At 54.6% G+C, this 461373-nt stretch carries 428 protein-coding genes, 2 pseudogenes, 1 riboswitch and 1 other annotated feature (1 of these 432 only partly in view); of the genes and pseudogenes, 197 read left to right on the top strand and 233 right to left on the bottom strand.

The window, feature by feature from the left end:
• The 7 genes from M2406_RS02150 to ansB all read right to left on the bottom strand — a co-directional run.
• On the bottom strand, positions 1-2136 hold the 5' portion of the coding sequence (locus tag M2406_RS02150) for a ComEC family protein (RefSeq protein ID WP_259188349.1). The gene continues 129 nt to the left of window position 1, outside the view; 2136 of the gene's 2265 nt are visible here — the first part of the coding sequence; the start codon lies at positions 2134-2136; the stop codon falls past the left edge of the window.
• A 280-nt stretch (positions 2137-2416) separates the two neighbouring features.
• Positions 2417-2701 carry an integration host factor subunit beta gene (gene ihfB / locus M2406_RS02145; protein ID WP_004942652.1) on the bottom strand — a complete coding sequence of 95 codons (285 nt, stop codon included), beginning with the start codon at positions 2699-2701 and terminating at the stop codon, positions 2417-2419.
• 62 nt (positions 2702-2763) lie between these two features.
• On the bottom strand, positions 2764-4443 hold the full coding sequence (rpsA, locus tag M2406_RS02140) for a 30S ribosomal protein S1 (RefSeq protein WP_012006139.1): 1680 nt from the start codon (positions 4441-4443) through the stop codon (positions 2764-2766).
• Between the two features lie 181 nt (positions 4444-4624).
• Positions 4625-5314, bottom strand: a complete 690-nt coding sequence (gene cmk, locus M2406_RS02135) for a (d)CMP kinase (RefSeq protein ID WP_012006138.1) — start codon at positions 5312-5314, stop codon at positions 4625-4627.
• Positions 5315-5590: 276 nt separating this feature from the next.
• Positions 5591-6877 (bottom strand): 3-phosphoshikimate 1-carboxyvinyltransferase, encoded by a 1287-nt coding sequence (gene aroA, locus M2406_RS02130; protein WP_012006137.1) that lies wholly within the window; start codon positions 6875-6877, stop codon positions 5591-5593.
• 115 nt (positions 6878-6992) lie between these two features.
• Complete coding sequence (serC, locus tag M2406_RS02125; RefSeq protein ID WP_259188342.1) at positions 6993-8078, bottom strand: 3-phosphoserine/phosphohydroxythreonine transaminase; 1086 nt, start codon at positions 8076-8078, stop codon at positions 6993-6995.
• A 282-nt stretch (positions 8079-8360) separates the two neighbouring features.
• Positions 8361-9407: an L-asparaginase 2 gene (ansB, locus tag M2406_RS02120; protein WP_012006135.1), complete on the bottom strand. Its 1047-nt coding sequence runs from the start codon at positions 9405-9407 to the stop codon at positions 8361-8363.
• A 148-nt stretch (positions 9408-9555) separates the two neighbouring features.
• On the opposite strand from ansB, the gene ycaO reads away from it, so the two are divergent.
• The 4 genes from ycaO (at position 9556) to pflA (ending at position 16020) form a co-directional block, all read left to right on the top strand.
• Complete coding sequence (ycaO, locus tag M2406_RS02115; RefSeq protein WP_012006134.1) at positions 9556-11319, top strand: 30S ribosomal protein S12 methylthiotransferase accessory factor YcaO; 1764 nt, start codon at positions 9556-9558, stop codon at positions 11317-11319.
• Between the two features lie 462 nt (positions 11320-11781).
• Positions 11782-12642 (top strand): formate transporter FocA, encoded by an 861-nt coding sequence (focA, locus tag M2406_RS02110; protein WP_012006133.1) that lies wholly within the window; start codon positions 11782-11784, stop codon positions 12640-12642.
• A gap of 54 nt (positions 12643-12696) precedes the next feature.
• Complete coding sequence (pflB, locus tag M2406_RS02105; RefSeq protein WP_017892272.1) at positions 12697-14979, top strand: formate C-acetyltransferase; 2283 nt, start codon at positions 12697-12699, stop codon at positions 14977-14979.
• A 300-nt stretch (positions 14980-15279) separates the two neighbouring features.
• Positions 15280-16020 (top strand): pyruvate formate lyase 1-activating protein, encoded by a 741-nt coding sequence (gene pflA / locus M2406_RS02100; protein WP_012006131.1) that lies wholly within the window; start codon positions 15280-15282, stop codon positions 16018-16020.
• A gap of 51 nt (positions 16021-16071) precedes the next feature.
• On the opposite strand, the gene M2406_RS02095 is transcribed toward pflA, so the two are convergent.
• The 19 genes from M2406_RS02095 to lrp form a co-directional block, all read right to left on the bottom strand.
• Positions 16072-17217, bottom strand: a complete 1146-nt coding sequence (locus M2406_RS02095; RefSeq protein WP_012006130.1) for an MFS transporter — start codon at positions 17215-17217, stop codon at positions 16072-16074.
• Positions 17218-17432: 215 nt separating this feature from the next.
• Positions 17433-18359: a pseudouridine-5'-phosphate glycosidase gene (locus tag M2406_RS02090; protein WP_259188337.1), complete on the bottom strand. Its 927-nt coding sequence runs from the start codon at positions 18357-18359 to the stop codon at positions 17433-17435.
• Positions 18356-22192: an amino acid adenylation domain-containing protein gene (locus M2406_RS02085; protein WP_259188336.1), complete on the bottom strand. Its 3837-nt coding sequence runs from the start codon at positions 22190-22192 to the stop codon at positions 18356-18358. The genes M2406_RS02090 and M2406_RS02085 overlap by 4 nt, the downstream gene beginning before the upstream one ends.
• 382 nt (positions 22193-22574) lie before the next feature.
• A complete protein-coding gene (locus tag M2406_RS02080; protein ID WP_218215990.1) occupies positions 22575-23270 on the bottom strand; it encodes an HAD family hydrolase in 696 nt (231 codons plus the stop codon).
• A 20-nt stretch (positions 23271-23290) separates the two neighbouring features.
• A complete protein-coding gene (locus tag M2406_RS02075) occupies positions 23291-23515 on the bottom strand; it encodes a tautomerase family protein (protein ID WP_017892267.1) in 225 nt (74 codons plus the stop codon).
• Positions 23516-23539: 24 nt separating this feature from the next.
• Complete coding sequence (gene upp / locus M2406_RS02070; RefSeq protein WP_115182838.1) at positions 23540-24190, bottom strand: uracil phosphoribosyltransferase; 651 nt, start codon at positions 24188-24190, stop codon at positions 23540-23542.
• Between the two features lie 127 nt (positions 24191-24317).
• Positions 24318-24734 carry an NUDIX domain-containing protein gene (locus M2406_RS02065; RefSeq protein ID WP_259188333.1) on the bottom strand — a complete coding sequence of 139 codons (417 nt, stop codon included), beginning with the start codon at positions 24732-24734 and terminating at the stop codon, positions 24318-24320.
• 12 nt (positions 24735-24746) lie between these two features.
• Positions 24747-25928: a questin oxidase family protein gene (locus M2406_RS02060; protein WP_259188331.1), complete on the bottom strand. Its 1182-nt coding sequence runs from the start codon at positions 25926-25928 to the stop codon at positions 24747-24749.
• Positions 25918-26361 (bottom strand): DMT family transporter, encoded by a 444-nt coding sequence (locus M2406_RS02055; protein ID WP_012006122.1) that lies wholly within the window; start codon positions 26359-26361, stop codon positions 25918-25920. Before M2406_RS02055 ends, M2406_RS02060 begins: the two co-directional genes overlap by 11 nt.
• Before the next feature lie 11 nt (positions 26362-26372).
• Positions 26373-26831, bottom strand: coding sequence for a DMT family transporter (locus M2406_RS02050; protein ID WP_012006121.1), 459 nt, complete (start codon positions 26829-26831; stop codon positions 26373-26375).
• Positions 26832-27128: 297 nt separating this feature from the next.
• Positions 27129-27746 carry a Tat proofreading chaperone DmsD gene (gene dmsD / locus M2406_RS02045; RefSeq protein ID WP_259188329.1) on the bottom strand — a complete coding sequence of 206 codons (618 nt, stop codon included), beginning with the start codon at positions 27744-27746 and terminating at the stop codon, positions 27129-27131.
• A gap of 49 nt (positions 27747-27795) precedes the next feature.
• Positions 27796-28656, bottom strand: a complete 861-nt coding sequence (locus M2406_RS02040; protein ID WP_259188326.1) for a dimethyl sulfoxide reductase anchor subunit family protein — start codon at positions 28654-28656, stop codon at positions 27796-27798.
• A gap of 1 nt (position 28657) precedes the next feature.
• The gene (locus M2406_RS02035) at positions 28658-29275 is read right to left on the bottom strand and encodes a DMSO/selenate family reductase complex B subunit (protein ID WP_259188325.1); all 618 of its coding nucleotides are present in this window, start codon (positions 29273-29275) and stop codon (positions 28658-28660) included.
• Between the two features lie 10 nt (positions 29276-29285).
• A complete protein-coding gene (gene ynfE, locus M2406_RS02030; RefSeq protein WP_259188322.1) occupies positions 29286-31739 on the bottom strand; it encodes a selenate/tellurate reductase subunit YnfE in 2454 nt (817 codons plus the stop codon).
• 270 nt (positions 31740-32009) lie between these two features.
• Positions 32010-33302, bottom strand: coding sequence for a serine--tRNA ligase (gene serS / locus M2406_RS02025; RefSeq protein WP_017892260.1), 1293 nt, complete (start codon positions 33300-33302; stop codon positions 32010-32012).
• Between the two features lie 110 nt (positions 33303-33412).
• Positions 33413-34756, bottom strand: a complete 1344-nt coding sequence (locus M2406_RS02020; RefSeq protein WP_012006115.1) for a replication-associated recombination protein A — start codon at positions 34754-34756, stop codon at positions 33413-33415.
• Between the two features lie 7 nt (positions 34757-34763).
• On the bottom strand, positions 34764-35375 hold the full coding sequence (gene lolA, locus M2406_RS02015) for an outer membrane lipoprotein chaperone LolA (protein WP_037421903.1): 612 nt from the start codon (positions 35373-35375) through the stop codon (positions 34764-34766).
• A gap of 198 nt (positions 35376-35573) precedes the next feature.
• Positions 35574-39143 carry a DNA translocase FtsK 4TM domain-containing protein gene (locus M2406_RS02010; protein ID WP_259188312.1) on the bottom strand — a complete coding sequence of 1190 codons (3570 nt, stop codon included), beginning with the start codon at positions 39141-39143 and terminating at the stop codon, positions 35574-35576.
• Positions 39144-39263: 120 nt separating this feature from the next.
• Positions 39264-39758 carry a leucine-responsive transcriptional regulator Lrp gene (gene lrp / locus M2406_RS02005; RefSeq protein ID WP_004928318.1) on the bottom strand — a complete coding sequence of 165 codons (495 nt, stop codon included), beginning with the start codon at positions 39756-39758 and terminating at the stop codon, positions 39264-39266.
• 666 nt (positions 39759-40424) lie between these two features.
• On the opposite strand from lrp, the gene trxB reads away from it, so the two are divergent.
• The 7 genes from trxB (at position 40425) to infA (ending at position 47831) form a co-directional block, all read left to right on the top strand.
• Positions 40425-41396, top strand: a complete 972-nt coding sequence (gene trxB / locus M2406_RS02000; protein ID WP_012006112.1) for a thioredoxin-disulfide reductase — start codon at positions 40425-40427, stop codon at positions 41394-41396.
• Positions 41397-41472: 76 nt separating this feature from the next.
• Positions 41473-42354: a LysR family transcriptional regulator gene (locus M2406_RS01995; RefSeq protein WP_218215981.1), complete on the top strand. Its 882-nt coding sequence runs from the start codon at positions 41473-41475 to the stop codon at positions 42352-42354.
• A gap of 96 nt (positions 42355-42450) precedes the next feature.
• Positions 42451-43068 (top strand): glutathione transferase GstA, encoded by a 618-nt coding sequence (gstA, locus tag M2406_RS01990; RefSeq protein WP_012006110.1) that lies wholly within the window; start codon positions 42451-42453, stop codon positions 43066-43068.
• A 176-nt stretch (positions 43069-43244) separates the two neighbouring features.
• The gene (locus M2406_RS01985) at positions 43245-45011 is read left to right on the top strand and encodes a heme ABC transporter permease/ATP-binding protein CydD (RefSeq protein WP_259188306.1); all 1767 of its coding nucleotides are present in this window, start codon (positions 43245-43247) and stop codon (positions 45009-45011) included.
• Between the two features lie 2 nt (positions 45012-45013).
• Positions 45014-46750, top strand: coding sequence for a heme ABC transporter ATP-binding protein/permease CydC (locus tag M2406_RS01980; protein ID WP_259188304.1), 1737 nt, complete (start codon positions 45014-45016; stop codon positions 46748-46750).
• Between the two features lie 30 nt (positions 46751-46780).
• Complete coding sequence (aat, locus tag M2406_RS01975) at positions 46781-47506, top strand: leucyl/phenylalanyl-tRNA--protein transferase (RefSeq protein ID WP_012006107.1); 726 nt, start codon at positions 46781-46783, stop codon at positions 47504-47506.
• 106 nt (positions 47507-47612) lie between these two features.
• Entirely contained in the window at positions 47613-47831 is a 219-nt protein-coding gene (infA, locus tag M2406_RS01970) for a translation initiation factor IF-1 (RefSeq protein ID WP_002211347.1), read from the top strand.
• Positions 47832-48043: 212 nt separating this feature from the next.
• On the opposite strand, the gene clpA is transcribed toward infA, so the two are convergent.
• Positions 48044-50323: an ATP-dependent Clp protease ATP-binding subunit ClpA gene (clpA, locus tag M2406_RS01965; protein WP_012006106.1), complete on the bottom strand. Its 2280-nt coding sequence runs from the start codon at positions 50321-50323 to the stop codon at positions 48044-48046.
• A 27-nt stretch (positions 50324-50350) separates the two neighbouring features.
• Positions 50351-50671, bottom strand: coding sequence for an ATP-dependent Clp protease adapter ClpS (clpS, locus tag M2406_RS01960; protein ID WP_004928347.1), 321 nt, complete (start codon positions 50669-50671; stop codon positions 50351-50353).
• Between the two features lie 358 nt (positions 50672-51029).
• Here clpS and cspD point away from each other — a divergent pair, with 358 nt between their 5' ends.
• Entirely contained in the window at positions 51030-51251 is a 222-nt protein-coding gene (gene cspD, locus M2406_RS01955; RefSeq protein WP_012006105.1) for a cold shock-like protein CspD, read from the top strand.
• A 201-nt stretch (positions 51252-51452) separates the two neighbouring features.
• Here the strand turns inward: cspD and macB are convergent, their stop codons facing one another.
• Together macB and macA are read right to left on the bottom strand one after the other, a co-directional pair.
• Entirely contained in the window at positions 51453-53399 is a 1947-nt protein-coding gene (gene macB / locus M2406_RS01950; protein ID WP_112363528.1) for a macrolide ABC transporter ATP-binding protein/permease MacB, read from the bottom strand.
• Positions 53399-54514, bottom strand: coding sequence for a macrolide transporter subunit MacA (gene macA, locus M2406_RS01945; protein WP_026142292.1), 1116 nt, complete (start codon positions 54512-54514; stop codon positions 53399-53401). Before macA ends, macB begins: the two co-directional genes overlap by 1 nt.
• Positions 54515-54705: 191 nt before the next feature.
• On the opposite strand from macA, the gene M2406_RS01940 reads away from it, so the two are divergent.
• The gene (locus M2406_RS01940; RefSeq protein WP_259188294.1) at positions 54706-55674 is read left to right on the top strand and encodes a VirK/YbjX family protein; all 969 of its coding nucleotides are present in this window, start codon (positions 54706-54708) and stop codon (positions 55672-55674) included.
• Here M2406_RS01940 and M2406_RS01935 read toward each other — a convergent pair.
• A complete protein-coding gene (locus M2406_RS01935) occupies positions 55671-57335 on the bottom strand; it encodes an ATP-dependent endonuclease (RefSeq protein WP_012006101.1) in 1665 nt (554 codons plus the stop codon). The two genes, M2406_RS01940 and M2406_RS01935, sit on opposite strands and share 4 nt — an antisense overlap.
• 192 nt (positions 57336-57527) lie before the next feature.
• Between M2406_RS01935 and M2406_RS01930 the strand changes: the two genes are divergently transcribed.
• From M2406_RS01930 to ltaE, 5 genes are all read left to right on the top strand, one after another.
• Entirely contained in the window at positions 57528-58424 is an 897-nt protein-coding gene (locus tag M2406_RS01930; protein WP_012006100.1) for a lysine exporter LysO family protein, read from the top strand.
• 171 nt (positions 58425-58595) lie between these two features.
• Positions 58596-60245, top strand: coding sequence for a hydroxylamine reductase (gene hcp / locus M2406_RS01925; protein ID WP_017892245.1), 1650 nt, complete (start codon positions 58596-58598; stop codon positions 60243-60245).
• Between the two features lie 54 nt (positions 60246-60299).
• The gene (gene hcr, locus M2406_RS01920; protein ID WP_112363524.1) at positions 60300-61304 is read left to right on the top strand and encodes an NADH oxidoreductase; all 1005 of its coding nucleotides are present in this window, start codon (positions 60300-60302) and stop codon (positions 61302-61304) included.
• Positions 61305-61509: 205 nt separating this feature from the next.
• Positions 61510-63231, top strand: a complete 1722-nt coding sequence (gene poxB, locus M2406_RS01915; RefSeq protein ID WP_012006097.1) for a ubiquinone-dependent pyruvate dehydrogenase — start codon at positions 61510-61512, stop codon at positions 63229-63231.
• A 96-nt stretch (positions 63232-63327) separates the two neighbouring features.
• Positions 63328-64344, top strand: coding sequence for a low-specificity L-threonine aldolase (gene ltaE, locus M2406_RS01910; RefSeq protein ID WP_115182852.1), 1017 nt, complete (start codon positions 63328-63330; stop codon positions 64342-64344).
• A 35-nt stretch (positions 64345-64379) separates the two neighbouring features.
• Here ltaE and M2406_RS01905 read toward each other — a convergent pair whose 3' ends face one another.
• The gene (locus M2406_RS01905; RefSeq protein WP_259188285.1) at positions 64380-64727 is read right to left on the bottom strand and encodes a DUF1294 domain-containing protein; all 348 of its coding nucleotides are present in this window, start codon (positions 64725-64727) and stop codon (positions 64380-64382) included.
• Between the two features lie 153 nt (positions 64728-64880).
• Between M2406_RS01905 and M2406_RS01900 the strand changes: the two genes are divergently transcribed.
• Positions 64881-66320, top strand: coding sequence for an SDR family oxidoreductase (locus M2406_RS01900; protein WP_259188283.1), 1440 nt, complete (start codon positions 64881-64883; stop codon positions 66318-66320).
• 157 nt (positions 66321-66477) lie between these two features.
• On the top strand, positions 66478-67488 hold the full coding sequence (locus tag M2406_RS01895) for an NAD(P)-dependent oxidoreductase (protein WP_259188282.1): 1011 nt from the start codon (positions 66478-66480) through the stop codon (positions 67486-67488).
• Here the strand turns inward: M2406_RS01895 and M2406_RS01890 are convergent, their stop codons facing one another.
• Positions 67489-68325, bottom strand: coding sequence for an N-acetylmuramoyl-L-alanine amidase (locus M2406_RS01890; RefSeq protein WP_259188281.1), 837 nt, complete (start codon positions 68323-68325; stop codon positions 67489-67491). It abuts the gene before it with no gap.
• 146 nt (positions 68326-68471) lie between these two features.
• A complete protein-coding gene (locus M2406_RS01885; protein ID WP_012006091.1) occupies positions 68472-68795 on the bottom strand; it encodes a heavy metal-binding domain-containing protein in 324 nt (107 codons plus the stop codon).
• Between the two features lie 160 nt (positions 68796-68955).
• Here M2406_RS01885 and M2406_RS01880 point away from each other — a divergent pair, with 160 nt between their 5' ends.
• The 7 genes from M2406_RS01880 (at position 68956) to M2406_RS01850 (ending at position 73956) form a co-directional block, all read left to right on the top strand.
• Complete coding sequence (locus M2406_RS01880) at positions 68956-69504, top strand: lipoprotein (RefSeq protein ID WP_012006090.1); 549 nt, start codon at positions 68956-68958, stop codon at positions 69502-69504.
• 261 nt (positions 69505-69765) lie between these two features.
• Positions 69766-70494, top strand: a complete 729-nt coding sequence (artP, locus tag M2406_RS01875; protein WP_012006089.1) for an arginine ABC transporter ATP-binding protein ArtP — start codon at positions 69766-69768, stop codon at positions 70492-70494.
• 33 nt (positions 70495-70527) lie between these two features.
• Positions 70528-71259 (top strand): arginine ABC transporter substrate-binding protein, encoded by a 732-nt coding sequence (artJ, locus tag M2406_RS01870; RefSeq protein ID WP_012006088.1) that lies wholly within the window; start codon positions 70528-70530, stop codon positions 71257-71259.
• A gap of 8 nt (positions 71260-71267) precedes the next feature.
• On the top strand, positions 71268-71984 hold the full coding sequence (gene artQ / locus M2406_RS01865; protein WP_017892234.1) for an arginine ABC transporter permease ArtQ: 717 nt from the start codon (positions 71268-71270) through the stop codon (positions 71982-71984).
• A complete protein-coding gene (gene artM, locus M2406_RS01860; protein ID WP_012006086.1) occupies positions 71984-72652 on the top strand; it encodes an arginine ABC transporter permease ArtM in 669 nt (222 codons plus the stop codon). The genes artQ and artM overlap by 1 nt, the downstream gene beginning before the upstream one ends.
• 208 nt (positions 72653-72860) lie before the next feature.
• Complete coding sequence (artJ, locus tag M2406_RS01855; protein WP_012006085.1) at positions 72861-73595, top strand: arginine ABC transporter substrate-binding protein; 735 nt, start codon at positions 72861-72863, stop codon at positions 73593-73595.
• Between the two features lie 109 nt (positions 73596-73704).
• Positions 73705-73956: a prevent-host-death protein gene (locus tag M2406_RS01850; protein WP_012006084.1), complete on the top strand. Its 252-nt coding sequence runs from the start codon at positions 73705-73707 to the stop codon at positions 73954-73956.
• A 3-nt stretch (positions 73957-73959) separates the two neighbouring features.
• On the opposite strand, the gene rlmC is transcribed toward M2406_RS01850, so the two are convergent.
• The 9 genes from rlmC to M2406_RS01805 all read right to left on the bottom strand — a co-directional run bounded on the left by rlmC (position 73960) and on the right by M2406_RS01805 (position 82358).
• Positions 73960-75087, bottom strand: coding sequence for a 23S rRNA (uracil(747)-C(5))-methyltransferase RlmC (gene rlmC, locus M2406_RS01845; protein ID WP_259188273.1), 1128 nt, complete (start codon positions 75085-75087; stop codon positions 73960-73962).
• A gap of 68 nt (positions 75088-75155) precedes the next feature.
• Positions 75156-75635, bottom strand: coding sequence for a YbjO family protein (locus tag M2406_RS01840; RefSeq protein WP_041418514.1), 480 nt, complete (start codon positions 75633-75635; stop codon positions 75156-75158).
• 196 nt (positions 75636-75831) lie between these two features.
• On the bottom strand, positions 75832-76677 hold the full coding sequence (gene potI, locus M2406_RS01835) for a putrescine ABC transporter permease PotI (RefSeq protein ID WP_012006081.1): 846 nt from the start codon (positions 76675-76677) through the stop codon (positions 75832-75834).
• Positions 76674-77639, bottom strand: a complete 966-nt coding sequence (gene potH / locus M2406_RS01830; RefSeq protein WP_017892230.1) for a putrescine ABC transporter permease PotH — start codon at positions 77637-77639, stop codon at positions 76674-76676. The genes potI and potH overlap by 4 nt, the downstream gene beginning before the upstream one ends.
• 25 nt (positions 77640-77664) lie before the next feature.
• On the bottom strand, positions 77665-78798 hold the full coding sequence (gene potG, locus M2406_RS01825) for a putrescine ABC transporter ATP-binding subunit PotG (protein ID WP_012006079.1): 1134 nt from the start codon (positions 78796-78798) through the stop codon (positions 77665-77667).
• 135 nt (positions 78799-78933) lie between these two features.
• Positions 78934-80043, bottom strand: a complete 1110-nt coding sequence (potF, locus tag M2406_RS01820; protein ID WP_012006078.1) for a spermidine/putrescine ABC transporter substrate-binding protein PotF — start codon at positions 80041-80043, stop codon at positions 78934-78936.
• A gap of 408 nt (positions 80044-80451) precedes the next feature.
• Complete coding sequence (locus tag M2406_RS01815; RefSeq protein WP_017892229.1) at positions 80452-80931, bottom strand: YbjN domain-containing protein; 480 nt, start codon at positions 80929-80931, stop codon at positions 80452-80454.
• Positions 80932-81092: 161 nt separating this feature from the next.
• Complete coding sequence (gene rimK / locus M2406_RS01810) at positions 81093-81995, bottom strand: 30S ribosomal protein S6--L-glutamate ligase (RefSeq protein WP_012006076.1); 903 nt, start codon at positions 81993-81995, stop codon at positions 81093-81095.
• A gap of 57 nt (positions 81996-82052) precedes the next feature.
• Positions 82053-82358 carry a YbjC family protein gene (locus M2406_RS01805; RefSeq protein ID WP_017892227.1) on the bottom strand — a complete coding sequence of 102 codons (306 nt, stop codon included), beginning with the start codon at positions 82356-82358 and terminating at the stop codon, positions 82053-82055.
• Between the two features lie 241 nt (positions 82359-82599).
• Here M2406_RS01805 and M2406_RS01800 point away from each other — a divergent pair, with 241 nt between their 5' ends.
• Complete coding sequence (locus tag M2406_RS01800; RefSeq protein WP_012006074.1) at positions 82600-82863, top strand: GrxA family glutaredoxin; 264 nt, start codon at positions 82600-82602, stop codon at positions 82861-82863.
• Positions 82864-82914: 51 nt separating this feature from the next.
• Here the strand turns inward: M2406_RS01800 and M2406_RS01795 are convergent, their stop codons facing one another.
• Complete coding sequence (locus M2406_RS01795; protein ID WP_012006073.1) at positions 82915-83295, bottom strand: inner membrane protein YbjM; 381 nt, start codon at positions 83293-83295, stop codon at positions 82915-82917.
• Between the two features lie 315 nt (positions 83296-83610).
• Between M2406_RS01795 and M2406_RS01790 the strand changes: the two genes are divergently transcribed.
• The gene (locus M2406_RS01790) at positions 83611-85299 is read left to right on the top strand and encodes an aspartate:alanine antiporter (RefSeq protein ID WP_012006072.1); all 1689 of its coding nucleotides are present in this window, start codon (positions 83611-83613) and stop codon (positions 85297-85299) included.
• Positions 85300-85502: 203 nt separating this feature from the next.
• On the opposite strand, the gene M2406_RS01785 is transcribed toward M2406_RS01790, so the two are convergent.
• The 3 genes from M2406_RS01785 to M2406_RS01775 all read right to left on the bottom strand — a co-directional run bounded on the left by M2406_RS01785 (position 85503) and on the right by M2406_RS01775 (position 88207).
• Positions 85503-86471: a threonine/serine dehydratase gene (locus M2406_RS01785; protein ID WP_259188267.1), complete on the bottom strand. Its 969-nt coding sequence runs from the start codon at positions 86469-86471 to the stop codon at positions 85503-85505.
• A gap of 242 nt (positions 86472-86713) precedes the next feature.
• Complete coding sequence (gene eco / locus M2406_RS01780; protein WP_012006070.1) at positions 86714-87226, bottom strand: serine protease inhibitor ecotin; 513 nt, start codon at positions 87224-87226, stop codon at positions 86714-86716.
• A 141-nt stretch (positions 87227-87367) separates the two neighbouring features.
• Complete coding sequence (locus tag M2406_RS01775; RefSeq protein WP_012006069.1) at positions 87368-88207, bottom strand: 5'-methylthioadenosine/S-adenosylhomocysteine nucleosidase; 840 nt, start codon at positions 88205-88207, stop codon at positions 87368-87370.
• A 136-nt stretch (positions 88208-88343) separates the two neighbouring features.
• Between M2406_RS01775 and M2406_RS01770 the strand changes: the two genes are divergently transcribed.
• Both M2406_RS01770 and ybjG read left to right on the top strand, forming a co-directional pair.
• Positions 88344-89096 (top strand): phosphatase PAP2 family protein, encoded by a 753-nt coding sequence (locus M2406_RS01770; protein ID WP_012006068.1) that lies wholly within the window; start codon positions 88344-88346, stop codon positions 89094-89096.
• Positions 89097-89101: 5 nt separating this feature from the next.
• The gene (ybjG, locus tag M2406_RS01765) at positions 89102-89707 is read left to right on the top strand and encodes an undecaprenyl-diphosphate phosphatase (RefSeq protein ID WP_012006067.1); all 606 of its coding nucleotides are present in this window, start codon (positions 89102-89104) and stop codon (positions 89705-89707) included.
• Positions 89708-89743: 36 nt separating this feature from the next.
• Here ybjG and M2406_RS01760 read toward each other — a convergent pair whose 3' ends face one another.
• Positions 89744-90586: a hypothetical protein gene (locus M2406_RS01760; RefSeq protein WP_115182865.1), complete on the bottom strand. Its 843-nt coding sequence runs from the start codon at positions 90584-90586 to the stop codon at positions 89744-89746.
• A gap of 215 nt (positions 90587-90801) precedes the next feature.
• On the opposite strand from M2406_RS01760, the gene deoC reads away from it, so the two are divergent.
• From deoC to M2406_RS01740, 4 genes are all read left to right on the top strand, one after another.
• Complete coding sequence (gene deoC, locus M2406_RS01755; protein WP_012006065.1) at positions 90802-91482, top strand: deoxyribose-phosphate aldolase; 681 nt, start codon at positions 90802-90804, stop codon at positions 91480-91482.
• 145 nt (positions 91483-91627) lie between these two features.
• Positions 91628-92392 (top strand): DNA-binding transcriptional repressor DeoR, encoded by a 765-nt coding sequence (gene deoR, locus M2406_RS01750; RefSeq protein ID WP_259188258.1) that lies wholly within the window; start codon positions 91628-91630, stop codon positions 92390-92392.
• 968 nt (positions 92393-93360) lie between these two features.
• Positions 93361-94656 carry an HAAAP family serine/threonine permease gene (locus M2406_RS01745; RefSeq protein ID WP_012006063.1) on the top strand — a complete coding sequence of 432 codons (1296 nt, stop codon included), beginning with the start codon at positions 93361-93363 and terminating at the stop codon, positions 94654-94656.
• 91 nt (positions 94657-94747) lie between these two features.
• Entirely contained in the window at positions 94748-96115 is a 1368-nt protein-coding gene (locus M2406_RS01740) for an L-serine ammonia-lyase (RefSeq protein WP_259188255.1), read from the top strand.
• A 63-nt stretch (positions 96116-96178) separates the two neighbouring features.
• Here the strand turns inward: M2406_RS01740 and M2406_RS01735 are convergent, their stop codons facing one another.
• A complete protein-coding gene (locus tag M2406_RS01735) occupies positions 96179-97384 on the bottom strand; it encodes a serine hydrolase (protein ID WP_012006061.1) in 1206 nt (401 codons plus the stop codon).
• 465 nt (positions 97385-97849) lie between these two features.
• On the opposite strand from M2406_RS01735, the gene M2406_RS01730 reads away from it, so the two are divergent.
• Together M2406_RS01730 and M2406_RS01725 are read left to right on the top strand one after the other, a co-directional pair.
• A complete protein-coding gene (locus tag M2406_RS01730) occupies positions 97850-99217 on the top strand; it encodes a cystathionine beta-synthase (protein ID WP_259188253.1) in 1368 nt (455 codons plus the stop codon).
• A 13-nt stretch (positions 99218-99230) separates the two neighbouring features.
• On the top strand, positions 99231-100376 hold the full coding sequence (locus M2406_RS01725) for a PLP-dependent aspartate aminotransferase family protein (RefSeq protein WP_017892219.1): 1146 nt from the start codon (positions 99231-99233) through the stop codon (positions 100374-100376).
• 84 nt (positions 100377-100460) lie between these two features.
• On the opposite strand, the gene M2406_RS01720 is transcribed toward M2406_RS01725, so the two are convergent.
• Together M2406_RS01720 and M2406_RS01715 are read right to left on the bottom strand one after the other, a co-directional pair.
• Positions 100461-101480, bottom strand: coding sequence for an isopenicillin N synthase family oxygenase (locus M2406_RS01720; RefSeq protein WP_259188251.1), 1020 nt, complete (start codon positions 101478-101480; stop codon positions 100461-100463).
• Complete coding sequence (locus M2406_RS01715; protein WP_071821351.1) at positions 101425-101661, bottom strand: hypothetical protein; 237 nt, start codon at positions 101659-101661, stop codon at positions 101425-101427. Before M2406_RS01715 ends, M2406_RS01720 begins: the two co-directional genes overlap by 56 nt.
• A 112-nt stretch (positions 101662-101773) precedes the next feature.
• Here M2406_RS01715 and M2406_RS01710 point away from each other — a divergent pair, with 112 nt between their 5' ends.
• From M2406_RS01710 to M2406_RS01695, 4 genes are all read left to right on the top strand, one after another.
• Positions 101774-102430 (top strand): HAD family phosphatase, encoded by a 657-nt coding sequence (locus tag M2406_RS01710; protein ID WP_012006057.1) that lies wholly within the window; start codon positions 101774-101776, stop codon positions 102428-102430.
• Between the two features lie 105 nt (positions 102431-102535).
• Positions 102536-103156 (top strand): glutathione S-transferase family protein, encoded by a 621-nt coding sequence (locus tag M2406_RS01705; RefSeq protein WP_017892217.1) that lies wholly within the window; start codon positions 102536-102538, stop codon positions 103154-103156.
• Positions 103157-103338: 182 nt separating this feature from the next.
• The gene (locus M2406_RS01700; protein WP_259188249.1) at positions 103339-103758 is read left to right on the top strand and encodes an N-acetyltransferase; all 420 of its coding nucleotides are present in this window, start codon (positions 103339-103341) and stop codon (positions 103756-103758) included.
• Positions 103759-103769: 11 nt separating this feature from the next.
• Positions 103770-104750: a magnesium and cobalt transport protein CorA gene (locus tag M2406_RS01695; RefSeq protein WP_012006054.1), complete on the top strand. Its 981-nt coding sequence runs from the start codon at positions 103770-103772 to the stop codon at positions 104748-104750.
• Positions 104751-104790: 40 nt separating this feature from the next.
• Here the strand turns inward: M2406_RS01695 and M2406_RS01690 are convergent, their stop codons facing one another.
• Positions 104791-106152, bottom strand: coding sequence for a sodium:solute symporter (locus M2406_RS01690; protein WP_259188246.1), 1362 nt, complete (start codon positions 106150-106152; stop codon positions 104791-104793).
• Between the two features lie 71 nt (positions 106153-106223).
• The gene (gene speB / locus M2406_RS01685) at positions 106224-107156 is read right to left on the bottom strand and encodes an agmatinase (RefSeq protein ID WP_012006052.1); all 933 of its coding nucleotides are present in this window, start codon (positions 107154-107156) and stop codon (positions 106224-106226) included.
• Between the two features lie 248 nt (positions 107157-107404).
• On the opposite strand from speB, the gene M2406_RS01680 reads away from it, so the two are divergent.
• Complete coding sequence (locus M2406_RS01680) at positions 107405-108322, top strand: LysR family transcriptional regulator (RefSeq protein ID WP_112362345.1); 918 nt, start codon at positions 107405-107407, stop codon at positions 108320-108322.
• Positions 108323-108378: 56 nt separating this feature from the next.
• Here M2406_RS01680 and M2406_RS01675 read toward each other — a convergent pair whose 3' ends face one another.
• On the bottom strand, positions 108379-109203 hold the full coding sequence (locus tag M2406_RS01675) for an SDR family oxidoreductase (protein ID WP_012006050.1): 825 nt from the start codon (positions 109201-109203) through the stop codon (positions 108379-108381).
• A gap of 229 nt (positions 109204-109432) precedes the next feature.
• Between M2406_RS01675 and hisL the strand changes: the two genes are divergently transcribed.
• From hisL to hisIE, 9 genes are all read left to right on the top strand, one after another.
• Positions 109433-109480, top strand: a complete 48-nt coding sequence (gene hisL, locus M2406_RS01670; RefSeq protein ID WP_101495319.1) for a his operon leader peptide — start codon at positions 109433-109435, stop codon at positions 109478-109480.
• Positions 109456-109582, top strand: a sequence feature (His leader region). (Overlaps the previous gene by 25 nt.)
• 70 nt (positions 109583-109652) lie before the next feature.
• The gene (hisG, locus tag M2406_RS01665) at positions 109653-110552 is read left to right on the top strand and encodes an ATP phosphoribosyltransferase (protein ID WP_041414374.1); all 900 of its coding nucleotides are present in this window, start codon (positions 109653-109655) and stop codon (positions 110550-110552) included.
• Between the two features lie 4 nt (positions 110553-110556).
• Entirely contained in the window at positions 110557-111864 is a 1308-nt protein-coding gene (gene hisD, locus M2406_RS01660; RefSeq protein WP_012006048.1) for a histidinol dehydrogenase, read from the top strand.
• Entirely contained in the window at positions 111861-112949 is a 1089-nt protein-coding gene (hisC, locus tag M2406_RS01655) for a histidinol-phosphate transaminase (protein ID WP_012006047.1), read from the top strand. Before hisD ends, hisC begins: the two co-directional genes overlap by 4 nt.
• The gene (gene hisB / locus M2406_RS01650) at positions 112946-114013 is read left to right on the top strand and encodes a bifunctional histidinol-phosphatase/imidazoleglycerol-phosphate dehydratase HisB (RefSeq protein ID WP_012006046.1); all 1068 of its coding nucleotides are present in this window, start codon (positions 112946-112948) and stop codon (positions 114011-114013) included. Before hisC ends, hisB begins: the two co-directional genes overlap by 4 nt.
• A complete protein-coding gene (hisH, locus tag M2406_RS01645) occupies positions 114013-114603 on the top strand; it encodes an imidazole glycerol phosphate synthase subunit HisH (RefSeq protein ID WP_012006045.1) in 591 nt (196 codons plus the stop codon). The genes hisB and hisH overlap by 1 nt, the downstream gene beginning before the upstream one ends.
• A gap of 5 nt (positions 114604-114608) precedes the next feature.
• Positions 114609-115346 carry a 1-(5-phosphoribosyl)-5-[(5-phosphoribosylamino)methylideneamino]imidazole-4-carboxamide isomerase gene (gene hisA, locus M2406_RS01640; protein WP_012006044.1) on the top strand — a complete coding sequence of 246 codons (738 nt, stop codon included), beginning with the start codon at positions 114609-114611 and terminating at the stop codon, positions 115344-115346.
• On the top strand, positions 115328-116104 hold the full coding sequence (hisF, locus tag M2406_RS01635; protein ID WP_259188235.1) for an imidazole glycerol phosphate synthase subunit HisF: 777 nt from the start codon (positions 115328-115330) through the stop codon (positions 116102-116104). Before hisA ends, hisF begins: the two co-directional genes overlap by 19 nt.
• A complete protein-coding gene (hisIE, locus tag M2406_RS01630; RefSeq protein WP_259188234.1) occupies positions 116098-116712 on the top strand; it encodes a bifunctional phosphoribosyl-AMP cyclohydrolase/phosphoribosyl-ATP diphosphatase HisIE in 615 nt (204 codons plus the stop codon). Before hisF ends, hisIE begins: the two co-directional genes overlap by 7 nt.
• Positions 116713-116785: 73 nt before the next feature.
• Here hisIE and gndA read toward each other — a convergent pair whose 3' ends face one another.
• Positions 116786-118192 carry an NADP-dependent phosphogluconate dehydrogenase gene (gndA, locus tag M2406_RS01625; protein ID WP_259188232.1) on the bottom strand — a complete coding sequence of 469 codons (1407 nt, stop codon included), beginning with the start codon at positions 118190-118192 and terminating at the stop codon, positions 116786-116788.
• A 277-nt stretch (positions 118193-118469) separates the two neighbouring features.
• Between gndA and M2406_RS01620 the strand changes: the two genes are divergently transcribed.
• From M2406_RS01620 to M2406_RS01600, 5 genes are all read left to right on the top strand, one after another.
• Positions 118470-119771: a hypothetical protein gene (locus tag M2406_RS01620; protein WP_232020775.1), complete on the top strand. Its 1302-nt coding sequence runs from the start codon at positions 118470-118472 to the stop codon at positions 119769-119771.
• Positions 119752-120990: an oligosaccharide flippase family protein gene (locus M2406_RS01615; protein ID WP_012006039.1), complete on the top strand. Its 1239-nt coding sequence runs from the start codon at positions 119752-119754 to the stop codon at positions 120988-120990. Before M2406_RS01620 ends, M2406_RS01615 begins: the two co-directional genes overlap by 20 nt.
• Before the next feature lie 78 nt (positions 120991-121068).
• A complete protein-coding gene (locus tag M2406_RS01610; protein ID WP_259188229.1) occupies positions 121069-121962 on the top strand; it encodes a glycosyltransferase family 2 protein in 894 nt (297 codons plus the stop codon).
• Positions 121890-123059, top strand: coding sequence for a glycosyltransferase (locus tag M2406_RS01605; protein WP_259188228.1), 1170 nt, complete (start codon positions 121890-121892; stop codon positions 123057-123059). The genes M2406_RS01610 and M2406_RS01605 overlap by 73 nt, the downstream gene beginning before the upstream one ends.
• A gap of 14 nt (positions 123060-123073) precedes the next feature.
• Positions 123074-124222, top strand: a complete 1149-nt coding sequence (locus M2406_RS01600; protein ID WP_012006036.1) for a glycosyltransferase family 4 protein — start codon at positions 123074-123076, stop codon at positions 124220-124222.
• A gap of 92 nt (positions 124223-124314) precedes the next feature.
• Here the strand turns inward: M2406_RS01600 and wecA are convergent, their stop codons facing one another.
• The 22 genes from wecA to galU all read right to left on the bottom strand — a co-directional run bounded on the left by wecA (position 124315) and on the right by galU (position 155618).
• A complete protein-coding gene (gene wecA, locus M2406_RS01595; protein WP_259188226.1) occupies positions 124315-125352 on the bottom strand; it encodes a UDP-N-acetylglucosamine--undecaprenyl-phosphate N-acetylglucosaminephosphotransferase in 1038 nt (345 codons plus the stop codon).
• 499 nt (positions 125353-125851) lie between these two features.
• Entirely contained in the window at positions 125852-126865 is a 1014-nt protein-coding gene (gene galE / locus M2406_RS01590; protein WP_259188224.1) for a UDP-glucose 4-epimerase GalE, read from the bottom strand.
• A 216-nt stretch (positions 126866-127081) separates the two neighbouring features.
• Positions 127082-128449, bottom strand: a complete 1368-nt coding sequence (gene cpsG, locus M2406_RS01585) for a phosphomannomutase CpsG (protein ID WP_012006033.1) — start codon at positions 128447-128449, stop codon at positions 127082-127084.
• A gap of 15 nt (positions 128450-128464) precedes the next feature.
• Positions 128465-129889, bottom strand: coding sequence for a mannose-1-phosphate guanylyltransferase/mannose-6-phosphate isomerase (locus M2406_RS01580; RefSeq protein ID WP_012006032.1), 1425 nt, complete (start codon positions 129887-129889; stop codon positions 128465-128467).
• Positions 129890-130195: 306 nt separating this feature from the next.
• Positions 130196-131575 (bottom strand): TolC family outer membrane protein, encoded by a 1380-nt coding sequence (locus M2406_RS01575; protein WP_012006031.1) that lies wholly within the window; start codon positions 131573-131575, stop codon positions 130196-130198.
• A 2-nt stretch (positions 131576-131577) separates the two neighbouring features.
• Entirely contained in the window at positions 131578-132909 is a 1332-nt protein-coding gene (locus M2406_RS01570; protein WP_259188221.1) for an HlyD family type I secretion periplasmic adaptor subunit, read from the bottom strand.
• A 54-nt stretch (positions 132910-132963) separates the two neighbouring features.
• Positions 132964-134730, bottom strand: coding sequence for a type I secretion system permease/ATPase (locus tag M2406_RS01565; RefSeq protein ID WP_012006029.1), 1767 nt, complete (start codon positions 134728-134730; stop codon positions 132964-132966).
• Positions 134731-135115: 385 nt separating this feature from the next.
• A complete protein-coding gene (locus tag M2406_RS01560; protein ID WP_259188220.1) occupies positions 135116-137704 on the bottom strand; it encodes a DUF4214 domain-containing protein in 2589 nt (862 codons plus the stop codon).
• Positions 137705-138172: 468 nt separating this feature from the next.
• Complete coding sequence (gene wcaJ, locus M2406_RS01555; RefSeq protein WP_012006027.1) at positions 138173-139567, bottom strand: undecaprenyl-phosphate glucose phosphotransferase; 1395 nt, start codon at positions 139565-139567, stop codon at positions 138173-138175.
• A gap of 203 nt (positions 139568-139770) precedes the next feature.
• Positions 139771-140733 carry a cellulase family glycosylhydrolase gene (locus tag M2406_RS01550; RefSeq protein WP_049767940.1) on the bottom strand — a complete coding sequence of 321 codons (963 nt, stop codon included), beginning with the start codon at positions 140731-140733 and terminating at the stop codon, positions 139771-139773.
• 88 nt (positions 140734-140821) lie between these two features.
• Positions 140822-141883, bottom strand: coding sequence for a glycosyltransferase (locus M2406_RS01545; protein ID WP_259188215.1), 1062 nt, complete (start codon positions 141881-141883; stop codon positions 140822-140824).
• Between the two features lie 39 nt (positions 141884-141922).
• Positions 141923-143362 carry a lipopolysaccharide biosynthesis protein gene (locus M2406_RS01540; RefSeq protein WP_259188213.1) on the bottom strand — a complete coding sequence of 480 codons (1440 nt, stop codon included), beginning with the start codon at positions 143360-143362 and terminating at the stop codon, positions 141923-141925.
• A gap of 83 nt (positions 143363-143445) precedes the next feature.
• Positions 143446-144594, bottom strand: a complete 1149-nt coding sequence (locus M2406_RS01535; protein ID WP_259188211.1) for a glycosyltransferase — start codon at positions 144592-144594, stop codon at positions 143446-143448.
• Between the two features lie 32 nt (positions 144595-144626).
• Positions 144627-145700: a polysaccharide pyruvyl transferase family protein gene (locus tag M2406_RS01530; protein ID WP_259188209.1), complete on the bottom strand. Its 1074-nt coding sequence runs from the start codon at positions 145698-145700 to the stop codon at positions 144627-144629.
• 60 nt (positions 145701-145760) lie between these two features.
• Entirely contained in the window at positions 145761-146909 is a 1149-nt protein-coding gene (locus tag M2406_RS01525) for a glycosyltransferase family 4 protein (RefSeq protein WP_259188207.1), read from the bottom strand.
• Between the two features lie 56 nt (positions 146910-146965).
• Positions 146966-148063: a glycosyltransferase family 4 protein gene (locus M2406_RS01520; protein WP_259188205.1), complete on the bottom strand. Its 1098-nt coding sequence runs from the start codon at positions 148061-148063 to the stop codon at positions 146966-146968.
• A 210-nt stretch (positions 148064-148273) separates the two neighbouring features.
• Positions 148274-149581, bottom strand: coding sequence for a hypothetical protein (locus tag M2406_RS01515; protein ID WP_259188204.1), 1308 nt, complete (start codon positions 149579-149581; stop codon positions 148274-148276).
• Positions 149582-149712: 131 nt separating this feature from the next.
• Entirely contained in the window at positions 149713-151887 is a 2175-nt protein-coding gene (locus M2406_RS01510) for a polysaccharide biosynthesis tyrosine autokinase (protein ID WP_012006018.1), read from the bottom strand.
• Between the two features lie 19 nt (positions 151888-151906).
• Entirely contained in the window at positions 151907-152341 is a 435-nt protein-coding gene (locus M2406_RS01505) for a protein-tyrosine-phosphatase (RefSeq protein ID WP_012006017.1), read from the bottom strand.
• 9 nt (positions 152342-152350) lie between these two features.
• Positions 152351-153487, bottom strand: a complete 1137-nt coding sequence (locus M2406_RS01500) for a polysaccharide export protein (RefSeq protein WP_012006016.1) — start codon at positions 153485-153487, stop codon at positions 152351-152353.
• Positions 153488-153779: 292 nt separating this feature from the next.
• A complete protein-coding gene (locus tag M2406_RS01495; protein ID WP_012006015.1) occupies positions 153780-154673 on the bottom strand; it encodes a UTP--glucose-1-phosphate uridylyltransferase in 894 nt (297 codons plus the stop codon).
• A 45-nt stretch (positions 154674-154718) separates the two neighbouring features.
• Entirely contained in the window at positions 154719-155618 is a 900-nt protein-coding gene (gene galU / locus M2406_RS01490; protein WP_041418896.1) for a UTP--glucose-1-phosphate uridylyltransferase GalU, read from the bottom strand.
• Positions 155619-156278: 660 nt separating this feature from the next.
• Here galU and M2406_RS01485 point away from each other — a divergent pair.
• A complete protein-coding gene (locus M2406_RS01485) occupies positions 156279-157865 on the top strand; it encodes a TerC family protein (protein WP_115182883.1) in 1587 nt (528 codons plus the stop codon).
• Between the two features lie 28 nt (positions 157866-157893).
• Here M2406_RS01485 and dcuC read toward each other — a convergent pair whose 3' ends face one another.
• The 4 genes from dcuC to udk form a co-directional block, all read right to left on the bottom strand.
• Entirely contained in the window at positions 157894-159252 is a 1359-nt protein-coding gene (dcuC, locus tag M2406_RS01480) for an anaerobic C4-dicarboxylate transporter DcuC (RefSeq protein WP_012006012.1), read from the bottom strand.
• A gap of 196 nt (positions 159253-159448) precedes the next feature.
• Entirely contained in the window at positions 159449-161284 is a 1836-nt protein-coding gene (asmA, locus tag M2406_RS01475; RefSeq protein ID WP_135344471.1) for an outer membrane assembly protein AsmA, read from the bottom strand.
• A gap of 44 nt (positions 161285-161328) precedes the next feature.
• A complete protein-coding gene (gene dcd, locus M2406_RS01470; protein ID WP_012006010.1) occupies positions 161329-161910 on the bottom strand; it encodes a dCTP deaminase in 582 nt (193 codons plus the stop codon).
• A gap of 126 nt (positions 161911-162036) precedes the next feature.
• Positions 162037-162678 (bottom strand): uridine kinase, encoded by a 642-nt coding sequence (gene udk / locus M2406_RS01465; RefSeq protein ID WP_012006009.1) that lies wholly within the window; start codon positions 162676-162678, stop codon positions 162037-162039.
• A gap of 246 nt (positions 162679-162924) precedes the next feature.
• On the opposite strand from udk, the gene M2406_RS01460 reads away from it, so the two are divergent.
• Positions 162925-163554 (top strand): phosphatase PAP2 family protein, encoded by a 630-nt coding sequence (locus M2406_RS01460; protein WP_115182885.1) that lies wholly within the window; start codon positions 162925-162927, stop codon positions 163552-163554.
• 51 nt (positions 163555-163605) lie between these two features.
• Here the strand turns inward: M2406_RS01460 and apbC are convergent, their stop codons facing one another.
• Positions 163606-164718: an iron-sulfur cluster carrier protein ApbC gene (gene apbC / locus M2406_RS01455; protein ID WP_012006007.1), complete on the bottom strand. Its 1113-nt coding sequence runs from the start codon at positions 164716-164718 to the stop codon at positions 163606-163608.
• A 159-nt stretch (positions 164719-164877) separates the two neighbouring features.
• On the opposite strand from apbC, the gene metG reads away from it, so the two are divergent.
• The gene (metG, locus tag M2406_RS01450) at positions 164878-166905 is read left to right on the top strand and encodes a methionine--tRNA ligase (RefSeq protein WP_126501462.1); all 2028 of its coding nucleotides are present in this window, start codon (positions 164878-164880) and stop codon (positions 166903-166905) included.
• Between the two features lie 158 nt (positions 166906-167063).
• Here metG and M2406_RS01445 read toward each other — a convergent pair.
• Positions 167064-167396 (bottom strand): annotated as a pseudogene (locus tag M2406_RS01445) (endonuclease domain-containing protein); the annotation flags it as partial.
• A gap of 244 nt (positions 167397-167640) precedes the next feature.
• Between M2406_RS01445 and M2406_RS01440 the strand changes: the two are divergent.
• The 6 genes from M2406_RS01440 to sanA all read left to right on the top strand — a co-directional run bounded on the left by M2406_RS01440 (position 167641) and on the right by sanA (position 173954).
• Positions 167641-168864, top strand: coding sequence for an MFS transporter (locus M2406_RS01440; RefSeq protein ID WP_012006004.1), 1224 nt, complete (start codon positions 167641-167643; stop codon positions 168862-168864).
• Positions 168865-169000: 136 nt separating this feature from the next.
• Positions 169001-169408: a CidA/LrgA family protein gene (locus M2406_RS01435; protein WP_012006003.1), complete on the top strand. Its 408-nt coding sequence runs from the start codon at positions 169001-169003 to the stop codon at positions 169406-169408.
• Complete coding sequence (locus M2406_RS01430; protein WP_012006002.1) at positions 169405-170100, top strand: CidB/LrgB family autolysis modulator; 696 nt, start codon at positions 169405-169407, stop codon at positions 170098-170100. The genes M2406_RS01435 and M2406_RS01430 overlap by 4 nt, the downstream gene beginning before the upstream one ends.
• Positions 170101-170237: 137 nt before the next feature.
• Positions 170238-171122 carry a cytidine deaminase gene (gene cdd, locus M2406_RS01425; protein WP_017892167.1) on the top strand — a complete coding sequence of 295 codons (885 nt, stop codon included), beginning with the start codon at positions 170238-170240 and terminating at the stop codon, positions 171120-171122.
• Between the two features lie 221 nt (positions 171123-171343).
• Positions 171344-173041 (top strand): NAD-dependent malic enzyme, encoded by a 1698-nt coding sequence (locus tag M2406_RS01420; RefSeq protein WP_012006000.1) that lies wholly within the window; start codon positions 171344-171346, stop codon positions 173039-173041.
• A 169-nt stretch (positions 173042-173210) separates the two neighbouring features.
• Entirely contained in the window at positions 173211-173954 is a 744-nt protein-coding gene (gene sanA, locus M2406_RS01415) for an outer membrane permeability protein SanA (protein ID WP_017892166.1), read from the top strand.
• A gap of 245 nt (positions 173955-174199) precedes the next feature.
• On the opposite strand, the gene mglC is transcribed toward sanA, so the two are convergent.
• The 7 genes from mglC to M2406_RS01380 form a co-directional block, all read right to left on the bottom strand.
• Positions 174200-175210, bottom strand: coding sequence for a galactose/methyl galactoside ABC transporter permease MglC (gene mglC / locus M2406_RS01410; protein WP_012005998.1), 1011 nt, complete (start codon positions 175208-175210; stop codon positions 174200-174202).
• Between the two features lie 11 nt (positions 175211-175221).
• A complete protein-coding gene (gene mglA, locus M2406_RS01405; protein WP_012005997.1) occupies positions 175222-176730 on the bottom strand; it encodes a galactose/methyl galactoside ABC transporter ATP-binding protein MglA in 1509 nt (502 codons plus the stop codon).
• A gap of 165 nt (positions 176731-176895) precedes the next feature.
• Positions 176896-177888: a galactose/glucose ABC transporter substrate-binding protein MglB gene (gene mglB / locus M2406_RS01400; protein ID WP_012005996.1), complete on the bottom strand. Its 993-nt coding sequence runs from the start codon at positions 177886-177888 to the stop codon at positions 176896-176898.
• 256 nt (positions 177889-178144) lie between these two features.
• Positions 178145-179182, bottom strand: a complete 1038-nt coding sequence (gene galS / locus M2406_RS01395; protein WP_012005995.1) for an HTH-type transcriptional regulator GalS — start codon at positions 179180-179182, stop codon at positions 178145-178147.
• A gap of 129 nt (positions 179183-179311) precedes the next feature.
• Positions 179312-180493 carry a DUF418 domain-containing protein YeiB gene (gene yeiB, locus M2406_RS01390; protein ID WP_115182891.1) on the bottom strand — a complete coding sequence of 394 codons (1182 nt, stop codon included), beginning with the start codon at positions 180491-180493 and terminating at the stop codon, positions 179312-179314.
• A gap of 70 nt (positions 180494-180563) precedes the next feature.
• Positions 180564-181229 carry a GTP cyclohydrolase I FolE gene (folE, locus tag M2406_RS01385; RefSeq protein WP_012005993.1) on the bottom strand — a complete coding sequence of 222 codons (666 nt, stop codon included), beginning with the start codon at positions 181227-181229 and terminating at the stop codon, positions 180564-180566.
• Between the two features lie 247 nt (positions 181230-181476).
• Entirely contained in the window at positions 181477-182634 is a 1158-nt protein-coding gene (locus tag M2406_RS01380) for an MFS transporter (protein WP_259188195.1), read from the bottom strand.
• Positions 182635-182740: 106 nt separating this feature from the next.
• Here M2406_RS01380 and M2406_RS01375 point away from each other — a divergent pair, with 106 nt between their 5' ends.
• The 3 genes from M2406_RS01375 to fghA are packed head-to-tail and all read left to right on the top strand — an operon-like array spanning position 182741 to position 185669.
• Positions 182741-183658, top strand: a complete 918-nt coding sequence (locus M2406_RS01375) for a putrescine utilization regulator PtrR (RefSeq protein WP_259188194.1) — start codon at positions 182741-182743, stop codon at positions 183656-183658.
• A gap of 26 nt (positions 183659-183684) precedes the next feature.
• Positions 183685-184812, top strand: coding sequence for an S-(hydroxymethyl)glutathione dehydrogenase/class III alcohol dehydrogenase (locus M2406_RS01370; RefSeq protein ID WP_012005990.1), 1128 nt, complete (start codon positions 183685-183687; stop codon positions 184810-184812).
• 14 nt (positions 184813-184826) lie between these two features.
• Positions 184827-185669 carry an S-formylglutathione hydrolase gene (fghA, locus tag M2406_RS01365; protein WP_259188193.1) on the top strand — a complete coding sequence of 281 codons (843 nt, stop codon included), beginning with the start codon at positions 184827-184829 and terminating at the stop codon, positions 185667-185669.
• A gap of 284 nt (positions 185670-185953) precedes the next feature.
• Here the strand turns inward: fghA and M2406_RS01360 are convergent, their stop codons facing one another.
• The 7 genes from M2406_RS01360 to M2406_RS01330 all read right to left on the bottom strand — a co-directional run bounded on the left by M2406_RS01360 (position 185954) and on the right by M2406_RS01330 (position 193694).
• Positions 185954-186292: a hypothetical protein gene (locus M2406_RS01360; protein ID WP_259188191.1), complete on the bottom strand. Its 339-nt coding sequence runs from the start codon at positions 186290-186292 to the stop codon at positions 185954-185956.
• A 229-nt stretch (positions 186293-186521) separates the two neighbouring features.
• Positions 186522-187430, bottom strand: coding sequence for a glutathione ABC transporter permease GsiD (gsiD, locus tag M2406_RS01355; protein WP_259188189.1), 909 nt, complete (start codon positions 187428-187430; stop codon positions 186522-186524).
• Between the two features lie 9 nt (positions 187431-187439).
• On the bottom strand, positions 187440-188360 hold the full coding sequence (gene gsiC / locus M2406_RS01350) for a glutathione ABC transporter permease GsiC (RefSeq protein WP_259188188.1): 921 nt from the start codon (positions 188358-188360) through the stop codon (positions 187440-187442).
• 50 nt (positions 188361-188410) lie between these two features.
• Positions 188411-189949 carry a glutathione ABC transporter substrate-binding protein GsiB gene (gene gsiB / locus M2406_RS01345; protein WP_012005984.1) on the bottom strand — a complete coding sequence of 513 codons (1539 nt, stop codon included), beginning with the start codon at positions 189947-189949 and terminating at the stop codon, positions 188411-188413.
• A gap of 23 nt (positions 189950-189972) precedes the next feature.
• On the bottom strand, positions 189973-191850 hold the full coding sequence (locus M2406_RS01340) for a dipeptide ABC transporter ATP-binding protein (RefSeq protein ID WP_259188186.1): 1878 nt from the start codon (positions 191848-191850) through the stop codon (positions 189973-189975).
• Positions 191851-191868: 18 nt separating this feature from the next.
• Positions 191869-192813: an isoaspartyl peptidase/L-asparaginase family protein gene (locus M2406_RS01335; protein ID WP_112362689.1), complete on the bottom strand. Its 945-nt coding sequence runs from the start codon at positions 192811-192813 to the stop codon at positions 191869-191871.
• 344 nt (positions 192814-193157) lie between these two features.
• Positions 193158-193694, bottom strand: a complete 537-nt coding sequence (locus M2406_RS01330; protein ID WP_259188184.1) for a DUF924 family protein — start codon at positions 193692-193694, stop codon at positions 193158-193160.
• Positions 193695-193788: 94 nt separating this feature from the next.
• Between M2406_RS01330 and moeA the strand changes: the two genes are divergently transcribed.
• Together moeA and moeB are read left to right on the top strand one after the other, a co-directional pair.
• Complete coding sequence (moeA, locus tag M2406_RS01325) at positions 193789-195027, top strand: molybdopterin molybdotransferase MoeA (RefSeq protein WP_259188181.1); 1239 nt, start codon at positions 193789-193791, stop codon at positions 195025-195027.
• A 2-nt stretch (positions 195028-195029) separates the two neighbouring features.
• Positions 195030-195785 (top strand): molybdopterin-synthase adenylyltransferase MoeB, encoded by a 756-nt coding sequence (gene moeB, locus M2406_RS01320; RefSeq protein ID WP_012005979.1) that lies wholly within the window; start codon positions 195030-195032, stop codon positions 195783-195785.
• A 56-nt stretch (positions 195786-195841) separates the two neighbouring features.
• On the opposite strand, the gene M2406_RS01315 is transcribed toward moeB, so the two are convergent.
• The 3 genes from M2406_RS01315 to cynR all read right to left on the bottom strand — a co-directional run bounded on the left by M2406_RS01315 (position 195842) and on the right by cynR (position 198969).
• The gene (locus M2406_RS01315) at positions 195842-197434 is read right to left on the bottom strand and encodes an ABC-F family ATPase (RefSeq protein ID WP_026142274.1); all 1593 of its coding nucleotides are present in this window, start codon (positions 197432-197434) and stop codon (positions 195842-195844) included.
• Between the two features lie 191 nt (positions 197435-197625).
• A complete protein-coding gene (gene mchS3 / locus M2406_RS01310) occupies positions 197626-198042 on the bottom strand; it encodes an MchS3 family protein (RefSeq protein ID WP_259188171.1) in 417 nt (138 codons plus the stop codon).
• A 24-nt stretch (positions 198043-198066) separates the two neighbouring features.
• Positions 198067-198969: a transcriptional regulator CynR gene (gene cynR, locus M2406_RS01305; protein WP_259188169.1), complete on the bottom strand. Its 903-nt coding sequence runs from the start codon at positions 198967-198969 to the stop codon at positions 198067-198069.
• A 114-nt stretch (positions 198970-199083) separates the two neighbouring features.
• On the opposite strand from cynR, the gene M2406_RS01300 reads away from it, so the two are divergent.
• The 3 genes from M2406_RS01300 (at position 199084) to M2406_RS01290 (ending at position 200723) form a co-directional block, all read left to right on the top strand.
• Positions 199084-199737: a carbonic anhydrase gene (locus M2406_RS01300; RefSeq protein WP_012005967.1), complete on the top strand. Its 654-nt coding sequence runs from the start codon at positions 199084-199086 to the stop codon at positions 199735-199737.
• A 21-nt stretch (positions 199738-199758) separates the two neighbouring features.
• Positions 199759-200229 carry a cyanase gene (gene cynS, locus M2406_RS01295; protein ID WP_259188166.1) on the top strand — a complete coding sequence of 157 codons (471 nt, stop codon included), beginning with the start codon at positions 199759-199761 and terminating at the stop codon, positions 200227-200229.
• 236 nt (positions 200230-200465) lie between these two features.
• Entirely contained in the window at positions 200466-200723 is a 258-nt protein-coding gene (locus tag M2406_RS01290) for a YjhX family toxin (RefSeq protein ID WP_259188164.1), read from the top strand.
• A 193-nt stretch (positions 200724-200916) separates the two neighbouring features.
• Here the strand turns inward: M2406_RS01290 and M2406_RS01285 are convergent, their stop codons facing one another.
• The gene (locus M2406_RS01285) at positions 200917-201408 is read right to left on the bottom strand and encodes an ATP-binding protein (RefSeq protein WP_017892149.1); all 492 of its coding nucleotides are present in this window, start codon (positions 201406-201408) and stop codon (positions 200917-200919) included.
• Between the two features lie 173 nt (positions 201409-201581).
• Positions 201582-201929, bottom strand: coding sequence for an antibiotic biosynthesis monooxygenase (locus M2406_RS01280; protein ID WP_017892148.1), 348 nt, complete (start codon positions 201927-201929; stop codon positions 201582-201584).
• 199 nt (positions 201930-202128) lie between these two features.
• Between M2406_RS01280 and M2406_RS01275 the strand changes: the two genes are divergently transcribed.
• The 3 genes from M2406_RS01275 to M2406_RS01265 all read left to right on the top strand — a co-directional run bounded on the left by M2406_RS01275 (position 202129) and on the right by M2406_RS01265 (position 205152).
• Positions 202129-202836: a glutathione S-transferase N-terminal domain-containing protein gene (locus M2406_RS01275; protein WP_012005962.1), complete on the top strand. Its 708-nt coding sequence runs from the start codon at positions 202129-202131 to the stop codon at positions 202834-202836.
• A 137-nt stretch (positions 202837-202973) separates the two neighbouring features.
• Positions 202974-204401 carry an alkaline phosphatase gene (phoA, locus tag M2406_RS01270; RefSeq protein WP_259188162.1) on the top strand — a complete coding sequence of 476 codons (1428 nt, stop codon included), beginning with the start codon at positions 202974-202976 and terminating at the stop codon, positions 204399-204401.
• Positions 204402-204579: 178 nt separating this feature from the next.
• Positions 204580-205152 (top strand): GNAT family N-acetyltransferase, encoded by a 573-nt coding sequence (locus M2406_RS01265; protein WP_259188160.1) that lies wholly within the window; start codon positions 204580-204582, stop codon positions 205150-205152.
• On the opposite strand, the gene M2406_RS01260 is transcribed toward M2406_RS01265, so the two are convergent.
• Positions 205149-205775, bottom strand: a complete 627-nt coding sequence (locus M2406_RS01260) for a TetR/AcrR family transcriptional regulator (protein ID WP_017892143.1) — start codon at positions 205773-205775, stop codon at positions 205149-205151. The genes M2406_RS01265 and M2406_RS01260 overlap by 4 nt on opposite strands.
• 93 nt (positions 205776-205868) lie before the next feature.
• Between M2406_RS01260 and M2406_RS01255 the strand changes: the two genes are divergently transcribed.
• From M2406_RS01255 to M2406_RS01245, 3 genes are all read left to right on the top strand, one after another.
• On the top strand, positions 205869-206708 hold the full coding sequence (locus M2406_RS01255) for an NAD(P)H-binding protein (RefSeq protein ID WP_259188159.1): 840 nt from the start codon (positions 205869-205871) through the stop codon (positions 206706-206708).
• Positions 206709-207141: 433 nt separating this feature from the next.
• The gene (gene mqo, locus M2406_RS01250; protein WP_012005957.1) at positions 207142-208719 is read left to right on the top strand and encodes a malate dehydrogenase (quinone); all 1578 of its coding nucleotides are present in this window, start codon (positions 207142-207144) and stop codon (positions 208717-208719) included.
• A gap of 201 nt (positions 208720-208920) precedes the next feature.
• Positions 208921-209379: a helix-turn-helix domain-containing protein gene (locus M2406_RS01245; protein WP_012005956.1), complete on the top strand. Its 459-nt coding sequence runs from the start codon at positions 208921-208923 to the stop codon at positions 209377-209379.
• 65 nt (positions 209380-209444) lie between these two features.
• On the opposite strand, the gene M2406_RS01240 is transcribed toward M2406_RS01245, so the two are convergent.
• The 4 genes from M2406_RS01240 to M2406_RS01225 all read right to left on the bottom strand — a co-directional run bounded on the left by M2406_RS01240 (position 209445) and on the right by M2406_RS01225 (position 214426).
• Positions 209445-210488, bottom strand: a complete 1044-nt coding sequence (locus M2406_RS01240) for a fimbrial protein (RefSeq protein ID WP_017892140.1) — start codon at positions 210486-210488, stop codon at positions 209445-209447.
• Positions 210489-210499: 11 nt separating this feature from the next.
• Positions 210500-213115, bottom strand: coding sequence for a fimbria/pilus outer membrane usher protein (locus M2406_RS01235; RefSeq protein ID WP_259188155.1), 2616 nt, complete (start codon positions 213113-213115; stop codon positions 210500-210502).
• A 28-nt stretch (positions 213116-213143) separates the two neighbouring features.
• Entirely contained in the window at positions 213144-213827 is a 684-nt protein-coding gene (locus M2406_RS01230) for a molecular chaperone (RefSeq protein ID WP_012005953.1), read from the bottom strand.
• A 71-nt stretch (positions 213828-213898) separates the two neighbouring features.
• Positions 213899-214426 carry a fimbrial protein gene (locus M2406_RS01225; RefSeq protein ID WP_012005952.1) on the bottom strand — a complete coding sequence of 176 codons (528 nt, stop codon included), beginning with the start codon at positions 214424-214426 and terminating at the stop codon, positions 213899-213901.
• Between the two features lie 515 nt (positions 214427-214941).
• Between M2406_RS01225 and M2406_RS01220 the strand changes: the two genes are divergently transcribed.
• From M2406_RS01220 to M2406_RS01210, 3 genes are all read left to right on the top strand, one after another.
• Positions 214942-215658 carry an EAL domain-containing protein gene (locus M2406_RS01220; protein ID WP_012005951.1) on the top strand — a complete coding sequence of 239 codons (717 nt, stop codon included), beginning with the start codon at positions 214942-214944 and terminating at the stop codon, positions 215656-215658.
• Between the two features lie 22 nt (positions 215659-215680).
• The gene (locus M2406_RS01215) at positions 215681-216271 is read left to right on the top strand and encodes a LuxR family transcriptional regulator (RefSeq protein ID WP_012005950.1); all 591 of its coding nucleotides are present in this window, start codon (positions 215681-215683) and stop codon (positions 216269-216271) included.
• A 179-nt stretch (positions 216272-216450) separates the two neighbouring features.
• Entirely contained in the window at positions 216451-218073 is a 1623-nt protein-coding gene (locus M2406_RS01210) for an FMN-binding glutamate synthase family protein (RefSeq protein WP_115182920.1), read from the top strand.
• Positions 218074-218167: 94 nt separating this feature from the next.
• Here the strand turns inward: M2406_RS01210 and betA are convergent, their stop codons facing one another.
• The 3 genes from betA to betI all read right to left on the bottom strand — a co-directional run bounded on the left by betA (position 218168) and on the right by betI (position 221995).
• The gene (gene betA / locus M2406_RS01205; protein WP_012005948.1) at positions 218168-219835 is read right to left on the bottom strand and encodes a choline dehydrogenase; all 1668 of its coding nucleotides are present in this window, start codon (positions 219833-219835) and stop codon (positions 218168-218170) included.
• Positions 219836-219905: 70 nt separating this feature from the next.
• Entirely contained in the window at positions 219906-221378 is a 1473-nt protein-coding gene (betB, locus tag M2406_RS01200; protein ID WP_259188146.1) for a betaine-aldehyde dehydrogenase, read from the bottom strand.
• A gap of 20 nt (positions 221379-221398) precedes the next feature.
• Positions 221399-221995 carry a transcriptional regulator BetI gene (betI, locus tag M2406_RS01195; RefSeq protein WP_012005946.1) on the bottom strand — a complete coding sequence of 199 codons (597 nt, stop codon included), beginning with the start codon at positions 221993-221995 and terminating at the stop codon, positions 221399-221401.
• A 412-nt stretch (positions 221996-222407) separates the two neighbouring features.
• Here betI and M2406_RS01190 point away from each other — a divergent pair, with 412 nt between their 5' ends.
• Entirely contained in the window at positions 222408-224447 is a 2040-nt protein-coding gene (locus M2406_RS01190; RefSeq protein WP_012005945.1) for a choline transporter, read from the top strand.
• A 76-nt stretch (positions 224448-224523) separates the two neighbouring features.
• On the opposite strand, the gene M2406_RS01185 is transcribed toward M2406_RS01190, so the two are convergent.
• From M2406_RS01185 to M2406_RS01175, 3 genes are read right to left on the bottom strand one after another with little or no spacing between them, the layout of a single operon-like run.
• Complete coding sequence (locus M2406_RS01185) at positions 224524-224829, bottom strand: pentapeptide MXKDX repeat protein (RefSeq protein ID WP_259188143.1); 306 nt, start codon at positions 224827-224829, stop codon at positions 224524-224526.
• A gap of 58 nt (positions 224830-224887) precedes the next feature.
• The gene (locus M2406_RS01180; RefSeq protein WP_259188140.1) at positions 224888-225676 is read right to left on the bottom strand and encodes a molybdopterin-dependent oxidoreductase; all 789 of its coding nucleotides are present in this window, start codon (positions 225674-225676) and stop codon (positions 224888-224890) included.
• A gap of 10 nt (positions 225677-225686) precedes the next feature.
• Positions 225687-226298: a cytochrome b/b6 domain-containing protein gene (locus M2406_RS01175; RefSeq protein ID WP_012005942.1), complete on the bottom strand. Its 612-nt coding sequence runs from the start codon at positions 226296-226298 to the stop codon at positions 225687-225689.
• A 147-nt stretch (positions 226299-226445) separates the two neighbouring features.
• Here M2406_RS01175 and M2406_RS01170 point away from each other — a divergent pair, with 147 nt between their 5' ends.
• The gene (locus M2406_RS01170) at positions 226446-227159 is read left to right on the top strand and encodes a response regulator transcription factor (protein WP_012005941.1); all 714 of its coding nucleotides are present in this window, start codon (positions 226446-226448) and stop codon (positions 227157-227159) included.
• 3 nt (positions 227160-227162) lie between these two features.
• Positions 227163-228629, top strand: a complete 1467-nt coding sequence (locus M2406_RS01165; protein ID WP_259188137.1) for a HAMP domain-containing sensor histidine kinase — start codon at positions 227163-227165, stop codon at positions 228627-228629.
• Here the strand turns inward: M2406_RS01165 and M2406_RS01160 are convergent.
• From M2406_RS01160 to M2406_RS01120, 9 genes are all read right to left on the bottom strand, one after another.
• Entirely contained in the window at positions 228626-229288 is a 663-nt protein-coding gene (locus M2406_RS01160) for a fimbria/pilus periplasmic chaperone (RefSeq protein WP_012005939.1), read from the bottom strand. The genes M2406_RS01165 and M2406_RS01160 overlap by 4 nt on opposite strands.
• Positions 229289-229297: 9 nt before the next feature.
• Positions 229298-230932 (bottom strand): hypothetical protein, encoded by a 1635-nt coding sequence (locus tag M2406_RS01155; RefSeq protein ID WP_259188135.1) that lies wholly within the window; start codon positions 230930-230932, stop codon positions 229298-229300.
• On the bottom strand, positions 230922-233402 hold the full coding sequence (locus tag M2406_RS01150) for a CS1-pili formation C-terminal domain-containing protein (RefSeq protein WP_259189923.1): 2481 nt from the start codon (positions 233400-233402) through the stop codon (positions 230922-230924). The genes M2406_RS01155 and M2406_RS01150 overlap by 11 nt, the downstream gene beginning before the upstream one ends.
• Positions 233403-233498: 96 nt before the next feature.
• A complete protein-coding gene (locus tag M2406_RS01145) occupies positions 233499-234167 on the bottom strand; it encodes a hypothetical protein (protein ID WP_112363845.1) in 669 nt (222 codons plus the stop codon).
• 80 nt (positions 234168-234247) lie between these two features.
• On the bottom strand, positions 234248-234835 hold the full coding sequence (locus M2406_RS01140) for a common pilus major fimbrillin subunit EcpA (RefSeq protein ID WP_012005935.1): 588 nt from the start codon (positions 234833-234835) through the stop codon (positions 234248-234250).
• 435 nt (positions 234836-235270) lie between these two features.
• Positions 235271-235900, bottom strand: a complete 630-nt coding sequence (locus M2406_RS01135) for a LuxR C-terminal-related transcriptional regulator (RefSeq protein ID WP_259188132.1) — start codon at positions 235898-235900, stop codon at positions 235271-235273.
• A 158-nt stretch (positions 235901-236058) separates the two neighbouring features.
• Complete coding sequence (locus M2406_RS01130) at positions 236059-236898, bottom strand: winged helix-turn-helix domain-containing protein (RefSeq protein WP_259188131.1); 840 nt, start codon at positions 236896-236898, stop codon at positions 236059-236061.
• Positions 236899-237441: 543 nt separating this feature from the next.
• Entirely contained in the window at positions 237442-238866 is a 1425-nt protein-coding gene (locus tag M2406_RS01125) for a heavy metal sensor histidine kinase (RefSeq protein WP_259188130.1), read from the bottom strand.
• Positions 238863-239534, bottom strand: coding sequence for a heavy metal response regulator transcription factor (locus M2406_RS01120; protein ID WP_012005931.1), 672 nt, complete (start codon positions 239532-239534; stop codon positions 238863-238865). Before M2406_RS01120 ends, M2406_RS01125 begins: the two co-directional genes overlap by 4 nt.
• Positions 239535-239674: 140 nt before the next feature.
• On the opposite strand from M2406_RS01120, the gene M2406_RS01115 reads away from it, so the two are divergent.
• The 4 genes from M2406_RS01115 (at position 239675) to M2406_RS01100 (ending at position 242284) form a co-directional block, all read left to right on the top strand.
• Positions 239675-240301, top strand: coding sequence for a hypothetical protein (locus tag M2406_RS01115; protein WP_012005930.1), 627 nt, complete (start codon positions 239675-239677; stop codon positions 240299-240301).
• A gap of 14 nt (positions 240302-240315) precedes the next feature.
• Positions 240316-240921, top strand: coding sequence for a cytochrome b/b6 domain-containing protein (locus M2406_RS01110; protein WP_259189922.1), 606 nt, complete (start codon positions 240316-240318; stop codon positions 240919-240921).
• Complete coding sequence (locus M2406_RS01105) at positions 240914-241681, top strand: molybdopterin-dependent oxidoreductase (RefSeq protein ID WP_259188129.1); 768 nt, start codon at positions 240914-240916, stop codon at positions 241679-241681. The genes M2406_RS01110 and M2406_RS01105 overlap by 8 nt, the downstream gene beginning before the upstream one ends.
• A 243-nt stretch (positions 241682-241924) precedes the next feature.
• On the top strand, positions 241925-242284 hold the full coding sequence (locus tag M2406_RS01100) for a hypothetical protein (protein ID WP_259188128.1): 360 nt from the start codon (positions 241925-241927) through the stop codon (positions 242282-242284).
• A 215-nt stretch (positions 242285-242499) separates the two neighbouring features.
• Here the strand turns inward: M2406_RS01100 and ygbI are convergent, their stop codons facing one another.
• On the bottom strand, positions 242500-243264 hold the full coding sequence (ygbI, locus tag M2406_RS01095; RefSeq protein WP_012005926.1) for a DNA-binding transcriptional repressor YgbI: 765 nt from the start codon (positions 243262-243264) through the stop codon (positions 242500-242502).
• Positions 243265-243545: 281 nt separating this feature from the next.
• Between ygbI and ltnD the strand changes: the two genes are divergently transcribed.
• The 6 genes from ltnD (at position 243546) to M2406_RS01065 (ending at position 249190) form a co-directional block, all read left to right on the top strand.
• On the top strand, positions 243546-244460 hold the full coding sequence (ltnD, locus tag M2406_RS01090; protein WP_012005925.1) for an L-threonate dehydrogenase: 915 nt from the start codon (positions 243546-243548) through the stop codon (positions 244458-244460).
• On the top strand, positions 244460-245722 hold the full coding sequence (gene otnK, locus M2406_RS01085; RefSeq protein ID WP_256137866.1) for a 3-oxo-tetronate kinase: 1263 nt from the start codon (positions 244460-244462) through the stop codon (positions 245720-245722). Before ltnD ends, otnK begins: the two co-directional genes overlap by 1 nt.
• Positions 245719-246351 (top strand): 3-oxo-tetronate 4-phosphate decarboxylase, encoded by a 633-nt coding sequence (otnC, locus tag M2406_RS01080; protein WP_259188127.1) that lies wholly within the window; start codon positions 245719-245721, stop codon positions 246349-246351. The genes otnK and otnC overlap by 4 nt, the downstream gene beginning before the upstream one ends.
• A 3-nt stretch (positions 246352-246354) precedes the next feature.
• On the top strand, positions 246355-247131 hold the full coding sequence (locus tag M2406_RS01075) for an HPr family phosphocarrier protein (RefSeq protein ID WP_259188126.1): 777 nt from the start codon (positions 246355-246357) through the stop codon (positions 247129-247131).
• 106 nt (positions 247132-247237) lie between these two features.
• Entirely contained in the window at positions 247238-248608 is a 1371-nt protein-coding gene (locus M2406_RS01070) for a GntP family transporter (RefSeq protein ID WP_012005921.1), read from the top strand.
• Between the two features lie 51 nt (positions 248609-248659).
• Positions 248660-249190, top strand: coding sequence for a GNAT family N-acetyltransferase (locus tag M2406_RS01065; protein WP_012005920.1), 531 nt, complete (start codon positions 248660-248662; stop codon positions 249188-249190).
• 9 nt (positions 249191-249199) lie between these two features.
• On the opposite strand, the gene M2406_RS01060 is transcribed toward M2406_RS01065, so the two are convergent.
• Positions 249200-250075 carry a LysR family transcriptional regulator gene (locus M2406_RS01060; protein WP_012005919.1) on the bottom strand — a complete coding sequence of 292 codons (876 nt, stop codon included), beginning with the start codon at positions 250073-250075 and terminating at the stop codon, positions 249200-249202.
• Positions 250076-250168: 93 nt separating this feature from the next.
• Between M2406_RS01060 and M2406_RS01055 the strand changes: the two genes are divergently transcribed.
• Complete coding sequence (locus tag M2406_RS01055) at positions 250169-251152, top strand: nitrilase family protein (RefSeq protein WP_012005918.1); 984 nt, start codon at positions 250169-250171, stop codon at positions 251150-251152.
• 104 nt (positions 251153-251256) lie between these two features.
• On the opposite strand, the gene ompX is transcribed toward M2406_RS01055, so the two are convergent.
• Complete coding sequence (gene ompX / locus M2406_RS01050) at positions 251257-251775, bottom strand: outer membrane protein OmpX (RefSeq protein WP_012005917.1); 519 nt, start codon at positions 251773-251775, stop codon at positions 251257-251259.
• Between the two features lie 398 nt (positions 251776-252173).
• On the opposite strand from ompX, the gene rhtA reads away from it, so the two are divergent.
• The 8 genes from rhtA to ybiO all read left to right on the top strand — a co-directional run bounded on the left by rhtA (position 252174) and on the right by ybiO (position 259915).
• Positions 252174-253061: a threonine/homoserine exporter RhtA gene (gene rhtA, locus M2406_RS01045; RefSeq protein WP_012005916.1), complete on the top strand. Its 888-nt coding sequence runs from the start codon at positions 252174-252176 to the stop codon at positions 253059-253061.
• A 145-nt stretch (positions 253062-253206) separates the two neighbouring features.
• Positions 253207-253674 carry an N-acetylneuraminate anomerase gene (gene nanQ, locus M2406_RS01040; RefSeq protein ID WP_017892118.1) on the top strand — a complete coding sequence of 156 codons (468 nt, stop codon included), beginning with the start codon at positions 253207-253209 and terminating at the stop codon, positions 253672-253674.
• A 360-nt stretch (positions 253675-254034) separates the two neighbouring features.
• Positions 254035-254538: a DNA starvation/stationary phase protection protein Dps gene (dps, locus tag M2406_RS01035; RefSeq protein ID WP_012005914.1), complete on the top strand. Its 504-nt coding sequence runs from the start codon at positions 254035-254037 to the stop codon at positions 254536-254538.
• Between the two features lie 167 nt (positions 254539-254705).
• Entirely contained in the window at positions 254706-254972 is a 267-nt protein-coding gene (locus tag M2406_RS01030; RefSeq protein ID WP_259188121.1) for a DksA/TraR family C4-type zinc finger protein, read from the top strand.
• 347 nt (positions 254973-255319) lie between these two features.
• Positions 255320-256063 carry a glutamine ABC transporter substrate-binding protein GlnH gene (gene glnH / locus M2406_RS01025; RefSeq protein ID WP_012005912.1) on the top strand — a complete coding sequence of 248 codons (744 nt, stop codon included), beginning with the start codon at positions 255320-255322 and terminating at the stop codon, positions 256061-256063.
• 105 nt (positions 256064-256168) lie between these two features.
• Positions 256169-256828 carry a glutamine ABC transporter permease GlnP gene (gene glnP / locus M2406_RS01020; RefSeq protein WP_012005911.1) on the top strand — a complete coding sequence of 220 codons (660 nt, stop codon included), beginning with the start codon at positions 256169-256171 and terminating at the stop codon, positions 256826-256828.
• Positions 256825-257547, top strand: a complete 723-nt coding sequence (gene glnQ / locus M2406_RS01015; protein WP_012005910.1) for a glutamine ABC transporter ATP-binding protein GlnQ — start codon at positions 256825-256827, stop codon at positions 257545-257547. Before glnP ends, glnQ begins: the two co-directional genes overlap by 4 nt.
• A 154-nt stretch (positions 257548-257701) precedes the next feature.
• Positions 257702-259915, top strand: a complete 2214-nt coding sequence (gene ybiO, locus M2406_RS01010) for a mechanosensitive channel protein (protein WP_259188115.1) — start codon at positions 257702-257704, stop codon at positions 259913-259915.
• A 6-nt stretch (positions 259916-259921) separates the two neighbouring features.
• On the opposite strand, the gene M2406_RS01005 is transcribed toward ybiO, so the two are convergent.
• From M2406_RS01005 to rlmF, 6 genes are all read right to left on the bottom strand, one after another.
• Positions 259922-260929: a S9 family peptidase gene (locus M2406_RS01005; RefSeq protein WP_259188113.1), complete on the bottom strand. Its 1008-nt coding sequence runs from the start codon at positions 260927-260929 to the stop codon at positions 259922-259924.
• Complete coding sequence (locus M2406_RS01000) at positions 260926-261555, bottom strand: N-acetyltransferase (protein WP_259188111.1); 630 nt, start codon at positions 261553-261555, stop codon at positions 260926-260928. The genes M2406_RS01005 and M2406_RS01000 overlap by 4 nt, the downstream gene beginning before the upstream one ends.
• Positions 261556-261565: 10 nt before the next feature.
• Positions 261566-262129, bottom strand: coding sequence for a TetR/AcrR family transcriptional regulator (locus M2406_RS00995; protein WP_135344497.1), 564 nt, complete (start codon positions 262127-262129; stop codon positions 261566-261568).
• A 188-nt stretch (positions 262130-262317) separates the two neighbouring features.
• Positions 262318-263622, bottom strand: a complete 1305-nt coding sequence (locus tag M2406_RS00990) for a PAS domain-containing methyl-accepting chemotaxis protein (protein ID WP_259188109.1) — start codon at positions 263620-263622, stop codon at positions 262318-262320.
• A gap of 322 nt (positions 263623-263944) precedes the next feature.
• The gene (locus tag M2406_RS00985) at positions 263945-266953 is read right to left on the bottom strand and encodes a DUF4214 domain-containing protein (RefSeq protein WP_259188108.1); all 3009 of its coding nucleotides are present in this window, start codon (positions 266951-266953) and stop codon (positions 263945-263947) included.
• A 220-nt stretch (positions 266954-267173) separates the two neighbouring features.
• Complete coding sequence (rlmF, locus tag M2406_RS00980) at positions 267174-268139, bottom strand: 23S rRNA (adenine(1618)-N(6))-methyltransferase RlmF (RefSeq protein ID WP_259188106.1); 966 nt, start codon at positions 268137-268139, stop codon at positions 267174-267176.
• A 120-nt stretch (positions 268140-268259) separates the two neighbouring features.
• Between rlmF and M2406_RS00975 the strand changes: the two genes are divergently transcribed.
• Positions 268260-268898, top strand: a complete 639-nt coding sequence (locus tag M2406_RS00975) for a flavin reductase family protein (RefSeq protein ID WP_012005902.1) — start codon at positions 268260-268262, stop codon at positions 268896-268898.
• A 63-nt stretch (positions 268899-268961) separates the two neighbouring features.
• On the opposite strand, the gene M2406_RS00970 is transcribed toward M2406_RS00975, so the two are convergent.
• The 4 genes from M2406_RS00970 to M2406_RS00955 all read right to left on the bottom strand — a co-directional run bounded on the left by M2406_RS00970 (position 268962) and on the right by M2406_RS00955 (position 273984).
• Positions 268962-270818: a M3 family metallopeptidase gene (locus tag M2406_RS00970; RefSeq protein WP_259188105.1), complete on the bottom strand. Its 1857-nt coding sequence runs from the start codon at positions 270816-270818 to the stop codon at positions 268962-268964.
• Positions 270819-270867: 49 nt separating this feature from the next.
• A complete protein-coding gene (gene ybiB, locus M2406_RS00965) occupies positions 270868-271827 on the bottom strand; it encodes a DNA-binding protein YbiB (protein ID WP_259188104.1) in 960 nt (319 codons plus the stop codon).
• A 39-nt stretch (positions 271828-271866) separates the two neighbouring features.
• Positions 271867-272499, bottom strand: coding sequence for an FMN-binding negative transcriptional regulator (locus M2406_RS00960; RefSeq protein ID WP_012005899.1), 633 nt, complete (start codon positions 272497-272499; stop codon positions 271867-271869).
• Between the two features lie 63 nt (positions 272500-272562).
• Positions 272563-273984 carry an MFS transporter gene (locus M2406_RS00955; protein ID WP_259188103.1) on the bottom strand — a complete coding sequence of 474 codons (1422 nt, stop codon included), beginning with the start codon at positions 273982-273984 and terminating at the stop codon, positions 272563-272565.
• Between the two features lie 100 nt (positions 273985-274084).
• Here M2406_RS00955 and M2406_RS00950 point away from each other — a divergent pair, with 100 nt between their 5' ends.
• On the top strand, positions 274085-274921 hold the full coding sequence (locus M2406_RS00950) for a helix-turn-helix transcriptional regulator (protein WP_259188101.1): 837 nt from the start codon (positions 274085-274087) through the stop codon (positions 274919-274921).
• A 47-nt stretch (positions 274922-274968) separates the two neighbouring features.
• Here the strand turns inward: M2406_RS00950 and M2406_RS00945 are convergent, their stop codons facing one another.
• Entirely contained in the window at positions 274969-275883 is a 915-nt protein-coding gene (locus M2406_RS00945) for a DMT family transporter (RefSeq protein ID WP_259188099.1), read from the bottom strand.
• A gap of 136 nt (positions 275884-276019) precedes the next feature.
• On the opposite strand from M2406_RS00945, the gene M2406_RS00940 reads away from it, so the two are divergent.
• Positions 276020-276454 carry an Lrp/AsnC family transcriptional regulator gene (locus tag M2406_RS00940; protein WP_012005895.1) on the top strand — a complete coding sequence of 145 codons (435 nt, stop codon included), beginning with the start codon at positions 276020-276022 and terminating at the stop codon, positions 276452-276454.
• Here M2406_RS00940 and dinG read toward each other — a convergent pair whose 3' ends face one another.
• From dinG to M2406_RS00925, 3 genes are read right to left on the bottom strand one after another with little or no spacing between them, the layout of a single operon-like run.
• Positions 276455-278653: an ATP-dependent DNA helicase DinG gene (dinG, locus tag M2406_RS00935; protein WP_259188098.1), complete on the bottom strand. Its 2199-nt coding sequence runs from the start codon at positions 278651-278653 to the stop codon at positions 276455-276457.
• Positions 278654-278667: 14 nt separating this feature from the next.
• Positions 278668-279102 carry a tautomerase family protein gene (locus M2406_RS00930; RefSeq protein ID WP_259188095.1) on the bottom strand — a complete coding sequence of 145 codons (435 nt, stop codon included), beginning with the start codon at positions 279100-279102 and terminating at the stop codon, positions 278668-278670.
• A 4-nt stretch (positions 279103-279106) separates the two neighbouring features.
• The gene (locus M2406_RS00925; RefSeq protein ID WP_112363919.1) at positions 279107-279424 is read right to left on the bottom strand and encodes a carboxymuconolactone decarboxylase family protein; all 318 of its coding nucleotides are present in this window, start codon (positions 279422-279424) and stop codon (positions 279107-279109) included.
• A gap of 395 nt (positions 279425-279819) precedes the next feature.
• Between M2406_RS00925 and ompC the strand changes: the two genes are divergently transcribed.
• From ompC to M2406_RS00910, 3 genes are all read left to right on the top strand, one after another.
• A complete protein-coding gene (gene ompC, locus M2406_RS00920; RefSeq protein WP_115182950.1) occupies positions 279820-280917 on the top strand; it encodes a porin OmpC in 1098 nt (365 codons plus the stop codon).
• Positions 280918-281108: 191 nt separating this feature from the next.
• The gene (locus M2406_RS00915) at positions 281109-281960 is read left to right on the top strand and encodes a GNAT family N-acetyltransferase (RefSeq protein ID WP_259188092.1); all 852 of its coding nucleotides are present in this window, start codon (positions 281109-281111) and stop codon (positions 281958-281960) included.
• Positions 281961-281981: 21 nt separating this feature from the next.
• On the top strand, positions 281982-282812 hold the full coding sequence (locus M2406_RS00910) for a 5'-nucleotidase, lipoprotein e(P4) family (RefSeq protein ID WP_310473569.1): 831 nt from the start codon (positions 281982-281984) through the stop codon (positions 282810-282812).
• 77 nt (positions 282813-282889) lie between these two features.
• Here M2406_RS00910 and M2406_RS00905 read toward each other — a convergent pair whose 3' ends face one another.
• The 3 genes from M2406_RS00905 to M2406_RS00895 all read right to left on the bottom strand — a co-directional run bounded on the left by M2406_RS00905 (position 282890) and on the right by M2406_RS00895 (position 285546).
• Complete coding sequence (locus tag M2406_RS00905) at positions 282890-283408, bottom strand: GNAT family N-acetyltransferase (RefSeq protein ID WP_259188090.1); 519 nt, start codon at positions 283406-283408, stop codon at positions 282890-282892.
• Positions 283409-283410: 2 nt separating this feature from the next.
• Positions 283411-283980 (bottom strand): helix-turn-helix domain-containing protein, encoded by a 570-nt coding sequence (locus M2406_RS00900; protein WP_112363923.1) that lies wholly within the window; start codon positions 283978-283980, stop codon positions 283411-283413.
• Positions 283981-284091: 111 nt separating this feature from the next.
• Positions 284092-285546: an MFS transporter gene (locus tag M2406_RS00895; RefSeq protein WP_135344501.1), complete on the bottom strand. Its 1455-nt coding sequence runs from the start codon at positions 285544-285546 to the stop codon at positions 284092-284094.
• 104 nt (positions 285547-285650) lie between these two features.
• On the opposite strand from M2406_RS00895, the gene M2406_RS00890 reads away from it, so the two are divergent.
• From M2406_RS00890 to M2406_RS00880, 3 genes are all read left to right on the top strand, one after another.
• Positions 285651-286304 carry a metalloregulator ArsR/SmtB family transcription factor gene (locus tag M2406_RS00890; protein ID WP_012005885.1) on the top strand — a complete coding sequence of 218 codons (654 nt, stop codon included), beginning with the start codon at positions 285651-285653 and terminating at the stop codon, positions 286302-286304.
• Between the two features lie 168 nt (positions 286305-286472).
• Positions 286473-287396: a drug/metabolite exporter YedA gene (gene yedA / locus M2406_RS00885; protein ID WP_115182954.1), complete on the top strand. Its 924-nt coding sequence runs from the start codon at positions 286473-286475 to the stop codon at positions 287394-287396.
• 102 nt (positions 287397-287498) lie between these two features.
• Positions 287499-287675, top strand: coding sequence for a hypothetical protein (locus M2406_RS00880; RefSeq protein ID WP_012005883.1), 177 nt, complete (start codon positions 287499-287501; stop codon positions 287673-287675).
• A 51-nt stretch (positions 287676-287726) separates the two neighbouring features.
• On the opposite strand, the gene M2406_RS00875 is transcribed toward M2406_RS00880, so the two are convergent.
• Genes M2406_RS00875 through M2406_RS00850 form a run of 6 tightly spaced genes read right to left on the bottom strand, consistent with a single transcriptional unit; the run spans position 287727 to position 293460 of the window.
• Positions 287727-288506, bottom strand: a complete 780-nt coding sequence (locus M2406_RS00875; protein ID WP_259189920.1) for a phosphate/phosphite/phosphonate ABC transporter substrate-binding protein — start codon at positions 288504-288506, stop codon at positions 287727-287729.
• A 9-nt stretch (positions 288507-288515) separates the two neighbouring features.
• On the bottom strand, positions 288516-289295 hold the full coding sequence (locus tag M2406_RS00870; protein ID WP_112363927.1) for an ABC transporter permease: 780 nt from the start codon (positions 289293-289295) through the stop codon (positions 288516-288518).
• Positions 289292-290227: an ABC transporter ATP-binding protein gene (locus tag M2406_RS00865; RefSeq protein WP_259188083.1), complete on the bottom strand. Its 936-nt coding sequence runs from the start codon at positions 290225-290227 to the stop codon at positions 289292-289294. Before M2406_RS00865 ends, M2406_RS00870 begins: the two co-directional genes overlap by 4 nt.
• Positions 290224-291384 (bottom strand): ABC transporter permease, encoded by a 1161-nt coding sequence (locus M2406_RS00860; protein WP_012005879.1) that lies wholly within the window; start codon positions 291382-291384, stop codon positions 290224-290226. The genes M2406_RS00865 and M2406_RS00860 overlap by 4 nt, the downstream gene beginning before the upstream one ends.
• Positions 291385-291430: 46 nt before the next feature.
• The gene (locus M2406_RS00855) at positions 291431-292363 is read right to left on the bottom strand and encodes an ABC transporter substrate-binding protein (RefSeq protein ID WP_218215789.1); all 933 of its coding nucleotides are present in this window, start codon (positions 292361-292363) and stop codon (positions 291431-291433) included.
• 29 nt (positions 292364-292392) lie between these two features.
• Entirely contained in the window at positions 292393-293460 is a 1068-nt protein-coding gene (locus M2406_RS00850) for a fatty acid desaturase (protein WP_259188078.1), read from the bottom strand.
• Between the two features lie 474 nt (positions 293461-293934).
• Here M2406_RS00850 and M2406_RS00845 point away from each other — a divergent pair, with 474 nt between their 5' ends.
• The gene (locus tag M2406_RS00845; RefSeq protein WP_259188076.1) at positions 293935-295416 is read left to right on the top strand and encodes an MFS transporter; all 1482 of its coding nucleotides are present in this window, start codon (positions 293935-293937) and stop codon (positions 295414-295416) included.
• A gap of 155 nt (positions 295417-295571) precedes the next feature.
• Here M2406_RS00845 and M2406_RS00840 read toward each other — a convergent pair whose 3' ends face one another.
• Together M2406_RS00840 and M2406_RS00835 are read right to left on the bottom strand one after the other, a co-directional pair.
• Positions 295572-296702, bottom strand: a complete 1131-nt coding sequence (locus tag M2406_RS00840; protein ID WP_012005875.1) for a Gfo/Idh/MocA family protein — start codon at positions 296700-296702, stop codon at positions 295572-295574.
• Positions 296703-296943: 241 nt separating this feature from the next.
• Positions 296944-297135: a DUF1127 domain-containing protein gene (locus tag M2406_RS00835; RefSeq protein WP_405050613.1), complete on the bottom strand. Its 192-nt coding sequence runs from the start codon at positions 297133-297135 to the stop codon at positions 296944-296946.
• A gap of 174 nt (positions 297136-297309) precedes the next feature.
• Between M2406_RS00835 and M2406_RS00830 the strand changes: the two genes are divergently transcribed.
• From M2406_RS00830 to M2406_RS00815, 4 genes and pseudogenes are all read left to right on the top strand, one after another.
• On the top strand, positions 297310-298758 hold the full coding sequence (locus tag M2406_RS00830) for a PLP-dependent aminotransferase family protein (protein WP_259188075.1): 1449 nt from the start codon (positions 297310-297312) through the stop codon (positions 298756-298758).
• Between the two features lie 170 nt (positions 298759-298928).
• Positions 298929-299951 carry an AraC family transcriptional regulator gene (locus tag M2406_RS00825; RefSeq protein ID WP_259188073.1) on the top strand — a complete coding sequence of 341 codons (1023 nt, stop codon included), beginning with the start codon at positions 298929-298931 and terminating at the stop codon, positions 299949-299951.
• A pseudogene (locus M2406_RS26470) lies at positions 299948-300022 on the top strand (epimerase); the annotation flags it as partial. The gene M2406_RS00825 and the pseudogene M2406_RS26470, both read left to right, overlap by 4 nt.
• Before the next feature lie 107 nt (positions 300023-300129).
• The gene (locus M2406_RS00815) at positions 300130-300630 is read left to right on the top strand and encodes a DUF523 domain-containing protein (protein WP_259188071.1); all 501 of its coding nucleotides are present in this window, start codon (positions 300130-300132) and stop codon (positions 300628-300630) included.
• On the opposite strand, the gene M2406_RS00810 is transcribed toward M2406_RS00815, so the two are convergent.
• Positions 300627-301052 carry an NUDIX hydrolase gene (locus M2406_RS00810; RefSeq protein WP_259188070.1) on the bottom strand — a complete coding sequence of 142 codons (426 nt, stop codon included), beginning with the start codon at positions 301050-301052 and terminating at the stop codon, positions 300627-300629. The genes M2406_RS00815 and M2406_RS00810 overlap by 4 nt on opposite strands.
• A 114-nt stretch (positions 301053-301166) precedes the next feature.
• On the opposite strand from M2406_RS00810, the gene M2406_RS00805 reads away from it, so the two are divergent.
• Genes M2406_RS00805 through sseA form a run of 4 tightly spaced genes read left to right on the top strand, consistent with a single transcriptional unit; the run spans position 301167 to position 308433 of the window.
• Entirely contained in the window at positions 301167-302375 is a 1209-nt protein-coding gene (locus M2406_RS00805; RefSeq protein WP_259188068.1) for an SrfA family protein, read from the top strand.
• The gene (locus M2406_RS00800; RefSeq protein WP_259188066.1) at positions 302375-305320 is read left to right on the top strand and encodes a virulence factor SrfB; all 2946 of its coding nucleotides are present in this window, start codon (positions 302375-302377) and stop codon (positions 305318-305320) included. Before M2406_RS00805 ends, M2406_RS00800 begins: the two co-directional genes overlap by 1 nt.
• Entirely contained in the window at positions 305317-307545 is a 2229-nt protein-coding gene (locus tag M2406_RS00795) for a virulence factor SrfC family protein (protein ID WP_259188064.1), read from the top strand. The genes M2406_RS00800 and M2406_RS00795 overlap by 4 nt, the downstream gene beginning before the upstream one ends.
• Before the next feature lie 42 nt (positions 307546-307587).
• Positions 307588-308433, top strand: a complete 846-nt coding sequence (gene sseA / locus M2406_RS00790; RefSeq protein WP_259188062.1) for a 3-mercaptopyruvate sulfurtransferase — start codon at positions 307588-307590, stop codon at positions 308431-308433.
• Here the strand turns inward: sseA and M2406_RS00785 are convergent.
• Positions 308430-309299 (bottom strand): LysR substrate-binding domain-containing protein, encoded by an 870-nt coding sequence (locus tag M2406_RS00785; RefSeq protein WP_259188061.1) that lies wholly within the window; start codon positions 309297-309299, stop codon positions 308430-308432. The two genes, sseA and M2406_RS00785, sit on opposite strands and share 4 nt — an antisense overlap.
• Before the next feature lie 105 nt (positions 309300-309404).
• Between M2406_RS00785 and M2406_RS00780 the strand changes: the two genes are divergently transcribed.
• The 3 genes from M2406_RS00780 to M2406_RS00770 all read left to right on the top strand — a co-directional run bounded on the left by M2406_RS00780 (position 309405) and on the right by M2406_RS00770 (position 312001).
• Positions 309405-309974, top strand: coding sequence for a DUF4865 family protein (locus M2406_RS00780; RefSeq protein ID WP_259188060.1), 570 nt, complete (start codon positions 309405-309407; stop codon positions 309972-309974).
• 72 nt (positions 309975-310046) lie between these two features.
• Positions 310047-311264, top strand: coding sequence for an FAD-dependent oxidoreductase (locus M2406_RS00775; RefSeq protein ID WP_259188058.1), 1218 nt, complete (start codon positions 310047-310049; stop codon positions 311262-311264).
• Between the two features lie 224 nt (positions 311265-311488).
• Positions 311489-312001, top strand: a complete 513-nt coding sequence (locus M2406_RS00770) for a GNAT family N-acetyltransferase (RefSeq protein WP_259188056.1) — start codon at positions 311489-311491, stop codon at positions 311999-312001.
• Here the strand turns inward: M2406_RS00770 and M2406_RS00765 are convergent.
• The 10 genes from M2406_RS00765 to atzF form a co-directional block, all read right to left on the bottom strand.
• On the bottom strand, positions 311947-312102 hold the full coding sequence (locus M2406_RS00765; protein ID WP_259189918.1) for a hypothetical protein: 156 nt from the start codon (positions 312100-312102) through the stop codon (positions 311947-311949). The genes M2406_RS00770 and M2406_RS00765 overlap by 55 nt on opposite strands.
• Positions 312103-312156: 54 nt before the next feature.
• On the bottom strand, positions 312157-312669 hold the full coding sequence (locus M2406_RS00760) for a DUF2165 domain-containing protein (protein ID WP_259188054.1): 513 nt from the start codon (positions 312667-312669) through the stop codon (positions 312157-312159).
• A gap of 143 nt (positions 312670-312812) precedes the next feature.
• Positions 312813-313511, bottom strand: coding sequence for an urea ABC transporter ATP-binding subunit UrtE (gene urtE / locus M2406_RS00755; protein ID WP_259188048.1), 699 nt, complete (start codon positions 313509-313511; stop codon positions 312813-312815).
• A gap of 8 nt (positions 313512-313519) precedes the next feature.
• Positions 313520-314326: an urea ABC transporter ATP-binding protein UrtD gene (gene urtD / locus M2406_RS00750; RefSeq protein ID WP_012005857.1), complete on the bottom strand. Its 807-nt coding sequence runs from the start codon at positions 314324-314326 to the stop codon at positions 313520-313522.
• Positions 314323-315399 carry an urea ABC transporter permease subunit UrtC gene (gene urtC, locus M2406_RS00745; RefSeq protein WP_012005856.1) on the bottom strand — a complete coding sequence of 359 codons (1077 nt, stop codon included), beginning with the start codon at positions 315397-315399 and terminating at the stop codon, positions 314323-314325. The genes urtD and urtC overlap by 4 nt, the downstream gene beginning before the upstream one ends.
• Complete coding sequence (urtB, locus tag M2406_RS00740) at positions 315399-316919, bottom strand: urea ABC transporter permease subunit UrtB (RefSeq protein WP_259189917.1); 1521 nt, start codon at positions 316917-316919, stop codon at positions 315399-315401. The genes urtC and urtB overlap by 1 nt, the downstream gene beginning before the upstream one ends.
• Before the next feature lie 303 nt (positions 316920-317222).
• Positions 317223-318491, bottom strand: a complete 1269-nt coding sequence (gene urtA, locus M2406_RS00735; protein WP_017892062.1) for an urea ABC transporter substrate-binding protein — start codon at positions 318489-318491, stop codon at positions 317223-317225.
• A gap of 44 nt (positions 318492-318535) precedes the next feature.
• Positions 318536-319246, bottom strand: a complete 711-nt coding sequence (locus tag M2406_RS00730) for a GntR family transcriptional regulator (protein ID WP_112362654.1) — start codon at positions 319244-319246, stop codon at positions 318536-318538.
• Between the two features lie 51 nt (positions 319247-319297).
• On the bottom strand, positions 319298-322921 hold the full coding sequence (gene uca, locus M2406_RS00725) for an urea carboxylase (protein ID WP_259188037.1): 3624 nt from the start codon (positions 322919-322921) through the stop codon (positions 319298-319300).
• A 2-nt stretch (positions 322922-322923) separates the two neighbouring features.
• Positions 322924-324753, bottom strand: a complete 1830-nt coding sequence (atzF, locus tag M2406_RS00720) for an allophanate hydrolase (protein WP_259188036.1) — start codon at positions 324751-324753, stop codon at positions 322924-322926.
• A 617-nt stretch (positions 324754-325370) separates the two neighbouring features.
• Here atzF and M2406_RS00715 point away from each other — a divergent pair.
• Together M2406_RS00715 and M2406_RS00710 are read left to right on the top strand one after the other, a co-directional pair.
• A complete protein-coding gene (locus tag M2406_RS00715) occupies positions 325371-325982 on the top strand; it encodes a carbonic anhydrase (RefSeq protein ID WP_259188034.1) in 612 nt (203 codons plus the stop codon).
• Positions 325979-327475 carry a SulP family inorganic anion transporter gene (locus tag M2406_RS00710; RefSeq protein WP_115182979.1) on the top strand — a complete coding sequence of 499 codons (1497 nt, stop codon included), beginning with the start codon at positions 325979-325981 and terminating at the stop codon, positions 327473-327475. Before M2406_RS00715 ends, M2406_RS00710 begins: the two co-directional genes overlap by 4 nt.
• Here the strand turns inward: M2406_RS00710 and M2406_RS00705 are convergent.
• A complete protein-coding gene (locus M2406_RS00705; RefSeq protein WP_259188031.1) occupies positions 327472-327615 on the bottom strand; it encodes a hypothetical protein in 144 nt (47 codons plus the stop codon). The two genes, M2406_RS00710 and M2406_RS00705, sit on opposite strands and share 4 nt — an antisense overlap.
• Before the next feature lie 362 nt (positions 327616-327977).
• Between M2406_RS00705 and M2406_RS00700 the strand changes: the two genes are divergently transcribed.
• Entirely contained in the window at positions 327978-329618 is a 1641-nt protein-coding gene (locus M2406_RS00700) for a methyl-accepting chemotaxis protein (RefSeq protein ID WP_259188030.1), read from the top strand.
• A gap of 306 nt (positions 329619-329924) precedes the next feature.
• On the opposite strand, the gene M2406_RS00695 is transcribed toward M2406_RS00700, so the two are convergent.
• The 6 genes from M2406_RS00695 to M2406_RS00670 form a co-directional block, all read right to left on the bottom strand.
• A complete protein-coding gene (locus M2406_RS00695; protein WP_041418497.1) occupies positions 329925-330389 on the bottom strand; it encodes a DUF1456 family protein in 465 nt (154 codons plus the stop codon).
• Between the two features lie 103 nt (positions 330390-330492).
• Positions 330493-331392 carry a phosphonate ABC transporter, permease protein PhnE gene (phnE, locus tag M2406_RS00690; protein WP_012005846.1) on the bottom strand — a complete coding sequence of 300 codons (900 nt, stop codon included), beginning with the start codon at positions 331390-331392 and terminating at the stop codon, positions 330493-330495.
• Entirely contained in the window at positions 331389-332252 is an 864-nt protein-coding gene (gene phnE / locus M2406_RS00685) for a phosphonate ABC transporter, permease protein PhnE (protein ID WP_259188025.1), read from the bottom strand. The genes phnE (M2406_RS00690) and phnE (M2406_RS00685) overlap by 4 nt, the downstream gene beginning before the upstream one ends.
• 76 nt (positions 332253-332328) lie before the next feature.
• Positions 332329-333261, bottom strand: coding sequence for a phosphonate ABC transporter substrate-binding protein (gene phnD / locus M2406_RS00680; protein ID WP_012005844.1), 933 nt, complete (start codon positions 333259-333261; stop codon positions 332329-332331).
• 39 nt (positions 333262-333300) lie between these two features.
• Positions 333301-334134 (bottom strand): phosphonate ABC transporter ATP-binding protein, encoded by an 834-nt coding sequence (gene phnC / locus M2406_RS00675; protein WP_012005843.1) that lies wholly within the window; start codon positions 334132-334134, stop codon positions 333301-333303.
• A 119-nt stretch (positions 334135-334253) separates the two neighbouring features.
• Positions 334254-335267, bottom strand: coding sequence for a zinc-binding alcohol dehydrogenase family protein (locus tag M2406_RS00670; RefSeq protein WP_259188022.1), 1014 nt, complete (start codon positions 335265-335267; stop codon positions 334254-334256).
• A gap of 146 nt (positions 335268-335413) precedes the next feature.
• Here M2406_RS00670 and M2406_RS00665 point away from each other — a divergent pair, with 146 nt between their 5' ends.
• Both M2406_RS00665 and M2406_RS00660 read left to right on the top strand, forming a co-directional pair.
• The gene (locus M2406_RS00665; RefSeq protein WP_012005841.1) at positions 335414-336319 is read left to right on the top strand and encodes a GntR family transcriptional regulator; all 906 of its coding nucleotides are present in this window, start codon (positions 335414-335416) and stop codon (positions 336317-336319) included.
• Positions 336320-336544: 225 nt separating this feature from the next.
• Entirely contained in the window at positions 336545-337903 is a 1359-nt protein-coding gene (locus tag M2406_RS00660; protein ID WP_259188021.1) for an MFS transporter, read from the top strand.
• A 25-nt stretch (positions 337904-337928) separates the two neighbouring features.
• On the opposite strand, the gene trpS is transcribed toward M2406_RS00660, so the two are convergent.
• Together trpS and M2406_RS00650 are read right to left on the bottom strand one after the other, a co-directional pair.
• On the bottom strand, positions 337929-338936 hold the full coding sequence (trpS, locus tag M2406_RS00655; protein ID WP_259188019.1) for a tryptophan--tRNA ligase: 1008 nt from the start codon (positions 338934-338936) through the stop codon (positions 337929-337931).
• Between the two features lie 184 nt (positions 338937-339120).
• Positions 339121-340029 (bottom strand): LysR family transcriptional regulator, encoded by a 909-nt coding sequence (locus M2406_RS00650; RefSeq protein ID WP_218215734.1) that lies wholly within the window; start codon positions 340027-340029, stop codon positions 339121-339123.
• A 127-nt stretch (positions 340030-340156) separates the two neighbouring features.
• On the opposite strand from M2406_RS00650, the gene M2406_RS00645 reads away from it, so the two are divergent.
• Entirely contained in the window at positions 340157-340903 is a 747-nt protein-coding gene (locus tag M2406_RS00645; RefSeq protein ID WP_012005837.1) for an SDR family NAD(P)-dependent oxidoreductase, read from the top strand.
• Between the two features lie 96 nt (positions 340904-340999).
• Here the strand turns inward: M2406_RS00645 and M2406_RS00640 are convergent, their stop codons facing one another.
• The 4 genes from M2406_RS00640 to M2406_RS00625 form a co-directional block, all read right to left on the bottom strand.
• Positions 341000-341527 (bottom strand): cysteine hydrolase family protein, encoded by a 528-nt coding sequence (locus M2406_RS00640; RefSeq protein ID WP_218215732.1) that lies wholly within the window; start codon positions 341525-341527, stop codon positions 341000-341002.
• 27 nt (positions 341528-341554) lie between these two features.
• A complete protein-coding gene (locus tag M2406_RS00635; RefSeq protein ID WP_112364508.1) occupies positions 341555-342658 on the bottom strand; it encodes a suppressor of fused domain protein in 1104 nt (367 codons plus the stop codon).
• Between the two features lie 164 nt (positions 342659-342822).
• Positions 342823-343695 (bottom strand): oxygenase MpaB family protein, encoded by an 873-nt coding sequence (locus tag M2406_RS00630; protein ID WP_112364509.1) that lies wholly within the window; start codon positions 343693-343695, stop codon positions 342823-342825.
• Between the two features lie 58 nt (positions 343696-343753).
• Positions 343754-344734 (bottom strand): quinone oxidoreductase, encoded by a 981-nt coding sequence (locus M2406_RS00625; RefSeq protein WP_218215727.1) that lies wholly within the window; start codon positions 344732-344734, stop codon positions 343754-343756.
• A gap of 120 nt (positions 344735-344854) precedes the next feature.
• Here M2406_RS00625 and M2406_RS00620 point away from each other — a divergent pair, with 120 nt between their 5' ends.
• From M2406_RS00620 to M2406_RS00600, 5 genes are all read left to right on the top strand, one after another.
• A complete protein-coding gene (locus M2406_RS00620) occupies positions 344855-345745 on the top strand; it encodes a LysR family transcriptional regulator (protein WP_012005832.1) in 891 nt (296 codons plus the stop codon).
• A gap of 27 nt (positions 345746-345772) precedes the next feature.
• Complete coding sequence (locus M2406_RS00615) at positions 345773-346216, top strand: acetyltransferase (RefSeq protein ID WP_012005831.1); 444 nt, start codon at positions 345773-345775, stop codon at positions 346214-346216.
• A gap of 249 nt (positions 346217-346465) precedes the next feature.
• Positions 346466-347491, top strand: coding sequence for a methionine ABC transporter ATP-binding protein (locus M2406_RS00610; protein ID WP_259188008.1), 1026 nt, complete (start codon positions 346466-346468; stop codon positions 347489-347491).
• Positions 347484-348152, top strand: coding sequence for a methionine ABC transporter permease (locus tag M2406_RS00605; protein ID WP_012005829.1), 669 nt, complete (start codon positions 347484-347486; stop codon positions 348150-348152). The genes M2406_RS00610 and M2406_RS00605 overlap by 8 nt, the downstream gene beginning before the upstream one ends.
• 17 nt (positions 348153-348169) lie before the next feature.
• The gene (locus tag M2406_RS00600) at positions 348170-348991 is read left to right on the top strand and encodes a MetQ/NlpA family ABC transporter substrate-binding protein (RefSeq protein WP_405050612.1); all 822 of its coding nucleotides are present in this window, start codon (positions 348170-348172) and stop codon (positions 348989-348991) included.
• Between the two features lie 52 nt (positions 348992-349043).
• Here M2406_RS00600 and M2406_RS00595 read toward each other — a convergent pair whose 3' ends face one another.
• Positions 349044-349688 carry a TetR/AcrR family transcriptional regulator gene (locus M2406_RS00595; RefSeq protein ID WP_012005827.1) on the bottom strand — a complete coding sequence of 215 codons (645 nt, stop codon included), beginning with the start codon at positions 349686-349688 and terminating at the stop codon, positions 349044-349046.
• A gap of 175 nt (positions 349689-349863) precedes the next feature.
• Here M2406_RS00595 and M2406_RS00590 point away from each other — a divergent pair, with 175 nt between their 5' ends.
• Together M2406_RS00590 and M2406_RS00585 are read left to right on the top strand one after the other, a co-directional pair.
• Positions 349864-350121: a YdgH/BhsA/McbA-like domain containing protein gene (locus M2406_RS00590; RefSeq protein ID WP_012005826.1), complete on the top strand. Its 258-nt coding sequence runs from the start codon at positions 349864-349866 to the stop codon at positions 350119-350121.
• Positions 350122-350325: 204 nt separating this feature from the next.
• On the top strand, positions 350326-350583 hold the full coding sequence (locus tag M2406_RS00585) for a YdgH/BhsA/McbA-like domain containing protein (protein WP_012005825.1): 258 nt from the start codon (positions 350326-350328) through the stop codon (positions 350581-350583).
• Positions 350584-350673: 90 nt separating this feature from the next.
• Here the strand turns inward: M2406_RS00585 and M2406_RS00580 are convergent, their stop codons facing one another.
• A complete protein-coding gene (locus tag M2406_RS00580; protein ID WP_259188000.1) occupies positions 350674-351543 on the bottom strand; it encodes a bifunctional helix-turn-helix transcriptional regulator/GNAT family N-acetyltransferase in 870 nt (289 codons plus the stop codon).
• Between the two features lie 519 nt (positions 351544-352062).
• On the opposite strand from M2406_RS00580, the gene M2406_RS00575 reads away from it, so the two are divergent.
• From M2406_RS00575 to M2406_RS00550, 6 genes are all read left to right on the top strand, one after another.
• A complete protein-coding gene (locus M2406_RS00575) occupies positions 352063-352734 on the top strand; it encodes a CsgG/HfaB family protein (protein WP_012005823.1) in 672 nt (223 codons plus the stop codon).
• Positions 352735-352752: 18 nt separating this feature from the next.
• The gene (locus M2406_RS00570; RefSeq protein WP_012005822.1) at positions 352753-353109 is read left to right on the top strand and encodes a DUF4810 domain-containing protein; all 357 of its coding nucleotides are present in this window, start codon (positions 352753-352755) and stop codon (positions 353107-353109) included.
• Complete coding sequence (locus tag M2406_RS00565; protein WP_012005821.1) at positions 353106-353765, top strand: DUF799 domain-containing protein; 660 nt, start codon at positions 353106-353108, stop codon at positions 353763-353765. Before M2406_RS00570 ends, M2406_RS00565 begins: the two co-directional genes overlap by 4 nt.
• A gap of 127 nt (positions 353766-353892) precedes the next feature.
• Entirely contained in the window at positions 353893-355383 is a 1491-nt protein-coding gene (gene amyA, locus M2406_RS00560; protein ID WP_259187991.1) for an alpha-amylase, read from the top strand.
• 123 nt (positions 355384-355506) lie between these two features.
• Positions 355507-356355 carry a PA4780 family RIO1-like protein kinase gene (locus M2406_RS00555; RefSeq protein WP_259187989.1) on the top strand — a complete coding sequence of 283 codons (849 nt, stop codon included), beginning with the start codon at positions 355507-355509 and terminating at the stop codon, positions 356353-356355.
• Positions 356356-356498: 143 nt separating this feature from the next.
• The gene (locus tag M2406_RS00550) at positions 356499-357317 is read left to right on the top strand and encodes an AraC family transcriptional regulator (protein WP_259187987.1); all 819 of its coding nucleotides are present in this window, start codon (positions 356499-356501) and stop codon (positions 357315-357317) included.
• Here the strand turns inward: M2406_RS00550 and M2406_RS00545 are convergent.
• Positions 357314-357907, bottom strand: a complete 594-nt coding sequence (locus tag M2406_RS00545) for a LysE family translocator (RefSeq protein ID WP_259187985.1) — start codon at positions 357905-357907, stop codon at positions 357314-357316. The genes M2406_RS00550 and M2406_RS00545 overlap by 4 nt on opposite strands.
• A gap of 87 nt (positions 357908-357994) precedes the next feature.
• Positions 357995-358288 carry a (4S)-4-hydroxy-5-phosphonooxypentane-2,3-dione isomerase gene (gene lsrG, locus M2406_RS00540; protein ID WP_012005816.1) on the bottom strand — a complete coding sequence of 98 codons (294 nt, stop codon included), beginning with the start codon at positions 358286-358288 and terminating at the stop codon, positions 357995-357997.
• Positions 358289-358481: 193 nt separating this feature from the next.
• On the opposite strand from lsrG, the gene lsrK reads away from it, so the two are divergent.
• The 7 genes from lsrK (at position 358482) to M2406_RS00505 (ending at position 364540) form a co-directional block, all read left to right on the top strand.
• Positions 358482-360047: an autoinducer-2 kinase gene (gene lsrK, locus M2406_RS00535; RefSeq protein ID WP_259187984.1), complete on the top strand. Its 1566-nt coding sequence runs from the start codon at positions 358482-358484 to the stop codon at positions 360045-360047.
• A gap of 235 nt (positions 360048-360282) precedes the next feature.
• On the top strand, positions 360283-361467 hold the full coding sequence (locus tag M2406_RS00530; protein ID WP_112364516.1) for an MFS transporter: 1185 nt from the start codon (positions 360283-360285) through the stop codon (positions 361465-361467).
• A gap of 60 nt (positions 361468-361527) precedes the next feature.
• Complete coding sequence (locus tag M2406_RS00525) at positions 361528-362421, top strand: LysR family transcriptional regulator (RefSeq protein ID WP_012005813.1); 894 nt, start codon at positions 361528-361530, stop codon at positions 362419-362421.
• A 52-nt stretch (positions 362422-362473) separates the two neighbouring features.
• Positions 362474-362935, top strand: coding sequence for a GNAT family N-acetyltransferase (locus M2406_RS00520; RefSeq protein WP_012005812.1), 462 nt, complete (start codon positions 362474-362476; stop codon positions 362933-362935).
• 58 nt (positions 362936-362993) lie between these two features.
• Positions 362994-363335 (top strand): HNH nuclease YajD, encoded by a 342-nt coding sequence (yajD, locus tag M2406_RS00515; RefSeq protein WP_004942039.1) that lies wholly within the window; start codon positions 362994-362996, stop codon positions 363333-363335.
• 276 nt (positions 363336-363611) lie between these two features.
• Entirely contained in the window at positions 363612-364247 is a 636-nt protein-coding gene (locus M2406_RS00510; protein ID WP_012005811.1) for an AAA family ATPase, read from the top strand.
• Positions 364244-364540, top strand: a complete 297-nt coding sequence (locus tag M2406_RS00505) for a hypothetical protein (protein WP_012005810.1) — start codon at positions 364244-364246, stop codon at positions 364538-364540. The genes M2406_RS00510 and M2406_RS00505 overlap by 4 nt, the downstream gene beginning before the upstream one ends.
• A 31-nt stretch (positions 364541-364571) precedes the next feature.
• On the opposite strand, the gene M2406_RS00500 is transcribed toward M2406_RS00505, so the two are convergent.
• The 6 genes from M2406_RS00500 to M2406_RS00475 form a co-directional block, all read right to left on the bottom strand.
• Entirely contained in the window at positions 364572-365303 is a 732-nt protein-coding gene (locus M2406_RS00500; protein WP_259187971.1) for a substrate-binding domain-containing protein, read from the bottom strand.
• Positions 365296-366075, bottom strand: coding sequence for an ABC transporter ATP-binding protein (locus M2406_RS00495; RefSeq protein WP_259187970.1), 780 nt, complete (start codon positions 366073-366075; stop codon positions 365296-365298). The genes M2406_RS00500 and M2406_RS00495 overlap by 8 nt, the downstream gene beginning before the upstream one ends.
• Positions 366068-367066 carry an iron ABC transporter permease gene (locus M2406_RS00490; protein WP_259187969.1) on the bottom strand — a complete coding sequence of 333 codons (999 nt, stop codon included), beginning with the start codon at positions 367064-367066 and terminating at the stop codon, positions 366068-366070. The genes M2406_RS00495 and M2406_RS00490 overlap by 8 nt, the downstream gene beginning before the upstream one ends.
• Complete coding sequence (locus tag M2406_RS00485; RefSeq protein ID WP_259187968.1) at positions 367063-368112, bottom strand: ABC transporter substrate-binding protein; 1050 nt, start codon at positions 368110-368112, stop codon at positions 367063-367065. The genes M2406_RS00490 and M2406_RS00485 overlap by 4 nt, the downstream gene beginning before the upstream one ends.
• Before the next feature lie 168 nt (positions 368113-368280).
• On the bottom strand, positions 368281-370578 hold the full coding sequence (gene bglX, locus M2406_RS00480) for a beta-glucosidase BglX (protein WP_259187967.1): 2298 nt from the start codon (positions 370576-370578) through the stop codon (positions 368281-368283).
• A 116-nt stretch (positions 370579-370694) separates the two neighbouring features.
• Positions 370695-371624 (bottom strand): LysR substrate-binding domain-containing protein, encoded by a 930-nt coding sequence (locus tag M2406_RS00475; RefSeq protein ID WP_259187966.1) that lies wholly within the window; start codon positions 371622-371624, stop codon positions 370695-370697.
• A 220-nt stretch (positions 371625-371844) separates the two neighbouring features.
• On the opposite strand from M2406_RS00475, the gene M2406_RS00470 reads away from it, so the two are divergent.
• Together M2406_RS00470 and M2406_RS00465 are read left to right on the top strand one after the other, a co-directional pair.
• The gene (locus M2406_RS00470; protein WP_259187965.1) at positions 371845-372999 is read left to right on the top strand and encodes a pyridoxal phosphate-dependent aminotransferase; all 1155 of its coding nucleotides are present in this window, start codon (positions 371845-371847) and stop codon (positions 372997-372999) included.
• 42 nt (positions 373000-373041) lie between these two features.
• Complete coding sequence (locus M2406_RS00465; RefSeq protein ID WP_012005802.1) at positions 373042-373821, top strand: ABC transporter substrate-binding protein; 780 nt, start codon at positions 373042-373044, stop codon at positions 373819-373821.
• A gap of 168 nt (positions 373822-373989) precedes the next feature.
• Here M2406_RS00465 and ddlA read toward each other — a convergent pair whose 3' ends face one another.
• Positions 373990-375093 carry a D-alanine--D-alanine ligase gene (gene ddlA, locus M2406_RS00460; protein WP_218215703.1) on the bottom strand — a complete coding sequence of 368 codons (1104 nt, stop codon included), beginning with the start codon at positions 375091-375093 and terminating at the stop codon, positions 373990-373992.
• A 169-nt stretch (positions 375094-375262) separates the two neighbouring features.
• On the opposite strand from ddlA, the gene M2406_RS00455 reads away from it, so the two are divergent.
• The 3 genes from M2406_RS00455 (at position 375263) to dld (ending at position 378141) form a co-directional block, all read left to right on the top strand.
• Entirely contained in the window at positions 375263-375466 is a 204-nt protein-coding gene (locus tag M2406_RS00455; RefSeq protein ID WP_006324220.1) for a ParD-like family protein, read from the top strand.
• Positions 375463-376257 carry a type I methionyl aminopeptidase gene (gene map, locus M2406_RS00450; protein ID WP_259187878.1) on the top strand — a complete coding sequence of 265 codons (795 nt, stop codon included), beginning with the start codon at positions 375463-375465 and terminating at the stop codon, positions 376255-376257. The genes M2406_RS00455 and map overlap by 4 nt, the downstream gene beginning before the upstream one ends.
• 183 nt (positions 376258-376440) lie before the next feature.
• Positions 376441-378141, top strand: a complete 1701-nt coding sequence (gene dld / locus M2406_RS00445; protein WP_259187877.1) for a D-lactate dehydrogenase — start codon at positions 376441-376443, stop codon at positions 378139-378141.
• A gap of 69 nt (positions 378142-378210) precedes the next feature.
• On the opposite strand, the gene M2406_RS00440 is transcribed toward dld, so the two are convergent.
• Positions 378211-378801 carry a Yip1 family protein gene (locus M2406_RS00440; protein WP_012005797.1) on the bottom strand — a complete coding sequence of 197 codons (591 nt, stop codon included), beginning with the start codon at positions 378799-378801 and terminating at the stop codon, positions 378211-378213.
• Positions 378802-379005: 204 nt separating this feature from the next.
• Here M2406_RS00440 and M2406_RS00435 point away from each other — a divergent pair, with 204 nt between their 5' ends.
• The 7 genes from M2406_RS00435 to M2406_RS00405 all read left to right on the top strand — a co-directional run bounded on the left by M2406_RS00435 (position 379006) and on the right by M2406_RS00405 (position 384431).
• Positions 379006-379476 (top strand): acyltransferase, encoded by a 471-nt coding sequence (locus M2406_RS00435; RefSeq protein WP_115183004.1) that lies wholly within the window; start codon positions 379006-379008, stop codon positions 379474-379476.
• Positions 379473-380015 (top strand): GNAT family N-acetyltransferase, encoded by a 543-nt coding sequence (locus tag M2406_RS00430; RefSeq protein ID WP_259187875.1) that lies wholly within the window; start codon positions 379473-379475, stop codon positions 380013-380015. Before M2406_RS00435 ends, M2406_RS00430 begins: the two co-directional genes overlap by 4 nt.
• 104 nt (positions 380016-380119) lie before the next feature.
• The gene (locus M2406_RS00425; RefSeq protein WP_129939821.1) at positions 380120-380956 is read left to right on the top strand and encodes a DUF1460 domain-containing protein; all 837 of its coding nucleotides are present in this window, start codon (positions 380120-380122) and stop codon (positions 380954-380956) included.
• A gap of 134 nt (positions 380957-381090) precedes the next feature.
• Complete coding sequence (locus M2406_RS00420) at positions 381091-381903, top strand: MetQ/NlpA family lipoprotein (RefSeq protein WP_012005793.1); 813 nt, start codon at positions 381091-381093, stop codon at positions 381901-381903.
• Positions 381904-382058: 155 nt separating this feature from the next.
• Positions 382059-382511, top strand: a complete 453-nt coding sequence (locus M2406_RS00415; RefSeq protein WP_218215697.1) for a type II toxin-antitoxin system PemK/MazF family toxin — start codon at positions 382059-382061, stop codon at positions 382509-382511.
• 220 nt (positions 382512-382731) lie between these two features.
• The gene (locus M2406_RS00410) at positions 382732-383760 is read left to right on the top strand and encodes a MerR family transcriptional regulator (protein ID WP_259187872.1); all 1029 of its coding nucleotides are present in this window, start codon (positions 382732-382734) and stop codon (positions 383758-383760) included.
• Between the two features lie 125 nt (positions 383761-383885).
• Positions 383886-384431 carry a GNAT family N-acetyltransferase gene (locus tag M2406_RS00405; RefSeq protein ID WP_259187871.1) on the top strand — a complete coding sequence of 182 codons (546 nt, stop codon included), beginning with the start codon at positions 383886-383888 and terminating at the stop codon, positions 384429-384431.
• Between the two features lie 32 nt (positions 384432-384463).
• Here M2406_RS00405 and M2406_RS00400 read toward each other — a convergent pair whose 3' ends face one another.
• Complete coding sequence (locus tag M2406_RS00400; RefSeq protein WP_259187869.1) at positions 384464-385384, bottom strand: DUF808 domain-containing protein; 921 nt, start codon at positions 385382-385384, stop codon at positions 384464-384466.
• A gap of 257 nt (positions 385385-385641) precedes the next feature.
• Between M2406_RS00400 and M2406_RS00395 the strand changes: the two genes are divergently transcribed.
• Together M2406_RS00395 and M2406_RS00390 are read left to right on the top strand one after the other, a co-directional pair.
• Positions 385642-385866 carry a hypothetical protein gene (locus tag M2406_RS00395; protein WP_017892022.1) on the top strand — a complete coding sequence of 75 codons (225 nt, stop codon included), beginning with the start codon at positions 385642-385644 and terminating at the stop codon, positions 385864-385866.
• A 68-nt stretch (positions 385867-385934) separates the two neighbouring features.
• A complete protein-coding gene (locus M2406_RS00390) occupies positions 385935-386465 on the top strand; it encodes a sugar kinase (protein WP_223272863.1) in 531 nt (176 codons plus the stop codon).
• 75 nt (positions 386466-386540) lie between these two features.
• Here the strand turns inward: M2406_RS00390 and M2406_RS00385 are convergent, their stop codons facing one another.
• From M2406_RS00385 to M2406_RS00375, 3 genes are all read right to left on the bottom strand, one after another.
• Complete coding sequence (locus tag M2406_RS00385; RefSeq protein ID WP_012005787.1) at positions 386541-386951, bottom strand: VOC family protein; 411 nt, start codon at positions 386949-386951, stop codon at positions 386541-386543.
• 162 nt (positions 386952-387113) lie between these two features.
• Positions 387114-388043 (bottom strand): D-alanyl-D-alanine endopeptidase, encoded by a 930-nt coding sequence (pbpG, locus tag M2406_RS00380; protein WP_012005786.1) that lies wholly within the window; start codon positions 388041-388043, stop codon positions 387114-387116.
• A 161-nt stretch (positions 388044-388204) separates the two neighbouring features.
• On the bottom strand, positions 388205-389308 hold the full coding sequence (locus M2406_RS00375; RefSeq protein ID WP_259187864.1) for an adenosylhomocysteinase: 1104 nt from the start codon (positions 389306-389308) through the stop codon (positions 388205-388207).
• 95 nt (positions 389309-389403) lie between these two features.
• On the opposite strand from M2406_RS00375, the gene M2406_RS00370 reads away from it, so the two are divergent.
• On the top strand, positions 389404-389967 hold the full coding sequence (locus tag M2406_RS00370) for a DedA family protein (protein WP_012005784.1): 564 nt from the start codon (positions 389404-389406) through the stop codon (positions 389965-389967).
• 2 nt (positions 389968-389969) lie between these two features.
• Here the strand turns inward: M2406_RS00370 and M2406_RS00365 are convergent, their stop codons facing one another.
• A complete protein-coding gene (locus M2406_RS00365; RefSeq protein ID WP_259187862.1) occupies positions 389970-390596 on the bottom strand; it encodes a LysE family translocator in 627 nt (208 codons plus the stop codon).
• A gap of 75 nt (positions 390597-390671) precedes the next feature.
• Positions 390672-391565 carry a LysR family transcriptional regulator gene (locus M2406_RS00360; protein WP_259187861.1) on the bottom strand — a complete coding sequence of 298 codons (894 nt, stop codon included), beginning with the start codon at positions 391563-391565 and terminating at the stop codon, positions 390672-390674.
• Between the two features lie 126 nt (positions 391566-391691).
• On the opposite strand from M2406_RS00360, the gene M2406_RS00355 reads away from it, so the two are divergent.
• Positions 391692-392129 (top strand): PACE efflux transporter, encoded by a 438-nt coding sequence (locus M2406_RS00355; protein WP_012005782.1) that lies wholly within the window; start codon positions 391692-391694, stop codon positions 392127-392129.
• Positions 392130-392617: 488 nt separating this feature from the next.
• Entirely contained in the window at positions 392618-394081 is a 1464-nt protein-coding gene (ansP, locus tag M2406_RS00350; protein WP_115183013.1) for an L-asparagine permease, read from the top strand.
• 215 nt (positions 394082-394296) lie between these two features.
• Here the strand turns inward: ansP and M2406_RS00345 are convergent, their stop codons facing one another.
• On the bottom strand, positions 394297-395076 hold the full coding sequence (locus tag M2406_RS00345; RefSeq protein WP_259187860.1) for a 2OG-Fe(II) oxygenase: 780 nt from the start codon (positions 395074-395076) through the stop codon (positions 394297-394299).
• Between the two features lie 111 nt (positions 395077-395187).
• Between M2406_RS00345 and M2406_RS00340 the strand changes: the two genes are divergently transcribed.
• Positions 395188-396090: a LysR substrate-binding domain-containing protein gene (locus M2406_RS00340; RefSeq protein WP_259187858.1), complete on the top strand. Its 903-nt coding sequence runs from the start codon at positions 395188-395190 to the stop codon at positions 396088-396090.
• 15 nt (positions 396091-396105) lie between these two features.
• Here the strand turns inward: M2406_RS00340 and M2406_RS00335 are convergent, their stop codons facing one another.
• Entirely contained in the window at positions 396106-396960 is an 855-nt protein-coding gene (locus M2406_RS00335) for an ATP-grasp fold amidoligase family protein (protein WP_012005778.1), read from the bottom strand.
• 154 nt (positions 396961-397114) lie between these two features.
• On the opposite strand from M2406_RS00335, the gene M2406_RS00330 reads away from it, so the two are divergent.
• On the top strand, positions 397115-398413 hold the full coding sequence (locus tag M2406_RS00330) for an oligosaccharide flippase family protein (protein ID WP_115183014.1): 1299 nt from the start codon (positions 397115-397117) through the stop codon (positions 398411-398413).
• Here M2406_RS00330 and M2406_RS00325 read toward each other — a convergent pair.
• A complete protein-coding gene (locus M2406_RS00325) occupies positions 398410-398991 on the bottom strand; it encodes a hypothetical protein (protein ID WP_115183015.1) in 582 nt (193 codons plus the stop codon). The two genes, M2406_RS00330 and M2406_RS00325, sit on opposite strands and share 4 nt — an antisense overlap.
• Positions 398992-399123: 132 nt before the next feature.
• On the opposite strand from M2406_RS00325, the gene M2406_RS00320 reads away from it, so the two are divergent.
• Complete coding sequence (locus tag M2406_RS00320; RefSeq protein WP_012005775.1) at positions 399124-400023, top strand: LysR substrate-binding domain-containing protein; 900 nt, start codon at positions 399124-399126, stop codon at positions 400021-400023.
• 24 nt (positions 400024-400047) lie between these two features.
• Here the strand turns inward: M2406_RS00320 and M2406_RS00315 are convergent, their stop codons facing one another.
• A complete protein-coding gene (locus M2406_RS00315; protein ID WP_259187856.1) occupies positions 400048-400902 on the bottom strand; it encodes a DMT family transporter in 855 nt (284 codons plus the stop codon).
• 81 nt (positions 400903-400983) lie between these two features.
• Here M2406_RS00315 and M2406_RS00310 point away from each other — a divergent pair, with 81 nt between their 5' ends.
• Positions 400984-401922, top strand: coding sequence for a LysR substrate-binding domain-containing protein (locus tag M2406_RS00310; RefSeq protein WP_259187855.1), 939 nt, complete (start codon positions 400984-400986; stop codon positions 401920-401922).
• A 75-nt stretch (positions 401923-401997) separates the two neighbouring features.
• Positions 401998-402759: an arylamine N-acetyltransferase gene (locus M2406_RS00305; protein WP_259187854.1), complete on the top strand. Its 762-nt coding sequence runs from the start codon at positions 401998-402000 to the stop codon at positions 402757-402759.
• Between the two features lie 79 nt (positions 402760-402838).
• Here M2406_RS00305 and M2406_RS00300 read toward each other — a convergent pair whose 3' ends face one another.
• From M2406_RS00300 to M2406_RS00240, 13 genes are all read right to left on the bottom strand, one after another.
• On the bottom strand, positions 402839-403009 hold the full coding sequence (locus tag M2406_RS00300) for a hypothetical protein (RefSeq protein ID WP_017892007.1): 171 nt from the start codon (positions 403007-403009) through the stop codon (positions 402839-402841).
• Positions 403010-403074: 65 nt separating this feature from the next.
• Positions 403075-403632 (bottom strand): LuxR C-terminal-related transcriptional regulator, encoded by a 558-nt coding sequence (locus M2406_RS00295; protein WP_115183018.1) that lies wholly within the window; start codon positions 403630-403632, stop codon positions 403075-403077.
• A 54-nt stretch (positions 403633-403686) separates the two neighbouring features.
• Positions 403687-405393 carry a PglL family O-oligosaccharyltransferase gene (locus M2406_RS00290; RefSeq protein WP_259187850.1) on the bottom strand — a complete coding sequence of 569 codons (1707 nt, stop codon included), beginning with the start codon at positions 405391-405393 and terminating at the stop codon, positions 403687-403689.
• A gap of 224 nt (positions 405394-405617) precedes the next feature.
• On the bottom strand, positions 405618-406412 hold the full coding sequence (locus M2406_RS00285) for an abortive infection protein (RefSeq protein WP_259187849.1): 795 nt from the start codon (positions 406410-406412) through the stop codon (positions 405618-405620).
• A gap of 38 nt (positions 406413-406450) precedes the next feature.
• Positions 406451-407428: a reverse transcriptase domain-containing protein gene (locus M2406_RS00280; RefSeq protein ID WP_135344521.1), complete on the bottom strand. Its 978-nt coding sequence runs from the start codon at positions 407426-407428 to the stop codon at positions 406451-406453.
• A complete protein-coding gene (locus M2406_RS00275) occupies positions 407421-407948 on the bottom strand; it encodes a fimbrial protein (RefSeq protein ID WP_112364303.1) in 528 nt (175 codons plus the stop codon). Before M2406_RS00275 ends, M2406_RS00280 begins: the two co-directional genes overlap by 8 nt.
• A gap of 14 nt (positions 407949-407962) precedes the next feature.
• A complete protein-coding gene (locus tag M2406_RS00270) occupies positions 407963-408439 on the bottom strand; it encodes a fimbrial protein (RefSeq protein WP_112350120.1) in 477 nt (158 codons plus the stop codon).
• A 14-nt stretch (positions 408440-408453) separates the two neighbouring features.
• The gene (locus M2406_RS00265; RefSeq protein ID WP_167470772.1) at positions 408454-408954 is read right to left on the bottom strand and encodes a fimbrial protein; all 501 of its coding nucleotides are present in this window, start codon (positions 408952-408954) and stop codon (positions 408454-408456) included.
• A gap of 10 nt (positions 408955-408964) precedes the next feature.
• Positions 408965-409621 carry a fimbrial protein gene (locus M2406_RS00260; protein WP_135344522.1) on the bottom strand — a complete coding sequence of 219 codons (657 nt, stop codon included), beginning with the start codon at positions 409619-409621 and terminating at the stop codon, positions 408965-408967.
• Between the two features lie 28 nt (positions 409622-409649).
• Positions 409650-410399, bottom strand: a complete 750-nt coding sequence (locus M2406_RS00255) for a fimbria/pilus periplasmic chaperone (protein WP_135344523.1) — start codon at positions 410397-410399, stop codon at positions 409650-409652.
• Positions 410400-410405: 6 nt separating this feature from the next.
• A complete protein-coding gene (locus tag M2406_RS00250; RefSeq protein ID WP_259187845.1) occupies positions 410406-412952 on the bottom strand; it encodes an outer membrane usher protein in 2547 nt (848 codons plus the stop codon).
• A gap of 54 nt (positions 412953-413006) precedes the next feature.
• Positions 413007-413552: a fimbrial protein gene (locus M2406_RS00245; protein WP_135344525.1), complete on the bottom strand. Its 546-nt coding sequence runs from the start codon at positions 413550-413552 to the stop codon at positions 413007-413009.
• Between the two features lie 82 nt (positions 413553-413634).
• Positions 413635-414159: a fimbrial protein gene (locus M2406_RS00240; RefSeq protein ID WP_115183028.1), complete on the bottom strand. Its 525-nt coding sequence runs from the start codon at positions 414157-414159 to the stop codon at positions 413635-413637.
• Positions 414160-414561: 402 nt separating this feature from the next.
• Here M2406_RS00240 and M2406_RS00235 point away from each other — a divergent pair, with 402 nt between their 5' ends.
• Both M2406_RS00235 and M2406_RS00230 read left to right on the top strand, forming a co-directional pair.
• Positions 414562-415401, top strand: coding sequence for a winged helix-turn-helix domain-containing protein (locus tag M2406_RS00235; protein ID WP_259187840.1), 840 nt, complete (start codon positions 414562-414564; stop codon positions 415399-415401).
• The gene (locus M2406_RS00230) at positions 415398-415862 is read left to right on the top strand and encodes a FidL-like protein (RefSeq protein ID WP_259187839.1); all 465 of its coding nucleotides are present in this window, start codon (positions 415398-415400) and stop codon (positions 415860-415862) included. The genes M2406_RS00235 and M2406_RS00230 overlap by 4 nt, the downstream gene beginning before the upstream one ends.
• Before the next feature lie 65 nt (positions 415863-415927).
• Here the strand turns inward: M2406_RS00230 and dusC are convergent, their stop codons facing one another.
• The 4 genes from dusC to M2406_RS00210 all read right to left on the bottom strand — a co-directional run bounded on the left by dusC (position 415928) and on the right by M2406_RS00210 (position 419164).
• Positions 415928-416857: a tRNA dihydrouridine(16) synthase DusC gene (gene dusC, locus M2406_RS00225; protein ID WP_259187838.1), complete on the bottom strand. Its 930-nt coding sequence runs from the start codon at positions 416855-416857 to the stop codon at positions 415928-415930.
• Positions 416858-416938: 81 nt separating this feature from the next.
• Positions 416939-417898 (bottom strand): D-2-hydroxyacid dehydrogenase family protein, encoded by a 960-nt coding sequence (locus M2406_RS00220; protein WP_135344528.1) that lies wholly within the window; start codon positions 417896-417898, stop codon positions 416939-416941.
• Between the two features lie 24 nt (positions 417899-417922).
• Positions 417923-418372, bottom strand: a complete 450-nt coding sequence (locus tag M2406_RS00215) for a universal stress protein (protein ID WP_012005769.1) — start codon at positions 418370-418372, stop codon at positions 417923-417925.
• Positions 418373-418384: 12 nt separating this feature from the next.
• Entirely contained in the window at positions 418385-419164 is a 780-nt protein-coding gene (locus M2406_RS00210) for an IclR family transcriptional regulator (RefSeq protein ID WP_259187834.1), read from the bottom strand.
• A gap of 160 nt (positions 419165-419324) precedes the next feature.
• Between M2406_RS00210 and M2406_RS00205 the strand changes: the two genes are divergently transcribed.
• Together M2406_RS00205 and M2406_RS00200 are read left to right on the top strand one after the other, a co-directional pair.
• The gene (locus tag M2406_RS00205) at positions 419325-420932 is read left to right on the top strand and encodes an MFS transporter (protein WP_259187832.1); all 1608 of its coding nucleotides are present in this window, start codon (positions 419325-419327) and stop codon (positions 420930-420932) included.
• Positions 420933-420934: 2 nt separating this feature from the next.
• Positions 420935-421963 (top strand): HlyD family secretion protein, encoded by a 1029-nt coding sequence (locus tag M2406_RS00200; protein ID WP_012005766.1) that lies wholly within the window; start codon positions 420935-420937, stop codon positions 421961-421963.
• A gap of 210 nt (positions 421964-422173) precedes the next feature.
• Here the strand turns inward: M2406_RS00200 and rhlE are convergent, their stop codons facing one another.
• On the bottom strand, positions 422174-423544 hold the full coding sequence (gene rhlE / locus M2406_RS00195) for an ATP-dependent RNA helicase RhlE (protein ID WP_012005765.1): 1371 nt from the start codon (positions 423542-423544) through the stop codon (positions 422174-422176).
• 305 nt (positions 423545-423849) lie between these two features.
• Here rhlE and cecR point away from each other — a divergent pair, with 305 nt between their 5' ends.
• The 5 genes from cecR to M2406_RS00170 all read left to right on the top strand — a co-directional run bounded on the left by cecR (position 423850) and on the right by M2406_RS00170 (position 429696).
• The gene (gene cecR / locus M2406_RS00190) at positions 423850-424548 is read left to right on the top strand and encodes a transcriptional regulator CecR (RefSeq protein ID WP_012005764.1); all 699 of its coding nucleotides are present in this window, start codon (positions 423850-423852) and stop codon (positions 424546-424548) included.
• Positions 424549-424682: 134 nt separating this feature from the next.
• Positions 424683-425669, top strand: a complete 987-nt coding sequence (gene hlyD / locus M2406_RS00185) for a secretion protein HlyD (protein ID WP_259187830.1) — start codon at positions 424683-424685, stop codon at positions 425667-425669.
• Between the two features lie 10 nt (positions 425670-425679).
• Positions 425680-427410 (top strand): ATP-binding cassette domain-containing protein, encoded by a 1731-nt coding sequence (locus M2406_RS00180; protein ID WP_259187829.1) that lies wholly within the window; start codon positions 425680-425682, stop codon positions 427408-427410.
• Positions 427407-428579, top strand: a complete 1173-nt coding sequence (locus M2406_RS00175; protein WP_256347870.1) for an ABC transporter permease — start codon at positions 427407-427409, stop codon at positions 428577-428579. Before M2406_RS00180 ends, M2406_RS00175 begins: the two co-directional genes overlap by 4 nt.
• 10 nt (positions 428580-428589) lie before the next feature.
• Positions 428590-429696 (top strand): ABC transporter permease, encoded by a 1107-nt coding sequence (locus M2406_RS00170; RefSeq protein ID WP_259187828.1) that lies wholly within the window; start codon positions 428590-428592, stop codon positions 429694-429696.
• A 44-nt stretch (positions 429697-429740) separates the two neighbouring features.
• Here the strand turns inward: M2406_RS00170 and M2406_RS00165 are convergent, their stop codons facing one another.
• The 6 genes from M2406_RS00165 to moaA form a co-directional block, all read right to left on the bottom strand.
• Positions 429741-430451, bottom strand: a complete 711-nt coding sequence (locus M2406_RS00165) for a Bax inhibitor-1/YccA family protein (RefSeq protein WP_012005759.1) — start codon at positions 430449-430451, stop codon at positions 429741-429743.
• 331 nt (positions 430452-430782) lie between these two features.
• Complete coding sequence (gene moaE / locus M2406_RS00160; protein ID WP_172491172.1) at positions 430783-431250, bottom strand: molybdopterin synthase catalytic subunit MoaE; 468 nt, start codon at positions 431248-431250, stop codon at positions 430783-430785.
• Positions 431251-431252: 2 nt separating this feature from the next.
• Entirely contained in the window at positions 431253-431498 is a 246-nt protein-coding gene (gene moaD / locus M2406_RS00155; RefSeq protein ID WP_012005757.1) for a molybdopterin synthase sulfur carrier subunit, read from the bottom strand.
• The gene (gene moaC, locus M2406_RS00150) at positions 431495-431974 is read right to left on the bottom strand and encodes a cyclic pyranopterin monophosphate synthase MoaC (RefSeq protein ID WP_012005756.1); all 480 of its coding nucleotides are present in this window, start codon (positions 431972-431974) and stop codon (positions 431495-431497) included. The genes moaD and moaC overlap by 4 nt, the downstream gene beginning before the upstream one ends.
• A 5-nt stretch (positions 431975-431979) precedes the next feature.
• Positions 431980-432492, bottom strand: coding sequence for a molybdenum cofactor biosynthesis protein B (gene moaB, locus M2406_RS00145; protein ID WP_017891980.1), 513 nt, complete (start codon positions 432490-432492; stop codon positions 431980-431982).
• Positions 432493-432519: 27 nt separating this feature from the next.
• Positions 432520-433506 (bottom strand): GTP 3',8-cyclase MoaA, encoded by a 987-nt coding sequence (gene moaA, locus M2406_RS00140; RefSeq protein ID WP_189636449.1) that lies wholly within the window; start codon positions 433504-433506, stop codon positions 432520-432522.
• A riboswitch (molybdenum cofactor riboswitch) is annotated at positions 433493-433635 on the bottom strand. It overlaps the preceding gene by 14 nt.
• 260 nt (positions 433636-433895) lie before the next feature.
• On the opposite strand from moaA, the gene yvcK reads away from it, so the two are divergent.
• On the top strand, positions 433896-434813 hold the full coding sequence (yvcK, locus tag M2406_RS00135) for a uridine diphosphate-N-acetylglucosamine-binding protein YvcK (protein WP_012005753.1): 918 nt from the start codon (positions 433896-433898) through the stop codon (positions 434811-434813).
• A gap of 5 nt (positions 434814-434818) precedes the next feature.
• On the opposite strand, the gene M2406_RS00130 is transcribed toward yvcK, so the two are convergent.
• Positions 434819-435076 (bottom strand): VF530 family DNA-binding protein, encoded by a 258-nt coding sequence (locus M2406_RS00130; protein ID WP_012005752.1) that lies wholly within the window; start codon positions 435074-435076, stop codon positions 434819-434821.
• A 107-nt stretch (positions 435077-435183) separates the two neighbouring features.
• Positions 435184-437196, bottom strand: a complete 2013-nt coding sequence (gene uvrB / locus M2406_RS00125) for an excinuclease ABC subunit UvrB (RefSeq protein ID WP_017891976.1) — start codon at positions 437194-437196, stop codon at positions 435184-435186.
• 1138 nt (positions 437197-438334) lie between these two features.
• Between uvrB and M2406_RS00120 the strand changes: the two genes are divergently transcribed.
• Together M2406_RS00120 and M2406_RS00115 are read left to right on the top strand one after the other, a co-directional pair.
• The gene (locus M2406_RS00120; protein WP_012005750.1) at positions 438335-439045 is read left to right on the top strand and encodes an ATP-binding cassette domain-containing protein; all 711 of its coding nucleotides are present in this window, start codon (positions 438335-438337) and stop codon (positions 439043-439045) included.
• A 190-nt stretch (positions 439046-439235) separates the two neighbouring features.
• Positions 439236-440906, top strand: coding sequence for a hypothetical protein (locus M2406_RS00115; protein ID WP_259187818.1), 1671 nt, complete (start codon positions 439236-439238; stop codon positions 440904-440906).
• A gap of 57 nt (positions 440907-440963) precedes the next feature.
• Here the strand turns inward: M2406_RS00115 and bioD are convergent, their stop codons facing one another.
• The 4 genes from bioD to bioB are packed head-to-tail and all read right to left on the bottom strand — an operon-like array spanning position 440964 to position 444576.
• Positions 440964-441644, bottom strand: a complete 681-nt coding sequence (gene bioD / locus M2406_RS00110; RefSeq protein ID WP_115183037.1) for a dethiobiotin synthase — start codon at positions 441642-441644, stop codon at positions 440964-440966.
• Positions 441637-442404, bottom strand: a complete 768-nt coding sequence (gene bioC, locus M2406_RS00105) for a malonyl-ACP O-methyltransferase BioC (RefSeq protein ID WP_129939669.1) — start codon at positions 442402-442404, stop codon at positions 441637-441639. Before bioC ends, bioD begins: the two co-directional genes overlap by 8 nt.
• Positions 442388-443539 carry an 8-amino-7-oxononanoate synthase gene (bioF, locus tag M2406_RS00100; RefSeq protein ID WP_259187815.1) on the bottom strand — a complete coding sequence of 384 codons (1152 nt, stop codon included), beginning with the start codon at positions 443537-443539 and terminating at the stop codon, positions 442388-442390. The genes bioC and bioF overlap by 17 nt, the downstream gene beginning before the upstream one ends.
• A complete protein-coding gene (gene bioB / locus M2406_RS00095) occupies positions 443539-444576 on the bottom strand; it encodes a biotin synthase BioB (protein ID WP_012005745.1) in 1038 nt (345 codons plus the stop codon). Before bioB ends, bioF begins: the two co-directional genes overlap by 1 nt.
• Before the next feature lie 89 nt (positions 444577-444665).
• Between bioB and bioA the strand changes: the two genes are divergently transcribed.
• On the top strand, positions 444666-445940 hold the full coding sequence (bioA, locus tag M2406_RS00090; protein ID WP_259187806.1) for an adenosylmethionine--8-amino-7-oxononanoate transaminase: 1275 nt from the start codon (positions 444666-444668) through the stop codon (positions 445938-445940).
• A 4-nt stretch (positions 445941-445944) separates the two neighbouring features.
• On the opposite strand, the gene M2406_RS26465 is transcribed toward bioA, so the two are convergent.
• Positions 445945-446346, bottom strand: coding sequence for a YkvA family protein (locus M2406_RS26465; RefSeq protein ID WP_012005743.1), 402 nt, complete (start codon positions 446344-446346; stop codon positions 445945-445947).
• Positions 446347-446512: 166 nt separating this feature from the next.
• On the opposite strand from M2406_RS26465, the gene M2406_RS00080 reads away from it, so the two are divergent.
• Positions 446513-446995, top strand: coding sequence for a kinase inhibitor (locus M2406_RS00080; protein ID WP_012005742.1), 483 nt, complete (start codon positions 446513-446515; stop codon positions 446993-446995).
• Between the two features lie 41 nt (positions 446996-447036).
• Here the strand turns inward: M2406_RS00080 and pgl are convergent, their stop codons facing one another.
• The gene (pgl, locus tag M2406_RS00075) at positions 447037-448032 is read right to left on the bottom strand and encodes a 6-phosphogluconolactonase (RefSeq protein ID WP_259187805.1); all 996 of its coding nucleotides are present in this window, start codon (positions 448030-448032) and stop codon (positions 447037-447039) included.
• A 167-nt stretch (positions 448033-448199) separates the two neighbouring features.
• On the opposite strand from pgl, the gene M2406_RS00070 reads away from it, so the two are divergent.
• Complete coding sequence (locus M2406_RS00070; protein WP_259187803.1) at positions 448200-449024, top strand: pyridoxal phosphatase; 825 nt, start codon at positions 448200-448202, stop codon at positions 449022-449024.
• Between the two features lie 32 nt (positions 449025-449056).
• Here the strand turns inward: M2406_RS00070 and modC are convergent, their stop codons facing one another.
• The 4 genes from modC to M2406_RS00050 all read right to left on the bottom strand — a co-directional run bounded on the left by modC (position 449057) and on the right by M2406_RS00050 (position 452013).
• Entirely contained in the window at positions 449057-450124 is a 1068-nt protein-coding gene (gene modC / locus M2406_RS00065; RefSeq protein WP_259187802.1) for a molybdenum ABC transporter ATP-binding protein ModC, read from the bottom strand.
• Entirely contained in the window at positions 450125-450814 is a 690-nt protein-coding gene (modB, locus tag M2406_RS00060; RefSeq protein ID WP_012005738.1) for a molybdate ABC transporter permease subunit, read from the bottom strand.
• Positions 450811-451584, bottom strand: coding sequence for a molybdate ABC transporter substrate-binding protein (modA, locus tag M2406_RS00055; RefSeq protein WP_012005737.1), 774 nt, complete (start codon positions 451582-451584; stop codon positions 450811-450813). The genes modB and modA overlap by 4 nt, the downstream gene beginning before the upstream one ends.
• A 285-nt stretch (positions 451585-451869) precedes the next feature.
• A complete protein-coding gene (locus M2406_RS00050) occupies positions 451870-452013 on the bottom strand; it encodes an AcrZ family multidrug efflux pump-associated protein (protein WP_012005736.1) in 144 nt (47 codons plus the stop codon).
• Between the two features lie 189 nt (positions 452014-452202).
• On the opposite strand from M2406_RS00050, the gene modE reads away from it, so the two are divergent.
• The 9 genes from modE to gpmA all read left to right on the top strand — a co-directional run bounded on the left by modE (position 452203) and on the right by gpmA (position 461244).
• On the top strand, positions 452203-452994 hold the full coding sequence (gene modE / locus M2406_RS00045) for a molybdenum-dependent transcriptional regulator (protein ID WP_012005730.1): 792 nt from the start codon (positions 452203-452205) through the stop codon (positions 452992-452994).
• A 90-nt stretch (positions 452995-453084) separates the two neighbouring features.
• Complete coding sequence (modF, locus tag M2406_RS00040; protein WP_135344542.1) at positions 453085-454557, top strand: molybdate ABC transporter ATP-binding protein ModF; 1473 nt, start codon at positions 453085-453087, stop codon at positions 454555-454557.
• 118 nt (positions 454558-454675) lie between these two features.
• The gene (locus M2406_RS00035) at positions 454676-455248 is read left to right on the top strand and encodes a cysteine hydrolase family protein (protein WP_112364337.1); all 573 of its coding nucleotides are present in this window, start codon (positions 454676-454678) and stop codon (positions 455246-455248) included.
• A gap of 153 nt (positions 455249-455401) precedes the next feature.
• Positions 455402-456220 carry a CPBP family intramembrane glutamic endopeptidase gene (locus tag M2406_RS00030; protein ID WP_259187793.1) on the top strand — a complete coding sequence of 273 codons (819 nt, stop codon included), beginning with the start codon at positions 455402-455404 and terminating at the stop codon, positions 456218-456220.
• Between the two features lie 285 nt (positions 456221-456505).
• Complete coding sequence (galT, locus tag M2406_RS00025; RefSeq protein ID WP_115183046.1) at positions 456506-457558, top strand: galactose-1-phosphate uridylyltransferase; 1053 nt, start codon at positions 456506-456508, stop codon at positions 457556-457558.
• Positions 457555-458706, top strand: coding sequence for a galactokinase (gene galK, locus M2406_RS00020; RefSeq protein WP_259187792.1), 1152 nt, complete (start codon positions 457555-457557; stop codon positions 458704-458706). The genes galT and galK overlap by 4 nt, the downstream gene beginning before the upstream one ends.
• A complete protein-coding gene (gene galM, locus M2406_RS00015) occupies positions 458700-459743 on the top strand; it encodes a galactose-1-epimerase (protein WP_259187791.1) in 1044 nt (347 codons plus the stop codon). Before galK ends, galM begins: the two co-directional genes overlap by 7 nt.
• A gap of 196 nt (positions 459744-459939) precedes the next feature.
• Positions 459940-460278, top strand: a complete 339-nt coding sequence (locus M2406_RS00010) for a PsiF family protein (protein WP_012005723.1) — start codon at positions 459940-459942, stop codon at positions 460276-460278.
• A gap of 213 nt (positions 460279-460491) precedes the next feature.
• Positions 460492-461244, top strand: a complete 753-nt coding sequence (gene gpmA / locus M2406_RS00005; protein ID WP_012005722.1) for a 2,3-diphosphoglycerate-dependent phosphoglycerate mutase — start codon at positions 460492-460494, stop codon at positions 461242-461244.
• Positions 461245-461373 lie beyond the last annotated feature (129 nt).

The raw sequence follows: 461373 nt of genomic DNA, 5'->3' as shown, positions 1-461373 counted from the left end.
GTGCCAAAGGATGTCATTTACCAGATATCTGGCGACCACTTTAACCGCAGGTAATCGCCATTTATTGTAACGTGATGCCGAAGCTATTGCCGCTTTCGGCGCTACCGCACGCAAAAAAGGCGGGGTAGACGAGGTTTTACTGCCATGATGCGGCACCTGTAACACAGTAGCGCTCAATGAAGGGCGTTGATATCTAACCAACTGTGCCTCCGTCCTTTTTTCTGCATCCCCCGTCAGCAACAAACTATATTTACCATCATCGATACGGATGACGCATGAATCATCATTCCCCGCCAATTTTACCGCCTTTGGCGGCCACAGCACTTGAAACTGAAGCGATTGCCATTGCCAACGCTCTCCCGCCACGCAGGGTAAGTGGCCGGCATTTAGACGTGGACTCCTTACCCTGGTTTGTGGGAATGCGCGCTGTATCTCTTCAATACCACCGATATGATCCAGATGATCGTGACTGAGAATAATTTCTTCCACAGGTAATCCTCGCCAGTTAAGAAATGGCAAAATATTCCGACCGGCAGCACTACCGGTGCCCCAGCGGGGGCCGGTGTCATACAAGATTGCCCGGCCGTTCTTTTCGATCACCATAGCCAGGCCATGCCCAACGTCAAGCATGTCTACACGCCAACGGTATTGGGCTTCTCTTTCACGCCACAGAACGCAACACAGTGCCAAAGTGACCAGCGCCGTGGCATAACGCAGCCACCAGTGGAAACGCCAAAAAATCACCAGTAACCACCCGAAAAGACTGACAGCCAACGACGCGGCACCGAGATCGACCCAACCGATTTGCAGATAGTGTAATGGGGCAAAAACCCCTGCCAATGTAAAATCCGCCAACCGCCATAGTCCCGCACTTAACACAGGGAAAATACCAGCCACCACCGCCAGCAGGATTAACGGCACTGTTATCAATGAAACCAGGGGCACCGCCCAAAGATTGGCCGGTATGGAGCCAAGTGTCAGGCCATGAAACAGTCCGGCCTGCATGGGCACCAATAGCAGCGTAATGCCAAGCTGGATATGCAGCCAGCGCAATGGCGCCCAGTGCCATCCCGAACGAAAACGGGGATTAAACGGCACCCATTCAAACCAGAAAATCAGGCAGAATACTGCAGTGGCCGAGAGCCAGAAGCTGTCGGATAGTACCGCCAGGGGATCGCAAACCAGAATTAAGCCAACGCACCACAACCAGATTTGCCAGGAGGAGCAATGGATGCCGCGTATACGTAACAGCATCCACAATGTCAGCGCCAACCCCGTTCTTAGCGCCGGTGGATGAGCGCCAGCCAACCAAACGTACCCTAAGGCACCGAGCCAACTGACGATCAGCGGAAAGCGGTGGTCAATCAGCCTTGCCGGTAAAAAAAATTGCATCGCCCGCAGCACACCCCAAATCAAAATGGCTACCATCGCCACATGCAGCCCAGAAATAGCCATCAGGTGAGCAATACCGGTTTTCAACATCAAGGTTCTTAACGCCGGTTCCAGCGCGGCTCTCTCACCAAATGCCAACGCGAGCAGCACCGTTTTATAGCGAAGAGTGCCAATATTATTCTCGGCATGCGCGATCATCCTCTGCCGCCAACCACAGTTTTGTTCCCGGATTACAGCGCTCTTCACCTGCGCCGTTAGCGGTTGACGCTGCGACATGGCCCAACGCTGGCGGTCAAAACCCCCTTCATTAAGATTGCCGTGTATCGGCCTCAAGCGCAGTTGCAACTGCCAACGTTGCCCGGCACACAAGGCGCGATCTTTGGGCTTCCAGAGAGTCGAGAAAGCGATGGAAGGTACCAGCCATCGACCATTGAGCCGTTCGATACGCATAACCGTCTGCTTTCGCGTCGCACCAGCCAGTGCAATACTGCTAACCTGAACCACGGCGCTCACCACCGGGCCCTGGCTCAGACGATTGATTTGATTCACCAGGGTCCCGGCAGAGAATACCGCCCAAAGAAAACCCAAAGCCCCCCACGCCATAAATCGGCCTGCGCAGCCCCTCCCCCACAGGCAGAGACAAACGGGTAAGATCACCCACAGAGCGATGCGCACATCGGGTAAGTACGGCATGATGAGCAACGGGGAAATGCCGCAGATAACCGCACTTGCCGCCAAATCCAACGAGGTTTTGATAGGTGTTCTCCCGCTATAAGGCAGCAATCCAGGCTGCCAACTTCACGGGATTGTTTACGCATTGGCCAATACTCACCATCTGCAATCTGACAGTACGCGATCCTCTTCGCACAATAATAGCGGTCGTTACCGCGGCCAGCCGCATGCTGCGGCGTAGCTCGCAAGAAGCGCCGAGGCAGCCGCCAGTAAATAACAGGCAAAAAAAACGGCGCCCTAAGGCACCGTTTTATATTTCTTTACAAGCAACAACTCTATGGGTAGTCAGTGACTAGCCATAGATATTGGCACGGTCACGCAGCTCTTTGCCTGGCTTGAAGTGAGGAACGTACTTGCCGTCCAACTCAACTTTATCACCAGTTTTCGGGTTGCGGCCCACACGCGGAGCACGGTAGTGAAGAGAAAAACTGCCGAATCCGCGGATCTCGATGCGTTCCCCATCGGCTAACGTAGCAGCCATATGTTCTAGCATCTCTTTCACTGCATCCTCAACGGCTTTCGCCGGTACATGAGATTGCTGGCCAGCAAGTCTTTCAATAAGTTCAGACTTGGTCATAGTTCCTCCAAGCTTTGCAGCTAAACTACCGTATCGGGGCGGTCAAAAACCGCCCCCCGTCATTACTCGCCTTTAGCCGCTTTGAAAGCTTCAGCCATTGCGTTAGAGAAGTTGCTTTCTTCTTGCTTGCTGCTGCTGTTAACAGTAGCGATTGCATCTTTCTCGTCAGCTTCGTCCTTAGCACGTACGGACAGGCTTACTACGCGGTTCTTACGGTCAACGCCGGTGAATTTAGCTTCAACGTCGTCACCCACATTCAGAACCAGAGTTGCATCTTCAATGCGGTCGCGAGAGGCTTCAGAAGCACGCAGGTAACCTTCTACGCCGCCTGCTAATTCAACTGTAGCACCTTTGGCGTCAACTGCAGTGACTTTACCAGTAACAATAGTACCTTTCTTGTTCATAGACAGGTAGTTATTGAACGGGTCTTCAGCCAGTTGCTTCACGCCCAGGGAGATACGCTCGCGCTCTGCGTCAACCTGCAGAACAACCGCTGCGATTTCGTCGCCTTTCTTGTATTCACGAACTGCTTCTTCGCCTGCAACGTTCCAGGAGATGTCAGACAGGTGAACCAGGCCGTCGATGCCGCCGTCCAGGCCGATGAAGATACCGAAGTCAGTGATAGACTTGATTTTACCTTCAACGCGGTCGCCCTTGTTGTGGGTTTCTGCAAACTGCTGCCATGGGTTGTTTTTGCACTGCTTCAGACCCAGGGAGATACGACGACGTTCTTCATCGATGTCCAGAACCATAACTTCCACTACATCGCCCACGTTAACAACTTTGGACGGATGGATGTTTTTGTTGGTCCAATCCATTTCAGAAACGTGTACCAGACCTTCAACGCCTTCTTCGATTTCCACGAAGCAGCCGTAATCAGTCAGGTTGGTTACACGACCAGTCAGCTTGGTGCCTTCTGGGTAACGTTTCGCGATAGCAACCCATGGATCTTCGCCCAGTTGCTTCAGGCCCAGGGAAACACGAGTACGCTCGCGGTCGAACTTCAGCACTTTAACAGTGATTTCGTCGCCAACGTTGACGATTTCGCTCGGATGCTTAACGCGTTTCCAAGCCATGTCAGTGATGTGCAGCAGGCCGTCTACGCCGCCCAGATCAACGAATGCACCGTAGTCAGTGAGGTTCTTAACGATACCTTTAACTTCCATGCCTTCCTGCAGGTTTTCCAGCAGTTGATCACGTTCTGCGCTGTTCTCTGATTCGATAACCGCACGGCGAGAAACTACAACGTTGTTGCGTTTCTGGTCCAGCTTGATGACTTTGAACTCAAGCTCTTTGCCTTCCAGGTGCAGAGTGTCACGTACTGGACGCACGTCAACCAGGGAGCCTGGCAGGAACGCACGAATACCATTCAGCTCTACAGTGAAGCCACCCTTAACTTTGCCGTTGATAACACCGACGACAGTTTCAGCTTCTTCGTAAGCTTTTTCCAGCGTGATCCAAGCTTCGTGACGCTTAGCTTTCTCACGGGACAGCAGAGTTTCACCGAAGCCATCTTCAACAGCGTCCAGCGCAACATCAACTTCGTCGCCTACCTGGATTTCCAGCTCGCCCTGTGCGTTTTTGAATTGCTCAGCCGGGATGGCAGACTCAGATTTCAGACCGGCGTCAACCAGTACTACGTCTTTGTCGATAGCAACTACAACGCCACGAACGATGGAACCCGGACGGGTTTCGATTGTTTTCAGGGATTCTTCAAAGAGTTGAGCGAAAGATTCAGTCATGTTTAATCTTCAGGGTTCTATAGTTTAACGTCCATTTAGCATCCCGCCGAATGGGGTTGTTTCACATACCCCGCCATTGGCTCCATGCCGACAGGGTTTAGGTTACAGGGGTAAAATTTTACCCGATATAGTTCGATACTACCATGACAAATATGACAAAAAGCCAATAACGCCGCCGCGCTTACTGCTGCGGCAACGCTAAAACTTCATGTGCATAAGTCAACGCACGCTGGATGACTTCGTCAATCGACATGCTGGTTGAATCCAGCACGAGGGCGTCAGAAGCAGGCACCAGTGGCGCGATAGGCCGATTACGGTCACGGTCATCCCGTTCCTTTATCTCGGCTAAAAGACGTTCAAAGTTAACATTAAAGCCCTTTTCCTGCAACTGTAGCATGCGGCGGTGCGCACGCTCCTCAGAACTGGCGTCCAGGAAAATCTTGACCGGTGCATCGGGGAACACCACCGTGCCCATGTCGCGGCCATCGGCAATCAGGCCAGGGGCCTCACGGAATGCCCGCTGGCGGCGCAACAGGGCTTCACGCACACGCGGGAAAGCCGCAGCCTGTGAAGCGGTATTGCCGACGGTTTCAGTGCGGATTTCATTGCTGACATCCTCACCTTCCAAAATAACCTGCAGTTTGCCATCCTGGGCAATAAAGCGAACATCGAGATGTGCGGCCAGTGGAACCAGCGCCTCCTCAGACGTGATATCAACCTGATGATGCAGCGCTGCCAACGCCAGTACGCGATAAATCGCGCCTGAGTCAAGCAAACGCCAACCAAGGGATTCGGCGAGCGCCTTGCACAAGGTGCCTTTGCCTGCGCCACTTGGTCCATCAACGGTTATCACTGGGGCTGTAGCCGTCATTTCTCTCTCCTTCAGGTAGAAAACCTCACAGGGACATAACCTGCCGCCAGCACAATGCGAAAGCATAATTAAAACCGTCCCTGCCGCCCGCCCAATCGGGGCAGTCACGGTGGCGCATTATACGCTGCCAAACGACGAACTGTTACCCTGGAACTGTCTGGTTGTTGAAAATAAGCGTATGACCGCGCAAAAGTATAGCGGACGGATCCAGGCTCCGGGCGTTAAAAACAATAAAGGCCCAATCAAGGGCCTTAAAAGAAAGTATCCGACTGCGGATCACGCCAATTGGCTGATGCGCGCCAACTGTTCGAAATAGTCCGGGAAGGTTTTCGCGGTACATTTAGGATCGAGAATGGTCACCGGTGTATCAGACAACGCCACCAGCGAGAAGCACATCGCCATACGGTGATCGTTGTAGGTGCCTATATCGGCAAACTTCAGCTTGGCCGGTGGGACTACGTGAATATAGTCCTCGCCTTCATCTACCTCAGCGCCCACTTTACGCAACTCTGTCGCCATCGCAGCCAGCCGATCGGTCTCTTTCACCCGCCAGTTATAAATGTTGCGAATGGTCGTTGGGCCTTCGGCAAACAGGGCCGCGGTCGCAATGGTCATCGCCGCATCAGGAATATGGTTCATATCCATGTCGATGCCGCGCAATTCACCGCGGCTGCATTCGATATAATCATCACCCCAGGTAATGCGCGCGCCCATTTTCTCCAGAACATCGGCGAACTTGGTATCGCCCTGAACACTTTTCTTGCCGATGCCGGTTACGCGCACGGTGCCACCTTTAATCGCGGCTGCCGCCAGGAAGTAAGAGGCGGAAGAAGCATCGCCCTCGACCAGGTAGTCGCCCGGAGAACGGTAGGTCTGGCGACCATTAATGTGGAACACGCGGTAGTTGTCGTGGCTAACCTCGACGCCGAAAGTACGCATCAGGTGCAACGTGATATCAATGTACGGCTTGGAAACCAGTTCGCCCTTGATATGGATATGGGTGTCCTGTTCTGCCAAAGGGGCCGTCATCAGCAATGCGGTCAGAAACTGGCTGGAAACGCTGCCATCGACGGTGACATCGCCGCCGCGGAAACCGCCGCGCAGACGCAATGGCGGATAATCAGTCTGTTCCAGGTAATCAATCTGTGCGCCGCCCTGACGCAGAGCATCGACCAGATGACCGATCGGACGCTCTTTCATGCGCGGTTCGCCGGTCAGCACCACATCGTTGCTGCCCAGGCACAGAGCGGCTGCCAATGGGCGCATCGCGGTACCGGCATTGCCGAGGAACAGTTCAAGCGGCTTGCTGGCCACCAGCGGGCCGCCAACACCGTCCACTTTACAGGTGGTGCGATCGTCTGACAGCTGATAGCTCACGCCCAGCGCCTGCAGCGCATTTAACATATGGCGCACATCGTCGCTGTCCAGCAGGTTAGTCAGCGTTGTCGTTCCCTCCGCCAGCGCAGCCAGCAACAGAGCACGGTTGGATACGCTCTTGGAGCCGGGTAAGTTGACGGTGCCATTGACCAGGGCAACCGGTTGTAACGTCAGGGAATCCACCATGTGAACAAAAATCTCCAAAATCTGATAAACGAAACGGCCCCGGGAAAATGCCGGAGCCGCTTTAATTCAAAAAGGACAACAGCGAAGGTTGCCCGCTCAAGGCAGGCTACCCGGCTTAACCGTGACGACGTTCGAAGTCGACCATAAAGTCGGTTAATGTCTTCACGCCAGCCAACGGCATGGCATTGTAAATAGAAGCGCGCATACCGCCAACCACTCGATGGCCTTTCAACGCCTGCAAGCCAATGGCTTCAGCTTCGCTGAGAAACGCCTTGTCCAGCGCGGGATCCGCCAACTGGAAAGGTACGTTCATCCAGGAACGGTTGGCAAGCGCCACCCGGCTGCGGTAAAAATCAGACTTATCGATAGTCGCATACAGCAGTTCGGCCTTGGCCTGATTGCGTTTGTGCATCTCTACCAGACCACCCTGCTCTTTCAGCCATTTGAACACCAGCCCGGACAGATACCAGGCAAAGGTCGGCGGCGTGTTGAACATCGAGTCGTTTTCGGCCAGCACGGTGTAATCGAGGATCGACGGCACTTCGCGGCGCGCCTTACCCAGCAGATCTTCACGCACAATCACCAGCGTCAGGCCGGCCGGGCCAATGTTTTTCTGGGCGCCAGCATAAATCACGCCAAAACGACTGACGTCCAGCGGACCAGATAAAATGGTAGAAGAGTAATCGCCGATCACGACTTTATCGCCAAAATCCGGTAATTCATCGATAGCCACGCCGTCGATGGTTTCATTAGGGCAATAGTGCACGTAGGCCGCGTCGTCGCTCAACTGCCACTCTTTCATCGGTTTGATGCCGAGCAGGCCGTCGACGGAAGTTTTCACGTCGATGGCGTTTGGCGTGCAGTATTTTTGCGCTTCGGTGATAGCGCTGTGCGCCCAATAACCGCCGTCGATATAGTCCGCGGTAGTTTTGTCACCCAGCAGGTTCAGCGGCAGCGCGGCAAACTGTGCGCGGGCACCGCCGTGGCAGAACAGGACTTTATAATTGGAGGGGATTTTCAGCAGATCGCGCAGGTCCTGTTCGGATTGCTGAGCAACTTCGATAAACTCTTTACTGCGATGGCTGATTTCCATCACCGAGGTGCCAAGACCGTGCCAGTTGCACAGCTCCTGTTCCGCACGACGCAAAACTTCAACCGGCAACATGGCCGGACCAGAGCTAAAATTATAAACCTGAGTCATTTCCCCTCACCACATTCACTATTCGCCAATGAAACTGGCCTACCGAAATACGCCCGAACTAACCCATCGGTTTTATCACTCGCGCCCCCTGCCTGCAATGGTTATTCGCCCGCCGCCGGGAAACGCGTTATCCCTGCAATAACAGGCTCTGCCAAATCACCGGTAATTTTTGCAATAAAACGCTGTGACAGCGGCCAATTCAGTGGGTTAACGCGGTTTTTTATGCTGTATTCAGCCGACATGGCTGGGGGCCGCGCAGGCCCCCGAATGAAGAAAAGGGACTCAGTATTGATTAAACATCTGCTGAATTTGTTTGGCGTCTTTGGTCTGCGTCAGCGCCAATTGCAGCAGGATCCGCGCTTTCTGCGGGTTTAACGTGCCTGCGGCAACAAAGCCAAATTTGGCGTCATCCACTTCGGCATCCTCGGTAGTCGCCCCGGTGGGCACTCTGGAAGAACGCACCACGGCGACGCCGTTATGGGCGGCCGTAGCCAGTGTGTCAAACACCGTTTTGTACAGGTTACCGTTTCCGACACCGGCACTGACGATGCCCTGATAACCTTCGGCAATCAATGCCTTGGCAGGCGCATCGGAGGCGTTGGCATAATTATAGATAATGCCGACTTTGGGCAACTCAGTCAGACCGGAGACGTCAAACGGCGTATCCGTGGTGTGCTTGCGCTGCGGTGAACGCTGATAGTCAACCTTGCCATTATGGATATAGCCAAGCGGGCCAAAGTTGGGCGACTGGAAAGTCTGTACCGATGTGGTGTTGGTTTTTGTCACATCGCGCCCGTCTAGCACGCTGTCGTTCATCGCCACCAGCACCCCGCGTTTGGCCGATTGCGAATCTGCCGCCGTCACTACGGCGTTATACAGATTAAACGGACCGTCGGCGCTCATCGCCGTGGCCGGGCGCATGGCCCCGACAATCACCACCGGTTTGTCACATTTAACCGTCAGATCAAGAAAGTAGGCGGTTTCCTCCAGCGTGTCGGTGCCATGGGTGATAACAAAACCGTCGGTTTTAGCGCAGTCGGCGTTGATTTTCTTCGCCAGCTTCAGCCAAACCTCATCATTCATATCCTGCGAACCGATGTTTACCACCTGCTCACCCTGGATATTGGCGACGTTTTTCAGCTCCGGTACGGCATTCACCAGAGCATCAACGCCCAGTTTGCCCGCCGTATAGTTGGATTTTGTCGCCGACTCGCCGCCACCGGCAATGGTGCCGCCGGTCGCCAACAGGGTAATGGTGGGCAATGCCAACGCAGAACCGCTTGCCCCCGCCAGCAGTAACGCTACAACGCTGAGTTTCACTGATTTCATTAGGTTTCTCCATGATAGATAACCCGCTGAATTATGGCCCTTATCCTCAAAAAAACTGTGACTTTGCCACCGATTTAGGAATACGTGGAGCTTGGGCGTAAAACCCCGTATCATTGCGCGTTTTTAGTACGCTCAAAAAGTGAAGACAATGACGCAAACTTTTATCCCTGGCAAAGATGCCGCGCTGGAAGACTCTATCGCCCGTTTCCAACAGAAATTAAGCGATCTGGGTTTTAATATCGAAGAGGCCTCCTGGCTGAACCCGGTGCCGCACGTATGGTCGGTTCACATCCGCGATCGCGATTGCCCGCTGTGCTTCACCAACGGTAAAGGCGCCAGCAAGAAAGCTGCGCTGGCTTCCGCTTTGGGCGAATACTTCGAACGCCTTTCTACCAACTATTTCTTTGCCGACTTCTATCTGGGCAAGCAGATTGCCGAAGGCGATTTCGTGCATTACCCGAACGAGAAATGGTTCCCGATCCCGGCCGATGATTCGCTGCCGGCCGGTATTCTCGATGAACGTCTGCATGCATTCTACAATCCGGATCAGGATGTTAACGCCAGCGATCTGATCGATCTGCAGTCCGGTAATGGCGATCGTGGCATTTGCGCCCTGCCGTTTTCCCGTCAGTCAGACCAGCAGACGGTTTATATCCCGATGAACATCATCGGTAACCTTTATGTGTCCAATGGCATGTCTGCCGGCAACACCGCCAACGAAGCTCGCGTGCAGGGCTTGTCTGAGGTGTTCGAGCGCTATGTGAAAAACCGCATCATCGCCGAATCCATCAGCCTGCCGGAGATCCCGGCGGAAGTATTGAACCGCTATCCGGGCGTGGTGGAAGCCATCGCCAAGCTGGAAGAAGAAGGTTTCCCTATCCTGTCCTACGACGCCTCACTGGGCGGCAATTATCCGGTGATCTGCGTTGTTCTGTTCAACCCGGCTAACGGCACCTGTTTCGCCTCGTTTGGTGCCCACCCTGATTTTGGCGTGGCGCTTGAGCGTACCGTCACTGAACTGCTGCAGGGCCGCAGTCTGAAGGATCTGGACGTGTTCACCGCGCCAACCTTCGACGACGAAGAAGTGGCGGAGCACACCAACCTGGAAACCCACTTTATCGATTCCAGCGGTTTGATCTCCTGGGATATGTTCAAGCAGGATGCGGATTACCCGTTTGTCGACTGGAGCTTCAGCGGCAGCACGCAGGAAGAGTTCGCCACGTTGATGAGCATCTTCGATAAAGAAGGCGCGGAAGTGTACATCGCCGACTACGAGCATCTGGACGTGTACGCCTGCCGTATCATAGTGCCGGGCATGTCAGACATCTATCCTGCGGAAGACCTGCTGCTGGCTAACAACAGCATGGGCGCACATCTGCGAGATGTTCTGCTGGCGCTGCCGGGCAGTGAGTGGGAGCCACAAGAATATCTGGCGCTGATTGAACGCTTTGACGACGAAGGCCTGGACGATTTCACCCGCGTGCGTGAGCTGTTGGGGATTGCCACCGGTAAAGACAACGCCTGGAATACCCTGCGCGTGGGCGAGCTGAAATCAATGCTGGCGCTGGCCGGCGGCGATATGGATCAGGCGCTGATCTGGGCCGAATGGACGCAGGACTTCAACGCATCGGTGTTGAGCCCGGCACGCAGCAACTACTACCGTTGCCTGCAAACCCTGCTGTTGCTGACGCAAGAGCCAGAACGCGATCCGGCGCAGTACTACGCGGCCTTCGTGAAAATGTACGGTCAGGAAGCGGTGGATGCTGCCTCTGCGGCCATCAGCGGCGAAGAGCGCTTTAACGGCCTGTTCGCGGTCGATAGCAGTCTGAAAGCCTTGCCGGCTCATCAGGCTCTGTTAGCGGCCTACGAAAAACTGCAGAACGCCAAGCGCCGTTATTGGGCACAGGCATAATCTCAGTACCTTTTGCGCCGGTGGATCTCTGCCGGCGCTAAACCTCAAAGTCTCTGCTCAAAAATACCACCCTCTTATTTTGGCGGTTAAATAAGCGAGTTTTCTGTTTATTTTTTTCGACTCATTACGCACTTATCGGCAAACAAGACAAATAAAACGGCAATTGTTACTGGCTGGTGAAATAATAATTAACCGATAATTAAACCCTACCACCTGAAAAGTGACAAAATGCGTTAAAATTTAACCTTATCGAGGCTACCACAACCGTCTTTTCAAAATTATTTGCAAACATTAAAAAATAGTTTTATCATTAAATTCAATAATTTAACTCAATAAACCTTGCGATTTATCTGGTTTTTGGCTGCTTTAGTTTCTCGCCTTATGATCCAAATCAATTTTTACCCTATACTGCTTTGTTAGTATCTTATTGCGTTGTTTTAACCCTTAAAAGCGAGAGTTAGTGTGAAAGCTGACAACCCCTTCGATCTGATATTACCTGCAGCAACGGCGAAAATCGCTGAAGATGCAGGTGTGTATAAAGCCACCAAGCATCCGCTGAAAACGTTTTATTTGGCGATCACTGCCGGCGTCTTTATTTCAATCGCATTCGTGTTTTATATCACTGCGACTACCGGCACTGCCGGTGTGCCTTTCGGCCTGGCAAAACTGGTCGGCGGCATCTGTTTCTCTCTGGGGTTAATGCTGGTGGTGGTTTCGGGCGCCGACCTGTTCACCTCCACCGTGCTGATTGTCATTGCCAAGGCCAGCGGCCGCATCAGCTGGTGCCAACTGGGCGCCAACTGGCTGAATGTCTATATTGGCAACCTGATTGGCGCACTGTTCTTTGTGGCACTCATCTGGTTCTCTGGCGAGCACATGGTCGCCAACGGTCAGTGGGGCCTGAACGTCCTGCAAACCGCGGATCACAAGCTGCATCACACCTTTGTTGAGGCCGTCTGCCTCGGCATCCTGGCTAACCTGATGGTCTGCCTGGCGGTGTGGATGAGCTACTCCGGCCGCAGCCTGATGGACAAAATGTTCGCCATGATCCTGCCAGTCGGCATGTTTGTCGCCAGCGGTTTTGAACACAGCATCGCCAACATGTTTATGATCCCTATGGGTATCGTGGTTAAAAACTTCGCCACGCCAGAATTCTGGCAAGCCGTAGGGGCAACACCTGAGCAGTTTGCTCATCTGACCGTAAGCAACTTTATCATCGACAACCTGATCCCGGTCACCATTGGCAACATCATTGGTGGCGGCCTGCTGGTTGGGTTGACTTACTGGGTAATTTATCTGCGTGGTGGTGAACAACAGCACTAAGCTGTTAGTTACCGCGCGCCGAGTTAGAACTCCACAAATAAAGGTAGGTGTATAATGACCGAACTTAACGAGAAGTTAGCCAAAGCTTGGGAAGGTTTCAGTAAGGGTGACTGGCAGAATGAAGTCAACGTTCGTGACTTCATCCAGAAAAACTACACTCCTTACGAGGGTGACGAATCCTTCCTGGCCGGCGCAACTCAGGCCACTTCCACCCTGTGGGACAAGGTTATGGAAGGGATCAAACTGGAAAACCGCACCCATGCGCCAGTTGATTTCGACACCAACGTTGCAGCTACCATCACTTCGCACGACGCAGGCTACATTGCCAAAGAGCTGGAAACCATCGTTGGTTTGCAGACTGATGCACCACTGAAACGCGCGCTGATCCCATTCGGCGGCATCAAAATGGTAGAAGGTTCTTGTAAGGTCTATGGCCGCGAACTGGATCCACAGCTGAAAAAAGTGTTCACCGAATACCGCAAAACCCACAACCAGGGCGTATTCGATGTTTACACCAAAGACATTCTGAACTGCCGTAAATCCGGCGTGCTGACCGGTCTGCCAGATGCATACGGCCGTGGCCGCATCATCGGTGACTACCGTCGCGTAGCCCTGTACGGCATCGATTTCCTGATGGCCGACAAGCTGAACCAGTTCAAGTCACTGCAGACCAAGCTGGAAAACGGCGAAGATCTGGAAATGACCATCCAGCTGCGTGAAGAAATTGCTGAACAGCATCGCGCTCTGGGTCAAATCAAAGAAATGGCGGCCAAATATGGCTGCGATATCTCTGGCCCGGCTACCACCGCGCAAGAAGCCGTACAGTGGACCTACTTCGGCTACCTGGCTGCAGTGAAATCCCAGAACGGCGCAGCCATGTCCTTCGGCCGCGTGTCCACCTTCCTTGACGTGTTTATCCAACGCGACATCGAAGCGGGCAAACTGAACGAAGAACAGGCGCAGGAACTGATTGACCACTTGGTGATGAAACTGCGTATGGTTCGCTTCCTGCGTACCCCTGAGTATGATGAACTGTTCTCCGGTGATCCAATCTGGGCGACTGAGTCCCTGGCAGGTATGGGCGTTGACGGCCGTACCCTGGTCACCAAAAACAGCTTCCGTTTCCTGAACACCCTGTACACCATGGGGCCGTCTCCGGAACCGAACATGACCATCCTGTGGTCTGAAAAACTGCCGTTGAACTTCAAAAAATACGCTGCGAAAGTGTCTATCGACACCTCCTCCGTACAGTATGAAAACGACGACCTGATGCGTCCTGATTTCAACAACGATGACTATGCCATCGCCTGTTGTGTCAGCCCGATGATTGTCGGCAAACAAATGCAGTTCTTCGGTGCCCGTGCCAACCTGGCGAAAACCATGTTGTACGCCATCAACGGCGGCGTTGATGAAAAAATGAAAATCCAGGTTGGCCCGAAAGAAGCGCCAATGATGGATACCGTGCTGGACTATGACAAAGTCATGGAACGCATGGACCACTTTATGGATTGGCTGGCCAAGCAGTACGTGACCGCGCTGAACATCATTCACTACATGCACGACAAGTACAGCTATGAAGCTGCACTGATGGCGCTGCATGACCGTGACGTTTATCGCACCATGGCTTGCGGCATCGCCGGTCTGTCGGTGGCGGCTGACTCCCTGTCTGCTATCAAGTACGCTAAAGTGTCCACCATCCGTGACGAAGACGGCCTGGCCGTAGACTTCAAAATCGAAGGTGAATACCCGCAGTTCGGTAACAACGATGCTCGCGTAGATGACATCGCCTGTGACCTGGTAGAACGTTTCATGAAGAAAATTCAGAAACTGCGCACCTACCGTAATGCAGTAGCGACTCAGTCTGTACTGACCATCACCTCTAACGTGGTTTACGGCAAGAAAACTGGTAACACCCCAGATGGCCGCCGTGCAGGCGCTCCATTCGGTCCAGGTGCCAACCCAATGCACGGCCGTGACCAGAAAGGTGCCGTAGCTTCCCTGACCTCCGTAGCCAAACTGCCGTTTGCCTATGCGAAAGACGGGATCTCCTACACCTTCTCCATCGTGCCAAACGCGCTGGGTAAAGATGACGACGTGCGTAAAGCCAACCTGGCAGGTCTGATGGACGGTTACTTCCACCACGAAGCCTCTATCGAAGGTGGCCAGCACCTGAACGTTAACGTGATGAACCGTGAAATGCTGCTGGACGCGATGGAAAACCCTGAGAAATACCCTCAGCTGACCATCCGCGTATCCGGTTATGCCGTTCGCTTCAACTCGCTGACCAAAGAACAACAGCAAGACGTAATTACCCGTACTTTCACTCAGTCGATGTAATTGCCCCATCCGGGCGGGGTTTCCCGCCCGGTGGTTAAGCTGAAACCCGGGGCCGGATCTTTCCGGCCTTTTTAATAAATGCACTCCCCTGACTCAGCGCGAGTCTGTTTTGCCAGATGGCTATACTCAATAGAATGGCTATCCGGCAAAACAGTTAACCGGCGTAATAACCGGCCAACAGGAATCGTTCCACCCCAGTCGCCGGGCCCTGCCCGCTTGCTGCATCGCTGATCCCTGTCTGGCGGTTACAAGCCTACTTTTAGACTGCGTTTGACAGTCAATATTGGAGAAAACCCCGCAATGTCAGTGAAAGGTCGCATCCACTCCTTCGAATCCTGTGGCACCGTAGACGGCCCAGGGATCCGCTTTATCGTTTTCTTCCAGGGCTGCCTGATGCGCTGCCTGTATTGCCACAACCGTGATACCTGGGATACCCACGGCGGGAAAGAAGTCACCGTGGAAGAGCTGATGAAAGACGCCGTCTCTTATCGCCACTTTATGAACGCTTCCGGCGGCGGCGTTACCGCTTCCGGCGGCGAGGCCATTCTACAGGCCGAATTCGTCCGCGACTGGTTCCGCGCCTGCCACGAAGAAGGTATCAACACCTGTCTGGACACCAACGGTTTTGTCCGCCGTTACGATCCGGTGATCGACGAACTGCTGGACGCCACCGATCTGGTCATGCTGGATCTCAAACAGATGAACGACGACATTCACCAAAATCTGGTCGGCGTTTCCAACCACCGCACGCTGGAGTTCGCTCGCTATCTGGCGAAACGCAATCAACGCACCTGGATCCGTTACGTCGTGGTGCCGGGTTGGTCAGATGATGACAAGTCGACGCACCTGTTGGGCGAATTCACCAAGGATATGACCAACATCGAGAAAATCGAACTGCTGCCTTACCACGAACTGGGCAAGCATAAGTGGGTGGCGATGGGGGAAGAGTACAAGCTGGACGGCGTCCATCCACCGAAAGCGGACACCATGGAACGCGTCAAAGGCATTCTGGAAAGCTACGGCCACAAAGTGATGTACTGAGGCCTTGGCAATAACAAAAAACCCGGCGCGCTATGGCCGGGTTTTTTATGCTCAGGCGGCAGCCAGCGGGGTGTGTTGCGGGTCCGGCTTTTTCAGCAGCATCATCAGATAGACCAGGGCGACTGCGGCGATCATCACAAACAGCGATTGGTCGGAATAATTTTGCATCAGCAGCGCCGTCATCGACGGGCCGAGCAGGCTGCCGATGGTGTAACTCATCAACAGTGCCTGATTCATCGCCACCAGCTCATGAGGCATCGCTTTCTCACAGGCCCAGGACATCGCGACCGGGTACAGAGTAAACCCGGCACAGCCGAGAATGAATAGCGCCGGTGCCATGGCAGAGTGACTGAGCATCGCCACGCTGGCGAGGATCACCACGAATACCTGAATACGCAGCACCAGCAGGCGCCCATAGCGATCAGCCAGGCGCCCTACCGGCCACTGGCCAACAATGCCTGAACTGACCAGTAATGCCATCCAGTAACCGACGTTGGCGTCGCTCATCCCCTGATGGGATAAATACAGCGGCATCAGGCCATACAACGAGCCGAGAACAATACCGGAGATAATACAGCCATTGATGCCCAACCGCGCACTGCGGCGCTTCAACATCGGCCAAACCGCGGCGTGTTGAGGTTCATCGTGCTGGCTGTTAACCCGGGCAAACAACATCGGCAACATGGCGCTGATCACAATGGCCGTCACCCAGGGCACCACGTTCAACAGCTCGGTAGACACCATACTCAGCAGCAGTTGGCCGACCACCGTTCCCAGGTAGTAAACCATCATATAGGCCGCCAGCAGTTGGCCACGGTTGGTCAGGTTTCCGCTGCGCAATAAGGCGCTCTCAACAATCACCCAAATCCAGGCGCAGCCGATACCGGCAAAGAAACGCCAGCCCATCCAACTCCAGAAATCGAGCGACAACGCCATACCGGCGGTCGCCACGGCGAACACCACGCAGGCAAGGTGATAACTGCGGGTAAACCCAATGCGCTGGATCAGTTTGCCCGCCATCAGCGTGCCAAACAGATTGCCGGTAAAGTAAGAGGAACTTACCATTCCCACCTGCCCGGTTGACAACTGAGCATGGGTTAACCAAAGAGGAACTAACGTATTCAATACGGCAATAGAAACCGTGAGCAACAACAGGCCACAGAGCAGCAGGAGCACTGGCCGGGAATATGCGGACATAGTGAGATTGAAACCGAACGCGCAATGAGAGTGCGCGCATCATGCCACTGGCGATAAAAAAGTCAATCAGCTCTTATCAGTGGATCGCACGATTTGTTTTTTGTCACCCTAGTGCAGGGCAACATCATCAGGAAAGTGCTCCCCCAATGACCGCTAAGACATGCGCCAATCGGGTCCCGGCGTGCCCCCTTCCCTGAGGGCAACGCCGGCTTTTCTTAGCGCGACCGGTGATAAACCATAGCCAACTGACCCGCAATTTCGGCGGTGTTCACCAATACTGCCGCATTGGCCATGGCCGAACGCCCATGGGTCGCCTGCTCAACCGCTTTCATAATGAATTTGGTTACCTGGCTGCCAGTTACGCCTTCGGCGGCCGCATTCTCGATAGCGGCCTGGATCGCTGCCTGAACGTCACGGCTGTCAATCGCATCCTCCGGTTTGGTCGGTGCTGCCACCACCATCGCCGCACTGCCCGGCAATGCGCGGTTAATATCAATCGCCTGAGCAATCTCCTCCAGACTGTCCAGCCGTTGCGGACTGCGATAGCCGCTACTGCGACAATAGAAGGCCGGGAAATCGTCCGTCTGATAGGTCACCACGGGAACGCACTGGGTTTCCAGAAACTCCAGCGTACGCCCGATATCGAGGATATTTTTGGCACCTGCGCACACCACCGTCACGTTAGTGCGGGTAAATTGAATCAAATCGGAAGAGATATCCATGCTGTCTTCTCCCCCGCGATGCACACCACCAATGCCCGCAGAGGCAAAGAAACCAATACCGGCCAGTTCGGCCAACATCAGCGACGAAGCCACCGTGGTGGCTCCCATGCTTTTTTGCGCCAGCACAAAAGGCAAATTGTTGCTGGATACTTTCGCAATGCCAGGCGTGGTGGCGAAACGTTCGATCTGTTCGCGATGCATGCCCACCAAAATTTCGCCATCGCAGATACCAATGGTCGCAGGAACCGCGCCGCTGCGGCGGACTGCCGCCTCCACCGCCAGCGCAGTCTCCACATTGGCAGGATAGTTCAGCCCGTGGGTAATGACGTTTGACTCCAGCGCAACCACCGCGTGGCGACTTTCCAGGGCGGCCTTCACTTCAGGATGAATAACCAAAGGCAGTAAATTAGCTTGCATCATGACTCACTTATCACATTAACGGAAACAGAGGGAAACAGGGCCGCTTGCAGTTGCGCGACACCTTCAGGCAGCAGCAGTTGGTAATGGTCCACCGCCAGCGAGATCACCCGCGGTGGATTGGCCTGCAGGGCCGGTGAATTTTCAAGTTGGGAATAATGGTCACCGGCCGCTTTAATAACGGTCACCGGCGCCCGAACCTGGCGTTGCTGCAGTTCCTCGAAGTTATAGCCGAAGGCATAGGTTTGCTTGACGATCTCAATGATCCGCGCCACCAGTTCCACCTGAAGCTGTGGGAAACAACGGCAAATAAAACGCACAAAATCCCCCTCTTCACGGCACTCTGCCAGACAGCGTTCAAGCAATGGCCCTTCCACCTGGCGGGCAAAAACGGAAAATAAAATCGCCACAAACACCGGATTGGTGAAGCTGACCTGCTGGTTACCCTCCTGCTCTCGGTCAAATTGCGTTTTCGGCGAACCGGGAGCAATCAGGTACAGCTCCTCCACCACCTGCCCCTCGGTCTCCAACTGGTAGGCAGCCTCGAAAGCCACGCGTGCGCCGAAGGAGTATCCCCACAGCGTATAGGGCCCCTGGGGTTGCAAGCGTCGGATTTGCGCGATATCTGCCGCCGCCATCTGCTGAATGGACTCCAGTGGCAGCTCCCCTTCGTTAATGCCCAGCGCCTGCACGCCATAAAAGGCACGCGCCTGACTCAGACTCTCTCCCAGCGCTTTCAGACTTAGCGGATAGCCTCCCAGACCTGGCCAGCAAAAAATCGCCGGTGCCTGCTGTCGATTAAAGGGCACCAAGCGCGACAACTGTGGCGCGAGATAGGCATTGCGTTCTATCCAGTCGGCCAAAGCAACGATGTTCGGCGTTTGGAACAGGATCTGCATCGGCAATTTAATATCGAGCGCTTTGTTGACCTGGTTGATAAACATGACTGCGGTGAGTGAGTTACCCCCGCTCTCAAAGAAATCATCGTCCGCAGAGACCCTTTCCCACTTCATGACCCGGCACCAGATTTCGGCCAAACGCTGTTGTAATTCGCCCTCTGGCACCACGATTGGCTTTTCGGTATTCAGTTGGCAAGCATACATACGATTAAGCGTTTGTTGGTCGACCTTACCGTTGGCCATCAGCGGTAGCTTGTCCATGACCAGCACGCGGTTCGGGATCATGTATTGTGGCAACTGCGCGGCTAAATCGGCTTTCAGCATTTCAGTTGGCCCTTGCATATGCACCCGATCCTCATCCATGCCGTCATGACTCAGCTGCGACTGGCTGAGCGGGCCGCCGATACAGAAATAACAGCTCTGCATCGGCAATCCGTGGCGGGTCAACAGCGTCCGCATCGCCTTTGCAGCAGGCAAGTCGTGCCCGCTTTTCGAACTATAGCCGGCCGACATCATCCCCAGCCCCAGCGGATTGGCTTGCAGACGATGCAGCGCACGCCCCAGCATAATGTAATGCCCCTTAGCATCGGCATGGTTGTTCACCAGCATGATGCCAAAACCCGCACGCTGGTAGACTTGCTGGTTGATAGCGATAACGTGGTGGCGTGCCAGGATCTCCTCATCCATAAAATGCAGCGAGCCCTGGCGATAGTGGTACAGCCCAGGAGACATATCGGCGACGCCCTGCGCATGAACCTGGACAAAAAATTCCGGGTGGTCGACAACGGCCTCCATATTGGCTGGCTGAATGCGAAAATCGCCGAAATAATAGTCAGTTGCGGCTCCGTCATACCACTGTGGCAACGCCCCCGGCTGGGCGCCGGAGGCTGCCTGCAGGCCATATTCTGGCAGCAGTTCATCGAACAGCCCCAACATATGACCGGCCTCCATCTCCAGAACCTCCTGAATATTGTTCTGATAAACCTGATCGATAGCCGCGCGTTTGCCGATAAAGTGGATTTCAAGGCTGCCCGTTGCCTGTTCAGGCAGTTCGCATACGCAATACAGACGGTGGTTTACAGGGTGGTAATAGTAGATCCCCGCCGGCCAGCCAAACATTCGGTGGAGCTCGAGATACATCTGAACCGAATACAGCGCCCCCGGCGATGCGTAGGCGTATTTGGGCAACAATCGTTTTTCACTGGCGAACTGGCCAAAGTTACGCAGCAGTGCGCCAAAATCCTCCACCGACAGCGCTTGCAGGTCGCTCGCCAACATGGCACGCGGGCTGCGCCCCAGAATTGACAATAATTGCGCCTCGGTAACCCGCGTCGTCCCTTCAAAGAAACGGTAACTTTTGCGGCTGAAAGCCCGATAGTTTTGCTGCGCCGTAGCCTGTGCGCCGGCAAGCGCGATTGCGGGCAATGCCCGGCACTCGTCCTCGCTGCGGCACCCCGCATTGGACAGCTGCGCCTTGACCTGTTGCCTGCTGGCCTTCGACTGATGATGCTCGCCGTGGACCCCCTGATCCATCAACGCCGCATGCTGTGAGTCCAACTCGACGCAGGCGATCAGGTTTTGATAATGCGTTCGCTCGTCTTCATTGACCATTACCGCCGCCCTTTTCACCCAGAGGTGACGCTCAATCGCCAGGCGAATTTCATCAAGCTCGATACGGTAACCGCGCAGTTTAATCTGGTTATCTGCCCGGCCGGCAAAGTGATAGCAGCCGAGGCTATCCCGATAAACCACATCGCCAGTGCGATACATGCGCGCATGTTCCGCAGCAGGGGTAAATGGATTCGTAAGAAACCGTTCAGCCGTTAACTCAGGACGCAGCAAATAGCCATTGGCCACCTGCACTCCGGAGATGTACAGCTCGCCTTTTTCACCCTCGGCCACCGGCTGACGGTGCGCATCAAGCACATAAAACGCGGTATCCTCCACCGGCCGACCTATCGAAACGGCGTCCGGCGACTGTTCCAGACCCTCTTTCTCAACCTCATGCACCGACGCATTGATGGTACATTCCGTTGGGCCATACAGGTTGATCAGGCGAGCTTGCGGCAGGCACTGAAAGAATTGCTTTGCCAGGTTGCGCGTCAATATTTCGCCACCGCAAAAGACCTGCGTTAACGCCTGGCAATCCTGCAACAGTGGCTGCTCGACCAGCGCTTGCAGCAGCGTCGGTACGCATTGCAGGCTGGTGATTTGATGACGCAGCAAGGTCGCCACCATCATATCCGGATCGCGGTAGCAATCCTTCGGTGCTATCACCAGCGAACATCCCATCGCCGGCGCCAGGATCTCCCACTGCGCCGCATCAAAGCTCATGGGCGTTTTCTGCAAAATCTTACTCTGTGCGCCAAAAGCAAAACGATGGGACAGGTAATGCATATGACGAGAAATATTAGGGTAACTGACCATTACGCCTTTCGGTTTGCCCGAACTGCCTGAGGTGTAAATCACATAAGCCAGCCGCGCAGCATCGGAAGAATCAGCAATGTCAAAAACCGCTTTGGGCAAATCAGAAAGATAAGGGATATCATTGTCGGTAATAATCGTGACATCTGGCCCGATCAGCGTTTGCAATTTTTCTTTGAGATGATATTGGCAAAGAATAACTTTTACCTCTGAGTCGGTAATCATATAACGCAACCGCTCATCGGGATATTCTGGCGCCAACGGCAAATAAGCATAACCGCTGGCCAAAATACCCCAGGCACCGCTTACCAGAGTAGTGGATGGCTCGCAGAATAAACCGATACAGACTCTGTCAGTGTTAATCCACTGCCGCAAACAGGAGGAAATACTAAAAACATGATGGCAGAAGTCGCGATAACTCAGTACGCTGTCCGCGTCTTGTACCGCAATGGCTTCGGGTTGCTGGCTGTAGTGTTGAGCCAACTGTTCAAATAGTCCCGCCGAAATATCCATTTTTACTCTATGAACGCCTCACATTTGCCAGGATCCCGGTAGGGTTGTAATGACGACGTGCTTTAGCAACACTCCCCATGCAGGGAAAATGCCGGCCTTATACAATTAGGGGATATCTGTCGTTGTCATTACTGTCGTTATCCATGCAGCTTTTCGGCATTCACCCTCTTTCAGAGTTAATAGTTGCCAGTTGGCAGATAACAACTGACGTCATTTTTTCGCAGGCATGAGCCTGAGCGACTTTTGCCCATATCCTTTGGATCTATTTATTTGTCATGGCGCTAATGGCGTAAGCATGGCGATATTTATCGCCCGTAAACTTTCACCATTAAGAAATAGCGCTGTCTGCGGCCCTGAATAACCCGTAATGCTTTTGCTTTTGCTAGCCTGCTGCTGCGCGACTAACGTCTCTGTGACGGCACCAGTCAACCACGGCGGCAAAAGAGCTTACAATAATGCTGGGCTCGGCCGCGGCCAGTACCTGACGATTTTGAATACCATAATCCACCGCGATCACCTGACAGCCAACCTGATGAGCCATCAATATGTCGTGCGTAGTATCCCCCACCATCACCGCATCGATCGCCCTGACCTGATAGTGATCCAGGATTTTGTTGCCAGACTCCGGCGCCGGTTTTTTCTCCGTTACCTGGTCAGCGCAAACCACCACATCAAACAACGGGGCAATGCCCGCCGCCGCCAATAGCGAATTTGCACTGCGTGCGAACTTATTGGTGGTCACCGCCAGATGAAAACCCTCTCCTTTCAACTGTTGCAGGCCCGCAGCGACGCCAGGAAATAACAGCGATGCCGCCATGGGTAAAATCAGCGTCTGAAACTGCCGTTGATACTCCGCCACGCAGTCGGTTACTGTCCGGCTATCGGCCTCCTGAGACAGCAATTGGGCAAAGGCACGCTCCAACGGCAGGCCTATCGTTTCACGAATCAGCTCATCCTCGGCCGGCTGCGGTAATTGCAGTTGTTGAAAGGTGGCACGAAAGGCAGAGACTATCGCTCTCGCCGTATCAAACAGGGTGCCGTCAAGGTCAAACATAATGACTCTGAGTTCAGATTTCATAGATGTCACCTTCTTGAGGGTCAGTAATTAGGGACTTTAATTAAACAGTCTTTTTTATTTTCTATTTCCGGGCGATAAACCTGCGCCTGCCAGTCATCGGCAGATACCGGCTCTATTGCAATGGAGACGACGCCGGCATCGCACTGTAATGCTTGCGTAATAGCCCGCGTTATCTCCTCTGCCAGTGCATTCTTGGCAGTTTGGGAAAGTACCTGCGGAAAGTGCTGAATTTTCACGTGCGGCATGTCTTTTTCCTTTGTAGAGTTTAATTACCCGTGCCGGGTACCAAAATATCGGTCACCAAAGTCGCCGATCCCCGGTTTCATAAAGGCCTGATCCGAGAGTCCCTGTTCAATGGATGACGTCACCAGTTGGATGTCAGGGAAACGGGCAAACAAACGTTCGACCCCCACCGGCGATGCCAATACATTAACAACATAGATATTTTCCAGCGGCACGCCTTGCTCCAACAGCGTTTCGATTGCCATGATCAGCGAACCGCCCGTGGCCAGCATAGGTTCAAATAGCAACACGGCGCGTTCGGCAATATCGTCGGGGAAATGAGAGTAGAAGTATTTGGGTAGCTTGCTTTGCGGATTGCGTTGAATAAGTATTTTGCCTATCGGCTGGCCGCTAAACATTCTGCGATACTCGCCTTCAAAACTTTCCCCGGCACGGATAACCGAAACACCGCAAATACCACGGGCAAGTTTTAGCCCCGCATAGGTTTCGCCAATGGGGGTAATCACCTCATTTTTTTCATATGGCAGTAAGGAGGCGACCTGCACCAGCAGTTGACGCAGCAGTTGATCGCTATAATATTCAAAACAGGCATGCTCCGCCTGTTTATTACGGATTTGGGTGTGCAAATAAGTAAGATAATGACTTGGGGCTAGCAGATGAATATTAGAAAGTTTCATAACCTTGTTCTTTTAACAGAGTAATAGATGCATAAGCACCGCCCTTCACCGGGTTAGGTGAAAGGAGGGCTTATATCGATTAAAAATAAAAGTCAGTCTGTAACTTATCAATATCAACAGGGAATAATCAGTCGATAAGATGCCTTTCCTTTAGCTCGCTCAATACTTTTACCGCCGCTTCGGAACAGAGATGACAGTCCGCATGGGTCAACCAGGAAACTTCTTCTATTTCGGCACTGGCTTTGACTTCACCAATAAAGTCGGCAGTAAAACAATGTATTTTCACCATTACGTCAGCGGGTTTACCATCGGCCTGCCCATGGAATTCGCCCAATGAAATAATACTGTCATTAATTAAATCAACGGAAAGTTCTTCTTTAATTTCTCGGGTAAGAGCCTCGCGATCGCTCTCTCCGATTTCCCGTTTGCCGCCAGGAATATAAAACGTCGTCTTGTTATACGAACGAACCATCAGGACTTTTTTATCCTGAATATATACCCAGCCTAATTTATCAATAAATTTTGTAGCAGGACGGTTATTCACTCTGTTGACCTCTCACTCCAGGTTAGGTGCATGCTCAAACGACGGCGGCAATTGGGGAGTTGTGGTGAACTGGTGTGCGGTGGCGCGGTACAAGGTGCATTTGGTGCGCAACCATAGCAGCTTCATCACATAAACCAGTTTTGGGTTATGCTCCTCTTCCTCCTCCACGGCTCGCGCGGTGAGCTGCCGCCACTCGCGTTCCCATAGCGGATCGCGGATATCGTCATATTCATCGGCATAAAGATGCTGGAGAGATTGTAACTTATCGGGGTGAGCCAAACTATCGGTAGCAAACAACATGCACTGCATCCCGACCCAGTAGCTGCAAAGCACGTCGCGCGCCTCTTGCTCGGGTAAATGCCTGGCGATTTGTTCCATGGCCAACAAAGACGTCAACAGGTGCAGCAGCAGAAAATTCCCCGGCGTGGTCAGGTAGATTAATGTGACCGTCTGATAGAATTGCGCCCACACCTGCTCGAGGCTCTGTTGCGTCAGCCACTCCGGCTGGCGATAAATCTCTTCATGGCCCTGTTCCAATACGCAGGCAATGCGATATTGCAGACCGGAACGCTGTAATTCAGGATGGATACGCGCCTTGATTTCCTCAGCCGGCGTTTCAATAACCGCGCTCTGCCAGGCCAGCATCTCTTCCCGCCGTTGCTGCCAGCAGTTCGCCAAACGTAGCACAGAGTCAAAGACCCTTGGCTCCCCAAGACGTGGGTCGTATCGGGAGCGTCGATGATGGCAGGGTACGTACGAATAGGCCATATAGGCCAAGCCTTCGACGATCATCACCTCATGCTCGGCCAGCAACGCCCAACCCAGATGAATGGTGCCGTGCGTCAACGAGCCCACCCAACCGTCAATCAGTTCCGGCAGGTAGCTGGCAAGCACCTGCTCACGTCCCTGCTCACGTATCTGCTGCCGGAAAAAGTCGCAATAGGCGCTAAAGCTGCTTCGTTTGCCCCGCAGGCTACGCCAGTTCGCACTATCAATCTGGTACCTGGCTTTTCTTGGTGGCTCCAACCCCATGCCGTAAGGCGTCATGGCGGCATAGCGCCGGTAATACCAGGCGATACGCTCCTCAGGCACGCCCAACCCAGACAAGGCGATAACGGCATGTTTAACATGATTGGTGAGATGCCCGTTAAACTCTATGTCGTATCGCTGATCATCTAACAGTTCATTTATCATGATGATATTTCTCGAGTGTCGATAGGATGATCCCAATGGTGATCAATGCCACTCCCAATAGCTGAATGAGATGACTGCGTCCACCTTGATTAATCACATCAAACAGCACGGCCGAGAACATCTGACCGCCAATAATTAATACCGAAGTATTTAGCGCCCCCATTTTGGGGAACACGTAGCTGCTGGTTGCAACGAACAGTGCGCCACACCCACCACCAACCCAGGCATAGGCCGGAACTTGAGCCCAATGGAACTGCCCTAGCTGTTGCCAGTAAAACGCCGCCACCAACAGGGTCAGAAATAAGAACCCCACCGAGTGATTCCATAAGGAGGTGCGAAATGCGCCAATAGAGGCACTCAGTTGGCCATTAATAACCCTGGCAGAGCTAATAATCATCCCGTTTAACAGGGCAATAAAAATAAGCGTATCCACGTCATCGCTCCCTAAAGGCTATAGATAATAAGAAAACAGCCGGAAATAATCAGAGCAGAGATATAAAGGCTACTGCGAGTCATTTTTCGTTTTTGTGAGCCGAATAAACCGAAGTGATCTGAGACAAACCCGAATAATAATTGCCCAACCAGGCCAAGAGAAATTGTGCTGGAGAGAGGAATGCCACCGTTAATTGCCATCGTAGCCAAAATAACGGTAAAGGCTCCGGGAATGCCGCCAAGATAGAGCCACCAGGATCGTTTCTGTGGTTTATTATTCGATTCCTGAGGATTTTTTTTAACAAATAATAGAATAAGCAGCAATGAACTCAACATGCCAATACCGTGAGCCACCCAAGAGGCGACGACAGAAGAGGTTTGTTCAGACAGAGCGCTGTTGGCTTGAAACATTAAGGTAAGAAAAAAACCGCTAAGTATAGCGATAAAAATATTTTTAAAATTGCCTATCATAATGTGTAACCTGCGCATTAAAAAACCACTAAGGTGATTTTACAATCCTTGTACAGCAAAGCCTAAGAACGATGCCAAGAAGCTTTTACTCATATAATCCGCAAAAAAAACTACACCCATCGATAAAGCATGTCAATGGAATGTTAAGATTGATTTAATAATTCATTAAACTTAAACATTCGGGGAATTGATGATGGAACAGAGGGGGTGAGGCACTGGCGATAACCAGCCCTTTTATGGCTCGATGTGGAGGGTAAACCAGGAACGGCCGCCAGCTTTGGCGACCGTTCCTTTGTATCAGAAATGCAGTTCTAAAGATTCAACTTCAGCAGAGCATTCGGTAGCCCAGGCGCTCAGAGTGATCTGCGCCAATTGCGCCAGCCCCTGATAGAAAGGATGTTGCGCATTCGCCTGCAGCAATTCCAGATAGCGCGGTGCCCAAGGCAGCAAATGTTTGGTCAGCAATTGCTCCACCAACCCACCCTGACGCTCTTCGGCCAACCATGCCACCATCATCAACAAAGTACCGATGTGATCTTCCGGCTCATTGCGATCGTGTTGCGCGTCGATACCATTGGAACGCAACCACCTGCGCAGACGCAAAGTGGAATTGCCAAACAGCACGTTCTCTTTGTCCAGATACACCGAACCCCATAACGGAGCCGGTAAGGTGTCAGGCCCGACAAACAGACGTTGGTAAGCCTCTGCCAACGACTCCTCTTGTTTATCTTCAATGCCGGTGGCAATCAGTGCTGCCGCCGTCTGCAACTGCTCGGCGTCGCCATACGGCCACTCTTTGACCCACTCAGATTCAGACAAGGTTGCCAACAGCTGTTGACCGTCTTCACTTTCTGGCGGTGCATACAACAACACACCCAGCACCCGGCCCGTTAAAGCGATATTTTCAAGCGTCATAAATCAAGGATCCTATTAAGGGCACAGCGAACTGTGCCTGACTACAATATTAACCGGCTACCGCCATGCCAACGGTCATATGCAGGCCGTAGAACACACCACGGCCTACCAACTCACCGGCGATAACCAAAATCAAACCTAAAACCATCCCCATCACGCTCGCGTTACCCCGGCGCAACAGTGGGCAAATCCAACAGCCTAAACCTGATACCACCAACACCAGCCGCCCAACCATTAACTGGCCATATTGCGGGATCAGCGTGGAGGCCTGCTGTACCGAGCTATTGATACTGGCCAACTCATAGCCTTGCATCATCACCGCGCACAGGCTTGCCAACAGTGCCACCACGCTAAGAATAGCCAGTGAATAGCGGGCTGATACCGCTAATCCAGCCGCACGCAGCAATAAAACGCCCAGCAACGGCCCGCAGATCAGCGTCGTCAGGAAAAAGTTCAGCGTAGTGTAACCGTTATGCCAGGTTGGCACAGTATCGATTTGATACACCCGCGTCATGGCGTAAACAAAGACCACGCCCAGAACCATGGTCACCCACAGCCACACTTTACCCAACGCCGGTGGCATTCTGCCCAGTATCGCCAGCAGCCAATAAAAACCACCGACGGCAAAGAACAACGCGCCACTGGCAATTTCGTTGCTCAACGCCGAAGCGCCAATGCGGTTTAACGAGTTGAACGCGCGTAACGGTGACCCCAGGTGCAGCGTAGAAGCGACAAAAGCGATGCCCATCAGCAACCACAAACAGAACATTGAGCGATGAACTGCCCGGCCCTGCTGTTCGTTCAGATTGCCACCGATCACCGCCCCCGCCATGACCAAGGTCGCTCCCACCACTGATTGCCCCAATACGGTAAACAGCATCAGCGGCCATTCATGCCATCCCATGCCCATATTAAACCTCCTTCGGATTGGCCAAATAGCCCGTGGTATCGCCACATGGCCGGCTATTGGCATTGGGTTTCAGCACTATGCTCGGCCGGGTAAAATGCGCCGCCGGCAGCGGAGCCATCTGTGCCAGGGTGCCATGCTGCTGCCGTAATTGTTCGATTGGGCCAAAGTCCAGTGCCCGTAGCGGACAGGACTCCACGCAAATAGGCTTGTTGCCCTCCGCCACCCGTTCATGGCAACCATCACATTTGGTCATGTGTCCTTTGGCTGCATTGTATTGTGGTGCGCCGTACGGGCAGGCCATATGGCAATAGCGGCATCCAATGCACACCTCTTCATTCACCACCACAAAACCGTCCTCCTGCTTATGCATCGCGCCAGTCGGGCACACTTTGGTGCAGGCAGGATCTTCACAATGGTTGCAGGCGATCGACAAGTAATAGGCAAACACGTTTTGTTGCCAGCCTTCGCCATCCTGTTGCCAATCACCCCCGGCATATTCGTAGACGCGGCGGAAGCTGACGTCCGGCGTCAGGTTTTTATAGTCTTTGCAGGCCAGTTCGCAGGTTTTGCAGCCGGTGCAACGACTTGAATCGATAAAGAATCCATATTGCTGAGTCATTGGCTACCCCTTATACCTTTTCGATTTGGATCAGATTGGTATGCTGCGGATTCCCCTTGGCCAACGGCGAAGGCCGGTGGGTGGTCAGGGTATTCATGCAGGCACCGTGGTCGACCCGATCGCCACTCATATTGGCCTGATGCCAGGCTCCCTGCCCCATAGCGACCACACCCGGCATGATGCGCGGCGTCACCTTGGCTTCGACACGGACCTCACCACGCCCATTGAATACCCGCACCTGGTCGCCGGCGATGATGCCCCGAGAGTGAGCATCCAATGGATTGATCCACACCTCCTGGCGGCAAGCCGCCTGCAGAACATCGATATTGCCGTACGAGGAATGGGTGCGGGCCTTGTAGTGGAAACCAAACATTTGCAGCGGGTAGGTGTTACGCAGCGGATCGTCCCAACCTTCAAAGGTCGAGGCATAAACCGGTAACGGACTGATGGTTTCGTCTTTCTCCAACTGCCAGTCGTTGGCGATCTCGGCCAACCTGCTGGAATAGATCTCTATCTTGCCGGACGGCGTTTTTAACGGGTTCGCTTCGGGATCCTGACGGAAATTTTTATAAGCCACGAAATGGCCATTGGGATCTTTACGCTTGTAGATCCCCATGCTACGCAACGCTTCATAGCCCGGCAGCAGCGGATCCCGCGCCTGCATTTTGGCGTATAAATGCTGCAGCCACTGCGCCTGGGTACGCCCTTCGGTGAATTTCTGATGTACTTCTGGCCCTAAACGGCGCGCCACTTCACTCAGCACTTCATAAATGCCCTTACGTTCAAATTTGGCGGCGGTGGCAGGTTGAATAAAGATCAGATACCCCATGTTGCCGGCATAGTCGTTGGGAATGATATCTTCCTGTTCAACCGTCATCAGGTCCGGCAGCAGAATATCGGCATATTTCGCCGACGAGGTCATAAAGTTCTCAATCACCACGATCATTTCGCACTGAGAATCGTCCTGCAAAATATCGTGCGTTTTATTGATGTCAGAGTGCTGATTGGTGATGGTGTTACCGGCATAGTTCCAGATGAACTTGATCGGCACGTTCAGTTTTTCCTGGCCACGCACCCCATCACGCCTGGCGGTCATCTCCGGGCCTCGTACAATGGCATCGGTCCAGCTAAAGCAGGAGATCTGCGCTTTGACCGGGTTGGTCAATACCGGCATACGCTCAATGGTAATGGTATAGGTTGATTCACGCGCGCCGCTGTTGCCGCCATTAATGCCGACATTGCCGGTCAGGATCGGCAGCATGGCGATGGCCCGCGAGGTCAGTTCACCATTGGCCTGCCGCTGAGGCCCCCAGCCCTGGCAGATATAGGCCGGTTTGGCGCTGCCGATTTCGCGCGCCAGTTTGATAATGCGCGCTGCCGGAATACCGGTAATTTTCGCCGCCCACTGCGGCGTTTTCTCGACGCCATCGTCACCCAACCCAAGAATGTAAGCTTTGTAGTGGCCATTTGTCGGGGCGTCGGCGGGTAAGGTTTTTTCGTCGTAGCCAACGCAATACCGATCCAGAAACGGCTGATCGACCAGGTTTTCGCTGATCAACACGTGCGCCAATCCAGCCACTAATGCCGCATCCGTACCTGGGCGAATCGGGATCCATTCATCCTCACGCCCGGCGGCGGTATCGGTATAACGTGGGTCGATAACAATCATCCGCGCATTGGAACGTTCACGCGCCTGCTCCAGATAATAAGTGATGCCGCCCCCGCTCATTCGCGTCTCGGCCGGGTTGTTACCAAACATCACCACCAGTTTGCTGTTTTCAATATCCGAAGTACTGTTGCCCAGATTGCTGCCATAGGTATAAGGCATGGCGCAGGCGATTTGCGCAGTGCTGTAAGTACCGTATTGGCTAAGGTAACCGCCATAGCAATTCATCAGACGGGCGACCAACGAGGCATTTGGCGATGAGCGGGTGATATTGCCGCCGACAATACCCGAGGTGTAATTGATATATACCGCTTCGTTGCCGTACTGTTCGACGATACGCTTCAGATTGTTGGCGATGGCGTCATAAGCTTCGTCCCAACTGATACGTTTGAACTTGCCTTCACCACGCTTACCGACGCGTTTCATGGGATAATTCAAGCGGTCAGGATGGTTCATGCGGCGACGAATAGAGCGGCCGCGTAAACAGGCTCGAACCTGATGGTCGCCGTATTCATCCAGACCGGTGTTATCGGTTTCGACCCAATACACTTCGTCGTCGCGCACGTGTAAACGCAAGGCACAGCGACTGCCACAGTTAACCGAACAGGCACCCCAGACCACTTTGTCCTGCGAGGCTTGCAGCACACTTTCGTTAATTGAAACCGCTAATGCGCGGCGACTAAATGGCAATGCTATGCCACCGACGGCCAGCGCCAGCCCGACGATACCGCTGGATTTTACCAACGTGCGACGACTGAATCCCCCAGACTCCTGACGGTTTGTTTTGTTTTCCGACATAACTCACTCCACGTTTTACCCTGGTATTGATAAACGTCATGCCCTTCACTCAAGGCGGCGAACAGAGGAGACAGATTCGGTGTCTGTTGATGAGCCTGAACAAAGACCCTCCTCTCTGAGAGGATATTACTCAGAAGTGGGTAGTGAACTTTGTCTGCTATCAATAAAGCGGGGGAAGTATCTGAAAGAAAAAAGGCTTTCGAACAAAGGGGTAATAATTTTCTTATAAAAAAAGCGCCCGCAGGCGCTTTTCGTAACATAACTAACTCGTTAACCGATATATTCCAGGCCACCCATATATGGGCGTAATACTTCCGGAACCTGAATACGGCCATCAGCCTGCTGGTAGTTTTCCAGCACTGCTACCAGCGTACGACCTACTGCCAGACCAGAACCGTTCAGCGTATGCACCAGGCGCGGCTTCTTCTCGGTTTTGCTGCGGCAACGGGCCTGCATGCGGCGTGCCTGGTAATCCCACATGTTGGAGCAGGATGAGATCTCACGGTAAGTGTCCTGCGCCGGCAGCCACACTTCCAGATCGTAGGTCTTGCAAGAGCCTGCGCCCATGTCACCGGTACACAGCAACATTTTACGGTATGGCAGGTTCAGCAACTGCAGCACTTTCTCTGCATGACCGGTCAGCTCTTCCAGCGTAGCCATCGAGTCTTCCGGACGGACGATCTGCACCATCTCAACTTTGTCGAACTGGTGCATGCGGATCAAACCACGGGTGTCACGGCCATAAGAACCGGCTTCGGCACGGAAACAAGGCGTATGCGCAGTCATCTTCAGTGGCAGAGATTCCTCTTCCAGGATCTCGTCGCGCACCAGGTTGGTCAATGGCACTTCTGCGGTTGGGATCAGTGCGTAGTTGCTGCTGTCGGATTCTTCTTCCAGCGGTTTGGTGTGGAACAAGTCTTCACCAAATTTCGGCAACTGGCCGGTACCGAACAGTGTGGCATGGTTAACCAGGTAAGGAACGTAAGTTTCCTGGTAGCCGTGTTGTTCGGTATGCAGATCCAGCATGAACTGGGACAACGCGCGGTGCATACGGGCAATTTGCCCTTTCATCACCACAAAGCGTGAACCGGTCAGTTTTACCGCAGCGGCAAAGTCCAGACCACCGGCCATTTCGCCCAGATCGACGTGATCGCGTACCGCGAAATCATACTGGCGCGGCTCGCCCCAGCGGCTGACTTCCAGGTTATCGCTGTCGTCTTTACCGTCTGGTACTTCATCGTCAGGCAGGTTCGGGATCGCCAACGCATAGTCACGGATTTCAGCCTGCAGCTGATCCAGCGCGGCCTTGGCCGTGTCCAGCTTGTCACCCAGTTCGTTTACTTCGCGACGCAGCGGCTCAATGTCTTCCCCGCGCGCTTTAGCCGCGCCGATGGATTTCGATCGGGAGTTACGTTCTGCCTGCAGCGTTTCGGTTTCTACCTGCAGAACTTTACGACGCTCTTCTTGAGAACGCAGCAGATCCAGATCGAGTTTAAAGCCTCGGCGAGCCAGTTTGACGGCGACTGCGTCTAGCTCATTACGCAGCAGATTGGGATCGAGCATGCTAATCCTGTGCTTATTGTTATTGAAAGAAAATTTGATGTTTTATTCGGCTGAATTTATAGCCGTATAAAGGAAGAGTGATACCCGCTAACCTTACCGCAACGGCAACGCTAGCGGTAGCGTTTTGTCTGGCTATTTTGATCCTGCTCAGCCAGCCATGCCAGCTTTTCACCAATTTTACCTTCCAGCCCGCGCGTGGTTGGATGATAGTAACGCGTCCTGGCCATTTCGGGTGGGAAGTAATCCTCACCGGCGGCATAGGCATTGGGCTCATCGTGAGCGTAACGATATTCTGCACCCAGCCCCATTTCCTTCATCAGCTTGGTTGGCGCATTGCGCAGATGCTCGGGTACATCATAATCAGCCATCTCTTTGGCATCACGTATTGCCGCTTTGAAGGCTGTGTAAACCGCGTTGCTTTTTGGCGCGCAGGCCAAATAGACGATAGCCTGAGCAATCGCCCTTTCGCCTTCCGCCGGGCCGACGCGGGTAAAGCAGTCCCAGGCCGCGATGGCTACCTGCATGCCACGCGGGTCGGCATTACCCACATCTTCAGAAGCAATCGCCAGCAACCGGCGCGCCACATACAGTGGATCGCCCCCGGCGGTAATAATACGTGCATACCAGTACAACGCAGCATCCGGCGCTGAACCACGCACCGATTTATGCAGCGCCGAGATCAGATCGTAAAAGCGGTCGCCTTTATTATCGAAACGCGCACTGCGTTCGCCAGAGACCTCTTTCAGTAATTCCGGCGTCAACACGCGAATGCCTTTGGCGTTGATCTCCGCCATGTCCGCCATCATCTCCAGGCTGTTCAGCGCCCGACGAGCGTCGCCGCCAACCAGCTCCGACAACATGCGGCGCGTCTCTTCCGGCAGTTCGATATTCTGGCCGCCAAAGCCCCGGCTGCTGTCCTGCATCGCCTGATCCAGCACCTGGCTGATATCTTCGGCAGTCAGTGCCTTCAGCAAATAAACACGGGCCCGTGACAACAGCGCCGAGTTAAGCTCAAAAGACGGGTTTTCGGTGGTGGCGCCGATAAAGGTGATGGTGCCGTCTTCAATGTGCGGCAGGAAGGCATCCTGCTGGCTTTTGTTGAAGCGATGGACCTCATCGACAAACAGGATAGTGCGGCGACCGGCGTCACGGTTTTGGCGTGCACGCTCGATCGCCTCGCGGATCTCTTTGATCCCGGACGTGACGGCAGAAATACGCTCGACGTCCGCCTGACCATAACGACCGATCAATTCTGCCAGCGTCGTTTTCCCGGTGCCCGGTGGCCCCCACAGAATCATCGAGTGCAGTTGCCCCGCCTCGATTGCACGCGGCAAAGGCTTGCCGGCGGCCAGCAGATGTTGCTGGCCGATATACTGTGCCAGCGTGGTCGGCCGCATCCGCGCGGCCAACGGCTGGAATTCATTCTGGGAAAAATCGAGCGACATATTACTCACGCGGACCTCACTGGCGCTGGTCGTCCAGCGTCACCCCCTTCGGCGGGGTAAATTTAAATTTGCTGGCATCGGCAGCAACATTCTGCTGGCTTTTCAGCGTGTAAGAGCTGCGCTGGCCGTCCTGCTCAACCGCGGCAAAACTACGGATAGTGCCGCTGTTATCCACGCTGATGGCGAACTGTTTCAGGTTGCCGCTGCTGGATTTTGGCGTCAGCTCGAAATCATTACCCTTCTGTTTAACGTTGTACTGTTTCCAGTCATTGGCGTTATTGCGGGTGATCAGCATAAACGGCGTATTGCCGGTGGCATTTTTCAGCCAGGTGGCGGTCACCTGCTCAACAAAGGGGTTGTAGAACCACAGGGTCTGACCGTCTGATACCAGCACGCTCTCATCCGGCGAGGTCATGTGCCAGTTAAACAGGTTGGGACGCTTCACCCAAAGTTCACCTTCACCCTGCTGTACCGCAGCGCCATCGCTGCTGGTCACGGTCTGGGAGAAGCTGGCGTGGAAACTGTTCACTTTCGCCAGGCGACTTTGCAAATCCTGCGCGGCGTCGGCCAGCACGGAGGTGGAAGCGAATCCCGAAAGCAGACAACAGGCAACTAACAGTTTTTTCATTATTCCAGATACCTTATGAAATGCGTTAACCGCAAGGCGATGCCGTGCGGGTCAAATGAACCCCAACATCTTCACTCTACCCGAAGCCATTCGCCGGCAGATAGGCCAATGTTCCGAGAAGCCGATGGGTTTACGCTTCTTTGCACAAGGGCCGCTAAGCGGCCCTTTTATGATTATATAACAACGATTAAAACTTCATCAGTCATGCCGTGGCGGTGCCAGCACCTCGCGGTTGCCGTTGTGCCCCTGCTCGCTGACGATGCCCTGCGCTTCCATCTGTTCGATGATACGCGCGGCGCGGTTATAACCGATGCGGAACTGGCGCTGTACGCCGGAGATAGAGGCACGGCGTTTATCCACCACAAACTCCACCGCCTGATCAAACAGCGGATCCAGCTCTTCGTCACCGTCCAGACCGCCGCCAGTTCCACCCTCACCGTCGTCACCGGCGCTGAGGATACCCTCTTTATATTGAGGTCGCTCACGCGCTTTCCAATCCTTAACCACCGCATGCACTTCCTGATCGCGCACAAATGCACCATGCACACGGACCGGAATCGAGGAGTTAGGGGCCAGATACAGCATGTCACCCATCCCCAACAGGGATTCAGCGCCGCCCTGATCGAGGATAGTACGGGAGTCAATCTTGCTGGACACGGTAAAGGCGATACGGGTCGGGATGTTGGCCTTGATCAGGCCAGTGATCACATCCACCGACGGACGCTGGGTTGCCAGCACCAGGTGGATCCCCGCCGCACGCGCTTTCTGCGCCAGACGAGCGATCAATTCCTCAACCTTTTTACCGACCGTCATGATGAGATCGGCAAACTCGTCGACCATCACCACGATATAAGGCTCTTTCTCCAGTACCGGCGGCGTCATGTCCATGCTGTCGGTTGGTTTCCAGAACGGATCCGGGATCGGGCGCCCCATGGCTTCCGCCTGATCGACGCGCTCGTTATAACCTGCCAGATTACGCACGCCCAGTGCAGACATCAGCTTGTAGCGACGCTCCATCTCGGCAACACACCAACGCAGTGCGTTAGCGGCGTCTTTCATGTCGGTTACCACATCCGTCAACAGGTGCGGAATGCCTTCATATACCGACAGTTCCAGCATTTTCGGGTCGATCATGATAAAGCGCACTTCTTTCGGCGTGGCCTTATACAAGATGCTCAGGATCATGGCATTGACCCCAACCGATTTACCGGAACCGGTGGTCCCCGCTACCAGCAAGTGTGGCATTTTCGCCAAATCGGCCACCACCGGCTCGCCGGAAATGTCTTTACCCAGGACGATCGCCAATGGTGACGGATTATCGCGGAACGCCGGGCAGTCCAGCACTTCGCGCAGATACACCGTCTGACGTTTGACGTTAGGCAGTTCCAACCCGACGTAAGGCTTGCCGGGGATCACTTCAACCACACGTACCGCCGAGGTTGACAGTGAACGCGCCAAGTCGCGCGACAGGTTGGAAATACGCGCAGCCTTGACGCCCGGAGCCAAATCCAGCTCGAAGCGGGTGATGACCGGGCCTGGCAAAATATCTACCACGTCGGCTTTCACCCGGTAATCGGCCAGGCTGGCTTCCACCAAACGCGCCTTTTGTTCCAACGCGAAGGAATCCACCGGCTCCACCTCTTTCGGGGCTTCGGTCAGCAGATCCAGCGTCGGCAACGGCGTGGTCGGTTTTTGCAACGGCATTTCGTTACGCATCAGGAACGGGTGGATCAGGCTGTCCATCGCCGGCTGCTGCACAGCGGCAGGCTCCGGTTGCGCCACAGGTTGCTGATAGGCAGGCGGCTGTTGCTGCACAACCGGTTGCTGCTGCGGTTGTTGATAAGCAGGCTGCGCAGGTTGATAAGGTTGTTGTACCGGCGGGGTCTGAGGCTGCGACGGATAAGCCGACGCGGCTGGCTCAAACTGACCGAACGGCACATCATCTTCACGCTCGCTTTGCAGCTCAATACGTTCTTCCATCTGCGGCGACAGGGTGAACAGTGGCTCAACCGGGCCATCATCAACCAAATCATCCATCGGTGAGAAGCCGAACGCATTGCGGGTATCTACCGGCGTAGTTGGCGCCACCGATGGCGCGGCGGCTGGCTGGCCATAGCGCTGGCTTTGCTGGTCGGCAAATGCCTGACGCAGCGCGGCTTCCTGCAGAGCAGCTTCATCATCCAGATTATCCGCCTCAGGCTCCCCGCCGTAACGCTGGCTTTGCTGCTCGGCAAACGCCTGGCGCAAGGCTGCTTCCTGCAGGGCTTCATCATCTTGATCTTGCGAAAGATTATCAGCCTGCTGCAGTGGCTCGTCGTCCTCACGGGTGCGTTGTTCCTGTTCGGCCATACGCTGCGAAGGCAGCTTGATGCCGTAGGAAGCCAGCTCACGCCGGGTCGGAATACGTACCGGGTTCGGGCGCGGCAATTCAGGGCCGAGGCCTTGTTTCACCTGCGAGTTCGCGTCACTGGTGGCGGTAAAGGCCGGCATAAAGGTATTGGCGGCAACGGCACCGGCAATTGCCGTCGCTGCGGCGGGTGCCTGAGGTTTCGCGCTGCCAAACGGTGAAACGGCAGACTCGGCGGCACTGAAACCGGCCGGAGCACTGACATCAACATGATCACGTTGTGCGGCAGAGAAATCAAATGGGGAGCGGTCGTGCGACGGCGATACGGCCGGAGCATCCCAATTCCCCATACGCGGCTCATCGTCATCCCGGTAAGGGTCGACCGGGCGCGTCGTCTTCGGCGTTGGCGTCTCTTCAGGGATTTCAAACGAGTACAGCGGCGGCGCGGTGTTTTCCGCTACCGCGCTCATCGGATGCTGGTTCACCGAGGCCGGAGCCACCGGTGCCGCAGTAACCGACGGTGCCTGAGCGACAACAGGTGCGCTGGCTGGCGCTGGCGCAACCGGTACGATATCCGCATCTTCGTCATCATGAGCCCGCAGGCCGCTGAGCAATGGATCTTCGGCATCTTCCGCCGCCATTTTCGCGGTTTCCGTGACCGAAGGCGCAGAGAACAATACGTCATCTTCCGCTGCATTGGCCGCCGTCGCCGTGGTAGCCGCAGCAAGCGCGGCTTCCTTGTCTGCAGATTCGGGTTGCTCTTCGACGTAGCGGTCGTCATCGTCGTGATAACGGTCTTCACGGCGTGAACGGTTGGTCATAAAGGTCGCCGTCCCCAGCACCACGCCGCCGATACGCTCGGCGATCACCAGCCAGGACCAGCCGGTAAACAGTGTCAGCCCCGCAGCCCAAACGCACAGCAGCCCCAGGGTGGCACCAATGCCGTTGAACCAAGGTAACATGGCGTTGCTCAGCAAACTGCCGATCACACCGCCGGAGGCGAAGTAATAGAGATCGTCGACATTCAATGCCGCCAGGCCACACGAAGTGAGCACCAGCGCCAACGTGCCGATCAGGCGCAGTGAAAGCGCAAAATAATCGATGTATTCGCCGCCGCTGCGCTGACGATAAGCCGCCCAGCACAACACCAGCATGATCGGCGGTATCGCATAGGCGAGTACCCCGAAGGTGAAGAACAATGTGTCGGCCATCCAGGCCCCGACGCCACCGCCCAGGTTATGAATTGGCTCATGCCACGCGGTCTGCGACCAGCTTGGGTCAGATGGATTGAAACTGACCAAGGCAGCCATGAGGTAAATGGCAAAAATGGCTACCACAATCAACACAGCTTCGAGCAAACGGCGGCCGCTGCTGAGTTTTCTCAAGGTAACTTCTTTATCTTCTGTATATTCCTGGCTCAAGAAAGGCTCTCCAGGTTCCTGTTAGCTGACATAGCAACAGCGCCGAGAAGCTTCCCCGGCGCCGAAACTGTATGAATAAACAGGAGTGTAACCAATTTAATCAGGTTTTGCACCTGCACCCTACCGTGTTTTGATAACCAGACGGTTACTCTGTTTCACTTCTTCCATTACCACGTACGTACGGGTGTCGTTAACCCCCGGCAGACGCAGCAAGGTTTCACCGAGCAACTTACGGTAAGCCGACATATCCGGCACGCGGGTTTTCAACAGATAGTCGAAATCACCGGACACCAGATGACACTCCTGAATTTCTTCAAGTTTCTGTACTGCCGAGTTGAATTGCTCAAACACATCCGGCGCACCGCGGTTCAACGTGATTTCTACGAAGACCAGCAGGGACGCATCCAAATAATGCGGGTTGAGCAAAGCGGTATAACCATGAATAAAACCCTGGCGCTCGAGGCGGCGCACACGTTCTAAACATGGGGTTGGGGATAACCCCACGCGCTTGGAAAGCTCAACGTTCGAAATACGCCCATCCTTCTGCAGTTCGTTCAGGATGTTGCGGTCGATACGGTCGAGATCTTTACCCGGGCGTTTCTTATTGTCTGCCATTATTATTGTCTCTCTTATTTTCTTCCCTGCACTTGCCACACCCCAACCAACGTCAATGTGTAAGGGTTCGTTCCAAGCGAAGACCCAATGCCTGTCATATGCTTCACTACCATCATCACCCCTTGTGCAGCCTGTCTGTCAACTCTGCACCGGGTTTTTAAATGACGTTATCGCAAGAAGAATTACCCCCGCTTGCACGGTGTCCCCTCACCTGCCACACGAAGCTTCAGCAACGGCGCAAAATTCCGCACCAACGCTGTAAATACGTACGATTTACTGTAGGGACAGGGATAATTTCTTCTTCCTATGATGTTTTCGCAAATGCGCAGCGGATTGTCAAAGTAAAAGAAGCAAAATCAGAAGAACGTACCGTCATGAAAAGTTAGCACCCCGTTTTTAGTTATGAATCGCTGGCTTGAAAAGCCCGCCGTCAAGGCACCCCAAGCCGCTAATGGGCTGTTTCCAGTCAATGGCGCAGGGAGCGGCGCTGAGTGGCTTCCATAAGTTAAATTGCTGCATTTTACGCTCGCTTTAGCAGCAATTTAATAATTAATAGGGAAAGGCTATCAAACAAATCGTTAACAACATCCCCTGACGCTTTTTTTAATGCTGCGTTTTCCCTACAATCGGATCCATTGTCCGCCATTGTGGGAAAAGAGGGTATTCATGGGCACGGCTAAACACAGCAAATTATTGATCCTGGGCTCCGGCCCGGCGGGTTATACCGCCGCAGTTTACGCAGCGCGCGCCAACCTGAGCCCGGTATTGATTACCGGTATGGAGCAAGGGGGTCAGTTGACCACCACCACCGAAGTGGAAAACTGGCCGGGTGATGCCGAAGGCCTGACCGGCCCGGCGCTGATGGAGCGTATGCGCGAGCATGCTGAAAAATTCCAGACAGAGATTGTGTTTGACCACATCAACAGCGTTGACCTGCAGAACCGTCCGTTCCGCCTGTTTGGTGACAGCGGCGAATACACCTGTGATGCACTGATTATCGCCACTGGCGCATCGGCCCGTTACCTTGGCCTGCCTACCGAAGAAGCTTTCAAAGGCAAGGGCGTGTCTGCCTGTGCCACCTGTGACGGTTTCTTCTACCGTAATCAGAAAGTCGCGGTGGTCGGTGGTGGCAACACTGCCGTGGAAGAAGCGCTTTATTTGTCCAACATCGCGGCCGAAGTTCACCTGATTCACCGCCGTGACAGCTTCCGTTCAGAAAAGATCCTGATCAACCGGCTGATGGAGAAAGTGAAAAACGGCAACATCGTGCTGCACACCGACCATACTCTGGACGAAGTGCTGGGCGATCAAATGGGCGTTACCGGCGTACGTATCCGTAGCACCAAAGCGGAAGACCAAACGCAGGAACTTGAACTGGCCGGCGTGTTTATCGCCATCGGCCACAGCCCGAACACCAGCATTTTCGGTGGTCAGCTGGAACTGGAAAACGGCTACATCAAGGTGCAGTCCGGTATTCACGGTAATGCCACCCAGACCACCATTCCAGGCGTGTTCGCCGCCGGCGACGTGATGGATCACATCTACCGCCAGGCGATCACCTCTGCCGGGACCGGTTGTATGGCAGCGCTGGACGCTGAGCGTTATCTGGACGGCATTGCCGGCGCAGAAGTGCTGTAACCACACACTGTCATTTTAAAAAGCGGCTATCACAGCCGCTTTTTTTTTCCTGTAAGTTAAGTCGGACGGTGATTCGATGCACAATCTTCTCCATTGGCGTTTATTGGTTGCGGTAGCCGACAGCGGTAAAATCACCCAGGCGGCAAGCCAATGCGGCATGACCCAATCCGCCGCCAGTCAGGCCATCGCTCAGTTGGAAGATGCGCTGAATACCTTGCTGTTGGTTCGCCTGCCGCACAGCGTTGCGCTTACCCAGAGTGGTGAACAAATTGTCGTTCACGCCCGCGCCATGCTGGCCGAGCTGGAGGCAATCCAACACTACGCGCAGCGGGCACAAAGCGCGCACGCCGGAAAGATTCGCCTGGCCAGTTTCCCCTCCGCATTCTCCCTGTTACTGCCGCCGTTATTACGTAAATTCCGCCGTCGCTATCCTGCGATTGAACTGGTTCAATTGGAAGGTACCGACCAGGAAGTAGAAAACTGGTTGGCACTGGAAACCGCCGACGTCGGTGTGGTGTTGAACCCAAATAGAGAACGGCAAAGCTACCCATTGGGGCAAGACCTGTGGCTGGCCGTGACCGCCAGTCATCATCCACTGGCCAGGGGGCGGCAACCGGTGGAGTTCAGCACACTGGCCAAACAGCCGTTTGTGCTGGCTACCGGCGGCTGCAATCTCAATGCGCAACTGTTGGCACAGCAGGCCGGGTTGGTATTAACCGATGTACGTATCACCGTCAGTGACTGGAACACCGCCCTGACGCTGGTTCGGGAAGACGCCGGTGTATCGTTGATTCCAGCCTCGGTGATACCGACCGATCTCTCAGGTATTTGCGCGTTGCCTTTGGCTACGCCGCTTTATCGTCATTTTGGCCTGGTCTGTTCGTTTGGCAGCGCGGCTTCAGCGCCGGTACAGACCCTGCTGCAATATCTACAGCAGCACCTGCCCGTCAGTAGCTGAGCTGATAACAGGTTTCTGATATTTTAATTATTCAGTGGGCAGCGCCGACGGCATTCTGACGTTCAAGCAATTTCGCTTCTTAGCGCAGGAACTGCCATGAAACTCTACTTTGCACCCGACACCTGTTCGCTCTCCCCACACATTGTTTTACGCGAGCTGGGATTGCCGTTCGAACTGATCAGAGTCAATAACCGCACCAAACGCAGCGCCGACGGCCGGGACTTTTTTCAGGTGAATCCCAAAGGCTACGTCGCCGCCCTGATGCTGGATGACGGGCGGGTGATTACCGAAGGTGCTGCCATCGTGCAATATTTGGCAGATCTGCGCCCCGACGCCGCACTGGCCCCACCTGGCGAGTCTTTCGAACGGGTGCGTTTACAGGAATGGCTGAACTTCATTACCAGCGAGATCCACTCGGGTTCCAGTCCGTTGTTCAACTCGGCACTGCCGGAAGCAACCAAAACGCTGTTTCGCGACAAACTGCGTCGCCGCCTCGATTACCTTGCCCAGGCGCTGAACGAACAACCTTTCCTGCTGGGTGAATGTTTTAGCGTAGCGGATGCCTATTTATTTACCGTGCTGCGTTGGATGTCCCAGTTTTCCATCGAACTAAAAGACTGGCCATCGTTAACCCGTTATATGGCGTTGATCGCCCGCCGCGAATCCGTACAAACCGCCCTGGCCGCGGAAGCTGCAAGTCAGGAGGTGGAATAACCCGGGAGCCGCCGTCTGTTATACCGCTATTTGACCGCTTTATTATTTTCAGTCTGCCGGGTGAAGAGGTAACATTGGCCTTCACTTGTTCGCTTCAGGTTGGGGCAAACACTTTTTTTAACAGTACGTTAACCTTACCTGTCACCACAGGCACCGGCGACGCAGACTAAAAACTGATGAAAAAAACCAGACAGCAACAGTTAACCCGTTGGCTCAAAACTCAGAGCACCCTGGCGCAGCGATGGTTGCGCCTTTCCATGTTATTGGGGCTGATAAGCGGCATTTTGATTGTCGCACAGGCATGGCTGTTGGCCGCCCTGCTCCACGCCCTGATTATCGAACACGCCCCGCGTGAACAACTACTCCCCTGGTTTATCTGGCTGGCTGCCACCTTCGCACTGCGAGCGGTGCTGAGTTGGCTGCGTGAGCGCGTCGGTTTTATCTGCGGGCAGGTGATCCGCCAGCGTATGCGCCAACAGGTGTTGGATAAACTGCAACAGCTCGGCCCGGCCTGGATCCAGGGCAAGCCGGCCGGCAGTTGGGCCAGCATCATCGTCGAACAAATCGAAGATATGCAGGATTACTACTCCCGCTATCTGCCGCAGATGTACCTGGCGGTGTTTATCCCGGTGCTGATCCTGATTACCGTCTTCCCGATAAACTGGGCTGCCGGTCTGATCCTGTTGACCACCGCCCCGCTGATCCCGATGTTTATGGCGCTGGTCGGTATGGGGGCCGCCGATGCCAACCGTCGTAACTTTGTAGCGTTGGCACGGCTGAGCGGTAATTTCCTCGACCGCCTGCGCGGGCTGGATACGCTGCGCCTGTTCAACCGGGCTGAGGCAGAAACTGCGCAGATCGCCAAATCGTCCGAGGACTTCCGCAGCCGCACCATGGAAGTGCTGCGGTTGGCGTTTCTATCATCGGCCGTATTGGAGTTCTTTGCCTCTATCTCCATCGCCGTGGTGGCGGTCTATTTTGGTTTCTCTTTCCTTGGCGAACTTAATTTTGGCAGCTACGGCACCGGCGTTACGCTGTTCGCCGGTTTTCTGGTGCTGATCCTGGCGCCGGAGTTCTTCCAGCCACTGCGTGACCTGGGGGCCTTCTACCACGCCAAGGCGCAGGCGGTGGGCGCAGCGGAAGCGCTGGAAACCTTCCTCAGCGCCGAAGGCGAGCAAATGGGCAGCGGCACGCAACGGCTTGATACCGATGCGCCACTGGAACTACAGGCTCAGGATTTGGAGATCCTGTCGCCGAATGGCGTGCTGCTGGCCGGCCCACTGAGTTTCACCCTGCCGGCGAACCAGCGTATTGCCCTGGTCGGGTTAAGCGGTGCAGGTAAAAGCTCGCTGCTGAATCTGCTGCTCGGCTTTCTACCCTATCGCGGTTCATTAACCGTCAACGGAACCGAACTGCGCGAATTGGCGGCCGAAGGCTGGCGTCAGCAGCTTGGCTGGGTAGGTCAGAACCCGCACCTGCCGGCTCAGACGCTGCGGGCCAATATTCTGCTGGGGAACCCGCAGGCCAGCGAAGATCAGTTGCAACAGGCGGTGGAGCAAGCCTACGTCGGTGAGATCCTGCCGCATCTGCCGCAGGGATTAGAGACTGAGGTGGGCGATAACGCCGCACGACTGTCCGTCGGCCAGGCTCAGCGCGTGGCCGTAGCCCGGGCGCTGATCAGTCCGCGTCGTTTGCTGCTGCTGGATGAACCGGCCGCCAGTCTTGACGCCCACAGTGAACGGCGGGTGATGCAGGCGCTGAATGTCGCCTCACACCAGCAAACCACCCTGCTGGTCACCCACCAGTTGGAAGATACCGAAGATTACGACCAGATTTGGGTGATGGAAGGCGGGCAGATCGTTCAGCAAGGCGATTACGCCACGCTGAGTGCTCAACCGGGCCTGTTTGCCAATCTGATCGCACACCGCAGCGGGGATCTCTAATTATGCGCGTTTTGCTGCCGTTTCTGGCGCTATACCGTCGTCACAGCCTGCTGATTTGTTTAGGCATCGTGCTGGCCATCGTCACGCTGCTGGCCAGCATCGGCCTGCTGGCGCTGTCCGGCTGGTTCCTTGCCGCCTCTGCCCTCGCCGGGCTGGCGGGTCTGTTTACCTTCAACTACATGCTGCCTGCTGCCGGTGTCCGGGGCGCCGCCATTTTCCGCACCGCCGGGCGCTACGCCGAACGCGTGGTCAGCCACGATGCCACTTTCCGCGTGCTGTCCCATCTGCGGGTATTTACCTTTAAAAAGATCCTGCCGCTGTCGCCGGGCGGCATTGCTCGCTTCCGCCAGGCGGATCTGCTTAACCGTCTGGTGGCGGATGTCGATACTCTGGATCATTTGTACCTGCGGGTGATCTCGCCGCTGGTCAGCGCCGCCGCGGTGATTGTGGTGGTGACCTATGGCCTGAGCTGGCTGGACACCACGCTGGCCCTGACGCTGGGCGGCATTCTGCTGTTGTTACTGCTGTTGGTGCCACCGGTGTTTTATCGTGCAGGTAAGCCGATTGGCGGTCAGTTGACCGCACTGCGCGGTCAGTACCGTACCGATTTGACCGCCTGGCTGCAGGGCCAGGCCGAGCTGGTGGTGTTCGGTGCCGTTGAAAGCTTCCGTACCCGTCTGGATGCCACCGAGCAGCGCTGGCAGCGCCGTCAATGGCAACAGGCTTCTTTGGGTGGCATGGCACAGGCGCTGATGATTTTGGCCAGTGGCCTGACGGTCACTTTGATGCTGTGGCTCACCGCGGCCGGAATCGGCGGCGACAGCCAACCCGGTGCGCTGATTGCGCTGTTCGTGTTTGCCGCGCTGGCCTCGTTTGAAGCGCTGATGCCGGTGGCCGGTGCTTTCCAGCATCTGGGTCAGGTGATCGCTTCCGCCACGCGGGTGAAGCAGGTCATCGACCGACAGCCGGAAGTGACCTTCCCGGCCCATGGCCCGGCGACCGAGAACCTTGCCACACTGAGCCTGCAGCAACTCACTTTCACTTACCCCGACCAGCCGCTGCCGGTATTGCAGGATGTCTCGCTGGAGATTGCCGCCGGTGAACACATTGCGCTGCTCGGGCGTACCGGCTGTGGCAAATCGACCCTGCTGCAGTTGCTAACCCGCGCCTGGAACGCCGACAGCGGCCAGGTGCTGCTCAATGGCCAGCCACTGAGTGCTTACGATGAAACCACGCTGCGCCAGATGACCACCGTGGTCAGTCAGCGGGTGCATATTTTCAGCGATACACTGCGCGAAAACCTGCGCATCGCCGCGCCTGCAGCGACCGATGAACAATTGCGCGAAGTATTGCAGCAGGTCGGCCTGGACAAGCTGCTGGACAACGAAGGGCTGAACGCCTGGCTGGGAGATGGCGGTCGCCAGCTTTCCGGCGGTGAGCAGCGCCGTCTGGGCATTGCCCGTGCGCTGTTGCATCAGGCGCCGTTGTTGTTGCTCGATGAACCGACCGAAGGCCTGGACGCCGAAACCGAACAGCAGATCCTGGCGCTGCTGCGCCGGCACTGCCGGGGTAAAACGCTGATCCTGGTGACCCACCGTCTGTATGGGCTGGAGTACATGGACCGTATCTGCGTGATGGACGGCGGCCAGATTGTCGAGCAAGGCGATCATCTCACCCTGATGCGTCAACAGGGGCGTTATGCCCGGTTCCGCCAACGCATCAGTGGCATACCGCTGTAAAATGGCCTGTAGAGGACGCTGAGACCTTTTATGCGCATAGTTAAGCTGTCACCGCATTCACTGGCGTTCCCCTCTCCTGAGGGCGCGCTGCGCGATCCTAACGGTCTGCTGGCGATTGGCGGTGATTTGACCGCGCCGCGCTTGCTGGCCGCCTATGAACGCGGCATTTTCCCCTGGTTTTCACCGGGGGAAGCCATTTTGTGGTGGTCGCCGGACCCACGCGCGGTGCTGTTCCCGGCCGAGCGCCATATCAGCCGCAGTCTGAAACGCTTTCTGCGCAGTAACCCCTTTCGCGTGACGCTAAATCACGACTTTGCGGCGGTGATCGCCGCCTGCGCCGATCGACCGGAAGAAGGCACCTGGATTGGCCCGGAAGTACAGCGCGCCTATTTGCATCTGCACCGCCTTGGCTTCGCCCATTCAATCGAGGTGTGGCAGGGCGACGAACTGGTCGGCGGCATGTACGGCGTGGCTCAGGGGGCGCTATTTTGTGGCGAATCCATGTTTAGCCGTACCACCAACGCTTCCAAGTGCGCCCTGATGACTTTTTGCCGCCATTTTGCCGCTTATGGCGGAGAATTGATTGACTGTCAGGTGCTTAACGCTCACACTGCCACGCTGGGAGCGAAAGAGATCCCCCGAAGACAATTTTTGCAGCAGCTCAGCCAACTTCAGCGCAAGCCATTAGCGCCAGAATGCTGGGCACCGCAAGTGTTACCCCCACAGCAGGTTGAACCACCCTCCCCAACAAACTAATTTTGCGGAAACGGTGCAATGTTCACCGACACTTCTTTACATAATGTGGGTTTTTCGGCATTATCTTGCCGGTTAAAAACTAAGGTAGTTAGACCTAGAGGATTCGATGGCCAAAGAAGACAATATTGAAATGCAGGGCACCGTTCTTGATACGCTGCCGAACACCATGTTCCGCGTTGAGTTAGAAAACGGGCACGTGGTAACCGCACATATCTCCGGTAAAATGCGCAAGAACTACATCCGCATCCTGACGGGCGACAAAGTCACTGTAGAGCTGACCCCGTACGACCTGAGCAAAGGCCGCATTGTCTTCCGTAGCCGTTAATCGGCTCACTCGTCGCCAGCCGATGGCGGCACCGAGGATGTAATGCCTCCGGAGCCCTTTCCGTTTACCCCCGTAGCAACGTTCAACATCGAGTTGCAGGTGCGCAGGTAAACTGAGAGGGCTCAATCATTTCTGTTGTGGTGATGATTTTCACCCATAAAAAAAGCGATGCCGAAGCATCGCTTTTTCTTTATCTGAATCTGACCCCAGACTTAGTGCACCGCACCCTCGTCCGCCTTGCGCATTGACGCGCTGATAAATTGATAAGTCAGTTTCTGGTTTTCCTTGTCCAACTCGACCTTCACCGAGCCGCCGTCCACCAGCGAGCCGAACAGCAGTTCGTTAGCCAGCGGTTTCTTCAGGTTTTCCTGCATCACACGCGCCATTGGACGAGCGCCCATCGCACGGTCGTAGCCTTTCACTGACAGCCAGTCACGCGCTTCGTCACTCACTTCCAGCGACACGCCCTTCGCATCCAGCTGCGCCTGCAGTTCGACGATAAACTTATCGACAACCTGCTGGATCACCTCGGTCGACAGATGGTTGAACCAAAGAATATTGTCCAGACGGTTACGGAATTCCGGCGTGAACACTTTTTTGATCTCTTCCATCGCGTCGGTGCTGTTGTCCTGCTGGACCAGGCCGATCGATTTACGTTCTGTCTCGCGCACCCCAGCGTTGGTGGTCATCACCAGGATCACGTTGCGGAAGTCCGCCTTACGGCCGTTGTTGTCGGTCAGGGTCCCGTTGTCCATCACCTGCAGCAGCAGGTTGAACACGTCCGGATGCGCCTTCTCGATTTCATCGAGCAGTACGACCGAGTGCGGATGCTTGAGCACCGCGTCGGTCAGCAGACCACCCTGGTCGTAGCCGACATAGCCCGGAGGCGCGCCAATCAGACGGCTAACGGTATGACGTTCCATATACTCGGACATGTCAAAGCGCAGCAGTTTGATATCCATCGCCTTCGCCAGCTGTACCGTAACCTCGGTTTTCCCGACCCCGGTTGGCCCGGCAAACAGGAAGGAACCGACAGGCTTGCGATCGTGGCCCAGACCCGCACGGCTCATCTTGATTGCCTCGGTCAGCGCTTCAATCGCCTGATCCTGGCCAAATACCAGCATTTTCAGGCGGTCGCCCAGGCTTCTCAACACATCGCGATCGCTCGCCGACACGGTTTTTTCCGGGATACGTGCGATACGCGCCACCACCGACTCAATGTCAGAAACGTTAACGGTTTTCTTGCGCTTGCTGACCGGCATCAACCGGCTGCGAGCCCCCGCCTCGTCGATCACGTCGATAGCCTTGTCCGGCAGATGACGGTCGTTGATGTATTTCACCGACAGCTCAACCGCGGCACGCACCGCTTTCGCGGTATAACGCACATCGTGGTGCGCTTCGTACTTGGTTTTCAGGCCGTTGATGATCTGAATGGTCTCTTCCGGCGTCGGCTCGATAATGTCGATTTTCTGGAAGCGACGGGCCAAGGCGCGATCTTTTTCAAAGATGTTGCTGAATTCCTGATAGGTGGTCGAACCTATGACCCGGATCTTGCCGCTGGAAAGCAGCGGTTTGATCAGGTTGGCGGCATCTACCTGCCCACCGGAAGCCGCTCCGGCACCGATGATGGTGTGGATCTCATCGATAAACAGGATGCTGTTCTTGTCCTGCTCCAACTGTTTCAGCAGGGCCTTGAAGCGTTTCTCGAAATCGCCGCGGTATTTGGTACCGGCCAGCAACGATCCTATATCCAGCGAATACAGCGTACAGTCCGCCATCACTTCCGGGACGTCGCCCTGCACGATGCGCCAGGCCAGCCCTTCGGCAATCGCGGTTTTACCCACGCCGGACTCACCCACCAACAGCGGGTTATTCTTGCGGCGACGGCACAACACCTGAATGGCACGCTCCAGCTCAGGACCACGGCCAATCAGGGGATCGATACCGCCCACCCGGGCCAGTTGGTTGAGGTTGGTGGTGAAGTTTTCCATACGGTCTTCCCCTCCGGACTGCTCTTCATTCACCGGGTTTTCCGCATTCGGCGCTTGGCCCGGCTCGTCTTTACGTGTGCCATGTGAAATGAAGTTCACTACGTCAAGACGACTGACGTCGTGTTTGCGCAGCAGGTAAGCCGCCTGCGACTCCTGCTCGCTGAAAATTGCCACCAGCACGTTGGCGCCGCTGACTTCGCTGCGGCCGGAAGATTGGACATGGAATACCGCACGCTGCAGTACGCGCTGGAAGCTGAGCGTCGGCTGAGTGTCGCGCTCTTCTTCGCTGGCGGGCAGCGTCGGCGTGGTTTGTTCGATAAAGGCTTCGAGTTCCTGGCGTAATGCGGCCAGGTCCACCGTACATGCCTCAAGCGCTTCCCGCGCGGCAGGGTTGCTGAGTAACGCCAGCAACAGGTGCTCCACGGTCATAAACTCGTGTCTGTGCTCACGCGCTCTGGCGAAAGCCATGTTGAGACTGAGTTCCAGTTCTTGATTGAGCATAAGCACCTCCCCAATAGATTGCCTTATTCAGGCTTTTTCCAGCGTACAAAGCAACGGATGCTCGTTCTCCCTGGCATAACGGTTCACATGCACGACTTTGGTTTCCGCCACCTCGGCGGTAAATACACCGCAGATCGCCTTGCCTTGATAGTGGACCGTGAGCATCAGTTGCGTTGCGCGTTCAATATCATAAGAAAAGAACTTTTGCAGAACGTCAATCACAAATTCCATCGGTGTGTAATCGTCGTTGTTAAGTATAACTTTATACATAGACGGCGGTTTTACCGCATCGATTTGTTTTTCTTCGGCCAAGTGTTCAAAATTTAGCCAATCGTTGTTATTGCCCATCGCTGCTCATCTTCTCTGCTCTGTCCTTTTATATGGGGACAGGTTCCGGTTATTCAAAGTGGGGTATCCATACTATTTTATCATCTTCGCCAGCATCCCGCCGCACTGGAACGTGCGCAAATATCTCTGACGAATTGTTACCAAACAATGTCAATAGCGTTACCTGCTTCAAACTTTGATGAACTGCTCGCTGCCACAAAAGCCGATCCCTTGACGTGATAATCATTTGCTCTAGAGTGTAAATTCATGGGCTGGTGGTGTTTTAACCACTTTCAGGCTCATCTGCCGCCTGCCACTGGCGGGTGCGAATTCAGTTATTCATCTCACCTAAAAATAGCGTTGCGAGGGATGTAAAAGCATGGAGACGGGTACTGTTAAATGGTTCAACAACGCCAAAGGGTTTGGGTTTATTTGTCCTGAAGGCGGTGGCGAAGACATATTCGCCCACTATTCTACGATTAAGATGGATGGGTACCGGACGCTAAAAGCTGGCCAACAGGTCAGTTTTGACGTGCACCAGGGGCCAAAAGGGAATCATGCGAGTCTTATTGTGCCAGTGGAAAGCGAGGCGTTGGCCTAAACGCTTCCACCCAGTCAGTCTGAAACACCGAAAAAAAATGCCAGCCGCCGTATGACTGGCATTTTTTATTATGCCCGTCGTATTTCAAGCTGCAGCGTTGTTACCTGCACTCGCTCACCTCAGTTACTTACTCAAGTAAGCGCCTGAGAATGAGCGAGCTGGGCGCCTAGCTGCAGCTTGAAATTCATAGGGCAGGCCAGGCTATTCGCGAGCCAGAGCGTCAATCGGGTTAAGCCGCGCTGCGCTGCGTGCCGGCAGATAGCCAAACACCACGCCAATGGCGGTAGAACAGACAAACGCACTCAACAACGCTGCCGGAGGGAAACTGATCTGCCAGCCCGGTAGCACCAGTTGCACCAGCAGGCCGATGGCAAACGACAGCGTAATGCCCAGGGCACCACCCACCAGGCACACCAGTACCGCTTCAATCAGAAACTGCTGCAGCACGTCCCCGGAGCGAGCACCGACCGCCATACGAATGCCGATCTCGCGAGTACGCTCCGTCACCGACACCAACATGATGTTCATCACGCCGATGCCGCCAACCACCAGTGAAATCACCGCCACCAACGTCAGAAAAAGCTGCAGCGTGCGCGTGGTTTTTTCTGCGGTCTGCACCAGGCTGTCCATGTTATAGGTGAAGATGTCTTTCTTGCCATGGCGCAGCGTCAGCAAACGCGTCAACTTCTGCTCCGCTTCCTGGCTATTGTAGCCCTCGCGAATACGTACCGTGATCGAATCGAAATAGGCGTTACCCATCAGCCGGTTGGCCATGGTGCTGTAGGGCACCCAGACGTTCAGCGTCTTGCTGCTGCCGAACATTGACTGCTTCTCCTTCGCCACGCCAACCACCGTCGCCGGCATATTGCCCACCAGGATCACCTGACCTACCACGTCCTTTATATTGGGGAATAACCGGCGCTGAGTATTGGCGTCGATGACCACCGTTTGCGACTGCGATTGCACCTGCAGTTGATCGATACCGACGCCCTGGGTAAAGGTCATGCCGTAGACGCGGAAAAACTGTTCGCTGACCCCGGTAACATTGGCCGCCACATCGACGTTACCCAAGCGCAACCGCATGCTGCTGGCAATCGTGGGCGACAGCGCATTGACATAAGGCTGCTCGCGCAGTGCCTCAAGATCGTCGTATTTCAGTGCCTGGCGGAAGGTCGGATCGTCGTCGCCGAAGTCCTTGCCGGGGTAAATGTCGACCGTATTGGTGCCGATGGACTTGATATCCGCCAGCACCATCTGTTTGGCGGCGTCGCCGATCACCAGGATCGACACCACCGAGGCAATGCCGATAATAATGCCCAACATGGTCAGCGCGGTGCGCATTTTACTTGCCGCCATCGCTCGCCAGGCCATCACCAATGCCTCACGAAAACGGCCGGTCGTTTGCTGCCAGGACGGCGCCGGTGCCACCATCTCCAGCGGTTTGGCGTTCGGGTTGCTCTGCCGTTCCGGGCGTGAATCGGCGATGATCTCTCCGTCGCGAATTTCAATGATCCGCTCAGCCTGCTGAGCCACCGCCGGATCGTGAGTGACGATAATCACCGTATGCCCCTGCTCACGCAGTTGCTTGAGGATGGTCATCACCTCCTCGCCAGAATGACTATCGAGGGCACCGGTCGGCTCATCCGCCAGGATCACCTGCCCCCCGTTCATCAGCGCACGGGCAATACTGACCCGCTGCTGCTGGCCGCCGGAAAGCTGGCTTGGCCGGTAGCCAACGCGTTCACCCAGCCCCAAACGCTGTAACAACGCAATCGCACGCTCGCGCCGTGCTGCCTTACCCAGTCCGGCATACACCGCCGGGACCTCAACGTTATGCGCCGCGCTCAGATGAGGCAGTAAATGATAACGCTGGAAGATGAAGCCGAAATGCTCACGCCGCAACCGGGCCAGCGCATCCCCATCAAGCGTCGCCACGTCCTGTCCGGCCACCCGATAAACGCCGGCGCTGGGCTTATCCAGGCAGCCAAGAATATTCATCAGCGTCGACTTGCCGGAGCCGGAGGCTCCCATAATCGCCACCATTTCACCGGCATTGATGCTCAGGCTCACGTCCTTCAACACCGCTACGGTCTGGTCGCCCGACTGATAGCTGCGGCTGATGCCGCTCAGTTCCAACAGCGCGGCCATCAGAGAGCCTCCGCGCCGCCACGGCTGACAATCACTTCATCGCCAATATTCAGTCCGCTGAGAATTTGCACGTCGATATTATTACGCAGGCCAATGGCCACCTCGCGCTTTTCCTCCTTGCCCTGTTTCAATATCGAAACATGGTAGCGATTATCGGCGATTTGATCGCCCAACGCTGCCAGAGGAATGACCTGCACCTGGTTGACGCCCGCCAGTTGAATATGCACCTGCGCCGTCATCTGCAGTCGCAATAATCCCTCGGGATTGGGCACTTCAAAACGCGCATAGTAAAAGATGGCGTTATTGACCTTTTCCGGCGTTGGCTGAATATCTTTCAGCACGCCGTCAAAGCGTCGGTTAGGATCGCCCAACACGGTAAACCAGGCTTTTTGGCCCGGCTTGAGGCTGATGACGTCCGCTTCCGACACCTGAGCCTTCACCAGCATGGTGCTGAGATCCGCCAGCGTCAAAATGTTCGGTGCCTGCTGCGCGGCTATCACCGTCTGGCCCTGCAGCGTGGTGATTTGCACCACGTCACCGTCCATCGGTGCTTCTATACGGGTAAACGCCAGATTGATCTTGGCGGTATCCAGGCTGGCCTGATTCCTGGCGATCTGCGCCTGAATGGTACCCACCTGCGCCTTCTTCACCGCCAACTGTGTCGCCGCCTGATCCAGATCCTGGCGTGACACCGCCTGCAGTTTGGCCAACGCCTGATTACGCTGCAGCGTTACCGCCGCCAGCTGTTGCTCAGCCTGCGCCTGTTGCAACTGGGCGTGCAGCTCACGCAACGTCGCCTCACCCTCACGGATGCTGTTTTGCGCCTGTTGCGGATCGATTACCCCAAGCAACTGGCCTTTTTTAACCCGATCGCCGATCTCGACATACAGGCTTTCCAACTGCCCACTCACCTGCGCACCCACGTCAACCTTGCGTACCGCGTCAAGCTGGCCGGTTGCCAGTACGTTTTGCTGTAGATCGCCCTTGACCACCTTCACCGTTTTAAATGGAGTCGGGGCCGGGTGGCTGAAGTGCCAGGCCGCCATCGCCACGATCGCCACCAGTACGATTAGCGCCATGACCCAGCGTCGCTTATGTCCTTTAAACCACGTCAAAATAGGTTCCTGCCTGTTGCAATTCATGCTGCCAACAGCGACAGCGGAGCTAAATTATCACGCACGATGATGAATAACTAAACCTTGGTTCAACACAATGTGGAGACACCCTTGGTTACATTCTGCATTGAACTCCCGTTTAGTGAAGGCTTGGTGAAATAGCGCCATTCAACACAGCCAAGGATTTCATCATGTCTCAGCTCAGCTATCCACTCGTATCTGCACGCCCGCTTAACGGCTGGCAATTGATGACGGCGCTGGCCAATGGCGACAAGGCACCCAGCAAAGCCTGGAAGAAAACATCATTTCGCCTGAAGTTTATCGGCCGTTCATTATTTCGCTGGCCGACCACCAGCGCTCTGCTCAATACGCTGGCATCCAACCCTTTGCTGGATGAAATACTGAACGCGCAGCCCAATCTACCGTGCAAGCTGCATCGCCCGTATCTGGCGGCGAACATGAGCAAAATCGAGAGCCTGTTCGCCCTGCGCGATCATTACGATCTCAGCAAGCAACGTATGCCGATGAAAATGCTGCTCGGTCATCTGAACAAACCCTTTTTGCTGACCAGCGCCTGCGGTAAGAGTGGTGCCGCCGTTTCACTGGAGCTGGCAGCCATCGATCATCTGAATAAGGAAGGGGAAGCCACCCTGCTGCTGCGTAATGGCAACGGGATTATGCTGGCGGAAATCACCTTTGCATTGATGCACTATCAGCAACAGCCCACGCTGTTTATCGGGGGGTTACAGGGAGCCAATCACCAGGTGCCGCACGCCGAAATACAGCAGGCCACCAAAGAGTGTCACGGGTTGTTCCCAAAACGGCTGGTGCTGGAAGGGATTTGCACTCTGGCGCGCCATCTGGGCATTCAGCAAATTGTGGCGGTCGGCAATGCCACACATATCTACCAAAACTGGCGCTATCACAGTAAAAAGAAAGACCAACTGCATGCCGATTACGATCAATTCTGGACATCAATGGGCGGCAAGATGCTGGAAAGCGGCTATTTCCTGCTGCCGGAGCAGATCGCCCGTAAACCGATCGAAGAGGTGGCCAGCAAAAAACGTGCAGAATATCGCCGCCGCTATCAACTGCTGGACGAGCTGGAACAGGGGATGGCCGAGCATTTCAGCAACCAACCCCGTTTTGCCGGGGCCTAGTCGGCCCTGCCGCGCGCCAGCCAGATCACGCGTGAGAACATTTTTTTCAGCAATGGCGGCACCGAATCCGTGCCCCACTCGCCCGCTTGCATCGCCACCTCAATGGCCAGGTCGGGCTTCGACGAGTGATGCACTGCCTTGAGGATCACCTTGCGTACCGGCATTTGAGCATTGCTCGGCACGGAGGCGACCCGGTAATAGACCGGGCTGAAACCTTCACGGAACATAAAGTGTTCCATATCCGGCGCCGGTAACGCGGTCAGCCGGTCACGCTCGTTATCCTCATGGTTATCCAGCATGCCGCGGACGGTGCCGGCGTATTTGCGCCCTGCCTCATCGCCATCCACCAACGCATGCCACTCAATGCCCATACGCCGGGCGAACCTCAGCAGCGGCTTCAGGCCGCACTGGGCGAATTCGATCACCCGTACCCCTTCCGCCTCAAAATGATAACCGCACTGGCGAGCCAGCTCGTTGAGCAGCCAGACTTCGGTTTCGCCTTCTACCAGCAGCCAACAACGGGCGAACAGCGATGACGGCCGGTTAAACCGAATATGAAAAGAAATGCGCCGCCCATCCTCCGGCCCCAGCCCGCGCGGCCCAAGACGATAAGTGGCCACCCGTCCCGACTCACGCACCAACCGACAAACGTGCTCAACCGGCACCAGGGAGACCAGTTCGCTGGAGTTAGTGGTGGTGATGCGCTGCAGCGGCAGTTGGTTAAGCAACCCCCAGGCTACCGAAAGCATGATCGGATGCAGGCGCGTTTCCGGATCCTCCACCAGCAGCAGCGGCCGGGCGTGCGGATCCAGTTTGACGCTGCCCTTGGCCTGTAACAGCGTAGAAAACATGCCCAGTAAAATAAGACGCATGCTGCGACTATTGGGTTCGGCCACCATACGGTTGATGCTGTCCAGTGAGCGCCATGCCTGTTGATCCTGATCTTGATCCAGCCGTTTCCGGCGCGGCCGCGTCACCTGTGACCCCTGCTCGGCAAAGTAGTGTTCCAACAGTTGCTGCATAGCCGCCAGCCCCTGTCGCAGTTCGGCGTTGGTCAACTTTTGCGGGTTGCGCACCAGCTCACGCATCAGTTGATCCAACTGCTGGGCCAGCGCCTTGTTATCGGCCGGATGTTCATCATTTAACGTGCTGGGCCGCAGGCGGCGGATAAAACGAGCATCGCGCAGGCGCAGTACCGGGTGGATACGGATAATGGCGTGTGCCAGTTGCTCAATATGGTGCAACTGCATCGGATTACCGTCGGCATCCAGGAAACCGCGCCAGGTGCACACCGTGCCGTCATCGGCCAGTTCACCTTCGCAGCGATAATAAATGCGGTTCAGGTTATCCCCGCCCTTGACCCACAGCGGCGACAGGTGGCGGTAACGCGGTAGATGAGCATGGCCGATATCTTTCTCGCAGAAGGTAAATACCACCTGCAGGTGCCGATCTTTGGCCTCTTCCTCACCCGGCGGGAAATGGAAATCGTGCGCTTCAAAACGGTACAGCTTGGGTTCCGGTGCCAACAGCAGGGTCAGCGCGTCAAGCAGGCTGGATTTACCCCAGGCATTTTCGCCGAGCAGCAGCGTGTTGTCGTCCAGCATCAGTGACAGCCGGTTAATGCCGCGGAAACCTACAATCTCGATTCGCTCTAAGAACATCTGTCGCCTCCCGTGCGCGCGGTCACCGTCCTTAATGGGGTGGCCTCCTCAGAGCATGGTCAAAAAACCCCTTGCAGGTCAAGCGGACGACGTCAAATCTGCCGCTTTACTCCGGACGTGGTTTTGGTTAGCGTGTGGAGCCTCGCCGCTCATCCAGGCGCCGCCCTCAGAACAAAGGACGCAAGCTTCACCATGTATTCAGGACTGCTGATTATTCTGTTACCGCTGATTGCCGGTTACCTCATTGCGCTACGTAGCCGGACTTTACTGCAAACCATCAACCGCCTGCTGAGCTGGATGGTCTACGTGATCCTGTTTTTCATGGGTATCAGCCTGGCGTTTCTGGAGGACCTGAGCAGCAACCTGGTGTTGATATTCCAGTATGCTTCGGTGTTTTTCCTGTGCATTCTCGCCGCCAGTTTGCTGATGCTGGCACTGCTGGAACGCAAAATGCCGTGGCACAACAGCCATAAACAGGAAAAACTGCCCTCACGCCTGCATATGGCGCTCGAATCGCTCAAGCTTTGCGGCGTGGTGCTCGGCGGTTTCCTGCTCGGCCTGACGCAGTGGCAATGGCTGCAGTTTGCCAACAAAGGCAGCGAATACGCCCTGATCTTCCTGCTGCTGCTGGTGGGCATCCAACTGCGCAACAGCGGCATGACGCTACGCCAAATAGTGCTTAACCGACGTGGCATGATAGTCGCCGTGGTGGTGGTGATAAGTTCACTGGCCGGCGGTGCGCTGGCGGCACAACTGCTGGGGCTGCCGATTAAGGCCGGGCTGGCCATGGCGTCCGGTTTTGGCTGGTATTCGCTTTCCGGCATTTTAATCACCGACGCCTATGGCCCGGTGTTAGGCAGCGCGGCCTTCTTTAACGATCTGGCGCGTGAACTGGTAGCCATAGTGCTGATCCCTACTCTGGTACGTCGTAGCCGCTCGTCAGCGCTGGGTCTGTGCGGCGCCACCTCCATGGACTTTACCCTGCCGGTGCTGCAACGCAGCGGGGGGATGGAGATAGTGCCACCGGCCATCGTGCATGGCTTTCTGCTCAGCCTGCTGGCACCGGTACTGATCGCCCTGTTCTCTTAAACCCTCTCCGGGGGTTCGCCCCCGGAAAGCGTAATAATTCCCATCCGCACGGTAAAATTGCGCTAAATCAAACTTGCCCTTGGTAGCATCACAAAAGCCTTTTTAAGCCCCGGTTGCCGATCTATGCTCATAAACAAGCATTATAAATGCAACTTTAAAAAGGAAGCGATTATGTTTTGTGTGCAATGTGAACAAACTATCCGTACCCCGGCAGGCAACGGCTGCTCTTATGCCCAGGGTATGTGCGGCAAAACGGCGGAAACCTCCGACCTGCAGGATCTGTTGGTCGCGGCGTTACAGGGGCTTTCCGCCTGGGCGCTGCAAGCCAGGGCGCTCGGGATCGTCGATCATGATATCGACAGCTTTGCCCCGCGTGCTTTCTTCTCTACCCTGACCAACGTCAACTTCGATTCAGATCGTATTATCGGTTACGCACGCGAAACCATCGCCCTGCGCGAATCTCTGGCCACCCGTTGCCGTCTGCTGGACGCCAGCGTCCATGTCGAACACCCATTGGCCAGTCTGCAGCTGGCCGGCGATGATATGCCTTCGCTGCTACAGCAGGCCGCGCAGTTTGCCCTCAATACCGATAAAGCCGAGGTCGGCGACGACGTACACGGCCTGCGCATGCTGTGCCTGTACGGCCTGAAAGGCGCCGCGGCCTATATGGAGCACGCTCACGTACTGGGCCAGTCCGATGACCAGATCTACGCCGACTACCACGCCTTTATGGCCTGGCTCGGCACCCAGCCGCGCGACGTGGATACCCTGCTGAACAACGCCATGGGCATCGGCAAAATGAACTTCAACGTGATGGCGATCCTCGATCACGGCGAAACTCAGGCTTACGGCGATCCGGTGCCAAGTGCGGTGAACGTTCGTCCGGTGGCAGGCAAAGCCATTCTGATCTCCGGCCATGATCTGAAAGATCTGCGCATGTTGCTCGAGCAAACCGAAGGCCAGGACGTGAACGTTTACACCCACGGTGAAATGCTGCCGGCGCACGGCTACCCGGAACTGAAAAAATTCAAGCATCTGGTGGGCAACTACGGCAGCGGCTGGCAGAACCAGCAGACCGAGTTCGCCAAATTCCCCGGCCCGATCCTGATGACCTCTAACTGCATTATCGATCCCAATGTCGGTAACTATGGCGATCGTATCTGGACGCGCAGCATCGTCGGCTGGCCGGGCGTTAACCATCTGGAAGGGGACGATTTCAGCCAGGTGATCGCTCAGGCGCAGGGCATGAGTGGTTTCCCCTATAGCGAAATCGAACATATGATCACCGTCGGCTTTGGCCGCCAGACGCTGCTCAACGCGGCCGATACGGTGATCGACCTGGTGTCACAAAAGAAACTGCGTCACGTCTTTTTGGTCGGCGGCTGTGACGGTAGCCGCGATGAGCGCAGCTATTTCACCGACTTCGCCCGCAGCGTTCCACAAGACTGCCTGATCATGACGCTGGCCTGCGGCAAATACCGCTTCAACAAGCTGGATTTCGGTACCCTGGAAGGCTTGCCACGCCTGTTGGACGTCGGTCAGTGTAACGACGCCTATTCCGCCATCATGCTGGCGGTGAAACTCGCCGACACCCTCGGTTGCTCGGTCAACGAACTGCCACTGAGCCTGGTGCTGTCGTGGTTTGAGCAAAAGGCGATTGTCATCCTGCTGACGCTGTTGTCATTGGGGGTTAAAAACATTGTTACCGGGCCAACCGCGCCGGGCTTCCTGACCGACAACCTGATGGCGATCCTGAACGAAAAATTCGGTATGCGCCCGATCACTACCGTAGATCAGGATCTGCAAGCCCTGCTCGGCTAATGCTGCTGTTTCCCGGGGCCGCAGATGACGGCCCCTTTGCTTTTGAGGTGCCCAATGACCCAACCCAGCCCACTTTGCCCCAACCGCATGCAGGTGCATTCGATCCAGCAGGAAACCGCCGACGTCTGGACGCTCAACCTGATCTGCGATGTTTTTTACCCTTATCAACCCGGTCAGTTTGCGCTGGTCAGTATCCGTAATAGCGAAGACACTCTGCGCGCCTATACGCTCTCCTCTTCGCCCGGCCAGAGCCGTTTCCTCAGCATCAGTGTACGTTGCCTGCCGGACGGCGTGGGTTCGCGCTGGTTAACCGGCGAAGTCAAACCCGGCAACACGCTGTGGCTGTCCGATGCGCAAGGCGAGTTCAGCTGTGAACAACATCCGGCCGATCGTTACCTGATGCTGGCGGCCGGCTGCGGCGTAACGCCGATCATCTCCATGTGTCGCTGGCTGGTGGCCAATCGCCCGGCCTGTGATATCGCAGTGATCTTTAACGTACGCACTCCCGCCGATACCATTTTTGCCGAGCAATGGCGCGAGTTATGCGCCACGCACCCGCAACTGCGACTGACGCTGATGGCCGAACAGGACATTCAACCAGGTTATCTCAATGGGCGAATCAGTGCCGAAGTGCTGCGCCAGGCGGCGCCGGATATCACTGAGCGCACCGTGATGACCTGCGGCCCGGCCCCCTATATGGCTCAGGCAGAACGGCTTTGCCTGCAGCTGGGCGTAGCGGCCGACCGTTTCCATAAAGAGCAGTTCCATACCCCGGCAGCCACCGATGGCGAACAGGGCGAAGGATTAACCTTGCGCACCGCCCGCCCGCTGCGTGAGTTCCGCGTACCGGTCGGCAGCACATTGCTGGCGGCAATGGAAGCTCACGCGCTGCCGGTCAACGCCGCCTGCCGCGCTGGGGTGTGTGGTTCATGTAAAACCCGCATCCTCGAAGGTGACTACACCACCACCAGCAGCATGACGCTGACGGCGGCTGAAATCGCCCAGGGCTATGTGCTGGCCTGCAGTTGCCAACTGCAAGGTGACGTCACCCTCGCCTGATGCTTTCTGCCCCGTCGGCCACGATGGGGCATTTATCGGCAAGCAGGCTTTACCTTCCCCTTCTACACTTTCCCGGTTCCATGTTCGTTACTGCGTTTATTTGAGAAAGACTGATAAGTCATACCCAATAGATTTCAAGTCACGGCCAGGCGGCACACGCTGTGGTTTGAAAGATAAAGGGACCTTTACAACGCTTGGGGGAATTATGAAGCAAACTATAGCCACACTGATCGCCAAAACTCTGGAACAGGCCGGTGTGAAACGCATTTGGGGCGTCACCGGCGATTCGCTCAACGGCCTCAGCGACAGCCTGCACCGTATGGGCACCATCGAATGGCTGGGAACCCGCCATGAAGAGGTCGCCGCCTTCGCCGCCGGAGCAGAAGCCCAGTTGACGGGTCAGTTGGCGGTCTGTGCCGGCTCCTGCGGCCCCGGTAACCTGCATCTGATTAACGGTCTGTTCGACTGCCACCGCAATCATGTGCCGGTATTGGCGATTGCCGCACACATTCCCTCCAGCGAAATCGGCAGTGGCTATTTCCAGGAAACCCACCCGCAAGAACTGTTCCGCGAATGCAGCCACTACTGTGAACTGGTCTCTAACCCGGAACAGTTGCCCCGGGTACTGGAAATCGCCATGCGCAAGGCGATCCTCAATCGCGGCGTGTCGGTGATCGTCCTGCCGGGCGACGTGGCGCTGCGGATGGCACCGGAAGACGCCAGCATGGTGTGGCACACCCCGGCACTGCCGCTGGTGCAACCGCCAATGAGCGAACTGAACAGGCTGGCGGAGACCCTGAACAAGGCGAAGAACATTACGCTGATGTGCGGCAGTGGTTGTGCAGGCTCCCATGACGAAGTGGTCAAGTTGGCCGAACTGTTGCAGGCTCCGGTGGTTCATGCACTGCGCGGTAAAGAGCATATCGAATGGGACAACCCTTACAGCGTCGGCATGACCGGCCTGATCGGTTTCTCTTCCGGCTACCACGCCATGATGAACGCCGACACACTGGTATTGCTCGGTACCCAGTTCCCGTACCGTGCCTTCTATCCGACCAATGCCAATATCATTCAGATCGACATCAACCCCGGCAGCATCGGCGCACACTGCCCGGTCAATATGGCGCTGGTGGGGGATATCCATACCACCCTCACTGCCCTGCTGCCGCAGTTGGAACCCAAGAGCGACCGTGCGTTCCTCGACAAGGCGCTGGAGCACTACCGCACTGCGCGCAAGGATCTCGACGGGCTGGCGACGGCCAATGACGATCAGCCGATTCACCCGCAGTATCTGGCGCAACAGCTCAGCCAATACGCCAGCGATGACGCCATCTTCACCTGCGACGTCGGTACGCCAACGGTGTGGGCCGCTCGTTATCTGAAGATGAACGGCAAACGCCGCCTGCTCGGGTCGTTCAATCATGGCTCGATGGCTAACGCCATGCCACAGGCGATTGGCGCACAGGCCACCGAACCGGACAAACAGGTGATCGCCATGTGCGGCGACGGCGGCTTCACCATGCTGATGGGGGATTTCCTGTCGCTGGCCCAACTGAAACTGCCGGTCAAGATTGTGATTTTCAACAACAGCGTGCTGGGCTTCGTGGCGATGGAAATGAAGGCCGGTGGCTACCTGACTGACGGCACCGATCTGCACAATCCTGATTTTGCGGCGATTGCCAACGCCGCCGGCATCAAAGGCATTCGCGTAGAGAAAGCTTCTGATTTGGATGGGGCGCTGCAGGAAATGCTGGCGCATCCCGGCCCGGCACTGCTGGACGTCGTCACCGCCAAACAGGAACTGGCGATGCCGCCGCAGATCAAATTCGAGCAGGCCAAGGGCTTTAGCCTGTATATGTTGCGCGCCATTATCAACGGCCGCGGTGACGAAGTGGTCGAGCTGGCAAAAACCAACTGGTTGCGTTAATAATCGTGTCCTCTTTCAGCTAAAACTATCTCCAACAAATTTCAAGTTGCAGCCAATAACGCTGCGGCTTGAAAGATGAAGGGGAAAAGGATTTTTATGCTTATCGATCTACGCAGTGACACCGTGACCCGCCCCAGCGCCGCGATGCGCGAGGCCATGGCCCAGGCAGAAGTGGGTGATGATGTTTACGGCGATGACCCCACGGTCAACGCTCTGGAGGCAGAAGCGGTCCGTCTGTCCGGTAAAGAGGCGGCGCTGTTCTTGCCAAGCGGCACTCAGGCCAACCTGGTGGCGTTGCTGAGCCATTGCCAGCGCGGTGACGAGTACATTGTCGGCCAGCAGGCGCATAACTATAAATACGAGGCCGGCGGCGCGGCGGTGCTCGGCAGCATCCAGCCACAGCCGATTGAAGCTGACCCGGACGGCACCCTGCCGCTAGATAAGGTCGCGGCGGCCATCAAACCCGACGATATCCACTTTGCCAAAACGCGCCTGCTGAGCCTGGAAAACACCATCAGCGGCCGTGTGCTGCCCTTGGCGTACCTGCAGCAGGCCTGGCAATTCAGCCGCGAGCATCAACTGGCGTTACACATCGACGGCGCACGTATCTTTAACGCCGCCGTCGCGCTAAATGTGCCGTTGAAAGAGATTGTGCAGTACTGCGACACCTTCACCATTTGCCTGTCGAAAGGGCTGGGCGCGCCGGTGGGCTCCTTGCTGTGCGGCAGCGAAGCCTTTATCCAGCAGGCCCTGCGCTGGCGTAAAATGACCGGCGGTGGCCTGCGGCAGGCCGGCATTCTGGCGGCGGCCGGTCTCTATGCGCTGGAGCACAATGTCGAACGGCTGCGTGAAGATCACGACAATGCCAAATGGCTGGAACAGCAACTGCAGCGGATTGGCGTGGAAATCGTCGAACCGGGCGCGCAGACCAACGTGCTGTACCTGCGCCAGTCACCAGAGTTGGCGGCCAGGCTGGGTCCCTGGATGCGTGAGCGCGGCGTGCTGATCAGTAGCGGGCCACTGACGCGCATTCTGACCCACCTTGACGTCAGCCGTCAGGATTTGCAGCAAGTGGTCGATTTATGGCAGCAGTTCCTCAGGCAGCACGCCTGAGTGCTTGTCTGTACGGGGCGTCAACGCGCCCCGTCTCAAAGTATCCAGCGGCCATAGACCCAGTACCAAATCGCCAGCGTCGCCACAATATTCAGCACCACGCTGACGATAAACCAGGTTTTGAACGGCTGTTTCTGGGTTTTATGGCGAAAGACCTGCTGCGCAACTATCGCTCCCATCCAACCGCCCACCAGCCCGAACACCAGCAGCGTGCTTTCCGGCACCCGCTGCCAGCTTCTGCGTGCAGCAAACTTATCCGCACCGTAGACCACCAGCGTCAGCAGGTTAGCCAACAACCACCACATCCAGATCGGATGCAAGAAAAACAAACTGGCGATCAGCGCCAGTCCCAACAGGGCATAACAAACAACATTGAGTTTCATATCTTCCGGCTTAACGCAGACAAACGGCGGATAGTGTGACGCCCCCCGTCAGCGGATGCAATGCCCGCATAACCACACAAAAAGTGCATTTAAACCACGAGTTTGGCATCCTGTGACTATGCTAAACAGACTTTCACCGCAAAGGCGGCGCTAATGACAGCTCAACGCGTACTGGTTCTTGGGGCCAGCGGCTATATCGGCCAAAACCTGATCCCCCACCTGATTGAACAGGGACATCACATTACCGCCGCCGCGCGTCGCATCGAATGGCTGCAGGAACAGCACTGGCCGCAGGTTAACTGCCAATATGTCGACGTTTACCGGCCGGAAACCCTGGCCGCCGCGCTGTGGGAGATCGACGCGGTTTATTATCTGATCCACGGTATGGGCGACGGCGATGATTTTATTGAAAAGGAACGCCAGGCCGCTGAAAACCTGCGTGACGCGCTGCGCAATTCCAGCGTCAAACAGGTCATTTTTCTCGGCGCATTGCAACCAGAGGGCGACAGCTCGCCACACCTGGTGGCACGCAAGCTGACCGGAGAGATCCTGCGTCAGAGCGGTGTTCCCGTCACCGAGCTAAGAGCCAGTATTATTGTCGGCCCCGGCTCGGCCGCGTTCGAAATCATGCGCGATATGGTCTACAACCTGCCGGTGCTTACGCCACCGCGCTGGGTACGTTCCAAATCTTCACCGGTGGCGTTGGAAAACCTGCTGGTGTATCTGGCCGATCTGTTGGCACATCCGGCGGAAGAAAACCGCATTTTTGACGTCGCCGGCCCGGAGTACATCAGCTACCAGACCATGTTTGAACGCTTTATCGCCATCAGCGGCAAGAAACGTTGGCTGATCCCAATCCCGCTGCCGACCCGATTTATCTCGGTTTGGTTTATCAGCATGATCACTTCGGTGCCCACGTCTATCGCCAACGCGCTGATCCAGGGGTTGAACCACGATCTGCCCGCCGACGGCAAACCGCTACAGGCGTTAATCCCGCAGACGCTGCAAACCTTCGATCAGGCGGTGACGGCCACCCTGCGGCGTGAGGAGGAAGTGGTCGATTCCGCCGACTGGGGTTACGACCCGGAAGCGCGGGCGCGCTGGCGGCCGGGCTATGGTTTTTATCCGAAGCAGGCGGGTTGCTCGATAGAAACCCAGGCATCCAGCCAGGCCCTGTGGCATACGGTGCAGCAACTGGGGGGCAAAGAGGGCTATTTTTACGCCAATATCCTGTGGCAGATCCGCGCACGTATGGACGATATGATTGGCAATCGCGTGGTTTATGGCCGTCCGCAGCGCGACACGCTGGAGGTTGGCGACGTCGTCGACGGCTGGAAGGTGATCACTCTCAAACCACAGCGGCTATTGGCACTGCTGTTTGGCATGAAAGCCCCCGGCCTGGGCCGCCTCGCTTTCACTATCAAGGATCACGGCGACCATCGTACCCTGGACGTACGGGCCTGGTGGCACCCCGCCGGGTTTAGCGGGCTGCTGTATTGGTTCGCCATGATGCCCGCTCATCTGTTTATTTTTCGCGGTATGGCCCGGCGTATTGCCAAACTGGCCGAAGAGCATCCGCGCAATATGCCCTGACCATCGCTTATTTGTCGATCAACCGCACACTTTGCTGCTGCGGTTAGGCCCTTTCCGATTGCATAGAGCACGAAATAACGGAAGAATGGCATCTTATTTGCTGTAGCGCCGCTGAAGGCCGTCAGCATTCTGATTTTTGGTGAGAATAGAGTTCGTTATGAAGGTATTGGTCACCGGTGCAACCAGTGGGTTAGGCCGTAACGCCGTTGAATATCTGCGCCGTCAGGGCATTAAAGTGCGCGCCACCGGTCGCAGCCAGGCGATGGGCAGTCTGCTGGAAAAAATGGGTGCGGAATTCATTCATGCCGATCTCACCAATCTGATCTCATCGCAGGCCAAAGCCATGCTGGCCGATGTGGACGTGCTGTGGCACTGCTCCAGTTTCACTTCCCCCTGGGGCACCGAAGAAGCCTTTGAACTGGCCAACGTGCGCGCCACCCGTCGCCTGGGCGAATGGGCGGCGGCCTACGGCGTTTCGCAGTTTATCCATATCTCTTCGCCGGCGGTTTACTTCGACTATCATCACCATCGCAATGTTACCGAAGACTTCCGCCCTGTACGCTATGCCAACGAGTTTGCCCGCAGCAAGGCCGCCGGTGAACAAGTGATCCAACAGTTGGCGCTGTCCAACCCACAGACCCACTTCACTATTCTGCGCCCACAGGGATTGTTCGGACCGCACGACAAGGTGATGCTGCCGCGCCTGTTACAGATGATCAAACGCTACGGCAACCTGCTGCTGCCACGCGGCGGTGCCGCGCTGGTGGACATGACCTATCTGGAAAACGCAGTGCACGCCATGTGGCTGGCGACCCAGAAAGAAAATACCCCGTCGGGCCGCGCCTATAACATCACCAACCAGCAGCCGCGTCAGCTACGCAGCGTGGTGCAGCAGTTGATCGACGAGTTGGGCATGAAGTGTCGGATCCGCTCGGTCCCCTACCCAATGCTCGACATGATGGCGCGTGGCATGGAAAAGCTCGGCAGCAAAAGTGAAAAAGAGCCGGTACTGACCCACTATGGCGTCGCCAAGCTCAATTTTGATCTGACGCTGGACACCACACGTGCCCAGCAAGAGCTGGATTACCGGCCAATTATTTCGCTGGATGAAGGTATCTCGCGTACCGCCCGCTGGCTGAAGGATCACGGCAAGCTGCACGGCCTGTAATTAACGGGCGGCTCCGTATTTCAGCAACAGCGCATCGACAATCGCCTCACTCTCCGCATCCGGCTCACCGCGATAATCGCTGGGCCGGAAATGCATCTGAAACGCCGCCAGCACGTTTTTTTGCTGCCTGACATCCCAGCGCGCATCCATGCCGTAACCGTAACTCGCCAGCTTGGCCATCAATGGCTCCAGCGGCACTTCGGCATGCTTATCCCGCCCGCCCAATAGTTTCTGCACCTGCCCCTCATCCGGCCAGGCACCTATGCCCGCCTGCGCCAGTTGCTGCCAGGGGAATAACGGACCGGGATCCTGCTTGCGCTGCGGCGCAATATCGCTGTGCCCTACCACGTCCGTCGGCTGAATGCCGTATCGCTGAATAATATCGCGGCTCAGTGGGATCAACAGGGCAATTTGCTGTGGCGTATAGGGCTGCCAGTGGGTAAACAGCAGGGTTTGGTTGAACCCGCGATTGACGATCTCAATACCGATCGAGGTGTCATTGAGGTTGGTTCTGCCGCGCCAACTGCTGGCCCCGGCATGCCATGCTCGCAGAGCTTCCGGCACCAGTTGAAATGCCACCGGTTTGCCCTGAGCCAACGGCGGGTGCGCCGGTAACAGATAATGCGCACTGACGTGTTCATCCGTCAGGGTTTTCAATGAGGAGTGGAAGTCTTCGGCGGTGTAATGCATCACCAGAAAACGAATGCGCTGGTCTGCGCCCTGGGCCTGATGCAGCGTTTCTAGCTGATAGCCACCATGATCGACGATAGTGTTCTGCGGCACGCTTTGGCAGCCTGCGAGCAGCGCCACGGCAAATATCCCTGGCCAAATTTTCACGAATCCCTCCTGTGTTAGATACGCCGAATTTGTTACCCGGATTGATTAACTTGCATCCAATAATCAAGTTATTCAATAAATGATGACAGAGATGCCAGCCTCATCATTATGACGCCCCGGAGATTACCGGGGCGTGAAAGAAGGGATTAACGACTGACTTTCACTGCGGTGCCGCTGACGGTCACCATCAGCATGCTGCTGTCTTTACCCACGGTTTCGTAATCGATATCAATCCCGACCACTGCGTTGGCGCCCAACTCTTTTGCCTGCTCTTCCAGTTCCTTGAAGGCGATCAGACGCGCTTTACGCAGCTCTTTCTCATAGGCCCCGGAACGGCCGCCGACAATGTCACGCACGCCGGCAAAGAAATCACGGAAAATATTGGCACCCAAAATTGCCTCGCCGGTGACAACGCCGCAGTACTCGGTAATGGTAAACCCTTCCAGGGTCGGGGTGGTTGAAAGCTGCATTAAAACTCCTTGCTGATTGATTCATGGCATTTATCTGACCATCGTTTTAGCATTATGTTCTGTATTGAAATGGCACGCACTACGAATGCAAGGCCAGAAATCGCATTTATACTGTAGGCTAGTGGTCTTCATGGTAGAGACTTTCACATAAGGTAATGAGATGAAAACAAAAACGATTGCGGCTGTTTTTCCCTTAGCGCTGTTACTGAGTGCCTGCACCACCGTTGAACCGGCATTCAAGGATATCGGCACCCGTACCGGCGGTTGTGTGGAAGGCGGCCCGGATGCGGTGGCCCAGAAATTTTACGACTTGCGCCTGCAACAAGGTGCCGGTACTACCCTGCCGGACAGCAACCGTCTGGCGCAATTGCAGCCTTACCTGAGTAAAGTGCTGTACCAGGATCTGGTAACTGCTAACCAGAATCCGGGCAAACATCAGGTCACCGGCGATCTGTTTACCGGCAATGCTCAGGGGCCGACCAGCGCCACCGTCGCCAGCGCGTCGACCATTCCTAATACCGATGCCAAAAATATCCCGTTGCGCGTTCAACTCAGCTACCAGAAAGACGGTGGCAGCGCAGTCAACTGGCAGGATGAAGTGCTGATGGTGCGCGAAGGCACCTGTTGGGTCGTGGACGATATCCGCTATCTGAACGTGCCACCGCACGCTGCCAGCGGTACGCTGCGTCAGGTATTGGAAAACCAGTAAGCCAACTCAACCACCGGTGCCCCTGGGTACCGGTGGTTAGATAAATGCCTTGATTACGCGCAATATTTGTTCAATTTGAGAAATTTCGCTACCTGCCTCACAGCATGCACGACAAATCCCCCCTTCGAACCTGACTCGCGGTATCTTGTGCTATTCTTTTACTATTCTGCCGCGCAGTAATAAATTTTAACGCACAAAGATTGCATAAGTATTCTGTGGAAGTTAACATTCGCGGCATCAATATCTATTCAATTCTGGCGCATGAGCATTCAACTTAACGGTATCAATTGCTATTACGGCGCACATCAGGCGCTGTTTGACATCACGCTGGATTGCCCAGCAGGGGAAACCTTAGTGCTGCTGGGTCCAAGCGGCGCGGGGAAAAGCTCGTTATTGCGGGTGTTGAACCTGTTGGAAATGCCGCGTTCGGGCCAGTTGCAGATCGCCGGTAACCAATTCGACTTTAAGCAGGCTCCGGGCGAAAAAGCCATTCGCGAGCTGCGGCAGAACGTCGGCATGGTATTCCAGCAATACAATCTCTGGCCTCACCTCACCGTGGTGCAAAACCTGATCGAAGCGCCTTGCCGCGTGCTGGGCCTGACCAAGGCTCAGGCGATGGAGCGTGCCGACAAACTGCTCAAGCGCCTGCGTCTGACCGACTTTGCCGATCGTTTCCCGCTGCACCTATCCGGTGGCCAGCAACAGCGTGTGGCCATTGCCCGTGCGCTGATGATGGAACCGCAGGTATTGCTGTTTGATGAACCGACCGCCGCGCTGGATCCGGAGATCACCGCCCAAATCGTCAGCATCATTCGCGAATTGGCCGGCACCGGGATCACCCAGGTGATCGTGACCCACGAGGTGGAAGTGGCGCGTAAAACCGCCAGCCGCGTGGTGTACATGGAAAACGGCCACGTGGTGGAACAAGGCGATGCCAGCCACTTCAAGAATCCACAGACCACCGAGTTTGCCAATTACTTATCACACTAACAATTTTACTTGCTGTAATTTGGGGAGTTTGCGATGAAAAAACTAATAATCGCCGCCGTTCTGGCCGGCATCAGCGTTTCCGCCTCTGCAGCCGAAACCATCCGTTTCGCTACCGAAGCTTCTTATCCTCCATTTGAATTTATTGACGCCGGCAACAAGATCCAGGGCTTTGATGTCGATCTGGCCAATGCGCTGTGTAAAGAGATGCAGGCCGAGTGTACCTTCACCAATCAGGCCTTTGACAGCCTGATCCCAAGCCTGAAGTTCAAGCGCTTCGACGCGGTGATGGCCGGTATGGACATCACGCCTGAGCGTGAAAAGCAGGTGCTGTTTACCAAGCCGTATTACGACAACTCCGCGCTGTTTGTTGCCCAGAAAGGCAAAGTGGCTGACGTCGCTGCGTTGAAAGGCAAGAAAGTGGGCGTGCAGAACGGTACCACTCACCAGAAATACCTGACCGATAAGCATCCGGAAATCACCACCGTGCCTTACGACAGCTATCAGAACGCCATTCTGGATCTGAAAAATGGCCGCGTCGATGCGGTATTCGGTGACACTGCGGTGGTCAACGAATGGCTGAAACAAAACGCGGCACTGGCCGCCGTGGGCGACAAAGTGACCGATAAAGACTACTTCGGTACCGGCCTGGGCATTGCCGTTCGCCAGAAAAATACCGATCTGCAGGGCAAGTTCAACGCCGCTCTGGACAAGATCAAACAGGATGGGACTTACGAAACCATCTACAAAAAATGGTTCCAGCAGTAATCACTCTGATGAATGAAATTCAACCTTTAGCAAGCGCCGCCGGGATGACCGTCGGCCTTGCCGTTTGTGCCCTTATCCTTGGGCTGATCCTGGCGATGCTGTTTGCCGTCTGGGAGTCATCACGCTGGAAAGTGGTTAGCTGGCTCGGCACCGCCTGGGTCACTCTGTTGCGCGGCCTGCCGGAAATTCTGGTGGTGCTGTTCATCTATTTCGGCTCATCGCAGCTGTTGTTGATGCTGTCCGATGGCTTCACCCTGAACCTTGGTCTGTTCCAACTGCCGATCCAACTGGCGATTGATAACTTTGAAGTCAGCCCGTTCCTGTGCGGCGTCATTGCTCTCGCCCTGCTCTATTCAGCCTATGCGTCGCAAACGCTGCGTGGCGCGCTGAAGGCCGTGCCGCAGGGGCAATGGGAATCCGGTCAGGCACTGGGAATGAGCACCGCGGCAATTTTCTTTCGCCTGATCATGCCGCAAATGTGGCGTCACGCGCTACCCGGTCTTGGCAACCAGTGGCTGGTATTGCTGAAGGATACCGCGCTGGTGTCACTGATCAGCGTTAACGATCTGATGCTGCAAACCAAAAGCATTGCCACCCGCACCCAGGAGCCTTTTACCTGGTACGTGATTGCGGCGGCGATTTACCTGGTGGTCACCCTGATCAGTCAGTACATCATTAAACGCATCGAACTGCGCACCACGCGTTTTGAGCGGGGGCCAGCCTGATGTTTGAGTTCTTGCCGGAAATTATCAAAGGGCTGCACACCAGCCTGACGCTGACCATCACCGCGCTGATCGTGGCGCTGGTGCTGTCGCTGGTGCTGACGGTGATCCTGACGCTGAAAACGCCGATCCTGACGCCGCTGGTAAAAATCTATATCACCCTGTTCACCGGTACGCCGCTGCTGGTGCAGATCTTCCTGATCTACTACGGCCCCGGTCAGTTCCCGGCGATCCGCGAGTATCCGTGGTTATGGAACTTGCTGTCGCAGCCGTGGCTGTGTGCGATGATCGCATTGGCGCTGAACAGCGCCGCCTATACCACCCAACTGTTTTACGGTGCGGTACGGGCGATACCGGCCGGTCAGTGGCAATCTTGTGAAGCGCTCGGCATGTCGCGTTCGCAGTCGCTGCGTATCCTGCTGCCATTCGCCTTCAAGCGTGCGCTGTCGTCTTACTCCAACGAAGTGGTGCTGGTGTTCAAAAGTACCTCGCTGGCCTATACCATCACCCTGATGGAAGTCATGGGCTACAGCCAGCTGATGTATGGCCGTACCTACGACGTGATGGTGTTTGGTGCGGCCGGGTTGGTGTATCTGTGCGTCAACGGCTTGCTGACGCTGCTGATGCGTCTGGTCGAGCGCCGTGCATTGGCGTTTGAACGCCGCAACTGAGTCAGTAGAGCGATACTCTCAAAGCCCTGCCACCGTGCGGGGCTTTTTTACACCCAGAACAAATTTTTAATCATTTATATTGCATATTAATTCATTAAATGGCAGGGTTAACACCGACCGACAGCCGCCAAAACCTCTGGGTTATTGTCAGTAAAATCAAGCGGTGACGAGATAAAAACACGCAGTCTTGCAGACAGGAGCTTTAAGCATGAAAAAACTATTGCTGGCCGCCACGGTATTAGCAGGCATCGCCTTTAACGCCAGCGCAGCCGAGACCATTCGTTTCGCCGCTTCCGCCACCTACCCGCCGTTTGAGTCGCTGGATGCCAACAACAAGATCGTGGGTTTTGATATCGATCTGGCTAACGCGCTGTGCAAACAAATGAAGGCCGAATGTACCTTCACCAACCAGGCGTTCGACAGCCTGATCGCCGCGCTTAAATTCAAGAAATACGACGCGGTGATCTCCGGTATGGACATCACGCCAGAGCGCAGCAAGCAAGTTGCCTTCACTCAGCCCTATTATGCCAACTCGGCAATTGTGATTGCCGAAAAAGGCAAATTCAGTTCGCTGGCGGATCTGAAAGGGAAAAAGGTCGGCATGGAGAACGGTACCACCCACCAGAAATACATGCAGGACAAGCACCCGGAGATTAACACCGTCTCTTACGACAGCTATCAGAACGCCATTCTCGAGTTGAAAAATGGCCGTATTGACGGCGTATTCGGTGATACCGCCGTGGTGAATGAGTGGCTGAAGAACAACCCTCAGTTGGCTCCGGTCGGTGAACACGTTACCGATGCACAATACTTCGGTACCGGTCTGGGTATTGCGGTACGGCCGGACAATCAGGCGCTGCTGGCCAAGCTCAACAGTGCGCTGGACGCCATTAAGGCCGACGGCACCTACAAAGCCATTAACGACAAGTGGTTCCCGCAGTAAGCGCTATTCGGGGCGTGGAATGCCACGCCTTGTTTACCAAACCTAAGCATTGTCCACAGTTCCTTTCGGTGCTAAATTTGATACTAAATATAACACCAAAGGAAACATCATGATCGTCCAGCCCATTCTGGCAGATTCAGCAGTCAGCATCAGCGATTTTAAAAAATCACCTAACGCAGCACTCAAAGAAGCCCACGGACAGCCCGTTGCCGTGCTTACCAATGGGAAGATTTCCGGTTATTACGTCTCTCCTGAGACCTGGCAAGCCATTGCTGAATGCCTCGAGGATATTGAACTCGCTGAAATAGTCCGCTCACGGATGAGTGGCAAACGTATTAAGGTCAATCTGGATGACTTATAACCTTTAATTACGAACCAGCAGCGTCAGTACTTCGTAATGGGCGGTATGCGGGAACATATCAAACAGCTGTACGCGCTCGATGCGGTAATCCGGCAACATCTCAATGTCTTTCGCCATGCTCTCGGCGTTACAGCTCGAATACAGAATATAGCCCGGTGCCATCTGGTTCAGATAGTCGCACAGTGCCTTGCCAATACCGCGTCGCGGCGGGTTAACCAGCACCAGTTGCGGCACGCTGCCTTCGGCGGTAGCGAACCGGGTAGAATCCAGCGCCTGGAAATCGACGTGTTGCAAACCCAGAGTTTTCGCCGATTGGCGCGCGCAGGCAATCGCCTCGGCGCTAATTTCGATGCCGGTCAGGCGTGTTTCCGGCAGCGCGCAATGCAGGCCAAACCCACCCACACCGCAGAACAGATCCCACATGCTATTGATGCCCAACGCTCTTACCCAGTCACGGGCGGTGGCGTAAAGCTCGGCGGCCACCTGCGGATTGGTCTGGAAGAAACTTTGCGGGCGGATATACAACGGCACCTGGTTAAATTGCTCTTCCAGCGCCTGTTGCTCGGTCAGCGGGATCTCGCGCTCCCCTTCCATAATCGCCATATGTACCGGCTGAATATTGGCGGAAATCACCCTGAGCTGCGGCAACTGCTGTTGCAGCCACGGCAGTGCGGCACGCAGCTGCGCCAGCTTGCTGTCTGAACGAAGTACAAAGCGCAGCATTACGCCACCACTGTGGGTACTTTCAGTCAGTAACAGGTACTTCAGTTCGCCACGTTTACGCGCCACGTTGTAGGGCGTCAGGCCGGCGCGGGCGATAAAACTTTTCAGCACATCAAACATCGGCGAGAAACTGGCGGGATACAGTGGACAGGCGCTCAGATCCACCGCCGTGCCATCACGATGCAGCATGCCCAGTAGCGGACGCTCTACGCTGCCGCTGACTACCATTTTGGCTTTATTGCGAAATGCGCTCTGCTCGCCGGCGATCGGCTCTAGCCACTGCGCAACGTCACGGTCGCTCAGCAGTGATTGCAGATGATGCTGTTTGTCCGTCAGTTGCTGCGGGTACGGCTTTTCCAACCACTGACAGGAACGGCAGGTGCCCGCCGTATACAAAGCGCAATGCATGAAGATAACCCTGAGTTCGGGGTGAATAATTAAGGGCGCAGAGTTTATCACTCTACGCCGTTAAAATCTCAATTGCGCACGGCGAAATAACGGCGGCTGGTAGCGGGAACAAACAATAATGCCAGAATGACGACATCGGGGATTTTTTGCAGGATCAGCATGTGCAAGATTTGGCCGCTGGTTTCACCTTCAACGGTAAAGACCTCCGGCAGAAAACTGCCAATGGTGGCCAACAGCAGATAACCAACCACCAGGCATTGGCAGGCCACAAAACCCCAACGCCCCCAGTTGCGGCCGCGCATCACCGCAAAACCGCAACTGATTTGCAGGCACAGTAATAACAGGCCAGCCAGAAAGATCAGGGTGGAATCCCAGGCCTGTGCGCTGGTGCTGACGAACTCCTGAGCGCCATCGACCCCCAGTTCCCCCAACAGCAACAGCACGCTGATACACTTGATAGCCACCATCGCCGTTCCGGCCACCATCACCGGCACTGGCGCATCTGAATTCATTCTTATTCCCTGCCTGCTGTTCAGCATGTCTGACATGTCCATGTTCCGCAACAAAACGCCACCTGTTCAGGTTAAGGATGCACGACGCGTTTAAGTGGGCGTTTCCCTCTCCAGCGGGAGAGGGAACAATATCAACTTAAGTGACCAGCATTAACCTATTCAGGCGGCATATATAAAGTCAGGTAATCAATTGCAATACCAATAATTGCAAAAATAGCAGGTTTAATCAGACTCAGCTACGGGCAGCCTTTTGTAATTCGCGCGATCGCTGTTTTTCCGAGCGCGCCATAAACCACCATGCAATCAGGCCGATAACGCCGACCACCAGCAGGATCAAACTCGCCAGGGCGTTAATTTCCGGATTAACCCCCATTCGTACGCTGGAGAACACCAACATCGGCAAGGTGGTCGCGCCCGGCCCGGCGACGAAACTGGCAATCACCAGGTCATCCAGCGACAGGGTAAAGGCCAGCATCCAACCGGCGATCAGCGCCGGTGCAATCATCGGCAGAGTGATCACGAAAAACACTTTCAGCGGTGTCGCGCCCAGATCCATCGCCGCCTCTTCGATAGAGCGATCCAACTCACGCAGGCGCGAGCTGATCACCACCGAAACATAGGCAGTACAGAAAGTGACGTGCGCCAGCCAGATGGTAAACATCCCCCGTTCCGACGGCCAACCAAAGGCATGCCCCATCGCCACAAACAGCAGCAGCAACGACAGGCCGGTGATCACATCCGGCATAACCAGCGGTGCCGTCAGCATAAAGGCAAAACCGGTTGAACCACGAAAACGGCCAAAACGGACCATCACCACTGCCGCAATCGCCCCCAGCACCACCGCGGCGGTCGCCGAGGCGGCGGCGATAGTCAGGCTGAGCCCGACGGCGCTGATCATCGCCGAATCATGGAACAACTCGGTATACCAGCGCGTGGACCAACCGGCCCACACCGTCACCAGTTTGGAACTGTTGAACGAGTAGATCACCAGCATCAGCATCGGCGCATACAAGAAGGTGAAACCCACTACCAAAATAGCGATACGCCACGGCGAGCGCACTACCGGCAAGTTGTTCATCCCTGCCCCCCTATTTCCTTGTTCTGGTGCTTGTGGAACCAGAGAATCGGTACGATCAACAGCAGCAGCATGACGGTGGCCACTGCCGAGGCTACTGGCCAGTCACGGTTATTAAAGAACTCCTGCCACAGTACCCTGCCGATCATAATACTGTCCGGCCCGCCCAGCAGTTCCGGGATAACGAATTCGCCGACCGCCGGGATAAACACCAGCATAGAACCGGCAATAATCCCGCCTCGGGTCAGCGGCATAATCACGCTGAAAAAGGTTTTCAACGGTTTAGCCCCCAGATCCAGCGACGCCTCCACCAATGAATAGTCCAACCGCGTCAGGGCGGTATAAATCGGCAGCACCATAAACGGCAGGTAGGAGTACACCACGCCGATATACACCGCCAGATTGGTGTGCAGGATCACCAACGGCTGATCGATCACCCCGGTCCATAACAAGAAGTTATTGAGGATGCCGTTATTTTTCAGAATGCCCATCCAGGCGTAAACGCGGATCAGGAACGAGGTCCACGACGGCAGGATCACCAACAACAGCAAAATATTGCGGGTTGAGGATTTGCTGTGCGCCACCGCCCAGGCCAGCGGATAGCCGATGACCAGACAGCAAACCGTCGATACCGCCGCCACCTGCAGCGATTGCAGATAAGCGTCTATATACAGCGGATCGTCGGTCAGTTGCAGGTAGTTGGCAAAATTGAGCGCGATGTCCAGCTTACCCTCTGCCCAGCTCATCAGGTCAGTGTAGGGCGGGACCGCCAACGCCAGTTCCGCCAGGCTGATCTTGAACACGATCAGGAACGGCAGCAGGAACAGCAGCGTCAACCACAGCAGCGGCACCGCGATCACCAGCTTGCGGCCATGGGCCATCTGCAGGCGCTGGAAAAAGGCTTTTAACGGGCCGGGCCCTTTGGCCGGTGGTTCCGGTGGTGTGTGTTCAGCAAGCATTGTCATAATGATTATTCCTCACCTTCTCGACTCACACCGTCAACACGACACAGCTGTCGGCTTCCCAGCACAGGCGCACTTCGTCGCCCCAGGTCGGCATCCCTTTGCGGAAACGGTGGCCGTTTTGCAATTGGGCGCTAATAATCTGGCCGCTGAGCAACTTCACATGGTAGATAGACAGATCGCCGAGGTAGGCGATATGTGCCACTTCCCCAACCGCAAAGTTGCAACCGTCCTGCGGAACCTCTTCGCACAGCATGATTTTTTCCGGCCGCAGGGCGACCTGAATCGGCACGCCGTCCACTACCGAGGCATCGGAGTCCACCTTTATCGCATGGCGCAAACCGGGACTTTGCAGGATCAAGCCATCGTCATGGCGCTCTTGCAGCACACAATCAAAAACGTTGACCGAGCCGATAAATTCAGCGCTGAAACGGCTGTTCGGATGCTCGTAGATCTCTTCCGGTTCGCCGATCTGTACAAATTTGCCACGGTTCATGATGGCAATGCGCCCTGCCATGGTCATCGCCTCTTCCTGGTCATGGGTGACCATTACGCAGGTCACGCCAACCCGCTCAAGAATATCCGTCACTTCCAGTTGCATGCGGTCACGCAGTTTTTTATCCAATGCGCCCATCGGCTCATCCAGCAGCAGCAGTTTCGGCCGTTTGGCCAGGCTGCGTGCCAGTGCCACCCGCTGGCGTTGGCCACCGGATAGCTGGTGCGGTTTACGCTTGGCGAATTCCTGCATGTGCACCAGCGACAGCATTTCCGCTACCCGATCGGCGATTTCCGCACGCGGCATTTTGTCCTGTTTCAGACCGAAGGCGATGTTTTGCTCTACCGTCATGTGCGGGAACAGCGCGTAGGACTGGAACATCATATTGATCGGCCGCTGGTAAGGCGGCACATGCGACATGTCCTGCCCATCGAGCACAATCTGCCCTTCCGTCGGCTGTTCAAAACCGGCCAGCATGCGTAAAAGCGTCGACTTCCCGCAGCCAGATGGCCCCAGCAAAGCGAATATTTCGCCCTTATAGATGGTCAGGCTGACGTCTTCGACCGCGTTTTGGCCGTCAAAGGTTTTGGTGAGGTTACGGATTTCCAGCAGAGGGGTGAAGACCTTCTGCGACTTGGCTTGAGGACGAGGGATGACGTCGTTCAATCGGGGTGCTCTCCGGTGTAAACAGTACAAAAAACCACGGCGATTGCCATGGCCCAAAATGGCAATGCAGGCGGGGAGCACCCGCCTGCCGGTCAAAACAACCCTGAAACCGGCCCAACGGCCGCCCTCTGAGTATTAGCGTCCGCTTTTAACTTTAGTCCAGGCGCGGGTAATCACACGATCCAGCTTCGGCGACTGCACGTTCAGCGTAAACAGCTTGGCGCGCAGATCGGCCGGTGGGTACACGTTCGGATTGTTGCGGACTTCGGCATTAACCAGCGGTGTAGAGTCCTTCACCGCGTTGGCGTAATACACAAAGTTACTGATCCCCGCCATGACATCAGGCTTCATCAGGAAGTTCAGGAACTGGTAGGCAGCGTCCTTGTTTTTGGCATCCGCCGGCATGGCAAACATGTCAAAATAAGTGAGCGCCCCCTCTTTCGGGATCGCATAGGCCACGTTCACGCCGTTCTTCGCTTCTTTGGCGCGATTGGCCGCCTGCATCACGTCGCCGGACCAGCCGATCGCTACGCAGATATCACCGTTTGCCAAATCGTTGATGTACTGGGAAGAGTGGAAATAACGGATGTTCGGCCGCAGCTTGAGCAACAGATCGTTGGCCGCACCGGTGTAATCTGCCGCGTTGGTGCTGTTGGGATCCTTGCCCAGGTAGTGCAGCACGGTGGCATAGACCTCACTTGGCGCATCCAGGAAGGAAACGCCGCAGCTTTTCAACTTCTCGAGATTTTCCGGTTTGAGGATCAGATCCCAGCTGTCAACCGGTGCGTCTTTGCCCAGTACCGCCTTCACCTTGTCGACGTTATAGCCGATGCCGGTGGTCACCATCAGATAAGGGATACCGTACTTGTTGTCCTTGTCATTGTGCGCCACCAGTTGCAGCATCTCGGGATCAAGGTTTTTGTAGTTCGGCATCTTGCTCTTGTCGAGCGGCTCGAAAATGCCGGCCTTCGACTGACGCTCAAGGAAATTGGATGAAGGAACGACCAGATCATAACCGGTGCTGCCCGCCATCAGTTTGCCTTCCAACACTTCGTTGGAGTCAAAGACGTCGTACACCACTTTAATGCCGGTTTCTTTCTGGAATTTGGCTAAGGTGTCCGGCGCAATATAGTCGGACCAGTTATAGATGTGCAGCGTTTTTTCCTCGGCTGACGCCGTGACGCTTGCTGCCATCAGCAGGCCGGCAACCACACCCGATAACCACTTTTTACGTAGGGTGACCATCCGTAACTTCCTCCAAAACAGGGGTGAATCATAGAATTGAACTTGTACCGCCAAACGATACAAAACCTTTCCTGATCGAGCGCAATCGTTGCAACCGCGGATTGAATGTCTATGCAGTTGATTGCATACACCTTTTTCAGTTGCCCAGCCCGCATGGTCACCAGGGGAATCGCAAGCCCTTAGCAGAATCAGCAGCATAACCGCTGTTGCCAAAACGCACCAGCCTCCGGGGATAAAACCTGCTTTTATCGATTTTTTATGCAGTTTGTCTGTATGTGATACGCCATTAATGGCATAAACGAAGAGGAATATCTGGCAGCAAAGGGTAAAACACAGAATATATTATTGCGGAAGGGAATAACGGCAGCATGCCGCCAGAGGGACGGCACGCATCATGTACAGTGGGGATCAGTGCAGCATTGGCAGGCGGTCAGCGGCAGCCGTGTTATCTTCTTCGTCACCCATAAACAGCAGATCGTTCGCCCGCGCCTCGAGGATCACCATCGAGATTTGCTCTTCGCCCTGCTGCATAAAGTGGGTGAACTGCTCCAGCGTGATGCCAACGGCAATGCTCAGCGACTGGCAAACGATCAGCTTCGGCAGATTGTCGTCCTGAATATCAACAAACGCCTTGATGGTCAGCGAACTGGCGTTGATCTGGCTAAGATCGGCCACCAGTGGGATCAGTGCGGTCGGCTTCACTTCGGCCAGGGCGGAGAACAGGATCACGTTGTCGACCAGATCGAGCTTGGCATCAAACACGCCATCGAAATTTTGCATGTGCGGCAGGTGCAGCGCCTGACAGGAATCGCACTCAAAGAATGAAATGCCCGATTGATCCAGCCAGCGTCGCAACAACGCCAAATCAGGGACAATGAGTGAATCCATAATACCAGCCTCACAATATTCAAAACGCGAAAAGGCGCATAGCTTACGGAATATTGCCCCACTACGCCACGATCAATGCGGCTTAATTCGCTATTAGGGTAAATATGGTCGATAAAAAGCCGCAACTCCAGCCACAGAAAGGCGAATTTTTTACGGCAAACTTATCCGCCAGATTTCAACCTGAAACCCGGCCTGCCGCGCTGCTCAATATACTCGATCATCCTGCCGGCGATATCCAACCCGGTGGTGCTTTCCACCCCTTCCAACCCCGGTGAAGCATTGACCTCCATCACCAGCGGGCCACGGGCCGCACGCAGGATATCCACCCCGGCGACATCCAGCCCCAGTGTGGTGGCGGCCTTGACCGCAATCGCCCGCTCTTTGGCAGTGATGCTTACCTTGCGGGCGGTGCCACCCCGGTGCAGATTGGAACGAAACTCCCCGGGTTTGGCCTGGCGCTCAATGGCTGCTACTACCTTACTCCCCACCACCAGACAGCGCACATCACTGCCCTGCGCCTCGCGAATATATTCTTGCACCAGAATATGAGCGTTCAGGCCACGAAAGGCATCAATCACGCTTTCTGCCGCCTGGCGAGTTTCCGCCAGTACTACGCCAATGCCCTGCGTGCCTTCCACCAGTTTGACCACCAGCGGCGCACCGCCAACCAGTTCAATTAAATCGCCGGTGTCGTCGGGCGAATGGGCAAAACCGGTGATCGGCAAATCGATCCCCTGCCGTGCCAGCAACTGCAGCGAACGCAGCTTGTCGCGCGCACGAGTGATCGCCACCGACTCATTAAGCGGATAACTGCCCAACAGTTCAAACTGGCGCAGCACTGCAGTGCCATAAAAGGTCATGGCGGAGCCGATGCGCGGGATCACCGCGTCGTAACGCTCCAATTGGCGGCCGCGGTAGTGGATAGTCGGCGCGGCCGGGTTGATGTTCATATAGCAAGAGAGTGGATCGATAACTTCGATGCTGTGGCCGCGCTGTTCCGCCGCCTCCACCAAGCGTTTACATGAGTACAACGTTCCATCGCGCGAAAGAATGGCAATTTTCACTCGTCACCCCAAAAAGGCAAGCCCCTGTCTGGCAGGTATGTCTCCGGTGGCCATTATTCAGGCACGCGGCTCACTGTCGTTTTTATCTTCAGGCGTATCTGGCTTGCGCCGATCGTTCTGCGGCGGCTGACCACCGCGCATCAATGGGCCAAATCCCTGCACCACCCGCCAAACCAGAAATGCGGCCGCCGGCACCATCAGCGCCACGCCGAGGAAGATCATTCCCACCGCCGCCTGCTGTGAAGCCAACCAGCCGGGTAATTGAACGTGGCTATGTATACTTAGATAAGCCAGCACCAACAACAGCATGCCCAGCCCTTCCAGAACCAGCACGGTACGCGGTAAGTCACCGAATGAACGCATATTTTCTTCTCCAGAAGCTCTGCCTCCAGTGTAGTGAATTCCCATCGGCGGCGACAGCCCCGGCGGCTTAATCGGTTACATGAATCAAATTAACAGGTAATTCCTGCTTTTTTTTCGCCGACCCAACGGGCATAGTAAGCGCCATCAATGCGGGTAATGTTCAGGCTTAAGTCTTTTTCGACCGACAGAATGTCATTGCAGTTGCGATTAAATTATTGAATATCAATCTAAGGAGTGTTGCATGTTTGCAGTTATCTTCGGGCGCCCAGGCTGTCCTTATTGTGTCCGTGCGAAAGAGTTGGCGGAAAAACTGACTGAAGAACGTGACGATTTCAACTTCCGTTATGTTGATATCCACGCTGAAGGCATCACCAAGGCCGACCTGGAAAAAACCGTCGGCAAGCCGGTAGAAACCGTACCGCAGATTTTCCTCGATGAGAAACACATCGGCGGCTGCACCGATTTCGAAGCTTATGCCAAAGAAAACCTGAATCTGTTCCAGTAAGCTTCAGGCACAACGAGAAAAAGGCGCTCATAGCGCCTTTTTTTATTGCCGTTAGCCACGATGACACTGCCGGTAGGCCTGCAACAGGCCGCGCGCAAACAAAGCCAGCAACGCCCCGAACATGCACCAGAACACCGCGCTGGTGGCATAAGCCAATTCCTGCCACACCGAGGCAGACGGCGTTAGCCAGAAATGGCGGATGATCAGACACAGCGGCAACGCATACAACGCCCCCAGTAGCGGGCAGAGAATGCGTTTTTTGCTCGATAAGTAGCTCGCGACCACGCCGGGTATCACAAACAGCAACAGGCCGGTCTCCCCCCGGTGTTCATGATCCGTGCTGCCAAATGCCCCACTCTGCTGGCCGAGATACACCAGGCTGAACAGCAGAAAACAGCTTAATATTCCCCACCAATACCGTTCACTCGCCATGCCCCCTCCCCCTTTAATCTCATTACCACACCGTAGAAATCAGCCGTGCCACAATGCCGGTGACGCCTTGTCGTAAACCGACAACGCTAAACTGAACTTTTTCCTTGGCCTAAAGAGAGTTAAATGCTTTTGGCAGGGCATGAACCCAGCTTTATGCTGGCTGTCACGCGCCATAGCGACTAGAATAAACGCCGCCGATCGATGCTTCGAATCGCCTTTCGCTGGTTAGTTATTTATGAAGTCGCTTTTTGACTGAATTTATATCTTATATTTATCTATATCAAGCACTTACTGGTAAACAATAAGTTATCCTACGTGAACATAAACGTCGCTAGTTTGTTAAACGGTAACTACATCCTGTTACTGTTCGTGGTACTCGCGCTGGGGCTGTGCCTCGGTAAAGTCCGTCTGGGCTCCGTTCAACTCGGTAATTCCATTGGTGTTTTGGTGGTTTCGCTGTTGCTCGGCCAACAACACTTCGCCATTAACACAGAAGCGCTGAACCTCGGCTTTATGCTGTTTATTTTCTGCGTTGGCGTGGAAGCCGGACCGAACTTTTTCTCGATATTTTTCCGCGACGGCAAAAATTACCTGATGCTGGCGCTGGTGATGGTCGGTTCCGCGATGGTGATTGCCATCGGTCTGGGCAAACTGTTCCATTGGGATATCGGCCTGACCGCCGGTATGCTCGCGGGCTCAATGACCTCGACCCCGGTTCTGGTCGGCGCCGGTGATACGCTACGTAATACCATCACCAATGGCCCGGCACTGCTGGCAGCGCAGGATCATCTGAGCCTCGGCTACGCCCTGACCTACCTGATTGGTTTGGTGAGCCTGATTTTCGGCGCGCGCTACCTGCCCAAGCTGCAACACCAGGACCTCTCCACCTCCGCCCAACAGATTGCCCGCGAACGCGGCCTGGACACCGACAGCCAACGCAAGGTTTACCTGCCGGTCATCCGCGCCTATCGCGTTGGCCCCGAGCTGGTAGCCTGGGCCGATGGCAAAAATCTGCGTGAGCTGGGTATCTATCGCCAGACCGGTTGCTATATCGAACGTATCCGTCGTAACGGCATTTTGGCCAACCCGGACGGTGACGCGGTATTGCAGGTGGGCGATGAAATTTCCCTGGTCGGCTATCCCGATGCCCATGCACGACTGGACCCCAGCTTCCGCAACGGCAAAGAAGTCTTCGACCGCGACCTGCTGGATATGCGCATCGTCACCGAAGAGATCGTGGTTAAAAACAGCAATGCGGTGAACAAACGCCTGAGCCAGTTGAAGCTGACCGATCACGGCTGCTTCCTCAACCGGGTGATCCGCAGCCAGATTGAAATGCCTATCGACGACAGCATTGTGCTCAATAAAGGCGATGTGCTGCAGGTCAGCGGTGACGCCCGCCGGGTGAAAAGCGTGGCGGAGAAGATTGGCTTTATCTCGATCCACAGCCAGGTGACCGACCTGCTGGCATTCTGCGCCTTCTTTATTATCGGGTTATTGATAGGCCAGATCACCATTCAGTTCAGCAATTTCTCCTTCGGCATCGGTAATGCCGCCGGTTTGCTGATGGCCGGCATCATGCTCGGCTTCCTGCGCGCCAACCACCCGACCTTCGGCTACATTCCGCAGGGTGCGCTGAACATGGTCAAAGAGTTCGGCCTGATGGTGTTTATGGCCGGTGTCGGTCTGAGCGCCGGTGCCGGTATCGGTAACAGTCTGGGAGCCGTTGGCGGCCAGATGCTGATCGCCGGGTTAATCGTCAGCCTGGTGCCGGTAGTGATTTGCTTCCTGTTCGGTGCCTACGTGCTGCGCATGAACCGCGCCCTGCTGTTCGGCGCAATCATGGGGGCCCGCACCTGCGCGCCAGCGATGGAAATTATCAGTGATACTGCGCGCAGTAACATTCCTGCTCTGGGTTATGCCGGGACCTACGCCATAGCTAACGTATTGTTAACCCTGGCGGGCTCGTTGATAGTGGTGTTATGGCCGGGGATCCTCGGCTAACCGATAAGCAATAAAGATGAATCAGTGGCAAAAATATTTTGAAATTTTTATCCCCGGTGAGAACTTTCCTTTCGGGGGGTAGTCTTAATTAGTGCCACTGCTTTTCTTTGATGTCCCCATTTTGTGGAGCCCGTTAGTCCCGCCTATTTAGGTTCAAGACTATCGGGTTTTTTATTGCCTGAATAAACTCCGCAGGAGAAAAATCACAGGGTTTGCGAGTAGCTAACCCATTTCGACATGTCCTGATGGGAGATATTTCCACCGCACACTACCATCCCAATGACGGCGTTAGCGGGAAGCTTGGGGGCAATGGCCATAGCCGCAGGTATCAGCGTCCCGGACGCCAGTTCAACCCATAATTTTGCATCTTCGCCAAAGGCCACCATTCCCTCTACCGCTGCCTTATCCGATACCACAACCACTTCTTCGATATAAGCTTGAGCATGGGCCAGCATCATTTCATCAATGACAGGCACGCCGAGGGTAGAGATAATTGAAGTCACCTCAATGTTCACCGGTTTGCCGGCGCGCAATGCCTGGTGCATCGAACTTGCCCCAGAGGTTTCAACCCCCCAAATTCTCATCTCTGGCCTTATGGCTTTTAGCGCAGTAGCCACACCAGCCAGCATACCGCCGCCGCCCACCGCAACCAGGACGTCGGTAAGTTCCGGGCAATCGGCAATGAACTCAAGTGCCAGGGTTCCGTGTCCTTCGGCAATCAGCGAGTCGTTGCAATCATCAATGACTACGTATCCCTGGTCAGCCAAAGCCTTGGCCCGCTCAAACGCAGCGTGAACATCAGATTCCACGATAACAGAGCTGCCCAGTTCACCCACCCGGTCGATGGCGGTTGCCGGGGCACTTTGCGGCATAATAATAGTGATATCAGCCCCAAAGATCTTCGCCGCCTCGGCTATCGCAATGCCAAAATTACCGCCGCTCACCGCCACAAACCGGTTATCTTTAACATCGTCCGCCAGGCTCAAAAACTTGTTAAGCACGCCCCTGGCTTTAAAAGAACCCCCCAGCTGAGTATTTTCAAGTTTCAGGAAAACCGGTCTCTGTAGTTTTTCAGTCAATTTCGGTGCTGGAATAGTGGCGGTGCGAATAACTTTCCCGTTGAGCCGTTCTGCTGCTTCAGTAATGGCGCTAAATTCAATTAATTTTGTCATTTTTGCCCAGTCAGGTGAATTTTATTGTTGCGCATATAAAGCTGACATTTTAATCCTGCAGCCTTTATCGGAATACACGTCAAACTACAGACTTTTACTGCCGTTTTCTATTGCTTCACGCCAGGGTGCGATAAACAAAAAAAACCGTCCGAGGGGCAATGGCCAACGGCGCAATGCACTCTCCAGACGGGTTCATTTTCGGGTAATCACTTAGCCGTGCTAATGGTTAGCACGCATCGGTATTACTTCTGTTCTGCCTTGCTGACGGTGTCTTCGGCTTTCCACACGCGGTATTTCACTTCCACGTCTTTCGGTGCGTAGACCACGATTGGCAGGCGGCTGTTGTAACGTTGCATGGCAGCGTCACCCAGGTTGGCAGCGATAAATTTCTGCTGTTTGGTATTGTCTGGGCAAGCCATCATGGTGGAAGCCGGTTCAGACAGTTTTTCCACTACCAGGTAGTCGTAACCCCAACCGGAAAGGGTTTTGGTTTCCAGCGTACCGCCAATCATGTGGCGGTTACAGTCCACTTCCAGCGTTTTGCCAATCAGCAGTTCAACCTTGAAATTCTCTTCGTGTTCCTGCTTCGGCAGGTAAATCACCTGACGGCTCATGCCCTTCTCGGCTTTCGGGTAAGGGGCGACCTTTTCCAGCGGTTGCTTGCTGATATCGGTGTCTTCGGACGAGGTAGCAGCAATGGCGCTGGCGGAAACGGCCATCAGCAGGCCGGAAAATACAACGGATGCCTTGTTCATGTTTATATCCCTACAATTTATTAAATGCTCCGGGCATAAGCTAATACACTACCGGCAAGCTCGCCAGTAGTTTAATCTTCTTTACAATATGCAATGGCCAGTGGCAATAACCCACCAATGGCCATTAATTAGGATAAATCATTAACGAGTTGCGTTTTTGGCGATATAAGCCTTCACCACCTGATAAACATAATCCTGGCACGCCAGGCCAGTCTGCGGATCGTATTTACCCTGATTGGTAATATTGTTGGACAGCACGCGGATGCCGACAAAGGGAATATTGAAGGAAGCGGCGATCTGCGCGGCGGAGGCGGTCTCCATCTCTTCAACCGAGGTATGATAGTTTTCGTGGAAGTAACCAATACGGTCCAGTTCACTGTTCCACACATCGGCGGAACCAATAACCCCTTCAACCACCTTGCCCTGGGTATAGCTACTCTTCACACTTTCAGCTATCGCCAACAGTTTGGCGTCAGCCGGAAACTGACGGATGCTGTGGGCATTTTTATCTTCACCGGCACTGCCTTTCGAAGCCAGTAAATCCATCGGCTGCCATTGTCGCGAGTCACTGCCTTCCCCCGCCGCCTTCTTCGGTGTTTTAAACGCCCCCAGGCTGACCGAATACTTGCCTAATACGATGTCGTACACCTTCAGCGCCGGATCGTGGCCACCTGCAGTTCCCTGATTGATAATTGCTACCGGATGAAATTGGGTTGCAGCAATAGCCGTCGCGGCCGCTGCATTCGACATGCCTTTCAGGGTTTCTGACACCACCACCGGATAGCCATCCACCGTGCCGCGCCAGAAACGCCAACCGCCAATCTGCTCTTCACGCGGGTTTTCCAGGCGTTGGGCAAAACGTTCTGCCTCTACCGGCATCGCGCCCTGCACCACAATCGGCCCGGTAGCCTGCGCTGATACCAAAGGGGAAAAAACCGCACTACAGGCTGCCAACAGCGCCAAATTCAATTTTCTTGTCATCACCACATCATTCCAATAAAAAGCAAACGATTACCTTAGCCGAAAGCCAATAATCCGCCTATTGCTTTCTTAAGCTCGGTACTCTGGGCGTTAAGGTTTTCTTAAGACAGAATTATTACAGTGGCAACATCCGTTAATGTCACCGAGCCTGCGCGTGAACCCAAAACCTTCATTAAATCAATCCTCAACAACACCCCAAATTAAGACTAACGCCCTTTACTCCCTGCCGGCATCCTTTTACCGTTGGCAGGTTTTGGGATTGGTAGTCAGTGGCTTGCTGTTCCTTTGGCTGTCGCGAAACGAACAATTGGACTGGGCTGTCAGCAATTACTGGTTCGATGCCACCAGCGGACATTTCCCCTGGCAGAACGATCGCTGGCTGGACCTGATTAACCATCGCCTGCTGAAAATTGGCGTTATTACCGGTGCGGTGCTGGCGCTGTTTTGGGGCATTTACCGCCGTAACCCGCGCATGATCGTCAGCATGTTGCTGATCGGTATTGGCCCATTGGTGGTCGGCATTCTTAAAGCCACCAGCGCACATTCCTGCCCATGGGATTTGATCGAATACGGCGGCAAGGCGATGTCCTACCCGCTGTTCGGCACCATTCCGACAGAGCCCGGGCCGGGCCGTTGCTTCCCTGGTGGTCATGCCTCCAGCGGTTTTGCGGTGATGGCGCTGTTTTTCCTGTTTTATCCGCAACGCCCGCGCCTGGCCTACTGGTGCTGGTTCGGCGGTATTGCGCTCGGCATGCTGATGGGTTTTGGTCAGGTGATGCGCGGCGCACATTTTCTTACCCATAACCTGTGGGCAGGTTGGTGGGTTTGGCTCAGCCAACTGGCTGTTTATTGGATGGTGAGCGGGTATCTCCGCCGCAAGACGAGGTAAATATTATGGAGCAATTGAATTATCTTCTTTTCGCCTGGATCAACGCGACCCCGGCGTCCCCCGAGTGGTTGATTGATACCGCCACCTTTTTGGCGCGCGATCTGATCGCTATCGTACCTATGCTGATCGTTGGGCTATGGCTGTGGGGGCCGCAGAATCAACTGGTGTCGCAGCGTCAAGTGGTGGCCAAGACGACAATTGCTCTGCTGTTCGCCATGCTTGCCTCCGCGACCATTGGCATGCTGCTGCCGCACGAACGGCCGTTTGTGGCCGGTGTCGGTTATACTTTCCTGGCCCATGCGCCGGACAGCTCCTTCCCCAGCGATCACGGTACCGCCATCTTCACTTTCGCTCTGGCCTTTTTGTTCTGGCACCGGGTCTGGTCAGGCATTTTATTGCTGGCTGTCGCGGCCGGCATTGCCTGGTCGCGCGTCTATCTGGGCGTACACTGGCCGCTGGATATGGTAGGCGGCTTCCTGCTCGGCCTGGTCGGCTGCCTGTTTGCTCAATTGGTCTGGAACCTGTTTGGCGATAGCATCGCCGACAAGCTGACGCGCCTGTACCGCTTCCTGTTCGCCTTCCCGATCCGCAAGGGCTGGGTGAAAGAGTAAGCCTGTATTTTGGCCGGGGCGGCACCGCCCCGGCTATCACACCACCCCGGTTGTCACACAGAACTCCCGCGTTTTCCCCGCCCCGATCATCATTCTCGAGTGTTCACTTTGCCCTTGCGGACTACAGGTGGCCGGCTGAATGAACCTGAACAGGCGCTGATTTCCCTGCTGTGTAATGCGGCGCAGGCCATAATTGAACTGCTCGGTGGAGAAACGCGTAACATATCGCCTCCCCTTCGACGCCAACATATAGAACTCGGCCTGATCAACATACAGTGACAAATCGTCCGAGCACTGTAGTCCTTCTTCGGTGATGCTCCCCGGTGGCGTCAGCGCCGGCGTCGGCAGGTTCTGCCTGAACACCGCTGCGGGAATGCAGCCATAGTTAAGCTGGCAAACATAACTTAGCGGCAGGGGACGGTCGGCAAGGTTGGTAATTTGCATATCAATGGAGAATTGAGCACTGTCCGCCGTCAAACGGACCGCCGGACGCAACCGACAATGTTGATGGGCAGATTCCCCACGGCCGTACAGCGCCAGCGTATCACCCTCAACCTGCAACCAGACAAGCTGCATGTCTAAGAATGAGCCACCCTGAGGTGACCAGGGGGAATGAAAGGCAACACTGCCGTCCGGTTTGCCCCCGAGAGTTTTGACACTGCGACGGCCCGACTTCAACGAGTAACCATCAAAATCGGCATCCCAAATCGTCAGCGCGCGGTAAGGCAATACTCGCAGTGAGCCACGGCGGTTTGCCAGCGTCAGCATCGGCCCTGCGGCTTCACAGTTAAAAGCGGTGACTACAAAATCCGCATTGCGGAAAACTTCATACGGTTGCGCTCCGAACTGTTCTGGCGCCAAATTTATTATCATATCCATACTTTTCCCCTGGGTGTTCACGCGAGTTATCCCGCGACCAACGCCTAAAATGTTACTTAAATAACATTTATCTCACCCCATGTTATACGTTAAACAGCCAAAAAACGATGATCTGGCATTCATTTTTAAACATCACTATGTTTGCCGCCAGTTAAATGTTATTATTCTAACATTACTCACATCCTGCTTTGATAAAACCTTAATAAGGAATCGAGATGACTACCGAAAACATTGATTACGCCCGCTATGTCGATCACACCCTGCTGGCGATGGATGCCACTGAAGAGCAAATCGCCAAACTGTGTGAAGAAGCGCAACAGCACAACTTCTACGCCGTCTGCGTTAACTCTGGTTACGTGCCATTGGCTGCGCACCTGCTGCAAGAAAGCGAAGTGAAAATCTGCTCGGTGATTGGTTTCCCGCTGGGTGCCGGCCTGACGGTAACCAAAGCTTTCGAAGCTAAAGCGGCAATTGCTGCCGGCGCGCAGGAAATTGACATGGTGATCAACGTGGGTTGGCTGAAAAGCGGCCTGCTGGATGAAGTTAAAGCCGACATCGCCGCAGTGCGCGAGGTTTGCGCGGCGATCCCGTTGAAGGTAATATTGGAAACCTGCCTGCTCAGCGATGCGCAGATCGTTCAGGTTTGTGAAATGTGTCGCGAACTCGATGTGGCCTTCGTTAAAACCTCTACCGGCTTCAGCACCGGCGGTGCTCGTGAAGAGCACGTCAAACTGATGCGCGCGACGGTGGGCAGTGAGATGGGCGTTAAAGCATCCGGCGCCGTGCGCGATCGCGCAACCGCCGAGAAGATGATCAAAGCAGGTGCAACGCGTATCGGCACCAGCTCTGGCGTAGCAATCGTTTCCGGTGATCAGGCCGCTGCCGGCAGCTACTGATAACCTGAGGCGTCTGGGTATCGGGCGCACGCCGTGATAATCTGATGCGGGGTAATAAGTTCAGCCGATGGCTGGGCCGCTATTACCCCGCATTTGTGTGTTCAGCCCTGATGAAACTTTCTTAACCCTGTGGGAAGACAGACAGATGGAAACGCGGCGCGAAGAACGTCTCAATCGATTAGTCCAGGCGTTAAAGCGCTCTGACAAGATCCACTTAAAAGAAGCCGCCGTCCTGTTGGGCGTGTCAGAAATGACCATTCGCCGCGATCTCAGCGCAGAACCGGCGGCCGTGGTTCTGCTGGGCGGTTACGTGGTGGCCGATCCGCGCAGTAACGGCGTGACCCACTATTTTGTTTCCGACCAAAAAGCCAAGCAGGTCACGGAAAAGCGCCGTATTGGCCTGCTCGCCGCGCAGCTTATCAGCGAAAACGACACCGTATTTTTCGACTGCGGCACCACTACGCCGGCGATCATCGACGCAATCGCTGACGACCTGGTCTTCACCGCGGTCTGCCACTCACTCAATACCTTCCTGGCGTTACAGGACAAACCGAACTGCAAGGTGATCCTGTGCGGCGGCGAATTCAAGCCGAACAACTATATATTCACTGCCGTCGGCCACCACAGCGAGCTGGATCATATCTGCCCCAATATCGCCTTTATCTCCGCCGCCGGTTTGAGCCTGCAGCATGGCGCAACCTGCTTTAACTTTGATGAACTGGAGATGAAGCACCGGGCGATAACGATGTCACAGCAAAAAATCCTGGTGGCCGACCACAGTAAATTCGGCAAAACCAAACCCGCCTGCATCGGGCCATTGACTCAATTCGACCGGGTGATCACCGATCGCCAGCCTGACCCCGAGTTTGCGGAGTTTTTCAGCGAAAACGCGATCGCCATTCGTTTTTAATCTGCATCCAGCCGTCGACCCCGGTCGGCGGTGCTCTTCACCCCCCTTCTATCCCAGCAAGACTTTGGACAAATAACGTGCAATTGATTCGATTATTTTATTATCCCTACCCGAAAGCAGGTTAATAAATTGAAACAGTTTTGCAGGCTTATTCCTTCTGCGCAGATAAATCTTACGCAATATTACTTTTTCACTCTGCATAACAACGCTTTTATATGATAAATCGCAGTAGCGTCCGCGCGATAAATATCAACAATTACGCAACTAACGCGCTTTAAATATAACCAATCCAGCTTATTTATATGATGAATGATTAAGCAATTCTATCCGCTATCCACTTAACTAGTTTACCCACGTTATTAGCTGGATATTCAAAATAAATAAAATAAAAACAATACGTTAAGACAAATTTCGCTTTAAATCGCAATGTGATCTGTGTCACTAAAACCGCTTAATCCGGGTTTTTAGCTAGATCCAAACTCTCGCTTAAAATATATTGCTCGACTTGCTGACAACGGCAGCGTTTTATCTGGTTACAGATTGCTCATACCAGATAAACCCTGAAACATTGATGAGAGCGTTTTCAGCATGAAATCTTACACAAGCGCGCAACATATGCATGAAAAACCAATATAAACGCATTTAGCCGCACACATTACGCATTTGAGAGCATGATCACGGTTGTTTCTACTGTAAATCGTTATCTTGCCGCCAACGAAAATCGGCAGGCAATGACCTTCCGGCAGCAGTCCCGATACGACGCCCTATATAGGCTAAATATCATTTGATTAGTTATCCGGCACAACTGCCAAGGGTAATTAGACGATTAAACAACCAGGGGGACGCCAACCATCCCCGCAAGCAACATCTGATTCTTACCGATGCCGCCATCTGATATTGCGTCATTCGGATTTAACCTTAAGTTTTGCCTTTAATTTTAAATTAGCGTGTTCACTTCGGAGATATTTATGGACACTACACAGACCGGCACTATAGCCTCTGCGGCTTCTGGCTCTACCAGTACCTGGCGTAAAACCGACACCATGTGGATGTTGGGCCTGTATGGCACCGCGATTGGCGCGGGCGTTTTGTTCCTGCCAATCAACGCCGGTATCGGTGGTTTGATCCCCCTGATCATCATGGCCATCATTGCGTTCCCGATGACCTTCTTTGCGCACCGTGGCCTGTGCCGCTTCGTTCTTTCCGGCAAAAACGCCGGTGAAGACATCACCGAAGTCGTTGAAGAACACTTTGGTATCAGCGCCGGTAAGCTGATCACCCTGCTCTACTTCTTTGCCATTTACCCCATTCTGTTGGTTTACAGCGTCGCCATCACCAACACTGTCGACAGCTTCATTACCCACCAACTGGGGATGGCTTCGCCGCCACGTGCCATTTTGTCGTTGATCCTGATTGTCGGCCTGATGACCATCGTGCGTTTCGGCGAGCAGGCTATCGTGAAGACCATGAGTATCCTGGTGTTCCCGTTTGTCGCCGTATTGATGCTGCTGGCTGTGTACCTGATCCCGAACTGGACCACCGCCATCTTCGATAACGTTTCTCTGTCCGGCGCAGGCACGGGTATGGGTCATGGTCTGGTTATCACCCTGTGGCTGGCGATCCCGGTGATGGTGTTCTCCTTCAACCACTCACCAATCATCTCTGCCTTTGCCGTAGCCAAGCGTGAAGAGTACGGTCAGGAAGAAGCCGAGAAGAAATGCTCCCGCATTCTGGGCTTCGCTCACATCATGATGGTGTTGACCGTAATGTTCTTCGTGTTTAGCTGCGTGCTGAGCCTGTCGCCGGAAAACCTGGCGGAAGCCAAGGCGCAGAACATCTCCATTCTGTCTTACCTGGCTAACCACTTTAATAACCCGATGATTGCCTACATCGCACCGGTTATCGCCTTTATCGCCATCACCAAATCGTTCCTCGGTCACTATCTGGGTGCACGGGAAGGCTTTAACGGTCTGATTGCCAAGTCGATGAAAAGCCGCGGTAAAACCATCAGCACCAACAAACTGAACCGTATCACCGCCCTGTTTATGCTGGTGACTACCTGGATTGTTGCGACCCTGAACCCAAGCATCCTCGGCATGATCGAGAATATGGGTGGCCCAATCATCGCCATGCTGCTGTTCCTGATGCCGATGTACGCTATCCGTAAAGTGCCGGCCATGCGCAAATACAGCGGCCACATCAGTAACGTGTTCGTGGTAGTGATGGGCCTGATCGCCATCTCCGCAATCCTGTACAGCTTCTAATCAAGCCCAGCCGGCGCTACCTTGCGCCGGCTTTTCAGCACGGCCCCCTTTCCTGCATTAACGCCTAACACCTGAAGAAGGAGGCGAGACCATGGTCAGCGTTTTCGATATTTTCAAAATTGGTATTGGCCCATCCAGCTCCCACACCGTCGGCCCGATGAAAGCCGGCAAGCTGTTTGTCGATGAATTGATTGCCAGCCAGCAGTTGATGGATACCACTCGCGTGGTGGTGGACGTCTACGGTTCGCTGTCGCTGACCGGCAAAGGTCACCACACCGATATTGCCATTATCATGGGGTTGGCGGGTAACCTGCCGCACGATGTTGATATCGACGGTATCGCCGGTTTTATCCGCGACGTTGAACAACGCGGCCGCCTGTTGCTGGCCAAGGGCCACCACGAAGTGGATTTCCCGCTGCAAACCAGCATGAATTTCAACAGCGATAATTTACCGCTGCACGAAAACGGCATGCGCATCAGCGCCTTCGCCGGTGAACAACTGTTACACTGCAAAACCTATTACTCTACCGGCGGCGGTTTTATCGTCGATGAAGAAAACTTCGGCCTGGCTGCGGCCAATCCGGTTCAGGTCCCCTTCCCGTTCAACTCGGCGCGAGATTTGCAGCAACACTGTAAAGACGCCGGTTTGTCGCTATCCGGCCTGGTGATGCAAAACGAATTGGCGCTGCACAGCAAGGCCGAGATCGACGCGCACTTCGCCGACGTCTGGCAGGTGATGCGCGCGGGCATCGAACGCGGTATGAACACCGAAGGTCTGTTGCCCGGACCGATGAAGGTTCAGCGCCGCGCCGCTGCCCTGCGCCGCCTGTTGGTGACCGGTGACAAGAACAATATCGATCCGATGAACGTGGTCGACTGGATCAACATGTTCGCCTTTGCCGTTAACGAAGAAAATGCTGCCGGTGGCCGTGTGGTCACCGCCCCGACCAACGGCGCCTGTGGCATCATCCCGGCGGTGCTGGCCTATTACGACCAGTTTATTCGCCCGGTAAACCCCAATTCCTACAGCCGTTATTTCCTGACGTCCGGTGTGATTGGTGCGCTGTACAAAATGAACGCTTCAATCTCCGGTGCCGAAGTGGGCTGTCAGGGCGAGGTGGGCGTCGCCTGCTCAATGGCCGCAGCAGGGTTGGCAGAATTGATGGGCGGCAGCCCGGCACAGGTTTGTATCGCGGCGGAGATCGCCATGGAGCACCACCTGGGGCTAACCTGCGATCCGCTGGCCGGTCAGGTTCAGGTACCCTGTATCGAACGTAACGCAATTTCCGCGGTGAAGGCGGTCAATGCCGCACGTATGGCGCTGCGCCGCACCAGTGAGCCGCGCGTGTGCCTGGATAAGGTGATCGAAACCATGTATGAGACGGGCAAAGACATGAACGCCAAGTACCGCGAGACATCGCAAGGGGGATTGGCGATCAAGGTAGTGGCCTGTAACTGATAAAAAATGAGGGCGCAATCATCAATGACGGCGCCCTCTTCTTAAAGCTTATTGCTGTAACCCTTAACCAAACACGCTACCGAACCACTGGGTCAGCTTCATCATCACCATGTCCCAGATGCGGCTGAAGAAGTTACCTTCTTTCACTTCCTGCATCGCCACCAGCGGATACTGTTCAATGGTTTTACCGTCAAGCTGGAAATCAATGGTGCCGACCACCTGATTTTTTGCCAACGGGGCTTCCAGCGTCGGCTGGTTCAGCTTGTAACTGGCCTTCAGGTTTTTCATCTGCCCTTTCGGGATGGTAACGGCTGCGTCTTTCGCTACGCCCAATGGCACTTCGCCGACGTCGCCAAACCACACTTTCTGGGTCACAAACGGCTTGTCAGTCTTGATTGGCGTGGCGGTTTCGTAGAAGCGGAAACCCCAGGTCAGCAGTTTTTCACTTTCGCTAAAGCGGATACGGTCGCTTGGCGCCCCCAGCACTACCGAAATCAAACGCATTGGCCCGTCGGTAGCGGAGGCTACCAGGTTATGCCCGGCGCCACCGGTATAACCGGTTTTGATGCCATCGACGCTCAGGTTGGTGCTCCACAACAGACGATTGCGGTTAACCTGACGAATTTTATTGAAGGTGAACTCTTTTTCTTTGTGCAACGCGTACTCATCCGGCACATCGCGGATCAGTGCCTGGCCGAGCAGCGCCATATCGCGTGCGGTGCTGTACTGCCCTTCCGCATCCAGGCCGTGCACCGTCAGGAAATGGGTATTCTGCAGGCCCAGGGATTTGGCGTAGTTGTTCATCAAGCCAACAAACGAATCCTGACTGCCCGCGACATAATCAGCCAACGCGATGCTGGCATCATTACCCGACTGAATAACGATGCCCTTGTTCAGTTCCATTACCGGCACCTGATCGCCCGGCTTGATAAACATCAACGAGGAGCCGCGCAGCGCCGGGTTGCCGGTTGCCCAGGCGTCCTTACCCACGGTCACCATATCCTCAGGTTTAATCTTGCCGGCCTTGATCGCCTGGCCGATCACATAGCTGGACATGATCTTGGTCAGGCTGGCGGGGTCAAGACGGGTGTCGGCATTGCCTTCCGCCAGGATTTTTCCGCTGTTGTAATCCATCAGCACATAGGCCTTGGCGTCAACCTGTGGCGCGGCCGGCGCTTCGGCCGCCTGAACAACAGGTACGGCCAGCAACAATATGCTGACGCTAAAAGTTAATTTTTTCAGAGTGCTAGGTAAGTTTCTTTTCATCATGACGTCGCCAGAGTATCCATTCAAATCATTGAAATAGCGTTAACTTTCAAACATATTCACGTTTTCAGCCAACCAGCGAGAGTGGCCCGGCACGCATTTACCAACCGCAAACTCCCTGCGGCCCCATGACGGGTGAGCGGCGCACCGAAAATGCCCTTGCTGTGAGTTTATTAGATTCATCTTATTTTTGCAGGGTTTAGCATGAATTTTCATCATTTTTACATAACTGTACGCTGTTACGCGTAATTTGGATAAAAAGCCAGCCGTAAGTGTTTTTTTTATACTACTCACCGCTAAACGGCTGCACATCTAAACTGCTGAACATCTGCGCCTCCATACGTCCAAATAAGATTAATATATTCCAAAAATGCATATTGAACGGTTATTTGTTCTTTTTAATGCGCTTATTGGCAGAGCTATCATCCATATAACGGCTTTTAAACCGCATTATTTTGGAGACACCCCATGGCCATACCTCATTCCGTCATCGATATGATCGGCAACACTCCGATGCTGGAACTGACCGGGTTCGATACCGGCCCCTGTCGGCTGTTCGTCAAACTGGAGAATCAAAACCCCGGCGGTTCGATCAAGGACCGCGTGGCACTATCGATGATCGAACAGGCGGAGCGTGACGGCAGCCTGCAGCCAGGCGGCACCATCATTGAAGCCACCGCCGGCAATACCGGCCTGGGGCTGGCGCTGGTGGCCGCCCTGAAGGGATATAAACTGCTGCTGGTGGTGCCGGACAAAATGAGCCGGGAGAAGATTTTCCATTTGCGTGCGCTGGGTGTGGAAGTTTTGCTGACCCGTTCCGACGTGGGCAAGGGCCACCCGGCTTACTATCAGGACTACGCCAAACGCCTGGCGAGTGAGATACCCGGCGCGTTCTATATCGATCAGTTTAACAATCCTGCCAATCCGGCGGCCCATTCCCGCACCACCGCCCCGGAACTGTGGCAACAGATGGAGCATCAGGTGGATGCTATCGTGGTCGGTGTCGGCTCCGGTGGCACGCTGGGCGGTCTTAGCCACTATTTTGCCGAAGTATCGCCGCAGACCGAATTTGTGCTGGCTGACCCGGCCGGTTCGATCCTGGCGGATTATCTCGATAACGGCCAGATAGGCGAGGCCGGCAGTTGGCTGGTGGAAGGCATAGGTGAGGATTTCGTCCCGCCGTTAAGCGATTTCAACCAGGTGCGCAACGCCTACCGCATCGGTGATGCCGAGGCCTTTACCACCGCACGCGACCTGCTGCGTAAAGAAGGCGTGCTGGCCGGCTCGTCTACCGGCACCCTGTTGGCCGCCGCGCTGCGCTATTGCCAGGCGCAGACGGAACCGAAACGGGTGGTCACCTTCGTGTGCGACAGCGGCAACAAGTACCTGTCTAAAATGTATAACGATCACTGGATGCTGGAACAGGGCCTGTTGAGCAAACCACAGCATGGCGATCTACGCGATCTGATCGCCTACCGCCATGACGAGGGCGCGGCAGTGTCGGTGGCATCGGAAGACACTCTGGCGATCGTCCATGCCCGCATGCGGCTGTATGACATTTCACAGTTGCCGGTGCTGGAGGGCGATCGGGTGATCGGTCTGATCGACGAGTGGGATCTGCTGAATGCCGTGCAGGCCGACGCCAAACATTTCAGCCTGCCGGCCTCCCACGCAATGACCCATTCGGTCAAAACCTTGCAAAAGGAAGCCAGCTATCAGGATTTGCTCGCCACCTTCAACCATGGCCACGTGGCGGTGGTGCTTGACGGCGAGCGTTTCCTCGGTCTGATTACCCGCACAGACGTACTTAACGCCTGGCGCCAAAAATTACGTTAATAAGGATGATTGTATGGCCAAGTTTGATACGTTGACCGTTCACGCCGGTTATACCCCGGACGCTACCGGCGCAGTGATGCCGGCCATTTATGCCACCTCCACCTATGCCCAACCGGCACCGGGGGAACATACCGGCTATGAATATTCGCGCAGCGCCAACCCAACACGTACCGCGTTGGAGAGCGCTATCGCCGAACTGGAAGGCGGCAGTCGCGGTTACGCTTTTGCTTCTGGCCTGGCAGCCTGCTCGACGGTGCTGGAGCTGCTCGATCAGGGCAGCCACCTGGTGGCGGTTGACGACCTGTACGGCGGGACCTATCGCCTGCTGGAAAAGGTGCGTAGCCGCACCGCCGGATTGCGTGTGACCTATGTTTCACCGGCGGACATTACCGCACTGGAGCAGGCGATCGAACCGGATACCAAAATGATCTGGGTGGAAACGCCGACCAATCCGCTGTTGAAGCTGGCGGACTTGAGTGCGATCGCGGCGATCGCCAAAAAACACGATTTAATCAGCGTGGCGGACAACACCTTCGCCTCACCTTATATTCAACGTCCGCTGGAACTCGGCTTTGACGTGGTGGTGCATTCCGCCACCAAATACCTCAATGGCCATTCCGACGTGGTGGCCGGTGTGGCCGCGGTAGGGAATAACCCGGAGTTGGCCGAACAGCTGGGTTTCCTGCAAAACGCGGTAGGTGGCATTCTCGATCCGTTCAGCAGCTTCCTGACGTTGCGCGGTATCCGCACGCTGGCGCTGCGCATGGAGCGTCACAGTAATAGCGCCTTGCGCATCGCCCAGTGGCTGGAAAGCCAACCGCAGGTGGAAGAAGTCTACTATCCGGGCCTGCCGAGCCATCCACAACACGCGCTGGCGGCGAAGCAGATGAGCAGTTTCGGCGGCATGATTTCGGTGCGCCTAAAAGGTGACGATGCCTTTGCCCGCCGGGTGATCAAGCGTTCAAAACTGTTCACCCTGGCAGAAAGTCTGGGCGGCGTGGAAAGCCTGATTAGCCAACCGTTCAGCATGACCCATGCGTCGATCCCGCTGGAGCAGCGGCTAAAAACCGGCATCACGCCACAGTTACTGCGTCTGTCGGTAGGCATTGAGGATGCGGATGATCTGATCGCCGATCTGCAGCAGGCTCTGGCGGAGTAATCGCGGCCCTGATGTAAAACCGTAGGGGTCGAACATGTTCGACCCGATTTAACCCATTGGGCGCTGCATGCGGCGCCCCTACCATTAGGCGACAACGTCCTGGTAATAGCGCTGCGCCACGTCGGGATGAGAGCGGATGCGTCCTTTCAGGTAGTTAAAGCCCACGTCACGCAACAGTGGATTATGCGGATCGCTGGCTGGACCACGCGCCTCGGCCGCCAAATGCGCAGGGAGCTGATACAGCGGCACCACGGCGTCCAGCCGTGCCCCGAGGAAGAAGGCAATCGACAGACGCTCGCTGCCCGCCGGCGGTGTATCTACCCGGTGCACCGTGGCACGCAGATAGCCGTTGGTTGCCAACTCCAGCAGTTCACCGATGTTGACCACAAAGCTTTCTTCAAGCGGTTCGGCGTCAACCCAGCGCCCTTCGTCAACTTCAACCTGCAGACCTTTCTGCCGGTCCTGCAGCAAAAAACTGAGAAAACCGGAGTCTTTATGGGCGCCCACCCCTTGCCCGCTGTCGGTAGCATCCCGCCCCGGGTAGCGGATCAGTTTGATATGTTCATTGGGTTTATCGCCGTAGAGCGAGTCAAATGCCTGCTCCGGCAAAGAAAGCGCCAGCGCGAAGGCGCGCAACAGTCGCAGCGACATGGCGGTCATCGCCTGCTGCCACTGCAACAGCAGCGGTTTGAGTGCGGGCAACGCCTCAGGCCATTGATTCGGCCCCTGTAAACGCGCCCATCGCGGAGTCTCATTGGCCAGTTGCAACGCAGGACGCTCCGCGCCGATATCGAACTGTTCACGCCAGTCCGGCTGTCCGCGCGTCAATTCGGCCGCCGCTCGGTTATAACCGCGGAAATGCGGCGAATGCACCATCTGCACCGCCAGCTTGTCGGCTTCCGGCAACGCAAAAAACTGCCGGGCATGCTGCTGCAGTTGAGCATTCAACCTGTTATCCACGCCGTGTCCGCGCAGATAGAAAAAACCTACGTCACGGGCGGCCTCACGCAACCCGTCAAGAAATGCCTGCCGCTGTCGCCGGTCGCCGTCAAGCTGCGAAAGACTCAGTTGCGGCAGCGTCTTCAACGTCAGTGGTGGCGTCATTATCCTGTTCCTCTTCATCTCCGACAAAAACCGGACCGCTATAAAGGCGAATGATCAGCATCGTTAACTCCTGGATGGCCAGTGCATTAGCCCTATAGTTACCACCCCGCCAGAGACGCCAGCCAATATTGTTGCGTTCTAAGTTATGCAAAGATTCAACAAAGCGTCGCAAAACTGTCATCAAGGTTTCTTATGCTCTGCGCAATTTGTTTGCCGCCACTGGCTGGCGGCTTACGCTATCCGCTATTCTGTATACACCCCCATTTCACTCCCTGCCTGCTGGAGAAATACTGATGGATTTAGCCTTATTCGACCTGGATGAAACCCTGATTGATGATGACAGCGCCAGCCTGTGGATGCGCTGGTTAGTCACCGAGGGGTTTGCGCCGGCGGAACTGGAACAGCAGGAACAGCAGCTGATGCAGCTCTATTATCAGGGCAAGCTGTCGATGGAGGATTACATGCAGGCCACGCTGGCCCCATTGGCCGGCCTGAATACCCAGACGGTGGCCGGTTGGGTGCAGCGTTATATCCGCCGCGATATTCTGCCGCGTGTCTACCCCGCCGCTCGTGAACGACTGCTGTGGCACCGCGAGCGCGGTGACTGCATTTTGGTTATTTCCGCCACCGGCGAACATCTGGTCGCGCCGATTGCCGCACAGTTGGGTGCCGACGACGCACTGGCGATTGGCGTTGAGGTGCAAGACGGCCGCTTCACCGGTAACACTTACGGCACCATGACTTACCAACAGGGCAAGGTAACTCGCCTGAAAAAGTGGCTGGCTGAACACCCGGAGCTGAGCTTCGAGCACAGCCACGGTTACAGCGACTCACTCAACGACAAGGCGATGTTGGAATATGTCGACAGCGCCACGGTGATTAATCCGGACAGAGAGCTCAACGCGCTGGCGGTGGAGCACGGCTGGGAGATTTGCCGCTGGGAGCGCTGAATGTGCCGCCCGGTCGGCAAAAAATGCCTTCCGGTGTGACAACGCCCCGATTGTGGCGTACGAATAAGTACTTAGGTTAATTAACCCATATAAAAGAGGCGTTCTATGCTGACCATTTGGGGTCGTGAAAATTCGAACAACGTCAGAAAAGTGCTGTGGTGCGCCGCGGAACTGGAGCTGAACTACAGCCATATCAATGCCGGTGGCGCCTTTGGCAAAGTGAACGATGAGCTCTACCGTTCATTAAACCCGAACGGCCTGGTGCCATTGCTGCAGGACGATGACTTCGTTCTGTGGGAATCCAACACCATAGTGCGCTATCTGGCGGCAAAATTTGGCAGCGAGCCGTTCTACCCGCAGGATCTGCAGGCACGCGCCAGCGCCGAGAAATGGATGGACTGGACCACCTCCACCATTGTCAGCCACTTTAGCGTAGTGTTCTGGGGCCTGGTGCGCACCAAGCCGGAACTGCGCGACATGGCCAAGATTGAAGCGGCGATCGCCGCGCTGGAAAAGCACTTCGACATCGTGGAAGAAACCCTGGGCCGCCAGCCTTATCTTTCCGGTGAGTCGTTCGGTATCGGTGACATCCCGCTCGGCAGCTTTGCTTACGCCTGGTTCTCAATGCCGATTGAGCGCCAACCTCGCCCGAACATGGAACGCTGGTATCAGCAACTAACCGAACGCCCGGCCTATCAGCGTGGCGTCATGAGTGAGTTAACCTGAGTTTTCTGCGCCCCTGCCGGGGCGCTATTATTTCTCCGCCAGTTGCCGGAACATCCCCCTGAAGTCATCTGGCCCGCCGCCCGTAACGCACCCAGCGTGCTGACCCCATGTTTATATTAAATTTCAACATGTTGCCTTTTCCACGGACTGTGCTTAAGTTAAGGGTTCACCAAGGAGGAAACATGAACATCACCGTTACCGAGATACCTGACGAAGCAACCCTCAACGTGATCCGTTTGGGTTTGCGGGCCCATAATAGCCCATATATTGACCCTACCCAACGCAAGCCCCTTGCCGTCTATAGCCAGGATGAAGCCGGTCGGGTGGTCGCAGGCCTGACCGGTGAAACCTGGGGCAACTGGTTGAGCGTGGAATGGCTGTGGGTGGATGATTCGCAGCGCGGCAGCGGGTTAGGTCGCAAGGTGGTGTTGGCGGCGGAACAGGAAGCCAGGGCGCGGGGTTGTCGTTATGTTCGCCTGGATACCTTCAGCTTTCAGGCGCGCCCCTTCTACGAGAAACTCGGTTACCAACTACAGATGACGCTGCAGAATTATCCGGTAGAGCACGAATGTTACGTTCTCACCAAAACTCTTTTTGAATAGCAGGTGGCTTGATGGAAACCGCAACCATGGTTGTGAATTGCGTGGCGTACAAGGCCGGTCAACGGCTGGGTGAAGTGACCATTGATGATATCAGCGAGGTGGTCAAACAGCCGGACACCTTCGTCTGGCTCGGGTTGTGGCAGCCGGAAGACGCCTTTATGCGCAAGGTGCAGGAGGAGTTTGGCCTGCACGATCTGGCGATTGAGGATGCGCTTTGCGCCCACCAGCGGCCCAAGCTGGAAGCCTACGGCGATTCACTGTTTATCGTGGTCAAAACCGCGCAGTGGGGTCAGGGCGAAGTCGAATACGGCGAAACACACTTCTTCGTCGGCAAAAACTTCCTGGTTTCAGTGCGCCACGGCGCATCACCCAGCTATGCGCCGATCCGCGCCAAAGCCGAGGAAAACCACAGGCAAATGTGCCGTGGGCCGGGTTTTGCCTTGTATTCGGTGCTGGACTTTGTGGTGGATAACTACCGTACCGTGGTGGCGAAGTTCGAGCAGACCATCGAAGGCATCGAAGCCAACATGTTTAAATCGGAGTTTGATCAGGCCGCCATTGAGAACGTCTATACCCTGCGCCGTCACCTGCTGGCACTGCGCAATGCCGCGATGCCGATGGACGAAATCTGCAATCAACTGATTCGCCTGCATGAAGAGGTGATCCCGAAAGAGCTGCGCGCCTACGTGCGAGATGTGCAGGACCATGCGCGCCAGGTGGTCAGCAACATCGACGATATGCGCGAAATGCTGACTAACGCCATGCACGTCAACCTGGCGCTGGTCACGGTAAAACAGAACGAAGTGGTAAAACGACTGGCGGGCTGGGGGGCGATCCTGGCGATCCCAACGGTAATATTCAGCCTGTACGGCATGAACTTCGCCAATATGCCGGAACTGAAATTCCCCTGGGCCTATCACACCATCCTCGGGGTGACCGGCGTCGGCTGCTTCTTCCTGTATCAAAAACTGAAGAGATCCGGCTGGCTGTAAGCGGCACTGGGGCTGCGCACGACAGCCCCGTTTTTACCCTTTACTCGGGCTGAACCTGCGGCAGCGGGCCTGGTCGGGTCAGCAGGCTGCCAATCAGAAAGGCCGCCCCGCCCGCCAACAGACCCCCGTAGATTGGGCTGTTGGCCTCAATGCCGTGATAATACATCAGCACCAATACGCTCAGACTGCCGGTCAGCATGCTGGCGATAGCACCGGTGCTGGTGGCGCGTTGCCAGAAAATCGCACCGATCAGCGGGATCAACATACCGCCCACCAACAGGTTATAGGCCAGCGTTAGCGCCATCATTACGTCGCGCACCACGAACGCCAGCCCCAACATAATGCAACCCATGACAAACGTCGTGAATCTCCCGGCCGCCAGCCCACCGGAGGGCCGCTTGCGGACAGCCGGCAATACATCTTCCAGCGCGATGGTTGACGATGCCAACAAACAGGCACTGGCCGTCGACATCAGCGCCGCCAACGCCGCCGCAGCCACCAGCCCGCTGACGCCCGGCGGTAGCACCGCCTGAGCAATGGCGGCAAAGGCACCGTCGGTATTGGTCAGTTGCGGCAGTACCAACTTGCCGGCCACCCCATACAGCACGCAGTACACCCCAGCCCCCAACCCGGCATAGCGAGCAATATTGGTGCTGCGGGCGGTAAATACCCGCTGCCAGATATCCTGACCAATCAGAATGCCGAAGAAGTAGATCAGGAAGAACACCAGGATGGTATCGAGCCCGATCGACGACAGCTGGTAGTAGCTGTCCGGCAACAGGTGACTGAACGCCGCCCAGCCACCCGCCTTGACTATGCTCATCGGCATCAACACCAGCATCATGCCGACGGTCATGATGATAAACTGGATGATGTCGGTTAGCGTCAACGACCACATGCCGCCCAGCGTGGAATAAAGCACCACCAAACCGCCGCCGAGCAGAATCGATGCGGTGAACGACAAATCAAACATCACCTGCATCACACTGCCGATAGCAATAATCGAGGTCACGGCCACCATCAGGTCATAAGCCAGCATGATGGCACCGCTGGTGACCCTGGCGGCCGGATGATAGCGCCGCGCCAGCACCTGGCTGACGGTGTAGAGCTTTAGCTTGAGCAAGGGTTTGGCCAACACCAGGCTCAACACCACAATCCCCGCCCCCAGCGCACCACACAGCCACACGCCCGAGATCCCGTAGGTGTAACCCAGCTTAACGCTGCCAATGGTCGACGCCCCGCCAAGCACCACGGCGGACAGCGTGCCCAGGTACAAACAGGGCCCCAGATTGCGGCCGGCCACCAGATAATCTTCCTTGGTGGTGGCCCGGCGAACGCCAAGCCAACCCACCGCCCCTATCACCAAAAAGTAAAACACCACTACCAGCAGGTCGAGATTCATCGGTCACTCCGCATGCTTGTTATTATTCGGTATCAGGCGCAACGGCTCCGCCGATCGGGTTATCGGTCGCCTTATCGCGACGGCAGTACACACAGCATTTCAAACAACAGATTGGCCGCCAGTAGCGCGGTGTTGCCGGAACGATCGTAAGGCGGCGAAACCTCCACCACGTCGCTGCCGACCAGGTTCAGCCCCCGGCAGCCTCTGACAATTTCCAGGCCCTGCCAGACCGACAGCCCGCCGACCTCCGGCGTGCCGGTGCCCGGTGCAAATGCCGGATCCAGGCCGTCGATGTCGAAACTGAGATAAACCGGCGCATTGCCCATCTGCTCGCGCACTTCCTCCATCAGCGGTGCCAACGAGCGGTACCAGCAGGCTTCTGCCGGTACCACGCGGAACCCCTGCTTGCGCGACCAATCGAAATCATCAGCCTCATAGCCGCTGCCGCGCAGGCCAATCTGAATGACCCGCTGTGGCTGCAATAGCCCCTCTTCAAAGGCTCGCCGGAAAGTTGTTCCGTGTGCCAACTTTTCACCAAACATCTCTTCGTTGGTGTCTGAGTGAGCATCTACGTGAATCAAGCCGACCGGGCCATATCGGCTGGCCATGGCGCGCAGCACAGGCAACGTCAGCGTGTGGTCGCCCCCCAGCGTCAGTGGAATGCAGCCGTGGGCCAGAATGCCGTTATAGGCCAACTCAATGCGACGAACGCTGTCTTCCAGGCTGTAAGGATTGATGGCGATATCCCCCAGGTCGGCCACCTGCAGCCGTTCAAAAGGTGCGGCAGCGGTGCCCATGTTGTATGGGCGGATCATCACCGATTCCTGGCGGATTTGCCGCGGCCCGTAACGCGTGCCACTGCGGTTTGAAGTGCCAATATCGAGGGGAATACCGACGAAGGCCGCATCCAGCCCTCGCGCATCGTCGGCAACGGGCAGACGCATCATGGTAGGGATACCGGCAAAGCGCGGCATATCATTGCCACTCTGGGGTTGATTCAGCATGATCTTTCCTTATTCGGCTGTCAGATAATTTCAACATTTGGATAACAAATACAGGCTACCCGCCCCCTGACAGGGCTACCATTCCATCTTTGGGATGTAAGTATTGAAAACACCGATGTTTGTTAACACATTGAAGCATTGGATTTTATTTAACATTCATGCCATAAAAAGACAGTTTTACGGCCGCCAGCTTCATTTTGGGGATGTTATGAAATGGTTAATTTCGCGCTATTACTGCGGAGGAAAGGATGCTCACCAACCTAAGCGATATTGATCTGCGGCTGCTGCGGGTCTTCGTCGCCGTCGCCGAAGCCCATGGCGTCAGCGCCGCCCAGGAAACGTTGCTGATGAACCAGTCGACCATCAGCACCCATCTCGCCACCCTGGAAACCCGGCTGGGATTTCGCCTCTGTCAGCGAGGCCGCTCCGGTTTCATGCTGACGCCGAAAGGCGAACGCATGCTGATCGCCTGCCGCACCCTGTTCAACGCCGCGCGTGATTTCACCCGCGTCAGTCAGTCGCTGAATGGGCTACTGACCGGTGATTTGCAGATTGGTCTGGTAGATAATCTGGTGTCGCTGCCGGGTAATCCCTTCAGTCATGCCATCAAACAATTTCAACGCCGACACCAGGATGTGCAGTTACAGTGCCGCATTTGCGCCCCCGGCGAAATAGAACAGGGGCTGCTGAATCAGCAACTCGATTTGGGCATCGGCTATTTCGGTCAGCAGTTGGACGAGTTGCAGTATCAGCCCTGGATAGCAGAGACGCAGGCGGTTTATTGCAGCAGCGATCATCCGCTGTTTTCGCTGGAGCAACCGGGGCGAGAACAGATTGAAAATGCACGCTGGGTTAAACGCGGCTATTTGTTGGCACAGCAACTTTGTCCGCTGGCACCGTTAAATCTCGGCGCCGTCGCCCATCATATGGAAGGAGTCGCCCATTTGGTGCTCAGCGGCGAGTACCTCGGTTACCTGCCCACCCATTACGCTGCACGTTGGGTAGAGCAAGGCGTATTGAAACAGTTAGGGGGGCAAGCGCTGTCTTATCAGGCGGCATTGAGTCTGGTGACCCGGCCGGGGGTGCCGAAGGAGGCCCTGAGCGCATTGCTGGAGGATTTGCAGCGCGCCGGGGAGATTTCAGCCGCTATGGTGTTGATGCAGTAACCAGCGTGCGAAAGCATAAAAAAATGCCCCGCATTTGGCAGGGCATCTTCACTCGCTTAATTAACCGGCATACGCGCCGGATCCGGGTACTGATATTCAAACCCCAGTTCATTGCAGATACGGCTGCCGTCCACCAGACGACCGCCCTGCTCCGTCTCGGCGGCAAACTGCGGCGGCGACAGATTTAACTGTTCGGCCAGCGCCGGGTAGAACTCACGCTTGGTGGGATGGGCCGGGGCGCACAGGTTATAAACGTGGCCGCCTTTCGGCAGTTTCAGCAACAGTTGGATCGCGCCGATCACGTCGTCCTGATGCACCAGATTGACTCCTTGCGAACCGCCTTTGACATCGACTTTGCCCGCCAGGAAACGTCCAGGATGGCGATCGCCCCCCACCAGCCCCGCCAGACGCAAAATATCCACCGAGGTGTTCGGCAGTTCATGCAGCCAACGCTCCAGCTCTGCCAGCACCAGGCCGGAAGGTGAAACCGGCTTCAGCGGCGAATCTTCGCGTACCGTGCCCGTGGTTTCCCCGTACACCGAGGTTGAACTGGTAAACAGAATGCGCGGCACACCGAAGGCCATCGCGCTGTCCACCAGCATGCGCACCGCATTAAAATAGTTTTCGCTGCCTTCGACGGTGCGGCGGGCTGGGAGTGTTATCACCAGCGCATCGACGCGCAGCAGCGCCTCCAGATCCTCCGGTTCGCAAATCAGTTCCGGCGTCAGTTCCAGCTGATAGCATTCGATCCCGCTCATCCGTGCGGCCTCGACGCCATCCGGCGTGGTTTTACTGCCAACAACGTCAAACCCACGGCTCATCAGCGACAGAGCCAGCGGCATACCCAACCAACCCAGGCCAATAATGGCTACCTTTTTCATCAGCTTCCTCTCTTGAAGACTGCAACGCTTTGCCCATTAAGGCTACGCCAGTCGGCGTAGTGATTCAATCCACCGACCTTAAGCTTAGGTAAAGTCGCGTCTTGCTAATAATTCATCCTGTTTCAATAAATTAAATTTATGACGAGAAAAAAGAGTTGCGTGAAAGACAGTGGATAGTTTAGGTTAATTAGCAATTGAGTTTGTAGCGACTTTATACAGAGAAAACATCATGACACGCATTCAGTTCAGCCACCATCATCACCATCACCCTGACTAGTCTTTCAGGCGATGTGTGCTGGAAGACGGTTTTTTAATCTTCCAGTGGCGCGCAGAATGCAAGAGAGAGCCCTCGGAAGATTTCTTCCGAGGGTTTTTTTTTGGCTCCGGACAGACAGACAAAATAATTTTCATAATAAATTCATAAAATTACAGATTAAACAGAGGTTACCATGCTGGATAAAACACGTTTACGGATAGCAATGCAGAAATCGGGCCGCCTGAGTGATGAGTCTCAGGAATTGCTGGCGCGCTGCGGTATCAAAATCAACCTGCAGCAACAACGCCTGATCGCCTTCGCAGAGAATATGCCGATCGATATCCTGCGTGTCCGTGATGACGACATCCCGGGCCTGGTGATGGATGGCGTGGTCGACCTGGGTATTATCGGTGAGAACGTGCTGGAAGAAGAGCTGCTCACCCGCCGCGCTCAAGGCGAAGACCCGCGTTATTTCACCCTGCGTCGCCTGGATTTCGGCGGTTGCCGCCTGTCGCTGGCCACCTCGCTCGACACTGAATACACCGGCCCACAAAGCCTGCAAGATGCCCGCATCGCCACCTCTTATCCACACCTGCTCAAGCAATACCTCGACAAACAGGGCGTGCGCTTCAAATCCTGTTTGCTGAACGGTTCGGTTGAAGTCGCGCCACGTGCCGGCCTGGCCGACGCCATCTGTGACCTGGTCTCTACCGGCGCCACGCTGGAAGCCAATGGGCTGCGTGAGGTTGAAGTGATTTACCGCTCGAAAGCCTGCCTTATCCAACGCGATGGCGAAATGCCGGAAGCCAAACAGCAATTGATTGACCGTCTGATGACCCGTATTCAGGGCGTGATCCAGGCGCGTGAATCCAAGTACATCATGTTGCACGCGCCGAGCGAGCGTCTGGACGAAATCGTCGCGCTGCTGCCGGGTGCCGAACGCCCGACCATTCTGCCATTGGCCGGGGCACAGAACCGCGTAGCCATGCACATGGTCAGTAGCGAAACCCTGTTCTGGGAAACCATGGAAAAACTGAAAGCGCTCGGTGCCAGCTCGATTCTGGTATTGCCTATTGAGAAGATGATGGAGTAACGCCATGTCGAACTTCAATACTCTGGTCAACTGGGCAGACTGCAGCGCCGAACAGCGCACGGCACTGCTGATGCGTCCGGCGATCTCCGCCTCGGACAGCATCAGCCGCACGGTGAGCGAAATCCTCGACAACGTGAAGGCCAATGGCGATCAGGCGCTGCGCGAATACAGCGCTAAATTTGATAAAACCGAAGTTGGCGCACTGCGCGTCACCGCAGAGCAAATAACGGCTGCCAGCGCGCGTCTGGGCGATGAGATCAAGCAGGCAATGGCAATTGCAGTCGCCAACGTGGAAACCTTCCACAATGCGCAAAAACTGCCGCCGGTTGATGTGGAAACCCAGCCGGGTGTGCGTTGTCAGCAGGTAACCCGTCCGATCGACTCGGTTGGGCTATATATTCCAGGCGGTTCTGCTCCGCTATTTTCTACGGTGTTGATGCTGGCGACACCGGCACGCATCGCCGGTTGCCGCCGCGTAGTGCTGTGTTCACCGCCGCCGATTGCCGATGAGATACTGTATGCCGCACAACTGTGTGGAGTGGAAGAGGTGTTTCAGGTTGGCGGTGCGCAGGCGATCGCCGCTATGGCATTCGGTACCGACTCCGTACCGCGCGTGGCAAAAATCTTCGGGCCGGGCAATGCCTTTGTCACCGAAGCCAAACGCCAGATCAGCCAACGACTGGACGGTGCCGCCATCGATATGCCGGCCGGCCCTTCCGAAGTGCTGGTGATCGCCGACGCCGGTGCCACTCCGGCATTCGTCGCCTCGGATCTGCTGTCACAGGCGGAGCACGGCCCGGACTCGCAGGTGATTTTGTTGACACCGGAAGCCGCGATGGCGCAGGCGGTACGCGATGCCGTAGAACAGCAACTGGCACAATTACCCCGCGCCGAAACTGCACGTCAGGCGCTGGCCAGTAGCCGACTGATTGTCACCAAAGATTTGGCCGAGTGCGTGGCCATCAGCAATCAGTATGGCCCGGAACACCTGATCATTCAGACCCGCGACGCCCGCGCTCTGGTCGACAGCATCACCAGCGCCGGTTCGGTGTTTCTTGGCGACTGGTCACCGGAGTCTGCCGGTGACTATGCGTCCGGCACCAACCACGTGCTGCCAACCTATGGTTACACCGCCACCTGCTCCAGTTTGGGGCTGGCGGACTTCCAAAAGCGCATGACGGTACAAGAGTTGACGCCGCAGGGCTTTATGAACCTGGCCGCCACCATTGAAACCCTGGCCGCCGCCGAGCAGTTGATTGCCCACAAAAACGCCGTGACCCTGCGCGTTGCCGCCCTGAAGGAGCAAGCATGAGCATTGAAAATCTGGCACGCACCAACGTTCGCGATCTGACCCCTTATCAGTCGGCACGCCGCCTGGGTGGCAACGGCGACGTGTGGCTGAACGCCAACGAATACCCGATCGCCCCAGAGTTCCAACTGACCGCTCAAACCTTTAACCGTTACCCGGAGTGCCAACCGGCACTGGTGATCGAACGCTACGCCGAGTATGCCGGGGTTAAAAAGGAACAGGTGCTGGTCAGCCGTGGGGCAGACGAAGGTATCGAACTGCTGATCCGCGCATTCTGCGAGCCGGGAAAAGACGCCATCCTGTTCTGCCCGCCGACCTACGGTATGTATGCCGTCAGCGCCGAAACCTTTGGCGTGGAGCGTCGTACCGTGGCGGCCAAACAGGACTGGCAGCTGGATTTGCCGGCCATCGCCGACAGCCTGGACAACGTAAAACTGATTTACGTCTGCAGCCCCAACAACCCGACGGGTAACCTGATCGATGCCAACGATCTGCGCAGCCTGCTGGAAATGGCCAAGGGCAAGGCAATCGTTGCGGTCGACGAGGCCTATATTGAATTCTGCCCACAGGCAAGCGTCGCCGGCTGGCTAAATGACTACCCGCACCTGGCTATCTTGCGCACCCTGTCCAAGGCCTTTGCACTGGCTGGGCTGCGCTGCGGTTTTACCCTCGGCAACGAAGATTTAATCGCTCTGCTGCTGAAGGTGATCGCCCCTTACCCGCTCTCCACTCCGGTCGCCGATATCGCCGCTCAGGCGCTCAGCACCGAGGGGATCCGCATCATGCGCCAACGGGTTACCGAGATTGCTGCCAACCGTAGTTGGCTGCTGCAGGCGCTGCAAAACTGTGCCTGCGTTGAACAGGTTTTCACCAGCGACAGCAATTACCTGCTGGCACGATTCACTGCCTCCAGTAATGTGTTTAAAACCTTGTGGGATCAGGGCATCATCTTAAGAGACCAAAATAAACAACCGGGGTTATCCGGCTGCCTGCGCATCACCATAGGCACCCGTGAAGAATGCCAGCGCGTGGTTGATGCGCTGTCTGCCCTGCCCGGTGCAACCAAGACTCGCCAGGAGCCAATGTGAGCCAGAAATTCCTCTTTATTGACCGTGACGGCACGCTGATTGCTGAACCACCAGAAGATTTCCAGGTCGACCGTCTGGATAAACTGGCGCTGGAGCCGGACGTGATCCCTTGCCTGCTGGAACTGCAGCAGGCGGGTTATCAACTGGTGATGATCACCAACCAGGATGGCCTCGGCACCGCCAGTTTCCCACAGGAAACCTTCGATCCGCCGCATAACCTGATGATGCAGATCCTCAGCTCACAGGGTATTCATTTTGAAGATATTCTGATCTGCCCGCACCTGCCGGCGGACAACTGTGACTGCCGCAAGCCGAAGACCGCGCTGGTCAAAGGCTATCTGGAACCCGGCGTAATGGATACCGTTCACAGCTACGTGATCGGCGATCGTCCGACCGACGTGCAACTGGCTGAGAATATGGGTATTCAGGGGTTGCGCTATCAGCGTGGCTCTCTGGGTTGGAAAGAAATTACTCGCCAACTGACCCAGCGCGATCGTCATGCACAGGTTAACCGCGTGACCAAGGAAACGCAGATTGACGTCAACGTCTGGCTGGATCGCGAAGGCGGCAGCAAGATCAAGACCGGCGTGGGTTTCTTCGATCACATGCTGGATCAGATTGCCACCCACGGCGGTTTCCGCATGGATATCAACGTCAAAGGCGATCTGTATATCGACGATCACCACACGGTGGAAGACACCGGCCTGGCGCTCGGTGAAGCGCTGAACAAGGCACTGGGCGACAAACGCGGCATCGCACGTTTCGGCTTTGTGCTGCCGATGGACGAGTGCCTGGCACGCTGTGCGCTGGATATTTCCGGCCGCCCACACCTGGAATACAAAGCGGAATTCAACTATCAGCGCGTCGGCGATCTGAGCACCGAAATGGTCGAGCACTTCTTCCGTTCGCTGTCCTACACCATGGGCTGCACCCTGCACCTGAAAACCAAGGGCAAAAACGACCACCACCGTGTCGAAAGCCTGTTCAAAGTGTTTGGCCGCACGCTGCGCCAGGCGATCCGCGTTGAGGGTAACACCCTCCCGAGCTCGAAAGGAGTGCTGTGATGGACGTGGTGATTCTGGACACCGGCTGCGCTAACCTGGCCTCCGTCACCTACGCGGTGCAGCGTTTGGGCTACCGCCCGGAAGTAAGCCGTGACCCGGAGATCGTACTGCGCGCCGACAAGCTTTTTCTGCCAGGCGTGGGTACCGCGCAGGCGGCGATGGATCAACTGGAACAGCGCGAACTGATTGAGTTGATCAAGGCCTGTACCCAACCGGTGCTGGGGATTTGCCTCGGCATGCAGTTGCTGGCAAAAAGCAGCGAAGAGAACGGCGGCATCGACACGCTGGGCATTATCGATACTCCGGTAACCCAGATGACCGACTTCGGCCTGCCGCTGCCGCACATGGGCTGGAATCAGGTGTCTGCGCAGGCGGGTCATCACCTGTTCCGCGGCATCGAAGACGGCGCCTACTTCTACTTCGTTCACAGCTATGCGATGCCGATATGCCCAAGCACCATCGCCCAGGCGAATTACGGCGAGCCCTTCACCGCCGCCGTGCAAAAAGACAATTTCTTCGGCGTGCAGTTTCATCCAGAGCGATCTGGCGCGGCCGGTGCGCAACTGTTGAAAAACTTTCTGGAGATGTAGGCAGCATGATTATTCCGGCTTTGGATTTGATCGACGGCAACGTAGTGCGTCTGCATCAGGGCGATTACGGCCAGCAGCGCGACTACGGTAACGATCCATTGTTACGCCTGCAGGACTATCAGCAACAGGGCGCACAGGTGCTGCATCTGGTCGACCTGACCGGCGCGAAAGACCCGACCGCGCGCCAAATCCCCCTGCTGCGCAAGCTGCTGGCGGGGGTTAACGTACCGGTACAGGTTGGCGGCGGCATTCGCAATGAGCAGGACGTCGCTGCCCTGCTGGAGGCCGGCGCAACCCGCGTGGTAATCGGCTCCACCGCGGTAAAACAGCCGCAGCTGGTACAGGGCTGGTTCGAACGCTACGGCGCGGACGCCATGGTACTGGCGCTGGACGTGCGCATTGACGCAGACGGCACCAAACGCGTGGCGATCAGCGGCTGGCAGGAAAACTCGGATGCCACGCTGGAACAGGTGGTTGAGCAGTTCTTGCCTTATGGCCTCAAACACGTGCTGTGCACCGATATTTCCCGTGACGGGACATTGGCCGGTTCCAACGTGGCGCTGTATCAGGAAATCAGCCAACGATACCCGCAGATCGCCTTCCAGGCCTCTGGCGGTATCGGTAATCTGGATGATATCGCCCAGCTGCGCGGCAGTGGCGTTGAGGGTGTGATTGTGGGGCGTGCCCTGCTGGAAGGTAAGTTTAGCGTTGAGGAGGCAATCGCATGCTGGCAAAACGGATAATCCCGTGCCTGGATGTTAAAGACGGGCAGGTAGTGAAAGGCGTGCAGTTCCGCAACCATGAAATTATCGGCGATATCGTGCCACTGGCGCAGCGCTATGCGCAGGAAGGCGCAGACGAACTGGTGTTTTACGATATCACCGCGTCAAGCGATGGCCGGGTGGTAGATAAAAGCTGGGTATCACGCGTGGCAGAGGTGATTGATATCCCCTTCTGCGTCGCCGGCGGGATTAAAAGCCCGGAAGACGCCAGCCAGATCCTCTCTTTCGGCGCCGACAAGATTTCCATCAACTCCCCGGCGCTGGCCGACCCGACGCTGATTAGCCGCCTGGCGGATCGCTTTGGCGTACAGTGCATTGTGGTGGGTATTGATACCTGGTTCGAAGCCGAAACCGGCAAGTATCACGTTAACCAGTACACCGGTGACGAAAGCCGCACCCGCGTCACAAAGTGGGAAACCCTGGATTGGGTGAAAGAAGTGCAGAAACGCGGCGCCGGCGAAATTGTGCTGAATATGATGAATCAGGACGGCGTGCGTAACGGCTACGATTTGGAACAGCTGCGCCTGGTGCGTGAGGTGTGCAAAGTGCCATTGATCGCCTCCGGCGGCGCAGGCACCATGGAACACTTCCTGGAAGCCTTCCGCGATGCCGATGTCGATGGCGCACTGGCCGCTTCGGTGTTCCACAAACAAATCATTAATATCGGTGACCTGAAAAGGTTCTTGTCCGAACAAGGTGTGGAGATCCGCCTGTGTTAACAGAACAACAAAGAAACCAGCTGGACTGGGAAAAAACTGACCACCTGCTACCGGTGATCGTCCAGCATGCCGTATCCGGCGAAGTGCTGATGCTTGGCTATATGAATCAGGAAGCGCTGGCCGTTACCGAGCAGAGCGGCAAGGTCACCTTTTTCTCACGCACCAAACAGCGCCTGTGGACCAAGGGCGAAAGCTCTGGCCACTTCCTTAACGTAGTCAGCATCACCCCGGATTGCGACAACGACACGCTGTTGATTCTGGCCAATCCAATCGGCCCCACCTGCCACCTGGGTAACACCAGTTGCTTCCACCCGGCCAGCAGCGATTGGGGTTTTCTGTATCAGCTGGAACAACTGCTGGCAGAACGTAAAAACGCCAGCCCCGACAGCTCTTATACCGCCAGCCTGTACGCCAGCGGCACCAAGCGTATCGCGCAGAAAGTCGGGGAAGAAGGCGTGGAGACCGCACTGGCCGCTACGGTGAATGACCGCAAAGAATTGACCAACGAAGCCTCTGATCTGATTTATCACCTGTTGGTGTTGCTGCAGGATCAGGATTTGGACTTGAGCAAAGTGATTGGCCGGTTGCGCGAGCGGCACCAGAAATAACCCTGTTTTTCAGGCAAAAAAAAAGCCGCCGGGCGTAAACCTCGGCGGCTTTTTTATACTTCAAACGTCGGGATTATTCCATCCATTCGGTATGGAATACGCCTTCTTTGTCGATACGTTTGTAAGTATGAGCACCGAAGTAGTCGCGCTGCGCCTGGATCAGGTTGGCAGGCAGAACCGCTGAACGGTAGCTGTCGTAGTAGGCAATCGCCGCAGAGAAGGTCGGCGTAGGGATGCCGTTTTGCACCGCATAGGACACCACGTCACGCAGCGCCTGCTGGTATTCATCAGCAATCTGCTTGAAGTATGGTGCCAGCAGCAGGTTAGCGATATCCGCGTCGTGTGCATAAGCGTCGGTGATTTTCTGCAGGAACTGTGCGCGGATGATACAACCGGCGCGGAAGATCTTGGCAATATCGCCGTAGTGCAGATCCCAGTTGTTTTCTTTGGAAGCGGCTTTCAGTTGAGAGAAGCCCTGCGCATAAGAAACGATTTTGCCCAGGTACAGTGCACGGCGCACTTTCTCAATAAATTCAGCCTTGTCACCGCTCACTGGGGTCGCTTTAGGACCGGTCAGCACTTTAGATGCAGCCACACGCTGGTCTTTCAGTGAGGACAGGTAGCGAGCGAACACTGACTCAGTGATCAGTGACAGCGGCTCGCCCAGATCCAGAGAGCTCTGGCTGGTCCATTTGCCGGTGCCTTTGTTGGCAGCTTCGTCCAGGATCACATCAACCAGGTATTTACCTTCTTCATCTTTCTTGGTGAAGATATCTTTGGTTATGTCGATCAGGTAGCTGTTCAGTTCGCCTTTGTTCCACTCGGCGAAGGTTTCAGCCAGCTGTTCGTTGCTCAGATTCAACGCCTGTTTCATCAGGGAGTAAGCTTCTGCAATCAGCTGCATGTCGCCGTACTCGATACCGTTGTGTACCATCTTCACATAGTGACCGGCACCGTCAGCGCCGATATAGGTCACGCAAGGCTCGCCTTCCGCTACCGCAGCGATTTTCTTCAGGATTGGCGCCACCAGCTCGTAAGCTTCTTTCTGACCGCCAGGCATGATTGAAGGCCCTTTCAGCGCGCCCTCTTCACCACCGGAAACACCGGTACCGATGAAGTTGAAGCCTTGATCAGACAGTTCGCGGTTACGACGGATAGTGTCCTGATAGTAGGTGTTGCCACCGTCGATCAGGATGTCACCTTTATCCAGGTGCGGAGTCAGGGAAGCAATGGTCTTGTCAGTCGCTTCACCCGCTTTCACCATCAGCAAGATGCGGCGTGGTTTTTCCAGCGATTCAACGAACTCTTCGACGGTGTAGTGCGGCACCAGGTTTTTACCTGGATTCTCGGCAATAACTTCATCAGTTTTATCGCCTGAACGGTTAAAGATCGAAACGGTGTAACCACGGCTTTCGATGTTCAGTGCCAGATTGCGGCCCATTACCGCCATGCCGACAACGCCGATTTGTTGCTTGGACATTGAAGAACTCCTGTCTGAGGATGACCCTGTTAACAACTGTGGCCAACAGGTTTTGTGATGTGGCACACATGTTAACTCAGGAAGCTGCCGCGTGGGTAGTGATTGGTGCGATAGTTATTTTTGTAACAAACAGGCAGCTCTGCAACGGCGTTAAAACATAACAACATGAATAATAAACAAAAAATAATATTTTTTCTGATTGTATAAGACAAATCAGTATTGCTGCTTACACGGGATGCTGTACAATCCAGCGATTTAACTGGTTTAGGAATGGAAAGTGAGAGCCACTTCAAGCATTTTTACATTATTTTTCATTGTATTAGCCATGTTGGGTACCGTCAAAATTTATATCGGTGGCAACATCAATTGGTTAATTCAAATAATGTTATTATTGGCAGCTACTGTAACGTCTCTGGCGGCATCCCATCTTTCCACAGGTCAAACGCTACTGGTGCGTCTATCTCGACTTGGTGACTATAAGCCAATGTTACTCGGCTGGCTGCTTTTTATGGCGGGTATCGCTGCAGCATCATTAGCCAACCATGGCCTGGGATTTTATACTCTGGCTAAGTATTTGGCCTTTATGCTCGTGCTCGCCATGCTGGTTGTGATTTCACCACTCACACCAAAGCTACTCGAGAAGTCACTAAGCACAGCGCTGATCGTTTCATTGATCCCATTAATATTACTGGCATTGTTTCGACAAACTGACGCAATGGTGATTTTGGGGGATGGCCGAATGGGCTGGCTTGCCAGTTGGCCTGGTGTTATCTGGAAAGTTGGCGCTTTCGTCTGGCCTTTCGCCGTTTGGCGCTGCCTTAAACAGCCACACATACGTAATCTCTTATTAGCTTTTAGCGCTGTGTTAGTTATGGCCCTCGACGGTAGCCGCACCTCCATGTTGTGGTTGGTGCTGGTTTGGGGCGTATTAGCCGCTGTTGCATTTGCTTGCAAAGTACATGCTAAACCGGTACGGAGCCATCTTGGTCTTCTACTGCTAACCATTTTATCCTTTTCAATTATCCAACCGGTATTACTTAATTGGGTATCAGGCCATTATGATCCGTTGATTTCTCAGCTGTTCAGCGAAACCAAGGATAATGGAAATATTATCAATAGGTTAGAAGAAACCGACATCACCCCTAGCAATGAATCAACGGCAGACCGCTTGGTCAGCGGTGATAATACCACTCGCCTGGAAATGCTACATGTAGGTTGGCAACATGCAGTAGAGACATTCCCTTGGGGAGGCGGTTTTGGCAGCACCAGGGTGATGGACTTCGGTGCCAGTAGTGTTATTCACATGACTTACCTGCAATTACTCGCAGACGATGGCGTGTTGGCCTTGGTTGGCTATCTCCTGTTCCTGCTATACCCTCTTTTCCGGGGGGTGAGATTCGTCACCAGCCAACGAGAGCTGTTTGTTGAACGTTTTGACACTATGTTGTGCCCACTTTCAACTCTGACTCTGTTCCTGTTTATGGGATTATTCCACCCATTAAGTAACGAACTTACTGAATGGGGTATTATTTTGGCAGCGCTAGCTATTGTGGTTACCCATGTCTCGCGTCGCCACTAACACCGCCTGGTTAATGATCGCTCAAATCGGGGGATTGGTTATCCCATTGATTGAGCTTCCGGTCTTGGCGCATGCGCTAGGTCAGCAGGGGTACGGGCAGGTTTTGTATGCGCTGGGCATTGCGTTAACAGCATCAGTGTTCGTTGAGTTTGGTTTTAATTTCAGCGCAGCACGCAGTGTGGTGAAAGCACAAGGTAATCAGAAACAATTGGCGCAGCTGCTTACCAATGTCTTGCTAGCGAAAATACTATTGAGCTTGGCTGTTGGTATCGTTGTCGCTATCTTGATTTTTTCAGGTATCGGGGCCACGACAATCCCGAACTACTGGTTCATCTGGATATCGTTGTTCATACTGGCATTTGGCTTTACCCCGCTTTGGTACTATATCGGTCTCGAGAAGCTTATTTTTCCCGCGTTGCTGGATATAGGATTACGCAGTATTGGCTTGTTGGCGACCATAGTTTTGGTTTCCACTCCCGCCCATGCACAACGTGTGTTGGCTATCCAGGCTACGGTTGGAATAATCAATACATTGCTCCCAACGTTGCTTATCGTTCGTACCACCGGTTTTGGTCGCATAAGCTTCACGGGAGCAACCACCGTTTTACGCGAAAGCTGGGAACTATTTCTATATAAAGGGGCCCAAAGTATCATGGGCTCAATTGCATCTACACTCTTAGGTTTACTCGGGGGCGCGCGCGCAGTAGGCGCTTTTGTCCCAGCAGAAAAACTGGTCAAAGCTGCGAGTGGATTTGCCGGACCGGTGTTAAATGCCGCATTTCCTCATTTAGTACGTCTGCAACACAATTCGGCTCGTGATGCGAAAAAAATGGTTGTGCTGATTTTAATTGGCTTATTCATCGCAACTACACTGTTTGCACTAGTTACCCTTTGGCTCGCACCATGGATCGTCAACATGGTATTCGGGCCAGGTTATGAGGATGCCATCGAATTATTAAGAATTTTAGTATGGGTTGTTCCTTTGCGTATCAATAATATGGCACTGGCCATACTATGGTTTATTCCTAGTGGAAAGGAAAGAATTGCCAGCAGAGCTATGATGCTGAATATCGCTATTATTTGCCTGCTCTCTTTGTTGCTGGTTCCTGTGTATGGCGGTTTAGGCATGACCATTGCGTTCCTAAGTGCCGAAATCGTAATGTTTACTCTATTTCTACTGTTATTTTGTAGAAAAGCCACCAAAGCAAGCGATAAATGATACTGATTTACTTTATCGTTAAGCATGGCAAACTATTATTAACTGCTTTGCTTTATTAGTATAATGAAGGAAATGAGTTTGAATAACTTCACATTAAGCGTCATCATTGCCACCTACAACCGACCAGAGCTGGTTGTTCGCGCAGTGAACTCCGTCATAGCTGAAAGAAATGCGAAGCATACGATTGAAATAATTGTAGTTGATGATGCCTCGACCACTCCACGGCCAAAGTTTGAGACAGAAGGCTTGGTGTATCATCGCATGCCCGTCAACGGTGGTCCAGGGCCCGCACGTATGGAAGGGATAGCGTTAGCCAATGCACCGTGGGTGTTAATACTGGATGATGATGATACCCTCGAGCCTGGAACCGCCGATTATCTGGAAAAAATACTCCCTCTTGACGAAAATGCCAGTCATCCGGTTTACCAATTTGCCATAACGGCTCAAAACCAAAAAGAAAAGTATCAGCTGATTACTTTTGATGACTACGTAAATAAAAAAATTGAGGGTGATTTTACCCCTGTATTCAACAAGAAAATATTTCTTGATACCGGTTTTCGCTACCCGGAAAATCGTGCTGGTGGTGAACACTTACTTTGGTGGAAAATTGCCGAAAAATTCGGCATACCATCGTACAATCATCCTTTAGTTTGCGTTTCTAATGACGCCGAATTGCGCTTAACGCATTATTCATCACAAATAAAAAAATCGCTCTGCCATAAACAACTAGCGGAAATAGCATTAGAAAACTTTGGTGAACGATTACGCAACAACCACCCACAAGAATTTCAACGCATTAATTTGGCACTTATTACCTACACTTTGTTAAGTAATGAGCCACAGCAAGCACGTAATTATTTAAAAAAATCCCCGCTCGGGAAAAAATTGAAGATTGCGTTATGGATCATCAGTTGGTTACCACAACCCTTGATAAAAAAATCATTCCTCATTTACAGGAAGAATCAAGGATAATAAAAGTTATGCAAATAGATTACGTTATTACCGGTTTAGAAATTGGTGGCGCTGAATATCAGGTTGTTTCTCTACTAGAGAGGCTGGTTCAAAAAGGTCATCAGATGCGATTGATTTCACTGACGCCACCGTCATCGGCTGTTTTTATTGGAAGGCTCGCCGCTGCTGGCGTTCCATTAATATCCTTGGAAATGAAATCGGCCAAGGACTTACCGTTGGCGTTACTACGCTTGTGCAAAATATTGCGCCAATCAAAACCGGATATTGTGCATGCCCATATGGTGCACGCCAACCTTTTAACGCGCCTGGCGCGGCTATTCCTACCTTCGTTGAAAATAATCTCTACCGCACATAATACACACGAAGGCGGCAAACTTAGAGACTGGGCTTATCGTCTGACAAATCCCCTATGTCAGATAAACACGACTATCAGCGAAGCCGCAACCTACAGATTCACTAATGAAAATGTGCTACCGCAGCATAATACATATACCGTTTTCAACGGAATTGATACGGATAGGTTTATGCCGCCGACGATAAAAAAGGTGACAACCTCCCCTTTCTGTTGGCTCGCAGTAGGGCGACTCGTTGAGCAAAAGGATTACCCGACACTCATTCAAGCATTCACGCATATTTCAAGCGGAAAATTACTGATCGCTGGGCAAGGGCCACTGGATGCAACCTTGAAACAGCTGGTAAAACACTACGGTATCGAAGATCGGGTTGAGTTTATCGGGTTGAGTGATGATACTGCACAATTATACCGGCAGGTCGACGGCTTCGTTTTGTCATCCGCTTGGGAAGGCTATGGTTTAGTCGTTGCGGAAGCTATGTCTTCGGAACTTCCGGTAGTTGTTACTGATAGCGGCGGGCCGCGTGAGATTGTCGGCAGTGATGGGACGTCAGGATTGATAGTGCCAATTAAAGATCCATTGGCTTTAGCGAATGCCCTGATTTCTATCGAAAAAATGCCAGCCCATGAAAGAGAAAAAATGGGTGCTATCGCGCGGACCAGAATACAGGAAAAATTCTCATTGAATGAAATAGTTACTCAGTGGGAGAACATTTACACAGAGCTGAAAAATAAGAACAAATAGCTTATAAGGTTTTTATGAAAATAGTATTGATAGGCACAACAGCAAACTGCGTTATCGGTTTCAGAGCAGATCTGATTAAGTCATTGCATCAGCAAGGGCATATTGTTTACGCATTTGCGCTTGATTATGATGATAAAAGCCGCAAGCAGGTCGCCGCATTGGGTGCCACGCCAGTGAATTATCGTTTCAGTCGTACAGGTCTTAACCCGATAAAGGACCTCTATGATACTTATACACTCAGTAAACAGTTGAAAAGCATTGCGCCAGATCTTGTGTTTTCTTATTTTTCAAAACCATGTATCTTCGGAACGCTAGCTGCGGTCCTTGCAGGCGTCAAGAAACGTTACGCGATGCTCGAAGGTTTGGGCTATGTGTTCACTGAACAACCTCAAGGGGTTAGCTGGAAAGTTAATCTACTGAAGAAAACCCAGACAACACTATACCGTTTAATTTTTCCCAAGCTAGATGCTTTAATTTTATTGAATCCAGACGATCGCAACGATCTATTAGTTAAGTCTGGCATAAAAGTAAAAAGAGCTCATGTGTTAGGTGGGATAGGCCTTAAACTAACTGATTATCCCTTCAGCCCTACTCCAACAGAGCCGGTATCATTTATTTTTATCGCTCGCCTTCTGGCGGAAAAAGGGGTACACGAGTATGTTACAGCGGCCAAAGCAGTTAAACAGCGTTATCCTGACATTCAGTTTTATATGCTAGGAGCCGTCGATAAGCAAAACCCTGGCAGCCTGACTGAAAACAGCCTCAAAAAACTGATAGAAGATGACGTTATTATTTACCCTGGTCACGTTTCGAATGTGCAAGAGTGGATAAAAAAATCCAGTGTTTTCGTTCTACCATCATATTATAGAGAAGGAATCCCCCGCAGCACTCAAGAAGCAATGGCTATGGGCAGAGCGGTGCTTAGCACTGATGTGCCAGGATGCCGCGAAACTGTCATTCACGGGGTCAATGGGTTTTTAATCCAACGCTGGTCCCCCGAAGAATTGACCGCACGTATGATTGAGTTAATAGAAGATCCCGCAAAAATCGTTGAGATGGGACTCGCAAGTTACCAGTTGGCGCAACAAAAATTTGATGCTCATGAAGTCAATGGTCGCTTATTGGAGATGCTCGAGATTCCACAGAATAAGACTCAAGATTAGTGTAGTAAATTTAAAAAAATAGAGAGCGGTCAAAACCGCACTCTATTTTTTTGTATAGTCAATACTCGCACTCACTACCCTTTTTATTCTAGTTATTTCAGATAAATTTGACTGCTACGAGCTTGAGAAAGAATTTTGATAACCAAGCAGTAAAAAACAAAAACACACATAAATAACAACAGAGAGAAAAACTCTGCAATATGCAACATTTCTCCAACAATACCAACGGTTGCCAGAAGAGTTGCCAAAAATGCCATAATCATGACAGTTCCGCGAGCAGAGCTGCCTGCACGCATCAGAATATGATGCAAATGTTGACGATCAGGTTTGAAGGGATTATTTCCACATCTAATGCGGCTAATCATGACCCTGACCATATCCATTAATGGTATAGCAATCAACCAGAGGGCCGTTACCGGTTGCATAGCTCTATTCTCCCCCTGACTTCCCAAAATCAGCACCCAGATAACTGTAAAACCTATCAAAGTACTACCGGCATCCCCCATAAACACCTTGAACTTGCGCCCCCAGATCACACCCAAGTTAAGTAAGAGATAGGGTAGACACGAGACCATGAGACATAAACACCACAAAGCCATATCAGTATTACCGTGAATATAGAACACCACAGTTAAGGCGCAAAAAGTCACGCAAGACAAGGCTCCTAGCAAACCATCAACCCCATCAACCATATTGAAGGCGTTAATTGCTCCCCATATTGCAAGTACCGTAATCACGGTGCCGCCGATTCCCAGAAAAAGTTCGTGTCCGAAAAAGATCTCGCCAAAACTTTTTAGGTACAGTCCGTTACAGATCATCAATACAGCGATTGCAGCTTGTAGCGCAACCCTGGGCCATACCGGTAAATCATAACGATCGTCGAGCACTCCAATAGCCAAAAGCAATGTGGCGCAGACCATATAAAGAGTGAAATCCGGCAACCAGGCCGGTTGCATCAAGTAAAGGATCCAAAGTGATAGATAGACAGAAACCCCACCAACCAAAGGGATATGACCTTGATGAAGTTTTCGACTATTGGGTTTGTCGACTAGCCCAACCCTCCTTGCGACCTTCCTCGCCATAAAAAGAACGGCAAGCGCACTGAAAAAAACGGCCACAATTTCTTGCATATATCAAATACCCCTAGTACTTTTCCTGCTGTTCTACCAGACACGAGCTTTTTCCGCAGACAGAGACTAAAAAATGTAGACATTCTATATCGTTACATACCCATTGATATGACAGATTACGCTCTCTGCTACAACAATTAGCCAAGATTATTCTGATTATCCACAATCAACGCACGCTATCAGTATACTGACAAAATAGCGTAAGTTTGTCTAAACAAAGATACAACGAGACAAACATTGATCGGGCCGCAGACCGCTGCGGACAACTGAGTCAGACGTGCTTGTTAGACTTAAAATGTTTAGCTGTTCAAAAACATTTTGGTTTATACCTGTTTGCACATCCGAGTGTAAAGCTCTACATCCATAACCAATGAAAGCCCAATAGACTCAATGAAAATTATTGCCCGCGCAATGAAAAGGGGGCTTTGGGAAAGAAAAAATGAAGTATGTAAGCCATTACCGCACCTGCCAGCACGGTAATATCAACAAATGCAGTGTGCTACCGATAACCTTTCGGGTTATTCTTTTGCCAATTCCAGGTATCGCGCATCATTTCATCGATACCGCGCCGCACTTCCCAACCCAGCTCCTCACGGGCAAGATTCGCGTCAGCCCAGAAGGCCGGCAGATCTCCGTCACGACGCGGTAAGATCTGATATGGGATCTTCACTCCAGATGCTTTTTCAAAAGCCTGCACCATTCCCAAGACCGAGTGCCCTGCCCCTGCTCCCAGATTGTATGCTTTGAAGCCTCCGACTTTATTCAGATGATCCATCGCCATCAGATGCCCTTCGGCCAAATCCATCACGTGGATGTAATCACGTTCACCGGTGCCATCTTCAGTTGGGTAATCACCACCGAAAATGCCCAACTTATCCAGTTTGCCAATTGCTACCTGAGAGATATAGGGCAACAGATTGTTTGGGATACCATTTGGATCTTCACCAATCAAACCTGACTCATGCGCACCGACCGGATTGAAGTAACGCAGGGCAATAATGGAAAACTGGGGCTCAGCCTTGGCAAAATCCTGCAAAACCTGCTCTACCATCAATTTGGAGGTCCCATATGGGCTGGTAGTCCCGCCAATCGGCGTAGTTTCCACATAAGGAACCGGTGAGTTAGCGCCATAAACCGTAGCGGAAGAGCTAAAGATAAATTGGTGAACACCTGCACGACGCATTTCATCCAGTAACACCAGCGTACCGGCAACATTGTTTTGATAGTACTCAAGTGGCTTGCGAGTCGACTCACCTACTGCTTTCAGGCCGGCAAAATGGATCACTGCTGAAATTTCGTGGTCATCAAAGATGCGACGCAAACATTCAGCATTTTGGATATCCCCTTGGTAAAACACGGCAGCTTTGCCCGTTAACTTTTCTACACGACGCAAAGACTCTTCTGATGAGTTCGACAGGTTATCTAACACAATGACCTTTTCACCACGTTCCAGCAGGGTCAGAACTGTGTGAGAACCGATATAACCGGCACCGCCAGTGACTAAAATAACCATAACAACTCCTTATTTTTATCCATGCCGTTTAAATAGATTCGCTGCATCAGGTCTGCAAACTTTCTATCCGACTTACTCTAATTCAAATACCTTATATATCAACGTTCTTTCATTCATATTCAGCGCAGTATACACTTTAAATCAAAGACATTTACAACCCAAGAAAAAGAGCGGCCTAGGCCGCTCCCCATAAAAACACATCATCACGGATGTATCTTAACGTGATAACATTGCCAAAATTTCGTCGGTTTTTTCTTGCATCAATACCACGTTCGCGCGTGATTCAACATTGAGACGAACTACCGGCTCGGTGTTGGACGAACGCAAGTTAAAACGCCAATCAGCAAACTCCATGCTGATTCCATCGGTGTAATCCACTTCACCAGCCTGCGCCAGATAATGTTGCTTGACGCTTTCAATTGATGCAGCCGGCTGTGCCAGTTTGATATTGATCTCCCCGGACGAAGGGTAAGCCGCAATGCGGTCCTGCACCAGTTGCCCCAGGGTTTGCCCTTTAACACAGACCAATTCAGCCACCAGCAACCACGGGATCATACCGCTGTCACAATAGGCGAAATCGCGGAAGTAATGGTGCGCGCTCATTTCTCCACCATAAATAGCGTCTTCCGCACGCATGCGTTCCTTAATAAAAGCATGCCCGGTTTTTGACATCACCGGTATCCCGCCCGCTTCGCTCACCACATCGATGGTGTTCCAGCTCAAGCGTGGATCATGAATGATTTTTGCACCTGGTTGTTTTTGCAGGAAAGCTTCTGCCAGAAGGCCAACAATATAATATCCTTCAATGAAGTCGCCTTTTTCGTCAAACAGGAAGCAACGGTCAAAATCGCCGTCGAAGGCAATCCCCATATCTGCGCCATGCTCACGCACCGCATTGGCAGTGTCTGCACGACACTCCGGTAATAACGGATTAGGGATACCATTCGGGAAGGTACCGTCCGGCTGATGATGAACCTTGATAAACTCCAACGGAACGTTCAAAGCTTTGAGAGAGGCTTCAATAGCATCAATCACATGCCCGGCAGCACCGTTACCAGAGTTGATAACCAACTTCAGCGGCTTAAAGTTTGCAACATCGACATAGGACAGCACATGTTTAACATAATCTGCCAACACATCCTGACGAACATAGCTGCCACGAGTAGCTGCAGGCTCAGGGAATTGGTTTTTCTCCGCCAGTTCCTGGATTGCGCGCAAACCGGTATCACCGCTGATAGGGCGCGAACCCTCACGTACCAGCTTCATTCCATTGTAGTCGATCGGGTTATGGCTTGCAGTCACTTCCACACCGCCATCTGCTTTAAGATGGGAGGTGGCAAAATAGACCTCTTCGGTGCCGGTCATTCCAATATCGATAACGTCGGTGCCGGCATCCTGTAGGCCCTTTGCCAAAGACAGCTTCAAGCTTTCGCTGGTCAGGCGTACATCGTTGCCGAGAACGATAGTCTTCGGCTTCAGGAATTCGCCATAAGCGCGCCCAATACGGTAGGCGATATCATCATTCAGTTCCTCACCCAACTTACCACGCACATCATAAGCTTTAAAACAGGCTAACTTTTCCATCACCAAATCCTTTAATTAAACTCGGCCGTACCGATCATGTAAACGCTCAATGTCATCTTCTTCCAGGTAAAATCCTGATCGAACCTCAATGATTTCAAGATCGATTTTCCCAGGGTTCTCCAGGGTGTGGACACTGCCAGCAGGGATGAATGTAGACTGGTTCTCTGATAAGAAGAATTCTTTATCTTCAACATTCACCTTTGCCGTACCGCTAACGACGACCCAGTGCTCTGCGCGATGAAGATGGCGCTGTACTGACAATCCCTCACCAGGGCGAACAATGATTTTTTTGACCTGGAAATGCTCGCCGTTGTCGATATCACAGATCTTGCCCCATGGGCGATAAGCAGAGGAGTGCTGGCGAAAGTGATGAAGGTTGCGTTTTTTTAGCTCATCAACCACTTTCTTAACGTCCTGAACGCGATCCTTAGTCGAAATCAACAACGCATCATTGGTATTGATCACGATAAGGTCATCCAGCCCGATAGTAGCAACTAGCGCGCCATCAGATGAGATGTAGTTATTATTGGAATCAATGGAGATAATCTCACCGACGTTAACATTCCCGAGAGCATCCTTTTCTGAAACGTCCCACAGAGATGTCCATGAACCTACATCGCTCCAGCCGGCATCTATGGGGATCACCACTGCATCACGTGTTTTTTCCATCACCGCATAATCGATGGAGTCACTTGGGCAATGCTTAAATATTTCTTGATCAACACGGATAAAATTCATATCACGCTGGCTGTCGACCACAGATTGTTGTGTTGTACTGAATATTTCAGGGCTGAACTGTTGCAGCTCTTGCAGGAATTTGGCAGTTTTAAACATGAACATGCCGCTGTTCCAACTAAACTCACCACTGGCAAGATACTCAGTTGCCTTTTCCAAGCAAGGTTTCTCCACAAATGCATCAACTTTGAAGCATTGGCTGGAAAGTGCAGTACCACGCTTGATATAGCCGTAACCCGTTTCCGGATGCCCAGGAATAATACCAAAAGTCACCAAGTTATCTTCGGCGGCATGCATAATTGCCGTTTTTATAGCCGCATGGAAGTTTTCCACTTTTTTAATCAAATGATCTGCGGCCAACACCAAAAGTATGCTGTCATCGTCTTCTTCAGCCGCCAAATGTGCTGCCAATGCAACAGCAGGCGCAGTGTTACGCCCAATAGGCTCTAAAATAATGTTGGTCGCAAGCTGATCAATTTCACGCAGTTGCTCCGCTACCAGAAAACGATGATTCTCATTGCAGATAACCAAAGGTGCGGCGACTTCGACTCCATCCAACCCTGACAAACGTTGCAGAGTTTGCTGTAGCAAACTGAACCCACTGTCATCAATGGAGAGAAATTGTTTGGGGAATGATTCGCGCGACAGTGGCCACAACCGGCTACCTGTACCACCGGCCATAACCACAGGAATTAGTTTTGACATTATTAACCCTTAACTCAGTCGTCTGTCTTATAAACGAGAGTGCGGCGTAGCGCCTGCCAACCCAGCATTATAAAAGTCATACAATCACACACGTAAATTACGTGTATGCTAAAAAGCCCCTACCTAAACCCATCTCGCCCCATAGATATACACGCGATGATCTATACCGAAAAATACTGTGCTATAGGCAAGGTAGGAGCACCACTAGTTGCTAACATAACGTATTGAGACAAAAAAGAGCAGCTCAGGGCTGCTCTTTCAGACAAATACTCATGGTGAGTATTTGAACCATTTCCCACTACTTGCTCAGCGGCTCATGGAAAAATACTGCGCCACGCGTTTTACATCTCTTTCATCAAGGGTTCCCGAATCACTCAGCAGCGTAATCCAGGATTTTATGTAGGTGTACTTTGCCGAGGCCAGATCACGTTGGGCACTGTACAACTGTTGCTCGGCATTAAGCACATCGACGTTGACGCGTTGCCCCGCCAGCACGCTCTGGCGTGTTGCCGTTACCTGAGTGGTCGCCGACTTCACCGCCAGCTCGTAAGCCGCCAATTTGGCACGGCTGCTAATGCACAAATTATACTGTTTGCGCAGATCGTTAAGCGTAGTGCCCACCTGCGCATCCATTTCGTACATCGCCTGCCCGTATCGTGATGCAGCCTGGCGAGTCGATGCCGAAACCCCACCGCCGGCGTAGATCGGCATACTCACCTGTACACCAATACTGTCAGTGCGATATTTTTGGTTAACCGTATTATCGCTGCTGGAGTCATTCTCAGAATGCGAGGCGTAGAGCTGCACCTGCGGCATAAAACCGGCACGATTTCTCTCCACTTCATATTTCGCCGCATCAACCCCGTGGCGAGAGGCCGCCAACATCGGATTATTCTCGAGGGCAATTTTTTGCCACTCTTCAAACTTTGATGGGATCAACGGCGCCACCTGGAATTTGCCCGGGCGTAGCAGCTGTACGTCATCGAGCTGATTGAGTGGCATACCAATAATGACTTCCAACTCACGCTGAGCCGCGTCCAGCGCATCACGCGCCTCAATTTCCTGCGCCTCTGCCAGGCTGTAGCGCGCCTGAGTCTCGGAAACGTCGGTAATGGTGCCCTCACCCGCACTCATTAAACGATCGTTCAGCGACAACTGTTCTTTATAAGCTGCTTTTTGCGCTGAGGCTAAAGCGATTTGGTCCTTCGAGTAAGCCACTTCCACATAGGCGGAGATCACCCGTACGGCCAAATCAAGAAACTTGCTGCGGTAGCGCTCATCAGACATCAGCGTCTGCGCCACGCCAGCCTTGTAGCGCGCATAAGCCTCATAATCGAACAGCGGTTGTGTCAGCGTTACCGAGCTGGAATAACTGCGGTACTGCTGCCGCTTGGTGGTTTCACCAAGACTGTTGCCAAAAATGTCACTCGCCGGGTACTTTTGCGTTTGCCAGTTTCTCGGTGAGTTTTGGTAATTAAGCGATACCTTCGGCAGCAGCCCCGCCCTGCCGATATTTTCGTTTTCGTCTCCCGCCTCTTTCTCTTTTATAGCCGCCCTAAAGGTCGGATCTTTTTCAAGTGCCAGCGAATATGCGTCTATAATCCCTATCGAATGAACCGGCGCAGCTATCGCAAACAAGAGGGTACTGATAGCAAGGCCAGCAACCTGTCGTTTAAATTGAATCAAAATTATTCCTCGGTTAATGAAGTATGAGCGCGATCCAAAATAGGTTTAAACAGATAACTCAACAGTGAGCGCGAGCCGGTCTTCACAAACACCTCCACAGGCATCCCCGGTTTGATGTCTTCGCCACTGAGCAATTTCATGCCCTCGGGGGAAACCGTGACCTGCATTTGGTAGTAGGGCTCGCCATTGGCCTTGTCGACCAGACGGTCGGCAGAAACCAACGTCACCGTCCCCGGTATTTTCGGGGTCTTGTTTTGGTTGAAGGCGGTAAACATCAAATCCACCGGCAACCCGTTGTACACTTTATCAATCAGCTCTACCTTGAGGCGTGAATCCACCACCAATGTAGCCTGGCTGGGTACAACGTCCATCAGGTGGTCACCCGCTCCCACGACGCCCCCCTGAGTAAAGATATTTAACCCAACGACAGTCCCATCCACCGGCGAACTGATAGCGGTGTTGCCGAGGTCAAAATTCGCCATTTCCAGCTTGTTTCTAAACTCGCTGGCATCCATCTGCGTTTGCGCCAACTGAGTTCTGACTTCGCGTTGATAGTCGGCAAAGCGTTGGTCGATCCGCTGCTGAGACTCCTGCAACTGTTTTTGTACCTGGCCAATTCGCCCAACGGTTTCATCGATACTGCTGTTCACTTCTGCAAACTGACGCTGGACTTCCAGATAACGGTTGCGCGGTAAATAACCGTCCGCCGCCAGTTGCTTCATGCTGTTCATCTGTTCGCGCAGGCTGGAAAGCTGGATTTGCTTGTTGACCCTTGAGTCCTGCAGGCCCTTCAGTTGGAAACGCATACCGTCCATTGACTGTTTATAGCCGTCAACTTCGCTTTGTAGCCCTATGCGACGGGAAGAGAATAACTGCGTTTGCAATGCGATGATCTCAGCGACCCGCGGCTGAACCTGGATGGTTTCAAAAACAGGAGAAAAAGTGACTTTGCTTAATCCATCACGTTCAGCCAGCAAACGCCCTTCGCTGGCAAGCGTGGTGTAATATTGGTCACGAAGCGAGTCAACCTGTGCCTGGGCCTGAACCTGGCTCAACTGCACCAGCACCTCGCCCGCTTTAACTTTGTCGCCTTCTTTTACCGTGATACTTTTGATGATGCCGCTGGCCGGGGCCTGTACGGTTTTACGATTGCCGGAAACGGTCACCGAACCTGGTGACGCGACCCCTTTATCCAAAGGTGCAAACGCAGCCCAGGCGAAGAAGCCAAACAGGCCAATCCCAACCACTAACCACCCCATGCGGGTGAAACGCCGTTCATCCTGTGGGATCTGTTCTGAATACGAGTCTTGCGGCTCGCCAATGTGCGTAGACATACCAACTCCTTTGACTGCAGGCGGCATTTTGGCGCCGCCCGGCAAGTACACAGCTTAATTAATTTGAGTTTTTGGAATATTGCCTTCGTCCGGCTCGGAGTTGACTGCGCGCACCGCCTGCTGTGGAGTTTGCGCCTTCTGCGCATTGGCCAACGCTTGCAACACCTGCTGAGTTGGGCCAAATGCATTGACGGTACCGTTCACTAACAGCAGCAGCTTGGTGGTCATCGACAACAGGTTGGTTCGATGGGTAATCAGGATCACCGTTTTATTACGCTGTTTAAGGAACAGGATCGCCTGATTTAACGCTTTTTCACCGGCATCATCCAGATTGGAATTGGGTTCATCCAATACGATCAGGGAAGGATCGCCATACAGCGCACGGGCCAGGCCAATACGCTGCTTCTGTCCGCCGGATAATCCCGCCCCGCCATTGCCGATGATCGAATCATAGCCATTAGGAAAACGCAGGATCAGCTCATGGACTCCGGCCAACTTGGCGGCTTCAATCACTTTCTCAGAATCGATGTCGTTAAAACGAGCGATGTTCTCGGCAATGCTGCCGGCGAACAGTTCGATATCCTGCGGCAGATAACCGATGAAAGGCCCCAGTTCGTCTTTGTTCCATTGGTAAATGTCGGCGTTATCAAGCCGCACAATACCTTCACTGACCGGCCAGATACCTACCAACAAACGCGCCAACGTGGACTTACCAGAAGCGCTTGGCCCGATAATCCCCAGAACGTCACCCGGCTGGATCGCGAAGCTGACATTATGTAATACCGCATCGCCTTTGGAGCCCGGAGGCGTGGCAGTGACACCTTCAACAGAGATGACCCCTTCCGGCCGCGGCAAAGACATACCCATACCGCGTGGCGGATGTTTATCCAGTAATTTCACCAGGCGCTGATAGGAGAGTTTGGCAGAGCTCCAGCTCTTCCAAACGTTGATCACCTGTTCGATAGGTGCCAGTGTACGTCCCATCAGGATAGAACCGGCAATCATCATGCCGGGGGTAATATGACCATCTATCGCCAGCCAGCCACCCAGTCCCAGCACCAGGGATTGCAAAGAAAGACGAACAAACTTGGTTATGGAGGTAACGGTAGTGGCACGCTCGCTGGCGACACGTTGGCTATTCAGAAATCTCTGATGCAAACCGAACCAGCGGCGCTTTAGATTAGGTAGCATGCCCAATGCCTCGATCACTTCGGCATTACGCAAATTTGTACTCGCCAAACTGCTGGACATGATCGATAACTTGCTGGCTTCTCCCAACGGTTTCTTGGAAACCATTTCGTTGACCACCGCCAACGCAACCAGCAGCAGTGAGCCAACCAGGGCGAACAATCCCAACCACGGGTTAAACAGGAAAATCACCAGCAGGTAAATCGGGAACCAGGGCGCATCGAAGAACGCAAACAATGCGCTACCGGTCAGAAACTGCCGTACGGTGGTCAAATCACCCAGCATCTGCCCTGCGTCGGAAGAGCCATTTTGCAGATTGGATTCATAGGCCGCGGTGTAAACACGGGTGTTTAATCGCATATCCAACTGACTGCCGATACGGATTACAACCATGCTACGGACATACTCAAGAAGCGCCATCATGCCGAACAATCCCAGCATAATCAGCGTTAACATCAGCAAAGTGATTTCATTACCTGAAGGAAGTACCCTGTCGTAGACCTGCAACATATAGACAGAGGGAACTAACATTAATAAATTTATAAATGCGGTGAATATGCCAACGGTCCAGAAGATTTTACTGCGTGTCCGTATAACATCCGCAATTTCATTACGCGGTATAAATTGATTCACTTTCTGCCCTTACATCATGTGCACTGTCAGTCCAATCCGCATTGATTTCTTCTAAGGAAATTCTTAAAAAAATTAAAAATAAAGAAAATCCTAAAGAAGCCCCCTCAAACATGCTCGAGACTGCAGATACTTTTTTTTAACTATAGGTAGAGAAAGCACATATCAGCAAGGTAGAACGTAAAAAAAACTCTTGTTCTCAAGCCAGACAAATGTGTGAAAAACAACAAGATAAAAGATTGGGGGGGATATGAGGGAGTTATTACAGAAAAGAATAAGTTAGAGATAATGATACAGATCACAAAATAAAAAGCGGGGAGCATAAGCTCCCCGTATTATTTAATGACTAACAGTTTCCATGGAAACTATTTCTCTACTGAGTTTACACTCACGCGTAATGCAGAGTATCCAACAGTTGCTGATGGTTTTGCCCAGTCAGGTAAACCACGCTGTCGTTGGTATCCAATGTGTGGTTATCGTTGTTATCAATAATCACATAAGAACTGGCATTATCACCCGACCCACCGAAGACCACAGACGCGACGCCCACTTTCGCGGTCAACGCGTTGCTGCTGCCCAGGCCAAGGATACCGCCCAACAGGCCGATAACGCCGTTGGTCAGGCCGCCAACCAGAGTCCCCAGCAGTGCATCCAGAGTATCGGAAGCACGGGTGCCGTAATCCGCCACCGCAGTACCGCTGGTATCACCAGAAATGGTCAAAGCAGAAGCAGCGTCAACAATCTTGTCTTTGGCGCTATCAAAGTCGGTAATGGTGACACCGGCCTGCGTAGTACTGGACTTCAATTCATAGGTATTCACACCGTTGCCACCGGCCAAGGTGGTGTTACCCAGAACGTTGAAGCTATCCGTAGTCCCGGTACCCTCAACAGTCAGTTGATAACCATTCAGACCCAAAGCGGTCAGTACTGGCGCCAACAGCCCCGTAGTGACCGCACTCAGTGGCAGAATGTTCAGCAACTGAACGATGATACCGTCACCGGTACCGGCATGGTTCGAGTTCAGATCCAAACCACCAGTATTAGCAGATGCGTTAATATCACGCACGTTGCTAAAACCACTGCCCACAGTCAGATCCAGTAAGTGATCGCCTGTAACAGCAATGTTCTGTACCTGAGCATTTGTGCCAGTCAGTGACAAGATATTGTCAAAACTACCGGTACCGCCAGACGCAATGTTCAGCGTGCTCAGTGCAGTTGGCAACAACAGGCTGCTGCTGCTGTTAAGTGCCAGGGAACCGGCATTTACATCGGTTGAGCTAACGGCATTGAAAGTGACGTTAAAGTGGTTAGTGGCATTCTGCAGGAAAGTAATTTCCACGCTGCTTGCCGCCGTCGCATTACCGGTCACTTCCAACTGCGCGGAGTTACCGCCGGCAGCATTAATCACTTTCACTGCTTCAGCCAAGCCAGACAACACAAAACCTTGTGAGCCAATGTTGGAGGTGGCAGCCTGAACGACGTTGTTGGTCAAACCGGTAGTGCTGGATTCAGAAACTGCATTACCGGTTAACAAGCCAAAGTCAAAGGTGTGGTTTGCCGCTGTGGAGCCAGTGTTAACCGTTGCTTTGCCGATGTAGCCAGCCAGGTCAATTTTCTCAAAATTGGTGAACTGCGAAGCATTGCTGGTAATCGTCGCGGTGCGGACAATCGCGTTACCTGACATCACCACGTTTTTGGTAATGAAGTTGGCCGAAATGGTATCAATACCATCGCCGCCGTTGCCAGAAATGCCAGCGCCGACGGTGTTGGCACCGCCAACCGCCGCATTACCCAACCATTTCAGTGAGTCATTACCTGCCCCCAGATTAAAATCACCAGTAGCGGTAGCAACAGCTGCCGCAGCGGTGACCAGGACATCATCTGCACCCGAGCTGGCATTCAGAATAACGTTGCCGTTATTGACGGTAATATCGACACCCGGGTTAACACCGTTGTCAGACAGGTTAACCGTCGCCGCGCTGGTGCCGTTAATGGTCAGATTCGCCAGATGATCGGCGAACTTCAGATTAACAACGCTGGCTGCGTTAGCGTTCAGAAGAACATTAGTAAGCACCGCTGTTTCAGCATTACTTAATACATGATTTGTATAAGAATTTATAGATCCTGTTGCATTGCCACCTGTAGCTGTAGCTGTTAAAGCAGCACTGGTTTTGTAATCCAAACTGGTACCAATAATATATTCAAAAGCATGCTGCTGGGAAACAGTAGTATTATCAGTTGCCGTGGAGTTACGCATATCATTTATAATTGCAGCGGCAAGGACAGCTTTGTTACTCCCTAGGGCTGCAAAAGCAGCAACTTGAGCATCCGTAGCTACAGCTCCGTGCACAATTTTGTAGATTTTTTGAATGTACTCATCACCATTAAGTTGCCCCACTCTTTTCTGATATTCAGAAGTTAACAACTGTTTAGTAATCATATTGGTATAACTAGTGCCGCTATTTAAGTCAGCACTCCAATATTTTAAACCTCCAGCGTCAACCCATCTATCCCGGCCCAACAATCCAAGATAGGATGCTGCTACCTGCTCCTGAATTGCCAAGGGAGCAATACTCGAAGTTGTTGAATACAATATAGAATCAATTTTTTGATCAAAAACTGTTTGAACATTGATTACTGCAGGATCAAAACCTTGATAATGAACTACGTTATTCACGAGAGTTGCTAAAGCAGAGGATAAACCTCCAGTAGATAGAAGATCCGTAACCACGTTAGCCGCTGGGCTACTACCATAAACTAAAGTATAAACCTGAGTAACAATCTGGTTATTACTTAACCCTTGGAAAAGGGTCTGACCAGCACTACTATTAAGCAAAGATGTAACAAAAGTTTCATTGGTAAAGGTACCGCTTTCGATTTGTTGCCCAAAATGTTTAAACTGGGTTTCAGTCGGATTTTGCCCCAGAACAGCATAGTACAAGGCAGCTGCCGTTGTTTGATTAGCAAGAGAAGCCATGATTAACCCCTATTTAATGTATTCTCAACCCGGCGGAAAGAAATCGCCCTGAGAAAAAACGTTTGATTGAGCAGAAGATGACAATCTCCTACAATCTAAATAAAGGCTGGATAAGCTATTTTGTCAAGGTCACACTACGCAGCATTTGCCTAGAAAATTTCAATTTTTTTATCCAATGAAAAAAAATACAACCCACTGATATTTAATAATAAAAAAAAACAAAAAAAACATAAGAGCGGTAATTCAGTTAAAAACTCCTAAACCAGTTAGTGGAAGTAAAGTCAACCATGCCAATGACCATATGAATAATTTTTTATGCAAAAATCACATAATCCTGAATTTATTATATAGATCATAAGGATGCAGTTGAAATCGTTTCACATCACTTAAGTAGTACGCTACTTAAATGCAAAAAAAAAGCCTTGGAATTTCACTTCCAAGGCTAAAAATTTTATCTTTAAGAAAGAATCAGTATGCAGACTTATGCATAAATCCCTTAAAAACAGTAAGGATAATTATTTTTATATCGAACCAAACACTCCATTCACGAATGTATTCAAGATCGTATTCTACACGCTTCTGCATTTTGTCTAGTGTGTCGGTCTCCCCTCTCCAACCATTTATTTGTGCCCAACCCGTTATCCCAGGCTTAACTTTATGTCTAAGCATATAGCCTTCAATCAGACTACGGTATTGCTCGTTATGAGAAACGGCATGTGGTCGTGGACCTACAATAGACATTTCACCAAATAAAACATTGAAAAATTGAGGAAGCTCATCTAAGGACGTTCTCCGCAAAAATTTCCCAACTTTAGTAATTCTAGCATCGTGTTTTTTTGCCTGTACAACAGTATTATCATTTTCCATAACACTCATTGAACGAAACTTCCAAACTTTGATAGGTTTTCCGTCCATGCCGTAACGTGTCTGTCTAAATATCACTGGGCCAGGTGATGTAAACTTAACAAATAAAGAGATCAAAATTAGCACAGGTGAAATAAAGGCTAATATCATCATCGAAAGAGTAATATCTTCCAAACGTTTAAAAACCTTGTTAATACCATTCAGATGAGTATCGAATAATGGAACTACTGGTACTCCATTAACTTCTTCCGTTCGAGACTGTAAAATATTAAAAGTAAACAAATCAGGTATAAGCATGACCGAACACGTTGTATCCGTCAGCTTTTTCACTAAGTTTTTAATATTAACCTCATCCCCCATACTCATAGCAATATAAATTCTATCAAGTCTTCCTTCGCGTGCATCTTCGATTAATTTTGAAAAATCCCCAACATACTCAATGCCCTCTTCCGAAATAGGGGTATCGTCATAAACACCAACAACCATAAAACCTAGCCAAGAGTCAGCTTTAAAACCACGGAGTAAGCTTAGACCAACAGGCATTGAACCAGCAACTGCAACTCTCCTTGTATTATAACCAAGGTTACGAACGAAGCCTGCGATAAATCGTATCGCGATACGACACCCGACGAGACCAAGGCTCACTAAAAGATACCATTGAAAGAAGATTTTGAGAGAAAAATCAAACTCGGGTAGAAACGAAACTAAGCCTATTGTAAAAATAAAACTCAGCGTCCAATTTTGTATAATTAAAATAAGTTCCGTTGATATTTTACCGCCACGCCATGACCGATAAAAATCAGTCATCCCTCCAATCATCTGATAAACGACCAGAACTATTAAAAATACCAATAAGTGCCTATAATTAAAAGGCTGGGAATTTAAAAAAACAATAACATACAGACCAAGAAAAATAATAAATATATCAGAAAATCTTTGCGCCATAGAAATTAATGATGCATTGGTTTTTGAATGGGTTCTATGATGTAAGATTGCCATTAAAATTACCTAATTTAGAATAGACGTATAACCAACCGAAAGCACCGTTTTCTATCCCCGAAATAAAGATGATGATGGAGTTGAAAAAATTGACTCTACACCGTCTTTTCCATTACAGGATATTTATATTAATCAATTAATATTACTTATTTTCAGCAATTCAACTAGAGAATAGTTATCCATACATAAAAATAAATCAACAACTACTTCACAATCAATTTTTGATTTAACACACCAAACCTGTGTTCGCGATTCTTCACATTGCTACCATCGTCGATAAGGTCGTACCACCATACACCTTTAATAAAATCTCTTTTTTCAGCCTCATCCATATACTGTTGCATATACTGATAAATTTGAGAGTCAGAGACTCCGTTTGGACCATTATACGAAGTATATCCTACTTCTGTAATATAAAGAGGGATCGATTTTCCTAGCATCCCTTTTAAATGATCTTCGTATTTGTCTATGGCTTTAATATTGTTTTCTGGAATACGCATACTCATATCGGGGTTACCATACGAGTAAGGATGAAGTGATATTCCATCGACGTAATCTAACATGCCATTTGCAATTAGATTATCCATCCATTCGCGCTCTTTTTCTTTGAAAGGATTTATTGAACCTGCAACTATAATTGCATTAGGATCCTGTTTTCTTATAGCTTCAGACGACTTCTTCACTAACTTTAAATAAACTTGGAAGTCAGGTGGTGTTGACTTGAATGGAATCCCTGTTCCATATAGCCATTCATTCCAAATTTCGTAATACTTAACCGTGCCTTTACACCGCGCAGCGGTAAAAGATACATATTTAACAAAATTATCAATATCTTCTTCGGTCCTAGGGTAATCAAAATTTGTTAACTTTTGATTACCATAGGCTAATATCAGCATACTGCTAATATTCTGATGCTTTTGAGAGAAAAGATAATCTACTTTATTCACATTCCCCGATAGTAAAAAATCTTTACCATTTTTTTGAAGTAGCTGCCAAGGATAATCATCACGGATAGATGTAAAACCATACTTTTTAGCTAATTGAATATAAAACTCGGAGTCACGGGGATAATGTTTAAAATGTATGTTAATGCCTCTTTCGAAAGCACTAACCGATGGGCTTATAAGTACAGCAGCTAAAATTAAACTTTTAATGAAAAATTTCATATTAAGCGCCTCGAACATTGAAATTAACTTAAGACAAAGCCTTAATGTTACAACGTCTAATGATAATTACAGACTGCGATAAAAAGTTTTATTTTAACAACGCTTCATAATCTTGATAAATTTTAACAATCTCTTTTTCATCAAGCGAGACTTTAGTCAACTCCATAGCCTTATCCAAAGAAGATTGAAGTTCCAACTCGATATCACAGATGACTCCATTACTTATGTTAATGATCTCTTTAATTCCTCCAGGGTAGTCATTCGCAATAACCGGTGTTCCACAAGCTATAGCTTCAATAACCACATTGGGATATCCCTCCCAACGAGAACTAGAAATAAAAACATCAGCATGTTTCATATATACATAAGGGTTATCCGTTGAATCAACAAAAGATACTCTATCGATGATCTCAAATCTTTTTATAATTTCAACTAACTCATCCTTCTGCTCACCACTACCAATTAATGTCAAATGATATTTGTCTTTATCCAGTTTTGAAAATGCAGTCAAAAGTAGATCAAATCCTTTTTGGTATGTAAGACGACCAATAGATAACAAATTAATTTTACCCTCTGGGTATATATCAGAGGCAGGCATTGAGCTCATCTTAACTATTCGTTCAATATCAACAGGATTATTTATCTTGATTAACTTGCTTTTTGGTATTCCCATTTTTTCCGATAAATCAGAGTACATTTCATTGCTCTGTACCACGATAGCATCGTAATTTTTATAGCAAGATTTATAAAGAAACTTAATTAAATTATTTTTTTCAAACAGCGTCGGTAAATTAGACTCTCGTGCTATTTTTTTTACTTTACTTCCCAATAAAAAAACAAATGGTGAAAGGGCAGCATTAGATACACCATCACTAATAAAAAGTGTGTCTATACTATTTTTTTTACAATATTTCTTAATTCCAAAAACAAACTTAAATATGGAATCTCTAATTCTCCCATCTAAGTTCAAATATGACACAATAACATCTTTAGATAAGTCAGAAAGCAAAGAGTTTCTCTTGTCATCTTTTTTGTAAAGAAGAAGATGTACGCGGAAATCCTCTTTATTTAGATTATTCAACAAATTAAAAACAACGCGCTCAGCACCTGTCCATCCTAAATACGGCATGATAAAGACTATATTCTTCAAGACGTAACCTCTTATTCACGAAACTGTCTTAATAAAAAATTATTTTTTGAAAATTCTTTTCAAAAAAACAGAGTTTATTTCTTGGCAGGTTTTTATTTTCATGATTAATGCGCAAAAATAATATACAGCGGCCCCCAAAAAAACTTTAATTAAAATCTCATATAAACCATTTTCTAAATGAATAAAGTATATCGATAGGGCCATAACTAAAGCACAGAAAACAATAGGTGCCATGGTTTTTATTTGCTTAAACGCCCCATATCCAAACCATTTTCCAGGATAGTATGCATTGATAAAAAAGCAAATAAACGATACAAGCGCACTCCCTATAACTACAACTTTTAAACCGTATGGTACGGTCAATAATAATGCCGCGATAGTAATAGGCAATTTAGCAAGATCGATTCTCAAGTAAGCATCAGAACGACCGACAGCATTAATCAAACTACAATTTAATGCACTAATAGGAATTATAAGTCGTGATAACGCTATCCATTGCATCACGATAATAGCTCCCTCCCACTGAGCTGAAAGAAAATACCTGACGAATGGCTCTGATATTAACATTAAACCTACCATCACAGGAATTATAATGAAAGCGACACCTTCAATTCCGCGGTGATAAAATTTAATCAACGATTCTCGATCATTTTGCAAACTGGACATTACCGGAAAGAAAACATTTTGCAGTATAGTAAATAGATTCATTGATATAAGATCAGGAATATTTCTCCCTTGTGTATAAAGACCCACATCTTTAATTGAGAGATATCTACCAATCAATATTGCATATCCATTATCTACTATGCTTCTAACCAAACCTGCGATAAGCAACTTGGAACCAAATCCAAACAGACTAACAAGTGAGTCAAGTGAAAAAACTAATGCAGGGAACCATCTGATAAAAACAAATGAGAGCAACACAATCAGTGAGTTATTAATTATCTGTTGCCAAACAAGGGAATATACTCCAAAACCTTTATTTGCCAAGATAATAGCTACAACCCCACTAATTAATGCACTAATGAGATTTATTTTAGTTCTAAGCTTAAAGTTCAGTTTTATAGACAATATAGTCATTTGCACTAAGTATAGTGGTTTAATCATAACCACAATCGATAGCATTTTAAGAATGCCTTCCAATTCTGGTTTATTATAATAACTTGAAATACTTGGTGACAATGTAAAAAGTAAAATATATAAAACAATTCCAATTACGATATTAAAATAAAACACAGTAGATAGGTCTGTGTTATTCCTATTTTTCTTTTGAATCAAAGCTTGGGAAAAACCACTATTTATTATAATGTCAGATATAAGAATGAATACCAAGATTATACCGACTAAACCAAACTCTGCTGGAGAGATAATACGGGCAAGAACAATACTGACTATAAACTGAAATCCCTGGACAGAAAATCGCTCCACCGCACTCCAGAGCAGTCCTGATATCGTATTTTTTTTTATGTTATCATTCATCTCATCTTTCTCTTGATGGCATTAACATAAAATATCCTCTCTAACATTTAAATCACATTCAAATAATTACAATGCAAATAGACTTACATTCGATAATTAAATATCACTTCAATTAAGGATTTCATCTCAATTTCCTGATAATCTTTTACATATAAAGAATGTTTAATTCCTTTCAAACTTAAAGAATTGTGACACTCGCTATCTAAATAAATTCTAAAAATTCTGTTTTCTATTTCCATTACATTTTTCGGATCAAAATAAAGTACATTATCTTTGCAAACTTCTGGAATACTTGATACAGAAGAAGCTAGAACCGGGGTGCCATAACGCATTGCTTGCAGTGGCGGATATCCATACCCTTCGTTAAGAGATGGATATATGAAACTGTATGCATTCTTATAGAGCCAATTAAGCGATGATGTATCAATGTAATCCATAAAAATAAAATTTGAATTCCCCTCTAAAAAAGAAGGTGGTTTCTTGAGGCCTGTTACTACTGTTTTTATACCGCACTCGCGATTTTTTTTATAAAAATTAGACAAGGCCATCAATGCTCGATGGTTATTCTTCATCCATCTATTCGCGCTCACTAACAAAAAGAAACCGTTATTTTTTAGAGATAATGTTTTAAGTTCCGATGATAACTCAGGTTCTTCATCCCCGAACGGACAAGGAGCAGGATATACATGCACACATTCAGGTTTCAAATGGTTGAAGTTCGAAAGAATCGAATATTTTGTATGTTCCGAAACCGTAACAATAGATATATTTTTTTTGGTTAGCAGCCTTTCAAATAACGATAGGTATTTTTTTTGTGTATGGTTCTTAAAAATAGTCCGTTTTATTAATAGTTTGAACTTTTGAATTAAACCAAAAGTATACTTCCATTGAACATCGTCATATGGGCACTCGATCTCCCTTAACCCATGGACAGTCATAATAAAATGAGTATCTTCAGTTGGAAGATTATACAATTCATAGGGCATTGCCGAATAAAATATTTTCGGTTTGAGATCTTTTATATACTTACAGAGTTGTTCAACACTTTCCACAGCATGTAAATATATGTTGTTTTCATTGCAAGCTTTGAGAATGTTATCTTCGAGTTCGTAATTGCTATTGTAAACACATTGGAAATCTACAAATCCATTGTTTATGGCTCTAAAAAAAATCTCCTTAGCATATTCACCTCCCCCGTGAAACTTTGCGTCCTTGGTAGCCTGCGTTGCCATCAGATCCATTATAATCAAAACATTATCTCCAACTATTGTAACAGGTTAACTTGAACCGTTTCGTATACCTTTCGCTTCAAATCCATTGCTGAAAGTGATGAGTACTCATGCATGTAATATTCTATTTTTTTAGAGAGTATGGCCGGTGATAGCTGACAATTATTAATGTGCCCTAATATTAATGTGTGCATCCGCCCTGAATAAACTACTTTTGCATCTTTAAGGTGGCTTAAATATTCGTTTAGGCTTGGGACATTTTCAATCAAATTAATATAGTTTTTATTTTCATCACATATTATCTTGTCGTAGATAAATTTATTCAAATCGGCATCCTCTACAGTTGTAGATACAAGCTGAACAACATTACCAGTTTGAATTTCTTTTTCGATTATATTTATCCAGTATGATACATAGCTTTCAAAATCACCCTCATCAACTGCATTTATTTCATCAATATTTTTTTTGTGAACATAATATGCTGTAGCTCCAACGATTGAGATATTCTTCTTTTTAATTTCAATGGTTGAGTGCTCATCGTACAAGGCATATGCTAGATCAGGTATATAACCAGGCTTAACCGAAAAGAAACTTTCAATTTTCTCAATGGATTTTTTCTCACGAACAAAAAAGCCTGATGAGTAAGAGAATGCTTTTTTATATAACCATTTATCTATTTTAGTAAATTTTTCTGCGCAACCAACTCCTACAATATAGAAAGGAATTTTATTTTTCTTAGCTTCTCTAGACCAAATATACATTGCAATTGGGAAGGTACCACCCGACTGAATTAGTTGCCCACCTCCAATAATCATTGCCCCATAGTTATCAACAAAAACATTTCTAATTCTTTTTATATTATTAATGTACCATCTCGTGTACTTAACAAATTGGTTTTTCCAAAAAATATAATGCCTGACTCTCCTTACAAAACTTACTTTAGTGTTTTTTTTCACAGGCTGCGATTTGACATTTTTTTTACCCGCATCAAACCCGACACTTTCAGCTATATAACCAGCATCACTAACTACTTTTCTTATTCCTTCATTAATAGCATGATCGCCAATATTGTCAGAACAAACTTCGTTTACAATGAGTATTTTTTGCATATATAACCAAATGTAGTTAAATTAAATTTCACTTGTCCTGTATAAATAAACTCACGCTATCTACAAGATTTCAATATTTTTCAGAAAGTTAATTCTAACCTTACCTTCTGAAAAATTATTCATTACGTATGATCGTCCCCTAGCTCCGATTTGCTGTAGTTCTTCTGGAGAGTATCTCAATTCAATAATTTTATTTGCGAATTCATTCGAATCATTACATTCGATGTATTCTACTCCGGCAGTAACACCAATACCTTCGACACCAATACTATTTGTAATGACGGCAACACCATAACTCATAGCCTCAACAACTTTAACTTTTATTCCTGAACCAAAAGGAATTGGCGCGATCAAGCATGCCGCGGTAGACAGCGCTGAGCTAATATCTTCAACCATCCCTTTCAAAATAATTTGGTTACTACTTGCACAGAGGTCAATAGCTCGCTGATCATAATCACCATAAACGTATATCTTTATATTTTCATTTTTTAAATTTTCTGTAGCGAATATATTTGAAATTTCTCGTAGACATGCCAAATTATGATTTGCTTTTAAATTACCAACAAATACATAGTAATTATCTTCATCCAATAATTTTTCAGTGAACACATTTTCGGGAACACATGGTGGATTAAAGAAAATATTTTCCAGTCCAGTTGACTCTTTGAATAATGATGCCTCCAAAGGCGATGTGAAAGACAACTTATTAAATTTTCTTGAAAGAATCACTTCTCTATTACCAATAAGAGAACTCTCCATGGAAAGGATCATTTTCCTGAATGGCTTAACAATTGTTGCAAGATAAGAGGGATATTTTTCGGAATATGTACCGAGTAAATCTATATTGTCAGAAAAACTACTCACCATTCGTTTGTATCTTAAACTTAGCAAATCATCATATTCCAATATTTTTTTTAATTTTTCCTCTTCTACTAAATATGCCATCCTAACCATGTCAACTAAAACCAGATCATAGTTATTTTCTCTTATTAACTTAGCTACCATTTTCTTGGCTCTTGCCGAGTAAAATAAGCGTTCTTGGAAGGAAAATTTCCACCTAAAAATACCGTTAAATAGTATTTCTAAAGGATGTGGCTTTGGCATTTGGATGTGATTTTTTTTATCACATTTTTTTTTATTCTCATCAAAATGCGCAATGTCTACCTTAACCTCGCCTTCCAGCAAGAATCTTATGTTTTGATTTATCATGTACTCCCTACCTGCATACGAAGTCGGTAGCCTAGATACTATGTAAAGTACTTTTTTCATAAAATTCTGACCAGTTTATTTATTACGTTTTCAGTTGAAAAACGCTGTGAATTGGTAACCCCAGATAATTTTAATTCATCGCGGTCGTTCTTGTTTAACTTTAATATTTTTACAAGCTCAGCTTTCCAAGCTTCAACATTATTAATATCCTTGACCAGGATAGCGCTGCCATTAGTTATTTCTCGATGAGCATCAATATCCGATGCAATGACGATACTTGAGTTAGCCTGAGCTTCGATAACAGTACGCCCGAATCCTTCATAAGTTGATGGAGCCAAATAAACATCAGTGAGTCCATATATATAATTTATCATTTCATTTGATGAAGAACCAAACAACATATAGGTGATGTTATTTTTTTTACACTCCTGTATAAACTCATCTTCTCTTATATTGTCTATGGCAACTCCGACCTTCACTAATAATATCGGTCCAGTTTCTGGCATTGCCTTAGCCACTAACTCTGGGAGTATACTTACGTTTTTCCTCGCTTCGAAACTGCCTACATTGGAAACAACAACGTACCCTTTACTTTTGTATTCTTTAATCTTCGAGATAAAGGCTTGCTCCTCATTTAGCGGCAATACCATTTCCATTAGTTTATCTTTTGGAGTATTTTCTTTAATAACATTTGGTATTTCGAAAATCTTCCCTTTATGAATTCCATATTTCTCAGAAAGACTTTCTTTTGTAAAGTCAGACGGAGTGATATAACAAACACTCTTGCTGAACCTCAAAGCTGAAAATATAAATTTCAAATACATTCCCTTGAGACTTCTATCGTTACTTTCTGGCACATGGTGTATTATTACCATTGTTTTTTTTCGGGAAAGAAATCTAAAAAAAGTCAAAAATGAGAATGCTTCTTGGTATACTACGAGGTCATATTTATGATATTTAACCAAGGTGTTAAAAGGCAATGAAATGAATTGCCAAATATATCTTTTTAAAGAATTTGGCTTACCGTTGTCCTCATAATAAATCGTATTTACGTTTATTTCGCAAATATCAGTCAAGCCATCAATAAGCTCAAAACTATACTTTGCCACACCGGTATTGAATCTACTTTTGGGCCCCACAATCCATGCAATCATCTCTTACCTTAATTTTAACCGAGATTAATAATAATGTTTTAATAATACCCCTGCAGTGACACTGTTTAAAACATATTATGATATTACATTAAAGCCAAATCCGTACTGGAATCTTTATATCCTAGACTCAGGTCTGTTAAAAATAAAAAGATTGCAATATTGTAACCCGCTTCGATTTTATGATTATTTATAACTGACTTACGAAGGGATTCATTTTTCAGAGAGCAAAGGAGAAATGGTTTCTCGGCTTTGGCTATTTTTATAGTATAATGACAAATAAATAAAAATGTAGAAAAACAGATTCAATGGGAAATTCATCAATATATTGTTTGTGAAAAACTCAACCCCTAAATGATAAAACAATAAAACCAAAGCTAAATTCGTTCCAATACCAGGCTTAGCTATAATGTTAAGCATGATTGTTAAATACACAACTAAATATACAATAACCCCAAGCAAACCATAGTTACTTAACACATTCACATACGTGCTATCCAATGCTTTGCTTGCTTGCTTTAATCCGCTTGGCCCTTCCGTGCCATTAGTACCTATACCTACTCCGGTTAATAATGAGCTTTTTTCCACGTCATTGAATATATCGTTGTGTTGCTGAACTCGAATGAATATAGAACTGTATGCGGAATCATGCAGGCTGGTATTTTTCACTTGGTCATACACAAAATAACTATTAAATACAAACATTGACACAAAGAAAACAGTTACTGTTGCTCCTCCCCAGATCACTCGCTCAAGTTTTCTATCTACCCTAAGAAAAATAAGAAATAATTTAATAATTGTATAAGCCGCAATGCCTATTATAGCAGTTTTATATAATGTCGCTATTGCTCCAGCAAGGAATACAGTTGCGAGTATTATTTTGATTTTTTTACTAACAACCCCGGATTCGAGTGTCACAAAAAAGCATAACACCATCAGAGTTCCCGATCCAATAAAGCTAGTTAATGTTCCCATTGCCCTCAGGTTGTCACTAACATTATCAAGCCGTAAGCCACTGCCCCTGGATGAGTTATTGAATTCATCTACTTGAAGAAAAACCATAAACCATTCGGTGAAAACTTTTTGAACTATTATTACACCGATATTTATTATACCGACAACTATTAATGTTTTACAAAGTTTTCTATAAAGTTCAAGGCCATCATCAAATGATAGGAATACATTCACTAACCCCAAAACAAAGAAAAATGGTATGAAGTCGCTTTTAAATTGATACAAAACAAGTGCTAATTCATCACCAAGAGAACTTATGACATAGGTGGTTAGGATAAAGGCTGGTATGATAATCCCTAAGATTAAATTAACTACTTTAATCTTCCCTCTAAGAAGGATAAAGAAAACTGACAACAAATAGTATATTATAACCAAAACTTCTTTCCATAGTTTAAGCGCAGGATTATCAAATCTAGCTGCGACAAGACTAAATATACTTGTAAAGCAAAAAATGAAGAAACAAACCGTGGTGAAAGTCACCATTATTTTTTTAGTGTTCTGTTTCATTACACACCATTAAATACAAATACGGTTTATAAAGTAATTTATAAATACAAGAAAATTCTATAAAACCTATAAAAACTTAGCTATATAACAATATAGCAGCCATCATTTTAGATGGCTGCTATATCTAATTGCTATTTTTTATTTTCCGAATAATTATAATCATAGTTACTATATCCATAACCATAATAACTACTCGCTTTTTTTACCATACCATTCAGGATACAGCCCTTAACATGAACACCACTTTGTTCAAATCGTTTTAGACTAACCTCGATTTCTTTTACTGTATTTTCTTCAAAGCGGACAACAAGAAGGGTTGTTCCTGCATAGCGACCAATAATAGCTGCATCAGTAACCGCTAATACAGGAGGTGTATCAACAATAACTAGATCATAATTTTTTGATGCCCATTCAATAATTTCATTAAATCGTGGGTGCATTAAAAGCTCTGCCGGATTGGGTGGGACTTGCCCTCTGGAAATAAAGTCAAAATCGACTGAAGGTATATGATTCAGAGTGTTTTCAACTTTAATTTTTCCCGAAAGGATATCTGACAAACCATCAACGTTTCCAAACCCAAAGAGCTTGTGCGCATAACCTTTACGCATGTCGGCATCAATAAACAGTACTTTTTTCCCAGTCTGAGCAATAATAGCGGCCAAGTTACTACTAACAAACGTTTTACCTGCATCAGGGCTAGCACCGGAAATCATGAGAACATTATTATTAGCCTCCATCATTGCAAAGTGCAAGCTTGTACGTAATCCCCTTATTGCCTCGATAGCTAAGTCAGCTGGATTTTCCACAGCTAAAAAATTAGGTTTAATAGTCTTATTTTTATTAATTGATTTCTTACTATTTCCTATATTTTTCTGCTGTAACCATAGTGAAACAGGAATGCTTGCATAGACATTAATGCCTAACTCCTCAAGCTGCTCTGCTGTTTCAACACCTCGGCGAAGCAACACTCTAAACAAAACTGCGCCAATAGAAACAATACCACCTAAGATAATCCCCAATAAGACGACGATCGTTTTCTTAGGTTTAACAGCATGTGGCTCGGTTACTGCTGAGTCAATGATCCTGACATTACCAATTGCACTCGACTTTGCTATGTTCAATTCCTGTTGACGATTAAGCAACTGCATATATACAGCTCGTCCAGATTCAACATCCCGGCTAAGGCGAAGTACTTCCTGTTGTGTTGCAGGCATTACTGACACACGTTTATTTAAACGTTCTTTCTCACTTTGTAGTGTTTCACGTTTTTCCATTAAAGCTTTATATGTGGGGTGTTCTTTTGTATATAGCTGAGATATCTCTGCCTCGCGGAAAGTTAATTGATTAAGTTGATTATCAGCATTTACAATTTGATCCAAGACTGACTTGGCTTCCATTGTCAAATCGACAGAATCTTTTTGACGGCGATATTCATTTAACTTATCTTCAGCTGAATCTAATGCACTCCTTACCTTTGGTAATTGCTCTTGCAAGAAATCAAGACTTTTCGCATTTTGCGCGGCTTGGCGAGCAATGTTCTGCTCTAAGTAGTTTTGAGTGATGCTGTTTAATATCTTAGAAATTAATACAGGATTATCACCACTAATTGTCAAATTCAACATTCCTGTATTTTTCCCCTGATCTGTCACAGAGAAAATATCTTGCAAGTCTGAAATTGCTTCTAAATTAGTATGATATTTGATGACAAATTCAGTTCCCGGCAATGCATTGATTTTTTCGACTAACAGTGTAATTCCATTTTTGTCAAGAACCTTTCCAGTTTCTCCAGTAGCCTCAATATTTTCGCCAGCTATCCGATAATGTGTATTATCAACGACTGTCAGAACTATTTGTGCCTCACTCTTACTCTCATTCGGCGGTAGATAGAGACGGCTAACCGAAAGCTCGCCTGGCTTTTCACCCATCAAGCGAGCCCAACCTTGCCCAAAGATCGGGAAGTATTTTTGACTCACTACAGCCTGCAAATTCAGATCATTTACTGTTTTACCTAAAATCATGCGGGATTGTAAGAGTGCTATTTCTGGCGCTGATTGCGGTTGGCTATCAGGCAACACTTGACTCAGACTATCAAGGATAGCATTACCCTGTTTTTGCTCTACTTGGATAAGAGCATCAGACTGATAAATTGGCGTCGCAAAGAGAGAGTAAATAATTGCTAGCACTGTAAAAATTGATGTCACACCCAAAATCAAATATCGATGATCAATTAGCTCACCGATGAGACGTCCCAGATCAAGTTCATCTGATTCGGTGTTATTTGGTTTATTAGAACTGACAGATTGCATGCGCTTATTTCCTGACTAATTATTTGTTGATTTTTTCTACCCAGCGTTGACAGGATTGATCAATTAGTTGATAGACAAATTCAAAAGCTTCCTTGCTTTGCCGGTATGGATCGGGAATCTCCTTTTTATCCAACCATTGCCCCAACAGCATTGTCTTTCCTCTCACTTCAGGAGCGATGCTAGTAATTTTCTCAATATGCTTTCTTTCCATTACTAGAATCAAGTCATATTGACGCCCTAATTGAGCTGTAAACTGGGTGGCATGATGGCCTTCAAGAGATAAGTTATATTTTTCAGCAACAACGATCGCAGACTGATCTGCTGAATGATCAACTAATGCTCCAATTCCTGCCGAGTCAATTTTCTTATTTGGCAACGCTTTGCGTAGTAGCCTTTCTGCTATCGGAGAACGGCAAATATTCCCAACGCAAACTACCAGTATTGAATCAAACATTATTTATTCCTACGGCCAATTACGAATTCGTAACGTACCTTCACTGAGATCATTATAGCTAGAAATAGTCGGAGCTAACTGACTGATCAAACGATTCCAGCGGGCAACGGGAGCTGCCGTCACATACACAATATCATATGGCTGCAAATGGAACTCAGCCCCCATAACCATCGCAGTCGCATCTGCCATGTTTAATTGGTAAATATTGGCAAGCTTGTTACCTTCAGTACCATGTAATGGGCGAATAACAAAAACACCAGTCGCATCTGCGGTGGATTGGCTGATGCCTTCCGAATTTCCCAAAGCTTCAGTCAAAGTCATCCCGCTTCTATCCATTTTTAGTGTCGCAGGAGTTTTAACTTCACCCATGACAAACACTTTCAAATCATCATTACGTGGTACGTAAAGAATATCGCCTGGATAAAGAAGATGGTTTTGTGTCAAATCGCCTTTTTGCATTAACGCCTGTAGAGAAATACGCTGCTCTTTACCATTATGAGTTAATACAACATTACGCCAATCAGCATTTTCTGCCAAACCGCCTGCGGCGTTGATAGCATCCATCACAGTTAACGGCACGTTGGTAATAGCTTGCTGACCGGATTTAGAAACCTCTCCTGTGATATACGTTTTCTGTGACCGGAATGCTGCAATACTCACATCAACCTGAGGACTTTCTATATAGTGAGATAAACGCGATGAGATTTCATTTCTAACTTGGACAACAGTTTTACCAACAACTTTTACCTTGCCGATATAAGGATAGAATATGGTTCCATCAGAATTCACCCAGTTACCAGTATCGCTGGCGCTACGGTATTGACCAGCTGGGGTAGTTAATTCTGGATGATCCCAAACGGTCACCATTAAAACGTCACCTACACCAATGCGATACTCATAATTCTGCAATTCACGTTCCAATGCACTATTCGGTTGCGCTATCGCAGGCTTTGGCCTCATTTTGCTAATCAATCCTGGTGTCATTGGATAGACGTTTACCAGTTTATCAATATCAAAATCGCTATCTTCTTGTTTTACAATATCTTTACCACTAGTGGAAAGGTGGGTACCGGGGATGATTGTACAACCACTGATCACACTAATCGATACCAAAATCGGTATCAGTTTCCATTGTTTTTTTGCCATCGAGTTATCATCACTATCAAAGTAAGAATGTTTGCGGTGCTAAGCCCCGGGTCACCATAGCGCTTTCACGGCACTCAGCAAAATGATTTGTCATCTGCTCAAGCAGACATGAAAAATTCGCACTCATTGTGCAAGCATTGAGTTCGTACCTGCTAATATAAAGTAACGTCAAAAGTATTATCGCATAATAATCAAAAAAAAAGTGTGCCTAACTAGGCGCATTTCGATTCAGCATAGTAAAAGGCCACGTCAGAATTGCTCTGAGGTAGCCATAGAATTTTCGTGATTAGCGTTACAATGAGAGTTGGTCAGCCCACTCTCGAAACGCCTTACCCTGAGTAGGATGGCGCAAACCATAGGTAACAAATGCCCGCAGATACCCCATTTTTTCGCCACAATTGAACGATTCTCCCACAAGTTCTGTCGCCTCGACCGGTTGGTGTTTCAACAGTTCAGCAATGGCGTCTGTAAGCTGAATTCGCCCCCAAGCGCCTGGCTCTGTTTTCTCTAATAGTGGCCAAATATCCGCTGACAAAACATAGCGCCCTACTGCAGAATAATTGGATTTCAACTGAACTTCACGGCCTGGCTTTTCGATAATCGATGTCATACGCGAGCTTTCACCAGGCTGCAGCTTGTTGGCTTCACACTCAACCACCGAGTAGTCGTGTAAAACATGCTCATCCGCAGCCTGAACCAGCACCTGGCTCAAACCCGTCTGTTCAAAGCGACTAATCATATGCGGCAGGTTGTCTTTCTTCAGGTCGGCTTTGGCGTCGTCAAGCAAGACATCCGGCAACAGAACTACAAAAGGTGAGTCCCCTACCAGCGGCTTGGCGCAAAGCACCGCATGCCCCAAGCCTTTTGGCTGCCCCTGACGAATATGCATTAGCGTTACGCCTTTTGGCGTAATCGACTGCACTTCATCAAGCAACTGGCGCTTAACGCGCGCTTCGAGCATCGCTTCCAGCTCAAAGGAGGTATCAAAATGGTTTTCGATCGCGTTCTTGGATGAATGCGTCACCAGGATAATCTCTTTGATCCCGGCAGCAACACATTCATTAACTATATATTGAATCAACGGCTTATCAACGATCGGTAGCATTTCCTTTGGAATAGCCTTGGTTGCCGGCAGCATACGCATACCCAGACCTGCAACGGGAATGACAGCTTTTAACTTGGTCATGGTAATCCTCTTGATATCTTATGATCGTCTTCTCAGCCGTAACTCTTACTTGCTGTTCAGCGTTTGTTTTAGCCACTGGGTAAAATCTTTGCCTTCGGAGGCGTGACGCAGTCCGTATTGTACGAATGCCTTCATATAGCCCAACTTATCGCCGCAGTCATGCGATTTTCCGCTCATATGAAAAGCCTCTACGGTTTCCTGCCCCATCAAGGCAGCAATGGCATCGGTCAACTGGATTTCATCGCCGGCACCCGGTAAGGTTTTTTCCAGCAGCGGCCAAATATCCGCAGACAAAACATAACGGCCCACTACCGCCAGATTTGAAGGTGCATCTTCCAGCGCCGGTTTTTCCACCACGGCGGTCATCGGGGTACTCTCACCTGCTGACAACGCCGCACCACCACAATCAACGACGCCGTATTTCGAAACATCCTGTTCCGGTACCGGTTCCACCATGATCTGGCTAAAACCTGTATCAGTGAAACGTTGAATCATTTTAGCCAGGTTTTCTTTACGCAGATCGGCAGTTGAGTCATCCAGCAACACATCGGGTAACAACACAACAAAAGGATCATCGCCGACCATTGGTTTAGCGCACAGAACCGCGTGCCCCAGACCTTTAGCTTGTCCCTGGCGTACTTGCATTACTGTCACATCTGCCGGGCAGATAGTCTGTACTTCTTCCAGTAACTGACGCTTAACGCGCGATTCCAAAACGGCTTCAAGCTCAAACGAGGTATCGAAGTGGTTTTCGATCGCATTTTTGGAGGAGTGGGTGACCAACACAATATCTTTGATCCCAGCCGCCACACACTCATTCACAATGTACTGAATCAATGGTTTATCGACCACCGGCAGCATTTCTTTAGGGATGGCTTTTGTCGCTGGCAACATACGGGTTCCCAGACCTGCTACGGGAATGACAGCCTTCAATCTTTTTTGCATGTTTTTCATCCACATTCAATAATTATTACGTAGCTGAACCAAGTCGCTCATGAAGTCGGAAACGGGGTAGTTGAGACACGCTACCGCCCCTGGCTTTCAGCTACCAATGTACTGTCATCGTTCTCTATAGGCGACCAGGTTCAGTCACGTTTTAATGTATATTGAGGGACGTACTCTTTTGTTAAGCGATAGTTAGATCACAAATAAAACAAAATAAATACGTCCTTATAACCAAACGATGATACTTGTAAATGTTTATATGGCTAAGATTCTTATACTATTGCCTTATCGATACAAGCCCAAGATACCTATTAAGTACCCTTTTCAGAATAAGACTACCCACAGGGGGGAACTGAACAAAGTGTAGCAGCAGCAAGAATCTATAACGATTTGATTTTTAAAAATTATATTTACGCTGTTTTTATCAACAGGCGTCTAAACCCATACTCCAGAAACTGCCTCCATGTTCAGAAAATCCCCCATTTCTCCTGGTGTCACATTTTGAACGCCTGCTGGAGAGTCGAGTTTTTATGCATTATTCTTGCTTGGCTTTTTCATTTAGCAGGCAACTCCCCCGGTTTTAAAGTTGAATTTTCCCGGTGCAACACCCATCATTCACTGGCGGCATAAGCCGTCGAACTTACAGGTGAAATTGGGCGTATGGAATGGATCGCAGATCCAACAATTTGGGCCGGCCTGGCCACTCTGGTCGTGCTGGAAATCGTTCTGGGTATAGACAACCTTATCTTTATCGCCATCCTGGCGGAAAAATTACCAAAACATCAAAGAGATAAAGCCCGCATTGTAGGTTTAATGCTGGCGTTGCTGATGCGCCTGGCGCTGTTGGCCTCCATCTCATGGTTGGCGACACTGACTCAACCGTTGTTTTTTGCCGGCGGACATCCCTTCAGCGGCCGCGATCTGATAATGCTGGTTGGGGGCATATTCCTGCTGTTCAAAGCCACCATGGAGCTCAACGAGCGACTCGAGGGTAAAGATGAAGAGCAACAGGGCCAGCGCAAAGGCGCCCGCTTCTGGCCAGTGGTGGCACAAATCGTGGTGCTGGATGCGGTCTTCTCGCTCGACTCGGTGATCACCGCCGTCGGCATGGTCGATCACCTGGCAGTCATGATGCTTGCGGTGTGTATCGCTATCGGACTGATGTTACTGGCCAGCAAACCGCTAACGCGCTTCGTCAACGCCCACCCAACGATTGTCATCCTGTGTCTGAGCTTCCTGCTGATGATCGGTTTCAGTCTGGTTGCCGAAGGCTTTGGCTACCACATTCCGAAAGGTTATCTGTACGCCGCCATTGGTTTCTCAGTGATGATTGAAGCCTTGAACCAACTGTCGCAGTTCAACCGCCGCCGTTTCCTCTCGACAGCACGCCCCCTGCGCGAACGTACCGCAGAAGCCGTGCTGCGCATGTTGAGCGGCAAGCACGAAGAAGCGGAGATCGACAACCAATCGGCCAACCTGTTGGCCGATAGCGGCAATGAAAGCGGCGAAATTTTCAACCAGCAAGAACGGCATATGATAGAGCGCGTACTGGGTATGGCGCAGCGTACGGTAAGCAGTATCATGACCTCCCGTCATGACGTGGAATATCTCGAGTTGAATGATCCGCAGGAAAAGCTGACCCAATTGCTGGAGAAAAATCAGCATACGCGCATTGTGGTGGTGGAAGACAGCGCCAGCGATGAACCCCTCGGTGTCATTCATACCATTGACGTGTTGAAGCAGCAGTTAACCCAGGCGCCACTGGATTTACGTGCGTTGGTACTGCAGCCACTGATTTTCCCCGAGCAGTTGACCCTGCTGAGCGCGCTGGAGCAATTTCGCCAGGCGCAGACCCATTTTGCCTTTGTCGTAGACGAATTCGGCTCGGTTGAAGGGATAGTCACGCTGACTGATGTGATGGAGACCATTGCAGGCAACCTGCCGGAAGCCGGAGAGGAAGTCGACGCCCGGCATGACATTGTGCAAAATGATGACGGAAGCTGGACCGCCAACGGTTACATGCCGCTGGAGGATCTGGTGTTGTATCTGCCATTACCGCTGGAAGATAAGCGTGAATACCACACGTTGGCCGGCCTGCTGATGGAACACAGCCAGCGCATTCCCCAGGAAGGCGAGCAGTTGCGGATCGGTGACTACCTGTTTGAACCGCTGGAAGTCAGTAGCCACCGTATTTTGAAGGTAAAAATCACCCCGTTGTCGGTACCAGAACCAGACTACGAGGTTTAAACCGGGGCCGGGCATCGCTCGGCCGCTATTATAAATGCTGGGGAACCAGTAACTCCGTCGCCACAATCACCACGATCAACCCAACAATCACCGGTACCGAAGTACGTTTCACCACTTCGAACGGCGAGATTTTTGCCATGCCGGATACCGCCACCACCACCCCGGAAACCGGCGACAGAGTGCGTCCCAGATTCGAAGCCTGCAGCATCGGGATCACCAGATACGCCGGATTAACCCCCATCTGCGCCGCCAGTTTGGGAATCAGCTCTACGAAAGCATAGAACGGAGCGTTGCCTGAACCGGTGGTCATCGCCGCCAGCATGGTAATCACCACCAGCACCAGCATCATGATGATGCCGCCGGTACCGAATGACTGCGCCAGGCTGATCAGCCCGCTGATAAACCCGACGGTGCTCAGCCCCTGGGCGAACACGCCAGCAGCTACCAGCAGCATCACTACGCTGGCAAAAGCATCCGCCATACCGCGATAAGCGACTTCCAGACCGGTAAATACCTGTTTGGCGCTGAAGCTGCGCAGGAATTCAATTACCGCCGCCAGCAACATACAGCCAACCAACACGGTGATAATATGCAGTTCCGGTCCCCATTTCCCATCAAACACCAGCACGCCAAGGATCGGGGTAAACGGCAGCACCGCGTAGAACCCCGGCGCATGAGTGGTGATTTCGCTCACATCCATAATGTGATGCTGTTCATTGGCCTTCTTGTCGAGGTAACGCTGCCAAAAGAAATGCGCAACCGCCATGCAGACAATCGCCGCAATCGAGATGGGTAACGTAGTTTTAAAGGCGAAATCAACCAATGGCATTTCCGCCGCCTTGGCGGCCAGCACCACGTCACCCGAGGTTGGTGCCAGAATAATCGCCGCGGGTGAAGCACAAATCGCCGCTGCCGCACCACGGCTGATACCCACGTTGACCATCAGCGGGAAGAGCGTAGCCATCAGCAATACGCCCAGACCAGTGGCAGACGAGACTGCCAGTGACATCAGACAGGCAACAAAATAGGCCGCCACCATCAAAAGGTAGGGGGAATTGATCATTTGCAGCGGACGGGATGCCAGCTTGACCACCACATCATTGGCGCCAATGTGCGTCATATAGGCCGCAAATCCGCACAGCATCATAATCATCATGCCAAGATCGCCACCACGGCTCATCAGCAGAATTTTGACGTATTCAATGATGTCGGTCGCGCGCCAGCCGGTAGATGTGGCGCTGGCAGGCAACAAACTTTTGCCCATCAGGGCACTGATGGCCAACAGTAACAGGCCACCCACCATCAATACGCCAGTGGCGGAGTAACCTTTGATGATATAACGGCCAACGCCTGCCGCGACGACTGCCCCGATCAGAAGCTCTATCATATTCCCTCAACTTATCATTTTCGTTTTTGACCGTACCAAAGCGTATAAATCGCTTAACTGCGCACACTCTGCACAAACTCAGGCACAGACGTCATGATATCCGTCAAAGTTACGGGAGGAAATTATTGGGAAAGGGAAATACTCTGGTGAGGTTTACTGAGAGTGCGGGCCAGGTCACCGCCCGCACTCTCAAAGATTAAAGCTTATCGAGCAGTTTTTTAAGGTCCTGGCCTTCGCGCGAATCCTTGTTTTTATCGGCCCACTTGTTCAGCGCATCCTTCGCCCGGTTCTGCAGCGTTTTACGCAAGATTTGATCGACCTGCAACTGGTAGTTGAGCTGGTTCCACGGGCCATAAACTCGCAGCGGGATTGGCGTTTTCTGCAGTTGCTCAATCAGATCGTCGCGCCCTTTCCAACCGCTGGTTACGCGAACGTTAAGTTGCATATCGCACTGTTTGCCCGGCATATCTACCGTCCCATTGCCGCTCAGTTTTAACAACGGAGAATCTGCACCCAACTCGGTGATTTTTACCGTACCCTGGTTCAGGCTGGCTTTAGCCGACAGTTGTTTCACTTCGGTATAACGCTGGTAATCATCCTGTCCACGCACGCTACTGTCATTACGCGCCACAGCCTGCTGAATCAACTGCTGAATATTCAGACCGTGCAACTGCGCGTCCTGCATCGCCAACTGGGCAGTGCCCTGCCAGCGCCGTTCAAAAGATTGTGACGTCAGCCGATCTCCGGTTAAATCCCCTTGCATGCTGAATTTCCCGGTCATGACTTGCGGCATCTCAAACGCCTTCAGAATGCTGCCAAGTTCAACCTGCTTCACCATCGGCTGCACGCTAATCACCGGTCTGCGGCCACGCGCGTCCAGGGTGCCTGGTAAAGCGAAATCACCACCGGCTACCTGCCCGGAGAACGAATGCAGCGTTAACAGACCCTGTCGGTTTTCTGCCTGGGTCGAAAGATGGGAAATATTCATGCCGCGATAGGTCAGTTGATCCACGCTCAAATTGAGCTGTGCGTTAAACTCGCGCAGCACCTCAAGATTTTGCTGCGGGTCATCCATTTGACTGGCAATGACCGGCGAAGAGGTGACGTTCTGTACTTGCGATACTTGGGAACTACTGGACTGCCAGCCGCTAAACGCATCAAAATTCACCGCAGCAGACGTCAGATTAAGCGTATAAGCCGGTATCTCACCGAACTGGATGCTGACGCCACCGCTAAAGGTGCTGTCATTGACCCCCAGGCTCAGTTGGCTTAATGCAAGTTGCTGCGGCGTTTGTTGATATACCACTTTAGTGCTGCCGTCACCTTTAATGCCACCGGCAAGTATGTCAGCCCCCTCCAGTTGGTAACTGAATTGGGTGACATTGGCTGCTATGCGCCGCGGATATTGCTGCAGATCGATATCAGCCGCCAGGTTGAAGGTCAAATCACGCTGATTGCGGTTTACCCGGCTGGAAAGCTCCATTTGCGCCTGACGTTTGGCATTTTGCTGCAGGGTGAGATTAATATCGCGAACGTTGATCTGTTCGTTATTGGCACGTTGCCAGATCAACAGGCTGTCCACTACCCGCAGATTATCGATATCAAATTTCCACGGCGTATCTACCGACTCTTCGGCATGGCCCGCAGGCGCGATAGGCGCGTCCGGTTGATTTTGTTCTTCACTGTCGGGGGTAAGGCGGATGACGGCGTTTTTCAGCATCACCTGTTTAACAAACAGCTGATGCGACAACAGCGGCAGCAGTTTGACATCAAGGCGCATATTATCCGCACTCACCACCGGCGCTTTGGCTCCGGGTGCAGTCAGCGTCATACGACCGGCCAGAATGCTGAGCTGTGGCCAGATATGCCAACGCAAGTCACCATCCAGCGTCAGATGATAACCACTCTTTTGTTCGACCTTCGTGACCATATAGGCGCGAAAATCATTCGGATTAACCAGCAGTACCAGCGCAGACATCCCCGCCACCAGCACCACCAGTAAAATCACCAAAGTCGTCAGTAATCTTCTCATGCCATCCTCTTGTCAGCGCCACACCGACCGTGCTTCCTGCGCTGTTAGTCCTTGTCGATTCGGCTGGCGACTGCGCCCTGCTGATCGCGGTATTTTGCATCCTGGCGGCTATTGTAAGGACGCGCTGCCGGCCCGGACAGTGGTTCAAAACTCAGTGCGCCGATCAGCATGCCTGGGCGTAATGCCAGCGGCAGCTTACCTGAATTATAGAACTCCAGGACAATTCGGCCCTGCCAACCTGGATCGATACGGTGCGCGGTCACATGAACCATCAGGCCCAGACGCGCCAGGGAAGAACGGCCGTCCAGCCAACCGACCAGATCGTTTGGCAGCGTGACCGATTCGAGCGTGACCGCCAGCGCCAACTCTCCCGGGTGCAGGAAGAAAGCCTCCCCTTCCGGCAGAACGATTTCATCACTCATCACGCGATCCAACGCGGCGCTGACTTCGTCTTTTGGCCCACTCAGATCGATAAAGGCAGCGGTGTGGCCACGAAAAACGCGGAACTGATTGCCTAAACGGACATCCACTGTGGCCCCGTTAATACGCTCAATCGGCGGACGCGGTGAAATCACCAGTTTTTCACAATCCAGCCAGGCTTCTATATCACGGTCGCACAGTCTCATTTATTTATCTCCATCAAGGCGTGTCACTAAAACAAAAATTGCCACACAACGGGCGAAAGGTCTACGCCGCGGCGTAAATAGTTGCCCGCTGGCCGGAAACACGGGTTTTCCGGCCATTGAACGGCATTACTCAAAGAACTGGCTGATTTTGGCTTTCAGAATATCGATCGCAATGCGGTTTTTACCCCCGCGTGGGACGATAATGTCGGCGTATTGTTTGGAAGGATCGATAAACTGCAGGAACATCGGGCGGACGGTTTTCTGATATTGCGCCATTACCGAATCCATCGAGCGACCACGTTCATTCACATCACGCTTCATACGGCGCATCAGGCAAATATCCAGCGGCGTATCAACAAAGATCGAGAAATTCATTTCCTGACGCAGACGGATATCCGTCAACAGCAGGATCCCCTCAAGAATAATCACCTTTTTCGGTTCTAGGTGAATGGTCTCTTTCTTACGCGTGTGCTCGGTGTAACTGTACAAGGGTAACTCTATCGCCTTGCCTGATTTCAGCATCTGCAGATGCTGAAACAGCAGGTTGTGGTCCATGGCGCTTGGGTGGTCATAGTTTGTCTTGACCCTTTCTTCCATGGTCAAATGAGTCTGGTCTTTGTAGTAACTGTCTTCAGGAATAACGCCGATATGTTCATCGCCAACCTGATCGCGAAGTTCACGATACAACGTACTGGCGATAAGGCTTTTTCCGGAGGCAGATGCGCCAGCTATACCAATAATGACGCACTGATGCGGCTTGTCAGTCATAAAATTGAAGACCTGATTTCGTAGTGTGAAGGGGGGGAACTAAAACGCGTCAATTATAGGGAGTTAGTGCCCTTAGCGCCAGACTATATTGTCACCGCCAGGCCGCTATATCGGGTTATTTCGTCGGATTGGCCTGCCACGATTTTCAGATGATTGCTTCTAGGGCTATCTGGCATGCCGGGGTAAACTCGGTGACTTGATGATAATCCTGACAATTGGGATTGCCTTATTTCACCGGAGACCGACGTGCTGGACTGGTATTTTCTGACATTTTTTGGCGACAGTATGTTGCTGCTGCCGTGCTCATTGATTCTCTTTGTCGTATTAGTCGTGCCACCAGCCACCCGAACCGCAGGCTGGCAATGGGCGCTGATTTTCGGCGGTGCCGGCGGCGTGGTATGTGCCTCCAAACTGGCCTTTATGGGCTGGGGCATTGGCATTGAAAGCTATGACTTTACCGGCTTTAGCGGCCACTCTGCGCTGGCGGCCAGTATCTGGCCGGTGTTTCTCTGGACGCTGACCGGGCGTTTTTCGCATGCGGTTCGCAGTATGGCGCTGGTGGCAGGTTTGGTGTTGCCCCTCACTATCGGGCTATCACGCCTGGCCATTCAGGTGCATTCGCCTTCGGAAGTGGTGAGTGGACTGGTGTTGGGTTATCTGGCCAGCACTCTGTTCCTGTGGTTACAACGAGGCAAGGCGCGCCCGCAGCTTTCCTGGTTACGGATCATTTGCGCACTGGCTTTACCGCTCGCTCTGATGGGCAACCGGCAACCGGCACCGACGCAGGGCCTGTTGGAACATATTGCCACCGCTCTGGCGCATATCGAACGCCCTTACACCCGCGCAGATCTGCACAAACACATTACGACCCCATAAACAAAACCCCGGTACATGTCCGGGGTTATTTTCTGGCTGGCGTTAAGTTAATTACAGCGCGCGGAAAGAGATTTCCGTCGGAATAGCTTCACCCTGCCAATACATCTGCGCGGCAACGCGACCGGCAAGCTGGCGATACAGCTCGGCAAATTCACTGTCCGGGCGGCTAATCACCGTCGGCTCGCCACGATCCAAATCTTCACGCAGTGAAATATGCAGCGGCAATTGCCCCAGCAGGCGGCTATGGTATTTCTTCACCAACTTCTCCGCCCCACCGGTACCGAAAATGGGTTCGTGGTGTCCGCAGTTGCTGCAAATATGCACACTCATATTTTCCACAATGCCCAGCACCGGCACATGAACCTTCTCAAACATCACAATGCCCTTGGCGGCATCAAGCAGCGCGATATCCTGCGGCGTGGTGACCACCAAAGCTCCGGTAACCGGGATGTTTTGCGACAGCGTCAACTGAATATCACCGGTGCCCGGTGGCATATCCAGCACCAGATAGTCCAGATCCGGCCACAGCGTATCCTGCAGCAATTGCATTAACGCCTTACTGGCCATCGGGCCGCGCCAAACCATGGCGTTGTCATCAGTCACCAGATAACCGATCGAGTTGGTCGCTAACCCGTGGGCAATGATCGGCGCCATGTGCTGACCGTCCGGCGAGGTTGGTCGCTCGTTTTCGGTCCCCAGCATGTTCGGAATTGACGGGCCATAAATGTCGGCGTCTAGAATACCGACCTTGGCCCCTTCCGCAGCCAGCGCCAACGCCAGGTTAACCGCCGTGGTGGATTTACCCACCCCGCCCTTGCCGGAACTGATGGCGATAATATTACGCACGCCTTTGATGCCGGCCTGATCGTTGGCGCGTTTCAGAGTGGTAATGTCGTGCTTCAGTTTCCAGTCGATTGCCTCAGCACCGGTCACGCGCAGTAATTCTGCACTGACGCTGTCTTTCAGCACCTCAAAACCGCTCTGCCAGGCGAATGGCATAATCAGTTCAATGTGCAACACATGATCCAACAACGCGCAGTGGTGAATGGCCTTCAGCGCGGTCAGATTATTTTTTAACGTCGGGTGTTCAAAGGCGGCCAGTACACCGGTCACCAGGGCACGCAGAACTTCGGGGTTGGTCTGCTCGGGGGATTTTGTGCTCATCCCGGCTCCTTGATTTTAATGGATAGCTTCTCGCTAAGCATATCAGAACTGCAGGCCGGTCGGCGCATGTCTGTATAAAGAAACCGCCCTAGCCGTGGCGAGCGCGATCGGGTAACATCAAAGACCCTTTTTATTCATTACAGAAACCAAGTTCTCACTATGCCTCAAGTCGCGAAAAAATTATTGGTGACGTGCGCGCTGCCGTACGCAAATGGTTCCATCCATCTCGGCCACATGCTCGAGCACATCCAGGCAGACATCTGGGTTCGTTACCAACGAATGCGCGGCAACGAGGTTCATTTCATCTGCGCGGACGACGCGCACGGCACGCCGATCATGCTGAAAGCTCAGCAGTTGGGTATCAAGCCGGAAGAAATGATCGCGGAAATGAGCCAGGAGCACCAACAGGATTTCGCCGGTTTTGGCATCAGCTATGATAACTATCATTCAACCCATAGCGATGAGAACCGTGAGCTGTCGAACCTGATTTACGGCCGCCTGAAAGAAAACGGTTTCATCAAGAACCGCACTATTTCTCAGCTGTACGACCCGGAAAAAGGTATGTTCCTGCCTGACCGCTTCGTCAAAGGCACCTGCCCGAAATGCAAATCACCGGATCAATACGGCGATAACTGTGAAGTCTGTGGCGCAACCTATAGTCCGACCGAGCTGATCGATCCGAAATCCGTGGTTTCCGGTGCGACGCCGGTGCTGCGTGATTCCGAGCACTTCTTCTTTGATCTGCCGTCGTTCAGCGAAATGCTGCAGGCCTGGACACGTTCCGGCGCGCTGCAAGAGCAGGTCGCAAACAAGATGCAGGAATGGTTTGAGTCCGGTCTGCAACAGTGGGATATCTCTCGCGATGCGCCGTATTTCGGCTTTGAAATCCCGGATGCGCCAGGTAAATACTTCTATGTCTGGCTGGATGCGCCAATCGGCTACATGGGTTCATTCAAAAACCTATGCGACAAGCGTGGCGATCTGGACTTTGACGAGTTCTGGCGCAAGGACTCCACCACCGAGCTGTATCACTTTATCGGCAAGGACATCGTTTATTTCCACAGCCTGTTCTGGCCGGCAATGCTGGAAGGCAGTAACTTCCGCAAACCGACCAACCTGTTCGTACATGGCTACGTAACGGTAAACGGCGCCAAGATGTCCAAATCTCGCGGCACCTTTATCAAGGCCGGTACCTATCTGCAACACCTGGATGCCGATTGCCTGCGTTACTACTACGCCGCCAAGTTGTCTTCACGCATCGACGATATCGACCTGAATCTGGAAGATTTCGTGCAGCGGGTAAATGCCGACATCGTGAACAAGGTGGTGAACCTGGCTTCGCGCAACGCCGGCTTTATCAGCAAGCGTTTTGGTGGTCAACTGGCCGACAAGCTGGCCGATCCGGCGCTGTACCAAACCTTCGTTGATGCAGCGCAAAGCATCGCCGAGGCCTATGCCAGCCGTGAATCCGGCCGGGCAATTCGCGAAATCATGGCGCTGGCCGATCTGGCAAACCGCTATGTGGATGAACAGGCGCCGTGGGTAGTGGCCAAACAGGAAGGCCGCGATGCGGATTTACAAGCCATTTGCTCAATGGGCATCAACCTGTTCCGCGTCCTGATGACCTACCTGAAACCGGTAATGCCGTCGCTGACTGAACGCACCGAAGCCTTCCTTAACTGTGAGCTGAGCTGGGACAGCATCCAGCAGCCGTTGCTGGGCCATCAGGTTAATCCATTCAAAGCCCTGTTCAACCGTATCGATCTGGACAAGGTCAATGAGATGGTCAGCGCCTCGAAAGAAGACATGGTGGCGGCGAAAGTGGTCACCGGCCCACTGGCTGAGGATCCGATTCAGGACACCATTACCTTTGACGATTTCGCCAAGGTGGATATGCGTATTGCGCTGATCACCAGCGCCGACTTTGTTGATGGTTCGGACAAACTGCTGAAATTGCAGTTGGAGCTGGGTGGCGAAACACGCCAGATCTTCTCCGGCATTCGTTCCGCTTACCCGGACCCGAAAGCGCTGGAAGGCCGCCTGACCATCATGGTTGCCAACCTTGCGCCACGCAAAATGCGCTTCGGTATCTCCGAAGGCATGGTGATGGCTGCCGGCCCGGGCGGAAAAGAAATCTTCCTGCTCAGCCCGGACAGCGGCGCACAGCCAGGGATGCAGGTGAAGTAAGCTTCCTAACGAGTCCCCTCACCCTTACCCTCTCCCCAGGGAGAGGGGACCGTTATGCGATGCCATTCAGTATGATCTGGCCTAATATTCTGCTCCCCCGGCTCTGCTTTCTCCCTCTCATGGGGGAGAGGGCCGGGGTGAGGGGGATCTTTATCCACCGTCAAATACTGCATAATAATCTCAGCCACTCCCTCCCAATGGTTTAACACTTCATCATTCCAAAAACGCAACACGGTAAATCCGCGGCTCACCAGGAAATGACTACGACGGGTGTCATAACTGACCTGTTCCATATGTTGCCCTCCGTCCAATTCAATAACCAGCTTCCGTTGCCAACAAACAAAATCAACAAAATAAGGCCCAATCGGAAACTGACGACGGAATTTCAAACCATAAAAACGGCGGTCCCTTAGTCGTAGCCATACCGTTTTTTCCGCATTGCTCATATTGGCTCGTAACCGACGCGATACGGGCGTTGATTTCCTTTTCATAAAGACCTCCGTCTACACAATAACGCCAAGCAAGGCACTGACCTTGAACCCAGTGTCGAACTTGCGCCTTGCTTCCAAAAATTTCGCCATAACGTTGGGGAAACCACGGGCAAAAACGGGCAAATAATCACGGTGTCGGAGACTACCGACGTAGCCTCTTTTTTCAGTATCCCCTTTCTTACGGGCCAAAATAAGCTATCTTATCCATACGGGTTTAATTACTGTATGCATAAACAGGTCTGACATGAAGGGATTCCCACCGCTGATCAACACATTACTGGCCAGCTCGCTGGTATTGACCATTGGGCGTGGCGTCACGCTACCGTTCATTACCATCTATCTCACCGGGCATTTCCACCTGCTGCCGAAAAGCGTCGGTATTATTTTGGGCATCAGCCTGATGATCGGTATTTTCGCCAGTCTGTATGGCGGTTACCTGGTCGACAAGTTCAACAAAAACACCTTGATCCTGACGGCCATTTTGCTGTTCGCCTTGAGTTTTTTCGCTATTCCGTGGATCCCGCGTCCGGGTGGGATCATCGTGGTATTGGCTATCCTGCATACCGCCTATTCGGTACTGGGCATCACCATCAAGGCCTGTTTTGCCGACTGGCTACCGGTTGCACAACGTATCAAAGCCTTTTCAATCAACTACACGCTGGTGAACGTTGGCTGGGCGGTGGGCTCATCACTGGGGGTGATGGTGGCAGGGCTGAACCCATTGTTACCCTTCTACCTTTCCGGCGGATTGGCTTTATGCACAGTGACGGCATTGAGTTTTAGCCTGCACCGACAACGCACTACGCCGCCGGCAGCGACTGAGGCCGTGCCCTCTGCGCCGCCCAATTTCCGCCAGACGCTGACCATTCTGCGCAACGACCACCGGCTGATTTACTTTACTCTCGGCAGTACGCTTGGCGCGGTGGTTTTTGGCCAGTTCACCGGGTATTTATCGCAATACCTGATTCTGGTTTCCAACGCCGAGTTTGCCTATCAGGTCATTGGGGCGGTGATGATTGTTAATGCCTGCATCGTCATCGCGCTGCAGTATCTACTAAGCCGGGGCATGCGGCAGGAAAACATGCTGCGCTGGCTGGCGCTGGGCACCGTGTTTTTCATTCTGGGGCTGATCGGTTTTAGCCTGGCCGGGCAATCACTCTGGTTGTGGGCCATAGCTATGGCGATATTTACCCTGGGGGAAATTATCGTGATCCCGGTGGAGTATATGTTTATCGACTTTATCGCCCCACAGCATCTGAAAGGCAGTTACTACGGTGTGCAAAACCTCAGCGCTTTGGGCGGTGCCATCAACCCGGTGCTGTGCGGTTTTATACTCAGCTATGCCGCACCGCAAATGATGTTTGTGATGCTGATTGCTGCCGCATTGTTCAGCCTGCTATTCTTTTTCCTCGGCCATCGCCTGGCACAAAAGCAGCAATACCGCGCAGGCATCATCAGTACTAAATAAAGGCGCACCGGGCTTAACTACGGCTGTCAACCTGCCTGACAGGCATGGCAGCCATAGAGAGAATTCATGGTGTGATTTGTGGCGGAGGTCACAGTTTAATTGTATGATGAATGCATCGGTTAAACGGGATTAAGTTATGGCCAAGCTATTCACTCTGTGCTGGAAATACCTGAGGGCAATTGTCCTTATCTACCTTTGCTTATTCGCCGGCAATGCAATCGCGGCGCTGCTGCCGATCGCCATTCCCGGCAGCATTATCGGCATGCTGCTGCTGTTCGCCCTGCTCTCCACGCAAATTATGCCGGCCAGGTGGGTCAAACCCGGCTGTCATCTGCTGATCCGCTATATGGTGCTGTTGTTTGTGCCCATCGGCGTTGGCGTAATGAAATACTATGACCAGATCCTTGATCACCTCGGCCCGCTGGTGGTTTCCTGCATTATCAGCACCCTGATGGTGCTGGTGGTGGTGGGCTACACCTCGCATTATTTCCACCGGGAACGTCGCATCGTCGGCAAACCGGATGCCGCGGAAGGTGAAAAATGATCCATGAAATCTGGTGGTCATTGCCGTTAACGCTGGCAGTCTACTTTGCCGCACGCAAGCTGGCGCAGTGGCTGAACATGCCGCTGCTGAACCCGCTGCTGGTATCCATGGCGGTGATCATTCCCCTGCTGTTACTGACCGGCATCCCTTATGAACGCTATTTTCAGGGCAGCAAAATCCTCAATGACTTATTGCAGCCCGCCGTCGTCGCGCTGGCCTACCCGCTGTATGAACAGCTGCACCAGATCCGCGCCCGTTGGAAATCCATTATCGCCGTCTGCTTTATCGGCAGTATGACGGCCATGATCAGCGGCGGTGCCATCGCTTTATTGATGGGGGCGACTCCGGAAATTGCCGCTTCCATCATGCCCAAATCGGTTACGACCCCTATCGCCATGGCAGTGGCGGAATCGCTCGGCGGCATCCCGGCAATCAGCGCCGTCTGCGTAATCTTCGTCGGTATTCTCGGTGCAGTATTCGGGCATACATTATTTAAACTATTGAAAATCACCACTCGCTCGGCGAGGGGTTTGGCCATGGGTACCGCATCTCATGCACTGGGCACGGCTCGTTGCGCGGAAATGGACTATCAGGAAGGGGCATTCGGCTCTTTGGCGTTGGTGATCTGCGGGATCATTACCTCGCTGCTGGCCCCCTTCCTGTTCCCGGTACTGCTACATATGTTCAGTTAAAACGGTTAAAACTTGCGATACATCTCGCAATTATGCTTTTCATTGCATTGATTTCATCAATAAAGAGATTTGCATCACACTTTATTCACGCAAGGCTGCCTAGAATGTTATCCCGTTAACCTGTAGAGAGAGTTTCTATGCACCCGCGTTTTCAAACCGCTTTTGGCGAACTGCCCGCCACCTTGCAATCCGCCCTGCAGTCTTATATTGATGCGCCTGATTTCCCGGCCATGCTCAAGGCGGAACAAGTGGACGCGATCAAGCAGCGCTGCGGGCTGGATGATGATGCTCTGGCATTCGCTCTGCTGCCACTGGCGGCGGCCTGCTCGTTAGCGCCAATCTCACAATTTTATGTCGGTGCCATTGCCCGTGGGCAGAGCGGCAATCTGTATTTTGGTGCCAATATGGAATTCAGCGGCGCCCCGATGCAACAAACCATTCATGCGGAACAGTGTGCGGTGACCCACGCCTGGCTGCGCGGTGAGCCCGCCCTGGCCTCCATCACCGTTAACTACACGCCTTGCGGCCACTGCCGTCAGTTTATGAACGAACTGAACAGCGGAGTCAGCCTTAAAATTCGTCTGCCCGGCCGTGAACCGGCAACGCTTGGCGATTACCTGCCGGACTCCTTCGGCCCGAAAGACCTGGATATCACTACGCTGCTGATGGACCAGGTCGATCATGGTTTCCAACTGGCGCTGACTGACGAACTGGAAAAAGCAGCGCTGGCCGCTGCCAATCAGAGCCACGCGCCCTACAGCAACGCCCACAGCGGCGTCGCACTCGAGGCTGAAGACGGCACAGTCTACACTGGCCGTTATGCGGAAAACGCCGCCTTCAACCCAAGTCTGCCCCCCCTGCAGGCCGCGCTGATTCTGATGAATGTTTCCGGCGACGACTGCCAGAAAGTGAAACGCGCCGTGCTGGCTGAGCCAGAAAGTGCCATCCTCACCCAATGGGATGCTACCCGTGCCACGTTGGCTGCCCTGGGCTGCCAAAATGTCAGCCGCATTACTTTCTGATCCTGACCCTGGCGGTGCCGCCCGGCACCGCTGTTAACAGCCCCGCCAGCCAAATACAATGGCATTCACGTCTTAAAACACTTTCTTTAGTTAAATTAGGATTTGATCGTCGATAATTACGCCAATTTACCTCATGATCCGATAACAATTGCTGTACATATTTCGCCGATCTTTTAGGATCACCCTTATAAAGTTATCCGATACGTTGAAGAGCAAAAGTCATGGAACTTGAATACGAAAGCAAACGCCCTCTCTACATCCCTTATGCCGGCCCGATCCTGTTGGAATTCCCACTGCTGAATAAAGGCAGTGCCTTCACCGAAGAAGAGCGCAACCATTTCAACCTGCAAGGCTTGTTGCCCGACGCGGTGGAAACCATTGAAGAACAGGCTGAGCGCGCCTATCGCCAATATCAGGATTTCAAAAACGACAGCGATAAGCACATCTACCTGCGCAACATTCAGGACACCAACGAAACCCTGTTCTACCGCCTGCTGGACTCCCACCTGAGCGAAATGATGCCGATCATCTACACGCCAACGGTGGGTGAAGCCTGCGAGCATTTCTCCGATATTTACCGCCGGGCGCGCGGGTTGTTTATCTCCTACCCGAACCGCGATCGCATTGACGACATGCTGCAAAACGCCACCAAACAAAACGTCAAAGTGATTGTCGTCACCGACGGCGAACGTATTCTCGGCCTGGGCGACCAGGGCATTGGCGGCATGGGCATTCCTATCGGCAAGCTTTCGCTGTATACCGCCTGCGGTGGTATCAGCCCGGCCTATACCCTGCCGGTAGTGCTGGACGTGGGTACCAACAACCCACAGCGCCTGAACGATCCGCTGTATATGGGCTGGCGTCATCCGCGCATTTCCGGTGATGAATACCACGCTTTCGTTGAAGAGTTTATCCAGGCGGTGAAACGCCGCTGGCCGAACGTGCTGTTGCAGTTCGAGGATTTCGCTCAGAACAACGCGACTCCGCTGCTGAACCGCTATCGTGACGAAATCTGCTGCTTTAACGACGATATTCAGGGTACCGCAGCGGTTACGCTGGGTAGCCTGATTGCCGCCAGCCGCGCTGCGGGCAGCCAATTGCGTGACCAAACCGTGACCTTCCTGGGTGCCGGTTCCGCCGGTTGCGGCATTGCCGAGCAAATTATCGCCCAGATGAAATCCGAAGGTCTGAGCGAAGACGAAGCGCGCGCCCGCGTGTTCATGGTTGACCGTTTTGGTCTGCTGACCGACAAACTGCCTAACCTGCTCGATTTCCAAAGCAAGCTGGTGCAAAAAAGCGAAAACCTGACCGCATGGCAGACCCAAAGCGATGCCATTTCGCTGTTGGACGTAGTACGTAACGCCAAGCCCACCATTTTGATCGGCGTTTCCGGCCAGCCGGGTCTGTTCACCGAAGAACTGATCCGCGAAATGCACAAGCATTGCCCGCGGCCGATCGTAATGCCGCTGTCCAACCCGACTTCACGCGTGGAAGCCCGTCCGGAAGACATCATCAACTGGACCGAAGGCGCTGCGCTGGTCGCCACTGGCAGTCCGTTCGCACCGGTACACTATAAAGAGCAACAGATCCCGATTGCCCAATGCAACAACTCCTATATCTTCCCGGGGATTGGTCTGGGTGTGTTAGCCTCTGGCGCGACCCGTGTAACGGACGCGATGCTGATGGCCGCCAGCCGGGCACTGGCCGAGTGTTCGCCGCTGGCCACCGACGGGCATGGCGCACTGTTACCGGATATTGACGATATTCAGGGCGTGTCAAAATGCATCGCGATGGAAGTGGGTAAAGCGGCTCAACTGCAGGGAATGGCGGTAGTCACTTCTGAAGAAGCGCTGTCGAAAGCCATCGAACACAACTTCTGGCGACCGCAATACCGCAGCTACAAGCGCACCTCTTTCTGATTTGCACAAGCAAGATGATAAAGTCCGGCTCGCCGGACTTTTTTTATGGCCGAAAACGCCTAAAAATGCGGCGCAATGCGTGCCAGAAGGGGGACAAGCTTGCTTCAAGTAGTCAGGTAAAGTAGCCTTGAACCATCTTTTTTGGCCACGGTGCGCGTAAGGCAATAACATGTGGAAACGCCTGATAATCGGCTTGTTTGTCATCGCTGCATTGCTGATGCTCTCGGCTATCGCGCTCGATCGTTGGATCAGCTGGAAAACTGCACCTTTCGTCTATGACGAACTGCAAGGGCTGCCCCATCGCCAGGTCGGCGTAGTACTGGGTACCGCCAAATATTACCGTACCGGCGTGATCAACCAATATTACCGCTACCGCATTCAGGGGGCGATCAACGCCTACAACAGCGGCAAAGTTAAATACCTGCTACTGAGCGGTGACAATGCCCAGCAAAGCTACAACGAACCCATGACCATGCGCCGCGATTTAATCGCCGCCGGCGTGGCGCCCAGCGATATCGTGCTGGATTACGCCGGGTTCCGCACCCTGGATTCAATCGTACGTACCCGCAAGGTGTTCGACACCAACGACTTTATCATCATCACCCAACGCTTCCACTGTGAGCGTGCGCTGTTTATCGCGCTGCATATGGGGATCCAGGCGCAGTGCTACGCGGTACCCTCACCAAAAGATATGATGACAGTGCGTGTGCGCGAGATCTTCGCCCGCCTTGGCGCGCTGACCGATTTGTACATCCTCAAACGTGAACCGCGCTTCCTCGGCCCGCTGATCCCGATCTCCGCCATGCACACCATCCCGGAGGACGCCCAGGGGTATCCGGCGGTATCACCGGAACAATTGGTCGAGCTGGAACACAAGCTGGAAGCGGAAAAGCAAAAGGCCAAACAGCCTTAATTGCCCCTCAGTAAAACAAAAGGCGGCCAGGGCAGTAATGCTTGTAAGTTAAGGTGATATTGTTCCCTCTCCTTTGGGAGAGGGTTAGGGTGAGGGGATACAAACCAACGCAAAAGCCCCTCACCCCGGCCCTCTCCCTTGGGAGAGGGAGACGCCCACTTAAACAACGTCGTACATTCTTATTCAGAACTTTGCTTAACTGACCGGCATTACAGCATTTGCTGGCCGTTTTTTCGCAGAGACTTTTACTTCTTCTTGGCGTACTTCAGTGAATCCAGCGCTACCGCGAAGATAATGATGCCGCCCTTGATGATGTACTGCCAGTAAGGGTTAACACCAATGTAGGTCAGGCCGTAGTTGATGACGGTGAAGATGATCACCCCGGTCACCACTCCCAATACCGTACCGACCCCACCGGCAAAGGACACCCCACCGACCACGCAGGCAGCAATCGCATCCAACTCATACATAAAGCCGAGGTTGTTGGTAGCACTGCCGATACGGCCCGCTTCCAACAAGCCGCCAAACGCATAGAACACGCCAGACAGCGCATAAATCATGATCAGGTTCAACGGCACGTTCACGCCGGAAACCTTTGCCGCCTCAGGGTTGCCACCGATGGCGAAGATGTTTTTGCCGAAGCGGGTTTTATTCCACAGGATCCAGACAAAAATAATCGCAATAATGGCGTAGAAGGTAATGTACGACAGCTTAAAGTCGCCAAAGCGCAGGAACCCCTGAGCAAAGGTGGAGAACTTGGGATCAAACCCCGCCACTGGCGATGCACCAACAGAGTCGTAATACAGCGAGTTAATGCCGTACACGATAATCATGGTACCCAAAGTGGTAATAAACGGCGTCACGTTCAGATAGGCGATGATCAAACCGTTCACCAGACCAATCACCGCGCCCACGGCACACACCAGCAGGATCACCAACGGAATCGACCAGGTTTCCATATGCGGAAACACCTTGTTGACGTTATCCATCGACTGCAACAACGTCGCCGCGATCACCGCCGCCAACCCAACCTGACGCCCGGCGGACAGGTCCGTCCCCTGGGTAACAATCAGCCCTGCCACACCCAGTGCAATAATAATGCGCACCGAAGACTGCGTCAGAATGTTGCTCAGGTTCATTAAGCTGAGGAAAGTCGGATCCTGGATAATAATAATTGCCAGCAGCACCAGCAATACCACGTAAATGCCACCTTCCTTAAAATAGGTGAACAAAGTTTTCTTATTCAGCGCGTTCATAATTCTGATCCTTAAAGGTGCAGGGATGCGAGACGTAAAATTTCATTTTGCGAGGTCTGTTTGGTGTTAACGATGCCTGCAACCTGACCATTACTCATCACCAGTATTCTGTCGGTAATTCCCAAAAGCTCCGGCATTTCAGACGAGACAATAATGATCCCCTTGCCCTTCTTCGCCAGTTCGGTCATCAGCTGATAAATTTCGAATTTGGCGCCAACGTCAATACCGCGCGTCGGTTCATCCAGCATCAATATTTCCGGTTGGGTCAGCAGCCAACGGCCGATGATCACCTTCTGCTGGTTACCGCCGGACAGCGAGCCGATGTTGGTATGATGACCCGGGGTCTTGACCCGCATTGCATCGATCACCCATTGGGTGTCGCTTTTCATTCGGGCATTATCCAGCAGGCCGATTTTGTTTTTATAGTTACGGATATTGGAGATCAGCGAGTTAAAACCGACATCCAGATAAGCGTAAATCCCGGTGGAACGGCGCTCTTCCGTCACCAGAGCAAAACCGTGGTTAATCGCTTCATTGGCGCTGTGGTTGTTGATGGCCTTGCCGTGCAGCTTGATGGTGCCCGCAATTTTTTCGCGGATGCCGAACAGCGTCTCCAGAATATCGGTACGCTTGGCCCCCACCAATCCGGCAATGCCGAGGATCTCACCCTGATGCAGATCGAAGGAGATATCGCGAATCGAAGGCTGGCGCATTGAGGTCAGGCCCTTCACCTCCAGGATCACCTCGCCCGGCGTATTTTGCCGATCGGGGAAACGCTGGCTGAGCGATCGCCCCACCATCATCGAAATGATCTTGTCCATATCCAGCCCTTCCAGCGGCTGGGTGGCGATCCACTGGCCATCGCGCAGGATGGTGATTTCGTCGCACAGTTGGAAAATCTCTTCCATTTTGTGCGAAATATAGACGATGCCGCAGCCGCGCTCTTTCAGCTTACGGATAATGGTGAACAGATGATTCACCTCTTTTTCCGTCAGCGAAGAGGTTGGCTCATCCATAATCACAATCTTGGCGTCGTAGGAGAAAGCCTTGGCAATTTCGATCATCTGCATCTGCGATACCGATAACGTGCCCACTTTATCCCGTGGGTTGATATCAATATCCAGCTCGTCGAATATCGCCTGGGTGTCCTTCAACATTTTGTCCTGATCGACAAACATGCCCTTGGTCGGGTAGCGTCCCAACCACATGTTATCCATCACGGTACGCTGCAACACCAGGTTCAACTCCTGATGCACCATTGAAACACCGTGTTCCAGCGCCTCTTTGGAGCTTTTGAAGTCAATTTCCTGGCCCTGAAAAATAATACTGCCGGCATCTTTTTTATAAATGCCGAACAGGCATTTTAATAATGTCGATTTCCCCGCGCCGTTCTCCCCCATTAATGCATGAATGGAGTGCGGACGAACGCGCAGATTCACATTATCCAATGCCTTGACGCCGGGAAATGACTTACTGATATCGGTCATTTCCAGCAGAAATTCGCGTGGGCTGTCGGCCATAAATACACCTGGCTATGTTACCCGTCGCCTTTCAAGACTCAGCATGGCTAGCTGCAACTTGAAATTCATCGGGTATAGGCTGTGATTTGAAGAATAAATTTCCCCGCCTGCGGCTTTCCTGGTGTTGGCGCTGGGCAGCGCACCTCAGGCGGGGTCATTCAGAACTTACTTAATAAACTGAGACAGGTTGTCTTTATCTACGCCAACGTAAGCAATGCGCACCACTTTATTTTCAATCTTATATTGGGTGCCATCGGCGGCCGGTTTGCCTGCAGCCAGGTTTTTCGCCAGTTCGAAAGTGGCTTTAGCCTGATTGTCGGCATCGTTCAGTACTGTCCCTGCCATAGCGCCGGATTTCACCATCGCCAGGGCTTCAGGCAACGCATCCACACCGAATACCGGAATGCTGGACTTGTTATGCGCTTTCAGCGCTTCTACCGCGCCCATTGCCATCGCATCGTTGTTGGCAATCACCACTTCTATTTTGTTGGCATTAGGGCCGGACAGCCAGGCATCCATCTTGTCTTTGGCCTGGGCGGTGTCCCACATCGCGGTGTCCATCTGCAATGCCTGCGTCTTGATACCGTCGTCGTTCAGCGTTTTAGTCACGTAGGTGGTACGCGCTTCAGCATCCGGGTGGCCTGGCTCACCTTTGAGCAACACATACTGAATCTGACCATCTTTGTTCAGATCCCAGTTCGGGTTAGCCTTCCAGTGCTTCTCGATCAGTTTGCCCTGGATCACACCGGACTCTTTAGAGTCGGTCCCCACGTAATAAGCTTTGTCATAGCTGTCCAGCGCTTTACGGGAAGGCTCTTTGTTGTAAAACACGATAGGGATATCGTTTGCGCGCGCCTTATCAATCACCACCGGGGCGGCTGCCGGGTCAACCAGGTTGATCGCCAGTGCTTTAACGCCCTTGGCGATCAGCACGTCGATCTGATCGTTTTGTTTGGATTGGTCATTCTGCGAGTCATTCATCAGCAGGGTGACGTCCGGAGAGGCCTTGGCGTCTTTCTCGATAGCCTTGCGTACCACCGACATAAAGTTGTCGTCATATTTATAAATTGTGACGCCAATACGGGTATCTGCATGTGCTGCGGCGCCAAACATCATGGCTGCGGCCGTCGCGGCCAGGGTGAAAACCTTCTTATTCATTGTGTGTCTCCGGTTTATGTAGGGTCTTGCTCGGTGTTAGGCCAAAGGTAACCGGTGGCGAATGCACAACCGGGCCTGGCAGTTTCCCTGTCATCCGTGAATCATGTTATTCCTGAAAAGTGTGGTGCCAGCGCGAGGTAAAGAACAGCAGCGGCAAGTGCCTTTACGCTGGAAAACGACTAGAGCATAGACGGCGTGATGTTAATAATCTGTGAATTTTCTCACAGATTGAAAACGGTTACACAAGAATAAATGTTCAGAGAGTGACCGCTGCCTCAATTTGCCACGGAGCCACGGAATGGCGGCGTACCAGAGTGGGCATAAACAAATGGCGGTCCTGCGGCTCCAGCCGGCCTGCCGCGCCCAGCAGGGCCAACTCGGTGGCCAGCGTCGCCATGGTGACAATGGGATAGCGCACCGTGGTGAGCTTGGGGCTGGTATAGCGTGCGATGGGGATATCATCGAACCCCACCAGCGAGAAATTTTGCGGTACTGTGATAGCGTTTTCTTTCAGCACCGCCATGGCACCGGCAGCCATGGCATCGTTGTAAGCAAACACCGCGCTCAAATGCAGGTTACGCCCGAGTAACTCGACCATTGCCGCTTCCCCACCCTGCAAATCCGGCGAACCATAGGCACGCCAATTGTCCGGCGTAACCAACCCAGCCGCAGCCATCGCCTGCGTATAGCCCTGCTGGCGCAGCGGCCCGTCTTCTATCGGGTGGTTGGAGCCCAGATAGCCAATGCGCTGATGCCCCTGCGACAGCAGCAAACGCATTGCCATCTCCGCGCCGCTGACGTTGTCCAGGCCAACGCAGCGATGCTCATAGCCGGCAATGATACGGTTGATCAACACCATGCCCGGCACCTGGTCGAGGAAAGTCATCAATTCGGCATCGCACAGCGCTTTAGCATGCACAATCAAGGCATTACAGCGCTGGCGAATCAGCACTTCGATAGCGTGACGCTCTTTGTCTGCCTGATGATAACTGTTGCCGATCAGCAAATATTTGTGGTGTTGCTGCGCTACGGTGTCTACCGCTTTCACCAGCGCACCAAAGAAGGGATCGGAAACGTCCATCACCACCACCCCGAGGGTATCGCTGCTCTGGGTGGCCAACGCCTGTGCATTGGCGTTGGGCCGATAACCCAGTTCAGCCACCGCCTTAAGCACCTGTTCACGCGTCTCTTTACTGGTCAGGGCGCTGTGGTTCAGCACGCGGGAAACGGTCGCCACGGACACGCCCGCACGCTTCGCCACGTCGCGAATGGTGGTTGGGTGAACAGAGGTCATGAAAAATCCTGAGGTCGGGGTAGTTGACAGTGGCGCTATCCTACCCCGTTTGTCATCCTCCTCTGCGTGAATTCCGTCACAGGAAAGAAAACGTTTACATACATTTTTTTAACCTACCTGCGCCAGATCTCAATTCACTCCCTTAGGCTCCGTGTTACCGGCGGCCAGAGAGGTCAGTTTGCGCCATAGCCATTCCACCGGTCCCTGGGCGAAGTAACGCAACCACAGGTTAGAAAACAACAGGTTAGCCAACCAGACCAGCGGCACAAACGCCAGCAGTTGCAGGCGATCGAACTGTTGATACAGGCCAAAGCGATAGAACAGCGTGGTACAGATCAGCGTTTGCAGCAGGTAATTGCTCAGTGCCATGCGCCCAACCTGCGTCAACCCATGCCCAATACGCAGCCGCGACAGCGTCGGCCAGAAACCGTAACACAGTGCCAGATAGCCCATGGCCTGCAGCGGAGCGCCCAGTTCGCGCGGTACCTGTAATAAAAAGCCGCTCCAGCGGTAGTCCCAGTGAAGATGCCATTGCAACGCCACCGCCGGCAGTTGGATCAGCAATGAAAGCGGTATCAGCCAGGCGGCCTGACGGCGATAGTAACCCGGCGAATAGGTGCCACGCAGCCAACCGCTGCGCATCAGTCCGGCACCAAACAGCATCAGCCCCGCCAACTCCCAGCCATATTGCGCGCCAATCGCCAATAGGCTAGACGAGAGCAGATCGGTACGGCTACGCCAAGCCTCCATACCGCCCTGCAGCTTCCAGAATTTTTCATACTGCAGTTCCGCAACGCCGGGCTGCCAGAAACCGCCCGGCTCACCGTGCGAGATAAAGCCCAGCAACAGCAGAACCCCGACGCCGATCAGGTAGAGCACTACGCCGGTTTTCAATAGCTGATAGGTTTCTTTGGCATCGCGGATCATCCGCCAGCACACCAGCCCGATCAGGCCATAGGCCAACAGGATATCGCCGTCCCAAAGGAAAATGGCATGCGCCAAACCAAACAGCACCAACCACGACAGCCGCGCACGTATCCAGCCCTTGCCGCGCCGCAGCAGCATCTGCAGGCCGGCACCAAACAATAAGGCAAACATCGCCAGAAACTTGGCCTGGGCGAAAATATCCAACAGCGCCCAGGTCCAGGCGTCACGCGATGATGGCAGCCCCAGATAGGCAGGATTCAGGTAGGCCGCCTTCGGCAGGCCAAAGGCGCTGATATTCAGCAGCAGAATGCCAAGGATGGCGATACCGCGCACACAGTCCAGAGTGGCGATGCGTGGCAGCGGTGTGGTCGAAGGGTTGCTCATTATTTTATCGCTGTATTCCGGCCATTAAAAAGGCGCCCGCAGGCGCCTGTTCTTATTCGTTAACCCCGTATCACCCCTGGTGATGTCGCACCGCACGCAGGAATTCCTGACGGGTGTTCTGGCTGGACTTGAACAGCCCACCCAGCGAGGTGGTGGTGGTGGCGCTGGTCGCGTCGCGGATACCGCGCGCCTTAACACAATAATGGACCGCATCAATCGATACTGCCACGTTATTGGTGCCCAGCAGGGTTTGCAATGCCACCAGGATCTGTTGAGTCAGACGCTCCTGCACCTGTGGGCGCTGGGAGAAAAATTGCACGATACGGTTGATTTTCGACAGGCCGATCACCGCATCTTTCGGAATGTAGGCCACGGTCGCTTTACCGTCGATTGTCACGAAATGGTGTTCACAGGTGCTGGTCAGGGTAATGTCGCGCACCGTCACCATTTCATCTACCTTCATCTTGTTTTCGATGACGGTAATTTTTGGGAAATTCGCGTAGTCCAGGCCGGAGAAAATTTCATCGACATACATCTTGGCAATGCGATGCGGGGTTTCCGCCAGGCTATCGTCGGATAGATCGAGATTAAGCAGCTGCATGATTTCCGTCATGTGCTCTTTAATACGGCGCTTGCGCGTCTCGCGATCCAGCACTTCACCACGCAACGGGGTTTCCAGGCCACGCTCTTCGAGCGCCGCATGAACCAGAACAGCTTCTTTACTTAATGATGTCATTTCATCTCTCCAACGGACCTGAACTCGCCAATCCGGCTGCTTTACCGAGCAGACTGGTGAATTGCATACTCTCCTGACGGCAGAGGTTTCCGTCATTGGTAACGTGAACCCGGTCAAGATTTTGACCCCACTCTAGATGAGAGTGAGGGGATTATCCAGCGATTGTGCTTCATCCGCAGGTGAAATATTCGCATTTAGCACAATCAGGCCCGCTGCGGCTATTCCACGTTTTTTGTACGGAATTTAATCACAGCGCCGTCGGTTTTCGTGCCAGCTCGCGCGTCGGGGTATTCACCACCAGCAGGCCGGCAACGATCAGCGCCACCACGGCGACATATAACGCCGGTTCCAACCGATGGGTCAAGGTAGTGGATAGCGCCGACAGCGTCGGGCCGACCAACTGACCAATCGCATAGCCAGTGGTCAACAGTCCCGCCATGTAACGCGCATGATTAGGTGCCAGTTCCCTGCCGTGCTGGATCGACAGCTGCACTACGCTGAGGAAGCCACCGCCGGTCAACAATGCCCCCAAGGCCAGTCCGGCCACCCCAGGCACGATTTCCGCACTCAAGACCCCCAGTGCCTGTACCCACAGAGTCATGGCCAGACGCGTTTGGGTGGTCAGCTTGTGACGGGTCAGGATGCCAATGACAATCCCCAACACCGCCGCACCGCCGAAGACAGGCCAGACAAATTGCGCGAACACGCTGCCAGGAAAACGTGCGGCGGCCATTTGCGACAGAAAGGTGGCCGGCAGGATATAGCCGAAGCCTGCCAGGCTGTAGCTCAATACCAGCCGCTTCAGCGCCGGAGTCAACAGCAGAGGCTCCGGTGCTACATCAGGACGATGCAATTCACCGGCCTTAGGCAGGTTAATGCTGATTGCGCCAATCAATACCAGTGCCAACACGCCATACACCAGCCAGGCCTGAGACGCCGTCAGCGCCAGGCTGTGAATGCCTACCGCCAGCATGCCGCTGATAAAAATCCCGGCCCCCGGCCCGGCGAAGACCGCCGCACTGAGCGCCGGCCGGCCATAGTGAGCCAGCCGTTCGTTGGTCCAGGCCGCCACCAGCACCATCGCCCAGCCGCTGGCCCAACCAATCAGGAAACGCACGGCACCGTGCCACCATTCGCCCTGCACCCAGGCCGAAAGCAGCGTCAAGATTACCGCCCCCCACACGCCCAGCCACAGCCGACGTTCAACATGTCGGTTGGCGCGCATTGCGTCATAGGCACCGCACAGATAACCCAGGTAGTTGATGGCCGCCACCAGCCCGGCCCCGGTCAAGGTAAACTGGTGCTCGGCAATCATCAGCGGTACCTGTGGGGTAAAGGCGAAACGACCAATTCCCATGGCTACGATCAATGCAATAAAACCACTCAGGGCAATTCTTAAGGCCATGTAGAGTATCCAGACTGTTAAAAGAAAGTTGCCAGTATCATGCCGCAGTATTACACTCACAAAAACTGAATAATACTCATCAAGTTCATCACGAAAAGAGAAGATAATGGATCTCACCCAGCTCCGCATGTTCTGCAGCGTCGCCGAAACCGGCTCCGTTGCCCGTGCCGCCGAGCAGTTGCACCGCGTACCTTCGAATCTGACCACCCGCCTGCGTCAGCTCGAACAGGAACTGGGCACCGATCTGTTCATCCGCGAAAAACAGCGCCTGCGCCTTTCGCCGATGGGCCATAACTTTCTCTGCTACGCCAACCGCATTCTGGCCCTGAGTGAAGAAGCGATGAGCATCACCCATGCCGGCGAGCCGGCAGGTAACTTCGCCATAGGTTCGATGGAAAGCACCGCCGCCACACGCTTGCCAACGTTACTGGCAGCCTATCACCAACGTTTCTCACAGGTGTCACTGTCGCTGACCACCGGTACCTCCGGCGAGATCACCGAACGGGTACGCGCCGGTACGCTGGCGGCGGCACTGGTCGATGGGCCGGTACAGTATGACGAACTCAATGGCTGTATCGCTTTCCCCGAACATATGGTGGTGATCTCATGCCTCGATCACCTGCCGATCCATAGCGCCAAAGACGCCAAGGGCGAAACGCTGTTTGCCTTCCGCGCCAGTTGCTCTTACCGCCTGCGGCTGGAGTCCTGGTTCAAGCGCGAAGGCATATTGCCGGGCCAGGTGATGGAAATCCAGTCTTACCACGCCATGCTGGCCTGCGTCGCCAGCGGCGCCGGGCTGGCGATGATCCCGCATTCGGTGCTGAGCCTGCTGCCGGGCCATGAACGGGTAAAAGTGCATACTCTTCCGGACGACATCGCCCAAACCGCCACCTGGTTACTGTGGCGGCGTGATGCCTTCGGCCCGAACGTTCGCGCCCTGAAAGAATTAATTATTGAACAGGCAGAAACCCTCTCGGTTGAAAATACTGCCTGCGATTTACCCAATGCTATCGACATAGCCTGATTAAAAATAGACCACTGGAGACTATGATGGAAATGATCAAAACCCGTGCCGCCGTTGCCTGGGGCCCGAACCAGCCGCTGAAAATCGAAGAAGTGGATCTGATGCCGCCGCAAAAAGGCGAAGTGCTGGTGCGGATCGTCGCCACCGGCGTCTGCCATACCGACGCCTACACCCTGTCCGGTGCCGATCCTGAAGGCGTATTCCCGGCGATCCTCGGCCATGAAGGCGGCGGCGTGGTAGAAGCCATCGGTGAAGGCGTGACCAGCGTAGCGGTTGGCGATCACGTGATCCCGTTGTACACGCCGGAATGCGGCGAGTGCAAATTCTGTAAATCCGGCAAAACCAACCTGTGTCAGGCGATCCGTGCTACCCAGGGCAAAGGCCTGATGCCGGACGGCACCACCCGCTTCTTCAAAGACGGCAAGCCTATCTTCCACTACATGGGCACTTCAACCTTCTCCGAATACACCGTAGTGCCGGAAATCTCACTGGCAAAAATCAGTAAAGAAGCCCCGCTGGAAGAAGTCTGCCTGCTGGGCTGCGGCGTCACCACCGGCATGGGCGCGGTCATCAACACCGCCAAAGTGCAAAAAGGCGATACCGTGGCCATCTTCGGCCTCGGCGGCATCGGTCTGTCGGCAATCATCGGCGCACAGATGGCGGGTGCAGGCCGCATCATCGGCATCGATATCAACACCAGTAAGTTCGACCTGGCGCGCAAGCTGGGCGCTACCGATCTGATCAACCCGAAAGACTACGATAAACCTATTCAGGACGTGATCGTCGAACTGACCGACGGTGGCGTTGATTTCTCCTTCGAATGTATCGGCAACGTCAACGTGATGCGCTCGGCGCTGGAATGCTGCCACAAAGGCTGGGGCGAATCGGTGATTATCGGCGTTGCCGGTGCCGGTCAGGAAATTTCTACCCGTCCGTTCCAACTGGTGACCGGCCGCGTATGGCGCGGTTCCGCCTTTGGTGGCGTGAAGGGCCGTTCGCAACTGCCGGGCATCGTCCAGCGTTATATGGACGGCGAGTTCGCGCTAAATGACTTTATTACCCACACCATGGGGCTGGAGCAGATTAACGAAGCGTTCGATTTGATGCACGAAGGCAAATCCATCCGTTCCGTTATTCACTTCGACAAAAAATAAGCCAGGAGGCAGAGATGACCTTGTCATTAGAACTTCTCGAAGAGCACCGTATGTTCGGCGGCTGGCAACAGCGTTATCGCCATGCGGCGCAGAGCCTGAATTGCAACATGACTTTCAGCATCTATCTGCCGCCCCCGCGCGATGATAACCCGCCGCCAGTGCTGTACTGGCTGTCGGGGCTGACCTGCAATGATGAAAACTTCACGCTGAAGGCCGGCGCGCAGCGTATCGCCGCCGAGCTGGGGTTGGTGCTGGTGATGGCCGATACCAGCCCGCGTGGCGACGATGTGCCCAATGATGAAGGCTATGACCTGGGCCAGGGTGCCGGTTTTTATTTGAACGCCACCCAGGCGCCGTGGGGCAAGCACTTTCGCATGTATGATTACATCAGCGACGAGTTACCGGCGCTGATTAATCAGCACTTCAGCGTCAGCGATCGCCAGTCGATCTTCGGTCACTCAATGGGCGGCCACGGCGCACTGGTAATGGCGTTTCGCAATCCGCAGCGTTTCCGCTCGGTGTCGGCCTTTGCGCCCATCGTTAACCCCTGTCAGGTTCCATGGGGACGTAAAGCCTTTGCCGCCTATTTGGGCAATGATGAAAGCCAGTGGCTGCAGTATGACAGTTGCCACCTGCTGGCCAACGGCGCGGAAAAAATGCCGGTGCTGGTGGATCAGGGTGATGACGATCAGTTCCTGGCGGATCAACTGCAACCGGCGAAGCTGGCCGAACTGGCGCGCCAGCGCGACTGGCCGCTAACCCTGCGCATCCAACCGGGCTACGACCACAGCTATTTCACCATCGCCAGCTTTATCGAAGACCATCTGCGCTTCCACGCCGAACATCTGTTCCGCTGATCGGCCCGAACCGCTTGCGATAGTCAGTATCGCAAGCGGTTATTCTTCCTGATAACACACTCAGTTAACGCTCTCGTCCAGTGAACCAATAATAAACATCTTCAAACCAGGTTAATAAGGCTTTGGTGCCGATCACTGTAATCACCGCAATTGCAACATCCACATAACTATTACATGGTTTCATAATTAGCAGTGATGAATACTCGATTAAAGAGAATGAAATAAATATCCAAAGGGCTATAAAAATGCAGTCTTTCATTTGCACGTCCATGTGAAAAAATCCATTACCAACGGCACTGACCATTCACACTATTAGGGTTATTATTTCCTCCAAGTGGATCCTGTCCTCCCGCTCGCCCTCTGTAAGGACTATTATCTGCACAAGACACGGCAGCTTTTAATCCTCCAAGAATAGCACCGGCAACCATTATCGCTGGATGGCCAGGTTTCCTTATCGCCCCACCAATAACACCAAGAATAATGTCCGTACCCACTTTATTTGCACAGGTATTAGGTGCGCCACCATAGTGACCGCCACCTCCGCCTCGGCCTTCATAGCCCGAGTCAGCATTTCCTCCTGAAATCAAAGCCAGATCCTGTGTTGTTAGCTCTCTAATTGTCATATTATTCACTCCATGAATTAAACTTATCGAACCTAAATAGCCAGATTGATGTGAAACATAGCAATAGTATAATTAGATAAATTAAATGCAAACACTTTTAAATAAAACTAAGACATAGTGATAAAATAAAAATTAGCGCACTGGGTATATTTACCGAATGCACTAACATGTCACAGTTAATTAAACGATTAACACCCCGCATATTAACCGCTATTAATTTGACCTTATTCTATCCTTTTAATCTCGGATCCAGCGCGTCGCGCAGCCCATCGCCCAGTAGGTTGAACGCCAGTACGGTGATGAATATTGCCAGACTGGGGAAAATCGCCACGTGCGGCGCCATCACCATGTCCGCCCGCGCCTCATTGAGCATAGCCCCCCACTCCGGCGTTGGTGGCTGCGCGCCCAGGCCGAGGAATGACAGGCTGGCGGCGGTAATGATCGAGGTGCCGATACGCATGGTAAAATACACCACAATCGACGAAATCGTCCCCGGCAGTATATGTCGCAGGATGATGGTCCAGTCGGAAGCCCCGATGCTGCGCGCCGACTCGATATAGGTCAGGTGCTTCAATACCAGCGTATTACCACGCACCAGCCGGGCAAACGCCGGAATGCTGAAAATCGCCACCGCAATGATCACGTTGGACATACCGCTGCCCATAATCGCCACCACGCCAATCGCCAATAAAATACCGGGAAAGGCAAACAGCACGTCACAGATACGCATGGTGATACGGTCCCACCAGCCCTCATAATAACCGGCCAACAGGCCCAGCAGCGTGCCGATCAGCCCGCCGACCAGCACCGAGAACACCCCGGCGGCCAGCGAAATACGAGCGCCCATCAGAATGCGGCTGAAAATATCTCGCCCAAGGGAATCTACCCCCAACCAGTGCACCAGCGAAGGGCCTTCGTTCAGGCGGTCGTAATCAAAGTAGTTTTCCGCATCAAACGGCACCAGGTAAGGTGCCAATAACGCGGCAACCACCAGCAACAGCACCAACAGCCCGGCGACCAGCGCCACCCGTTGTTGGCGGAACCGCCGCCAGAACTCATGCCACGGTGTGCGCACCGCGTTAGGGTTAATCGTCGGCATCGCCTTCATTGCGGCGTTGCGTCGCCAATGCTTAATCATCCCGCGTCCTCATTTGTAGCGTATCGCCGGGTTAATTGCCGCATACAGCAGGTCCACCAACAGGTTAATCAGAATAAACTCCAGCGAGAACAGCAAAACCTCGGCCTGGATCACCGGATAGTCGCGCATCTCCACCGAGTCGACCAGCAGCCTGCCCAGCCCTGGCCAGTTGAAGACCTTTTCCACCACGATCGAGCCGCCGAGTAAAAAGCCGAACTGTAGCCCCATCATGGTGACCACCGGGATCATCGCATTGCGCAGGCCATGCTTCACCACCACCAGGGTTTCCGGCACGCCCTTGGCTCGCGCGGTGCGCATATAGTCTTCCTGCAGCACCTCAACGAACGAGGCACGGGTAAAACGCGCCATCACCGCTGCAACCGCCGCCCCCAGCGTGATGGAGGGCAAAATATAATGCCGCCAGCTGTCGGCGCCCACCGTCGGTAACCAGCCCAGATTGACCGAGAACACCTGCATCAGCAGCATACCCAGCGCAAAAGCGGGGAATGAAATGCCGGAGACCGCCAGCGCCATACCAATACGATCCGGCCAGCGGTTGCGCCAAACGGCAGACAACATACCGATGCCCATACCGAAGAGCGTCGCCCACAGCATGCTGGTCAGCGTCAGCCACAGGGTCGGCAGAAAGCGCGAGCCAATCTCTTCGCTTACCGGCCGTTTGGAAACCATCGAGGTGCCAAAATCCCCCTGCAGAGCATTGACAAAAAAATGCACGAACTGCTGCGGTAGCGGCTTGTCCAGCCCCAGATCCTTACGCACCAGTTGCACCACCGCCTCGTCGGCCTCCGGCCCCGCCGCCAACCGTGCCGGATCGCCGGGCAGTAGATGGACAAACAAAAACACCAGCACCGCGACAATCAGCAGCGTCGGGATCAGGCCCAGCAGCCGTTTCAGAAAATAATTAAGCATCTCGGGTGAATCCCCTCACCCCGCCCTCAGTGAGAGCGGGGATTGGCGCCTTATTTAAGGTCAGCGTTATCAAAGTTGAACGAAGTATCCGGCATCACATAGAAACCGCTCAGCTGCTTGTTATTGGCCGACAGCAGGCGTTCGGTTGCCAGGAAGATCCATGGCGCATCAGCCCAGATACGATCCTGCGCGTCCTTGTACAACTTCTGCTTTTCGGCGCGATCGGTGGTCGCCAGCGCGCCGGTCAGATCCTTGTCCACCTGCGGGTTACTGTAGAACGCGGTGTTGAACTGCTTGGGAGGTGCCGCCTGAGTAGAGAACAGCGGTGACAGCGCCCAGTCCGCCTCGCCGGTCGACGCGGACCAACCGGTATAGAACATGCGCACACCGGTGTCTTTCACCCCAACGCTTTCAACCTGTGCCGCACGCTGACCGGCATCCATCGCGGTCAGCGTCACTTTCACCCCAACCTGCGCCAACTGCTGTTGGGCAAACTGCAGCACTTTCTGCGCGGTACTGTGGTTATGGGACGACCATAAAGTGGTAGTGAAACCGTTCGGATAACCGGCCTCTTTCAGCAGTTCGCGCGCTTTGGCCGGATCGTATGGCCAGGGCTTATAACGCGTGGCGAAGTCAATCGCCGGCGGCACCGGGCCTTCTGCCGGTACTGCGTAGCCGGCGAACGCTACCTTGATCAGCGCATCTTTGTTGATGGCGTAGTTCAGCGCCTGGCGTACTTTCAGGTTATCAAACGGCTTCTGGGTGACATTCAGGCTGATATAGCGTTGCAGAATCGACGGCGCAGCCACCAGATCAAGCTTGGCATTACCTTCCAGCACCTTGGCCTGCTCATAAGGGATCGGGAAGGCAAAAGTGGCCTCGCCGGTCTGCAGCATCGCCGCACGGGTATTGTTATCGACGATCGGGCGCCAGGTGATGCTGTCGAGCTTCGGTAATCCCGGCTTCCAATAGCCGTCAAACTTCTTCACCTTAACGAAATCGGTCTGGTTCCAGGTCACAAACTGATAAGGGCCGGTGCCCACCGGATGGAAACCAATCTCTTTGCCATACTGCTTTAGCGCCGCCGGGGAAATGATCACCGCCGCCGGGTGCGCCAGGTTGTTGATAAACGCCGAGAATGGCGCTTTCAGCACGATTTTCACCGTAGTAGCATCCACCACCTCGGTTTTATCGATCATTTTGAACAGGTTGTAACGTTTGAGGTGGTTGTCCGGGTTGCTGGCGCGATCCAGGTTCACCTTCACCGCTTCGGCGTTAAACTCGGTACCGTCATGGAATTTCACCCCCGGATGCAGTTTGACAGTGTAAGTCAGGCCATCCGGACTCACCTCATAGCTGTCCGCCAGCACGTTCACCAGCTTCATGTCCTTGTCGAAACCGAACAGGCCCTGATAGAAAGATTTGGCCACGGCCTGCGACAGCGTGTCGTTGGCATCATAGGGGTCAAGCGTGGTGAAGTTGGACGCGACGGCGATCACCGCATCTTTCGCCGCCCAGGCCGGGCCTGCGCCCACTGCCGCCAACAGCACGACGGCCGCCAATGCCTTACGTTTGAATGTGTGCTTCATGGTGCTTGCATCTCCTGAGGTCATTAAAAGGCACCGGCGATCGGATGACGGGCAACAAAGTGCCCGGGGCCAACCTGCACCAGCGGTGCGGTAACGGGTTCATCGCCCAGCGCACGGATCGGGCTGGGAATTTCATCGACCAGCAGCGGCTGGCGTTTATGCGCATGGGCCGGATCGGCCACCGGCACGGCCGCCATCAGCTTGCGGGTGTAGGCATGCTGCGGGTTATCAAACACGGCGCGGCGCGGGCCAATTTCGACAATCTGCCCGAGGTACATCACCGCAACGCGATGACTGATGCGCTCCACCACCGCCATATCATGGGAAATAAACAGAAAGGCAATGCCAAGCTCCCGCTGTAAATCGAGCAGCAGATTAACGATTTGTGCCTGAATCGACACGTCGAGCGCCGACACCGATTCGTCGGCGATCACCACTTTAGGGTTGAGTGCCAGGGCGCGCGCAATGCAGATACGCTGCCGCTGCCCGCCGGAAAACTCATGCGGGTAACGACGTGCGTGTTCGGGTTTCAGCCCGACGCGTTCCAGCAGCCAATCGACCCGCTCTTGCGCCGCCTTGCCGCGCGCCACGTTATGCACCAGCAAGGGCTCCATAATCGAAAAGCCGACGGTCAGACGCGGATCGAGCGAAGCGTAAGGATCCTGAAAGATAAACTGGATATCCCGCCGCAGGTGCTGCAACGCCGGGCCTTTCAACTGATTAATCTGGCGGCCGTCAAAGGTAATGGTGCCGCGCTGGCTATCCACCAGCTTCAGCAAGGAACGACCAGTGGTGGACTTGCCGCAGCCGGATTCCCCCACCAGCCCCAAAGTTTCGCCGGGGTAGAGGTCAAAACTGACGTTTTCCACCGCGTGCACCCGGCGGGTAACCCGGTTGAGGATGCCGCTACGCAGATCAAAGCGCGTCACCAAATTCTCCACCCGCAGGATCGGCGCCGCACCGGGCGGGACGGTATCCTGCGGCCCGCCATTGTCCGCACCGTTCGGCAGCGGGAATTTGGCCGGAAAGTCCTGGGTCGCCATCGAACCGAGTTTTGGTACCGCGGCCAGCAGTGCCTGGGTATAGGGCTGTTGCGGGGCGGCAAACAGCTCGCGCACCGGCCCCTGCTCCACCCGTTCCCCCTGACGCATCACCAATACCCGGTCGGCAATTTCTGCCACCACGCCCATGTCGTGGGTGATGAAAATCACCCCCATCTGCATTTCCTGCTGCAGCACGCGGATGAGCTGCAGGATCTGCGCCTGAATGGTGACGTCCAATGCGGTTGTAGGTTCGTCGGCAATCAATAGCGCCGGCTTGCAAGACAGTGCCATGGCGATCATCACTCGCTGACGCATACCGCCAGACAGCTGGTGCGGATAGCGGTTAAGCACGTCTTTGGCTTCGGGAATGCGCACCAGATCAAGCATCTGCAAAGCGGCCTGTTTGGCCGCCCGATGGTCCATCGCCTGGTGCAGGCGCAGAGATTCGGCGATCTGCTCGCCCACCGGAAACACCGGGTTCAGCGAGGTCATCGGCTCCTGAAAGATCATCGCCATATCGGCACCGCGCACCCTGCGTAGCGTACCCTGATGGGCACGAACCAAATCGAGCACCTCGCCGTTACGCCGACGAAAAGACATGGTACCGCTGACGATGTTGCCACCGCCCTGTTCGACCAGCCGCATCAATGCCAGAGAAGTGACAGACTTGCCCGAACCGGATTCACCGACGATCGCCAGCGTCTCGCCGCGATCGAGATCGAATGACAGGTTGCGCACCGCATCCAGGGTCTCGCCCTGTTGATGAAACTGAACGCTCAGATCGCGCACCGACAGCACGCGCTGCGGCGGTAGCCACAACCCCGACTCGGCCGTGGGCGACATTAAGGTCTCGGTCATGCACCCTCCTGGTTACGGTTAGCGATAAATCCCTACGGACGGCGCATCGCCGACATAACCAAAACCGCGGTACATCCCCTCGCTGTTAAACGGCAGCGCCACGTTGCCCTGGCTGTCGATGGCAATCATGCCGCCGCTACCGCCCATCGCCAGCAGTTTTTCCATTACCACCCGGTCGCTGGCCTGCTGCAGGCTGAGGCCGGCGTATTCCATCAGCGCGGAAACGTCATAGGCCGATACGCCACGCATGAATATTTCGCCGGTACCGGTGCTGGACACCGCCACGGTGGCGTTGTTGGCATAACAACCGGCGCCGATGATCGGCGTATCGCCCACCCGACCGGCCTGTTTGTTGGTCATGCCACCGGTCGATGTCGCCGCCGCCAAATTGCCCAAAGCATCCAGCGCCACCGCACCGACGGTACCGAACTTCCTGTCGGGATCGATCGGCTCAGCGCCATCGTGATCGAGCAATACTCGGCCCTGCTCCGCCTGAGCGCGGTGCAACTGGTCAAAACGTTGTTGGGTAAAGAAGAAATCGGGGGTAACCATTTCAAGACCGTGGGCCGCGGCAAACTTTTCAGCGCCCTCACCGGCAAACAACACATGCTGGCTGTTTTCCAGCACCGCGCGTGCGGCCAGTATCGGGTTGCGTATCCGGCTGACGCCCGCCACCGCGCCGGCATCGCAGGTGCGCCCGTCCATCACGCAGGCGTCCAGCTCATGGGTACCCTGATGAGTAAACACCGAGCCTTTGCCGGCATTAAATAACGGGCACTCCTCCAGCAAGCGCACGGCTTCGGTCACCGCATCCAATGCGTTGCCGCCCTGGGCCAGGATCTGCTGACCTGCGGCAACAATGCCGGATAACGCCTGGATATACTCCTGTTCCTTTTCCGCACTCAGCGCCGAGCGGGTAATTGCGCCCGCGCCGCCATGAATGGCAATCACTGGTTTGCTCATATGCCTGACACCCTGTGTTAATCCCGTACCCTTCCGGGCTGATAATTAATTATTTTTTCTTTTCCCGACTATATTTAGCCCTGCATTCTATGTAAAGCATTAAGTCAACGCTCAGCATTCAGCGTAGTTCGCTTAGATTATTTCGCACATTGAAATAGCTTAATGGAATAAAAACAGAGAGTTATAACAGCATAAAAAAGCCATAAATAACGATTGGGATTTTTGGTAAAAGCAGCGAGGGGATAGACAACTATTACCCTGAGAAATAACCGATAGCTCTGAACATTTAACTTTCACAGGTTCAACCTGCTGTTTTTTAGCAGGCTGAACGCAGATGATAATATTTAGAACCCGGAACCCGGCAGCAACAGAAATTCCTCTTCTTCCGCGGTTGAGACACGACCTAATATCGCATTACGGTGCGGGTAGCGGCCAAAACGGTCAATAATGGCCTTATGCCGCAATTCAAACTCCAACTGGTCGCCATTATCCAGCTCGGTATACAACGCCAGCGCCTGCTGATGGATCAGCGCCGATTCCGAATGCATAAACGGCAAATAGAGAAAGCCCCGTTGTTCTTTACTGAGTTGCTCACACTGCCCGCTGCGGATCGCTTCTTGCGCCAATACCAGCGCCATGCGATCGCTGGCAAATGAACGCGGCGTGCCACGGAACAGGTTGCGGCTGAACTGGTCGAGCACAATCACCTCCGCCAGTCGCCCCTCAATGGTTTCTCGCCAGTGCGCCAACTCCCCGGCGGCGGCGGCCTGCCAGATCTGGCCAAAGCGCGTATGCAGCAGGCGATCGAATTCGTCATCCTTTTTGAACCACAAAGCCGGTTCGATCTCGTCAAACCAAAAGTCTAATACCTGTCTGTGCATCACTGCCTCCTGTTGTTTACATCAGCATAGCATCCTTCATAATACCCCCACATTGCCGCTATTTATCGCGCACCCTGATTACGGAGTTCCCCCGATGGATCATTGCCATACTTCCGATCTCATTTCCCTGGAGCAGGCGCTGGAGAAGATGCTCAGCCAGCTCTCCCCCCTGCAGCAGACCGAATCCATTGCCCTGACCGCCGCCGCAGGCCGCATTACCGCCGCACCGGTCATTTCACCGATTGACGTGCCGCCGTTCGCCAATTCGGCTATGGACGGTTACGCCGTGCGCCTGGCAGATTTGCAAGCCAATGCGCCGTTGCCGGTGGCGGGCAAAGCCTTTGCCGGTGCGCCATTTGATGGCAACTGGCCGGCCAATACCTGCATACGCATTATGACCGGCGCCCCTGTCCCGGTCGGTGCCGAAGCAGTGATCATGCAGGAACAGGCCGAGCTGAGTGATGCAGGCGTGCGCTTTACGGCCGAAGTACAAGCCGGGCAAAATATTCGTCTGGCCGGGGAAGATATTCGCCAGGGCGCAGGCGTGTTAGCCGCAGGCATCAGGCTGGGTGCCGCGCAATTGCCTCTGCTGGCCTCGCTCGGCGTTGCCGAAGTCCAGGTTATGCGCAAACTGAAAGTCGCGGTGTTCTCTACCGGCGACGAATTACAACCGGTCGGCCAGCCGTTGCAGGCCGGGCAAATCTACGATACCAATCGCTTTGCGGTGCGCCTGATGCTGGAACAGCTGGGCTGCGAGGTGATCGATCTGGGCATTATCCGCGACAATCAAGAAGCGCTGCGCGCCGCTTTCGAGCAGGCGGACAGCCAGGCCGACGTGGTGATCAGCAGCGGTGGCGTTTCGGTCGGTGAAGCCGACTACACCAAGCAGATGCTGGATGAACTGGGCGAAGTCAGCTTCTGGAAGCTGGCGATCAAACCGGGTAAGCCTTTTGCCTTCGGCAAGCTGAAACACGCCTGGTTCTGTGGCCTGCCGGGCAACCCGGTTTCTGCCGCCCTGACCTTCTACCAACTGGTGCAACCGCTGCTGGCAAAACTGGCCGGCCACAGCGACTGGCAGTTGCCACCGCGTCTGCAAGCACGCGCATTGACGCCGTTGAAGAAAGCACCGGGCCGTCTCGATTTCCAGCGCGGCGTCTTTAGCAGTAACGCCTATGGCGAGTTGGAAGTCAGCAGCACCGGCCATCAAGGCTCGCACATCTTCAGTTCGTTCAGTCAGGGTAACTGTTTTATCGTACTGGAGCGCGATCGCGGTTCCGTAGCGGTGGGTGAAAAGGTGGAAATTGAGCCTTTCAACGCCCTGCTGAGGAGCTAAGCATGCTGCCGGAATTAACCGATGCCGAAACATTGCGCTATAACCGCCAGATTATCCTGCGTGGTTTCGACTTCGACGGTCAGGAAAAGCTGAAAGCCGCACGGGTAATGATTGTTGGCCTGGGTGGCTTGGGTTGCGCCGCCGCGCCCTATTTGGCTGCCGCAGGGGTGGGTCATCTGACGCTGGTTGATTTCGACACCGTTTCGCTCTCCAACCTGCAACGCCAGATCCTGCACCGCGACGCGCGCATTGGCATGGCGAAGGTTGATTCGGCGCGTATCGAACTGAGCGCCATCAATCCGCATATCCATATTGATGCCGTTGACCGGCAACTGGACGATGAACAGATGGCGGCACAGATTGCCGCCAACGATCTGGTGCTGGACTGTACCGACAACGTGGCAACGCGCGATCTGCTCAACCGCCTGTGCCATGCGCAGCGCAAACCGCTGGTGTCCGGCGCGGCGATCCGTATGGAAGGGCAACTCAGCGTCTTCACTTACCAGGCCAATGAACCTTGCTACCGCTGCCTGAGCCGGTTATTCGGCGACAACGCCCTGACCTGCGTCGAGGCCGGTGTGATGGCACCGCTGGTGGGCACCATCGGCACTCTGCAGGCTATCGAGGCCATCAAACTGCTGACGCAATACGGCCAGCCGCTTACCGGCAAACTGCTGATGTTTGACGCCATGACCATGCAGTTCCGTGAGATGAAGCTGCCGAAGGATCCGCAGTGCGAGGTGTGTGGCGGGGAATAGCAGACACAAAAAAGGCGGGAATATTAGCTCCCGCCTTTTTAATGCCGTAACAGAAGTTACACGATACCCTGGCTACGCAGATAGTCTTCGTAGTTGCCGGTAAAGTCGATAACCTTGGTCGGCGTCATTTCCAGTACGCGGGTCGCCAGCGAGCTGACGAACTCACGGTCGTGGGAAACGAAGATCAGGGTGCCTTCGTACATTTCCAACGCCATGTTCAGCGACTCGATGGATTCCATATCCAGGTGGTTAGTCGGTTCATCCATAATCAGGATGTTAGGGCGCTGCATCATCAGCTTGCCGAACAGCATACGGCCCTTTTCACCACCAGACAGCACCTTAACTTTCTTCTTGATGTCGTCCTGGCTGAACAGCAAACGCCCCAGCACGCTGCGAACGGCCTGCTCGTCGTCCTTTTCCTGCTTCCACTGACTCATCCAATCGAATACCGTCAGGGTGTCATCGAACTCGTATTCGTGATCCTGCGCGTAGTAACCGATCTTGGCGTTTTCAGACCATTTCACGCTGCCGCTGTCCGGCTGTGCATCGCCAACCAGGGTTTTCAGCAAGGTAGACTTACCGACACCGTTCGGGCCCAGCACCGCCACTTTCTCGCCCACTTCAACCATCAGGTTGAGCTTGCTGAACAGTGGACCGTTGTCGAAACCTTTGGTCAGCGCTTCCACTTCCAGCGCGTTACGGAACAGTTTTTTGTCCTGATCGAAACGGATGAACGGGTTCTGGCGGCTTGAAGCCTTCACTTCTTCCAGCTGGATCTTGTCTATCTGGCGGGCGCGTGAAGTGGCCTGTTTGGATTTGGAGGCGTTGGCGCTGAAGCGGCTGACAAACGACTGCAGTTCGTTAATCTGTGCCTTCTTCTTGGCGTTATCCGCCATCAGACGTTCACGCGATTGCGTGGCCGCCGTCATGTATTCGTCATAGTTGCCCGGATACACGCGCAGTTCGCCGTAGTCCAGATCCGCCATGTGAGTACACACCATGTTCAGGAAGTGACGGTCGTGCGAAATGATAACCATGGTGCTGTTACGCTCGTTCAGCACCTGCTCCAGCCAGCGAATGGTATCGATGTCCAGGTTGTTGGTCGGTTCGTCGAGCAGCAGGATTTCCGGATCGGAGAACAGGGCCTGCGCCAGCAACACACGCAGCTTAAAGCCCGGCGCGATTTCGCTCATCGGGCCATAATGCTGTTCGACCGGGATGCCAACACCGAGCAGCAGCTCGCCGGCACGCGCTTCGGCGGTGTAACCGTCCATTTCGCCGTAAGCCACTTCCAGATCGGCCACTTTATAGCCGTCTTCTTCGCTCATTTCGGCCATAGCGTAAATACGGTCACGCTCTTCTTTCACTGCCCACAGTTCATGGTGACCCATGATAACGGTGTCCAGCACGCTGTATTGCTCAAAAGCGAACTGATCCTGACGCAGTTTACCCAGACGCTCGTTCGGATCGAGGAACACGTTGCCGCCGCTCGGTACCAGATCGCCGCCCAGGATTTTCATAAAGGTGGATTTGCCGCAGCCGTTGGCCCCGATCAAACCATAGCGGTTACCGCCACCAAATTTTACAGAGATGTTTTCAAACAGCGGCTTACTGCCAAACTGCATAGTAATGTTGTTAGTGCTTAACACAGCGCTCGCTCTTCATATCATTAGGAATGTGATTTGGCGCGCATTATGCCATAACGGGCAACAGAGATCGCGGGAAGTTTCGGTGACAATTTGAGCAATGGTGCGGTGGCAGAAAAAGCCAGACACTGCGCGGTGCCTTGAGGCCGGAGGCAGTAAATCCCATCCGGCGGATTGAAGGGGAATTAATACATTCACCAGCAGCCATGTTTTAAGATATTGAAATAGACCTCTTTAAAATTTTCTGTCCTTAAAATATCCCCTTTCAATACCGAAACCTGTTTATCCCACTCTTGGGCGAAATCGGCTTCGCCGTTATTGTTATTTAGTTTTTTTAAGCCACAGGCAGCATAAAGTTTAGCTTCTGGCGTTGCCTGCGGATTTTTGGCAATACGCAAGAAAATCTCCCCCGCATCCTGATAGGTTAGGATTCTTATTAGCTCGGTCTCGCCAACGCTGCCAATACCAACAAACCCATTCATTCCCAAAGAGAAATCGCTGACTTTGGATAAAACATTTTCTGTCTCTTCGCGGCTTTGCTCAGCGGCATAGCCGGAGAGGGAACAGAAAGAAACAACAAGCAAAGCCACAACGCGCAAAATCATTTTCATAAAAATTTCTCTATTCAAGCGGTTTTATACCGGGTTGGCATGTGTCGACATAAAAGCCTGCTGATGTAAAACCGCAACAAACGCCTGCGATGCCGCGCTGCGGTAAGCGCTTTTGCGTTGCAGTAATACCGCCCGACGCGCTGGCAGGGCAACGGCAAGTTGTACCGACCGCAACTGCGGATCCGCCTGGGCGATCGCCGCCGGTAGAATGGTGGCAAGCTGACCACGGCGCACAATCTCGAGGATAGCACCAATCGCATTGGCTTCTACCGCCACCCACGGGCAGATACTCTGCTGGCGACAATAACCGTCGATGAACTGACGGGTAGCAAAATCTTCGCTCAGTAAAGCCAGGGGTTGCCGTTCAAGCTCTTCCGCCGTCAAAGGATGTTGCCGTTGGGCCAAAAGATGATCTGCGCCAACCACCATATTCAACGATTCACTAAACAGGTCGTTGGCCTCGATATCTGGCGACTGCGCCTGGCCAAAAGCAATACCCAAATCCAACTGATCCTCCGCCAGCAACGCCTCGATTCTGTCCTGAGTCATTTCTTGAATACTTAGCGATATACCCGGATAACGCCGATAAAAGGCATCGATAACCGGGCCAACCAGGTAGGCGCTAAAGGTCGGCGTCATTGCCAACCTCAAATTGCCGCGCTCCAGCGTCGCCACATCATGGATCGCGCGCGCACCTTCGTCCAGATCCTGTAATGCCCGGCGGGCATAGCGCATCCAGGCCGCACCGGCATCGGTCAGGCGCACGGTTCGGCCACTGCGATCCAACAGCGGCGTACCCAGCGTTTCCTCCAGCTGTTTGATTTGCTGTGACAGCGTGGGCTGCGAAACGTGCAGCACTTCGGCAGCGCGGGTGAAGTTGCCCTGCTCGGCAACGGCCAGAAAATAACGAATATGTCGCAACAGCATAGCACCCCTACTATTAGTAATGCCTATAGCTATCATTATAAATGGGTCTTAGACCCTATAGCCAGAGCGGCGCAAGATACGTCCATCGCTTAACAGCACCCAGATGGAGGCAGTATGAAAGAGGTTATTGAAGGCTTTTTGAAGTTCCAGCGTGAGGCGTTTGTCGAACGCACGGCACTGTTCCAGCGGCTGGCGACCCAGCAGAGCCCACGCACCCTGTTTATCTCCTGTTCCGACAGCCGCCTGGTGCCGGAACTGATTACCCAGCGCGAACCGGGCGACCTGTTTGTGATCCGCAATGCCGGCAATATCGTGCCTTCGTTCGGCCCGGAGCCGGGTGGCGTCTCCGCATCAGTAGAATATGCCGTCTCTGCACTCGGCGTTGAAGATATCGTGATCTGCGGACATTCCGACTGTGGCGCAATGACCGCCATCGCCACCTGCCAGTGTCTGCAACATATGCCGACCGTGGCTAACTGGCTGCGCTATGCCGACTCCGCCAAGGTGGTCAATCAGGCTTATCAGCATGCATCCGAAAACGAGAAAGTCAGTTCGATGGTGCGTGAGAACGTCATCGCACAGCTGAACAATATCAAGACCCACCCGTCGGTGGCACTGGCGCTTGAACAAGGGCGGTTGAAGCTGCACGGTTGGGTGTATGACATCGCCAGCGGCGGCATTGAAGCGCTGGATGGCGAAACCCGCCGTTTTATTCCGCTGGCAACCAATCCTGAGGTCACGGCAACCCCTGCCGTATCTCGCTTTTAATTTCATTTATAAGGAAACAATATGACTCAGTCACTGCACTACTCATCCCCGCGCGAAACCCTGACCGACACCATTATGATGGCCAAGATCCGCAAAAACCTGACCTTCGAAGCGATTAACCAGGGTACTGGCCTGAGTCTGGCGTTCGTCACCGCCGCCCTGCTGGGCCAGCATCCGCTGCCGGAACAGGCCGCCCGCGTGGTGGCAGAGAAGCTGGATCTGGATGAAGATGCGATACGCCTGCTACAAACCATTCCGCTGCGCGGCAGCATCCCCGGCGGCGTGCCGACCGACCCGACCATTTATCGTTTCTACGAAATGGTGCAAATCTACGGCTCCACGCTGAAAGCCCTGGTGCATGAGCAGTTTGGCGACGGCATTATCAGCGCGATCAACTTCAAACTGGATATCAAAAAAGTGCCGGATCCAGAGGGTGGAGAACGCGCGGTAATCACCCTCGACGGTAAGTACCTGCCGACCAAACCTTTCTGATAACCCGATTGCCGATGGCTGTGCCGCCGTCGGCAAATTGACAACCTCATAATCCTTGGCTAAATTAACTGCGCTTTAACGCCTTTCTGGCGTTTATCACTACCCGAGGCCTGTATGTTGGAGATTGTAGCAACCCGATAGTCACTTCCTTGCCATTTTGGCAGGAGGTTCTGACGTATCCGACACGCATTTGCGTGGGGATGCGCGTATCTGGGTTTACTGCAGGATTTTCCAACATGAACATTTCCAAAGCGGAACAACGCGTGCTGCACGTGTTGGCCAAAGGCGGCTATATCGCATTCACCCGTGATGACGCGGGGCGTGTGACCCACGTTCAATGCTTGACCCGCGAAGGGTTAGGTCTGGCCGATTGCTCCCTGGCCGTCTTCACCAAGCTCAAAACCAAGCGCCTGATCCTTTCCCGCCAGGGACGCCCTTATCGCGTCACTATCAACGGGCTTAAGGCCGTACGCGCGCAATTGGATAACCGCTAATCATTTTTATCGGCCGGGTTTATGCTCGGCCTATTTCATCCTTATTTATTTGGATACCGCTATTTCCAGGTGCTGCCATTCGGCGGCGGCAGGCTACCTCAGGGCACGGTCGCCTTCCACCCTGCATTTGACGCTACAGAATAAAGCTAACCAAGGCAGCGCCCAAATAAGGGCCTGCCTTATTACGGAATGCTCAGGAATAGCGGATAACGGCCAAACACTCTTCTTCTGAGGGGGGAACAAAATACTGAGTAAGCAGATCGAATGTCTCTTCGCTTAACGTAAAGGGATGGTCGCCCTGCTCATTTCTGATCTTTATCCGGCTCTTGCACTGCGCATCACTAACATCCAAAAAGTGCAGGCAATGCTCAACGCCAGCCAGCTCGGCTAATTGCCTTGCCCACAACCGCCGATCGGGCGTATTCATCGGAAAATCCAACACCACCGACAGCCCATGACCCAACAGTTGTACAATATGCTCACTCAACGCTTGGCGCAGTCGGGCGGAATAACGCACGTAGTCTTGCAGAGTCGTCATCTGCTGTTCATACAATGTCGCCAGCCAACTGTCTTCAGCCAGTAACAATGTGTGGGATTGCTGCGAAAGGTTCTTCGCCAACGTCGACTTGCCGGAACCGGCTTTACCGCACATCAAGTGTAAAACGGCGGGGGGATGGTTCTTCATAAGTGCCTCCTGGGGATATTGCCAGTCGGAGGACCTTTTGCCCCGCCTGACTGGCGGGGTTTCGCTTAAAACAGACGCGCTATCCCACCACTCTGTGAATGGTGATAATAATCTGCGCGAATGCAAAACGGTTTCTGTTCATCTGTTATCAATAAGATAAACCCCAGGGGCTGTCAATCGGCGTGATAGCCGCGGCTGTCCTGCGGCACCTGATCCCGCTGATCCAGACCATAATCCCGTACCACCTCCGCTACCCGCAGGCGGTACTGTGCCAACACCCCATGGCGACCACGCTTTTGTGCGGCGCGGTGCTGTTCGATGTTCCGCCACTGCTGCACTGCGGCTTCATCACGCCAAAAAGACAGTGACAGCAGCCGCTGCGGATCGGCCAGGCTTTGGAAGCGTTCAATCGAAATAAACCCGTCAATTTCTGCCAACAGTGGCTTCAATTCGGCCGCCAATTCAAGATAGGTTTCGCGCTGGCCGTCAGCGGCCTGCAATTCAAAAATAACGGCAATCATAGGAAGCTCCTGTCAGAGGGATATCACCTATCCTAACGCTAACCCTGTTGCCATGCTTCGTCTAATTGCCGCCGGGAAGAAAGCGCTGAAAGCACATTTTGACCTCACGGTTTAACCTCACAACAGGTTAGTTTTGGTGCAATACTCAATACTCAATACTCAATACTCAATACGCAAACCGTCAACCCGAGGACTCGTCATGCTCGACCAAACCCAATTTCCGATCGTCAAACGCTGGCCCGCTCAGCACCCGGAAAGACTACAGCTTTACTCATTGCCAACGCCCAATGGTGTCAAGGTCTCCATCATGCTGGAAGAAATAGGTCTGGCTTATGAACCGCACCTGATCGACATTGGCAACAACGAAACCTGGACGCCGGAATTTCTGTCACTGAACCCGAACGGCAAGATCCCCTCGATCATCGATCCCAACGGCCCGGACGGTAAGCCGCTGGCGCTGTTTGAATCCGGCGCTATCCTGCTGTACCTGGCGGAAAAAAGCGGCAAATTCCTGCCGCAGGATCCTGCCCTGCGCTACGAAACCATCCAGTGGGTATTTTTCCAGATGGCGGCGGTGGGCCCGATGTTCGGTCAAGTCGGCTTCTTTCACAAATTCGCCGGTCGCGAATATGAGGATAAACGTCCGCTGGAACGCTATAAAAATGAATCCAAACGCCTGCTCGGCGTGCTGGAAACCCGGCTTGAAGGCCGTGACTGGATCATGGGGCAGGATTACAGCATCGCCGATATTTCATTGCTGGGCTGGGTACGTAACCTGATCGGCTTTTATGAAGCCCGTGAGTTGGTCGAGTTCGATAGTTTCCCGCGGGTAGGACAATGGCTGGAGCGCGGTCTGGCCCGTCCGGCAGTACAACGCGGCCTGAATATTCCCGCCCGCAGTGAATAATGGATAGCCTGGGATAGCCGCCCGGCTATCCTTTTATCCCCAATTACCGTCATAAAAGTGTCACACCTCTGCACTACTCTCCCTGCGTAACAAACTGATGCTATTTATATTTTTTTATTACGACAAGGAGCTTTCCCATGCTGCAGCCAGTTTCTTTGATCGCCGGCGCCGTGTTATCCGCCTTACTCTGTTCCGCCGCCTTCGCCGATGAAACCCCGGTCAATACCGCCAGCCTTTACGAACGTGCGGCACGCGGCAACATCGTGGAGCCCGGTGGCGCACGCCGTCTGAGTGGCGATCAAACGGCCGCGTTGAAGGCTTCTTTGTCTGACAAAACGGTCAAAAACGTGATTTTATTGATCGGCGATGGCATGGGTGATTCGGAAATCACCTCGGCGCGTAACTACGCCGAAGGGGCGGGCGGCTATTTTAAAGGCATTGATGCCCTGCCGCTGACCGGTCAATACACCCATTACTCACTGGACAAGAAAACCCACAAACCGGATTACGTCACCGACTCCGCCGCCTCGGCGACCGCATGGTCAACCGGTGTAAAAACCTATAACGGCGCACTGGGCGTTGACGTCAACGGCAAAGACCAGCCAACACTGCTGGAAATCGCCAAGGCCGCGGGTAAAGCCACCGGGAATGTGTCCACCGCCGAACTGCAGGACGCCACACCGGCGGCGCAAATTTCCCATGTCACCTCGCGTAAATGTTACGGCCCGGAAGAAACCAGCGAAAAATGTGCCACCAACGCGCTGGAAAACGGCGGCCGTGGCTCCATCAGTGAGCAGTTGCTGAAGGCTCGCGCCGACGTCACGCTGGGCGGTGGGGCAAAATCCTTTAATCAGCTGGCAAAAAGCGGCGAATGGCAGGGAAAATCGCTGAAAGAACAGGCAGCCGCTCTGGGTTATCAGTGGGTCGAAAACCTCGATGCTCTGAACGCCGTCAGCGTAGCCAACCAGCAGAAACCGCTGCTCGGGCTGTTTGCCGCCGGTAATATGCCAGTGCGCTGGCAAGGGCCGAAAGCCACTTATCACGGCAATATCGACCAGCCTGCGGTGACCTGTGAAAATAATCCGGCACGCACTGCGGATATCCCGACGCTGGCGGCGATGACTGAAAAAGCCATCGACCTGCTGAAAACCAACCAAAACGGCTTCTTCCTGCAGATTGAAGGCGCGTCGATCGACAAACAGGATCATGCTGCCAACCCGTGCGGCCAGTTTGGTGAAACTGTCGATCTGGATGAAGCGGTTCAGAAAGCCCTGGCATTCGCCCGCGCAGATGGCAACACCCTGGTGATAGTCACCGCCGACCATGCTCATTCCAGCCAGATTATCGCCGCCGACGCCAAGGCTCCTGGCCTGACGCAAACGCTGACCACCAAAGATGGCGCACCGATGACCATCAGCTACGGCAATTCAGAAGAAGATTCGCAGGGGCACACCGGGACTCAATTGCGGGTGGCGGCTTACGGTCCACATGCCGCCAATGTGGTTGGCCTGACCGATCAGACGGATCTGTTCTATACCATGCGTGATGCGATGGCGATTAAGTAAGTTAATAACCTGGCAACTGATTAAGCCGACCCTATTCGTCCCTGCTCTTGCAAGTGATGAATAGGGTTTTCACCGCTTCGCCCAAAACTGCTATATTGAAGAGCTCGTACTTACCGCAATAATTCTCTGCCCCCCGTTGAGAAACCAATGTAAACCCAGCCAAAACAAGGATGAGCACTTGCATTTGATTAGCCTGCCCTTTACCACCGAACGTCTGCACCTACGCCGCTTTACGCCTGCCGATCTCGATGCGTATGCGGATTATCATCGCATACCGGAGGTCTATCGCTATCTGTACGCACCCACACCGGACGAAGCACAGTTGACCTCCCTGTTTTCCCAGGCGATAACCTCGCGCTTCACTGAGGACGGCGACATACTTTATTGTGCCGTTACCTTGAAAGACAGTGGGGAGTTGATCGGTGAAGTATTGCTAAAACTGGCCAACGGCGCAGCATTGCAGGGGGAGATTGGCTACATTTTCAACCCGGCGTACGCCGGAAAGGGCTATGCCGCGGAAGCCGTAAAATCGGTACTGGATCGCGGGTTTGCCGAATCGGGTTTTCATCGCATATTTGCCCGCCTTGATGCCGCCAACCAGGGCTCGATCGGCGTGGTCGAACGCCTGGGAATGCGTAAAGAGGCACATCTGCGACAAAACGATCGTTTCAACGGCGAATGGGGCGACGAATTGATTTATGCCCTGCTGCAAGAAGAGTGGCGTCTGACACGGGAGCAAGAGCGCCTCTAGGCTTCCGCCAGCATCCTGGCCGCCATTTGCTTATAGCTCGCGACCAGATCGCGGCCCTCATCCGGGCCGGTACTCACCGCCAGTCGCATGGTCGCTTCCCCCAAATGCATCAACAGGAAAGCGGCATTTTCCACCGCCGCCGGGTCCGACTGCGGCCGTAACCGGCGTATTGTCGCTGCCAGCAATGCACCGTTCAACCGGCTTTCCGCCACTTCTTCTTCACGCAGCGTTTTATTGGCCTGGGTCGCCGCCCAGATATCCCGCATCACCGGCTCAGCCATAAACAAGGCGTAATATTCGTCAATCAGGCAGTTAAAAGCCTCGATCAACTGCGGTAATGTCTGCACCTGAATCAAGCCTTGCTCGATGCATTCACGCGCCTCCTGGTTATAACGTTGCGCCAGCACACGCACGATAGCGGTTTTATCCGGGAAGTACTGGTACAGCGCTCCTATCGAAATACCGGCATTTTGCGCCACTTCACTCATACGCATCGCGTCACTGCCCTGCTGGGCTATCAGCGCAGTTGCGCAGTCCAGGATCAGCTTCACCTTCTCACGGCTACGCGTCTGGCTGGGTTTACGCCGCAGGGCGGCAATATTTTTTTGCTTATCATTCATCATGCATCGTCCTTTGAACAAAAACCGCCTTGACAATAATACGAGGGTTTATCATATTTACAAAACATGAGTAACACTCACATTTGGAGCGACGCTATGAGCAGCAACGAAAAGGGTTCACCCATTCTGGTTTTAGGCGCTACCGGAAAAACCGGTAGCCGTGTGGCAGCACGTTTACAACAGCAGGGAATACCGGTACGCGCCGGACATCGTAGTGCCGCCATCCCTTTCGACTGGCAGGACAGTACCACCTGGCAACCTGCCTTGCAGGATGTGGAGAAACTTTATCTCAGCTTTCAACCCGACCTGGCCGTTCCGGGTGCCACCGAAATCGTTGAACGTTTTTGCCGACAGGCGGTAACTGGCGGCGTGCAAAAAATAGTGTTGCTCAGCGGGCGCGGCGAAGACGAGGCCCGTCAGGCGGAAGAGGTGGTTGAACGCAGTGGGGCAGACTGGACGATATTGCGCGCCAGTTGGTTTATGCAAAACTTCAGCGAGAGTTTTATTCTTGATGAATTGCTAAACGGCGCAGTCTATTTGCCACCGGGCGAGATCCCAGAACCTTTTATTGATGCGGAAGATATTGCCGATGTTGCGGTTGCCGCCCTCACCCAGCCCGGCCACAGCAATACGCATTATGAATTGACCGGCCCACGCCTGATGACCTTTGAACAGGCCATTGGCGAGATTGCCGCCGCCGCTGGGCGTGAGATCCACTATCAGCAGGTGCCGGTGGCAGATTACGTCGGATACCTGCGCGAGGCGCAACTGCCGGCGGAAATGGTCACGCTGCTGGAGTATCTATTCAGCACGGTGCTGGACGGACGCAACGCGTCATTGACCGACGATGTCCAGCGTAGTCTCGGGCGTGCACCGCGCGATTTCAGCACTTACATCGCCGACACCCTCCCCAGCGGAGTTTGGCAAACGCGTTGACCGGTTAATGGTCGCCCTGCGCGGCGGCCATTTTCTTTTTGTTACCGAGGACATTTGCAATTGTTCTATAAATATTGTGTGATAGCTGAATATCGTTTAAATCCGCGGCAATTAAACCCTTTAAATATAGCGGTTATATTTAGATGAAAATAACAAATGAATTATTCCTGCCTTTAATCCGCTTTTTTTAATTACAAAAGTAGTTTTTAACAATATTGCAAACAATAATATCCCCTCAGTAACCAGAGTTGAACAACCTGTCCCCAGGCAGCCTGTAATAATCCACTTTTCGTTAAAAAAATGATTAACAAAAAGACATTATCACTGCAATCCGGTTTTGCCGGGCGGGTTGATTTCACTTATTTCCAGGGTACCTCCCGATAAATTCTTTCACCTGCAATGAGTAGAATTTACATACAAGAGAATTGATTTAATGAGAAAAATACTCGTCCTGATTTTCTGTCTGAACCTGTTTGGCGTCACGCAACAGGCAGCAGCAGAAGAGAATAAGACCGTTGATGTGGTTCTGATCGGCGGGGGCATCATGAGCGCCACTTTGGGGACTTACCTGCATGAGCTGGAGCCAAACTGGTCCATCGACATGTATGAACGCATGAATGGCGTAGCGGAAGAAAGCTCCAACGGCTGGAATAACGCCGGTACCGGCCACTCCGCCTTCGCCGAAATGAACTACACCCCAGAAAAAAAAGACGGCAGCATTGATATCAGCAAAGCCGTGGTGGTGAACGAGTCTTTTGAAATCTCTCGTCAATTCTGGTCTTATCAGGTTAAAAATAACGTCCTGAAAGATCCAAAATCCTTTATCAACAGCGTGCCGCACATGAGCTTTGTTTGGGGTGACGATAACGTTAACTTCCTGCGCAAACGCTATGCGGCGCTGCAGCACAGCACCCTGTTCCGTGGTATGGAGTACTCAGAGGACGCCAACCAGATTAAACAGTGGGCACCGCTGGTCATGGACGGTCGCGATCCGAAGCAAAAAATTGCCGCCACCCGCATGCCGCTGGGCACCGACGTTAACTTTGGCGTGATCACCCACCAACTGGTGGATACGCTGACCAAAAATCCAAACTTCAAGCTGAACCTGAGCCATGAAGTGCGCGATATCAAACGCAACGACGACAATACCTGGCGCGTAACCGTGGCCGATCTGACCCGTGACGGCAAAGAAACCACCGTTAATGCCAAGTTCGTGTTTATCGGCGCGGGCGGTGCTTCACTGACGCTGCTGCAGAAAACCGGCATTCCTGAAGCCGAAGGTTACGGCGCCTTCCCGGTCGGCGGTCAGTTCCTGGTGACCACCAACCCGGAAATCGCCAACCAGCATCTGGCCAAGGTTTATGGCCTGGCCAGCGTAGGTTCACCACCGATGTCGGTTCCGCACCTGGATACCCGCATGCTGGATGGCAAACGCGTTCTGCTGTTCGGGCCGTTCGCTACCTTCTCCGGCAAGTTCCTGAAAAACGGTTCACTGTTCGATCTGCTGCATTCCCTGAGCACTTCCAACCTGATGCCAATGACTCACGTCGGCCTGGATAACTTCGACCTGGTGAAATACCTGGTGGGCCAGTTGATGATGAACGACGACGACCGTTTCGCCGCGCTGAAAGAGTATTTCCCTGAAGCCAAACAGGCTGACTGGAAGCTGTGGACTGCCGGCCAACGCGTGCAAATCATCAAGAAAGACGATGAAAAAGGTGGCCTGCTGCAGTTCGGTACCGAAGTGGTCAGCGCTAAAGATGGCAGCATTGCCGCCCTGCTGGGCGCATCACCGGGCGCATCGACTGCCGCACCAATCATGCTGCACCTGATGGAAACCGTGTTCAAAGATAAAGTGGCGACGCCGGAATGGCAGAGCAAGCTGAAAGAGATCATTCCGTCCTACGGCCACAAGCTGAACGGCGATATTGAAATGACCAACAAGATCCGTGGCTACACCAGCAGCGTGTTGCAGTTGGACTATATCGAAGTGAAGCCGGAAACTAACTGATAGCCGTTTCCCTACTCGCTTTAAGGCCGCCTCGTGCGGCCTTTTTCATTTCTCCGCGACGGTAAGAGCACTTTTAGCCACCTTTAGCACCCTAGTTAACACTTGCGTAACCCGGTGTTGCGGCCTATTATCAAAGCACAAGCTTGGATAATTACTCTTACCTACACTGACCTGAATGTCGTACTGCGGGAGAACTCAAACATGGATCGCGTCAATATCATTCACGATTTGCTGGACTGGATTGAAAATCATCTGGATCAACCCTTGCTGTTAGACAATGTGGCAGCCAAGTCAGGCTACTCCAAATGGCACTTGCAAAGGATGTTCCGCAGCACCACCGGCCACGCGCTGGGCAGCTATATCCGCGAGCGTCGTCTTTCGCAGGCGGCACAGGCGCTGCGTTCAAGCCCTCGTCCTATTCTCGACATCGCCCTGCAGTTCCATTTTGATTCCCAACCGTCATTTTCACGCGCGTTCAAAAAACAGTTCGGCAAAACGCCGGCGGTGTATCGCCGCACGACTCGCTGGGATGTGGCAGAAATGCGACCGCAGGCTATCGAACCGCTGAACGGACATCGCCATGAGTCGCCGGGCGTGCATCTGTGGTATGCGGGTAAATCTCTGGACGGGGTCTGCACCAACTGGGTTGGCCAGCACTGAGATAAATATGCATTAAAAAAAGGGGTTCAGCCTGCGCTGAACCCCTTTTTTTTAACTGCCAGCTCTTACTTAAAGGTGACGTCGATATTTGCCGATGCGGTGAATGGCCCAACCTGTGGATTGGTATTCAGCCATTTCAGACTAGCCAAAAAATTCTTTTCAACGATGGTACCGTTGACCAGGCCCAGATCAACCGGGGAGTTCATCATGATCGGCGTGTTTGGCGTTGCTGCCTGCGAAATCAAAATACCGAAACCGCTGTTGCTGGTTGGCATAATCAGACTGTTATCCTGCAATGGATAAGTCGTGCTGAAACTGGCCTGCAGGGTTTCGCCTTTACAGTCCTGACCCGTGGTTGGATCCGACATATTTGCGCTAACCGAGAATGGCACCTGCTTTTCGATTTTGCCGGCCACCGCATTTTGACGCGGTATGGTGCCAAAGTTTACGGTAGAACCGTTGTTAGCCACCACGGTGATTTTCGGGTTACAGGAGATAAACTGGATATTGCCCAACCCGGAAATATAGGCGTTAAAGTTACTGTTAGGCGTGCCGTTCAGACCACCAACCCCATCCACCTGAAATACCGAATAAGCATTGTTGTCATTGATCTTGCCACCCGCCGGAGGTGCCTTGCCCGTCGCCTTAATGTAAATGGCATAGGAAACTGTCACCGTCAGCGACCTGGCCGGACGAAGGCAGGTATTACCTGAGCGACGACATTCAGTCCCTGGCCCCACGTCTTGTTTGGCGTTTTTCACCGGTTTTATATCAATGCTGTTGTAAGTCACGCCAACTTCAATCGAGTTATGGATCTGGCCCATGCGAGCCTGGGGATCCCAATACAGGTAAGCATTTTCCCCGCGCGGGTTGTTCCAGTCATCCACACACTGAAAGGTCGAAGTAAAGGTCTGCGAACGCCATAACAATGCCCCTGGGGCAGTATTGGCCGTCGATACCTTAATCGCCTTATCCAGCACGATATCCTGACGAATGTTGCCATTCTGCTTACAAGACAGCGCAAAGCTGCTCTGTGAGAACGTCCCCAGTGTGACCAGCAGCCCTGCCGCCAGCCCGAGTTTTTTGTGTTTTAACAACAAAGAAGACATATCCATTCCTTTTACGGTTTTCCGCAGGTCAGCGAAAGTTCCTGATAGCCCATCAGCTGTTCGGTCGCCGATTTCAGTTCCGGCACCACTAACGAGCAACTGTCGCCGGCATCGCTGCCCCATTTAACCAACAGGCGATCCCCTGCGGATGCCCCGGAGATATAAATATCCCCATTGGTACCTACGGTACCGTTGTTCTTGCCGTCAGCGCTGAACACGTTGGCGCCGATTGGCGGTACGCCGCCGTCCAACATTTTACTGTGTACCAGCAGGCTTTGACCGGTATGCGTTTCAAACTTCACGCGGGTAATTGCGCCGTATGTCGGTACCACATCACGGGCTGCCATCGGGATATCCAGGCCGTTGCCGATATCTTCGGTGCGCAGCGCCACGCGGTTGTGACGGTATGGCGACGCAGAAGTCATCACCGCGTAACCAAAGCGGTCAATAGCCACACCCGGTTGGTTTTCCAGACGAACGCCTTTGGCGTCTTTGGCTTCAACCAGCACGAAAGTATTCTGTAATGGCTGAGTCAACGTCACACCACCGGAGTGCGCCACGATACCGCCCGATACGCCCAACGAAGACTGCTGGTAATCATTGCTGTAGCTGTAACCGGCATTCACCGTACCCATGCTGCCCTGATAACCCACGTTAGCCGAGGTGGTTTGCCCAGCGTAACGATCGTGACCGCTCTGCACCGCGTAGTTCAGACGGTTATCGTCCAATGCGGTACCGCTCAGGCCGGCGCTATAAGTATTACCGCTCTGCTTGCTGTGCCCAGCGTTGAAGCTGGCCGTCATATCAGAGGAGTCTCTGCTGAAGAAGCTGAACGGAATAGATACAGTCATGTTAATACTGCGATCTTTATAACCGTAGTTGCTGCGGCTGTCTTGATAGAACACGCCGTAGCTGATGTTTTTATAGCTGCTGTTAAAGCCGGTTTGAACCGTACGATCCTGGCCAGAGCCGCCCCAGTATGACTGGTTGCTGACGTTGGTATACAGCGTTGAGTTACCGGCGATACGCTGATTGATCGACAATTCTACACGCTGGCGTTTATTGTTGAACTTGCTGGTGTAATAAGTCCGACGACGTGATTCAGCCCAGTCAGGTACACCCAGATTACGGTCATTTTCATCGTAGTAATCATTGCGGTAGTAGCCGTTTTCATAGCGATCGCGTTCCGCAACCGCATCTGAGAAATCATAGTAGCCGGAGGTCGAATAACGGTAGCCGGCGATCTGGAATTCAGTACCCCAGTCGTTGAGCGACTTGGAGTACAGGAAGCGGAAGCTCTCACCCTGCTTGTCATCACCGTTGACCAGGTTGGTGTCGGAATAGGACATGTCAAAAGAAACCGCCCCCCAAACACCCATGTTTTTACCCATACCCAGCACCGCAGAACGGTAATTTTCTGCCACCAGCACGCCGCCGTAAGGCGTAATGTCATACCCCATACCGTGGGACAAGGTACCTTGCACAAATTTTGGCTGGTATTTGGTCGTGCCGTCATGATACTTACCGGCAGTCATCTGATAGTCCCAGATCCCTTCACGCAGCATGTTCGGCACGGAAGAGAATGGCACCACGAAAGTGGTTCTCGAACCGTTGGCCTCAATGACCGTTACGTTCAGGTTACCGCTCAGGGTACTTGGGAAAATATCCGTCAGCGCAAACGGGCCAGGCGGCACGTTGGTACTGTATATGGTGTAGCCGTTTTGGCGGATCTCGACGCGGGCGTTGGTCGACGCCACGCCACGCACTACCGGCGCATAGCCGCGCTGGCTTTCCGGCAGCATGTCGTTGGCGCTGGAAATCTGCACGCCGCGGAACTGGATGCTGTCGAACACGTTGTTGTTGGTGTTGGTCTGGCCAATCACCATGCGGCTACGCAGGGAAACAATGTCAGTTTCTGCCCAGCTCGAAACGGTATTCCAATGAGTACCGGCACCCGACTGCTGGTTCAGCGTCGAGTTATTGCGCAAACGCCAATTACCAATGTTGAGACCGTTGTTCAGGCTCAGGAAGTAATAGTCTGATGTTTTATCGTTGGCGTTATTGCTGTAATTATTGTGGTTGCCGCTGAAGTTATAGTTAACGAAGCCGGCGTTAATCCCGCGATCGTAAACCTTCGGCGAAATAGCCCCTTGCGGACGCGGCTCCAGAAACACCTGCGGCACTTCCAGATCCATACGCTGTATAGCGGCGTCATAGCTCAGCTTGGCACCCGAGATTTGCTGGGACAACGCATAACACTGCGCGGCACCTTCGGTTTTCATATCGCCTGGCAGTTTAACGCCGTAATCCTGGTAATCCTGCGCTGTCAGGCAAGGCATTACCGGCGTGTCTTTGGTATCTTTTTTGAATTCGATTTCGCGGTGATCGATACGCTGACCATTCAGGTAAATATCAAACGGATATTTGCCTGGCAAGATATCATCGCCGCTGGACAACGCTGCCACTTGGGCAATGTTGTCGTCGCCATGGATGAAGGAGGTGTTGAACTGCTCCTCCGCCATGGCCATATGAGAGAATGAAAATGGCACCGCAGAAAAATAAATTACACCATTAATCAGCCTGACCAAACGTTTTGGCGTGAGGGTTGTTATTCTTTTATGTGCCATTTCTTGTTCATTCCTTGAAGGGCTTAAATCAATTTAATGCAACGTTCTTAATCTCGGTGTGGCCGCCGTAATCGTTGATATAGGTAAACGACATACTGCCGGCCGACTGCGCGCCCTGTGGCAGAGCAATTTTCAGGCTATCTTGCGGTTTCACCATATCGGCATTCACTTTCCAGCTCTTGCCACCGCTTTTCAGCGTCAGAACGCCCAGCGTCACATACAGCGGACCGTTGTTGGTGACCACCAGATTGCCGCCCTGGCGCTGCCATTTCAGCGCTTCAGCCTGCTGTTGCAGGTTGGCCTTCAAGGCCTCAGGACGGTAGAACAGTTTGATTCGGGTACGGATCGCCACCTGCAGCACGTTATCTTGCTTAGGCGTTGGCGGTATTTCCTGTACGTTTACCCAGAGCAGACTTTCTCTGTCCTGCGGTAACCCGCTGCCGGAATAGATAAAACGCAGAATGGCGTCTTTCTTGGCAGCCAGTTTTAAAATAGGTGGAGTGACCACGATCGGTAAATTCTTCGGCATCTGGCTTGAATCACCAGTATCCAGCCAGGTTTGCACCATATAGGTGTCGTCGCTGTCATTGCTGATTGAGAGCGATGCGGATTTACTTCCGCTGTTATAAATTACGCGCGTTGAATCAACTTGAATGCCGGCAAAAGCATTAACGGAAAACGCGAGTAAAATACAAGAAAGCACTTTTTTCATCGGAATATCTCAACTCTCAGAATTTAGCCGTCCATGGCCAATAGCTCTATCTATCCTGCCAGCGAATTAAATTATTTGTATTCGATGGTGAAGGTAGCGTTAGAGTTTGCCTGACCCGCAGTTACCAGATCCTGGTAAGATTTATAACGAGCGCGCAGGTTGAAAGTCGCAGAACCTGGGTTGTCGCCATCAGCAGCAACAGAAACGGTAGCTGGAGTAGCAACTTCCTGAGAGATTGGCAGAGTTGCGCCGTTGTTATCCAGGATTTCAACGCCAACTCCGTTAGCGCCGCCAGTTACAGCCAACAGCTCTGGGTGACCAGCTGGGGTGTTACCGTCGAAACGCAGGGTGTAGTTACCTGCTTCACATTTCTCCAGGCTAATATCGAAAGCTTTAGCACCGCTGGTAGAACCAGAAGTTGGGAATGCGGTAGTAGGATATTTACCCAGGTAAACTTCTTTATTCTGGTCTTTATCAACTACTTTACAGGTAGACTGTACGATTTCACCGGTGAATTTAACGTTGCCGCTTGCAGCAGTAGCGTTATAAGCAGTAGCAGACAATACCAGCGCGGCCAAAGGCAATAATACTTTTTTCATTTCCAGCTCCATAGAAAAACAATAAAATAATCGATTCAGTGACAGATGAATATATACCGACCCGGCACTGAGCATACACTCAGCGATAGCACTCCTTGCTTAAAAGGAATGTTGCCTCGATGAACCCATTGCCGGACGAAATATAGACTAAGCGCATTCTTATTGTTAAATCGTTTAAAACATTCATAAGCCCTCTCTTGATAGGAATAAACTATCAACAAATACCTATCGATCGATGTTGACGATTTAATCGAATAGGAATAATCTGTGTTTGGGAAAGCCCTGCAGTTGGACATTTTGACTTAAGGCCTGATTAACAGCACATTATTCTAAATATTTACACTTTGTTACCTTTTGAGTGATTTAGACTTCGCAACAAATTGCACGTTTAATGGTCTGTAAGCGGCATTGCTCTTCCTGACTGCATTAAATAAGATTCTTACCCATAAACAGACTGATTTTATTTTATTTTCGTTATAAAACAGCTATTTGTATATCAATCAAAGGATTGAGGAATGCACAGTTCTTTTAGAGAGCAAAATAACGGAATTAATTATGTTTTCCAGCCAATGTTCGCAAAATCCGGACAATTGCTGGCCGTTGAGTGCCTGTCACGATTCACTTTTAATAGTGAATATGCACATTTCTCTCCTGAACAGTTCTTTCGCTCTGCTGATAGCGCCACCCGGATTGAGATTCTGTTAGAGCAGGTCAGTCTGATAGAAAAATATAATCACTGGTTTCGTAAAAATCAGGTTATAGCCACATTAAATGTGGACGATCATTCGCTGAGGTCTTTGGCTAATAGTCATTTTGCAGAAAGAATTAACGCTACTCGCTGTATTCATTTTGAAATCAGCGAGAACTCAACCCGATTGGTAAAGGATCGCGTCCACGGCGATCCCTCTCTCAAGAGTTATTCATTTTGGCTCGATGATTTTGGTTCTGGCTATGCGGGTTTTTCCGCATTGTATAACAGTCAATTTCGCTTCGTTAAATTGGACCGTTTTTTACTATGGGACTTTATGAAAAAGTCCGGCGGTGAAGGTTTAATGCGCGCTTTATTGCGCTTTTTTCACCTTAATCATTACAAGGTGATTATCGAAGGAGTAGAAACTCCCGAACATAAAAAATGGCTGGACGAAATGCCATATTACGCACTGCAGGGAAAGCTGTGGAAGGAATCCGACATCAAGGATTTGAACTCGCTTCTTACAGCTGAATACTTTTAACTCATTATGGGTGTTTGCCATTATGTCTAAAAACAATGTCCTTGTTATTAGTGAGTGTAAGTACAGCTATGTCGGCCTTTCGGTATTATTGAAAAAACATTACGGCAAGTACGATATCAGACTGTTTTCGGATTTTATGCACGGTGGCGCCAAGGCGGAGAAAATAATCAAGCACGACATCGCGCTGATTTTCACCTCACAAAATCTGGAACAAAGCGTCAATGTCATTGAAAGCCTGGTGTCTTTGCATCAGCAATACAACTCAAAAACACGCCTGCTGGTGTTTTATGACGATGAGCGCGTAGTGAAACTGTTGTCGATTCTGGGTATTTCCGTTGAGCTGGTCTCTACCCGTATCCCTCTTTATTCACTACAGGAAAAGATACAAACCCTGTTGGAAAGCAAAGAGCCGGGCGGGATAAAAATGCAGAAAACCCGAGAGCTCAGCCCAGCGGAAAGTGACGTTATTTTCAATTTGCTGCGTGGCGATAGCCTGCTGCACATTGCCCAAAAACGCGGCACTCACCCCAAAACCATTTTTTCTCAGAAGTACAGTGCGATGAAAAAACTGCGTTTGCGTAGCATGAGCACCATCTTCGTCGCCAGTAAGTAACCCTTCAGGCCGCCGCCCGGTGGCCTGTATTCCGCTCGTTACGTTAAATAAATGTAACAATAAGCGATAAAGCAGTAACAGCCACATAACACTCCTGCCTATTGGTTAGGATCCAACCACGGAAATTTCCCGTGAGTCATGTCGTCTGGATCAAAATCAAAAAAACATCAGGAGATGTTATGAAGTCGTCCTTATTCAGCCGTTATACCTGCTTTGTGTTGAGTCTCTTGTTGACGCTGACATCATTGGTACTGTTGTCGCACCACCCCTGGTTTTGGCTGCCGGCGATCATTTTTGGCGGGCTGAGCGCACTGGGGATTTACGATTTGACCCAGCAGCGCCACGCCATCTGCCGCAACTACCCCATCATCGGCCGCCTGCGCTTCTTCTTCGAATTTATCCGCCCGGAAATACGCCAGTATTTATTGGAAGAAGATAACGCTCAGATCCCGTTTTCCCGTACTCAACGCACGCTGGTCTATCGCCGCGCCAAAAACGAAATGGGTGACAAACCCTTCGGCACTCAGCTGGACGTCTATCAAACCGGCTATGAATGCATCGGCCATTCCATGTGTCCGGTAGCGGTATCCGATCCGACCAGCTTCCGCGTGGCGATCGGCGGCCCCGGCTGCAGCCAGCCCTACTCCGCCTCTATCTTTAATATCTCCGCCATGAGTTTCGGCGCGCTGTCGGCCAATGCCATTCGTGCCCTCAATCTGGGCGCGGCCAAGGGCAATTTTTATCATGACACCGGTGAGGGCAGCATCAGCCGCTATCACCGTGAGAACGGCGGCGATCTGGTGTGGGAACTGGGAAGCGGCTATTTTGGTTGCCGCACCAGCGATGGCCATTTTGATCCGCAGCGCTTTGCCGAGCAGGCTAAAAACCCGCAGGTCAAAATGATTGAAATCAAACTCAGTCAGGGCGCCAAGCCGGGCCATGGCGGCATTCTGCCGGCGAAAAAAGTGGATGCGGAAATTGCCGCGACGCGCGGTGTACCAGAAGGGATCGACTGTATTTCGCCGGCCTCACACAGTGCCTTTAGCACCCCGGTGGAAATGATGCACTTCATTGAGCAGTTGCGCGAGCTGTCTGGTGGCAAACCCGTGGGCTTCAAGCTATGTATCGGCCACCCCTGGGAGTTTGTCGCCATCGCCAAGGCCATGTTGCAGACCCAAATATTGCCGGACTTTATCGTGGTGGACGGCAAAGAAGGCGGCACCGGGGCGGCTCCGCTGGAGTTGTCCAACTATATGGGCATGCCACTGCGCGAAGGGCTGTTGTTCGTACATAACACCCTGGTTGGCTGTGGATTGCGTGACCAAATCAAAATAGGTGCCAGCGGCAAGATTATCAGCGCCTTCGACATCGCCAGCGTATTGGTACTGGGTGCCGACTGGGTGAATTCAGCGCGCGGCTTTATGTTCGCCGTAGGCTGCATTCAATCGCAGAGTTGTCACACCAACCACTGCCCGACCGGCGTCGCCACTCAGGATCCGCTGCGACAGAAAGCGCTGGTGGTGCCAAACAAGGCGGAGCGCGTCTACCATTTTCACCAGAACACGGTGAAGGCGCTGGCGGAAATGTTGGCAGCGGCCGGGGTCAGCCGCCCGGAACAGCTGACTTCACACCATATGCTGCGCCGCATTACCTCAACGGAAATCAAGGTCTATGCCGACATTTATTACTACCTGAAACCTGGGGCGCTGTTGCAAAAAGAGATTGAAAGCGATTTCTATGCGCGCATGTGGCGTATGGCGACACCAAACAGTTTCGATCAGGCGATCGCCCTGCCGGTTTAAGCGGTGGATTGTCCCCTCGCCTCAGGGAAGGACTTTGGAGAGGGGGTTGCTTGCTACAGCAGCCCTCCCCCTCGGTGGCGAGAGGACATGTTGGTTACTGTTTACGCGCCGGGGCGTTACCGGCCACGTAGTATTCTGCGGTGCTGCGCGGCAGCGGCGTGCGTTGGCGGATACGGTCGGCGATTTTCTCGGCGATCATGATAGTGGTGGCATTCAGATTACCGGTAATGATCAACGGCATAATTGACGCATCCACCACCCGCAGCCCTTCCAGGCCGTGCACCCGGCCCTGACCATCCACCACCGCCATTTCGTCTTCACCCATTTTGCATGAGCAGGAAGGATGGAAGGCGGTTTCGGCATGTTCGCGAACAAAAGCGTCCAACTGCTCGTCGGTCTGCACTTCCGGCCCTGGGCTTATCTCACGACCACGGTATTCATCCAACGCCGGCTGCGCCATGATTTCACGTGTGATACGGATAGCATCACGGAACTCCTGCCAGTCCTGCTCGGTCGCCATATAGTTGAACAAGATGCTCGGGTGCTGGCGCGGATCTTTGGATTTGACCTGCACCCGGCCACGGCTCGGGGAGCGCATCGAACCGACGTGTGCCTGGAAACCGTGCTCTTTCACCGCATTACTGCCGTTGTAGTTAATCGCTACCGGCAGGAAATGATACTGAATGTTCGGCCAGGCAAACTCTTCACGGCTGCGGATAAAACCACCGGCTTCAAACTGGTTACTGGCACCAATACCGCTGCCATTGAATAGCCATTCCGCACCGATTTTCGGCTGGTTAAACCATTGCAGCGCCGGGTACAGCGACACCGGTTTTTTACAGGCGTACTGCAGGTACATTTCCAGATGGTCTTGCAGGTTTTCACCCACACCCGGCAGTTCGTGTACCAGATCAATATCCAGACGGTTCAACAAGGCGGCCGGCCCCACGCCGGAGCGCTGCAGGATCTGTGGCGAGGCGATCGCCCCGGCGCACAGCAGCACTTCCCGACGCGCACGGGCACTGGTGACATCCTTTGCTTCACCCTGCAAGTAGTCAACGCCCACCGCCCGCTTGCCGTCGAAGCGGATGCGATCGGTCAGCGCGTGGGTCACAATCTTCAAATTAGGGCGAGAACGCGCCTGATCCAGATAACCGCGAGCGGTGCTGGCACGACGACCTTTCGGCGTTACGGTGCGATCCATCGGGCCGAAGCCTTCCTGCTGGTAGCCGTTCAGATCCTCGGTACGCGGGTAGCCTGCCTGAACGCCAGCCTCCACCATCGCGTGGAATAATTCGTTGTTACCGGCTTTCGGCGTGGTAACGCTGACCGGGCCATCACCGCCGTGAAAATCGTTCGGCCCGATATCGCGGGTTTCCGCCTTGCGGAAATACGGCAGACAATCCAGATAGCTCCAGTCTTCCAGACCCGGTGCCTTAGCCCAGTTATCGAAATCCATCGCGTTGCCGCGGATGTAGCACATGCCGTTTATCAGCGACGAACCGCCCAGTCCCTTACCACGACCACATTCCATGCGACGATTGTTCATGTGCGGCTCAGGGTCGGTTTCATAGGCCCAGTTGTAACGGCGGCCCTGCAGCGGGAATGCCAACGCCGCCGGCATCTGAGTGCGAAAATCCATCCGATAGTCCGGACCGCCGGCTTCCAGCAGCAGCACGCTGACGTCAGCGTCTTCGGTTAAGCGGGTGGCTAATACGTTACCGGCCGAGCCGGCCCCGATAATGATGTAATCGTATTCCATCGATTATCTCCTGATAGGCAATGCGCCTGACGCGGACGCGCCAGGCGAAAGAAAGAAAAAGCGGGGATAGTTAAAATACCGAGGCGTATTCGCCCAGCTCGACCTGCACTGATTTGATCTGGGTGTAGTGCTCCAGCGTCATCAGGCCGTTTTCTCGACCGACGCCGGACTGCTTGTAACCGCCAACCGGCATTTCCGCCGCCGATTCGCCCCAGGTATTAATCCAGCAGATGCCGGCTTCCAACTGGTGGATCACCCGATGGGCGCGGGTCAGATCATTGGTCACGACACCCGCGGCCAGGCCGAAGGTGGTGTCGTTGGCGCGGCGTACTACTTCGTCTTCACTTTGATAGCTGAGGATGCTCATGACCGGCCCGAAGATCTCTTCGCGCACAATTTCCATCTCGTCACGACAATCGGTAAACACCGTCGGCGCCACATAAGCGCCCTTGGCAAATTCACCTTCAGTGACACGCTCGCCACCGCACAGCAGACGCGCACCGCTGTTCTTGCCGCTTTCGATAAAGCGCAGCACCGACTCCATATGCGCGAAGCTAACCAGCGGACCAAAATTGGTTTGCGGATCGGTAGGGTCGCCCAGACGGATACGTTTTACACGCTCGAGAATTTTGGCTTCAAATTGTGCCTGCAACGCTGCGGGAACAAATACGCGGGTGCCGTTGGTACACACCTGGCCGGAACTGTAGAAGTTGGCCATCATGGCGATATCAGCGGCGCGATCCAAATCGGCGTCGTCAAAGATAATCAGCGGCGATTTGCCACCCAGTTCCATGGTGACTTCTTTCAGCGTCGAGCCGGAGGCATTAGCCATCACTTTCTTGCCGGTTTTCACTCCGCCGGTGAACGACACCTTGGCGATACCAGGATGATCGGTCAGGTACTGGCCCACTTCTGCGCCGCTGCCGGTGACCACGTTGAATACGCCGTCCGGCAGGCCCGCTTCGGTGTAGATCTCTGCCAGTTTCAGCGCCGTCAAAGAAGTCACTTCACTGGGTTTGAAAATCATGGCGTTGCCTGCCGCCAATGCGGGGGCAGACTTCCATAAGGCGATTTGAATCGGGTAGTTCCAGGCGCCGATACCGGCCACCACACCCAAGGGTTCGCGGCGGGTATAAACAAAGGAGGTATCGCGCAGCGGGATCTGCTGCCCCTCGATGGACGGGATCAGGCCAGCGTAATACTCCAGCACGTCGGCACCGGTGACAATATCTACCGCCGTGGTTTCCGACATCGCCTTACCGGTATCCAGCGTTTCCAGCGCGGCCAGTTCGTCGTTACGTTCGCGCAGGATATCTACTGCACGACGCAAAATGCGAGAACGCGCCATCGCCGTCATTGCCGCCCACACCTTTTGTCCGCTGGCTGCGCTGGCCACCGCACGGTTGACGTCTTCAGCGCTGGCGGACTGGATTTCGGCAAGGACTTCGCCGTTCGCCGGGTTCACTGCGTTGAAGGTTTTTCCATCGGTACTGTCTACATAGGCGCCATTAATATAGAGCTTCTGTAAGCCAAAACGGGACATAGGTTCTCCTTGGGTTGTCCTCAGGGTGGCGTGTGCCCCCGGAGTTGAAACGTAATGTAATCGGTAGTGAGCGCTATCGCCTGCGCCTGATTAAATGCCGCACCGCGCAACGCGCTGCGCAACCACAGGCCGTCGATCAACGCCGCCAGCCCTTTGGCTGCCAGCCGTGCCTCCGCCTGCGGCAACACCCGGCTAAATTCAGCGCACAGGTTGGAATACAGACGGCGACCATTCACCTGCTGCAGCCGATTGAGCTGCGGCTGATGCAGACTGCTGGCCCAAAAGGCCAACCAGGTTTTCATCGCCGCGCTGTTGATCTGGCTGTCGTCGAAGTTGCCGGCGACGATCGCCTGTAGCCGCGATGCCGGGCTGTGGTCGCTCAGCGCCTGCAGCCTTAGCTTCACCGCTTCGCCCAGATGGCTAATCAAATAGCGCATCGTGGCCTCCAGCAGGCCGTTCTTGTCCTTGAAATAGTGGCTGATGATGCCGTTGGAAACCCCCGCCCGCCGCGCTATCTGCGCAATGGTGGCATCATGCATTCCAACTTCATTGACTGCGGCCAGCGTGGCATCTATCAACTGCTGCCTTCTGATCGGCTGCATCCCTACCTTTGGCATAATTCGACTCTCACAAAACCGACTTCGGCCTCGTCTCAGCGGCGGAATTTCACTGCCTTTCCGCCTGCTGAACTTGGTCTTCATGCTAACTATTAAACTTTTTTTTGATTGAACGTTCAATAAAAATTGAATATATTTTATTGCCGATTGGTTATAAATATGTATTTTTCGGTTGTGGAACTGGCTGATTTTTGTGAGGTATTTAACGAATCTGACCAAAATCAGTGTCTGTAAGCGGTTCCCACCACGAAGCGATTTTCCGCTTCGTAAACAAGCAAAGCGGCAATCTTTGGCAAGCAATAGTGATTGCCGCGGCGTTCTTATCCGCACTGTTTCCGGGCGACACCCGCGTGTCGTTCAGGCTGGTGTGTGGGCACGATTTTACTCAGTTGTTAAAAAACAGAGGAAGACGATGACAACACGCGAAACCTCCTCAAAACCGCAAAAGGATGGCCTTAATCCTGTGGTTTTCTTTACCTCGGCAGGGCTGATTTTGGCCTTCTCGCTGATGACCATCTTTTTTACCGATTTCTCCGGGCGATGGATCACCCGCACCCTGAATTGGGTTTCAACCACCTTCGGCTGGTACTATCTGCTGGCCGCCACCCTGTACATCGTATTTGTGGTGTTTATCGCCGCTTCGCGCTTTGGTTCGATCAAGCTCGGGCCTGAACAATCAAAACCCGAATTCAGCCTGATGAGCTGGGCGGCGATGCTGTTCGCCGCCGGTATCGGCATCGATCTGATGTTCTTCTCGGTCGCCGAACCGGTGACACAATATATGATGCCGCCGGAAGGCCAGGGCCAGACGCTGGAAGCCGCACGCCAGGCAATGGTCTGGACGCTGTTCCACTACGGCCTGACCGGCTGGTCGATGTATGCGTTGATGGGTATCGCCCTCGGCTATTTCAGCTATCGCTATAACCTGCCGCTGACCATCCGCTCTGCCCTGTACCCGATTTTCGGTAAACGCATCAATGGCCCGATTGGCCACAGCGTAGATATCGCCGCGGTGCTGGGTACCATCTTCGGTATCGCTACCACGCTCGGTATTGGCGTAGTGCAGTTGAACTACGGGCTGAAAGTGCTGTTCCACATACCGGAAAACCTGACGGTTCAGGCCGCGTTGATCCTGCTTTCGGTGATCATGGCCACCATTTCGGTGACTTCCGGCGTCAATAAGGGCATCCGTATTCTGTCCGAGCTCAACGTGCTGTTGGCACTGGGGCTGATCCTGTTTGTGCTGTTCTTCGGCGATACCGAGTTCCTGCTCAATGCGCTAGTGCTTAACGTCGGTGATTACGTCAACCGCTTTATGGGCATGACGCTCAACAGCTTCGCCTTCGATCGCCCGGTGGAATGGATGAACAACTGGACCCTGTTCTTCTGGGCCTGGTGGGTGGCCTGGGCGCCGTTTGTCGGCCTGTTCCTGGCGCGAATTTCACGTGGGCGTACCATTCGCCAGTTTGTGGTCGGCACGCTGATTATTCCTTTCGTGTTTACCCTGCTGTGGCTGTCAATCTTCGGTAACAGCGCGCTGTACCAGATTATTCACGGCAACGCCGCCTTCGCGCAGGAAGTGATGCAATACCCGGAACGGGGGTTCTATAGCCTGCTGGCGCAGTATCCGGGCTTTACCTTCAGCGCTTCGGTGGCCACTATCACTGGGCTGCTGTTCTACGTCACCTCGGCGGATTCAGGCTCGCTGGTGCTGGGTAACTTCACCTCACGCCTGAGCGACATCAATAATGACGCCCCCAACTGGCTGCGTATTTTCTGGTCGGTAGCGATTGGCCTGCTGACCATAGGTATGTTGATGACCGACGGCGTGCCTGCCCTGCAGAAAACCACGGTGATCATGGGCCTGCCGTTCAGCTTTGTGATCTTCTTCGTGATGGCCGGGTTGTATAAATCGCTACGGGTGGAGGATTACCGCAAGGCCAGCGCGCTGAACACCAATGCGCCCATGCCGGTGTCCAGCAATGACGTGCTGAACTGGAAACAGCGCCTGTCGCGGGTAATGAATTATCCGGGCAGCCAATATACACAGAAAATGATGGATACCCGCTGTCGGCCGGCGATGCAGGAAGTGGCGCGTGAGCTGGAATTACGCGGCGCCAAAGTGGAGTTCAGTGAAGTGCCGCCGACCGAAGATGAGCGTTTAAACCATCTGGAGTTGCTGGTGCATTTAGGCGAGGAGCAGAACTTTATCTATCAGATCTGGCCGCAGCGTTACTCGGTGCCGGGCTTTACCTATCGCGCCCGCTCCGGCAAGTCACACTACTACCGGCTGGAAACCTTCCTGATGGAAGGCACCCAGGGCAATGACCTGATGGACTACAGCAAGGAACAGGTGATCGGCGATATCCTCGATCAGTACGAAAAACACCTGAACTTTGTGCACATCCACCGCGAGGCACCGGGTAACACCCTGACCTTCCCGGATATGTAAGCGCTAATCCGCTGTTAAACACCAAAGGCCACATTACGTGGCCTTTGGTTTTCAGGGTAGCCGGAGCCTGCGCCACTTATTTCCCCATGGTGTCTTTTTTCATTTCATCTTTCTTCATGCCGTCTTTGGCCATGCTGTCTTTTTTCATGCCGTCATGTTTCATCGCATCCTTACTCATGCTGTCTTTCTTCATGCAATCCTTGCCCATGCAATCTTTCTTCATGGCGTCTTTTTTCATGCCGTCTTTAGCCATGCCGTCATGAGACATCTGGCCCATATTGTCCTTTTTCATCGCGTCTTTGCTCATGCTGTCTGCAGCATTGGCACCGATAGAACCCAACATCAACGCGCTGCACATCATCACTGCGAATAACTTTTTCATGGTATTTCCTTCTCTCATTTAAAAAGCACCTGTGTGCCGGGGATAGTTGTGGCCGCCTTTAGCTGCCGCCAAACCAGTTGTAACCTTGGTCTTCCCAGTAACCGCCGGGAAAGCGGTTGGTGACTTCAATCACCTGAATATGTTTCGGATTCTTGTAGCCGAGCTTGGTCGGCATACGCAGCTTCATCGGATAGCCGTATTTTCGCGGCAAGATCTGGCCGTCGTAGGTCAGCGCCATAATGGTTTGTGGATGCAGCGCCGTGGCCATATCGATACTGGTGTAGTAATCGTCGGCGCATTTGAAACTGACATATTTGGCGCTCAGGTCCGCACCGATCGCCTGGAGAAATTCCGCGAACGGCACCCCGCCCCACTTGCCGATCGCACTCCAACCCTCTACGCAGATATGGCGCGTCACCTGACTGATTTGCGTCATCTTGTGCAATTGCGGCAGCGTCCAGGGCTGCTTATTCAGCACCAGTCCGTTGACCTCCAGCCGGTAGTCGTCGCCATTGATCTCCGGTGCCTGCTCCTCGGCATAAAACGCGTTGAACGGGAACGGACGAGTGATCATCGACTCGGCATACACCGGTGCCAGATGGTCGGCATTGAACAGCCAGCCCTGTACCCGATCGTTAAAGCGTGAGATGCGGCTCAGCGCCTGTTCGACATTGGTGTTGTCGCTGATGTCACACCCGGTGAGCATGGCAATTCCCCCCAGCGTCAGCCCGTTGCGCAGGAAGCGCCGCCGCGAAGAAGACTCCAGCTGGCGTGCCAGCAGTTGCTGCGCCTCTCTGACGATCTCTTGCCCTTCACTCAGGCTTATTGGCTGTTTCTGTGTTTTCATCAGGCTCTCCTTAACGTCCACGCAGCATGGCCAACAGCGTGCGTGGCACCAACGCCACCATCACCAGATGCACCACCACAAAACCCACCAGCCCCGACATGGCGAAAAAGTGGATATAACGCGCCGCTTCATAGCCACCGAGCAGTTCACGCAACAGTGGAAATTGCACCGACTTCCACAGCACCAGGCCGGAAAGCACCATCACCACGCCCGCCACCATCACAAACAGGTAGGCTGCCCGCTGCACCATGTTGTAATGGCGTAAATCGTTATGGCCGAGCTTGCCCCGCAGCGCCGCCAGCAAATCGCCGAGCAAGGCTTTCGGGCTGAGCGGCCAGAATTTGCGTTTCAGCCGGCCACTGAAAATATTAATCAGCAGATAACATAGACCGTTAATGCCAAACAGCCACATGCCGGCAAAGTGCCACTGCAACGCGCCGCCCAACCAACCGCCCAGCGTCAGCTCATTGATAAAACTGAAGTTAAACAACGGCGAAGCGTTGTAGATACGCCAGCCGCTGGTGACCATAATCAGCATCGCCAGCGCATTCAGCCAGTGCGTCAGGCGCAGCCACAGCGGATGGATCACCACCGGTTTCTCCGGTGTAATGGACATGGCCATGAGGCTTTCCTTGGGTGGCGTTTCGATGCGCTGAGTATCCGCCTGATTTGTTCCCCAAGACCTCACGCAAAGTTAAATAAAATGTGATAACTCCGGCACTGAGGGTTGTGTAGACTTCAATCAGGTCTGGCAATAGCGGTGAGAAGAGTGGAAAAGCCAAAGAAAATTTTAATCGTCGAGGACGACGGCAACATCGCTGAGCTGCTGCAATTACATCTGCGCGATGAAGGCTATGACATCAGCCATGCCGCCGATGGCAATCTGGGCATGGCGATGCTGGAACAGGGTGGCTGGGATGCACTGATCCTCGACCTGATGCTGCCGGGCATTGACGGGCTGGAGATCTGCCGCCGCGCCCGCAATATGACGCGCTACACGCCAATCATTATTACCAGCGCGCGTTCCAGCGAAGTGCATCGCGTCCTGGGGCTGGAGCTGGGGGCGGACGACTACCTCGCCAAGCCCTTCTCGATGCTGGAACTGGTGGCCAGGGTCAAGGCGCTGTTTCGCCGCCAGGAGGCGATGAGCCGCAACCTGCGGATGGACGCCGGCACGCTCAGTTTTGACGGATTGACCATCGACCCGATTGCCCGTGAGGTACATTTGAACCAACAGACCATCGATCTGACGCCGCGCGAATTTGACCTGCTGTATTTTTTTGCCAAACACCCCGGCAAGGTGTTTTCCCGCCTCAGCCTGCTCAATCAGGTGTGGGGTTATCAGCACGAAGGCTACGAGCACACCGTGAATACTCATATCAACCGGCTGCGTATCAAGATCGAAACCAACCCGGCGGAACCCGAGCGCATCCTCACCGTGTGGGGCATGGGCTATAAATTCGCGGCTGTGCCGCAAGAGTGAATCATGAAAAACCTTACGCTAACGCAACGCCTGACCCTGATCTTCGCCCTGTTGATGGTAGTCAGCTGCGCCATCTCCGGCTGGATGCAGGTGCGCAGCAGCACCCAGTACAGCCAGGCGGTAATCCAACGGCTGTCCGGTAATCTGGCGCAGCACATTGCCGACAGCAACCCGCTGTTGGGGCAAAACGGGCTGAACGCGCAGTCGGTGCAAAACCTGTTCGGTCAACTGATGGCGGTGAATCCCAGCGTTGAGGTGTACCTGCTCGATAAGCAGGGCGAGATTATCGGCGATGCCGCACCGGCCGGTCACCTGAAGCGACAAAAAGTAAGCCTGCAGCCGCTGCAGGCGCTCTTTAATGGTGCAAATATGCCGGTGTACGGCGATGACCCGCGTAATCCGGATGCCAAAAAAGTGTTCAGCGCCGCGCCCCTGAAGCTCAACGGTCAGGTTGAGGGCTACCTGTACGTGGTTTTGCTGGGCGAGGATTACGACGCGTTAACCAGTCATGCTTTGCATAACTCCGCGGTCTCCATGGCGCTGTGGACCTCGGGCCTGATGGTGCTATTTAGTCTGGTTGCCGGTGGTTTTGCGTTTTATTGGGTGACCCGACCTATCCGCCGTTTGACACGTCAGGTCAGTGAGTTGGACAGCGGGGGCATCGCGGCGGTACAAGCCTATGCCATGCTGCCAGCCGACAGCGGCGGTCGCGATGAAGTCAGCCGACTGCAGCAGGCATTCCGCAGCATGGCGCAGCGTATCGCCGAACAGTGGCAGACGCTTTCGCAGCAGGATCAGCAACGCCGTGAGTTTATTGCCAATATCTCGCACGATCTGCGCACTCCCCTGACGTCGTTGCACGGCTACCTGGAAACCTTGTCGGTTAAATCGGCCAGCCTGAGCGACAACGATCGCCAACGCTATCTGGAGATTGCACTGGCGCAGAGCCGTAAGGTCGGCCGATTGGCGCAGGAACTGTTCGAGCTGGCGCGACTGGAGTATGGCGTGGTGAAACCGCAGAAGGAGCCGTTCTCACTCAGCGAATTGGTGCAGGACGTGTTCCAGAAGTTCGAATTGGCAGCAGAGGCTCGCCAGCAAAGGCTGCTGGCGGATATTACCCCCGGCATTCCGTTGGTGTTTGCCGATGTCAGCATGATTGAGCGGGTACTGACCAACCTGCTGGACAACGCCATCCGCCACACGCCGCAGGGCGGTGAGATTGAAGTGCGCCTGTGGCAACAGGCAGGCAAGGTGCTGGTGCAGGTTAATGACAGCGGCCCGGGCATCCCGCAGGAACTACGCGCCGATCTGTTCGTGCGCCCTTCGATTCTGAGCAGCGCCCGCCGCCATGCCAGCGGGTTGGGACTGATGATCGTTCGGCGCATTTTGCTGCTGCACGACAGCGATATCCAACTGGTCGAGCGGCCGCAAACCGGTGCCTGTTTCCGCTTTTCGATCCCGCTGCGTTAGTTAATGCAGCTTTTATCGACGCTGATAAATTTGTCGTTATAAATAATAAATTTCTGCCCTTTCAGCCGAATGCCTGCATGGGTCAGCGTATCACCCGGGCGCAGGTATTCGGTGATCCCCTCCTCGTCGGTACTGTCACAACCGGGCTTGAGCAGGAACTTGAAGTAGGTGTTGCCGGTATTAGTGAGCGTGCCACGCTGCGGATCCAACCGATAGGCGAAATGACTCTGGCGTGGGCGCACCACCAAAATGGTGTCCATCACCACTATCGGCTCCAGATTGACGCCGGCAGTTTGACGCTGCGCCGGGTCGAAAAGGCGGGTGGGAATTTCGCGAAATGATACCCGGTAATAACGCTCGCGATCGTCCTGCGGGCCACGGTAGAAGAACTTGTAATATTCGCCCTGCCCGGCCTGCAGTTGCAGCTGGCGCGGGGCAAACAGCAGTTCGCCGTCCGCCGGGCGGCTGCGTGTTTCTTTCTCCCCCGGTCTGTCGATGGCGCGCACAGTCACCTGATAAATACGCGCGCTGCGGTTGTTGTTCAGCACCCGCTTGGCGGTGAACGATTGGTCTTGATCCATCGCAAACGTCAGGGTGCCGACGTTTATTGCCATCACACCAAATGGCCAACACAGCAGCCAGAACAGCCAGCTTCTCATGGGTTGTTCCTAGTTAATGTTGCGCCAGGTGGCTTCAACGTGGATCTCCCCGGCGGCGCTAACGTCGCCATACCAGCCGTTACCGTCCACCGTCTTTAGGGAAATCGGGTTATTCATCGGGATGCTGAACTTGACCCGGGTTTTGTTCAGCACCCCTACCTCACCGGAGATGTCATTCCACGGCGTGCTGCTCCATAACGCATTGGTCATGTCATGCCACTGTCCGTCGCAGCCTGCGTCATAGCTTTGTTGGCCGTTGGTGCTGGTAGTGATACTGAGCATGGCCGGGAAAGGCACCTGACTTTGGTTATCCGCCGAGGAAAAAATGCAGTAATTAATCCCGTTGATCACCTGCGTTGGGCCGGTGGCCATCACTCGCACCTGGTCGGCGGCGGTCTTGCCGCTGGTGGTGACGATATAACCAAACTCCAGCGAAGGCTCCGCCGGGCCGACGTAACCTTCGCGGTGTGGCTGGTTATCGTAGTCGTCGGAGATAATGCTGATGCTGAAATCACGCGGTTTGATAATCAACTGGTTGGAGGTGGAAAACTCGTACCAGCCAGACTCGGGTGAGGTGGTGTTCTGGAAGCGGAAGTTGATCAGGTCGCGAGTGCCGCTGTCGGAAATCCCCAGTTTCACCATTTGCTTGAAAAAGTTGCTGGCGAAGAACACGTAAATCACATTACTGCTCTTCAGTTGATTAAAGGTGTAATAGCTGCCGGTTCCCGAGGTGTTTTTCCAGCTATTGCCATCCAGGCTGAACTGCAAATCGGCGGCGTTGGTCGCCGACGTTAACGCCGCATGGTTGATCGCCGGGAACACGTGAATCGAGGTATTGCTGACGCTGCCGTCGGTCTGCAGATCGTAACTGACCATTTTACAGGTGATGCCAGAGCGTGAACCGATAGTCTGGTTTTTACAGTCGGCATTGCCCTCACCGATGATCGGTACGCCATCACTGTTAACAAACACTTCCGACACCGCATTGGTGTTGATAAAACGCAGATGCGCCGCCTTGCTGTGGGTTACGGTGCGTTTATACCAGCTACCTCTGCTCTGATTCTGACAGCGCCCCCCGCTACTGGCATCGTAGACATCCGCGGTTTGGCAGGCATTAATCTGCATGCTGAATGCGCTGCCTGGGGCCATTTGCTGCAAGTATTGATAGAAACTCGGCGACATCATACCGTGCATCCATTTAGCCCCACCCGAAGTAACCACCGCACCGTAAAATCCTTTCTCGTCGGTTGCCTGCGGCAGAATCAGGCTGGTATCCATATTGCAGCCGCCATACCAGTTAATGCAGCGCAGCCCGAGAAACGGGTTCTTGATCGGCGTATTTTCCAGCCACATGTCAAAACGATTGTTGGCTGACAGGCCGGTATTGTAGCCGTTATCCACATAGCCGAGGCTTTGTTGATAGATGGTGCCGGAGCCGCCGTATTTTAGCCCGGTCCACTTATTGGCGCCGGTCATGCGCGGATCCAGCCCACCGGCCGGCGTAACAAAAAAGTTGTCATCGGCGTTATTCTCGACAAACACGAACTTCATCGTCGCGGCATCCGGCCTGTTGGTGACGCTCACCGCCGCGCGCAGCGGCAAGGTAACCCACAGCATCAGCAGCAGCGTAAACTTAGCCTTCATTGATCGTCTCTCCTGTCTGCAGGTTACCCGCGTAGGTTTGCAGTCCGCTACAAATCACGTCGCCGACCCATATCGCCCCCTGTGCCTTACTCAGGTCCAGACTCACTTCACAGCTCTGGTTACCCCTGTAGGTAAAGTCGATCACCGGGAACTTCTTATCGACGTCCATAATGAATTCGCCTTTTTCATCGGTGCGGGTGCGGCCGATATGGTTTTTGATATAGGCGTTGGCCAGCAGTGTGCCGTCTTCCGCCTTGATGCGGCCAAATACCGTCACCATCTGTTTAATTTCCGGCGTGATCACCGCCACATTGCCCGGATACAGCGTTAACTTGCTCTTGCGCCTGGTGACGATATCGAAGCTTTCCGCCGAGTTTTTATTGTTCATCAACTCAACTTCGTACTGGCCATACGGCGACAACGGCACATAGTTTTTATTGCCGGTCAGCTTGACCGTCCGGCCATCAACCCGGGCGGTCAGCATGCCGTCATTTTCAATGCCGGTGTTAAAGATGATGCCCGCATTGCCCTCATTTCTGCCGCTGGCGGCAATATCACGCCCCTGCCAACCTACGCTGCCGCTGGCGGTCAGGCTGGTGTTAACGTAACCGTCGGCAGAGCTGCTGACGTTGACCGTACCGGCGGAATATTTGGTGTCAAAGCGCGCATAGGCCCCTCCGTTCATACTGTTGTCGCCCTTGGTGTCACCGGAGATCGCCCGTGACAGGTTGGCACCCAGGGTGCGAATGGGGCCGTCTTGAATGTCTTTACGCGCGGCCAGGTTGGCCGTGGTATAGCCGTTCTGGTTTGAAACCCCGGCGCTGAGCCAGTTGCCCATCGGCAGTGAGAAATCGAGTGCGATGTATTTGCCGGTATTCGAACTGTAGCCACCGTTGTTGTAGCGCTGTACGCCGGCACGCACGCCAAGCGTGCCAAAACGACCGGTGAAAATATTTTGGTAATAATCAGCGTTGTAATAGTGACTGCCGTTCTTTTTATCGTCGTTATAACTGAGGCTTAAACTCCCCAACGGTGACCAAAGCGCGCCAAAATTCATCGTGCCGCCGATGGCGCGGTTATGCGCATCGTTTTGCAGCAGTTTGTCGCCGATCACCGTTTTTTCCTGATTGACCCACAGGCTGCTGAAACCGCCGGGCAGTGCGGCACTGACGCTGTTGACCAGGCTCCAGGAATGGTCAGATGCCACCATGTTCTGCACGTTGAACTGAATCGACTGACTGAGTGGCACGCTGATACGGCTTTCACCCACCGCGTTGCTGTCAAACGAGTAACCAGACAGCGCCCAGTTCAGCGTCTGCAGGTTACCGGTGGCCGACGCGCCGATCAGGTAAGAATCCTTGGCCTGCCGCTGGCGTTGATCATCACCGCGCCAGTCATCCATGCGGATCATGCCGCCCCAAAATTGCCAGGCCAGCGGCGCATTGGCGCCGCGGTTAGGGCTGAACAGCTTATTCACCCGCTGCATGCGTTTATCCACCACCCGACCGTTGACCACCACCTCAACCTCAACGTCATAAATACCGTAAGGCAAGTTGCCGGTATCCACCTCATGGTTGCCCATGGCAAAGTTCTGCACGCTCAACAGTCGTCCCTCGCGCGACAGATGCACTTCCCCCGCAGAGGGGAAGAACGCCACGATCGGCGTCAGCGATTGGCTGTTATCAAATACGGTGGAGTTGGCGCGGTTACCATAAGACAGACCATAGATCTTGCTGGAGTTGATGGTAGTGACCGGCCCCAGCGACTGTAGGTTCCAGCTGTCCAGCATGCCGGCGGCAAAGCGGCGGCCGGCGAAATCACGTTCGTACATTGCCTTATACAGCGTGGCGTTCTCATCGCCGCTGCCGATGCCATAAACGGAACCGTTAACTTCCACATGATGCTCACGCAGGGCAGTGACGCTGTTGAGCGACAGGTAGCTGGAGGTATTGCCCTCGCTGGCCCGGGTGCGGTTATCATAAACCCCGAGGTTATAATCCAGCGTACTGCTGACGGCATCCACGCTGGAAACGCCGATGTCGCTGGAGCGAGCACGCAGCAGGGTCCCCATCGCCGCCTCCTTCACCACCAGCTGCAAATTAAGCTGGCGGAAATCCAGCGCCAGCCAGGCGTCATCCGTCAGTGCAATGCGCTGTTGCTGGTCAAACTTAGCCTCCTGCAACGCCTGTAATTGCCTGATGGTCTCTGCGGTCAGCGGCGTGCCATCGTCCCCGTCTTCCAGCGTGATCTGGCGGATTTTCAGCCGATCGTTATCCAGATATAAAAAAGCGTGCCCAATGCGGCTGTCATCTTTTACACCGCTGTTTTTTTCAAAGTGCAGCAGCAGTGGAATACTCATGCCTTCGCGCAGCGCCAGGCTGAAGGTCTGCGGGATCAACACACCGTCAATTTGGGTCAGCCCGGCAGCGATCGCCGCCTGGCCCGGTAGCAACACCGCAGGGATCGCCATCACCCCGCCGGCCAGCAGCGTTTTCAACAGCACAGCCTTCACATGCCACTCCTTGCTTTAATGTGGTGCATTCCGTTTCATTGCAGACAAGCTGCTCTATTTCACCGGGATAAACTGGTCGCCATGCCATAACGCCACGCGACCTTTCTTGTCGTTGACGTCTACTTTGCTGAACCCCCGCGCCTTGCCCGGCATCACGAAATAGTTTTCCTTGCAGTCATTGCCGTCTTTCTTGTTACGACAGTTGCCGTAGGCCACCACCTTGAAAGTGGCGTTGCCGGTGTTTTTGATCTGGCCGGCGGCAAACTGGTAATTGAATTGATCCTGCCGGGGTGCCACCACCAAAATGGTGCCGATTCGTGCAGAGGTGGTCGCGACGGCATTGCGCTTGGCCGAGTTTTGCCCCACGTCGCTCAGTGCCTGATCGAACCAGACGATGCGGTAGTAGCGCTCCTGGCCATCAGTTGGCCCTTTGTAATAAAAGCGAATCACATCGCTGGCGTTGGCCGGCAATATCAGGCTGGCCGGTGATAGCAACATTTCATCTTTGCTGCCCATCGGCACCACCGCACCCGATTCCAGCGGGCTGGAGATACGCTCGATTTTGATGTTCACCAGGCGACCACTGTCGGTGGTGTTCTTGATTTCTTTACTCAGACGCGCGCTATCGCTGTGCATGAACGAACTGATCTCACCGACATCAAGCGCGAAAACAGGGTAAGACAGCGATAACAGCAGGAGGGCGGCGAGAGAGAAAGGTTTCATGACGGTATTCCAGTGGCGTTCTTCAGTAGCGGTGAATAACAGGGGGTTACCCCCCTGTTTTACAGCGGTCACTCAGGGGATTAGGCGGTCCAGGTGGCGTTGAATTCAACGCTCACATCACCGCTCCAGATCCCTTCCGGCAAGGTGCTAAAATCAGTCACTGCGGTGGTGCCGTCAGAGGTGGCGCCAATGATGGTGAAGGTGAACTGGTCTTGTGCACTGGTACGAACGGCCTTGTTATAGGCGTTAGACAGCGCGCTCAGGTTGCCACCCAGAATGCCGGCAGAGGTATCAATCATGGTGGTCTCAGCGGTTTTCTCTACGGCCTCGCCGTTGTAGTTCACACCCACGTTCAGGGTAGAACCAGAGGTGTCGAGCTGAGTCAGGGTGTTGGAAACCAGTTTGGAAGTCAGTTTGAATGCGGTAGCGGTGGCATCCCCTTCCACAGTCACGTCAAACAGACCTTTCTGGCTGTTAAAGCCCTTGATGCCTTCCGCGTAGTTGAAGGAAAGGCTGCCGATTGGGGTAACAACCAGTTTGCTGGTGGTGTCTTTCTTTGCGGTAGCAGACCAGGTGGCCAACGCCTGAGCGGTGACGTCGGCGGCTTGTGCAGTGCTAACCGCAGCGAAGGCTGAAATAATGGCCAGTGCCAGTGTAATTTTCTTCATGGTAAAACTCCCTTCAACTTTAAATATGATTGTGCGTCCATTAGCGTGACCTGCTTTAGCCAGTCTGCTTGACGAGAAGGAGAGTAACCGCTTCAAATCAAAAAAGAACCATTAACTACCAATACCTAAATATTTAGATTTTAATTCCACAATTAACGTTTACTCAACCAGATTTAAGCTTTAAAACCCAGATCATGCCCACAGCAAGAACAAAATCCCTATTATTTTCCATGCCAATAAAACGGCCAAAACAGCATATGAAATGCTCAATTACGCCAGGCGTAAATGCGGCCATTTGAATTATTTTTGTAGGATATTTAAATTGATCTAAATCAATTCTGGCGAAATGGTAAGTGGCGAGAAAAATAAGCGATCTGAGGAGGTTTTATTAAGCCGCCGATCTGACTGGTAACAAGACGGACCGACGGTTGATTTTCAGGCAGGATGCTGAATGCGGAAAGCCAGAATCAGACGCATAAACCCTGCCTGATTAAGGCCAAGTTTGCGCATGATATTCAACTTATGGGTACTCACCGTTTTGTAACTGCGATGGGTGACACGGGCGATGCGCCGCGGATCGCTGTCGGCAATCATCATCGCCAGTATAAGCCATTCGCTGCGTGAAAGAGGCTCCACGGGCTGGGTCAGCGCCGCCTGAATACCCGGGCTGCGAAACCCCACTCCCGTGTCGGCAACGGCAACGGCTTCGAGCAGACAATCCAGCGGATCGCCTTTTGCCACCAGGGATAAATGCGTCTCTGCCGCCAGCATCGCCAGTATGCTGGCGTTAGTCACTTCAGTAAATATGATCAGCGGAGTCTTCGGCCAGAAATCATTAATCGTCAGAATGAAGCGTAATACATCATACAAATTCTCACTTTCATTATACAACTCCATAATGAGGATTTGTTTCTCATTCTCCTTCAGCACAGCCTCTATTTCTCTGATGCTGTAGACAAATTGGTAGCGCGTTGGCTCGGGTTCAATAAGTGCCCGTAATCCTTTTCTTACCCAGGGATTGGGTTCAAAAAAGAGAATAGCCTCTTTGAAAGGAATATTCGTCATAATCTATTACCGTAATTTAGGTATAAAAATAGCGATTGAGGCGGAAATGCTGCATTAGTAGCCAAAAGGCAAAGCTTAAGTTATTAATATCAAGGTGATAATATTGGCGGCATATTCCTTTCCCCCGGGGTGGTGTTCATCCTGACACCGAGTAATGATTAATTGATAATTGCTGCTTTGTCGCTTTCAAGACCAGAACAAATTTCGACCCTGTGCTCACGCAAAATGCGACAACGCAGGAAAAATAGCCGGGAAATACCGGAAATGTAGGAGCGCACCTGGTTACTACGCACCACCAACAAGAACTCGTCGCCGCTGCACTCTGCCGTCTGCGGGGCGGCATAGGCCAGAATGTCACGACTCAGGCCGGCACTGACGGCAACCGCAGCGCCGGGCATCGACATGAAAACCTTACAGCTGTTGGCCTTACCCAAATAAATCTCCTGCCGGGAAACCGAGCCGGTGAGGTAGCAGCTAATCGCCACCACCAGCATAATCACCCCCAGTGCGACGATGCTGGCTATCGTCCACCAACGTCGGGAATAGCCGGCATACACTGTCCCGACGCTCCCCGGCTTCCCGGCCGTTGATGCTATTTCCGGTTGAACAGAGGCATGCGGAATAACAGACGTTTCTTCGTCGGTGAAGCTGTTTTCCGGCCCGTCACAGTGTTCAACTATTATTTCATAGCGCAGCATAAAACCGACCTTGGGTACGGTGGCGATCACCTCTTCCTCAATGCCCAGGTTTTTAATTACCCGACGTAGCTTGCTCACGCACTGGTTAAGATTATTGTTACCAGAAACCATGCCATAATCGTCCCAAACCTTCTTGAATATCACTTCCCGGCCAACTGCCTCACCATGATGGGTAATCAATAGCAGCAGTAGTCGCTTTGAAGGATTGGAAATAGAGATGGGGTCATCAGAGAACTCCGTTAGGCTCAGGGTACCCGTATCCACATCAAAAATGATGTGATCGTTTAATCTATATTTCATTTTTTAGAGGTCACTCTAGTGATTATTTATCGCCGTCGTTAAATGTTAATAAAATATTAAGCAATATTTAATCAGGTTAATCAGTAATTCCAGTCTCCAATCGCAATGAAAATCAATTAACGCCACAGAATGGATGTTTCTCGCCTTACTGTTTTCGATATAAGATTTTTCTCATAAACCATAACCAAAGATTATACAAACATCACAATCATTGATATATTTATATGTAAAAGTTCTTAAAGTTAGTTTTTTGTTTTGTAAATTATCGCCTTTAAGCTAAAAATCCTTCCCGCTCATTTAATGCAAGCATTTTTAATGAAAAAATAATAATGCATAATTTTTGATGACACTATATTTAACCAAAAATCAAAGGGTAAAGCGTAAAATAGACGCAATTTACGGCAGGATTAATCTTTTGATTCGGGGGTATAGAGACAATAACGGGGGAAATGAAAGTAAATGGTTACGAATACATTTGCGCCAATAATACCCTGCGTCACTATATTAGTGATGCAAAGATTAGTCTCAAACGGCGGGATTAAATTAATCTGCGGCGGGAAAGATCAGGCTAAAGGTGATCCGGGCGGAGTTATTCCCTCCGGAGCAGTGGGCACGAGTGACACCGCCGTGCAGCGTCATGATTGCGCGGACGATCGCCAATCCCAGCCCGCTGGCATGGCTGCCGGAACTGCGGGCAGCATCCGCGCGGTAGAAACGGTCAAACAACTTATCAAGATGGGCTGGAGCAATAGCCGGCCCCTGATTAACCACCTGTACAACCACTTCCCCAGTCTGCTGAGTGAGGGTCTGGAGTAATATCTGGCTGTTCTCATCGGCATAACGCACCGCATTGGCCACCAGATTGCTCAGTGCACGTTGGAACAACATGGCATCCGCCAGCAATTGCCCTCTGCCTGCGCAAACCAGCGTAATACCGCGCTCTTCCGCCAGGCCTTCAAAATAATCCGCCACCCGTTGCAGCTCTTGCGCCATATCAAGGCGACTGACGTTCAGCACCGCTTGCCCTTCGCCGGCACGCGCCAGAAACAGAATATTTTCTACCATGCGCGAAATGCGTTCCAGTTCATCCATGTTGTTCGACAACAGGGTTTCATACTCCTCCACGCTGCGTGACTGATACAGCGCCACCTGACATTGCCCCATTAACGCGCCCACCGGAGTGCGGATCTCGTGCGCCAGATCGGCGGAAAACTGCGTCAGCCGTTGATAGCCTTCGTTCAGGCGATCGAGCATGGCATTAAACGAACGAGTCAGTTGCTGCAATTCCTTCGGCGCCCCCTGCTCGCTCAGGCGAGTCGACAGCGTATTCGGTGTGATCACCGCCGCCTGCGCTGCCATGCGCCATAATGGCTGTAAGCCACGGCGCATCACCCAATAACCCAGCAATGCGATCAGCACAAACGCCACTATCACCGCGGCGACAATTCGCCAAAGATAACGCGCCAGCATCTTCTGTTCATTGAACATCACATGAGCCGCCGAGATCTGCAGCAGGTTGCCGTCCTCCAGTCTGACCAGCGCCGAGGCGGCTCGCAATGGCACGCCTTGCGCCGTCTGCCCGCTCTGTACCGCACTCAACCGCTGCGGTGTGCCAACCGGCGTCGGGATCATCGGCGGCAGGCTCACCCTGGCCGGGTTAACGTTGATTAACGACTTTTGCCCAGATTGCTGAAAAATCAGCACGTCCTGCTCGTTCCCCAGCATATTTTCAAACAGGCCGGTGTTCGCCATCAGCTGCTCGAGGGGAAAACGCCGGCTCAGTAAATTACGGTAATACTCCACCCGGCCGGTGACCTGCAAATCGCTGCGGAAGGTCATCTCCTGACGCATTGCGTCGTACAGGTACCATCCCGCACCGCTGACGACCAACGCCGCCACCAGCGCAAACAGCATAGCGCTGCGCAGCGTCAACGACAGCGCACGCCAACGCTGGACCAGAGCCTTCATGGACGCGGCTCGCAAACGTAGCCGATACCGCGCACGCTGTGGATCAGCTTGACGTCAAAGGGCCGATCAATCTTGGCACGCAACCGCTTGATCGCCACATCCACCACGTTGGTATCGCTGTCAAAGTTCATGTCCCAGACCTGCGAGGCGATCATGGTGCGTGACAACACTTCCCCTTCACGACGCACCAACAGATGCAACAACATGAACTCTTTGTTGGTCAGCGGGATCACCTGCTCCTGCCGTACCGCTTTGCGCCGCAGAACGTCGAGCTGCAGATCGGCAATGGCATAGTGGTCGGCCTCACGTACCGTGCCGCGCCGCAATAAGGTGCGCAATCGCAACACCAGTTCAGTGAAGGAAAAAGGTTTGATCAAATAATCATCGGCCCCCAGTTCCAGGCCATGAATACGATCCTGAACCCCGTCGCGGGCAGTCAGAAACAGGATCGGCACATCGCTTTTCTTGCGCAGTACCTCAATGATCTGCCAGCCATCCAGCCCTGGCAGCATCACGTCGAGCACAATGGCGTCGTAAGCATCCTCAAGCGCCCGAAACAGGCCGTCGGTGCCGTTACGCGCCAAATCGACGCTGTACCCGGCCTCGCCCAGCCCTTTCTTCAGGTAATCACCCGTACTGATGTCGTCTTCAACTACCAATATCCGCATTGTCGCCACCTCATTACACCTGCGGAAATACTAGCAGCTTCGGCAGACATGCTTGATGACATTAATGTCATTAAACCGACATGGTGCTGTCCCTGTTGTTCAACCATGCTTAACCGGCAACCTAAACAGAGGAGAACATTATGATTACCCGTCATCGTTTTGCCGGTTTACTGCTGTCCACCCTGATGCTGTGCAGCGGAGCCGCCGCTGCGGCTCAAACGCCAGGGAAAGTTATTGCTCCACTGCGCGGCACTATCAGTCAGGTGACCGACAGCAGCCTGCAAATTACCGACCGTAAAGGGGAAACGGTCAATGTGAAACTCAACGACCAGACGAAGGTGCTGAGCGTTTCAAAAGGCACGCTGGACGACATTAAACCGGACAGCTTTATCGGCACCGCTGCGGTACCCCAAGCGGACGGCAGCCTGAAAGCGCTGGAAGTCCACGTGTTCGCCGCCAGCCTGCGCGGCACCGGTGAGGGCCATTCGGCCTGGGAATCTGCCGACGGCAAGGTGGATACCATGACCAACGGCACCGTCGGTAAACTGGTTAACTCCAACGGTCGCACTCTGACCGTGACCTACGGCAACCAGCAGAAAACCGTTAACGTGCCGGAAGATGTGCCGATCGTGACTCTAGATCCCGGCGATCGCAGCCTGCTCAAACCCGGTGCGCACATCGTGTTGTTCTCCGCCACTGACGATAAGGGCGAACGCGTCGCCACCCGTATTTCTGCCGGCAAAGACGGCACCGTTCCGCCGATGTAACTCGGGAGTCGATGATGAAAACCAACGCGCCACGGCCGGTGCACCGCTGGCCGGTACGCATTACCCATTGGATTAACCTGTTTGCCATGGTCTGCATGTTCATGAGCGGCTGGGAAATCTACAACGCCTCACCGCTGTTCGGCTTTCGCTTCCCGCCGCAGGTCACGCTCGGCGGTTGGCTGGGGGGCGCAATTGGTTGGCATCTGGCGGTCATGTGGCTGCTGGCAGGCAACGCGCTGTGCTATTTCCTGTGGAGCCTGTTCAGCGGCCATTTTCGACGCGATCTGCTGCCGCTCACCGCCGGTACGTTAAGACGCGATATCTGGCAGGCGTTAACGCTGCGGCTAAAACATCAGCACGGCCGTTATAACGCCATTCAAAAGCTAATGTATCTCGGGGTACTGATTCTCGGGCTGTTGCTGGTGCTCTCCGGGCTGGCAATCTGGAAACCGGTGCAGCTACAAGGGTTGGTAAGCCTGTTTGGCGGTTTTGATATCGCGCGTTATGTGCACTTTTTCGCTATGTCCGGCATTGGTTTATTTGTGGTGATCCACCTGCTGATGGTGATGATCGTGCCGCGCACGCTGTGGGCAATGATTACGGGTGGCAAGCATGAGTGATAAAAAACAGCGCCCCGCGGCACCGACGCTGGAGCCGGCGCAAAAGAAACAATTGGTCAATCTGCAGCGCCGCCTGATGTTGCGTTCCGGCCTGACGCTGGGCGGCATCGCCATGCTGAGCGGCTGCAACCTGCAGGACGGCGATCAGGTCGATAAAGTGTTGTGGGCAATGTCGCGCTGGAACGATCGGGTGCAGGCCTGGCTGTTCAGTGGCCAGAAGCTGGCACAAACCTATCGCCCGGACCAAATCACCAATCCCTTCCCGTTTAACGCGTTTTACCCCGAGTACAACGTGCCGGAAGTGGATTTGGCCAGCTATCAACTGGAAGTCTCCGGCAAGGTAGAGAGAAAAGCGCCCTGGACGCTGGAACAGCTGCAGCGCCTGCCGCAGCAAAGCCAGATCACCCGCTTGATCTGTATCGAAGGCTGGAGCGCCATCGGCCAATGGGGTGGCGTGCCGCTGCGTAACTTCCTGCAGCACGTCGGGGCGGATCTGAACGCGCGCTATGTTGGCTTCAAATGCGCGGACCGCTATTACTCCAGCATCGACATGGCCACCGCGCTGCATCCACAGACCATTCTGGCGCTGGATTTCGGCGGCAAGGCGCTGCCAGCGGATTACGGCTACCCGCTAAGGCTGCGGGTACCCACCAAGCTGGGGTTCAAGAACGCCAAACATATCGCCGCTATTTTTGTCAGCGATACCAACCCCGGCGGCTACTGGGAAGATCAGGGTTATAACTGGTTCAGCGGAATTTAGTTTTCTGCGCAGCACTGCGCAGGATCCCCGCGGACGGCTGGCACAGATATCCCGTCGCTGCTAATAATTCACCATTAACAAGGAAGATAACTATTGGAAAAGTAATAATAAAAAGGATTTTATCATGGAGATTGATGCTATGGAGCGCTATACGCTACGGGCGGGTGAATTCAGATAACAGTAAGCAAAAGTGACGAAAAAACTGCAGAATATTATCTGGATTTCAAAAAGATCACTCAAGAAATGCGAGCATGGTTTGCGCATGTTTATACCGACCCAGACTTTTTAGATAACGCTTATGCCATAGAGTTTTATGATATCAAAACACTAAGTCTTGCCACCAGACAAGGACGCTCCGCATTCGATACCTATACCCCCATGGGGTATACATTTTCTGAACGTGAGCGCCTGTTCGTCGATGGGATAGGTAAAACTATTATCGACTTCGTTACCCAATATCAGGCAAAGCTCGTTTTTAGCGTACCTTTAAGACCCGCCCTGGCCAAAATCTATGATTCACTATTGAAAAAACATGCTCAAAGAGTACAGTATTTATACAAAATGGAATTCATAAAGGACGGTTTATATGTCATCGAAATCTAACGTCTTGGATCAATCACAGGAGCAAAGCTCGAATTTTTTGAGTATTAAAGAACAGCGCTTGCAGGCCTTACAAGCTTTCCATGATGCCTGGTGGGAACAAAGATGCCAGGAGTGGCGTGAACGAGGTTGCCTCGGTACGCCAGGGCGGGTCATCAGCCGCTACCGTTCCAACGAAACGTCATAACCCCCATTTGGGGGTTTTCTGTTTTAGCCAATCACTCCCCGGTCGTCATCAGCGTAATATCCGCCTGCTGGATAGCCTCGCGCGCGGCGGCTGGCAGGTTGTTATCGGTAATAATCGCGTCAAATGCCGTTATCGGCAGTGCCAGATAAGTGGCAACTTTACCGTATTTAGAGGTATCGCTGAGTAGAATGCAGCGGCGGCTGGCATCCACAATGGCTTTCTTCACCATCACCTTGTCTTCGTTCGGCGTCGACAGCCCACGCATGCCCCATGACGAAGCGGAAATAAACGCCAGATCGATAAACAGCCCGCGCAATGCCTGCGCTGCCGCTTCCCCCACGCAGGAGCGATTCTCACGGCAGACGGTGCCGCCGGTGTGAATGATTTTGCACTGGCTGTGTTCAATCAGGTAACCCGCAATCACGAAATCATTGGTGACCACCGTCAGGTCATCGCGATCGCTAATGTGTCTGGCCAGCGCCAGCGTCGTGGTACCCGCATCCAGATAGATACAGCTGTCAGCGGGGATCTGCCGGGCAGCCAACTGACCGATGGCCGCTTTCTGCTGGCTGTACATCCCTTCCTTGTCCTGATGCGAAGGCTCAATCGCCACCCGTTCTGCCGACTGCACGCCACCCGATACCGCCAGTACCGCGCCCTGCTCCTCGAGCTTTTGCAGATCGCGGCGAATGGTCATGTGCGACACCCCCAGCCGTTCGGTCAACTCAGCAATGCTGACCACCCCGCGTTCTGATACCAGCGCTAAAATTTGTTGATGGCGTTCTACAGGTATCACGGTTCCCTCTCTTTACCGCAGTGATAATAATTGTGATTTTACGTCAATTTTCGTTCGGTGAAAGCCCGCTGTTTTCAGGCCGTGAAGTCGCTCATGTTATCGGTGATTTTATTTTAATTTTTTAAAACAAATAGATAGAGCAAAATTTATATTATTGGCTGATGTGAACCTTATTCACCCACTGTTAATAATTGTGACAACGATCGCTGATGACGCACGACAAAGCGCTTATATTTAACACAACAAAACAAATTATCACTAAAATTAACAAGGGGTGCGCTATGACACAGCCAGCGGATTTTGCAGTTTGCATCGTAGGATTAGGTTCAATGGGCATGGGAGCGGCGAAGTCGTGCATTAATGCCGGACTGACTACTTACGGTGTCGATCTTAACCCGCAGGCGCTGGCCTCCTTGCAACAGGCCGGAGCAAAACAGGCGGCTACCCGCGCAGACGACTTTGCAGCCGAACTCGATGCCTTGTTGCTGCTGGTGGTCAACGCCGCGCAGGTGAAACAGATCCTGTTTGGTGACAACGGCCTGGCCGCGAAGCTGAAGCCAAATACGCCGGTGATGGTGTCTTCCACCATTTCCGCGGCCGATGCCAAACAGATCGAACAGCAGTTGCTGGCCCTGGGTCTGAACATGTTGGACGCCCCGGTTTCCGGTGGTGCCGCCAAGGCTGCCGAGGGCCAGATGACGGTGATGGCCTCCGGTGCCGAATCCACTTTCCGGCAGTTGCAACCGGTGCTGGACGCCATTGCCGGCAAGGTCTATCGCATTGGCGAAGAGATTGGCCTGGGGGCTACGGTGAAAATCATCCATCAACTGCTGGCCGGGGTACATATCGCCGCCGGGGCCGAGGCCATGGCGCTGGCCGCCCGCGCCGGCATCCCGCTGGACGTTATGTACGATGTCGTCACCCACGCCGCCGGTAACTCATGGATGTTCGAGAACCGCATGCGCCACGTGGTCGACGGTGACTATGCACCTAAATCGGCGGTTGATATCTTCGTGAAGGATCTGGGGTTGGTGGCGGATACTGCCAAAGCGCTGCATTTCCCACTGCCGCTGGCCTCAACCGCCTTCAATATGTTCACCGCCGCCAGTAATGCCGGTTTCGGTAAAGAGGACGACAGTGCGGTGATCAAGATCTTCGCCGGTATCGACCTGCCGCAAAAGAAGGAGAACGCATAATGCTGCTCGGCGTCATTGCAGATGATTTTACCGGAGCCACCGATATTGCCAGCTTTCTGGTAGAAAACGGCCTGCCGACGGTGCAGTTGAACGGCGTGCCGCGGGATGACCTGCCGGTCGAAGCGCAGGCGGTGGTTATCAGCCTGAAGTCACGCTCCTGCCCGGTGGCGCAGGCCATTGAGCAGTCGTTGCAGGCGTTGGCCTGGCTACAGCGCCAGGGTTGCCGGCAATTTTACTTCAAATATTGTTCGACCTTCGACAGCACCGCGCAGGGCAATATCGGCCCGGTGACCGACGCCCTGCTTGATGCGTTGGGCGAAAGCCAGACGGTGATTTCACCCGCGTTGCCAGTTAACGGCCGCACCGTATATCAGGGCTATCTGTTCGTGGCGGATCAGTTGCTGGCAGAGTCCGGCATGCGCCACCATCCGGTAACGCCAATGACCGACAGTAACCTGCTGCGGCTGATGGAAGCACAGGCTCAGGGACGCTGTGGGCTGGTGAACGCCGCAGAAATGGATCGCGGTGCCGGGGCGGTGGCTGAAAAACTACGGCAATTGGCACTGCAGGGCATGCGTTACGCGGTGCTCGATACGCTGAATGAACAGCACTTGCTGACCCAGGGTGCGGCGCTGAAAGATATGAAGCTGGTGACCGGTGGCTCCGGCCTGGCGATTGGCCTGGCACGCCAATGGGCGCAACCGGGGCAAGGCAGTCCACAGGCCGCAGGAGCGCCGCAAGGAGCAAAAGCCGTGGTGTTGTCTGGTTCCTGTTCCACTATGACTAATCAACAGGTGGCACGTTACCGTCAACAGGCGGCCGCTATGGCGGTCGACGTGGCGCGGTGCCTGAATGATGCCGAGCGCACGGCCTATATCACCGAGCTGGTCGACTGGGTGCAACAGCAGGCGAATGCCCCGCTGGCCCCTCTGCTGTACGCCACCGCTGAGCCGGAAAAACTGCAGCAGGTGCAACAGCAGTACGGTATGGCCGCCGCCAGCCAGGCGGTGGAGTCGCTGTTCGCCGGGGTGGTCAAACAGCTCCAACAGCGGGGTTTCAGCCGCTTTATCGTCGCCGGTGGCGAAACCTCTGGCGTGGTAACGCAGGCTCTGGGTATTCGCGGTTTCCACATTGGCCCCTGTATTTCTCCCGGCGTGCCCTGGGTGCGTGCCATCGATCAGTCTATTTCACTGGCCCTGAAGTCGGGCAATTTTGGCGACGAGAACTTTTTCGCCCGGGCGCAAACGGAGTTCCCCCTATGACACTGACCACCGAACAACAGGCGCGTGAAGAAATGGTACGTCTGGGGGCCTCGTTCTTTCAGCGTGGCTACGCCACCGGGTCTGCCGGTAATCTTTCGCTGCTATTGGCGGACGGCACGCTACTGGCCACCCCCACCGGCTCCTGTCTGGGTGAACTGCAGGCCGATCGGTTGTCGAAAGTCAGCCTGAGCGGCGAATGGTTGTCCGGAGATAAACCGTCAAAAGAGATCAGTTTCCACCGCGCGCTGTATCTGAACAACCCGGAATGCAAAGCGGTGGTGCACCTGCACTGTACCTATCTCACCGCCCTGTCCTGCCTGCTGGGGTTGGACGTGGAGAATGCCATCAAACCCTTCACCCCTTATGTGGTGATGCGCGTCGGCAAGGTGCCGGTGGTGCCTTACTATCGTCCCGGTGATTTGCGACTGGCGGAAGATCTGGCCAATCTGGCACCGACGCACCGTGCTTTTTTGCTGGCCAATCACGGCCCGGTGGTTACAGGTAAGAGCCTGCGTGCCGCGGCGGACAACACCGAAGAGATGGAGGATGCGGCGAAGCTGATTTTCACCCTCGGCGAACGCCCGATTCGTTATTTGACCGATGATGAGATTGCCGAGCTACGGAGCTGAATCATGCCAAAATTTGCTGCCAATTTATCGATGATGTTTACCGAACTGCCGTTTCTGGAGCGATTCGAGGCTGCGGCCGTCGAAGGGTTCACCGCGGTGGAGTTCCTGTTCCCCTATGACTATCCGGCCGAGTTACTGGCGGAAAATCTGCGCCGCCACGGCCTGCAGCAGGTGCTGTTTAATACCGCCCCCGGTAATGCCGATGCCGGAGAATGGGGGCTGGCGGCGGTTCCTGGCCGCGAACAGGCCGCGCGTGCCGATATCGACAAAGCTCTGGCCTATGCCATCGCGCTGAACTGCCCCAGCGTACACGTCATGGCCGGTGTGGTTCCGCCCGGCGAAGATTGGCAACGCTACCGCGATACCTTTATCGGTAATATCCGCTACGCCGCCGACAGCTTCGCCCAACACGGCATCAAGGTACTGATCGAAGCGCTCAGCCCGCAGGTTAAGCCCAATTATCTGTTCTCCAGCCAGCATCAGGCAGCAAAACTGGTCGAAGCCGTCGATCGCCCGAATGTGTTTATCCAGTTCGATTTTTTCCATGCGCAGTTGGTCGACGGCAATATCAGCGGTCTGATGGCTGCACTGGCCGGGCGCTATGCCCATATTCAGATAGCTTCAGTACCAGAACGCCATGAACCGGACGACGGCGAACTCAATTATCCCTGGCTGTTCGCCCAACTGGACCGCCTCGGTTATACCGGCTGGATTGGCTGCGAGTACAAACCGCGTGGCGATACCCGGGCCGGGCTGGGGTGGATAAAGCCTTACCTGTAACAGGCCGATCCTGCGTACCTGACAGCAACAATATAAAAATTAAACGCACCCGTATCGCCAGCCGGCGATCGCGGTGCCTGACTCTTACCCGATTAAAGGCTATCCCATGTCCACTTCCCTGCTTTTGATAATTGCCGCATTAGGCGTAGTGCTGCTTCTGCTGATGGTGATCAAGGCCAAGATCCAGCCATTTGTCGCCCTGCTGGTGGTTAGCCTGCTGGTGGCGCTGGCCAGCGGTATTCCGACCGGCGAAGTGATGAAAGTGATGACCGCCGGAATGGGCGGCGTGCTGGGCTCGGTCACCATTATTATCGGTCTGGGCGCGATGCTTGGCAGAATGATCGAGCATTCCGGCGGGGCCGAGTCGCTGGCCCATCGTTTCAGCCAGGCTTTAGGGCCAAAACGTACCATCGCCGCGCTAACCATCGCTGCGTTTATTCTCGGTATTCCAGTGTTCTTCGACGTCGGCTTTATCATTTTGGCGCCGATCATCTACGGCTTTGCCAAGGTGGCCAAAGTTTCCCCGCTGAAATTTGGCCTGCCGATGGCCGGCGTAATGCTGACGGTGCACGTCGCGCTGCCGCCGCACCCTGGCCCGGTGGCTGCTGCCGGGTTACTGAACGCCGACATCGGCTGGCTGACCATTATCGGCCTGGCTATCTGCATTCCGGTCGGGGTTATCGGCTACTTCGCGGCTAAATGGCTGAACCGTAAGCCCTACCCGTTGTCGATTGAAGTGCTGGAGCAATTGCAGCTGGCGGCCCCCGAGCCGGCTCCTGCAGGCAAAGCGCCGTTAAGCGATCGCATCAACCCTCCGGGGGCCGGGCTGGTGGCCGCGCTGATCGTCATTCCTATCGCGATCATCATGCTGGGTACCGTTTCCGCCACCCTGCTTGAGCCAGGTTCGGTACTGCGTGACACTTTATCGCTGATCGGTTCCCCAGCGGTGGCGCTGATGATCGCCCTGCTGTTGGCGTTCTATTTCCTGGCCATTCGCCGCGGCTGGAGCCTGCAACACACCAGCGACGTAATGGGTGGCGCGCTGCCCACTGCCGCGGTAGTGATCCTGGTAACCGGTGCCGGTGGCGTGTTCGGCAAAGTGCTGGTGGAGTCTGGCGTGGGCAAGGCATTGGCGGAGGTTCTGACCACCATTGGCCTGCCGTTAATCCCGGCGGCGTTTATTATCTCACTGGCTCTACGTGCCTCACAGGGGTCCGCCACCGTGGCAATCCTGACAACCGGAGGGTTACTGTCGGAAGCGGTCAGCGGACTGAATCACCTGCAATTGGTACTGGTTACCCTCGCCACCTGCTTCGGCGGGCTGGGGCTGTCGCACGTGAATGATTCCGGCTTCTGGATCGTCACCAAATATCTCGGTCTTTCAGTGGCTGATGGGTTGAAAACCTGGACGGTACTGACCACTATCCTCGGCCTCAGTGGTTTCCTGTTCACCTGGTTGCTGTGGCTGGCGGTGTAATTTCTCTGGCATACTGCACAGACCCTTTTGGCTCTGTGCAGGAAAAAAATAATGCCCCTTATCACCACCGCCCCGCAGTTGCTTACCGAACGTTTACGCCTGGATGCCCATACGCTGGACGACTTTGACTCATTGGCCGCCATGTGGGCCGATCCTGAAGTGGTGCGCTATATCGGCGGCACGCCGAGAGATCGGGAAGACTCCTGGGGCCGACTGATGCGTTACGTGGGGCACTGGGCGCTATTAGGTTATGGGTACTGGGCGGTGCGCGATAAAGTCAGCGGCGCTTACCTCGGTGGCATCGGCTTTTCTGACTTCCAGCGGCATATCACCCCGGCGCTCGACGCCCCGGAAATGGGCTGGACATTAGTGACATCGGCGCAGGGCAAAGGCTATGCCACCGAAGCGTTGCGTGCGGCCCTGGCCTGGGGAAAAGAGCATTTACCGGGCGATAAGGCGGTCTGTATTATTTCACCGGAAAACCAGCCTTCAGTGGCGCTGGCGAAGAAGGTCGGTTTTAGCGAAAGCCACCGCAGCGAGTACCATCAGAACCCGATACTGGTGATGCACTGCCCGTTGTAAACCAGGCCGTTAACGCACCGACGCCGCGGCCAACGCAACCTGGATAAAATTATCCCGCAGCGCATCAGCCTGCTGCGGGTTCCAGGCAATGCCGACCTGCCACTCGGTCTGTTCACCGCTGAGCGGCAGAATATCGATACCCGCCGGAATAATATGGCTGACGCTGTGCGGCAACAGGGCAACGCCAATGCCGGCGGCAACCAACGCCAACAGCGTCTGGATATCCCCCGCCTGTTGCACCACATTCGGCACCAGTTGATGGGCGGCAATAAAACGCAGCGACTGTTCGCTCAGACCGCGTCCGCGTTTTGGCGTCAGCTGCAGCAGCGGCAGGGTGTTGAATTGCCCGATGATCGCCTCCGCCTTCAGCGCCAACGCTGCGGGTGCCGCCAGCACCAACCGATCGCTCAGCAGCGCGCTGGCCCGCAGCGGTTTGCTGACCGGCAACCGCACGAACCCCACCTGCAGCTCTCCTTGCAATAACAACTGATACTGCCGCTCCGAAGGCAAATCCTCCAGCCCCACGGCAACCTCAGGAAAACGCTGGCGGAAGGCGGCAACCAGTTGCGGTGCCAGGTGAAAACTGGACAGCCCGAATCCAATTGCCAACCGCCCCGCCTCGCCTTGCACGATCCTCAAAGCACGCTGTTGAAACTGTAAATGCTGCCCCACCAGCGCCTGTGCCTCGGGGTAGAGTCGCTGTCCGCTGGCGGTGAGCTGTGCCCCCTGGCGACCACGGTTAAACAACCGGGCGCCCAGCAGCGCTTCCAGCGCCTGGATCTGTTTGCTCAGTGCCGGCTGGGTGATACACAGCCGTTCTGCCGCCAGGTGATAATTGCCCTGTTCAGCCAGCACCACAAAGGCGCGCAGTTGTCGAATATCCATTCCGTTTGGTTATCAAATTAAGAATTTAATTGATTATACAGTAATCAATAGCTTTGCTGTAATCAACGCCAGACAACGACCAAAGGTAACCTTATGACAAACTTTCTGCGTGCCGCGACGGTGCAGTTCCAGCATCGCGCCAACGATAAAAATTACAACCTGTCGGTGATCGAGGGCTTTATCACTCGCGCCGCCGCCGAACAAATCCAGGTGCTGACCTTCCCGGAGATGTGCATTACCGGCTATTGGCACGTGCGACACCTCAGCGCAGGCGAAATTGGCGCACTGGCCGAACCCATTGCCACCAGCCCTTCGCTGGCGCGTATTCGTCCGCTGGCGGAGCGCTACAACATGGCGATCGGTGTTGGGCTCATCGAACAGGGTGAAGACGGCAAATATTACAATGCCTACGCGGTTTGCCTGCCCGACGGCAAGCTTCACGTACACCGAAAACTGCATGCCTTTGAGCACCCGGCGATAGCCAGCGGCGACAGCTTCACCGTGTTTGACACCCCATGGGGGGTTCGGATGGGAGTATTGATCTGCTGGGACAATAACCTGGTAGAGAACGTGCGTGCGACCGCTTTGCTGGGGGCTGAAGTCCTGCTGGCTCCGCATCAAACGGGCGGCACCCATTCCCGTAGCCCGCATGGTATGAAGCCAATACCGTTGGAAGTCTGGCAGCAGCGGCAGACAAATCCTGCGGCGATAGAGGCAGCATTTCGTGGCGAACATGGCCGCGGCTGGCTGTTGCGCTGGTTACCGGCTCGCGCTCATGACAATGGCCTTTTTGTTCTGTTCAGCAATGGTGTGGGGCGCGATGACGACGAGGTCCGCACCGGCAATGCGATGATCCTCGACCCGTATGGCCGTATTTTGGCGGAAACCTGGGCGGCGGAAAATCAGATGGTCACGGCGGAACTGGATCTGTCGCTGATCCCGCTCAGTACCGGACGCCGCTGGATCCACGGCCGTCGGCCCGCGCTGTACGGTATTCTCACCCAGCCACAGGGCTATGAGCGAGATGCCCGCAGCGCACGCTTTTCGTCAGAGCCGGCACAGAAACTGGGTAAGTAGCTACCCGCGCCGAATGACAGGCAAAAAAAATCCGCCCGAGGGCGGATTTTTATCTGATGCGGCCAATTGCGCCACACGCTCACACCCGTAGGCGTGGAGAAATCTTAGAAACGGTAGCCTACGCCAACGCTCCAGATGCCAACGTCAACGCTGCGGATACGGCTCTGCTCGTAACCCACGTCCAGAGCTACGTCCTGGATTGGGTTGAACTGCAGGCCAGCACCGTAGGTGAAGCCGTAGTCGCTGCTGCCGTTACGGTCAGAACCGTTTTGGGCGTTGTCGATGTTTTTGCCGTAGCCAACACCAACTACACCGTAGATGCTTGCCCAGTCGTTGAAGCGGTAAGCTGGACCAGCAGTGATAGAGTTGTACTGAGCTTTACCGTAGTAACCGTTCTCAGAACCGTTCTTTTCCACGTGGGTAAAGGAACCGATCACACCCAGTGGGTTGTTGTCGAACTCGTAACGGTACTTCAGGTTGAAACCGTCGGCTTTGTTGGCAACGCCTTGGAGATCACCCTGCGCATAGCCTGCGGATACGGTGCTCTGGCCAGCGAATGCGGTACCTGCGGTTACTGCTAATACACAGGCTGCTACTGCGGAAAGACATGCAATTTTTTTCATAACCACCTCAAACGCGTTATATTTTTAAGTAAATCCATTTGTTCATGCATTGAAAATATAACAAAAATTAGCGTGAAACTCTGCCTTAAAATGAGTGTCTAATGCTTTATATCGTGTAACATTAGATTTCAAGAACAGTGTATCTTCTTCTTTTCGCTCTATTTTCGAGCCGTATTCTACGCGTTTCTGTGACAATAATCACCTATTTAAAATCCAGATGATTCTTAAAAAAAGCGCACTTTTTGAGCATAAAACCTAGTCGGCCGTCCTAAATCTGGCGCTTTTCTCCGTTGCGAACGCTTTTCTCAGACACATTTACCTCATTTCATTTACACTGCCATCATCCGAATATCGACGGTCTTCCCTGGTAGTGGGAAACCCATAAAAGGCTCTTAAGGATGTCCTCGTCTGCAACCGCTAAAGCGTCTTCCACGCTGGTGCCTGTCTGTTTATTAATTATTGCCATGGTGTCGATTCAGACCGGTGCCTCACTGGCTAAAAGCCTTTTCCCGCTGGTCGGCGCTGAAGGCATCACCACGCTGCGCCTGAGTATCGGCACGCTGATCCTGTTCATTATCTTCCGCCCATGGCGCATGCGTTTCGCCGCCGGCAGCCGTCTGCCACTGTTTATCTACGGCCTGACGCTGGGTGCGATGAATTATCTGTTTTATCTTTCTTTGCGCACCCTGCCGCTGGGCATCGCTGTCGCCCTGGAGTTCACTGGGCCGCTGGCGGTCGCCATGTTCTCGTCACGCCGTCCGATCGACTTTCTATGGGTCGCATTAGCGATTGCCGGATTATGGTTCCTGTTACCGCTGGGTCATGACATGGGCAGTATCGATCCCATTGGAGCGGCCTGTGCGTTGGGTGCCGGTGCCTGTTGGGCGGTTTATATTATCTGCGGCCAAAAAGCAGGTGGTGACCATGGCCCCGGCACCGTGGCAGTAGGTTCCCTGATCGCCGCCGTGGTGTTCTGCCCGATAGGTGCCTGGCAAACCGGCAGCGCGTTGCTGAATGTCGACATCCTGCCCATTGCATTAGCTGTAGCCATTTTGTCTACGGCGCTACCCTATTCCCTGGAAATTATTGCATTGCCGAAAATTCCGGCGCGCACCTTCGGCACCCTGATGAGCCTGGAGCCTGCACTGGCAGCCCTCTCCGGCATGTTATTCCTTAATGAACACCTGACAACGGTACAATGGCTGGCACTGGCAGCGATCATCGCGGCCTCGATGGGCGCTACCCTAACCATCAAGCCAAAACCGCAAATCGAAAAGCTGTCCTGAGGATCGGCTACGCCTGCATTTGCCAAAAGCGGAATGCAGGCGGGTTAACTGTTTTCACAATGGCAAACAGGCATACTTTTCCGCGCAATATCCCCACGTTTTTATGGAAACGAACCCGACAGGGTTCAACACATGGAGAATTAAAGTGATTTATAACACTCTGTTTAACCCACGCTATGGCCGTGGGCTGTCACCGATACTGAATGAAACCCTCACCGCCCTTCGTCAATACGATCTGCCTGAGCTGGCACTGGGCCGGCATGAGATTGACGGTGAAAAAATTTTCATGGAAGTGATGACGCTAACCACCGGGTTGGCAGAAACGCGACGTGCAGTGCTGCATCAGGAATATGCCGAAATACATCTGTTAATCAGCGGTGAGGAACGTATTGATTACGGCATGCTGGGGGACTGGCAAAGCGAATTGCCCTATGATGAAGCTCAGGATCTGCAACTGTTGGACATCATCCGTCATCGCCAGACGCTGACGATGTTTCCGGGCATGTACGCCATCTTTTTCCCTCATGAACCGCATCAGGTCGGATGCCAGTTGAATACGCCGATGCCGATCAAAAAAGCGGTGGTCAAGATGCATTACACCCTGTTGCTGTGACCGGTGAGCCGGTCGATTCGGCCGGCTCTCTCGTCACTCTATTGAGAGCTGCAACACTGGAGCTTAAATTTAAAAACAGATTCATCCGAATAAAATAAAAGTGAACAATGTAATAAATTACATTTATAAATTATTACATCCGCAAACAGCCAGTAAAACACCAAAAATTAAAAGCAATAAAAATCAACACCTTAAATAAAAACCAATTTATACTCGTTAAGTTACTCTTATTATTTATCATTTTCAATTCGTTACTCCCTATTTATCCAATAGCCATTTTCGGCCTGAAAAAATTCATATCATTGCTATAATTAATCCCGTACCAAAATAGGACTACGTCACAACAAGAGGAGATCTGATATGAGTACCGCTAAACTGGTTAAAACGAAATCTTCTGAGCTGCTTTACACTCGCAATGACATGGACGAAAAAACCAAGCTGGACGCCATCAAGGCGCTGAACCGCCAGGTTATCCAGTTTATCGATCTGTCGTTGATCACCAAACAGGCCCACTGGAACATGCGCGGCGCCAACTTTATTGCCGTTCATGAAATGCTGGACGGGTTCCGTACGGCCATCATCGATCATCAGGATACTTTTGCTGAACGCATCGTACAGTTAGGCGGCGTCGCCTTGGGCACCGTGCAGGTTGTGAACGATAAGACCCCATTGAAAAGCTATCCGACCAATATCCACAGCGTGCAGGAACACCTGAAAGCGCTGGCCGATCGTTACGGTGCCGTGGCCAATGACATTCGCAAGGCCATTACTGAAGTGGCGGACGAAGATACCGCGGATATGTTCACTGCCGCATCCCGCGATCTGGACAAGTTCCTGTGGTTTATCGAGTCCAACATCGAATAAACCCGATAGTACCAATCAAAACGGCCCGCATCGCGGGACTCAGCAGGCTGCGGGCTTTCGCCCCGGCCTGTTTTTCTTTTCACGTGGCTTGAATTGCTCAAAAAACCGCCCATAGTAGATAAAACAGGCGATGAGCAGCAGAGCAGCACCACAAAAGTGAGGTGACTATGGCAAGCGGATGGGCGGCAGAAGGTGCCGTGCAGGATCAAATCGACTCCACCGTGGATGACGCCGTACAGCGTGCCAGACAGGCGCTGGGCCGGGGTGAAAGCCAGCATTATTGCCAGGAATGCGGAGAAGAAATTCCTTTAGCCCGTCGGCAAGCGCTGAAAGGCGTGCGCTATTGCCTGGCCTGCCAAACCGAGCTGGATAAAAAACAGGCGGCGAGCAGCTTATATAACCGCCGCGGCAGCAAAGACAGCCAGCTGCGTTAACAACGTGCCACCCCAAAGCCCTTTCAGTGAACACTCCTGCACCAGATGCAACAGCCTTGCGGCACAAAAGTTAGAGTTAGTTATCAGTATTGAAGCGAAACTGTTAACTATCGGTTGTTTCAGCCCCGTTATTTGGTTAATGATAGGCCAGTGCACCAACAGGCAACCCAGAGCACCATTTTGGGGCCTCAATTTGGTGCATGAAAATAATAATTCGATCTTCAAACACAACATCACACCACAACTCTTTGTTTTTATAGTAGTTGAAAAGATGGCACGATTCTTTCATGGCACCAACTGCAATATAAAAAATGGGTAATCCGCAACCTGTACAGGAAATTCCTCTCATGAAGTCAATTTTTAAAGTCTCCCTGGCCGCCCTTTCGCTGGCCTTTGCCGTTAGCTCCCACGCAGCAGATAAACTGGTCGTCGCTACCGATACCGCATTCGTTCCCTTTGAGTTCAAACAAGGCGATAAATACGTTGGCTTCGATATCGACCTGTGGGCCGCTATCGCCAAAGAACTGAAACTGGATTACACCCTGAAACCAATGGATTTCAGCGGCATCATCCCGGCACTGCAAACCAAAAACATCGATCTGGCGCTGGCCGGTATCACCATTACTGAAGAACGTAAAAAAGCCATCGAATTCTCCGACGGCTACTACAAAAGCGGCCTGCTGGTGATGGTTAATGCCAACGACAACAACATCAAGGGCATTGACGATCTGAACGGTAAAGTGGTGGCGGTGAAGAGCGGCACCGGTTCCGTTGATTACGCCAAACAACACATCAAAACCAAAGACCTGCGTCAGTTCCCGAACATCGATAACGCCTATATGGAACTGGGCACCAAGCGTGCAGATGCGGTACTGCACGACACGCCAAACATCCTGTACTTCATCAAAACTGCCGGCGCCGGCAAGTTCAAAACCGTGGGTGAATCACTGGAAGCTCAGCAATACGGCATCGCCTTCCCGAAAGGCAGTGACGAGCTGCGCGTGAAGGTCAATGGCGCGCTGAAAACGCTGCGCGACAACGGCACCTACAACGAAATCTACAAAAAATGGTTCGGTACCGAACCTAAATAACGGATGAAGTCAGTCACTGATTCACTTGAGCACAGGGGTGGTGTCTTAGCCCCTGCGCTTTGTTGCATCTGATTCCCACGTTTGGGATCACCGGGAGAAAACACCATGCAGTTCGACTGGAGCGCCATCTGGCCCGCCATCCCCATCCTGTTAGAAGGCGCCAAAATGACCCTGTGGATTTCGGTCCTCGGTCTGATTGGCGGCCTGATCATCGGCCTGGTTGCCGGCTTTGCCCGTACCTACGGCGGTTGGATTGCCAACCACGTGGCTCTGGTATTCATCGAAGTTATTCGCGGTACGCCAATCGTGGTGCAGGTGATGTTTATCTACTTCGCCCTGCCGATGGCGTTCAGCGATTTACGCATCGATCCTTTCAGCGCGGCGGTGGTCACCATTATGATCAACTCCGGGGCCTATATTGCGGAAATTACCCGTGGTGCCGTGCTGTCGATTCATAGCGGCTTCCGTGAGGCCGGCCTGGCATTAGGCCTGTCACGCCGTGAAACCATCCGTTATGTCATTATGCCGCTGGCGCTGCGCCGCATGCTGCCACCGCTGGGTAACCAGTGGATCATCAGCATTAAGGACACCTCGCTGTTTATCGTGATCGGCGTGGCGGAACTGACCCGTCAGGGGCAGGAGATTATTGCCGGTAACTTCCGCGCGCTGGAAATCTGGAGCGCCGTGGCGGTTATTTATCTGATTATTACCCTGGTGCTGAGCTTCGTTCTGCGTCGTCTGGAAAGAAGGATGAAAATCCTGTGATTGAATTTAAAAACGTCTCCAAGCATTTTGGGCAAACCCAGGTGCTGCACAACATCGACCTGAAAATTAACCAGGGTGAAGTGGTGGTGATTATCGGGCCTTCCGGCTCCGGTAAATCTACGCTGCTGCGTTGTATCAACAAGCTCGAAGAGATCACCAGCGGCGATCTGATCGTCGACGGACTGAAAGCTAACGATCCCAAGGTTGACGACCGGTTGATCCGTCAGGAAGCCGGCATGGTGTTCCAACAGTTTTACCTGTTCCCACACCTGACCGCGTTGGAAAACGTCGCCTTTGGCCCTATCCGCGTGCGCGGACTGAAAAAGTCGGATGCGGAAAAGCTGGCACGCGACCTGCTGGCCAAAGTTGGCCTGGCTGAACGTGCGCATCACTATCCTTCAGAGCTTTCCGGTGGCCAGCAACAGCGCGTGGCTATCGCCCGTGCGCTGGCGGTGAAGCCGAAAATGATGCTGTTCGATGAGCCAACCTCTGCGCTTGATCCGGAACTGCGCCATGAAGTGCTGAAGGTGATGCAGGATCTGGCGGAAGAAGGCATGACCATGGTGATCGTCACCCACGAAGTCGGCTTTGCCGAAAAAGTGGCGTCACGGCTGATCTTTATTGATAAGGGACGGATTGCGGAAGACGGCAACCCTCACGAGTTGATCAACAACCCGCCAAGCCCGCGTTTGAAAGAGTTCCTGCAGCACGTTTCCTGATTTATCCTGTTCAACGGCGGGCGCACTCAGCGCTCGCCGTTTCTATTTAGCACGCGTTCCCACTCCCCGCCTCGTATCATTTCCTACTATATTGCTTGTTTTTATTAACATTTGTCTTTAATCCGCCGATTTACAGAGCCCCAAGAGAGGATAAATGCCCGCAACCGCATACTCCCGATTAGGTTCTCATCTGCGAGAACGCTGGTTTCCCCTGTTACTGCTGCTGATAGCCTGCACAGTTTCCCCATTGGCGATGGCGCAATCCGCGCAGAAAACCGCCCCCGTTGACCAAAGCCAACAGCAAAAAGCCTCTTACGCCGCACTGGCGGATATTCTGCAAGACGATAAGGCCCGCGCCGCGCTGATCGGCCACCTCAGACAGGCAGCAGATCAATCTGCCAACGGCCCGCCGAAAACAGAAGCGTCAGAAACGCCAGAGTCGCTGAGCGATAATCTGAGCAATCTGGCACAAGGGGGCATCAGCAGCGTTAACCAAAGGCTGAACTCGCTGCAAAAGCTGATCGACTCGGGGCCAAAACGCAGTTTTAATCCCGACAGTTTTTTCCGCGCCCTGGGCTACTTTCTGCTGACGGTCGCGGTGACCTTCGCCATCTTCCATCTGATCCGTCGGCTGGTCCACCCGCTGTACAAACGCATGGGCAGTTGGGGACACAACGCCAAATTGCAGCAGGGGCCGTGGTATAAATTGCCGACGGCCATCCTCGGCGCTTTCGCCGTCGATCTGCTGGTATTGCTGCTGGCGCTGGCGGCGGGCAACCTGTTTGCGCGCCATGTTAATGCCGACAGCGCGACCATCCTGCGTTTGCAAACCCTGTTTCTTAGCGCCTTTGCGGTTATCGAATTCTTCAAGGCGATACTGCGGCTGATTTTCTCGCCCAACTTCGATTATCTGCGCCCCTTCCCGTTTAGCGATGCCAGCGCCCACTACTGGAACCAGCGTCTCGCCTGGCTGAGCGGCCTGATTGGCTACGGTCTGATGGTGGTGGTGCCGGTAGTGGCGACGCAAATCAGCTATCCGGCTGCGGCGGCCGCCAATCTGATTATCATGCTGGCCCTGACGCTGTATGCGGTGGCACTGATCCTGCGTAACCGCAAACCGATACAACGGCAAATTAACCTGCTGGCCGAACGATCCATGGCATTTTTCAGCATTATTTTGCGCGGTCTGGGCCACGTCTGGCACCTGCTGGCGATCGCCTATTTCCTGGTGTTATTTGCTCTGTCGCAGTTTGATATTGGCAACAGCCTGCGCTTTATGATGACCGCGACGGTGAAAAGCCTGGTGGTCGTTGGCCTCGGCGCCCTGCTTTCCGGCATGCTGACCCGTTGGATTTTCCGACGAATCTCACTGCCGGAAGACGTCAACCGACGCTACCCAATGCTGGAACGACGCATTAACTCCTATATTCCCAATGGGTTGAAAATACTGCGGGTGATAGTGGTGTTGGCGGTGACGCTGCTGCTGTTTGATGCCTGGCATCTGATCAATTTGTACCAGTGGGCCGGCAGCGAAAACGGCGAGAAAATCATTGGCGGGCTGGTGCATATCCTGCTGATTGTGGTGATTGCCGTGTTCAGCTGGACGCTGATGGCCAGCATTATCGAACACCGCCTGGCATTGGAACTGAGCAACGGTATTCGCCCGAGCGCGCGTGAACGTACCTTATTGACGCTGTTTCGTAACGTACTGGCGATAGTGATCAGCACCATTACCATCATGATTGTGCTGTCACAGGTGGGGATTAACATTGCGCCCCTGCTGGCCGGTGCCGGAGCACTGGGGCTGGCTATCAGCTTTGGGGCGCAAACGCTGGTGAAAGATGTGATTACCGGGGTATTCATCCAGTTCGAAAACGGCATGAATACCGGCGAATATGTCACCGTCAGCGGTATTACCGGCACGGTGGAGCGCATGACCATCCGTTCAATCGGTCTGCGGGACGACTACGGCGTGTATCACATAGTTCCCTTTTCTTCGATCACCACGCTGGCCAACTATGCCCGCGAATTTGGCGTCTACCGAGCCAATTACAGCGTTAGCCGCGACGAAGACATCGATCATGTCCATCAAGTGCTGCATCAGGCCGTTGATGCATTGAAACAAGACGATCAGGTGAAACATTTTCTGGTCGGCGAACCGGTATTCAACGGCGTGGTCGCGCTGGGTGACCGTTCCTTCACCACCCGGGTCACCGTTCGCACCCAGGCGTTGAAACAGTGGGTGGTGCAGTACGCGCTCGATCGCTTGGTAAAAATGCATTTTGACCAGGCCGATATCGCCATGCCACAACAGGCCATGCAGCTTTCTTATGCTCCGAACGCGGGAACGCCGCCGGAAACGTCCTGACAATCATCACCGCGGCGTGCAGGGGTGGGCGGCAAGGAACGCCGCCACATCCTGCAGGTAAGCGTCATACTGTATCGATCGCGGCGCAAACAGGCCGACAATATTGATCAACGACGGGTAACGGACAAACAGCGGTTTGACCATGGCATGGTCAGCCTGCTCGATGCGCATCACCGTCAACAGATCGGCGGAGATGACTCGCCGGTAAACGCGTTCAGTTTCGTTCGCGTCAACGTTAATGTCACGCCCCCCCACCATCAGGTGTACCGGTGTTTTGTAATGGCTCAACCCCGCAGTGGCATCACTGGCCATGTTGGCTCGAATAAACTGCCAGCGATCGGCACTCAAGGCCGCCGCAACACCATACTCTCTGCGGTACTGCGTGTAACCGTCCGGCTGTTTTAACAAGGACAGCACGCGCCTCCCCTGTGCTTCGCGTTCCTGAATTCGTTGCTCATCAATACCTGCAGCCTCCATTTCCGCTCGGGTGTTATATTGCCCTTGCGTTAACCAGTTGATCGCCGGAGACATCACCAACGTAAAAACGATATCGGGCCGCAGTCGTGCAACTTCTGGCATCACCCAACCCGCCTGGCTTGCGCCCCACAACCCGACACATTGCGGGTTAAAGCGTCCGTCTTTTCTGGCCCAGTCAATAATGTCCGCCGTTTCTTTTGCCCGGTCATTCATGGTTTGGTGCAACCAATTGCCAGAAGAGCCGCCGACACCCGGTTTATCAAAAGATAAAACGGCATAGCCCTGTTCAGCCATGCTTTCCCAAATACTGTAGTAGGCTTCGTCACGGCTGGCATTGGCAGGGCCATCACCATGAACAAAGACAATCACCCCCGGCTTCCCCTGCATGTTCTTCGGCAGCACCAGCGTACCGGCAAGTGAGTTCCCACCAGCGGCCAACCGAACCGGTTCTGTGACATATTGATAGTCATTGACGTTGAGAACCCAGCCTAACGCCACCACAAACAGTGCCAGTAAAGAAACGACTATTTTTTTCATCGTGTTTCCCCGATGCGCTTCTCCATGAGCAGCCAGTTTGCCTGGCGAAACAGCAACCACAGCGAAGCATGTCTCTCCCGCCGACCGATGTTGAAACCACATTGTTGATACAGCCGCCGTGCGCCGGTATTTTGTTGGCTCACGTGCAAACGCAGCCAACGGTTAGGCCGCTGTGCCGCCGCATACTCCGTTATCCATTGGATCAACATTTTCCCCACGCCTTTGCCCCGCTGCTTTTCATCCACCGCCAGGTAGGAGAGATACAGTTCACCGCCAGCAGGATCATGCTGTAACGTCACGATTTGCAGGTACATGCGCCAAAAGTTCAGCATGCCGTAACGGCGGCACAAACGCAGGATTGGCAACGGGCGTTCCCTTAACGCAGAATTACCCAGTCGCCCCGCTGACTTGAGCCCAAATGCTGCCACTACCTTACCCGCTCGCCTAACGACAAAGCTCTGTTCCTGACTGGTGCTCTGTTTCCAGCTCCACAGCCAGTAAAACAACCGCCATTGTTGACGTGCGCTCAGCCTGCACTGGCGTTGAAATTTGTCATCGAAGGCAGAGTAAATCAACGCTGCCGTCTGTAATCGGCAGGATTCGCGGTAAGGTTGTATATCAAGCATTTTGCCCCCATTACCCTTGCGTGAAAATCAACTGTTCCAGCAAGTGATTGGCCACCGTCGACGCCTTGCGAGGGAAAATCGCCTGCCGCCAGGCCTGGCCTTCAATCACGTCCAGAATCAGTTGGGCAAGCTCGCGCGGATCCAACGCTACCGCAATCTCGTCAGCCTGCTGCGCCAGAACGATAACCTGCACCAGTGCATCCATCAGTTGCTGCTGGTTGGCATCAAATCGCTCCGCCAGGGTGGGATTACGCGCAACCTCCGCCACAATCTCTGCCGACAATTGCACGCTGTCCGGTGAAGACACAAAAGCGTGATAAGCGTTGAAAAAGTCGGACAGCGCCTGCTTTGGTCGATGTTTCCCTGCGGTCAACTGTGCGGCAAACTCGCTGAAAAACGCATTCTCCAGCAACGCGATTTCACCAATCAAATCATCCTTACCAGCAAAATGATTGTAAAGATTGCCCACGCTGACGCCTGCTGCCAGTGCGATATCTCGCATACTGGTCTGGTGAAACCCCTTGTGGGTAAAGCTATGCAATGCGGCATCAACAATTTTTTCTCGGTTTCCCATGGTTCTGTCTCGCGGTTGAAATGTGGCTAGCGATGTTCAAAACAACTAAAAGTGAACGAACGTTCGTTCACTTTTAGTTGTAGCATACAGAATGTCAAACCGGCGAGTTTGAACCAAAGATAAACAATCAGGAGAATAGTAAAGCGATAAAGGCGCTAACCCCGTTGCCAGGGCTAGCGCAGGGGCGATCAGTGCAATGCACCTTCTTGTTTAACCGACGTGAAAGTCTGCATAAGTTTCACCACGTCCTGCATGCCCACATTCACCTGATTGATCACCTCACCGGCATCATGCGTCAGGGCAACGCCACCGCCCGCTTGCTCCACACAAACCGCCATTCCGGCAATCGCCGCCGCCACGCCCTGTTGAATCGCTTTGGTAATCCTTTCGATTTCTGTCGCCGCCTGGCGGGACTGTTCTGCCAGAGTACGCACTTCGTTGGCGACCACGGCAAAACCGCGCCCGTGTTCCCCCGCGTGCGCGGCCTCAATAGAAGCATTGATTGCCAGCAAATTGGTTTGAGAAGCAATTTTACGGATTGACTCCACCATGGCACCAATTTGCTGTGACCCTTTGCCCAGTTCGCTGACCACGGCGGAAGTATCGCGTGCGGCCGCTTCCACCTGCTGCATGCCCGCCACCGCCTGCTGCACGATCACCGCCCCCTGCGCCGCGGTTCTGTCGGTATCCAAAGAAAGGTGATGCGCGTTGCGTACCATCTCTTCCTCGTGCTGCTGCTGGATCATCAGCCGGGTAATGTCCTGGGCAATCTTCACCACTTTCACCAGCCGCCCATCTTCGTTGAGGATTGGGTTATAACTGGCCTCCAGCCAGACTCGCTCCCCACGACGGTTTACCCGCTCAAAACGCCCGGTAATAAACTCACCGCGAGCCAAACGCTGCCAGTGCTGACGGTAATCGTCAGAGGCGGCAAATTCTGGCGGGCAGAGCACCGCATGCGACTGTCCGCGCGCCTCCTCCAGCCGATAACCCATCAGATTCAACATATTGTCATTAGCGTCGAGGATCTTTCCCTGTGCGTTGAAAGTGATCATCGCCATAGATCGATTTAACGCTGCCAGTAAACTTTGATGTTCCTGTGCCTGGGTAATGCGTTCGGTCACCACGCTGGCAATCTTGACGATCTCCATCACCCGCCCCTGCTTGTTCAATACCGGTGTATAGGTACCCTGCAGCCATACAACTTCACCGTCTTTGCGAATGCGCTTTATATTGTCGGTAATCGGCTTGCCATGATTTAACATTTCCCAGTGCTTACGGTATGCCGTACTCGTAACATATTTCGGGTCACAAAAAATACGGTGATGTTGGCCGATGACTTCCTGGCGCTGGAATCCCATAGTTTGCAGAAATAAATCATTGGCTCGCAGCACGGTGCCGTCGGGTTTAAATACAATCATGGCAACGGCATTTTCTATCGCGTTCAATTCCGCACGGCTGTGGGTGTTTAACTGACTGAATCGTAACAGCATAGGGTAAAAATCCTTCTGGCAGATGATTTAGCGAACAATGGCTTCTCATTTTATTTTTACGCACGCCGCGCCCACACGCAGGCGCGCATCAACCAGAGAAACAGGCAGGCCTAATTCTCCAGACAGATAACGCTAACCGGGATAAATATATCAATTCAGTAAAGTAACTATTAATTTTTGAATAAATAATTAAATCAGGATTTTTATTATGGTAACCGCATTGAGAATAACGCAAGTTGAAGAAATTGAAAGGAAAACGCGAAGTATTATTGGCGCCGGTTAAATAACCGGCGCCTGCGGACATTAATACGACAGCCGAGACTCAGGCGACCAGTAATTCCTCCGTCGATGCCGTAGCGGTGATAGTAACCTCCGGTGGGAGATAGCGCAGCTCACTGAGCAGCATCTGGTGATCCTGGCCCAACAGCAGGATCACGCTGTCAGCCGCATCCAGCCGGTGATCGTCGTTATTGTCGACAATAATATAACTGCTGTTTTGATCGGCCAATACGCTGCTCACCCCCACCTTAGCGCTGAGAGCCCCCGGTCTGCCCAGATCCAGCAGTGCCGCCAGCAGTTGGCTGGCGCTGCCCATCTGTTCATCCCCCAGCACACCAATCCGGGCTTCGATATTTTGGCCGTCGCTGGTGCCGTAGTCCGCTAATGAGCGACCTCCGGCATCATGGGATAAGCGCACTCCGGACAAAACGTCAGTAATGCTGTCTTGCTGCAGTGAAAAACCCTTGAGTGTGACGCCGGAAGCCGCCGTGCTTGATTGCAGAGTTACGCTGTTCTGCCCTGCACCTGCGATTAGCGTGGTATCTCCCTTGATGTTGAACTGGTCATTGCCCCCTCCACCTTTGACTAACAGTTGCTCACCCACCAGCCCCAATTCGGCCAATAACGGATCCAATTTGGCCTGGCTGGCACCGCTGAGCGGCAGTAAATCCAGCATCTGGATCAGCGTACCGTTTCCGCTGCCGCCATGGGCCGAATTCAGGGTGAACGCATTACCGGCAAAGGCGGAAGCGTCAATCAGCCCCACGTTGTGGTAGCCCTCCTCCAGCGTCAGGTTAAAGCTCGCTCGACCCGAAAGCACAATGTCATGCACCTGGTCATTGCTGCCGGTCAACGTCAGTGCGCTACGCCCCCAACCCGTGGCATTGATGGCAATCAGCTCCAGCGGATTTTCACTGCCGTGAGAATCCAGCGCCAAAGACCCGACGTTTCCGCTGCCGGAAAATAACAGATCGACGCGGTGAGTGGCATTCGCCAGAAAATCGATTTCGAGCCGGCTGTCCGCCTGATCGCCCACGCTGCTGATTTCAAGCCGTGCAGCATTCGCATTAGCGTTAATCACTTTGACATTATCCGCCCGATCGGAAAGCAACAGTCCCCCGCTACCCAGATCGTTCGCAGCCCGATCCTGGACGACATACCCACCCCGAGTTCCCTCTACCGTCGCGTGACCATTTAGCACGCCATAGTCAAAAACGTGGGCTTCAGTCGCCAGTTTTTCTGTCTTAATCCCACTCCAACTGACCTTATTCAGAGTCGCTTCAGCCTGGCCGATATAACCAGCCAGGCTGAGCTGTTCAAAATGGCTGAAGTTGGCAGCGTTGCTGCTCACCGTGCTAACACGCATTCCCCAAAGATCGAGTGTAGAAGTGAGTTTGACGATCAGGTTAGCAGACAAGATGTCCATGCCCGCACCGCCGTCGGCTCTCAGCGCCCAACCGACATGGTTTGCCCCTCCAGTGGAGTTCCCGGCCCACAACAGGCTGTCATTGCCCTCATTGAGATTAAAATTCCCGCTGGCGGCAGCCACATCGGCCAGCGCCGTTAACTGTACCTGATCGCTACCGTAGGTACCGTCGAGAGTGACGTTGGCGTTATTTACGGTCACCGCCACGCCATATTTAACGTTCGGGTTATGATGCAACTGAATGGCCGCAGCCCCATTCCCATTGATAGTCAAATAGGAAAGCTGGGAGGCATAGCTCAGATCCACAGAGACATCCTTATCTGCATTGAGGAAAACCCGGAACAGTACGGCAGTTTCCGCGTTGCTCAGCGAGTGTCCGACATGGGTGTTTACCGTCCCGTAAGCATTTCCACCCTCTTCGCTAGTGCCAAGTGAAGCCGTGGTTTTATAGGCCAGACTTTGGCCAATCTCACGGGCAAACGCCCATTGCTCACTCTGAGTCACTCCGCCAGTGACGTCGTTAGTCATCAGATCCTCAACTACCGCCTGCGTAATCACCCCCTTGTCGTCACCCAAAGTCCGATAATGTGCCAGTTGCTGCTCATCCGCGGCTCTGCCATGAACCGCCTGATACACGTGTTGAATAAAAGCATCCCCCTGCAAATCACCAATCTGTCCCTGAAACTCGGGGGTTGCCAACAGGGCAGCGACCAACTCCGGATAACTCAGGGTGCCGGAGGCCAGGGTTTTGCTCCAGGTTTCCAGTGACGCGGCATCAATACTCCGTTCAGGAATAGCGCGAAACAGCGCTGCCACTTGTTCCAAATAAACCGTGGCAGGCAGTTCCCCCGACGGATATTGATAACCGGCATCATTGAAATGCTGCTGCGCAACCTGATCTTCCGGTGCCACTTCGCCACGTAATTGCTCAATCATGGCAACCAGCAAATCGCCACGCGTCGCCCCTTCCGCCAGTTGATTTTGATAATCGGTCAGCTCAGACGTCGTTGGCGGGCGCTCAAAACCCTGTTCGAACAACTGCAAAATAAAATCGCCGTCCGAAAGATTATTGATTGGCAACGTCTCTATTTTTTCCTGCGCCAGAACGCCCAGGTCGGCCCCCTGATTAAGCTGACGGCCATAAGAATTGATTTCGTCAGTCAGCCAAGGGGCTTTCAGTAGGTAGAACATGGCGATGGCATCAGCGGCCCCTCCGACAGCATCATCGGCAACAGAAGGGAATAGCCCCTCGGCAATCCTTTGATCCAATGCGTCACGCTGCGCGAGGATAGCCGGATCGTCCCCCAGATAATTAAAAAGACTGATGACCACACTGGCGATCGCGCTATTGAAATGGCCCTGTGTAAGCAGCTCGTTGATATAATCCGGGTCGGGGTAGGCGTTATAAACCGAAAGGTAGACTGAGGTGAGAATATCGTATTCGCTCTGGCCGTTCATCCAGTCGGCATCAGGCTGACTCATTAAAATACTGGCCATGTACGCCGGTGGCTGGCTGCTGATATCAAATTGACTGTCGTAATAGTCAATTTCAGAAACCGTCGGCAGACGTCCGAAAATCCCGATGATCAGAGCGCCGACTTCTTGTTGCGTAGATAAAGGAATCATAATAACTCCCACTAATGTGTCGAATGAAAGATACGGCACATCAGTGCCGCAACCTGTCTCCAACTGCATGGAGAGAGACGATGCACACTGCTGGGATAGCTATTATTGGTATGGCTACAGTTAAGGAACCTTAATGGGATATGTCAAGAAAGGGTGTCAAGCCTAAAGTCGGTATGGGAGCTGCCTCCCATACCGGCAAAAATCTGTGCAAACTCCGAAATTAGCGCCAGCGTTCTGCCGCCCAGGCGGCCTGTTGCTCGGCGTCATGGAAGGTCCAGGCGACAAAGCGGCTGATTTTTTGCCCCTGCGCCATCTCGATAGTGCGCACTTCCGCCACCCCGGCCAACTTCGCCGCGTGATAAATCGACGGCAAGGTGGTGTGTTTGGATATCAAAGAAGTGAACCACAGGCAGTTCTGCACCTTGCTGACGCTTTCTTCGACCATTTTACGCACGAAGGCTTCTTCGCCGCCTTCACACCACAGTTCGTTATTCTTGCCGCCAAAGTTCTGTACCGGCTTGTCGGCCACTTCGCCCTTGCCCAACTTGTGCAGTTTGCGGCGGGTGCTGGCCTGCGCTTCCTGCTCGGAGCCGTGGAATGGCGGGTTGCACAGCGTAGCGTCAAACTTCTCAGCCACACCAATGATGCCGTTAAAGATAAACTCCGGCTGTTTTTGCAGGCGCAGACGCACGCTGTTTCTTAACGTCGGGTTCATTTCGACGATCATTTTGGCCGAATTGAGCGACACCGGGTCAATCTCTGAACCGGTAAAACGCCAGCCGTATTCGCGCAGGCCTACGATCGGATAAATGCAGTTGGCACCAATGCCCACGTCAAGGATCGCCACGCCTTTGCCACGCGGGATCTCACCGTCGTTGCTGGTCGCCAGCAGATCGGCCAGATGGTGCAGGTAATCGGCGCGCCCCGGGATTGGCGGGCACAGGTAATCGGCGGGAATATCCCAGTGCTCGATACCATAGAAGTGTTGCAGCAACGCACGGTTGAGCATTTTAACCGCCGCCGGATCGGCAAAATCTACCGAGATATCGCCCCAGGCGTTCGGCTTGACGAACGGCTCCAACGCCGGGCAGCTGGCGATCAGCGCCGGAAAGTCATAGCGTGAGCGATGACGGTTACGCGGGTGCAGTCCGCTTTTCTGCTGCGGGAAGCTTTTCTTTTTTTCCACCGTGACGGGCTCTCTTAAAGGTATTTCTGGCACGTAAGATACCATAAAGCGAAGACAAACTTGCAGGCGGCGGGAAACACGTCAAAATATTAGCTCTGTTTCCCCTATCTCAGGCCACCTATGAGCAGTGAGTCCCGTTATTACTATGAACCCGCCGCCGGCCATGGTTTGCCGCACGATCCGTTGAACGCCATTGTCGGCCCGCGCCCGATAGGCTGGATTTCCTCGGTCAGCGTCACCGGCCAACGCAACCTGGCACCCTACAGTTTTTTTAATTGCTTCAATTATCGTCCGCCGATCATCGGCTTCGCCAGCAGCGGCTGGAAAGACAGCGTGGCGAACATCGTCGAAACCGGGGAATTTGTCTGGAATCTGGCGACGCGTCCACTGGCCAATGCCATGAATAACAGCTCCGCCAGCCTGGCGCGCGGTGAAGATGAATTTGCCTTTGCCGGCGTGACACCGCTGCCCAGCCGCCTGGTGAAGGCCGAACGCGTAGCGGAAAGCCCGGTTAACTTTGAATGCCGCCTGTCGCAGTGCATTCAATTGCAAAGCGCCGCGGGTGACAAGGTGGATACCTGGCTGGTGTTGGGGGAAGTGGTGGCGGTGCATATCGATCCGGCGCTGCTGGACGAACACGGCATCTATCAGACTGCCGCCGCCGAACCTATTCTGCGTGCCGGTGGGCCGAGCGCCTACTATGGCATCTCGGAACAGCACCGTTTCGACATGACCCGCCCGGATGCGCAAAAGCGCTGATCGCTCACGGGTGGTGATAAAAAGCCCGCCGGTGCAGACACGCGGCGGGCTTGTTCAGCGATTTCAGGCCAGACGTGCGTTAATCGCTGCGGCGAAGTCACGGCACATCTTTTCATCGCCCTCGGCGTTATCCGCCAGCACCTGCTCGCCATCCACCACGCGGATATGCGCCGCCAGGTCGAAGTCCGCCGCCGGTTGCGGCCGGGCAGCGGCAGCAGCGATGGTCTGCTGAGCATCCTGCCACGCCTGCGCCACCGTCTGGTTACAGGCCTGCGCCAGATAGTCCGGGTTAAAGCCTTCGCCGGTCAGGCTGCGTAGCGTCTCATCATGGCTGACACCGTTACCCGGTAGCCAGTAGTGGTGCGCCAGATCCGGGCCAATCGCCGGGTTATCGGTAAGATAGCCGTCACGCTGCAGGAAGAAATGGCGCGTCTGTTCGACCGCCATCAGTGCCAGCAGATACCCCTGATAGGAACAGGCTGACTCCAGCGACAACAGATGCGGGATCGCCAGCGTCGGACGCGGGCTGCCGCTAATGCCCAGAATTTTGTGCTCAACCTCGCGCGCCAGTGCGGTAATCGCCTCTGGTGTCAGCTGTTGCTCATCCCACTGATACAGCGCCCACTCAAAGTAAGGCACCAGCAGAATATGACGTTCGTTGAACGCACGCATCGGCTGGCGTGCCGCAATACTGGCCTCAATCAATTTATCCGGCACCGGCTCACCGGCGGCGTTTTTCGCATAGCGTTTCAGCCAATCGGCGTCGTCCAGCAGGCTGTCACAGAACATCGACTGGGTTTCCGCATAGGCCATTGAGGTCGGAGGGAACTCCTGCGAGAAGCAGGGTGCGTTCTGGCAGATATTGGCAAAGTGCGCGGCATGCCCGCCCTCATGGAACAGCGTATTGAGCCCATGAGCGCCACTGCCCACCTGATCCGGCTGCGCCAGACTGGTGAAGTTAATCCGCGCCGGCAGCCATTTCCCCTGCTGGATAAACGGCGGTACCGGGCCGTGCATAAAGCCGTTTTCATACTTGCCCTGACGCACCAACAGATCGAGATCCATCTGCGCGCCACGAAAACCGATGTGCAACCTTTTGAAGCTGTTGATCCAACGTTCAAGCGACTGGGCAAACGGGAAGTAAGGATCCAGTTGTCGGGTCACGTCACCGGCACTGGCGAAGCGCACGTTCCAGGGTTGCAGCGCCTGCTCGCCCTTTTGCGCCGCCAACTGCTGCAGACTGCGTGAATTGGCCTCGCGGGTTTGCTGCTCAAAACGATCCAGAATGGTGAACAACTGCTCCGGCGTCATGCGCTCGGTTTTGTTGACCTTGTAGTCGAAATAGTTGCGAAAACCCATCTGGCGCGCAAAGCGGTTACGCAGGCTAATCAGCTCCGGCAAACCGTTGTGCAACAGCCACTGTTCCAGCTCACGCAGCGCATTCTGCGAACTGCGGCGGTAGTCTTCGTTTTCATTAGTGGCCTGGTTGGTCAGCAACTCACCGAGCGAGGCGTTCACCCGCTGCCCGGCGGCATTCAGATGGCTGACCGGGTTGGCCTTGCGCCGGGTATACAAGTCCGCCTCGGCACTGATGATTTGATCCAGCAGCGTCTGAGCCTCGGCATCTTCAATGGCGTTACAGTCAAAGAAACGCAGCCAGCCATTCAGTCCATGTTGCAGCGCATCGCGCTGTGCGTCCTGCGGCAGAACTTCCAGCCCAGCCAGCAACTGACGAATTTCCGCCAATCGACGCGGTTCGGCGATAAAGCGTTTATAAGCGCTTTCCGCCGCCGAAAAACGTGCTGAAACATCGTCACCACCGGTGCCCATATAGTTGTGCCAGAACAGATCTTCTTTGGTGCGGTGAACCTCAAGATAATCCTGATTCAATAGATTGAAGTAATCGAGAGCCTGTTGCATAACCATCCTTTCAGCCGAATAGCGAAGTGTTCCAGTATAGCCAAGGGATTTACGCGCTGCGTAAACGTTCCAAACCCTGTTCCAGGGTGTCAACCTCACCGGCGGCCAGCAGGCAGCAGGCAATCTGGCGTTGGATCGCCAGCGGAACCGCCACCTCACCCGCCAGGCAACGTTCGGTCCAGCGCGCGGTGGTCTCGGCATCTTTTGCCGCCGGCAGCTCGGGAATTTCATCCTGCACTGGTCGTTCCAGCAGCACCTGCTGCTCGCCGTTAACCATGTAATGGATCTGTGGGCATCGCTGCGGGTTGGCATAGGCCTCGCCTTCGGTACCGTGCATCAGTAGCCCACGAGCGCCGATTTGGCGGAAAAACGAGGCCACACGGCCGACGTATTCCGGGTGCGACACGCTGGCAATACGCAGCACATCCTGCTCGGCAAACGGGGTGGCCAGTTTGGCCAGGGTATGGGCGCTGTTACGCACCCCCATGCGCCAGCGCAGGCCAAGTTGACGCTCCAGAGGGGCAGACAAGGTGGAAACCGGGATAAACACGACTTCACCTGCATCCAGGCGCTGCTGCGCATGAGCAACATCTTGCGACCAGGGCAGGCCCAACGCCTGGAAGGTTTCGGCGCTGGTGACGCGGGTGCTGTCATCGAGCACGCCATGTACCACCACCGGCAGACCGACGCGTTTGAGCAACAGCGCCAGTAGCGGCGTCAGGTTCGCCTGTTTGCGCGCGCCGTTATAGCTCGGCAACACTACCGGCATCGGTCGCCCAGACGGAGCCTGCAGGCGGATCACCTGCTGTTGCATCGCCTGATAAAAGCCGAGCATTTCCTCTTCGGCTTCGCCTTTAATCCGCATGGCAATCAGGATGCCGCCCAGTTCCAATTCGCCAACCTCATCGGCCAGCATCTTTTGATAGAGCTGAAAGGCGGTTTCCCGATCCAGATCGCGCGCATGGTTCTTGCCACGGCCGATCTCTTTAATGATTTTGGTGTAATCCATGGTCTGCTTTCCCCTGATTCAGTCTGGAGCCAGCATACCTTATCCACGCCGCCGCTCAACCTCATCTGCCAGTTGCTGCTGGTCAACATCACCGGCTCTCAGCGCGGCGATCACCCCCTCGACATCTTCGGCGTTGCGGTTCTGGCTCATCTTCCATTTGCCTTCGCGGTGAGTCACGGCGATCTCGATACCGACAATGCCCCGGATCTGTGCAGCGATATAATTGGCCGGAGCATCGCCGATATGCCAGGGTTCAGGCTGGCGGCCTTCCTGCAACGCCGTCAACCCGTCCAGCTGTTGTCGCAACCAGCCCGCGTCCTCCGTTACCCGCGGCACACCGCTCAGTTGCACCACGCTGTAATTCCAGGTCGGCACCACCTTGCCGGTCTGACGCTTGGTTTCATACCAGCCCGGCGAGACATAGCCCTCACGCCCCTGAAACACTACCAGGCACTCCGGCACGGTCTGTAGCAAGGACCAATGGGGATTGGTGCGGGACAGGTGCGCCCGCAACACAATATTGCCCTGCTCATCGGCGTCAATCAAAAACGGCAGCGGATCCGCTACCAGTCCCTGTTCACCGTGGCTGATTAACATGCCCAGCGGGTGGGCACGTACCAGAGCAATTTGACTTTCCAGGCGGTCATCGCGAAATGAGGCGGGTTGGTACATGACGTCAGGCATCCTTCAACGTTATCGGGTGGATGAATAGCAATAACACCCGCCACAGCTTTACTAAAGATCCACTTTGCGCTGTTGTTGGATGATCCACCTCAGCAGCACCAAGGCAACGGCCATCGCCAGCAGGTTGTAAACCATGGCCCCGGCAAACGCCCGCCCATAACCCTCTGCGCCCGCGCCGCCCGCCAACAAGGGAACAAAAAACGCGCCGCTGGCGGCAATCCCCAACGCCCCACCCACCTGTTGCACAGTAGAAATCACCCCGGCCGCCATCCCCGCCTGTTGTTCTTTTGCCAGTCCGAGCACCAGGTTAAGCAGCGGTGTCATACTCAGTGCCTGACCAAAACCCAGAACAACCAGCCCCGGCAACAGCCACAGTGGCTGAACCAGCGCCGCGCCCCACAGCACCTGCGCCACCAGCAGTGCCATCCCGGTGGCGTAAATCACCACGCCAAGCGCCAGCACGCCGTTGCCCCAGCGCTGTACCAGAGTCGGTGCCAGCAATGAGGCCAGCATAAAAGCCACGCTGGCGGGTGCAAACAGGCTGCCGGCCTGAAACGGCGTCAGGCCAATCCCCGCCTGCAACAGCAGGGCAAAACACAAAAAGAACGAAGAGGCGGTCGAGTAAATCGCCAGCACCACTGCCACGCCCGGGGTAAAACTCCCCTGCCGCAGCAATGCCGGATCCAGCACCGCGTCCCCCGCACGCTGCGCCAACCGCCGTTCCCAGCGGATAAAGGCCCACAGTACCGCTATGCCCAGCGCCAGCGTAGGCAACACCCACCAGGGCCAGCCACGCGACGGCCCTTCCAGCAGCGGAACCAGCAGCAACAACAGCCCGGTTGCCGCCAACAGCAGGCCAACGCCATCCAGCCGCTGCGCCTGTGCGAGGCGTGATTCAGGAATACGCCGCGCCGCCAGCATGGCCAGCGCACCCACCGGCAGATTGATCAGAAAAATCATTCGCCAACCGCTGCCGAAGATATCGGCTTCGATAATAAAGCCACCGAAAATCTGACCAAAAATCGCCGCCAGCCCCAGCGTCATGCCCAGCCAGGCAAAGGCCCGCCGCCGCTGCTGCGAGCTGTACAACACGCGCAGCAACGCATAGATCTGCGGGAACAACAGCGCCGCCGTCGCCCCCTGCAAAAAGCGCGCTACGATCAACATGCTCAGGGAGGTCGCCAAGCCACACAGCGCAGACGTTAAGGTAAAGCCCAACATGCCGAGACTGAACATGCGACGACGACCAAAGCGATCGCCCAACCGCCCACCGGCAATCAGCAACACGCCGAATGCCAGCTCATAACCGGCAATAATCAGACCCAGGCCGGCAAAATCAGCGGCGAATTGTTGCTGGATCACCGGCGCTGCCACGTTCACCACAAACAGGTCGAACACCGTGACAAAACCGCCCAGTAACAACACCGGCAACCCCGACAGACGACGATCGTCCCCCGCTAATGACTGTTCCATAATGACCTCCAGAGATTGGGATGGCGGCAGTATGGAACATGTCTTAAACTGTTACTATATAGCCAGTTATACTATTACTAACAGCAACAGGACAGCCACTATGCCGCCGCGTACTCTCAACCGCACCCGCCAGGATCTGGCGGATTTTCTGCGTCAAAAGCGCGAGAAATTATCGCCGCAGGCAGTAGGTCTGCCGAGTGGTACCCGGCGCAGGACTCCGGGGCTGCGACGGGAAGAAGTGGCCGCTCTGGCGGGCGTGGGCCTCACCTGGTATACCTGGCTGGAACAGGGGCGGGAAATCAATGCCTCGGTGGATTTTCTGGAGAATCTGGCACGGGTGCTGAAGCTGGACGCGACCGGGCGCTACCATCTGTTTTTGCTGGCGCATCAACGCCCGCCGGTACCGGTCGGTCATCAGTGGTGTCAGGTTTCGCCGCTGGTGCGCCGCCTGCTGGACGACCTGCAACTGCGGCCGGCTTACGTCATGAACCTGAGCTGGGACATCATCGCCTGGAACCCGGCGGCGGATTTGCTGTTCGCCATCGGCGATCGCCCGGCGGAGCAGCGCAACATGCTGTGGATGCTGTTCGCCGATCCACAGCTCAACCAGCGCCTGGTGGAATGGCAAGCGCAGGCGCCTCAGGTTCTGGCCAGCTTTCGCCGCGACTACGCCCGCGCGCCGGAAGACGCCACCATGCAGCAACGGGTGCAGGCACTGGAGCAGGTTTCGCCGCAGTTCCGCCAACTGTGGCAGCAGCATGATATTCACGGTCGTTGCCAGGGGCAGCGTACTTTCAAGGTGCCGGAGGTCGGCCAGGTGACTTTTGAACATGCTTCGTTCATTGTCGATGAGGAAAATCATTTACGACTGGTGATGTACAGCGCGCTGGCGCAATGCCCGGCCAGCGCGGCGTTTGAGGCGTTATTGCAGGGGTAAGGCTATTTACGACTGTCAAAAATCAGCTTGCAGGCCAGCCCGGCAAATCACTGTTCAGGTGCCTGCTTGCCGCCTGGCGCAGCCGTTAGCCGCATGCGGCGCTCACCCAGCAGGTTCATGCCTGCGGCTGCCAGCAGGATAATGGCCGCACCGGCAAACTGCAGCGCCACCAAGCGATGGCCAAACGCCAGCCGGTCTACCAGCATGGCGGCAATCGGATAAATAAACGACAGCGAGCCGATCAGGTTGGTCGGCAGCTTTTGGATCGCGCCATACAGCAACACGTACATGAACCCGGTGTGCAATACCCCGAGCGTCAGCAGTATGCCCCATTGCCCGGCATTGGCCGATGCATGGAAATCCACCAGCGGCAGCAGCATCACTACGCCGACCGTCACCTGGATCAGCGCAATCAGATGTGGCGGCGTTCCTTTCAGCCGTTTGGCGGCCAGCGCCATCAGGGCATAGAAAAACGCCGCCCCCAGCGCCAACAGAATACCCATCAGGTAGTTGTTCTGTCCGCCCGCCTGCTTCGGCTGCGCCAACACCACCAGCATCATGCCGATAAACGCCAGCACCAGCCATAACAGTTTACGGGCAGTCAGTTTCTCACCGAGGAACAGCGCGCCCAGCGCCACCAACATAAACGGCTGGGTGTTGTACACCGCGGTAGCGATGGAGATCGACGCATAGGAATAAGCGGCAAACAGCAGCAGCCAGTTGATCACCAGCGCAATGCCACCGGCAACCGCCACCAATAGCGTGGTGCGGGTCAAACTGTCACGCCGCAGTTGGCCCAGCGTCGCGCAAATGCCCAGCAGTACCAGTGCCCCCACCGCACAGCGCCAGAACACCACATTCACTACCGATTGGCCCGACATCAGCACAAACCAACCAATGGTGCCGGAAATCAGCATCGCGGCAATCATCTCCAGCGAGCCGCGTTTTATTTCTGCGTTCATCGTTGTTTCCTCAGGATAACTCAATACGCTTAGCTTGCGACTTTCTCGTGCCGGTTTCTATGGCATAAAAAAGGCCAACATGCTTAACTGCCTTTTTATTTAAGGCATAAATCAAAATTAACCTAATGGGGAACTTATGGATGATATCGATCGCCAAATACTGACCCTGCTGGCGGAGGACGCACGGGTGTCACTGAAAACGCTCAGCGCCAGAGCCGGGCTGTCTTCACCCAGTACTTCAGAGCGCCTGCGGCGGCTGGAAGAAAATGGTGTGATCCAGGGTTATACCCTGAACGTCAACTTACAGGCATTGGGCTACGCTTTTCAGTCGCTGGTGCGCATCAAACCGCTGCCGGGCATGCTCAAGAAGGTCGAACAGTTGATCCAGGATATCCCGGAGGTGATTGAGTGTGACAAGGTGACCGGCGAGGACTGTTTTATCGTGCGGTTGGTGGCGCACTCGATGGAGCAACTCGACCAGATCCTCGATCGGCTGGCCGAGCGCGCGCAGAGCAACACTTCCATCGTCAAAACCACGCCGGTGAAGCGCCGCCTGCCCCCGCTGCTTTGATTAACGCGTACGTCGGCGGGTAAACGGACTCTTGCGCTTTTTGTCTTTTTTCTCCGCCGCAGCGGCAGATTTAATGGCGGCCAGGTGTGCCTTGTCGGCCTCCGGCACTTCGCGCTGTTCGATAGGAAATACCGGCAGTGACGCCAGCAAACGCGAACCGTAGCTTTTGGTCAGCAGGCGGCGATCGTAAATCACGATCTCGCCGTGGCATTCATTACTGCGGATCAGTCGCCCCACCTGTTGGATCAGGTTGAACGAGGCGCTTGGCAGGCTCTGCACTTCAAACGGATAACGCTTCAGCGATTTTAGCCATTCCCCCTCGGTCAGGATCACCGGGCTATCAATGGGCGGGAAGGCAATCTTGTGGATATGCACCTGGGTCAGCAGTTCACCTTTTAGATCCAGCCCTTCGGCAAACGACTGCAGGCCGATTAACACGCTGGCCGTGCCCTTTTCGACCCGTTTACGGTGTTCTTCCACCAGCCGGTAGCGCGGCTGATCGCCCTGTACCAGCAGCATCAGGCGCAGATCGGTCACATAGCTGAGGAAGGTCTGCATCGCCCGGTGGCTGCTGAACAGGATCAGCATCCCTTTGTGCTTGCCAGTGGCCTGCTCGGCGCGGAAAAAGCGCGCCATCTCTTCCAGATGTTCGGCTTCATTGGCCATCGACGGCTCAAAGCGCATATTCGGAATAACAATCTTGCCCTGTTCCACATGATTAAACGGTGAAGACAGGGATTCAAAGCGATCGCCGGCTTTTTCACTTAATCCGCTCATTTCCTGCAGCCGCGCAAAGCTGTTCAGCGAGCGCAGCGTCGCCGAGGTGATCACCACGTGCGGCACCTTACGCCATAGCAGCTTTTCCAACTGATCGCTGACGCGAATGCCCACACAATGCAGGTACAGGTGGGTCACGTTATCACGCAGATCGCGCGTGACCCATTTGGAGATCGGTGCGTTGGAAGATTTATCCAGCGCGGCCAGCCGCCACAGTTTACTCATCGCCTCCAGATAGCCCAGGGTGCGGCTCATCTGAATGATCGAGCGGTGCAGCCGCACAATGTCGTGCTTGCCGGTCTGTTCGCTGAGATCGTTGACGATAAACTCCGCCAGCCCGCGCAAGGCGTCGGTCAGCTTGAACAGGCGTGCGCAGGTTTCTACCATCTCCGTCGGTAGTTCCCCCATTTCAAATCGATGTTCGGCGATGACCGTATCGGTCGGCAGATAGGCGCTGACCTGATGCTCGAAGATTTGGATCAGTTCGCGCAGTTCTTCACAGTGGTTCTTCAAACGTTCGTCGTTTGCCAACCCCGGCGGGCTTTTCGGCCGGTATTGCGTCATGCACAGCTCAACCTGGCGCACGATCATGTCCAACTGCAGATTGGTCGATAAGGCGGTGATTTCACCTTCAATCTCCAGCGCGTCACGCGCTACCTCCGGCAGATGATGCCCTTCGTCCAGCACCAGCAGCAGCTCTTTCGGGTTCGGCAGTACCGACTCGGTTTCCAGCGCCGCCATCACCAACGCATGGTTAGCCACCACCACGTCGGCGGTTTCAATCTCTTTACGCGCGATATAAAACGGGCATTCACGAATGTAATGGCAGTTACGGCCCAGGCAGTTGGCTTTATCGGTGCTGAGCTTGATCCACAGCGGATCGTCAATCGACAGCTGATAATGGTCGCGAAGCCCGTCCCACTCATGGCGGCCAAGCGCCTTGCTCAGCTTCTGGCACAGCGCCTGCTCTTCGCCGCTCGAAGGCGCAAGTTCGTCACCCAGAAACAGCATCAGGTCGCCCTGCTCGCTGACGTCAGTGCAGAGCGCCGCTAGGTTACGCGGGCAAACATAGCGCCCACGGCCAAAGGCACCGGTAAATTTCAGATCGGGAATGATCTTCTTCAGCAGCGGCAAATCCTTGCTGTAGATCTGATCCTGCAGTGCCACGTTGGCGGTGCTGACCACCAGAGGTTTACTCTCTGCGCGGCCGACGGCGATCCCCGGGATCAGGTATGACAAGGTTTTACCTACGCCGGTCGGAGCCTCAATCGCCAGATGGCGCGGGTAATCACCGGCCAGCGTTTTTGCCACTTCGGCGATCATCTGCCGTTGCGGTGCACGGGAAATAAAATCCGGTATTTGCTGCTGCAGGGCTTTGTACCACTGGCCAATCTGATCTTTAACTGCGGGGGAGAGCGCCATTCAACTCTATATCTCTACGAAATGATGGCGCTATTGTCCCACAGACCGTCGGCCACGTCAGCCTGGCCTTCAATCATTGAGGCGCGTCCCGCACTGAACGACCACTCATCCAATTGAGTGGTGGTGATCACCACCATCACATCTTGCGGACGCAACTGGAGATTCTCCGCCAGCAACGCCGCCAGCCGTTGATAAAAAAGCTGCTTGGTGGCGGTATCACGCGGACGGCCTATGGTGATGTAGAACAGCACATAGTCCGCTGAACGCGGGCCGCCAAGATAGTCGCGATCGTAAATCAATTCGCCGGGGCGGTATTGATCGATGGCCTGAAACTTATCGGCTGCCGGGACATTGAAGGTTTCGACCAGCGCCTGGTGCAGACTGTCAGACAGGGTTTTCAGGTATTGCGCTGATTTACCCTGGTGCAAAGCGATGCGGCTGAATGGCATGAGACTACTCCTGTTTCAGTTCGCGCAGGCGCGCCACGGCAGAGGCCGCCGCAGGCCAGCCGGCATAGAACGCCAAATGGGTGATCAACTCGGCAAGCTGTTCGACGTTAACGCCATTGCGTTGGGCCAATTGCAGATGAAACGGCAATTGCTCCACACGATTAAGCGCCACCAACGCCGCCACGGTGATCAGGCTGCGCTCACGCGGAGTCAGTATTGGCCGCTGCCACACGTCGTCGAATAATACGCTGTCGCTAAGTTGCGCCAGCTTGGGGGCGATGTCGCCAAACGCCTGCTGCCCGGCCTGTTGGGAAGGTTGCATCATTTTCTCCTGTCGATTTACCAATAGCCTGAAACTACCCGCAATCACGGCAGGTAAAAATCGGGATTTTTGATATTGAAGGTCCACAAAAACAGGATGGTTAAAACAGAGTAACGGCGCGCAAGGTAGCCCAATGTATAAATCTCACACATGATTCCTCCAGAAACCTGGCACGTTGTCGGTAGCGATAATTCCGGTTACCGACAGTTGTCCGAAGAAGAAATTCATTCTTTCCGCAACTTTTTTAATCGTTCGACATGGAAATGAATATTTTGTCATAAATAGATCACATAACTACGGTAAAAAACCTGCGCTGCAAACAAAACGGGCGGCACAGTGAAACAGCAGTACAACTGATGATAAGCGTCTTTCAATCGAATAAAGCAGGGTAAATCATGAAACGTAATCTTCTGGCCGTTATTATTCCGGCACTTTTAATTGCGCAGACAGCACAGGCAGCAGAAATCTATAATAAAGACGGCAACAAACTTGATTTTTACGGCCGCGTAAAAGCACTGCACTATTTCTCTGACGATGCCGGTAATGATGGCGATAAAACCTATGTGCGTATCGGTTTTAAAGGCGCTACTCAAATTAACGATATGCTGACTGGTTATGGCCAGTGGGAATATCAGATTTCAGCTAACCATTCTGAATCCGACAGCGCGAAAGACACCAAGACTCGTCTGGGCTTCGCCGGTCTGAAATATAAAGATATCGGTTCATTCGACTACGGCCGCAACTACGGCATTATCTATGACGTCGGCGCCTGGACGGATATGCTGCCTGAGTTCGGTGATGATGCCTACGTCAAGACCGACAACTTTATGAACGGCCGTACCAACGGCGTAGCCACCTACCGTAACAACGACTTCTTCGGCCTGGTTGAAGGTCTGAAATTCGCGGTTCAGTACCAGGGCAAAAACGAAAACGACGGTCGTTCCAACAGCAAGGCGAATGGCGACGGCTGGGGCCTGTCTTCCAGCTATGAAATCATCGACGGCCTGAGCGTCGGTGCTGCCTACGCCTCTTCCAACCGTACCGCCGGCCAAAAAGCAGGCACCTTCGGTAAAGGCGATAAAGCGGATATCTGGGCCGGTGGCCTGAAATACGACAATAACGACGTTTATTTGGCAGCGACCTACTCGCAAAGCCGTAATATCGCGCCTATTTCCGGCACCGCGACCATCAATAATAATTCTACCTCCGTTAGCGGCTTTGCCAATAAGGCGGAAGGTCTGGAATTGGTTGCGCAATATCAATTCGACTTCGGTCTGCGTCCATCGCTGGGTTATGTTCAGCAGAAAGGCAAAGATATTGAAGGCATCGGCGACGCCGACCTGGTGAAATATATCGACGTTGGCGCTTACTACTATTTCAACAAGAACATGTCGACCTACGTCGATTATAAAATCAACCAACTCGACGGCGATAATAAGCTGGGTCTGAAAGACGACAACGTCATCGCCGTCGCCCTGACCTACCAGTTCTGATGTGATGAATAACCACCACTGCAAACCTTAGCTTCACTTGATACCCAGAGTAATTTCGCCGGGCGGCAACGCCCGGTTTTTTCATTTGGTGCCCTGGCCGCCCTTCGCCTCTCATCGCCGCATCAGGAAACTTGCCTTACAAAACAAACGGGTCTACATCTATATGTTGCGCAAATCAACCTGGATGACCTATGCCAAACACTTCCCCATTCGAATACCACTCAGCGTTGCGCTACAGCAGTGATGAGCTGGCGCAGATCCTTTGCCACTGTTTTGAAAACTACATCGTGCGCTTCGTCATTGATGGTGACACCTTCGCCCGTCGTTTCGGTGCCGAAGACCTTAGCCTGAATGACAGCATTATCGTCACGCACCAACAGCAACCGGTAGCGCTGGCGTTGATTAGCCGCCGTGGTTTGCACAGCCGGGTATCGGCGCTGTCCATCCGACCGGAAATGCGCGGCAAAGGGTTGGGAAAAGCGCTGATGAAACGCATTGTCGCCGATGCGCGTGAGCGCGGTGACCGCCAGCTGTCGCTGGAGGTGATCGAAGGCAACGACCCCGCGATTACGCTGTACCATCAGGCTGGGCTGCAAATCGTCCGCACGCTGACCGGGCATCTGGCCGGCGAGCAAACGGCTGGCGACATTGTGCCGCTGCAGGAAATTGATCCGCTGTTCGTCTCCCACCGCCTGATTGCCGATGGCGCCACCGACCTGCCTTGGCTAATCGCCCCGGAATCGCTGTTCAAACTGCCCGGCAAGCCCTATGCCTTTACCCTGGAACAACACCAGGCCTATGCGGTGGTGCAGGTCGGCGCGGATAAGTGCTTTTTACGCATGATTTACGTCCCGCCGCAGCACCGTCTCCAGGGGCATGCCCGGGCGATGCTGGCCGCGTTACAGACGAAATTCGCGTCGCTACCGCTGACGGCCAACGTTTACGTTCCCGAAGTGGCTGCCCCCTTCTTCGCCAGGCTCGGCTGGCAGCAGGACGCGTTACGCCAGTTTGAAATGACGATGACCTTAGGCACACCACAATAACAAGCAGAGAGTGATTCATTTATGGCAGGAATAAATAAACAGAAAATGGCCCTTGGCACGGCGATCGGTATGGCGCTACTGACTCTGGCCGGCTGCGCGCAGCCACCAAAAACCGATCTGCAGGCCCAGCAACGCCTGGCAGATCAGTCCGTGCTGGCACTGAACTGGTTCCAGCAGTCCGGAGAATATCAGGCGCTATCGCACCAGGCGTTCAACAGCGCCAAACTGGCCTTTGATCAGGCCAGGGCCACGCCGGGCAAAAAGAAAGCCGTGGTGGTAGATCTGGACGAAACCATGCTGGACAACAGCCCGTATTCCGGCTGGCAGGCGCAGCAGGGCCAGCCTTTCGCCGCAGCCACCTGGGCCAAATGGTCGCAGGCAGAGCAAGCCGGTGCGGTTCCGGGTGCCGTGCAATTTGCCCGTTACGTCAACAGCCATCAGGGCACCATGTTCTACGTTTCCAACCGCAAGCAGTCTGAATACGCCGCCACGGTGGCTAATATGCAGAAACTGGGCTTTACCGGCATGTCGGAAAAAACCGTGCTGCTCAGTGGTGATACCTCCAACAAGCAGCCACGCTTCGACGCCATCAAAAACGCGGGTTACGATATTGTGGTCTACGCCGGTGACAACCTGAACGACTTCGGGGCCGCGACCTACCACAAGGATAATGCACAGCGCCGCGCGTTTGTCGCCGAAAACCAAAGCAAGTTCGGCACCGAATACATCGTGCTGCCGAACCCGCTGTACGGCGACTGGGAAAGTGGCATGGCGCCGGACTATAACAAGCTGACGCCGGAGCAAAAACTGCAGATACGCCAACAGGCTATCAAGGCCTGGAACGGGCAGTAATCCCTGCTCACCCGCTAATCTTGTAGGGGCGCCGCATGCTGCGCCCGGTATTCGCCCCTACGGACGACGGGGCAAAGTTACAACAACTTATACATATAACTGGTGGCATCCAGCGCACTGCCGTTGCTTGCGAGGGCGTATTGCGGAATGCTACCCGCCAGTTGAAAACCCAACTGGCGATACATGCCCTCCGCCGTATCGCCGGTCAGGGTATCGAGCACCAATAAATGCCGATGCTGCTCAAGTGCGCTTTGCTGCACCTGCAACATCAGGCTACGGGCAATACCCCGGCGGCGAGCGTCCGGGTGCACCATCAGTTTTAGCACCTCGGCCCGGTGGCGACCGTTGTCCGGCATCGCCAGCAGCAGCTGCACCGTACCCACCACACGCCCGGCATCGTATGCCACCAGCAGCAACCTTTCCCCACGCTCAATCGCCGGTAGCAGGCCACGCCAGAACGCCTGCGCCTGCTCCAGTGTGAACGGCATGATAAAACCAATGCTCGCCCCCTGGGCGACGCTGGCTTGCAGCATTTCGGCCAGTTCCGGGATCGCGTTTTGTGCCGCTTCGGCATTCAGTTGCTGTATCTCAATCATGATTAAGGCCTGCTGATAACAAGGGTGTAGTGGGCCGGCTCAGGGCCGGAGGCATGAAATTTTGAAGCGCCGAACAGCCGATAACGCAGACAGTCACCCGGCTCAAGCTGGAAGGTGCGCCCCTCCAGCGTCAGTTCTAGCCGCCCTGCCAGCAGCCACAAATGGTGCTCAAGCGCATGTATCGAGGGCGCGTCATAGGCAATCACCGCCCCGGCCTCGAGTGTGCATTCAATAAACTCGGCCTTATACAAGGCAGCAGGCGGTGATACCGAACGGCGATGAAAACCGCTGGCGCGATCCACCCATACCGTCTGCTGCTCACGATGCAGCAACTCCGGCGGCTCGTCCTCGACCTCGCTCAGCAGCCGCGACATGGTCAACCCATAGGCCGAGCACAGTTTGTTTAACAATGAAGCGGTCGGGCTGGTTTCAGCGCGTTCGACCCGCGACAACGTCGCCCGGCTGATGCCGGTTTGCTGAGCCAATTCCTCCAGCGACCAGCCCTGCTGCTGGCGTAAATCAGACAGTCGCTGCGCCAGTCTGAGATCGGCACTTTCCAATCCGTTATCCATGATTAAGTCTCTGATACAAAAAAATCCCATATAAGAGAAATAATCTCAAATACGGGATTCGTCAACCAGATTTTTAACTGGCACTACAACTTGGCGAAAAGTCTTTCGCTGTTATGACGGCAGAGCCGACGACTCTGGTACCTGCTTGTCGCTGTCGGCAACCGGCGGTGCGATCGCCGCGCAACGCCAGGCACTGAACACCGCCAGCAGCGGCGCCAATGCAAACAGCAGGAACAGCCAGCGAGCAGCGGAGGCTGCGCCCTGCGCACCACCCGGCACATTTAACCCGGCCAGGTTGGCAATCATCCCGGCCAACGCAGCCCCAAAGGCGGTCGCAAACAGTTGCACCGTGGTGATCGACGCCCCGGCAATATCCTTATCGGCCTCAGGCGAAACCTGCAGAATACGCGTCAACAGATGCGGCCAGCCGAAACCAATACCAAAGCCCACCAGCGTCAGCGCAATCACAATCGGCGTCAGCCCTGCCCAATGGCCGCCAGAAGGTATCGGCATCAGCAGGCCCAATGCCAGTAGCCCCACCAACACCAACATCGGCCCGCTGACAATGGCCCGGCGGATGCCCGCACTGCGCCAGCCGGAACTGAGGATTTCCGATAACGTCCACCCCGCAGCCATAGTGGCCGCGATATAACCGGAAATCAGCGGGGACTGGCCGTGCAGCGTTTGCAGGAAATAAGGCACGAAGATTTCACTGGTCATGCCCACCACCAGCAGAGAGACGGTGATATACAACGAGGCCAGCGGCGAACCGCGGCGCAAAGCCCCCTTCGGCAGCAATCGGGCGCGTGAGTGCGCTTCACGCTGTATCAGCCAGGCCATCATCAGCACGGCCAACGCAATGCCGCCAAGATTGATCCACGCGCTATCCGCCAGGCTACCGGCGGACACCACCATTACCGCCGTCGCCAACAGCAGCAGCTGAGCCAGCGGCAGCGGTGCCGCCTGTTGCTGCGGTTTGCCTTTTGGCAGGATCAGGAAGGTAAACCCGGCGTACAGCACCATCACCGGCAACAGGATGCCAAAGGCCCAGCGCCAGGCATTCAGTTCGGCAAAAATGCCGCCCACCGCCGGCCCTACCAGGGTCGCGATGCCCCACATTGCCGAGATCAGCGCCATCGCCCGCGGCCATAGTTTTTGCTCAAATACCAGATTGATCATGGCGTACGAAAGCGCGAAAATCAGCCCGCCGCCGAAGCCCTGCACGGTTCGGCCGAGGAGCATCACCGGCATTGACGGCGCCAGCGCGCACAGCATCGCCCCGGCAATAAAGAACAGTGACGCTACCACGTAGGCACTGCGAGCCCCGTAACCGCTGAGTAAACGAGCCGATAATGCCGAACCCAGAATCGACGCCACCACAAACAGCGTCGTATTCCAGGCATACAGACTCAGCCCGCCGATATCCTGCACCACCGAGGGCAGAATGGTGGTAGCGACCAGAATATTGATTGCATGCAGCGCTACGCCGAGTGAGAGCGCGATCGCACTGGCACCATTTTTGCCGGAAAATAGATCGGCCCAGCGGCTATCATCGTTGGTTATCACAGTTGTCGTCCTGTTTTCAGAGGAATGGCATTGAGTTAAGAGTGATATTGCGTTAAATTTAACAAGAATTATCTTGGAATAAGAGTAGGGCGAGGCGGAGAAATATGTCAAGAATAAACTTGGAAAATGGCGGTAGCCCCGCACAATCGGTCAGTGACCGTTTGCTGACACTATTGAAAACCCGCGGCCCACAGCAAGCGTCTGATGCAGGAAAAGTCCTTGGTACCACCGGCGAGGCCGCGCGCCAGCAGTTCGTCAAGCTGGCGAAAGATGGGCTGGTTGAAGCCGTGGCGGAAACCCGTGGCGTCGGCCGACCGGTGCAGCTCTGGCACCTGACTGCCGCAGGCAATGCACGCTTTCCGGACACCCATTCCGAACTGACGGTACAACTGCTGCGCACCGTTCGCGACAAGCTGGGCGAACAGGCCATCGAACTGTTGATCGACACCCGCGAGCAGGAAACGCGCATTAACTACAAGCAGGCAATGGTCGGCGCCACGGATTTGCAGGAACGCGTAGCGCGCCTGACGGCGATCCGTTGTCGCGAAGGCTACATGGCCGAGTCGCGCCTGCAGGAGGACGGTTCTTTTCTGCTGGTAGAAAACCACTGCCCTATTTGCGCCGCCGCCACCGTTTGTCAGGGGTTCTGCCGCGCGGAACTGAGTGTTTTTACCGAGGTGCTGCAGGCTCAGGTTGAACGCTCAGAGCATATTCTGGCCGGTGCGCGCCGCTGCGCCTACCGTATTTCACTGCTGTAACCGACATCCGGCACAAGGCAGCCCACCGGCTGGCGTCATCCGATGAGTCACCACCGGAAAGCCAGCCCATTGTTCGCTTAAAAAAGTACTGAAAAGCGTTGCTTATCCTCTGCCCGATCGGGTTTACTGAGTCCTCTAATAATAACCCTCCCTACAGAATAAAAATCCATGCTAAGCCAAAGTAGTCGTAACGTCCTGCCGTTAATCGGGGCGCTGTTCACGTTATATATTGTCTGGGGTTCGACCTACTTCGTTATTCGTCTGGGCGTAGAGAGCTGGCCGCCGCTGATGATGGCCGGCATCCGCTTTCTGGTCGCCGGCATTGTGCTGTTTGGCTTTTTAGCACTGCGCGGCCACGCATTGCCGACGGCAAAACAGTGGCTGGCTGCCGGCACCATTGGCATTTTGTTGTTGGCGGTAGGTAACGGCCTGGTGACCGTGGCAGAGCATCAGCACGTACCTTCCGGCATTGCCGCTGTGATGGTAGCGACGGTGCCGCTGTTCACCCTGTGCTTCAGCCTGCTGTGGGGCATGCGTAATACCAAACTGGAATGGGCAGGTATCGGGCTGGGACTGGTGGGGATCGTGCTGCTGAACACCGGCAATAATCTGGTCGGCAACCCTACCGGCGCACTGCTGATCCTGCTGGCCTCCGCCAGTTGGGCTTTTGGTTCGGTACTGGGATCGCGCATTTCTCTGCCGGCCGGGCCAATGGCCGGAGCAGCGGAAATGCTGGTGGCCGGTGTGGTGCTGCTGGTCGTCAGCCAGCTCAGCGGTGAGCGTTTGACGCAAATGCCCAGCGCCAAAGGCTTCTTCGCACTGGGTTATCTGATTGTCTTCGGTTCGATGCTGGCGATTAGCGCCTATATGTTTTTGCTGAAAAACGTGCGCCCGGCGGTGGCAACCAGCTACGCCTACGTCAATCCGGTGGTGGCAGTGCTGCTCGGTATCGGCTTTGCCGGCGAATCGCTGGCCCCGCGTGAATGGGCAGCATTGGTGATTATCGTCGCGGCGGTGGTGCTGGTGACGCTGGGCAAATTCCTGTTTGCGCGTCCGACCAAAGTTCAGCCGGTCGGCAGCATTAAAGAGTGACCAAAATGGCGGTCTGCGGGCCGCCATTCAAAACGATTCTTGTTTCGTCCGTTGAAGAGACTATAATTCCCGCTGTTCCGGGCAACCTGCGAAATTATCCCAATGCTTAAAAAATCGTTCATTATCGTTATCTTTCTGTGTGCCTTTGGTTCACTCGGCGGCGTCTTCCTGGCCGGGCTGAATATGTACACGCGCTCCACCACGCCAAGCGAAGAAACCACCACCTCCAACGAAGCCGCCGCTACTGCTACTCCAGCAGAGAACATTCAGGCCAAGTGATGGCAGCATGCAGCACTATCAGCCTGCCGACGGCGGAGGGCGGCTGTAAGCTTAAAGCGACGTCACCCCAAGCGCGGCCGACTGTTGTTCCAACCCGGCGATTTTTTGGTATGCCGAACGCGGCACCAGGCTGAAATCACCGATCAACAGGCTATCACTCACCGCGTCACCCAGCATCGCCCTGGCCCCGGCGCGCAGTATCTCCAGCTGTTCCGGCGGGGTTTGTCGCGAGGTAATCAGCGGCAACCCCGGTACGCTGGCCGTTCGCCCAATAATTTTTAGCCCCGCCAGCGCCTGCGGCTGTGCCCGTTTCAACAGTTCCAGACTGACACAGTCAACGGCAGCAATATCCGCCTGCCGATTCTGGATCAGCTTAATCGACTGATAATGCGCACCAGAAGCAATGGCGGCGCGGAAGAATTTTCCCTCCTGAGCCAGGGGGGCAATCAACGCCCGCAGGCTGTTATGGCCTGACTGCGAGTCGGTACTGTTATAGGCCGCAATCCGGCCGCGGAAATCCTCCAGCCGTTCGCCGGGCTCATCATCGCGCACCACCAGCCAACTGCTGTAATCCGGCCCTTCGCACCCCTCAACGCGATAATGATAGGTGCCAACCAGTTGCACCTGCGGCAGGCTGATGGCCAGCGGATAGCCACAGGTTTGGCTGAGCAACAAGTCATCGCGCTGCCAGTGCTGCGCCAGATCCTGTGGCCAACTGAGCGACTCGGGCGCTTGCGGCAATCCCAGTTGCAGTAACTTGCCGCGCAGCACCCGCCAGAAGGCTTCCGCCGGTTGATGTGTCACGCCGTACATCGGTAAAGATACCTGCATCATGTTCCCTTATCCGGCAGAAGAAGAAGTCACCAGCGCCTGCTGACGCCAGGCGGTGAGATGGCGTACCCAACGCTCAAACAGCATATCGGTAATGATCGCCAACAGGGCCACCACCACCGCGCCCTGGATCACATAGGCAGTATTAAAGCCGCTCAGGCCAATAATAATCGGCGATCCCAGGGTTTTGGTACCAACGGTAGAAGCTATCGCCGCTGTACCAATATTAATGATCACCGAGGTACGAATGCCGGCGACGATCACCGGCGCCGCAAGCGGCAGTTCGACGCGCCACAGGATCTGCCGGGGGCTCATCCCTACTCCCTGCGCAATCTCGCGGGTAGCGCTGGGCACAGACTCAATCCCCGCCAGCGTGCCCTGTAAGATCGGCAGTAAACCGTACAGCACCAGCGCGATGATCGCCGGCTGCTCACTAAAGCCCATCACCGGCACTGCGATCGCCAGTACCGCCACCGGCGGAAATGTCTGCCCCACCGCCACCAGGGTTTCCACCAATGAGCGGAACTCCTTACCGGCGCGGCGCGTTACAGCGACGCCGGCGCTGACGCCAATCACCACGGCAACCAGGCTGGAAACCGCCACCAGCAACAGATGCGCCCACACCAGTGAGATAAAGCTGTCCTGCTGATACACCGGCCGCTCCAGTTCGGGAAACCAGGCGGCAAACAGGCCGTGTAAATGATTCATGCCGAACACCAGTGCCAACAACAGGGCAAAGGTCCAGGGCAGCGGATCGCGTAGCCAGCGCAGGGCCCGAAGCGCACTCATGACAGCGCCTTTTGGACAATCAGATCGCTGAAATGCAGCACCCCGAGCGCTTCGCCCTGTTCACCCGTCACCGGCAAACATTCGCAGCCGCGTGCCACAAACACCGACAGCGCTTCGCGCAGGCTCATGGCGGCGGCAATAGGCTCCCCTTCCACATGGCCAGGCCGCACCCGTTGCGCTACCGTTTCCAGCGACAGCAGCTTGATACCGCGATCGCTGCGGCCAAAGAAATCACGCACAAAATCGTTGGCCGGTGCGGTCAACAGTTCCAGCGGCGTGCCCTGCTGCACGATGCGGCCCTGATCGAGCAGCACGATGCGGTCCGCCAGTGCCAACGCTTCATCGATGTCGTGCGTCACCAGTACGATGGTGCGTCCGGAAAGATGGTGGATACGTGCAATTGCTGTCTGCAGCGCCGCACGGGTCACCGGATCCAGTGCGCCAAAAGGCTCGTCCATCAACAGCACTTCTGGGTCGGCGGCCAACGCACGCGCCACCCCAACCCGCTGCTGCTGCCCACCAGAAAGCTGGTGCGGGTATCGACGGCGAAACAAATCCGGCTCCAGATGCAGCAGCTCCAGCAACTCGGTCACCCGATCGCGAATGCGCGCACGCGGCCATTTCAGCAGTTGTGGCACGGTGGCAATGTTCTCTTCTACCGTCCAGTGCGGGAACAGGCCGATCGACTGAATGGCGTACCCCATGCGGCGGCGCAGATCCTGCGGTTTGAACTTCTGGATCTCTTCATCGGCAAAGTAAATTTTGCCCTGATCGTGCTCGATCAGTCGGTTGATCATTTTTAACGTGGTGGATTTCCCTGAGCCAGAGGTGCCGATCAACACGGCAAATTCGCCCTTGGCAATCCGCAGCGTAAGATCGTCCACCGCCGGCTTGCCCTGAAAAATCTTGCTGACCTGATTAAACTGAATCATCGGCGTGACACTTCCAAAATTGAAACCAAAAATTTAAACAGTGAATCGACGATTACCGCCATCACGATCACCGGGATCACCCCCAGTAGCACCAGATCCAGCGCGCTGCTGAGCAGGCCCTGGAAAACGATGGCGCCAAAACCTCCGGCACCAATCAGCGCCGCCACCACCGCCATGCCGACGGTCTGCACCGCCAAAATACGCACGCCAGTCAGGAACAACGGCAACGCCAATGGCAGCTGCACGCGCAAGAAGATCTGCCCACGCGTCAGCCCCATGCCACTGGCGGATTCAATCACGCTGGCCGGCACGCTCTGCAATCCGGCCACTACGCTGCGCACCAGCGGCAACAGCGCATACAACACCAGGGCGACAATCGCCGGAGCCATGCCAATACCGCTGACGCCGTGTTCTGCCAGCCAGGGCAACGCCTTCGCCAGCCCGGCTAATGGCGCGATCAGCAAGCCGAACAGCGCAATCGACGGCACGGTCTGGATAATGTTCAGAGTAGAAAATATCGGTGTTTGTAAGCGCACAGAGCGAAAGCACAGCACCCCGAGCGGAATGCCAATCACCAACGCCGGCACCAGCGTGGCCAACAAGATGGTCAAGTGCTGCAACAGTGCGGCGTCAAATACGTCCTGCCGGTTGTAGTACTCTTTCAGCAGCGAAAGTTGATCCAGCTGATGGCTAAACAACAGCACCAACGCAGGCAGTACCACCAGCAGGTTGCCCAGAATGCGCCACAAATGCGAGGCGGTAACGCGGGTCAGGGCGTCGGCGGCCATCAACAGGCTCAGCGCCAGTATCAACCAGCAGCCACTGCCCCAGGAAGTGCGTGCCAGTCTGGATCCCTCCGACGCCAACTGTTGGGCCGCATGCCCACTCAACCAGAAGGTCAATGCCAGCAACACCGAAGCCGTCAACGCGGTAAGCAACGCATTGCGCCTGACCGGTGCCAACAGGCTGAGTACCGCCAGCACCAGCATGGGCACCAGCAGCCACAGCGCCGGGCCGTGCAACAGGGAAATCAGGGAAATGCTCTTGCCCGACAGCAGGCGATTGGGGGCATAGCTGAGAAACGGCAGGCCAAATGCGGCCAGCAGCAACAGAATAAGCAGCGTCAGTAATACGCGGTTTTTTACGGCAATAATCAAAGAAACTCTCCAGCTCCATTTTGGCCCCCAACGGGGGCCAGCGGCGTTACCCCTTAACTAACCCTTTCTCTTTCAGATAGGCGGCCGCCACCTGTTTGGCGTCCTGGCCTTCCACTGCAATCTGCGCATTGAGTTTTTGCAGCGTTGGGCCGTCAAGTGTTGCAAATACCGGCTTCAGCAGTTCGGCGATGTTGGCATGCTGTTTCAGCGTTGCCTCGCGGATAATCGGTGCCGGTGCGTAAATCGGCTGTACCCCTTTTGGATCTTCCAGCGTTATCAACCCCAACGCCGCCACCGGGCCATCGGTACCGTAGGCCATGGCCGCGTTGACGCCAGAAGTTTGCTCCGCCGCCGCCTTGATGGTCACCGCCGTATCACCGCCGGCCAGTGACAGCAACTGGTCCTGGTTCAGCTTAAAGCCGTAAGCGTTCTGGAACGCAGGCAGCGCATCCGGGCGTTCGATAAACTCCGCCGAGGCTGCCAGCTTGAACTTGCCGCCGCCGTTGATCCACTTGCCCAAATCGGCCAGCGTTTTCAGGTGATTGCTATCCGCCACGTCCTGACGGATAGCAATGGTCCAGGTGTTGTTGGCCGGAGCCGCATCCAGCCAGACAATTTTATTCTTGTCATAATCGAGCTTCTTCACCTTTTCGAAACCGGCCTGGGCGTTTTTCCACGCCGGGTCTTTTTCATCAGAGAAGAAAAATGCGCCGTTGCCGGTGTATTCCGGATAGACGTCAATTTCGCCGGAGGTGATCGCCCCACGCAGCACCTTGGTGGTGCCGAGCTGTAATTTATTGGTGGTTTTGATGCCGTTGGATTCCAGCACCTGCACGATAATATTGCCGAGCAACGAGCCTTCGGTATCGATTTTGGAGCCAACGCGCACCGTGTCAGCCGCCTGTGCCACGCCGATGCTGGCAGCGAGTAAGCTCAGTGCCAAAGCTAATACGCGACCACGTGAGGGGGTGATTGCCATATTTTTTCCTCTTGTTGTGTATTTCCCGGCTATTTGGCCAGATCGATTGGAAAATCTTGAGAAGTGCGCTTCCATCGCACAATAAATGTCTCTGCCGGCCAGGCTTCATTTTCGCCCTGTGTTTCCCCTGGCAGCACGCCGGCATTGAACGGATGAACCTCAACGGCAACCGGGGTAAACGCGTATTCACTTACCCACTGGCCATAGCCTGCCACCACAAATCCCTGGCTGCGCTGCCGGTATTCATCACGCTCCGCCAGATACACCTGCCGTAAACCGTACCACGGTAAGCCGGGGAGATCATGGTGAACTAAATGATAGTTCAGATTAAGAAACAGCAGCCGCCACGGCCAGGCCGCCTCATTAATAATAGAACGTGCCTGCGGAGCTTCAACGGCACGATGCTCAAAAAACGATCTCACCTTGGTCAGTGCCAACGCCGGATAGCTGATGGCCAGCAGGTAAAATGCCACGCCAATGCCGTGCTGTTGTAGCCAGCTCAATACCCCCACCAGCAGCAGCAAATGCACCAGCCACATCGTCAGAGTGCGTAATTCACCGGCGGCAATCGCTTTGGCCGCATTAACCCCGGTGGCGACGATATCCAGTGCCGGGCCTAACAGCACGCGCCCGCTCAGCGTATTGCGTACCCTGGCCAACAACGGGTACAACCGAGGGAAACGCTGCCATTGCGCCTGGCTGAAGTAATAGCTTTCGGGATCTTCATGCGGAATGGTCAGATGTTCATTGCGGTGGTGCTGAATATGCGTATCGCGATACAGCCCGTAGGGATACCACACCGACAACGGCAGCAGGCCGAATAACTGATTGAGCCGCGGCCAGCGCGTCGGATGGCCGTGGATCAGCTCATGTTGCAGCGACATATACCAGGTGGTCAGCAGGATTAGCAATGGCGTGCCCAGCCACGGTCCCAGCGTCTGCCAGTACTGCACCACGCCAAACCAGCCGCCGTAAACCGCCGCCATAATGCCCCAGGTCGGCAGCTCCAGCCGCCAGGACCAACGCTGGTTAAGCTGCTGTATCCAGAGGCGTTGGGCAGGATGCAAATAGTGGCTGTGGCTTTTGGCTGAGGACATGCTCTGGCTCGCTGTTTGAGATTTTCCTCAGTATCAGCGAGCGGCAGGAGCGCTCAAAATAACGAAAGCGGCATAGCAAAGTTAAAAATCAGCTAGTTGCATCAACGGCTGGCGACACCACGATGAAACTTTCTCAGGATCGGCGGTTTTTCATCGCGTTCTGGGGTGACACCGTGCCGCCAAGAGGTATTCGTTACCTAATTAAAGCGTGGTGCGGCGATGTTTTCCGTTCGAGAAACCGTTGTCGTTTTTCCCGTTCAACGCTGCGCCCCTTACGCCAACCCAGGCAGTGGTGGGCTGAATGATAAAAGTGACGTGACTCCTTCACTAACCCACACTGAATGAATAGTTAAACAGCCCTTAACATGATGATTTTTCAACAACCTTGGGTTGTATGCTTATAACCAGAAAGAATTGGTGAGCGCCTGTTACCCGCCGTTATGCTCAGATTTTTGCTTATTAAGTAGAAATATCATGTCCAGTTATATTGCGGCCTCTGACGCCGCTAATTCGGCAGGGAATACTGATTTACCGACCGGTGAAGTCATCACCCTGCGCAGCGCTGCCGACGTCTCCACGCTGGTCAATGGCGGTGCAGCCAAAAGCAACAATGCCCGCATTGTCGTAGCGATTGCACTCGGCGGCGTCTTTCTCGACGCCTACGATCTGGGTGCACTGGCTTTCGGCATCAAAGATGTGGCGCGCGAATTCAATCTGTCGCCAACCGGCACCGGATTGATCGCCTCTGCCATTACCTTCGGCGCGATTATCGGTGCATTTATTGGCGGCTACCTGACCGATAAAATCGGCCGTTACCGGGTATTTATGGCCGACATGTTCTTCTTCGTGATAGCCGCATTCGCCTGCGCCTTTGCCCCCAACGAGTGGGTGCTGGGCGGCGCGCGTTTTGTAATGGGGCTGGGAGTCGGCATCGATTTACCGGTGGCCATGGCGTTTTTGGCCGAATTTTCCAAACTGTCAGGTCGTGGTAATAAAGCAGCACGTATCGCCATGTGGTGCCCCACCTGGTATGCCGCAATCAGTATCTCTTATTTGCTGGTGTTGCTGCTGTATGCGGTACTGCCAGAGAGCCACACCGACTGGCTGTGGCGGCTGATCCTCGGCTTCGGAGCCGTTCCGGCGCTGGTGATCATCGCCATTCGCAGTCGCTATATGAGCGAATCTCCAGTGTGGGCCGCCAATCAGGGCGACCTCGACGGCGCTGCTGCCATTTTACGCCGTTCCTATAATATCAACGCCGTGGTGGCGAAAGATGCCGAACGGGGTAAACCGATGCAGGCGCGGCGTGCCTCATGGCGCAACTACGGCACGCTGCTGCAAGGGGTTTATCTGCGGCGCACGGTACTGGCCACCGTTATCGCCGTCGCCTCGTCGTTCGCCTATAACGCCGTGGCGTTCGGGTTGCCGGTGATCCTATCGAGTTTTCTGGCGCAGTCGATGCTCAGCACGATTCTGGTATCGCTGGCGCTGAACCTGTTGTTCGCCTTTGTCGGCGGGCTAATTGCTGTGCGACTGGTGCCGACGTACGGCGCGTGGAAGATGACGGTGCTGGGTTACGCTTTTCAACTGGCGGCGCTGTTGGGGTTGGCGCTAATTGGTCGGCCGGACAGCGGCACTGAGGCGGCGGTCTCCATCGGTATGTTGGCGCTGTTCCTGCTGGGCCAGGGATTCGGGCCGGGCTCGCACAGTATGACCTTCGCCTCGCTCAGTTACCCCACCTCGCTGCGTGGGGTAGGTGTCGGCTTCAACCAAACGCTGATGCGTTCCAGTTCGACCCTGTCACTGTTCTTGTTCCCGGTGCTGTCCGCCGCGCTGGGTACCGGCGTTTTTTGGGTGATTGCCATTGCCCCGCTCGCCGGGCTGATTGCGCTGTTGTCGATTCGCTGGGAGCCGTCGGGCTACGATGTGGATGCAGAAGACTTCCAGCCGCGTTAAGTAAAACGGGCTTCGTCATGAAGCCCGCTGCCCACAGTAGGGTTCCCGCTGTCCACGCCACAGCCGGCCAGTAACTTATTTAGTTATTAAGTTACTAGCTTGGCAAGTCAATAGATTGTGACGTTCTCAACTTGTGGGCACCAAAGCCCCTCGCCTCAGTCGCGATTGATTTCCAGCCAGCGGCGCTGTTCGGCGGAAGCGGCAATCGCATCCAGCACGCAAGAGACTTTCCAGCCTTCTTCAAAGTCTGGCCACATAGGGTCACCGGCGGCAATGCCGTTGACCAGGTCACGGATCTCTACCGTTTTCTGATCGTTAAAACCGATGCCATGCCCGGCGCTAATACAAAAAGCGGCATAATCCGGGTGCTTTGGCCCTACCAGCAAGGTTTTAAAGCCCTGACGCTCCGCCGGTTCATCGTGACGATACAGCTTCAGTTCCGCCATCCGCTCCTGGGTGTAACTCAGCGTGCCCTTGGTGCCGGTGACCACGTAGGTCAGCCCCATTTTGCGCCCACAGGCAATACGTGAGGTTTCGATGGTGCCCATCGCCCCACCGGCAAAGCGAACCAGCGCACTGGCCTGATCTTCATTTTCCACCTGATGCATCAACGTGGGGTCTTTCGCATCCGGACGCTGTTTAATGATGGTCTGCATATCGCCGGAAACCGCCACGATGTCCCCCACCAGATAGTGCGCCATATTCACGATGTGCGCCGCCAGATCGCCCAGCGCCCCCAACCCGGCCGTGGCCTTGCGGCAGTGCCAGTCGATCGCTGTACGCGGGTCGGCGAGATAATCCTCGTTGTGGGTACCGTAGAAATGCACCACTTCGCCTATCTCGCCATTGGCAATAATTTCACGCGCCAACTGGCTGGTCGGGTTCTTCATATAGTTGAAGCCCACCAGCGTTTTGACCCCTTTGGCCCGCGCGGCCTGCACCATTTCGGCGGCGTCTTTGGCGTCCAGCGCCAGCGGTTTTTCAGAATAGACATGTTTGCCGTGGCGGATCGCCTCCAGCGCCATCTCTTTATGCAGGAAGTTGGGGGCGCAGATATCCACCACGTCTATCGACGGATCGGCCACCAGTTGACGCCAGTCACCGGTAGAACGCGAGAAACCAAATTCTGCCGCGCGCTGTTGCGCCAGCTCCGGCGTCACCTCCGCCAGCATTTCCAGCACCAGTTCCCCTTTCAGTGGAAATACCGTGGCTGCCTGCGCATAAGCAATAGCGTGGCAGCGCCCAATGTAGCCGGTGCCAATTAAACCAACGCGTACCTGTTTCATTACTCCCCTCCCCGTTACCGATCCCATAACCTGCCAGTGCGCACAATGAAACACACCATCTGATAAATGTTTATATGGAATATAAATTTCAATAACAAGTAGGGGACAAAATAAAGATGATATTCGTGATAGCGTTCATAAAAGCTTGCAGGCTTGGATGAAACGATAAAAGGCCAGGCAGGCATCAACCGACCCAGCGGGGGTAAATGAATTTTTTATTCTAAAAAATCACCATCCGTGTTTAGCCTCGCCAGAAAGGCTTGCGCCCTTCCCGCCATGCCTGTGTCCGTGTCAGGCCTATATCCGCCAACTGCTCGTCATCCAACAACAACAAGGATTGGCGGGTAAGATAACGCTGCCAATAAAGTCGCCCAAGGAGAATTAATCGGGTCTGACGGGGTGCCGGTACGTCGCCAACAAGAACAGTCATCATTCAATCTCCTTCGATTTAGCCTGAGGTCAATGATGCTGCACAGGCGAAAAACAATACAGATTCAAGCCGGCAGTATTTTTTCCATACAAAAACTGTCTCCGCCCGTCTGAATGGTCTAATTTAACTTCATCTGTACCGGTATTTTCCTCACTCACTCTTATTTGAGGCATCTGTATGACACGCTACGCCACGCTGGCCGCGATCCTCAGCCAACGCATTGAACAGGGGCTTTATCCGGCAGGCGATCGCCTGCCTTCGGTGCGTATGCTAAGCCAGGAGCACGGCGTCAGCATCAGCACGGTGCAGCAGGCTTACCGTCTGCTGGAAGAGGGACAACTGGTAGAGGCGCGGCCGAAGTCGGGTTATTTTGTGCAGACGCGGCGGACTTTGGCCGAACTGCCCACCGTGACCCGCCCGGTGCAGCGACCGGTGGATATTTCGCAGTGGGAGCAGGTACTGGAGCTGATCCGCAACAAGCCGCGCGAAGACCTGATTCAACTGGGCCGAGGCATGCCGGATATCAGTGAACCCACGCTGAAACCCCTGATGAAAGCGCTGGGGCACACGGGCCGCCACGGCGACCTGCGTAGCCTGCACTACGACAGCATTCAGGGCGTGCTGGGGTTGCGTGAGCAAATCGCCCGCCTGCTGCTGGATTCCGGTTGCCAGATTGATGCCGACCAGTTGGTGATCACCACCGGTTGTCACGAAGCGCTGTCCGCCGGGCTGCGCGCCGTATGCCAACCAGGGGATATTGTGGCGGTTGACTCCCCCTGTTTTCACGGCACCATGCAGACCTTGAAAGGCTTGGGCATGAGAGCGCTGGAGATCCCCACAGATCCGCTGACCGGCATCAGCCTGGAGGCGCTGGAATTGGCGCTGGAACAGTGGCCGGTCAAAACCATCCTGTTAACCCCCAACTGCAATAACCCGCTGGGTTACATCATGCCGGAGGCGCGCAAAAAGCGTTTGCTGACGCTGGCACAGCGCTTTGACGTGACGATCATTGAAGATGACGTGTATGGGGATATCGCCTATCAATATCCTCGCCCACGCACCATCAAATCTTTCGACGAAGATGGCCGGGTGCTGCTGTGCAGCTCCTTTTCAAAAACGCTGGCACCCGGTCTGCGCATCGGCTGGATCGCCCCCGGGCGCTATCTGGAGCGCGTGCTGCACATGAAATATATCGGTACCGGCTCCACGGCTACCCAGCCGCAGCTGGCGATTGCCGAATTTATTCGTCACGGCCACTACCTGCAACACCTGCGGCGTATGCGTTCCCGCTACCAACAAAACCGCGACGTGATGACCGGTTGGATTATGAAATATTTTCCGCCCGGTACCCGCGTCAGCCAACCACGGGGTGGCTTTATGCTGTGGATTGAGCTGGATGAAGAGTTCGATACCCTGCGGCTGAACCGTTATCTGGAACAACAGGGTGTACAGATCGCGGTCGGCAGTATTTTTTCCGCCTCCGGCAAGTACCGTAACTGTCTGCGCATCAATTATGCCTATGCACCTAAACTGATGCCCGAGATTGAACAAGCGGTATTGCGGGTCGGCACAACTATCCAACAGTTAATGCTGACGTTCGAAAACACATTGGCGCAATCGGATTAACAGTTGGCGGGATCGGATTATCCGCACAGTGTCTAACCTTCTAGAGTGAGACCTCACCCCATGAATAGGTAAGAAAGGTTTTATGTCGCAATCTCAGGTGTGGTTAATCACTGGCAGTTCACGCGGTCTGGGCTGGCTCGTCGATAACCGGTAAATCATAAGGAGTAACAATGAGCAGCGATCAGATAGCCCTGCCCAGCGCCCTGTCGGCCCGTCTGAGGACGCTGGGGGTGGATATCGAACGGGTCGGCCAGTTGGCCGGTTTGCCTGAAGGGTTACTCAGCGAGCGACATGAGAAGGTCAAGCTGTCCACCCGGCAGTTTTTCGATATCTGGCGTGCCCTCGCCCAGGTGAGCGACACCAGCTTCGGCCTGCGTCTGGGCGGCGAGGTGCCATCAGAGCATTATGATATTGCTTCGGTTGCTGCGCTGCACTCCGCCACCCTCGGCGACGCATTGCAAAAGGTTGCCCGGTACAAACGTCTGCTGTGTCCGGAAGAACTGATGCTGGTAGAGGATGGCGACAATATCCGCCTGTACACCCGCTGGACCATGGCCAAAAGCCATGCGCCGGAATTGCTGATTGATGCCATGTTTGCCTCGATTATTACCCTGTGCCGCCGTGGCACCGGTCAGGCGATACACCCACGGGCTATCGAACTGACCCGGCGGCCGGATCCCTCCTCACCGCTGCCGCACTACTTCGGTTGCCCGGTGCATTTCAATGCCCCGCTGGATGTGCTGGTGTTTGACCGTGCGCTGATGCACCAACCCTTTATCACCTACAATCAGGACATGCTGACGGTACTGTTGCCGGGGCTGGAAGTCGAACTGGCCAGATCATTGCAAGGCGACAGTCTGCCGAACCAGGTGATGGCGATCCTGAGCCGCAGCATGCGCGGCCAGCGTCCGAGCGTTAACAGCGTGGCTGCCGAGCTGTATGTCAGCCCGCGCACCCTGCAGCGTCGCTTGCAACAGCACGGCTACAGCTACCAGCAATTGCTGGATAAAACCCGCCACCGTACCGCCTGCCAACTGCTGGCAGAAACCAGTCTGGAGCTGGGGGAGATCGCCTTCGTCCTCGGATTTGAAGAATTGAATTCGTTCAGCCGCGCCTTTATGCAGTGGGAAGCGCAAACGCCAAACCGCTGGCGCAACCAACGCCTTACCGGCCCCAGGGAGAACAGAGCATGAAAGTCATTATATTGGGTGCCAGCGGCATGGTCGGCCAGGGCGCGCTGCGCGAATGCCTGCGTGACCCGCAGCCTTTAATCGCCTGGCGCTGCCATCGGCGGGATGATTCTGCTATGTTAAAGCCGCGCGCGTGGGCCGCCTGCCCCACGCTTTCGCCACTGTGACAGAGACAGACTTCATGCCGTCAAAGATTTTATTCAGCGCCTGCCTGGCCGGTTTTAAAGTTCGCTACAACGCTTCCGACAAACCTTTGCTCAACGCCACGTTGCTGCGCTGGCAGCGCGAAGGCCGCCTGGTGGTTTGCTGCCCGGAGCTGGCCGCCGGTTTTTCCACCCCACGCCCCTCGGCAGAAATCACGCCAGCCGCTGAAGGCGCCACGGTACTGGCTCAACGGGCAAGAGTGATTGAAGTCAGCGGCGGTGACGTCACCGCCGGCTATCTGCTCGGCGCCCACCTAGCGCTGGAGACCGCACAACAGCACGACTGCCGCTTTGCGCTGCTCACCGACGGCAGCCCATCCTGCGGCAGCCAGTTTATCTACGACGGCTCTTTCAGCGGTCAAACCAAGCCCGGCAGCGGCGTCACCGCCGAACTGCTGCGCCAGAATGGCATTGAAGTGTTTTCCGACCGTCAGATCGACGCGCTGATCGCCCGGATTGAAGCGGTGGAACAGACCTAGCGCTGCAGATGCTGCGCCAACCGTTGCTGCAGGTGCGAAATGCCCTGCGGATGCTGAATAAAGCGCTCAATGGCCATCATCTGCCAACGCTGCCCTTCATCGCCAAAGCAAATGGCGGCTATCTGCTCCGGCGTGATGTGGCCCAGCATAAACCAGGTCGGCGGGTAGCCGGGGAAAATCCCTTGGTAACGCTGCCGTAAACTCACCTGCCGTGCGTCAATCTGCAAACCGAACTCTTCCAGCGTTTCCCGCTGCACGCATTGCAGCGGCGTCTCATCCCCTTCGCGCCCGCCTCCCGGCAAATCCCAGCAGCCCGGCCAGGGAATATCCGCCTTGTCATCACGCTGGTAGGTCAGCAAGTGGTTACCGCACAACAGCGCGATTTTCGCGCCGCCAAAGTATGAGTCATCAATTTGTGACATCTTGAACCTCTTAAAGAACGGCATTTTACACCTGTCCTTACCCGTTTGACTCTTCTGGTCACGGGTTACCATGGCCGATTATTTGTTTAGCCGAACAGGACAAGGTTTTTTGCCGTGGTGAAACCCTTTTTACGCAGTGGCAGTTTAGATGATGTGCTTGCATTGGGCGAAAATGGGCAACCGGTTTACGCCTGCGCTCTGCAATTGCGAGAAACATTGCGCATTCGCCAACAGCAACAGGCCGCCGACTGCCTGGCTGTCCCGCAGCCGAACGAAACGGGTACCCGCATTGACTGGTATTCCCCTTTCCCTGGGAAAGTGACCTCCTGGCTGGCAGCGAGTGATGCCCAACGCGCTCAGGCCTTACAGTTGCTGGAACAAAGTCTGGCGACATTTCGTGATCTGGTCGCAAAGACGCAGACCAACCCACACCCCAGCCACCGTCTGTTTGGTGCATTGCTGGCCAGGGCAATGCAAATCCCTGACCCAAACCATATTTATCTGGTCGATGGCAAACCGGTATTGACCTTCTGGGGCTTTATCAAGCCGTCGGCTCAGTGTCAGGATGACCCGCTGGCATGCCTGCGCCCGGCCGAAGAAGAAAAACCGACGCCTATCGCTGCCGCGCCGCGTCCGGCGGTTATTCCTACAGCCAAACCCCTACCAGAGCCGGTGATTAAGCCGCCTGCTGCCACTACGCCGGTGCAAGCACCTCGCCAATGGCGCCGCTATCGCTGGATGTTGCCTGTGCTGATGCTGATTGCCCTGCTGGTTACCTGGCTGAGCCGCCCAAGCGCCCCACTTGCTGAGCCTGTTGTCGCACCGCCACCGGCGTCGGCGCAACGCGCTGTAGCACCCGCATTCAAACTGCAACTGCCGTTAGCACCGGCGACGCTGATGCCACCCGCTCCGCTCCCCATTGTCATGCCGCCGGCGGACAAACATGCGCTGGTGCTACCCGCCGACTCGGTCAAAGCCGGTTCAGTTCGTTTTCTGAACGGTAAATGGCGTGCCACTGTGGCACTCAAAGATCTGCCAACCGGTAAACGTCCCAGCCTGCAATACCGCATCAAGGAAGGCAAAGGCACTGCAAGCATTACTTACGGGGATGGCATCACCTGCCGGGTGCCGATCGAAGCCGGGCTGATGCAGTCCGGCAATCTGGTGATTAACAGTCGCACCAAAGCACGCTGCAGCGACGGCAGCCGCTACCAAATGCCGGAAATTACCTGTACGCAAAATGAAACCGGCCCGGCAACATGCAGCGGCCGCTACGATACAGATACCCTCTATCCCATGATGTTAAAGCGCGAGAGTAAATAATGCTGGCCCCCCTAACCGATTACCCACGCAGCATGACGCTGGTTCAGGATAGTGGCATTCAATTTTTGGACTTCGCCCTGACGCCGGTTCTGGATGATGAGTTTCCGGGCAAGTTTGTTCGCCAGACCGCCAGCGGCCCGCTACTACGCCTGCAATGGGATGCCGACAGTGGCAAATACCTGTTGCCCGCCCAACCGGGGCAGAGTGCTGAAGTGGTTCGGCCGGAGTTCAGCCATTCTCTGCAACAATCGCTGCAACTGCTGAATAAAACCTGGCTGCCGCTGCCTTTCTTTCGTTGTACTTCATCAGGGGTATTTTTATCAGGGCCGGATAACTGGGCCCGCATGCAGACGCTGTTACTCGATAGCCCCGACCAGGACGGCAACCTGCTGCGGGTGGTCCTGGCCTTTGATTCCCGGCTCGCCGCCGCAGGCCAGGAGGCACTCGCCCCAGGCGAAAGCGATATCAATACCGGGATCGGCTTCTCGCTGGGCCATCAAAACCATGAGCTGGGCGAGTTTCTTGATCTGACCTGGGTAGACAGTTGGCTACGTGAAGTCTTTAGCCAATCCGCGAGCAGCCTGGAACTACGCAGCGATATGGAAATAAACGCCGGGCTGAAAACCTTCGAATATCAGGCGCACTACCTCAACCTGTTGAACCTGCTCGGCAGCCAATTAACGCTGCCGCAGATAAAAATCATCGGGGAGACGCCGCAACAGCCCGCGATCAACGTAGATCTGATTTTGGATGTCGGCAATTCACACACCTGCGGGGTGATGGTCGAAGATCATCCGCAAGAAAATAATGGCCTGAAACAGACTAATGAACTGCAGTTACGTTCGCTGTCTGCGCCGCATTGCGTTTACAACGAGTTGTTTGAAAGCCGGGTAGAGTTTGCCCAGGCGTCATTTGGCAAACCCCACCTCTCATACCAAAGCGGGCGTGATGATGCCTTTGTCTGGCCTTCCATCGTCCGCGTAGGCCGGGAGGCCGCGCAACTGGCGCTGCGGCGGGAAGGTACCGAAGGCACCACCGGCATTTCCAGCCCACGCCGTTACCTGTGGGACGAAGAACGCTATGCGCCCGGCTGGCGTTTTAACAGCCAACAAGAACCCATGGCTGCCGCCGCGCCATTAAGCTCACTACTCAACGACGAGGGTGTCCCCCTGTCTGCGCTGCCGGTAGAAGAGCGGTTGCCGGTTTTTGCCGCCCACTATAGCCGTAGCGCGGTCATGGCCCTGATGCTGACCGAGCTGCTAGCGCAGGCATTGATGCAAATCAACAGCGCAGCCCAACGCACCAGGATGCCGAACACTGCGGCCCCACGGCGTCTGCGTACCATCATCCTGACTTTGCCTTCGGCGATGCCCAAGCCGGAGCGTGAAATTTTCCGCCGCCGCATGCAGGAGGCGATTGGCCTGATATGGAAAGCCATGGGCTGGCACCCGCTGGATGCCCCGTTCAGCGCTGAGCAAGCCCGTATGCCGGTGCCACTGGTGCATATGGAATGGGACGAAGCCACCTGCGGCCAGATGGTTTATCTGTATAACGAAACTCAGGTTAACTTTGCCGGCCGCACCGATGCCTTTTTCGCCGCCATGGCCAGGCCGGACCAACCGCCAGTACCGGGAGAACAACCGGGAAAATCACTGCGTATCGCTTCAATCGATATCGGCGGCGGCACTACCGATCTGGCGATTACTCAATACCGGCTGGATGATGGCGTAGGCAACAACATCAAAATCAATCCGCGTCTGTTGTTCCGTGAAGGATTTAAGCTCGCCGGCGACGACATTTTGCTGGATGTCATCGGGCAATTTATCTTGCCCGCCGTACAGCAGGCGTTCGAACAGGCCGGAGTCAGCGCCACAGCGGCGACCATGGACAAGCTGTTTGGCAACCAGGGGCGTATGGATGGGTTTTCCACCCTGCGCCAGCAGGCCACGCTGCAGATTTTCATGCCCGCGGGGCGTGCGCTGCTTAGTGCCTATGAGGATTACGATCCGCTGGACAGCCACGCGGAAATCGCCGCCACGCTGGGCGAACTGCTGCCACAGATGCCCACCTTGCAGGTACTGGCATTTATCAACGATGAGGTTCAGCGCGGATCCGGCAACGCCGCCTTCGACATTCTGCAGACCCCACTGGTCATCCGGCTGGGTGCCGTGCATGCCGCTTTCCTGTCCGATCGGATCGGCATCAGTCACTGCCTGCGCCTATTGTGCGAAGTGGTGGCGTTGTATAGCTGCGATGTGTTGTTACTCACCGGCCGCCCTGCCTGTTTCCCGGGCGTTCAGGCGCTGTTGCGCCACCTGCAACCCTTGCCTGCCAGCCGAATTTTGCCGCTTGAGGGTTATCACACCCGCAGTTGGTACCCGTTTAACCAAGGCGGGCGCATTGACAATCCCAAGTCAACCGCCGCCGTGGGCGCCATGCTGTGCCTGTTGGCTATCGACCTGCGGCTGGAGAGTTTTTATTTTAACGTCGGGGACTTCCAACCCTATTCCACGATTCGTCATCTGGGCATGCTGGACAGCAATAACATGCTGGCAGACGATAATGTCTACTATCGCGATATCGATCTGGACTGCGCAGACTTTGCGCTGGATCCCGACAGCTATTTCCAGCTACGTGGCCCGCTGCGTCTGGGATTCCGTCAGTTGGATAACCCACGCTGGCCGGCATCGCCGCTCTACACCCTGACTATTACCGATGCCGCTCTGGCGCGCAAACTGGCTGGCGATGCGGTCATCAGCCTGCGTTTGGTCATCACCGGCAATGGTGAGCAAGGAGCCGAAGGCGTCAGCATTGCCGAAGCCCGCCTGGCCGACGGCACGCCGGTGCCCGCAGATAGCCTGCAACTAAAACTCAATACCTTGGCTGCCAGCGCCTCTGGCGCAACCCATTATTGGATTGACAGCGGGAGCATTTATCAGCAATGAAACCTATCACCTCCGACCGGCCCGAGCCGAAAAACAGCCTTGGAAACAGCATTGCACAGGCGATTGACTGGGTGGCAGCCACCCGGCAGCAGTCCACTCGGCTAAACCGGGAAGCCGATAACCTGACTGTCCGTCTGCGCCGCAGCTATAACCGGGCCAGGCAGTTGGACAGCGCCATGCATCAGCCTCTGGCCATCGGCCTCTATGGTCATAACGCCGCGGCCAAGGCCCACTTGTTGGCCGCACTGGCACCCGGTGCCAGGCTATTGAGCGAAGATGCCACGCTGGCGGTACGCTACAGCTGTTGTGACACCCAAAATCCTCCGTCTTACCCTGTTGCCGTTTCCCTGCTCGATGAGGCGCAGTTGGTTGCCATGATGATCGGCAGCGCATTGATGGGCGGTTTTCGTCCGGATTGGAATGCCGGTGCCATGGCCGCACATTCGCACGCACTAGAGCGTCTCCGCCAACCGATGGCTATTGGCGGGCTGGACAGCAACGCGATGGTGGCGCTGTGGGACCACCTTGGTCATCAGGGCGGTAAATGGCAAACGCCGCTGGCGAGGCACTTCTGGCCACATGCCATCTCACTGGCACCCTATTTGAGCGTTGACGACCGTGCCAGGCTGTTCGCACCGCTTTGGGGCGAGGACCCGGCACTGACAAGTTGTTATCGCCAGTTGGCGCATACCCTGCACGCCCTGGGCCACTGCGAGCGCCTGTATGCTCCCCACCAGGTATTGAGCCAGGATGAGGGGATTGCGCATGCCCAGGCGATCCATGCATCGGCCGGGGAAAAACTGACCGTGCTGACAGAAAATGGCGTCGAGGTAACGATCGCGCTGGCCGATCTGGCGTGGTTGGCGGCCTCGGTCACGACAACCTTGCCAGCGAGGGGAAACCTCGGGTTACCGAACAACATCGAGCTGCTAGACCTGCCGGCCGCCAACCCATGCCCGGGTGCTGGGCTGATACAACGCATGCAGCAGGCAAAACGCGCCAATCTGCTGACTCTTGCTGCCGATGGCCTGCACGCCAGTCTGTTGCTGGTAAGCGATGCGGCCCTTACGCCACAAGATGCCGGCCGTACGGGCAACGCGCTGGCCTACTGGGTCAGACAAACCCAGGGGGAAACCGTGGAACTACGCAGCCGCCGCAAACCGGGTTTAATCTGGGCAATCACCGCGTTCGACTCACGTCAGGAAGGGAAACCGCGCCCCGACGACGCCGTTCAACGCTATGTCGGCGAACCGGGCGAAAGTTGGGCCACCCTGCTGGCGATCGATGAAAGCGACTGCCAGCGCATGGTGGCTTGGTTGGCGACGCAGGCGTCCCCGACATTGAAGCAGGATCGCATCCTTGAACAACAGCAGGAACTGCAACGCGAACTGACTGAGAGCCTGCTCGGCAACTGGCTGCACGCCGCGGACACGCCGTTAACGCAGCAGCGCACCCAGCAGTTACTGCGCAAATTGCAGGCACAGGCAGGAATACACGGCGAACTGCTCGAGTGGCTGCTGCCGCAGTGCGATACCCTGCGCCAGCTGTATAGCCAACACAGTAACTTGTCCGCGCCGGTGGTCGCTGCCCCGGCGTTTGATGTTGAGATCGATCTGTTTGACGAGGGAGATATGGCCTGCGTGGCCGCCATCGGGCAAAACAATGATTCGTTTGCCCAGCGGGTATTTGCCGATTGGATAAACCATCTGCGCAGCCTGCCGGACAATAACCAACTGCTGACATTACTGGGTGTCGGCAAGCAGCATCTGGAGATGCTGGTCGACGCGCTAATCACCGCCGCCTGCCGCCTGGAAATTGCCGAATCACTGGAGCGCGCATTGACTGCCGGAGCACTGCCTGAACAGGCTGAAGACAGGCAGGTCAGCCAGGCGTTAGCGATATTGGGCGATTTCGTCACCTGGTTGGGCTTCCAGCAGCGCGAGGTGAGGTTACGCCCCGCCAGCCGAATCAATCACGGCCACCCCATATTTACCCCTCCACCGCAGCCCGCCGTGGACTGGAGTAGCCAGCAACGGTTAACCAAACTGGCACCGACGCCAGCGAGAAATACCGCGTTTTATATCTATGACTGGTTGGTTGGCCTGCAGGCGCTGTTGGCGGAGAATGTGGCAACCGGGGCGGAAGGCACAATCGATGAAGCTGCACATCGGGCTTTGGCCGCCATTGTCGCCCCGCTGAACGCCGAGGCAACGCCAATTATTTAAGGTATAGTGAAAAACCGTTTTCACCACAGGCGAATAATAACGATGAACTCTCCGTTTCTGGTTACTCCGCAATGGCTTGCGCAGCATATCAACGATGAAAACCTGGTAGTGGTTGATGTCAGGATGTCCCCGGTCGGCCTGGTGCCGAAAAAAGACATGCTCGCCGAATTTGAACACGGCCATATCCCCGGCGCGGTGTATTTTGACATCGATGACGTCGCGGATAAAAACACCACGTTGCCGCATATGCTGCCGACGGCAGAGGAATTCAGCGCGGCGGTGGGTAAATTGGGCATCAGCGAACAACAGACCATCGTGTTTTATGACGAAGGCAACCAGTTCTCGGCCCCGCGCGGTTGGTGGACCTTCCGCAACTTCGGCGCGCAGCAGGTGTATGTGTTGGACGAAGGCCTGAACGGCTGGACAGCACTGGGCCAACCGCTGGCTACCGGCGCGGCTCAGCGCACGCCGCAAACCTTCAACGCCCGCTTTAATGCGGACGCGGTAGTCAATATGCAGCAGGTGGAACAGGCGCTGAACAGCGAAGTGCAAATCCTTGATGCGCGCGCCGCACCGCGTTTTAACGCCGAAGCACCAGAACCGCGCCCCGGTCTGCACCGCGGCCATATTCCCGGCAGTATCAATATTCCTTACGGCGAACTGCTGGAAAACGGCCGTTTCAAATCGCTGGAAGCACTGAAGCAAACCTTCAGCGATAAGGGCGTGAGTCTCGACGGGCCCATCATCACCAGCTGCGGCTCCGGCGTCACGGCAGCGGTGCTGGCTTTCGGCCTGCTGTCACTCGGTGCACCGCAGGTGAAACTGTATGACGGTGCCTGGACCGAATGGGGTGCGTTAAGCGGTAAGCAGCCGATCGAGCAGGACTAGCTGTTGATCCGATCGGCGACGATCTGCGCCAGACGCTGGATCGCCGCCGAGGGGTTTTCTTCGGCACGGTGCAGCACCACAGCTAAAGGGTTTAGCGCCGGCAAAGCGTCGGGTGGCAAAAGGGACAGCCCCGCTGGCAACCCGGCGTCGGTACGCACCGTTACCCCCAATCCGGCGCTGACCGCCGCCCATACGCCATTCAGGCTGCGACTGGTGAAGACCACACGCCAGGCAATACCGGCACGATCCAGCGCCTGAGTCGCGGCGCTGCGCATCAGACAAGGGGCATCAAACATCACCAGCGGCAGAGGTTCATCCCCCTGGCGCCAGGAGGTCAGTTCAAAATGCGGGGAGGCGATCCAGTGCATCTGCCGTTGCCCCAGCGCCTGATAAAACGGCGTGCTGATACCACCGTCCCACGCCAGCGACAAATCCAGTTGTCCTTTCAACACCCACTCGATCAGTTCAGCATTACGGGCAATACGCGCTTCGATACGCACGCGCGGATGCGCTCGGGCAAAACTGCCCAAGACCTGTGGCAAAAAGGTTTCACCGAAGTCCTCCTGTAGCCCTAACCGCATAATGCCCTGTAGATCCAAGCCGCGCACTGCGGTCGCGGCCTCATCATTAAGCTCCAGCAAGCGACGGGCATAGCCCAACAGCGTTTCGCCGGCTTCGGTCATTACCATGCCGCGCCCTGACTTACGCAGGATGGGGCTGCCAACCTGCTGTTCCAGCTTTTTCAGATGCGCGCTGACCGCCGAGGTGGATCGCCCCAGCCGCTCTGCCGCTTTAGCGAAACTGCCCAGCTCAATGCCTGTCACGTAACTGCGCAGATCGTCGAGATCGAAGGTGACTCGCCCCATACTAACCATCCCGTTTTTAAGAACCATCAGTCAAAATAATGCCGATATTACTCACAAAGATGGCGTGTCATGCTCAGCCGGTCAATCGCTTTCAGGAGAATCACCATGCTTGCCATGCAATACAGTTTCACCCTGCCCGCCGATTACGATATGGCTATTATTCAGGATCGCATCAGCCGTTTCGGCCATCTGCTGGACAATGCCCCACAGTTGCTGATTAAAGCCTATCTCTACGCACAGAAAGGGGAGTACAGCGAGGAAAATCTGTACGCACCATTTTATCTGTGGAACAGTAGCGCCGGCATGAGTGACTTTCTGATCGGTGAAGGTTTTAAAGGCCTCAGCCGGGCCTTTGGCTGGCCACAGGTCAGGCAATGGCTGCCCTGGGTGACGCATTTTGACCGCCTGCGACTCTCTCAAGCTACCTGCGCCACTCGCCAAACATGGCCGATTGCGCCCTATAGCGATCTGAACGTACTGCAACAACGACAGTGGGTGGCTCCCGGTGCTCTGGCCAGCATCCTTGCGTTTGACCCTACCTTCTGGCAGTTAGTACGGCTGGATTTATGGCAAGCACTACCGACAGAGATCCCGCCAAACGCCCAGTGTTACCGTATTGGCCACCTTTCCACCCCCTTTGACCACACAGCGCCGCGGGTTGACAGCCTGACTTGATATTGATAATCATTATCAATATTGAGTTTTCAATCAGGATCGGCAGGATGCGGATCCTTAAGGCCAACCGCTATGTCACAGCCACCGATCACACCTTACACCACCGCTTGCTGCATCGTTGGCGGCGGCCCCGCCGGGCTGATGCTCGGCTATCTGCTGGCCCGGGCGGGGATAGAGGTCATAGTGCTGGAAAAGCACGCCGATTTCCTGCGCGACTTTCGCGGCGATACCATTCACCCTTCAACGTTGGAAATCATGCATCAGCTTGGCCTGCTGGAGGAGTTGCTGGCACTGCCGCACCAGCGCGCAGAAACGCTGCATGCCGAAATCGCCGGGCGTGACATTACGCTTGCCGACTTCACCCACCTACCGACGCGCTGCAAATTTATCGCCTTTATGCCGCAGTGGGAGTTCCTTAACTTTCTGGCGGAAAAAGCCGCCGCCTTTCCTGCGTTCAGCCTGATCAAATCGGCGAAGGTACACCAGTTATTGTACGATCGCGGCCAGGTCTGCGGGGTGCTGGCAGATACGCCGGAGGGTCCAATCCGCGTCCGCTGCCAACTGGTAATCGGCACTGACGGACGTAACTCGGTGGTACGCGAACAGGCGGCACTCAGCAGTCACAGTTTTGGTTCGCCGCGCGATGTGCTGTGGATGAAGATCGCTAAAAAACCCGGCGATCCAGCCTGGTCGATGGGTCACACCGGGCCAAAACAAAACTTCATTATGATCGACCGGGGCGAATACTGGCAGTGTGGCTATTCAGTCGACAAGGGCAGCTTCGAGGCGATCCAACAGGATGGGCTGGAAAAGTTTTTGCTGCATCTCGCCGAGGTCGCCCCCTTCCAGGACCACCGCCTGCAGGAGATCCTCAGTTGGGATCAGGTGAAATTATTAAGCATTCGTATCGATCGACTGGATCAATGGGCCAAACCGGGCGTGCTGTGCATTGGCGACGCCGCACACGCCATGTCGCCGATTGGCGGCGTCGGGGTGAATCTGGCGATTCAGGATGCGGTTGCTACCGCCAACGTGATTATCCCTCCGTTACGCAGCCACAGTTTGCAGCTCAAACACCTGTTACGCGTGCAAAAACGCCGTAATTTCCCCACCAAAGCCACCCAGTTTCTGCAAATAAAAATGAGCCAGCGCAGGCCGAAAAAACGCCGAGGTGGCAGCGGATCCAGTCTGATGACCCGCGTCGGTAATAGCCGCTGGCTGCCACGCTTATTTGGTCGGATTATCGGACTGGGATTCCGGCGGGAATCACCGAAACATCTTGCTGAGTGATAACCATAAGTCACCAGACAGCGATTTGCCGTTCCCACCCCGCTTGTTATCAACCATTCGCTGTTGCTGTCACCAAGAGTTCTTTTAAAGAGCTTTTATAGGTTTGTCCTTTAGCTGTCATACTCCCTCCAGTATGCAGATATTGAGCATGCTGTACGTTGTCTAATTATTCATCTGTGGTGGCCAGCCTTAAGCCGCGACTCATTTCCTTAAAAGAGGTCCCTATGTTCAGTATCCGCCAGGCTTTGAGCGGTGATTTAGCGCAGGTTCGTGATGTGGGCATTCGCACCTATCAGGCCCATTTTGGCGAACTTTGGCACCATAAAGAGGAGTTGGACGCTTTTCTGGCGCAAGATTTTGCGGTTGAGGCATTGGAACAGACGCTGCAGGACGCGGACGTGTGCTGGCTACTGGCTTATGAAAATGACAATTTGGTGGGCTACGCACGGCTGAATTTCAACAGCCTGCTGGCGCCGACTCAAACAACCGGTGCCGAACTGCAGAAAATCTATTTCCTGCCGGAATATGCCGGCCGAGGTTATGGCCAGCACTTTTTTGAGCACGTACAGCAACGGGCAATCGAACGTAAGCAACAAACGCTGTGGCTGGAGGTGTTGCAGCGCAATACCAGCGCCCAGCGTTTTTACCAGCGCCAGGGGCTGAGTATTTGCGGTGAAACCTGCTACACCAGCGCCCAGGGTTCCATCGGCATCTGGTATATGTCAAAACCGCTGTAACCGCTAGCCCGGAAACTCCAGCGCGCCGCCATCGCTTTTTCTACCCCAGGGAAATTGGCAAACAGGTTATTAAAGCTGCGATTTTCGGCGTAGATCACCACCACATTTTTCACATGACGCCGCAGTTTTATTAAAAAATCCTGCGGCTTTATCGGTTAGCGGACGTCGCGTTGCAGCATCAGAAATATCAGCGCCAGCGTATTGGGCACCATATACAGCATCGCACCCAGTTGCACCGCCAGCGGGTGTTCCTTTGCCTGCCAGGCCATAAACCAGTCGCCTGCGACTACCATAAAACCGAGGCCCCACACCGCGATCGCACAGAGCGCGCCCAGCATGGCCCAGGCTTTGCCCCTGGCAAAAGCCGCGTAAGAATGGCCCAGATGTTTCAACATCAGCACCACGCCAAAGGCCGCGGCGATGCCGGCCACAGACTCCAGCAAAGTGATCGTCGCCAGCCCAACCTGCCCGGCCCATTCAACGCTGATAGCACGCCACATTAATCCAGGAACCTGATAGGTATCCTGCATGCCCAGCAGCGGCGCCACGGCATGTTGGGCAGTCCCGTAAAAATCGGCGGTATTGTTCAGCAGACTGAAGATCCCCCAAAGAGCCGGGAACAGTGACAGGACGATACAACCCAGACGTGACATAGTGATTTCGTTCATAATTATCCCTAATTTATGGTGATGTATAACCCTGGATTCCTTGTATTGCAGCAGTTTAACTCAGGGTAGCTAAACGGCCACTACCGTTCCACCCAACAAAGTGTTCTGAGAATCATTGCCCTTTCACTGCCCAGCCTTGAACCTTATATCGCCACCAGCCCGCGCACGCCGTCTTGCTCCATCGCGCTGCCTGCACCACGCTGGACGATACTGCCGCGCGACATCACCAGATAGCGGTCCGCCAGCTCGGCGGCAAAATCATAAAACTGTTCCACCAGCAGGATCGCCATATCCCCCTGGGCCGCCAACTGTTTGATCACTGCACCGATCTCTTTGATCACCGAAGGTTGGATCCCCTCCGTCGGCTCATCAAGGATCAACAGCTGCGGTCGGCAGGCCAGCGCACGCCCAATCGCCAACTGCTGTTGTTGGCCGCCGGAGAGATCGCCGCCGCGCCGATCTTTCATCTGCAACAGCACCGGGAACAGTTCATAGATATGATCCGGTACCTTGCGCGCCTGGCTGCCGGAAAAACGTGCCAGCCCCATCAGCAGATTTTCTTCCACCGTCAGGCGACCAAAGATCTCACGCCCCTGCGGCACATAGGCCACCCCGGCCTGCACCCGTTGGTGTGGTTTTCTGCCGTTAAGGCTTTCCCCCTGCCAACTGATGCCGCCACTTTTGGCCGGGATCAGCCCCATCAGGCATTTCAGCAACGTGGTTTTCCCCACGCCGTTGCGCCCCAACAGACAGGTCACTTCGCCGATATGAGCTTCAAACGACAGGCCGCGCAAAATGTGGCTGCCACCGTAATATTGATTCAGTTCATTCACTTGCAACATAGCTGCTCCTAGCGCCCTAAATACACTTCGATCACCTGCTCGTCGGCCTGTACCTGCGCCAATGAGCCTTCCGCCAACACCTGGCCCTGATGCAGCACCGTGACGTGGTCGGCAATGGTTTCGACAAACCCCATGTCGTGCTCCACCACCATCAGCGAATGCTTGCCCGCCAGCGAGCGGAACAGTTCGGCGGTGTACTCGGTTTCCGCGTCGGTCATACCGGCCGCCGGTTCATCGAGCAGCAGCAGGTGCGGTTCCTGCACCAATAGCATGCCAATTTCGAGAAACTGTTTTTGCCCGTGGGACAGCAGCCCGGCGGGACGATAGCGTTCATGGCCCAGCCGCAGGGTTTTCAGCATTTCATCGATACGGTCGCGTTGTTCGCTACTCAGTTTGGCGCGCAGGCAGGCCCATACCGACTTCTGAGTTTTCTGGGCGATCTCCAGATTTTCGAACACCGTCAGCGCCTCAAACACCGTGGGCTTTTGGAACTTGCGACCGATGCCGGCCTGGGCGATCTGCATCGGATCCAGCGCGGTCAGATCGACGGTTTGATCGTAAAACACCCTGCCGCTGTCCGGCCGGGTTTTGCCGGTGATCACATCCATCAGCGTGGTTTTCCCCGCGCCGTTTGGCCCGATCACGCAGCGCAGTTCACCCACACCGATCTGCAACGACAGATCGCTCAGTGCACGAAAACCGTCAAAACTGACGTTGATCTTGTCGAGCAGCAGCACCGGATCGGTTTGCTGGCGATATTTATCGGCCGGTAGCGGCTGGGTGAACAGTTCGTCGGTCATTTGCAGCGAATTCATTGTGGTTTCCCTCTGCGCAGCAGGCCGATAACCCCTTTAGGCAGGAACAGCGTAACGACGATAAACATCAGGCCAAGAAAGAACTGCCAGTATTCCGGAATGGCCATGGTGAACCAGCTCTTGGCGCCGTTGACGATACCCGCCCCCAGCAGCGGCCCCACCAGCGTGCCGCGTCCGCCGAGCGCCACCCAGATGGCGGCTTCGATCGAGTTGGTCGGCGACATTTCGCCCGGGTTGATAATGCCCACCTGCGGCACATACAGCGCACCGGCCAGCCCGCATAGCACCGCCGATAGCGTCCAGACAAACAGTTTGAAGCCTTTCGGATCGTAGCCGCAGAACGTCAGGCGGTTTTCCGCATCGCGCACCGCCGTTAGCACCCGGCCGAATTTGCTGCGTGCCAGGGCAAAACCGATTGCCAGACTGGCGGCCAACAGTAGCACCGTCGTCACGAACAGCGCCACCCGCGTGCCGGTGGCGGTGATCGGAAAGCCCAGCAGGGTGGTGAAACCGGTAAAGCCATTGTTGCCACCAAAGCCGGTTTCGTTACGAAAGAACAGCAGCATACCGGCGTAGGTCAACGCCTGAGTCATGATGGAGAAATACACCCCTTTGATCTTTGAGCGGAAGGCGAAGTAACCGAAGACGAAGGCCAGCACGCCGGGCACCAACACGATCAAACACAGCGCCCAGGCGAAGTACTGGGTGCCGCTCCAGAACCACGGCAATTCATTCCACGAAAGAAACGACATAAACGCCGGCAGGCCATCGCCCGCCGCCTGGCGCATCAGGTACATGCCCATGGCGTAGCCGCCGAGGGCGAAAAACAGCCCGTGCCCCAACGACAGCAGCCCGGCGTAACCCCATACCAGATCAAGCGCCACCGCCACTACCGCATAACACAAGATTTTACCCACCAGCGTCAGGGTGTAAGTGGAGATCGCCAGCGGATGGTCTGCCGGCAACAATGCCAGAAACGGCATGATCAACAGTACCAGCAACGCCAGCCCGCCGATGCCCAGCGCCAGTCGGGGTGCCTTCTGCAGGCCGGTTACAGTCAATGGTTGGCTCATCAGTCAATCACCCTGCCCTTGAAGGCGAACAGTCCCTGAGGACGTTTTTGAATAAACAACACGATCAGCGCCAGGATCAGGATTTTACCCAGCACGGCCCCAATCTGCGGTTCAAGGATTTTGTTAAGAATACCCAGGCCAAAGGCCGCCACCACGGTCCCGGCCAGTTGGCCAACGCCGCCGAGCACCACTACCAGGAACGAGTCGATGATATAACCCTGGCCCAGCTCCGGCCCGACGTTGCCCAGCTGCGACAACGCCACTCCGCCCAGCCCGGCAATGCCGGAACCCAGGCCGAACGCCAGCATATCGACGCGGCCGGTGGGTACGCCGCAGCAGGCGGCCATCGCACGGTTTTGCGTCACGGCGCGCACGTTCATACCCAAGCGGGTTTTGTTCAGCAGCAGCCAGGTGAGCACCAGTACCAGCACCACAAACAGGATCACCGCGATCCGGTTCCACGGCAGCACCAGATTGGGCAGTAACTGAATGCCGCCCGACAGCCAGGCCGGGTTGGCAACCTCCACGTTTTGCGCGCCAAATAGCACCCGAACACATTGGATCAGCACCAGGCTGATGCCCCAGGTCGCCAGCAGGGTTTCCAGCGGCCGCCCATACAGATGGCGGATCACCGTCCGCTCCAGCGCCATACCTATGCAGGCGGTGATGCCAAACGCCACCGGCAACGCCACCAGCGGATACAGTGCCAGCCACTGCGGCGCAAACTGCTGAAACAGCCCCTGCACCAGATAGGCCGAGTAGGCACCGAGCATCAGCATTTCGCCGTGCGCCATGTTGATCACCCCCAGCAGGCCGTAGGTGATCGCCAGCCCGAGCGCCGCCAACAGCAGGATCGAGCCAAGCGACAGGCCGGTAAACGCCTGGCCAATCAGATCGCCGATCATCAGCCGGTGTTTCACGCTGGTCAGGCTTTTCAACGCCTCGGCTCGCACGGCGGCGTCCGGTTCATGAGCGGCGTCGGTCATCGCCTGCAGCCGCGTCTGGGTTTCCGCTGCCCCCGAACTGCCGAGCAGCCGCACCGCATTGAGGCGCACTGTGGCATCGGCGTCGCCCAGTTGCAGATTGGCCAGCGCGATGCGGAGCGCCTCATGCACACGGTCGTCTTTTTCCTGCGCCAGGCGCTGGGTCAACAGCGGCAATTGATCATTTTTCGCCTCCTGCTGCAGGGCCTGCGCCGCCTGTAAACGCAGCGCCGGATCTTCACTGACTAGCTGCTGTGCCGACAACGCGTTGGCAATCAGGATCCGCAGCCGGTTATTCAGCCAAAGCTTCTTCGGCGTACCAACCGGGGCAGCGCCACCCTCCAGTGGCTGATAGCGATCGCCCTGCTGGATAAAGGCATGTTTGGCCTCGTCGATCATCAGGTTTTCCTGCTTTAACGCCTGCAGTAACGGCAAACGCGCAGCGTCCGGCGCGCTCGCCCACGCCTGCAATAATTTGGCCTGCTGCGTACGGTTGGCCGCAGCAAAATCATCGGCCGGCCCCGCCTGCGCGAACATGGGCAGGCAGCACAGCAATAACCACAGATGCCTGAGATGGCTTAAAGATAAAAGTTTCATCAGATGTCTCGTCGCAATAGGGCATGGCTCAGTCAGCCCCCGCCGTAACGGGGCCGGGCATTCTTGCCTAATGCTTGTCAGTTAAGGTGATCATGTTCCCTCTCCTTTGGGAGAGGGTTAGGGTGGGGGGATGCACTCCGACACTAGCCCCTCACCCCGGCCCTCTCCCTCGGGAGAGGGGGACGCCCACTTAAACAACGTCATACATTTTTAGAACTTTGCTTAACTGACCGGCATTAGGTGTTACTTGCCGCCTTTTACCGGGCTTTCCGACTTTTTGTCGTTGCCGGCAATGTACGGGCTCCACGGCTGGGCGCGTACCGGAGCATCGGTTTGCCACACCACGTTGAACTGGCCGTTGCCTTCAATCTCGCCAATCATCACCGGTTTGTGCAGGTGATGGTTGGTAGCATCCATAGTCAGGGTAAAGCCCGACGGCGCGGCGAAGGTCTGCCCGGCCATCGCCGCACGAACCTTATCAACGTCAGTGGTACCGGCCTTCTCTACCGCCTGCGCCCACATGTGGATGCCGACATAGGTGGCTTCCATCGGGTCATTGGTCACGGCGGTAGCATAGTTCGGCAGGTTGTGCGCCTTGGCATAAGCGCGCCATTCGCTGACGAACTGCTTGTTGGTCGGGTTATCCACCGATTCGAAGTAGTTCCAGGCCGCCAGGTTACCCACCAGCGGTTTGGTGTCGATGCCGCGCAGCTCTTCTTCCCCTACCGAGAAGGCGATCACTGGCACGTCGGTGGCCTTGATGCCCTGATTGGCCAGCTCTTTGTAGAAGGGGACGTTGGAATCACCGTTGATGGTGGAGATCACCGCCGTTTTGCCACCGGCAGAGAATTTCTTGATGTTGGCGACAATGGTCTGGTAGTCGCTGTAACCAAACGGCGTATAGACCTCTTCGATGTCTTTATCCTGAATGCCTTTCGAGTGCAGGAAGGCGCGCAGGATCTTGTTGGTGGTACGCGGATAAACGTAGTCAGTGCCCAGCAGGAAGAAGCGTTTCGCCGATCCACCGTCTTCGCTCAGCAGGTATTCCACCGCCGGGATCGCCTGCTGATTAGGGGCCGCACCGGTATAGAACACATTGGGCGACATCTCTTCCCCTTCGTATTGCACCGGATAGAACAGCAAACCGTTCAACTCTTCAAACACCGGCAACACGGATTTACGCGATACCGAAGTCCAGCAGCCAAACACCGCCGCCACCTTGTCCTGGCTCAGCAACTGACGCGCCTTTTCGGCGAACAGCGGCCAGTTGGAGGCCGGATCCACCACCACCGGTTCGAGTTTTTTACCCAATACGCCGCCCTTGGCATTGATGTCATCAATGGTCATCAGTGCCACATCCTTGAGCGGCGTTTCAGAGATGGCCATGGTGCCGGACAGCGAACTCAGGATGCCGACCTTGATGGTATCGGCGGCCTGCACGCTCCAGGCGATCCCCATACCGACCATGCTGGCAGACAGCGCGAAAGCTTTTATAAAGTGACGACGTTGCATAGTTCAAACTCCTGATGTGTGTTGGAAAACAGGTTCAGAAAAACTCACGTAGGACTGTCTGGTAGCTGGAGGCGTGCTTGATGCAACATATGCAGGGTTATTTTTCTGACCTCAGCCTTACTGACGGCAATATGGTTACTGAGCAGCGTTTGCGCCTCCCCGGTTTGCTGTTGCAGGATCGCCCGCAAAATGGCGGCGTGTTCGTTATAGGTCGCCTCCACCCGGCTGCCCTGGGTGAAGTCCAGCCGACGAATGATGCGAATTTTCTCGGTCAGGTCGCGATGAATGCGTGCCATTTCGCCGTTGCCCGCCGCCGCCACCAGCGCCATATGGAACTGTTCGTCGTGCAGCGAAACAGTTTTGCCGTCCTCCAACCGTGGCTCGTCGATCCAGAAACTGCCGAGCGCCTCCAGTGGCAACGGCACTTCATCCATTGGCCGCGCGCACAGCCGTTTAACCGCCTCACACTCCAGCACGATACGCAGGTCATACAGCTCCTCGAAGTAGGCAAAATCGAACGGTCGCACCTGCCAACCGCTACGGAAATGCACTTCGACATACCCCTCGCGCTCCAGCCAAAACAAAGCCTGACGTACCGGCGTGCGGCTGACGTCCATGCGCAGCGCCACTTCGTTTTCGCTAAAGCGATCGCCCGGCAGCAGCTGAAAATCAAAAATATCGTCCTTGAGCTGCAGGTAGATGCGCTCCGCCAGCCCCTCCGGCCGCGCCTTGTTGCGGTTATTGGTGATTTGCATCGCATTCCTCTCTGCGGGCGCAGCCTGCCGCGCCCCGACAATTAAACAGGGTTAACTGGCGTGCTCCAGCCACAGCAGGGCGTCGCCCGGCCCGACAGGCCGCCCCTGCTGACAACTGATGCGTTTGATGATCCCGGCGCGCGGCGCGGTGACCGCCAGCTCCATTTTCATTGCCTCCACCACGATCAGTGGCTGGCCGGCTTCGACCTGCTGCCCCGGCGTCACCAGGATTTTCCACACGCTGCCGTTCAGGTCGGCGCTGACCAGATAACCATCAACCTCTTCTTCATCATCCTGTGGCGGCAGCAACTGGGCCTCGGCTTCGCCCTCCTCTTCCTGCCAGCGCGTCACTTCATGGCTGAACGCCTGCTGCTGGCGCTGCTGGAAGGCACTGATATCTTCGGCGTTGTCCGCCAGGAAACGGCTGTATTCGGCAAAATCAAACTCGCTGTTCTCAATACGGACCTGCGCGCGCCCTTCGCGGAACGCCTCGCGCTGCTCATCCAGCTCCTGTTCGCTGACCGGGTAGAAACGCACCTGATCAAAGAAGTGCAGCAGCCAGGGTTCACCGGCGCTGAACTGCGGATTTTTGAGGAATTTGTTCCAGATCGGCAGCGTGCGCCCGACCAACTGGTAGCCCCCCGGTGAGTCCATGCCATAGATGCACATGTACATGCCGCCGATGCCGACCGTGCCTTCGGCGGTATGGGTACGCGCCGGGTTATATTTGGAACTGAGTAGCCGGTGACGCGGGTCAATCGGTACCGCGCAGGGTGCGCCGAGGTAAACATCGCCCAGCCCGAGGATCAGGTAACTGGCATCAAAAATGATGTCGCGCACCTGCTCACGCGTGCTGAGCCCGTTGATACGTTGAATAAAATCGACGTTGTTTGGCAGCCAGGGCGCGGACGAACGCACCGTCTGTTGATAGCGTTCCACCGCCCCCAGAGTGGCAGAGTCTTCAAACGCCATTGGCAGATAAACCGTGCGCGTCGGCACCTTCAGTTGGCTGACATCGCCCAATGCCTGTTCGCGTGCCAACAAGCGCGCCAATAAATCGGCCTGGCCCAGAACGCGGCTGTCATAGCGGATCTGCAGCGATCGCACGCCGGGTGCCAGCTCCTCGACGCCGGGGATCGCGTCCTGCTTGAGCGACTGCATCAGCAGATGAATGCGTAGCCGCAGCGCCAGACTGAGCACGTTGTCGCCATATTCCAGCAAAATGTAGCCGTCACCGGCCTGGCGATAGACCACCGCCGGGCGGCTATCGGTCGCCGGCAGTGCCGCCAGGATAGCGGCAGAAACCGTGGCACCCGGCGTCAGATCCGGTGCCGGCAAGGTGATGGCCTTCACCGCCGCCAGCGCTTCGATACTGCCAAGCTGCGCCTGTTCCAGCGATTGCGCCTGTTTGAAACCAATCGGATGGAAGCGAATGCGATCGCCTGGTTTCACCTGGCCGACCTTCCACAGCTCGGCCCTGGCGATGGTCACCGGGCAGACGAAACCACCGAGGCTCGGCCCGTCACGGGTGAGGATCACCGGGAAGTCGCCGGTGAAGTTAATGGCACCGATGGCGTATTCGCAGTCGTGTACGTTGGACGGATGCAGCCCTGCCTCGCCGCCGTCCTGCCGCGCCCACTCCGGTTTTGGCCCGGACAGGCGCACCCCCAGCCGGTTGGAGTTGTAATGCACCTGCCATTCGGTGGCAAAGAAACGGTCGATCGACTCTGGGGTAAAGAAGTCCGGTGCGCCGTGCGGCCCATACAGCACGCCGATGTTCCACAGATTGCCATACTCTGGGATCAGGCTTTCATCCATCGCCTGCGGCGCGGCAATCGGTGCCGGCGTGGTGGTCGCGGCCAATGCCGGTTGCGACACCGCCAGCATATCCGCTACCCGCAGGGTCCGTCCGGCGTGACCGCCAAACTGTCCCAGAGCAAAGGTCGAACGGCTGCCCAGATAGACCGGCACGTCAAAACCATTGCGCACCGCCAGATAGGTGCGGCATCCGTGCCGGGCGCGGCCCATCGTCAGTACCTGCCCGGCCCGAACCGCCACCGGCTGCCAGTAATTTAGCGCTTCGCCATCCAAATCTGCCGGGCAGTCCGCACCGGTCAGCGCAACAGTGGCGTCGCAATGAAAACGCAGGGTTGGCCCCTGCAGGGTAAACTCCAGCCCGGCGGCGCTGGGATGATTGCCGACAATGCGGTTGGCCAGCCGGAAAGCAAAGTCGTCCATCGGCCCGGACGGCGGCACGCCAATATCCCAATAGCCGACGCGGCCGGGATAATCCTGCACGCTGCTGTAAGTGCCCGGTTGCAGCACTTCGATACTGCTGGGCTGGAAGCGGAAACTGTCCAGCATGCGGGTCCACACGCTACCGGTCTGGAACTCCGCGGTGGCAATCACCTGCCGCAGGTAATCCAGATTCGTCGCGATGCCGTGCAGCCGGGTGGCATCCAGCGCCAGGCGCATTTTCTCCAGCGCCTGTCGGCGATCCTCGCCGTGAACAATCAACTTGGCGATCATCGGGTCGTAAAATGCCGACACTTCACTGCCGGTGGCGACCCAACCGTCCACCCGTACCCCATCAGGGAAATGCACCTCGGTCAGTACGCCCGGGCTGGGCTGGAAGTTTTTCAGCGGATCTTCGGCATAGATACGCACCTCAATCGATGCCCCCTGCGGTGGGCGTTGCAGCGCCGCCCAGTCCAGCGCATCCCCCGCCGCCACCTGCAGCATGCATTCGATCAGGTCCAGCCCGGTCACACTTTCAGTCACCGGATGCTCCACCTGCAGACGGGTGTTCACTTCGAGGAAATAAAACTCGTCGCGCGCGCCGTCGTAGATAAACTCCACGGTACCGGCACTGCGATAATTAACCGACGCCCCCAGTGCCACCGCCGCCTGATGCAGCGCCTGACGGGTGGCCGTCGGCAGGTTCGGTGCCGGGGTCTCTTCCACCACTTTCTGGTTGCGGCGCTGCAATGAGCAGTCGCGTTCGCCGAGGGCCACCACCCAGCCCTGACCATCACCAAAGATCTGCACTTCGACATGACGGGCCTGATCGACAAAGCGCTCGATAAAGGCCCCTGAATCGCGGAAGAACTGCTCACCCAGCCGTTTCACGCTGTCGTAGGCTTCACGCAGGGCGGCTTCGTCATCGCAGCGCGTCAGGCCGATACCGCCACCGCCGGCTGTGCTTTTCAGCATCACCGGATAGCCAATCTGTCTGGCGGCGTTGACCGCCTGCTCAACGCTGTCCAGCAGGCCAGTGCCCGGCGTCATCGGCACCTGCGCCAGCGCCGCCAGCTCACGCGCCCGGTGTTTCAGGCCGAACTCGCGAATTTGTGCCGCCGTCGGGCCGATAAAAGCGATGCCCGCCGCTTCGCAGGCGTCGGCAAACTCAGCGCTCTCGGAAAGGAACCCGTAGCCGGGGTAGATCGCCTGCGCGCCAGTTTCTGCCGCCGCCGCCAGGATCTTGTCGATACACAGGTAACTGTCGCTGGGTTTTTCACCGCCCAGCGACACCGCCAAATCGGCTGCGGTGACGTGCGGTGCATTGCGGTCGGCGTCGGAATAAACCGCCACGCTGGTCACTCCCAGGCGTTTCAGGGTGCGGATGGCGCGGCAGGCAATTTCGCCGCGGTTGGCAATCAGTACGGTAGAAAACATGATCAAGCCCCCTTCAGGCTGGCGACATAATTGCGCCAGCCGCCAAATTCAGTGATATCCGTGGCCCCCTGCAGCGCCCAGGGTTCGCAGATAAAGCCTTTCACCCGGCGACCATCCGCCAGCAACAGCGTGCCGATACCCAGTGGCGCCGGGATCTCCGCCACCAATTCGCCAAAACGCGCCAGCGGGATCTCCCACAGTTCCACACGGATTGCGGCCCCCTGCTCGGTTTTGACCAGCCCCGGCTTTGGCGGCTGAGTATTGGCCAGCGCGTACAGCCGGTAGCAGGGTGCGGTGGTGGTTTGCTCCAGCAAAATCGCGGCACGCTGAGTGAGCTGGAAATTCAGCGGCATCCCGCTGAGGTGAGCGCCGACTACCGCTACCTGCACGTGCTGAGCCGACGGCGTCAGAGAATTCAGCGGCGGTAGCGCGCGGCCGGTCGCACCCAACGGCAAAGCCTGAGCCTGTTGCCAGCGCAGACCGAAGGCCGCCAGCGCCCGATCGTGCCAGGCCGGAGCAACCAGCGTGATACCGGCAGGCAGGCCGTCGTCGCGCATCGGCGCAGGCAGTGCCAGCGCGCTCAGACCGGCCAGATTGGTGAAATTGGTGTAGGTGCCAAACTGCGAGTTGAACAACACCGGCTCCTGCTCCATTTCCGCCAGTGTGCGAATGGTCGGTGAGGTCGGCACCACCAGTGCGTCGAAGGGAGCCAGCCGTTGTTCAATCTGCCGCGCCAGCTCGGCACGCAGATATTCCGCTTTGTAGGCGTCACAGGCGCTGTACTTCAGGCCGTTATTGACGATGCCGCGCACCACCGGATTAATCGCCTGTGGATTGGTACTCAATATCTTCTCTACCGCCACGGTGCGTTCCGCCACCCAGGGGCCGTAATAGAGCTGATCTGCCAGAACGCGGAACGGGGTAAAATCGAGGGTTTCCAGCGTTACGCCGCAGCTTTGCAACTGCTCCAGCGCCCGTTGAAATGCCTGCTCGGCCTGGGTATCGCCGAAAAATTCGAGCTGCGCCGGTACTGCAAAGCGGGGGGCCGCGGGAAGACTCGCCGGGGCGGTATGGGGATTGATGCGGGAATAGGCATCGGCTGCGTCATAGCCGCCAGCCAGTTCGGCCACCAGCGCAGCGTCTGCCACCGTCAGGGCGAATACCGACACCGTGTCATTGAGCCGACAGGCGGGTACCACGCCACGGTTCGACAGCCAGCCTTTGGTCGGTTTCAGGCCGACAATATTGTTGAATCCGGCCGGGACGCGCCCTGAACCGGCGGTATCGGTTCCCAATGAGAACGGCGTCAGGCCGCGCGCCACCACCGAGGCCGAGCCGGAGCTGGAGCCACCGCTGACATAGCGACCGTCGAAACTGTTCACCACTGCGCCGTGCGGCGAACGGGTGCCGACCAGGCCGGTAGCGAACTGATCGAGATTGGTTTTACCGATCACCAGCGCACCGGCGGCGCGCAGATTAGCGACGACGGCTGCATCTGCCGTCGCCTGATAGGCAAACTCCGGGCAGGCGGCGGTAGTCGGCCAACCGCCGACATCGATATTGTCTTTGACCGCAAAAGGCACACCAAACAGCGGCAGGCGGCTGATGTCCCCGGCGACGGCTTCAAGCCGTTGGGCCAGTTGTTGGTACTGCCCCTCCAGTTGTTCAGCGCTGGCAAGGTACAGCCAGGCATTGTCATCCGCTGGCAAATTGGCCAGCAAGGCAACCAGCGTAGTACGCACGCAGGCCATGCGCTCGCCGGCCGGGTGGGTATGATAATGATGCTGCCATTCGCTGAGGGTGAAACCGCGTAGGCTAACGGACTGAGTCATTGGCAAAATTCCATCTGGTACACAAGATGGGATTCATAGAGCAACCGGCGTGCCAATTTTTAATCGGCTGATTTCAATAAAATATAAGAAAAACTTATAGTAAAACGGTAAAAACCTGCACCAGCCGTGGGCAAATGGCGAACAAAAAAGGTGCACTAAATAGCATTATGGCGATATGCCAAAATGGATCTCATTAATTAACCCTAAACTCTATGCGTATAATTGAATACCCATTTACGATTAATCAGAAATCATTAGCCTATGGATATAATAAATTATTTAGTTACTAAACAATGTGATTGTCTGATTATTCACACAAAAACACAAAAGAATAATGAATTGAATCATTCACCAAAAACAACAATTAAACACTAATAAAAATCAATAATGCAAAATTAAAAACCAATAAATAATGGGAATATATTTATAACATAATGGAATTAAAGAGCCTTACCATCAACCCGGCCACCTTAATATAGAAAACTTTACACAAACACTGCTTATCATTGGCAAAGTGATTGGACTAACCTTGGACAGGAGTTTTTTGCTAGTGGCGACGGCCTGCACGTCAGCGCCGAACTTTCTCGCTGCCAAATCCCCTGACCCAAGGAGCTTTCATGACAACGATTAATCATCTGCTGGTAAAAAACCGCAGTTGGGCAACTCAGCAACAATCCCGCGATCCCAATTTCTTCCCGCAGTTGGCACAGGCGCAGAAACCGCACATTCTGTGGATTGGCTGCTCCGACAGCCGGGTTCCCGCCGAAACTATTGTGCGTGCACAACCCGGCGAGCTGTTTGTGCACCGCAATATCGCCAACGTGGTCGAAGAGCAGGATGATAATTTGATGAGCGTGGTGCAATACGCGGTCGAACATCTGGAGGTCGGGGCCATCGTGATTTGCGGGCATTACGGTTGCGGTGGGATCCAGGCGGCCCTGAGCAGCCGTAACACCCCCAGTAAGGATTCACTCACACGCCGTCTCAATTCGCTGCGTACCAAACTGGTGCCACATTTGCCGGCTGAGACCGATACCCATGACGACGACCTGAATAAAGCAGCCCACGCCAACGTACAGCTCCAGCTCAATACCCTCAGCAAAACCCAGTTAATACAACGCGCCTGGCGACACAATGCCGGGTTGACGCTGGTCGGCTGCATTTACGACATGCATACCGGATTTTTAAACGTACTGGAACAGCGCAACGCTGCCGGGAGGATGACATGAATCGTGCCGATCTGCGTTTTGACCTGCCCGCCGGGCTGGTGGTGTTTCTGGTCGCCCTGCCGCTCAGTCTGGGCATTGCACAAGCCAGCGGCGTACCGCCGTTCGTGGGCCTATTGACCGGAGTGATCGGCGGTATTGTCGTCACCCTGCTCAGCCCTTCCCCCTTTTCGGTCAGCGGCCCGGCCGCCGGACTGGTGACCATTGTCACCGGTGCCATGTTGACACTGGGCGACTTTTCCACCTTCTTATTCGCCCTGCTATTGGCCGGCATACTGCAACTGGCTTTCGGCCTGCTGCGCGGCGGCAAACTGGCAGCACTGATCCCCGGAGCCGTGATCCACGGCATGTTAGCCGCCATCGGCATTTTACTGATCCTGCAACAGTTGCCGCTGGCAATGGGTTATCCGTCCGGGCATGGTCTGAGTGAAACCCCCTCCACCGAGCAACTACGTGGGGATATTGCCCCAGCGGCGGTCATGCTTACGCTGGGTGCACTGCTACTGATTGTTTTTTGGGGGAAGTCATCGCTCAAACAGCGCCTGCGACTGACGGCATTGCCTGGCCCGCTGGTCGCGGTGCTGTGGGGTTGTCTGTTTGTCTGGCTGGGCCAGAAGATTTGGCCCGCCATCGGCACGCTGCCACGAATTGAATTACCGGCGGTCGACAGCGTCGAAGCGCTGCAAGGGCAATTTTCACTGCCCAACTGGCAGGCATGGCGTAACCCGGCGGTCTATCTGGTAGCCATAACTCTGGCGATTGTTGCCAGTCTGGAAACCCTGCTGAGCCAGGAAGCGTTGAAAAAGATGGCGCCGATGATGCCGGAACCGTCGCCCGATAAAGAATTGCGCGCGCAGGGGGTGGGGAACTGCATTAGCGGGCTGCTGGGCGGCCTGCCGATTACCGCCGTCATTGTGCGTAGCTCTGCCAACGTGCAGGCCGGTGCACGCAGCCGGGTATCTATTCTGCTGCATGGCGTGCTGTTGCTGCTCAGCGCCTTGCTGTTTGCCGAACTGCTCAACAGCATTCCATTAGCCAGTCTGGCTGCAATCCTGATCTACACCGGTTTTAAGCTGGCGCACCCGCGTATTTTTATCACTCTGTGGCGTCAGGGATTGCAACAGTTCGTCCCCTTTGCTGCCACCCTCGGCGGTATTCTGGCGTTTGGCATGCTGGCGGGTATAGCCATCGGCCTGGTCGCGCAACTGCTGTGGAGCCTGTATCAAAGTAACCGTCACGCCCTGCGGCTGACCCGCTACGACGACCATTACCTGCTGCAGTGCCAGCAAAATCTGACCTTCCTCAATAAGATGCGGTTGAAGCATTTGCTGGGGCAGATTGAGCACAACAGCACGGTGATTATCGATTGCGAGGGGATTAATTATCTGGACGACGATATCCGCGCGATGCTCAACGATTATCGTCAAACGGCGGCGGATAAACAGATCAACATCAGTCTGCATCCACCGAGCAACATTCTGGTACGCAATATCTAAGCTAAAACGGCGCCGGGGATAACCCCGGCGCCATAACCGGAAATCGGCAATACGACTGAACTGGCCTGCCAGATAAAATACAGTTTGGAACGCAGCTCCCATTGATTAAGCGGCTTGGCTTTGGCGACATAATCAGTCATTTTCTTTTAAACTGAGATGATATTTCCGCAACGGTATAACCAACCGTCCTTAAATTTACGCTCACCGAGCATCACACTCTGATAACAGGCGACATAAAATAGCAACGGTAAAATACATTCTCTTTAGCACAAGGATCACTGTTACGTTATCAATGACCTTTGTAACACAGGAACCAGAACATGTTATATTTGTGTTTAAATTAAAAACGTGAAGTTAAAAACACCGATAATATCGACATCAGACTCAACCAAAAATTAATCGCTAAAGTTTTAGCGCAGCCTGCCGAAAACAAACAGCACTTCTCGCGGCAAAAAAATGCTATTTGCCGCACTGGCATCTCATTGAAATTTCAGGTTGTACTATGTTTGAACGATTAAAAATCTCCCACGGATTAATGGGGATTTTAACCCTGTTCTGTATTATTCAGATATTCTCCGGCGCGTGGAGCATTCTGGATGCCTCAGGTACCAATAACCGCCTTACACAAATATCCTCCGGCTTTAATCAAATCATGGCAATGGATAATGCCTACGCTTCCGTTACCGAACTCCGCGAAGAAGTGCTTAAAGACGCACTGATGCTCACCACGCAGCCGCAAAGTAACGATACCAAAAAGTCCCTTGGTGAACTTCGTCAGCGCCTCACAGAGGTGGATAAACTGATGGAAAAATTTTATCGGCTGTCGCTGTCTGAGCAGAGTGAAAACGAGCGCACCAAGAACGTCAAAAATCTGTATGAAAAAGCGCGCGGCGATCTGCTTCAATTAATTGTCAGCCTGGAAGATGGTGATATCACCCGTTTCCAGTCAATTATGCACAATAGCTCGTCAACATATTTTATGTCTGCGCTTGATGATACTTCGGCCTACGTTGCCAACGATATTATTACTCCAGCAGCCGCTGCGGCACAGACCAGCTATCGCCAAATGGTGCCTTTATCGCTCGCGTTCATTTTCATCTTTATTCTGCTGACCGGTGCGGTTCTGGTGTGGATCAGAAAATATGTGCTGAACAAGATAAACCAGATTATCGACTATCAGGCCGAAATTTCGAACAGGAATTTGGATATTGAAATTAATACCGGTGGAAATAACGAAATAGGCCGACTGATTAACGGTCTCATCAATATGCGTAATGAGCTGGCTAATACCGTCTGCACCGTCCGGGCAGGAACGCAAAACATTTATACCGGCGTGCAGGAAATTGCAGCAGGTAACAACGACCTTTCAAGCCGCACAGAAGAACAGCCGAGTTCGCTGGAAGAAACGGCGGCCAGCATGGAGCAACTTTCTGCTACGGTGAAAAACAACGCAGATAGTGCCGCTGCTGCCACCTCGTTGGTGAAACGCGCTTCGCAAAGTGCAATCAACGGCGGTGAGATCACGCGCAAAATGGTCGTCACCATGAGCGATATCGCCGATAGCTCACGCAAAATTGGTGATATCACCAGCGTCATCGACGGCATCGCCTTCCAAACCAATATTTTGGCACTGAATGCCGCGGTGGAGGCGGCTCGCGCTGGTGAACAAGGCCGCGGCTTTGCCGTTGTCGCCGGCGAAGTACGTAACCTTGCTCAGCGCAGCGCTCAGGCGGCCAAAGAGATTAAAACGCTGATTGATACATCGGTGCTGCGTGTCGATCAGGGCAACGATCTGGTGGAAAACGTGAGCGGAGCCATGACGGAAATTGTTACCGCCATCGGTCAGGTAACGGAAACCATGCAAGAGATCTCAAGTGCTTCTGAAGAGCAGAGCCGTGGAATTGCACAAATTGCGCAGGCAGTTAACGAAATGGATAAGGTGACCCAGCAGAACGCCGCGCTGGTCGAACAATCGGCTTCCGCCGCCAGTGCGCTGGAAGATCAGGCCAATCACTTGAATCAAACCGTTTCCCTTTTCAAACTCGCCACACACGCGTCCGCCGGGGCCCATGTTCAGCCACAGGCGATAGCCGCACCGAAAGTGGTTGCTGATGATAACGGTGAGAATTGGAGCCGTTTTTGAGGCGCTAATAGATAAGATTTGAGTTTGATTTGTTGGCACCGTGCAGGTTTCGTTTACCTGCCCCGCCTAACGGCACTGATGGGTTAACGTCGCAGGTAGAGCAACGCCAACAGAATGTTGGCGTCAGATTGCTGACAAAGTTCTTTGCGCTTAAAAGTCTTGATTTGGGGGCTAATAAAAACAAAGGATTATGTCTTCTGATTTACCCCAAACATCCGAAAACCACGTTTTTCGGGTGTTTGTCATCAGACTAACGCCAACAGAATGTTGGCGTTGGAAAGCCGGTGCCATAAAGAGCGGCGTGACTTATGCGCCGCGCAGGCGTTGCGCTAACCCTTTGAGGAAATAGCGCAGCATCTGATCGCCACAAGGGCGGAAGTTTTTGGTGCCTTCTTTGCGGAACAGCGCGCTCAGTTCCGGCTTGGAAATGCGGAATTCCACGGCGGTGAAGATCTGGTGCATGTCGGTATCTTTCAACTCGAAGGCCACACGCAGTTTTTTCAACACCAGATTGTTGGTGATTGGCAGCTCCACTTCCGGCGCCGGGAACTTGTCGTCCTTGCCACGTTTGAAGAACACCAGACCGTTCAGGAAATGCGCCATCACTTCGTCAGGGCAGTTTTCGAACCCCGGCTCGCCTTCCTTGATGACGTAAGTGCTCATTGCCGAGACCGCAACGTCGAAATTATCCAGCTTGATAATCTCAACCATTTTCGCGTCGTTGATACCCAGCATGTAGCGCACGCTGCGCAGCACGTCATTGTTGATCATAGAATTGCCTTTAGCTTGTAAACCGGAAGGCGCGCACATTGTAATACCCTATACTGCTACGCCTTGAATATGTGCGGCAGTATAGGGATCAGAGCGGGGTTTCTCAATCGATTTGGCTTTTTTGCTGATACAGCGGGATGTCTTCGCCAATAATGTATTTATTGCGCAGGATGGATGACACTTTATCCATTATCATCACCACCACCACCAGGATCAGGGTGATAAACATCACCACGTCCCAGTTCCACAGCCGCATGTTCTCCGCATACACCAGGCCGATACCGCCGGCACCGACAAAGCCCAGCACCGCCGCAGATCGGGTGTTGGATTCAATCTGGTACAGGCTGAGCGCCAGAAAAGTGGGGAACGACTGGGTAAAGATACCGTAACGGTGCTTTTGCAGGCCGTTGGCACCGACCGCCGTCAGGCCGCGGCTGGGGGATTTATCCACCGCTTCATGCCCTTCGGCATAGAGTTTGCCGAGTAGCCCGACGTCCTGCATGACAATAGCCAATACCCCGGCCAACGGCCCCATGCCAACGGCACGAACGAAAATCAGCCCCCAAATGGCCATGTCGATACCGCGCAGGATATCCAGCAAACGGCGCACCAGCACCGAAATCGGTCGCAACAACGGCGTCGACATCACGTTACGTGCGGCAAAGAACGACAGCGGCAAGGCAATCAACGAAGCGGTAATGGTGCCGGCAAACACGATGCCGATGGTGATAAATATCTGCTGGAAATAGTACATAAACGGCCAGTTAACAAAATCATGCCAGACAAACATACGCATGAAATAACGGCCAAGCTGATGACAGCCGTTAATAAACTGCGGCCAGGCTATGCCAAAGAACTGGAAGAAGAACAGGTAATACAGTGCGATAGCCGCTGCCACAATGCCGATGGTGCGCAGGTAGCGGCGTTGCTGTGAGAAGATCTCCGGGTGCTGCTGTTTAAGCGTTTGCAGCTTTTCCGTCGAAATAGTGGGTGCCGTTATCATTTTTTCCCCTCCACGACGCGTTTGCGCAATTCACCTGAGGTGTAATCCAGCAGCGAAACTACCAGGATAATCAGCAGCAACGTCATGCTGACCTGATCGTAGCGATCGAGCTTGATATTGGTCATCAGCTCCTGACCAATGCCGCCCGCCCCCACCAACCCCAGAATGGTCGACTGGCGGAAGTTGATTTCCAGGCGCATAAAACTGTACGAAAGAAACACCGGTTTCACCTGTGGCCACATGCCAAAACGCATGCGCTGTAACGGTGTAGCTCCGCAGGCCGTCAGCCCGCGCACCGGCTTGTTGGAGGCGGTTTCAATCGACTCATAAAACAGTTTGGTCAGGCTGCCAATGGTGTGCAGCGCCAATGCCAGAAAGCCCGGAATGGCCCCGATACCGAACGCCATCACGAACATCACCGCCCACGCCAGCTCCGGCATGGTGCGTAAAAAGGCCACCAGCGTGCGGATCGCCATGCGCAACGTTGCCGGGCTGTGGGTGTTGTTGGCCGCCAGAAACGCCAGAACGCCCGCCACCAGCACCGAAAGAAGGGTCGCCGCCAGCGCCAGTTGCAGCGTTTCCCAGATCAGCGGCAGTTGAATGTTCAGCCGGTAACCCCAGTAGGCCAATGACCCCTCGGTGTGCCCGTCAGCGAACAGTAAGCGCCAGTGTAATGTCGGGATGGTTTCTGCCAGATAATCAAAGAAATGAGGGATCGACAGCCACACGGTGTGCAGGTTGAACTCGGCGATATTGCCGGCGCCCAGATAGAGCACCACCAGACCGAGCGACCAGATCAACGTCTCGCGTTTTTGCTTGCTGCGAACCTGCTGGTAATAGTGCGCAAAATCTTTATTCAAAATAGATTTCCATCTTATGGAACAAGGGGTTCAGCACGCTGAACCCCTTTGGATCGATCAGGACGTAATCCGATGATTAACGGTCGCCTTTGGTCAGCTCACGCTTCATATCGATGATGTTCTGGTATTCCGCCAGGGTGGTCTCGCCGATGTGCTGTTTGCCGCCCATCGCTTTGATAAAGCACTGGTGATCGTCCTTATCCAGCTTCTTGATCGCGGTGACGACTTTGGCTTTAAACTCTGCCGGCAGCGCGTTGCTCACCAGGATTGGACCGTTCGGGATTAGCGGCGACTGCCAGATAATGCGGATCTGTTTCATCAGGTCCGGGTGATCCATACGGATCATGCGGGTGAACGCGCCGCTGGTATAACCGGTGTTGTAGTCGCCGATCATCGACGCCCAGGTCACTGCACCTTCAAACTGACCGTTCAACACGCCGAGAACGTCCTGCTCATGGCCACCGGAGAAGGTCACGCTGGAGAAAGTATTGTTGTATTTGTTGTCTACCGTGCCGCCAAACAGTTTCTTGAATTCCTGGTTCGGGATCAGGAAGCCGGAGGTAGAATCCGGATCGGCGAAGCCCACGGCCTTGCCTTTCAGGTCTTCCAGCTTTTTATATGGACTACCGGCTTTAACGATCACCACCGAGTGGTAACCACGGGATTGGTCGACGTCATCAACCGCGATGCCGACGATATCCACCGCTTTCGGATCCTTGATGTACACCGAGGCAAACGACGACGGCGACATGCTCAACACCAGGTCGATCTTGCCGCCCAACAGGCCCTGAATGACGCCGGAATAGTCGGAGGAGTTACGCAGTTTGGTGTCAACGCCAAGCTCCTTGTCCAGGAACTGTTTAACGCATTGGTTATCACCAATTTGCTGGGTGGCGTTTTGCCCACCGAGAATACCCAGATTCAATACTTTGGGTGCGTCCGCTGCAGTAGCGTTAAATACCATCATCGCGCCGGCCATCAGGGTGGTCAGACTCAATACTTTTTTCATTACGCTGCCTTGTGTGTAAAGGTAAAAGTGAAGAAATACTCAATGGATTTGATTGGCTTCCTCGCCATACAGCTGGTGCAGTATCCGTTCGTTCAGTTGCGACGGATGACCGTCAAACACAATTTTGCCCTGGGCAATACCAATCACCCGGGTGCAATATTCTTTCACCAGTTCGACCGAGTGCAGATTCACCATCACCGCAATGTCGTTTTCACTGACTTTTTGCAGCGCATCCATAATGCGACGGGTGTTTTTCGGATCGAGTGATGCCACCGGCTCATCGGCCAGCAGAATTTTGGGGTTTTGCATCAGCGCACGGCAAATCGCCACGCGCTGCATCTGACCACCGGACAGGTTCTCGGCGCGCTGCAACGCATGCGGCAGCATATTGAGCCATTGCAACAGTTCGATGGCGCGGGCGCGGTCGGCGTCATCAAACAGTTTGAAGAAGGATTTCAGGGTAGAAGTGTGGCTCAGACGGCCCAACAGCACGTTGGTTATCACGTCCAACCGTGGTACCAGGCAGAAGTCCTGGAAGATCATGCCGCAACGGGCACGCCACTGGCGCATTTGGCGGGCGCTCAGTTGTGCGATGTCCTGTGCCACACCGTCATCTTCAAAGTGCAGCATCTCGCCGCAGCTCGAAGGAATGGTGCCGTTCAGGGTGTGCAGCAGAGTAGATTTACCGGCGCCGGAACGGCCGATCACCGCCACGAATTCGCCAACGTGCAGGTCGAAATTGATATCGTCCAGCACTCGTTGCTGTGATTTATAAGCTTTGCCCAAGCCTTTTACCGATAACACCTTGCGGGAGGATAGCGGTTGTTGCCCTGGAAAGTCGGTGGTTGCTAGTTTTAACTGTGCCTGACCCATATGATTTCTCTGGTTTCAGTGGCTAATCATTATGGGCACCTATTAACGAATAACTTTGTGACAACGGGATGATGGTTTTATGGCCGGGAAATGACGAATGCCGTCATTTCCCGCCGGGGTTAAAAGCGAATAAGGCCTTTAATCAGCTGCTGGTTATTGATCACCTGTTCTTCATAATGCTGCGCCAGGCTGTCGAAGTCGAACTGGTGGGACAGCATCATCCGGGCGGTGATCGCCCCTGCCGCCATCAAACGGCCGACCTTGGCGAAATCCTCTTCGGTCGCATTGCGACTGCCCATCAGGGTGGTTTCTTTTTTATGGAACTCGGGGTCCGAGAATTGCAAATCCCCCTTGAACAGCCCAACAAAAACGATGCTGCCGCCGTGACGGATCAGGTTGACGGCATTGTTCATCGCCTGTCGGCTGCCGGTGGCGTCGATCACTTTCGCCGCCAGCATACCGCCGAACTGGCCACGCAGTCGGGCTTCAAACTGCTCGTCCTGCGGATCGAGCGTCGGCAGTTGCAGCACCTGCTCGACATGCCGCCGCCGTTCGGCGCTGGTATCAACCACCACCACCTGCGCCCCGTCAGCCTTGGCGATCGCCGCCACGCCCAGGCCGATGGGCCCGGCCCCCACCACCAATAGCGGATCGTCCGGCGCTATGGCCGCACGGCGAACCGCATGGGCACTGATGGCAAACGGCTCAATCAGGGCCGCGGCCTCTGGCGCCACGTCGTCCACCGCCAGCAGGTTGCTGACCGGCACGCTGAGATACTCGCAAAAGCCGCCGTCCTGATGTACGCCAATCACCGAAATATTCTCGCAGCAGTTGGTTTTGCCACTCTGGCAGGCCCCACAATGATGGCAGGCAAGATAGGGCATCACCGTCACGCGCTGCCCTACCCGCCAGCCGGCCGTCTGACTGCCGAGACTGACAATTTCGCCGCATATTTCATGGCCCAGGACCCGCGGATAACTAAAGAAAGGTTGCTGACCGGACCAGGCGTGAATATCCGTGCCGCAAATGCCCACGGTAATCATTTTGATCACCGCTTCGGCCTGCGCAGGAATAGGTGCCGGACGCTGCTGATAAATTAATTTCGTTGGTTGCTCGAGAACTAATACTTTCATTTTTTTATAACCTCCCCTTTATTTATGGGAAGAGTTATTAAATAAAAGCGCCGCCAGGCATGAAGTCGGAAGCGAGATCTGTGAAGCAGTACAAAATAAACCGTTTTAAATTGGTTTTAAATAGATAAAAAACATCCGAGGCTCGCATGAGCAGAACCCAGAACCTGCGCCACAATGTGGTTAACCAGATGATTGACGGTATCAATAATAACCACCTGCGTTCTCCGCTGCCGTCCCAGGCCGCATTGGCCGAAATGTACAACATCAGCCGCACCACAGTGCGCCATACGTTGACGCATCTGTTCCAACGTGGCGTGCTGGAAAAGGTCGGCGACGACTATGTGATTTTACGCCAGCCACAGCCGGAAGACGGCTTCGACTGCCAAAGCCCTTCCCTGGACGAACAGGGAAAAAGGTTCGAAAAAGCGTTCTACCAGATGATTAATCAGAAGCAGCTGCGCGCCGGGGACAGCTTCAGCGAGCTGCAACTGGCGCGCGCGGTCAATGTAAGCCCGGTGGTGGTGCGGGAATTTCTGCTGCACTTCAGCCGTTACAATCTGATCGAAAGCAGCAAGCGCGGGCAATGGCGTATGAAGCAGTTTGACCAGCGTTATGCCGAACAGCTGTTTGAGCTGCGCCAGATGCTGGAAACGCACGCCCTGTCCCACTTTATCAATCTGCCGGCGCATGACCCACGCTGGCTGCAGGCCAGGGAACTGCTGAGCCGCCACCGCCAATTACGGGAAGATATCAGCGACAATTATCGCCTGTTTTCCCAGTTGGATCGCGACTTCCACCTGCTGATCCTTTCCGCCGCCAATAACCCTTTTTTCAATCAGTCGCTGGAGATCATTTCGGTGATTTTCCACTTCCATTATCAGTGGGATGAGACCGATCTTAAACAGCGTAATATCATTGCCATTGAAGAACACATGACCATTCTCAGCGCGCTTATTTGCCGTAACGATCAGGAAGCCATCAACGCGCTGCACCGCCATTTGGATACCGCCAAACAGTCGATGATCCGCTCACTCAATCAGACCATCGCCTGAGCCGCAGGGTGTTTTTAATCGATAAAAAACACCCTACCGTCATTTAAAACCGATAAAAAGCAGCAAAATACTGGCTGTCGCACGGAACCGTAACAAAACCCACCGCCTAAAATATTTCGCCCTCTAGGCTTACTGCCGACCACCTGCTAATACCTTCATTAAGACACCACCCAGGGGAATACCCGGAATAATAAATATTATTAATGCGAAATTCTGGAGGATGAAATGGAAAGAAGTCATACGATTAATACCGGGAAGGAACAGGGGGAAACCTATTCCGATCACATAATTCCGATGCCGCCGGAGGGAATGCTGGTTCGTTCGGCCAGAATTAAAAAAATTCAAACCACGGCCATGTTGTTGTTATTTTTGGCAGCCATAATCAACTTTCTTGACCGCAGTTCACTCTCGGTGGCGAACTCCACCATCCGGCAAGAAATGGGGCTGAGCGGTACCGAAATCGGCTTGTTGCTGTCGGCATTCTCCCTGGCCTATGGCATCGCCCAGTTGCCCTGCGGCCTGCTGCTGGATCGTAAAGGTCCACGCATCATGCTGGGGATCGGCATGTTTGTCTGGTCGGTATTCCAGACGCTGTCCGGCATGATCCACAGCTTTACCCAATTTATCTGGGTACGTATCGGGCTGGGAATTGGTGAAGCCCCCATGAATCCGTGCGGCGTAAAGGTGATCAACGACTGGTTCAATATCAAGGATCGCGGCATGCCGATGGGTATTTTTAATGCCGCTTCGACCATCGGGCTGGCGATCAGCCCACCGATCCTCACCGCCATGATGCTGGCCTTCGGTTGGCGCGGCATGTTTATCACCATCGGCGTATTGGGTATCGCACTGTCCATCGGCTGGTACATGCTGTACCGCAACCGACAGGACGTCAGCCTGAGCGCTCAGGAACAGGCCTATTTGAATGCCGGTAGCGTCAGCGCCCGACCAGAACCAATGAACTTTCGCGAGTGGCGAGCGCTATTCAGGAACCGTACCATGTGGGGCATGATGATTGGCTTCAGCGGCATTAACTACACCGCCTGGCTGTACCTGGCCTGGCTGCCGGGTTATCTGCAGACCACTTACCATCTGGATCTGAAAAGTACCGGGCTGCTGAGTGCCATTCCGTTCCTGTTTGGCGCCGCCGGCATGTTGTCGAACGGCTTCGTCACCGACTTTTTGGTACGTCGCGGCATGGCTCCGCTGAAAAGCCGCAAAATTTGCATCGTCACCGGTATGTTACTGTCCGCTTCCTTTACCGCCGTGGTCGCTCAGGCCACCACCACCTACAGCGCGGTATTGTTGATCGGCATGGCGCTGTTTTGCATTCACTTTGCCGGTACCTCCTGCTGGGGCCTGATCCACGTGGCGGTGAATTCACGCATGACCGCTTCGGTCGGCAGCATTCAAAACTTCGCCAGCTTTATCTTTGCCTCATTCGCGCCAGTGGTCACCGGTTGGATCCTGGATACCACCCACTCTTTCAGCCTGGCCCTTACCCTCTGCTCCTGCTTTACCGTCATCGGCGCGCTGTCGTATATCTTCGTGGTTAAACACCCGATCGTTGACAGCGCCGCCTGACGCTCACCCAACAGAGGGCCGGCACTCAATTGAGGGTAAAGAAATCCAGCCCCAATGCGGCCTTCACCTGCCCCAACGTTTGCCGACTGACCTGGTCGGCGCGTTGGGTCCCCTGACGCAGAATGCGCAACAGCTCGCCCTTGTCGGCCAGGTATTGCGTCCGACGCGTGCGGATCGGCTCCAGCAGGCTTTGCAGGCAATCTTCCAACAGGTGTTTGATTTTCATGTCGCCCAACCCACCACGGCGATAGTGTGCCTTCAGCTCCGCCACCAGCTCAACATCGTCACAGAAGGCATCCAGATAGGTAAACACCATGTTGCCCTCCACCTGACCGGGATCCTTGATATTCAAGTGGCCCGGATCGGTAAACATGCTCATCACCGCCTTATGCACCTGATCGGCGTCGGCGCCCAGGGTGATGGTGTTACCGCGCGACTTAGACATCTTGCCCTGCCCGTCCAGCCCCGGCAGACGGCTGACGTGACTTAACAACGGCTGGCACTCCGTCAAGACCTGTCGGCCGACAATGTGATTGAAACGCCGCACAATCTCGTTGGTTTGCTCCAGCATCGGCAGTTGGTCGTCGCCGACCGGCACGTGAGTGGCGCCAAAGGCAGTAATGTCCGCCGCCTGGCTAACCGGGTAGACCAGAAAGCCGGCCGGCAGGCTGCGGGAAAAGTCTTTTTCGATGATTTCACTTTTCACCGTCGGATTGCGTTCCAGCCGCGCCACGCTGACCAGGTTGAGATAATACATGGTCAGTTCGGCCAGCGCCGGCAGCGCGGATTGCAGGCAAATCGTGGTCTTCTGCGGGCAGATACCGACCGCCAGATAGTCGGCGACCAGATTAAGCACGTTGGTGCTGATTTTTTGCGGATTATTGCCGTTATCGGTCAGCCCCTGCAGGTCCGCCACCAGCACCGTTTGCTGATGGTGTTGTTGCAGCTCAACGCGCTGGCGCAGTGACCCGACGTAGTGACCTAAATGCAGGGAGCCGGTGGGACGATCGCCGGTCAGAATGGTATAGCTCATTGCCTTGCTCCTGAAAGTAAATACACCACCGGATCAACGCAATAAAAATGCCGCCAGAACCGGCGGCATTGAAAAGAGGTGTGAATACCCGTGCCGCCTTCAGAAGAGGCGCCACCAGGACTGATTAAGTGTGGATTGCATCGGTATATTCATGCTTTTAAGGTATCCCCCAGTATGGGCGTTGTCAATCACCGCTGGTTGCCAAATTCAGCGCCTGTTCAGCGGCAATACGACAAAAAGCGTCAGTCAGCGGTGAAGCCGTGCGCCACGCCAGCGCCAGCGTATAGGCTACCGGGCTGCCTGTACCGCTCAGTTCACGGAACACCACGCCGGGGGATTGCAGTCTTGCAAACAGGGCCGGCATCAACGCGATCCCCACACCGCCCGCCACCAGCCCGCCGATGGTCTGCATCTGCCGTGCCTCCTGCACGATACGCGGACTGAATCCCGCCACCGCACAGGCCTGCAAGATCGCCGTGTGCATACCGGGGCCGTAATGCGCCGGAAACAGCACCCAGGGTTGATCGGCCAGGCTGCTCAACGTCACTTGCTGCTGCGTCGCCAGCGGGTGGTTTTCCGGCAATGCCAACACCATGCGATCGAACAGGAAAGGCAAGATCTGCAAGCCCTCTTGCGGCGTTACCGGCAGCACCACCATGCCAATGTCGGCGCGGTCATCGCGCAGTGCGATCAATTGCTCGGCGGTCGTCGCCTCCTGCAAATGAAACTCCGCCTGCGGATGCGCCTGACGAAACTGCCGCAGGATGCCCGGCAACAGAGCGTTTACCGTGCTGTCGACGAAGGTCAGGCGCAGCGATTCGGTCAGACCGCGTGCCGCACGGCGGGTATTGCCGAGGGTGCGTTCAAACTGCGCCAACGTTCGCCGCGCCTCAATCAGAAACACTTGCCCTGCTTCGGTGATCCTGGTGACGCGGTTGCCGCGCTCCAGCAACAGCACGCCCAGCTCCTGCTCAATCTTTCGGATAGCGGCAGTCAGCGGGGGTTGTGCCATATGCAAGCGCTCGGCGGCGCGGTGAAAGCTCATTTCTTCCGCGACGGCAATAAATTGCCGCAGTTGGCGTAGTTCAATCACGCAATACCTTTTTCGTATTTTGAAAGCATAAATAGAGTATTGGATGTATCAATAGCAAAAGCCAATACTTTCCCGACCGCACAGTGCTGCGCCATTCCGGTGCACCCGGCGAGAAAGGAGAGCAGTTATGACGCAACGTACAGCGATTGTTACCGGCGGTTCCAGCGGTATTGGGCTGGCCATCGCTCAACAACTGGCGCAACAGGATTACCGCATCGCCATCGTGGCGCGCGACCCGCAACGCCTGCAGCAGGCGGCGCAGCAAATTGGCCCCGCTACCCGCTACTATTCGGCGGACCTGAGCCGCCGTGGGCCGGTGGAAGACGTCGTCGCCCAGTTGGCAGCCGATCTCGGCACGGTGGATGTCCTGATTAACAACGCCGGATTTACCCGGGTGATTGCCGCCGATACGCCGTTGGCGCAGGCCGAACAAGAATGGGACGCGGTGATCGAAGGGAACCTGAAAAGTACCTTCCTGTTTACCCTGGCGATGTTGCCACACCTGAGCAAACCGGGCGGCCGCATCATTAATCTGAGCTCAATTGCCGCCCAATGCGGCAGCGGCAGCGCGGGTGCATTAGGTTATTCCGCCGCCAAAGCCGGGGTGCAGGGTTTTACCCTCAGTCTGGCACGCGAACTTGGCGAGTTGGGGATTACCGTCAACGCCATTGCGCCGGGGTTTATCGCCGATACTCGCTTCTTCGGCGCCGGGCTACCGCAGGATCGCATTGACGCCATTGCCGCTGAAACGCCGATGGGCCGCACCGGCCGGGTGGAAGACATCGCCAGCGCCGCACTGTGGCTGGCGTCAAAAGAAGCCTCTTTCGTCACCGGAACCATCACCTCGATTAACGGCGGTGCGCGGGTCGGTTAAGAAAACAGAGCTGGCCAAAGTGGCAGCACGCAGGGCGGGGTTGAAATAACGTTAGCGGGCCCAACGCATATATCGGGCCCGTTTTTTATCTGGCGATCAGAAGTGAATTTCCGCCGTCGGCAGCGCGTTGATCAACACGCCGTAGCTTCCAATATTCGATAGTGTGGCGTTGTGATGGGCGCGGATCTGCAAGCCAGTCGCGTGGGCTTTGTCATGACTGGTATGGGCGTCGGCGGCCAGCGTCACCGGATAGCCTAACCCGGCGGCACGGCGAGTGGTGGTGTCGACGCAAAACTCGCTGGAGTAGCCACAAACCACCAGGTGCGAAACACCGTTAGCCACCAGCAACGGCCCCAGTCCGGTCCGCAGGAAGGAGTCCGGCGTGGTTTTCTCCACCCGATGATCGCCGTCTTTAACTTGCAAACGGCCGTCAATCTGCCAGGCATCGCTGCCGTGCGCCAGCTCATCGTCCGGAGTCTGGTGCTGGATAAAAATCACCGGTACCCCAGCCCGACGGGCAGCAGTGCTCAAACTGTTAATGCGATCAATCGTCGCTTCGGCGTCGGCCGGCGGCGGCGTAAATAACCCTTGCTGCACATCAATAATTAACAGAGCGGACGTCATGATAACTCCCGTGAATTTAATCGGCGATCAGCATAGCGGTTGGCGCGGACGGAAGATATGGTCAACGCCCTGCTCACGCAGTTTATTCACCAGATCGTGACCACCATTCGGCGTAGCGTGCGCCAGCAGGCGCTCGGCCTCAAATACTGGGCTGGCCCAGAAGATATTCACCGGGTCGCCATACTGTTTCGGCAGGTTTAGGTGCTCGCTATACGGGTAAAACGACGAGGAAAGCACGTAGCCCTCATAACCCTGCGGAGCCACCTCAGATTCCAGAGTATGACCTTCGCCAAACCAGGTAATTTTAGCCCATGGCGCATGGGCGAACCCGGCCAGTGCGCTGGCCATCTGCACCGCGTTCTCTTCGGTCATGTACTGCCCGTCGATGGCGATGCCCATTTCCATGCGGCGGTAACGGGAAGCGTCGTCGTTAAACAGGATCTCTACCCACGGCATTGGGCGGATACTGACGCCCATGGTGAGAAAATAGTAGATGCCGTCGCGCTCATGTTGGGTGATGGCCATTGGTGGCCACTTGCCCTGATCGATCGCGTAGTATTTCACCGAAGGGCCAAAATGCTGATCGTAAATCGCCTGATAGTCGTTCTGCATTTTTGGCCATGGGTTACCCTCTTCCCGCTGCCAACTGCGCCAGAACTGGCGGGTGTTTTCCGCCAGCGCATACTGGGTATTGGTGGAGGCGGAACCCAGCGGATAAGCCAGTGGACTTTCCTTGATGCAACTGGCGGAATAACACACCGAGTGGTCGATATACAGGCTCCAGCCGGGGATCACCGCCAGCAGTTGGCCGTAATACCACAGCGCCGCACCGTCGTCGCTTTCCGTCCAGACTACCATCAGCCCTTCCGGGTTCAGTGGCGCTTCCCCCTCCAGATTGCGGCAAAACTCGGCGGCCAGCATCGGTGGCTGTCCCAGTGCCAATGCCGCACTGTCTTCCTGCTGCGGCGCGGCCGCCAGATTACGCAGCCAGCAAGCACGCACCTGAAAACGTTCGCTATTTTCTTCTGAAGGATAAATATAAAAATAGGCAGCCCGACTATCTTGCTGAACCACCGCCACCAGCGTCTGGTTCTCATTACTGACTTCAGCAAGTACGTGTGACTCGTTCATATAACCTCAAATAGGGTCAAGGCGCAGAATAACGCTGCACGCTAAATAAAATGGAAATTGGCTTTTGCCCAGTGTAAAGCGCATTAGCGGTCGGATCACCCGTAAAAGTCTCAAAAGTGTCCCTAAACATTCGGTTATTGGTAAGAATTATAGCGTGCGCGGGTTCAGACCGATCGGCCAATTCGCCGTAGTGCCCGTTGATAGGAGCCGTTGCGCATCGAGGCTCGCAACACTTTACCTACGCCACCGACACCGGCGCGCACCAGTTTTTGCCGCAGGACGCCGGGAGAAAAACCAAACTGCTGCTGCGCCCACTCCGGTAGCAGATCTATGCCCGCCTGCATCACCAATATGCCAAAAGGTCGTGCCAGCACGCTCGGTGCCGGGGCCGCCAACAGAATACGAGCCACTTCCTGCGTGCGCTCATCGCACACCAACTGCGACCGCATGCGCTGCAGGTAATCCTCGACCGCCGCACAAGAGATGGGGATATCGCGTGCCCCCAGTGCAGCGGCGACTCGCGCCGTCTCACGGTAATAGCCGTCCTGCTGTTCGCGGGAAAGATGCGGATTGCGGTAGCGTAAATGGCTGGCTAAAAAGCAGCTGCTTTCCACCACGTGCACCCAGGTGAGCAAGTCAGGATCGCTGGCGGCATAAGGCCTGCCGTCGCTGCTGACGCCGTTGACCCGCAGGTGAATGGCTTTGACTTTGGCGATCAGCCGTTCGGCCTCGGCGGTGGGGCCAAAGGTGGTGACGGAGACAAACTGGCTGGTGCGGCGCAGGCGGCCGAGCATATCGTCGCGGAAATTGGAATGATCCCAGACGCCGGCCAGCGCCAACGGGTGCAGCATCTGCAGCAGTAAGGCACTGACGCCCCCGCACAGCATGGTGGTGAAATCACTGTGTACCTGCCAAATGACCGACTGCGGCCCATACAGGCCCGGATCGCCCGGCGGGTTTTCAAAATCAACATCGCCAAGCGCCAGCCCGGTCAGGCCGATCACCTGTTTTTCTATCGCCGCACGTATCACTTCCATCCTGACTGACCCCCATTATCGCCTGGCGGACAGTGTAACATGCAGCGGAAGGCCGCTTTTAACTCTGCGGGTCGCGATCGCCCAGCAGCACAATCTTGCCGGCAAAGCTTCGATCCTCCAGCCGGCGGTGAGCGGCCGCCCCTTCACTGAGCGGGAAGGTTTCGATATGGGGCACGGCAAACTCGCCGTTCTGCCAACTGCTGAACAGACGCTCGGCCCTTTCTCGCCTTGCCCCGGCGCTATTAAGGTAGGTCCAGAGGTCGCCACCGACCACGCCTTTGGAATCCATCATCAGGTCGTAGGCGGAAATAGCGGGTGCTTCGCCGCCTGCCATGCCGAAAGTGACCACCCGACCGCCGGGACGCAGCGCGTCGATGCTCTGTTGCAGCGTGATGCCCACCGAGTCAAAACCGTACTCAACGCCACCGTCGGTCAGCGCGGCAATTTGCGCGACCCAATCCTGCTGATAAGTGAAAGCTGCCGCTGCGCCGTTGTTCAGTGCGATCTGCTGTTTGTGCGCCGAAGACACCACGGCGTAAACCTGTGCGCCACGCGCCACCAGCATACGCGTTAGAATTTGTCCGACACCGCCCGCCGCTGCATGCACTAAAGCGCGATCGCCCGCTTTCACCTGCACGCTGTCATTAATCAGGTACTGTGCCGTTAGTCCCTGCAACAAAATTGAAGCGGCTTCGACGTCGCTCAGTGCCTGCGGCAGCCGCAGTGCATGCTCCACCGGCACGTTGATTCGCGTGGCGTGGCAGAATGGGACATCAGCGAAACCAATTCGCTCCCCCAACTGCCAGCCATCGACCCCTTCGCCCACGGCGATAATGGTTCCCACGCCTTCGTAACCGCCGATATGTGGCGGGTTGCCGTGCAGCACGTAATTGCCCTTGCGGCGGTAGATATCAGCGAAATTCAGCCCGGCGGCCCCCATACGCACCTGCACCGCACCCGCCGGTACCGCTGGCGTCGGCAGCTCAAGGTATTCGAGCACGTCCGGCCCGCCAAAATGTTTAAACGCTAATGCGTGCATGTTGTTGCTCCGAAAAGTTTCCGCCAATAACACACTGACGGTCGATAGAATGATTATCGCAAAGCGCTATAATCAGGAGAAGTGGCCCACAGAACATTCAGAAAACACCAGGGGTTTATAATGGACCGATTAACCAGCATGGCGGTGTTTGTGCGGGTGGTGGAAAAAGGCAGCTTCGTTGCCGCCGCCGAGGAGATGGCAATCTCCCCGACCATGGTCGGCAAACACATCCGCTACCTGGAGCAACGGCTGAATGCGCCGCTGCTGAACCGTACTACCCGCAGACAGGGGCTGACCGAAACCGGCCGGGTATTCTACGAACGTTGCCGCCGTCTGTTGGCCGACGCCGATGCCGCCGAAGCCAGTGCCCGGGCGCTATTGAGCTCTCCCAGCGGCCTGCTGCGCATCAGTGCCCCCGTCACTTTCGGCAACCGCGTACTGACGCCGATCCTCACCGAGTTCCTGCAGCGGCACCCGGAGGTAGAAGCGGAAGTGGTGCTGTCGGACCGCAAGGTAGACTTGATTGAAGAAGGCTATGAGGCGGCGTTTCGCATCGGGCCGGTGGCAGACGATGGCCTGGTGGCCCGCGCCCTGCCCGATTACCGCATGACGCTGGCCGCCTCACCGGACTATCTGGCCCAGCAGGGTGTGCCAACCCAGCCGGAGCAACTCAGCGCACACAGCTGCTTTGGTTTTAGTCAGTGGGACGGCAACCATTTCTGGCGCTTGCAGGGACCAACGGGGGAAATCAGCGTGCCGGTCAGGCCGCGGCTGCGGATGGACTCTGGCGAAGGGGTACGTCGGGCGGCGCTGGCCGGTTTCGGTATCGCGCTGCATGCCTGCATGCTGCTGGATGAAGATATTGCCAGCGGCCGATTGGTCCGGGTGCTGCCGGATTATTCACCGCTATCGCGGCCAATGCATCTGGTCTATCTGCCCGAACGACGGCAGTCCCCCAAGCTGGAAGCTTTTATCGCCCTGACCGTCGCCAGACTCTGGGGTCGCGTTTAAAATAAGTAAATCAACACAGGAGTTTCCATGATCACTATCCGAGCACGCGCAGCACAAGACAATGCGCAACTGGCGGAGATTTGGCAGCGTTCGGTACGCGCCACCCACCATTTTCTCACCGAAGAGAATATCGCCCAACTCTACCCGTTGGTGCTTAACGACTATTTGCCGGCGGTTGACGTTTGGGTTGCGGAAGACCGGCCCGGTCATCCCTGCGGTTTTATCGGGCTAAGCGGCAATAAGGTAGAAATGCTGTTTATCGATGCGGAGCAGCGTGGCAAAGGCGTCGGCAGAGCGCTGCTGGCCCACGCCGAATCGCTGCATGATGAGTTGCAGTTGGATGTTAATGAACAGAACCCGCAGGCCAGCGGTTTTTACCGCCACTACGGTTTTGAAATTACCGGCCGTTCGGCACTCGACGGTCAGGGCAATCCTTTCCCGCTGCTGCACATGAAGCTCGACAAGCGTTAAATTCAATAAAGCGGCCAAAGCCCCGTTGGCCGCGGTTTCACCATCACCTCTGCTCATCACTTTATATATCAAATAAGAATATCTAATAGAATCTATATTCTTCCTGTCACTATAAACCCCCGGTAGGATTGCCCTGTATTCACCAGCAACAGATATCCCGCCTGCCCTTATTCCAGGAAGCCGAACACTGCCTGGCGTTACGCACCCTGGGCGGAATTCTGTGACGTATTAATAAGGATCAACTTCGCTATGATCGTTCTTTCGAACGTTTGCAAAACTTTTGACAGTGCACAGGGCCGCGTCGTCGCGGTGGATGATGTCAGTCTGGCCGTTGAAGCCGGGCAAATCTACGGCATTATCGGCTACAGCGGAGCGGGTAAAAGCACCCTGATCCGTTTGCTTAACGGGCTGGAGGCACCTACCAGCGGCAACATTCAGGTCGAGGGGTTCAATATCGCCGGAGCCAGGGGCGACCAGTTACGCCAGGCACGCCTGAAAATCAGCATGGTGTTTCAGCATTTCAACCTGCTGTGGTCACGCACCGTCAGCCAGAATATTGCCTTCTCGATGCAAATAGCCGGCGTGCCCAAAGCGCAAATAAACCCACGCGTGGCCGAGCTTATCGCACTGGTTGGCCTGCAGGGGCGTGAGGATGCTTATCCGTCGCAGCTCAGCGGCGGACAGAAACAGCGCGTCGGCATCGCCCGCGCCCTGGCCAATAACCCTGGGGTGTTACTGTGTGATGAGGCCACCTCGGCGCTCGATCCCAAGACCACCGACTCGATTCTGGATCTGCTGCTGGATATCAACCGCAAACTGAACCTGACCATCGTGCTGATCACCCATGAGATGCACGTAGTGCGCAAAATTTGCCACCACGTGGCGGTGATGGAAAACGGCCGCATCGTCGAAGAAGGCCCGGTGATCGATGTTTTCACCCGGCCGCAGCAGCCGATTACCCAGCAGTTCGTTAAACAGGTTTCGCAATATCAGGAAACCGAGGAAAACTTTAACCCTTTACTGGCTCAGCATCTGCCGGGCGCAATTTTCAAGCTGACCTTTGTCGGAGTGCAAACCCATCAGGCGGTGATTTCCGACGTGATCCTGCGCTACAAGGTGAGCATTAACATTCTGCACGGCAAAATCAGCCAGACGCTGAACGGCTCCTTTGGCGAGCTGTATATCCACGTCGAAGGCAACGACCTGCAAATCGACAGCATGCTGAAATTATTGAGAGAACAACAAATCGCCGTTGAGGTGATTAAACATGATTGAGTCATGGTTCCCTCATCTGCGTATTGACCAGTTGCTGAACGCCACCTGGGAAACCCTCTACATGACCGGCATCGCCGGGTTGGCCACGCTGGTGCTTGGCATCGTACTGGGCGTACTGCTATTTCTGACCTCTCGCGGCCAACTGTTGCAAAACCGCGCCGTCTATTCGCTGATTTCAGTGCTGGTCAACGTATTCCGCTCCATCCCCTTCATCATTCTGATCGTGTTGCTGATCCCGTTCACCAAGACGCTGATCGGCACCATTTTGGGGGCAGACGCCGCGCTGCCGGCGCTGATTGTCGGCGCCGCGCCCTTCTACGCCCGGCTGGTTGAAATTGGCCTGCGCGAGGTGGACAAGGGAGTCATAGAGGCGGCACGTTCCATGGGAGCCAAAACCAGCACCATTATTTTCCGCGTGCTGCTGCCGGAGTCTTCCCCGGCGCTGGTTTCCGGAATTACCGTCACCCTGATAGCGCTGGTGAGCTACACCGCCATGGCCGGAGTGATCGGCGCTGGCGGGCTGGGCAATCTGGCCTATCTCGAAGGTTTTCAACGCAATCACGGTGACGTGACGCTGGTGGCGACGCTGACGATCCTGCTGATCGTTTTCGTTATCCAGTTCATCGGCGACACCATTACAACAACGCTCGATAAACGATAAATAACCAGGGAATAATGATGATGAAAAAGCAAATAATGATGCTGGCTTTCGCCTCACTGACCGCGTTGAGCTCCTTTGGCGCCGCCGCGGAAACCAGGCTGGTGGTGGGCGCGTCCAACGTGCCGCACGCGGAGATCCTCGAGCAGGCCAAGCCGATTCTGGCGAAGGAAGGCATCGATCTGGTGATCAAACCTTTCCAGGACTACATCCTGCCGAACACCGCGCTGGCCAGCCACGATATTGACGCCAACTATTTCCAGCATGTGCCCTACCTGAATTCGGTGCTGAAGGACCATGCCGGCGATAAGAGTTACGACTTTGTCAGCGCCGGAGCCATCCATATCGAGCCGATCGGCATTTACTCCAAGAAATATAAAAGCCTGAAAGATCTGCCGGACAACGGCAAAATCATCATGCGTGATGCAGTGGCGGAAGAAGGACGCATTCTGTCTATCTTTGAAAAGGAAGGCGTGATTAAGCTGAAACCGGGCGTGAGCAAGGTCGATGCTCGCATTTCTGACGTGGTGGATAACCCGAAACACCTGAAGTTCCTGGCGAACGTGGAAGGCGCGCTACTGCCGCAGATGTACAACAACGATGAGGGCGATGCGGTGGTGATTAACGCCAACTACGCCATCGATGCCGGACTGAACCCGACCAAAGACCCGATCGCGGTCGAAAGCGGTGAAAACAACCCGTATGCCAACATTATCACCGTGCATAAGGCCGACGTGAACAAGCCGGAAATCGTAGCGCTGGTAAAAGTGCTGCACTCCAAGGCAATTCAGGACTTCATCCGCCAAAAATACCAGGGCGCCGTGATCCCGGTTAACCAGTAATGCCCACTCAGGCCGCAGCAATGCGGCCTGATTTACTGGCGAGTGCCCTTCCCTAGACTTTATTACCCACCTGACTCAGGCGCGGCCAAACCAGCATCAATGCATCGAGCAGATTGAACAAATCCTCGCGGCTGGCCCCTTCACGCGCCTGAACCGACATCCCTTCAATGGTACAGACGATATATTTCGCCAACAGCGCGGTATCGGTTTTCGCCAATAACTCCCCCTGCTGTACCTTGCGGTCAAAACAGGCTCGCAGGCTGGCTTCATTCGAATGATGTTTTTTACGCAGCATCTCGGCCACTTCATCGGAAGACGAAGACAGCGCCGCAGAGGCGCAGACCATAAAGCAGCCGGACGGCGTATCCGGATCGGTAAACACCTCCGCTGAAGAGCGAACGTAGGCCTCAACGATTTCCGCTATCGGCAAATCCCGCTCCAACAATTGATTGGTGCAGGTGGTGTATTTTTGCAGATATCGCTCCACCGCCGCGCGGAACAGCCCTTCCTTGTTACCGAACTCGGCGTACAGCGTTGGTGCTTTGGCACCGGTGACTTCTACCAGATCGGCCAGCGACGTAGAGTCATAACCGTGCCGCCAGAACAGATCGAGCGCGCTGTCCAGCGCACGGTCGCGATCAAACTGCTTCGGTCTGCCACGCGTTTTTTTGGCGCAGACTTCTTCATTGATACTCATAGACCCTCTCTTATCCCGCTCCGCAGCAGGGCTTGGCAATTAAATTAACGATCATTATAAAAAAATATTGCGCTGCCGTCGAGAAGCGATTAACATTTAGTTATCGATCGTTAAGTAATTATGACGACAAAGATTAACCAACCCAATTTACGCTTCTGATATAGGAATTAACATCATGAAAAACTTAAAAATTACTCTTGCAGCTATCGCACTGGCCTCTGCTTCTTTCGGTAGCTTCGCCGCTGACCTGGTTCACAACCAACCGGCAGATCAGCAAAAACTCGGCGTGATCACCGTCAGCGGTGCTTCCGATATCAGCTCGCTGGAAGCCGATTTGGCAGCCAAAGCAGATGCAGCCGGTGCAAAATCATTCCGCATCATTGGTGCCGGTGGCAACAATCAACTGCATGGCACCGCGGTAATCTATCAATAACAATAAGTTAATCGTCAATTATCCGGCTGATAGTGAACGTTACTCTTCCGGTTAACGACGAGAATAAAAAAATTAATTAACGAACACTAAAAAAATAGTTGCAAAGCGCCGAAGTGGCGTCTAACATTAAATTATCGATCGTTAATTAATTTAACGACCCCAATAAAAAACATTGTACAGAATACCAAGATAGGAAATAAGACTATGAAAAACCTGAAAATCACCATCGCCGCCATCGCACTGGCTTCTGCATCATTTGGTAGTTTCGCCGCCGATCTGGTTAACGCCCAGCCGGCCAATCTGCAAAAAGTCGGTGTGGTTACCGTTAGCGGGGCTTCCGACCTGACCAGCCTGGAAAATCATCTGGCTGCCAAAGCGGACGCCGCAGGTGCCAAATCATTCCAGATCATCTCAACTACCGGTGACAACAAGCTGCACGGTACTGCGATCATCTACAATTAATTGCTAAATCAGCAATTGTGCAAAGAGGCGGCCCTGGCCGCCTTTTGTTTTATTGCCCCGCCGAAAATCGTTCTGCTCCACAAGTAGTATTCAGTCGTTTTGCAAATCTTTCAGCATATAGATATCGCAGCCGTGGTGGCCGGTATTGCCACGCTTTTCCGTCAGCAAAGTGAAACCCAGCGCATGATATAACCCCAGCGCTTCTTTGAGTTGCTCGGTGGTTTCCAGATAGCAGTAACGGAACCCCGCCGCACGTGCTGCTTTCAGCGCCTGCACTACCATATAGCGCGCCATTCCCAACCCCCGTACACAGGGTTTAAAAAACAGTTTTTGCAATTCACAGTATCCGGCATCTCCCCCCTTCAGAGGTGCAATGCCTACGCCCCCCACCACCTCCCCATGTTGTTCCAGTACCCAATACTTACCGCCGTTATCCTGGTAAACACCGGTCAGGCGATCCAGATCGGGATCATGCAGACTGACGCCTTCCATTTTATCCATAGCGTACTCGCGAAATACGCTACAAATAATGCAGGCCATCGCGGCGTCATCACTCTGGGTTATCGGGCGTACCAGCAAAGCGGCATCGCGCTGCTTGCGTGCGCTGCGTAATGCCGCAGTCATCTTTTTCATTGCCGCTGTCGTTGCGGCCAATTCATCGTCGTCCAGCTGCGCCAACGCGTCTTGCATAAAACCGTCGGCGTTGGCTTCAATTGCCGCCAGCGTTTTGCGTCCCAACTTGGTCAGTTGATTCAGGTTATGCCGTTTGTCATGCGGATAATCCACCGCTTCAACCATGCCTGCAGCAACCAGGCTGCGTACCGCCCGACTGGCGCTGGCCTTATCGATGCACAGTCGGGCCGCCAGTTCGGTAATGCCCAGCGGCAATCCATTGACCTCAATCAGAATGTGGATCTGCAACGGCGAAAAACGGGTCCCGTTACTTTGTTTATTCAACATGCCCAGTTCTCTGACCAGGTTGCGCGACAATGCTCTGAAATCTCTGATGTTCACAATCGATGTCCCCGTTGGTACCAGTGCTGAAACACATCACTTAGTTGATAGTGTTACCTAATATTCATTACCATAACGGATTTTTAAGCGGCGTGAAATCTCAACCTGACGAGACACCTGCAGCAATCTGTCGCCTCATGCAGAATTACATTCTTTACTGAATTAAATTTAAAAAATAAAAAACCATAAAATATATACTTTACAAATAATAAACCCATCAAAAAACGGATAATTCAGCAAACCAGATAAAATACGAATGATATCCTTACACAATCCATTGTATTTGAATGAGTTATTTAATCCCCAATAGCGCCAATTATGTCGATATTCAGTTGTATTTTGTTACATATCCATGGCAGGATTGCCCCGTTTAAATAGCACCTATTATTTCCCCTGCTGTTTAAATTCCTGGCGCAAAACGGTCTGTCTTGCGCGCTTTTATAATCATGGAGAGATTGTATTCCGATGAAAAAATCACTCGTTGTCTGCTCAGTCGCCCTTTCTGTCAGCATGCTGGCGGGCTGTGCCACCGAATCCTCACGTTCTCTGGAAGTGCCTAAAGTAGCGTCCTACAACACCAATTACCAAGGCCAGCGCAGCCCTATCTCCGTCGGCAAGTTCGATAACCGCTCCAGCTATATGAACGGCATCTTCTCCGATGGCGTGGATCGCCTGGGTAACCAGTCCAAAACCATCCTGATCACCCATCTGCAGCAAACCGGCCGCTTCAACGTGCTGGATCGCGCCAATATGGATGAGTTGAAAACCGAAGCCGGCATTAAAGGCAAAACCCAGACGCTGAAAGGTGCCAACTACGTGATCACCGGTGATGTTACCGAGTTCGGTCGTAAAGAAGTGGGTGATCACCAGCTGTGGGGCATTCTGGGACGCGGTAAAACGCAGGTGGCCTATGCCAAGGTCAATTTGAATGTGGTCAACGTACAGACCTCAGAAGTGGTTTACTCCACCCAAGGTGCCGGCGAGTACCAACTCTCCAACCGTGAAATCATCGGCTTCGGCGGCACCGCCAGCTACGATTCCACCCTCAACGGCAAAGTGTTGGATCTGGCCGTACGCGAAGCGGTCAATAACCTGGTTGCCGGTATCGAAAGTGGCGCATGGCGCCCTGCTAACTAACGGAATAGAAGCAGCAATATGATAACTAAAAAAATGGGTGGGGCGCTGTTCGCAGCGACCCTGCTGGCCGGCTGCGCCGCGCCAAAAACGATCTACAACTGGGATGGCTACCAAACCTCGATTTACCAATATTACCAACAGGATGGTCAAAGCCCTGAACAACAGATTTTGACGCTAAAAGAAATTGCCGAAAAATCTCGCGCCAAGAATAAAGCCGTGCCGCCGGGCCTGCATGCACAACTGGGGTTGCTGTACAGCAAAACCGGCAATACCGGCCAGGCAATGACCGAGTTCAATACAGAGAAAACGCTGTTCCCGGAATCAGCGCCGTTTATGAATTTCCTGATGGCCAAGGATAAAGGGAGTTTTAAATGAAGCGTGCATTAGCTTTCTTCAGTATTGCTGTCACCCTGCTGCTGAGCGGTTGCGCCAAACAAACTGCTTACGATTATGCGGCGTTCCACGAGAGCAAACCGAAATCAATCCTGGTGCTGCCACCGGTCAATCAATCGCCGGATGTCAAAGCCAGCCACAGCGTCCTTGCCAGCACCACGCTACCGCTGGCTGAAGCTGGCTACTATGTGCTGCCGGTCGCCGTGGTTGAGGAAACATTCCAGCAAAACGGTTTGACCAATGCCAATGACATCCGCGCCGTCAGCATCCAAAAGTTGCATAAGATCTTCGGCGCTGACGCAGTACTGTATCTGGACGTCACGCAATATGGCACCAGCTATATAGTGATTAACAGCGAAACGCGCGTCACCGTAAAAGCCAGGTTGGTCGATCTGCGCAACGGCAAGCAGCTTTGGGCCGGTAGCGCCACGGCATCCAGCAACGAAAATAACAACAACTCCGGCGGCGGTCTGCTGAGTATGGTGATCAGCGCCGCTATCGCGCAAATCGCCGATACCATCAGCGACAAGGGCTTCGATGTCGGCGCTATCGCCAATACCCGCCTGTTATCGGCAAACGGTCAGAACGGCGCCATTTTGTATGGCCCGCGCTCGCCGCATTACGCCAGTCAGCGTTAATCCTCCAGGGCGGCACATGCGCCGCCCAAACCGAGTTTCCCTTTTGTCAAAACTAGCCCATGCTGTAACAGGATGGATGAGCCACGGCTCATTTCGCACCTCTTTCTGGCAATAGGGCGGCTTGCTCATGACGAAAAAAACTACCTTGCTGCAGTTTTTCCATTGGTATTACCCGGATGGCGGTCAGTTATGGCCAGAGGCAGCTGAACGCGCCGCGCAAATTGCGCAGTTGGGCATCACCGATCTGTGGCTGCCCCCCGCTTATAAGGGGGCTTCCGGCGGCTATTCGGTGGGTTACGACAGTTATGATCTGTTCGATCTGGGCGAGTTCGACCAAAAAGGCAGCCGTGCCACCAAATACGGCGACAAAGAAGCGTTGGCAAACGCCGCGACTACGCTACGCGACAACGGCGTACGGGTGATTTATGACGTGGTTTTCAACCATAAGCTCGGTGCCGACGAAAAAGAACAGGTGCACGTCTATAAGGCGGATGCCAACAACCGCAACGATATTAATGACCAGGGCTTCGACGCCCTGGCCTACACCCGCTTCACTTTCCCCGGCAGACAAGGCACCTATTCCAAATTCATTTGGGATTACAAATGCTTTGGCGGGGTTGATTACGTTGAGCAGCCCGATGAAAAAGGCGTGTTCAAAATCGCCAATGACTACGGTGACGACGGCTGGAACGATCAGGTCGGTGATGAGAAAGGCAACTACGATTATCTGATGGGGGCCGACGTCGAATTCCGCAACCCGGCGGTGGTGGAAGAGCTGAAATACTGGGCGCGCTGGCTGCAGGAAACCCTGCCCTGCGATGGTTTCCGGTTGGATGCCGCCAAACACATTCCGGCCTGGTTCTTCAAAGAGTGGGCTGACCACGTGCGCGACAGTGCGCAACGCGATCTGTTTATTGTCGCCGAATACTGGTCGCACGATTTGGCCGCGTTACAACAGTATATTGACCTGGTCGAGGGCAAAGTGATGCTGTTCGACGTAGCCTTGCACCTGAAGTTTCATCAGGCATCGAAACAGGGAAACGGTTTCGACATGGCGCAGATTTTCACCGATACCCTGACCGCAGCCGATCCGGCCCATTCGGTCACGCTGGTCGCCAACCACGATACGCAGCCGTTACAATCGCTGGAAGCACCGGTCGAACCCTGGTTCAAGCCGCTGGCCTACGCCCTGATCCTGTTGCGCGAACAAGGCGTGCCCTGCGTGTTCTATCCTGACCTGTACGGTGCCAGCTATAAAGATAAAGGCAGCGACGGCCAGGAATACCAGATTGATATGCCGGTCATCCCTGAGCTGGAAAAGTTGATTCAGGCGCGACAACGCTTTGCCAACGGCGTGCAAACCGATTATTTTGATGATAAAAACTGCGTGGCCTTCAGCCGCAGCGGTACCGCCGATGCCCCTGGCTGCGTAGTGGTGCTCACCAACGGGGCTGAAAGTGGCAAAGCAGTTTCGCTGGGCACTGAACTGGCGCATAAAAACTGGCGCGACCTGCTCGGTAACCGTCAGGATGAGGTCACCACCGACGAACAGGGGAATGCCACTTTCCCGGTTAACGGCGGCAGCGTCAGCGTTTGGGTACTGGCAGAAACCCTGTAGCGGGTGCGCCGTTACGATCATGTATCGCAGCGGCGGCAAACTAAATTTTGCCTTTCGGGTCTAAATTGAGGTAACACCTTAGCAAACCATTCACACCGGAGCCTAAATAGGGTACAAGGCTGCATGAAAATTCCAAAACGACTCCAGCCATTGGTAGATGATGGTTTAATCGACGACGTCATTCGCCGTTTGAAAAGTGGCAAAGAAGCCGACGTCTTTATCGTGCGCTGCGGCGAAGAGATCCGCTGCGCCAAAGTTTACAAAGAAGCAGACAAGCGTAACTTCAAGCAGGCAGTGAACTATCAGGAAGGCCGCAAGGTGCGTAATAGCCGCGATGCGCGTGCCATGAGCAAAGGGTCGAAATTCGGTCGCCAGCAGCAGGAAGAAGCCTGGCAGAACACCGAGGTCGACGCGTTGTACCTGCTCGCCAAAGCGGGCGTGCGTGTGCCGCAACCGGATATCTGTCTCGATGGCGTGCTGCTGATGGAACTGATCACCGACGAAGAAGGCATGGTAGCTCCACGTCTGAGCGATGTTACCCTGACGCCGGAACAGGCGCGGGCCGATCACGCACTGATGATGAATTACGCAGTGCGCATGCTGTGCGCCGGTCTGGTACATGGTGACTTGTCGGAGTTCAACGTGTTGATGGACAAAGATGGGCCGGTGATTATCGATCTGCCGCAGGTGGTGGATGCCGCAGCCAACAACCACGCCAAAAGCATGTTCGAACGTGATATCAACAACATGTCGCATTTTTACGGCCAGTACGCGCCGGAACTGCTGGGCAGCAAATACGCCAAAGAGATTTGGGCGCTGTATCAGGAAGGTAACCTGACGCCGGCCAGCGTGTTGACCGGCAAGTTTGTCGAAAGCAACAAACACGCCGATGTCGGTTCAGTGCTGGAGGAAATCCAGGCGGCCAGCGAAGAGCACCAACGCCAGTTGATGGCCCGCAACGAAGAAGATTAAAAGCCCCCCGGTCATCTCTACGTGGCCGGGGCTTATTCAATCCTGAAGACAGCCAAACACATTAAAAATCATCATCCGCATTCCCTCCCACGCTCATTTTACGCTATAACAAGCTAGCCCTGTCGTCTCTGAAAGGAAAGTTCATGACCGCTACCGCGCCGCAATTCTGGCGTGATCCGCAGCTCCCTTTTGTGGAAGCTCGCGCCATTGAAGATGGCCGCAAAGTTTGTTACGCCCTGCATAGCCATGAAATTTTCTCCATCGGTGCTATCACCGGCGGTACCAGCATTTATATTAACGGCCACCAACAGCGGCAGGTCAGTACCGGCGACGTGGTGATCATTAACCCGCAGCAGGCCCACGCCTGCAACCCCATCGGCGACCAGCGCTGGTCATATATCATGTTTTATATTGATGCCACCTGGCTGGGTAAACTGCAGCAGGAGATCGCCGGTGGCGACGGTGGTTTTATCCCATTTGATCAGGTCATCAGCCGTGACCCTGCCCTGTTCAATGGCCTGAACCGGCTTTATTCCCTTTTGATCGACCCGCAGCACTGCCAGTTGGAAAAACAAATCGCCCTGGTGGAATACTTTACCGAGCTACAAATCTGTCAGGACGATGTTCGCCTGCCTGCCGCCGAAGCCGAGCATCCGAGACTCAAGGCGGCGGCGACCTTTATCAGCCAACATTGCACTCAACCACTGACGCTGGAAGCCATCTGCCAGGCGGCAGCGCTCTCACCCTCTTACTTGATTCGCGCCTTTAAGCGACGTTACGGCATGACGCCGCACGCCTACCTGGTCAATCAGCGCATTCAGTTCGGCCATCGTCTGCTGAAACGGGGCTATCCGATCGCCGCGGCTGCCAGCGAAAGCGGCTTTGCCGATCAGGCGCACTTTCAACGCACCTTCAAACTGCTACTGGCTGCCACCCCCGGCCAGTACCAAAACCCGCGCTAAACGCCGTCGGCCAGCAGATAGCAGGCACTGGCCGCCAACAGTAACGCCATCAAACGATTAAAACGCTGCACATTGCGAGCCTGTTGCAATACCCCGCTCAGCATCGCACCGGTGTAGGCCCAGCACGCCACCGAGGCATAGCAGATGACAAAATAAATCACCGCGAACTGCCATAACAGCAAGCGGTCACCGTCGGCGACAAACGCCCCCAGACTGGCCACCGATGCCAACCAGGCTTTAGGGTTCAGCCACTGCAACAAGGCGCCATACCAGAACGAAGGGGCTTGTGACTGGCTGCCATTGCCCAGCCGTCCGTCGTCAAAGGCCAGTTGATAAGCCAAAAACAGTAAAAACGCGATACCTGCCCACTGGATCACCTGAGTCAGCACCGGCCACAGCGTCAGTAACTGGTGCAGCCCCAGCCCAATCAGAATCAATAGCAGGGTAAAACCCAGCGTGGCACCAAAAACATGCCGCAGGGTAGCGTTAAAACCAAATTGCGCCCCGGCGCTCAGCGCCACGATATTGACCGGGCCGGGGGTGATGGAGGAGGCCAGCGCAAAAGCGGCCATCGAAAGATAAATATTCATTACGAGCACCTGAGAAAGAGTTCACAGATGCCAGACTGACGGCCAGAGTAAGCAATGTATTGAATAAAATTACCCTGGCGTACTGGCCTAACCCGGCATCAGGCCGATAAAGCTGGTTTTCTTGCGCGGCCCGGTCATCAACGCCTCCAGTTTTTCCACGCATTGCAGATAGTGCGGCGTCTTTTTGTGGGCGGCGACGGCCTGCTCGTCCCGGTAGGCTTCATAGATATAAAAACGCGTCGGGATGGTTTCATCCTGCAACACGTCAAAACGCAGATTGCCCGGCTCTTCGATCGCGCCGAGATGATTGGCGCGGAAGACCTCAATAAACTCGTCGATTTTGTCCTGTTTAACGTTAATTTCTACCAGAGTGACGTGCATGGTGGCTCCTTGTTTCACCTTGAAGGTCTATACCCTATAGCTTTCCAACCATAGGTTTATTCCCGCTGATTTACCCCCCGCAACGGCAATTTTGCAGCACAGTTCACAAATCCTGCCGGCCTCGCCGTTTCCCCCATCGGTACAAAGTACAGGCCATCTATAGTTAAGATCCCAACCCCAGAGAGTGTGAGCTATGGATAACTATTTGATGGCGCTGGACGCAGGTACCGGTAGCATTCGCGCGGTCATCTTCGATCTAGCAGGCAATCAGATCGCTCAGGGCCAGGCGGAATGGCGGCATCTGGCGGTGCCGGGGGTGCCCGGCTCGATGGAGTTTGACCTGGCCCATAACTGGCAACTGACCTGCCAGTGCATTCGCCAGGCGCTGCAAAACGCCGGTATTTCCGGCCAGGCGATCCGTTCCATCGCCTGTTGCTCGATGCGCGAAGGCATAGTGCTTTACGATCGCGACGGCACGCCGATCTGGGCCTGCGCCAACGTTGACGCGCGCGCCAGCGAGGAGGTCAGCGAGCTGAAAGAGCTGCATAACCATAATTTCGAACGTGAGGTTTACCAATATTCAGGCCAAACGTTGGCGTTAAGCGCCATGCCGCGCCTGTTGTGGCTGGCGCATCACCGGCCGGACATTTACCGTCAGGCTGCGACGCTGACCATGATCAGTGACTGGCTGGCGAACATGCTGAGCGGTGAACTGGCGGTCGATCCTTCCAACGCCGGGACTACCGGCATGCTGGATTTGGTCAGCCGTGACTGGCGACCGGCGTTGCTCGACATGGCCGGGCTACGCGCCGATATGCTGTCACCGGTGAAAGAAACCGGCACTGTACTGGGGCACGTCACCGAGCAGGCGGCCCAACAAAGTGGCCTGCTGCGCGGTACGCCGGTAGTGATGGGCGGCGGCGATGTGCAACTGGGTAGCCTTGGGTTGGGGGTGGTGCATGCCGGGCAAACTGCGGTATTGGGGGGTACCTTCTGGCAACAAATCGTCAATCTGCCGGAGCCGGCCACCGATCCGGAGATGAACATCCGTATCAATCCGCATGTGATCCCGGGTATGGCACAGGCAGAGTCGATCAGCTTCTTCACCGGATTGACCATGCGCTGGTTCCGCGATGCCTTCTGCGCCGAAGAAAAACTGATGGCAGAACGGCTGGGCGTGGATGCCTACAGCCTGATGGAAGAGATGGCTGCACGTGTCCCCCCAGGGGCCTACGGAGTGATGCCAATCTTCTCCGATGCCATGCATTTCAAGACCTGGTACCACGCCGCGCCTTCGTTTATCAATCTGTCGCTCGACCCGGAACGCTGCAACAAACAAACGCTGTTTCGTGCCCTGGAAGAGAACGCCGCGATTGTTTCGGCTTGCAATCTGGAGCAGATCGCCCGTTTTTCCGGCGTACAGGCACGTTCACTGGTGTTCGCCGGCGGTGGGTCGAAGGGCAAGCTGTGGAGCCAAATTCTCAGCGACGTGACTGGCCTGACGGTGCGCGTGCCGGTGGTGAAAGAAGCCACTGCGCTGGGCTGTGCGATTGCTGCCGGCGTGGGAGCCGGGCTGTATGAGTCGCTGGCACAAACCGGCGAGCAACTGGTGCGCTGGGAGCGTGAGTATCAGCCGGATATGGCCAATCATCAGCTGTACCAACGACAAAAAGAAACCTGGCAGCAGGTCTATGCCGACCAGCTAACCCTGGTAGACCATGGCCTGACCACTTCGATGTGGAAGGCGCCGGGATTGTGAATCTGGTTTGGGCACAGCCTGCTGTGCCCATCACATAAGCTTATGCCAATTAAGCATTTTGCCGGCCGATTGGCTGCCAACCGCCGCTATGCTTGCCTTGCGTGATTATTCCCCCACAGAAACAGTGTAACTACCGCAAACGGATTTATCCGCCGCCAATGCCTGCGTAAATTGTGATCTCTGTCACTCCGCGCCCTGAGCGCGGTTTACACCTTGAACTGGGACGAGCGGTATTATGCTGAATAATAATGATAAACCTGCACCATCAGCCTGGCTGGCGATTTTCTCACTGACGGTCGCCTGCTTTGTGATGGTCACCACCGAGTTTCTGCCGATCGGCCTGCTAACCAACATCGCGCCGTCGCTGGATGTCAGCACCGGCAGAGCCGGCCTGATGGTGACCGTGCCCGGCATTATCGCGGCGATCGCCGCACCGGCACTGAGCCTGGCAGCCGGTCGGCTCGATCGTCGCCTGCTGATGCTGGCGCTGAGCGTACTGCTGGCCATCTCCAATCTGGTTTCCGCACTGGCGGTTAACTTCCCCATGATGCTGCTGGGCCGCGTGTTACTGGGTATCTGCGTCGGCGGCTTTTGGGCTTTCGCCGCCAACTATGGCCGCCATCTGGTGCCGGAAGCCAGCCAGGGACGCGCCACCGCGCTGATCCTCAGCGGTATTTCGGTGGGTGCCGTATGCGGCGTCCCCGCCGGGGCCTTGATTGGTGACCTGTTCGGCTGGCGTGCCGCCTTCTTTGGCAGCGCGGTGCTGGCCGTCGGGGTGTTGCTGGCGCAACTGCGCCTTTTGACCTCGGTCCCCCCTACTCGCCCGGTCACCGCACGCGATCTGCTGTTACCGCTGCGCCTGCCGATGGCACGTACCGGGCTAATTGCCATCGTGCTGTTGTTTATCGGCCATTTTGCCGCCTATACCTACCTGAAACCGCTGCTGCAACAGGTGTTTGTCCTCAGCCCGTCGGCGATATCACTGCAACTGCTGGCCTACGGTGCCATTGGCCTGCTGGGCACCTTCCTGGGCGAACGACTGGCTGAACGCAGCCTGCGTGCCACCTTTATCCTGATCACCGCCATGTTGGCGGCTATCCTGATTGTCTCGCCGTTCCTTAGCGGTATCGCCGGTGCCACGCTGATGGTAATGGTGTGGGGGTTGGCGTTTGGCGCCGTGCCGGTCTGCGCCACCAACTGGATGTTCGCCGCCGTGCCACAGGCACCGGAAGCCGGTCAGGCACTGCTGGTTTGCGTGATCCAGATTGCGCTGGCCTCCGGTGCGCTACTGGGTGGTGAAGTGGTCGACTGGCAGGGCGTCAGCAGCGCCATGCTATTTGGCGGCGCGCTCACGCTGTCCGCCGCGCTGGTTTTCGGCCTGACCTTGCGTTCCGGCATGATTGGCGCTAAACAGTCATAATCATTATTTATCTACAGAAACACACCCCGGCCTCTGCCGGGGTTTTGCACTGAGAGCGCTATGGATCATCATTTACTCGCTATCCGGGTGTTTAACCGCGTGGTGGAAACCGGCGGCTTCACCCGCGCCGCAGATTCACTGCGGATGCCCAAGGCCACCGTCACCAAGCTTATCCAGAGTTTGGAAGATCATCTGCAAACCAAGCTGTTTCAGCGCACCACCCGCAGCGTGTCGGTCACCGCCGAGGGCGAATGCTATTACCAGCGGACGGTAAAGTGGCTGGCGGAACTGGAACAGATGGAAGGCAGCATGACCGAGTCGCAGAGTGCGCCACAGGGCGTGCTGCGGATTGATGTCGGCGGATCCACCGCACGCCAACTGCTGCTGCCGGCGCTGCCGGACTTTATTGCGCGCTACCCGCAAATCCAAATTGATCTGGGCGTAGGCGACCGACTGATCGACCTGATTAACGACAGCGCCGACTGCGTGATCCGCAGCGGCCCGCTGGCCGATTCCAGCCTGATTGCCCGCCGGCTGTTCGAACTTGAATGGGTCACCTGCGCCACCCCAGCCTATCTGGCGCGCCACGGCACGCCGCAACACCCGTGCGATCTGGAACAGGGTTATCCGTTGGCGCACTACCGCCATGCGCTGAACGATCGCATCCAGCCGCTGCACTTTGTTGATCGGGGCAAGGAGATTGATATCCAGCACCGCTACCACGTCAGCGTCAACGAGAGCAATGCGCTGCTGGCAGCGGCATTGGCCGGGCTGGGCATGATCCAGACCTTCCGCTTTATGGCGCAGCCGCATCTGGACAACGGCGAACTGGTCAGCCTGCTGCACGACTGGCAACCGCCCTCGGAACAGATGTACGTGGTCTATCCCTCCAACCGCCATCTTAGCGCCAAGATGCGCGTGTTTATCGATTGGGCGATCGAGACCTTCAAATAAGCGAAAACTGCCGCTATAGTTGGCTGTCATTGGGCAAAAAACGAACCGAATCATGCATATTGAACAACTTTCTGCGTATCGCCAGCGCATTGATGAACTGGCTGCATTACTGCATCAGGAGTGGCAGGATTTCCCCCCGTGGAGCTGCCGCGAAAAAATCAGCCGGCGTCTTGAACAGCGTTGCGAACCGCAGCACCCTGGCATGGCGCTGTTGGCTCTGTCGCCGCAACAAGAGATCCTCGGCACTGCCAGCCTGATCGTTTACGAATTGGCGGATAAACCGGAGCGAAAGTTCTGGCTGGGTGAAGTCTTTACTTCCCCCCAGCACCGCGGTCAGGGGGTGGCTCGCCGCCTGATCGATCACTGCGTCGCCCACTGCCGCCAGCAACAAATCGCCGAATTGTATCTCTACACTCCCGATCAACAGTTGCTGTATCAAAAACTGGGCTGGCAACCGGTTGAGTTGCGGGAGGTTTGTGGCGAAGACGTGACGGTGATGTGCCGCACGCTGTAACCCGGCACGTTGTGGTATTATTTAGCGTATTATTGTTATCACCCGACGGGCACACACCATGGCATATATCCCCAAAAACTACGCGAGGCTGGAGACCGGCTACCGCGAAAAAGCATTGAAAATCTTCCCCTGGGTCTGCGGGCGTTGCTCGCGCGAGTTTGTTTACTCCAACCTGCGTGAACTGACGGTCCACCATATCGATCACGACCACAGCAACAACCCGGAAGACGGCAGTAACTGGGAAATGCTGTGCCTGTATTGCCACGATCATGAGCACTCCAAATACACCGAAGCCGATCAGTACGGCTCCACGGTGATTGCCGGTGAAGACGCGCAAAAAGACGTCGGGGTAGCCACCCATAACCCGTTCGCCAATCTGAAGTCAATGTTGAAAAAGTAACCTTTGCCGCTCAATCATCATTAGCAGCTTAATAACTTATTAAGCTGCTAAATTAAAAAAACTCTCTCCGCGCAGCCACTTCCCAGAGCATTCCTACTTACCCAGCTACTAAGTTAGCAGCAAAATAAGCTGTAAAGTTAACCGCATACTGGCTTGGCAAGCCGTCGTCGTTGGTGCATATTGTTCAAGCGTTGTTATTGTTAACCTGTTTAATTACTAACCCAATAAGTTGTTAACTTAATAAGCTATCAACTTAATAACTTGAGAGATGGCAGCATGATTGTTTTGATTGGCTCGCAAAAAGGTGGCGTAGGGAAATCGACCAAGGCGGTCAATATCGCCGGATATCTGATCCTCAAACAGGGCAAAACTGCCATCATCGTTGATGCTGACGATCAGAAATCAATCATGACCTGGTACAACGACCGTCAGAATGTCGAAGGCCTGCCGCATATCCCGGTGGTGGCTGCCTCGGGCAAAATCAAAGAGACGCTGTTGGAGCTGGATCGCCATTACGATTACGTGATTGTCGATACCGCCGGCCGCGACAGCGCCGAGCTGCGTTCCGGTCTGCTGGCCGCCGATCTGTTCCTCTCCCCCCTGCGCCCATCACAGATGGATCTGGACACCGTCGGCTATCTGTCGGAAATGTTTGCCACCGCGCAGGAATATAACGAGAAGGTGAAAGGCTACATTGTGCTGAACATGTGCCCGACCAATATCTTTATTAATGAAGCTAACGAAGCGGCGCAGGTGCTCAGCGAATATCCGGAGTTGCAGCTTGTCAGTAACCGTTTGTGCGACCGCAAGATTTACCGCGATGCCTGGGGCGAAGCCATCACCGTGCATGAGGCGAATAACCTAAAAGCGCAGGCGGAAATCGAAAGCCTGGTGAAGGAGGTGATCCTGTGAAAAAACGCACCCCAAGCCAGCGTATGTCGGAAGACGAGTTCATCAACAGCGCCACTTCCCACACCTTGCTGGCCCCCGCGCCGGAAGCCAAGCCGCAGGGCCGCAAACGTACTTATAAAGCTATTTCGGTCAGCCTGACCGATAACCACGTCGACGCCATTGATGAAATCATTGTGCAGGCAGCACGAAACGGCGTGGTGCGCATTACCCGCTCCGACATTATCAAGCTGGCGATCGACGGCCTGGCCGAGAAGAGCGAAGACCACCTGCTGCAACTGCTGAAAAAACTGTAATAACCTCACAACCTGCCAACTTGATAAGCTACTAACCTATTCTGTTGGCAGGTAAAAAGCCCTGTTCCCTCAGTATCCCCTGCCCCTGCTCCGCCAGAATAAATTCGGCCAAGGGCTGCGCTCGCGCATCCAGCAGGCACAGGCCATAGTCCGCTTCTATCGCCAGTGGCGTGGGTAACTGGCGCACCAACAATTCGGGATAGCCCGCCAACGCTGCACCATAGCTGGCGTAACCGAGGAAAATATCCGCCTGTCCGCTATTGAGCAGGTACTCTGCCGCCAGCCGATGCGGCGGCAGCGGCGCGGAGTCGGGCCCGCCTACCAACGCCAAAGCCCGCTGCTGCAAAGCGACGCCCTGCCCCGGTGCCAACAGCTCAATACGCTCGAACAGTTGCTGCGCATAGTCGCCGGAAGGGTCAGCGCCCGGCGTTGACGTCGCCACCCGCCACCGTGAGTCCCGCAGCACTTCCAGTAAGGGACGATCCGTTAACCCGGCAATGTTTCGTACCGTGGCGCACAGCCTATTCCGGGTAAAAAGTTGCACCTGTGACGATAAGCGCAAATCCACCAATCGCTGCGGATGCGCCAGATTGGCCGAAGCGAAAATATGCGGTCGCTCCCCGGTTTCGATTCGCTGGCGCAACAGGCCCGCCGGGCCAAATACCGCCTCCACCGCCTCACCGGCTTGCCTCTGAAAGGCCGTCAACAAGGGACCGAATGCGCCACGCAGGCTACCTGCGGCGAACAACAAGATATTACTCACTTTCACGCTCCCGTTGGCTACGGTACAAGGGCACCAGCGTTTCAAACTGACGCCCGTCAATTTGCAATGCTACCCGCTCAATCGTTAAATCGAACAGCGGCGACAGGCTTTCGGCCGTCAGCACCCTGGCGTAAGGCCCAATCTGATGTTGTCCTGCGGCCCCTAACAACAGGGCGCGATCGGCCACTGCGTGAGCGTGGTTGGGCTGATGGGTAGAGAACATCACCGCCATCTGCCGCTCCCGCGCCAGCTGCGAAATCAGGCTCAACACCCGGTCCTGATGATGTAAATCCAATGCCGAGGTCGGCTCGTCCAGCATCAACACCTCGCAGCTCATCGCCAGTGCGCGAGCTATTAATACCAATTGCCGTTGCCCGCCGGACAGGCTGCCAAATTCGCGATCGGCAAAGCCCAGCATATCCAGCGAATGCAGCGCCTCTTTCGCCAGTCGGTGATCCTCCGCCGACGGGGTACGGAACAGACCCACGTAACGTGCTCGCCCCATCAGCACAATATCCAGCACCCGATAAGCAAAGGGAGCGCTGAAATGCTGTGGCACAAAGCCGATACCTTTGCCACGTTCAACCGCCCCCTGCTGCAGGGGTAAGGTGCCGAGCAGCAACTGCATCAAAGTGCTCTTGCCACGCCCGTTGGGGCCAAGCACCGCCAGCACCTCACCGCGCTGTAACTGCAGATCCAACCGGTTAAACAACGGGGCCTGACCGGGCCAGCCAAAGCTCAAATCCCTGACCGTCAATAGCGTCTCAGCCATGCCAACCTCTCAGTTGCGCCCGGCGCAACAGCAACGCAAACAGCGGCGCACCAATCAGCGCAGTCAGGATCCCCAATGGGATTTCGCTGCTGCTCAGGGTACGCGCCAAATCGTCTATCAACACCATATACAGCGCCCCAAGGCACATAGAGGCAGGCAGCAGGCGACGATGATCCGGGCCGACCAGCAACCGGGCAACATGCGGTATCACCAACCCAACCCAGCCAATGCTGCCACTGACCGCCACCTGCGCCGCGACGATGGCGGCACACAGCGTCAAAATCAGCCAGCGGGTTCGTTCGACATTGATGCCCAATCCTGCAGCATCCTCATCCCCCAGCGACAACAAATTAATACGCCAGCGCAACGCCAACAGCAGCCCACCGGCCAGCAGCAACGGCAGGAACAGCATCAACAGTTTGTTATCGTCGGCGGTCGCGAAGCTGCCCAGCAACCAGAACACGATGCTCGGCAGTTTCTCTTCGGTATCGGCCAGATATTGCAGCAGGCTGACGCAGGCGGAGAAAAAGCCGCTGAGGATCACGCCGGCCAGCACCAGCGACAGAATATTGCGCCGGGCGATAGCGCTGGTAATGGCAAAAATCAGCAGCAACGCCGCCATGCCAAACACGAAAGCGGACAGCAACAGCGCCACCATCGGCAGGCTGAGTAATATCGCCAGCGTGCCGCCAAATGCCGCACCGGAGGAGACGCCGATAATATGCGGATCCACCAATGGGTTGCGAAACACGCCCTGCAGCGCCGCGCCGCACAGGGCCAATGCCGCCCCGGCCCCCATAGCCAACAGCACCCGGGGCACGCGCACCCCGAGGATCACCTGACGTTGTACCTCATCAATGCCGCCGTGCGGACCGGTCAGCGGCTCCAGCAGGATCATCACGCTGTGAGTCGCCGATACCGGGTAGCGACCAATGCCCAATGACAGCAATGCGCAGAGCAACGTCAGCAGGATAAGCCAGCCCAGCCTCATGGCTCACTCTGGCAGCAGCTACTGCGGTAATACTGCCGGTAGTAGGCATCCACCCGCTGTTGTAAATTAACGTCGCTGAACCGATGCGGATAAAGCTTTTTCGCCATCCATAATTCGCCCAGCGCCAGCGCTTCCGGCATCGGGTAACCCCAGGCCTTGGCGTATTCCGGCATCAGATAGACGCGCTTATTTTTCACCGCATCAATCCCCTGCCACTGCGGCGAATTGAGGATTTGCTTTACCACCTCGGGGTAGCGCTCCTGTACGAAAATCACCGCCGGGTTCCACTTCAGCACGTCCTCAATCGACACCTGCTTAAAACCTTTAATCTCCTTTGCCGCCACGTTGAGCGCACCGGCATGCTGCATCATCAGCCCGGTGTATTTACCCGACCCGTAGGTGGTTAAGTCCGGGTTAGCCATGTAGACCCGCACCCGCTGATCCTCCGGCAGGTCGCGCAGCCGGTCCGTCACCAGCGCCCGCTGCTGGAACACGTTCTGGATCAGCGCCTCGGCCTGCGGCTGGTGGCCCATTACGCTGGCGATCAGGCGAATGCCATCCTGTAAGCCCAGGTTATAAGCCTGATCTTCATCTTTCAGCACCGGGTTCATTTTCCCCGCCTGATCTGCCGCCTCGCGGCGCAGTGAAATGGCCACCACCGGGATACCGGCCCTTTCAATCTGGGCAATCATTTCCGGCGGCGCATAGTTGGCCACAAACACCACCTGTGGATGCAGGCTAAGCAAACTTTCGATATTTACCGAGGTAAGATCGCCCGGCATCGGCATGTTCGCCAACCCAGGTGCCAGGCGCAGATAATTCGGGCCCAGTTGCTTCTTCCAACTGCTGAGCACGCCAACCACCTGCGGCAGAGCATCGAGCTGCACCAGCAGGTTCAGCGTCTGGTGTTGCAACACCACCGCGCGGGTGATGGTATCGGGCAGCGTGACCTGTCGGTTGAGTTGGTCGGTCACCTGACGATCCGCCTGCGCGGCACAAGAGAAAAGGACAAAAAGCAGCAACAGCCATGGGAAGCGTTTCAACATGGGGATTTCCGGTGAGTCATCGTTATATACAAAATGATATAGCGATAGTCATGGCGAAACAATCAGCGGGATCAACGATTGAGGAAATGAGGGGAGATAAACAAGAAGTGTTGGCCTTGCACGCCAACAAAACCCTCCCCCGCGGTAGCGAGAGAGGGTCATCAGATATTACTTCAGCGTAAAGCTCTGCGCCTGTACGTCGTCGGAATCCAGGCCGACAAACACATTAAACTTGCCCGGTTCCGCGCCCCATTTCAGGCTGGCGTTATAGAACTTGAGATCCTCTTCGGTAATAGGCAACTCCACCTTCTGCGCCTGCCCCGCTTTCAGCATCACCTTTTTAAAGTTACGCAGCTCTTTTACCGGGCGACTGACCGAGGCGGTCACGTCCTGCAGATACAGCTGCACCACGGTGGCACCATCATATTTACCGGTGTTCTTGAGCGTGACGCTGGCGGTGATCTTGCCGTTGCGCGCCATCGTCGGGCTGGAGAGTTTCAGATCCGACAGGCTGAAACTGGTGTAGCTCAGGCCATAACCAAACGGATACAGCGGGCCGTTCGGTGAGTCGAAGTAGCGGGAGGTATATTTACCCGGGTTTTCCTTGCCGAACGGACGGCCGGTATTGAGATGGTTGTAGTACATCGGGATCTGCCCGACAGAACGCGGGAAGGTCATCGGCAGCTTGCCCGACGGGTTGTAGTCGCCAAACAGTACGTCGGCCACCGCATTGCCGCCCTCGGTGCCGCTGTACCAGGTTTCCAGCATCGCATCCGCCTGCTGACTTTCCCAGCTCAGCGCCAGCGGTCGACCATTCATCAGCACCAGCACCAGCGGTTTGCCGGTTGCTTTCAGCGCGGCGATCAGATCACGTTGGCTTTGTGGAATGGTAATGTCGGCGCGGCTGGAAGCCTCGTGAGCCATGCCCTGTGATTCCCCCACCACCGCCACCACTACGTCGGCTTTCTTCGCCGCCTGCACCGCTTCGTCAATCATCTGCTGCGGTGGACGAGTATCAAACGCCACCGCCGGCTCATATTCATTCAGATAGTTGATAATGCCCTTGTCCTGAGTGACGTTGGCGCCCTTGGCGTAGAGGATTTTAGCCTTGTCGCCCACCGCACGTTCCAGACCCTCACGCAGGGTGACCGACTGTTTAATCACTCCGGCCGCCGACCAACTGCCCATCACATCACGCTGGCTGTCGGCCATCGGCCCGACCAGCGCAATGGTCGCCTGCTTGCTGAGCGGCAGCGTCTGCTTGTCATTCTTCAACAGCACCATGGTTTTACGCGCAACCACGCGCGCTTCGGCACGGTGCAAACGGCTTTCGGCGTTAGTGTCCTGCGGATCGGAACCGACCGGCCCCAAGTGGGTGTAAGGGTCTTTAAACAGGCCCATATCATATTTGGTATTCAGCACGTCGCGACAGGCACGGTCGATGTCACTTTCCGATACCAGCCCGTCCTTCACCAGCCCCGGCAGGTATTGGTCGTAATATTCGTCGCTCATGCTCATATCGACGCCGGAGGTAATCGCCAGGCGCACCGCATCGCGCGCATCTGCGGCCACGCCGTGTTTGATCAACTCTTTAATCGCACCGTGGTCACTGATGGTGATGCCCTTGAAGCCCCACTGGTCGCGCAGCAAATCTTTCAGCAACCAGGGGTTAGCGGTAGCCGGAATGCCGTTTATCGAATTGAGCGAGACCATCACCCCACCGCTGCCGGCGTCAACCGCGGCCTTATAAGGCGGCAGGTAGTCCTGGTACATTCTCAGTGGACTCATATCGACGGTATTGTAATCGCGACCGCCCTCGGTGGCACCGTACAGCGCGAAGTGCTTCACGCTGGCCATGATTGAGCCGGGCTTGGACGGATCGCCATTCTGGTAGGCATCCACCATCACTTTGGCAATTTTGGATACCAGCCAGGTATCTTCGCCGAAGCCTTCCGAAACCCGGCCCCAGCGTGGGTCGCGGGTGATATCGACCATCGGCGAGAAGGTCATGTTCAGGCCGTCATCGCTGGCTTCCTGCGCAGAAACCCGGCCGCTGAGAGCGATGGCTTCGAGATCAAAACTGGCCGCCAGCCCAAGGCTGATCGGGAACACGGTGCGTTGGCCGTGCACCACGTCGTAGGCAAAGAACAACGGAATTTTCAGGCGGCTGAGCTGCATCGCCTGATCCTGCATGGCGCGAATATCCGGCCGAGTGACGGTATTGAAGATGGCGCCAATCTGCCCCTTGCTGATGCCGTCGCGGATCGCCTCTTTCGGGTTATCCGGCCCGACGCTGATTAAGCGCAACTGGCCGATTTTTTCGGCCAGCGTCATCTGTTTCATCAGGTTGCTGACAAAGGCGTCGCGCTGCTGGGCATTAACGCCCTGGATCACGGCGCTTTCCTGCGCAAAAACCGGGCTGATGGCCAGACCGGACAACATACTCACCACACAAAGCCATTTCATATTTTTTAATCTCAGGCATGTTCCCGCCGCAGGCGGCGACGGAGATGATTTATCAATGTGAAAAGGCAGTGTGCCATACTCCTTTTCGGCGCAGAAATAATTTGTAATGTTAAAAGTTACAAGCTGTTAGCGGAGGCTGCTCGATAATTTTGCAGCCGGCTACGGCTTTGCGCCGCTTCATCGCTGAGGAAATTGACCAGCTCGGTTAATGCCTGCGGCACCACCGCCCGTTCAGGATAGACCAAATAATAGGCCGCGCCGCTGACCACGCTGAGCGGGAACGGCGTGACGATACGCCGCGCCTGGATATCTTCCTCCAGCAGACACAGGTCGCCGATGGCGATGCCAAAGCCTTGCAGTGCGGCGCTCATCGCCAGATCGAGCGTATCGAAATGCTGCGCCTTGCCGGATGGCAACGCCTCCTGCCCCACCGCCTTCAACCACAACAACCAGTCGCGGCGATCGCGCGTGGGGTGCAGCAGGGTTTTATCCGCCAGATCGGCCGGGGTCAGGGGGCGTGACAAATCCGGCAGATAAGACGGCGTGCAGACCGGCGTAAGAATTTCATCGAACAGGTGATGCACCCGCAATTTTTTGCCCTGTGGCTGACCGAATACCACCGCGGCATCAAAATGTTCGGCGCCAAAATCCAGCCCGTGCAATACCGAGGCGGTTAGCTCAATATGCATTTCCGGCCGTTCATTTTGCAGCCGGATAATGCGCGGCAGCACCCAGCGCATGGCGCAGGTCGGGCACTTGATGCGCAGAGTGCCCGGTTGCGCCCCAACCCGAGCCAGTGCCTCGTCCAGTTGCCCCAGCGCCTGCTGTACCGGCACCAGCAGCATCGCGCCCTGCGGGGTCAGCGTCAGGCCGCGTGCCCGTCGGCTGAACAACGGGTAACCCAGTTGCTGTTCCAGCCCGAGGATCTGCCGACTGACCGCGCCCTGCGTCAGATGCAGACTCTGGGCGGCATGGGTGAAATTAAGCCGCTGGGCCACCACCACAAAGGTTTTCAACACGTCGAGCGAAGGTAAGGATAACGACATAGTTAGCTCCTTTAGATGCCAGAAAATGGTCGGGACGAATATATGCGTCCCCTACGGCGATCCCGCATGGTAGGGGCGCTGCATGCTGCGCCCGTGGCGATGAGCAGAAGATAACAGCCATGATCTCTGTGCATGGCGAGTATGACAAACTTTCCCTTGTTGGCCCACCCTCCGTGATGCTTAATCAAGCGATATCTCCCCCATTTCCCTGGAGCCACTCATGCAGAGCGCCTGCTCACACCGCTCGAAGTTGCCGGACGTCGGCACCACTATTTTCACCGTTATCGGCCAGCTTAGCGCCGAACATCAGGCGTTGAACCTGTCGCAGGGCGCACCGAACTTCGCCTGTGAACCGCAGTTGGTTGAAGCGGTGGCGCAAGCCATGCGTAACGGTCATAACCAGTACGCACCGATGAGCGGCGTGGCGGCATTACGCACCGCGCTGGCGGATAAAGTTGAACGTTTGTATGGCGCACGCTATGACGCCGACGAAGAAATCACGGTGATTGCCAGTGCCAGTGAAGGATTGTATTCCGCCATCAGCGCGCTGGTGCATCCGGGCGATGAGGTGATTTATTTCGAACCGGCGTTCGACAGCTATGCGCCGATTGTACGTCTGCAAGGCGCTACGCCGGTCGCCATCAAACTGTCGCTGCAGGATCTGCATATTGACTGGGACGAAGTCGCCGCCGCCATCAACAGCAAAACGCGGATGATCATCGTCAACAGTCCGCACAACCCGACCGGCAGCGTGTTTGGCGAGCATGACATCGAACGGCTGACCGCCCTGACGCGCAACACCGATATCGTCATCCTGTCCGACGAGGTTTATGAACACGTGGTGTTCGACGGCGATATCCACCACAGCATGGCGCGCCACCCACTGCTGGCCGAACGCAGCGTGATTGTGTCGTCATTTGGCAAAACCTATCACGTGACCGGCTGGCGTGTCGGTTACTGCATGGCGCCGGCAGCGTTGATGGACGAGATCCGCAAGGTGCATCAGTTTATGGTGTTCTCCGCCGATACGCCGATGCAGTACGCCTTCGCCGAGGCGCTGGGCAATCCGCAAAGTTATCTGGGTCTGGCAGACTTCTATCAACAAAAGCGTGATTTACTGGCGAGCGCGCTGCAGGATTCGCGCTTTGAATTACTGCCCAGCCGTGGCAGTTTCTTTATGCTGGCCCGCTTTAGCGGTTTCAGTAACGAAAGCGACAACGATTTTGCGGTGCGCCTGATCCGCGAAGCCAAAGTTGCGACGATCCCGCTGTCGGCGTTTTACAGCGACGGCACCAACACCGGCATCATTCGACTGAGTTTTGCAAAAGACAATGAGACCCTGCTGGAAGGCGCACGCCGTCTGTGTCAGGTATAAGAAATTTATTTTTGCTTTGACCATGGGAAAAGGGCTCCAACTATGAAATCACTGAAAACGTTGATCGCCGCAGGCTGCCTGCTGGCCGCCGGTTCCACGCTGGCGGCGGAAAACACCCTGCGCTTCGGGCTGGAAGCGCTGTACCCACCGTTCGAATCCAAATCGGCCAGCGGCAAGCTGGAAGGTTTTGATATCGATCTGGGCAACGCGGTGTGTGCCGCCGCCCAGTTAAAATGCAGTTGGGTCGAGACCTCGTTCGACAGCCTGATCCCGGCGTTGAAGGCGCGCAAGTTCGACGCCATCAATTCGGCGATGAACGTCACCGACCAGCGTCGTCAGGCAATAGACTTTACCGATTCAATCTATCAGGTGCCGAATCGCCTGATCGCCAAGGCCGACAGCGGTCTGCTGCCAAACGCCACCTCGCTGGCGGGCAAGCATGTCGGCGTGCTGCAAGGCTCGATTCAGGAAACCTACGCCAAGGCCCACTGGGCGCCGCAGGGTGTGGACGTGGTGTCCTATCAGGATCAGAACCAGGCTTATCTTGACCTGACCGCCGGGCGGCTCGACGCAACGCTGGTCATGGCACCGTCAGGCCAAAGCGGTTTCCTGGCGCACCCGGACGGTAAGGGTTTCGCCTTTGTCGGCGATGCGGTCAGCGACGACAAAATCCTCGGTGAGGGCATTGCCTTCGGCCTGCGTAAGGGTGATGACGCGCTGAAGAAAAAACTGAATGAGGCGATCGTCAAAGTGAAGCAGCAAGGCACCGTGAGCGAGCTGGCGAAGAAGTATTTTGGCGATATTGACGTGACGGTGAAGTAAGAAACCAGCTTCAATCGCCATTGACTATAAAACAGACTGAGCGGTTTGTAATCAAACAAAACACCGGGTACACTGAAAAAAGGATGACAAGTATGTGCGACACAGCTCTCTTTTAGAGCCGATAATAGAAGAACCAGGCCACCAACCTGGTTCTTTTTTTATGCCCGCTTACCGGTCAAACACCGAGCTGTTCAAAGCGCGATCCTGCTGATGGCGTTCCATCGCCAGCTCAATCAGGCGAGTGATCAATTGGCTGTAGCTGACACCGCTGGCGGCCCACAGTTTGGGATACATGCTGATATTGGTAAAACCTGGCAACGTGTTGATTTCGTTGATCACCACGTTGTTGTCCGGCGTCAGAAATACATCGACGCGCGCCAGCCCGAAACACTCCAGCGCCCGAAAGGCTTTTAGCGCCACGTCGCGGATTTTATCGCTCACCTCCGGCTCAATCGCCGCCGGCACTATCACCTGAGCACCCTGCTCATTGATGTATTTGGTGTCGTAAGAGTAGAAGGCGTCACTCAGCACGATTTCGCCGCACAGGCTGGCCTGAGGTTCGTCGTTGCCCAATACCGCGCATTCAATCTCACGGCCGACAATCGCCGACTCCACCAGCACCTTATGATCGAAGCTGAACGCCAGCGCCACCGCAGCCTCAAAACCGGCGCGATCCTCTACCTTGCTGACGCCTACCGAAGAGCCCTGGTTGGCCGGTTTAACAAACAGCGGCAGCCCCAGACGTTCGCTAAGTTGCTCAAAATCGAATTTGGCGCGATTGCTGCGGGTCAGCGTCACAAACGGCGCTATCGCCAGCCCGGCATCACGCAGCAGGCGTTTGGTCACGTCTTTATCCATGCTGACCGCCGAACCCAACACGCCGGCACCGACGAACGGCAGATTAGCCATTCGCAACAGCCCCTGCAGCGAACCGTCCTCACCCAATGTGCCGTGTACGATCGGGAATATCACATCCAACTGGCCCAGTGCGCCCTGGCTGCCCGACTCGATCAGCTGCTGTTTCTCCTGACCGGGGATCAGCGCCACATTTTTATTTGAGCGGTTCAGCGCGATCAGCGCCGGGTTTTCCGCATTCAGCAGGTAATTGGACGCATCGTTAATGTGCCATTGCCCCTGCTTGTCGATCCCCAGCAGCGTGACGTCAAACTTCTCTTTGTCGATTGCATCCACAATGTTTTTTGCCGACTGAAGCGAAACTTCATGCTCCGCCGATTTACCGCCAAAGATCACCCCAACACGTAATTTGCTCACGCCCTAAATCCTTCTGAAAAATCAGTGCAAAAAAGTCGTTTATCACAATAAACGCATTGCCGGGCGGCGACAATCATTGTGACCAAGAATATTCCCATGCCACAGAAAGCAAAATTTGCAGCATCCAAACCATATACACTCTGTATATAAATCACTAATGGAACAGACGATGGGCATTGTGAAAATTTCTGACGCGCTGCATGACGATCTGCGCCTCGCCAGCCTGACGATGACGCGTTCGATCAACGCGCAGGCGGAATACTGGATCAAGATTGGTATGTTGGCGGAGTTCCATCCGGAACTGACCTATCCCCAACTGGTAAAAAAAATGATGAAAGATAACGCGCTGACGTTGAAGGAGATTGTCGGGTGAAAGAGATTGTGATCAAAACGCCGGAACAGATTGCCAAAATGCGTCACTCTGGCGCCCTGCTGGCGCAGGTGTTTGCTATGCTCGATCAGGTGATTGTCGAGGGCATCTCCACCATGGAGATCAACAACCGCGCCGAGGCCTTTATTGTCAATGAGCTGAAATCGCGCCCGGCCAGCAAAGGGCAGTACGATTTCCCTTATGTGCTCAATACCTCAATTGACGACGTTATCTGCCACGGCATTCCGTCGGCCAGCAAAATCCTGCGTTCCGGCATGATTGTTAACGTCGATATTACGCTGGAAAACGACGGCTACATTGCCGACTCCAGCAAGATGTACTGCATCGGCCAGACCACGCCGGTCGCCAAGCGCCTGGTGAACAACGTGTATGAGTCGTTGTGGCAAGGCATCCGGGCAGTAAAACCGGGGGCGACGCTGGGTGATATCGGCCATGCAATTCAGCAGCACGCCGAACAGGCCGGCTACAGTATTGTGCGTGAGTACTGCGGTCACGGTATCGGCCGGGATATGCACGAAGAGCCGGCGGTGCTGCACTTTGGCCAACCGGGAACCGGTATGGTGTTGCAGGAAGGCATGGTGTTTACCATCGAACCGATGATTAACCAGGGCGACCACCGGATTAAACAGAAGAAAGACGGTTGGACGGTGGTAACGCGCGACAAGAAACTTTCGGCCCAATGGGAACACACCGTGGCAGTCACCGCCGACGGCGTGGAGATCCTGACGCTGCGGGACGAAGAACGCCAGGCCGGTTTTGCAGAGCGTTATTAAGCCACCAGGCTAGTGGCCTAATAAGTTAGTAATTCAATTCATACCCTATAGCTTTCAAGTTGCAGCTAGGCGGCCAACTCGCTCATCCCCAGGCGCTTACTCGAGTAAGTAACTGGGGTGAGCGAGTGCAGATAACAACGCTGCAGCTTGAAAGATGACGGGTATATTCGAAGGGAGATCGGCATGACGCAGTCCAACCAGGCATTTCTCAATCAGCTGAAAAGCATCGTCGGCGGCCCACAGTTGCTGACCGGCGAACGCAGCACCGAACGCTACCGCAAAGGCTTCCGCTCCGGCGTTGGCCAGGCACTGGCAGTGGTGTTTCCGACCAGCCTGTTGCAGCTCTGGCAACTGCTGGAGGCCTGCGTCGCTGCTGACAAAATTGTCATCATGCAGGCGGCCAACACCGGCCTGACCGAAGGCTCAACCCCCAGCGGCAACGACTATGACCGCGATGTCGTCATTATCAGCACCCTGCGACTCAACCACGTGCAGGTGCTGGATAACGGTAAACAGGTGGTCGGTTTCCCCGGCAGCACCCTCAATCAGCTGGAAAAATTGCTCAAACCTTATGGCCGCGAGCCGCATTCGGTAATCGGTTCCTCCTGTATCGGTGCGTCGGTGATCGGTGGCGTGTGTAATAACTCCGGCGGTTCGCTGGTCAAGCGCGGCCCGGCCTACACCGAGATGGCACTGTACGCCCAGTTGGGGGAAGACGGCCAACTGCGGCTGGTAAACCATTTGGGGATTAACCTCGGCGATACACCGGAGGAGATCCTCACTCGCTTAGAGAAAGGCGATTACCGGCCGGAGGATGTCGAGCACGGCGAACTGCGTGCTTCCGATAACGAATATGCCAGCCGGGTGCGCGACGTCGATGCCGATACGCCTTCCCGGTTTAATGCCGACAAGCGCCGCCTGTACGAGGCCTCCGGCTGTGCCGGCAAGCTGGCGGTGTTTGCGGTACGGTTGGACACCTTCGAGAAAGAAGGCAAGGAACAGGTATTTTATATCGGTACCAACGATACCGCCGTGTTGACCGAACTGCGCCGCCATATGCTGAGCCAGTTCGACAACCTGCCGGTGGCCGGCGAGTATATGCACCGGGATATTTTTGATATTGCCGAAGTGTACGGCAAAGATACCTTTATGATGATCGACAAGCTCGGCACCGACCAGATGCCAAGCTTCTTCACCCTGAAAGGCCGTATGGATGCCAGCCTTAACAAGCTGCCATTACTGCCGCACAACCTGACCGACCGGCTGATGCAAGGCCTTAGCCATCTGGCCCCCAGCCACCTGCCGAAACGGATGAAAGACTACCGCGAACGTTTTGAACATCACCTGCTGCTGAAAATGGCCGGTCCGGGCGTTGAAGAAGCGCAGCAGTACCTGAAACAGTACTTTGCCCAGGCCAACGGCGAGTTTTTCACCTGCACCCCGGACGAGGGCAAGAAAGCCTTCCTGCACCGCTTTGCCGCCGCCGGTGCCGCCGTGCGTTACCATGCGGTGCATGCCGACAAGGTGGAAGATATTCTGGCGCTGGATATCGCGTTGCGCCGTAACGACACCGACTGGTTCGAAACCCTGCCGCCGGAAATCGACAGCCAACTGGTGCACAAGCTGTATTACGGCCACTTTATGTGCCACGTATTCCATCAGGATTATGTGGTGAAAAAAGGCGTCGACAGCCACGCATTGAAAGAGAAAATGCTGGCGATCCTCGACCAGCGCGGCGCAGAGTACCCGGCGGAACATAACGTCGGCCACCTGTACCCGGCCAAGCCCGACCTGCAGACGTTCTACCGCAGCGCCGACCCGACCAACAGCTTTAATCCGGGCCTGGGCAAAACCAGCAAGCGGAAAAACTGGGCCGACAATTAACTTCGTCAGGCCTAAAAAGCAAAAGCCCCCCACGCCAGAGCGGCGTGAGGGGCAATATCAAAACAGAGTTTAGAATAACCAGGAACCATACCCCCACAGCAATACCGTTACCCCCAGCAGCAGCTCAAGCAGCAAGATGCCGATGGCAAAGGTAGAGCTGGAGAAGATAAACCCTTCTTTACTGTCGATATTCAGGAAGTGCGGGATACCCAGATTCAGCAGATAGCCCGAATAGCACAGGCCAATCACGCCGACAAACAGGCACAGCCACACGACGGGATACAGCGCCACGATACCGCTGAGGAACATTGGGGTAGCGATATAGCCGGCAAACACCATGCAGCGATGCAGACTCGGACGCACTTCATAACGCCGTGCCATCCAGTGGATCACTTTCCCCATGATCGCCACACCCGCCAACATCAGCAGGTAGAAAGCCACCGCAGTATAAGATGCGGTGAACATGTCGAGCCGGATAGCCTGTCCTTCGCCGGAGAGCCAGCCCAGTTGGGTGGTACCGATAAAGGCGCAGACAACCGGTATCAACGCCAGCAGCAGTACATGATGGGTGTAAAGGTGCGAGACGCTTTCATTCTCGCTTTTGATCTGTTCGAACTCGGTGCTTGGATGCGCCAGAAGTCCCCAAACATGACTAACCATGAGACACCTCCTCCATCGCCGTAGGTCGCGCTCGGCGAACGAATTTACCCCTCTGACGGATTGCTACCCGTACGAGGATTGCGGCCACGGGGCTCTCTCCCCTGTACTAATTATAGTCTTTCGCTGAAAAAACGTTCGGAAAGCACAGACGTGGCGACGGTTTGTTTTATAATTCCTCCCTGCGTCACTGCCGTGAGGAATGTCATGTCATCCGCCATTCGTGTTCTTCAGGCCGGTATTGTCGATGTCGATGCCGGTCAAAATGTCACCCTGGTCCAGCCCTGCAATCTGTATGGCTGCCGACTCGGCGATGGGGTGTTCGTCGGGCCCTTTGTCGAGATCCAAAAAAACGTCAGTATTGGCGCCCGCAGCAAAATTCAGTCACACAGTTTTATCTGTGAATATGTCACTATTGGCGCGGACTGCTTTATCGGCCACAACGTCACCTTTGCCAACGATCTGTTTAAAGATGGCGCGCCCAATGCCGATGCCAGCAGTTGGGGCCGCACGCAAATTGGCGATGGTGTTTCCATCGGCTCCGGCGCCACGGTGCTGGCGGTGGAAATTTGCAGCGGTGCGGTGATCGGTGCCGGTTCGGTGGTCACCAAAAATATCACCCGTAAAGGGATCTATGCCGGTAACCCGGCGCGTTTGCTGAGGGAGCTTGCACCATGAGCCAGGCGATCCAAATTGCCCCGGTCAGCCGTTTACCCGACGGCTACCTGACCAGTTGCGACTTTAGCTTTCACATCGCCCACTACGCCCAGCCGGTTTTTGATGCGCCGGTCGACAGTTGGCCATTGCTGCCGGTTACCCCCTTTCGCAAGAACTACCCGCTGGCCCCGTTCGTCAACGATGAAAGCGACACCTTTCTGGCCCGTCATCGCGGCGAGCCGGTCGGCCATATCACACTAAGCAATAACTGGAACGGCTATGCGCTGATTGAAGAAATCGTGGTCAGCGCCCACGTGCGCCGCCTGGGGGTTGCCAGCGCATTGCTGGAAACCGCCCGATACTGGGCGCAACGTCACGAAACCGCCGGGCTGATGCTGGAAACGCAAAACACCAATCTGCCCGCCTGCCACTGTTATCAACACTTTGGTTTTATCCTTGGCGGCATCGACCACCTGCTGTATCGCGCCCAACCGGACATTGCCGATCACGAAATCGCCCTGTTCTGGTACCTGCCGTTCAACAGTGAAATCGGTTATTAAGTGTTAACCGAACGTTGAGGCTATGTTTAAGCATTGCCCCTCCAGGCGATAGTGAGAGCTGTTATCATTTTCGCCATCACGTGCCAAAACCATCGGAGGGGAAAATGTACAAGGTTGTTTCATTGATATTGGCTATTGCGCTCAGCGGCTGTGCAGATAAAATTCCCGTTGGGCAAACGCCTGAAGCCATTATTACCCCACCCGCAGATCTCAAGGCCAGCATGGATAACCAGACGTTAAACAAACTCAATCAGCTTCTCGCCCTGCGTGCCGCCGCGCCAACAGAGCAGCAGCAGGATAGCGGCCAGATGATCGATCTGCTGTCCCGCCCCTTCCTCGGTACGCCTTATGTGGCCAACATGCTGATTGGCTCGCAGAATACGCCGGAGAAACTGGTGATCGACTTCCGTGGTTTGGACTGTTTTACCTATATCGATTACGTCGATGCCCTGCGCCAGGCGAGCAGCCAGGCAGATTTTGTCCAGCGGCTGACCCATATCCGTTATGCCAGTGGCGAAATCAGCTTCCTGCAACGCAAGCATTTCTTTAGCGATTGGTCACACCAGGCCAAAACCAACGTCACGGATATCACCGCCACACTCAGCCCGCATACCGTAACGCTGGTGAAAAACCTGAACCAAAAGTCAGACGGCAGCAGCTATCTGCCGGGGCTGAAAAACGTTCAGCGCAGTATCACCTACCTGCCCAGCGATTTTATTGACGACAAGGTGCTGGCCCAGTTGCACACCGGCGATTACATCGGCATTTATACCCATTTGGCCGGGCTGGACGTCACCCATACCGGCATCTATATCATGACCGAAAACGGCCCGGTGCTGCGTAACGCCTCTTCACGCAAAGAAAATATGCAGGTGGTGGACTCGCCCTTTATGGATTACGTGCTGGCCACGCCGGGCATCGTGGTATTTCGCGCCAAATAATAAGGGTGCGCTAAAACTTCCTGTTATTAGTTAGAAGCCTTTGTGCTGAGCAGGTGTTTGACTTCCCCACGGGTTCAGGCTTAGCTAGCAGCACAAAACCAACTGATTTCATTGTTTTTTTCAGGGAGAAGTCGATGTCCAAAAACTGGCGTTATACCCCACTGCTGGCGGCCTTCGCCGCCGTACTGGCGCTACAAGGCTGCGACCAAAAAACCGATCAGAATCATATCAAGGTCGGGGTCATCAATGGTGCAGAGCAAGACGTGGCGGAGGTGGCCAAACAGGTGGCCAAAGAGAAGTACGGTCTGGAGGTTGAACTGGTCGGTTTCAGCGGTTCGCTGCTGCCCAACGACGCTACCGATAAAGGCGAACTGGACGCCAACGTCTTCCAGCACCGGCCGTTCCTCGAACAGCAGAATAAAGATCACGGCTACAAGCTGGTGGCCGTGGGCAATACCTTCGTATTCCCGATGGCCGGTTATTCGAAAAAAATCAAATCACTGAAAGAACTGCAGGACGGTGCGGTGATTGCCATCCCGCTGGATCCCACCAACCTCGGCCGCGCACTGCTGCTGCTGGAGAAAACCGGCCTGATCACGCTGAAACCGGGCAAAGGGCTGCTGCCAACCTCGCTGGATATCAGCGCCAACCCGCATAACTACAAGATTATGGAACTGGAGGGCGCACAGCTGCCGCAGGTGCTCGATGACCCTAAAGTCACCATCGCCGTCATCAGCACCACTTACATCAACCAGACCGGTCTGACGCCAACCAAAGACGGCATCTTTATCGAAGACAAAAATTCGCCGTACACCAATATCATCGTGACACGTGAAGACAACAAGGATGCGCCGAACGTGCAAAACTTCATCAAAGCCTACGAGTCAGATGAAGTGGCCAAGGCCGCCGAGAAAATCTTTAATGGCGGCGCGGTAAAAGGCTGGTAACTCAGCTGGTTGTTTGCGAGCTCTTGCGTAGGAGCTCGCATTTTTAATCTTCTCCTCCCATAGACTCCTACCAATACCTTTCTCCGGCCTGGCAACAGACTCATTATTACCATTCAGTTCGGTCAGATAGTTTTTGCGTAACAAGGAGAGTTTACATGCCCATCAATTTTGCCCCTAAGGTCGGGGAAATACTCGAATGCAATTATGGGAATTATCCTGCACCTATTATCCCTACGCATCTGCCTCATTTTTATAATGGCCGCATTCCACCAGAAATGGTGAAGAATCGACTTATCGTCGTACTCAATGGCAAAATCAATGGTAACGCCTGTATCGTTGTACCTCTGTCGACCACCAAAGATATAAACAAACTTAATCTGGGTATGCATATTGAGATCGCCGATGCAGTCATTGAAGATATGAGGTTCTTTCACCCACAAACGCGTTGGGCCAAGGGCGATTTGGTGCAACAGGTGAGCCGCCAACGCCTGAGCAGGCCGCGTAAACAACGCGGATTTCTCGTTCAATGTTTACACCGTGACCTGGTTGCCGAGATACAACGAGCGGTAATCAAATCAATTAATGCGCGAACCCTGCTGCCGATATAACACCCAATGTGTTGACAAAACAAACAAATCGGGCAACACTGCTGCCGTAGCCGAAAAAGGCCCTATGCTATACCTTCCCTTTAAGGGATCCGCAAAGCCCAGCCATAGCGCTGGGCTTTTGCCATTCAGAGCTTCCCCCCGAAAATATCCTCTCCTCTATTGACCCTCACGCCACGTCAGGCTTTAGTATTCCTGCACGCACAAGGGAGGAGTACACCACATGTTATTGAAAGTTGGCGAACTGGCCCGCCGTTCCGGCATCACCGTCAGGACGCTGCATTATTACGACAGCATTGGTTTGCTGGTTCCTTCTGCGCGTTCCGATGCCGGGTATCGCTTATATAATCGGGCTGATATTAGCCGCTTGCATCATATTCAGGCGCTGCGCCGAATGGGGATCCCGCTGGCGGAAGTCGGGGCAATTCTGGCACGTTCGGGGATGACGCTAACGACGGTGATTGAGCAGCAAATTGCCATGCTGGAGCAGCAACTGGCCCAGACAGCCGCACTGCGCGATCGTTTACAACAGATGCATGCACAACTCACCGCCGGAGATGAGCCGGAACTGAACGACTGGCTGACGACATTGGAGTTAATGACCATGTACGACAAATATTTTACCGCAGACGAACTGGCGCAATTGCCTTTCTATCAGGCCGATCCCATGCGCAATCAGGAATGGGGCGATCTGGTCGCCAGCATGCGCCAGTTGATCGACAGCGGCGTCACGCCGCAAGCATTGGAGGCGCAGACTCTGGCCCGGCGCTGGATGCAGATGCTGGAACGCGATACCGCTGGCAACCCGGCGTTTCTCACCCGGCTTAACGCCATGCATGCCGACGAACCCTCCATGCGTGAACAAACCGGCATCACCCCGGCGATGACCGACTACGTGACCCGGGCCTTTGCCGAAACCAAGTTATCAATTTATCAAAAATACCTGTCGGAGGAGGAATACGCCCATGTGCGCCAACACTATTTTACCCGCTTGCAGGAATGGCCGGCGCTGATCGCCCGGTTCCATCAGGCGCTGAATGACGGCGTACCGCCGGAGTCAGGGCAGGCGAAACAGCTGGCGGCGCAATGGCTTGAGCTGTTCCAGTCCTATGCCGGTACCGATCCTGCAACCCAAATGAAAATTCGCCAGGCGATGGAACGGGAACCCACACTGACCGAGGGCACCTGGCTGACCCCGCCACTGTTAAGCTATCTGCAGCAGGCGGTGGCGCATTTGATGCGCGGTGCATGACAAACCCAGATGGCAAGACCATAGGTTTTTCTTATATTCAGCATAAGAAAGCCCAATTTACCTTGTCGGCGGGCGCGGCGCATAATGTGCTTATCTTCTGATTTTCAAGGTAAACAGGAACCGTTATGACCCTTTCCGCCTCGTTAATGCTCACCGATGCCACGGCAGACGACATGGCCGCCGTGCAACAGATTTACACCCATCATGTGTTGTACGGCGCGGCGTCGTTTGAAGAAACGCCACCGACGTTGGAAGAAATGCAACAGCGTCTCAGCAAGGTACAGGAAGCGGGTTTACCCTGGCTGGTCGCCAAGCAAGCCGATCTCGTGGTGGGCTATTGCTATGCCACGCCTTATCGGCCGCGCCCGGCCTACCGGTTTACTGTGGAAAACTCCGTCTATATCGCCGAGGGTCAGCAAGGGAAAGGTATCGGTAAAGCGTTGTTGTCCGCCCTGATCGCCCGCTGCGAACTTGGCCCTTGGCGTCAAATGCTGGCTACCGTAGGCAATGCCAAAGAGAATCAGGGTTCGCTGGCCTTGCATAAGAAACTGGGGTTTAGCAGCGTAGGCACGCTCAAGGCAGTGGGTTTTAAATTGGGCGAGTGGCGCGACACCCACATAATGCAACGCACCCTGGGCGAAGGTAGTGATGGGCTGCCGCACAATGGATAAACCGGGTGCAGAAGATGCACCCGGTGAAATTATCAGGCTTTTAAACGGCCACGAATGGCACCGAGAGCCGAAACCACCAGCAGCACCACGCCGCCGGCAATCAGGCCAAACACCACGTTGAGCAAAGCAGGAATAACCCCCTGCAAGATCTGGCCGAAGGTCGGCACCACGGTGGCATAGGACGCCCAGTCCTCAAACAGATGATGCACCGGCGGCAGCCCGTGGGTCAGGATACCGCCACCGACCATAAACATGGCGATGGTACCGACCACCGACAGGGTCTTCATCAGGTAAGGCGCGGCGCTGACGATGCCGCTGCCGACAGAACGGGCTAACGCGCTGCTTTTACGGCTCAGATACAGCCCCAGATCGTCGAGTTTGACGATGCCGGCCACAATGCCGTAAACCCCCACCGTCATCACCAGCGCAATGCCGCACAGCACGATCACCTGCTGGCTGAAGGTCGCTCCCGCCACGGTGCCCAGCGTAATGGCAATAATCTCGGCGGACAGCACAAAGTCAGTCCGTATTGCTCCCTTCACTTTGCGTTGTTCGTAGGCCGCTACGTCTTCATTGGCGTCCAGCGCTTCTGGGTTATCCTCCCCGGCCTGCTTGCTGTGAGTCAGGCTATGAAACACCTTCTCAAAGCCTTCGTAGCACAGGTAGGCACCGCCCACCATCAACAGCGGCGTAATTGCCCAAGGGGCGAATGCACTGATCAGTAACGCCAGCGGCACCAGGATCGCCTTGTTGATAAACGACCCTTTGGCCACGCTCCACACCACCGGCAGCTCGCGATCGGCCTTTACCCCGGAAACCTGTTGCGCATTCAGCGCCAGATCGTCCCCCAGTACCCCGGCGGTTTTTTTCGCCGCCATTTTGGTCATCAGCGAGACATCGTCCAGCAGTGAGGCGATATCGTCGATTAACGTCAGTAAGCTACTTCCGGCCAAAGCGGTTCATCCTTTTCATATTCATCGGTTGTCACCTGTTTAGCATAGCGGCAACTGTGCCCAAATATCCATTCTGATGGTCAGGCAGAGGCATTTTATTAGGATCCACAGTCCAAAATCGGACCTCATTCTCGGTGAAGCCTGGCCTCGTTGCTGTTTCAATAGAGGCAGACAAATTACCTGCCCCCTCGTCTGCAGTCAGAACAACACGCCAGACTCGATGGGGAAAATTGACTCAGCCCAAAAGAGGATGACTTATGTTCTGTAAAACAACGATCCGAACACTGGCCCTGATCATTGGCTTGTTGAGCGTTATTGCCACCGCGGCGATGGGATTTGGTTCCGCCGTCGAAACCTATGGCTGGGCGTTCAACCAAGGATACAACCCGGTTCACCTTGAACATTGCCCGATGATTGCCGGCACGGCACTGCTGTTGGCCACTTTCGCGTTCACCCTGTTCAATAGCCGAAGAATGCAATGATCGCGTGGCGAAAACAAAAAAGGTGGGCTATAGATAAACCACCCTAATGAACCAGAATTCAAGGATGTATGATGATAAAAAGAATAGTTTTAATCACTGTCTCGACATTGTTATTTTCATGCCATGTTTTTGCTCAGGACAATGTTATTCCCGGAGTTGAAAAACAATTCATTAATGTCGTGAACAGTGCAGCGACCAAAGCGAACACAACTCATAATAATGTGTATCGCGCTAATACAAAATTAGCTCGTGATAATTCAATCTGCCAAACGCTGAACGGCCAACCCATTAAACAGTGGGTCGGTCAGGTGGAAAGCAGCCAAATTAATGGCCATGAAGATGATTTCATACGGATAAAACTCGCCGACCACATAACCGTTCAATCGGCCAAAATACCGACATCATCAGGTAAGCTGGAGAATACGCTACCGCAAAACATTGCAGCCGAAAAACTTAAAATAGGTGACAAAGTGACCTTTTCCGGAAAATTTGCCCCGGGAACCAATGCCTGTATCTGGGAAACCAGCGTCACTTTGGATGGCGGCTTGTTTAACCCTAACTTTGCCTTCAAGTTCGACAATATTTCCGCAATGCCATAAACACCAACAATATGCCTCGGGTTAATATTGATTTAATTTTTAAATTAATAATAAACCCCGAGGCTTTTATCCTGATCAAACCACATCCCCTGCCGGTACATTAAGCTGCCAGGACAAACCGAATCGATCGTTTAGCCAACCGAAGCGTGCGCTGAAGCCATAATCATCAATCGGCATCAGCACCTTGCCGCCTTCTGCCAGACGGGTGAAAACCCGGTCAAGTTCGGCTTCATTGGCCAGATTAACAAACAGGGATATTGCCGGGGTGAAGCTGAAATCATGGCTGATTGGGCTATCGGTAAATACCAGACTCTGTCGATCAAAATCGATGAACGCCTGCCTGATCCGCAGTGGCCCATCATTACTGTCATCATAATGTTGCACCTGCTGAACCTTGAAACCGGCGAACAACTCACTATAAAGATCAATAGCCTGTTGGGCATGGGCATTACCCTGGAACATGACAAAAGTGGAAACCTTGCTCATGGGATGCTGTCCTCACGACGATAGAGTATTCATTAATGATAGCGGATGGATTAGCACCGCGGCTCTACCCAAGGTAATTGGAGATGTTGCTGACGGCAAGGACAAGGCGGCTTTAGGGAGAGACGCGGCCTGCAGAAAAACTCCGCAGGCCGCAGAACGGGTTTATTCGGTTTCGTTCTTCGCCAAACGGGCATCTTTCTGACGGCGGTAATCACGGGCCGCCGCGGGGATCGGCGTCACCTTACCGGTTTCGATCCAGGTGCGCAGGCGGTTGGCATCGGCGAAATGGGTGTACTTGCCAAAGGCGTCCAGCACCACCAGCGAGACCGAACGGCTACCGATCATGGTACGCATCGCCAGGCAGTGTCCCGCTTCGTTGGTAAAGCCGGTCTTGGTCAACTGGATATTCCATTTCTGGTTATATACCAGATGGTTGGTGTTGCGGAACGGCAGCGTGTAGTTCGGATCCTTAAAACTCGCCATGCGTTCGGTAGTGGTGCTGAGCTGGCCAATCAGCGGATATTGCTTGGTGGCAATCAACAGCTTGGTCAGGTCGCGTGCGGTCGAAACGTTATGAATCGACAGCCCGGTCGGCTCCACGTAACGCGTGTTGGTCATCCCCAGCGATTTGGCTTTGGCATTCATCGCTTTGATAAAGGCGCCGTAACCGCCCGGATAATGATGCGCCAGACTGGCGGCCGCACGGTTTTCCGACGACATCAATGCCAATAGCAGCATATCTTTACGGCTGATTTCACTGTTCAGACGAACGCGCGAGTAGACCCCTTTCATCTCCGGCGTCTGATGTATGTCCACCGACAACATTTCATCCAGCGGCAGATGGGCGTCCAGCGTGACCATCGCGGTCATCAGCTTGGTGATCGAAGCGATCGGCACCACTTCATCCGGGTTACGCGCATACATCACCTTGTGGGTCTGCATATCCACCACCATGGCACTGCCGGAAGCCAGTTCAGGCTCGGCGGCACGGGTGACCGCGTTATTTTCGCTGGCCAGCGCGCGCGGCGCGATGCCTGCTCCTGCCTGCAAAGCGAGCAGGGTTAGTACCAAAACACGTATTTTCACATGCATTACTCTGTGACGAAGAAGATGAAGGTCTTATTTGGCCGAATTATATGTGAGGGATCTGAAGTTGGCACTGGGATTATGCAAGCCGATTTGTGACAAATTCTGTCGAACAAAAAATTGCGCAAACCGCGAGCGCTCTGGGATAAGCGCCCGCGAGAGAAAAGTTACAGCGCCGGCTGCCAGGCCGACTGCGGCAACAGATATAAACCGGGCTGCTGCCGGGCACCGTCACCGACAATATGACCAATGCCCGCCGCCATCACTGCCAGCGTCACGTCAAAGGCATTCAGGCTGTCGCCGTAGCCCGCCGTCAGGTTGAACATCGAGCCGTTGGCCAGTAAATACAGGGTTTTATCTTCCAGTTGGTAGGCGTTTACAAACGGCATAGGCTCGCTGTGCGGCAGGTTTTGCAGGAAGCCAACGTCAATTTCCGCCGTCACATGACCCACATTGAGAATGAACACCCCGTCCTTCGCCTGCTGCAGATGCCGCGCCGACAGCACGTTTTTTGCCCCGGTGGCGGTAGCAATCACATCGGCCTGGCTTACTGCGTTGGCAAGACTGACCACTGCCCAGTCGTCATAGCGTGCCTGCAGCGCCCTCGCCGGATCGATTTCTGCCACGATCACCTGCCCGCCGTAGGTTTTCGCCGCCGCCGCGACGCCCTGCCCAACCAAACCATAACCGATCACCAGCACGCATTTTTCATGCAGCGTTAAATGGGTGGTCTGGAAGAAAGTGTGCCAGGCGGTCAGGCCGACCATATGGCGGTTATGCAGCCCTTCTTTTACCGGCAGGTCATCCCAGTTGAAGATCGGATAGCGCGGCGCCATGCCGTTCAACCTACTGATGCCGGAACCGGTGGCCTCCAGCCCGGCGATAATTTGCGGGCCATCGACTGACTGATGCAGACGGGTGGTCAAATCCGCCCCCATTTCGCACAGGTGGGTCGGTCCCCAGGCCAATGCGCGGTCGAACGATGCCGACCAGTCGGCGTCGCTCATGTCACGCCAGGCGTGAGCCTGTGCTCCGCGGCGCTCCAGCCAGGCCACCACGTCATCCTGCACCGTAGTTGGGTTGCAGGTGGTCAGATAAATCGCCGCGCCCTTGTCCAGCAGGCCAGCCACCAGCGGTGCCATTTTCAAATCCAGATGCATATTGCACGCCAGCCGTACGCCGCTTAAATCCGGTAATGCCGCTACCGCCGCCCGGGTGCGTGGCATATGCCGCATCGCCCAGTCCAGTTCGCTCTCAAAATCCTGATACATCTGTTGCTCCTCTACGGCTGCGTCGCGCCGACAGGGCGCGGCTGACTGACAGGGAGTATACTGACCCTTATGTATTAAAGACATAGGGGATCGGGATGGCGGATTTGGCCCACTACATTACGGATTACGGCTACTGGGCGCTGTTTATCGGCTGCCTGGCCGAAGGCGAAACCATCACTCTGCTGGGGGGGATTGCCGCGCACCAGGGGTTACTGCATCTGCCCTGGGTGATTGCGGTGGTGGCATTGGGGGGCACATTAGGGGATCAGATCCTGTATTTCCTTGGTCGGCGCTTCGGCGGAAAGGTGATTTCACGCATGAAGAGCCAGGAAAAGCGCATTGAACGCGCCAGGAAGCTGATTGCCCGCCACCCGATGCTGTTCGTGATTGGCGTGCGGTTTATGTATGGTTTTCGCATCATTGGCCCGGTGTTAATCGGTGCCAGCAAACTGCCGCCGTCGCGCTTTGTCCCGTTGAATATTCTGGGCGCCATCCTGTGGGCAACAATCTTTGTGTTGCTGGGCTATTTCGGCGGTGAAGCTATCGCCCGGTTTATCTCGGGCTTCGACAAACGGCTGACCAGCGTGCTGTTCTGCGCACTGGTGATCGCCGTTATCTTGCTGCTGCGATTTTGGTGGCGCCGCCGCCATGCCGACTAGGATTATCGGTTTAACATCAATTTCAGGCCGAGCAAGGCCAGCACTCCGCCGCCCAACCGATCAAACCAGGCTTTAAACCGCAGATAGGTGCGGCGCGGGCGCGGTGACGACAGCACAAAGGCCACAAAGGCGTACCACAGCACATCGATAGTCAGCGCGATCAGCGGCAACACAAGGTACATCACCGGTGATATTTTGTGGCTGAGCAACGCGGCAAACACGCTGCCGAACACAATGGCAGTGTTGGGGTTGCCCAGTTGAGTCAACAGGCCGGTGGTAAACGCCTTGCGAAAGCCCAGATGCTGCTCACCGACCGCTTCCACATTCAGCGGCTGAGTGGCCCCGCGCAGCATTTTGCAAGCCAGATAGACAAGATAAGCGCCTCCCAGCACTTTTAACGTGGTGTAAAGCCACGGCAGCGCCAGCAGCAAAGATTGCAGCCCCAACAGGGCAATGAGCGCAAAGATAAAGCAGCCGACGCCCATACCCAACGCAACCGCCATACCGTCGCGACGCGAAGAGGCCACCGCGGTACGCGCAACCAGAATAAAGCTTTGCCCTGGACTCATTGCCCCCAGCGTAATCGCCCCGCTAATGCTCAGTACCGATAATGCCGTCTCGCTTAACATGCTAGCTGCCCCCATAGTGATCCCATCACTCAAAGTAGCTCAGCGAAGAAAATAAAAGCAATGCAATAGCGGGGATTATTCCGTTTGCGGCCTGTCCCGCATTAACGCCACCAGTTCATGGGCGGCCTTCTCCAGCGGCCTGTTTTTCTGCCAGATCAGGTGCATCGGCAGGCGCAGTTCGTTTTTGGTGTTTTTGAATTTCAACCTGACCAGCCGTTGCTGCGCCAACAAGGGCGCGGTCAACGACAGCGGGAAATTCCCCCAGCCCAAACCGGCCTCCACCATGCTCAGCGCCATCGGCAGGCTGTCGGTACGCCAATAGGATTCAGCCACCTGCGGCCGCAGATCGGTAATCGGCAAATCGCGGCTGGCCACCATAATCTGCCGTACGTTAACCAAATCTTCGAGAAACAGCTCGTCTGCCGCCCCGTTCAGCGCCGGGTGCGAAGGTGAGAGCGTAGCAACCAGTGATTCAGCGCCGACAAAGTGGAACTGCTCCTGGCTGTTGATATTGAGCCCGCCGAACGCCAGAGCAACGCCAATCCTGCCCTGATGCAGCATATGCAACACGTCGTCCTGCGGGGCGGTCAGCACTTCGATATTCAGCAACGGGTAGCGTTCCGCCAGCGTTTTGACCGCAGCCAACAGGCCGCTGCTGTTGATGTCCGAGGCGACACCGACCGACAGAGTGCTTTCCAGCCCCTGGGATAATTCGATGGCGTGGTTCTGTAGTTGTTTTAGCTGATCGGCGATCAGCCGCGCATGCGGCGCCAGTGCCAACGCCAGCGGGGTGGGCAACGGTTCCCGGTGTGAGCGATCAAACAACTGAAACCCCAGTTCCGCCTCCATGTTGGCGATCCCCATGCTGACCGCCGAAGGGACACGCCGCAGCGAGCGGGCAGCAGCGGAAAACGACCCGCGATCCAGTACCGCCAGAAACAGCTCAATGTTATCGCTGGAAAAGTTCATTGCATCACCTGTCAGCAAAACTGACAGCTCCTGACTTTTTCTATCAATATGATTGACGGTATCTTACTCGTCAGACGGCAAAAGGTCACCCGACCACCAAGCCAAAAATCAGTCAGGAGATGAGTAATGCAAGGCGTTAAACGCAAACTGGTGTATGTCACCGCCTATGAAATTATCGGTATGGCGATCTCCGCACTCGGGCTGGCATTGCTTTCCGGCACCGCCCCCAGCAGTACCGGGCCGCTGGCGGTGATCATCACCACCATCGCAGTCAGCTGGAACTTCATCTATAACTCACTGTTTGAGCTGTGGGAAAGCCGCCAGGCAACGCGTGGCCGTACGCTCAAGCGCCGTATTTTGCATGCCATAGGCTTTCAGCTGACGCTGGTGATGTACCTGATCCCGCTGATCGCCTGGTGGATGGGAATTACGCTGTGGCAGGCGCTGCTGCTGGATATGGCGCTGATCGTCATTATCCCGTGCTACACCTTTGTGTTTAACTGGGCGTTCGACAAAATATTCGGTTTGCCTGCGTCGGCCCTGCCGGTCGGGGAATCAGCCTAAAATCGCCCCCTTCCCATGATGTTCCTCGCCTGTGGCAATATCGCCGCAGGCGAAGTGAAGTTTATTACCCCCACCTTTTTTCTCATCGCGAATAAATAAGCAAAATCCCCTGTAGTTTGCACGGTAATTATTATTCTGTGATTTTCATCACCTTTTATTACTCGTTATTTCCGTCTTGATAAAATCAATCATCTTATTGAATAATATGTTCTTTTGTATATGGAACAAAAAATAAACACACTTGTTCACGATTTATACGCAGGATTTTTTGCCACATTTCCAGAGAAAAGGTAGCATGCCTCGCCGTTATTTAACGGCAGCTGTTCATATAATATACGCTATGAATTTCATTGCTGAAGATCGAAACACGACGGGTATAAACAACAGAATGATGCCATGACCTCATTCTCATCACGGTTGGTAGTAGCAATCGTTTGCTCCGAAGCTGGGGCAGGATAATTTTACAGACGGGTAAAACAGGACGAACGATGCAATCACAAAAAAAATCGGCGCATGAGCAACATGCAGCCAGAAGACGATGGTTAGACTCCCACGAATCCGGTTATCACAAAAGTATGGGCAACCGGCAGATTCAAATGATCGCCATCGGCGGTTCAATAGGTACCGGCCTGTTCCTCGGCACCGGCGGCCGGCTGGAACTGGCGGGGCCGGCGCTGGCGCTGGTGTATCTGGTCTGCGGTATCTTCTCTTTCTTCATTCTGCGGGCATTGGGCGAACTGGTTTTACACCGCCCTACCAGCGGCAGCTTTGTTTCTTACGCCCGCGAGTTCCTCGGTGAAAAAGCCTCTTACGTCGCCGGCTGGATGTATTTCCTCAACTGGGCGATGACCGGTATCGTCGACATCACGGCGGTAGCGCTGTATATGCACTATTGGGGTACTTTTGCCGATGTGCCGCAGTGGTTGTTTGCCCTCTGCGCCCTCGGGGTGGTCGCCACCATGAACATGATCGGCGTGAAGTGGTTCGCCGAAATGGAGTTCTGGTTCGCCCTGATCAAAGTGGTCGCCATCGCGCTGTTCCTGGTGGTCGGCGTGGTGTTGCTCGGCACCGGCACCCCGGTGGCAGGCAACACCACCGGCCTGCACCTGATTACCGAAAACGGCGGCATGTTCCCGCATGGCCTGCTGCCTGCGTTGGTGCTGGTACAAGGGGTGATATTCGCCTTTGCCGGGATTGAGCTGATCGGCACCGCCGCCGGCGAGTGCAAGGATCCGGCCAAAATGCTGCCGAAGGCTATCAACAGCGTTATTTGGCGCATCGGCCTGTTCTACGTTGGTTCGGTGGTGCTGCTGGTGTTACTGCTGCCGTGGAACGCCTACCAGGCGGGCCAAAGCCCGTTCGTCACCTTCTTCAGCAAGCTGGGCGTGCCCTATATCGGCACCATCATGAACATCGTGGTGTTAACTGCCGCGCTCTCCAGCCTGAACTCGGGCCTGTACTCCACCGGCCGTATTCTGCGTTCGCTGTCGATGGGTGGCTCGGCGCCGAAATTTATGGCCAAAATGAGCGGCCAGCAGGTGCCTTATGCCGGGATCCTGGTGACCTGCGGTATCTACGTGATCGGGGTGGTATTGAACTATCTGGTGCCTTCACAGGTGTTTGAGATCGTGTTGAACATCGCTTCGCTGGGCATTATCAGCTCCTGGGCATTTATCATCGTCTGCCAGATGCGTCTGCGTAAGGCGGTGCGTGAAGGCCGTGCCAAGCCGGTTACCTTCAAGATGCCTGGCGCACCGGTCACCTCCTGGCTGACGTTGGCGTTCCTGCTGGCGGTGGTGGTCATGATGGCGTTTGACTACCCGAACGGCACCTGGACCATTGCAACCATTCCTGTGCTGGTCGTGCTGCTGGTGCTGGGCTGGTTTGGCCTGCGCAAGCGCGCGCAGGAAGTGAAACTGGAACAGCAGGCGCACGAAGAAGCCCATCACTGAGTTTTTAAACTGCCCCAACCGGGGTAATGCTTGTAAGTTAAGGTGATATGGTTCCCTCTCCTTTGGGAGAGGGTTAGGGTGAGGGGATACATACCAACGCGAAAGCCCCTCTCCCTCGGGAGAGGGGGTCGCCCACTTAAACAACGTCGTACATTCTTATTCAGAACTTTGCTTAACTGATCGGCATTCCCCCAACCGGGGCAGTTTTATTCCCCTTACACCCGGCCGTAAAAGGTCATTCTGGCGCTTTCCGACAGCGCGATATCCGGTTGTGCATTATAAGCCAGCACCACCAGCATGCGGGTGATGTCACCTTCGGTCGGCGTGACCCGATGCATGGCGTTGCGGCCACGGAACAGCACCAAATCCCCCTCTTCCATCGCCAACGGCTTCACCGCTCGTTCACCGTCGAGCACCTGAGAAACCCCGGCGTAATTCATCTCGCCGCGGTCGGCATCGCGCAGGTTTTCCACATATTCAAAGCGTCCACCGGCCTGCGGTTTCTGGATCAACAGCGTGATGGCGAACGACGAGTTATCGAAATGCCAACCCAGTTCCTGCCCGCGATGGGCATAGTGCAGATTGATCGACGACAGGCGATCGGCGTAGGGATACAGACACTGTTCTTCCAGCACCGCGCAGAGAAAATCGCGGAACGGCTGCGCGTCATACAGTGTGCGCAGCGGTGATTGCGGTGGGATCTCCTCATCGGTAATGCAGCCCTTGGACGAGACCACCAGCCGGTTGCGTGCATGATCGGCCGGCAGCGTTTCATCCTGCGGCCTGAGATAGACGTTATGCTTGCTGGCGGCATAAAACGCCGCATGGCTGTGCTCCGCCCCTTCCAGACGGATAGTCGCCAGCGCCGCCGCCGTCAGAAAGCCCGGCAGCACCAGCGCGCCCGCCGTATCCAGCGTAGTTTTGCATTGCGCCCGAAAGGCCGGATCACCAATCGGGTTGGCGGTTAAATCAACGATATGAGCAAGTGGCTGCATCAGAGACTCCTTAGGCATAGCGGCCGGATAACCCACTGTAGCGAATGCCGGATTGCCGTAATAACAAAAATACGTTAAGGATGAGCTAACCATTTCTTAGCGATAAGCGCCATGAGCCCAACTTCCCGTCCCCGGCTGCCCAAACTGAACGCCATTCTGGCGTTTGAAACCGCCGCCCGCACCGGCAGCCTGGCCAAAGCGGCAGACCAGCTGGCATTGACCGCCGCCGCCGTCAGCCAACAGATCCGCCAGCTTGAGCAGCAGCTGGGTATTGTGCTGTTTATCCGCGCTAAAAGCGGCGTGACGCTGACCGAGCAGGGAGCGGACTACCTGGCCTACGTGCAACAGGCCTTCGAAACCTTGCGCGTGGCACAACAGCATGTCGATCGCCAGCGGGGCAAGGAAACGCTGACGGTATTCGCCTTGCCGGCATTGGCATCAAAATGGCTGAATCCGGCGATCGGCGATTGGCTGGCCCGGCATCCACAGGTGGATATCCGCCTGCACGCCACCCATGCCGAAGTCGATTTCGCCGCTTCCGCGGCGGACTTTGCCCTGTGTTTTGGCGATCAGGACTACCCGCTGTTGGAAAAAGTGCGGCTGTTTCAGGACTGCGTGCAGCCGGTTTGCAGCCCGCAATTGCAGGCCGGCGGCGACTGGACCCAACGGCCGCTGATCCATGTAGATTGGGGCAAGGAAAGTCAGTTCCTGCCAGGCTGGCATGACTGGTTCAGCGCCGCCGGGTTGCCGCCGCCACAGCGGCGTGGCCTGACCTATAACCTGACCTCACTGGCGATTGACGCCGCGGTCGAGGGCCACGGCATTTTGCTCGGCCAGCAGCGGCTGATCCAGCGCGAACTGGCCAGGGGGACGCTGGTGCCGCTGGCAGAACCGGCACTGCCGCTCAGCAAGCCCTACTACCTGGTTTATCCGCAACGCACGCTGGACAAACCCAAAGCGGCGGAGTTTCTCAGATGGTTGCAAAGCATTGCGCCAGTAGACAGTGACCGCTAAAGGCTGCAGCAGCCACTACCCGGCTTTGGACATCATCTCGCCCAGCAACAGGTTGGTCGCACGCGGCAGGTAAACCTCGTTGCCCGCACCGGGGGTCAGCGTCAGTTCACCAATGTAGATTTGCTCGCGGGTGAGATAGAAGTCTACGCGGCAATAGTCCAAATCTGCCGCAACGGCTTTCGCCACCCGGATCATTTCATCCCAGAACGCCGGTTTTTCATACAGTGTATTGACCTGCGGGATATCCGCCTGGGTAAAGAAACAGTGATGCGCATGCTCGTCCAAAAACTCCAGTGAGGTCGGCTCAGGCCCGCCACGTAACAGCTCTACGAATAAATAAGCGTGCCGGCCGTTAAAAACATGCACCTTGTAGTCAATCAGCTCACCTGCAGTTTCTATATCCAATAGCTGTTCGACGATAATTTTCTGCGGGATACTGTCGTAGTGTTTTTCGCGAAACCTTTTCCAATAGGTTATTTCAGACCATTCATTAAGAATCTTCGCAATATCGGAGAAAGTAACTTCGTTTTTATCTTTGACTATCTTTACCTGTTGCGATGCATTATTGGTTTTGATAACAAACGATTGAGGCAATGAAAGGTAATCTTGTTCGGTAAAATTATCACTGATCATAATGATGGGGGTTAGGTACTTTTCCGATACCCGCTGTGAAATATAGTCTCTGACTGCCACCTTATCCGCTAACATACTGAAATCACGGTATGGATAGCGCATGCGCCGATAAATTTTCTCTGAAAATGTCTTGGGGGATTTGAAGTTAACCCAGGCGCCATGGGCAAGATAGTGGCTGACTTGATAATAGATAAAATCGGGCGCGGCCCGATAGAGTCGTTTTGCGAGTTTTCTCATTCTTCTCTTTCTTCCATGAATCTAGCATAGGGATAAATGCTGCTGACATTCCGATTATTGCATCTTAATTATAAAACCCTGTGGGTCATTCCTTACAGAGGGTAAGGAAATAATCGGATGATTCCTATTATAAGATGCGACAGGGAAAGTCCCCATGAAATTAAAATTCATAGATATCAATATCGTGAGAAATGCGTTTTGGATGATATCCGAAAAAATGGTGTCTATCCTTGGCGTTATTTTTATCACCGCCTATATGGCGAGATATATCGGCCCGGAAAGCTTTGGCAAAATCACCTTTGCCACCGCGATTTTCGCCATTACTCAAACGCTGGCGCTGCTGGGCTCTGATACCGTGCTGTTCAAGCGGATTAGCCGCAACCCGGCCTCGGGAACGGCATTGATGTTTTCCACCAACCGGCTGCGTCAGGGCTGCTTTGTGCTGTTCTCTGCGGCAATATTGATTTACACCGGGCTACGGGAAGATTTCATTACCTTCTACTTTTGCGCCGCCACCTTTGTCGCCAGCTTCTTCTCACTCAGGGACGTTTTCACCATCTATCATGATGCCCGTCTGGAGTCGCGCTTCAATACGCTGGCCAACGTCAGCGGGCTGGGCAGTGCGCTGCTGGTGCGTTATCTGATCGTTTATTTTGACCTGCACCTGTATTACCTGGCGATCCCGATCGTGATGGTTTATTTGATCCCCTACCTGATCCGCCACCATATCTATCACCGCCGTAATCCGCGCTTTGTCGCACCAGGGCGCGTTCGCCGCAAATACGTGCGCTATCTGCTCGCCAGCGGCCTGCCCCTGGCGGTTTCCAATGTCTCCATCGCCATCTACACCCGGCTGGCACAGTTGTTCCTGATGTGGTTCGTCTCCGCCGAAGCGCTGGGAATTTACTCCGTTGCCATTACGCTGGCCACCGCCTGGATGTTTGTCACCGATGCGGTGATCACCTCGTTTTTCGCTAAAATATTCGCTTATCAACGTGATGACGCCATGCGCACCGCCGCCAAACTCAATGGGCTGGTGCTGGCGATTGCCGCCGCGATCGTCGCCGGCATCTTTTTGCTCGGCAAACCGGTGATTGTGCTGCTGTACGGCGAGCAGTATTTAGCGGCTTACCCGGCGATGGGGGTGTTGGCGGTTGCCACCCTGCTTTCCGCCCTGGGCACCCTGGCCTACAAATACATTGTGATTTTCTCCGGCTACGGCTTCTTGTCGAAGAAGATGTTCCTGGTATTTATCATCAATATTCCGCTGTCGTACTGCCTGATCCGCCAATACGGCATGATGGGCGCGGCCTACAGCACCCTGCTGACCGAATTGTTGTCGCTGACCCTCCTCAACTACTTCTTCCGCCGTGGCACCGTATTGCAGATGCACCTGCGCTCGCTCAATCCTTTGACCTATATCCGGCGACCGGTTAGTCACATCAACGGCTAGCTCTCCAGCTCGACCACCCTTACGTACAGGGCCGCAAGTAGCGACAGGTCAATCAACATGGCAAAAGCGTAGGGGAAACCCGTTATTCCGCTAAAACTCGATTGGATCAGCAGGACAGCCGCAACCGCAAGGATACTCCCTGCAATCAGCAGTGCGCGTCGGCGCAGTCCATGGCCGTCGTTGTGGGTGCCTCGACGTATCGCGGCGCTGTAAACCATTCCCTGACCCAAGCCGCAAATAGCCATTGCCGAAAACAGCTGCAGGTCGTTTGGCAGACCATGCAATACCAGGATCAGCAGCAAGGTGCCGACGGCACTGATGACAAACCCATGGCGTACCAGGCTCAGGCGACTTTTGCTCTGGAACACTTTCAGCTGCATTAAAAATACGGCCAAAACAAAGGCAATACTCAAGCAGGCCAGCAAAGCGATCAGCAGCAGCGGGTTCTCCAGCGCATAGAGTTTCAGTAACAGTGCAACTTGCGCTACCAGCCCACTGACTAAAAGAATACCGGCATTGGTTTGCGCCTGCTGTTGCGCAGACGCGGCAAAAGGGACGGATAAAGGAGACGTGCTCATAATGATCCTCACTATATAAAAGCGGCGATAGAAAATTTTTTTCATCCTTACAAGGAGGTATGTTGAGCCTATCGCATATATAATCAGGCAATCAAAGTCAGAGTTTTCACCCATGGATGAAAATAACTCATCATGAAATCTTCCCGTTTACCGCCGCTGGGTGCACTGCGCGCCTTCCATGCGGTTGCCGATTGCCTTAGCTTCAAGCAGGCTGCCGGGCAACTGAATGTCAGCGCTACCGCTGTCAGCCATCAAATCCGTTTGATTGAATCCATGCTGGAATGCCGCGTGTTCGAACGCAACGCGCAGGGGGTGAAACTGACCGAGGCCGGACACTTGCTGTATACGGGCACGCAATCTGCCTTTACCGCCCTGGAAGAGTCGGTAAAAAAAATAGATCAGGCCAGACAACCTCCGGCGCTGACCATCACCACCACCTCGAACTTTTTGACCAATTGGCTGGTGCTGCGCCTTGAAAGCTTTAAGGCGCAATTTCCCGAGATTGATTTACACCTGCATACCAGCGTGCAAAGCGTCGACTTAACGCAGCGTACCGTCGACGTAGCCATACGTTATCGTGAAACCGCTGAAATAGGCCTTCACAGTACCTTGCTGTATGAGGATCGGTTTATCGTGGTTGCCAGCCCGGCACTGGCCTTGAATACCCTGAGCGACCTGCACCGCACGACGCTGTTTCACGTCGAGAACAGGCATGTTCCTGCCGAAAACCCTGACTGGAAACACTGGCAGCAAGGTTACGGGCCGGAGAACCTGAATATTTCAAGAGGCCTGTATTTCAGCGATGAAACCCATGCGCTGCAGGCCGCCGTGGCAGGGCAAGGGGTGGTTATTGCCAGTAAGTTGCTGGCAGAAGATTTGATAAAACGCAAAATGCTGGTGGCACCGTTCGATCTATCTTTACCCGGCGCGAATTATTATCTGGTGACGCTGGAAGACACTGCCGATCGCCCTGACGTCGTGTCATTACGCAACTGGATGCAGAAAAATATGCACCCCGGCCCGCTGGAGTAAGGACTTATTGGCTGAGCCTGGAGCTTAATGCCAATGCAGCACCACGGCACCGGCCAATACCGTTAACACGCCCAGCCACTGTAGGGCGGCAAGGCGCTCACGTAGCAGCAAAGCGCCCAGCAGCGCGGCAATACCGCCAGACAGGGTGCTAAGCACCGTTACCACCGCCACCGATCCGCCACCGGCCCCTACGGCAAAGGCGCTAAAGCCCCCCAGGTTGAGCAAACTGGCGGCCAGCAGTAGCCCGCCCTGCCGCCAGCCTGGGCGTGCCACCAACGCACGCCGGTTAGTGCTCAGCGCCAGCAGGGCCGTCAGCCCGAGCGTATAGCCGAGCCACAGGCTGACACTCGGCCCCAGCACCGGCAGCGTGTATTTCCCCTGCAGCCAAAAACCGGTGCCATAACAGCACGCAGCGATCAGCGCGAAGGCTATCGCCGGTAAGGTCGACGAAGAGTTTTCCGGCTGCCGCGCAGGGCTGACGGCGGTCAGCATCACCCCCAGCAAACAAATAACCAGCCCCGTAAGGGTAAGCCCCGCCAAAGGTTCGCCACTTAGCCACGACAACAGCGTGGTAACCGCACCGTAGCTGGTGACCAGAGGGGCCACCATCGCCGCCTTGCCAATAGCGAAGGCCTGCGACAGCACCAATGAACCGCCTACGATCAGGGCAGCGGCCAGCAATGCCAGCCCCCAAACCACGCCGGAAGTCGCAAAGACAGGAACCACCGTTGCCGGTAATAAGGCAGTAAAAATCACAAAGCCAATCGCCTGCGAAAAAAATACCGCCCTGCGCACCCCCACCGATCGGGCGTTGATACCGACCAAAAAATCCGTGCCGCCCCAGCACAGTGCGGCAGCCAGCCCCATCACAATGTCCACACGATACTCCCGTCGAATATTTGCCCTAAAAGTAAGCAAAAAATCACTTGTGGAACATCGATAGATTGGCAATATGGTTGAATGAAACTCAAGCTGAACGCTCAACCTCGCCTGCCCTCCCTGAAAGCCTTGCACACTTTCGAGGTGGCGGCGCGCTGCGCCAGTTTTACCGAGGCAGCGGAGGAGTTGAACGTCACGCTGGGGGCGGTCAGCCGCCAGATACGTCACCTGGAAAATGAGCTGGGCGTCGAGCTGTTTCACCGCAAGGGGAACGCGGTGGCGCTAAACGACACCGGCAAACAACTGGCCATCGACGTGACTCGCGCACTGACGTTGCTGCAAAAAGCCAGCGATCGCGTCCGGCCAGAGCAACAGCAAACGCTGAAGCTGACCTGCACGTTGGGCATTGCCAGCCATTGGCTGGCGGCACGACTACCGGCACTGCGCCGTGCCGATCCTGATGTTTCACTGGTGCTGGACGCCAACGAAAGCCTGCGTGACCTGGCCAATGGTGAAGCAGACATCGCCATCCGTTACAGCCCCACCGCCAACCCGCCGCCGCACTCCAGCGAACTGCTCGCCGATGCCTTCGCGCCGTTAGCCAGCCCGGCCTTTCTTGCCGCGCACCCTCGTCACATTACGGTCACCGATTTGGCGCTGTCGCAGTTGATCCACTCGCCGTGGAAGGATGGACAGAAGATGGGTGTCGCCGGCTGGCAAGACTGGTTCGCCGCCTTTGGCGAAGGCACCCCGACACCTCGCGGTATTCTCACCTTTAACAGCGTCGGCCATGCCCTGCAGGAAGCGATAGAAGGTAACGGCATCGTACTCGGCAGCCTGGCAGTCGCGCAGGATGCCCTGGCCATCGGCAAGCTGGTTCGGGTCTTTGGCGACGACCGACAACTGCCCGCCGCCTATCATTACCGCCTGTGCTGGGCGGACAGTGCGTTCGTTAGCGCCACTACCCGCCGCTGGGTGAATCTGCTGCTGCAGGCGGCAGACCAACCCCCAGCGTTCTGACGCAGCACGTATTGCGCCCACAGCAGTGAAAAATCCAACTATTTTATAATCAATTTTTTTGCTGCGAGACACACCGTGGACAGACAACGCTACCTGCAACATATTGGATTCGCAGGCATCCCCAAGCCCGACCTCCTGACGCTGCAACAATTACACCGCTGCCATATGCTGAGCGTGCCCTTTGAGAACCTGAGCATTATTTATCGCCAGGGGATTCATCTGGAGGAACCGGCGCTGTTCAATAAAATTGTCGAACGCAACCGTGGCGGCTTTTGCTATGAGCTGAACCGGCTGTTTGCCGTGCTGTTGAAAGACATCGGCTTTAACGTACAGTTTATTTCCGGCGAAATCCGCGCGCGCGACGGCAGCTTCGGCGCGCCCTTCGACCATATGGCGCTGATGGTGGAGCTGGATCAGCCGTATCTGGTGGACGTGGGGTTTGGCGATTCGTTCCTGACGCCGCTGAAGATCACCACCACCGAGCAGCAACCGCAGACCAGCGGCACCTTCCATTTAGAACAGGAAGGCGAGACCTATTATCTGGAACGCAGAAACGGCGATAACCGCTCGCACGCCAAAACCCTGTACCGCTTTACCCTGCAAGCCTGTGAGCCGAGTGAGTTCGACGGCATGTGCCACTACCACAGCACCTCGCCGCAGTCGCATTTTACCCAGCGGCTGGTGTGTTCGCGGCCAACGGAAAATGGTCGGGTGACTATCAGCGAGAACAAACTGATTATCACCGAAGATCACCAACGCCATGAATCGACGCTGCATTCCGAAGACGAACGGCGTGCTGCGCTGATGCGGTATTTTGGTATTGATCTGGAAAGTTGAGAATATCACCGTGGCGGATGAAGCGCTTCATCCGCTAAATAGCAGCGCCTAATAGTGCTACAGATGAAGAGTGTTCAGGTTATGCGCCAGGCTTTCCATTCTGTTCAGCTAGTAAAATGCGCGCAAACACGTTTTCCATTTCACTCACTTTTTTTATAAATTCTTCCGGTGAATACACTACCCCGGCGTGTGCAATATAGTGCAGCGCCATTTCACGAGATTTTTGCGTCACCCATTGATTTCTTAACATACTCATATCCTTAAATAATAAAATTCGATCCGCCGCCATTCAGACAGCAGACTTTCGGTATAAAATTAATTAAATAACTTAGACAGCTTAACCAAAGAATAGGGCGTATTATCTAAACCCAACTTCTTCAGCGCGTTGATTTTTTGGCTGCTGATGGTTTTTATGCTCTTGCTTGTTCTGCAGGCAATTGCCGTTGGACTCAAGCCTGACAAGGTAAGTTTCAGAACGTTATATTCTATAAAAGATAAAATCTCGCGTTTCCCTTCAATGCCAGAAAACGCCTCTCCCTCTATGACTTCGCGCTCAAACACCTCAACGCCGGCCTCTTCCTCAATAAACCTAAGCGTTTTCATGGATAAATATTCCATAATTGCGATAACCCGCTTTTGCGCAATGAAGATGATATCCCGATGTCCGTAAAAATGCGCATTCCTTAGCAAGGGTAAAATGGTTGGGTAGTCGTCATCTGTAATATGAATTAAAACTATCGCCTGACCAACATCACCCCCGCTAAAATAATCCGGCCCAATAAATGCCATTTCATAGCCTGTTTTATTTTCAAAAACGGCCTTTAATGCCAGCCTGGTGAACTGGCATTGACTCATCAATAATATTTTTTTCATTTCGGCCAATACGCTAAAGAGTAAAAAGATTTCTGGAGTAGACAGTTATTGCCGTCAGAAGCTTGAGCGCGCAAACCGCCTGTCATGAGGAAACAATAACGCCGCCTCGTACCGCAGTTCATCGGCCCGAACATATTGTTGCTGTTGATACAAGATAACCAACAGGTTGGCGTAAACGTTTTTATCAATGCGGTGATTCAGATAACGCTGCGCCCATTGGGCATAGGTTTCCAGCCGCTGCTCGTCACGAGTTCGGTTAAAGGCGAGCAAGACTGCCAACTGGCGATCAAACTGCAGGCGATCGTCATGCATCCAACTCGCCCAGCCCGGCAAGGCGTCCACCTGCCGCATATCCTGCAACCCGCCGCGCTCCGCCTGGGTCAATACCAACCCGCTGTAAAACCCAGTCGCCATAACGAATAGCGCCGCCAGTGACAGGGCCGGCATCGGCAGTCGCCATCTTTTCAACCCTGCCTCGGTGCCAAGGCGCGGACTGACCAGCCGATCGAGCATTGCCAGCAACAACAGGAACACCAGCCAGTGCAGTGCCGACAGGTAAAACGGGTATTCGGTTTGGCTATGCAATGCAATCGGCAGCAGCGCCACGCATAGAGCCAACGCCTCACCCGCCGATGCCTTACCGCAGGCAAAGGCCCGCTTGTCGCGCCAGCGGGCGTGGGCCAGCAGTTTGATGCCCGCCCGCACCAAGAGCAACGCACCCAGCAGCGCGACCACGCCCCCTTCCACCCACCACAGCAGCAATTCGTTATGCGGATGACGGGCGATTTCGGTCACCGCCGTGGGCGGGGTTTGGTTAATGCGAAAATGCTGAAAACTGTACTCAAAACCGCCGTAGCCCCAGCCAAGCAGCGGCTTTTCGGCGATCATCGCCAGCGTATCGCGCAGCATGGTGTAGCGCGCATGGTTGGAGCCGGCATGGCTGGCGTAGCGCAACGCACCGCCCAGCTCACTCCCCCACCACAGCACCAGCACGCCCACCAGGGTGCCGCCGGCAACCAGCAGTGAGGCAATGGCGACAGCCTGCGGATGACGGCGGCAAAAACACAGGATAAACAGCCCCAGCACCAGGGCCCCCGCCAGCCAGCCGGTGCGGGATTGCACCCACACCAACACCATCGGCAGCAGCACCAACGCCGCGGCCAGGGCGCGGCGACGCCAGCTTTCTGCACGCGGATCCAGTCGCTGGAACCCTGGCAGCACATACGCCGCCAACGCCAGCGCCAACCCGGTGGCAATAAAACTCGCCAGCACGTTTGGCTGCTGGAATATGCCAAAGGCGCGCGAGCTGCCGGAGGGGATCCAGGATTGTGCAATTGCTGGCGCAAACAGCTGCAACAGCACGATTAATGCCTGAAGCACCGCCGCCGATAAAATCAAATACAGCACCGCATGGCGCTGGCGTGCGGTCATGCGCACCTGCAGCCAGGTGAAATAGAACGCCGCTCCGGCAAATAAACCAGCCAGCCGCCAAACGGCGGCGCTTTGCCATTCGGGCCGGGTAAATATCACCGGCAGTGCCAACAGCAAACCGGCGGCTATTATTGCGCGACAGGTCGGCGTTATCACAATTCGGCACAGCGGTGTTGCCCGCCAGCAAACCCCCATTAATAGAGCCGCACCGCCGTAGACCAGCAGATTAAACGGCAGTGCCAGCCCCGCGCCACCGGGATTGGGGATATAGATCGCCAGTGGTATAAAAAGTAAAAAGACAAATAGGAAAAAAATACGATCGAAGATCATTGGCATTACCGTATTAAAAATTGGCGAAAACATAGCATGCGTAATTCGGATTTGAGCTGGATTCCCCCGTGTCTATTTCAGCCAGCCCCGTTTATCGGCGGTATGCTGCCCATCAATTCTGGCAGCATACCGGTGTCCGACGGGCACCGCCGGGTGCCGTGTCCCTGGTGGGGTCGTTGACATCCAAGTCCGCACAATATTGAGGTGGCCCCTTCAGTAAATGATTAGTTGTACGACACGTTGACTATCGCGCTGCCCGTGAATTTACCGGCACCAAGCAAATCGAGGCCAACGCCCCGTACACGCAGCGGGAGTTTCTCAGCGATGTTACGGCGCGCCTTGACGGTTTTTGGTTTCCCAAATCCGGCGCCCCAGTCGAGGAGCGCATAGGAGTCCGAAGCCCCCCCCAGGGGGATCCGTTCCCGGCTATTCGTCTCGATCAACACAGAGGCGTCGTCGGTACAGGTCAGGGTGACGTTGTTTACATTTACTGTAGGCGCGGTACCCCCGAGAGCGGCATGCAGATCCACGTTGATGTTGTTTGGTTTTACGTCACAAGTCTTAGCCTGTACGATCCCCTTTGCGCAATTTGATACGATCGTCCCCTCGATCATCTCCCCGGAAATGCCGGCTGCTAGCACTACACACGGGTTAACCCCTAGTCCCGCCGGAAGGTAGTCCGACCCATTGCGGTTTTTGTCACGCACCGAATTCCACCACTCTTCGAGTGTGGGGTAGCTATTCGGCGGTTTTGATGATGTATATCCTTCGACGTCGGTCGTCACATATCCGCCCCGGCCTGCGGGGAGCCAAAGTTCATCAATCGTATAGAGGCTTAGCCGGCACAGATTACCGTATCCCCAGCATGGGTTGATCGCACCGGGTGACGGACCTCCCACAACTCGAGCAGTGAAATATCCATTCACTGTTTCAGGTACGGTGATAACGGAAATGGTCATGGTCGCACTTACATACATGGGGGATAAATATAGAAGGGTCGCGAGCAGATGGTTCTTCATAAATATGTCTCTGTATTTTCTCTATCCGGCAGATACCGCTAAATATCATCCAATGAATGACCCAGTATTCCTTCTGCCCATATTGCCCACCGTGCCTCGTACGTTCGCACCCGCGATTCAGTCTCTGTCGGTGACAGCCCCTGTCGGCGAGCCTGCTCGTAAAGCCGCGCGCGTCGTGCACAATGGTTTTCCAGCGCTCTGGGCGCTATGGTGGCCCCCGAGGGGGTAAACCATACCCCCAGCCAGTCAAAGCCATGTTCAATCCTTCCCAATTGTGTTTTATCAGGGTGAGCTTCAAAGCCCCCCAGGTTAAAAAATTCGTGCAGCCGTTTAACACAGCGCCGCAGTTGCCAGCGGGTGCGGGTAAACAGCAAAAAGTCATCCATATATCGCGCATACCACAGGCCCTCCTGGGCGTTAAAAAAACTGTCAACATGATGCAACATGCTGCCGCCAATCAGCGGACTCAGCGCGCAACCCCGGCAGATGCCGCTGGGTGGGGTATAAAACTCACCGCCGTCTTCTACGCTGTAATGCACGTATTGCTGAATCACATCAAACAACACCGGGTCGGCCACATGCCATTTCAGCTGATTGGTCACCTGATGCTTACGGATATGCCGGTAGTAACCGCGAATCTCCGTTCGGTAGACAAAGGCATATTCTCCGCCGGCCAGGGCAGCCCGTACTTCCGCTACCGAAACCACGCTACCGCCATGCCCCCGCAAGTGCATGCAACGGGCAGGTTTTGGCAGCAGCGGCTCCGCCAGCAGCGCAGCCCACTTCAATATCAGCGCATCCTGCGCATACCACTGCACCCAACTGCGGCCACCACGCCGCAATACCTGCATCGGCGCCAGGCGGTAACGCCCACTTTGCAGTTGCTGATACAACCGGTCGTCCTGCTGCGCCCAGTGAAAGCGCAGATGCCAAATGTCGGCATTGGGCGGGGCATGGCGACGACGTTGGCACAGCCAGCGCCAGGCGGCTTGCCATGCCGCCGCGCGGTTATTCATATTCCAGGCTAAAGGTCGCCACCGCGCTGAACGGCCCGCGTTCAATGGCTTTATGCTTCAGCGCGTCCGGTTCACCCTGCACATAGGCGTGCGCCGTGAGGATGTTGGCCCCGCTCACCAGCGCCTGTGCTTTGCCTTGCTGGTTAATGGGCAAGGGATCACCCTGTGGGGTTTCCATACCGATGGCGATGCCGCTGGCCTGGCTGGCACCGTTTAGCGCCAGCAACCCCGGTAGCGCGGTGCTTTCATTACCGCTGAAGGTCACCCTGACCGTTTTGCCCAGGCTGAGATCGCACTGCGCCAGATGCAGCTTGAACGCTTGACCGTGGGTGCGGGTGTTCAGATACAGGTACTTGTCGATTACCGTGTCAAAATCCAGCACCACCGTTTCATCGCCCGGCGGGATCACGCAAGGTTCGGCCACCAGCGCGCCATGCAGGCGCATATTGTCCGCCGCCAGACTCAACGGGCTGCACAGCAGCAGCGCCGCAGTTGCGCACCAACCTGCTTTATTCACCATGGTTCTTCTCCGGCTCATTGGTACACCGCCAGCAGGGTGGCCGTGGCCTCAAACGCGCCTTCCTTCAGCGCTGCGCCCGGCCGTTTGACCGGCACTGCTTCCAGTGTGGGCGGCGCGTTCAGCTTGATGGGGATCGGTTGATTCAACGTAAACCGCTTGCCGTTTTGCAGCAGGCGAACGGCCAGATCGTCCACGTTGCTCTCGATCGCCGCCTCGTCGTAATCCGCCGGGGTGCCGACCACTGCCAGCGTCATGCTCCATGCCCCGGCACCGGGGCCGCAGGTGATCCGGTAGTTCACCGGTTGCAGGTAGTTAACGCCATCCACTTTGGTGACCCCGACCCGGTTGCCGAAATCAACATCCACCTCGCCACCGTCGTTGATGGTGCACGGCGGCGGTTCAATCAGGGTGCCGGAAAAACGCATGTTGTCCGCCGCCACAGCCGGGCCGCCGAGGGCCATTAACAGAAAAATGCTGCCATATCGCGCCATTGCCTCCGCCCCTTTCACTGGTATTCCACCTTCATGGTCGCCCCGGCGGAAAAGGCCCCGCCGCTCAGCGTCGCCCCGGCCTGCTTGACCGGCACCACCTCAAACGTCGGCAGATTGGGGTAGGTAAAATTCACCCAGGCGTTGATCGGCTGCCGATTACCGTTGCGCAGCAGCGCAACCCCCAAATAATCCTTGTTGGTTTGCAACACATCGGTGTCAAAGCCGGCACCGGTCCCCTGAATTTGCATTTTCATCGCATTGTTCGGTGCGTTTTTACACTCCACCGAGTACACCACCGGCTGTTTCTTGTAGCTGCCGTCGATGCGGGTAGTCATCACGTCGTTGCCGAAATTCACTTCGATCAGGTTATTGTTGTTAATCACACACGGCGGTGGCGCGACGATGGTCACCGTCACCTTGATGACGGTGCTGGCCGCTTGCGCCTGCGGACCGAACACCAACACCAACACCGCCAGCCCACAGCCGGGCAAACACTGTCTAAACTTTGCCTTCATGCCCATTCCCTTAGTCATAGCTGAGCCGGAAATCCACCACCGCCGCGTAGGCTCCTGGCAATAACCGCGCACGGGTGCGCTCCGGTGTAATGCGGTAATTCAGCGCGTTTTGCCCCACCGCCAGTGCCAGTGCCGCCCCGCGACTGCCAAGGCGGATATTCCTGCCGCGCTCATCACTAATGCGCAACGCCAGCCCGGAAGCGCCGCGCACCTTCACCAGGTCCGGGTTATCGGCATCCGCCGGGGCGATAAAACTGACCGACACCGCCGGCTGCTGGGCGCTCCACAGCACGTTGCCACTACGTTCATCCCGGTTGGCGGCCGGGCCGCGCAGGCAGTCGCGCAGGTGCAGTTGCACATTTACCGGCACGCCACGATCTCCCGCCTTCGCCAACTGTGCCGTCGCGGTACTGCCCAGCCACACCGCCTGATACGCGCTCGCCATCTCCAGCCGACAGGCGCTTTCGGTCAGTTCACCGCGCACATGCAGCACGCCATGGCTGCCTTCCACCTGCCAGTTATCCGCCGCTATGGCTGACGGCAGCAGCCATAGCATTGCGCAGACGCACACCGGCACCATCAGCGCCGCCGCGGTAATCACCAGGGCATACAGCCATTCATGGCGGTGGTAACCGCCGCCGTTCCATCGCCGGGAAGTTGTTCGCATCGTTTATCCACCTGTTTTTCAGTGAGCCTTATTTGCTGCCCGCCACTGCCTGGCAGCTCGCACCGTTACAGTTAAAACTCAGCTGCGGGCGGCCGCCGTAGTCGTTGACGTAGGTCAGCACCGGCGCGTTGCCCAGTGCAGACGCAGCAACCTTTAGCGGCGCACGGCCCTTGGGTGCCACCATCAGTGGTTCGAAGCCCGGCGCGCTGGCACCGCCTTTTTTGCTGCTGGCGTCCACCAGCGTCACGTAATACGGCGTCGGGTTATTCACCTGATAGCTGTCGCCCTGCTTGGTCAGGGTCAGTTTTTCCTGCCACGGCGCGCTGGCTTCCGGGTTGGCTATCGCAATCGCCTTCGGCCGGTAGAACAGCTTGATGCGGGTTTGCAGCGCCAGTTGCAGCGTGTTGGGCTTGTCGCTCTTCGGCGGGATCTCGCGCAGGTTGAAGTAGAACAGCGTTTCGCGGTCCTGCGGCAGCGTATTGGCGGCCGGCAGCCCCTGCACCTTCACCTGGCTTTTGGCACCCGGTTCCAGACGCTGCACCGGCGGCAATACCGTCAATGGGCTGGTGATTTTTTTGCCGTTGGCATCTTCGATCCAGCCCTGCGCCAGGTAAGGCAACTGCTTGTTCTCGTTGCTGATGCTCATGCTCACCGACTTATCGCCGCCGCTGAAGATCACCCGGGTGCGGTCCAGCGCGATGGCGGCCGTTGCCTGTTGGGCGCACAGCAGGCCCGCCAGGCCGCCGGCAATTAATGTCACTAGATTATTGGTTTTCATTGCTCTCTACTCTTCAACAGTGTTTAACGCCTTGCCATTGGCCACCGGGCCGCAAGGCAGTAACAGATTGGTTAATTGGCTCGGCGACAGCGTCTGCGGCAGGGTAAGGCCGCACTGCTCCGCGCCGCCCCAGCTCACGCTCATGGCTTCCCCGGCATTAATACCGCTCAGGTACACTTCGCCGTTGTCATTGATAATGCCGACCTCCTGCCGCTTGCCGTTGCGCACCGTGGCGCCAAACGGCGGGGCAGAGCCGTCCGCCAGCCGCACGACCGCCATCGCCTTCTCGCCGGCGATCACCTCGAAGTGCCGGTAGCCGATGGCGCCTTCGGTCAGGGTGGCCTGCGCCACGCTCTGGCTGACGTCGGCGTTTTCCGGCAACGCATTCAGATCGATACTGAACTGGTTGCGGTAGTAACTGCCGACGTCCACCACCACCGCCTTGCCGAAAGCGTTGGTCAGGGTCGGCGAGCTGTAACCGCGGATCGGGATCCCCGGTACACCGTCGGTATCCAGCAACATGCGGGTGCCCCCGCTCATGCTGCTGCGGTGCAACGCCGCGCCTTTCAGGGTGGCGGTCGCACCGCCCTGCATCGACAGCCCCAGCGAGCTGTACTGCCCGGCCTGGTAGCTGGCGCTGGCGTTCACCTGGCTGAGATCGCCGCTGTGGCTGTAGTAGCCGCTGGCGGTTGCGCCGCTGCGCGCAGTACCGGCGCTCACCTGGTAGGTGTCGCGCTCATTGAGCCGGTCGTAATACCCCACCTGATGGGTGTTATCGTTGCGGTTATAGCTACCGCTGTAGCTCAGTGAGCCATTGCTGCCCCACGGCAGCGACAGCGACAGGTACATGCCGTCGTCGTTGGTGCCGTTATATTTGTTGCGATAGCCGGTCAGCGACAGGCTGATATTCCTGAAGCGCCCCAGGTCGAAATAGCGCGACAGCGTCAGGTTGTAACGGTCATTCGCCGGCCGGTCCCAGTAGGTCTGGTGGTTGTAGTTGAGATAGGCACTCAACCCCAGATCGCGGAACTGCTGGTTAAAGGTGATGGTGTACATCTCCTTGCTGCTGTTGGTGCGCGTGCCGTCGCGGCGGGCATCCAGGTATTCGCCCATCGACATATAGTTGCGCTCCGAGAAGCGGTAGCCGGCAAAGGTCACCTGGCTGTCATAGTCGTCAAAGCGCTTGGAATAGCTCAGGCGGTATGAACCGCCGCTCAGCGTGCCCTGTTGCGGCAGGTTGGCGCGCGACTGAGTGGCGTCAAAAGACAGCGCGCCAAACATCATCAGGTCACGCCCCACCCCCAGCGCCAGTGCGTTGTAATCGCCGCCCGCCACGCCGCCGCCGTACAGCGACCAGCCGTTGCTCACGCCCCAGGAAAACTCGCCGGTGCCGAACATCGGCCCGTCGCTGTGGTGTTCCCAGTCCGCCGGCCGACCGGCCGCCACCTTGTAACGCACCGAGCCCGGTCGGGTCAGGTACGGGATGCTGGCGGTGTCCATCTTGAACTCCTGCACGCTGCCGTCCTGCTCTTCCACCCGCACGTCCAACTGGCCGCTAACCGCGTCATTGATGTCCTGAATGCGAAACGGCCCCGCCGCCACCTGGGTTTCATACAGCACGCGCCCTTGCTGGCGGATTATGACTTTCGCATTGCTGCGCGCTATCCCCGTCACCTCCGGCGCATAGCCGCGCAGGTTGGGCGGCAGCATATTGTCGTCGGTCACCAGGCTGGCGCCGACAAAGCGGAAACTGTCGAAGATGTCGGAATTTAAATAGTCCTCACCCATCGTCAGCCTGGCGCCCAGCTTTGGCAGTGCGCGGTAGGCGTAGTAACGGCTCCAGTCCCAGCTGGTGCGAGTCGGCTCGCCGGAACCGCCCTGGTGATCCAGCCGCGATTGCCAGTCAGCCCGCAGTCGCCAGGCCCCCAGATTGCCGCCCAGCGTGCCATTGCCGCTGAGGTTATAGCTCTGCGTGCCCTGCTTTTGCTGGCGCTGGCTTTGCGCATTCAGGTTGTAATCAAACAGCACCCCCGGGATACCCTCGTCCCAGCGCGAAGGCGGGTCCCAGTTTTCTGCGGTGTATTCCAGGTACGCCTGCGGAATATTCAGGTACAGTGCCGCCGCGCCTAAATCGCCGCGCACTTCCATCCCCTCCAGGCTATGGGGATCCAGACACTGGTTTTGGTGCCACCAGGTCAATTTCAGTAATGCAGATTCTTTTAACCCCAGTTGTTCAACCAACTGCGGCGTAATACAGGCTTCACTGCCTCTGGCATCGTCATCCGGCGGATAAAACGCCACTGGCTGATCGGTTAATGTCTGTTTATTAATGTGCACGGCAAACAGATAATCACCGGGCATAATAAAGTTGCCGCGAGAAAACTGCTCCAGGTCAATATTGGCGCGATCCGTCACATCCAGTACGTCGGTATTGAATTCAATATCAGCAGCTACAGCGCAGGCAGCATTCCCCGCCAGAATAAAGGCGATCAACAGCCCCAGAATTCTCGGTCGTATCTTCCCTATACAGCCATATGACGGAGTAGTTGACATCCGCAGACCCTTATCAATAATTATTTAATTCGCAGTGACAACGTTCAGACAGGTTTAGTAGTAATCCATTTTAAAGCGCACGGTGGAGTAATAACTCCCGGCCTTCATTACCTGATTATTGCCCATCAACCGCAGGCCATAATTAAATTCCATGGTACCGGGTTGTAATTCATTTTTTGCCATAGGTATACCCGGTGCGGCGACATTCCCCCGCTTATCGGATATTTGCAGGGCAATGCCCTTGGCGTTTCCGTCAATACCAAATAACCCGGCATCTTCTCTGCCATCAAAGGTCACGGCAAAATATCGCCAGTCATCCAACGCAGGGTTGAATTTCTCCAACGTGCAGTTCACCAGTTTAATATTGAATTCATGCAACTCACCCTGGCCATCACGAATAATCTGGCTGACGGGTAATGTCGCCAGGGTAATGGTTTGATCAAGGCTTTCGGTATCAATGGCGCAGGCGGAGGCGATAATTCTACCGTTCACGGTAACCTCACCACGCCCTTGGTTGGCAGCGTGCGCCAAAGAGGAACACAGCAACAGATTAACTAACACCGCGCGCCGTAATATCCTTTTTCCACGCTGTGAATGCATACTCCCTCCCCACATAGCAAGTTAATAAGCAGCATGCGGGTACCCCGCATGCAATTAACTGTGCGAATTAATCGCCGTGGGCTTATTGATACGCCAGGGTAAAGTCAGCAACAGAGTTGAATTCACCCGGGGTGATGGCAGCAGAAGCGCCGTCGCCCTGCAGGTGGGCGCTGAAGCGCAGAGTAGACTCGCCGTCTTCAATTTTCACCGGTTTACTGGCTGTAGTCAGCGGCAGCAGTTTACCGTCAACGTCGTTGATGGCGATGCTGGCACCACGTGCAGAGCCTTTCATAGCCAACAGGCCTGGCGCTGCTTCAGACTCGCTACCGGTAAATGTGGTAGTTACATCTTTAGCGGTTTCAACATCACAACCCACCAGCTTGATCAGAATATCCTGCGGCGTAGACTTGCCGCCGTTTTTCAGCTGTGCAGAGGCGATATCGCCCAGTTTCACAGTTTGATCCAGGCTACCAGGTTCAATAGAGCATGGTGCATCAATGATTGAGCCTTTAAAGGTTACGGAGCCGCCACCCTGGTTAGCCGCGTTAGCCATAGAGATAGTACCCAGAGTCATTACCGCAGCCAGCATGATTTTGTTCAGTTTCATTGTGTTAATTCCATATATACAATTAGTTTAATAAAGAAAGTGTCCTTGTGCTTACGCAGCCACTAACCACTCTTATTTTTTCGCCGCTACAGAGAATCTTGCTAGCCCCCTGTTTTGGCGATGTGAAAATGATACCCCTACCAGAAACTAAACAGCAAAATAAACTAAATAACCATAAATCAACAACATTAAAAACCAAAAAACATCAATAAATTATATTTTTAAACCGATAATTATCAAATCAATGGCATCAAGAAGATTATTACACCAGAATAAAAATAATAAATTATCGCCACTGGAATTTTCTTATGTATGAAATGAGATTTTTCTTGAAAACCAAGTAATCTTCGCTAGGATAGCGGCTAACGACAACACCTGCTCATCCACATAAAACTTATAAACATGAAATACATCATAAATAAAATCGTTGTTTTTAACTCTGACGAATTGACACTATTTCTCTACGAGAATAACCAGATCGTCACCAAACTGACTAAACCGGCAAGCCGGTTGTTGTTGGAACTAATACAGAACAACAAGAAAAACATTACCCGGGATGACCTCCTCGAAAGGGTATGGACCACCTATGGTTTCACCGCTTCTAATGCCGGATTAAATAATTACATCAGCGAACTGCGTAAGGCATTCGCACTTTTGGGCCTGGTGAACGAAATTATCGTGACTATTCCTAAACTGGGGTTTCGCTTTGAAGCCGATATTGTTCTTACAGAAGCCATGTTGCTGCCCTCAGAGCCGATGGACAGCCAGGGAGACAACCCCAATAACAAAGTAGAAGTAGAAGTAGAAGTAGAAGTAGAAAACAAAATTATTGAAAAAGGAGCTTCAAAAAAAAGCTTTCATCCGCGCTCATTCACAAAAAACAAAAAAATCACCGTTTTTATAATACTGGCCGTAGGGGCATTACTGATAGCAATACTGATATCCAGGTATAAAGAGCATCATAATTACGCCCCCTACACCAAGGTGTCTGAGTTGAGTAACTGTGAAATTTACGTTATTGGCCATGCGGAAACAGATACCAGCAATACAAAAAAAGTAATAGACGTGCTTAATGATAAAAAGATTGATTGTGTAAGCAGTGAGAAGGACGTTTTTTACTCAGAAGACAAATTTGATAGCAAATTACAAAGAGCAATGCTGATTTCAGTTTGCAGTAAAAACAACGAAAACCATTATGATAACTGCTTAAACCTCAAAATACAGAGAGACGCATTAAAATGAAAAATATACTCATAGCCTTTAATGCCATTCTTTTTTTTGTATTTTTTTCATTATCTATTCGCGCCGATGAACCTTTTAAGTGCGCATCGCAATACCAATTGCTGATAGAAAGAGATAATGACTTCACCTCATTTATTGGACGGGTGAATTTGTTTCTAACGGATGATACGGAAGGTTTTTTCAACATCATTGGCACCGTTAAGACGAAAGAACGTAGCTACTGGCTCTCCAGAAGTAGCTACTTCTCGCTTTCGCCTAATGAAACCAATAAGTTTAAAACCATGAAAATAACCAAAGTAGTCAAACACTCCATAGACTCGACCCCAGAGGACATCTGGTCAAGGGATATCTTGATCGACTCACCTGGCGTTGAGTTTCATATAGAAATGGCACACTTAAAAGATAATGCGATACTGATAAAAAGTATCAATACTCCGCATCTTATTTGTGCAAAAAAATAATCTTTTCTATCAAAGAGATAAATTAGCGCGGGTTATCACCGAGGTAACCCGCCGCTTTTGTCACGTCAGCGACAAATCACCCGCGCAATGTCCTTCGAATTGGTCAAAGCGCGCACTTCGCCGAACAGGTCGGTGGCCTCGGCATACTCTTTGCGTAAATACCCCAGCCACTGCTTGATGCGCGCCACGTGATACAGGCCGGTGTCGCCCTGCTTTTCCAGATGGACGTATTTTTGCAGCAGCTGCACCACCTGCGGCCAGGGCATGCGCGGTTCGTTGTATTTCACCACCCGGCTCAGGTTCGGCACGTTTAATGCGCCGCGCCCCAGCATCACCGCGTCGCAGCCGGTGGTTTGCAGGCAATCTTGTGCGCTTTGGTAATCCCAGATTTCGCCGTTGGCGATCACCGGAATGGTCAGCCGCTTGCGGATCTCGCCAATCGCCGCCCAGTTAATGCGCTCGGCCTTGTAGCCGTCCTCTTTGGTGCGGCCATGCACCGCCAGCTCGGTGGCGCCCGCCTGTTGCACCGCGTCGGCGATTTCAAAACTGCGGCTGTCGCTGTCCCAACCCAAGCGTACCTTTACCGTCACCGGCAGATGATCCGGCACCGCCGCACGCATCGCTTTCGCGCCCTGGTAAATCAGTTCCGGGTCTTTCAGCAAGGTCGCCCCGCCGCCGCTACCGTTGACCAGCTTGGACGGGCAGCCGCAGTTGAGATCGACGCCATAAGAACCCAGCTCGACCGCACGGGCGGCGTTTTCCCCCAGCCACTGCGGGTGCTGGCCCAACAGCTGGATGCGCACCAGCGTGCCGGACGGGGTACGGCTGGCGTGGTGCAGTTCGGGGCACAGGCGATAGAAAGATTTGGCCGGCAGCAGTTGGTCAACCACGCGCAGGAATTCGGTGATGCACAGGTCGTAGTCGTTCACTTCGGTGAGCAGCTCGCGCACCAAAGAATCGAGAACGCCCTCCATCGGAGCCAATAATACGCGCATGATTACCCCTGCTTAAAAAGACGCGCAATGATACGGGGGAATGCCGGTATCAGACAAGCGCACGGGGGAATAAAAAGCCGCTTAGCCCAACCTGCGCAGGGGCTGCCCGGCGAGAAACGCCTCGATATCCTCAATCGCCTCGCGGAAGTAGATACGGTAGTTGTCATCGGCCACGTAACCCAGGTGCGGCGTCGCCAGCACGTTGGGCAGGCGGCGGAAGATATCGTCCACAGACAGCGGTTCAACCTCGAACACGTCCAGCCCGGCACCGGCGATCCGTTGTTGTTGCAGAGCTTCTATCAAGGCCGCTTGATCGACAATCGCCGCGCGCGAAGTGTTGATCAGATAAGCAGTTTTCTTCATCTCCTGCAGCTCTGGCCGGCCCACCAGCCCACGGCTACGCTCACTGAGCACCAGATGAACCGAAACAAAGTCGCTCTGTTCAAACAGCGCCTGTTTGGATGCTGCCAGCGTCACCCCCACCTCGGCGGCCCTTTCTGCCGTCAGGTTTTGGCTCCAGGCCAGCACCCGCATACCAAACGCCTGCGCCACCACCGCCATTTGGCTGCCAATCTTGCCCAACCCCAGCAGGCCCAGCGTCTTGCCCTGCAGGGTCACGCCAACCGCTTGCTGCCAGGGGCCGTTATTACGCAGGCCGTGATTTTCCACCAGTAAATGTTTTGCCAACCCCAGCAGCAGTGCCCAGCTTAGCTCCATCGGTGCTGCTGAGCCGCTGGCGGTGCCGCAGACAATAACCCCGCGCTGTGCCGCCGCCGCCAAATCAATAGAGGCATTGCGCATGCCCGAGGTGATCAACAGTTTTAACTGAGGCAAACGCGCCAGTAGCGAGGCGGTGATTGGCGTGCGTTCACGCATAATCACCAAAATATCGCAGTCCTGCAGATGCACGGCCAGTTCCGCTTCATCACTAAAATGCTGACCGATGCTGAACACCTCAACCCGATCGCCGAGGGCAGACCAGTCGGCCATGCTGAGCGCGACCTGCTGATAATCATCAAGAATGGCACATTTTAGTTTCATCTTCGGCTCCGGGATTAGGCAAAATCAGTCGGCACGCACGTCAACCAGCACCGGGCAATCGGCGTTCTCAATCACCAGGGCGCTGTGCGACCCATTCAACAAACGTCTAAAGGGGGAAAGATGGCGTCGCCCCATAATAATCATCGTCGCATTCAGTTCTTTCGCCTGGGCAACAATGGTTTCTGCCGGCTCACCCGCCACCACCCGCCCACGCGCATTGACCCCTGCCGCCTGCAGTTCGCTCAGTGCCCGGTGCACCACGGTCGCGGCGGCCTGTTGTTCATCCTGCGCGCAACCGAAATCTGCCGGATCTTCACCCGGTTCAATTTCAAACGGCCCCGTTACGGAATAGCTAAGATCGACACAACAAAGCACCACTAGCGCCGCCTGTTGCGCCAATGCCTGTTCGGCAGCCAGTGAAATGACCTTACGAGCATTAGCGGAATTATCAACCGCAACCAACAGCGTTTTCATTATCTTCTCCGGTTAATCTCGCGACGCCACCTTGCCAATCTCATCGATCAACGCGTCTTTACACTTAAGGATCTCCTCGCGGAAGCGAGCTTCATTCTTGGCCAAACGGGTGCTGGGCACTAACAGACTGATGGAGAAACGCCCCAGAATGGTGTCGATAGCCACCGCCATGGTAGAGACGCCTTCCAATGTTTCTTCCCGATCGAAGGACAGGCCGGTACGGCGTATTTCGGTCAGATGCTGCAGCAGTGCCGGAAAATCACGCACCGTCAGATCCGTCACCGCCCTATAGGCCTCACCCAGTAAATCCCGGGCCGCATCGTCGCTGTTCAACGCCAGCAGCGCTCGCCCGCCGGAGGTGCTGTACAGCGGCAGATTCATGCCGATGCGTGGCACCACTCGCAGCTCACGATCCGCCACAATGTAGTGCACTACCGCCAGTTGCAAACCGCTGGCGCGCGCCAGCGATACCGTCTCACCAGTGGCGTCACATAAAGCCTGCAACCAGGGGGTCGCAATCGACACCATTTCGGTATGTACGCTGGCAATCAGCCGCAGCAACGACGGCCCGAGGCGCACACCACCGGCACCGCCGCGCACCAATTGCACGGAGTCCAGCGCGTTGACGATACGTTGCACGGTGGAACGCGGCAGATCGACCGCCAGCGCTATTTCGCCCAGGCTCATGCCATTGGGCTTGGCGCCCAGCGCATCGAGGATTTTAGCCGCACGGGTAATGACCTGAATACCGCCGGTTTTTTCATCATCACAACATGTTGAGGGTTCGGACATGGAAGGCTCTTTTCCTTGCTTTTGACCACACTGTAACATTTTTTCCGGTCAGGCGGCACGATGTACCACATTGCAATACAGTGCATCACAATGTAGCATGCGTCACAATGTATCGCTATGCAATACAGTGCATCGTAAGTTTCGTTTCTGGAGTCATACTATGAATGCTCAGCCTGCGCCTGCCGTCGCTGCGCCGCATCCTTTTACCCTGCGTCTGGCTGTGGGGTTGGTGGGTGTGCTGATTGCCGCCCTGACCTCAGGACTCAATGATCGCATCAGTGATTTGGCGCTGGCGGATATCCGCGCGGCTATCGGTATCGGTTTCGACCAGGGGAGCTGGATCACCTCGGCCTATCAGGCCGCGGAAGTGTCGGCCATGATGGTGGCCCCCTGGTTTGCCGTGACCTTTTCGCTACGCCGTTTCGCCCTGGTGATGATCGGCGGTTTTGCCGCCGTCGGCGTACTCCAGCCGTTAACTGCTGATCCCACCCTGTTTATTGCTCTGCGGGTGGTGCAAGGCCTGTTTGGCGGGGCATTGCCGCCGTTGCTGATGACGGTGGCGCTGCGTTTTCTGCCCCCGACCATCAAACTTTACGGGCTGGCCGCCTATGCGCTCACCGCCACCTTTGGCCCCAATGTCGCGGCACCGCTGGCGGCGCTGTGGACCGACAGTCTGGGTTGGCAGTTTGTCTTTTGGCAGGCGATCCCGCTGTGTCTGATAGCCTCCTTACTGATCGGTTGGGGGTTGCCGCAGGATCCCTTGCGGCTGGAGCGTTTCCGCCAGATCGATCTGTTCGGCATGCTGACCGGTTGCAGCGGTATTGCGCTGTTGATCCTTTCGCTGACTCAGGGTGAGCGACTCGACTGGTTCAATTCACCCTTAATTAGCCTGATGCTACCGGTTTCCATTGCGTTGCTGGTGACGTTTTTAATCAACGAATGGTTCCATCCGTTGCCACTGTTAAAACTGCAATTACTGCGGCGCATCAATCTTTCTTATAGCCTGCTGACGCTGGCTGGCGTGCTGTTGCTGGCGTTGTCAGGCTCAATGCTGCCGTCGTTTTACTTTTCGCAGGTGGAGGGTTTTCGCACCGTACAATTTGCGCCGCTGGCGTTAGCCGTCGGCCTGCCGCAGTTGGTGATAGCCCCGTTAATCGCCGCCCTGTTGAACCTGCGCTGGATAGACGCCCGTTGGGTGCTGACTATCGGTGCCGCGCTAATCGCCGTCTCCTGCCTGCTGGGAATGCAATTGACCGACGATTGGGCACGAGAAAACTTCTGGCTGATCCAAGGCCTGCAGGCATTTGGCCAGCCGATGATGATTTTACCGGTGTTAATGACCTCTACCAGCGTGATCCTGCCACCGGAAGGGCCTTTTGCCTCGGCAATGTTTAACACCGTGCGCGGTTTTTCCGCCGTGGCGGCGGGCAGCCTGGTTGAGAATTTTATTAGCCACCGGGAGCAATTTCACTCTCATGTGCTGGTTGACCGGCTGGGTAATCGCCCGTGGCTGATGACGGCAGAGAGCTCAGAACACGCCAGCGGGGCTATACCGCTGTTACCGGACGGCTCGGTCAGTTCAGCGGAAAATCTCGGGCATTTTTCGACGCTGGTAAAGCATCAGGCGGTGATCCTCAGTATCAGTGACGCCTACCTGCTGATTATTGGCTGTGCACTGCTGTTGGTGTTGCTGACCGCCTGGTTGCCGAAGCGTGTCTATCCGCCGCAAACGCTCTTACCTCTAGTTCCAAAAACATCAGGATCATAACCATGAGCTTCACCCCTGCAAAACGAACCTTAACCCTGGCGTTGCTGCTGTTAATCCTGCTGGCGATTGCTTTTTTTGTCCGCTCATCGCTCAATCGCCACCATTTGCGTACCGATGATGCGGTCGTGAGCGCCGATTACACGCTGGTGGCCCCCAAGATTTCCGGCTATATCCGCAGCGTCAACGTCAGTGACAACCAGCAGGTAAAAGCCGGTGAAGTGCTGGCCACCCTCGACGATCGGGATTACCGCGTGGCGCTGGAAACGGCACAGGCCAATCTGCAGATTAGCCAGGCCAAATTGTCCAGTATTCAGGCGCAGCTGGATCAACAGCAGGCCAATATTGCCCAGCAGGAAGCCGGCGTCAGCGCCAGCCAGGCCACGCTCAACTACGCCGGGCAGAACGCCGATCGCTATCGCCGGTTGCTGAAAACCGGCACCGCCACCGCTGATGAGCAGCAGAAATCGGCCTCCGTGATGCAGACCGCCGCCGCACAGCTAAAGCAGAATCAGGCGGCGGTGGTTTCGGCACGTAAAGAAGTCGGGGTGTTGCAGGCCAGCCGCAAACAGGCCGAAGCGAATATTGCCGCCTCGCAGGCCAGCGTTGATCAGGCGCGTCTGAATCTTTCCTATACCCAGATTATTGCGCCGATTGCCGGCAGCGTCGGCCAGCGCGCGGTACGCCAGGGTGCCTGGGTCTCCGCCGGTACGCGTCTGCTGGCGGTGGTGCCGCTACAACAGAGCTACGTGGTCGCCAACTTCCTGGAAACCCAGTTAGCCAACGTCTCTGCCGGCCAGCCGGTATCCATCACCGTCGATGCGCTGCCCGGCGTGACGCTGCGCGGCCACGTTGACAGCATCGCCCCGGCCACTGGCTCGACCTTTGCCGCCATCAGCGCCGATAACGCCACCGGCAACTACACCAAAGTGGTGCAACGCCTGCCGGTGAAGATCCTGCTGGAACCCAACCAGCCGGAACTGGCGCGACTGCGTGTTGGCATGTCGGTGGTGCCGGAACTTGAGATGCGCTGATTTTTACGTATAAAAAAGGCCACCCTAAAGGTGGCCTCAGACGGCTGACAAAGTCATTTGTAGCTAAAAGTACTGTTTTAGGTACTAACAAAAACAAAGGATTAAGTCTTCTGGTTTACGCCAAACATCCGAAAACCACGTTTTTCGGGTGTTTGTCACCAAACTAAGGCCACCCTAAAAGTGGCCTCAGACGGCTGACAACAGCGCAATTTACTCAGCCGGGCGGCTGCGCGGACGGCGCGGAGCACCTGAACGCGGCTTGCCATCACCCTGCGGACGAGCACTGCCACCACCGCGGTTTTCACGCTGACCGCCATTGCCGCCACCGTTGCCACTGCGCTGGCCGCCACCGTTACCGGAGCGTTGACCACCGCCGTTGCCGCGTGGCGCACCGCGCCCACCAGCCTGACGACCGTTGATGATCGGCTCGGCCTTGATGCTCGGATCCGGCTCATAGCCTGGCAGGGCAATACGCGGGATCTCACGTTTGAGCAGGCGTTCGATATCGCGCAGCAGTTTGTGTTCATCCACACACACCAGCGAGATCGCCTCACCGGTACGTTCAGCACGACCGGTACGGCCGATGCGGTGTACGTAGTCTTCCGGCACGTTAGGCAACTCGTAGTTCACCACATGTGGCAACTGGTCGATGTCCAGACCGCGTGCCGCGATGTCGGTAGCGACCAATACGCGAATTTTGCCGTCTTTAAAATCGGCCAATGCGCGGGTACGCGCGCCCTGGCTTTTGTTGCCGTGGATCGCTGCGGCAGTGATGCCGTCTTTGTTCAGCTGTTCAGCCAGGTGGTTGGCGCCGTGTTTGGTGCGGTTAAACACCAAGACTTGCTTCCAGTCACCTTCGCCGATCATCTGGGACAACAGTTCCCGCTTACGCTTCTTGTCTACGAAGTGCACGCTTTGCTCAATCTGCTCGGACGCGGTGTTGCGGCGCGCCACTTCAACCGATGCCGGGTTGTGCAACAGTTTGTTGGCCAGCCCTTTGATGTCGTCGGAGAAGGTTGCAGAGAACAGCAGGTTCTGACGCTTGGCAGGCAGTTTGGCCAGCACGCGGCGGATATCATGGATAAAGCCCATATCCAGCATGCGGTCTGCTTCGTCCAGCACCAGAATTTCAATTTTGGACAGGTCAACCGCGCGCTGGTGTTCCAGATCCAGCAGGCGACCCGGTGTTGCCACCAGCACGTCGACGCCGCCGCGCAGTTTCATCATCTGCGGGTTGATGCTCACGCCACCAAATACCACCAGCGAACGCAGGCGCAGGTATTTGCTGTAGGATTCGACGTTTTCGCCGATCTGCGCAGCCAGTTCACGGGTAGGCGTCAGGATCAACGCACGTACCGGACGGCGACCTTTGACCGCATGGTCATGCTTACTCAGCAGCTGTAGCAGCGGCAGGGTAAAGCCAGCGGTTTTACCGGTACCGGTCTGGGCGCTGGCCATCAGGTCACGACCTTCCAATACGACAGGAATAGCCTGGCGCTGAATTGGCGTAGGTTCGCGATAGCCCTGTTCTTCAACAGCGCGCAGAATTTCAGCACTTAAGCCGAGGGTTTCAAATGACATAAAGAGAAAAACTCCAGATCCCCCCTAACCTAACAGTGTTCGGTGCAGTTTCCTGGGAGGATTATCAGACGGGACATTTTGCATGACCACGAGGGATTGGCACAAACTGCAGTGCACCAAGCGGGCGAGTGTAGCAGAAGTCGAACAAGAAAACGCAAATTAAGTGACGCAGAGCACAATATGCCGACAATTCAGCCAAATCCGAAAAGATACCCTTAAATAAACCGCGGTTACTGATTGCATTTCGTGCAATCTGGCATAAAGTTAATCATATGATTGATTAACTTTTATGAGCGCCATCAATAATGCCAAATAATCAGACTGCCGGCCGGGCACGGGGCGAGCAAGCGCGTCAGCAGTTGATCGCCGCCGCCATCGAAATGTTCGGTGAATACGGCATTCAGGGTGCCACCACCCGCGATATTGCCCAGCGTGCCGGGCACAACATCGCCGCCATCACCTACTACTTCAATTCTAAAGAAGGCCTGTATCTGGCCGTCGCCCAGTGGATTGCCGATTTTATCCAGCAGGCGTTTCGCCCGCTGGCCGAAGAGATTGACCGCTTCTGGCAACTCCCGGAAGCCGAACGTCTACCGGAGCATTACCTCGAACATCTGAAACGTGGCCTGCTGGCGTTCAGCGATCTGATGACTCAACCGCAGACGCTGAACCTGAGCAAAATCATGTCGCGCGAGCAGCTCTCCCCCACCGATGCCTATCCGCTGATCCACCAACAGGTGGTGGCGCCGCTGCATAACAAGCTTTGCCGCCTGCTGGCGGCCTACACCGGCATCGATCCGCAGTCGACCAAAATTGTGCTGCATACCCACGCGCTGATCGGTGAAGTGTTGTCGTTTCGCGTGGCACGGGAAACCGTCCGCCGACAGGCCGGTTGGCAGCAGATCGACACTGCCGAGGCGGAACAAATCAGCGAAGTACTGGCTGAACACATTGAGATTCTGGTTAATGGGCTGCGCCAACGCTATGGCGCGTATACCCTATAGCTTTCAAGTTGCAGCTAGGCGGCCAGCTCGCTCATCCCCAGGCGCTTACTCAAGTAAGTAACTGGGGTGAGCGAGTGCAGGTAACAACGCTGCAACTTGAAAGATGACGGGTATAAATTCAGGCAGGGAGAATTATGAATAAAAAACGCAGTGCCTTTTTGGTGGCGGTTGTTGTGCTGATCGCCGCGGCCGTTTACGGGGTCTGGTATCACCAACAGCATCAGGATAAACCGCTGACGCTGTACGGTAACGTGGATATTCGCACGGTGAATTTGGGCTTCCGCGTCGATGGGCGTCTGGCGTCGCTGACGGTGGATGAAGGCGATACCCTGCAACCGGGGCAATTACTCGGCAAACTGGACGACGCGCCCTACATCAACGCGCTACAGCAGGCGCAGGCTAACGTCGGCAGTGCCAAAGCCAAACTGGCGCTGCTGATGGCCGGTTACCGCGCCGAAGAAATAGCCCAGGTACGTTCGGAAATGGCGCAGCGCCTGTCCGCCTTTAGCTATGCCGATAGCTTCCTGAAGCGTCAGCAGGGCCTGTGGGCGAAAAATGCCACCTCTGCCGACGCGCTGGAAGATGCCCGCACCTCACGCAATCAGGCGCAGGCCAACCTGCAGGCGTCGAAAGACAAGCTGGCGCAATACCTGAGCGGTAACCGTCCGCAAGAAATAGAAGAGGCCAAAGCCAATCTGGCGCAAAGCGAGGCCGCACTGGCTCAGGCCCAGCTTAACCTGCACGACACCACTTTAGTTTCCCCGTCCGCCGGCACGGTGCTGACGCGTGCGGTCGAGCCGGGCACCATGCTCAGCGCCGGTGGCACGGTGTTCACTTTGTCGCTGACCCGTCCGGTGTGGGTGCGTGCCTATGTGAATGAAACCAGTCTGAGTAAAGCGACACCCGGTACCGAACTGGAAATCTACACCGACGGCCGGCCAGACAAGCCGTATCACGGCAAAATCGGCTTTGTCTCGCCGACCGCTGAATTCACGCCGAAGAGCGTCGAAACCCCGGACCTGCGTACCGACCTGGTGTACCGCCTGCGGGTGATAGTGACCGACGCCGATGACGCGCTGCGCCAGGGGATGCCGGTCACCGTTCGCTTTGCCCAACCTTGAGGGAGCGGTGATGGAACAGGTCATTGAGCTTGAGGCGTTGGAAAAGCGTTTCCCGTCACTGGCAAAACCGGCGGTCGCCAGCCTGACTACCCGGCTGACCAGCGGCGCGGTCACCGGGCTGGTTGGCCCCGACGGTGCCGGTAAAACCACCCTGCTGCGGATGCTGGCCGGACTGCTCAAACCCAGCAGCGGTACACTGCGCGTCGCCGGGTTGGATCCGATCGCTCAGGATCGTCAGTTGCATGCCATTCTCGGCTACATGCCGCAAAAGTTTGGTCTGTATGAAGATCTGACGGTGATGGAAAACCTGACGCTGTACGCCGATCTGCGCGGCGTCACCGGCGATCTCCGCAAGCAGACGTTCGATCGCTTGCTGACATTCACCGATCTCACCCGTTTCACCACCCGACTGGCGGGCAAACTTTCCGGCGGCATGAAGCAAAAACTCGGGCTGGCCTGTACGCTGGTCGGGCAACCGCAGGTGCTGTTGCTGGATGAGCCGGGGGTCGGCGTCGATCCAATCTCGCGTCGCGAGCTGTGGCGCATGGTGCATGAACTGGCCAACGACGGCATGTTGATCCTGTGGAGCACCTCTTATCTGGACGAAGCCGAACAGTGCCGCGAAGTGCTGCTGCTTAACGAAGGGGAACTGCTGTTCAGCGGCGCACCGAAAGATCTTACCCAGAGAATGGCCGGGCGCACGGTGCTGATCGCGCCACCGGCCGGTAGCCACCGCGCCCTGCTGCAACGGGCGATCTGCCTGCCGGCGGTCACCGACGGTGTGATCCAGGGGAAATACCTGCGGCTGATCCTCAAGCAAGGCGAAGATCATCGCCAGCTACTGCAGGCATTGGATCTGCCGGATGCCGAACTGAGCGAAGCGGAACCGCGCTTTGAAGATGCGTTTATCGATCTGCTCGGCGGCGGGCCAAACAGTAAATCGGCGCTGGCGGAGATCATGCCGACCGTCGAGGGAGAAAACACGGAAACGGTGATCGAAGCTCAGGGGCTAACCAAGAAATTCGGCGACTTTGCCGCCACCGACCACGTGGACTTCAAAGTGCAGCGCGGGGAAATTTTCGGCCTGCTCGGCCCGAACGGTGCCGGTAAATCCACCACCTTTAAAATGATGTGCGGGTTGCTGGTGCCCACCGAAGGCAAGGCGCTGGTGCTGGGTATGGATTTGAAAACCAGCTCCGGCAAGGCACGCCAGCATTTGGGTTATATGGCGCAGAAATTCTCGCTGTACGGCAACCTGACGGTGGCACAAAACCTGAAGTTTTTCTCCGGCGTTTATGGCCTGAGCGGCAAGGCGCAGCGCGATAAAATCAGCGAGATGTCCAACGCCTTCAACTTTGGCCCGATCCTCAACCAGACGCCGGACTCGCTGCCACTGGGCTTCAAACAGCGGCTGGCGCTGGCCTGCGCACTGATGCACGAGCCGGATATTCTGTTTCTCGACGAACCAACCTCGGGCGTCGATCCCCTGACCCGACGTGAATTCTGGCTGCATATCAACGGCATGGTGGATAAAGGCGTGACGGTGATGGTGACCACCCACTTTATGGATGAGGCGGAATACTGCGACCGCATCGGGCTGGTGTATCGCGGCAAGATCATCGCCGCCGGCACGCCGGACGATCTCAAACACCAGGTCGCCAAGAGTGATAATCCCAATCCCTCCATGGAACAGGCGTTTATCGAGCTGGTGCAGGGTTATGATCAGGAGGAGCAGCCATGAGCCCAAAAATAGCCATGAGCGAAAAAAATGCCACCCGCGATGACAGTGGTTTTTCCTGGCGGCGGCTGCGTGCACTGTGCCTGAAAGAGACGCGGCAAATCCTGCGCGATCCGAGCAGTGGGCTGATCGCCTTTGTCATCCCATTAATGCTGCTGTTTATCTTCGGCTACGGCATCAACCTGGACTCCAGCAAGCTGCGGCTGGGCATTCTGATGGAACAGCAGAGCGAAGAGGCACGTGATTTGGCCAACGCCTTTGCCGGTTCGCCCTACATCGAGCCGACCATCAGCGACAACCGTCAGCAGTTGATCCAACTGATGCAGGCCGGACGCATCCGTGGGCTGGTAGTGATCCCCAATGATTTTGCCCAACGCATGGCGCGACCGCACGACAGCGCACCGATACAAATTATTACCGACGGCAGCGAGCCGAACACCGCCAACTTTGTCCAAGGCTACACCCAAGGAGTATGGCAAGTCTGGCAGCAACAGCGTGCCACCGATAATGGGCGTGAGGAAAAACCGTTAATCGATGTACAGATGCGCTATTGGTTTAACCCGGCGGCCATCAGTCGGCACTACATTATTCCCGGTGCCATCACCATTATCATGACGGTGATCGGCGCTATCCTCACCTCACTGGTGATCGCCCGTGAGTGGGAGCGCGGCACCATGGAGGCGCTGCTTTCCACCCAGGTAACGCGCACAGAGCTGCTGTTGTCGAAGCTGGTGCCCTACTATTTTCTCGGCATGATCGCCATGGTGCTATGTATGGCGGTGTCGGTATGGGTGCTCGGCGTGCCCTATCGCGGCTCGCTGCTGATTTTATTCGTCATCAGCAGCCTGTTCCTTGCCAGTACGCTCGGCATGGGGCTGCTGATTTCTACCATTACCCGCAACCAGTTCAACGCGGCAATGGTGGCGCTGAACGCGGCCTTTCTGCCTTCGATCATGCTGTCCGGCTTTATCTTCCAGATCGACAGCATGCCGGCCATCGTGCGCGCCGTGACCTACATCATTCCGGCACGCTATTTCGTCAGCACGCTGCAAACGCTGTTCCTGGCGGGCAACGTCGGTACGGTGTTGATGATTAACTTGCTGTTCCTGATCGCTTCGGCGGTGGTGTTTATCGGCCTGACGGCCTGGAAAACCCAGCGGCGGCTGGATTAAGGGGAATAAGATGTTTCACCGTCTCTGGACGTTAATCATAAAGGAAATGCAGTCGCTACTGCGCGATCCGCAGACCCGTGCCATCCTGATTATGCCGGTTATCCTGCAGGTGCTGCTGTTCCCGTTCGCCGCCACGCTGGAGGTGACCAACGCCACCATCGCGGTCTATAGCGAAGACAGCGGTCATGCCTCGGTCGAGCTGACCCAGCGCTTCGCCAAAGCCAAGGCCTTCTCGCATGTGTTGCTGTTGCGCAGCCCGCAGGAAATACAAACCACCATCGATAACCAAAAGGCCCTGCTGCTGATCCGCTTCCCGGCCCAATTCTCGCGTGATATCGCCAACGGCAATACGGCCCCGCTGCAATTGTTGCTCGATGGGCGCAACTCCAACAGCGCGCAGATCGCCGCCAACTATATTCAGCAAATTGTGCAGGACTATCAGAATGAACTGATCGGCGGTCGCGCCAAGCCGAACAACAGCGAGCTGGTGGTGCGCAACTGGTATAACCCGAATCTGGACTACAAATGGTTTGTAGTACCTTCACTGATCGCCATGATCACTACCATTGGCGTGCTGATTGTCACCTCATTGTCGGTAGCGCGAGAACGCGAACAGGGCACGCTGGAGCAGTTGCTGGTGTCACCGTTGACCACCTGGCAGATTTTTATCGGTAAAGCGGTACCGGCGCTGATCGTCGCTACCTTCCAGGCCAGCATCGTGTTGCTGATTGGCATCTTTATCTATCAGATCCCGTTCGCCGGTTCGCTGCTGCTGTTCTACGGCACCATGCTGGTTTACGGATTGTCTTTGGTGGGGTTCGGTCTACTGATTTCGTCGCTGTGCGCCACCCAACAACAGGCATTTATCGGCGTGTTCGTGTTTATGATGCCGGCGATCCTGCTTTCCGGTTATGTCTCACCGGTGGAGAATATGCCGGTGTGGCTGCAAAACCTCACCTGGGCCAATCCCATCCGCCACTTCACCGACATCACCAAGCAGATCTACCTGAAGGACGCCAGTTTCGGCATCATCTGGCATAGCCTGTGGCCGCTACTGGCAATCACCGCCACCACCGGCAGCGCCGCTTACGCCATGTTCCGCCGTAAAATTGCATAAAAAAAGGGCTCAGCATGCTGAGCCCCTGCAAGTCATATAGATTCTTATCTGCGGTTACCGAAAATTCGCAGCAACATCAGGAACAGGTTGATGAAATCAAGGTACAGCGTCAGCGCGCCAACGATGGCGTATTTGCGGAAACTGTCTTTGTCATCGGCGTTCAACTGTTCGCCCATCGCTTTCAGTTTTTGGGTGTCGTACGCCGTCAGGCCAACAAACACCACCACCCCGATATAGGTAATCGCCCACATCAGCGCGGAGCTTTTCAGCCAGATATTCACCAGCGAAGCCAGCACGATACCGATCAGCGCCATAAACAGCATGCTGCCGAAACCGCTCAGGTCACGCTTGGTGGTGTAGCCGTACAGGCTCATGGCACCGAACATGCCGGCGGTCACCACGAAGGTACTGGCGATCGAGCTATAGGTATAGGCGATGAAAATGCTGGAAAGCGTCAACCCGGTCAGCGCCGAATACAACATAAACAGCGAGGTGGCGACCGTGCCACTGAGACGATTGACCATGCCGGAAATCACGAACACCAGACCCAGCTGCGCGATAATCAGGCCGAAGAAGGTGATCTGGCTGGAGAAGATAAAGTTAAGGATCGCGGGCGTGTTGGCCGCGTACCAGGATACAAACGCCGTCAACAGCATGCCACAGGTCATCCAGCCGTATACCTGCGCCATATAAGCCTGAATGCCGCTGTTGGCACGTTCGACGATTGAACCATTAGAGCGTGGATATCGGTCCATGACGGTTACCTTTTGCGTGTGGAACAAGATTTCGAGTCTCACTTTACGGGACCCGGCCTGCTATAAGCGTATCACAGAAAATATAATGGCAAAGCGGCAAAGGTATTGATTTGTTTCTGCTGTTTACACCCGTCGCCTTTCAAACTGTAGCGTTGTTACCTGCACTCAGTTATGTGGCCCGTCCATGGGCCACACCCCTTCGGGGCCGCTGCAAGCAGCGTTCAAATCTGCTCCTGGCAGATTTGTCACCCCAGTTACTTATTCAAGTAAGCGCCTGGGAATGAGTGAGCTGGCCGCCTAGCTACAGCTTGAAATTCATAGGGTGTACAGATCACTTAATGATTTTATGCCAGCGTTCCGCCGCCTGACGATCGCTGTCGCGCGCGTCAACCCAGCGGTCGCCCTGACCAACGGCTTCGCGTTTCCAGAACGGGGCGCGGGTTTTAAGGTAGTCCATGATGAACTCGCTGGCTTCGAATGCCATGCTGCGGTGCGCGCTGGTCACGCCGACAAACACAATCTCATCGCCAGGGAACAGCTCACCCACGCGGTGGATCACCGTCGCGCGCTGCAATGGCCAGCGGCTGCGTGCTTCGTCCACGATTTCCGCCAGCGCTTTTTCGGTCATGCCCGGGTAGTGTTCCAGCGTCAGAGCACTGACGTTATCGCCCAGATTATGGTTACGTACCTTGCCGGTAAAGGTCACCACGGCACCGTCATCGTCGCACTGCGCCAGCCACTGGTATTCTTCGCCGACGTTGAACGGCGCTTCCCCCACGCGGATACGGGTATTTTCCACCATTAACCCCCGGTTACCGGTGGAAAGAAAGCGACTTCATCACCGGCACGCAGCGGATGTTCCGCCGCCACCAGGGACTGGTTTACCGCCGTCAGCAACTTGCCTGACTCCAGTGCCAGCGCCCAGCGATCGCCACGTTCGCACAGCGCCTTACGCAGCGCCTCCACCGTTGGATAATCCGCCGGCATTGACAGATCGCCGGTGCCAACCAGCTCGCGTACCTGGGCAAAAAACAGAATGTTAATCATAGTTCCACCTTAAAATCACCGGATTTACCGCCGCTTTTCGCCAGCAGCCGCACCGGGCCGATCACCATGTCTTTTTGTACCGCCTTGCACATGTCGTAAATGGTCAATGCGGCCACCGAAGCGGCGGTCAAGGCTTCCATTTCGACGCCGGTCTTGCCGGTCAGCCGGCAGCAGGTTTCAATCCGCACCCGGCTGTGTTCCGGCTGCGCTTCCAATTGCACCTCGACCTTGCTCAGCATCAGCGGGTGACACAGCGGGATCAGCTCCCAGGTGCGTTTCGCCGCCTGAATACCGGCAATGCGCGCCGTGGCAAACACATCACCCTTGTGATGGCTACCCTCGATAATCATCGCCAGCGTGGTCGGTAGCATTTCAACAAAGGCCTCGGCACGCGCCTCGCGCACCGTCTCTGCCTTGGCAGAAACGTCGACCATATGGGCTTCGCCCGCGGCGTTAATGTGAGTCAGCTGCGTCATAGTTTCTATTTCTTCAAATGTGGCAGGAAGTTGCACGGGCGGTGACGCGCGTCCAACTGCTCTTCAATAATGCGTTCCCAGGCGGTGCGGCAGGCACGAGTCGAGCCAGGCATGGCAAAAATTACCGTCTGATTGGCCATTCCGGCCAGTGCACGCGACTGAATAGTGGCGGTGCCAATCTCTTCATAGGACACCATACGGAACAGTTCGCCGAACCCTTCCACTTCACGATCGAACAGCGGCAGCAGCGCTTCCGGGGTATTGTCCCTGGCGGTAAAACCGGTGCCCCCGGTGATCAGCACGGCTTGAACCTGCTCGTCGGCGATCCACGCGGAGACTCGCGCGCGGATTTGATATTTATCGTCTTTGACGATGGCGCGATCCACCACCTGATGCCCGGCCTCAAGCGCCGCTTCCTGCAGATACTGGCCCGAGGTGTCTTCCGCTTCACCGCGACTGTCCGAAACGGTCAGAATAGCGATATGCGCCGGAATGAATTCACTGCTGGCATGACTCATTGCTTGCTCCCATGCAATTGGAAAAATTTATCCGCCGATAAACGACAAATTCTGCGTGATGCCACTGTTGCCCTGGTGCAGGAAGTGGGTCTGCTTTTTGGTCCGCAGCCCGCCCTGAATGCGATCCTTCAACTCTTCAAGCTGGCCGTCATTCACCAGCAGATCGCGCAGGTTAATGCCCTGCTCACCGAACAGGCACAGGTGCAGATTACCGATGGCGGAAACCCGCAGCCGGTTGCAGCTGGCACAGAAATCTTTTTCGTACGGCATGATTAAACCCACTTCGCCCTGGTAATCCGGGTGGCTAAACACCTGCGCCGGGCCGTCGCTGCGGCCGCGCGGTTGCAGTTGCCAACCCTGCTGTTCCAGTTGCGAACGGATCACTTCGCCAGACACGTGGTGTTTGCGGAACAAGTCGCCACCCTCACCGGTTTCCATCAGCTCGATAAAACGCAGTTGGATCGGACGGTCTTTTATCCAGTGCAGGAAAGCGCCCAGTTGCTGATGGTTAACGTCACGCATCAGCACCGCGTTGACCTTGACCTTGCTGAACCCGGCGGTAAAGGCCGCGTCGATGCCCTCCATCACCTGGCGGAATTTGTCCTGGCCGGTAATGGCGTGAAATTGACGGGGGTCCAGGCTGTCGACGCTGACGTTGATCGCCGTCAGGCCGGCGTCACGCCAGCCGGCAACGTCGCGCGCCAGGCGGTAGCCATTGGTGGTCACGGCAAGCTGGCGAACGGCCGGATTTTCACGCACGGCGGCAATGATCTCGGTAAAATCGCGACGCAGCGAAGGCTCACCGCCGGTCAGGCGCACCTTTTCGGTGCCCAGCTCGGCGAAGGCGCGGCTGACACGTCGGATCTCATCGAGCGACAAGAAGGTTTTCGGGCTGCCGTTAGGGCGATAGCCATCCGGCAAACAATAGGTGCAACGGAAGTTACACACGTCGGTGATCGACAGGCGCAAGTAATAGAATTTGCGCTCATAAGCATCAATGAGTTGCGGCACCATAACACCTTCCAAAGTCGGGAGATGCGAGCGTTTCCGCTCTGCACCCTGGTGGCTGACTTCGCCACGGCCCAAGCGCCATATTGTTCGCAAGAACAACGTAGGCCCAGAGGCTAGGAGTTTTGGTTTCAGTTCCCGCTGCCTGAGTAGCCGGAACGAAACCGTGGTTTTCTCCAGAATTCTAGCGCTAAACAAAGGCGATAGCCAACGCCCAATTTCGCTATATAATTGTGTATACAGCGTTTTTATGCACTTCTGAATCGGGTAAACCATGATAAACGTCCTTTACGCAGACGAATTGACCGGAATCACGCAAATCACACTCTTTTTCGCGTTTTTACGCCAAATCCGCTACTTTATGCGGGCAGTTAAGCCCCTTTGTAAGGAAATTTATGCGTAATCGTACCCTGGCCGATCTCGATCGGGTGGTGGCATTAGGTGGTGGTCATGGTCTTGGCCGCGTGATGTCTTCCCTGTCGTCTTTAGGATCCCGTTTAACCGGTATTGTCACCACCACCGATAACGGCGGTTCCACTGGCCGTATTCGCCGCTCGGAAGGCGGCATTGCCTGGGGCGATACCCGTAACTGCCTGAATCAGTTGATCACCGAACCGAGCGTGGCCTCGGCGATGTTCGAGTACCGCTTTAGCGGCAATGGCGAACTTTCGGGGCATAACCTCGGTAACCTGATGTTGAAGGCGTTGGATCATCTCAGCGTGCGCCCACTGGAGGCGATCAATCTGGTACGCAGCTTGCTGAAGGTCGACGCGGCGCTGATCCCGATGTCTGAGCAGCCGGTGGATCTGATGGCACACGACCATGAAGGCAACCACGTCTACGGTGAAGTGAATGTCGATCAACTGACTGACATGCCGCAGGAACTGATGCTGTCACCGCGCGTCAATGCGACACGCGAAGCGCTGGATGCCATCGCACAGGCCGACGTGATCCTGATTGGGCCAGGCAGCTTCCTGACCAGCCTGATGCCGCTGCTGCTGCTCGATGACCTGACACAAGCCTTGCGCCGCAGCAGTGCCAATATGATTTATATCGGCAATCTGGGGCGCGAGCTGAGCGTCGCGGCAGCCGCCTTGACGCTGAAGAACAAGCTGGAGCTGATGGAAGAGAAAATTGGCCGCCGGATGATCGACGCGCTGATTGTTGGGCCGACGGTAGATGCCAGCGAAGTACAGGATCGGGTGGTGATTAAACAACCGCTGGAAGCGACGGATATCCCTTACCGCCACGACCGTCAGTTGCTGCGCCAGGCGCTGGATCAGGCATTGATCGAGTTGGGTGCCCGCGGTTAAAGGCTTTACTGGCCGCCGCGCAACCACGGATTATCGCTGGCGGCCTTCTCGACCATATCGATATAAAGATCTTCCACCTGCTTGCGCGCCCACGGCGTGCGGCGCAGAAACTTCAGGCTGGATTTAATGCTGGGATCGCTGCTGAAGCAGTTGATGCGAATGCGTTCAGCCAGCCCTGACCAGCCGTAGCTCTCCACCAGTTTATTTAAAAGTTGTTCCAGAGTGACGCCGTGCATCGGGTCTTTGGACTGGTGTTCGGTCATGGTCTGCGGCTCGTAGTAGTCAATTGGCCGCACACCATAATCAGCTTTGGCGGAGGCGACAAGGATTTTATGTTTGGTAGCGCCACCCCTGGCGGCGCCCCAACCGGTCACGAAATAGCGATAAACTGCTCGCGCAGCTGGTGGATCTCATCACGCAAGCCTGCCGCCAACTCGAACTCCAGATTCTGTGCGTGGGTATACATCTGCGCTTCCAGCTCGCGGATTTTTTGATCCAGGGCTTTTGGCGTGAGGTGTTGATATTGCGCGGCGTTTTCCGCCGCCTTGCCCTTCCCTCTGCCCTTGCCGCGATTGCCCGGTTTGCCCAGCTGCAATACATCGGAAACTTTCTTGTTCAGGCCCTGCGGCACGATGCCATTTTCTTCGTTGAACGCCTGCTGTTTGGCGCGACGACGTTCGGTCTCGCTTATCGCCCTGGCCATCGAGTCGGTAATTCTGTCACCGTAGAGGATCGCTTTACCATTGAGGTTACGCGCCGCACGGCCAATGGTCTGGATTAACGAACGTTCGGAACGCAGGAAGCCTTCTTTATCCGCGTCCAGAATCGCCACCAGCGACACCTCAGGCATGTCCAGCCCCTCACGCAACAGGTTGATACCCACCAGCACGTCAAACTCACCCAGGCGCAGGTCACGAATGATTTCGACCCTTTCCACGGTATCGATGTCCGAGTGCAGATAGCGTACCCGCTCGCCGTGCTCTTCGAGATATTCGGTCAGGTCTTCCGCCATGCGTTTGGTCAGGGTGGTGACCAGTACGCGCTCGTTGATTGCCACCCGCTTGCGAATTTCAGACAGCAGGTCATCCACCTGGGTGGTCACCGGCCTGACTTCTATTAGAGGATCCAGCAAGCCGGTAGGGCGCACCACCTGATCGATAATATCGTCGCCGGACTTCTCCAGCTCATATTTGCCCGGCGTGGCAGACACGTAGATCGTCTGTGGGGCCAGCGCTTCAAACTCTTCAAAGCGCATCGGGCGGTTGTCCAGCGCCGACGGCAGGCGGAAACCGTATTCCACCAGCGTCTCTTTACGCGAACGGTCGCCCTTGTACATAGCGCCGATTTGCGGAATGGTGACGTGGGATTCATCGACCACCAGCAGGCCATCCGCCGGTAAATAATCAAACAGCGTCGGCGGTGGCTCGCCCTCTTTACGTCCGGACAGGTAGCGCGAGTAGTTTTCAATGCCGGAGCAGTAGCCCAGTTCGTTCATCATCTCCAGATCAAACTGGGTGCGCTGCGTCAGGCGCTGCTCTTCCAGCAGCTTGTTATTGGCCAACAGCACCTTGCGCCGTTCGGCCAGATCCACTTTGATCTCTTCCATCGCCTGCAGGATCCGCTCACGCGGCGTCACGTAGTGCGACTTCGGATAAATGGTAAAACGCTGGACCACCTGTTCGATCTGGCCGGTCAAAGGATCAAACAGCGAAAGCCGCTCGACCTCCTCATCAAACAGTTCAATGCGCAGCGCCAGCTCGTCCGACTCTGCCGGGAAGACGTCGATCACCTCGCCACGCACGCGGAAGGTCGCGCGCTGGAAGGCCTGATCGTTACGGGCATATTGCAGCTCCGCCAAACGACGCAGGATCGAACGCTGATCGATGATCATGCCCTTGGTCAGGTGCAACATCATCTTCAGATACAGATCAGGATCGCCCAGACCGTAGATCGCCGAGACCGACGCCACCACAATCACATCACGGCGCTCCAGCAATGCTTTGGTCGCGGAAAGACGCATCTGCTCGATGTGTTCGTTCACCGCAGCGTCTTTTTCGATAAAGGTGTCGGAGCTGGGTACGTAGGCTTCCGGCTGATAGTAGTCGTAGTAAGAGACAAAATACTCGACCGCATTCTCGGGAAAGAACTCTTTCATCTCGCCGTACAGCTGCGCCGCCAGCGTTTTGTTAGGTGCCAGCACCATGGTGGGCCGGTTCAGATCGGCTATCACATTGGCGACGGTAAATGTCTTGCCCGATCCGGTAACGCCCAGCAGCGTCTGGTGTGCCAGGCCGTCTTCCAGCCCCTCTTCCAGCTTGCTGATGGCCTGCGGCTGATCGCCGGCCGGTTTGAATTCGGAATGCAGTTTGAAAACTTTACTCATGGACTCGGCTACCCTGTGGAGATGTGCGCGCTCAGGCGGCCATAGAGCTGATGCTCAATTGATGGCCTCTAATTATGGAAAGCCCCGGCGATTTTTGCCAGTGCCCATGATACTGGATATAAAACCAGCTTCAAGCGATTCGTCGCTTTAGCGTGCGTCAAATCAGGCTGAATGCACCGTCGGGGTTACAGCCGCGTGACATTTTTATTGTCAATAACAGATTTATCCCCAAAATCCGTCACGAATTAACTTATTGATAGCACTGCGGCCAAAAATCATACATAGAGACTTCATCAATACATTGGCCGCTTGATTTTAGTTAAAATATTGATAATTAATGACTTTACAAAAAAGACGAGATTGCGGACAAAGCGAACACAACCCGCGTCCGCTCTCGCTTTAAACCGGTTTTCTCAATCTAATGCACAAGGTTATCCACAGGAATGGTGGATAACTCTCACCACCCCGCCCCGGCTGGGAGTTGCAGAAAGAGCGCTTTTTGCCGTTTCTGTCCGCCAAGATGGCTTTTTTAGTTATTTTTTCACAATAATATCGCTTTGGTTATGCCGATTAATGCTAAAAAGCCCCATTGCCAAAAACGGATTTATCTCATTGTTGCCGTCACCCGATGCATCTTGCTACAACCGACGAAATAGTTTGCACCATAAGCATTCTTCGCAGCACTGGAAGAGTGCAAAAATCGTCCGCGTTAACTTTCCCCTCTATTTTCACTTGGTCCGCCAGCCCTGTCCTGGCGCGAAAAACCGTTAACAAGGCAATAACAATCCTGTTTTTAACGGTTTTATAAAGTTGGCCCAAGGGTTGCATTACCCTTGGGTGGCAAAAGTACGATCGGGATAAATATCCGGGATGTAATGGCGGAATTATCCGCTGTCATTTAGCGGACAGACGGAAGTAAAACAACCGCTCTTTACTTGATAAAGACCAAAGAGCGCGGACAATCCGACAATAACTGCGATTTTTGCCTATGTATCACTTGTTTTACCAGAATTTAAACTGCCTGGTAAAAGGCAGTCATTCGGCACTTTATTCTGGACATTAAAGCACTCGGGAAAGAAACCGCTACTGTGAAAACGGTGGCAAGGAGTGGAATACGATTCTTTGAGGAGAATGCCGGATGTTGAGTTTAAGGTCAGTGAATCAGTTTTACGGGCAAACCCATACCCTGTGGGACATCAATCTGGAATTGCCGCGCGGCCAGTGCACGGTGCTTATCGGCCGTAACGGCGTGGGCAAGACCACGCTGGTGAACTGCATCATGGGCCATTTGCCGGTGGTCAGTGGCAGCATGACCTGGCAGTTGGCGGATGAACCGCCACAAAATCTGCTGCAGCAACCGGTGGAAACCCGCACCGCGCTGGGGATCAGCTATGTTCCGCAAGGACGACAAATCTTTTCGCAGCTCAGCGTAGAGGAAAACCTGCAGGTAGCGCTGATGGCCGGCCGCGATAAAAACCGCCGCATTCCGCCTTTGATTTATAACCTGTTCCCCAACCTGCGAGAAATGCGCAGCCGCAGAGCCGGAGATTTGTGCGACGGTGAGCAGCAGCAACTGGCGATTGGTCGCGCCCTGGTGCTGGAGCCAGAGTTGCTGATCCTCGATGAGCCCACCAGCGGTGTGCAGCCCACGATCGCGGCCGATATCGGTAACGTGATCCGTAAGCTTAACCGCGAACTGGGTATGACTATCCTGCTGGTGGAGCACAAGCTGCCGTTTGTCCGTCGCGTGGCGGACCGTTTTTGCCTGATGGACCAGGGCCGCAGCGTCGCCGATGGCACGCTCGAACAGTTGGACGAGGAATTGATTAATGCCTATCTGGCAGTTTGACTGGCAGGGGTGTGCAATATTGCACACCGCTCTCATGGCTTATCCCAGACTAACGCCTTCAGAACCGCACCACTCATTTCGCCTTGTGTTGTATCAGCGAAGACCAAACTCCGTTTGTTGGAAATGACCAAACGCTCCCTCCATATTCAACGGGTTTTCACAACCGTTAACTTGAACTGAGGGATAGACCATGGCCGATAACGATGCAAAATTTATCCAATATAGCGACCTGAACGGGAAGGTCTGGACTTTGCAAGATCGTCTTGATGTTGAGGGGATTTACGTCAAGTCTCGCGATGAGCTGCTCAAGGCACAAACCTTTATTACAGGCACATTAAAAAGACCAACAATTGTAAAATTCACCGCGCCGTTTGAGGTGTGGACGGCTCCCAAGACCGATATCGATGTCGGCTACGTTTATATTGACGGCAACGGTGTAAATATCACCACTAATATCCCCAACGGGACTGAAAACGACCACAACTACTTCCTGCGCTGCTATACGTCGGCTGAAACACTGGATATCGGGATCCCCATTCGCCCTGCACCAATCTTAAAGAACTTTACCGTCAAGGGGATTGGGGCAACTCAGTCTGAAGTGCCCGGTCAAAAGACAGCATATAACTTTATAGATGGGATAGTGTTCCAATCACCGGAAAGCCTGTTGGGAAATTTTTCCGTTAATAACGTATATATTTCCGGTTTCTATTACGGCATGTATTTTGGCACCAACGCGTACATTGGGCATCACTATGGCTGTGAGATCGTCCGTTGCTATGAGTGCGTGCATATGCCAGCCGCTAAAACCACTAATGTGCCACCATCACAAACTGGTGATAAAGATCCTACCGATCATAACTTTGGGGAAGGGATCAACTTCTTCGGTGGCACTCTTGGCAACTCTCAGGGATTGGCTATCGGCAATCAGAACCAAAATGGCGCATTTCGTTTCTTCGGCACATCAATAGATTATGCGGGTGCGATTGTAAATGTAGAAGCTGGAAGCGTTGAGTTGCACGGCTGCCATATTGAGTTCGGTAATAGTAATAGCCCACTCTCTGATTCCCCCTTCCGCTGTAGCGCCAACCAGAATGCGTCATTACTCATTCAGGGTGGGGAGATCATTACGCTGCAAACCACTCTGGCCCAAGACTACTGTTTTTACGCCGAAGCAGGCAGTAGCGGAATTATCGTAGACAACGTTAAGTTCTATGGGGTGCGAACAGCGACCGGCCGTTATTTTGGCGGTACTGGCGACTTTGTGATTAAAAACAGTCGGCTGGATGGCGGCGGTGGCGGCAAAGGCATTCAGACTTTGACCACCGCCAATAATAACAAGCTTAAAGACGGTAATTTCTCGTTTACGACCAAGCCGATAGGTTGGGAAGTTTCCGGTGGAAACGTTAGCAGCCCCTTTATCTCAGACGCCATTACCCTGACTATTGAGGCCGGCGCAGGCGTTAATGGCAGCAATGCGCTAAAAGTGACCAAACTGGGAAATACCAACTCCAGTGCCGGAGTGCGGGTAGTGGTTCCGGTATCGCAATATGAACAGTTGGGAGCCTGTTTTACCCTGAAAACGTTGAATGGGGGATCAGGGAATTTATTCGCCTCGCTGCGCTATGCCTGTATTCAGGAGGTGGAAAGCAACGGTGTATCGATCGTCGCTAAATCAGATGTGGCCGCCTGGGATGGCACTCTCAATGCCAGTGATTATGCCGAGTTTAAGGAATACCGTTTTAACGCCAACCGACGAAAAGTGCCGGCTTGGGCAACCCATGTCATTTTGTCTTTCAATTTGTATGCCTTAGCGAAAAACGGGGTACTTTACTTCGACAATGCTTGCATCACCGCCATGTAAAACAGCAAGTCAGGTTATCTCCGTCCACGGTGAGTCCGTGGACGGAGGATTTAACGCTCAAAGGGATAAAACGCTTAAATCCAGATAATGCCCCAAAGCCTGCCGTTCAGGTTCGGGCAAGTGTGGGATCTCACCAAGCAACGGTGCCGGTAACATACGGCTCAGCGTGGCCAGATATTCCTGATGACGGCGGCCCGGTGGGCTGACGTCATTGGCGATCCAACCGACCAACGACAACCCCGCCTGTTTGACAGCCTGTGCAGTCAGCAGCGCATGGTTAATGCAACCCAGTTTAATGCCCACCACCAAAATCACCGGCAGTTGCTCCTGCTGTACCCAGTCGGCAAAGGTATGTTGCTCAGAAAGCGGCGTAAACCAGCCCCCGGCGCCTTCGACCAGCAGCCAGTCGGCCTTCTGTTCCAGGTGGCGTAATCCGGCGGAAAGTTGGGCCAGTTCGATCGGCCGCCCTTCATCGGCGCTGACAATATGCGGCGAGGTCGGTTCGGCGAAAACGTAAGGGTTTACTTCCTGGTAACTTAGTGCAACTGAACCGTTAGCCTGTAACGCCAACGCATCACCGTTACGCAAGCCTTCGGCGGTCATCTCACTGCCGGAGGCCACCGGTTTGTAACCGGCAGTGCGGTAACCCGCCAGATTCGCCGCCTGCAACAAGGCGCTGCTGGCCACGGTTTTGCCCACTTCGGTATCGGTGCCGGTGACAAACCAACGCTTAATCACGATAAATCACTCCATAAACCAAATGATAACTGAGCGGAAACTGCCCGCGCCGGCAGGGGTAAGCCGCCTGCAAGGCCGCAAGCCGTCGGCGCGACAGCAGCCCGGCATCACGCCCCTGATGTAAATGGGTCGCCCCGATCCCCTTGAGCGATCGCATCAGCGCCATCACATCCGGGTAATTCAAGGTTTGCCACTCCACTTCCAACTGGTGCCGATAGTCGGCGCAGGCTGCGCTAATCTGCGCCAGCGGCAGAAAATCATTCACATGGCGTTCACCGTCCACCTGCTGCCAGGCGTCACCCAGTTCGCCCAGCGATCCTTGTGCCAGCGTAGAAAACAGGATCACACCGCCGGGGCGGGTAACCCGATATAGCTCCGCCAAGGCGCGCTGCAGGTCGCTACACCATTGCACTACCAGACTGCTGAAGCAGATATCCACCGCAGCGTCGGGCAAGGGCACATTTTCGATATCCCCCAGCAGATAATGATCCGCCGCCTGCTGCTGACGGGCAAACGCCAGCATGCCGGGTGCCAGATCCAGTGCAGTAACCTGTTTGCCGAGTTCGCGCCAGCGGCGGCTGAAATGGCCGGTGCCACAGCCCGCATCCAGCAGTTGTTCACCCCGGTGATCCCGTCCCATCCCCAGCAAGCGCTCACCAACATCACGCTGCAGCACCGCCGCCGCATCATAGCTGCCAGCGGCACGGCTGAAGGCCGAGGCTACCGCCTGCTTATTGATCGGTTCAAACGCTGACGTCATGCAATACCTCCAGCAGACGATCGATATCCTGCGGCTGATGTGCCGCCGTCAGGGTAATGCGCAAGCGCGCGCCGCCCGGTGGCACCGTTGGCGGGCGGATAGCACTCACCCACAGGCCCTGCTCGCGCAGGTTTTGCGCCAGATCGAGCGCTCGTTGGTTATCGCCCACCAGCAAAGGTTGAATGGCCGTCACCGACTCCGTCAGGGTCAGCGACAACTGGGCCGCTCCCTGACGGAAACGCTGAATGTTATCCTGCAGCCGGGCACGTAATTCGTCACCCTGCCGGATGCAATGCAACGCTGCCTGCAATGCGCTGGCCTGTGCCGGTGGCATCGCGGTGCTGTAAATCAAATGGCGGGCAAACTGCAGCAGATATTCGGCGGTGGGTTCATCACACAACACTGCGGCACCGCTGAGGCCAAAGGCTTTGCCGAAAGTGACCACCAACAGTTCGGGCCTTACACCCTGCTGCCAGCAACTGCCGCGCCCCTGCTCGCCGTGCACGCCGATACCGTGGGCGTCATCGACCATCAGCCAGGCCCCCGCCGCGCGGGTCAAACGGTGCAGCTCCGCCAGTGGCGCACTGTCGCCGTCCATGCTGAATACCCCTTCGGTCACTGCCAAAATTTGACCGTCGCAGGGTTTGGCAAGCAAATCAGCCAGCGCCTGGGGCTGATTATGACGAAAACGACGTAACTGGGCCGGTGAGTGGGCAGCCGCCTCCAGCAAAGAAGCATGGCTGAGCCGGTCGGCTAAAATGCGATCCTCGGCCTGCATCAGAGCAGCCAGCAGCGCCTGATTGGCGGCATAGCCAGAGATAAACAGCAACGCACGCGGGTAGCCAAGCCAGTCCGCCAGTTGCTGTTCCAGCACCTGATGTGCCGTAGAAAAACCGGTAACGTGGCCAGAGCCACCGCTGCCGACCCCATACTGCTGCGCGCCCTGCTGCCAGGCAGTGATCACCTGGGCATTCTGGCTCAGGCCAAGGTAGTCATTGCCGGAGAAATTCAGGTAATGCTCGCCATTAAGCTGAATATGGCGACCATTGCCGCCCTGATTCACCTGGCGACGGCGGTAAGCGGCGCTCTGTTGCCGCTCCTCCAGCGCTTGTTCAATACGTTGTTGCCAGCTCATTACAGTGCCGCGTTGTAAAACTCAGCGGTATCCGCCTGCATCAACTGCGCAGCCAGCGCCTGCTGTTGCTGGTTGTCGCCGTGCTCGGTTTCGGTCTGCTGCGGGTTCAGGCCCAGTTTGCGGAACAGTTGCAGGTCTTTGTCTTCTTCCGGGTTTGGCGTAGTCAGCAGTTTGCAGCCATAGAAGATCGAGTTGGCACCGGCCATAAAGCACATCGCCTGAGTTTGCTCGTTCATCTGCTCACGGCCGGCGGACAGGCGCACGTAAGAAGCCGGCATCATGATGCGTGCCACCGCAATGGTGCGGATGAAGTCAAACGGATCGACGTCTTCGTTATCGGCCAGCGGCGTGCCTTTGACCTTCACCAGCATGTTGATCGGTACGCTCTCCGGCGGCGTCGGCAGATTGGCCAACTGCACCAGCAGCCCGGCGCGGTCACGCACCGTTTCACCCAGCCCGACAATGCCGCCGGAACAGACTTTAATGCCCGCGCCGCGCACTTTACCCAGGGTATCCAGACGTTCCTGGTAGCTGCGAGTGGTGATGATATTGCCGTAGAATTCCGGCGAGGTGTCCAGGTTATGGTTGTAGTAATCCAGCCCGGCATCCGCCAGCCGTTCCGCCTGCGTACCATCCAGCGTGCCCAGCGTCATGCAGGTTTCCATGCCCATCGCCTTCACCCCTTGCACCATCTGCTGCAGGTAAGGCATATCGCGCTCGTGCGGGTTTTTCCACGCCGCCCCCATGCAGAAACGGGTCGATCCATTCGCCTTGGCCTTACGCGCCGACTCCAGTACCTGCTCAACCTGCATCAACCGCTCCGACTCCAGGCCGGTTTTATAGCGCGAGCTTTGCGGGCAGTACTTGCAGTCTTCCGGGCATGCGCCGGTCTTGATTGATAACAGCGTGCTCACCTGTACCTGACGCGGGTCAAAGTGCTGACGGTGAACCGTCTGGGCTTCAAATAACAATTCGAGCAAAGGTTTATCAAACAGGGTCTGGGCAAGACCCACTGTCCAGTGAATGCGATCGGCCATCACGGCGTCTCCAAAATGAAAAAAGTGTCGTCAGTTTAGATATTGTGGATATACTGTCAACCATTACGAATATGATTTGGTTTACAAGCATGTCTATCACTGCCTCTGACCTTGAGTTCGACCAACGCCATATCTGGCACCCGTACACCTCCATGAGCCACCCGCTCCCCTGTTATCCGGTAGAAGCCGCCAGCGGCGTTGAGCTGCAACTGGCCGACGGTCGGCGACTGATTGACGGCATGTCCTCCTGGTGGGCGGCAATTCACGGATACAACCACCCGCAGCTGAACCAGGCCGCCACGCAACAGTTGGAAAAAATGTCGCACGTGATGTTCGGCGGCATTACCCATCCTGCGGCCATTGCCCTGTGCCGCCGTCTGGTGGCAATGACACCGGAGGCGCTGCAATGCGTATTCCTGGCGGATTCCGGCTCGGTGGCGGTAGAGGTGTCGCTGAAGATGGCGCTGCAATACTGGCAGGCTCGCGGGGAAAGGCGACAACGCATTCTGACCCTGCGCCACGGCTATCACGGCGATACCTTCGGCGCGATGTCGGTGTGCGATCCGGACAACTCGATGCACAGCCTTTATCAGGGTTATCTGGCACCGCACCTGTTCGCCACCGCGCCGCAGTGCGGTTTCGACCAGGTCTGGGATGAAAATGATATTGCGCCGTTCGCCGCACTGCTGGAGCAGCATGCCGGAGAAGTGGCCGCGGTGATCCTGGAGCCGGTAGTTCAGGGGGCTGGCGGCATGCGCATCTACCACCCGACCTATCTCAAGCGGGTGCGTGAGCTGTGTGATCGTCATCAGGTGCTGCTGATCGCCGACGAGATCGCCACCGGTTTCGGCCGCACTGGCAAGCTGTTTGCCTGTGAACATGCCGACGTGGTGCCGGATATTCTGTGTCTGGGCAAAGCGCTGACCGGCGGCTATATGACGCTATCCGCCACCCTGACCACGCGCCACGTGGCGGAAACCATCAGCAACGGGGCCGCCGGTTGCTTTATGCACGGGCCAACCTTTATGGGCAACCCGCTGGCCTGTGCGGTGGCCAACGCCAGCCTGTCGCTGTTGGCGGAAAACCGCTGGCAGCAGCAGGTCGCCGCTATCGAAAGCCAGCTGAAACAGCAGTTATTACCGCTGAAGGCACTGCCTAAAGTGGCGGATGTGAGAGTACTGGGGGCGATTGGCGTAGTAGAAATGCGCGAGTCGGTGGATGTGGCGCAGCTACAGCGTGGTTTTGTCGAGCGCGGCGTGTGGATCCGGCCCTTCGGCAAACTGATTTATTTGATGCCGCCGTATATTATTGAACCTGAACAGCTCAGCCGTTTGACCGCCGCCGTAGCGGCCGCAGTAGAGTAATTGCTTACCAATGCTGGTCCAGATAACGGGCCAGCCACACCAGGCACCCCACCCACAGCAAAATGATCATCACCGCCGCCATCCGGCCGGTTGGATTATCGATGCGCCGTTGCGCCTTCTCGCGAAACTCCACCATCAGCGGTTTGGGGATCAGCCGCACCGCCAGCATGATGCCCAGCGGCACGATCACCACATCGTCCAGATAGCCCAATACCGGAACAAAATCCGGGATTAAATCTATCGGCGACACCGCATAACCCGCCACCAGCAGGGCAACCAATTTGGCATACCAGGGCGTGCGCCGGTCGCGGGCCGCCAGCCAGAGTGCATAAATGTCGCGCTTGATACCCCTGGCCCAGCGGCGCAGCCAGCCAAACCACGGCGTGCGTTTTTTGAATGAAATCATGATTAGTTTATATCGAACTGTGAATGATAATTATCGCGAATGTAGCTTCACGGTTAATTATGGTAACCCATAGATAAGGCTACTGGCGAGATACAATGCTGCTTGTATTGTTGCGGCAAAACGGTCTAGCTTAGGGTTCTGCTTTTACCGACAACAGGGAGTCAGCATGACTTTTCGTTTGTACAGCAATGAGTTGCAGGACGGCGCAAAAATGCCGGAGCGTCAGGTGTTTAACGGCATGGGTTATCACGGCGATAATCTGTCACCGCATCTGGCCTGGGATGGCGTGCCGGAAGGCACCAAGAGCTTCGTGATTTCAGTTTACGATCCCGATGCCCCGACCGGCTCCGGCTGGTGGCACTGGGTGGTCGCCAATATCCCGGCGGCAACGCGTGAACTTCCGCCGGGCGCAGGCTCCGGCAAAGGTGGCTTACCGGCTGGGGCTATCCAGACTCGCACCGACTTTGGTTCCGCCGGTTACGGCGGCGCGGCGCCACCGCAGGGTGAAAGCCACCGCTATCACTTCACCGTACATGCGCTGGACGTAGCAAGCATTGAGGTGGATGAAGGCTCCAGCGGCGCACTGGTTGGTTTTAACGTGCACTTCCATAGCCTCGGCAGCGCTACGCTGACGGTGAAGTACAGCTGATTTTTGGCAAACTAAGGGGCGAATGTATTCGCCCCTTAGTTTTATTTAGCCAGGATGCTTACCCACATCGGGCCTTTACCCACCGGGTACCTTGCCAGCGTGGTCAGCTTGCCGCTGGCCTGATCAATCTCATACACCCCGATATGACCGGCCTTCTGGCCGGACGAAATCACAAAGCGGCCGCTGTGGTCAATATTGAAGCCGCGCGGCTGCTCTTCGGTCGGATGATAACCGATCACCGACAAGGTACTGCCATCTTCGGACACGCTGAAAATAGTCAGGATACTGGCGGTACGGTCACTGGTGTACAGGAAGCGGCCGTTCGGCGTGATATGAATATCCGCCGCCCAGCGGGTACCGTTGAAATCGGCCGGCATGATATCCAGCGTTTGCACCAGAGTATATTTGCCGCCGTTTTCGCTGATGGCGAACACGTCTACCGTGCCATCGAGCTCATTCACGCAGTAAGCATATTTGTCGTTATGGTGGAATGCCATATGACGCGGGCCTGCGCCACTGGCCGTCGTCACGGCTTCCTGAGCGTGCGGCGTCAGTTCACCTTGCAGATCCAGATTAAACAGGCGGATGCGATCTTCTTTCAGACAAGGCACCAGCAACAGTTGATTGGTCGGATCGATATTGGCCGAATGCGGCGCGGTCAAACCGTCGATCTGCTGGATAGGTGCTACCACCACGCCGTCATGGCCGATAGGGCTAACGCTGGCACAGTTACCGCTGTAAGAAGCGGAAAACAGATAGCGCCCCTGCAAATCGGTAGAAATATGGGTTGGGCTACCTGGCAGCGGCGCCATACCGGCCTGTTGCAGTGTGCCGTCCGCCTCAATGCGATAGCTGACAATACCGAAAGCCGGGCGCACACCCACGTACAGATGCGTTCTGTCCGGGTGGATCGCCATCGGTTGCACCTGCCCCGGGGCCTCGACGGTCTGCAGCAACTCTAACGCACCCGCGTCGCTTAACTGCCATACGTGAATTTGTTGGCTTTCCGGGCTGGCGACATAAACGATTTGCTTCATGAATTCTCCTTGCATAGGGTAAAAGAGAAACCGGTTTCAGGTTTTTCGGTTTCCCCTAGCTTACCTCACATCCGTGACGCGTTGCAGATGAAATCTGTGCGGTTTTATCCGTTGCTTATCCGGTGTACCATCAGTTTAATTTTGTTGCTAACTATAATGAGATCCCTATGAGCTACCGCGTCATTGCCCTCGATCTGGATGGCACCTTGCTGGACAACCAAAAACGCATTTTACCGCAGTCGCTGGCAGCCCTGGCCCAGGCGCGTGCCGCCGGCGTCAAAGTAGTGGTAGTCACCGGTCGCCATCATGTGGCGATCCACCCGTTCTATCAGGCGCTGGAGATAGACACTCCGGCAATCTGCTGTAACGGCACCTATTTGTATGACTTCCAGCAGAAAAAAGTGCTGGCGGCCGATCCGCTGGAAAAAGCTCAGGCCAAGCTGGTGTTGCAGATGCTGAAGCAAAGCGACATTCATGGCCTGATGTACGTGGACGACGCCATGCTGTATCAGGAGCCGAGCGGCCACATCACCCGTTCATTGGCCTGGGCAGAAACCCTGCCGCCGGCACAGCGCCCAACGCTGTTGCAGGTTAACAGCCTGGTTCAGGCGGCCGATGAGGCGCAATCAATCTGGAAGTTCGCCACCTCGCACGCCGATATTCCTGCACTGCGCCGCTTCGCCGAAATGGTAGAAAAAGAGCTGGGGCTGGCCTGCGAATGGTCGTGGCTCGATCAGGTCGATATTGCCAAAGGCGGCAACAGCAAGGGGAAACGCCTGCAGCAATGGGTGGAGTCACAGGGTTTAAGCATGAGCCAGGTGGTGGCCTTCGGGGATAACTACAACGATCTCAGCATGCTGGAAGCGGTTGGCCTGGGTGTCGCCATGGGCAACGCCGATGACGCCATCAAACAACGCGCCGATCTGGTGATTGCCGATCACCTGCAGCCGGGCATTGCCGAAGTCATTCACACTAGAGTTCTGGGTCAGTAATGCCATTGCCCTCCCTGCCGGGAGGGCCGAATTCAACGCGCCTCGCGGCTGATTGACACGCTTTTAACCTGCGCATACAGCCACTGCCCCGGCCGGATCGCCAGTTCGTCTCGTGCCCACGGCGTAATACGCGCCCAGAGTACGCTTTCTCCTACCGCCAGTTTCACCTCCACCTGCCCGTCAACCTCCAGGCACTCGGTCACCCTGGCCGGCAAGACGTTGCGGATACTGCTGTTGACCGGCGGCTGCAATACCAGCGAAACATCGGCCGCGTTGATGCGGATACGCAGTTGGGCACCCAGGGCGGCGTCGACGCCGCTGACCCACAAACGTTGGTCGCCCAACGCCAACGCCGTCATCGCATAACGCTGGTGATGTTCAATCACGCTGACGCGCAGCACGCTGCTTTGATCCTCTCGCTGCAACCAGGGCCGCAACGCGCTGCTGGCCCACACCTCCTCCAGCCCGCCGAAGGCCCTCACCTGACCGTTATCCAGCACCATCACCTGCTCCGCCAGGCGCAGAATTTCGTCCATGCTGTGGCTGACGTAGAGAATGGGGATATTAACGTCCTGCGCCAACCGTTCCAGATAGGGCAACAGCTCGCGCTTGCGCGGCAGGTCCAGCGAGGCCAGCGGTTCGTCCATCAACAGCAACTCCGGCGCGGTCAGCAGGGCGCGACCAATCGCCACCCGCTGTTTTTCGCCACCGGACAGCGTCAACGGCAGACGATTAAGCAACGGACCGATGCCCAGCAGCTCGACAATACTGTCAAACTGCGCGCGCATCTCAGCCGCCATACCGTATTGCAGGTTGCCGCGCACCCGGTAATGCGGGAACAGACGTGCGTCCTGAAACACATAGCCAATACGACGTTTTTCCGGCGGCAGGCACAGGCCACGTTCGGTATCCACCAGCGTGCGGCCATTGAGCACGATCCGCCCCTGTTGCAAGCGCGTCAGGCCGCCGATGGCGTTGATTAGGGAGGTTTTACCGGCGCCGGACAGGCCAAAAATCGCGGTAATACCCTGAGCAGGCAGATCGGCGCGCACATTGAGGTTCAGGTCGCCAAGGCATTGGGAAAAATCCAGCTCCAACATTTATACGCCCATCCGTTTGCGTCCCCAGCGGGCCAGCCACTCGGAAACCATCAGTGAAACCAGTGACAGCACAATAGCAATCACGCACAGGCGTGCGGCGGCGGATTCCGCCCCCGGCGTTTCAATCAGGGTATACATTGCCGACGGGATGGTGCGCGTCTCGCCGGGAATATTGGAAACAAAGGTAATGGTGGCGCCGAACTCACCCAGCGAACGGGCAAAACCCAGCACCACGCCGACGATCAATCCCGGTAACGAAAGCGGCAAGGTAATGGTGAAAAATACCCGCCATGGGTTGGCGCCAAGAGTACGGGCAGCCTGTTCCAGACGGGTATCTACCGCCTCCAGCGCCAGCCGGATGGCGCGGACCATCAGCGGAAACGCCATCACTGCGGAAGCCAGGGCTGCACCGCGCCAGCTAAAGCTGAAACTGAAACCGAACCAGTCATACAGCCATTCACCGACCGCGCCGCGCCGCCCCATGGAGATCAGCAATAAATAGCCCACCACCACCGGCGGCAGCACCAGCGGCAGGTGAATAATACCGTCCAGCAGCGACTTGCCGGGAAACTGACAGCGGACCAACACCCAGGCCATCAGAATGCCAAAAGGTAAGCTGAACACCACCGCCACGCAGGACACTTTCAGGCTCAGCTCAACCGCTTGCCACTCGTACTCGCTCAAAATCATTTACGTGGAGAGAATCCATAATGTTTGAAAATAGCCGCCGCTTCCGGGCTCTTCAGGTAGCTGTAGAACGCGCTGACGGCCGGTGTCTGATGGCCTTTAACGATAGCCATCGGGTATTCAACCGGTTTGTGGCTGTCTTCCGGGAAAATAGCCACTACGCTGACTTTATCACTGGCCACCGCGTCTGAGCCATAAACAATGCCCAGCGGCGCTTCACCACGCTCTACCAGAGTCATGGCACTGCGTACGTTGTTGGCACGCGCCAGTTTAGGCTCCAGGGCTGTCCAGGCCCCCAGATTTTGCAGTGCTTCCTTGGCGTAGATACCGGCCGGTACGTGATCCGGGTCGCCCACCGACAGCCGGCCGCCATTGAGTAATTTCGTCCAGTCTGTCTGCTTATCGAGCGTGATTTTAGCCTGTTTGGCATCTTTGGCGGCGATCAGCACCAATTCGTTACCCAATAAGGTATAGCGGGTATCTTTAACCATCTGCTGTTTGTCGATGGCATAATCCATCCACTGCTGATCGGCGGAGATGAACAAATCGGCCGGAGCGCCCTGCTCTATCTGGCGTGCCAGCGTGGAAGAGGAAGCGAATGAAGAAACGACCTGAACATCCTTTCCCTTCTGATACTGGGTCGCGATGTCCTGCAAGGCATTAGTCAACGACGCTGCCGCAAAAACGGTCACTTTTTCCGCCGCAGAAGCCTGCATAACCATACCGGACATCAATACGATACCGCCGACCCACTTGGTCCATTGCTGTTTCATTGTTTTCTCCGCAAGTTAACGTGCATTATCACTCTTCGTTATATAAAAAATAATATAACGTCACGCAGAAGCTTGTCATGCGGTTTATCGGCACGGTGGGAGATAACTTGAGAAACACCCACCGAACGATGCCGGCGGGTATATACCCGTCATCTTTCAAGCTGCAGCGTTGTTATCTGCACTTGCTCCCCCAGTAACTTACTCGAGTAAGCGCCTGGGGATGAGCAAGCTGGTCGCCTAGCTGCAACTTGAAAGCTATAGGGTATTAATAGAGGGAAGGTGGTGCTAGGTGCGGTTCTCTTTAGAATGACCCACTTTGGAGAAGACGTTGAACACCTCACCCAAACCGTAGATCAAACCGAGGATGATGGCCATGACAATCGGCACCATCACTACGGCGAACAGCAAACTTATCAATAATTCCATCATGGTAGCCTCACTTAACTGCCATTGAGCGGTAATGAACACCGCCACGTAATCTTTACTTTAAACCAAAATACACACTAAAACGTGGTTATTTTAAAGACCGTACGAAATTTGTAACCGGCCAAACGTGCCATTTGGCGCTTTCGCCACAAATCAGCGACAATAACCCTTTTGCAGCCGACAGGACGTGTTATGCAGGCCGAAATTCTTCTTACTCTAAAACTCCAGCAAAAACTGTTCGCCGATCCGCGCCGTATCGCGCTGCTTAAGCAGGTCCGACACACCGGCTCCATCAGTCAGGGGGCTAAATTGGCAGGCATCAGCTATAAGAGCGCCTGGGATGCAATTAACGAAATGAACCAGTTGGCGGAGCAAACGGTGGTGGAGCGCGCTACCGGCGGCAAAGGTGGCGGCGGTGCTCAGGTAACCCATTATGGTGAACGGCTGATCCAGCTTTACGACCTGCTGGGGCAGATCCAGCAAAAAGCCTTCGACGTACTGCAGCAAGACAACCTGCCACTCGACAGCCTGCTGGCGGCCATCTCACGTTTTTCGCTGCAAACCAGCGCGCGCAACCAATTTTTCGGTACGGTGATCGAACGCGACCATCAGCAAGTGCAGCAACATCTGGATATTTTACTGAACGACGGCAAAACCCGCCTCAGTGCAGCCATTACCCAACAAAGCGCCGATCGACTGCAGCTCTCGCCCGGTAAGGAAGTGCTGGCGCTGATTAAAGCCCCGTGGGTAAAGCTGAACACCGATCCGGCACTGGCCGGCGCGGCAGACAACTCGCTGGCAGGCGTAGTGGCCAGCATCCAGCCAGGTGCCGATCACAGCGAAGTTTTGGTCACGCTCACCGGGGGCGAAACCCTGTGCGCTACCATAACCAACGCAGAACTACAGCAGCTTAAACTGCAGCCCGGCAGTGCGGTGTATGCCTTGTTTAACGCCGATCGGGTGATTGTCGCCACGTTGTGTTAAACGCAACGTAACGTTGCATTTTTGCCGATTGACATCACCCTGCAATGCGCCTATTTCTAAACAAAATAATTGCATAAAAAGGAACAGGTGATGTCGTCGTTGCACATTTCGCAAGGTTCATTCCGCTTAAGCGATACCCGCACCCTGACGCTGGATGCGCTGGATATTCAGGCTGGCGACAGTTGGGCCTTTGTCGGCGCCAACGGCAGCGGTAAATCTGCGCTGGCTCGCGCACTGGCCAATGAGCTGGTGTTATTGAGCGGCGAGCGGCGCAGCGATTTCCGCCATGCGGTACGTATTTCTTTCGAACAGTTGCAAAAACTGGTCAGCGACGAATGGCAACGCAACAATACCGACCTGCTTAGCCCTGGCGAAGAAGATACCGGCCGCACCGTGGCGGAAATCATTCAGGAAGAGCTCAAAGACCCAGCCCGCTGCGCCCAATTGGCCGAACAGTTCGGCATCACCCCGCTGTTGTCACGTCGCTTCAAATATCTTTCTACCGGAGAAACACGCAAAACCTTGCTGTGTCGGGCGCTGATGCCGCAACCCGACCTGCTGATCCTCGATGAGCCTTTTGACGGGCTGGATGTCAATTCACGCGCCCAATTGGCTGCGCTGCTGAGCGACCTTTCAGGGCATGGCTATACCCTGGTGCTGGTACTCAACCGTTTTGACGAGGTGCCGGACTTTATCCGTCAGGTGGGCGTATTGGCGGACTGTACTTTGGCAAGCCAGGGCACGCGGCAGCAGGTGATGGCCGACGCACTGGTCGCTCAACTGGCCCACAGTGAAAACCTGGATGGCCTGGCGCTGCCGGAGACCGAAGATCCCGCGCAAAAAACCACGCTGCCGGCAGACCAGCCGTTAATCATCCTGCGTGATGGCGTGGTCAGTTATAACGATCAACCGATCCTCAATCATCTCGACTGGCAGGTTAACCCCGGCGAGCACTGGCAGATCGTCGGCCCGAACGGCGCCGGTAAATCCACCCTGCTCAGCCTGATCACCGGCGATCATCCCCAAGGGTACAGTAACGATCTCACCCTGTTCGGCCGCCGTCGCGGCAGCGGGGAAACCATCTGGGATATCAAACGCCATATCGGCTACGTCAGCAGCAGCCTGCACCTGGACTACCGCGTCAGTGCCAGCGTGCGTACCGTGATCCTGTCCGGTTTCTTCGATTCGATTGGCATTTATCAGGCGGTGTCCGATCGCCAGCGGCAATTGGCCGACCAATGGCTGGCACTGCTGGGGCTGGGTGGCTCAAAGGGAGAAGCCCCGTTCCATAGTCTGTCCTGGGGGCAGCAGCGGTTGGCATTGATTGCCCGCGCACTGGTCAAGCACCCGGCGCTGCTGATCCTCGACGAACCGCTACAGGGGCTGGATCCGCTCAATCGCCAGCTGGTACGCCGTTTTGTCGACGTGTTGATCGGTCAGGGCGCAACCCAGCTGTTGTTTGTTTCGCACCATGCAGAGGACGCGCCACAGAGTATTACCCACCGTCTGAGCTTTGTGCCTGACGGCGACGGCTATCGCTATCAGCACGATACGCTGAACTGAAAAATCCGGATGGGGGGCTTTGCCACTCATCCGATGACATATCCGGCAACACTTCCCCGGTAACACATCACATTTGGCCTTTTATCATAAGGGGAAAGGATTCGTTTCTGGAGACACTATGTCCGCCGCACTGATTATTATCGATCTTATCGACGATTTGATTGGCCCCAAAGGGCGTGCAAATCATTGCCGTGAACAGGTGATCGCGCAAAATCTGATTGCCAACACCAATGCCGCTGCGGCTTACGCTCGGGTACGTAAAATTCCGGTGATTTGGGTACGCGTCGGTTTTGCCGATGACTATCACGATATTCCCGCCCACTCTCCGCTGTTCAACCACCTAAAACAGATCGGCGCGCTGCGTTTAAGCAGTGTAGGTTGCCAGTGGGAGCAGGATTTGCAGGTATTACCTGCGGATTTTCAGTTCGAAAAGAACGGTGTTTGCGCCTTTGCCGGTAACAATTTGTTAGCCTGGCTGCAGCAGCATCACTGCCATCATTTGTTGCTGGGCGGCGTCAGTACCCCGCTGGCAATCGAGAGCACCGCCAGACAGGCGCACGACGCCGGTTTTCAGGTCAGCATCTTGCAGGACTTGTGCGCCGCACCAACTCTGGAGATGCACCAGCAGAGCCTGGATATTCTGCAGAATCTGGCGGAAATCACTCGTTCATCGGCCTGGATGAAGGGCTGAACGCACTATTTCACCCACTGCACCGACCTTTACTGTCATTTCACTGTGCTACTATCCAAAATAGTGCCCAACTCACCGATCATCAGCACACCGATAAAGCAATGATTGCCTTCGGTAATGGGCACCGTGTGCATATTTTAAAGGGACATAGTTATGTGGGGCGTACTGGCTACGGCGTTATTCTTTTTGCCATTTAACCGGCTTATTGCCTGGGTAATTTTGGCCGCATCGGCAGGAATGGGGATGTACCATGGAGTACTGACCCCGCTCAGCCTGGCGTGTTTATTAGGTATTGTCGCTCTTGCAGGATTGCGACACCATTTTCGTGCTCAGCGCAATCTGGCGGTTGCACTCGAAGTACTGGTGGTTGCAAGCTGTGTGGCGTTATTCCTGCATTGGGTGCCGGGGTTCCATAACCAGTTGATGATTGACGGTGATAAAGCCGGCCCGTTGAGCGCGCCGTTCACCATGTATTACAACTTCGACAAGGCGCTGGTGCCTTTCCTGCTGTTTGCCTGTTTGCCTACGTTGTTTACGGCGCAAACCGGTAAAAGCGCTAACAAATCCGGTTGGATCGCGCTGATTATCAGCGTCCCGGCCTTGCTGCTGTTGGCGGTGGCGCTCGGCGGCCTGAAGATTGAATTGCATGCCCCAGCCTGGATCCTGGCGTTTATCATGGCCAACCTGTTCTTTGTCTGTATGGCCGAAGAAGCGCTGTTCCGTGGCTATCTGCAGCAACGTCTCAGCCAGTGGTTCGGGGCCTGGCCGGCATTGATTATCGCCGCACTGATCTTCGGCGCAGCGCACCTGGCCGGCGGTATGCTGATGGTGGCTTTCGCTACGCTTGCCGGGCTGATTTACGGTCTGGCGTGGATGTGGAGCGGGCGCCTGTGGGTGCCGATTCTGTTCCACTTCGGGCTTAATCTGACCCATCTGCTGCTGTTCACTTACCCGCTGTACCAGCACCCCTGATCCTCAGAACCGGCAGGCAAATCCCTGCCGGTTCTGCCGCTGAAAGCGCTATCACTCGCCCCTGATTGTTACTTTTCCTGCTTTCTTTCCCCTGCCGTCCTGGCGGTATTCTTGCTTGTTTCACACTGTGTAAACGATTCCATTTTTCGCTCTGGATCACCTTTTTACTCCAAAGGACATGCTATATTTTTGGCCATAGTTATCCATTTACATGAGTCAAATGGGCGTTAGCGGTAGGTGAAAGCGATTACACACAGCCGCAGCGACCAAGAAAAAGGAACCGTCATGACGGATTTTAATCCCATCGATCATCCCCATCGCCGCTACAACCCGCTGACCGGTCAATGGGTATTGGTATCACCGCACCGCGCCAAACGTCCCTGGCAGGGCCAGCAGGAAGCCGCACAGCTTGAAACACTGCCGCAGCACGATCCGGACTGCTTCCTCTGCCCGGGGAATACCCGCGTCACCGGTGATAAGAACCCGGATTATCAAAACACCTATGTGTTCACCAATGACTTTGCCGCGCTGATGACGGACACCCCGCTAGCGCCGGAGAGTCAGGATCCCTTAATGCGTTGCCAGAGCGCACGCGGCACCAGCCGGGTGATCTGCTTCTCCCCCGATCACAGCAAAACCCTGCCGGAGCTAACGCTGCCGGCCCTGGAAAGCGTGATCGCCGCCTGGCAGGAACAGACCGCCGACCTGGGACGCCGCTATCCGTGGGTGCAGGTATTTGAAAATAAAGGCGCGGCGATGGGCTGCTCCAACCCGCATCCGCATGGCCAGGTTTGGGCCAACAGTTTCCTGCCCAATGAAGCTGAGCATGAAGATCGCCTGCAGCACGAGTATTTCCAGCAGCACCAATCCTCAATGCTGCTGGACTACGTGCAGCGCGAACAGGCTGACGGCAGCCGCACGGTGGTAGAAACCGAACACTGGCTGGCGGTCGTCCCCTACTGGGCCGCCTGGCCGTTTGAGACGCTGTTACTGCCGAAAACCGCAGTGCAACGCATTACCGATCTTGACGCCGCACAGAGCAGCGATTTGGCGCTGGCACTGAAAAAGCTTACCAGCCGTTACGACAACCTTTTCCAATGTTCCTTCCCCTACTCCATGGGCTGGCACGGCGCACCGTTCAATGATGCGGATAACCGCCACTGGCAGCTGCATGCCCATTTCTATCCACCACTGCTGCGTTCCGCCACGGTGCGTAAATTTATGGTGGGTTATGAGTTGCTGGCGGAAACCCAGCGTGATTTGACCGCAGAACAGGCCGCAGAACGTCTGCGTGCCGTTAGCGATATTCATTACCGTGAAGCCGGAGCCAAAAAATGAGTTTGAAGAACCTTACCCACGCCCTGTTTACCGAACGTTTTGGCTACGCCCCCACGCTGACTATTCAGGCCCCTGGCCGGGTGAATTTGATCGGCGAACACACCGACTATAACGACGGTTTTGTGCTGCCGTGCGCCATTGACTATCAGACGGTGATCGCCGCCGCCAAACGCGACGACCGTCAGATCCGGGTGATCGCCGCCGATTACGAAGGTCAGCAGGATCAATTCTCACTGGACAGCCCGATCGTCAGCCATCCGGATCAACGTTGGTCCGATTATGTACGCGGAGTGATCAAGCACCTGCAGCAGCGTAATGCCGATTTTGGCGGCGCGGATCTGGTGATTTCCGGTAATGTGCCGCAGGGCGCCGGTCTCAGTTCTTCTGCCTCGCTGGAAGTTGCCGTTGGCCAGGCCATGCAGGCGCTGTATGCCCTGCCGCTGGATGGCGTAGCACTGGCGCTCAATGGTCAGGAAGCGGAGAACCAGTTCGTCGGCTGCAACTGCGGCATTATGGATCAGTTGATTTCCGCACTCGGTGAAAAAGACCATGCGTTGCTGATCGATTGCCGCACATTGGAGACCCGGGCGGTATCAGTCCCGGAAGATGTTGCCGTGGTGATCATCAATTCCAATGTGAAGCGCGGGTTGGTGGACAGCGAATACAACACTCGTCGCGAGCAGTGTGAAGAGGCCGCACGCTTCTTCGGCGTCAAGGCGCTGCGCGACGTCAGCCCGGAGCTGTTTTTCCCGATCCAGCATGAACTGGATCCGATCGTCGCCAAACGAGCGCGCCATGTGATCAGCGAAAACGATCGAACCCTGGCCGCTGCCGATGCGCTGGCCGCCGGTGATATGAAACTGATGGGCAAATTGATGGCAGAGTCGCACGCCTCAATGCGCGATGACTTTGAAATTACCGTACCGCCGATTGACCGGCTGGTAGAGATCGTTAAATCGGTTATCGGCGATCGCGGCGGTGTGCGCATGACCGGTGGCGGCTTTGGCGGCTGTATTGTGGCCTTGATGCCGCTGGCGCTGGTAGAACCGGTTCGCGCAGCCGTGGCACGCGAATATCCGTTGCAGACCAACGGGCTGAAAGAAACCTTTTACGTCTGCAAAGCGTCAGAGGGGGCCGGTACATGCTAAGCGACAGCCAGACGCTGGCTCCGGACGGCCAGCCTTATCAGTTAACCCAGTTGAAAAACGCCGGCGGGATGACCGTCACGCTGATGGATTGGGGCGCTACCTGGCTTTCCGCCGTACTGCCGCTGAAGTCAGGCAAAACGCGTGAACTGCTGCTGGGTTGCCAAACACCGGCGGATTATCTGCAGCAGGCAGCCTACCTGGGGGCTACCATCGGCCGCTATGCCAACCGCATCGCTAACGCCAGCCTGTTGATTGATGGCAAGCCGCATCCACTGGTGGCCAATCAGGGGGCGCACCAGTTACACGGTGGGCCGGAAGGCTTCAACACCCGCCGCTGGCGGATTGTTCAGCAGGATGAACAGCAGGTGAGTTACGCGCTGCATTCGCCAGACGGCGACCAGGGGTTTCCCGGTAACCTCGACGTGCAGGTCAACTACCGCCTCACCGCCGATAATCGCCTGGAAATCAGCTATCAGGCGCGGACCGACAGCGCCTGCCCGGTCAACCTGACCAACCACGCCTACTTCAACCTGGACGGGGCCGGCACCGATGCCCGTCACCAGCGGCTGCAACTGTTTGCCGACCGCTATCTGCCGGTCGACAGCGAGGGTATCCCCAGCGCCTCCCTAACCCCGGTAGAAGGCAGTGGCATGGACTTCCGCCAGCCGAAAACCCTGCTGCAGGATTTTTTGAGCGATCGCGACCAGCAACGGGTAAAAGGTTACGACCACGCCTATCTGCTGCACCGTACCTGCGGCGCACTGGATTGCCCGGCGGCTCACCTGTGGTCGGCCGATGGCCAGGTGCAAATGAGCGTGTTCACCAGCGCACCGGCGTTGCAACTCTACAGCGGCAATTATCTGGGCGGCACCCCGGCACGTGATGGCGGCAGCTATGCCAATTACGCCGGGGTAGCGCTGGAAAGCGAGTTTTTGCCAGACAGCCCTAACCATCCGGAATGGCCACAGCCCGACTGTTGGTTGCAGCCGGGGCAGCAATATCTCAGCGCCACCCATTATCAGTTTTATCCTATTTGACCCGCTACGCCCCTTGCCAAGCGGCAGGGGGCCGTTTGTTATAAATGCTTACCTTTTTACCCCTCCGCGCCGCAGGCCGCTGCCTTTCCTTATTCCAAAGTGCACACTAGAATCAGGCTACGGTGATAAGCACAACACCTTGTGTAAAATCACAAATTTCGGCCACCCCGGCCGGTCAATAGCTGAAGGAACACCTATGCGTCTGATTACTGCACTTCCATTACTGGCGGGTTTACTGCTGAGCACCAACCTGATGGCTGCCGAAACTGCAGCAAAAACCCCGTCACCGGCGCAGGCTGCACAGCAGAAACGCATGACCGATTGTAATCAACAGGCCTCTGGCAAAGCGCTGAAAGGCGCGGACCGCTCCACCTTTATGAGCACCTGCCTGAAATCCGAAGGCACCGCTGCGACCAAAACCTTAACCCCGCAGCAGCAGAAAATGAAAACCTGTAACGCCGACGCCAAGACCAAAAGCCTGACTGGCGACGCACGTAAAACCTTCATGAGCACTTGCCTGAAAAAATCGGCCTGATCCCCTGCTCCTACGGCACGGCTGAATTCCCTTTAGCCGTGCTGCCTTCCCATTCGGCGCCCGCCTGAACGATTCAGCTTTTCCTCGGCACAGCACTTACTTTGCGGCAAGAAATTGGCTATGGTTAAACACTATCGATTGCCGAGCCACCGGCCGCGGCAATATAATGATTTTCGTTATCATTGAAATGTCAGATTATTAAGGAGTTAAGCTATGGCTGTAACTAAGCTGGTTCTGGTGCGTCACGGCGAAAGCCAGTGGAACAACGAAAACCGCTTCACCGGTTGGTATGATGTTGATTTGTCTGAGAAAGGCCGCACCGAAGCGAAAGCTGCAGGCGAACTGTTGAAAAACGAAGGTTTCGCTTTTGACTTTGCTTACACTTCCGTACTCAAACGTGCTATCCACACCCTGTGGAACATTCTGGACGAACTGGATCAAGCCTGGCTGCCGACTGAAAAATCCTGGAAGCTGAACGAACGTCACTACGGCGCGTTGCAGGGTCTGAACAAGGCTGAAACCGCAGAAAAATACGGTGACGAGCAGGTTAAGCAATGGCGTCGCGGTTTTGCCGTAACACCACCAGAGCTGACCAAAGATGACGAGCGCTACCCAGGCCACGACCCACGTTACTCCGCGCTGACCGAGCAAGAGCTGCCGCTGACCGAAAGCCTGGCGCTGACCATCGATCGCGTGATCCCTTACTGGGATGAAGAAATCCTGCCACGTATCAAAAGCGGCGAGCGCGTTATCGTTGCGGCTCACGGCAACTCCCTGCGTGCGCTGGTGAAATACCTGGATAACCTGAGCGAAGACGAGATCCTCGAACTGAACATCCCAACCGGCGTGCCGTTGGTGTATGAGTTCGACGAGAACTTCAAGCCAATCAAACGTTACTACCTGGGCAATGCCGACGAGATCGCTGCTAAAGCGGCCGCCGTGGCAAACCAGGGTAAAGCGAAGTAATCTTCACCCGTTGATCTAAAAAGCCCCCGGTTTTTGGACTGACCCCATAAAGTTGGACGGTTCATATTAAGCGGCTTTCAGGGCCTGGGTTCGGTATTCTACCGGACTCAGGCCTTTTAATTTCAGGCT

The sequence above is a fragment of the Serratia sp. BIGb0163 genome (assembly GCF_024809935.1).
Taxonomy (GTDB): domain Bacteria; phylum Pseudomonadota; class Gammaproteobacteria; order Enterobacterales; family Enterobacteriaceae; genus Serratia; species Serratia quinivorans.
This window is presented reverse-complemented; position numbering and strand designations above follow the sequence as displayed.

Coding starts and splice junctions, on each gene's coding strand:
- ihfB (WP_004942652.1), bottom strand. CDS start 2,701: ATGACCAAGTCTGAACTTATTGAAAGACTTGCTGGCCAGCAATCTCAT.
- rpsA (WP_012006139.1), bottom strand. CDS start 4,443: ATGACTGAATCTTTCGCTCAACTCTTTGAAGAATCCCTGAAAACAATC.
- cmk (WP_012006138.1), bottom strand. CDS start 5,314: ATGACGGCTACAGCCCCAGTGATAACCGTTGATGGACCAAGTGGCGCA.
- aroA (WP_012006137.1), bottom strand. CDS start 6,877: ATGGTGGATTCCCTGACGTTACAACCGGTTGCCCTGGTCAATGGCACC.
- serC (WP_259188342.1), bottom strand. CDS start 8,078: ATGACTCAGGTTTATAATTTTAGCTCTGGTCCGGCCATGTTGCCGGTT.
- ansB (WP_012006135.1), bottom strand. CDS start 9,407: ATGAAATCAGTGAAACTCAGCGTTGTAGCGTTACTGCTGGCGGGGGCA.
- ycaO (WP_012006134.1), top strand. CDS start 9,556: ATGACGCAAACTTTTATCCCTGGCAAAGATGCCGCGCTGGAAGACTCT.
- pflB (WP_017892272.1), top strand. CDS start 12,697: ATGACCGAACTTAACGAGAAGTTAGCCAAAGCTTGGGAAGGTTTCAGT.
- pflA (WP_012006131.1), top strand. CDS start 15,280: ATGTCAGTGAAAGGTCGCATCCACTCCTTCGAATCCTGTGGCACCGTA.
- M2406_RS02095 (WP_012006130.1), bottom strand. CDS start 17,217: ATGTCCGCATATTCCCGGCCAGTGCTCCTGCTGCTCTGTGGCCTGTTG.
- M2406_RS02090 (WP_259188337.1), bottom strand. CDS start 18,359: ATGATGCAAGCTAATTTACTGCCTTTGGTTATTCATCCTGAAGTGAAG.
- M2406_RS02085 (WP_259188336.1), bottom strand. CDS start 22,192: ATGGATATTTCGGCGGGACTATTTGAACAGTTGGCTCAACACTACAGC.
- M2406_RS02080 (WP_218215990.1), bottom strand. CDS start 23,270: ATGAAATCTGAACTCAGAGTCATTATGTTTGACCTTGACGGCACCCTG.
- M2406_RS02075 (WP_017892267.1), bottom strand. CDS start 23,515: ATGCCGCACGTGAAAATTCAGCACTTTCCGCAGGTACTTTCCCAAACT.
- upp (WP_115182838.1), bottom strand. CDS start 24,190: ATGAAACTTTCTAATATTCATCTGCTAGCCCCAAGTCATTATCTTACT.
- M2406_RS02060 (WP_259188331.1), bottom strand. CDS start 25,928: ATGATAAATGAACTGTTAGATGATCAGCGATACGACATAGAGTTTAAC.
- M2406_RS02050 (WP_012006121.1), bottom strand. CDS start 26,831: ATGATAGGCAATTTTAAAAATATTTTTATCGCTATACTTAGCGGTTTT.
- dmsD (WP_259188329.1), bottom strand. CDS start 27,746: ATGACGCTTGAAAATATCGCTTTAACGGGCCGGGTGCTGGGTGTGTTG.
- M2406_RS02040 (WP_259188326.1), bottom strand. CDS start 28,656: ATGGGCATGGGATGGCATGAATGGCCGCTGATGCTGTTTACCGTATTG.
- M2406_RS02035 (WP_259188325.1), bottom strand. CDS start 29,275: ATGACTCAGCAATATGGATTCTTTATCGATTCAAGTCGTTGCACCGGC.
- ynfE (WP_259188322.1), bottom strand. CDS start 31,739: ATGTCGGAAAACAAAACAAACCGTCAGGAGTCTGGGGGATTCAGTCGT.
- serS (WP_017892260.1), bottom strand. CDS start 33,302: ATGCTCGATCCCAATCTGCTGCGTAATGAGCTAGACGCAGTCGCCGTC.
- lolA (WP_037421903.1), bottom strand. CDS start 35,375: ATGAAAAAACTGTTAGTTGCCTGTTGTCTGCTTTCGGGATTCGCTTCC.
- lrp (WP_004928318.1), bottom strand. CDS start 39,758: ATGGCAGACAATAAGAAACGCCCGGGTAAAGATCTCGACCGTATCGAC.
- trxB (WP_012006112.1), top strand. CDS start 40,425: ATGGGCACGGCTAAACACAGCAAATTATTGATCCTGGGCTCCGGCCCG.
- M2406_RS01995 (WP_218215981.1), top strand. CDS start 41,473: ATGCACAATCTTCTCCATTGGCGTTTATTGGTTGCGGTAGCCGACAGC.
- gstA (WP_012006110.1), top strand. CDS start 42,451: ATGAAACTCTACTTTGCACCCGACACCTGTTCGCTCTCCCCACACATT.
- M2406_RS01985 (WP_259188306.1), top strand. CDS start 43,245: ATGAAAAAAACCAGACAGCAACAGTTAACCCGTTGGCTCAAAACTCAG.
- M2406_RS01980 (WP_259188304.1), top strand. CDS start 45,014: ATGCGCGTTTTGCTGCCGTTTCTGGCGCTATACCGTCGTCACAGCCTG.
- aat (WP_012006107.1), top strand. CDS start 46,781: ATGCGCATAGTTAAGCTGTCACCGCATTCACTGGCGTTCCCCTCTCCT.
- infA (WP_002211347.1), top strand. CDS start 47,613: ATGGCCAAAGAAGACAATATTGAAATGCAGGGCACCGTTCTTGATACG.
- clpA (WP_012006106.1), bottom strand. CDS start 50,323: ATGCTCAATCAAGAACTGGAACTCAGTCTCAACATGGCTTTCGCCAGA.
- clpS (WP_004928347.1), bottom strand. CDS start 50,671: ATGGGCAATAACAACGATTGGCTAAATTTTGAACACTTGGCCGAAGAA.
- cspD (WP_012006105.1), top strand. CDS start 51,030: ATGGAGACGGGTACTGTTAAATGGTTCAACAACGCCAAAGGGTTTGGG.
- macB (WP_112363528.1), bottom strand. CDS start 53,399: ATGGCCGCGCTGTTGGAACTGAGCGGCATCAGCCGCAGCTATCAGTCG.
- M2406_RS01940 (WP_259188294.1), top strand. CDS start 54,706: ATGTCTCAGCTCAGCTATCCACTCGTATCTGCACGCCCGCTTAACGGC.
- M2406_RS01935 (WP_012006101.1), bottom strand. CDS start 57,335: ATGTTCTTAGAGCGAATCGAGATTGTAGGTTTCCGCGGCATTAACCGG.
- M2406_RS01930 (WP_012006100.1), top strand. CDS start 57,528: ATGTATTCAGGACTGCTGATTATTCTGTTACCGCTGATTGCCGGTTAC.
- hcp (WP_017892245.1), top strand. CDS start 58,596: ATGTTTTGTGTGCAATGTGAACAAACTATCCGTACCCCGGCAGGCAAC.
- hcr (WP_112363524.1), top strand. CDS start 60,300: ATGACCCAACCCAGCCCACTTTGCCCCAACCGCATGCAGGTGCATTCG.
- poxB (WP_012006097.1), top strand. CDS start 61,510: ATGAAGCAAACTATAGCCACACTGATCGCCAAAACTCTGGAACAGGCC.
- ltaE (WP_115182852.1), top strand. CDS start 63,328: ATGCTTATCGATCTACGCAGTGACACCGTGACCCGCCCCAGCGCCGCG.
- M2406_RS01905 (WP_259188285.1), bottom strand. CDS start 64,727: ATGAAACTCAATGTTGTTTGTTATGCCCTGTTGGGACTGGCGCTGATC.
- M2406_RS01900 (WP_259188283.1), top strand. CDS start 64,881: ATGACAGCTCAACGCGTACTGGTTCTTGGGGCCAGCGGCTATATCGGC.
- M2406_RS01895 (WP_259188282.1), top strand. CDS start 66,478: ATGAAGGTATTGGTCACCGGTGCAACCAGTGGGTTAGGCCGTAACGCC.
- M2406_RS01885 (WP_012006091.1), bottom strand. CDS start 68,795: ATGCAGCTTTCAACCACCCCGACCCTGGAAGGGTTTACCATTACCGAG.
- M2406_RS01880 (WP_012006090.1), top strand. CDS start 68,956: ATGAAAACAAAAACGATTGCGGCTGTTTTTCCCTTAGCGCTGTTACTG.
- artP (WP_012006089.1), top strand. CDS start 69,766: ATGAGCATTCAACTTAACGGTATCAATTGCTATTACGGCGCACATCAG.
- artJ (WP_012006088.1), top strand. CDS start 70,528: ATGAAAAAACTAATAATCGCCGCCGTTCTGGCCGGCATCAGCGTTTCC.
- artQ (WP_017892234.1), top strand. CDS start 71,268: ATGAATGAAATTCAACCTTTAGCAAGCGCCGCCGGGATGACCGTCGGC.
- artM (WP_012006086.1), top strand. CDS start 71,984: ATGTTTGAGTTCTTGCCGGAAATTATCAAAGGGCTGCACACCAGCCTG.
- artJ (WP_012006085.1), top strand. CDS start 72,861: ATGAAAAAACTATTGCTGGCCGCCACGGTATTAGCAGGCATCGCCTTT.
- M2406_RS01850 (WP_012006084.1), top strand. CDS start 73,705: ATGATCGTCCAGCCCATTCTGGCAGATTCAGCAGTCAGCATCAGCGAT.
- rlmC (WP_259188273.1), bottom strand. CDS start 75,087: ATGCATTGCGCTTTGTATACGGCGGGCACCTGCCGTTCCTGTCAGTGG.
- M2406_RS01840 (WP_041418514.1), bottom strand. CDS start 75,635: ATGTCAGACATGCTGAACAGCAGGCAGGGAATAAGAATGAATTCAGAT.
- potI (WP_012006081.1), bottom strand. CDS start 76,677: ATGAACAACTTGCCGGTAGTGCGCTCGCCGTGGCGTATCGCTATTTTG.
- potH (WP_017892230.1), bottom strand. CDS start 77,639: ATGACAATGCTTGCTGAACACACACCACCGGAACCACCGGCCAAAGGG.
- potF (WP_012006078.1), bottom strand. CDS start 80,043: ATGGTCACCCTACGTAAAAAGTGGTTATCGGGTGTGGTTGCCGGCCTG.
- M2406_RS01815 (WP_017892229.1), bottom strand. CDS start 80,931: ATGGATTCACTCATTGTCCCTGATTTGGCGTTGTTGCGACGCTGGCTG.
- M2406_RS01805 (WP_017892227.1), bottom strand. CDS start 82,358: ATGCGTTCATTCGGTGACTTACCGCGTACCGTGCTGGTTCTGGAAGGG.
- M2406_RS01800 (WP_012006074.1), top strand. CDS start 82,600: ATGTTTGCAGTTATCTTCGGGCGCCCAGGCTGTCCTTATTGTGTCCGT.
- M2406_RS01795 (WP_012006073.1), bottom strand. CDS start 83,295: ATGGCGAGTGAACGGTATTGGTGGGGAATATTAAGCTGTTTTCTGCTG.
- M2406_RS01785 (WP_259188267.1), bottom strand. CDS start 86,471: ATGACAAAATTAATTGAATTTAGCGCCATTACTGAAGCAGCAGAACGG.
- eco (WP_012006070.1), bottom strand. CDS start 87,226: ATGAACAAGGCATCCGTTGTATTTTCCGGCCTGCTGATGGCCGTTTCC.
- M2406_RS01775 (WP_012006069.1), bottom strand. CDS start 88,207: ATGACAAGAAAATTGAATTTGGCGCTGTTGGCAGCCTGTAGTGCGGTT.
- M2406_RS01770 (WP_012006068.1), top strand. CDS start 88,344: ATGTCACCGAGCCTGCGCGTGAACCCAAAACCTTCATTAAATCAATCC.
- ybjG (WP_012006067.1), top strand. CDS start 89,102: ATGGAGCAATTGAATTATCTTCTTTTCGCCTGGATCAACGCGACCCCG.
- M2406_RS01760 (WP_115182865.1), bottom strand. CDS start 90,586: ATGGATATGATAATAAATTTGGCGCCAGAACAGTTCGGAGCGCAACCG.
- deoC (WP_012006065.1), top strand. CDS start 90,802: ATGACTACCGAAAACATTGATTACGCCCGCTATGTCGATCACACCCTG.
- deoR (WP_259188258.1), top strand. CDS start 91,628: ATGGAAACGCGGCGCGAAGAACGTCTCAATCGATTAGTCCAGGCGTTA.
- M2406_RS01745 (WP_012006063.1), top strand. CDS start 93,361: ATGGACACTACACAGACCGGCACTATAGCCTCTGCGGCTTCTGGCTCT.
- M2406_RS01740 (WP_259188255.1), top strand. CDS start 94,748: ATGGTCAGCGTTTTCGATATTTTCAAAATTGGTATTGGCCCATCCAGC.
- M2406_RS01735 (WP_012006061.1), bottom strand. CDS start 97,384: ATGATGAAAAGAAACTTACCTAGCACTCTGAAAAAATTAACTTTTAGC.
- M2406_RS01730 (WP_259188253.1), top strand. CDS start 97,850: ATGGCCATACCTCATTCCGTCATCGATATGATCGGCAACACTCCGATG.
- M2406_RS01725 (WP_017892219.1), top strand. CDS start 99,231: ATGGCCAAGTTTGATACGTTGACCGTTCACGCCGGTTATACCCCGGAC.
- M2406_RS01720 (WP_259188251.1), bottom strand. CDS start 101,480: ATGACGCCACCACTGACGTTGAAGACGCTGCCGCAACTGAGTCTTTCG.
- M2406_RS01715 (WP_071821351.1), bottom strand. CDS start 101,661: ATGACAGTTTTGCGACGCTTTGTTGAATCTTTGCATAACTTAGAACGC.
- M2406_RS01710 (WP_012006057.1), top strand. CDS start 101,774: ATGGATTTAGCCTTATTCGACCTGGATGAAACCCTGATTGATGATGAC.
- M2406_RS01705 (WP_017892217.1), top strand. CDS start 102,536: ATGCTGACCATTTGGGGTCGTGAAAATTCGAACAACGTCAGAAAAGTG.
- M2406_RS01700 (WP_259188249.1), top strand. CDS start 103,339: ATGAACATCACCGTTACCGAGATACCTGACGAAGCAACCCTCAACGTG.
- M2406_RS01695 (WP_012006054.1), top strand. CDS start 103,770: ATGGAAACCGCAACCATGGTTGTGAATTGCGTGGCGTACAAGGCCGGT.
- M2406_RS01690 (WP_259188246.1), bottom strand. CDS start 106,152: ATGAATCTCGACCTGCTGGTAGTGGTGTTTTACTTTTTGGTGATAGGG.
- speB (WP_012006052.1), bottom strand. CDS start 107,156: ATGCTGAATCAACCCCAGAGTGGCAATGATATGCCGCGCTTTGCCGGT.
- M2406_RS01680 (WP_112362345.1), top strand. CDS start 107,405: ATGCTCACCAACCTAAGCGATATTGATCTGCGGCTGCTGCGGGTCTTC.
- M2406_RS01675 (WP_012006050.1), bottom strand. CDS start 109,203: ATGAAAAAGGTAGCCATTATTGGCCTGGGTTGGTTGGGTATGCCGCTG.
- hisG (WP_041414374.1), top strand. CDS start 109,653: ATGCTGGATAAAACACGTTTACGGATAGCAATGCAGAAATCGGGCCGC.
- hisD (WP_012006048.1), top strand. CDS start 110,557: ATGTCGAACTTCAATACTCTGGTCAACTGGGCAGACTGCAGCGCCGAA.
- hisC (WP_012006047.1), top strand. CDS start 111,861: ATGAGCATTGAAAATCTGGCACGCACCAACGTTCGCGATCTGACCCCT.
- hisH (WP_012006045.1), top strand. CDS start 114,013: ATGGACGTGGTGATTCTGGACACCGGCTGCGCTAACCTGGCCTCCGTC.
- hisA (WP_012006044.1), top strand. CDS start 114,609: ATGATTATTCCGGCTTTGGATTTGATCGACGGCAACGTAGTGCGTCTG.
- hisF (WP_259188235.1), top strand. CDS start 115,328: ATGCTGGCAAAACGGATAATCCCGTGCCTGGATGTTAAAGACGGGCAG.
- gndA (WP_259188232.1), bottom strand. CDS start 118,192: ATGTCCAAGCAACAAATCGGCGTTGTCGGCATGGCGGTAATGGGCCGC.
- M2406_RS01615 (WP_012006039.1), top strand. CDS start 119,752: ATGTCTCGCGTCGCCACTAACACCGCCTGGTTAATGATCGCTCAAATC.
- M2406_RS01605 (WP_259188228.1), top strand. CDS start 121,890: ATGGATCATCAGTTGGTTACCACAACCCTTGATAAAAAAATCATTCCT.
- M2406_RS01600 (WP_012006036.1), top strand. CDS start 123,074: ATGAAAATAGTATTGATAGGCACAACAGCAAACTGCGTTATCGGTTTC.
- wecA (WP_259188226.1), bottom strand. CDS start 125,352: ATGCAAGAAATTGTGGCCGTTTTTTTCAGTGCGCTTGCCGTTCTTTTT.
- galE (WP_259188224.1), bottom strand. CDS start 126,865: ATGGTTATTTTAGTCACTGGCGGTGCCGGTTATATCGGTTCTCACACA.
- cpsG (WP_012006033.1), bottom strand. CDS start 128,449: ATGGAAAAGTTAGCCTGTTTTAAAGCTTATGATGTGCGTGGTAAGTTG.
- M2406_RS01580 (WP_012006032.1), bottom strand. CDS start 129,889: ATGTCAAAACTAATTCCTGTGGTTATGGCCGGTGGTACAGGTAGCCGG.
- M2406_RS01570 (WP_259188221.1), bottom strand. CDS start 132,909: ATGTCTACGCACATTGGCGAGCCGCAAGACTCGTATTCAGAACAGATC.
- M2406_RS01560 (WP_259188220.1), bottom strand. CDS start 137,704: ATGGCTTCTCTTGCTAATCAAACAACGGCAGCTGCCTTGTACTATGCT.
- wcaJ (WP_012006027.1), bottom strand. CDS start 139,567: ATGGCAATCTTACATCATAGAACCCATTCAAAAACCAATGCATCATTA.
- M2406_RS01550 (WP_049767940.1), bottom strand. CDS start 140,733: ATGAAATTTTTCATTAAAAGTTTAATTTTAGCTGCTGTACTTATAAGC.
- M2406_RS01540 (WP_259188213.1), bottom strand. CDS start 143,362: ATGAATGATAACATAAAAAAAAATACGATATCAGGACTGCTCTGGAGT.
- M2406_RS01535 (WP_259188211.1), bottom strand. CDS start 144,594: ATGGCAACGCAGGCTACCAAGGACGCAAAGTTTCACGGGGGAGGTGAA.
- M2406_RS01530 (WP_259188209.1), bottom strand. CDS start 145,700: ATGCAAAAAATACTCATTGTAAACGAAGTTTGTTCTGACAATATTGGC.
- M2406_RS01525 (WP_259188207.1), bottom strand. CDS start 146,909: ATGATAAATCAAAACATAAGATTCTTGCTGGAAGGCGAGGTTAAGGTA.
- M2406_RS01520 (WP_259188205.1), bottom strand. CDS start 148,063: ATGATTGCATGGATTGTGGGGCCCAAAAGTAGATTCAATACCGGTGTG.
- M2406_RS01515 (WP_259188204.1), bottom strand. CDS start 149,581: ATGAAACAGAACACTAAAAAAATAATGGTGACTTTCACCACGGTTTGT.
- M2406_RS01510 (WP_012006018.1), bottom strand. CDS start 151,887: ATGCAATCTGTCAGTTCTAATAAACCAAATAACACCGAATCAGATGAA.
- M2406_RS01505 (WP_012006017.1), bottom strand. CDS start 152,341: ATGTTTGATTCAATACTGGTAGTTTGCGTTGGGAATATTTGCCGTTCT.
- M2406_RS01500 (WP_012006016.1), bottom strand. CDS start 153,487: ATGGCAAAAAAACAATGGAAACTGATACCGATTTTGGTATCGATTAGT.
- M2406_RS01495 (WP_012006015.1), bottom strand. CDS start 154,673: ATGACCAAGTTAAAAGCTGTCATTCCCGTTGCAGGTCTGGGTATGCGT.
- galU (WP_041418896.1), bottom strand. CDS start 155,618: ATGCAAAAAAGATTGAAGGCTGTCATTCCCGTAGCAGGTCTGGGAACC.
- M2406_RS01485 (WP_115182883.1), top strand. CDS start 156,279: ATGGAATGGATCGCAGATCCAACAATTTGGGCCGGCCTGGCCACTCTG.
- dcuC (WP_012006012.1), bottom strand. CDS start 159,252: ATGATAGAGCTTCTGATCGGGGCAGTCGTCGCGGCAGGCGTTGGCCGT.
- asmA (WP_135344471.1), bottom strand. CDS start 161,284: ATGAGAAGATTACTGACGACTTTGGTGATTTTACTGGTGGTGCTGGTG.
- dcd (WP_012006010.1), bottom strand. CDS start 161,910: ATGAGACTGTGCGACCGTGATATAGAAGCCTGGCTGGATTGTGAAAAA.
- udk (WP_012006009.1), bottom strand. CDS start 162,678: ATGACTGACAAGCCGCATCAGTGCGTCATTATTGGTATAGCTGGCGCA.
- apbC (WP_012006007.1), bottom strand. CDS start 164,718: ATGAGCACAAAATCCCCCGAGCAGACCAACCCCGAAGTTCTGCGTGCC.
- metG (WP_126501462.1), top strand. CDS start 164,878: ATGCCTCAAGTCGCGAAAAAATTATTGGTGACGTGCGCGCTGCCGTAC.
- M2406_RS01440 (WP_012006004.1), top strand. CDS start 167,641: ATGAAGGGATTCCCACCGCTGATCAACACATTACTGGCCAGCTCGCTG.
- M2406_RS01435 (WP_012006003.1), top strand. CDS start 169,001: ATGGCCAAGCTATTCACTCTGTGCTGGAAATACCTGAGGGCAATTGTC.
- M2406_RS01430 (WP_012006002.1), top strand. CDS start 169,405: ATGATCCATGAAATCTGGTGGTCATTGCCGTTAACGCTGGCAGTCTAC.
- cdd (WP_017892167.1), top strand. CDS start 170,238: ATGCACCCGCGTTTTCAAACCGCTTTTGGCGAACTGCCCGCCACCTTG.
- M2406_RS01420 (WP_012006000.1), top strand. CDS start 171,344: ATGGAACTTGAATACGAAAGCAAACGCCCTCTCTACATCCCTTATGCC.
- sanA (WP_017892166.1), top strand. CDS start 173,211: ATGTGGAAACGCCTGATAATCGGCTTGTTTGTCATCGCTGCATTGCTG.
- mglC (WP_012005998.1), bottom strand. CDS start 175,210: ATGAACGCGCTGAATAAGAAAACTTTGTTCACCTATTTTAAGGAAGGT.
- mglA (WP_012005997.1), bottom strand. CDS start 176,730: ATGGCCGACAGCCCACGCGAATTTCTGCTGGAAATGACCGATATCAGT.
- mglB (WP_012005996.1), bottom strand. CDS start 177,888: ATGAATAAGAAGGTTTTCACCCTGGCCGCGACGGCCGCAGCCATGATG.
- galS (WP_012005995.1), bottom strand. CDS start 179,182: ATGACCTCTGTTCACCCAACCACCATTCGCGACGTGGCGAAGCGTGCG.
- yeiB (WP_115182891.1), bottom strand. CDS start 180,493: ATGAGCAACCCTTCGACCACACCGCTGCCACGCATCGCCACTCTGGAC.
- folE (WP_012005993.1), bottom strand. CDS start 181,229: ATGACATCATTAAGTAAAGAAGCTGTTCTGGTTCATGCGGCGCTCGAA.
- M2406_RS01380 (WP_259188195.1), bottom strand. CDS start 182,634: ATGGCCTTAAGAATTGCCCTGAGTGGTTTTATTGCATTGATCGTAGCC.
- M2406_RS01375 (WP_259188194.1), top strand. CDS start 182,741: ATGGATCTCACCCAGCTCCGCATGTTCTGCAGCGTCGCCGAAACCGGC.
- M2406_RS01370 (WP_012005990.1), top strand. CDS start 183,685: ATGGAAATGATCAAAACCCGTGCCGCCGTTGCCTGGGGCCCGAACCAG.
- fghA (WP_259188193.1), top strand. CDS start 184,827: ATGACCTTGTCATTAGAACTTCTCGAAGAGCACCGTATGTTCGGCGGC.
- M2406_RS01360 (WP_259188191.1), bottom strand. CDS start 186,292: ATGACAATTAGAGAGCTAACAACACAGGATCTGGCTTTGATTTCAGGA.
- gsiD (WP_259188189.1), bottom strand. CDS start 187,430: ATGATTAAGCATTGGCGACGCAACGCCGCAATGAAGGCGATGCCGACG.
- gsiC (WP_259188188.1), bottom strand. CDS start 188,360: ATGCTTAATTATTTTCTGAAACGGCTGCTGGGCCTGATCCCGACGCTG.
- gsiB (WP_012005984.1), bottom strand. CDS start 189,949: ATGAAGCACACATTCAAACGTAAGGCATTGGCGGCCGTCGTGCTGTTG.
- M2406_RS01340 (WP_259188186.1), bottom strand. CDS start 191,850: ATGACCGAGACCTTAATGTCGCCCACGGCCGAGTCGGGGTTGTGGCTA.
- M2406_RS01335 (WP_112362689.1), bottom strand. CDS start 192,813: ATGAGCAAACCAGTGATTGCCATTCATGGCGGCGCGGGCGCAATTACC.
- M2406_RS01330 (WP_259188184.1), bottom strand. CDS start 193,694: ATGCACAGACAGGTATTAGACTTTTGGTTTGACGAGATCGAACCGGCT.
- moeA (WP_259188181.1), top strand. CDS start 193,789: ATGGATCATTGCCATACTTCCGATCTCATTTCCCTGGAGCAGGCGCTG.
- moeB (WP_012005979.1), top strand. CDS start 195,030: ATGCTGCCGGAATTAACCGATGCCGAAACATTGCGCTATAACCGCCAG.
- mchS3 (WP_259188171.1), bottom strand. CDS start 198,042: ATGAAAATGATTTTGCGCGTTGTGGCTTTGCTTGTTGTTTCTTTCTGT.
- cynR (WP_259188169.1), bottom strand. CDS start 198,969: ATGCTGTTGCGACATATTCGTTATTTTCTGGCCGTTGCCGAGCAGGGC.
- M2406_RS01300 (WP_012005967.1), top strand. CDS start 199,084: ATGAAAGAGGTTATTGAAGGCTTTTTGAAGTTCCAGCGTGAGGCGTTT.
- cynS (WP_259188166.1), top strand. CDS start 199,759: ATGACTCAGTCACTGCACTACTCATCCCCGCGCGAAACCCTGACCGAC.
- M2406_RS01290 (WP_259188164.1), top strand. CDS start 200,466: ATGAACATTTCCAAAGCGGAACAACGCGTGCTGCACGTGTTGGCCAAA.
- M2406_RS01285 (WP_017892149.1), bottom strand. CDS start 201,408: ATGAAGAACCATCCCCCCGCCGTTTTACACTTGATGTGCGGTAAAGCC.
- M2406_RS01280 (WP_017892148.1), bottom strand. CDS start 201,929: ATGATTGCCGTTATTTTTGAATTGCAGGCCGCTGACGGCCAGCGCGAA.
- M2406_RS01275 (WP_012005962.1), top strand. CDS start 202,129: ATGCTCGACCAAACCCAATTTCCGATCGTCAAACGCTGGCCCGCTCAG.
- phoA (WP_259188162.1), top strand. CDS start 202,974: ATGCTGCAGCCAGTTTCTTTGATCGCCGGCGCCGTGTTATCCGCCTTA.
- M2406_RS01260 (WP_017892143.1), bottom strand. CDS start 205,775: ATGATGAATGATAAGCAAAAAAATATTGCCGCCCTGCGGCGTAAACCC.
- M2406_RS01255 (WP_259188159.1), top strand. CDS start 205,869: ATGAGCAGCAACGAAAAGGGTTCACCCATTCTGGTTTTAGGCGCTACC.
- mqo (WP_012005957.1), top strand. CDS start 207,142: ATGAGAAAAATACTCGTCCTGATTTTCTGTCTGAACCTGTTTGGCGTC.
- M2406_RS01245 (WP_012005956.1), top strand. CDS start 208,921: ATGGATCGCGTCAATATCATTCACGATTTGCTGGACTGGATTGAAAAT.
- M2406_RS01240 (WP_017892140.1), bottom strand. CDS start 210,488: ATGTCTTCTTTGTTGTTAAAACACAAAAAACTCGGGCTGGCGGCAGGG.
- M2406_RS01235 (WP_259188155.1), bottom strand. CDS start 213,115: ATGGCACATAAAAGAATAACAACCCTCACGCCAAAACGTTTGGTCAGG.
- M2406_RS01230 (WP_012005953.1), bottom strand. CDS start 213,827: ATGAAAAAAGTGCTTTCTTGTATTTTACTCGCGTTTTCCGTTAATGCT.
- M2406_RS01225 (WP_012005952.1), bottom strand. CDS start 214,426: ATGAAAAAAGTATTATTGCCTTTGGCCGCGCTGGTATTGTCTGCTACT.
- M2406_RS01220 (WP_012005951.1), top strand. CDS start 214,942: ATGCACAGTTCTTTTAGAGAGCAAAATAACGGAATTAATTATGTTTTC.
- M2406_RS01215 (WP_012005950.1), top strand. CDS start 215,681: ATGTCTAAAAACAATGTCCTTGTTATTAGTGAGTGTAAGTACAGCTAT.
- M2406_RS01210 (WP_115182920.1), top strand. CDS start 216,451: ATGAAGTCGTCCTTATTCAGCCGTTATACCTGCTTTGTGTTGAGTCTC.
- betA (WP_012005948.1), bottom strand. CDS start 219,835: ATGGAATACGATTACATCATTATCGGGGCCGGCTCGGCCGGTAACGTA.
- betB (WP_259188146.1), bottom strand. CDS start 221,378: ATGTCCCGTTTTGGCTTACAGAAGCTCTATATTAATGGCGCCTATGTA.
- betI (WP_012005946.1), bottom strand. CDS start 221,995: ATGCCAAAGGTAGGGATGCAGCCGATCAGAAGGCAGCAGTTGATAGAT.
- M2406_RS01190 (WP_012005945.1), top strand. CDS start 222,408: ATGACAACACGCGAAACCTCCTCAAAACCGCAAAAGGATGGCCTTAAT.
- M2406_RS01185 (WP_259188143.1), bottom strand. CDS start 224,829: ATGAAAAAGTTATTCGCAGTGATGATGTGCAGCGCGTTGATGTTGGGT.
- M2406_RS01180 (WP_259188140.1), bottom strand. CDS start 225,676: ATGAAAACACAGAAACAGCCAATAAGCCTGAGTGAAGGGCAAGAGATC.
- M2406_RS01175 (WP_012005942.1), bottom strand. CDS start 226,298: ATGGCCATGTCCATTACACCGGAGAAACCGGTGGTGATCCATCCGCTG.
- M2406_RS01165 (WP_259188137.1), top strand. CDS start 227,163: ATGAAAAACCTTACGCTAACGCAACGCCTGACCCTGATCTTCGCCCTG.
- M2406_RS01160 (WP_012005939.1), bottom strand. CDS start 229,288: ATGAGAAGCTGGCTGTTCTGGCTGCTGTGTTGGCCATTTGGTGTGATG.
- M2406_RS01155 (WP_259188135.1), bottom strand. CDS start 230,932: ATGAAGGCTAAGTTTACGCTGCTGCTGATGCTGTGGGTTACCTTGCCG.
- M2406_RS01150 (WP_259189923.1), bottom strand. CDS start 233,402: ATGGCGATCCCTGCGGTGTTGCTACCGGGCCAGGCGGCGATCGCTGCC.
- M2406_RS01145 (WP_112363845.1), bottom strand. CDS start 234,167: ATGAAACCTTTCTCTCTCGCCGCCCTCCTGCTGTTATCGCTGTCTTAC.
- M2406_RS01140 (WP_012005935.1), bottom strand. CDS start 234,835: ATGAAGAAAATTACACTGGCACTGGCCATTATTTCAGCCTTCGCTGCG.
- M2406_RS01135 (WP_259188132.1), bottom strand. CDS start 235,900: ATGACGAATATTCCTTTCAAAGAGGCTATTCTCTTTTTTGAACCCAAT.
- M2406_RS01130 (WP_259188131.1), bottom strand. CDS start 236,898: ATGAAATATAGATTAAACGATCACATCATTTTTGATGTGGATACGGGT.
- M2406_RS01125 (WP_259188130.1), bottom strand. CDS start 238,866: ATGAAGGCTCTGGTCCAGCGTTGGCGTGCGCTGTCGTTGACGCTGCGC.
- M2406_RS01120 (WP_012005931.1), bottom strand. CDS start 239,534: ATGCGGATATTGGTAGTTGAAGACGACATCAGTACGGGTGATTACCTG.
- M2406_RS01115 (WP_012005930.1), top strand. CDS start 239,675: ATGATTACCCGTCATCGTTTTGCCGGTTTACTGCTGTCCACCCTGATG.
- M2406_RS01110 (WP_259189922.1), top strand. CDS start 240,316: ATGAAAACCAACGCGCCACGGCCGGTGCACCGCTGGCCGGTACGCATT.
- M2406_RS01105 (WP_259188129.1), top strand. CDS start 240,914: ATGAGTGATAAAAAACAGCGCCCCGCGGCACCGACGCTGGAGCCGGCG.
- M2406_RS01100 (WP_259188128.1), top strand. CDS start 241,925: ATGCGAGCATGGTTTGCGCATGTTTATACCGACCCAGACTTTTTAGAT.
- ltnD (WP_012005925.1), top strand. CDS start 243,546: ATGACACAGCCAGCGGATTTTGCAGTTTGCATCGTAGGATTAGGTTCA.
- otnK (WP_256137866.1), top strand. CDS start 244,460: ATGCTGCTCGGCGTCATTGCAGATGATTTTACCGGAGCCACCGATATT.
- otnC (WP_259188127.1), top strand. CDS start 245,719: ATGACACTGACCACCGAACAACAGGCGCGTGAAGAAATGGTACGTCTG.
- M2406_RS01075 (WP_259188126.1), top strand. CDS start 246,355: ATGCCAAAATTTGCTGCCAATTTATCGATGATGTTTACCGAACTGCCG.
- M2406_RS01070 (WP_012005921.1), top strand. CDS start 247,238: ATGTCCACTTCCCTGCTTTTGATAATTGCCGCATTAGGCGTAGTGCTG.
- M2406_RS01065 (WP_012005920.1), top strand. CDS start 248,660: ATGCCCCTTATCACCACCGCCCCGCAGTTGCTTACCGAACGTTTACGC.
- M2406_RS01060 (WP_012005919.1), bottom strand. CDS start 250,075: ATGGATATTCGACAACTGCGCGCCTTTGTGGTGCTGGCTGAACAGGGC.
- M2406_RS01055 (WP_012005918.1), top strand. CDS start 250,169: ATGACAAACTTTCTGCGTGCCGCGACGGTGCAGTTCCAGCATCGCGCC.
- ompX (WP_012005917.1), bottom strand. CDS start 251,775: ATGAAAAAAATTGCATGTCTTTCCGCAGTAGCAGCCTGTGTATTAGCA.
- rhtA (WP_012005916.1), top strand. CDS start 252,174: ATGTCCTCGTCTGCAACCGCTAAAGCGTCTTCCACGCTGGTGCCTGTC.
- dps (WP_012005914.1), top strand. CDS start 254,035: ATGAGTACCGCTAAACTGGTTAAAACGAAATCTTCTGAGCTGCTTTAC.
- M2406_RS01030 (WP_259188121.1), top strand. CDS start 254,706: ATGGCAAGCGGATGGGCGGCAGAAGGTGCCGTGCAGGATCAAATCGAC.
- glnH (WP_012005912.1), top strand. CDS start 255,320: ATGAAGTCAATTTTTAAAGTCTCCCTGGCCGCCCTTTCGCTGGCCTTT.
- glnP (WP_012005911.1), top strand. CDS start 256,169: ATGCAGTTCGACTGGAGCGCCATCTGGCCCGCCATCCCCATCCTGTTA.
- ybiO (WP_259188115.1), top strand. CDS start 257,702: ATGCCCGCAACCGCATACTCCCGATTAGGTTCTCATCTGCGAGAACGC.
- M2406_RS01005 (WP_259188113.1), bottom strand. CDS start 260,929: ATGAAAAAAATAGTCGTTTCTTTACTGGCACTGTTTGTGGTGGCGTTA.
- M2406_RS01000 (WP_259188111.1), bottom strand. CDS start 261,555: ATGCTTGATATACAACCTTACCGCGAATCCTGCCGATTACAGACGGCA.
- M2406_RS00995 (WP_135344497.1), bottom strand. CDS start 262,129: ATGGGAAACCGAGAAAAAATTGTTGATGCCGCATTGCATAGCTTTACC.
- M2406_RS00990 (WP_259188109.1), bottom strand. CDS start 263,622: ATGCTGTTACGATTCAGTCAGTTAAACACCCACAGCCGTGCGGAATTG.
- M2406_RS00985 (WP_259188108.1), bottom strand. CDS start 266,953: ATGATTCCTTTATCTACGCAACAAGAAGTCGGCGCTCTGATCATCGGG.
- M2406_RS00975 (WP_012005902.1), top strand. CDS start 268,260: ATGAGCAGTGAGTCCCGTTATTACTATGAACCCGCCGCCGGCCATGGT.
- M2406_RS00970 (WP_259188105.1), bottom strand. CDS start 270,818: ATGCAACAGGCTCTCGATTACTTCAATCTATTGAATCAGGATTATCTT.
- ybiB (WP_259188104.1), bottom strand. CDS start 271,827: ATGGATTACACCAAAATCATTAAAGAGATCGGCCGTGGCAAGAACCAT.
- M2406_RS00960 (WP_012005899.1), bottom strand. CDS start 272,499: ATGTACCAACCCGCCTCATTTCGCGATGACCGCCTGGAAAGTCAAATT.
- M2406_RS00955 (WP_259188103.1), bottom strand. CDS start 273,984: ATGGAACAGTCATTAGCGGGGGACGATCGTCGTCTGTCGGGGTTGCCG.
- M2406_RS00950 (WP_259188101.1), top strand. CDS start 274,085: ATGCCGCCGCGTACTCTCAACCGCACCCGCCAGGATCTGGCGGATTTT.
- M2406_RS00945 (WP_259188099.1), bottom strand. CDS start 275,883: ATGAACGCAGAAATAAAACGCGGCTCGCTGGAGATGATTGCCGCGATG.
- M2406_RS00940 (WP_012005895.1), top strand. CDS start 276,020: ATGGATGATATCGATCGCCAAATACTGACCCTGCTGGCGGAGGACGCA.
- dinG (WP_259188098.1), bottom strand. CDS start 278,653: ATGGCGCTCTCCCCCGCAGTTAAAGATCAGATTGGCCAGTGGTACAAA.
- M2406_RS00930 (WP_259188095.1), bottom strand. CDS start 279,102: ATGCCATTCAGCCGCATCGCTTTGCACCAGGGTAAATCAGCGCAATAC.
- M2406_RS00925 (WP_112363919.1), bottom strand. CDS start 279,424: ATGCAACCTTCCCAACAGGCCGGGCAGCAGGCGTTTGGCGACATCGCC.
- ompC (WP_115182950.1), top strand. CDS start 279,820: ATGAAACGTAATCTTCTGGCCGTTATTATTCCGGCACTTTTAATTGCG.
- M2406_RS00915 (WP_259188092.1), top strand. CDS start 281,109: ATGCCAAACACTTCCCCATTCGAATACCACTCAGCGTTGCGCTACAGC.
- M2406_RS00910 (WP_310473569.1), top strand. CDS start 281,982: ATGGCAGGAATAAATAAACAGAAAATGGCCCTTGGCACGGCGATCGGT.
- M2406_RS00905 (WP_259188090.1), bottom strand. CDS start 283,408: ATGATTGAGATACAGCAACTGAATGCCGAAGCGGCACAAAACGCGATC.
- M2406_RS00900 (WP_112363923.1), bottom strand. CDS start 283,980: ATGGATAACGGATTGGAAAGTGCCGATCTCAGACTGGCGCAGCGACTG.
- M2406_RS00890 (WP_012005885.1), top strand. CDS start 285,651: ATGTCAAGAATAAACTTGGAAAATGGCGGTAGCCCCGCACAATCGGTC.
- yedA (WP_115182954.1), top strand. CDS start 286,473: ATGCTAAGCCAAAGTAGTCGTAACGTCCTGCCGTTAATCGGGGCGCTG.
- M2406_RS00880 (WP_012005883.1), top strand. CDS start 287,499: ATGCTTAAAAAATCGTTCATTATCGTTATCTTTCTGTGTGCCTTTGGT.
- M2406_RS00875 (WP_259189920.1), bottom strand. CDS start 288,506: ATGCAGGTATCTTTACCGATGTACGGCGTGACACATCAACCGGCGGAA.
- M2406_RS00870 (WP_112363927.1), bottom strand. CDS start 289,295: ATGAGTGCGCTTCGGGCCCTGCGCTGGCTACGCGATCCGCTGCCCTGG.
- M2406_RS00865 (WP_259188083.1), bottom strand. CDS start 290,227: ATGATTCAGTTTAATCAGGTCAGCAAGATTTTTCAGGGCAAGCCGGCG.
- M2406_RS00855 (WP_218215789.1), bottom strand. CDS start 292,363: ATGGCAATCACCCCCTCACGTGGTCGCGTATTAGCTTTGGCACTGAGC.
- M2406_RS00850 (WP_259188078.1), bottom strand. CDS start 293,460: ATGTCCTCAGCCAAAAGCCACAGCCACTATTTGCATCCTGCCCAACGC.
- M2406_RS00845 (WP_259188076.1), top strand. CDS start 293,935: ATGTCCAGTTATATTGCGGCCTCTGACGCCGCTAATTCGGCAGGGAAT.
- M2406_RS00840 (WP_012005875.1), bottom strand. CDS start 296,702: ATGAAACAGGTACGCGTTGGTTTAATTGGCACCGGCTACATTGGGCGC.
- M2406_RS00835 (WP_405050613.1), bottom strand. CDS start 297,135: ATGATGACTGTTCTTGTTGGCGACGTACCGGCACCCCGTCAGACCCGA.
- M2406_RS00830 (WP_259188075.1), top strand. CDS start 297,310: ATGACACGCTACGCCACGCTGGCCGCGATCCTCAGCCAACGCATTGAA.
- M2406_RS00825 (WP_259188073.1), top strand. CDS start 298,929: ATGAGCAGCGATCAGATAGCCCTGCCCAGCGCCCTGTCGGCCCGTCTG.
- M2406_RS00815 (WP_259188071.1), top strand. CDS start 300,130: ATGCCGTCAAAGATTTTATTCAGCGCCTGCCTGGCCGGTTTTAAAGTT.
- M2406_RS00810 (WP_259188070.1), bottom strand. CDS start 301,052: ATGTCACAAATTGATGACTCATACTTTGGCGGCGCGAAAATCGCGCTG.
- M2406_RS00800 (WP_259188066.1), top strand. CDS start 302,375: ATGCTGGCCCCCCTAACCGATTACCCACGCAGCATGACGCTGGTTCAG.
- M2406_RS00795 (WP_259188064.1), top strand. CDS start 305,317: ATGAAACCTATCACCTCCGACCGGCCCGAGCCGAAAAACAGCCTTGGA.
- sseA (WP_259188062.1), top strand. CDS start 307,588: ATGAACTCTCCGTTTCTGGTTACTCCGCAATGGCTTGCGCAGCATATC.
- M2406_RS00785 (WP_259188061.1), bottom strand. CDS start 309,299: ATGGGGCGAGTCACCTTCGATCTCGACGATCTGCGCAGTTACGTGACA.
- M2406_RS00780 (WP_259188060.1), top strand. CDS start 309,405: ATGCTTGCCATGCAATACAGTTTCACCCTGCCCGCCGATTACGATATG.
- M2406_RS00775 (WP_259188058.1), top strand. CDS start 310,047: ATGTCACAGCCACCGATCACACCTTACACCACCGCTTGCTGCATCGTT.
- M2406_RS00770 (WP_259188056.1), top strand. CDS start 311,489: ATGTTCAGTATCCGCCAGGCTTTGAGCGGTGATTTAGCGCAGGTTCGT.
- M2406_RS00760 (WP_259188054.1), bottom strand. CDS start 312,669: ATGAACGAAATCACTATGTCACGTCTGGGTTGTATCGTCCTGTCACTG.
- urtE (WP_259188048.1), bottom strand. CDS start 313,511: ATGTTGCAAGTGAATGAACTGAATCAATATTACGGTGGCAGCCACATT.
- urtD (WP_012005857.1), bottom strand. CDS start 314,326: ATGAATTCGCTGCAAATGACCGACGAACTGTTCACCCAGCCGCTACCG.
- urtC (WP_012005856.1), bottom strand. CDS start 315,399: ATGAGCCAACCATTGACTGTAACCGGCCTGCAGAAGGCACCCCGACTG.
- urtB (WP_259189917.1), bottom strand. CDS start 316,919: ATGTTCGCGCAGGCGGGGCCGGCCGATGATTTTGCTGCGGCCAACCGT.
- urtA (WP_017892062.1), bottom strand. CDS start 318,491: ATGCAACGTCGTCACTTTATAAAAGCTTTCGCGCTGTCTGCCAGCATG.
- M2406_RS00730 (WP_112362654.1), bottom strand. CDS start 319,246: ATGCAAATCACCAATAACCGCAACAAGGCGCGGCCGGAGGGGCTGGCG.
- uca (WP_259188037.1), bottom strand. CDS start 322,921: ATGTTTTCTACCGTACTGATTGCCAACCGCGGCGAAATTGCCTGCCGC.
- atzF (WP_259188036.1), bottom strand. CDS start 324,753: ATGACTCAGTCCGTTAGCCTACGCGGTTTCACCCTCAGCGAATGGCAG.
- M2406_RS00715 (WP_259188034.1), top strand. CDS start 325,371: ATGACAACGATTAATCATCTGCTGGTAAAAAACCGCAGTTGGGCAACT.
- M2406_RS00710 (WP_115182979.1), top strand. CDS start 325,979: ATGAATCGTGCCGATCTGCGTTTTGACCTGCCCGCCGGGCTGGTGGTG.
- M2406_RS00705 (WP_259188031.1), bottom strand. CDS start 327,615: ATGACTGATTATGTCGCCAAAGCCAAGCCGCTTAATCAATGGGAGCTG.
- M2406_RS00700 (WP_259188030.1), top strand. CDS start 327,978: ATGTTTGAACGATTAAAAATCTCCCACGGATTAATGGGGATTTTAACC.
- M2406_RS00695 (WP_041418497.1), bottom strand. CDS start 330,389: ATGATCAACAATGACGTGCTGCGCAGCGTGCGCTACATGCTGGGTATC.
- phnE (WP_012005846.1), bottom strand. CDS start 331,392: ATGATAACGGCACCCACTATTTCGACGGAAAAGCTGCAAACGCTTAAA.
- phnD (WP_012005844.1), bottom strand. CDS start 333,261: ATGAAAAAAGTATTGAGTCTGACCACCCTGATGGCCGGCGCGATGATG.
- phnC (WP_012005843.1), bottom strand. CDS start 334,134: ATGGGTCAGGCACAGTTAAAACTAGCAACCACCGACTTTCCAGGGCAA.
- M2406_RS00670 (WP_259188022.1), bottom strand. CDS start 335,267: ATGAAAGTATTAGTTCTCGAGCAACCAACGAAATTAATTTATCAGCAG.
- M2406_RS00665 (WP_012005841.1), top strand. CDS start 335,414: ATGAGCAGAACCCAGAACCTGCGCCACAATGTGGTTAACCAGATGATT.
- M2406_RS00660 (WP_259188021.1), top strand. CDS start 336,545: ATGGAAAGAAGTCATACGATTAATACCGGGAAGGAACAGGGGGAAACC.
- trpS (WP_259188019.1), bottom strand. CDS start 338,936: ATGAGCTATACCATTCTGACCGGCGATCGTCCCACCGGCTCCCTGCAT.
- M2406_RS00645 (WP_012005837.1), top strand. CDS start 340,157: ATGACGCAACGTACAGCGATTGTTACCGGCGGTTCCAGCGGTATTGGG.
- M2406_RS00640 (WP_218215732.1), bottom strand. CDS start 341,527: ATGACGTCCGCTCTGTTAATTATTGATGTGCAGCAAGGGTTATTTACG.
- M2406_RS00635 (WP_112364508.1), bottom strand. CDS start 342,658: ATGAACGAGTCACACGTACTTGCTGAAGTCAGTAATGAGAACCAGACG.
- M2406_RS00630 (WP_112364509.1), bottom strand. CDS start 343,695: ATGGAAGTGATACGTGCGGCGATAGAAAAACAGGTGATCGGCCTGACC.
- M2406_RS00625 (WP_218215727.1), bottom strand. CDS start 344,734: ATGCACGCATTAGCGTTTAAACATTTTGGCGGGCCGGACGTGCTCGAA.
- M2406_RS00620 (WP_012005832.1), top strand. CDS start 344,855: ATGGACCGATTAACCAGCATGGCGGTGTTTGTGCGGGTGGTGGAAAAA.
- M2406_RS00615 (WP_012005831.1), top strand. CDS start 345,773: ATGATCACTATCCGAGCACGCGCAGCACAAGACAATGCGCAACTGGCG.
- M2406_RS00610 (WP_259188008.1), top strand. CDS start 346,466: ATGATCGTTCTTTCGAACGTTTGCAAAACTTTTGACAGTGCACAGGGC.
- M2406_RS00605 (WP_012005829.1), top strand. CDS start 347,484: ATGATTGAGTCATGGTTCCCTCATCTGCGTATTGACCAGTTGCTGAAC.
- M2406_RS00600 (WP_405050612.1), top strand. CDS start 348,170: ATGATGAAAAAGCAAATAATGATGCTGGCTTTCGCCTCACTGACCGCG.
- M2406_RS00595 (WP_012005827.1), bottom strand. CDS start 349,688: ATGAGTATCAATGAAGAAGTCTGCGCCAAAAAAACGCGTGGCAGACCG.
- M2406_RS00590 (WP_012005826.1), top strand. CDS start 349,864: ATGAAAAACTTAAAAATTACTCTTGCAGCTATCGCACTGGCCTCTGCT.
- M2406_RS00585 (WP_012005825.1), top strand. CDS start 350,326: ATGAAAAACCTGAAAATCACCATCGCCGCCATCGCACTGGCTTCTGCA.
- M2406_RS00580 (WP_259188000.1), bottom strand. CDS start 351,543: ATGTTGAATAAACAAAGTAACGGGACCCGTTTTTCGCCGTTGCAGATC.
- M2406_RS00575 (WP_012005823.1), top strand. CDS start 352,063: ATGAAAAAATCACTCGTTGTCTGCTCAGTCGCCCTTTCTGTCAGCATG.
- M2406_RS00570 (WP_012005822.1), top strand. CDS start 352,753: ATGATAACTAAAAAAATGGGTGGGGCGCTGTTCGCAGCGACCCTGCTG.
- M2406_RS00565 (WP_012005821.1), top strand. CDS start 353,106: ATGAAGCGTGCATTAGCTTTCTTCAGTATTGCTGTCACCCTGCTGCTG.
- amyA (WP_259187991.1), top strand. CDS start 353,893: ATGACGAAAAAAACTACCTTGCTGCAGTTTTTCCATTGGTATTACCCG.
- M2406_RS00555 (WP_259187989.1), top strand. CDS start 355,507: ATGAAAATTCCAAAACGACTCCAGCCATTGGTAGATGATGGTTTAATC.
- M2406_RS00550 (WP_259187987.1), top strand. CDS start 356,499: ATGACCGCTACCGCGCCGCAATTCTGGCGTGATCCGCAGCTCCCTTTT.
- M2406_RS00545 (WP_259187985.1), bottom strand. CDS start 357,907: ATGAATATTTATCTTTCGATGGCCGCTTTTGCGCTGGCCTCCTCCATC.
- lsrG (WP_012005816.1), bottom strand. CDS start 358,288: ATGCACGTCACTCTGGTAGAAATTAACGTTAAACAGGACAAAATCGAC.
- lsrK (WP_259187984.1), top strand. CDS start 358,482: ATGGATAACTATTTGATGGCGCTGGACGCAGGTACCGGTAGCATTCGC.
- M2406_RS00530 (WP_112364516.1), top strand. CDS start 360,283: ATGCTGAATAATAATGATAAACCTGCACCATCAGCCTGGCTGGCGATT.
- M2406_RS00525 (WP_012005813.1), top strand. CDS start 361,528: ATGGATCATCATTTACTCGCTATCCGGGTGTTTAACCGCGTGGTGGAA.
- M2406_RS00520 (WP_012005812.1), top strand. CDS start 362,474: ATGCATATTGAACAACTTTCTGCGTATCGCCAGCGCATTGATGAACTG.
- yajD (WP_004942039.1), top strand. CDS start 362,994: ATGGCATATATCCCCAAAAACTACGCGAGGCTGGAGACCGGCTACCGC.
- M2406_RS00510 (WP_012005811.1), top strand. CDS start 363,612: ATGATTGTTTTGATTGGCTCGCAAAAAGGTGGCGTAGGGAAATCGACC.
- M2406_RS00495 (WP_259187970.1), bottom strand. CDS start 366,075: ATGGCTGAGACGCTATTGACGGTCAGGGATTTGAGCTTTGGCTGGCCC.
- M2406_RS00490 (WP_259187969.1), bottom strand. CDS start 367,066: ATGAGGCTGGGCTGGCTTATCCTGCTGACGTTGCTCTGCGCATTGCTG.
- M2406_RS00485 (WP_259187968.1), bottom strand. CDS start 368,112: ATGTTGAAACGCTTCCCATGGCTGTTGCTGCTTTTTGTCCTTTTCTCT.
- bglX (WP_259187967.1), bottom strand. CDS start 370,578: ATGAAATGGCTTTGTGTGGTGAGTATGTTGTCCGGTCTGGCCATCAGC.
- M2406_RS00475 (WP_259187966.1), bottom strand. CDS start 371,624: ATGTCGTTATCCTTACCTTCGCTCGACGTGTTGAAAACCTTTGTGGTG.
- M2406_RS00470 (WP_259187965.1), top strand. CDS start 371,845: ATGCAGAGCGCCTGCTCACACCGCTCGAAGTTGCCGGACGTCGGCACC.
- M2406_RS00465 (WP_012005802.1), top strand. CDS start 373,042: ATGAAATCACTGAAAACGTTGATCGCCGCAGGCTGCCTGCTGGCCGCC.
- M2406_RS00455 (WP_006324220.1), top strand. CDS start 375,263: ATGGGCATTGTGAAAATTTCTGACGCGCTGCATGACGATCTGCGCCTC.
- dld (WP_259187877.1), top strand. CDS start 376,441: ATGACGCAGTCCAACCAGGCATTTCTCAATCAGCTGAAAAGCATCGTC.
- M2406_RS00440 (WP_012005797.1), bottom strand. CDS start 378,801: ATGGTTAGTCATGTTTGGGGACTTCTGGCGCATCCAAGCACCGAGTTC.
- M2406_RS00435 (WP_115183004.1), top strand. CDS start 379,006: ATGTCATCCGCCATTCGTGTTCTTCAGGCCGGTATTGTCGATGTCGAT.
- M2406_RS00430 (WP_259187875.1), top strand. CDS start 379,473: ATGAGCCAGGCGATCCAAATTGCCCCGGTCAGCCGTTTACCCGACGGC.
- M2406_RS00425 (WP_129939821.1), top strand. CDS start 380,120: ATGTACAAGGTTGTTTCATTGATATTGGCTATTGCGCTCAGCGGCTGT.
- M2406_RS00420 (WP_012005793.1), top strand. CDS start 381,091: ATGTCCAAAAACTGGCGTTATACCCCACTGCTGGCGGCCTTCGCCGCC.
- M2406_RS00415 (WP_218215697.1), top strand. CDS start 382,059: ATGCCCATCAATTTTGCCCCTAAGGTCGGGGAAATACTCGAATGCAAT.
- M2406_RS00410 (WP_259187872.1), top strand. CDS start 382,732: ATGTTATTGAAAGTTGGCGAACTGGCCCGCCGTTCCGGCATCACCGTC.
- M2406_RS00405 (WP_259187871.1), top strand. CDS start 383,886: ATGACCCTTTCCGCCTCGTTAATGCTCACCGATGCCACGGCAGACGAC.
- M2406_RS00395 (WP_017892022.1), top strand. CDS start 385,642: ATGTTCTGTAAAACAACGATCCGAACACTGGCCCTGATCATTGGCTTG.
- M2406_RS00390 (WP_223272863.1), top strand. CDS start 385,935: ATGATGATAAAAAGAATAGTTTTAATCACTGTCTCGACATTGTTATTT.
- M2406_RS00385 (WP_012005787.1), bottom strand. CDS start 386,951: ATGAGCAAGGTTTCCACTTTTGTCATGTTCCAGGGTAATGCCCATGCC.
- pbpG (WP_012005786.1), bottom strand. CDS start 388,043: ATGCATGTGAAAATACGTGTTTTGGTACTAACCCTGCTCGCTTTGCAG.
- M2406_RS00375 (WP_259187864.1), bottom strand. CDS start 389,308: ATGTATCAGGATTTTGAGAGCGAACTGGACTGGGCGATGCGGCATATG.
- M2406_RS00370 (WP_012005784.1), top strand. CDS start 389,404: ATGGCGGATTTGGCCCACTACATTACGGATTACGGCTACTGGGCGCTG.
- M2406_RS00365 (WP_259187862.1), bottom strand. CDS start 390,596: ATGTTAAGCGAGACGGCATTATCGGTACTGAGCATTAGCGGGGCGATT.
- M2406_RS00360 (WP_259187861.1), bottom strand. CDS start 391,565: ATGAACTTTTCCAGCGATAACATTGAGCTGTTTCTGGCGGTACTGGAT.
- M2406_RS00355 (WP_012005782.1), top strand. CDS start 391,692: ATGCAAGGCGTTAAACGCAAACTGGTGTATGTCACCGCCTATGAAATT.
- ansP (WP_115183013.1), top strand. CDS start 392,618: ATGCAATCACAAAAAAAATCGGCGCATGAGCAACATGCAGCCAGAAGA.
- M2406_RS00345 (WP_259187860.1), bottom strand. CDS start 395,076: ATGCAGCCACTTGCTCATATCGTTGATTTAACCGCCAACCCGATTGGT.
- M2406_RS00340 (WP_259187858.1), top strand. CDS start 395,188: ATGAGCCCAACTTCCCGTCCCCGGCTGCCCAAACTGAACGCCATTCTG.
- M2406_RS00335 (WP_012005778.1), bottom strand. CDS start 396,960: ATGAGAAAACTCGCAAAACGACTCTATCGGGCCGCGCCCGATTTTATC.
- M2406_RS00330 (WP_115183014.1), top strand. CDS start 397,115: ATGAAATTAAAATTCATAGATATCAATATCGTGAGAAATGCGTTTTGG.
- M2406_RS00325 (WP_115183015.1), bottom strand. CDS start 398,991: ATGAGCACGTCTCCTTTATCCGTCCCTTTTGCCGCGTCTGCGCAACAG.
- M2406_RS00320 (WP_012005775.1), top strand. CDS start 399,124: ATGAAATCTTCCCGTTTACCGCCGCTGGGTGCACTGCGCGCCTTCCAT.
- M2406_RS00310 (WP_259187855.1), top strand. CDS start 400,984: ATGAAACTCAAGCTGAACGCTCAACCTCGCCTGCCCTCCCTGAAAGCC.
- M2406_RS00300 (WP_017892007.1), bottom strand. CDS start 403,009: ATGTTAAGAAATCAATGGGTGACGCAAAAATCTCGTGAAATGGCGCTG.
- M2406_RS00295 (WP_115183018.1), bottom strand. CDS start 403,632: ATGAAAAAAATATTATTGATGAGTCAATGCCAGTTCACCAGGCTGGCA.
- M2406_RS00290 (WP_259187850.1), bottom strand. CDS start 405,393: ATGATCTTCGATCGTATTTTTTTCCTATTTGTCTTTTTACTTTTTATA.
- M2406_RS00285 (WP_259187849.1), bottom strand. CDS start 406,412: ATGAAGAACCATCTGCTCGCGACCCTTCTATATTTATCCCCCATGTAT.
- M2406_RS00280 (WP_135344521.1), bottom strand. CDS start 407,428: ATGAATAACCGCGCGGCGGCATGGCAAGCCGCCTGGCGCTGGCTGTGC.
- M2406_RS00275 (WP_112364303.1), bottom strand. CDS start 407,948: ATGGTGAATAAAGCAGGTTGGTGCGCAACTGCGGCGCTGCTGCTGTGC.
- M2406_RS00270 (WP_112350120.1), bottom strand. CDS start 408,439: ATGGCGCGATATGGCAGCATTTTTCTGTTAATGGCCCTCGGCGGCCCG.
- M2406_RS00265 (WP_167470772.1), bottom strand. CDS start 408,954: ATGAAGGCAAAGTTTAGACAGTGTTTGCCCGGCTGTGGGCTGGCGGTG.
- M2406_RS00260 (WP_135344522.1), bottom strand. CDS start 409,621: ATGCGAACAACTTCCCGGCGATGGAACGGCGGCGGTTACCACCGCCAT.
- M2406_RS00255 (WP_135344523.1), bottom strand. CDS start 410,399: ATGAAAACCAATAATCTAGTGACATTAATTGCCGGCGGCCTGGCGGGC.
- M2406_RS00250 (WP_259187845.1), bottom strand. CDS start 412,952: ATGTCAACTACTCCGTCATATGGCTGTATAGGGAAGATACGACCGAGA.
- M2406_RS00245 (WP_135344525.1), bottom strand. CDS start 413,552: ATGCATTCACAGCGTGGAAAAAGGATATTACGGCGCGCGGTGTTAGTT.
- M2406_RS00240 (WP_115183028.1), bottom strand. CDS start 414,159: ATGAAACTGAACAAAATCATGCTGGCTGCGGTAATGACTCTGGGTACT.
- M2406_RS00235 (WP_259187840.1), top strand. CDS start 414,562: ATGAAATACATCATAAATAAAATCGTTGTTTTTAACTCTGACGAATTG.
- M2406_RS00230 (WP_259187839.1), top strand. CDS start 415,398: ATGAAAAATATACTCATAGCCTTTAATGCCATTCTTTTTTTTGTATTT.
- dusC (WP_259187838.1), bottom strand. CDS start 416,857: ATGCGCGTATTATTGGCTCCGATGGAGGGCGTTCTCGATTCTTTGGTG.
- M2406_RS00220 (WP_135344528.1), bottom strand. CDS start 417,898: ATGAAACTAAAATGTGCCATTCTTGATGATTATCAGCAGGTCGCGCTC.
- M2406_RS00215 (WP_012005769.1), bottom strand. CDS start 418,372: ATGAAAACGCTGTTGGTTGCGGTTGATAATTCCGCTAATGCTCGTAAG.
- M2406_RS00210 (WP_259187834.1), bottom strand. CDS start 419,164: ATGTCCGAACCCTCAACATGTTGTGATGATGAAAAAACCGGCGGTATT.
- M2406_RS00205 (WP_259187832.1), top strand. CDS start 419,325: ATGAATGCTCAGCCTGCGCCTGCCGTCGCTGCGCCGCATCCTTTTACC.
- M2406_RS00200 (WP_012005766.1), top strand. CDS start 420,935: ATGAGCTTCACCCCTGCAAAACGAACCTTAACCCTGGCGTTGCTGCTG.
- rhlE (WP_012005765.1), bottom strand. CDS start 423,544: ATGTCATTTGAAACCCTCGGCTTAAGTGCTGAAATTCTGCGCGCTGTT.
- cecR (WP_012005764.1), top strand. CDS start 423,850: ATGCCAAATAATCAGACTGCCGGCCGGGCACGGGGCGAGCAAGCGCGT.
- hlyD (WP_259187830.1), top strand. CDS start 424,683: ATGAATAAAAAACGCAGTGCCTTTTTGGTGGCGGTTGTTGTGCTGATC.
- M2406_RS00180 (WP_259187829.1), top strand. CDS start 425,680: ATGGAACAGGTCATTGAGCTTGAGGCGTTGGAAAAGCGTTTCCCGTCA.
- M2406_RS00175 (WP_256347870.1), top strand. CDS start 427,407: ATGAGCCCAAAAATAGCCATGAGCGAAAAAAATGCCACCCGCGATGAC.
- M2406_RS00170 (WP_259187828.1), top strand. CDS start 428,590: ATGTTTCACCGTCTCTGGACGTTAATCATAAAGGAAATGCAGTCGCTA.
- M2406_RS00165 (WP_012005759.1), bottom strand. CDS start 430,451: ATGGACCGATATCCACGCTCTAATGGTTCAATCGTCGAACGTGCCAAC.
- moaD (WP_012005757.1), bottom strand. CDS start 431,498: ATGATTAACATTCTGTTTTTTGCCCAGGTACGCGAGCTGGTTGGCACC.
- moaC (WP_012005756.1), bottom strand. CDS start 431,974: ATGACGCAGCTGACTCACATTAACGCCGCGGGCGAAGCCCATATGGTC.
- moaB (WP_017891980.1), bottom strand. CDS start 432,492: ATGAGTCATGCCAGCAGTGAATTCATTCCGGCGCATATCGCTATTCTG.
- moaA (WP_189636449.1), bottom strand. CDS start 433,506: ATGGTGCCGCAACTCATTGATGCTTATGAGCGCAAATTCTATTACTTG.
- yvcK (WP_012005753.1), top strand. CDS start 433,896: ATGCGTAATCGTACCCTGGCCGATCTCGATCGGGTGGTGGCATTAGGT.
- M2406_RS00130 (WP_012005752.1), bottom strand. CDS start 435,076: ATGACCGAACACCAGTCCAAAGACCCGATGCACGGCGTCACTCTGGAA.
- uvrB (WP_017891976.1), bottom strand. CDS start 437,196: ATGAGTAAAGTTTTCAAACTGCATTCCGAATTCAAACCGGCCGGCGAT.
- M2406_RS00120 (WP_012005750.1), top strand. CDS start 438,335: ATGTTGAGTTTAAGGTCAGTGAATCAGTTTTACGGGCAAACCCATACC.
- M2406_RS00115 (WP_259187818.1), top strand. CDS start 439,236: ATGGCCGATAACGATGCAAAATTTATCCAATATAGCGACCTGAACGGG.
- bioC (WP_129939669.1), bottom strand. CDS start 442,404: ATGACGTCAGCGTTTGAACCGATCAATAAGCAGGCGGTAGCCTCGGCC.
- bioF (WP_259187815.1), bottom strand. CDS start 443,539: ATGAGCTGGCAACAACGTATTGAACAAGCGCTGGAGGAGCGGCAACAG.
- bioB (WP_012005745.1), bottom strand. CDS start 444,576: ATGGCCGATCGCATTCACTGGACAGTGGGTCTTGCCCAGACCCTGTTT.
- bioA (WP_259187806.1), top strand. CDS start 444,666: ATGTCTATCACTGCCTCTGACCTTGAGTTCGACCAACGCCATATCTGG.
- M2406_RS26465 (WP_012005743.1), bottom strand. CDS start 446,346: ATGATTTCATTCAAAAAACGCACGCCGTGGTTTGGCTGGCTGCGCCGC.
- M2406_RS00080 (WP_012005742.1), top strand. CDS start 446,513: ATGACTTTTCGTTTGTACAGCAATGAGTTGCAGGACGGCGCAAAAATG.
- pgl (WP_259187805.1), bottom strand. CDS start 448,032: ATGAAGCAAATCGTTTATGTCGCCAGCCCGGAAAGCCAACAAATTCAC.
- M2406_RS00070 (WP_259187803.1), top strand. CDS start 448,200: ATGAGCTACCGCGTCATTGCCCTCGATCTGGATGGCACCTTGCTGGAC.
- modC (WP_259187802.1), bottom strand. CDS start 450,124: ATGTTGGAGCTGGATTTTTCCCAATGCCTTGGCGACCTGAACCTCAAT.
- modB (WP_012005738.1), bottom strand. CDS start 450,814: ATGATTTTGAGCGAGTACGAGTGGCAAGCGGTTGAGCTGAGCCTGAAA.
- modA (WP_012005737.1), bottom strand. CDS start 451,584: ATGAAACAGCAATGGACCAAGTGGGTCGGCGGTATCGTATTGATGTCC.
- M2406_RS00050 (WP_012005736.1), bottom strand. CDS start 452,013: ATGATGGAATTATTGATAAGTTTGCTGTTCGCCGTAGTGATGGTGCCG.
- modE (WP_012005730.1), top strand. CDS start 452,203: ATGCAGGCCGAAATTCTTCTTACTCTAAAACTCCAGCAAAAACTGTTC.
- modF (WP_135344542.1), top strand. CDS start 453,085: ATGTCGTCGTTGCACATTTCGCAAGGTTCATTCCGCTTAAGCGATACC.
- M2406_RS00035 (WP_112364337.1), top strand. CDS start 454,676: ATGTCCGCCGCACTGATTATTATCGATCTTATCGACGATTTGATTGGC.
- M2406_RS00030 (WP_259187793.1), top strand. CDS start 455,402: ATGTGGGGCGTACTGGCTACGGCGTTATTCTTTTTGCCATTTAACCGG.
- galT (WP_115183046.1), top strand. CDS start 456,506: ATGACGGATTTTAATCCCATCGATCATCCCCATCGCCGCTACAACCCG.
- galK (WP_259187792.1), top strand. CDS start 457,555: ATGAGTTTGAAGAACCTTACCCACGCCCTGTTTACCGAACGTTTTGGC.
- galM (WP_259187791.1), top strand. CDS start 458,700: ATGCTAAGCGACAGCCAGACGCTGGCTCCGGACGGCCAGCCTTATCAG.
- M2406_RS00010 (WP_012005723.1), top strand. CDS start 459,940: ATGCGTCTGATTACTGCACTTCCATTACTGGCGGGTTTACTGCTGAGC.
- gpmA (WP_012005722.1), top strand. CDS start 460,492: ATGGCTGTAACTAAGCTGGTTCTGGTGCGTCACGGCGAAAGCCAGTGG.